Origin of the sequence: Enterobacter cloacae complex sp. 402C9, from assembly GCF_050030745.1 — a bacterium.
Lineage (GTDB): Bacteria > Pseudomonadota > Gammaproteobacteria > Enterobacterales > Enterobacteriaceae > Enterobacter > Enterobacter intestinihominis.
This window is the reverse complement of the sequence record NZ_JBLGUW010000001.1, coordinates 690,752-1,152,124: the sequence shown is the minus strand read 5'-3', so window position 1 is coordinate 1,152,124 and position 461,373 is coordinate 690,752. Positions and strand designations below refer to the sequence as shown.

Annotated in this window: 411 protein-coding genes, 5 tRNA genes, 3 rRNA genes, 1 other RNA gene, 9 pseudogenes, 1 riboswitch and 1 other annotated feature (2 of these 431 only partly in view); of the genes and pseudogenes, 182 read left to right on the top strand and 247 right to left on the bottom strand. The window is 54.5% G+C overall.

The features are described 5' to 3' along the window. The 5 genes from fimH to fimA all read right to left on the bottom strand — a co-directional run. Positions 1 to 434: the beginning of a type 1 fimbria D-mannose specific adhesin FimH gene (fimH, locus tag ACQG1K_RS05460; RefSeq protein WP_022647309.1), read on the bottom strand. Its footprint begins 574 nt before the window's first position; 434 of the gene's 1,008 nt are visible here — the first part of the coding sequence; its start codon is at positions 432 to 434; its stop codon lies beyond the left edge, outside the window. Continuing rightward, positions 427 to 2,985 carry a fimbrial biogenesis usher protein gene (locus tag ACQG1K_RS05455; protein ID WP_367075331.1) on the bottom strand — a complete coding sequence of 853 codons (2,559 nt, stop codon included), beginning with the start codon at positions 2,983 to 2,985 and terminating at the stop codon, positions 427 to 429. The genes fimH and ACQG1K_RS05455 overlap by 8 nt, the downstream gene beginning before the upstream one ends. Before the next feature lie 14 nt (positions 2,986 to 2,999). After that, entirely contained in the window at positions 3,000 to 3,692 is a 693-nt protein-coding gene (fimC, locus tag ACQG1K_RS05450) for a type 1 fimbria chaperone FimC (RefSeq protein ID WP_022647307.1), read from the bottom strand. A 34-nt stretch (positions 3,693 to 3,726) separates the two neighbouring features. Beyond that, complete coding sequence (gene fimI / locus ACQG1K_RS05445; protein ID WP_023305613.1) at positions 3,727 to 4,269, bottom strand: type 1 fimbrial protein subunit FimI; 543 nt, start codon at positions 4,267 to 4,269, stop codon at positions 3,727 to 3,729. Between the two features lie 69 nt (positions 4,270 to 4,338). Next, a complete protein-coding gene (fimA, locus tag ACQG1K_RS05440) occupies positions 4,339 to 4,902 on the bottom strand; it encodes a type 1 fimbrial major subunit FimA (protein WP_022647305.1) in 564 nt (187 codons plus the stop codon). 310 nt (positions 4,903 to 5,212) lie between these two features. Here fimA and folD point away from each other — a divergent pair, with 310 nt between their 5' ends. The 5 genes from folD to ACQG1K_RS05415 all read left to right on the top strand — a co-directional run bounded on the left by folD (position 5,213) and on the right by ACQG1K_RS05415 (position 9,773). Next, positions 5,213 to 6,079, top strand: coding sequence for a bifunctional methylenetetrahydrofolate dehydrogenase/methenyltetrahydrofolate cyclohydrolase FolD (gene folD, locus ACQG1K_RS05435; protein ID WP_008499332.1), 867 nt, complete (start codon positions 5,213 to 5,215; stop codon positions 6,077 to 6,079). Positions 6,080 to 6,081: 2 nt separating this feature from the next. Further along, complete coding sequence (gene ybcJ / locus ACQG1K_RS05430; RefSeq protein ID WP_022647303.1) at positions 6,082 to 6,294, top strand: ribosome-associated protein YbcJ; 213 nt, start codon at positions 6,082 to 6,084, stop codon at positions 6,292 to 6,294. Positions 6,295 to 6,575: 281 nt separating this feature from the next. Beyond that, on the top strand, positions 6,576 to 8,075 hold the full coding sequence (locus ACQG1K_RS05425) for a PTS transporter subunit EIIC (protein ID WP_003858916.1): 1,500 nt from the start codon (positions 6,576 to 6,578) through the stop codon (positions 8,073 to 8,075). Between the two features lie 83 nt (positions 8,076 to 8,158). Next, positions 8,159 to 9,175 (top strand): Mal regulon transcriptional regulator MalI, encoded by a 1,017-nt coding sequence (malI, locus tag ACQG1K_RS05420; protein ID WP_023299483.1) that lies wholly within the window; start codon positions 8,159 to 8,161, stop codon positions 9,173 to 9,175. Positions 9,176 to 9,248: 73 nt separating this feature from the next. Then, on the top strand, positions 9,249 to 9,773 hold the full coding sequence (locus ACQG1K_RS05415) for a metal-dependent hydrolase (protein ID WP_038415562.1): 525 nt from the start codon (positions 9,249 to 9,251) through the stop codon (positions 9,771 to 9,773). Between the two features lie 86 nt (positions 9,774 to 9,859). Here the strand turns inward: ACQG1K_RS05415 and cysS are convergent, their stop codons facing one another. Further along, positions 9,860 to 11,245: a cysteine--tRNA ligase gene (cysS, locus tag ACQG1K_RS05410; protein WP_022647300.1), complete on the bottom strand. Its 1,386-nt coding sequence runs from the start codon at positions 11,243 to 11,245 to the stop codon at positions 9,860 to 9,862. 175 nt (positions 11,246 to 11,420) lie between these two features. Here cysS and ppiB point away from each other — a divergent pair, with 175 nt between their 5' ends. The 6 genes from ppiB (at position 11,421) to ACQG1K_RS05380 (ending at position 15,630) form a co-directional block, all read left to right on the top strand. Further along, positions 11,421 to 11,915, top strand: coding sequence for a peptidylprolyl isomerase B (gene ppiB, locus ACQG1K_RS05405; RefSeq protein ID WP_000256009.1), 495 nt, complete (start codon positions 11,421 to 11,423; stop codon positions 11,913 to 11,915). Positions 11,916 to 11,918: 3 nt separating this feature from the next. Then, positions 11,919 to 12,641 (top strand): UDP-2,3-diacylglucosamine diphosphatase, encoded by a 723-nt coding sequence (gene lpxH / locus ACQG1K_RS05400; protein ID WP_022647299.1) that lies wholly within the window; start codon positions 11,919 to 11,921, stop codon positions 12,639 to 12,641. A 118-nt stretch (positions 12,642 to 12,759) separates the two neighbouring features. After that, positions 12,760 to 13,269, top strand: a complete 510-nt coding sequence (purE, locus tag ACQG1K_RS05395; RefSeq protein ID WP_006809824.1) for a 5-(carboxyamino)imidazole ribonucleotide mutase — start codon at positions 12,760 to 12,762, stop codon at positions 13,267 to 13,269. After that, a complete protein-coding gene (purK, locus tag ACQG1K_RS05390; RefSeq protein ID WP_023299480.1) occupies positions 13,266 to 14,333 on the top strand; it encodes a 5-(carboxyamino)imidazole ribonucleotide synthase in 1,068 nt (355 codons plus the stop codon). The genes purE and purK overlap by 4 nt, the downstream gene beginning before the upstream one ends. A gap of 84 nt (positions 14,334 to 14,417) precedes the next feature. After that, positions 14,418 to 15,488, top strand: coding sequence for a tRNA 2-selenouridine(34) synthase MnmH (gene mnmH, locus ACQG1K_RS05385; protein ID WP_367075323.1), 1,071 nt, complete (start codon positions 14,418 to 14,420; stop codon positions 15,486 to 15,488). Further along, positions 15,478 to 15,630, top strand: coding sequence for a hypothetical protein (locus ACQG1K_RS05380; protein ID WP_154816810.1), 153 nt, complete (start codon positions 15,478 to 15,480; stop codon positions 15,628 to 15,630). Before mnmH ends, ACQG1K_RS05380 begins: the two co-directional genes overlap by 11 nt. 87 nt (positions 15,631 to 15,717) lie before the next feature. On the opposite strand, the gene ACQG1K_RS05375 is transcribed toward ACQG1K_RS05380, so the two are convergent. The 3 genes from ACQG1K_RS05375 to ybbA all read right to left on the bottom strand — a co-directional run bounded on the left by ACQG1K_RS05375 (position 15,718) and on the right by ybbA (position 20,143). After that, on the bottom strand, positions 15,718 to 16,863 hold the full coding sequence (locus ACQG1K_RS05375; RefSeq protein WP_022647296.1) for a porin: 1,146 nt from the start codon (positions 16,861 to 16,863) through the stop codon (positions 15,718 to 15,720). Between the two features lie 182 nt (positions 16,864 to 17,045). Further along, positions 17,046 to 19,460, bottom strand: coding sequence for a putative ABC transporter permease subunit YbbP (gene ybbP / locus ACQG1K_RS05370; RefSeq protein ID WP_367075321.1), 2,415 nt, complete (start codon positions 19,458 to 19,460; stop codon positions 17,046 to 17,048). Next, a complete protein-coding gene (ybbA, locus tag ACQG1K_RS05365) occupies positions 19,457 to 20,143 on the bottom strand; it encodes a putative ABC transporter ATP-binding protein YbbA (RefSeq protein WP_038415550.1) in 687 nt (228 codons plus the stop codon). The genes ybbP and ybbA overlap by 4 nt, the downstream gene beginning before the upstream one ends. Here ybbA and tesA point away from each other — a divergent pair. Genes tesA through ACQG1K_RS05350 form a run of 3 tightly spaced genes read left to right on the top strand, consistent with a single transcriptional unit; the run spans position 20,114 to position 22,449 of the window. Then, the gene (gene tesA, locus ACQG1K_RS05360) at positions 20,114 to 20,746 is read left to right on the top strand and encodes a multifunctional acyl-CoA thioesterase I/protease I/lysophospholipase L1 (RefSeq protein ID WP_003858933.1); all 633 of its coding nucleotides are present in this window, start codon (positions 20,114 to 20,116) and stop codon (positions 20,744 to 20,746) included. The genes ybbA and tesA overlap by 30 nt on opposite strands. After that, complete coding sequence (locus ACQG1K_RS05355) at positions 20,727 to 21,536, top strand: SDR family oxidoreductase (protein ID WP_087878403.1); 810 nt, start codon at positions 20,727 to 20,729, stop codon at positions 21,534 to 21,536. The genes tesA and ACQG1K_RS05355 overlap by 20 nt, the downstream gene beginning before the upstream one ends. A 58-nt stretch (positions 21,537 to 21,594) precedes the next feature. Continuing rightward, entirely contained in the window at positions 21,595 to 22,449 is an 855-nt protein-coding gene (locus ACQG1K_RS05350) for a co-chaperone YbbN (protein WP_367075318.1), read from the top strand. A gap of 49 nt (positions 22,450 to 22,498) precedes the next feature. On the opposite strand, the gene fetB is transcribed toward ACQG1K_RS05350, so the two are convergent. After that, entirely contained in the window at positions 22,499 to 23,281 is a 783-nt protein-coding gene (gene fetB, locus ACQG1K_RS05345; RefSeq protein WP_022647290.1) for an iron efflux ABC transporter permease subunit FetB, read from the bottom strand. Next, complete coding sequence (gene fetA / locus ACQG1K_RS05340) at positions 23,274 to 23,945, bottom strand: iron efflux ABC transporter ATP-binding subunit FetA (protein WP_023305606.1); 672 nt, start codon at positions 23,943 to 23,945, stop codon at positions 23,274 to 23,276. The genes fetB and fetA overlap by 8 nt, the downstream gene beginning before the upstream one ends. Positions 23,946 to 24,087: 142 nt before the next feature. On the opposite strand from fetA, the gene ACQG1K_RS05335 reads away from it, so the two are divergent. From ACQG1K_RS05335 to ACQG1K_RS05325, 3 genes are all read left to right on the top strand, one after another. Continuing rightward, positions 24,088 to 24,942: a hypothetical protein gene (locus tag ACQG1K_RS05335; protein WP_022647288.1), complete on the top strand. Its 855-nt coding sequence runs from the start codon at positions 24,088 to 24,090 to the stop codon at positions 24,940 to 24,942. A 154-nt stretch (positions 24,943 to 25,096) separates the two neighbouring features. After that, positions 25,097 to 26,011: an SPFH domain-containing protein gene (locus ACQG1K_RS05330; protein ID WP_003858941.1), complete on the top strand. Its 915-nt coding sequence runs from the start codon at positions 25,097 to 25,099 to the stop codon at positions 26,009 to 26,011. After that, entirely contained in the window at positions 26,008 to 26,460 is a 453-nt protein-coding gene (locus ACQG1K_RS05325) for an NfeD family protein (protein ID WP_063163451.1), read from the top strand. The genes ACQG1K_RS05330 and ACQG1K_RS05325 overlap by 4 nt, the downstream gene beginning before the upstream one ends. Here ACQG1K_RS05325 and cueR read toward each other — a convergent pair. After that, entirely contained in the window at positions 26,457 to 26,867 is a 411-nt protein-coding gene (gene cueR / locus ACQG1K_RS05320; RefSeq protein ID WP_017383222.1) for a Cu(I)-responsive transcriptional regulator, read from the bottom strand. The genes ACQG1K_RS05325 and cueR overlap by 4 nt on opposite strands. Positions 26,868 to 26,975: 108 nt before the next feature. Here cueR and copA point away from each other — a divergent pair, with 108 nt between their 5' ends. From copA to ybaK, 3 genes are all read left to right on the top strand, one after another. Further along, positions 26,976 to 29,474, top strand: coding sequence for a copper-exporting P-type ATPase CopA (gene copA / locus ACQG1K_RS05315; protein ID WP_163347389.1), 2,499 nt, complete (start codon positions 26,976 to 26,978; stop codon positions 29,472 to 29,474). A 103-nt stretch (positions 29,475 to 29,577) separates the two neighbouring features. Beyond that, on the top strand, positions 29,578 to 30,372 hold the full coding sequence (locus tag ACQG1K_RS05310) for a TraB/GumN family protein (protein ID WP_367075314.1): 795 nt from the start codon (positions 29,578 to 29,580) through the stop codon (positions 30,370 to 30,372). 198 nt (positions 30,373 to 30,570) lie between these two features. Continuing rightward, positions 30,571 to 31,050, top strand: a complete 480-nt coding sequence (gene ybaK / locus ACQG1K_RS05305) for a Cys-tRNA(Pro)/Cys-tRNA(Cys) deacylase YbaK (protein ID WP_010428207.1) — start codon at positions 30,571 to 30,573, stop codon at positions 31,048 to 31,050. A gap of 121 nt (positions 31,051 to 31,171) precedes the next feature. Here the strand turns inward: ybaK and ushA are convergent, their stop codons facing one another. Next, on the bottom strand, positions 31,172 to 32,824 hold the full coding sequence (gene ushA, locus ACQG1K_RS05300; protein ID WP_367075312.1) for a bifunctional UDP-sugar hydrolase/5'-nucleotidase UshA: 1,653 nt from the start codon (positions 32,822 to 32,824) through the stop codon (positions 31,172 to 31,174). Between the two features lie 164 nt (positions 32,825 to 32,988). Between ushA and ACQG1K_RS05295 the strand changes: the two genes are divergently transcribed. Together ACQG1K_RS05295 and ybaL are read left to right on the top strand one after the other, a co-directional pair. Beyond that, the gene (locus tag ACQG1K_RS05295) at positions 32,989 to 34,209 is read left to right on the top strand and encodes an MFS transporter (RefSeq protein ID WP_161177433.1); all 1,221 of its coding nucleotides are present in this window, start codon (positions 32,989 to 32,991) and stop codon (positions 34,207 to 34,209) included. A 232-nt stretch (positions 34,210 to 34,441) separates the two neighbouring features. Next, positions 34,442 to 36,118, top strand: a complete 1,677-nt coding sequence (gene ybaL / locus ACQG1K_RS05290; protein ID WP_022647281.1) for a YbaL family putative K(+) efflux transporter — start codon at positions 34,442 to 34,444, stop codon at positions 36,116 to 36,118. Between the two features lie 106 nt (positions 36,119 to 36,224). Here the strand turns inward: ybaL and ACQG1K_RS05285 are convergent, their stop codons facing one another. The 9 genes from ACQG1K_RS05285 to ACQG1K_RS05245 all read right to left on the bottom strand — a co-directional run bounded on the left by ACQG1K_RS05285 (position 36,225) and on the right by ACQG1K_RS05245 (position 45,626). Further along, complete coding sequence (locus ACQG1K_RS05285) at positions 36,225 to 37,529, bottom strand: inosine/guanosine kinase (protein ID WP_022647280.1); 1,305 nt, start codon at positions 37,527 to 37,529, stop codon at positions 36,225 to 36,227. 62 nt (positions 37,530 to 37,591) lie between these two features. Further along, entirely contained in the window at positions 37,592 to 38,554 is a 963-nt protein-coding gene (gene hemH / locus ACQG1K_RS05280; protein WP_017383216.1) for a ferrochelatase, read from the bottom strand. A 124-nt stretch (positions 38,555 to 38,678) separates the two neighbouring features. Beyond that, a complete protein-coding gene (gene adk, locus ACQG1K_RS05275; protein ID WP_022647279.1) occupies positions 38,679 to 39,323 on the bottom strand; it encodes an adenylate kinase in 645 nt (214 codons plus the stop codon). Positions 39,324 to 39,552: 229 nt separating this feature from the next. After that, positions 39,553 to 41,427, bottom strand: a complete 1,875-nt coding sequence (gene htpG / locus ACQG1K_RS05270) for a molecular chaperone HtpG (protein WP_015571245.1) — start codon at positions 41,425 to 41,427, stop codon at positions 39,553 to 39,555. Positions 41,428 to 41,537: 110 nt separating this feature from the next. Further along, positions 41,538 to 42,143: a recombination mediator RecR gene (recR, locus tag ACQG1K_RS05265; protein ID WP_006809843.1), complete on the bottom strand. Its 606-nt coding sequence runs from the start codon at positions 42,141 to 42,143 to the stop codon at positions 41,538 to 41,540. After that, the gene (locus tag ACQG1K_RS05260; RefSeq protein ID WP_003858972.1) at positions 42,143 to 42,475 is read right to left on the bottom strand and encodes a YbaB/EbfC family nucleoid-associated protein; all 333 of its coding nucleotides are present in this window, start codon (positions 42,473 to 42,475) and stop codon (positions 42,143 to 42,145) included. Before ACQG1K_RS05260 ends, recR begins: the two co-directional genes overlap by 1 nt. Positions 42,476 to 42,528: 53 nt before the next feature. After that, complete coding sequence (dnaX, locus tag ACQG1K_RS05255) at positions 42,529 to 44,457, bottom strand: DNA polymerase III subunit gamma/tau (RefSeq protein WP_426720924.1); 1,929 nt, start codon at positions 44,455 to 44,457, stop codon at positions 42,529 to 42,531. Then, positions 43,135 to 43,199 (bottom strand) — a sequence feature (DnaX frameshifting element). (Overlaps the previous gene by 65 nt.) An 88-nt stretch (positions 44,458 to 44,545) precedes the next feature. Beyond that, complete coding sequence (apt, locus tag ACQG1K_RS05250; RefSeq protein WP_000127359.1) at positions 44,546 to 45,097, bottom strand: adenine phosphoribosyltransferase; 552 nt, start codon at positions 45,095 to 45,097, stop codon at positions 44,546 to 44,548. Between the two features lie 151 nt (positions 45,098 to 45,248). Further along, a complete protein-coding gene (locus tag ACQG1K_RS05245; protein ID WP_023299466.1) occupies positions 45,249 to 45,626 on the bottom strand; it encodes a DUF454 family protein in 378 nt (125 codons plus the stop codon). Positions 45,627 to 45,676: 50 nt separating this feature from the next. On the opposite strand from ACQG1K_RS05245, the gene priC reads away from it, so the two are divergent. Both priC and rsmS read left to right on the top strand, forming a co-directional pair. After that, complete coding sequence (gene priC / locus ACQG1K_RS05240) at positions 45,677 to 46,204, top strand: primosomal replication protein N'' (protein WP_022647276.1); 528 nt, start codon at positions 45,677 to 45,679, stop codon at positions 46,202 to 46,204. 12 nt (positions 46,205 to 46,216) lie between these two features. Beyond that, positions 46,217 to 46,405, top strand: coding sequence for a pleiotropic regulatory protein RsmS (gene rsmS, locus ACQG1K_RS05235; RefSeq protein ID WP_038415536.1), 189 nt, complete (start codon positions 46,217 to 46,219; stop codon positions 46,403 to 46,405). A 33-nt stretch (positions 46,406 to 46,438) separates the two neighbouring features. Here the strand turns inward: rsmS and mscK are convergent, their stop codons facing one another. Further along, positions 46,439 to 49,816: a mechanosensitive channel MscK gene (gene mscK, locus ACQG1K_RS05230; RefSeq protein ID WP_367075309.1), complete on the bottom strand. Its 3,378-nt coding sequence runs from the start codon at positions 49,814 to 49,816 to the stop codon at positions 46,439 to 46,441. Positions 49,817 to 49,929: 113 nt separating this feature from the next. Beyond that, a complete protein-coding gene (gene acrR / locus ACQG1K_RS05225) occupies positions 49,930 to 50,583 on the bottom strand; it encodes a multidrug efflux transporter transcriptional repressor AcrR (RefSeq protein ID WP_032624732.1) in 654 nt (217 codons plus the stop codon). Positions 50,584 to 50,724: 141 nt separating this feature from the next. Here acrR and acrA point away from each other — a divergent pair, with 141 nt between their 5' ends. From acrA to ACQG1K_RS05195, 6 genes are all read left to right on the top strand, one after another. Further along, a complete protein-coding gene (acrA, locus tag ACQG1K_RS05220; RefSeq protein ID WP_022647272.1) occupies positions 50,725 to 51,918 on the top strand; it encodes a multidrug efflux RND transporter periplasmic adaptor subunit AcrA in 1,194 nt (397 codons plus the stop codon). 22 nt (positions 51,919 to 51,940) lie between these two features. Then, a complete protein-coding gene (gene acrB / locus ACQG1K_RS05215) occupies positions 51,941 to 55,087 on the top strand; it encodes a multidrug efflux RND transporter permease subunit AcrB (RefSeq protein ID WP_023299464.1) in 3,147 nt (1,048 codons plus the stop codon). A 509-nt stretch (positions 55,088 to 55,596) separates the two neighbouring features. Beyond that, positions 55,597 to 55,971, top strand: coding sequence for an Hha toxicity modulator TomB (gene tomB, locus ACQG1K_RS05210; protein WP_006809850.1), 375 nt, complete (start codon positions 55,597 to 55,599; stop codon positions 55,969 to 55,971). 28 nt (positions 55,972 to 55,999) lie between these two features. After that, complete coding sequence (locus ACQG1K_RS05205; protein ID WP_015571250.1) at positions 56,000 to 56,218, top strand: HHA domain-containing protein; 219 nt, start codon at positions 56,000 to 56,002, stop codon at positions 56,216 to 56,218. A gap of 207 nt (positions 56,219 to 56,425) precedes the next feature. Then, the gene (maa, locus tag ACQG1K_RS05200) at positions 56,426 to 56,977 is read left to right on the top strand and encodes a maltose O-acetyltransferase (RefSeq protein ID WP_022647270.1); all 552 of its coding nucleotides are present in this window, start codon (positions 56,426 to 56,428) and stop codon (positions 56,975 to 56,977) included. 116 nt (positions 56,978 to 57,093) lie between these two features. After that, complete coding sequence (locus ACQG1K_RS05195; protein ID WP_022647269.1) at positions 57,094 to 57,561, top strand: YlaC family protein; 468 nt, start codon at positions 57,094 to 57,096, stop codon at positions 57,559 to 57,561. Here the strand turns inward: ACQG1K_RS05195 and ACQG1K_RS05190 are convergent. Next, a complete protein-coding gene (locus ACQG1K_RS05190; RefSeq protein ID WP_023299463.1) occupies positions 57,533 to 58,993 on the bottom strand; it encodes a PLP-dependent aminotransferase family protein in 1,461 nt (486 codons plus the stop codon). The genes ACQG1K_RS05195 and ACQG1K_RS05190 overlap by 29 nt on opposite strands. 102 nt (positions 58,994 to 59,095) lie before the next feature. Here ACQG1K_RS05190 and ACQG1K_RS05185 point away from each other — a divergent pair, with 102 nt between their 5' ends. After that, complete coding sequence (locus ACQG1K_RS05185; protein WP_058676946.1) at positions 59,096 to 59,806, top strand: GNAT family N-acetyltransferase; 711 nt, start codon at positions 59,096 to 59,098, stop codon at positions 59,804 to 59,806. Here ACQG1K_RS05185 and ykgO read toward each other — a convergent pair. Together ykgO and ACQG1K_RS05175 are read right to left on the bottom strand one after the other, a co-directional pair. Further along, positions 59,803 to 59,943, bottom strand: coding sequence for a type B 50S ribosomal protein L36 (gene ykgO, locus ACQG1K_RS05180; protein ID WP_003859006.1), 141 nt, complete (start codon positions 59,941 to 59,943; stop codon positions 59,803 to 59,805). The two genes, ACQG1K_RS05185 and ykgO, sit on opposite strands and share 4 nt — an antisense overlap. 2 nt (positions 59,944 to 59,945) lie before the next feature. Beyond that, on the bottom strand, positions 59,946 to 60,206 hold the full coding sequence (locus tag ACQG1K_RS05175) for a type B 50S ribosomal protein L31 (RefSeq protein WP_015571255.1): 261 nt from the start codon (positions 60,204 to 60,206) through the stop codon (positions 59,946 to 59,948). A gap of 213 nt (positions 60,207 to 60,419) precedes the next feature. On the opposite strand from ACQG1K_RS05175, the gene ACQG1K_RS05170 reads away from it, so the two are divergent. Next, positions 60,420 to 61,979, top strand: a complete 1,560-nt coding sequence (locus tag ACQG1K_RS05170) for an EAL domain-containing protein (RefSeq protein WP_058676947.1) — start codon at positions 60,420 to 60,422, stop codon at positions 61,977 to 61,979. A 51-nt stretch (positions 61,980 to 62,030) separates the two neighbouring features. Here ACQG1K_RS05170 and ACQG1K_RS05165 read toward each other — a convergent pair whose 3' ends face one another. The 3 genes from ACQG1K_RS05165 to ACQG1K_RS05155 form a co-directional block, all read right to left on the bottom strand. Further along, a complete protein-coding gene (locus ACQG1K_RS05165; protein WP_367075305.1) occupies positions 62,031 to 65,120 on the bottom strand; it encodes a beta-galactosidase in 3,090 nt (1,029 codons plus the stop codon). Positions 65,121 to 65,223: 103 nt separating this feature from the next. Next, on the bottom strand, positions 65,224 to 66,294 hold the full coding sequence (locus ACQG1K_RS05160) for a LacI family DNA-binding transcriptional regulator (RefSeq protein ID WP_126291299.1): 1,071 nt from the start codon (positions 66,292 to 66,294) through the stop codon (positions 65,224 to 65,226). A gap of 75 nt (positions 66,295 to 66,369) precedes the next feature. Further along, positions 66,370 to 66,981, bottom strand: coding sequence for a YczE/YyaS/YitT family protein (locus tag ACQG1K_RS05155; RefSeq protein ID WP_022647263.1), 612 nt, complete (start codon positions 66,979 to 66,981; stop codon positions 66,370 to 66,372). An 84-nt stretch (positions 66,982 to 67,065) separates the two neighbouring features. Here ACQG1K_RS05155 and ACQG1K_RS05150 point away from each other — a divergent pair, with 84 nt between their 5' ends. Then, positions 67,066 to 68,487 (top strand): PLP-dependent aminotransferase family protein, encoded by a 1,422-nt coding sequence (locus ACQG1K_RS05150; protein WP_058676951.1) that lies wholly within the window; start codon positions 67,066 to 67,068, stop codon positions 68,485 to 68,487. Positions 68,488 to 68,557: 70 nt separating this feature from the next. Here ACQG1K_RS05150 and ACQG1K_RS05145 read toward each other — a convergent pair whose 3' ends face one another. The 3 genes from ACQG1K_RS05145 to ffs all read right to left on the bottom strand — a co-directional run bounded on the left by ACQG1K_RS05145 (position 68,558) and on the right by ffs (position 69,366). Next, a complete protein-coding gene (locus tag ACQG1K_RS05145) occupies positions 68,558 to 68,773 on the bottom strand; it encodes a hypothetical protein (RefSeq protein ID WP_006809861.1) in 216 nt (71 codons plus the stop codon). Continuing rightward, positions 68,770 to 69,021 (bottom strand): hypothetical protein, encoded by a 252-nt coding sequence (locus ACQG1K_RS05140; protein ID WP_022647261.1) that lies wholly within the window; start codon positions 69,019 to 69,021, stop codon positions 68,770 to 68,772. Before ACQG1K_RS05140 ends, ACQG1K_RS05145 begins: the two co-directional genes overlap by 4 nt. A gap of 248 nt (positions 69,022 to 69,269) precedes the next feature. After that, an RNA gene (ffs, locus tag ACQG1K_RS05135) (signal recognition particle sRNA small type) lies at positions 69,270 to 69,366 on the bottom strand. A 170-nt stretch (positions 69,367 to 69,536) separates the two neighbouring features. Here ffs and ACQG1K_RS05130 point away from each other — a divergent pair. Then, complete coding sequence (locus tag ACQG1K_RS05130) at positions 69,537 to 69,848, top strand: MGMT family protein (RefSeq protein ID WP_022647260.1); 312 nt, start codon at positions 69,537 to 69,539, stop codon at positions 69,846 to 69,848. A 37-nt stretch (positions 69,849 to 69,885) separates the two neighbouring features. Here ACQG1K_RS05130 and ACQG1K_RS05125 read toward each other — a convergent pair whose 3' ends face one another. Then, positions 69,886 to 70,413, bottom strand: a complete 528-nt coding sequence (locus ACQG1K_RS05125) for a YbaY family lipoprotein (RefSeq protein WP_022647259.1) — start codon at positions 70,411 to 70,413, stop codon at positions 69,886 to 69,888. A gap of 203 nt (positions 70,414 to 70,616) precedes the next feature. Here ACQG1K_RS05125 and tesB point away from each other — a divergent pair, with 203 nt between their 5' ends. Beyond that, positions 70,617 to 71,477: an acyl-CoA thioesterase II gene (gene tesB, locus ACQG1K_RS05120; protein WP_022647258.1), complete on the top strand. Its 861-nt coding sequence runs from the start codon at positions 70,617 to 70,619 to the stop codon at positions 71,475 to 71,477. Positions 71,478 to 71,570: 93 nt separating this feature from the next. Here tesB and amtB read toward each other — a convergent pair whose 3' ends face one another. The 5 genes from amtB to ACQG1K_RS05095 all read right to left on the bottom strand — a co-directional run bounded on the left by amtB (position 71,571) and on the right by ACQG1K_RS05095 (position 77,460). Next, the gene (amtB, locus tag ACQG1K_RS05115) at positions 71,571 to 72,857 is read right to left on the bottom strand and encodes an ammonium transporter AmtB (protein WP_022647257.1); all 1,287 of its coding nucleotides are present in this window, start codon (positions 72,855 to 72,857) and stop codon (positions 71,571 to 71,573) included. A gap of 35 nt (positions 72,858 to 72,892) precedes the next feature. Beyond that, positions 72,893 to 73,231 carry a P-II family nitrogen regulator gene (gene glnK / locus ACQG1K_RS05110; RefSeq protein ID WP_006809867.1) on the bottom strand — a complete coding sequence of 113 codons (339 nt, stop codon included), beginning with the start codon at positions 73,229 to 73,231 and terminating at the stop codon, positions 72,893 to 72,895. Positions 73,232 to 73,442: 211 nt separating this feature from the next. After that, positions 73,443 to 75,224, bottom strand: coding sequence for a SmdB family multidrug efflux ABC transporter permease/ATP-binding protein (locus ACQG1K_RS05105; protein WP_367075301.1), 1,782 nt, complete (start codon positions 75,222 to 75,224; stop codon positions 73,443 to 73,445). Further along, complete coding sequence (locus ACQG1K_RS05100; RefSeq protein ID WP_426720925.1) at positions 75,217 to 76,971, bottom strand: SmdA family multidrug ABC transporter permease/ATP-binding protein; 1,755 nt, start codon at positions 76,969 to 76,971, stop codon at positions 75,217 to 75,219. The genes ACQG1K_RS05105 and ACQG1K_RS05100 overlap by 8 nt, the downstream gene beginning before the upstream one ends. 30 nt (positions 76,972 to 77,001) lie before the next feature. Then, positions 77,002 to 77,460 (bottom strand): Lrp/AsnC family transcriptional regulator, encoded by a 459-nt coding sequence (locus tag ACQG1K_RS05095; protein WP_022647254.1) that lies wholly within the window; start codon positions 77,458 to 77,460, stop codon positions 77,002 to 77,004. Between the two features lie 115 nt (positions 77,461 to 77,575). Between ACQG1K_RS05095 and ACQG1K_RS05090 the strand changes: the two genes are divergently transcribed. Further along, a complete protein-coding gene (locus ACQG1K_RS05090; protein ID WP_023299455.1) occupies positions 77,576 to 78,622 on the top strand; it encodes a PLP-dependent cysteine synthase family protein in 1,047 nt (348 codons plus the stop codon). A gap of 41 nt (positions 78,623 to 78,663) precedes the next feature. Here ACQG1K_RS05090 and cof read toward each other — a convergent pair whose 3' ends face one another. Then, positions 78,664 to 79,482: an HMP-PP phosphatase gene (gene cof, locus ACQG1K_RS05085; protein ID WP_058676955.1), complete on the bottom strand. Its 819-nt coding sequence runs from the start codon at positions 79,480 to 79,482 to the stop codon at positions 78,664 to 78,666. A gap of 101 nt (positions 79,483 to 79,583) precedes the next feature. Between cof and ACQG1K_RS05080 the strand changes: the two genes are divergently transcribed. Then, entirely contained in the window at positions 79,584 to 81,284 is a 1,701-nt protein-coding gene (locus ACQG1K_RS05080; RefSeq protein WP_063199724.1) for an SgrR family transcriptional regulator, read from the top strand. A gap of 66 nt (positions 81,285 to 81,350) precedes the next feature. After that, the gene (gene queC / locus ACQG1K_RS05075; RefSeq protein WP_045142053.1) at positions 81,351 to 82,046 is read left to right on the top strand and encodes a 7-cyano-7-deazaguanine synthase QueC; all 696 of its coding nucleotides are present in this window, start codon (positions 81,351 to 81,353) and stop codon (positions 82,044 to 82,046) included. 62 nt (positions 82,047 to 82,108) lie between these two features. Here the strand turns inward: queC and ACQG1K_RS05070 are convergent, their stop codons facing one another. From ACQG1K_RS05070 to bolA, 9 genes are all read right to left on the bottom strand, one after another. Next, complete coding sequence (locus ACQG1K_RS05070; protein ID WP_017694410.1) at positions 82,109 to 82,507, bottom strand: YbgC/FadM family acyl-CoA thioesterase; 399 nt, start codon at positions 82,505 to 82,507, stop codon at positions 82,109 to 82,111. Between the two features lie 97 nt (positions 82,508 to 82,604). Next, positions 82,605 to 82,985: a helix-hairpin-helix domain-containing protein gene (locus ACQG1K_RS05065; RefSeq protein ID WP_038415510.1), complete on the bottom strand. Its 381-nt coding sequence runs from the start codon at positions 82,983 to 82,985 to the stop codon at positions 82,605 to 82,607. Positions 82,986 to 83,133: 148 nt separating this feature from the next. After that, the gene (ppiD, locus tag ACQG1K_RS05060) at positions 83,134 to 85,005 is read right to left on the bottom strand and encodes a peptidylprolyl isomerase (protein WP_023299452.1); all 1,872 of its coding nucleotides are present in this window, start codon (positions 85,003 to 85,005) and stop codon (positions 83,134 to 83,136) included. A gap of 212 nt (positions 85,006 to 85,217) precedes the next feature. Continuing rightward, entirely contained in the window at positions 85,218 to 85,490 is a 273-nt protein-coding gene (hupB, locus tag ACQG1K_RS05055) for a nucleoid-associated protein HU-beta (RefSeq protein ID WP_002444653.1), read from the bottom strand. Between the two features lie 210 nt (positions 85,491 to 85,700). Continuing rightward, complete coding sequence (gene lon, locus ACQG1K_RS05050) at positions 85,701 to 88,055, bottom strand: endopeptidase La (RefSeq protein WP_006809878.1); 2,355 nt, start codon at positions 88,053 to 88,055, stop codon at positions 85,701 to 85,703. 184 nt (positions 88,056 to 88,239) lie between these two features. Further along, positions 88,240 to 89,514, bottom strand: a complete 1,275-nt coding sequence (gene clpX / locus ACQG1K_RS05045) for an ATP-dependent protease ATP-binding subunit ClpX (protein ID WP_006809879.1) — start codon at positions 89,512 to 89,514, stop codon at positions 88,240 to 88,242. 127 nt (positions 89,515 to 89,641) lie between these two features. Beyond that, positions 89,642 to 90,265: an ATP-dependent Clp endopeptidase proteolytic subunit ClpP gene (gene clpP / locus ACQG1K_RS05040; RefSeq protein WP_006809880.1), complete on the bottom strand. Its 624-nt coding sequence runs from the start codon at positions 90,263 to 90,265 to the stop codon at positions 89,642 to 89,644. Positions 90,266 to 90,525: 260 nt separating this feature from the next. Then, positions 90,526 to 91,824 (bottom strand): trigger factor, encoded by a 1,299-nt coding sequence (tig, locus tag ACQG1K_RS05035; RefSeq protein ID WP_006809881.1) that lies wholly within the window; start codon positions 91,822 to 91,824, stop codon positions 90,526 to 90,528. A 331-nt stretch (positions 91,825 to 92,155) separates the two neighbouring features. Next, the gene (bolA, locus tag ACQG1K_RS05030) at positions 92,156 to 92,473 is read right to left on the bottom strand and encodes a transcriptional regulator BolA (protein WP_003859051.1); all 318 of its coding nucleotides are present in this window, start codon (positions 92,471 to 92,473) and stop codon (positions 92,156 to 92,158) included. Positions 92,474 to 92,776: 303 nt separating this feature from the next. Here bolA and ACQG1K_RS05025 point away from each other — a divergent pair, with 303 nt between their 5' ends. The 7 genes from ACQG1K_RS05025 to cyoE all read left to right on the top strand — a co-directional run bounded on the left by ACQG1K_RS05025 (position 92,777) and on the right by cyoE (position 100,139). Beyond that, positions 92,777 to 93,355, top strand: a complete 579-nt coding sequence (locus ACQG1K_RS05025) for a lipoprotein (protein ID WP_022647246.1) — start codon at positions 92,777 to 92,779, stop codon at positions 93,353 to 93,355. Positions 93,356 to 93,400: 45 nt separating this feature from the next. Beyond that, on the top strand, positions 93,401 to 94,876 hold the full coding sequence (gene ampG, locus ACQG1K_RS05020) for a muropeptide MFS transporter AmpG (protein ID WP_022647245.1): 1,476 nt from the start codon (positions 93,401 to 93,403) through the stop codon (positions 94,874 to 94,876). 478 nt (positions 94,877 to 95,354) lie between these two features. Further along, positions 95,355 to 96,302: a cytochrome o ubiquinol oxidase subunit II gene (gene cyoA / locus ACQG1K_RS05015; protein ID WP_006809886.1), complete on the top strand. Its 948-nt coding sequence runs from the start codon at positions 95,355 to 95,357 to the stop codon at positions 96,300 to 96,302. Between the two features lie 16 nt (positions 96,303 to 96,318). Then, positions 96,319 to 98,310: a cytochrome o ubiquinol oxidase subunit I gene (gene cyoB / locus ACQG1K_RS05010; RefSeq protein ID WP_006809887.1), complete on the top strand. Its 1,992-nt coding sequence runs from the start codon at positions 96,319 to 96,321 to the stop codon at positions 98,308 to 98,310. After that, entirely contained in the window at positions 98,300 to 98,914 is a 615-nt protein-coding gene (locus tag ACQG1K_RS05005; protein WP_022647243.1) for a cytochrome o ubiquinol oxidase subunit III, read from the top strand. Before cyoB ends, ACQG1K_RS05005 begins: the two co-directional genes overlap by 11 nt. Further along, complete coding sequence (locus tag ACQG1K_RS05000; RefSeq protein ID WP_006809888.1) at positions 98,914 to 99,240, top strand: cytochrome o ubiquinol oxidase subunit IV; 327 nt, start codon at positions 98,914 to 98,916, stop codon at positions 99,238 to 99,240. Before ACQG1K_RS05005 ends, ACQG1K_RS05000 begins: the two co-directional genes overlap by 1 nt. 11 nt (positions 99,241 to 99,251) lie before the next feature. Beyond that, positions 99,252 to 100,139: a heme o synthase gene (cyoE, locus tag ACQG1K_RS04995; protein ID WP_022647242.1), complete on the top strand. Its 888-nt coding sequence runs from the start codon at positions 99,252 to 99,254 to the stop codon at positions 100,137 to 100,139. A gap of 40 nt (positions 100,140 to 100,179) precedes the next feature. Here the strand turns inward: cyoE and fucU are convergent, their stop codons facing one another. The 3 genes and pseudogenes from fucU to fucI form a co-directional block, all read right to left on the bottom strand. Next, complete coding sequence (gene fucU, locus ACQG1K_RS04990) at positions 100,180 to 100,608, bottom strand: L-fucose mutarotase (RefSeq protein ID WP_367075294.1); 429 nt, start codon at positions 100,606 to 100,608, stop codon at positions 100,180 to 100,182. Then, entirely contained in the window at positions 100,601 to 102,004 is a 1,404-nt protein-coding gene (gene fucK, locus ACQG1K_RS04985) for an L-fuculokinase (protein WP_367075292.1), read from the bottom strand. Before fucK ends, fucU begins: the two co-directional genes overlap by 8 nt. 49 nt (positions 102,005 to 102,053) lie before the next feature. Continuing rightward, a pseudogene (fucI, locus tag ACQG1K_RS04980) lies at positions 102,054 to 103,652 on the bottom strand (L-fucose isomerase); the annotation flags it as partial. Positions 103,653 to 103,685: 33 nt separating this feature from the next. Between fucI and ACQG1K_RS04975 the strand changes: the two are divergent. The 6 genes and pseudogenes from ACQG1K_RS04975 to ACQG1K_RS04950 all read left to right on the top strand — a co-directional run. Then, positions 103,686 to 104,123, top strand: a pseudogene (locus ACQG1K_RS04975) (ABC transporter permease); the annotation flags it as partial. A gap of 76 nt (positions 104,124 to 104,199) precedes the next feature. Next, positions 104,200 to 105,150, top strand: a complete 951-nt coding sequence (locus ACQG1K_RS04970) for an ABC transporter substrate-binding protein (RefSeq protein WP_000858088.1) — start codon at positions 104,200 to 104,202, stop codon at positions 105,148 to 105,150. Positions 105,151 to 105,161: 11 nt separating this feature from the next. Then, a complete protein-coding gene (locus ACQG1K_RS04965) occupies positions 105,162 to 106,751 on the top strand; it encodes an FGGY-family carbohydrate kinase (RefSeq protein WP_367075290.1) in 1,590 nt (529 codons plus the stop codon). A 60-nt stretch (positions 106,752 to 106,811) separates the two neighbouring features. Then, the gene (locus ACQG1K_RS04960) at positions 106,812 to 107,807 is read left to right on the top strand and encodes a LacI family DNA-binding transcriptional regulator (RefSeq protein ID WP_023299444.1); all 996 of its coding nucleotides are present in this window, start codon (positions 106,812 to 106,814) and stop codon (positions 107,805 to 107,807) included. 28 nt (positions 107,808 to 107,835) lie between these two features. Beyond that, a complete protein-coding gene (gene fucA / locus ACQG1K_RS04955; protein WP_017383181.1) occupies positions 107,836 to 108,483 on the top strand; it encodes an L-fuculose-phosphate aldolase in 648 nt (215 codons plus the stop codon). Between the two features lie 114 nt (positions 108,484 to 108,597). Then, positions 108,598 to 109,959, top strand: coding sequence for an MFS transporter (locus ACQG1K_RS04950; RefSeq protein WP_126314646.1), 1,362 nt, complete (start codon positions 108,598 to 108,600; stop codon positions 109,957 to 109,959). A 32-nt stretch (positions 109,960 to 109,991) separates the two neighbouring features. On the opposite strand, the gene ACQG1K_RS04945 is transcribed toward ACQG1K_RS04950, so the two are convergent. Continuing rightward, positions 109,992 to 110,483, bottom strand: a complete 492-nt coding sequence (locus tag ACQG1K_RS04945; RefSeq protein ID WP_022647233.1) for a YajQ family cyclic di-GMP-binding protein — start codon at positions 110,481 to 110,483, stop codon at positions 109,992 to 109,994. A 125-nt stretch (positions 110,484 to 110,608) separates the two neighbouring features. On the opposite strand from ACQG1K_RS04945, the gene panE reads away from it, so the two are divergent. Together panE and yajL are read left to right on the top strand one after the other, a co-directional pair. Continuing rightward, on the top strand, positions 110,609 to 111,520 hold the full coding sequence (panE, locus tag ACQG1K_RS04940; RefSeq protein ID WP_150312013.1) for a 2-dehydropantoate 2-reductase: 912 nt from the start codon (positions 110,609 to 110,611) through the stop codon (positions 111,518 to 111,520). Further along, a complete protein-coding gene (gene yajL / locus ACQG1K_RS04935; RefSeq protein ID WP_022647231.1) occupies positions 111,483 to 112,073 on the top strand; it encodes a protein deglycase YajL in 591 nt (196 codons plus the stop codon). The genes panE and yajL overlap by 38 nt, the downstream gene beginning before the upstream one ends. A gap of 87 nt (positions 112,074 to 112,160) precedes the next feature. On the opposite strand, the gene thiI is transcribed toward yajL, so the two are convergent. Next, positions 112,161 to 113,609, bottom strand: a complete 1,449-nt coding sequence (thiI, locus tag ACQG1K_RS04930) for a tRNA uracil 4-sulfurtransferase ThiI (protein ID WP_022647230.1) — start codon at positions 113,607 to 113,609, stop codon at positions 112,161 to 112,163. A gap of 178 nt (positions 113,610 to 113,787) precedes the next feature. On the opposite strand from thiI, the gene xseB reads away from it, so the two are divergent. From xseB to ACQG1K_RS04910, 4 genes are all read left to right on the top strand, one after another. After that, positions 113,788 to 114,030 carry an exodeoxyribonuclease VII small subunit gene (gene xseB, locus ACQG1K_RS04925; RefSeq protein ID WP_003859094.1) on the top strand — a complete coding sequence of 81 codons (243 nt, stop codon included), beginning with the start codon at positions 113,788 to 113,790 and terminating at the stop codon, positions 114,028 to 114,030. Next, a complete protein-coding gene (ispA, locus tag ACQG1K_RS04920; protein WP_038415485.1) occupies positions 114,031 to 114,930 on the top strand; it encodes a (2E,6E)-farnesyl diphosphate synthase in 900 nt (299 codons plus the stop codon). Between the two features lie 24 nt (positions 114,931 to 114,954). Continuing rightward, positions 114,955 to 116,817, top strand: coding sequence for a 1-deoxy-D-xylulose-5-phosphate synthase (gene dxs / locus ACQG1K_RS04915; protein WP_367075286.1), 1,863 nt, complete (start codon positions 114,955 to 114,957; stop codon positions 116,815 to 116,817). 62 nt (positions 116,818 to 116,879) lie between these two features. Next, a complete protein-coding gene (locus ACQG1K_RS04910; protein ID WP_022647227.1) occupies positions 116,880 to 117,854 on the top strand; it encodes an aldo/keto reductase in 975 nt (324 codons plus the stop codon). 69 nt (positions 117,855 to 117,923) lie between these two features. Here the strand turns inward: ACQG1K_RS04910 and thiL are convergent, their stop codons facing one another. From thiL to nrdR, 5 genes are all read right to left on the bottom strand, one after another. Further along, complete coding sequence (thiL, locus tag ACQG1K_RS04905) at positions 117,924 to 118,895, bottom strand: thiamine-phosphate kinase (RefSeq protein ID WP_022647226.1); 972 nt, start codon at positions 118,893 to 118,895, stop codon at positions 117,924 to 117,926. 77 nt (positions 118,896 to 118,972) lie between these two features. After that, positions 118,973 to 119,392 (bottom strand): transcription antitermination factor NusB, encoded by a 420-nt coding sequence (gene nusB, locus ACQG1K_RS04900; RefSeq protein ID WP_006809908.1) that lies wholly within the window; start codon positions 119,390 to 119,392, stop codon positions 118,973 to 118,975. A gap of 21 nt (positions 119,393 to 119,413) precedes the next feature. After that, a complete protein-coding gene (gene ribH / locus ACQG1K_RS04895; protein ID WP_003859098.1) occupies positions 119,414 to 119,884 on the bottom strand; it encodes a 6,7-dimethyl-8-ribityllumazine synthase in 471 nt (156 codons plus the stop codon). Between the two features lie 87 nt (positions 119,885 to 119,971). Then, a complete protein-coding gene (ribD, locus tag ACQG1K_RS04890; RefSeq protein ID WP_022647225.1) occupies positions 119,972 to 121,075 on the bottom strand; it encodes a bifunctional diaminohydroxyphosphoribosylaminopyrimidine deaminase/5-amino-6-(5-phosphoribosylamino)uracil reductase RibD in 1,104 nt (367 codons plus the stop codon). 4 nt (positions 121,076 to 121,079) lie between these two features. After that, on the bottom strand, positions 121,080 to 121,529 hold the full coding sequence (nrdR, locus tag ACQG1K_RS04885; protein WP_003859099.1) for a transcriptional regulator NrdR: 450 nt from the start codon (positions 121,527 to 121,529) through the stop codon (positions 121,080 to 121,082). A gap of 152 nt (positions 121,530 to 121,681) precedes the next feature. Here nrdR and ACQG1K_RS04880 point away from each other — a divergent pair, with 152 nt between their 5' ends. Beyond that, positions 121,682 to 122,221, top strand: coding sequence for a DUF3251 domain-containing protein (locus tag ACQG1K_RS04880; protein ID WP_319854739.1), 540 nt, complete (start codon positions 121,682 to 121,684; stop codon positions 122,219 to 122,221). 268 nt (positions 122,222 to 122,489) lie between these two features. Further along, positions 122,490 to 123,374 (top strand): nucleoside-specific channel-forming protein Tsx, encoded by an 885-nt coding sequence (locus ACQG1K_RS04875; RefSeq protein WP_032621817.1) that lies wholly within the window; start codon positions 122,490 to 122,492, stop codon positions 123,372 to 123,374. A gap of 88 nt (positions 123,375 to 123,462) precedes the next feature. Here ACQG1K_RS04875 and ACQG1K_RS04870 read toward each other — a convergent pair. From ACQG1K_RS04870 to queA, 6 genes and pseudogenes are all read right to left on the bottom strand, one after another. Then, positions 123,463 to 123,573, bottom strand: a pseudogene (locus ACQG1K_RS04870) (DNA-binding transcriptional regulator); the annotation flags it as partial. 70 nt (positions 123,574 to 123,643) lie between these two features. Beyond that, positions 123,644 to 124,615, bottom strand: coding sequence for a protein translocase subunit SecF (secF, locus tag ACQG1K_RS04865; protein ID WP_003859105.1), 972 nt, complete (start codon positions 124,613 to 124,615; stop codon positions 123,644 to 123,646). A gap of 10 nt (positions 124,616 to 124,625) precedes the next feature. Beyond that, entirely contained in the window at positions 124,626 to 126,473 is a 1,848-nt protein-coding gene (gene secD / locus ACQG1K_RS04860; RefSeq protein WP_032621613.1) for a protein translocase subunit SecD, read from the bottom strand. Positions 126,474 to 126,500: 27 nt separating this feature from the next. After that, the gene (yajC, locus tag ACQG1K_RS04855) at positions 126,501 to 126,833 is read right to left on the bottom strand and encodes a preprotein translocase subunit YajC (protein WP_003859109.1); all 333 of its coding nucleotides are present in this window, start codon (positions 126,831 to 126,833) and stop codon (positions 126,501 to 126,503) included. 22 nt (positions 126,834 to 126,855) lie between these two features. Beyond that, positions 126,856 to 127,983, bottom strand: a complete 1,128-nt coding sequence (gene tgt, locus ACQG1K_RS04850; RefSeq protein ID WP_003859110.1) for a tRNA guanosine(34) transglycosylase Tgt — start codon at positions 127,981 to 127,983, stop codon at positions 126,856 to 126,858. Positions 127,984 to 128,037: 54 nt separating this feature from the next. Further along, positions 128,038 to 129,108, bottom strand: coding sequence for a tRNA preQ1(34) S-adenosylmethionine ribosyltransferase-isomerase QueA (gene queA / locus ACQG1K_RS04845; protein ID WP_022647221.1), 1,071 nt, complete (start codon positions 129,106 to 129,108; stop codon positions 128,038 to 128,040). A gap of 92 nt (positions 129,109 to 129,200) precedes the next feature. Here queA and acpH point away from each other — a divergent pair, with 92 nt between their 5' ends. After that, complete coding sequence (acpH, locus tag ACQG1K_RS04840; protein ID WP_022647220.1) at positions 129,201 to 129,782, top strand: ACP phosphodiesterase; 582 nt, start codon at positions 129,201 to 129,203, stop codon at positions 129,780 to 129,782. A gap of 127 nt (positions 129,783 to 129,909) precedes the next feature. Further along, positions 129,910 to 130,512, top strand: coding sequence for a peroxiredoxin C (locus ACQG1K_RS04835; protein WP_003859113.1), 603 nt, complete (start codon positions 129,910 to 129,912; stop codon positions 130,510 to 130,512). A 50-nt stretch (positions 130,513 to 130,562) separates the two neighbouring features. On the opposite strand, the gene ACQG1K_RS04830 is transcribed toward ACQG1K_RS04835, so the two are convergent. The 7 genes from ACQG1K_RS04830 to phoB all read right to left on the bottom strand — a co-directional run bounded on the left by ACQG1K_RS04830 (position 130,563) and on the right by phoB (position 142,246). Then, on the bottom strand, positions 130,563 to 131,942 hold the full coding sequence (locus tag ACQG1K_RS04830) for a DUF3999 domain-containing protein (protein WP_063199741.1): 1,380 nt from the start codon (positions 131,940 to 131,942) through the stop codon (positions 130,563 to 130,565). Beyond that, positions 131,939 to 134,548, bottom strand: coding sequence for a DUF2339 domain-containing protein (locus tag ACQG1K_RS04825; protein WP_367075279.1), 2,610 nt, complete (start codon positions 134,546 to 134,548; stop codon positions 131,939 to 131,941). Before ACQG1K_RS04825 ends, ACQG1K_RS04830 begins: the two co-directional genes overlap by 4 nt. Positions 134,549 to 134,638: 90 nt before the next feature. Continuing rightward, positions 134,639 to 136,456 (bottom strand): maltodextrin glucosidase, encoded by a 1,818-nt coding sequence (gene malZ / locus ACQG1K_RS04820; RefSeq protein WP_032624764.1) that lies wholly within the window; start codon positions 136,454 to 136,456, stop codon positions 134,639 to 134,641. A gap of 599 nt (positions 136,457 to 137,055) precedes the next feature. Then, complete coding sequence (gene proY, locus ACQG1K_RS04815; protein ID WP_017383160.1) at positions 137,056 to 138,429, bottom strand: proline-specific permease ProY; 1,374 nt, start codon at positions 138,427 to 138,429, stop codon at positions 137,056 to 137,058. Positions 138,430 to 138,510: 81 nt separating this feature from the next. Beyond that, on the bottom strand, positions 138,511 to 139,830 hold the full coding sequence (gene brnQ, locus ACQG1K_RS04810; protein WP_003859118.1) for a branched-chain amino acid transporter carrier protein BrnQ: 1,320 nt from the start codon (positions 139,828 to 139,830) through the stop codon (positions 138,511 to 138,513). A 409-nt stretch (positions 139,831 to 140,239) separates the two neighbouring features. Next, positions 140,240 to 141,535, bottom strand: a complete 1,296-nt coding sequence (gene phoR, locus ACQG1K_RS04805; protein ID WP_023299433.1) for a phosphate regulon sensor histidine kinase PhoR — start codon at positions 141,533 to 141,535, stop codon at positions 140,240 to 140,242. Between the two features lie 21 nt (positions 141,536 to 141,556). After that, a complete protein-coding gene (gene phoB / locus ACQG1K_RS04800) occupies positions 141,557 to 142,246 on the bottom strand; it encodes a phosphate response regulator transcription factor PhoB (protein ID WP_003859122.1) in 690 nt (229 codons plus the stop codon). Positions 142,247 to 142,433: 187 nt separating this feature from the next. Here phoB and sbcD point away from each other — a divergent pair, with 187 nt between their 5' ends. Both sbcD and sbcC read left to right on the top strand, forming a co-directional pair. After that, positions 142,434 to 143,639 (top strand): exonuclease subunit SbcD, encoded by a 1,206-nt coding sequence (sbcD, locus tag ACQG1K_RS04795; protein WP_108367240.1) that lies wholly within the window; start codon positions 142,434 to 142,436, stop codon positions 143,637 to 143,639. Then, the gene (gene sbcC, locus ACQG1K_RS04790; RefSeq protein WP_367076044.1) at positions 143,636 to 146,767 is read left to right on the top strand and encodes an exonuclease subunit SbcC; all 3,132 of its coding nucleotides are present in this window, start codon (positions 143,636 to 143,638) and stop codon (positions 146,765 to 146,767) included. Before sbcD ends, sbcC begins: the two co-directional genes overlap by 4 nt. A gap of 87 nt (positions 146,768 to 146,854) precedes the next feature. Here the strand turns inward: sbcC and mak are convergent, their stop codons facing one another. Continuing rightward, on the bottom strand, positions 146,855 to 147,760 hold the full coding sequence (mak, locus tag ACQG1K_RS04785; RefSeq protein WP_003859127.1) for a fructokinase: 906 nt from the start codon (positions 147,758 to 147,760) through the stop codon (positions 146,855 to 146,857). A gap of 123 nt (positions 147,761 to 147,883) precedes the next feature. On the opposite strand from mak, the gene rdgC reads away from it, so the two are divergent. Beyond that, positions 147,884 to 148,798, top strand: a complete 915-nt coding sequence (gene rdgC, locus ACQG1K_RS04780) for a recombination-associated protein RdgC (RefSeq protein ID WP_006809928.1) — start codon at positions 147,884 to 147,886, stop codon at positions 148,796 to 148,798. 47 nt (positions 148,799 to 148,845) lie between these two features. Here the strand turns inward: rdgC and ppnP are convergent, their stop codons facing one another. The 5 genes from ppnP to ACQG1K_RS04755 form a co-directional block, all read right to left on the bottom strand. After that, positions 148,846 to 149,133 (bottom strand): pyrimidine/purine nucleoside phosphorylase, encoded by a 288-nt coding sequence (gene ppnP, locus ACQG1K_RS04775; RefSeq protein ID WP_003859131.1) that lies wholly within the window; start codon positions 149,131 to 149,133, stop codon positions 148,846 to 148,848. Between the two features lie 71 nt (positions 149,134 to 149,204). Continuing rightward, on the bottom strand, positions 149,205 to 149,882 hold the full coding sequence (locus tag ACQG1K_RS04770) for an AroM family protein (protein ID WP_003859133.1): 678 nt from the start codon (positions 149,880 to 149,882) through the stop codon (positions 149,205 to 149,207). A gap of 236 nt (positions 149,883 to 150,118) precedes the next feature. After that, on the bottom strand, positions 150,119 to 150,310 hold the full coding sequence (gene yaiA / locus ACQG1K_RS04765) for a protein YaiA (protein ID WP_023299429.1): 192 nt from the start codon (positions 150,308 to 150,310) through the stop codon (positions 150,119 to 150,121). A 44-nt stretch (positions 150,311 to 150,354) separates the two neighbouring features. After that, a complete protein-coding gene (aroL, locus tag ACQG1K_RS04760; RefSeq protein ID WP_023299428.1) occupies positions 150,355 to 150,879 on the bottom strand; it encodes a shikimate kinase AroL in 525 nt (174 codons plus the stop codon). Between the two features lie 144 nt (positions 150,880 to 151,023). Continuing rightward, the gene (locus tag ACQG1K_RS04755) at positions 151,024 to 151,482 is read right to left on the bottom strand and encodes a YaiI/YqxD family protein (protein ID WP_022647211.1); all 459 of its coding nucleotides are present in this window, start codon (positions 151,480 to 151,482) and stop codon (positions 151,024 to 151,026) included. Between the two features lie 97 nt (positions 151,483 to 151,579). On the opposite strand from ACQG1K_RS04755, the gene proC reads away from it, so the two are divergent. Beyond that, entirely contained in the window at positions 151,580 to 152,389 is an 810-nt protein-coding gene (gene proC / locus ACQG1K_RS04750) for a pyrroline-5-carboxylate reductase (protein ID WP_038415461.1), read from the top strand. Between the two features lie 16 nt (positions 152,390 to 152,405). Here proC and adrA read toward each other — a convergent pair whose 3' ends face one another. The 5 genes from adrA to ACQG1K_RS04725 all read right to left on the bottom strand — a co-directional run bounded on the left by adrA (position 152,406) and on the right by ACQG1K_RS04725 (position 156,763). Beyond that, positions 152,406 to 153,509 (bottom strand): diguanylate cyclase AdrA, encoded by a 1,104-nt coding sequence (adrA, locus tag ACQG1K_RS04745; RefSeq protein WP_048966048.1) that lies wholly within the window; start codon positions 153,507 to 153,509, stop codon positions 152,406 to 152,408. Positions 153,510 to 153,611: 102 nt separating this feature from the next. Further along, the gene (psiF, locus tag ACQG1K_RS04740; RefSeq protein WP_023299425.1) at positions 153,612 to 153,932 is read right to left on the bottom strand and encodes a phosphate starvation-inducible protein PsiF; all 321 of its coding nucleotides are present in this window, start codon (positions 153,930 to 153,932) and stop codon (positions 153,612 to 153,614) included. 294 nt (positions 153,933 to 154,226) lie between these two features. After that, the gene (iraP, locus tag ACQG1K_RS04735) at positions 154,227 to 154,487 is read right to left on the bottom strand and encodes an anti-adapter protein IraP (RefSeq protein ID WP_003859148.1); all 261 of its coding nucleotides are present in this window, start codon (positions 154,485 to 154,487) and stop codon (positions 154,227 to 154,229) included. 208 nt (positions 154,488 to 154,695) lie between these two features. Continuing rightward, a complete protein-coding gene (locus tag ACQG1K_RS04730; RefSeq protein WP_046620581.1) occupies positions 154,696 to 155,910 on the bottom strand; it encodes a multidrug efflux MFS transporter in 1,215 nt (404 codons plus the stop codon). A 169-nt stretch (positions 155,911 to 156,079) separates the two neighbouring features. Next, a complete protein-coding gene (locus ACQG1K_RS04725; protein WP_023299422.1) occupies positions 156,080 to 156,763 on the bottom strand; it encodes an extensin family protein in 684 nt (227 codons plus the stop codon). 104 nt (positions 156,764 to 156,867) lie between these two features. Here ACQG1K_RS04725 and ddlA point away from each other — a divergent pair, with 104 nt between their 5' ends. After that, the gene (gene ddlA, locus ACQG1K_RS04720) at positions 156,868 to 157,965 is read left to right on the top strand and encodes a D-alanine--D-alanine ligase (protein WP_022647205.1); all 1,098 of its coding nucleotides are present in this window, start codon (positions 156,868 to 156,870) and stop codon (positions 157,963 to 157,965) included. A gap of 3 nt (positions 157,966 to 157,968) precedes the next feature. Here ddlA and ACQG1K_RS04715 read toward each other — a convergent pair whose 3' ends face one another. Then, positions 157,969 to 158,187 carry a DUF2754 domain-containing protein gene (locus ACQG1K_RS04715; protein WP_022647204.1) on the bottom strand — a complete coding sequence of 73 codons (219 nt, stop codon included), beginning with the start codon at positions 158,185 to 158,187 and terminating at the stop codon, positions 157,969 to 157,971. A 248-nt stretch (positions 158,188 to 158,435) separates the two neighbouring features. On the opposite strand from ACQG1K_RS04715, the gene ACQG1K_RS04710 reads away from it, so the two are divergent. Next, positions 158,436 to 158,738 (top strand): DUF2755 family protein, encoded by a 303-nt coding sequence (locus ACQG1K_RS04710; protein ID WP_003859159.1) that lies wholly within the window; start codon positions 158,436 to 158,438, stop codon positions 158,736 to 158,738. Here the strand turns inward: ACQG1K_RS04710 and ACQG1K_RS04705 are convergent. The 3 genes and pseudogenes from ACQG1K_RS04705 to ACQG1K_RS04695 all read right to left on the bottom strand — a co-directional run bounded on the left by ACQG1K_RS04705 (position 158,739) and on the right by ACQG1K_RS04695 (position 161,717). Continuing rightward, positions 158,739 to 159,836, bottom strand: a pseudogene (locus tag ACQG1K_RS04705) (DUF1615 domain-containing protein). Between the two features lie 12 nt (positions 159,837 to 159,848). Beyond that, the gene (sbmA, locus tag ACQG1K_RS04700; RefSeq protein ID WP_022647202.1) at positions 159,849 to 161,069 is read right to left on the bottom strand and encodes a peptide antibiotic transporter SbmA; all 1,221 of its coding nucleotides are present in this window, start codon (positions 161,067 to 161,069) and stop codon (positions 159,849 to 159,851) included. Between the two features lie 114 nt (positions 161,070 to 161,183). Further along, positions 161,184 to 161,717, bottom strand: a complete 534-nt coding sequence (locus tag ACQG1K_RS04695) for an isochorismatase family protein (RefSeq protein WP_023305557.1) — start codon at positions 161,715 to 161,717, stop codon at positions 161,184 to 161,186. Positions 161,718 to 161,921: 204 nt separating this feature from the next. Here ACQG1K_RS04695 and ampH point away from each other — a divergent pair, with 204 nt between their 5' ends. Then, positions 161,922 to 163,082, top strand: coding sequence for a D-alanyl-D-alanine-carboxypeptidase/endopeptidase AmpH (gene ampH, locus ACQG1K_RS04690; RefSeq protein ID WP_022647200.1), 1,161 nt, complete (start codon positions 161,922 to 161,924; stop codon positions 163,080 to 163,082). A gap of 2 nt (positions 163,083 to 163,084) precedes the next feature. Here the strand turns inward: ampH and ACQG1K_RS04685 are convergent, their stop codons facing one another. After that, positions 163,085 to 163,711, bottom strand: a complete 627-nt coding sequence (locus ACQG1K_RS04685; RefSeq protein WP_022647199.1) for a helix-turn-helix domain-containing protein — start codon at positions 163,709 to 163,711, stop codon at positions 163,085 to 163,087. An 88-nt stretch (positions 163,712 to 163,799) separates the two neighbouring features. After that, on the bottom strand, positions 163,800 to 166,574 hold the full coding sequence (locus ACQG1K_RS04680) for an autotransporter outer membrane beta-barrel domain-containing protein (RefSeq protein ID WP_046620589.1): 2,775 nt from the start codon (positions 166,572 to 166,574) through the stop codon (positions 163,800 to 163,802). Positions 166,575 to 167,026: 452 nt separating this feature from the next. On the opposite strand from ACQG1K_RS04680, the gene hemB reads away from it, so the two are divergent. Next, positions 167,027 to 168,001, top strand: a complete 975-nt coding sequence (hemB, locus tag ACQG1K_RS04675; RefSeq protein ID WP_426720926.1) for a porphobilinogen synthase — start codon at positions 167,027 to 167,029, stop codon at positions 167,999 to 168,001. A gap of 125 nt (positions 168,002 to 168,126) precedes the next feature. Then, entirely contained in the window at positions 168,127 to 169,851 is a 1,725-nt protein-coding gene (locus ACQG1K_RS04670) for a lysophospholipid acyltransferase family protein (RefSeq protein ID WP_426720928.1), read from the top strand. 69 nt (positions 169,852 to 169,920) lie between these two features. Here the strand turns inward: ACQG1K_RS04670 and tauD are convergent, their stop codons facing one another. The 6 genes from tauD to mmuP form a co-directional block, all read right to left on the bottom strand. Further along, a complete protein-coding gene (gene tauD, locus ACQG1K_RS04665; protein ID WP_426720929.1) occupies positions 169,921 to 170,772 on the bottom strand; it encodes a taurine dioxygenase in 852 nt (283 codons plus the stop codon). After that, positions 170,769 to 171,596, bottom strand: coding sequence for a taurine ABC transporter permease TauC (tauC, locus tag ACQG1K_RS04660; protein ID WP_046620593.1), 828 nt, complete (start codon positions 171,594 to 171,596; stop codon positions 170,769 to 170,771). Before tauC ends, tauD begins: the two co-directional genes overlap by 4 nt. Next, the gene (gene tauB, locus ACQG1K_RS04655; protein ID WP_046620594.1) at positions 171,593 to 172,360 is read right to left on the bottom strand and encodes a taurine ABC transporter ATP-binding subunit; all 768 of its coding nucleotides are present in this window, start codon (positions 172,358 to 172,360) and stop codon (positions 171,593 to 171,595) included. Before tauB ends, tauC begins: the two co-directional genes overlap by 4 nt. Positions 172,361 to 172,370: 10 nt before the next feature. Further along, positions 172,371 to 173,333: a taurine ABC transporter substrate-binding protein gene (tauA, locus tag ACQG1K_RS04650; protein WP_038415446.1), complete on the bottom strand. Its 963-nt coding sequence runs from the start codon at positions 173,331 to 173,333 to the stop codon at positions 172,371 to 172,373. Positions 173,334 to 173,555: 222 nt separating this feature from the next. Continuing rightward, positions 173,556 to 174,488, bottom strand: a complete 933-nt coding sequence (mmuM, locus tag ACQG1K_RS04645) for a homocysteine S-methyltransferase (RefSeq protein ID WP_045308923.1) — start codon at positions 174,486 to 174,488, stop codon at positions 173,556 to 173,558. Continuing rightward, entirely contained in the window at positions 174,475 to 175,875 is a 1,401-nt protein-coding gene (gene mmuP / locus ACQG1K_RS04640) for an S-methylmethionine permease (protein WP_023305550.1), read from the bottom strand. The genes mmuM and mmuP overlap by 14 nt, the downstream gene beginning before the upstream one ends. Positions 175,876 to 176,033: 158 nt before the next feature. Here mmuP and ACQG1K_RS04635 point away from each other — a divergent pair, with 158 nt between their 5' ends. Beyond that, positions 176,034 to 177,143 carry an AI-2E family transporter gene (locus ACQG1K_RS04635; protein WP_022647190.1) on the top strand — a complete coding sequence of 370 codons (1,110 nt, stop codon included), beginning with the start codon at positions 176,034 to 176,036 and terminating at the stop codon, positions 177,141 to 177,143. 114 nt (positions 177,144 to 177,257) lie between these two features. Next, a complete protein-coding gene (locus ACQG1K_RS04630) occupies positions 177,258 to 179,042 on the top strand; it encodes a diguanylate cyclase (RefSeq protein WP_063149380.1) in 1,785 nt (594 codons plus the stop codon). Between the two features lie 22 nt (positions 179,043 to 179,064). Here the strand turns inward: ACQG1K_RS04630 and ACQG1K_RS04625 are convergent, their stop codons facing one another. Continuing rightward, positions 179,065 to 179,574 (bottom strand): hypothetical protein, encoded by a 510-nt coding sequence (locus ACQG1K_RS04625; RefSeq protein WP_063148326.1) that lies wholly within the window; start codon positions 179,572 to 179,574, stop codon positions 179,065 to 179,067. Between the two features lie 181 nt (positions 179,575 to 179,755). Here ACQG1K_RS04625 and ACQG1K_RS04620 point away from each other — a divergent pair, with 181 nt between their 5' ends. The 5 genes from ACQG1K_RS04620 (at position 179,756) to ACQG1K_RS04600 (ending at position 185,963) form a co-directional block, all read left to right on the top strand. Further along, positions 179,756 to 180,250 carry a molybdopterin-dependent oxidoreductase gene (locus ACQG1K_RS04620; RefSeq protein WP_022647187.1) on the top strand — a complete coding sequence of 165 codons (495 nt, stop codon included), beginning with the start codon at positions 179,756 to 179,758 and terminating at the stop codon, positions 180,248 to 180,250. A 17-nt stretch (positions 180,251 to 180,267) separates the two neighbouring features. Beyond that, entirely contained in the window at positions 180,268 to 182,199 is a 1,932-nt protein-coding gene (locus tag ACQG1K_RS04615; RefSeq protein WP_063149379.1) for a putative bifunctional diguanylate cyclase/phosphodiesterase, read from the top strand. 265 nt (positions 182,200 to 182,464) lie between these two features. Beyond that, complete coding sequence (locus tag ACQG1K_RS04610) at positions 182,465 to 182,722, top strand: YjhX family toxin (RefSeq protein ID WP_022647185.1); 258 nt, start codon at positions 182,465 to 182,467, stop codon at positions 182,720 to 182,722. Positions 182,723 to 182,729: 7 nt separating this feature from the next. Next, a complete protein-coding gene (locus tag ACQG1K_RS04605) occupies positions 182,730 to 184,370 on the top strand; it encodes a class I SAM-dependent methyltransferase (protein ID WP_154850562.1) in 1,641 nt (546 codons plus the stop codon). 390 nt (positions 184,371 to 184,760) lie between these two features. Next, on the top strand, positions 184,761 to 185,963 hold the full coding sequence (locus tag ACQG1K_RS04600) for a multidrug effflux MFS transporter (protein WP_154850564.1): 1,203 nt from the start codon (positions 184,761 to 184,763) through the stop codon (positions 185,961 to 185,963). A 7-nt stretch (positions 185,964 to 185,970) separates the two neighbouring features. Here the strand turns inward: ACQG1K_RS04600 and ACQG1K_RS04595 are convergent, their stop codons facing one another. Beyond that, positions 185,971 to 186,651 carry a nitroreductase gene (locus ACQG1K_RS04595; protein WP_154850566.1) on the bottom strand — a complete coding sequence of 227 codons (681 nt, stop codon included), beginning with the start codon at positions 186,649 to 186,651 and terminating at the stop codon, positions 185,971 to 185,973. A 259-nt stretch (positions 186,652 to 186,910) separates the two neighbouring features. After that, positions 186,911 to 187,960, bottom strand: a complete 1,050-nt coding sequence (locus ACQG1K_RS04590; protein WP_063146705.1) for an alpha/beta hydrolase — start codon at positions 187,958 to 187,960, stop codon at positions 186,911 to 186,913. A 250-nt stretch (positions 187,961 to 188,210) separates the two neighbouring features. Between ACQG1K_RS04590 and ACQG1K_RS04585 the strand changes: the two genes are divergently transcribed. The 8 genes from ACQG1K_RS04585 (at position 188,211) to ACQG1K_RS04550 (ending at position 195,605) form a co-directional block, all read left to right on the top strand. After that, positions 188,211 to 189,377, top strand: coding sequence for an aldo/keto reductase (locus tag ACQG1K_RS04585; RefSeq protein WP_171936209.1), 1,167 nt, complete (start codon positions 188,211 to 188,213; stop codon positions 189,375 to 189,377). Positions 189,378 to 189,391: 14 nt separating this feature from the next. Further along, complete coding sequence (locus tag ACQG1K_RS04580) at positions 189,392 to 190,072, top strand: heavy metal response regulator transcription factor (protein ID WP_063216386.1); 681 nt, start codon at positions 189,392 to 189,394, stop codon at positions 190,070 to 190,072. A 14-nt stretch (positions 190,073 to 190,086) separates the two neighbouring features. Continuing rightward, positions 190,087 to 191,544, top strand: a complete 1,458-nt coding sequence (locus tag ACQG1K_RS04575; protein WP_063149373.1) for a heavy metal sensor histidine kinase — start codon at positions 190,087 to 190,089, stop codon at positions 191,542 to 191,544. Between the two features lie 64 nt (positions 191,545 to 191,608). Next, positions 191,609 to 192,088, top strand: coding sequence for a (R)-mandelonitrile lyase (locus tag ACQG1K_RS04570; RefSeq protein WP_063149372.1), 480 nt, complete (start codon positions 191,609 to 191,611; stop codon positions 192,086 to 192,088). After that, positions 192,066 to 192,827 carry a carboxymuconolactone decarboxylase family protein gene (locus tag ACQG1K_RS04565; protein ID WP_063149371.1) on the top strand — a complete coding sequence of 254 codons (762 nt, stop codon included), beginning with the start codon at positions 192,066 to 192,068 and terminating at the stop codon, positions 192,825 to 192,827. The genes ACQG1K_RS04570 and ACQG1K_RS04565 overlap by 23 nt, the downstream gene beginning before the upstream one ends. Positions 192,828 to 192,836: 9 nt before the next feature. Further along, entirely contained in the window at positions 192,837 to 193,421 is a 585-nt protein-coding gene (locus ACQG1K_RS04560; RefSeq protein WP_063149370.1) for a flavodoxin, read from the top strand. 23 nt (positions 193,422 to 193,444) lie between these two features. After that, positions 193,445 to 194,509 (top strand): alpha/beta hydrolase, encoded by a 1,065-nt coding sequence (locus tag ACQG1K_RS04555; protein WP_063149369.1) that lies wholly within the window; start codon positions 193,445 to 193,447, stop codon positions 194,507 to 194,509. Between the two features lie 265 nt (positions 194,510 to 194,774). After that, entirely contained in the window at positions 194,775 to 195,605 is an 831-nt protein-coding gene (locus tag ACQG1K_RS04550) for a hypothetical protein (protein WP_154850574.1), read from the top strand. Between the two features lie 126 nt (positions 195,606 to 195,731). Here ACQG1K_RS04550 and ACQG1K_RS04545 read toward each other — a convergent pair whose 3' ends face one another. Together ACQG1K_RS04545 and ACQG1K_RS04540 are read right to left on the bottom strand one after the other, a co-directional pair. Next, entirely contained in the window at positions 195,732 to 196,625 is an 894-nt protein-coding gene (locus ACQG1K_RS04545; RefSeq protein WP_367076066.1) for a nucleotide-binding protein, read from the bottom strand. Continuing rightward, positions 196,625 to 196,912: a hypothetical protein gene (locus ACQG1K_RS04540; protein ID WP_426720932.1), complete on the bottom strand. Its 288-nt coding sequence runs from the start codon at positions 196,910 to 196,912 to the stop codon at positions 196,625 to 196,627. The genes ACQG1K_RS04545 and ACQG1K_RS04540 overlap by 1 nt, the downstream gene beginning before the upstream one ends. Before the next feature lie 268 nt (positions 196,913 to 197,180). Between ACQG1K_RS04540 and ACQG1K_RS04535 the strand changes: the two genes are divergently transcribed. Continuing rightward, a complete protein-coding gene (locus ACQG1K_RS04535) occupies positions 197,181 to 198,032 on the top strand; it encodes an aldo/keto reductase (RefSeq protein WP_063149366.1) in 852 nt (283 codons plus the stop codon). A 26-nt stretch (positions 198,033 to 198,058) separates the two neighbouring features. Next, complete coding sequence (locus ACQG1K_RS04530; protein ID WP_063149365.1) at positions 198,059 to 199,048, top strand: aldo/keto reductase; 990 nt, start codon at positions 198,059 to 198,061, stop codon at positions 199,046 to 199,048. A gap of 34 nt (positions 199,049 to 199,082) precedes the next feature. Here ACQG1K_RS04530 and ACQG1K_RS04525 read toward each other — a convergent pair whose 3' ends face one another. Beyond that, the gene (locus ACQG1K_RS04525; protein WP_063149364.1) at positions 199,083 to 199,976 is read right to left on the bottom strand and encodes a LysR family transcriptional regulator; all 894 of its coding nucleotides are present in this window, start codon (positions 199,974 to 199,976) and stop codon (positions 199,083 to 199,085) included. Positions 199,977 to 200,124: 148 nt separating this feature from the next. Here ACQG1K_RS04525 and ACQG1K_RS04520 point away from each other — a divergent pair, with 148 nt between their 5' ends. From ACQG1K_RS04520 to ACQG1K_RS04490, 7 genes and pseudogenes are all read left to right on the top strand, one after another. Beyond that, on the top strand, positions 200,125 to 200,916 hold the full coding sequence (locus ACQG1K_RS04520; RefSeq protein WP_063146715.1) for an SDR family oxidoreductase: 792 nt from the start codon (positions 200,125 to 200,127) through the stop codon (positions 200,914 to 200,916). Positions 200,917 to 201,041: 125 nt separating this feature from the next. Then, entirely contained in the window at positions 201,042 to 201,293 is a 252-nt protein-coding gene (locus ACQG1K_RS04515) for a DUF1471 domain-containing protein (protein WP_154850576.1), read from the top strand. Between the two features lie 55 nt (positions 201,294 to 201,348). Then, positions 201,349 to 201,750, top strand: coding sequence for a helix-turn-helix domain-containing protein (locus ACQG1K_RS04510; protein ID WP_241512031.1), 402 nt, complete (start codon positions 201,349 to 201,351; stop codon positions 201,748 to 201,750). A gap of 12 nt (positions 201,751 to 201,762) precedes the next feature. After that, positions 201,763 to 202,043 (top strand): annotated as a pseudogene (locus tag ACQG1K_RS04505) (LysR family transcriptional regulator); the annotation flags it as partial. 1,386 nt (positions 202,044 to 203,429) lie between these two features. After that, positions 203,430 to 203,786, top strand: coding sequence for a hypothetical protein (locus ACQG1K_RS04500; RefSeq protein WP_154850578.1), 357 nt, complete (start codon positions 203,430 to 203,432; stop codon positions 203,784 to 203,786). Between the two features lie 13 nt (positions 203,787 to 203,799). Then, the gene (locus ACQG1K_RS04495) at positions 203,800 to 204,141 is read left to right on the top strand and encodes a hypothetical protein (protein WP_170233064.1); all 342 of its coding nucleotides are present in this window, start codon (positions 203,800 to 203,802) and stop codon (positions 204,139 to 204,141) included. Positions 204,142 to 204,831: 690 nt separating this feature from the next. Beyond that, on the top strand, positions 204,832 to 206,046 hold the full coding sequence (locus ACQG1K_RS04490; RefSeq protein WP_367076070.1) for a DUF6538 domain-containing protein: 1,215 nt from the start codon (positions 204,832 to 204,834) through the stop codon (positions 206,044 to 206,046). Positions 206,047 to 206,082: 36 nt separating this feature from the next. Here the strand turns inward: ACQG1K_RS04490 and ACQG1K_RS04485 are convergent, their stop codons facing one another. The 12 genes from ACQG1K_RS04485 to ACQG1K_RS04430 form a co-directional block, all read right to left on the bottom strand. After that, the gene (locus tag ACQG1K_RS04485) at positions 206,083 to 206,361 is read right to left on the bottom strand and encodes a hypothetical protein (RefSeq protein WP_033801635.1); all 279 of its coding nucleotides are present in this window, start codon (positions 206,359 to 206,361) and stop codon (positions 206,083 to 206,085) included. Positions 206,362 to 206,419: 58 nt separating this feature from the next. Continuing rightward, positions 206,420 to 206,548 (bottom strand): hypothetical protein, encoded by a 129-nt coding sequence (locus tag ACQG1K_RS04480; RefSeq protein ID WP_257394210.1) that lies wholly within the window; start codon positions 206,546 to 206,548, stop codon positions 206,420 to 206,422. 151 nt (positions 206,549 to 206,699) lie between these two features. After that, complete coding sequence (locus ACQG1K_RS04475; protein ID WP_146877325.1) at positions 206,700 to 208,586, bottom strand: hypothetical protein; 1,887 nt, start codon at positions 208,584 to 208,586, stop codon at positions 206,700 to 206,702. After that, on the bottom strand, positions 208,579 to 208,779 hold the full coding sequence (locus ACQG1K_RS04470) for a hypothetical protein (RefSeq protein ID WP_040117868.1): 201 nt from the start codon (positions 208,777 to 208,779) through the stop codon (positions 208,579 to 208,581). The genes ACQG1K_RS04475 and ACQG1K_RS04470 overlap by 8 nt, the downstream gene beginning before the upstream one ends. A gap of 132 nt (positions 208,780 to 208,911) precedes the next feature. Continuing rightward, positions 208,912 to 209,946 (bottom strand): major capsid protein, encoded by a 1,035-nt coding sequence (locus tag ACQG1K_RS04465; protein WP_103883389.1) that lies wholly within the window; start codon positions 209,944 to 209,946, stop codon positions 208,912 to 208,914. Between the two features lie 16 nt (positions 209,947 to 209,962). After that, entirely contained in the window at positions 209,963 to 210,322 is a 360-nt protein-coding gene (locus tag ACQG1K_RS04460) for a hypothetical protein (protein ID WP_103883390.1), read from the bottom strand. Continuing rightward, positions 210,319 to 210,534, bottom strand: a complete 216-nt coding sequence (locus ACQG1K_RS04455) for a hypothetical protein (protein WP_063249876.1) — start codon at positions 210,532 to 210,534, stop codon at positions 210,319 to 210,321. Before ACQG1K_RS04455 ends, ACQG1K_RS04460 begins: the two co-directional genes overlap by 4 nt. Before the next feature lie 649 nt (positions 210,535 to 211,183). After that, the gene (locus tag ACQG1K_RS04450; protein ID WP_367076073.1) at positions 211,184 to 211,540 is read right to left on the bottom strand and encodes a hypothetical protein; all 357 of its coding nucleotides are present in this window, start codon (positions 211,538 to 211,540) and stop codon (positions 211,184 to 211,186) included. Continuing rightward, positions 211,533 to 211,916: a hypothetical protein gene (locus ACQG1K_RS04445; protein ID WP_039271871.1), complete on the bottom strand. Its 384-nt coding sequence runs from the start codon at positions 211,914 to 211,916 to the stop codon at positions 211,533 to 211,535. Before ACQG1K_RS04445 ends, ACQG1K_RS04450 begins: the two co-directional genes overlap by 8 nt. A 108-nt stretch (positions 211,917 to 212,024) precedes the next feature. Beyond that, positions 212,025 to 212,486 (bottom strand): helix-turn-helix domain-containing protein, encoded by a 462-nt coding sequence (locus tag ACQG1K_RS04440; RefSeq protein WP_367076075.1) that lies wholly within the window; start codon positions 212,484 to 212,486, stop codon positions 212,025 to 212,027. Further along, positions 212,480 to 213,262: a winged helix-turn-helix domain-containing protein gene (locus tag ACQG1K_RS04435; protein WP_367076077.1), complete on the bottom strand. Its 783-nt coding sequence runs from the start codon at positions 213,260 to 213,262 to the stop codon at positions 212,480 to 212,482. Before ACQG1K_RS04435 ends, ACQG1K_RS04440 begins: the two co-directional genes overlap by 7 nt. Positions 213,263 to 213,276: 14 nt before the next feature. Beyond that, positions 213,277 to 213,453, bottom strand: coding sequence for a hypothetical protein (locus ACQG1K_RS04430; protein WP_367076078.1), 177 nt, complete (start codon positions 213,451 to 213,453; stop codon positions 213,277 to 213,279). Between the two features lie 1,838 nt (positions 213,454 to 215,291). Between ACQG1K_RS04430 and ACQG1K_RS04425 the strand changes: the two genes are divergently transcribed. After that, positions 215,292 to 215,852 (top strand): tyrosine-type recombinase/integrase, encoded by a 561-nt coding sequence (locus ACQG1K_RS04425; RefSeq protein ID WP_104672419.1) that lies wholly within the window; start codon positions 215,292 to 215,294, stop codon positions 215,850 to 215,852. Here ACQG1K_RS04425 and ACQG1K_RS04420 read toward each other — a convergent pair. Then, entirely contained in the window at positions 215,847 to 216,257 is a 411-nt protein-coding gene (locus ACQG1K_RS04420) for a hypothetical protein (protein WP_047740943.1), read from the bottom strand. The genes ACQG1K_RS04425 and ACQG1K_RS04420 overlap by 6 nt on opposite strands. 195 nt (positions 216,258 to 216,452) lie before the next feature. Between ACQG1K_RS04420 and yecR the strand changes: the two genes are divergently transcribed. Further along, positions 216,453 to 216,773 carry a YecR family lipoprotein gene (gene yecR / locus ACQG1K_RS04415; protein WP_072058937.1) on the top strand — a complete coding sequence of 107 codons (321 nt, stop codon included), beginning with the start codon at positions 216,453 to 216,455 and terminating at the stop codon, positions 216,771 to 216,773. A 139-nt stretch (positions 216,774 to 216,912) separates the two neighbouring features. Next, positions 216,913 to 217,293, top strand: coding sequence for a hypothetical protein (locus tag ACQG1K_RS04410; protein ID WP_047740944.1), 381 nt, complete (start codon positions 216,913 to 216,915; stop codon positions 217,291 to 217,293). Between the two features lie 42 nt (positions 217,294 to 217,335). Here the strand turns inward: ACQG1K_RS04410 and ACQG1K_RS04405 are convergent, their stop codons facing one another. The 3 genes from ACQG1K_RS04405 to ACQG1K_RS04395 all read right to left on the bottom strand — a co-directional run bounded on the left by ACQG1K_RS04405 (position 217,336) and on the right by ACQG1K_RS04395 (position 219,878). After that, positions 217,336 to 217,494, bottom strand: coding sequence for a hypothetical protein (locus tag ACQG1K_RS04405; protein WP_164987685.1), 159 nt, complete (start codon positions 217,492 to 217,494; stop codon positions 217,336 to 217,338). Between the two features lie 744 nt (positions 217,495 to 218,238). Next, on the bottom strand, positions 218,239 to 219,096 hold the full coding sequence (locus ACQG1K_RS04400; protein ID WP_063146722.1) for an HNH endonuclease: 858 nt from the start codon (positions 219,094 to 219,096) through the stop codon (positions 218,239 to 218,241). Between the two features lie 317 nt (positions 219,097 to 219,413). Continuing rightward, entirely contained in the window at positions 219,414 to 219,878 is a 465-nt protein-coding gene (locus ACQG1K_RS04395; RefSeq protein ID WP_038424945.1) for a helix-turn-helix domain-containing protein, read from the bottom strand. Between the two features lie 241 nt (positions 219,879 to 220,119). Between ACQG1K_RS04395 and ACQG1K_RS04390 the strand changes: the two genes are divergently transcribed. Next, positions 220,120 to 220,617: a hypothetical protein gene (locus ACQG1K_RS04390; RefSeq protein WP_048981225.1), complete on the top strand. Its 498-nt coding sequence runs from the start codon at positions 220,120 to 220,122 to the stop codon at positions 220,615 to 220,617. Between the two features lie 42 nt (positions 220,618 to 220,659). Here ACQG1K_RS04390 and ACQG1K_RS04385 read toward each other — a convergent pair whose 3' ends face one another. Next, entirely contained in the window at positions 220,660 to 221,829 is a 1,170-nt protein-coding gene (locus tag ACQG1K_RS04385) for a hypothetical protein (RefSeq protein ID WP_048981227.1), read from the bottom strand. 107 nt (positions 221,830 to 221,936) lie between these two features. Then, positions 221,937 to 222,500, bottom strand: coding sequence for a recombinase family protein (locus tag ACQG1K_RS04380; RefSeq protein ID WP_019083261.1), 564 nt, complete (start codon positions 222,498 to 222,500; stop codon positions 221,937 to 221,939). Positions 222,501 to 222,907: 407 nt separating this feature from the next. On the opposite strand from ACQG1K_RS04380, the gene ACQG1K_RS04375 reads away from it, so the two are divergent. The 3 genes from ACQG1K_RS04375 (at position 222,908) to ACQG1K_RS04365 (ending at position 226,139) form a co-directional block, all read left to right on the top strand. Beyond that, complete coding sequence (locus tag ACQG1K_RS04375; RefSeq protein ID WP_048981230.1) at positions 222,908 to 224,176, top strand: AAA family ATPase; 1,269 nt, start codon at positions 222,908 to 222,910, stop codon at positions 224,174 to 224,176. Beyond that, the gene (locus ACQG1K_RS04370; RefSeq protein WP_048981232.1) at positions 224,176 to 224,856 is read left to right on the top strand and encodes an RloB family protein; all 681 of its coding nucleotides are present in this window, start codon (positions 224,176 to 224,178) and stop codon (positions 224,854 to 224,856) included. The genes ACQG1K_RS04375 and ACQG1K_RS04370 overlap by 1 nt, the downstream gene beginning before the upstream one ends. A 266-nt stretch (positions 224,857 to 225,122) precedes the next feature. Beyond that, on the top strand, positions 225,123 to 226,139 hold the full coding sequence (locus tag ACQG1K_RS04365) for a hypothetical protein (RefSeq protein WP_048981234.1): 1,017 nt from the start codon (positions 225,123 to 225,125) through the stop codon (positions 226,137 to 226,139). A gap of 365 nt (positions 226,140 to 226,504) precedes the next feature. Here the strand turns inward: ACQG1K_RS04365 and ACQG1K_RS04360 are convergent, their stop codons facing one another. Further along, positions 226,505 to 227,017 (bottom strand): GrpB family protein, encoded by a 513-nt coding sequence (locus tag ACQG1K_RS04360; protein ID WP_048981236.1) that lies wholly within the window; start codon positions 227,015 to 227,017, stop codon positions 226,505 to 226,507. A 207-nt stretch (positions 227,018 to 227,224) separates the two neighbouring features. On the opposite strand from ACQG1K_RS04360, the gene ACQG1K_RS04355 reads away from it, so the two are divergent. Then, positions 227,225 to 227,557 (top strand): NIPSNAP family protein, encoded by a 333-nt coding sequence (locus ACQG1K_RS04355; protein WP_048981238.1) that lies wholly within the window; start codon positions 227,225 to 227,227, stop codon positions 227,555 to 227,557. Between the two features lie 123 nt (positions 227,558 to 227,680). On the opposite strand, the gene ACQG1K_RS04350 is transcribed toward ACQG1K_RS04355, so the two are convergent. From ACQG1K_RS04350 to proB, 4 genes are all read right to left on the bottom strand, one after another. After that, positions 227,681 to 229,621, bottom strand: coding sequence for a site-specific integrase (locus ACQG1K_RS04350; RefSeq protein WP_048981240.1), 1,941 nt, complete (start codon positions 229,619 to 229,621; stop codon positions 227,681 to 227,683). An 87-nt stretch (positions 229,622 to 229,708) separates the two neighbouring features. Beyond that, positions 229,709 to 229,784 (bottom strand) — tRNA-Thr (locus tag ACQG1K_RS04345). A gap of 111 nt (positions 229,785 to 229,895) precedes the next feature. Further along, positions 229,896 to 231,149, bottom strand: a complete 1,254-nt coding sequence (proA, locus tag ACQG1K_RS04340) for a glutamate-5-semialdehyde dehydrogenase (RefSeq protein ID WP_367076081.1) — start codon at positions 231,147 to 231,149, stop codon at positions 229,896 to 229,898. A gap of 11 nt (positions 231,150 to 231,160) precedes the next feature. Continuing rightward, positions 231,161 to 232,264, bottom strand: coding sequence for a glutamate 5-kinase (proB, locus tag ACQG1K_RS04335; protein ID WP_015571369.1), 1,104 nt, complete (start codon positions 232,262 to 232,264; stop codon positions 231,161 to 231,163). A gap of 305 nt (positions 232,265 to 232,569) precedes the next feature. Here proB and phoE point away from each other — a divergent pair, with 305 nt between their 5' ends. Beyond that, the gene (gene phoE, locus ACQG1K_RS04330) at positions 232,570 to 233,622 is read left to right on the top strand and encodes a phosphoporin PhoE (RefSeq protein ID WP_022647150.1); all 1,053 of its coding nucleotides are present in this window, start codon (positions 232,570 to 232,572) and stop codon (positions 233,620 to 233,622) included. A gap of 131 nt (positions 233,623 to 233,753) precedes the next feature. On the opposite strand, the gene crl is transcribed toward phoE, so the two are convergent. From crl to gpt, 3 genes are all read right to left on the bottom strand, one after another. Continuing rightward, complete coding sequence (gene crl, locus ACQG1K_RS04325) at positions 233,754 to 234,155, bottom strand: sigma factor-binding protein Crl (RefSeq protein WP_022647149.1); 402 nt, start codon at positions 234,153 to 234,155, stop codon at positions 233,754 to 233,756. A 56-nt stretch (positions 234,156 to 234,211) separates the two neighbouring features. Further along, the gene (frsA, locus tag ACQG1K_RS04320; RefSeq protein WP_038415404.1) at positions 234,212 to 235,456 is read right to left on the bottom strand and encodes an esterase FrsA; all 1,245 of its coding nucleotides are present in this window, start codon (positions 235,454 to 235,456) and stop codon (positions 234,212 to 234,214) included. Between the two features lie 104 nt (positions 235,457 to 235,560). Next, positions 235,561 to 236,019 carry a xanthine phosphoribosyltransferase gene (gene gpt / locus ACQG1K_RS04315; RefSeq protein WP_003863205.1) on the bottom strand — a complete coding sequence of 153 codons (459 nt, stop codon included), beginning with the start codon at positions 236,017 to 236,019 and terminating at the stop codon, positions 235,561 to 235,563. A 258-nt stretch (positions 236,020 to 236,277) separates the two neighbouring features. On the opposite strand from gpt, the gene pepD reads away from it, so the two are divergent. Then, positions 236,278 to 237,735 (top strand): cytosol nonspecific dipeptidase, encoded by a 1,458-nt coding sequence (pepD, locus tag ACQG1K_RS04310; RefSeq protein ID WP_126490720.1) that lies wholly within the window; start codon positions 236,278 to 236,280, stop codon positions 237,733 to 237,735. A gap of 55 nt (positions 237,736 to 237,790) precedes the next feature. Here the strand turns inward: pepD and dinB are convergent, their stop codons facing one another. The 8 genes from dinB to ACQG1K_RS04270 all read right to left on the bottom strand — a co-directional run bounded on the left by dinB (position 237,791) and on the right by ACQG1K_RS04270 (position 244,996). Next, positions 237,791 to 238,849 (bottom strand): DNA polymerase IV, encoded by a 1,059-nt coding sequence (gene dinB / locus ACQG1K_RS04305; protein WP_032624796.1) that lies wholly within the window; start codon positions 238,847 to 238,849, stop codon positions 237,791 to 237,793. Positions 238,850 to 238,956: 107 nt separating this feature from the next. Continuing rightward, the gene (nqrM, locus tag ACQG1K_RS04300; protein WP_003863212.1) at positions 238,957 to 239,157 is read right to left on the bottom strand and encodes a (Na+)-NQR maturation NqrM; all 201 of its coding nucleotides are present in this window, start codon (positions 239,155 to 239,157) and stop codon (positions 238,957 to 238,959) included. Positions 239,158 to 239,159: 2 nt separating this feature from the next. Further along, on the bottom strand, positions 239,160 to 240,383 hold the full coding sequence (nqrF, locus tag ACQG1K_RS04295; protein ID WP_006810003.1) for an NADH:ubiquinone reductase (Na(+)-transporting) subunit F: 1,224 nt from the start codon (positions 240,381 to 240,383) through the stop codon (positions 239,160 to 239,162). Between the two features lie 10 nt (positions 240,384 to 240,393). Beyond that, positions 240,394 to 240,990, bottom strand: a complete 597-nt coding sequence (gene nqrE, locus ACQG1K_RS04290) for an NADH:ubiquinone reductase (Na(+)-transporting) subunit E (protein ID WP_003863217.1) — start codon at positions 240,988 to 240,990, stop codon at positions 240,394 to 240,396. A gap of 6 nt (positions 240,991 to 240,996) precedes the next feature. Then, a complete protein-coding gene (locus ACQG1K_RS04285; protein ID WP_003863219.1) occupies positions 240,997 to 241,635 on the bottom strand; it encodes an NADH:ubiquinone reductase (Na(+)-transporting) subunit D in 639 nt (212 codons plus the stop codon). Beyond that, positions 241,628 to 242,422 (bottom strand): Na(+)-translocating NADH-quinone reductase subunit C, encoded by a 795-nt coding sequence (locus ACQG1K_RS04280; RefSeq protein ID WP_022647144.1) that lies wholly within the window; start codon positions 242,420 to 242,422, stop codon positions 241,628 to 241,630. Before ACQG1K_RS04280 ends, ACQG1K_RS04285 begins: the two co-directional genes overlap by 8 nt. Then, positions 242,415 to 243,650 (bottom strand): NADH:ubiquinone reductase (Na(+)-transporting) subunit B, encoded by a 1,236-nt coding sequence (locus tag ACQG1K_RS04275; RefSeq protein WP_367076087.1) that lies wholly within the window; start codon positions 243,648 to 243,650, stop codon positions 242,415 to 242,417. The genes ACQG1K_RS04280 and ACQG1K_RS04275 overlap by 8 nt, the downstream gene beginning before the upstream one ends. A gap of 2 nt (positions 243,651 to 243,652) precedes the next feature. Continuing rightward, positions 243,653 to 244,996: a Na(+)-translocating NADH-quinone reductase subunit A gene (locus ACQG1K_RS04270; protein WP_022647142.1), complete on the bottom strand. Its 1,344-nt coding sequence runs from the start codon at positions 244,994 to 244,996 to the stop codon at positions 243,653 to 243,655. 300 nt (positions 244,997 to 245,296) lie between these two features. Between ACQG1K_RS04270 and dpaA the strand changes: the two genes are divergently transcribed. Next, positions 245,297 to 246,037 (top strand): peptidoglycan meso-diaminopimelic acid protein amidase, encoded by a 741-nt coding sequence (gene dpaA, locus ACQG1K_RS04265; RefSeq protein ID WP_006810008.1) that lies wholly within the window; start codon positions 245,297 to 245,299, stop codon positions 246,035 to 246,037. Here the strand turns inward: dpaA and ACQG1K_RS04260 are convergent. Both ACQG1K_RS04260 and lpcA read right to left on the bottom strand, forming a co-directional pair. Then, complete coding sequence (locus ACQG1K_RS04260) at positions 246,008 to 246,775, bottom strand: class II glutamine amidotransferase (RefSeq protein ID WP_017383120.1); 768 nt, start codon at positions 246,773 to 246,775, stop codon at positions 246,008 to 246,010. The genes dpaA and ACQG1K_RS04260 overlap by 30 nt on opposite strands. A 48-nt stretch (positions 246,776 to 246,823) precedes the next feature. Further along, positions 246,824 to 247,402 carry a D-sedoheptulose 7-phosphate isomerase gene (lpcA, locus tag ACQG1K_RS04255; RefSeq protein ID WP_003863232.1) on the bottom strand — a complete coding sequence of 193 codons (579 nt, stop codon included), beginning with the start codon at positions 247,400 to 247,402 and terminating at the stop codon, positions 246,824 to 246,826. A gap of 239 nt (positions 247,403 to 247,641) precedes the next feature. On the opposite strand from lpcA, the gene fadE reads away from it, so the two are divergent. Both fadE and ACQG1K_RS04245 read left to right on the top strand, forming a co-directional pair. After that, on the top strand, positions 247,642 to 250,086 hold the full coding sequence (gene fadE, locus ACQG1K_RS04250; protein ID WP_367076091.1) for an acyl-CoA dehydrogenase FadE: 2,445 nt from the start codon (positions 247,642 to 247,644) through the stop codon (positions 250,084 to 250,086). A gap of 107 nt (positions 250,087 to 250,193) precedes the next feature. Further along, positions 250,194 to 250,964: an amidohydrolase gene (locus ACQG1K_RS04245; protein ID WP_367076093.1), complete on the top strand. Its 771-nt coding sequence runs from the start codon at positions 250,194 to 250,196 to the stop codon at positions 250,962 to 250,964. Between the two features lie 41 nt (positions 250,965 to 251,005). Here ACQG1K_RS04245 and ACQG1K_RS04240 read toward each other — a convergent pair whose 3' ends face one another. From ACQG1K_RS04240 to dnaQ, 9 genes are all read right to left on the bottom strand, one after another. Continuing rightward, a complete protein-coding gene (locus tag ACQG1K_RS04240; protein WP_367076102.1) occupies positions 251,006 to 252,607 on the bottom strand; it encodes a gamma-glutamyltransferase family protein in 1,602 nt (533 codons plus the stop codon). A 9-nt stretch (positions 252,608 to 252,616) separates the two neighbouring features. Continuing rightward, complete coding sequence (locus ACQG1K_RS04235; RefSeq protein WP_048965741.1) at positions 252,617 to 253,492, bottom strand: ABC transporter permease; 876 nt, start codon at positions 253,490 to 253,492, stop codon at positions 252,617 to 252,619. 2 nt (positions 253,493 to 253,494) lie between these two features. Further along, a complete protein-coding gene (locus tag ACQG1K_RS04230; protein ID WP_022647136.1) occupies positions 253,495 to 254,436 on the bottom strand; it encodes an ABC transporter permease in 942 nt (313 codons plus the stop codon). Positions 254,437 to 254,454: 18 nt separating this feature from the next. Next, complete coding sequence (locus ACQG1K_RS04225; protein ID WP_023299385.1) at positions 254,455 to 255,969, bottom strand: ABC transporter substrate-binding protein; 1,515 nt, start codon at positions 255,967 to 255,969, stop codon at positions 254,455 to 254,457. A gap of 2 nt (positions 255,970 to 255,971) precedes the next feature. Beyond that, positions 255,972 to 257,054, bottom strand: coding sequence for an ABC transporter ATP-binding protein (locus ACQG1K_RS04220; RefSeq protein WP_022647134.1), 1,083 nt, complete (start codon positions 257,052 to 257,054; stop codon positions 255,972 to 255,974). Beyond that, positions 257,051 to 258,064 (bottom strand): ABC transporter ATP-binding protein, encoded by a 1,014-nt coding sequence (locus ACQG1K_RS04215; RefSeq protein WP_038415388.1) that lies wholly within the window; start codon positions 258,062 to 258,064, stop codon positions 257,051 to 257,053. The genes ACQG1K_RS04220 and ACQG1K_RS04215 overlap by 4 nt, the downstream gene beginning before the upstream one ends. Then, positions 258,061 to 258,780 (bottom strand): FadR/GntR family transcriptional regulator, encoded by a 720-nt coding sequence (locus tag ACQG1K_RS04210; RefSeq protein WP_022647132.1) that lies wholly within the window; start codon positions 258,778 to 258,780, stop codon positions 258,061 to 258,063. The genes ACQG1K_RS04215 and ACQG1K_RS04210 overlap by 4 nt, the downstream gene beginning before the upstream one ends. Before the next feature lie 386 nt (positions 258,781 to 259,166). After that, a tRNA-Asp gene (locus ACQG1K_RS04205) sits at positions 259,167 to 259,243 on the bottom strand. A gap of 132 nt (positions 259,244 to 259,375) precedes the next feature. Further along, the gene (gene dnaQ, locus ACQG1K_RS04200) at positions 259,376 to 260,107 is read right to left on the bottom strand and encodes a DNA polymerase III subunit epsilon (protein WP_072201000.1); all 732 of its coding nucleotides are present in this window, start codon (positions 260,105 to 260,107) and stop codon (positions 259,376 to 259,378) included. On the opposite strand from dnaQ, the gene rnhA reads away from it, so the two are divergent. Next, positions 260,061 to 260,639 carry a ribonuclease HI gene (rnhA, locus tag ACQG1K_RS04195; protein ID WP_160840538.1) on the top strand — a complete coding sequence of 193 codons (579 nt, stop codon included), beginning with the start codon at positions 260,061 to 260,063 and terminating at the stop codon, positions 260,637 to 260,639. The genes dnaQ and rnhA overlap by 47 nt on opposite strands. On the opposite strand, the gene ACQG1K_RS04190 is transcribed toward rnhA, so the two are convergent. Further along, positions 260,640 to 261,356, bottom strand: coding sequence for a class I SAM-dependent methyltransferase (locus ACQG1K_RS04190; RefSeq protein ID WP_023299381.1), 717 nt, complete (start codon positions 261,354 to 261,356; stop codon positions 260,640 to 260,642). A gap of 32 nt (positions 261,357 to 261,388) precedes the next feature. Between ACQG1K_RS04190 and gloB the strand changes: the two genes are divergently transcribed. Both gloB and mltD read left to right on the top strand, forming a co-directional pair. Beyond that, positions 261,389 to 262,147, top strand: a complete 759-nt coding sequence (gloB, locus tag ACQG1K_RS04185) for a hydroxyacylglutathione hydrolase (RefSeq protein WP_022647129.1) — start codon at positions 261,389 to 261,391, stop codon at positions 262,145 to 262,147. A gap of 68 nt (positions 262,148 to 262,215) precedes the next feature. Further along, positions 262,216 to 263,580 carry a murein transglycosylase D gene (gene mltD, locus ACQG1K_RS04180; RefSeq protein WP_022647128.1) on the top strand — a complete coding sequence of 455 codons (1,365 nt, stop codon included), beginning with the start codon at positions 262,216 to 262,218 and terminating at the stop codon, positions 263,578 to 263,580. A 52-nt stretch (positions 263,581 to 263,632) separates the two neighbouring features. Here mltD and ACQG1K_RS04175 read toward each other — a convergent pair whose 3' ends face one another. From ACQG1K_RS04175 to ACQG1K_RS04165, 3 genes are all read right to left on the bottom strand, one after another. Next, positions 263,633 to 264,406 carry a class I SAM-dependent methyltransferase gene (locus tag ACQG1K_RS04175; RefSeq protein WP_063135990.1) on the bottom strand — a complete coding sequence of 258 codons (774 nt, stop codon included), beginning with the start codon at positions 264,404 to 264,406 and terminating at the stop codon, positions 263,633 to 263,635. Between the two features lie 77 nt (positions 264,407 to 264,483). Further along, positions 264,484 to 265,284 carry an endonuclease/exonuclease/phosphatase family protein gene (locus ACQG1K_RS04170; RefSeq protein WP_032621812.1) on the bottom strand — a complete coding sequence of 267 codons (801 nt, stop codon included), beginning with the start codon at positions 265,282 to 265,284 and terminating at the stop codon, positions 264,484 to 264,486. Between the two features lie 137 nt (positions 265,285 to 265,421). Next, entirely contained in the window at positions 265,422 to 266,597 is a 1,176-nt protein-coding gene (locus tag ACQG1K_RS04165; RefSeq protein ID WP_320684465.1) for an MFS transporter, read from the bottom strand. A 104-nt stretch (positions 266,598 to 266,701) separates the two neighbouring features. Here ACQG1K_RS04165 and yafC point away from each other — a divergent pair, with 104 nt between their 5' ends. Next, entirely contained in the window at positions 266,702 to 267,607 is a 906-nt protein-coding gene (yafC, locus tag ACQG1K_RS04160) for a DNA-binding transcriptional regulator YafC (RefSeq protein WP_171936508.1), read from the top strand. A 30-nt stretch (positions 267,608 to 267,637) separates the two neighbouring features. Here yafC and dkgB read toward each other — a convergent pair whose 3' ends face one another. The 8 genes from dkgB to gmhB all read right to left on the bottom strand — a co-directional run bounded on the left by dkgB (position 267,638) and on the right by gmhB (position 274,739). Continuing rightward, entirely contained in the window at positions 267,638 to 268,441 is an 804-nt protein-coding gene (gene dkgB / locus ACQG1K_RS04155; protein WP_048966286.1) for a 2,5-didehydrogluconate reductase DkgB, read from the bottom strand. A 160-nt stretch (positions 268,442 to 268,601) separates the two neighbouring features. Then, positions 268,602 to 268,678: transfer RNA gene (locus ACQG1K_RS04150), tRNA-Asp, on the bottom strand. 55 nt (positions 268,679 to 268,733) lie between these two features. Further along, positions 268,734 to 268,849 (bottom strand): 5S ribosomal RNA (gene rrf / locus ACQG1K_RS04145). A 72-nt stretch (positions 268,850 to 268,921) separates the two neighbouring features. After that, positions 268,922 to 271,826, bottom strand: a 23S ribosomal RNA gene (locus ACQG1K_RS04140). A 170-nt stretch (positions 271,827 to 271,996) separates the two neighbouring features. After that, a tRNA-Ala gene (locus tag ACQG1K_RS04135) sits at positions 271,997 to 272,072 on the bottom strand. Positions 272,073 to 272,114: 42 nt separating this feature from the next. After that, positions 272,115 to 272,191 (bottom strand) — tRNA-Ile (locus ACQG1K_RS04130). Between the two features lie 70 nt (positions 272,192 to 272,261). Continuing rightward, positions 272,262 to 273,803: ribosomal RNA gene (locus ACQG1K_RS04125) — 16S ribosomal RNA — on the bottom strand. Together the 16S, 23S and 5S rRNA genes with 3 tRNA genes alongside form the textbook arrangement of a ribosomal RNA operon. Before the next feature lie 369 nt (positions 273,804 to 274,172). Further along, positions 274,173 to 274,739, bottom strand: a complete 567-nt coding sequence (gene gmhB, locus ACQG1K_RS04120; RefSeq protein ID WP_022647122.1) for a D-glycero-beta-D-manno-heptose 1,7-bisphosphate 7-phosphatase — start codon at positions 274,737 to 274,739, stop codon at positions 274,173 to 274,175. A 188-nt stretch (positions 274,740 to 274,927) separates the two neighbouring features. Here gmhB and metN point away from each other — a divergent pair, with 188 nt between their 5' ends. The 6 genes from metN to proS all read left to right on the top strand — a co-directional run bounded on the left by metN (position 274,928) and on the right by proS (position 280,507). Further along, the gene (metN, locus tag ACQG1K_RS04115; RefSeq protein ID WP_006810022.1) at positions 274,928 to 275,959 is read left to right on the top strand and encodes a methionine ABC transporter ATP-binding protein MetN; all 1,032 of its coding nucleotides are present in this window, start codon (positions 274,928 to 274,930) and stop codon (positions 275,957 to 275,959) included. Beyond that, positions 275,952 to 276,605 carry a methionine ABC transporter permease MetI gene (locus tag ACQG1K_RS04110; protein WP_003856130.1) on the top strand — a complete coding sequence of 218 codons (654 nt, stop codon included), beginning with the start codon at positions 275,952 to 275,954 and terminating at the stop codon, positions 276,603 to 276,605. The genes metN and ACQG1K_RS04110 overlap by 8 nt, the downstream gene beginning before the upstream one ends. A gap of 40 nt (positions 276,606 to 276,645) precedes the next feature. Next, positions 276,646 to 277,461 carry a methionine ABC transporter substrate-binding lipoprotein MetQ gene (gene metQ / locus ACQG1K_RS04105; RefSeq protein ID WP_006810023.1) on the top strand — a complete coding sequence of 272 codons (816 nt, stop codon included), beginning with the start codon at positions 276,646 to 276,648 and terminating at the stop codon, positions 277,459 to 277,461. A 106-nt stretch (positions 277,462 to 277,567) separates the two neighbouring features. Next, positions 277,568 to 277,972, top strand: coding sequence for an Rcs stress response system protein RcsF (rcsF, locus tag ACQG1K_RS04100; protein WP_003856133.1), 405 nt, complete (start codon positions 277,568 to 277,570; stop codon positions 277,970 to 277,972). Further along, entirely contained in the window at positions 277,969 to 278,676 is a 708-nt protein-coding gene (gene tsaA / locus ACQG1K_RS04095; protein ID WP_023299375.1) for a tRNA (N6-threonylcarbamoyladenosine(37)-N6)-methyltransferase TrmO, read from the top strand. The genes rcsF and tsaA overlap by 4 nt, the downstream gene beginning before the upstream one ends. Positions 278,677 to 278,788: 112 nt before the next feature. Continuing rightward, positions 278,789 to 280,507: a proline--tRNA ligase gene (gene proS, locus ACQG1K_RS04090; protein WP_367074786.1), complete on the top strand. Its 1,719-nt coding sequence runs from the start codon at positions 278,789 to 278,791 to the stop codon at positions 280,505 to 280,507. Positions 280,508 to 280,553: 46 nt separating this feature from the next. On the opposite strand, the gene nlpE is transcribed toward proS, so the two are convergent. The 3 genes from nlpE to ACQG1K_RS04075 are packed head-to-tail and all read right to left on the bottom strand — an operon-like array spanning position 280,554 to position 282,250. Next, the gene (gene nlpE / locus ACQG1K_RS04085; RefSeq protein ID WP_006810026.1) at positions 280,554 to 281,252 is read right to left on the bottom strand and encodes an envelope stress response activation lipoprotein NlpE; all 699 of its coding nucleotides are present in this window, start codon (positions 281,250 to 281,252) and stop codon (positions 280,554 to 280,556) included. A gap of 39 nt (positions 281,253 to 281,291) precedes the next feature. Next, positions 281,292 to 281,708: an alternative ribosome rescue aminoacyl-tRNA hydrolase ArfB gene (gene arfB, locus ACQG1K_RS04080; protein ID WP_022647119.1), complete on the bottom strand. Its 417-nt coding sequence runs from the start codon at positions 281,706 to 281,708 to the stop codon at positions 281,292 to 281,294. Continuing rightward, positions 281,705 to 282,250, bottom strand: coding sequence for a YaeQ family protein (locus ACQG1K_RS04075; protein WP_154051896.1), 546 nt, complete (start codon positions 282,248 to 282,250; stop codon positions 281,705 to 281,707). Before ACQG1K_RS04075 ends, arfB begins: the two co-directional genes overlap by 4 nt. 195 nt (positions 282,251 to 282,445) lie before the next feature. On the opposite strand from ACQG1K_RS04075, the gene ACQG1K_RS04070 reads away from it, so the two are divergent. Together ACQG1K_RS04070 and rof are read left to right on the top strand one after the other, a co-directional pair. Then, a complete protein-coding gene (locus tag ACQG1K_RS04070) occupies positions 282,446 to 282,646 on the top strand; it encodes a YaeP family protein (protein WP_003856146.1) in 201 nt (66 codons plus the stop codon). After that, the gene (gene rof, locus ACQG1K_RS04065; RefSeq protein ID WP_003856148.1) at positions 282,633 to 282,893 is read left to right on the top strand and encodes a Rho-binding antiterminator; all 261 of its coding nucleotides are present in this window, start codon (positions 282,633 to 282,635) and stop codon (positions 282,891 to 282,893) included. Before ACQG1K_RS04070 ends, rof begins: the two co-directional genes overlap by 14 nt. A gap of 26 nt (positions 282,894 to 282,919) precedes the next feature. On the opposite strand, the gene tilS is transcribed toward rof, so the two are convergent. The 20 genes from tilS to rpsB all read right to left on the bottom strand — a co-directional run bounded on the left by tilS (position 282,920) and on the right by rpsB (position 306,399). Beyond that, positions 282,920 to 284,206, bottom strand: a complete 1,287-nt coding sequence (gene tilS, locus ACQG1K_RS04060; RefSeq protein WP_154051895.1) for a tRNA lysidine(34) synthetase TilS — start codon at positions 284,204 to 284,206, stop codon at positions 282,920 to 282,922. Positions 284,207 to 284,263: 57 nt separating this feature from the next. Then, positions 284,264 to 284,653, bottom strand: a complete 390-nt coding sequence (locus ACQG1K_RS04055) for a VOC family protein (protein WP_022647115.1) — start codon at positions 284,651 to 284,653, stop codon at positions 284,264 to 284,266. A 66-nt stretch (positions 284,654 to 284,719) separates the two neighbouring features. Further along, positions 284,720 to 286,852: a lysine decarboxylase LdcC gene (locus ACQG1K_RS04050; protein WP_426720944.1), complete on the bottom strand. Its 2,133-nt coding sequence runs from the start codon at positions 286,850 to 286,852 to the stop codon at positions 284,720 to 284,722. Positions 286,853 to 286,952: 100 nt separating this feature from the next. After that, on the bottom strand, positions 286,953 to 287,912 hold the full coding sequence (gene accA, locus ACQG1K_RS04045; protein ID WP_003856154.1) for an acetyl-CoA carboxylase carboxyl transferase subunit alpha: 960 nt from the start codon (positions 287,910 to 287,912) through the stop codon (positions 286,953 to 286,955). Between the two features lie 12 nt (positions 287,913 to 287,924). After that, on the bottom strand, positions 287,925 to 291,407 hold the full coding sequence (gene dnaE, locus ACQG1K_RS04040; RefSeq protein WP_022647113.1) for a DNA polymerase III subunit alpha: 3,483 nt from the start codon (positions 291,405 to 291,407) through the stop codon (positions 287,925 to 287,927). A gap of 38 nt (positions 291,408 to 291,445) precedes the next feature. Continuing rightward, entirely contained in the window at positions 291,446 to 292,042 is a 597-nt protein-coding gene (rnhB, locus tag ACQG1K_RS04035) for a ribonuclease HII (RefSeq protein WP_023305468.1), read from the bottom strand. Continuing rightward, on the bottom strand, positions 292,039 to 293,187 hold the full coding sequence (lpxB, locus tag ACQG1K_RS04030; RefSeq protein ID WP_126314621.1) for a lipid-A-disaccharide synthase: 1,149 nt from the start codon (positions 293,185 to 293,187) through the stop codon (positions 292,039 to 292,041). Before lpxB ends, rnhB begins: the two co-directional genes overlap by 4 nt. Then, a complete protein-coding gene (lpxA, locus tag ACQG1K_RS04025; RefSeq protein WP_367074793.1) occupies positions 293,187 to 293,975 on the bottom strand; it encodes an acyl-ACP--UDP-N-acetylglucosamine O-acyltransferase in 789 nt (262 codons plus the stop codon). The genes lpxB and lpxA overlap by 1 nt, the downstream gene beginning before the upstream one ends. A gap of 3 nt (positions 293,976 to 293,978) precedes the next feature. Next, entirely contained in the window at positions 293,979 to 294,434 is a 456-nt protein-coding gene (fabZ, locus tag ACQG1K_RS04020; protein ID WP_003856165.1) for a 3-hydroxyacyl-ACP dehydratase FabZ, read from the bottom strand. Positions 294,435 to 294,538: 104 nt separating this feature from the next. Beyond that, the gene (gene lpxD, locus ACQG1K_RS04015) at positions 294,539 to 295,564 is read right to left on the bottom strand and encodes a UDP-3-O-(3-hydroxymyristoyl)glucosamine N-acyltransferase (protein ID WP_038415377.1); all 1,026 of its coding nucleotides are present in this window, start codon (positions 295,562 to 295,564) and stop codon (positions 294,539 to 294,541) included. Between the two features lie 3 nt (positions 295,565 to 295,567). Then, the gene (gene skp, locus ACQG1K_RS04010) at positions 295,568 to 296,062 is read right to left on the bottom strand and encodes a molecular chaperone Skp (protein ID WP_006810039.1); all 495 of its coding nucleotides are present in this window, start codon (positions 296,060 to 296,062) and stop codon (positions 295,568 to 295,570) included. Positions 296,063 to 296,185: 123 nt separating this feature from the next. Then, a complete protein-coding gene (bamA, locus tag ACQG1K_RS04005) occupies positions 296,186 to 298,603 on the bottom strand; it encodes an outer membrane protein assembly factor BamA (RefSeq protein ID WP_022647109.1) in 2,418 nt (805 codons plus the stop codon). Between the two features lie 31 nt (positions 298,604 to 298,634). Beyond that, positions 298,635 to 299,987, bottom strand: a complete 1,353-nt coding sequence (gene rseP / locus ACQG1K_RS04000) for a sigma E protease regulator RseP (RefSeq protein ID WP_022647108.1) — start codon at positions 299,985 to 299,987, stop codon at positions 298,635 to 298,637. Between the two features lie 11 nt (positions 299,988 to 299,998). Then, positions 299,999 to 300,856 carry a phosphatidate cytidylyltransferase gene (gene cdsA, locus ACQG1K_RS03995; RefSeq protein WP_023299368.1) on the bottom strand — a complete coding sequence of 286 codons (858 nt, stop codon included), beginning with the start codon at positions 300,854 to 300,856 and terminating at the stop codon, positions 299,999 to 300,001. A gap of 12 nt (positions 300,857 to 300,868) precedes the next feature. Next, positions 300,869 to 301,627, bottom strand: a complete 759-nt coding sequence (gene ispU / locus ACQG1K_RS03990; protein ID WP_003856176.1) for a (2E,6E)-farnesyl-diphosphate-specific ditrans,polycis-undecaprenyl-diphosphate synthase — start codon at positions 301,625 to 301,627, stop codon at positions 300,869 to 300,871. A gap of 185 nt (positions 301,628 to 301,812) precedes the next feature. Beyond that, on the bottom strand, positions 301,813 to 303,012 hold the full coding sequence (gene ispC, locus ACQG1K_RS03985) for a 1-deoxy-D-xylulose-5-phosphate reductoisomerase (protein WP_023299367.1): 1,200 nt from the start codon (positions 303,010 to 303,012) through the stop codon (positions 301,813 to 301,815). A gap of 92 nt (positions 303,013 to 303,104) precedes the next feature. Continuing rightward, a complete protein-coding gene (gene frr / locus ACQG1K_RS03980; protein ID WP_003856180.1) occupies positions 303,105 to 303,662 on the bottom strand; it encodes a ribosome recycling factor in 558 nt (185 codons plus the stop codon). Positions 303,663 to 303,829: 167 nt separating this feature from the next. Next, a complete protein-coding gene (pyrH, locus tag ACQG1K_RS03975) occupies positions 303,830 to 304,555 on the bottom strand; it encodes a UMP kinase (protein ID WP_008501910.1) in 726 nt (241 codons plus the stop codon). 149 nt (positions 304,556 to 304,704) lie between these two features. Beyond that, positions 304,705 to 305,556: a translation elongation factor Ts gene (tsf, locus tag ACQG1K_RS03970; RefSeq protein WP_015572722.1), complete on the bottom strand. Its 852-nt coding sequence runs from the start codon at positions 305,554 to 305,556 to the stop codon at positions 304,705 to 304,707. A gap of 117 nt (positions 305,557 to 305,673) precedes the next feature. Next, complete coding sequence (gene rpsB / locus ACQG1K_RS03965) at positions 305,674 to 306,399, bottom strand: 30S ribosomal protein S2 (protein WP_022647105.1); 726 nt, start codon at positions 306,397 to 306,399, stop codon at positions 305,674 to 305,676. A 321-nt stretch (positions 306,400 to 306,720) separates the two neighbouring features. On the opposite strand from rpsB, the gene map reads away from it, so the two are divergent. From map to ACQG1K_RS03945, 4 genes are all read left to right on the top strand, one after another. Then, positions 306,721 to 307,515, top strand: coding sequence for a type I methionyl aminopeptidase (map, locus tag ACQG1K_RS03960; protein WP_022647104.1), 795 nt, complete (start codon positions 306,721 to 306,723; stop codon positions 307,513 to 307,515). Between the two features lie 62 nt (positions 307,516 to 307,577). Further along, positions 307,578 to 310,253, top strand: coding sequence for a bifunctional uridylyltransferase/uridylyl-removing protein GlnD (gene glnD / locus ACQG1K_RS03955; protein ID WP_367074799.1), 2,676 nt, complete (start codon positions 307,578 to 307,580; stop codon positions 310,251 to 310,253). Between the two features lie 32 nt (positions 310,254 to 310,285). Then, complete coding sequence (gene dapD / locus ACQG1K_RS03950; protein ID WP_003856214.1) at positions 310,286 to 311,110, top strand: 2,3,4,5-tetrahydropyridine-2,6-dicarboxylate N-succinyltransferase; 825 nt, start codon at positions 310,286 to 310,288, stop codon at positions 311,108 to 311,110. Positions 311,111 to 311,221: 111 nt separating this feature from the next. Then, positions 311,222 to 311,611 (top strand): DUF3461 family protein, encoded by a 390-nt coding sequence (locus ACQG1K_RS03945; protein ID WP_022647102.1) that lies wholly within the window; start codon positions 311,222 to 311,224, stop codon positions 311,609 to 311,611. Between the two features lie 89 nt (positions 311,612 to 311,700). Here the strand turns inward: ACQG1K_RS03945 and ACQG1K_RS03940 are convergent, their stop codons facing one another. The 3 genes from ACQG1K_RS03940 to dgt form a co-directional block, all read right to left on the bottom strand. Next, the gene (locus ACQG1K_RS03940; RefSeq protein WP_426720945.1) at positions 311,701 to 312,858 is read right to left on the bottom strand and encodes a CdaR family transcriptional regulator; all 1,158 of its coding nucleotides are present in this window, start codon (positions 312,856 to 312,858) and stop codon (positions 311,701 to 311,703) included. A 146-nt stretch (positions 312,859 to 313,004) separates the two neighbouring features. Next, positions 313,005 to 314,438, bottom strand: coding sequence for a serine endoprotease DegP (gene degP / locus ACQG1K_RS03935; protein ID WP_022647101.1), 1,434 nt, complete (start codon positions 314,436 to 314,438; stop codon positions 313,005 to 313,007). Between the two features lie 132 nt (positions 314,439 to 314,570). Continuing rightward, positions 314,571 to 316,085, bottom strand: a complete 1,515-nt coding sequence (dgt, locus tag ACQG1K_RS03930; RefSeq protein ID WP_023299363.1) for a dGTPase — start codon at positions 316,083 to 316,085, stop codon at positions 314,571 to 314,573. 82 nt (positions 316,086 to 316,167) lie between these two features. Between dgt and mtnN the strand changes: the two genes are divergently transcribed. The 3 genes from mtnN to ACQG1K_RS03915 are packed head-to-tail and all read left to right on the top strand — an operon-like array spanning position 316,168 to position 318,315. After that, positions 316,168 to 316,866 (top strand): 5'-methylthioadenosine/S-adenosylhomocysteine nucleosidase, encoded by a 699-nt coding sequence (gene mtnN, locus ACQG1K_RS03925; RefSeq protein ID WP_003856223.1) that lies wholly within the window; start codon positions 316,168 to 316,170, stop codon positions 316,864 to 316,866. Continuing rightward, on the top strand, positions 316,859 to 317,668 hold the full coding sequence (gene btuF / locus ACQG1K_RS03920) for a vitamin B12 ABC transporter substrate-binding protein BtuF (protein ID WP_367074803.1): 810 nt from the start codon (positions 316,859 to 316,861) through the stop codon (positions 317,666 to 317,668). The genes mtnN and btuF overlap by 8 nt, the downstream gene beginning before the upstream one ends. A 23-nt stretch (positions 317,669 to 317,691) precedes the next feature. Beyond that, positions 317,692 to 318,315 carry a TRIC cation channel family protein gene (locus tag ACQG1K_RS03915; RefSeq protein ID WP_003856227.1) on the top strand — a complete coding sequence of 208 codons (624 nt, stop codon included), beginning with the start codon at positions 317,692 to 317,694 and terminating at the stop codon, positions 318,313 to 318,315. 57 nt (positions 318,316 to 318,372) lie between these two features. On the opposite strand, the gene erpA is transcribed toward ACQG1K_RS03915, so the two are convergent. Together erpA and clcA are read right to left on the bottom strand one after the other, a co-directional pair. After that, positions 318,373 to 318,717, bottom strand: coding sequence for an iron-sulfur cluster insertion protein ErpA (gene erpA, locus ACQG1K_RS03910; RefSeq protein WP_003856230.1), 345 nt, complete (start codon positions 318,715 to 318,717; stop codon positions 318,373 to 318,375). Positions 318,718 to 318,802: 85 nt separating this feature from the next. Then, entirely contained in the window at positions 318,803 to 320,203 is a 1,401-nt protein-coding gene (gene clcA / locus ACQG1K_RS03905; RefSeq protein WP_022647097.1) for a H(+)/Cl(-) exchange transporter ClcA, read from the bottom strand. A 177-nt stretch (positions 320,204 to 320,380) separates the two neighbouring features. On the opposite strand from clcA, the gene hemL reads away from it, so the two are divergent. After that, positions 320,381 to 321,661, top strand: coding sequence for a glutamate-1-semialdehyde 2,1-aminomutase (gene hemL / locus ACQG1K_RS03900; protein WP_015572714.1), 1,281 nt, complete (start codon positions 320,381 to 320,383; stop codon positions 321,659 to 321,661). 93 nt (positions 321,662 to 321,754) lie between these two features. Here the strand turns inward: hemL and fhuB are convergent, their stop codons facing one another. The 6 genes and pseudogenes from fhuB to hrpB all read right to left on the bottom strand — a co-directional run bounded on the left by fhuB (position 321,755) and on the right by hrpB (position 333,071). Further along, entirely contained in the window at positions 321,755 to 323,737 is a 1,983-nt protein-coding gene (fhuB, locus tag ACQG1K_RS03895; protein ID WP_367074805.1) for a Fe(3+)-hydroxamate ABC transporter permease FhuB, read from the bottom strand. After that, positions 323,734 to 324,624 carry a Fe(3+)-hydroxamate ABC transporter substrate-binding protein FhuD gene (gene fhuD, locus ACQG1K_RS03890; RefSeq protein WP_367074806.1) on the bottom strand — a complete coding sequence of 297 codons (891 nt, stop codon included), beginning with the start codon at positions 324,622 to 324,624 and terminating at the stop codon, positions 323,734 to 323,736. The genes fhuB and fhuD overlap by 4 nt, the downstream gene beginning before the upstream one ends. Beyond that, entirely contained in the window at positions 324,624 to 325,421 is a 798-nt protein-coding gene (fhuC, locus tag ACQG1K_RS03885) for a Fe3+-hydroxamate ABC transporter ATP-binding protein FhuC (protein WP_367074807.1), read from the bottom strand. The genes fhuD and fhuC overlap by 1 nt, the downstream gene beginning before the upstream one ends. 50 nt (positions 325,422 to 325,471) lie before the next feature. Then, a pseudogene (gene fhuA / locus ACQG1K_RS03880) lies at positions 325,472 to 327,681 on the bottom strand (ferrichrome porin FhuA). A 237-nt stretch (positions 327,682 to 327,918) separates the two neighbouring features. Then, entirely contained in the window at positions 327,919 to 330,444 is a 2,526-nt protein-coding gene (gene mrcB / locus ACQG1K_RS03875; protein WP_022647091.1) for a bifunctional glycosyl transferase/transpeptidase, read from the bottom strand. Between the two features lie 197 nt (positions 330,445 to 330,641). Then, a complete protein-coding gene (hrpB, locus tag ACQG1K_RS03870; protein WP_367074809.1) occupies positions 330,642 to 333,071 on the bottom strand; it encodes an ATP-dependent helicase HrpB in 2,430 nt (809 codons plus the stop codon). 73 nt (positions 333,072 to 333,144) lie between these two features. Here hrpB and thpR point away from each other — a divergent pair, with 73 nt between their 5' ends. The 16 genes and pseudogenes from thpR (at position 333,145) to ACQG1K_RS03790 (ending at position 347,448) form a co-directional block, all read left to right on the top strand. Continuing rightward, positions 333,145 to 333,699 carry an RNA 2',3'-cyclic phosphodiesterase gene (thpR, locus tag ACQG1K_RS03865; protein ID WP_003856249.1) on the top strand — a complete coding sequence of 185 codons (555 nt, stop codon included), beginning with the start codon at positions 333,145 to 333,147 and terminating at the stop codon, positions 333,697 to 333,699. After that, the gene (gene sfsA, locus ACQG1K_RS03860; protein WP_023299353.1) at positions 333,689 to 334,393 is read left to right on the top strand and encodes a DNA/RNA nuclease SfsA; all 705 of its coding nucleotides are present in this window, start codon (positions 333,689 to 333,691) and stop codon (positions 334,391 to 334,393) included. Before thpR ends, sfsA begins: the two co-directional genes overlap by 11 nt. Positions 334,394 to 334,569: 176 nt before the next feature. Beyond that, a complete protein-coding gene (gene dksA / locus ACQG1K_RS03855) occupies positions 334,570 to 335,025 on the top strand; it encodes an RNA polymerase-binding protein DksA (RefSeq protein ID WP_001155232.1) in 456 nt (151 codons plus the stop codon). 59 nt (positions 335,026 to 335,084) lie between these two features. Next, on the top strand, positions 335,085 to 335,975 hold the full coding sequence (gluQRS, locus tag ACQG1K_RS03850; RefSeq protein WP_367074812.1) for a tRNA glutamyl-Q(34) synthetase GluQRS: 891 nt from the start codon (positions 335,085 to 335,087) through the stop codon (positions 335,973 to 335,975). Between the two features lie 42 nt (positions 335,976 to 336,017). After that, positions 336,018 to 337,415, top strand: coding sequence for a polynucleotide adenylyltransferase PcnB (gene pcnB / locus ACQG1K_RS03845; RefSeq protein ID WP_071892880.1), 1,398 nt, complete (start codon positions 336,018 to 336,020; stop codon positions 337,413 to 337,415). Then, positions 337,412 to 337,891, top strand: a complete 480-nt coding sequence (folK, locus tag ACQG1K_RS03840) for a 2-amino-4-hydroxy-6-hydroxymethyldihydropteridine diphosphokinase (RefSeq protein WP_032625542.1) — start codon at positions 337,412 to 337,414, stop codon at positions 337,889 to 337,891. Before pcnB ends, folK begins: the two co-directional genes overlap by 4 nt. 123 nt (positions 337,892 to 338,014) lie before the next feature. After that, entirely contained in the window at positions 338,015 to 338,806 is a 792-nt protein-coding gene (gene panB, locus ACQG1K_RS03835; RefSeq protein ID WP_022647086.1) for a 3-methyl-2-oxobutanoate hydroxymethyltransferase, read from the top strand. Between the two features lie 11 nt (positions 338,807 to 338,817). Further along, positions 338,818 to 339,669: a pantoate--beta-alanine ligase gene (gene panC, locus ACQG1K_RS03830; protein ID WP_022647085.1), complete on the top strand. Its 852-nt coding sequence runs from the start codon at positions 338,818 to 338,820 to the stop codon at positions 339,667 to 339,669. Between the two features lie 31 nt (positions 339,670 to 339,700). Next, entirely contained in the window at positions 339,701 to 340,081 is a 381-nt protein-coding gene (gene panD / locus ACQG1K_RS03825; protein WP_022647084.1) for an aspartate 1-decarboxylase, read from the top strand. A gap of 324 nt (positions 340,082 to 340,405) precedes the next feature. Next, positions 340,406 to 341,023: a fimbrial protein gene (locus ACQG1K_RS03820; protein WP_426720948.1), complete on the top strand. Its 618-nt coding sequence runs from the start codon at positions 340,406 to 340,408 to the stop codon at positions 341,021 to 341,023. Between the two features lie 85 nt (positions 341,024 to 341,108). Beyond that, a complete protein-coding gene (locus ACQG1K_RS03815) occupies positions 341,109 to 341,852 on the top strand; it encodes a fimbrial chaperone (RefSeq protein ID WP_022647082.1) in 744 nt (247 codons plus the stop codon). 81 nt (positions 341,853 to 341,933) lie between these two features. Continuing rightward, positions 341,934 to 344,528: an outer membrane usher protein gene (locus ACQG1K_RS03810; protein ID WP_367074816.1), complete on the top strand. Its 2,595-nt coding sequence runs from the start codon at positions 341,934 to 341,936 to the stop codon at positions 344,526 to 344,528. 38 nt (positions 344,529 to 344,566) lie between these two features. Then, complete coding sequence (locus ACQG1K_RS03805; RefSeq protein WP_032625598.1) at positions 344,567 to 345,136, top strand: fimbrial protein; 570 nt, start codon at positions 344,567 to 344,569, stop codon at positions 345,134 to 345,136. Positions 345,137 to 345,162: 26 nt separating this feature from the next. Further along, positions 345,163 to 345,726: a hypothetical protein gene (locus ACQG1K_RS03800; RefSeq protein WP_023299346.1), complete on the top strand. Its 564-nt coding sequence runs from the start codon at positions 345,163 to 345,165 to the stop codon at positions 345,724 to 345,726. Between the two features lie 14 nt (positions 345,727 to 345,740). Continuing rightward, a pseudogene (locus ACQG1K_RS03795) lies at positions 345,741 to 346,342 on the top strand (fimbrial-like protein). A gap of 20 nt (positions 346,343 to 346,362) precedes the next feature. Beyond that, complete coding sequence (locus tag ACQG1K_RS03790) at positions 346,363 to 347,448, top strand: fimbrial protein (protein WP_050581694.1); 1,086 nt, start codon at positions 346,363 to 346,365, stop codon at positions 347,446 to 347,448. A 3-nt stretch (positions 347,449 to 347,451) separates the two neighbouring features. On the opposite strand, the gene ACQG1K_RS03785 is transcribed toward ACQG1K_RS03790, so the two are convergent. The 4 genes from ACQG1K_RS03785 to ACQG1K_RS03770 all read right to left on the bottom strand — a co-directional run bounded on the left by ACQG1K_RS03785 (position 347,452) and on the right by ACQG1K_RS03770 (position 351,002). Continuing rightward, positions 347,452 to 348,699, bottom strand: coding sequence for a polysaccharide deacetylase family protein (locus tag ACQG1K_RS03785; protein WP_032670914.1), 1,248 nt, complete (start codon positions 348,697 to 348,699; stop codon positions 347,452 to 347,454). A gap of 63 nt (positions 348,700 to 348,762) precedes the next feature. Continuing rightward, positions 348,763 to 349,203: a PTS sugar transporter subunit IIA gene (locus ACQG1K_RS03780; protein ID WP_022647075.1), complete on the bottom strand. Its 441-nt coding sequence runs from the start codon at positions 349,201 to 349,203 to the stop codon at positions 348,763 to 348,765. 105 nt (positions 349,204 to 349,308) lie between these two features. Continuing rightward, positions 349,309 to 350,079, bottom strand: coding sequence for an ABC transporter permease (locus ACQG1K_RS03775; protein ID WP_022647074.1), 771 nt, complete (start codon positions 350,077 to 350,079; stop codon positions 349,309 to 349,311). Continuing rightward, complete coding sequence (locus ACQG1K_RS03770; protein ID WP_003856300.1) at positions 350,076 to 351,002, bottom strand: ABC transporter ATP-binding protein; 927 nt, start codon at positions 351,000 to 351,002, stop codon at positions 350,076 to 350,078. Before ACQG1K_RS03770 ends, ACQG1K_RS03775 begins: the two co-directional genes overlap by 4 nt. A gap of 107 nt (positions 351,003 to 351,109) precedes the next feature. On the opposite strand from ACQG1K_RS03770, the gene can reads away from it, so the two are divergent. Next, a complete protein-coding gene (gene can, locus ACQG1K_RS03765; protein WP_003856301.1) occupies positions 351,110 to 351,772 on the top strand; it encodes a carbonate dehydratase in 663 nt (220 codons plus the stop codon). Between the two features lie 64 nt (positions 351,773 to 351,836). Here can and hpt read toward each other — a convergent pair whose 3' ends face one another. Beyond that, positions 351,837 to 352,373, bottom strand: coding sequence for a hypoxanthine phosphoribosyltransferase (hpt, locus tag ACQG1K_RS03760; RefSeq protein ID WP_003856303.1), 537 nt, complete (start codon positions 352,371 to 352,373; stop codon positions 351,837 to 351,839). 206 nt (positions 352,374 to 352,579) lie between these two features. On the opposite strand from hpt, the gene ACQG1K_RS03755 reads away from it, so the two are divergent. Beyond that, positions 352,580 to 354,970, top strand: coding sequence for a glucose/quinate/shikimate family membrane-bound PQQ-dependent dehydrogenase (locus tag ACQG1K_RS03755; protein WP_426720950.1), 2,391 nt, complete (start codon positions 352,580 to 352,582; stop codon positions 354,968 to 354,970). Between the two features lie 86 nt (positions 354,971 to 355,056). On the opposite strand, the gene cueO is transcribed toward ACQG1K_RS03755, so the two are convergent. Next, positions 355,057 to 356,616 (bottom strand): multicopper oxidase CueO, encoded by a 1,560-nt coding sequence (cueO, locus tag ACQG1K_RS03750; protein WP_063152263.1) that lies wholly within the window; start codon positions 356,614 to 356,616, stop codon positions 355,057 to 355,059. 145 nt (positions 356,617 to 356,761) lie between these two features. Here cueO and ACQG1K_RS03745 point away from each other — a divergent pair, with 145 nt between their 5' ends. The 3 genes from ACQG1K_RS03745 (at position 356,762) to speD (ending at position 358,875) form a co-directional block, all read left to right on the top strand. Next, the gene (locus ACQG1K_RS03745) at positions 356,762 to 357,109 is read left to right on the top strand and encodes a YacC family pilotin-like protein (RefSeq protein WP_003856306.1); all 348 of its coding nucleotides are present in this window, start codon (positions 356,762 to 356,764) and stop codon (positions 357,107 to 357,109) included. 101 nt (positions 357,110 to 357,210) lie between these two features. Continuing rightward, a complete protein-coding gene (gene speE, locus ACQG1K_RS03740; protein ID WP_022647071.1) occupies positions 357,211 to 358,080 on the top strand; it encodes a polyamine aminopropyltransferase in 870 nt (289 codons plus the stop codon). Further along, positions 358,081 to 358,875 carry an adenosylmethionine decarboxylase gene (speD, locus tag ACQG1K_RS03735; protein WP_022647070.1) on the top strand — a complete coding sequence of 265 codons (795 nt, stop codon included), beginning with the start codon at positions 358,081 to 358,083 and terminating at the stop codon, positions 358,873 to 358,875. A 31-nt stretch (positions 358,876 to 358,906) separates the two neighbouring features. Here the strand turns inward: speD and yacL are convergent, their stop codons facing one another. After that, positions 358,907 to 359,269, bottom strand: coding sequence for a protein YacL (yacL, locus tag ACQG1K_RS03730; RefSeq protein WP_022647069.1), 363 nt, complete (start codon positions 359,267 to 359,269; stop codon positions 358,907 to 358,909). A gap of 183 nt (positions 359,270 to 359,452) precedes the next feature. Continuing rightward, positions 359,453 to 362,050, bottom strand: coding sequence for a bifunctional aconitate hydratase 2/2-methylisocitrate dehydratase (acnB, locus tag ACQG1K_RS03725; RefSeq protein ID WP_367074822.1), 2,598 nt, complete (start codon positions 362,048 to 362,050; stop codon positions 359,453 to 359,455). A 387-nt stretch (positions 362,051 to 362,437) separates the two neighbouring features. Between acnB and ACQG1K_RS03720 the strand changes: the two are divergent. Beyond that, positions 362,438 to 363,955 (top strand): annotated as a pseudogene (locus tag ACQG1K_RS03720) (DUF3300 domain-containing protein). Between the two features lie 10 nt (positions 363,956 to 363,965). Continuing rightward, positions 363,966 to 364,757 (top strand): DUF2950 family protein, encoded by a 792-nt coding sequence (locus ACQG1K_RS03715; protein WP_063200335.1) that lies wholly within the window; start codon positions 363,966 to 363,968, stop codon positions 364,755 to 364,757. A 51-nt stretch (positions 364,758 to 364,808) separates the two neighbouring features. On the opposite strand, the gene lpdA is transcribed toward ACQG1K_RS03715, so the two are convergent. The 4 genes from lpdA to pdhR all read right to left on the bottom strand — a co-directional run bounded on the left by lpdA (position 364,809) and on the right by pdhR (position 371,870). Continuing rightward, a complete protein-coding gene (lpdA, locus tag ACQG1K_RS03710; RefSeq protein WP_003856313.1) occupies positions 364,809 to 366,233 on the bottom strand; it encodes a dihydrolipoyl dehydrogenase in 1,425 nt (474 codons plus the stop codon). Between the two features lie 175 nt (positions 366,234 to 366,408). After that, positions 366,409 to 368,304 carry a pyruvate dehydrogenase complex dihydrolipoyllysine-residue acetyltransferase gene (gene aceF / locus ACQG1K_RS03705; protein ID WP_022647065.1) on the bottom strand — a complete coding sequence of 632 codons (1,896 nt, stop codon included), beginning with the start codon at positions 368,302 to 368,304 and terminating at the stop codon, positions 366,409 to 366,411. Between the two features lie 14 nt (positions 368,305 to 368,318). After that, positions 368,319 to 370,982 (bottom strand): pyruvate dehydrogenase (acetyl-transferring), homodimeric type, encoded by a 2,664-nt coding sequence (aceE, locus tag ACQG1K_RS03700; protein WP_022647064.1) that lies wholly within the window; start codon positions 370,980 to 370,982, stop codon positions 368,319 to 368,321. Between the two features lie 123 nt (positions 370,983 to 371,105). Further along, the gene (gene pdhR, locus ACQG1K_RS03695) at positions 371,106 to 371,870 is read right to left on the bottom strand and encodes a pyruvate dehydrogenase complex transcriptional repressor PdhR (RefSeq protein WP_006173806.1); all 765 of its coding nucleotides are present in this window, start codon (positions 371,868 to 371,870) and stop codon (positions 371,106 to 371,108) included. Positions 371,871 to 372,408: 538 nt separating this feature from the next. On the opposite strand from pdhR, the gene aroP reads away from it, so the two are divergent. From aroP to ACQG1K_RS03680, 3 genes are all read left to right on the top strand, one after another. Then, on the top strand, positions 372,409 to 373,779 hold the full coding sequence (gene aroP, locus ACQG1K_RS03690) for an aromatic amino acid transporter AroP (RefSeq protein WP_023299335.1): 1,371 nt from the start codon (positions 372,409 to 372,411) through the stop codon (positions 373,777 to 373,779). Positions 373,780 to 373,943: 164 nt separating this feature from the next. After that, positions 373,944 to 375,341: a glycoside-pentoside-hexuronide (GPH):cation symporter gene (locus tag ACQG1K_RS03685; protein ID WP_022647062.1), complete on the top strand. Its 1,398-nt coding sequence runs from the start codon at positions 373,944 to 373,946 to the stop codon at positions 375,339 to 375,341. 10 nt (positions 375,342 to 375,351) lie between these two features. Then, complete coding sequence (locus ACQG1K_RS03680) at positions 375,352 to 376,302, top strand: glycoside hydrolase family 43 protein (protein WP_367074827.1); 951 nt, start codon at positions 375,352 to 375,354, stop codon at positions 376,300 to 376,302. 18 nt (positions 376,303 to 376,320) lie between these two features. On the opposite strand, the gene ampE is transcribed toward ACQG1K_RS03680, so the two are convergent. Together ampE and ampD are read right to left on the bottom strand one after the other, a co-directional pair. Further along, complete coding sequence (gene ampE / locus ACQG1K_RS03675; RefSeq protein WP_023299333.1) at positions 376,321 to 377,175, bottom strand: beta-lactamase regulator AmpE; 855 nt, start codon at positions 377,173 to 377,175, stop codon at positions 376,321 to 376,323. Then, complete coding sequence (gene ampD / locus ACQG1K_RS03670) at positions 377,172 to 377,735, bottom strand: 1,6-anhydro-N-acetylmuramyl-L-alanine amidase AmpD (RefSeq protein WP_022647059.1); 564 nt, start codon at positions 377,733 to 377,735, stop codon at positions 377,172 to 377,174. The genes ampE and ampD overlap by 4 nt, the downstream gene beginning before the upstream one ends. A gap of 87 nt (positions 377,736 to 377,822) precedes the next feature. On the opposite strand from ampD, the gene nadC reads away from it, so the two are divergent. The 4 genes from nadC (at position 377,823) to hofC (ending at position 381,894) form a co-directional block, all read left to right on the top strand. Beyond that, positions 377,823 to 378,716 carry a carboxylating nicotinate-nucleotide diphosphorylase gene (gene nadC, locus ACQG1K_RS03665; RefSeq protein WP_022647058.1) on the top strand — a complete coding sequence of 298 codons (894 nt, stop codon included), beginning with the start codon at positions 377,823 to 377,825 and terminating at the stop codon, positions 378,714 to 378,716. Positions 378,717 to 378,890: 174 nt separating this feature from the next. Then, positions 378,891 to 379,328, top strand: a complete 438-nt coding sequence (gene ppdD, locus ACQG1K_RS03660) for a prepilin peptidase-dependent pilin (protein WP_165715723.1) — start codon at positions 378,891 to 378,893, stop codon at positions 379,326 to 379,328. Positions 379,329 to 379,340: 12 nt separating this feature from the next. After that, positions 379,341 to 380,720: a type II secretion system protein GspE gene (gene gspE / locus ACQG1K_RS03655; protein WP_022647056.1), complete on the top strand. Its 1,380-nt coding sequence runs from the start codon at positions 379,341 to 379,343 to the stop codon at positions 380,718 to 380,720. Continuing rightward, a complete protein-coding gene (gene hofC, locus ACQG1K_RS03650) occupies positions 380,710 to 381,894 on the top strand; it encodes a protein transport protein HofC (RefSeq protein ID WP_367074831.1) in 1,185 nt (394 codons plus the stop codon). The genes gspE and hofC overlap by 11 nt, the downstream gene beginning before the upstream one ends. Before the next feature lie 33 nt (positions 381,895 to 381,927). On the opposite strand, the gene ACQG1K_RS03645 is transcribed toward hofC, so the two are convergent. After that, on the bottom strand, positions 381,928 to 382,971 hold the full coding sequence (locus ACQG1K_RS03645; RefSeq protein ID WP_022647054.1) for a GMP reductase: 1,044 nt from the start codon (positions 382,969 to 382,971) through the stop codon (positions 381,928 to 381,930). Between the two features lie 228 nt (positions 382,972 to 383,199). Between ACQG1K_RS03645 and coaE the strand changes: the two genes are divergently transcribed. From coaE to yacG, 3 genes are read left to right on the top strand one after another with little or no spacing between them, the layout of a single operon-like run. Beyond that, entirely contained in the window at positions 383,200 to 383,820 is a 621-nt protein-coding gene (gene coaE, locus ACQG1K_RS03640) for a dephospho-CoA kinase (protein WP_032625491.1), read from the top strand. Next, positions 383,820 to 384,563 (top strand): cell division protein ZapD, encoded by a 744-nt coding sequence (zapD, locus tag ACQG1K_RS03635; protein ID WP_022647052.1) that lies wholly within the window; start codon positions 383,820 to 383,822, stop codon positions 384,561 to 384,563. Before coaE ends, zapD begins: the two co-directional genes overlap by 1 nt. A 9-nt stretch (positions 384,564 to 384,572) precedes the next feature. Then, on the top strand, positions 384,573 to 384,767 hold the full coding sequence (yacG, locus tag ACQG1K_RS03630) for a DNA gyrase inhibitor YacG (protein WP_003856332.1): 195 nt from the start codon (positions 384,573 to 384,575) through the stop codon (positions 384,765 to 384,767). Positions 384,768 to 384,801: 34 nt separating this feature from the next. Here yacG and mutT read toward each other — a convergent pair whose 3' ends face one another. The 23 genes from mutT to leuO all read right to left on the bottom strand — a co-directional run bounded on the left by mutT (position 384,802) and on the right by leuO (position 411,970). Beyond that, on the bottom strand, positions 384,802 to 385,194 hold the full coding sequence (mutT, locus tag ACQG1K_RS03625; RefSeq protein WP_032621758.1) for an 8-oxo-dGTP diphosphatase MutT: 393 nt from the start codon (positions 385,192 to 385,194) through the stop codon (positions 384,802 to 384,804). A 57-nt stretch (positions 385,195 to 385,251) separates the two neighbouring features. Further along, positions 385,252 to 387,957 (bottom strand): preprotein translocase subunit SecA, encoded by a 2,706-nt coding sequence (gene secA / locus ACQG1K_RS03620; protein ID WP_022647050.1) that lies wholly within the window; start codon positions 387,955 to 387,957, stop codon positions 385,252 to 385,254. A 59-nt stretch (positions 387,958 to 388,016) separates the two neighbouring features. Continuing rightward, a complete protein-coding gene (gene secM, locus ACQG1K_RS03615; protein WP_063150317.1) occupies positions 388,017 to 388,520 on the bottom strand; it encodes a secA translation cis-regulator SecM in 504 nt (167 codons plus the stop codon). A gap of 281 nt (positions 388,521 to 388,801) precedes the next feature. Further along, positions 388,802 to 389,719, bottom strand: coding sequence for a UDP-3-O-acyl-N-acetylglucosamine deacetylase (gene lpxC, locus ACQG1K_RS03610; protein ID WP_003856337.1), 918 nt, complete (start codon positions 389,717 to 389,719; stop codon positions 388,802 to 388,804). 101 nt (positions 389,720 to 389,820) lie between these two features. Next, positions 389,821 to 390,972: a cell division protein FtsZ gene (gene ftsZ, locus ACQG1K_RS03605; protein WP_022647048.1), complete on the bottom strand. Its 1,152-nt coding sequence runs from the start codon at positions 390,970 to 390,972 to the stop codon at positions 389,821 to 389,823. Positions 390,973 to 391,034: 62 nt separating this feature from the next. After that, positions 391,035 to 392,291, bottom strand: coding sequence for a cell division protein FtsA (gene ftsA / locus ACQG1K_RS03600; protein ID WP_003856340.1), 1,257 nt, complete (start codon positions 392,289 to 392,291; stop codon positions 391,035 to 391,037). Continuing rightward, on the bottom strand, positions 392,288 to 393,130 hold the full coding sequence (gene ftsQ / locus ACQG1K_RS03595) for a cell division protein FtsQ (RefSeq protein WP_003856342.1): 843 nt from the start codon (positions 393,128 to 393,130) through the stop codon (positions 392,288 to 392,290). Before ftsQ ends, ftsA begins: the two co-directional genes overlap by 4 nt. Before the next feature lies 1 nt (position 393,131). Then, positions 393,132 to 394,052, bottom strand: a complete 921-nt coding sequence (locus ACQG1K_RS03590; RefSeq protein WP_023330111.1) for a D-alanine--D-alanine ligase — start codon at positions 394,050 to 394,052, stop codon at positions 393,132 to 393,134. Next, a complete protein-coding gene (murC, locus tag ACQG1K_RS03585; RefSeq protein ID WP_022647046.1) occupies positions 394,045 to 395,520 on the bottom strand; it encodes a UDP-N-acetylmuramate--L-alanine ligase in 1,476 nt (491 codons plus the stop codon). Before murC ends, ACQG1K_RS03590 begins: the two co-directional genes overlap by 8 nt. A 59-nt stretch (positions 395,521 to 395,579) precedes the next feature. Next, complete coding sequence (gene murG / locus ACQG1K_RS03580) at positions 395,580 to 396,644, bottom strand: undecaprenyldiphospho-muramoylpentapeptide beta-N-acetylglucosaminyltransferase (protein ID WP_426760310.1); 1,065 nt, start codon at positions 396,642 to 396,644, stop codon at positions 395,580 to 395,582. After that, complete coding sequence (gene ftsW, locus ACQG1K_RS03575; RefSeq protein WP_367074837.1) at positions 396,641 to 397,885, bottom strand: cell division protein FtsW; 1,245 nt, start codon at positions 397,883 to 397,885, stop codon at positions 396,641 to 396,643. Before ftsW ends, murG begins: the two co-directional genes overlap by 4 nt. Then, positions 397,885 to 399,201 carry a UDP-N-acetylmuramoyl-L-alanine--D-glutamate ligase gene (gene murD, locus ACQG1K_RS03570; protein WP_023299321.1) on the bottom strand — a complete coding sequence of 439 codons (1,317 nt, stop codon included), beginning with the start codon at positions 399,199 to 399,201 and terminating at the stop codon, positions 397,885 to 397,887. Before murD ends, ftsW begins: the two co-directional genes overlap by 1 nt. 2 nt (positions 399,202 to 399,203) lie before the next feature. Further along, positions 399,204 to 400,286, bottom strand: a complete 1,083-nt coding sequence (mraY, locus tag ACQG1K_RS03565) for a phospho-N-acetylmuramoyl-pentapeptide-transferase (RefSeq protein ID WP_003856353.1) — start codon at positions 400,284 to 400,286, stop codon at positions 399,204 to 399,206. Continuing rightward, positions 400,280 to 401,638, bottom strand: coding sequence for a UDP-N-acetylmuramoyl-tripeptide--D-alanyl-D-alanine ligase (gene murF / locus ACQG1K_RS03560; RefSeq protein ID WP_105323011.1), 1,359 nt, complete (start codon positions 401,636 to 401,638; stop codon positions 400,280 to 400,282). Before murF ends, mraY begins: the two co-directional genes overlap by 7 nt. Continuing rightward, entirely contained in the window at positions 401,635 to 403,122 is a 1,488-nt protein-coding gene (gene murE, locus ACQG1K_RS03555; protein WP_023305439.1) for a UDP-N-acetylmuramoyl-L-alanyl-D-glutamate--2,6-diaminopimelate ligase, read from the bottom strand. Before murE ends, murF begins: the two co-directional genes overlap by 4 nt. Then, a complete protein-coding gene (gene ftsI, locus ACQG1K_RS03550; protein ID WP_022647040.1) occupies positions 403,109 to 404,875 on the bottom strand; it encodes a peptidoglycan glycosyltransferase FtsI in 1,767 nt (588 codons plus the stop codon). The genes murE and ftsI overlap by 14 nt, the downstream gene beginning before the upstream one ends. 15 nt (positions 404,876 to 404,890) lie before the next feature. Next, positions 404,891 to 405,256 carry a cell division protein FtsL gene (ftsL, locus tag ACQG1K_RS03545; RefSeq protein WP_003856363.1) on the bottom strand — a complete coding sequence of 122 codons (366 nt, stop codon included), beginning with the start codon at positions 405,254 to 405,256 and terminating at the stop codon, positions 404,891 to 404,893. Then, positions 405,253 to 406,194 carry a 16S rRNA (cytosine(1402)-N(4))-methyltransferase RsmH gene (rsmH, locus tag ACQG1K_RS03540; protein ID WP_003856366.1) on the bottom strand — a complete coding sequence of 314 codons (942 nt, stop codon included), beginning with the start codon at positions 406,192 to 406,194 and terminating at the stop codon, positions 405,253 to 405,255. Before rsmH ends, ftsL begins: the two co-directional genes overlap by 4 nt. A gap of 2 nt (positions 406,195 to 406,196) precedes the next feature. Beyond that, positions 406,197 to 406,655: a division/cell wall cluster transcriptional repressor MraZ gene (gene mraZ / locus ACQG1K_RS03535; protein WP_014830641.1), complete on the bottom strand. Its 459-nt coding sequence runs from the start codon at positions 406,653 to 406,655 to the stop codon at positions 406,197 to 406,199. Between the two features lie 592 nt (positions 406,656 to 407,247). Next, a complete protein-coding gene (gene cra, locus ACQG1K_RS03530; protein WP_003856369.1) occupies positions 407,248 to 408,252 on the bottom strand; it encodes a catabolite repressor/activator in 1,005 nt (334 codons plus the stop codon). A gap of 176 nt (positions 408,253 to 408,428) precedes the next feature. Next, positions 408,429 to 408,923, bottom strand: coding sequence for an acetolactate synthase small subunit (ilvN, locus tag ACQG1K_RS03525; RefSeq protein ID WP_001252742.1), 495 nt, complete (start codon positions 408,921 to 408,923; stop codon positions 408,429 to 408,431). Between the two features lies 1 nt (position 408,924). After that, a complete protein-coding gene (gene ilvI, locus ACQG1K_RS03520) occupies positions 408,925 to 410,649 on the bottom strand; it encodes an acetolactate synthase 3 large subunit (protein WP_045308063.1) in 1,725 nt (574 codons plus the stop codon). 376 nt (positions 410,650 to 411,025) lie between these two features. After that, positions 411,026 to 411,970, bottom strand: coding sequence for a transcriptional regulator LeuO (leuO, locus tag ACQG1K_RS03515; RefSeq protein WP_022647036.1), 945 nt, complete (start codon positions 411,968 to 411,970; stop codon positions 411,026 to 411,028). A 627-nt stretch (positions 411,971 to 412,597) separates the two neighbouring features. On the opposite strand from leuO, the gene leuL reads away from it, so the two are divergent. From leuL to leuD, 5 genes are all read left to right on the top strand, one after another. Continuing rightward, entirely contained in the window at positions 412,598 to 412,684 is an 87-nt protein-coding gene (gene leuL, locus ACQG1K_RS03510) for a leu operon leader peptide (RefSeq protein WP_057979999.1), read from the top strand. Between the two features lie 91 nt (positions 412,685 to 412,775). Further along, on the top strand, positions 412,776 to 414,347 hold the full coding sequence (gene leuA / locus ACQG1K_RS03505) for a 2-isopropylmalate synthase (protein WP_022647035.1): 1,572 nt from the start codon (positions 412,776 to 412,778) through the stop codon (positions 414,345 to 414,347). Further along, complete coding sequence (gene leuB, locus ACQG1K_RS03500; RefSeq protein ID WP_022647034.1) at positions 414,347 to 415,438, top strand: 3-isopropylmalate dehydrogenase; 1,092 nt, start codon at positions 414,347 to 414,349, stop codon at positions 415,436 to 415,438. The genes leuA and leuB overlap by 1 nt, the downstream gene beginning before the upstream one ends. A gap of 2 nt (positions 415,439 to 415,440) precedes the next feature. Then, complete coding sequence (leuC, locus tag ACQG1K_RS03495) at positions 415,441 to 416,841, top strand: 3-isopropylmalate dehydratase large subunit (protein WP_063200367.1); 1,401 nt, start codon at positions 415,441 to 415,443, stop codon at positions 416,839 to 416,841. Between the two features lie 10 nt (positions 416,842 to 416,851). Continuing rightward, positions 416,852 to 417,457 carry a 3-isopropylmalate dehydratase small subunit gene (gene leuD, locus ACQG1K_RS03490; RefSeq protein ID WP_063200370.1) on the top strand — a complete coding sequence of 202 codons (606 nt, stop codon included), beginning with the start codon at positions 416,852 to 416,854 and terminating at the stop codon, positions 417,455 to 417,457. Between the two features lie 90 nt (positions 417,458 to 417,547). Here leuD and ACQG1K_RS03485 read toward each other — a convergent pair whose 3' ends face one another. The 3 genes from ACQG1K_RS03485 to sgrT form a co-directional block, all read right to left on the bottom strand. After that, positions 417,548 to 417,700: a Hok/Gef family protein gene (locus ACQG1K_RS03485; protein ID WP_010427008.1), complete on the bottom strand. Its 153-nt coding sequence runs from the start codon at positions 417,698 to 417,700 to the stop codon at positions 417,548 to 417,550. 216 nt (positions 417,701 to 417,916) lie between these two features. Continuing rightward, on the bottom strand, positions 417,917 to 419,095 hold the full coding sequence (locus tag ACQG1K_RS03480) for a sugar efflux transporter (RefSeq protein ID WP_022647031.1): 1,179 nt from the start codon (positions 419,093 to 419,095) through the stop codon (positions 417,917 to 417,919). A gap of 120 nt (positions 419,096 to 419,215) precedes the next feature. Then, positions 419,216 to 419,368 carry a glucose uptake inhibitor SgrT gene (sgrT, locus tag ACQG1K_RS03475; RefSeq protein ID WP_003856388.1) on the bottom strand — a complete coding sequence of 51 codons (153 nt, stop codon included), beginning with the start codon at positions 419,366 to 419,368 and terminating at the stop codon, positions 419,216 to 419,218. Between the two features lie 88 nt (positions 419,369 to 419,456). Between sgrT and sgrR the strand changes: the two genes are divergently transcribed. The 4 genes from sgrR (at position 419,457) to thiQ (ending at position 424,535) form a co-directional block, all read left to right on the top strand. Next, positions 419,457 to 421,112: an HTH-type transcriptional regulator SgrR gene (gene sgrR, locus ACQG1K_RS03470; RefSeq protein ID WP_022647030.1), complete on the top strand. Its 1,656-nt coding sequence runs from the start codon at positions 419,457 to 419,459 to the stop codon at positions 421,110 to 421,112. Positions 421,113 to 421,148: 36 nt separating this feature from the next. Beyond that, a riboswitch (TPP riboswitch) is annotated at positions 421,149 to 421,249 on the top strand. Positions 421,250 to 421,280: 31 nt separating this feature from the next. Then, entirely contained in the window at positions 421,281 to 422,264 is a 984-nt protein-coding gene (gene thiB / locus ACQG1K_RS03465; RefSeq protein ID WP_161177400.1) for a thiamine ABC transporter substrate binding subunit, read from the top strand. After that, the gene (thiP, locus tag ACQG1K_RS03460; protein ID WP_126314605.1) at positions 422,240 to 423,850 is read left to right on the top strand and encodes a thiamine/thiamine pyrophosphate ABC transporter permease ThiP; all 1,611 of its coding nucleotides are present in this window, start codon (positions 422,240 to 422,242) and stop codon (positions 423,848 to 423,850) included. Before thiB ends, thiP begins: the two co-directional genes overlap by 25 nt. After that, complete coding sequence (thiQ, locus tag ACQG1K_RS03455; protein ID WP_367074846.1) at positions 423,834 to 424,535, top strand: thiamine ABC transporter ATP-binding protein ThiQ; 702 nt, start codon at positions 423,834 to 423,836, stop codon at positions 424,533 to 424,535. The genes thiP and thiQ overlap by 17 nt, the downstream gene beginning before the upstream one ends. A 43-nt stretch (positions 424,536 to 424,578) precedes the next feature. Here the strand turns inward: thiQ and ACQG1K_RS03450 are convergent, their stop codons facing one another. Together ACQG1K_RS03450 and araC are read right to left on the bottom strand one after the other, a co-directional pair. Continuing rightward, the gene (locus tag ACQG1K_RS03450; protein ID WP_017383796.1) at positions 424,579 to 425,346 is read right to left on the bottom strand and encodes a DedA family protein; all 768 of its coding nucleotides are present in this window, start codon (positions 425,344 to 425,346) and stop codon (positions 424,579 to 424,581) included. Between the two features lie 118 nt (positions 425,347 to 425,464). Further along, complete coding sequence (araC, locus tag ACQG1K_RS03445; RefSeq protein WP_032625458.1) at positions 425,465 to 426,310, bottom strand: arabinose operon transcriptional regulator AraC; 846 nt, start codon at positions 426,308 to 426,310, stop codon at positions 425,465 to 425,467. Between the two features lie 335 nt (positions 426,311 to 426,645). On the opposite strand from araC, the gene araB reads away from it, so the two are divergent. The 6 genes from araB to rluA all read left to right on the top strand — a co-directional run bounded on the left by araB (position 426,646) and on the right by rluA (position 436,870). Then, a complete protein-coding gene (gene araB / locus ACQG1K_RS03440; RefSeq protein WP_367074847.1) occupies positions 426,646 to 428,355 on the top strand; it encodes a ribulokinase in 1,710 nt (569 codons plus the stop codon). Positions 428,356 to 428,365: 10 nt separating this feature from the next. Beyond that, on the top strand, positions 428,366 to 429,868 hold the full coding sequence (araA, locus tag ACQG1K_RS03435) for an L-arabinose isomerase (protein WP_367074849.1): 1,503 nt from the start codon (positions 428,366 to 428,368) through the stop codon (positions 429,866 to 429,868). A gap of 86 nt (positions 429,869 to 429,954) precedes the next feature. Beyond that, positions 429,955 to 430,650, top strand: a complete 696-nt coding sequence (araD, locus tag ACQG1K_RS03430) for an L-ribulose-5-phosphate 4-epimerase (protein WP_022647024.1) — start codon at positions 429,955 to 429,957, stop codon at positions 430,648 to 430,650. Positions 430,651 to 430,806: 156 nt separating this feature from the next. Further along, a complete protein-coding gene (polB, locus tag ACQG1K_RS03425; RefSeq protein ID WP_426720954.1) occupies positions 430,807 to 433,164 on the top strand; it encodes a DNA polymerase II in 2,358 nt (785 codons plus the stop codon). Between the two features lie 127 nt (positions 433,165 to 433,291). Next, entirely contained in the window at positions 433,292 to 436,198 is a 2,907-nt protein-coding gene (gene rapA / locus ACQG1K_RS03420; RefSeq protein WP_023299306.1) for an RNA polymerase-associated protein RapA, read from the top strand. A gap of 12 nt (positions 436,199 to 436,210) precedes the next feature. Further along, the gene (gene rluA / locus ACQG1K_RS03415; RefSeq protein ID WP_003856412.1) at positions 436,211 to 436,870 is read left to right on the top strand and encodes a bifunctional tRNA pseudouridine(32) synthase/23S rRNA pseudouridine(746) synthase RluA; all 660 of its coding nucleotides are present in this window, start codon (positions 436,211 to 436,213) and stop codon (positions 436,868 to 436,870) included. Positions 436,871 to 436,901: 31 nt separating this feature from the next. Here rluA and djlA read toward each other — a convergent pair whose 3' ends face one another. Further along, positions 436,902 to 437,717 carry a co-chaperone DjlA gene (gene djlA, locus ACQG1K_RS03410; RefSeq protein ID WP_023299305.1) on the bottom strand — a complete coding sequence of 272 codons (816 nt, stop codon included), beginning with the start codon at positions 437,715 to 437,717 and terminating at the stop codon, positions 436,902 to 436,904. Between the two features lie 239 nt (positions 437,718 to 437,956). Here djlA and lptD point away from each other — a divergent pair, with 239 nt between their 5' ends. Genes lptD through apaH form a run of 6 tightly spaced genes read left to right on the top strand, consistent with a single transcriptional unit; the run spans position 437,957 to position 444,686 of the window. After that, positions 437,957 to 440,308, top strand: coding sequence for an LPS assembly protein LptD (gene lptD, locus ACQG1K_RS03405; protein ID WP_063200391.1), 2,352 nt, complete (start codon positions 437,957 to 437,959; stop codon positions 440,306 to 440,308). Positions 440,309 to 440,361: 53 nt separating this feature from the next. Then, positions 440,362 to 441,648 (top strand): peptidylprolyl isomerase SurA, encoded by a 1,287-nt coding sequence (surA, locus tag ACQG1K_RS03400; RefSeq protein WP_180250646.1) that lies wholly within the window; start codon positions 440,362 to 440,364, stop codon positions 441,646 to 441,648. Continuing rightward, the gene (gene pdxA, locus ACQG1K_RS03395; RefSeq protein WP_063200397.1) at positions 441,648 to 442,634 is read left to right on the top strand and encodes a 4-hydroxythreonine-4-phosphate dehydrogenase PdxA; all 987 of its coding nucleotides are present in this window, start codon (positions 441,648 to 441,650) and stop codon (positions 442,632 to 442,634) included. The genes surA and pdxA overlap by 1 nt, the downstream gene beginning before the upstream one ends. Next, positions 442,631 to 443,452 carry a 16S rRNA (adenine(1518)-N(6)/adenine(1519)-N(6))-dimethyltransferase RsmA gene (gene rsmA / locus ACQG1K_RS03390; protein WP_003856423.1) on the top strand — a complete coding sequence of 274 codons (822 nt, stop codon included), beginning with the start codon at positions 442,631 to 442,633 and terminating at the stop codon, positions 443,450 to 443,452. The genes pdxA and rsmA overlap by 4 nt, the downstream gene beginning before the upstream one ends. A gap of 3 nt (positions 443,453 to 443,455) precedes the next feature. Then, a complete protein-coding gene (gene apaG, locus ACQG1K_RS03385) occupies positions 443,456 to 443,833 on the top strand; it encodes a Co2+/Mg2+ efflux protein ApaG (RefSeq protein ID WP_003856425.1) in 378 nt (125 codons plus the stop codon). A gap of 4 nt (positions 443,834 to 443,837) precedes the next feature. Continuing rightward, positions 443,838 to 444,686, top strand: coding sequence for a bis(5'-nucleosyl)-tetraphosphatase (symmetrical) ApaH (gene apaH / locus ACQG1K_RS03380; RefSeq protein ID WP_022647017.1), 849 nt, complete (start codon positions 443,838 to 443,840; stop codon positions 444,684 to 444,686). A gap of 39 nt (positions 444,687 to 444,725) precedes the next feature. On the opposite strand, the gene folA is transcribed toward apaH, so the two are convergent. The 3 genes from folA to kefF form a co-directional block, all read right to left on the bottom strand. Then, positions 444,726 to 445,205, bottom strand: coding sequence for a type 3 dihydrofolate reductase (folA, locus tag ACQG1K_RS03375; RefSeq protein WP_003856431.1), 480 nt, complete (start codon positions 445,203 to 445,205; stop codon positions 444,726 to 444,728). Between the two features lie 114 nt (positions 445,206 to 445,319). After that, entirely contained in the window at positions 445,320 to 447,185 is a 1,866-nt protein-coding gene (gene kefC / locus ACQG1K_RS03370; protein WP_022647016.1) for a glutathione-regulated potassium-efflux system protein KefC, read from the bottom strand. Further along, on the bottom strand, positions 447,178 to 447,708 hold the full coding sequence (gene kefF, locus ACQG1K_RS03365) for a glutathione-regulated potassium-efflux system oxidoreductase KefF (RefSeq protein ID WP_023305423.1): 531 nt from the start codon (positions 447,706 to 447,708) through the stop codon (positions 447,178 to 447,180). Before kefF ends, kefC begins: the two co-directional genes overlap by 8 nt. A gap of 362 nt (positions 447,709 to 448,070) precedes the next feature. Here kefF and ACQG1K_RS03360 point away from each other — a divergent pair, with 362 nt between their 5' ends. Beyond that, positions 448,071 to 451,094, top strand: a complete 3,024-nt coding sequence (locus ACQG1K_RS03360; protein ID WP_426721009.1) for an autotransporter outer membrane beta-barrel domain-containing protein — start codon at positions 448,071 to 448,073, stop codon at positions 451,092 to 451,094. A gap of 48 nt (positions 451,095 to 451,142) precedes the next feature. Here the strand turns inward: ACQG1K_RS03360 and ACQG1K_RS03355 are convergent, their stop codons facing one another. The 8 genes and pseudogenes from ACQG1K_RS03355 to ileS all read right to left on the bottom strand — a co-directional run. Continuing rightward, positions 451,143 to 451,376 (bottom strand): YgdI/YgdR family lipoprotein, encoded by a 234-nt coding sequence (locus tag ACQG1K_RS03355; protein WP_426720955.1) that lies wholly within the window; start codon positions 451,374 to 451,376, stop codon positions 451,143 to 451,145. A 182-nt stretch (positions 451,377 to 451,558) separates the two neighbouring features. Further along, on the bottom strand, positions 451,559 to 454,783 hold the full coding sequence (carB, locus tag ACQG1K_RS03350) for a carbamoyl-phosphate synthase large subunit (protein WP_032625437.1): 3,225 nt from the start codon (positions 454,781 to 454,783) through the stop codon (positions 451,559 to 451,561). Between the two features lie 18 nt (positions 454,784 to 454,801). Beyond that, entirely contained in the window at positions 454,802 to 455,950 is a 1,149-nt protein-coding gene (gene carA / locus ACQG1K_RS03345; RefSeq protein ID WP_023299297.1) for a glutamine-hydrolyzing carbamoyl-phosphate synthase small subunit, read from the bottom strand. Between the two features lie 454 nt (positions 455,951 to 456,404). Then, the gene (gene dapB / locus ACQG1K_RS03340) at positions 456,405 to 457,226 is read right to left on the bottom strand and encodes a 4-hydroxy-tetrahydrodipicolinate reductase (RefSeq protein WP_022647011.1); all 822 of its coding nucleotides are present in this window, start codon (positions 457,224 to 457,226) and stop codon (positions 456,405 to 456,407) included. A 205-nt stretch (positions 457,227 to 457,431) separates the two neighbouring features. After that, on the bottom strand, positions 457,432 to 458,382 hold the full coding sequence (gene ispH / locus ACQG1K_RS03335; RefSeq protein WP_022647010.1) for a 4-hydroxy-3-methylbut-2-enyl diphosphate reductase: 951 nt from the start codon (positions 458,380 to 458,382) through the stop codon (positions 457,432 to 457,434). A gap of 18 nt (positions 458,383 to 458,400) precedes the next feature. Further along, a pseudogene (gene fkpB / locus ACQG1K_RS03330) lies at positions 458,401 to 458,832 on the bottom strand (FKBP-type peptidyl-prolyl cis-trans isomerase); the annotation flags it as partial. A gap of 116 nt (positions 458,833 to 458,948) precedes the next feature. After that, positions 458,949 to 459,449 (bottom strand): signal peptidase II, encoded by a 501-nt coding sequence (gene lspA, locus ACQG1K_RS03325; protein WP_023299295.1) that lies wholly within the window; start codon positions 459,447 to 459,449, stop codon positions 458,949 to 458,951. Next, positions 459,449 to 461,373: the 3' portion of an isoleucine--tRNA ligase gene (gene ileS / locus ACQG1K_RS03320; protein ID WP_199159474.1), read on the bottom strand. The gene runs 892 nt beyond the window's last position; only the last 1,925 of its 2,817 coding nucleotides appear in the window; its start codon lies beyond the right edge, outside the window; its stop codon occupies positions 459,449 to 459,451. The genes lspA and ileS overlap by 1 nt, the downstream gene beginning before the upstream one ends.

Here is a 461,373-nt window from a genome sequence, read left to right as displayed (position 1 = left end):
CTGGAATCCTGTACACCAAACGGTTTGTTTTTAGACACGTTCGGATGGCTCCCCATCTGAATGTACTTTCTGGGTGGATAGAACGTGCCAGCGTAGCTGTCGGTGATTTTCATCGCCCCGTCCAGATAGTCGTTTAGCTTCAGATACTGGTAGCCATCGCTGGTGCCTGTGACCGGGAATTCGGTCACATAGCTACGCTTGGTGGTGTTCCCGGACGTTCCCTTAGGGCAGACGGCGTTGACGCCCACCCACTGGGACTTCTCGCTGAGTGTAACAATCTGCCCCACCTGGTTATTGGAGCTGTTGAATTTATCCGTCAGGTCGTAATACACCTCCGTCGGCACGCCATTTTCATTGACGCAGACGGTGGCGAACGCCTCAGATAGCGGCAAAAATGCCAGAAGGGATAGCCCCAGATAATGGATTTTATTCACAGCGGATCCCCTTAAGTGTGATCGCCTGTTGCAGGCTCTGTTCTGGCAGGCTGTAGGGCGCACGACACTGGGACTGCTTCCCGTCTCCCCACTGAATCAGCAGTTCCCCGCTCAGCGGCAGCCCGCTCAGGTAAATCTGACCGTCATCTCCCACCATGCTGGTTACGCCGCTCTGCGTCTCACGCACCACCGCCCCAAACGGCACAGGCTGGTTATCACGCTTCACGGTGAGCAACGCACGCACGCCGATGCGGGTGTCAAAACTGGCGCGCACCAGCGCACCGTTCGTCGGCACGACGCTGGAAACGTTATTTTCAATGTCGGTGTTGTTGCTCATGGTGTTAGTGTCGAGCGCCACGCGGTTGTAACGGTACACCGTGGCGTACGGCATCACCGCATAGCCACGCCAGTCTGTTTTGACGCCGGTCTGGTTTTCGACGCTCACGCCTGACGCGCCCGGCGCTTTGATCAAGACGTTGGTATCGCCCAGCGGCTGACTGAATGTGATGCCGTCTGAATGCCCTACCACGCCGCCGGAGAGCTGCCAGTTGAGGTCGTGCTGATCCCGCGTGTAGTTGTAGCCCACGCCCAGCGTACCGTACGTTGCCTGCCAGTTAGCGCTGGCGCTGCCGCTGGCACCGTTATTGCTGGTGTGACCCTGCGTGACGCTGTAGTTCAGGTTACGATCCTGGAGCAGCGTTCCGCTGATCCCGGTCTGCCAGCTGGTATCACCGTCGCTGTTGCGGCTGGCTGAGGCCGTGGCATAGGCCCGGTCGATCGCGTTATCGCGACGGTAGCCGTGACGGGTGAACAGGCTGAACGGGACGGAGACGTTAAACGAGGCGATCCGGTCAGTTCCTTCAATGCCGACGGCCTTGTTCCATGACCAGGATAAGGCGTAGCTGACCCCTTTCACCCCGCCTGCGTAGCCGAGCTGATACCAGACGTTGGACTCGCTGGTGCCCCAGTAACTTTGCTGGCTGCCCGACACGTACACCGAGCCGTAATCGCCAAGAGACTGGGAGATATTGAGCTGGAAACGTCCTTTTTTATTCAGCGTCAGGTTGTGATAGCTCTGCACGTCCGGCACGCCGTCATCGTCCTGATCGTCGCCATACTGGTAGCCTTCCATTGTGCGCCAGGCCACATCGTCGAGGGTGTAGAAGCCTTTGGTCGAGTAGCGATAGCCCAGCAGCTGGAAGTTGGTGCCGAATCCGTTAAGGGATTTTGCATACAGGAACCGCAGAGACTGCCCTTCATGGCGGCTGTCATCGGCAAGCTGGCTGCGGGCATGGGTGAGGTCAAGTGACACCGCCCCCCAGTCACCGAGGTTTTTACCCGCGCCAATGGCGATGGCGGTATAGCGCGAGGCCAGCTGCGTTCCGCCGTACAGCGTGTAGCCGTCGGCAAGACCCGCAATCATCGTACCCTGAGTAAAGAACGGCGTGTCCTGCTCGCTGTTGCCGCTGCGATAGTCCCCTGCCACCAGATCGTATTTCCAGCGTCCTTCACGCTGAAGCAACGGAACGGTGGAATACGGGACGGTGTAGCGCTGCTGGCTGCCGTCCTTCTCTTCCACCGTCACCTCCAGGTCACCGCTTGAGGAGGTCGGGTTAAGGTCAGTTATCGCAAAAGCCCCCGGCTGCACATAGCTCTGGTAAATCACGTATCCGTTCTGGCGGATCACCACTTTGGCAGGGGTGCGGGCGATTCCGCGTACGGTAGGCGCGTAGCCTTGCAGGCTGTCCGGATACATGCTGTCGGACGAATAGAGCCGACCACCGCGAAAACCGACGCTGTCGAAGACATCGTTACCGGTGTTGCTGTCGCCGAGCACCAGCTCGCTTTTTAGCGGAATGACCGTACGCTGCGCCCAGGTGCCAATATTTTGCCAGCTGCTGTGCCGCTGGCCGTTGCTTTCGGTATAACGCCACGCGCCGTTATTGCGTAATCGCCAGGCGCCATAGTTCAACCCGCTTTGCAGGTTCAGATAGTAGCTGTCGTCGTCGCTGCCCCGGTTGCCGGTGAAGCTGTAGTTCAGCAGCGCGGCGGGGATGCCTTCATCCCACTGTTCAGGCGGAATATACCCGCGGGCGCTGTTTTGCATCGCCACCTGAGGCAGACTGACGTTAAGGCGCAACGAGGCGAAGTTGAACGCCGTTTCGCTACCCGGAATAGCCGTGGTGAGCGGAACGCAGGTCTCGCCCTGCACGTTGCTCAGTTCCGGGAAGGCGGCGATATTGACGCCAAAGCGATCGAGCATCGCGCGCGTAATGCACGGCGACAAACCGCCCGCGACCGGCGGCGTGTTGTCGGCTTGCTCAAACCGCACGTCCTGGGTGCCGATAAACTCATCGTTACGCCAGATATCGACGCGATAGACGCCCGGTGCCTGCTGGTGGCCTTTCTCAAAACGCGACAAAACCGCCACGTTCGCCGCGTCATCGGAGAGAAACGCCGGGTTAAAGTAGCTTTCGCCCCAGCCAGCGTGTGGCCAGAGCGTTGCCATCAGTGCCAGCGCAACCGGGCAGTAACGCCATTGAGTGTTCATCGCCCTGTCTCTGCTCACAGGCTGACGCTACGCGCCGGCGTAATGGCACCGTAGTCATTCACACTCTGCCAGGAGAGCGTGCCGCTCGCTGCGGCAGGCAGCACCTGCTGCGCCGAGCTTTTAGGGGCAACCATCAGGTTCTCCAGCGTCTGACCGCCGAGCTTCAGATTGACCAGCGTGACGTAATACGGCGAGGCATTGCTCACCTTAAGATGGTTGCCGACGCGCTCAAAACGCAGCTGTGAGAGCGCCTCTTCCGGCGGCATCGCCAGGTTAGCCGGGCGAACAAACAGCTTGATGCGTGACAGAATGGCCAGTTGCAGGACGTTGTTGCCGTCCTGATGTTTTTTGCTGACGGAGGGAATCGCTTTGACGTTCATGTAAAAGAGTGATTCGCGATCGGCAGGCAGCGCCGGGCCTGCGTAGATAATACGCAGGGTGTTTTCGCTGGCCGGCTCGCTGACAAACAGCGGCGGCGTGACGGCAAAGGTTTTTTCCTTTTGCCCGTTGGCATTTTCTATCCACGCGTTAATTAAATAGCGCTCTTGTTTATTGCTGTTGGTGATCGCCAGCGACGTTTGTTTTGCATCGGCCGGATAAATAACGCGCGTCGCGCCCAGCGCAATTCCGCCGGATGCATTCGCGCTGGCAGAAACCATCATCAAAATAAAAGTTAAAAACAGTCCAGGTTTAATCAGGGTGTTCATCACAACCGTACCTTTAATAATTAGTTCGCAGGCGTCAGGGATAAATCAACGTAAACCAGACATTCGACTGAATAGTGCCTGGTACAAGGTGTTCGGAAATAGCGCGGTAGCGGGCGCTGAAATGAAATACCAGCTCGCGGGTGTTAATGGGTAACCAGCTCACTGCCGTCGCGTTCGGGATGATCTGACGTTGCTGTTCGTCAAAAAGCGCCAGTCCGACACCACTGCTGACCGCATTTTCCCCCGGCCGCGATGTCGCCAGGAAAACCTGCGGGTCTTCTGCCGGTGTCACTCCCTGGAACTGGATCCCCACGGTGCGGGAGACGTCCACGCTGCAATCCAGCAGACGTACGGTGAAAGGCACATTAACCGTGGAAAAGCTGCCGACGCCGGAAAAGGCGTTTGTGCGGTATTGCCCCATATCCACGCGCATATTCTGGCTGTCCGGGGCCACGGCGCAGCCGCCGTTAACCAGCTCTCCCCTGAGGTGTACTTTGCCGCCGTCTATGACAACGGTATGTGCGTTTACTGCTGAGGCAATCGCAAGGGCACACAGCAGTATCCCAGTCCTTGTCATCCTTCGCTCCCGGTATAGGCGATCAAAAGACCTCTTCCCTGAGGCCAGCCACATCCCTGTACTCAGGCATTACTCGTATTTCATTACGAATGTTGCGTCCGCGTTTGCCTGGCCTGGCGCGGTGGTCGCCGCCGTGGCTTTATAGCGCGCGGTGAAGTTCAGGGTGTTAGTCCCTTCAATCAGGTTCTGCGCCGCAGAGAAGGTTGCACCGTCCGGGGTCAGCGTGGAGGATTTGCTGTCGAGGATCTCAATGCCTACGCCCTTCGCGGAGTTGTCGTTGTTACCGGAGCTTACCGCCAGCAGCGTTTTGTCGGTGGCGTCGATCTGGCCGGTAAACGCGACAGCAGCGGTTTTCGCTACCGCAGGATCGCAGTCGTTCAGTTCGATGGTGAAGGGAATATTGGAGGTGGTGTCACCCACTTTAGTGAATTTCGCGGTACGGTACTGGCCGAGATTAACCGTCTGCTCTGAAGAGTCAGTATTCACTGAACACGCGGCATTCACTAATTCACCTTTAAAATGCACCGTACCACCGTTTACAGATACAGGTGCTACCGGATCTTCTGCGTGAGCGGCACCCGCGACCAGGGCCAGAGTTGCAATAACAGTAGAAGCAATGTTGCTGAGTTTCATGTCTATTCCTTTAAAATGTAAATAACCCTTCCCGCGCATATTCGGGAATAAGAAATACGTTCAATTAAAAAATTGAAGGCTTATTTCGGAGAGGACAAAGTAGCTCAGGAATCTATTTTGTAATATGTCAAAACGCTGCCATTTTGCCAGGTCACATCCTAATCGCCTCTAAGAAATTGACCATGCCCTGAGAAGGGGTTTTGCGGGCCATCGATGAAATCTCGTAAAGGGTGACTGACAGCGGCGCTCGCTTCTGACAAAATACAGGTAATCCCCCCTTTCTAACGTTACAGACGGAATCTTCTCTCTGATGGCAGCAAAGATTATTGACGGTAAAACGATTGCGCAGCAGGTGCGCTCTGAGGTTGCGGAAAAAGTGAAGGCGCGTAAAGCTGCCGGAAAACGCGCTCCAGGGCTGGCCGTAGTGCTGGTTGGCAGCAACCCGGCCTCGCAAATTTATGTCGGCAGCAAACGCAAAGCGTGTGAAGAGGTGGGGTTCGTCTCCCGCTCTTACGATCTGCCGGAAACCACCAGCGAAGCGGAACTGCTGGAACTGATTGACACCCTGAATGCCGATAAAGAGATCGACGGCATTCTGGTTCAGCTGCCGCTGCCTGCGGGCATCGACAACGTGAAGGTGCTGGAGCGTATCGCGCCGGACAAAGACGTTGACGGTTTCCATCCGTATAACGTGGGCCGCCTGTGCCAGCGCGCGCCGCGCCTGCGTCCGTGCACCCCGCGCGGCATCGTGACGCTGCTGGAGCGTTATAACATCGACACCTATGGCCTGAACGCCGTGGTGATTGGCGCCTCCAACATCGTGGGCCGCCCGATGAGCATGGAGCTGCTGCTGGCGGGCTGCACCACCACCGTCACCCACCGCTTCACCAAAAACCTGCGTCATCACGTCGAAAACGCCGATCTGCTGATCGTTGCGGTCGGCAAGCCGGGCTTTATTCCGGGCGAGTGGATCAAAGAGGGCGCAATCGTCGTGGACGTGGGTATTAACCGTCTGGAAAACGGCAAAGTGGTTGGCGACGTGGTGTATGAAGATGCCGCAGCGCGCGCCTCCTATATTACTCCGGTCCCGGGCGGCGTAGGCCCGATGACGGTCGCAACACTGATTCAGAATACCTTGCAGGCGTGCGAGGAGTATCACGACGTAGAGGACGCGTAATCATGGCAACTTTTTCTTTAGGTAAACATCCGCACGTTGAGCTGTGCGATCTGCTGAAGCTGGAAGGCTGGAGCGAAAGCGGCGCGCAGGCGAAAATCGTCATCGCCGACGGGCAGGTAAAAGTAGACGGCACGGTGGAAACCCGCAAGCGCTGCAAAATTGTCGCGGGCCAGACCGTGAGCTTTGCAGGTCAGAGCGTGACCGTGACGGCCTGAGCTGTCTGATGCCCGGTGGCGCTGCGCTTACCGGGCCTACGTACTGTCTCCGTTTGTAGGCCGGGTAAGGCGAAGCCGCCACCCGGCAATTTCTCTCACAATCCCCTCACATCCATCACGGTTAATTATCGATCAACTTCAAATAATCACTATTCCCTCTGGCGAAACGTGAAAATTATGTTGCGCGATTTTCAGACTTTCCCCACGATAAGTAGAACGTTCTACTAAAACGTTCTACTTACAATAACAGCGCGAAAAAGCGCTACTCGGGGGAAATCAGCATGAGTCTGATATCAGGGTTTGTTAAATCGCTGTCTAAGTTATCGATGATTGGTCGCGCCTTAATGCTGCCAATTTCACTGCTTCCCGCTGCGGGCCTGCTGCTGGCCTTCGGCGATAAGTTCCACCTGCCGCTGATGATGAACGCCGGCGGGGTTATCTTTGATAACCTGCCGATGCTGTTCGCCATCGGCTCTGCCGTCGGTCTGGCTTCGGAATCCGGCATTGCGGCACTCTCTGCGGCGGTCTCGGTGTTTGTCACCAACATCACCATCAGCACCGTGCTGAGCATTACGCCGGAAATGGCCTCCCAGGGCGGGAAATACGCCATGGTCGTCGGCATTCCGACGTTGCAGATGGGCGTCTTTGGCGGCCTGATCTGCGGTATTCTCGCGGCCTGGTGCTACAACCGCTTCCACACCATGCAGCTGCCGGAATTCCTCGGCTTCTTCTCCGGGAAGCGTTTTGTGGCGATTGCGACGGCATTTCTGTCGTTCCTGCTCGGCCTGCTGCTGCCGTACGTGTGGCAGCATATTCAGTCCGGGATCGACGCCCTGTCCGTGGTGGTGAACGGCGATAACCAGGCGGCCTCGACCTTTATCTTCGGGCTGGTGGAGCGCGCGTTGATCCCGCTCGGCCTGCACCACATCTGGTATCCCTCCTTCTGGTATTCGTTCGGGGATTACACTACCCAGGCGGGTCAGGTGATCCACGGCGACCAGACCATCTGGTTCAAGATGCTTGAAGAGGGGGTGAAATCCTTCAGCAGCGATACCTACCAGAACGCCGGGAAATTCATGCAGGGCGAGTTCCCGCTGATGCTGTTCGCGCTGCCTGCGGCTTGCCTTGCGATGTACCATGAAGCGCACACGAAGAATAAGAAAATCGCGGCCGGTATTCTCTTCTCCGCCGCCCTCACCTGCTTCCTGACGGGCATCACCGAGCCGGTAGAGTTCACCTTTATCTTCGTGGCGCCAATCCTTTACGTCTTCAACGCCATCATGGCGGGCCTGGCGTACATGACCATGTACCTGCTGCATGCGCACATCGCCAAGTCGTTCTCGGCGGGCTTTATCGACTACCTGTCGTTCGGGATCCTGCCGTCGTTTAACGGCTATCAGACCAACTTCCTGAGCGCCATTATCATCGGTATCCCAATGGCCCTGATTTACTATTTCACCTTCCGCTTCGTGATCCGCCGTTTCGACGTGAAAACGCCGGGCCGCACCGAAGTGACCGCCAGCGCGAATGACAAGTCCGATTCCGAACTTGCCACCGAAATCATCGGCCTGCTGGGCGGTGCGCAGAACATTGATTCTGTCGGCTCCTGCATCACGCGTTTGCGTCTGGAAGTGGCGAAGAGCGAAGCGGTGGACCGGGACGGGCTGAACGGGCTGGGCGCGCGCGGCGTGGTGTTTGTTGGCGATAACGGGATACAGGTGATTTTCGGGGCCAGAGCACAGTTTATCGCCCAGACCATGTCAACGATGATTGGCAAATAATAAGATGCCTGAAGGAGGCGTCTCCTGTACGCTGGGGTACGCCTCTTATCTGGCTGATAATCGGTAAATTTCAGGGAGCGGTTTTGAAGAAAGTCAGCATTATTGATGTTGCAAAGCATGCGGGCGTGTCGGTTTCTACCGTGTCGCTGGTGCTGCGCCAGAAAGGGAAAATCTCAGAGGCGACGATCGGGAAGGTCAATGCCGCCATCACAACGCTGGGCTATGTTCATAACGTCGCCGCTGCCAACCTTCGCGCCAACACCTCCAATTTAATCGGCCTGATCCTGCGGGACTTCAGCGACAGCTTTTCCATCAAAGTGATGGCGAGCATCGTTCAGGAGCTGGAGAAACAGGGTTATATGGTTTTTCTCGGTCAGCCGCTGAACGACGACGAACATCTTGAGCGTACCCTGCTCTCATTTAAGCAGCAGGGCGTGGCGGGCGTCATCTATCTGGCGTCGGACACCCGCGCCGCCTCTCTCCCGGAACACATTCGCCAATGCCCGCTGCCGCTTGTGGCGGTTTCGCAGTCGTTGCTGGAAGAGAAATGCAACCTGGTGATGCGCGATAACCGCCAGGCGGCGAACCTGGCCGCGCGTTATCTTATCGAGCGCGGGCACCGCACCATCGCCTACATTGGCGGGCGCGACGGGTGCCGTATTCGCGAGCAGCGCCTGCTCGGTTTTCGCAGCGCGATGACGCAGAACGGCCTGGTCTGGCGTGAGGAATATTCTCCCGCCTGCACCGATGATACGCAGGCGGCGGCCATGGCGACTCGCCAGCTGCTGGAGAAGAACAACACGATTACCGCCCTGCTCTGCCATTCGCCGGACGCGATGATCGGTTCGATCTCCGGCATTCACCAGGTGGGGCGCACGGTGGGCAAAGATGTTTTCCTGACTCAGCAGGTGGCGCTGATCGGCTTTGAAGATATGCTTCACGTAAACCTCACGTCGCCGTCACTGACTTACGTTTCGTCTGCCAGCGAAGAGACAGGCCGCCAGGCGGCAGGGCTGATGATCCGCAGGCTGAAGGAGCCGGATCTGCAAACGCAGCGTATTACCCTCTCCGGCCAGCTTATCGCGCGGGAATCGGCGTAAATTCAGAATTTAGCATGGGTCTTATAGCGCGAGATGACTGCTATATTTCCATGATTTGCCTTGGATAAATGTAATGCCTACCGTTATCACCCACGCTGCCGTACCTCTGTGTCTGGGCTTAGGGCTCGGAACCAAAGTCATCCCACCCCGCCTGCTGTTTGCCGGGATCGTCCTCGCCATGCTGCCTGACGCTGACGTACTGGCGTTTAAATTCGGTGTCGCCTACGGGAATATTTTCGGCCACCGCGGTTTCACTCATTCGCTGCTGTTTGCCTTTGTAGTGCCCATACTTTGCGTGCTGGCTGGGCGTCGATGGTTCCGGGCCAGCCTGTCGCGCTGCTGGCTGTTTTTAACCGTGTCGCTGCTGTCGCACAGCCTGCTGGATTCGATTACCACCGGCGGGAAAGGCGTCGGCTGGCTGTGGCCCTGGTCAGATGAGCGCTTCTTTGCGCCGTGGCAGGTGATTAAGGTCGCGCCGTTTGCACTGTCGCGCTATACCACGCCGTACGGGCATCAGGTGATTATCTCGGAACTGCTGTGGGTGTGGCTGCCGGGAATCGTGCTGATGGGAGTATTATGGTGGAAGAAGAGAAGGTAAAAAAAGCCGGGTGGCGGCTACGCCTTACCCGGCCTGCTTTCACCTGTAGGCCCGGTAAGCGTAAAGCGCCACCGGGCATTACGGACTTACTTACGACGCCAGGTGGTGCCCTGCGGGCCATCTTCCAGAATAATACCCATCTCGGTCAGACGGTTACGCGCCGCATCCGCCGCCGCCCAGTCTTTCGCCTGACGCGCTTCCAGACGCGCTTTAATCAGTGCTTCAATTTCCGCTACTTCACCGTCGTCCGCCTGCGCGCCGCTTTGCAGGAACACGTCCGGCTCCTGCTCCAGCAGGCCGAGCACGGAAGAGAGCTTACGCAGATGAGACGCCAGCGCATTCGCCGCCGCCATATCTTCTGACTTCAGGCGATTCACCTCACGCGCCATGTCGAACAGCACGGAGTAGGCTTCCGGCGTGTTGAAGTCGTCGTTCATGACCTCAACGAAGCGGGCTTCGAACGCCTCGCCGCCAGCGGCCGGAACAGACCTGTCGGTGCCGCGCAGTGCGGTATACAGACGCTCCAGCGCAGCGCGCGCCTGCTTCAGGTTCTCTTCGCTGTAGTTCAGCTGGCTGCGATAGTGGCCGGACATCAGGAAGTAGCGCACGGTTTCCGCGTCGTAATACTTCAGCACGTCGCGCACGGTGAAGAAGTTACCCAGCGATTTCGACATCTTCTCGCGGTCAACCATCACCATCCCGGAGTGCATCCAGTAGTTCACGTACTCGCCGCCGTGAGCACAGGTGGACTGCGCGATTTCGTTTTCGTGGTGCGGGAACATCAGATCCGAACCGCCGCCGTGGATGTCGAAATGGTTGCCCAGCTGTTTGCAGTTCATTGCGGAACATTCAATGTGCCAGCCCGGGCGCCCTTCGCCCCAGGGGGATGGCCAGCTCGGTTCGCCCGCCTTGGACATCTTCCACAGCACGAAGTCCATCGGATTACGCTTCACGTCAACCACGTCCACGCGTGCACCGGCCTGGAGCTGGTCCAGATCCTGGCGGGAAAGCGCACCGTAGGTTGGGTCCGTCGGCACCGAGAACATCACGTCGCCGTTGTCCGCCACATAGGCGTGACCGCGCTCGATCAGCTTTTGGGTGATCTCAATGATTTCATGAATATGGTGGGTCGCACGCGGCTCGCTATCCGGGCGCAGAATATTCAAGGCATCAAAATCCTTGTGCATTTCGGCGATCATGCGATCCACCAGCGCGACAAAGCTTTCGCCATTTTCATTAGCACGTTTAATGATTTTGTCGTCGATGTCGGTGATGTTGCGCACATACTTCAGGTTATAGCCCAGGAAGCGCAGGTAGCGGGACACCACGTCGAACGCGACAAAGGTACGGCCATGGCCGATATGACAGAGATCGTAAACCGTAATACCACACACGTACATGCCGACTTCCCCGGCATGGATAGGTTTAAATTCCTCTTTTTGGCGCGTCATTGTATTAAAGATTTTTAACATCGAAGATTCCATGTAAACACGTGTGTGGATTGTTTGTTCCTTATAATACCCATAATTCGGAGCACGGTCAGCACACAATGCAAGGTGATCGTGTCCTGTGGTTATGCTATAACAAGCCCCTATATGTGACCCGAGCACGGGTCGACGCACCACAATAACGGAACAGGATGCAAAAATGGTTACTTTCCACACTAATCATGGCGATATCGTAATCAAAACCTTTGATGACAAAGCGCCTGAAACAGTTAAAAACTTCCTGGACTACTGCCGCGAAGGTTTCTACAACAACACTATTTTCCACCGTGTGATCAACGGCTTTATGATCCAGGGCGGCGGTTTCGAGCCTGGCATGCGCCAGAAAGAGACGAAAGAAGCGATCAAAAACGAAGCGAACAACGGCCTGAAAAACACCCGCGGTACGCTGGCAATGGCCCGTACTCAGGCCCCGCACTCTGCTACCGCACAGTTCTTCATTAACGTGGCGGACAACGACTTCCTGAACTTCTCTGGCGAAAGCCTGCAAGGCTGGGGCTACTGCGTATTCGCAGAAGTGGTTGAAGGCATGGACGTGGTCGACAAGATCAAAGCCGTTTCTACTGGCCGCAGCGGTATGCACCAGGACGTTCCTAAAGAAGACGTTGTGATCACAAGCGTGACCGTCAGCGAGTAATTCGTGGCGACACTCTTTATTGCGGATCTGCATCTGCAAACAGAAGAACCGGCGATAACCGCCGGTTTTCTGCGTTTTTTACGCGGTGAAGCGAAAAGCGCCGATGCGCTGTACATTCTGGGTGACCTGTTTGAGGCCTGGATAGGCGACGACGATCCGAACCCGCTGCACCGTGAGATGGCAGCGGCCATTAAAGCGCTGGTGGATTCCGGCGTCCCCTGCTATTTCATTCACGGCAACCGTGATTTCCTGATCGGCCAGCGCTACGCCCGCGAGAGCGGCATGACGCTGCTGCCGGAAGAGCAGGTGCTTGACCTCTATGGCCGCAATATTCTGATCATGCACGGCGACACGCTCTGCACTGACGATACCGGCTACCTGGCGTTTCGCGCCAAAGTTCACACCCCGTGGATCCAGAAAGTGTTCCTCGCCCTGCCGCTGTTTATCCGCAACCGCATCGCCGCCAGAATGCGCGCGGGCAGCAAGGCCGCCAACAGCAGCAAATCGATGACCATCATGGACGTCAACCCGCAGGCGGTGGTGAACGTGATGGAGAAGCATCGCGTTCAGTGGCTGATCCACGGCCATACCCATCGTCCCGATGTGCATTCCCTTATCGCCAACGGCGAGCCCGCCCATCGCGTGGTTTTAGGCGCCTGGCACAGCGAAGGATCGATGGTCAAAGTCACGCCGGAAGGTGTGGAACTGATCGCCTTCCCGTTTTAACCCTCCTCGTTTTTTCGCTCATTTCCCGACCACGCAACCGTTTTCCTTGCCGGTATTACATGCTATTCTCTGTGCCCTCGAAAGCAGTGTGTTCCGCACCACAGGAGTTTTAAGACGCATGTCTTCCCGCAATAATCCGGCGCGTGTCGCCATCGTGATGGGGTCCAAAAGCGACTGGGCTACCATGCAATTCGCCGCCGAAATCTTTGAAATCCTGAATGTTCCGCACCACGTCGAAGTGGTTTCCGCGCACCGTACGCCGGATAAACTTTTCAGCTTCGCCGAAAGCGCCGAAGAGAACGGTTACGAGGTGATCATTGCCGGTGCGGGCGGCGCAGCACATCTGCCGGGCATGATTGCCGCCAAAACCCTGGTGCCGGTACTGGGCGTGCCGGTACAGAGCGCCGCGTTAAGCGGGGTTGATAGCCTGTACTCTATCGTCCAGATGCCGCGCGGTATCCCTGTCGGTACGCTGGCGATTGGTAAGGCGGGTGCCGCAAATGCCGCCCTGCTGGCCGCGCAGATCCTCGCGACGCATGATAAAGACTTACATCAACGTCTGGCGGAGTGGCGTAAAGCCCAGACCGACGAGGTGCTGGATAACCCGGATCCGCGGGGTGCAGCATGAAGCAGGTTTGCGTTCTTGGTAATGGTCAGCTTGGCCGGATGCTACGTCAGGCCGGTGAGCCGCTGGGTATTGCCGTCTGGCCCGTCGGGCTGGACGCCGAGCCGGAAGCCGTGCCGTTCCATCAGAGCGTGATCACCGCCGAAATTGAACGCTGGCCGGAAACCGCCCTGACCCGCGAGCTGGCGCGCCATAACGCCTTTGTGAACCGCGACGTCTTCCCGATCATCGCCGACCGTCTGACGCAAAAGCAGCTGTTCGACAAGCTCGGCCTTGCGACCGCGCCGTGGCAGCTGTTGTCCGACAAAAGCGAGTGGAATGACGTCTTCGCCATGCTGGGCGATCTGGCGATCGTGAAGCGTCGTGTCGGCGGCTACGACGGTCGCGGGCAGTGGCGCCTGCGCGCGAACGACACCGCCGAGCTGCCGGACGACTGCTACGGCGAGTGCATCGTTGAGCAGGGCATAAACTTCAGCGGTGAAGTGTCGCTGGTGGGCGCGCGCGGGCATGACGGGCACACCGTTTTTTACCCGCTAACGCATAACCTGCATCAGGACGGGATTCTGCGCACCAGCGTCGCCTTCCCGCAGGCCAATGCTGACCAGCAGGCGCAGGCGGAAGAGATGCTCTCTGCCATCATGCATGAGCTGGGCTATGTGGGCGTAATGGCGATGGAGTGTTTCGTCACGCCATCGGGTCTGCTGATCAACGAACTTGCGCCGCGCGTGCACAACAGCGGCCACTGGACGCAAAACGGTGCCTCCATCAGCCAGTTCGAGCTGCACCTGCGCGCCATCACTGACCTGCCGCTGCCGCAGCCGGTGGTGACCAGCCCGTCGGTGATGATCAACCTGATCGGCACCGATCTGAACTACGACTGGCTGAAGCTGCCGCTGGTGCACCTGCACTGGTACGACAAAGCGGTGCGCCCGGGTCGTAAGGTCGGCCACCTGAACCTGAACGATACCGACACGGACCGCCTGAGCGCCACGCTGGAAGCGATCGTTCCCCTGCTGCCGCCAGAATACGCGAGCGGGATTGTCTGGGCGCAGTCAAAACTGAAGTAAGTAACCCCCGCCGGGGAGTTGACCTTCCCCTTCCCCGGCGTACAATTCCCGCCCATTGCTGCTTAGCTTTCTTCTGGAACCACCATGAACGATGGAACGGACTATCGCGCGATCCTCGCGTCCGATACCCCTTTAATCGACGTTCGCGCGCCGATCGAATTTGTCCAGGGTGCGATGCCCGCCGCACTCAACCTGCCCTTAATGAACGACGACGAGCGTGCCGCCGTCGGCACCTGCTATAAACGCCAGGGTCCGGACGCCGCACTGACGCTCGGCCATAGCCTGGTCAACGGCGAGACGCGAGAGGCGCGCATCAACGCCTGGCGCGAAGCCAGCCTGGCCCATCCTAAGGGCTACCTTTGCTGCGCGCGCGGTGGCCAGCGCTCACATATCTCCCAGGCCTGGCTTAAAGAGGCGGGAATCGATTATCCGCTGATCCGCGGCGGCTATAAGGCCCTGCGCCAGACAGCGATTCAGGTGACGATTGAGCAGTCACAAAAACCGATGGTGCTTATCGGTGGCTGTACCGGAAACGGCAAAACGCTGCTGGTGAAGCAGCATGCGCAGGGCATCGATCTGGAAGGGCTGGCGCACCATCGCGGCTCGTCATTTGGCCGCACGCTCACCCCGCAACTTTCTCAGGCGAGCTTCGAGAATCACCTTGCCGTCGAGCTGCTAAAAAAAGATGCCGCGCGCTGGGTGCTGGAGGATGAGGGCCGGATGATTGGCTCTAACCACCTGCCGGAGTGCCTGCGCGACCGCATGGCGGAAGCGCCTGTCGTGGTGGTCGAAGATCCGTTTGAGATCCGTCTTGAGCGCCTGCGCGAAGAGTATTTCGACCACATGTGGGCCGACTTTTTTGCCGCCTACGGTGAAGAAGCGGGCTGGAAAGCCTACAGCGAATACCTGCATCACGGCCTGTTCGCCATCCGCCGTCGTCTGGGGCTGCAACGATTCGCGGAATTTACCGCGCTATTAGATTCCGCGCTGCTGGAACAACAGCGCTCTGGAAGCACTGACGCGCACTTCAGCTGGCTTGTGCCGCTGCTGAAGGACTATTACGACCCGATGTACGGCTATCAGCTGGAGAAGAAAGCGGAGAAGATTGTTTTTCGCGGGACGTACGAAGAAATTGCCGAGTGGCTTGATCGCTGAAAAAAGCCGGGTGGCGGCTACGCCTTACCCGGCCTACGCGTGCTATTACGATCCGATGTACGGCTATCAGCTGGAGAAAAAGGCGGAGAAAATTGTATATCGCGGGACGTTTGAAGACATTGCCGAATGGCTTGATCGCTGAAAAAAGCCGGGTGGCGGCTACGCCTTACCCGGCCTACGCGTGCTTTTGTAGCCCCGGTAAGCGCAGCGCCACCGGGGAACAAACCACTTAGAAGTCGTAACGCAGACGCACCAGGTTCATGTCGCCCAGGTTGTCGGTGCTGGAGGTGAACACGTGTTCGTAATCCACGCGGAAACCGTAGTCCAGCTGGACGCTGATACCTACGCCGTTGTCGATGCGCTGGTAGTTACGGCCGTTCACGTACTCAATGCGGTCGCCCATGAAGTACGGCTGAATGGATTTCACCGCATACTGACCGACCGGGAATTTGTATCCTGCGAAGTATTCAATACCCCATGCATCACCGGCGAAGTAGTCGTTAACGGACACTTTTTTGGTGGTCATGAAGTTCTGATACCAGCCGCCGCCTGCGGAGAAGGTCCAGTTATCCGGCGTCCAGCTCAGTGCGGTGCCGAGAATGTTCTGGTCGTAGGATTTGCTGTCGCCGTTGTCCGGATTACGCATGTCCGCGCGGGTGTAGTTCCACGCTGCGCCCCAGGTCAGATCGGTGGTCAGGTGGTAATCGATACCCAGTGAACCTCCGCCTTTGCGCTTGTAGCGCAGGCCGTTGCCCGGCAGGTATTCGCTGTCTTCAAACAGGTAAGAGGCGTAGATGTCAGCATCGCCCACGGTTTTCTTGTACTTCAGCATCTGGCGTGAACGGTAAGAGCCGTCGTAGTCGCCGTTGATCCCGTTACCCGACGCCTGACCAATCATGTCGTAGTCCCAGATATCGGTTTTCGCGCCCACCACGTCATAGTACACGCTGTTCTGCTGGCCGAAGGTAAGCGTACCCCAGGTGTCGCTCTTCAGACCGGTGTAGAGCATACGGCGTGAAGTATCGTGCGCGCCGTCGGCGTAGTGGTTATCCCAGTTAAACTGCGCCGGAATGTTCACACCCAGCTCGTAGTAGGTGATCCAGCTGATGTCATCGAACAGGTAGTAGTCTGCCGCGAAACGGAAACGGGTACCGCCGTCAAAGCCGTTACGCTTGTAGCCGTTTTTGCCGTCGTCACCGGTCATGTTCTGGAACTGAGGACGGATGCTGCCGCCAACGGTGAAGTTCAGACGGCTCAGCGGGTTACCCGCCTGCGGATCCTGTTTCAGAAGGGTGATTTCCGCCTGAGATGCGAAAGAAGCCAATGCCACTGCTGCGCCGATCGTTGTCGCCAGCGCTGTTTTTCTTATAGTCATTATTTTTCCTTGATAGACACGCTGCTAAATATTTAGCTGGTGAATATTAACCGGAAAAATTCGGGCTGTGTGGGCGGGTTTTTAATGTTTTGTGCTACTAAATGCATGGGTATTAACGATTAGTGCTATTAATCGATGACACACCAGCAGAAATGCCGGTGCGTCATCATCACGCAAGTAAACTAGCTGACAAACTGGCGGAACAGCGCTTTACCTTTCAACAGCCGCGTCCCGAACCAGCCACCGCACAGGGACAGCAGCACCGCGCCGCAGACGGGCAGCGTGAGCCACAGCCGCCAGTCAGGCTCCCATGGAAAATCAAAGACTTTCGTCTGAAGCACCGCCAGTGCGGTTTCCGCCCCGATGGCCGCCACCAGGCCCGCCACCAGCCCGAGCAGGGCAAATTCGCTCCACAGCGTGGCGCGCAGCAGCCGTTTACTGGCCCCCAGCGTGCGGTAGACCACCAGCTCCTGATGACGCTGACGCATGCCGACCTGCACCTGCGCCAGCAGCAGCAATAGGCCGCAGACGGTCACCAGCACCACCATCACCTCCAGGGCGCGGCTCACCTGTTCCAGCACCTGCCCGACCTGTTTGAGGATCGCGCCGATATCCAGCAGGCTCACCGTCGGGAACTCCCGGTTCAGTTGCGTCAGCATGCCGTTGCCGTTTTCCCAGCGGAAGCTGGTCAGCCAGCTCTGGGGCTGTCCGTCCAGCGCGCCCGGCGGGAAGATGAAGAAGAAGTTTGGCCGCAGGCTTTCCCAGTCCACTTTGCGCAGGCTGGTGACTTTGGCGGTGAAATCCTGGGTATCACCGGTAAAGGTCACGCTATCACCGAGCTTCACGTTCAGGCGTGTCGCCAGCCCCTCCTCCATCGACACTTCCCCCGCTTTCGGCGGCCAGGTGCCAGCAACGATCGGGTTATGGTCCGGACGTTTCGCCTGCCAGGTCAGGTTGAGCTCGCGGTTGAGCGATTCATCCTTATTTCCCTCCGTGGACTGGCCGTTGATCTGCGTCAGGCGGGCGCGCACGATCGGATAGAACGATTCCGGAATAATGTGATGCTCAGACAGGAAACCCTTCAGCGGCGTCACCTGTTCGGGAGCAATGTTGATCAGGAAATAGTTCGGGCTTTCCGGAGGAAGCTGCTGCTGCCAGCGATCCAGCAGATCCCCGCGCAGCACCAGCAGAAGCGCCAGCAGCATAAACGACAGCGAAAATGCCGAGAGCTGGCTGAGGGTAGACCACGGCTGGTGCAGCAGTCGGTTAACCGCTAACCGTATGGGGAGTGATTTAACTGTCAGCTTACTCAGCACATTAAGCAGTATCCAGCCCACCACGCCGCACAGCAGCGCCAGCACCACCGCGCCCGCCAGCACCGCCCACAGCAGCGTACTGCCGCCCATCAGCCAGGCCAACAGCCCGACTGCCACCGCAATAATCACCGGCAGATAGAACTTCAGCGGCCAGACGCTGGCCACCACATCCCGGCGCAGCACGCGCAGCGGCTGGGTGGCGAGCAGCAGCCGGTAGGGGCGTAACCCCACCAGCAGGGAGATCGTCGTCATCGCGCCGATGGCCCACAGCCACGGCCAGAGGCTGGCAGGCGGCAGCGCAGCGGGCAGGACCGGTTTGAGCAGCACCATCAGCAGCTTTTCAAACAGCAGCCCTATCGCCCCGCCGGTCAGAGCCGACAGCGCCAGCACCATCAGCCACTGGCCGACAATCAGCTTGCGCAGCTGTGCCCGGCCCGCGCCGAGGGTTTTGAGTATCGCCACCAGATCGTAACGGCTGCGGCAGTAGTGCCCCATTGCCACGGCAACGGCCGCAATGGCCAGCAGCAGGGTTAACAGCGCCGACAGCAACAGAAACTGCTGAGAACGCTCGAGGGATTTGCCGAGCGCCCCGTCATCCTGCTCCAGCCCGTACCAGCGATGTTCCGGCTTGAGCTGAGGCAGGAGCCATTTTTCATACGCCTCCAGTTGAGCAGGCGTCCCGCCAAACTTATAGCGCCATGTGACGCGGCTACCCGGCTGGACGGCGTTGGTTTTCGCCACATCAGCGGTGTTCATCAGCAGGCGCGGCGCAAGCTGGAACGGATTAAATCCGGAGTCGGGCTCCTGCACCACTTCCCCGGCAATTTTGAGGGTCGCGTCGCCGACGTCGATGCTGTCGCCGGGTTTCAGGTTCAGCAGCGCCATCAGACGCGATGCCAGCAGTACCGTACCGGCCGTCGGTTTTAGCCCCGGCGGACTGGTTTGTAAATCACCATACATCGGGTAGATGTCATCCACGGCTTTTACGCTGGCAAGCTGTGGCGTGTCGCCCGCAAAGGTCATGGTCTGGAAGGTGATTTGCTCTCCCACCTTCAGCCCCTCTTTGCGCGCTTCCTCAATCCAGCCCGGCGGCACGGGGCGAGAACTTTGCAGAGCCCGATCCCCCGCCATAAATTCCCGACTCTGCTGGCTAAGCCCTTTCTCCATACGATCGCTGACGCTGCCGAGCGCCAGCACGCAGGCCACCGCCAGGCTCAACGCCAGCCAGACAATCAGCAGCGAGGGCGAGCGCCATTCGCGCCAGAACCAGCGGGCAATCATGCTTCCTCCTGAAGAACACCGTTCACCAGCCGCAGGCGGCGGTCGCAGCGGGCGGCCAGCTGCGGGTCGTGGGTAACCAGAATCAGCGTGGTGCCGTGTTCGCGGTTGAGTGAAAACAGCAGATCGGCAATTTTGTCCCCGGTTTTACGGTCGAGATTGCCCGTGGGCTCATCGGCAAACAGCACTTCCGGGCGCCCGTTAAACGCCCGGGCCAGCGCCACGCGCTGCTGCTCACCGCCGGAAAGCTGCGCCGGAAGGTGGTCGAGACGTTTTCCCAGCCCCAGCTGTTCCAGCAACGCTTTGGCGTGATCGCGGCTTTCGCGGGTATTTTCACCGCGCAGCAGGCCGGGCAGCTCAACGTTTTCCAGCGCGTTGAGGGTTGGGATCAGCATGAATGACTGAAAGACAAACCCGATATGCCGGGCACGCAGCGCGGCGCGCGCCTCTTCATCAAGCGCGTGGAGGGGCTGGCTGACCAGGTTCACTTCCCCGCTGCTGCCATCGTCCAGCCCGGCGAGAATGGCCAGCAGCGTGGACTTACCGGAACCGGATTCGCCAATCAGGGCGATGGTTTCGGCACGTTTGACAACGAGTTCAACTCCGGTGAGGATGGAAAGCTCGTGTTCTCCCTGACCGACGGACTTCTTAAGACGATGAACTTCAACAATGTTTTCCGCTGGCATTTGCCCTTCCTGTTTTTGATGCTGATGACCTTCCGCGCGGCGGCTGCGGACACGTTATTGATTCTGGGCGATAGCCTGAGCGCGGGCTATCGTATGGCCGCCAGTGCGGCCTGGCCCGCCCTGCTCAATGATAAATGGCAGTCCCGGGCGTCTGTCGTTAACGGCAGCATCAGCGGCGATACGTCGCAGCAAGGCTTATCGCGCCTGCCTGCCCTGCTTAAGCAGCATCAACCGCGTTGGGTGCTGGTCGAACTGGGCGGTAATGATGGTTTGCGCGGCTTCCAGCCACAGCAAACGGAGCAAACGCTGCGGACTATTTTGCAGACCATTAAGGCCGCTAACGCCCAGCCGCTGCTGATGCAAATTCGCCTGCCCGCTAACTACGGCCGTCGGTATAATGAGGCGTTTAGCGCGATCTATCCTAAGCTTGCCAAAGAGTTTGATATTCCGCTGCTGCCATTTTTCATGGAAGAGGTCTATCTGAAACCCCAGTGGATGCAGGATGATGGCATTCACCCCAATCGCGATGCCCAGCCGTTCATTGCCGACTGGATGGCAACCCGGCTGGCTCCTTTAGTTAAACATGACTCGTCAAACAGCTGAGAACCTGACAGGTAAAGTTATGCAAAAATCGGTCTTAATAACAGGATGTTCCAGCGGAATTGGCCTTGAGAGCGCCCTTGAACTGAAACGTCAGGGGTTTTGGGTGCTGGCGGCCTGCCGCAAACCCGAAGATGTCGAACGCATGCGAGGGCTGGGATTTACCGGCATTCTGCTGGATCTCGATTCGCCAGAGAGCGTGGAGCAGGCCGCCGATGAGGTTATCGCCCTGACCAACAACCGGCTTTACGGCCTGTTCAACAATGCGGGCTATGGCGTATACGGCCCGCTACAGACCCTCTCACGGGAACAGCTGGAGCAGCAGTTCTCCGCAAACTTTTTTGGTGCGCATCAGCTCACCATGCGCCTTCTCCCCGCCATGCTGCCGCACGGCGAAGGGCGGATTGTCATGACCTCCTCGGTGATGGGCCTGATCTCCACGCCGGGACGCGGGGCTTACGCTGCCAGTAAATATGCGCTTGAAGCCTGGTCCGATGCGTTGCGCATGGAGCTGCGCCACAGCGGCATTAAGGTCAGCCTGATTGAACCGGGCCCCATCCGCACCCGCTTTACGGAAAACGTTAACCAGACGCAGGCGGACCAACCGGTCGAAAATCCCGGTATCGCGGCGCGTTTTACGCTTGGGCCAGAAGCCGTGGTTGCCAAAGTGCGCCACGCATTTGAGAGCGATACCCCTAAAATGCGCTATCCGGTGACGCTGGTGACCCATGCCGTCGGCTGGTTGAAACGCCTGCTGCCGGGGCGGATGATGGACAAAATTTTGCAGGGTTGAGTTGAAGCGACGACGCTTACCCCCATGTAAAGAGTAAACCGATAAAAGAGAATGCCGCATGTCCGTACAGAATATCGTCAACATAACTGAAGCTAACCTGCAACAGACACTCGAACAGTCAATGACTACACCGGTGCTGTTCTACTTCTGGTCTGAACGCAGCCAACACTGCCTGCAGCTGACGCCGGTCCTGGAAAGCCTTGCCGCGCAGTACAACGGTCAATTCATTCTGGCGAAGCTGGATTGTGACGCCGAACCGATGTTGGCTTCCCAGTTTGGCCTGCGTGCGATCCCAACCGTCTACCTGTTCCAGAACGGTCAGCCGGTGGATGGCTTCCAGGGGCCGCAGCCGGAAGAGGCGATCCGCGCCCTGCTGGATAAAGTCCTGCCGCGCGAAGAAGAGCTGAAAGCGCAGGAAGCCATGGCGCTGATGCAGGAAGGCAAGTACGACGAGGCGCTGCCGCTGTTAAAAGACGCGTGGCAGCTGTCGAACCAGAACAGCCAGATTGGTCTGCTGCTGGCAGAGACCCAGATTGCGCTGCACCGCCCCGAAGACGCGGAAGCCGTGCTGAAAACGGTGCCGATGCAGGATCAGGACACCCGCTATCAGGGCCTGGTGGCGCAGATTGACCTGCTGAAACAGGCGGCGGATACCCCTGAAATTCAGCAACTTCAGCAGCAGGTTGCGGACAACCCGGCGGATGCCGCGCTGGCAAGCCAGCTGGCGCTTCAGCTTCACCAGGTGGGGCGTAATGAAGAGGCGCTGGAGCTGCTGTTTAGTCACCTTCAGAAGGACCTGGGCGCCGCAGACGGTCAGGCGCGAAAGATGTTCCAGGAGATCCTGGCCGCGCTCGGCACCGGTGACGCGCTGGCGTCTAAGTATCGTCGTCAGCTGTACGCATTGCTTTACTAACAAAAATGCCCGGTGGCGCTAACGCTTGCCGGGCCTACAAAAGCCGATATTACCCCGTCTTTTTCAACTGCGTCACCACCAGCTGGTGGCGCGCATTGTAAAACTTCCGATAGGTCAGATAGCAGGCAATAATCGTCGACAGGCTCGCCGTAGAGAGCAGCATAAACGTCACCATAATCTGGTATTTAATCGCTTTAACCGGATCGATACCGGCAAAAATCAGCCCCGACATCATGCCCGGCAGGCTCACCAGACCCACGGTTTTGGCGGAATCCACCGTTGGGATCAGCGAAGAACGAATGCTGTCGCGGATCAACCGCGCCGAGGCCACCTTTGGTGTCGCGCCCAGGCTTAGCTTCTCCTGAAGCTGTTGCTGTTCACTGCTGAAGCGTTGCCCCAGATTGTTGTAGCATAACCCGACCGCCACCATCGCATTGCCCGCAATCATCCCGGAAATGGGGATCACCTGCATTGGCGTAAACTCTATCGAGCCGGAGAGCACCAGTACCGCCAGCGTTAACGCGGTCCCGGTAGTGATGGCAATAAACGACGAGAGGAACGCTTTATCGATGTATTTACTGCGTTTCTGCGCGTTCCATGCCGCGTTAAAGCAGATAAACAGCACCATCAACAGGGTCAGCACGGCATGATTGACGTTGAAGATGTATTTCAGCACATAGCCGACGATGATGAGCTGAATGACCGCGCGAACGATACTCCACAGAATATCTTTTTCCAGCCCCAGCTTCTCCCGGTAGCTGACCACAATCGCCACCAGCACCAGGACCATCGACAGCGCCAGCGATTCGTTGGTTATGTTATGTTCACCCACGGTGAGCCTCCTCCATTTTCCCGCCCTGCGGCCTGAGCGTGATGACATCATCCGCATGGCTAATTTCGTTTGAATCGTGCGTCACCCACAGCACGGCAATATCCTGTTCACGGACGTAGCGATGAATAATCTCATTGACGTTGCGCTTGTTAGCGTCATCCAGCGCGCTGGTGATTTCATCCAGCAAAAGCACCTTCGGCAGGAATTGCAGGTTACGGATCAGCGAGACGCGCTGCTTTTCCCCGCCTGACAGTTCGGCAGTCGATTTGGTCAGCGTCTCCGGCGGAAGCCCAAAACGGGTCAGATCGTCCGCAAACTTTTTCGGATCGGGCGTTTGGTTGCGGATGTGCCAGGGGAAAACCAGATTGTCGTACACCGTGTCGCCAAACAGGGACGGCGTTTGCACGCAGTATGACACCTGCTGGCGATAGCTTTCCGGTGTAAGCGTGGCGATATCTTTCCCTTCAAACAGGATGGTTCCCTCCGTTGGACTCAGTAGCGAAGCCACGATTTTCAGGAGGGTGCTTTTGCCGCAGCCGGAGGGGCCGGTTATGAGTTTAAATTCGCCCGGAGAGAGACAAAAATCGACGTGCTGAAGGATGGTGTTATCACCCACACGAAAGCCAACATCCCTGATATCCAGAAGATTTTTTTTATTATTCATTCCGATTCCGTTAACCGCTGTGATAAGAACAGCCTTTAGCATAATCCTTTCCGCTACGCTGCGCGAATAGCCTTAACCTATCGCAAGTGTTAAACTTTTTGTTCGGTAATTGTCACCTCTATAACTACAGGAAGTCAGCAACATGACACATATCTTTTATGAGTTCTCTTCCCTGAAGCCTGGTGTTCCAGATGTGGAAACATTAATGGAAGTCATCAATTCTTCTGAACTCACGCGTTTTGTCATGGGTGCAGAGGTGGTCGATTTTGTTAAGAAGGCGCTCATCGTTAACACCACGATCGGAAGCTTTAAAAACTGCTATTTTGCTTTCGATGATGGGGCTTACTTTCTCGAGTTTGACGGCAAGGGTAAATCCAGACGCTTTACTGAGGTGCCGGACTGGTTCGTTTCCCCCGCGGAATTTGCCCGCTCGCAATGGCTGATTAACCATGACCTGGCCGATGTGAAGGCGACGGCGTTTATTGACGTGCTAATGTCCTACCCGCTTAAAGAGCGCCGGGCGCACTGCAATCTGCTGTTTGGTCTGGATCTGCATAAGGTCAATGTGGTTCCGGCGCCTACAGCCCCTGCCGGAAAAATGGGCAATAAAAACGGAAAAACCACCAAGCCTCGCGTCACGGATCTCGGCTCTTTTGAGCTTTTTACCGCGTTCTTTGCACGCATGAAAACCGCCGTCAATGCAAATGAGTTCCCCACCTTACAGGTGCTGACAGGCCAGAAGGATCTTGCAAAAGCGCCGCACAGCTTAAAGCAAGGGATCAGAACCTGGTTTAAGGGGATTACCGGCGATCTGCCGCCGAACAACAAACGTGTCGGAGCGGGCAATGCAGTACTGTTCTGCGCGCCCGTTCGCGAGCAGATCCAGCAGATAGAGGCCATCGGCCTGGAAAAATACTATCAGGGCTTATCGAAAGCCATCGCTGACGCCGGGGATGGGTTTATCACCGACTTCAGCTATACCTGGTCTGAAGAGTAACGCTATGCGCCCCGCTCTCCTGGCGGGGCGTTTTAATTTTACCAGTCCGGTTCCCACCTCTTTACAGGGGCGAAATCCCGCCCGTTAACCGATATACTTACGTTCAACAAATACGCAATTTTTCTCGTTACGGCATGCAAAACAGGAGGTTTTTATGCTCATCGTTGTTCCTGTCCTTATTTTCGTTGCGCTGGTTATCGTGGGCGCAGGCGTCAAAATTGTTCCGCAGGGTTACCAGTGGACCGTCGAACGTTTCGGTCGCTACACCAATACCCTTCAGCCGGGTTTAAGCCTGATCGTCCCCTTCATGGACAGAATTGGGCGTAAAATCAACATGATGGAGCAGGTGCTGGATATTCCTTCCCAGGAAGTCATCTCCAAGGATAACGCCAACGTCACCATCGATGCGGTGTGCTTTATTCAGGTGATTGATGCGCCGAAAGCGGCCTATGAGGTGAGCAACCTGGAGCTGGCGATCGTCAACCTGACGATGACCAACATCCGTACCGTGCTTGGCTCGATGGAGCTGGACGAAATGCTCTCCCAGCGCGACAGCATTAATACCCGCCTGCTGCACATTGTTGATGAAGCCACCAATCCGTGGGGGATCAAAGTGACCCGCATTGAGATCCGCGACGTGCGCCCACCGGCAGAGCTGATTGCTTCCATGAATGCGCAGATGAAGGCCGAGCGTACCAAGCGCGCCTATATTCTTGAAGCTGAAGGGGTGCGTCAGGCCGAGATCCTGAAAGCGGAAGGGGAAAAACAGTCGCAGATCCTGAAAGCCGAGGGCGACCGTCAGTCTGCCTTCCTCCAGGCAGAAGCGCGTGAACGTTCGGCAGAAGCGGAAGCCCGCGCGACGCAAATGGTTTCCGAGGCGATTGCCGCCGGGGATATCCAGGCTGTGAACTACTTCGTCGCGCAAAAATATACCGATGCGCTGAAGGAGATCGGCTCTGCGAACAACAGCAAAGTGGTGATGATGCCGCTGGATGCCAGCAGTCTGATGGGATCTATCGCCGGAATTGCCGAGTTGATCAAAGACGGCGGAAACGAGCGTAAAAAATGATTGAGCTCATCGTTGCACATCCTCATGCGTTCTGGCTAAGCCTTGGCGGCTTGCTGCTGGCCGCCGAGATGCTTGGCGGCAACGGTTATCTGCTGTGGAGCGGTGTTGCCGCTGTGATTACCGGGCTGGTCATCTGGCTGTTGCCTGTCGGCTGGGAGTGGCAGGGCGCGCTGTTTGCCGTGCTGACGCTGCTGGCCGCCTGGCTGTGGTGGCGCTGGCTGAACAAACGGGTGAAGGCGCAGAAGCCGGTCGACGCGCATCTCAATCAGCGTGGGCAGCAGATCGTGGGTAAACGTTTTACGCTTGATAACGCGCTGATCAACGGACGCGGTCATATGCGCGTGGGGGACAGTTCATGGCCGGTGGTGGCCGATGATGACCTCAGCGCCGGCACGCGGGTTGAGGTCATTGCGGTGGAAGGCATTACCCTGCGGATTAAAGCCTGTTAGGCGTGGGTTTTACGGTGGCAGCAGCCGGAAAGATTGTCGATAATCGGGCACTCGGCGCTGTCATCTCCCGGGCAGGATTCTGCCAGCTGTAGCAGTTGCTCACGCATCGCCTGTAATTCGATGATATGGCGTTCGATCTCCGCCACTTTTTCCAGCGTACGTTTTTTCACGTCGGCACTGTGGCGTTTCGGATCGTTAAACAGGTTAACCAGCTCGCCGCACTCTTCAAGGTTAAATCCTACCTGTCTTGCCTGGCGCAGTAACGTCAGTTCATCAAGATGCAGCTGCGTATAGCTGCGGTAGCCGTTCTCACTGCGCAACGGTGGCGTCACCAGCCCTTTTTCTTCATAAAAGCGAATCGCTTTGCTGGTTAAGCCGGTTTTTTTCGCAACATCGCTGATATTCACATTTCCCCCTTGACCTTCCCCTTGATGGAAGGTTTAACCTTCATAACAGTTAGCGAAAAGCAGAGTGAAGGTCAACAATTGACCAGAACATTATACGGGAGTTTTGTTATGTCTCACACTATTGACCTGACACTGGACGGCCTCTCCTGCGGCCACTGTGTCAAACGTGTTAAAGAAAGCCTGGAGCAGCGTCCTGATGTGGAAAGCGCTGAGGTGACTATCGATCATGCCGCCGTGACCGGCAGCGCCAGCGCCGACGCGCTGATTGATACCATTAAACAGGCCGGTTACGGGGCGGAGTTAAGCCACCCAAAGGCTAAACCGCTGGCAGAGTCATCATCCCCGTCGGAAGCACTGACAGCGGCCACTCCTGAGCTTCCGGTAGCTGATGATATTGATGACAGCCAACAGCTGCTGATCAACGGCATGAGCTGCGCCAGCTGTGTCTCCCGGGTACAAAACGCCTTACAGGCGGTACCGGGCGTCGCACAGGCACGGGTAAACCTGGCGGAGCGTACTGCGCTGGTGATGGGCAGTGCCTCCGCCGCAGATTTAGTGCAGGCCGTGGAGAAAGCGGGCTACGGGGCGGAGGCCATCGAAGATGATGCCGAGCGCCGCGAGCGCCAGCAGGAAACGGCTGTCGCCACCATGAAGCGCTTCCGCTGGCAGGCGATCGTCGCCCTGCTGGTCGGTATTCCGGTGATGGTGTGGGGCATGATGGGTGACAACATGATGGTCACCGCAGACAACCGCACCCTGTGGCTAGTGATTGGTCTGATTACCCTTGCGGTGATGGTGTTTGCAGGCGGACATTTCTATACCAGCGCCTGGAAGAGCCTGAAAAACCGCACCGCGACGATGGACACGCTGGTCGCGCTCGGGACGGGCGCGGCGTGGCTGTATTCGATGAGCGTTAACGTCTGGCCGCAGTGGTTCCCGATGGAGGCGCGCCATCTCTATTATGAAGCGAGCGCGATGATTATTGGTCTGATTAACTTAGGCCATATGCTCGAAGCCCGCGCGCGTCAGCGCTCGTCGAAAGCGCTGGAAAGATTACTCGATTTAACCCCGCCGACGGCCCGCGTGGTCACCGACGATGGGGAAAAAAGCGTTCCGCTCTCAGAGGTACAACCCGGTATGACGCTGCGTCTCACCACCGGTGACCGCGTGCCCGTCGACGGTGAAATCACCCAGGGCGATGCCTGGCTTGATGAAGCCATGCTGACCGGTGAGCCAATCCCCCAGCAGAAATCTCAGGGCGATGCGGTGCATGCGGGTACGGTGGTACAGGACGGCAGCGTGCTGTTCCGCGCCAGCGCCGTTGGCAGTCATACCACACTGTCACGCATCATTCGGATGGTCCGCCAGGCGCAGAGCAGTAAGCCGGAAATTGGTCAGCTTGCCGATAAAATCTCCGCCATTTTTGTGCCAGTGGTGGTCGGTATTGCCCTGCTGAGCGCGGCAATCTGGTATTTCTTCGGCCCGGCGCCGCAGATTGTCTACACCCTGGTGATCGCCACCACGGTACTGATCATCGCCTGTCCTTGTGCCCTTGGTCTGGCCACGCCGATGTCGATTATCTCTGGCGTCGGACGCGCCGCCGAATTTGGCGTACTGGTCCGTGATGCTGACGCCCTGCAACGGGCAAGCACGCTGGACACCCTCGTCTTTGACAAAACCGGCACGCTAACCGAGGGCAAACCGCAGGTAGTGGCCGTTAATACCATTGGCTGTACGGAGACGGATGCCCTGCGCCTGGCCGCCGCGCTGGAACAAGGCTCCAGTCACCCGCTGGCGCGCGCCATCCTTGAGAAAGCCGGTGATGCCCGTCTGCCGCAGGTAAGCAACTTCCGCACCCTGCGCGGTTTAGGGGTCAGCGGTGAAGCAGAAGGCCATACGCTGCTGCTGGGTAACCAGGCACTGCTAACTGAACACGGTGTTGATACGTCCGTGCTGGACGCTGAGCTGAACGCGCAGGCCTCTCAGGGCGCGACGCCGGTTCTGCTGGCGAGGGATGGTCAGGTGGCGGCGCTGCTGGCCGTACGCGATCCGTTACGCCAGGACAGCGTGGATGCCTTGCAACGCCTGCACCATGCGGGCTATCGCCTGGTGATGTTAACCGGTGATAACCCGACTACCGCTAACGCCATCGCCAGAGAAGCCGGGATTGATGAGGTGATAGCCGGCGTACTGCCAGATGGCAAAGCGGACGCCATCAGGAAATTGCAACGTGATGGTCGTCAGGTGGCGATGGTCGGCGACGGCATCAACGACGCCCCGGCGCTGGCGCAGGCTGACGTAGGTATTGCGATGGGCGGCGGGAGCGATGTCGCCATTGAAACCGCGGCAATCACCCTGATGCGCCACAGCCTGATGGGCGTGGCGGATGCGCTGGCGATTTCGAAAGCCACGTTGCGCAACATGAAGCAGAACCTGCTGGGGGCCTTCGTCTATAACTCGCTCGGCATTCCGATTGCCGCCGGGATTTTGTGGCCGCTGACCGGCACCCTGCTGAACCCGGTTGTTGCGGGTGCGGCGATGGCGCTCTCGTCAATTACCGTGGTGAGCAACGCTAACCGTCTGCTGCGGTTTAAACCGAAAGCGTAGAATCCCGGAAGCAGGCCGGGTAAGCGCAGCGCCGCCCGGCTTTCGCCTATTGCGCCCCCCTTCCCCACGCGCTAGCATGAACCTTTCCGTTTATGGAGCGCGTATGGGTCTGTTTAATCGTATAAAAACATCGTTTCGCGCCCTTTTTCCCCGCCGTTATGCCTGGCCCGGTATGGATATTTCGCTTCCGGGTGGGCAGCAACTGCACCTGGTGGGAAGCATTCATATGGGCACGCAGGATATGTCCCCCCTGCCCTCCGGCCTGATTAAACTACTGAAGCGCGCCGACGCGCTGATCGTCGAAGCCGACATCTCCGGCCATGAATCGCCGTTTGCCGGGCTGGAAAGCGACCGCCCCCTGGCTGAACGTCTTAACGAGACGCAGCTGGCTGAGCTTACCCGTCTTGCGGATGAGTCCGGCGTCTCGCTCTCAATGCTCGACACCCTGCCCCTGTGGCAAATTGCCATGGTGCTACAGGCAACCCAGGCGCAGCGCCTGGGGCTGCGCGGCGATTACGGTATCGATTATCAACTGCTGAATGCGGCAAGGGCGTGCAACCTGTCCGTCATTGAACTGGAAGGCACGGACAGCCAGATTGCGCTTCTTCGCCAGCTTCCTGATGACGGCAAGATGCTGCTGGATGATACCCTGACCCACTGGCACACCAACGCGCGTCTGCTGCAAACGATGATTGGCTGGTGGCTGGATGCGCCGCCCGCAGACGGTAAGCTGGCGTTACCGTCGACGTTCAGTGAAACGTTGTATGATGTGCTGATGAACGCGCGCAACCAGGCGTGGCGGGAGACGCTGTATGCCCTGCCTGCCGGTCGTTATGTTGTCGCGGTTGGCGCGTTGCATTTGTACGGAGAAGGGAATTTGCCGTCGCTGCTGAAATAAAAAAATGGCCAATATTTCTATTGGCCCGTCAAAGAGGAATTTCATCGTTTTTATTATACCGAAGTGACCTTCGGCTACGCCGATTGTCGCTCAAAGTAACCATCACTGCCAATACTATTGCGCAAGATGGTGCTATTTTTTAGACAAACGTCAGGCGTATGCTGCTGGCATGAACCGTCTGTCGTAAGAAGGATAGCCATGACTCCCGCCGTTAAATTACTCGAAAAAAACAAAATTTCTTTCCGGATCCACACCTACGATCACGATCCGAACGAAACCAACTTTGGTGATGAAGTGGTGCGCAAGCTGGGGCTGAACGCGGACCAGGTATACAAAACGCTGCTGGTCGCGGTGAATGGCGATATGAAGCACCTCGCCGTGGCAGTGACGCCCGTCGCCGGACAGCTTGATCTGAAGAAAGTGGCCAAAGCGCTGGGAGCGAAAAAGGTCGATATGGCAGACCCGATGGTTGCGCAACGCACTACGGGTTATCTGGTCGGCGGGATCAGCCCGCTCGGCCAGAAAAAGCGTCTGCCGACCCTGATCGATGCGCCTTCGCAGGAATTTGAGACGATCTATATTTCTGGCGGCAAACGCGGGCTGGATATCGAACTGGCCGCAGGCGATCTGGCGAAAATGCTGGACGCGAAATTTGCGGATATTGCGCGCAGGGATTGAGAAAATTGCCCGGTGGCGCTGCGAGGTAAAAGCAAAACGGTAACAGGCGTTACCGTTTTTTTGTGTTCGCGCCCTCTCCCGGTGGGAGAGGGTTGGGGTGAGGGCATCAGGCCGCACAACACTACTGCCAGCTCACCTCGCCCTTCGGCTCATACGCGTTCACGTCAATCGGTGAATTTTGCTGGATAAACTGCTTTAACACTTCCGCATCAATAAACCCGGTATTTACATAGCCCGGTTTGTTATCGATATGCGGATAGCCGTCGCCGCCGGTGGCGTTAAAGCTTAACGTTGCCAGGCGGTAGGTTTTCGCCGGATCAACAGGTTCGCCTTTGATTTTGAGATCGTTGAGCTTACCGTCCTTCGCGACGAAGCTGACGTTAGCAAACTGCGGATACGCTCCGGAGTCCGGCTTCATCTGCGCCACGGCGGTCAGGTAGTCAATTACCTCTTTCCCGCTCATGTCCGCATACACCACCACGTTGCCAAACGGCTGCACTTTGAGCACGTCTTTATAGGTGATGTTTCCGCCTTCGATGGAATCACGAATACCGCCGCCGCTCATCACGCCGAAATCCGCATTCGTGCGCGCCATCTGCGCGGCCAGCACCAGACGCCCCATGTTGGTTTGTACGAAGCGGACTTTGCTGCGGTCCCCTTCCAGTCGTCCGTTAAGCGTGCCAATCTTCACGTCCAGCTGCGCTTTCCCTTTGCTCTGGAACGGCGTCAGCAGGGAGAGCATCTGCTGGTTTTCAGCGATCTCTGGCGTGTAGAGTACCCGCTCGCTTTTGCCGTCCGGGTAGGTCACTTTCTTCTTCAGGTTGACCGGGATGAGCTGATAGTGCACCAGCTTCATCTCGCCGTTACGGAATTCGAAATCCGCACGGCCAACGTATTTACCCCACTCGTGGGCCTGTACAATCCAGATCCCGTTCTGACGATCCGGGGCGCACGGCGTGCCGGGCACATAATCTACCTGCTTTTTATTGTCAGAAGCCATGCAGACCGGATCCTGTGAATGACCGCCCACAATCATCGCCAGCGAGCCCGCAGGAAGGCTGCGCGCCATCTCCACGTCGCCCGGCGCGTTAGAGCCGTGCTGACCGTTGTCGTAATGCCCCATGTGGGTGGTAGCGATAATCACATCCGGTTTTTCATTCTGCTGCAACTCCTGGATCACCAGCTTCGCTTCGTCCGCCGGTTTACGGAATTCGATGTCGGTGAAAAATTCAGGGTTGCCAATTTTGGCCGTATCGTCGGTGGTTAAGCCGATGACCGCGATCTTCAGATCCTGACGCTTAAACAGCGCCCACGGTTTAAACAGGCGCTCGCCGGTGCTTTTCTGATAAATATTGGCGGAAAGGAACGGAAATTTGGACCACTTTTCCTGCTGGCGCAATACGCTCAGCGGGTTATCAAACTCGTGGTTTCCGACCGCCATCGCGTCGTAACCAATTAAATTCATGCCGCGGAAATCAGGCTCGGCATCCTGCAAATCAGATTCCGGTACGCCGGTATTAATATCCCCGCCCGACAGCAACAGCACGCTGCCGCCCTGAGCCGAGACCTCTTTACGAATGCCGTCCACCAGCGTTTTTTGCGCCGCCAGGCCATATTCACCGTATTCGCTGCGCCAGAAATGGCCGTGATGATCGTTAGTATGCAGAATGGTAATTTTATAGGTTTTATCTTTTTCATACGCCTGCGCGGGCAGGCTTGTCAGCCCCCATGCGGCGATGAGCGCCAGCGCGACGCCACGCTTTATTAACTTCATCTTCTCTCTCCCTGACCCATAGACAAACGCAAAAATTACAGTGACTCACAAGAATAGACAAATAAGTTTTCAGAATTGCGACTTTCTTCAAATGTCACGGACGAGTATGTTAGTCGGATAATAATTACTCCCTGCATCTCTAATTACAAATTGACGTGGTATTTATGGCAATCAGTGAATCAACCCAGCCTGTTCAGGGCGTTCCGGCGTCGCCGCCGAAATCGCGCACTTCCTTCAAAGTATTAGGCGCAATCAGTCTCTCTCATCTGCTCAACGACATGATCCAGTCGCTGATTCTGGCGATCTACCCGCTGTTGCAGTCTGAGTTCTCATTAACCTTCGTGCAGATCGGGATGATTACCCTGACCTTCCAGCTGGCCTCTTCGCTGCTCCAGCCGGTGGTGGGCTACTGGACGGACAAATACCCGATGCCATGGTCGCTGCCCATTGGGATGTGCTTCACCCTGAGCGGGCTGGTGCTGCTGGCCATGGCGGGCAGCTTTGAGGCGGTACTGGTTGCCGCGGCGCTGGTGGGAACCGGTTCATCGGTGTTCCATCCGGAATCGTCCCGCGTGGCGCGTATGGCCTCCGGCGGACGCCACGGGCTGGCGCAGTCTCTGTTCCAGGTGGGGGGGAATTTTGGTAGCTCCCTCGGTCCTCTGCTGGCGGCGGTAATTATCGCGCCTTACGGCAAAGGCAACGTGGCGTGGTTTGTGCTGGCCGCGCTGCTGGCGATTGTCGTCCTGGCGCAAATCAGCCGCTGGTATGCCGCGCAGCATCGCGTAAATAAGGGAAAACCTGCCACGAAGATAATCAATCCCCTTCCGCGTAATAAGGTGATCCTTGCCGTCAGCGTGCTGCTGGTGCTGATTTTCTCGAAATATTTCTATATGGCGAGCATTAGCAGCTATTACACCTTCTATCTGATGCAAAAATTCGGATTATCGGTACAAAACGCCCAGTTCCATCTCTTTGCCTTCCTGTTTGCGGTGGCGGCAGGCACGGTGATTGGCGGCCCTGTGGGAGATAAAATCGGACGTAAATATGTGATTTGGGGCTCTATCCTCGGCGTTGCGCCGTTTACGCTTGTTTTACCGTACGCAACGCTGGAATGGACCGGAATATTGACAGTGATTATTGGTTTTATTCTCGCGTCGGCGTTTTCAGCCATTCTGGTCTATGCGCAGGAGCTGCTGCCGGGACGTATCGGTATGGTTTCCGGTCTCTTTTTCGGTTTTGCCTTTGGCATGGGCGGCCTTGGCGCCGCCGTGTTAGGGATGGTTGCAGACCACACCAGCATCTTCCTGGTCTATAAAATCTGCGCTTTCCTGCCACTTCTTGGGATGTTGACCATATTCCTGCCTGACAACCGTCATAAAGCGTAACTTCACGGCTGCCAAAGTTAAACTTTGGCAGCCGGATAACCTGATGCCATAAGGCTTTCCTCTCCCTCCCCTCAGCAAATTTATCAAAATCTGCCTTTTTTCATGCTTATTGCCTTTTTATTGTGATTTCAACAATTATTCATAAACATAAGCGTAAAAATTGTCATAAACTATTAATCGGCTTTTTGGTATTTGCACCAAAAATGGATCACCCATCGCGAAAGGAGACGGAATGCACCACGCCACACCGCTTATCACCACCATTGTTGGTGGACTTGTGCTCGCTTTTATCCTCGGCATGATTGCCAACAAACTGCGTATTTCGCCCCTGGTAGGCTATTTGTTAGCGGGCGTGCTGGCAGGACCCTTTACGCCGGGTTTTGTCGCAGATACCAAACTTGCACCGGAGCTAGCGGAACTGGGCGTTATCCTGCTGATGTTTGGCGTCGGACTGCATTTTTCCCTGAAGGATCTGATGGCGGTAAAGTCGATCGCCATACCGGGAGCGATCGCCCAGATAGGGGTGGCGACGCTGCTGGGCATGGCGCTTTCGGCGGTGCTGGGCTGGTCAATCATGACCGGTATCGTATTTGGGCTGTGTCTTTCAACCGCCAGTACCGTGGTGCTGCTGCGCGCGCTTGAAGAGAGGCAGCTGATAGACAGCCAGCGCGGGCAAATCGCGATTGGCTGGCTGATAGTTGAAGATCTGGTGATGGTGTTGACGCTGGTACTGCTGCCCGCCGTCGCCGGGATGATGGAAAAAGAGAATATCGGCTTCGCTTCGCTGGCGCTGGATATGAGCATTACCATCGGTAAGGTTGTGGCGTTTATTGCCATCATGATGCTGGTGGGCCGCCGTCTGGTGCCGTGGATCATGTCCCGCAGCGCCGCCACCGGCTCGCGTGAACTGTTCACGCTTTCGGTCCTTGCGCTGGCGCTGGGCATTGCCTTTGGCGCTGTCGAGCTGTTTGACGTCTCCTTTGCGCTGGGCGCGTTCTTCGCCGGGATGGTGCTGAACGAGTCCGAGCTGAGCCACCGTGCCGCGCACGATACTCTGCCACTACGTGATGCGTTCGCGGTGCTGTTCTTTGTCTCCGTCGGGATGCTGTTCGACCCGATGATCCTCATCCAGCAGCCGCTGGCCGTGCTGGGTACGCTGGCAATCATCATCTTTGGTAAGTCCGTTGCCGCCTTCTTCCTGGTGCGGATGTTCGGTCACTCGCCGCGCACGGCGCTGACCATCGCCGCCAGCCTGGCGCAGATTGGCGAGTTCGCCTTTATTCTGGCTGGTCTGGGGATGGCCCTGAACCTGCTGCCACAGGCTGGGCAAAATCTGGTGCTGGCGGGGGCGATCCTCTCCATCATGTTGAACCCGGTATTGTTTGCCCTGCTGGAGAAATATCTCGAGAAGACCGAAACCCTCGAAGAGCTGACGCTGGAAGAGGCGACAGAAGAAGAGAAACAGATCCCGGTGGATATCTGCAACCACGCACTGCTGGTCGGTTTTGGCCGCGTCGGCAGCCTGCTGGGTGAAAAACTGATGGCTCAGGGCATTCCACTTGTAGTGATTGAAACGTCACGCACTCGCGTCGACGAGCTTCGCGAGCGCGGCATCCGCGCGGTGCTGGGCAACGCGGCTAACGAAGAGATTATGAATCTGGCGCATCTGGACTGCGCTCGCTGGCTGCTGCTCACTATCCCGAACGGTTACGAGGCTGGCGAGATTGTCGCCACAGCCCGTGAAAAATGCCCGCATATCGAAATCATAGCCCGCGCCCATTATGATGACGAAGTGGAGTACATTACCGAGCGCGGCGCGAATCAGGTGGTGATGGGTGAGCGTGAGATTGCGAATACGATGCTGACAATGCTGACGAAGCCGCCGGTTGAAGAGGCGGTGACGGGGTAAATTTTGTGCGGCCTGGTCCCCTCACCCCAGCCCTCTCCCCAAAGGGGAGAGGGTGTTCAAGTTCCCTCTCCCCTTTGGGGAGAGGGCCAGGGTGAGGGGTCTTCTTTTACCTGTCCCAATACGCCTCTTCGAGGCTGTCTTCCCGTTCCGGCAGCCCACGCGTTAAGCGCGGTGAATGCTGGTTCAGCACCTGATAACTCACGCGGTTCGCGTACTTGCACACCTGCGCCAGCGAGGAATAGGTCAGCCAGTTGAAGGTGTGTTTGCTGGAATTCGGCACATTGGTTTTGTGGTAGGCGTTAGCGGTGATGTCGTGCAGCAGCGCGGCCAGCGCGCCGTCGCCCGCGCCGTTGGTGTTCATGATCTTCTCGGGGCCACCCATATACGGTGCAATGTGGGAGAAGATACGCAGCGGGTTGATGCAGTCTTTATGACGCATGGCGCGGCTGAACTCGTACTGGTTAAATTCGGCGATAGCGCCCGGCAGCAGCGGGTGCTGGGTTTTCCGCTTGCTCTCTTCTTCCGTGAAGCCCGCCATGTACAGCCCGACCGGCCCGGCGGTGCAGAGCACCAGATCCACCCAGTCCAGCGCCTTATCAGACGCCAGCAGCGGATCGCTTTCGCCGGTCAGCGCTTCGGCTTCTTCTTCATTCATCGCCAGAATCGAGACGTGTTCTTTCAGGAAGGCCTGCCACCACTCCGGGTTGTCGGCAATCACGAATTTGGTGCCCAGCGTCAGAACCACAGGCACGTTGTATTTCTTCGCATACTCAATTGCCTTCATGGTTGCGTCCGGCATTGGTTCGCCCGGCTTGCAGCGCACCAGATAAGACGTCAACACCAGCGCAGACGCGCCCGCGATCACCTCTTCCGGAATACTTTCAGCGCGTAGCTTGTTCATATGGCCGGGGCTGATGGCAAAGGTACGCTCGCCGGAATCGCTTATCAGCGTAAAGCAACGACCAATCGGCCCGTCAACGCCCTGCAAATAGTTCAGATCGGTGCGGCTGGAGGTATTGCACAGGTAGCGGTAGGCGTAGCCACCGATTTCGATATTGCTGCACATCACGCCAAGCAGTACCGAGCGGTCGTCTGCCAGAACGGAGTAGTTGTGCATGGTGTTACCGATGGTGCCGCCAGCAAACTGGTGGGTGATAAGATTTTCGCGCATCAGTTCCTGATACAGCGCTTCGGCAACGTCATCCTCAATCACCAGCGAGTGCCCGGCGCTCAGACCGTAACGTGCGACAAACGCATCATCCACTTTGGCTTCAATGTCCACCAGCGTCTGATCGATACCGACCACCCAGGCAGCGCTGGTTTCGCTTTCCTGCTGAATTTGCTGTAACAGCGGATCGCGGGCATCGACGGGGAAATAGTGTTTGGACTTACGTTTACCGGGAAATTTCATGGTCTGAACTGTGCAAAGAATACGGGCCGGGAATGGTAGCACAAACCCGGCCCGTAACGCGATCAGCGGCGGGTGGTGACCAGTGACACCATCATATCGATGTGTTCAGGGGAGTCGTTAAGCGCAGGAATGTATTCGTATTTCGTTCCGCCGGCCTCCATGAAGAACTCTTTGTTCTGGACGGCAATCTCTTCCAGCGTTTCCAGACAATCCGCCGAGAAGCCCGGCGACATAACCTGAATGTGCTTCACGCCCTTCTCGCCCAGCATTTTTAGCGTTTCATCAGTATACGGGGTCAACCACGGTTCACGACCGAAGCGCGACTGGAAGGTCATCATCACCTTCTCAGGCGGCAGGCCGAGGGCGGAGACCAGCTCGCGGGTGGTATCGCGGCAACGCTGGGGGTAATCGTCCCCTTCGTTCGCGAAACGCTGCGGAATACCGTGATAGGAGAGCAGCAGCAGATCCGGCTCGCCGTGTTTTTCAAACGACGCGCGCGCGCTGCTGGCAAGCGCCTGAATGTACAGCTCGTTATCGGCGTAGTCGCGGATAAAGGTGATGCCCGGTATACGGCGGCGGGTCGCCAGAATGCGTGCCAGTTCGTCCCAGACGGCAGCCACCGTGGAGCACGAATACTGCGGATAAAGGGCCAGCACCACAATGTGTTCAACGCCCTGCGCCAGCAGAGAGTCGACGGCGCTTTCCAGGGATGGCTTACCGTAGCTCATACCGAGCGCAACGGGCATGTCCGGCAGACGGGCGGCCAGCGCCTTCTCCTGACGACGGCTGTAGACCATCAGCGGCGAGCCCTCTTCCATCCACACGGACTGATAGAGCTTTGCTACACGCGGAGAACGAATCGGCAGAATGACACCACGCAGCAGTGGCCACCACAGCAGTCTTGGGGTATCCACGACGCGCGTGTCGCTTAAAAATTGTCGCAGGTAGCGTTTTACCGCCGCTGGAGTAGGTGCTTCTGGGGTGCCCAGATTGGCAAGCAGGATGCCGGTTTTCGCCTGACTCATTCACGCCTCTTAACCATTTGATAGGCTGTCAATTGTAGCGGAAATGCGTTTAAACGAAACCCATTGCTGTAATAGGTAAGATGAGAATTTTTCTCACCCGGGGCTCCGGGTGAGAGAGGTGCGCTTAGCCGAGGATTTTTTCCAGCTCTGCACGTACGTCAGCCACGGCTTTGGTGCCGTCAACTTTCGCGTATTTGGTGTTACCCGCCTGCGCCTCTTTGGAGTAGTAGCCGATCAGCGGTGCGGTCATCTGATGGTATTCCACCAGGCGTTTACGCACGGTTTCTTCCTGGTCGTCTTTACGGGTGGTCAGCTCTTCGCCGGTCACGTCGTCTTTGCCTTCAACCTTAGGTGGGTTGAATTTGATGTGGTAAACGCGGCCAGAGGCAGCGTGCACGCGACGGCCAACGATACGGTCAACGATCAGTTCGTCCGGTACATCGAACTCCAGCACGTAATCCACGTTGATGCCCGCTTCTTTCATGGCGTCAGCCTGAGGAATGGTGCGCGGGAAGCCGTCCAGCAGGAAACCATTGCGGCAGTCTTCCTGAGCAATGCGCTCTTTTACCAGCGCGATAACCAGTTCGTCGGTCACCAGCTTGCCTGCGTCCATGATGTCTTTAGCTTGTTTGCCCAGCTCGGAGCCAGATTTAACAGCGGCACGCAGCATGTCACCAGTAGAGATTTGCGGAATACCGTATTTCTCCATGATGAACTGAGCCTGAGTTCCCTTACCCGCGCCCGGAGCGCCAAGCAGAATAATACGCATTGCGAAAATCCCCTCAAATGTCGATTCAATTTTTCAAAAGCGCTAAACAATACCACCAGAACGGGTATCGCTCAAGGAAGGCGGGGAGGCTGAAACGGTTAACGGGGGGAGATTATTTGGGTTAGTGCGAGAATGCCCCCTCACCCTAACCCTCTCCCCAAAGGGGAGAGGGGACGATTAAACCCTCTCCCCTTTGGGGAGAGGGCCAGGGTGAGGGGTAGGTTTTGTATTACGCCAGCAGCAGCGCATTCACACGTTTAATGAACAGGTTAGGATCTTCCAGGGTGCCGCGCTCGGCCAGCAGGGACTGATCCAGCAGCAGTTCAACCCACTCCGCAAAGCGGGCGTCGTCCTGGGTATCCGCCGCGCGTTTCACCAGCGGATGATCCGGATTAAGCTCAAAGATATATTTCACTTCCGGCACGGCCTGGCCCGCCGCCGCGAACAGTTTCGCCATCTGGGTGCTCATTTCGTCCGCATCGGTGGTGACAATGGCTGGCGTATCGGTCAGACGGTGCGTGAAGCGCACCTCTTTCACGCGGTCGCCCAGCAGGGTTTTCACGCGCTCAACGAACGGCTCCAGCGCCTTCTCGGCTTCCTTCGCGCTGTCGTCCACTTCATCCGCCAGCTTATCGATAGACTCGTCGGCTTTAGCAACGGACTGGAAGGATTTACCGTCGAACTCGGTCAGGTAGTTCATCATCCACTCGTCGATGCGGTCAGACAGCAGCAGCACTTCGATGCCTTTCTTACGCAGCAGCTCCAGATGCGGGCTGCTCTTTGCTGCCGCATAGCTGTCGGCGGTGATGTAGTAGATCTTCTCCTGCCCTTCTTTCATGCGGGAGACGTACTCTTCCAGCGACACGGTCTGGGCGGAGGAGTCGTTGTGCGTAGAGGCGAAGCGCAGCAGTTTAGCGATAGCTTCCACGTTCGCGGTGTCTTCCGCCGGGCCTTCTTTCAGCACCAGGCCGAACTGTTTCCAGAAGGTCTGGTATTTTTCCGCATCGTCTTTCGCCAGTTTTTCCAGCATCTGCAACGCTCGCTTGGTCAGGGCGTTACGCAGGTTACGGGTGACGGTGCTGTCCTGGAGAATTTCACGGGAGACGTTCAGCGGCAGATCGTTGGAATCTATCAGGCCACGCACAAAGCGCAGGTAGTTCGGCATGAACTGCTCGGCGTCGTCCATGATGAAAACGCGCTGCACGTACAGCTTCAGGCCGTGCTTGTGATCGCGGTTCCACATGTCCCACGGCGCCTGCGCCGGAATGTACAGCAGGCTGGTGTACTCCTGCTTCCCTTCCACACGGTTGTGGCTCCAGGTCAGCGGGTCGGTAAAGTCGTGGGCGATGTGCTTGTAAAACTCGTTGTACTCGTCGTCTTTAATTTCAGCTTTGTTGCGCGTCCACAGCGCCTGCGCCTTGTTGATTTTCTCCCAGGAAACCACGGTTTCGCCGTCTTTCTCTTCCTGTTTTTCAATCTCAACCGGCAGCGCGATGTGGTCAGAATATTTGCTGATGATGGAGCGTACGCGCCAGTCGTTCAGGAAATCGTCTTCGCCTTCGCGCAGGTGCAGAGTGATTTCGGTGCCGCGATCCGCTTTGGTGATATCATCAACGGTGTATTCGCCTTCCCCTTTGGATTCCCACAGCACGCCGTTTTCGGCGCTGTCGCCCGCAGCGCGGGTGCGCACGGTGACTTTATCCGCCACGATGAATGCCGAGTAGAAGCCTACGCCGAACTGACCGATCAGCTGGCTGTCTTTCGCCTGGTCAGAGCCCATGGACTCGAGGAACGCTTTGGTGCCGGATTTAGCGATGGTGCCGAGATGGTCGATCACCTCGTCGCGGTTCATCCCGATGCCATTATCGGCAATCGTCAGGGTGCGGTTCTCTTTATTAAAAGAGACGCGCACGCGCAGTTCGCCATCGCCTTCGTACAGATCCGGGTTGGACAGCGCGCGGAAGCGCAACTTGTCCGCCGCATCGGAGGCGTTGGAAATCAGCTCACGCAGGAAGATTTCTTTGTTGGAATACAGGGAATGGATCATCAGGTGCAGAAGCTGTTTTACTTCTGACTGGAAACCACGGGTTTCTTGTCCTTTCATCTAAGTCGACCTCAACAATGCCATTTAATGGGGTTGTAAAACGTTGAGTGAGAGATGGGGATAAGGGGGGGAATTTTCAAGCGGAGGCCGCGCACGCAGCCTCCGTTTGGTCAGAAAATAATCTTGTGTCGTCCGGCCAGCGAGTGCGACAGCGTGGTGCCGTCGACCATCTCCAGCTCACCGCCGACCGGCACGCCGTGGGCGATGCGGCTGGCGTCAACGCCGTACTGCGCGCACAGCTCGGCGATGTAATTGGCGGTTGCCTCCCCTTCCACCGTCGGGTTGGTGGCGAGGATCACCTCTTTGATCGTCTCGGACTCAAGACGCTGTTCAAGACGATCGAGACCGATATCATCCGGGCCGATGCCGTCCAGCGGGGAGAGATGCCCCATCAGCACGAAATAGCGGCCGGAAAACTGCCCGGTTTGTTCGATGGCGTAGATGTCCGCCGGACTCTCCACCACGCAAATCTGACCGTTTTCCTGACGACGCGGGTTCGTGCAGATGTTACAGACGTCCTGCTCGGTAAAGGTCCGGCAATCCGCACAGTGACCAATTTCTGACATGGCGCGGGTCAGAGCCTGCGCCAGGCGCATCCCGCCGCTGCGGTCGCGCTGCAATAGCGTAAACGCCATACGCTGCGCCGACTTCGGGCCAACGCCCGGCAGGCAGCGCAGTGCTTCCATTAACTGCGTGAGCAGCGGACTGGTTTGCATCAGAATGGCATCTTAAAGCCCGGCGGCAGTTGCATACCGCTGGAAACAGAGGCCATTTTCTCTTTCTGGGTTTCGTCGATACGGCGAGCGGCATCGTTAAACGCGGCTGCAACCAGATCTTCCAGCATCTCTTTATCGTCTTCGAGCAGGCTCGGGTCGATTTCAACGCGACGGCAGTTATGCGCACCGTTGATGGTCACCTTGACCAGACCGGCACCGGATTCACCCGTGACTTCCAGCTGAGCGATCTCTTCCTGCATCTTCTGCATTTTTTCCTGCATCTGCTGAGCCTGCTTCATCAGGCCACCCAGACCGCCTTTTCCACCAAACATAGGCTTCTCTCTTCTTTCACGTTAAGGATTACAACCGTAAGTCAGACTCACGATCAAAGGGGGCGAATACTCTCTTCATCCAGATCGGCGTCGAAGAACCGGCGCAGGGTCTGGATGTTGTTATCCGCGATAATCGACTCGCGCGCCTGCGCGAGCTTCTCTTCATAAATCGCCTGTCGCCACTCGAGCGGCGTTTTCACCGCCGGATTATCATCTTCAATGATAGTCAATTCAACCGGCACACCCTGTAATGCGGTAAGCGCCTCGGCCAGCGCCTTTTGCGCGCCTGGGGAGTTGAGGTGCCGCTGGCCAGGGCGCAGGTGCAGACGCACCTGATTGCCTTCCTGCTCTTTCCAGGCATTCAGCGCGACCTGCTCCACCAGCTTCGGCAGCTGAAGTTTGCTGACCTCAGCGGCCCAGGCGTCGCGCTCGATGGACTCTTCCGCGAGCTTCGCGGACAGCTCCGGCGTTTTTTCATGCTCAAGCGCCTTTTTCAGCGCTTTTGGCGTGGCGACCACTTCCTTGACCGTTTCAACAACGGTAGTCGCCTTCCAGCGGTATGCCTCTTCTTTCGCCGGGGCTTTTTGCTCGAGCGCGGACGGTGCCGGACGCGACTGCACGCGCTCCGTTACCGAGGCCAGTCGTTCAAGCGCGGCGTTGTTCACCGGCCGCGCTCTTGCAGGCGCTGCCGGTTCACTCTTTTTTGGTTTGGTTGCTCCCTGCGCACGTTGCAACTGGCTTCGTGCGGCAAGCACCGAACTGGTGGCATCCGACAGCGGCACGTTCTGCGGCGGCGGCGATGCCAGTTGCGGTGGCACCTGCTGCGGTGACATTACCGCGGTCGGCGCAACCGGCGCAAAGGACTGCCGGGGCGTTTCCGGCTCCGGCAATGGCTTGCGCGGATGGAAGGCCAGCGCGCGCAGCAGCGTCATTTCAACGCCCATCCGGCGATCCGGTGCAAACGGCAGCTCTTTGCGGCCAATCAGCAGCGTCTGATAATAAAGCTGAACATCAGCCGGCGGCACGGTGCGCGCAAGTTCACGCATCCGCTGTTCAATGGTCGCCATGTCCGCGCCAATGGCCGACGGAGACAATTGCAGCATCGCCACGCGATGCAGCAGGCTGAGCATCTCGACCAGCAGCGCTTCCCATTCAATGCCACGGGCGGCGGCATCGTTGACGAGGGTCATTACCCGCTCACCGTTGGCGGCAATCATCGCTTCGATAAGCGACAGCGCCTGATCGTCATCCAGCGTGCCGAGCATGGTGCTAACCGCGTCAGTGGAAAGCTTACCGTCACCGCTGGCAATTGCCTGGTCAGTCAGGCTCAGCGCATCACGCAGGCTGCCGTCCGCCGCGCGGGCCAGCAGCTGCAGGGCGCGCGGCTCGTGAACGATCTTCTCTTCATCAAGAATGTGTTCAAGCTGTGCGCGGATCTGCTCAACGTCCAGCGCCTTCAGATGGAATTGCAGGCAGCGCGACAGGATCGTGACCGGCAGCTTTTGCGGATCGGTGGTCGCCAGCAGGAATTTGACATGCGCAGGCGGCTCTTCCAGCGTTTTCAGCAGGGCGTTGAAGCTGTGGCGCGACAGCATGTGTACTTCATCGATCAGATAGACCTTGAAGCGGCCGCGCGCCGGGGCGTACTGCACGTTGTCGAGCAGATCGCGGGTGTCTTCCACCTTGGTGCGCGAGGCGGCGTCGATCTCGATCAGATCGACAAAACGCCCCTGCTCGATCTCCCGGCAGTTGTCACATACGCCGCACGGGGTGGCGGTGATCCCGGTTTCGCAGTTCAGACCTTTTGCCAGCAGACGGGCAATAGAGGTTTTACCGACGCCACGGGTGCCGGAGAAAAGATAGGCGTGATGGATGCGACCTAGCGACAAGCCGTTCGCCAGGGCCGTCAGCACATGTTCCTGACCGACAACGTCAGCAAAGGTTTGTGGTCGCCATTTACGGGCTAACACCTGATAACTCATGGGCAGGCTCTGCAACGCTGGAAGGTGAATTAATGGAGGGGAATGCTATCACAACCTCACCCATTGAGCGAGGTTGTGAGATACGGGATTAATGTCCCGGGAAAGGCACCAGGCTGTAGCTGGTAATACCCTGTTTTTCCAGGCGCTGCTCGCCGCCGAGATCGAACAGGTTGATGATGAAGGCCGCGTCGGTCACTTCCCCGCCCAGACGACGGATCAGCTTCACGGTCGCTTCGATGGTGCCGCCGGTTGCCAGCAGATCGTCCACCACCAGCACTTTGTCGCCTGGCTTGATGGCATCAACGTGAATTTCCAGCTGATCGGTGCCGTATTCCAGCTCATAGCTCTCAGCAATGGTTTCACGCGGCAGTTTGCGCGGCTTACGCACCGGCACAAAACCCACGCCCATCGCCAGCGCAACCGGTGCGCCGAACAGGAAGCCACGGGCTTCGGTACCTACTACTTTGGTGATCCCGGCGTTTTTATAACGCTCAACCAGCAGTTCAATGCTGAGGGCGTACGCTTTCGGGTCTTCCAGCAAGCTGGTGACATCACGGAAAAGAATGCCAGGCTTTGGATAATCCTGGATACTTTTGATGCTATTTTTCAGATATTCAAGCTGCTGTGCAGTTGCGGTCATCGGTTTGTGCCTAAATGAAACAGTGTTACTCACGGCGCGCGACGAGTCGGTCAAAGTAACAGTTGTTTAACCTTTGACCAGGCGCACCTGTGCTCGAAAACGGTCGAATTTACTGGCTGTGCGCCATAATTGCAACCGCCATGATGAGGCTTCAGTGCTTTTGTTGCTTTTCATCAACCACGGGGATCCGCCACATGAAGATCAGCAGGCAGACCAGGATCGCCAGCAGCAGAATGCGCACCCACATCATTTTCACCAGCCATAACGAGACGGCGAAGGTGATCAGGATGAAGGCAATGGCGCGCGGCTTGGCCCCGGGCGGCATGGCCCGGTGTTTTTGCCAGTGCCGCAGGTAGCCGCCAAACCACGAACGGTACAGGAGCCAGTGGTGAAAACGCGGCGACGAGCGGGCGAAGCACCAGGCGGCCAACAGGATGAACGGGGTGGTCGGCAGCAGGGGCAATACGATGCCCAGCGTACCCAGCACTACCGCGAGCCAGCCAATGATGATTAAAATAGTACGCTGCATAATGCGAATCGTTATCAAACTGAACGGCTACTTTACCACTGGAGAGCGCATTGAAAACAGCACTGCTTCTTGAGAGGCTGCAAAATCAGCTGATCGCGCTGCGGGCGCAGGCCACACCGCTGATGGGACATGCTACGCTGAAACCGCGCTTTGATCGGCAGCTCTTCCGCACCCGCAGTACCGTCATTCAGGATTACCTTGCTGAGATGCAGACCAACCTCGACGAGCTTCGCCACGCGGTTGAGAGTGAACAGCAGGAACAGGTGGTGTGGCTTGCGGAGCATCTTACCGAGCAGATCACCGCCCTGCACCGCGAAATCGCCGCCTGGCCGCTACGGGCGTGGGACAGCGCCTCGCCTGGGCTCGGAAAATGGCAGCGCAAGCGGCTGGAGAACCAGGAGTTTGAGCGGCGTCTGTTTGAGATGAAGTGTGAGCGCGAAGCCCGCCTGACCACCAGCGAAACGCTGCAAGAGCAGCAGTTATTAATGCGTGAAATCAGCGCGCTGGAAGGCCGCATCGTCCGCTGCCGTCAGGCGCTGGATGAGATTGAACGCGTCATTGAACGCCTGACCCGTTAACAGGAGCCACTAATGTCACTGGAAAATGCCCCCGACGAGGTCAAGCTGGCCGTCGATTTAATTATGCTGCTGGAGAATCACGAGATCCCGGCGGAGACGGTGCTGAAAGCGCTGGAGATTGTGCGGCGGGATTTTGAGGGAAAGGTGAAGGCCGGTTGCCCTCACCCTAGCCCTCTCCCTGGAGGGAGAGGGGACCGTTAGGTGCGGTTTGAAAGATCTGCCCTGATTCGCTTTTTACCCTCTCCCCTCTGGGTAGAGGGCAGGGTGAGGGGCGGAGTTTTCGTCACCCTTAATCTCGCGCTTCACTTCCGTATGTTCGTCACCTTTCTCGTTACGCAGGTGAACTTCAAGCTGGTTGAAGGCGATATTAATGTTGTTTTCACGGCACAGACGGTCAATGGTGCGGTTCAGCTCATCGACGGTGTAGCTGCGATCGCGTAGTTCGCGTACGTACAGGCGCAGCTCATGATCCAGCGTGCTTGGCCCGAAGGTGGTGAAGAACACGTCAGGCGCAGGATCGTGCATCACTTTAGGATGTGATTTCGCGGCTTCCAGCAGGACCTCTTTCACTTTATCCAGATCTGAACCATAGGCCACCCCGAGTCGGACCACCACGCGCGTTGTAGTATCCGAAAGCGACCAGTTGATCAGTCGCTCGGTCACGAAGGCTTTGTTCGGGATGATCACCTCTTTACGATCGAAGTCAGTGATGGTGGTCGCACGAATACGGATCTTGCTGACGGTCCCGGAGAAGGTGCCGATGGTGACGGTATCGCCGATACGCACCGGACGTTCGAACAGGATTATCAGGCCAGAAACAAAGTTACCGAAGATCTCCTGCAAGCCGAAGCCCAGACCTACCGACAGCGCCGCCGCCAGCCACTGGAGTTTATCCCACGAGACGCCCAGCGAGCCGAATACCGTCATCGCCCCGACAATAATAATGACGTAGTTCAGGATGGTGGTAATGGCATACGACGCCCCCTGACGCAGGTTCAGCCTTGAGAGCACCAGCACTTCCAGCAGACCAGGCAGGTTGCGGATCAACGCCCAGGCCACCACCGACGACACCAGCGCAAAGAGCAGGCTGCCCATGGTGACGCTTTTCATTACCGCAGCGCCCGCTTCGGTACCGTTGTATTGCCAGAGGGTGATACTGTCGAGGTAGGCGAAGACGGTAATTAAATCAGACCAGATGGCCCAGAACATCACCGCAAACAGCGCAATCATCACCAGCATGGTAATACGCATCGTTTGCTGGTTGACCTGCTCCAGGGCAATGGTCGGCTCTTCCTGCGGCTCAGCCCCTTCAGCCCCCTCTTTAACCTGATGCTGTCGACGGGCAACAGCACGACGATACGCAATGCGGCGCGCCGCCACGCTCAAACCGCGCAGCACGGTCTGGAACAGCAGGTTCCACAGGATCACCAGATACACGGTTTCAATCCAGCGGCCTGACAGACGAAGCGTGGTATAGAAGTAACCCGTTGCCGTCAGCACCATCAGCGCCAGCGGAATGATCGCCAGCACCGTTACGGTAACCAGACGAAGATTGTGGGACTCTTTATCACGCCAGCTGTCGCGGCACATCGGCCACATCAGGACGGCTATCAGCAGCAGGTTCAGCATAATTACCAGTTGTCCCAGCACGTCATCCATCAGATGCAGCGGCGAAAGCTCGGCCACAACGGACCAGAAGTGCAGCGGCAACAGCGCGAGGCTGATACGTACAATCTGGCGACGCCAGTGGCTGGTGAGTTTCTCCGGCATGTTGAAGTGGCGGACCGCGACGCCGTCTTTTTCCAGCACTTTCCAGCACAGGCCAAACACCAGCCAGAACAGCGCCAGCTTTTTGCTGAACGCCCACAGCAGGTCGCTGATATTGAGCTGCATGGTCAACAGGATCAGGCCGACGGCGAGGATCAGCAGGCAGACCGGCAGAGCACGGATCAGATCGATCAGGATCGCTTTCGGGGTGTGCAGCTGGCTGTCGTTACGCAGTTGCCCCACTTCCGAGGCCAGCTTCGCCTGGTACTGCTTCAGCCATTTCAAACGCCAGCGTATTACTCCGGCGATGAGCAGCAAAGGCAGACCCGCAAGGAAGGCAATCATTACCGCAGGCCAGGCTTTCTCCCAGTTCACGGTAATTTTCATGCTTTTGATCTGGGATTTCAGCGTTTCAGGGAAAGATTTAAACCAGTCCCAGTCCATGGGTTTGTTGCTGTTCACCCAGAAAATCTGCTGGGTCAGGATCTCCTGGAGGCTTTTAGACACGCTCACCAGCTGCTGCTGGTTGATTTGCAGGTTAATCGCCATCATCAGCTGGTTGCCCAGCTGCTTATTAAGCTGATCGAGCAGTTCGCGGCGCATATCCACAACCTGCAACAGCGCGTCGTGAACTTCACCGTTTACTTCACTTGAATGGCCTTCTTCCACTTTGGCAACAAACGTATCGCTCTGGAACAGGGCATCGCGCTGCTGGTTAACGTCAAACTGTTCAAGACGCAAATCCGCAATGCGGTTGGTCATGTCTTCCAGCTCGTCGGCGGACGGCAGCGTCTGCTGCTGCTGGTAAAGAATGCGCGACAGCAGCAGGCTTCCCTTCAGGACGGCAATCTGCTCTTTGACATTGCGCTCAGCCTGCAAAGCGCGATCCAGCCAGTTTTTGACTTTAATATTCTGCTGCACCAGCGCGCTGCCGCTTTCAGTCGCCTGAATCAGGCGCTCGCTCAGCTGATGGTTAATTTCCAGCTCCTGCTTCACCAGCGGATTGGCCTGGATACGCGCCGTTTCGTCTGGCGAGACCGCTTCCTGCGCCGTTTTTTCGGTCAGCGTCAGGCGCTTGCTGTTCACCGCCTCCTGCAACAGCTGAAGCTGATGCTCGAGCCGGTTGATATTCGCGTTCACGTAGTCACGCTGTTTTTGCAGCGCATCCTGCAACACCGTGTTGCCTTCCAGACTCTTACGCTGCTGTTCAATCTCCGCGTTCAGCAGCGTCTGCTGGATGTTCAGCAGCGTTTGCTGGGTCGGTCGAAGCGCCCCTTCCCCCACGGTAATGCCATTCAGACGGTTACGTATCTGCTGTAGCTGTTGCGATGCAGAATACATGGCGTTCTGCACGCGCTCAGGCTGGGTTTGCAGCGAAACCAGCTGGCTGTTATAGGTCGAGAGATCGGACTGCGCCGTTTGCAGATCGTCCAGCAGCTGCGCCACGCGCGACTCGAGCTGGCGCAACGAAAGCGTGGCAAGCGTTTTTCGGGTTTCATCGTCGTTATCAACGTCGCTAAGCGCGTTCAGGGCCTCCGTTGCTTTACGCATGTTCTCCGGCGCCTGAGCGACCTTCTGCCGCAACTGGGCCGTTTCGGCTTTGATGCGATCGATCTTATCCAGCGTATCCAGGGTTTCCGTCAGGTCCTGCTGAACGAGCTTTTCCTGGGCGGAGAGATCTTTTTGTTTATTCAGGGTGTCGATTTGCGACTGAACCTCGGCACGCGTCGGGACGTCACTGCCGTTGTCTGCACGGGCCCAGGAATGCGGTGCGGCTGCAAAGAAAAACAGCAGGATCAAAAAAACGGCCAGAACAGAATGTGTCGAGCGATAGGTGTGCAGCATAGTCGTGAATGTGATCTGAGAAATGACCGAAAATAGTCGGGCGTGAAGAATATCACGCCCGGCTAAAGCAGAATAGCGGGAAGGTAATCCTCTAAGACATTTCCTGGAAAGATTCAGGCAGTAAGCGGCGCTCCCTCGCTGCGGAGGGTCGGGCAAAGCTGGCACATCTCCAGGAAAATCGCGACGTAGCTGCGCGCCTCTGATTTCAGATCGAACGACTGCGGGGCGAAAAGCCAGTTTTCCATCAGGCCGGAAATATAGCTGCGCATCAGGATCGCCGCCCGGCGCGTTAACAGCGTAGCGGGAAGCATGTCGGCCTGCATACATTCCTTAAGAACTTGCTCGATGCGATCGTAGCTTTCCAGACACAGGTCGCGCTGCGCCTGCTGAACCACCGCCATTTCGCCAACAAACTCACATTTATGGAAGATGATTTCCATCATCAGACGTCGGCGTTCTTCCACAACAGTCGCTTCAAGGATATATACTAATATTTCTCTTAATACTGAGAGTGGATCGTGAGGGAATTTTGCCCGATACTCACTCTCAAGATCGCTGATGCTGGACTCTGAAAGCTCCCAGATTTCACCAAACAGATCTGACTTGTCTTTAAAATGCCAGTAAATCGCTCCCCGCGTGACGCCCGCGGCCTGAGCAATCTGCGCCAGCGAGGTTGCCGAAACACCCTGCTGTGAGAACAAACGCATTGCCACATCCAGAATGTGTTGTCGGGTTTCCAGCGCTTGTTGTTTGGTTTTTCGTGCCATACGTTGATGAATTTACAGGAGTCAGATTTACATACATTTATGAATGTATGTACCATAGCATGACGATAATATAAACGCAGCAATGGGTTTTTAGACTCAGGACCCTTGATCAATTTGAAATCGGACACTCGAGGTTTACATATGAACAAAAACAGAGGGTTAACGCCTCTGGCGGTCGTTCTGATGCTCTCAGGCAGCTTAGCGCTTACAGGATGTGACGACAAAGAGGCTCAACAAGGAGCTCAGCAGGTGCCAGAAGTTGGCGTCGTGACGCTCAAATCCGAACCTCTCCAGATGACAACAGAACTACCGGGCCGCACCAGCGCCTATCGCATTGCAGAAGTACGTCCGCAGGTGAGCGGTATCATCCTGAAACGTAACTTCACCGAAGGCGGTGATGTGAAAGCAGGTGAGTCTCTTTATCAGATTGATCCAGCAACCTATCAGGCGTCTTATGAGAGCGCTAAAGGCGATCTGGCGAAAGCAGAAGCGGCAGCCAAAATTTCGCAACTGACGTTGAATCGTTACAAGAAACTGCTCGGCACGCAGTACATCAGCCAACAGGATTACGATTCTGCCCTGGCCGATGCACAGCAAGCCAATGCAGCCGTTGTGGCGGCGAAAGCGGCGGTAGAAACCGCGCGTATTAACCTCGCCTACACCAAAGTGACCTCCCCTATCAGCGGTCGCATTGGTAAATCAGCCGTCACGGAAGGTGCGCTGGTGCAGAACGGTCAAACCAACGCGCTGGCCACCGTGCAGCAGCTTGACCCGATCTACGTTGACGTTACACAGTCCAGCAACGATTTCCTGCGTCTCAAACAGGAGCTTGCCAGCGGACAACTGAAACAGGAAAACGGTAAAGCCAAAGTTGAACTGGTTACCAACGACGGTATCAAGTTCTCACAGACAGGCACACTGGAATTTTCTGATGTGACCGTCGATCAGACCACCGGCTCTATCACCATCCGGGCTATTTTCCCGAATCCGGATAAAACCCTGCTGCCGGGTATGTTCGTACGCGCCCGTCTTGAAGAAGGGACTAACCCAAGCGCCATTCTGGTTCCGCAGCAAGGCGTGACCCGTACGCCACGCGGCGATGCGAGCGCGCTGGTTGTGGGTGCCGATAACAAAGTCGAAACACGCAATATCACTGCAACGCAGGCGATTGGCGACAAGTGGCTGGTAACGGAAGGTCTGAAAGATGGCGATCGCGTGATTATTACTGGTTTGCAAAAAGTTCGTCCTGGCGCGCAGGTCAAAGCTCAGGAAGTGAAATCTGACGACAAACAACAAGCATCGGCCGCTGGCCAGTCAGAACAAACCAAGTCTTAACTTAAACAGGAGCCGTTAAGACATGCCTAATTTCTTTATCGATCGCCCCATATTTGCGTGGGTGATCGCCATTATCATCATGCTGGCCGGGGGACTTGCGATCCTGAAGCTGCCTGTTGCGCAATATCCAACGATTGCGCCGCCGGCAGTGACGATCTCCGCAACCTACCCGGGCGCTGATGCCAAAACGGTGCAGGACACTGTTACGCAGGTTATCGAACAGAACATGAACGGTATCGATAACCTGATGTACATGTCCTCAAACAGTGACTCAACCGGTACAGTTCAGATTACCCTGACCTTTGAATCAGGTACGGATGCGGACATTGCGCAGGTTCAGGTGCAGAACAAACTGCAGCTGGCGATGCCCCTGCTGCCGCAGGAAGTGCAACAACAGGGTGTGAGCGTCGAGAAATCGTCCAGTAGCTTCCTGATGGTTGTCGGCGTGATTAACACCGATGGCACCATGACGCAGGAAGATATTTCCGACTACGTGGGCGCCAACATGAAGGACGCCATCAGCCGTACGTCTGGTGTGGGTGACGTTCAGCTGTTCGGTTCACAGTACGCGATGCGTATCTGGATGGATCCGAATAAGCTGAACAACTTCCAGCTGACCCCGGTTGACGTGATCAGCGCAATTAAAGCGCAAAACGCCCAGGTTGCAGCCGGTCAGTTAGGCGGCACGCCGCCGGTGAAAGGCCAGCAGCTTAACGCGTCTATCATCGCGCAAACGCGTCTGACCTCGGCGGATGAGTTCAGTAAAATTCTGCTGAAGGTGAATCAGGACGGTTCGCAGGTTCGCCTGCGTGACGTGGCGAAAGTGGAGCTGGGTGGCGAGAACTACGACGTTATTGCGAAGTTCAACGGTAAACCGGCTTCCGGTTTAGGTATCAAACTGGCGACTGGGGCGAACGCCCTGGACACCGCGACGGCTATCCGTGCAGAACTGAAGAAGATGGAACCTTTCTTCCCGTCAGGTCTGAAAATTGTTTACCCGTATGACACCACGCCGTTCGTTAAAATTTCGATTCACGAAGTGGTAAAAACCCTGGTTGAGGCGATCATCCTCGTCTTCCTGGTAATGTACCTGTTCCTGCAAAACTTCCGCGCAACGCTGATCCCAACCATCGCCGTGCCGGTTGTACTGCTCGGCACCTTCGCGGTTCTGGCGATATTTGGCTATTCGATAAACACCCTGACGATGTTCGGGATGGTGCTCGCCATCGGCCTGCTGGTGGATGACGCCATCGTAGTGGTCGAAAACGTTGAGCGTGTGATGGCGGAAGAAGGCCTGCCGCCGAAGGAAGCAACCCGTAAATCAATGGGCCAGATCCAGGGCGCGCTGGTCGGTATCGCGATGGTTCTGTCTGCGGTATTTATCCCGATGGCCTTCTTCGGGGGTTCAACCGGTGCGATTTACCGTCAGTTCTCTATTACCATCGTTTCCGCGATGGCGCTGTCGGTGCTGGTAGCCCTGATCCTGACGCCAGCCCTGTGTGCGACCATGCTGAAGCCGATTAAGAAAGGTGGCCACGGCGAGCACAAAGGGTTCTTCGGCTGGTTTAACCGCATGTTTGATAAGAGTACGCATCACTACACCGACAGCGTGGGGAACATCCTGCGCAGCACCGGTCGTTATCTGCTGCTCTATATCATCATCGTGGTGGGCATGGCTTTCCTGTTTGTTCGTCTGCCAAGCTCGTTCCTGCCAGATGAAGACCAGGGCGTGTTCCTGAGCATGGCTCAGCTTCCGGCGGGTGCGACGCAAGAACGTACGCAAAAAGTGCTGGATGAGATGACCGACTACTTCCTGACCAAAGAGAAAGACAACGTCGAATCCGTGTTTGCGGTTAACGGCTTTGGCTTCGCGGGTCGCGGTCAGAATACCGGTATTGCCTTCGTTTCTCTGAAAGACTGGTCCGAACGTCCGGGTGATGAGAACAAAGTTGAAGCCATTACCAACCGGGCCATGGGTACCTTCTCACAGATTAAAGATGCGATGGTCTTCGCCTTTAACCTGCCAGCGATTGTTGAACTGGGTACGGCGACCGGCTTCGACTTCCAGCTGATTGACCAGGGCGGTCTGGGCCACGAAAAACTGACTCAGGCGCGTAACCAGCTATTTGGCGAGGTGGCTAAACACCCTGACCTGCTGGTGGGCGTGCGTCCTAACGGTCTGGAAGATACGCCGCAGTACAAGATCGATATCGACCAGGAAAAAGCACAGGCGCTGGGTGTGTCCATCAGTGACATCAATACCACGCTGGGTGCAGCCTGGGGTGGCAGCTACGTCAACGACTTCATCGACCGTGGTCGCGTGAAGAAAGTGTACGTCATGTCCGAAGCGCAATACCGTATGCTGCCGAACGATATCAACAACTGGTACGTTCGCGGCAGCGATGGCCAGATGGTGCCGTTCTCCGCCTTCTCAACTTCGCGCTGGGAATACGGTTCGCCGCGTCTGGAGCGTTATAACGGCTTGCCATCGATGGAGATCCTCGGTCAGGCGGCGCCGGGCCGAAGCACCGGTGAAGCCATGAACCTGATGGAAGAGTTGGCCAGCAAACTGCCTGCGGGTATTGGCTACGACTGGACCGGTATGTCCTATCAGGAACGTCTGTCCGGTAACCAGGCCCCTGCCCTGTACGCCATTTCACTGATTGTGGTGTTCCTGTGTCTGGCGGCATTGTATGAGAGCTGGTCGATTCCGTTCTCCGTTATGCTCGTGGTTCCGCTGGGGGTTATCGGTGCGCTGCTTGCCGCAACCTTCCGAGGGCTGACTAACGACGTTTACTTCCAGGTGGGCCTGCTGACAACCATTGGCTTGTCGGCGAAGAACGCGATACTTATCGTCGAATTCGCCAAAGATCTGATGGAGAAAGAAGGTAAAGGCCTGATTGAAGCAACGCTTGAAGCCGTTCGTATGCGTCTGCGTCCAATCCTGATGACGTCCCTGGCGTTTATCCTCGGCGTTATGCCGCTGGTTATCAGCTCAGGCGCAGGCTCCGGCGCACAGAACGCGGTAGGTACCGGTGTAATGGGTGGTATGGTCACTGCGACCGTTCTCGCCATCTTCTTTGTACCGGTGTTCTTCGTGGTGGTACGTCGCCGCTTTAGCCGCAAAAATGAAGATGTGGAGCACAATCATTCGGTAGAACATCACTGATACCGGTTTCACATGATAAAAAGGCCGCATTTGCGGCCTTTTTCATTTTCAGAAAAATTCATAAAATAGTCTTATTGTCGTTTTATTTATTTTCACCCGTCCTGATAAGACTTATCATAATAATCCGATAAGCTAATCGTAGAATTCAGCATTCTTTTTATATCAATTCATCGCCTAAAATATTCGGACAAATCCTAAATCATCGTAAATGCCGAAGACATCTGAATCCGGACTTCAATTGAAACATTGCGCTAACTCAATGAATCTTAAGGAACGGATTAAAAAAAGGGTTTCTCTCGATAAAAGTGTTCGCGTCTGAGGTCACATTTGCGTAAGCGCTCGCAAGGAAACGTTTTAATTGTAATTTTTCGTAATAGCGCGGTGAAATCCTGATCAGAGTGGCTTATAGTTAGAGTTATCAGGAACACAGCTCCCGTGTGGCTAAGCAAGTTGTATCCATCCCGACATGATGTTCGGTGAGTAAAAAATCACTCAGAAGGGGATGCGCTATGGACGAGTACTCGCCAAAAAGGCATGATATCGCGCAGTTGAAATTTCTCTGCGAATCCTTGTACCATGACTGCCTTGCCAATCTTGAAGAAAGTAACCATGGCTGGGTGAACGATCCTACGTCTGCTATCAATTTACAGCTTAATGAGCTGATCGAGCATATCGCAACCTTCGCACTTAATTATAAAATTAAGTACAATGAAGATAATAAGTTGATAGAGCAAATTGATGAATACCTGGACGACACCTTTATGTTGTTCAGCAGCTACGGCATTAACGCACAGGATTTGCAGAAATGGCGTAAATCAGGAAACCGTCTATTTCGCTGCTTCACGAATGTCAGCAGAGCTAATCCGGTTAGTCTTTCCTGTTAAAATTATTACAAATACTAAGGTGAATTTTATGTCTGATAAACCATTAACTAAAGTTGATTATTTGATGCGCCTGCGACGCTGTCAGTCAATTGACACGCTCGAACGTGTTATTGAGAAAAATAAATACGAGCTGTCTGATAATGAACTGGCGGTATTTTATTCAGCTGCCGACCATCGTCTTGCTGAACTGACCATGAATAAACTCTATGACAAGATCCCCTCTTCGGTATGGAAATTTGTTCGTTAGTCGTTGAAGAGAGACTTTAAGGCACTACGCCCGTTGTTAAGCTGAATTTACCTTTCGTATTACGCTTCAAGTGCAAACGCCAGGTCCCCGTATAAAACGTATTTATACGCAAGAATGTTGTGACTCCTGTCACAGTCACTTTTAGGGAACGTTCCCTTTCTGGCTAATCCTCTTTACGCTACGTAAAACGATTCCAGAGAGGTTCCCATGAGTGAAGAAAAACAGAAGATGATTGCCGGTGAATATTATCGCCCCGGCGATGACACGCTGAGGGCTGACCGTTTACGCGCTCGTCATATTGTTCACCGCTATAACCATACCGCACCCGATGAGAAGGCCGAACGTCGCGCCTTATTAGCTGACCTGCTGGGTCAAAGCGAAGGCGCTTATATTGAGCCGAGCTTCCGCTGCGACTACGGCTATAACATCTATCTGGGCAACAATTTTTACGCCAACTTCGACTGCGTCATGCTGGACGTCTGCCCTATCCGCATTGGCGATAACTGTATGCTCGCACCGGGGGTGCACATTTATACGGCCACGCATCCTCTGGACGCGACCGAACGTAACAGCGGGCTGGAGTACGGTAAATCGGTCACCATAGGCCATAACGTCTGGATCGGCGGACGCGCGGTGATTAATCCGGGCGTGACCATTGGCGATAATGCGGTTATCGCTTCCGGCGCGGTAGTGACCAAAGACGTGCCGGCCAATGCGGTAGTGGGCGGGAATCCGGCGAAAATCATTAAAATGATCTAAGCGCATCCTGAGTAACTGTTATGCTTTTTCCTGGCATAACTGTTACTTTCATCGCATAAACCCCTCTCATAAAATAGGCAGATCACCTGTATTTTTAACAATCATAAAGGCAAAAAATGACAGAGATACAGCGCCTGCTTACCGCCACCATCGACGAGCTCAATACCCGCGAAAAGCGCGACAATCGTCCGCGCTTTAGCATCAGCTTTATTCGCAAACATCCCGGATTGTTCGTCGCCATGTACGCCGCCTGGCTGGCAACGCTTATCGTCATGCTGAAGTCTGAAACGCTGGTCGATTCCGTCTGGCTGCTGGTTGTGCTGTTCGTGGTGTTTAACGCGTTTTTCTTTTTCGACGTCAATCCGCGTTACCGGTATGAAGATATCGACGTACTCGATTTCCGCGTCTGCTACAACGGGGAGTGGTACAACACGCGTTACGTGCCGAAGGAGCTGATCGACAGCATCCTGCACTCGCCGGCTGTCGAAGCCGGGCAAAAAGAGAAGTTGCAGAAAATGGTCATCACCAAGGGCCAGCTCTCTTTTTATGATGTCTTTACCCTTTCCCGCCCCGCTGCTGTGTAATGAGCGCCTGAAGACGTCGAATACCCGGCGCAAACTGCGAAGCAGAGGTATTGCCGTAACCTAAAACCAGACCGGTTTGCCCCTGCGTCGTCTCAAGGTAGTACCCGCTCAGTGCAGCGGGTGCCAGCTGAAACGCTCTTGCCTGCTCCACCAGCCGCTGGTCGTCGATACCGTCAATCGCCAGCGCCAGGTGCATCCCTCCTTCTCCGGCAAGAACACGGTGCGGCGTATGAAGCTCTGCACTTAGCACCTCCCGCAGCTGGCGGTATCGCTTACGATAAAGTCGGCGCATGGCGGCAAGATGTCGCGCATAGTGGCCTTCCTCAATAAATAGCGCCAGGGTGCGCTGTTCAGCGCGATGCCCGCCGCGCAGCAGCGAGCCGATGGCCGGACGCGCTGCCTTCGCCAGCGCTGGCGGTAATACCATGAACCCCATTCTGAGCGACGGAAACAGCGTTTTGCTGAACGTCCCCAGATATACAACGGGCGCATTGTTGACCATTCCCAGCATCGCCGGTACGGGCTCACCGGCATAACGGAATTCGCTGTCGTAATCGTCCTCAATGATCCACGCGCTGTGCTGCCGGGCCAGTTCCAGCAGCGCCAGACGCCGCCGCGCGCTGAGCACGCTTCCGTAAGGGAACTGATGCGATGGCGAGGTAAAAATCAGCGTGGGTGAAGGCGCACACAACCCTTCCCAGCACATCCCCTCGTCATCAACCGGTATGCCGCTCATCGCCAGGCCGGTTTTGACGAAAGCGCTTTTAGCACCGCTATAGCCGGGATTTTCAACCCAGGCGACATCCCCCGGCTCGCTTAACAGCATCGTGCACAGATTGACGCCCTCCAGTGCCCCTTCGGTTATCACAATCTGGCTGGCATCGCAGTCAATGCCGCGGGAGAGCGCAAGATGGCGGGCAATGGCGGCCCGTAGCGTCGGCTCGCCGGCCGGGTCGCCATACCCTAACAGGGCGCTCCCCTCCTCGCGCAGGACGCGATCGTATAACCGCCGCCACAGCGGCAAGGGGAAATAGTTGATGGCAGGCGTTCCTGGCGTAAATGCCATCACCGGAGTGTCGCGCGGCACAGGCGCGGGCAGCAGGGCAACACGTTTTGTCAGCCTGACGTCCGGGTCCGGTAATGTCCGGGCAATCGTACGATGAGCGAATTGCCCCACCCGCGTACCCTGGCGGCTACGCAGCAAATAACCTTCGAGCGTGAGCTGGTCCAGCGCCGCATTAACGGTGTTTCGTGACACCGAGATCTGCTGCGCCAGCGTTCGCGAGCCGGGCAAATGACTGCCGGACCGAAGCCTTCCGCACAGTATGGCCTCCCGCAAAGCAAGGTAGAGCGCGCGCTGGAGCGTTTCTTCCCCACGTTTTTTCAGCGCAGCATGGAGCAGGGTGTATAGCTCATCACCCGGTATATTCATCTTTACCTCCTCGTGGTACCAGAAAAACATAGCCTGGTGGTTCTTTTTAAGGAACCAGTAATTCACTAATCTGGAGATCTTTTCAACATCGTGGAAATAAAGATGAGTGTATTCAATGAGTTTGGACAACCTGTAGGGGAAAGCCTTACCGACTGGCAGCCTCGCCCGCACCCGTCCCGGATGGTCCTTCAGGGTCGCTATTGTCGGCTTGAGCCGCTGCGCGTGGAGCATGCCCACGCGTTGTTCTCTGCGTATTCCCTGGCCGGAGATACCCGAAGCTGGACGTGGCTGCTGCGTGAACCCGATGCCACCGCAGAGGAGTTTGCCGAATGGGTGGCGAGCGTGAGCAAATTATCCGATCCCATCCACTTTAGCGTTATCGATAACCAGACCCAATCTCCTGTCGGGACGCTGTCCCTTATGCGGATCGATCCTAAAAACGGCGTTGTAGAAGTGGGACATGTTCACTTCTCGTCACTGTTAAGCCGCACGCCCATGTCGACAGAAGCGCAGTATCTGCTGATGCGGTACGTGTTCGATACCCTGGGCTACCGACGTTATGAATGGAAGTGCAACAGCCTGAACGAACCCTCCCGCAAAGCGGCCCTGCGTCTTGGGTTTCAGTTTGAAGGGCGTTTTCGCCAGGCGCTGGTCATTAAAGGCCGAAACCGGGACACCGACTGGTTTTCAATTCTCGACAAAGAGTGGTCAGCGCTGGCGAGCGCGTTTGAAAGCTGGCTTGCCACCGACAATTTTACCGTCGATGGCAAACAGAAAAGATCCCTGGAAAGCTGGCGAGAAACGCGCGTCTAGCGTCTTTTTTTACGCCCCTGCACCGCCTTAAAGCGCGGGTTAGATTTGCAAATCACGTATAAGCGTCCCTTGCGTTTGACTATCTGGCAATCCGGGTGACGCTGTTTTGCACTGCGCAATGAGTTAAGCACCTGCATGATTAGCCTCGCTTCGCATCAAGAAAGCCACCAAAACGCTTGCGGAAGCGTGCCGCGCTGCCATCCGTCGAGAAGGTCTTCTGCTTCCCGGTATAAAACGGATGTGATTTAGAGGAGACATCAAGAGTAACGTAGGGATACGTTTTCCCCTCAAGCTCAATTTCACGGTCTGTCTTAATCGTTGAGCCAACTTTAAAATATTCATTAGCCGTGGTGTCGTGAAACACAACGGTGCGATAGGTTGGATGGATATTCGGTTTCATCTCTGGTCTTCATGTATTGTTATAACATAACAAGATACTATCTGAGCTTTGCTGCAAAAACAACCCCTGTGACGCACAGCCTGTTTTTGAAAGGTTTTCAAATACTGCCAGAGACTGTTACATGCTATAACTATATCATTTAGCGATAAAAAATTTTTCCTCTGGCGCGCAAACTCCATGCCCTGGTCGGGCATATGGAAAGGATACAGCAGCATGCGAACCCGACATCTGGTCAGCCTGGTGACAGGCGTACTGATCTTCTCTGTGCTGGTCCCTGTGTGCCTCAGTATCTGGCTGGCGCATCGTCAGGCAGAGGCGAAATTTGTGGATGCACTGGACAGATATGCCTCGCGCGCCCTGATCCGTACCGACAGAGTCGTTGCGCAGGCAAAACAGGCGCTCACGCACCTACAGTTGTTCAACGCCCCGCCCTGCACTCCTCCGCACTTACGCGAAATGCGTCGTGTCGCGTTCTCATGGCGCTATATTCAGGAAGTGATGTATATCGATAACCTGAAGCCGCTCTGCTCCTCTCTGGAACAATCCAGTAATACGGCGATCTTACCGCCCCCGATGCGGATCACCGCAGACGGATATAGCGCGTGGCTCACCTCGCAAAACGACCTCGGCATTCACCGTTATATGGCCGTTCTGGGGAAAGGACATTATCTGGTAATGGTCGATCCGGAGTCGCTTGTGGATGTTGTCCCGTTCGGTGACATTTCGATGGATGCCGCCCTGGTGGGAAGCGAAACCCATCGGATATTTGCCAGAAGCAATATTCTCGACCCGTATATTCTTTCTGTCGTTAAGGAGCAGCAGGACGTTAAGCGCGTGCAATACAACGGCTCGATGTACGTGTTGAAACCGGTGCCAGAACTGGGGCTTACGGTTATTGCCTGGGCATCGTTAAAACCGCTCGCGGCATCCTGGCATCAGCAGCTGATCATCTGGCTACCGGCAGGCATACTGATAAGCCTGGTTGCAGCCCTTATTGTGCTTCGCATCCTCCGCCGTTTGCTTTCCCCGCGTAACCGGCTGATCGACGCGATCAACAACCGGGAGATCGAGGTTCACTATCAGCCCATTGTGGCGCTATGCAGTGGAAAACTGGTGGGTGCAGAAGCGCTGATGCGCTGGCCGCAGCCAGATGGCAGTGACCTGTCGCCTAATCTCTTTGTTCCCCTGGCGGAGCAGACGGGGCTTATTTCAACGCTGACACAGCTGGTGGTGAATAAGGTGTTTGAGGATTTAGGTGCCTGGCTGCATCATCACCCGGAACTGCACATTTCTGTCAACCTTTCGCCAGCCGATTTAACGTCCCCCGAGCTGCCTCGCCTGCTGAGTCAATTGCTCAACAAATGGGGCGTCCACCCGCGCCAGATCGCCCTTGAGTTGACCGAGCGCGGCTTTGCCGATCCTGCCGTCAGCGCCCCTGCCATCGCTGCGTTTCGGCGCTCCGGGCATGCCATCTACATTGATGATTTTGGTACGGGTTACTCCAGCCTGAGCTATTTGCAGGATCTTGATGTCGATACCCTGAAGATTGATAAATCCTTTGTGGACGCGCTGGAGTATAAGAACGTGACTCCCCACATCATCGAAATGGCCAAATCGCTTAAGCTGGCGATGGTCGCAGAAGGCATTGAAACTGAAGGGCAGCTCGAATGGTTGCATCGCCACGGCGTGCAGTACGGACAGGGCTGGTATTTCAGCAAGGCGCTGCCTAAAGAAGATTTCATTCGCTGGGCCGAGCACAACCTCAGGAAATAAACCCATTACGCGGTGTTACGTGCGGCCACGACAGTGACCGCACGTTTCAGCTCAGCCGTTCTGCTGCCAGCTAAACGTGTAGCGCAGCCGACGGTTTTGCAGAATGAAGGCGGGGGCTACGCTCGGGCTCCATGAGTCGTCCCCCCCCACGCCCATGTGGAACGCATCAAGATTCAACCAGCAGCCATCCTCTTCCCGTAGCAAATGGTGATGCGTTGTCGTATGCAGTTGCTGCTGGCTGTAACGGCTCAGGGAGAAATGGAACTGTCCCTGGAAGTGATGTGAGCCAAACGTCAGCTCACGGGTGTCGCAGCGTAAACCGTTCTCCGTCGGGAAGATATACGGCGTCTGCATGGCGTCCAGCGGTAACGCCCAGCGCCCCTGCTGCGCCGCCAGTTTTCTGTCCGGATAATTCTCCAGCGGGCCCAGCCCCAGCCAGCGCACCGTTTGCGGGATATCCGCCAGCATAACGCTCAGGCCAACACGAGCGGGCTCAGGAATGTCAGACGCCACCGTCACCTGCACATCACCGTGCAGTAACCCGTGGTCATCAATCCGCCAGACCTTGTAGCTGATAAACAGCGCTTTACCCTGATGCTCCCAGACGTGCTGCGTGGTCACCACCACCTCACGGGTATGCTGTTCCGCTTCACACTGGATAAGGCGCGAGGATATCTCATACATCCCTGCCGCTTTCCAGCGTTCCACCCACGCGTTCGGATCGATGCGGGTCGCCTCGCTGATGCCAATGTCATTATCCAGCGGCGCGCGGGTAAAGTTATCCGTTAGCGGGGAACGGAGCGTTTCAGCGCCCGCGTTCCACCACTGGGTCAGGTTGCCGGTGAGACGGCTAAACTGCCAGCGCTGCTGCTGATGAGTGATGTCCAGTACCTCTTCCTGCACCGTTAACTGTGGTGGGGTTCCGTCTGCTTTCGGTGGCGTAAGGTACAGCGGAGCCGGGAGCGGCCACTGATCCCAGGCACAACGGTGGCCGGACGGCGACCACGGCGTGGCCTGCGGCTGAACGATCTCCACGTTGAGCCAGACCTCGCCCGGTTCAGCGCCGAATTCAGTCTGCGGGATCTCAACGCGCTGTGTCCCCTGGGGCGCAACAGAAAGGGTTATTTCGCCGGAAGCCAACACCACACCGTCACGCGCCACCGACCATCGCAGACTCTCGTTGTCAGTATGACGGAACAGATAATCGCTCTGGATATCGACGACCAGCGGAGCGGTGCTCACCAGCGTAAAGGTAAAGAACTGCTGGGCACGCTGTGCCTCGTAAAGGGCGGGATGCGGGGTGCGATCGGGAAACACCAGCCCGTTGAGGCAGAACTGACGATCGTTGGGCTTATCGCCAAAATCGCCGCCGTAGGCCCAGAATGCCGTGCCGTCTTCCGCTTTTTTCGTCAGCGCCTGATCGACCCAGTCCCAGACAAAGCCGCCCTGCAATCGGGGATGGCTGCGGAATGCCTGCCAGTAGCTGGCAAAGCCGCCAAAGCTGTTACCCATCGCGTGGGCATACTCGCACAGGATCAGCGGACGGGTTTCGTCCGGCATACCAATCCATTTTTTAATCGACCACTTTGGCACCGCCGGGAACGGCTGATCCTGATCGACGCGGGCATACATCGGGCAAATAATATCGGTTGCCGCCGTACTGGCCCCCCCGCCTTCGTACTGCACCGGCCGCGTGGGATCGGTGGTTTTCAGCCAGCGGTACAGCGCATCGTGATTCGCCCCATGCCCGGACTCATTCCCCAGGGACCAGATGATGATGGACGGATGATTCCGGTCCCGCTGCACCATACGCGTTACGCGTTCGCTCATGGCAGGCAGCCAGCGCGGATCGTCCGCCAGACGGCTCATCGGCACCATGCCATGGGTTTCAATATTCGCCTCATCGACCACGTACAGGCCGTAGCGATCGCAAAGCGTGTACCACAGAGGGTGATTCGGATAATGCGAGCAGCGCACGGCATTGAAGTTATGCTGCTTCATCAGTTCGATGTCGCGGCGCATGGTCGCCTCATCCATCACCTGCCCCTTCTCAGGATGATGTTCATGACGGTTCACGCCGCGGATCAGCAGCGGTTTGCCGTTAAGCTTCAGCAGGCCGTTGCTGATTTCGACACGTCTGAAACCGACATCGCAGGCTTCAGTCTCCAGCATGTTGCCCTGCACATCCCGAAGCGACATGGTCAAACGATAGCGTTCCGGTGTTTCAGCGCTCCACAGCGCGGGATTGTTCACGGGTATCGCCACCGTGAGCCGCTCCGCCCAACTGCCGCGTTCGTCCACGATGGCCGATCCGGGCTGTTGCGTGATTTGCGCGCAGGCTTCGCCGTTACGCCACAGGGTAAACGCCACCTCGCATTCGGCATAGCGTAAGCCTTCCAGCGCAACGTCAACCCGGAGCAGCGCCCGATCGCATTCGGCATTCAGATCGGTCACGATCTGATAATCGGCAATCTGCGTTTCCGGCTTGTGCAGCAGCGAGACGTCACGGAAAATGCCGCTCATCCGCCACATGTCCTGATCTTCCAGGTAGCTTCCGTCGCACCAGCGTAACACCATCACCGCCAGGCGGTTCTGCCCCGGTCGCAGCACCGCGCTGAGGTCGAACTCCGCAGGCAGACGGCTGTCCTGGGAATAGCCCATCCACTGGCCGTTACACCACAGATGAAAAGCTGAATTCACCCCATCAAAGATAATGCGGGTTTGCCCGCTGAGCAGCCAGGCACCATCCATCTCAAATGTGAGCGAGTAACAACCGGTTGGGTTTTCAGCCGGTACATAGGGCGGGTTCACATTTATCGGATAGGTGACGTTGGTGTAGATGGGGGTATCGAATCCCTCCATCTGCCAGTTCGACGGCACGGGCATCTCAACGGCATCAGACAGATCGTCCGTTACCCATGCCTCGGGCACCTGCTCTGGTGCCGGGAAAAAGCTGAATCGCCAGATGCCGTTAAGCAGACGCTTGCTCAGCGAAGGCTTATCCTCCCGGGCGAGGGTTTCATCGCGCCAGCTATGAAAAGGCGCGTGTGCGGCCAGACGATTCCACTGCGTCACGCCCGGGTTTTCCCAGTCACGACGAGCCAGAATTGCGCTGAGGGTCAGCGGCAATGTGGAAGACATATCAACCTCTTTGCGAAGCGCTCACAATTTTAGTCAACATGCCATGGTAAACGGTGGCGGTAAAGACTCTGATCGTCACCAGGCGAGCACGATCACAAAAGTGCTAGCTGCGCGCCAGTTTCTCCGCCAGCAGCGCCAGCGTTCTTAGCTGTTGCGCCAGATCTTCACGATCGGCCTGTTGTACGGCGCGCGGCGCGGTGGAATGACGAACGATCAACGTAACGGGAAGTTGTTGTTGCCAGGGTTCGGCGTGACGGGCAGTTGCCAGTAGCCACTCCACGCTGCGTTCACCGGCCTCGCGGAACGCCTGCCGAACGGTGGTCAGCGGAGGGGAAAACCACGCGCTGTCAGCCGTATCATCAAACCCGACAACCGAGATCTGCCCCGGTACCGCAACGCCTTTTTCCGCACAGGCGCGTAAAACGCCAAGCGCCATCTGATCGTTCGCCACAAGGATCGCCTCCGGCAGCTGCGCGCCCGCCAGGAGCTGATGCCCTTTCTCGTAGCCTGAATCCGCGCTCCAGTCGCCCTGCGCCACCGCAAACGCCTCCACGCCAGCCTGAGCCAGCGTAGTTTTCCATCCCGCCAGGCGAGCCCGGGCAGAGACAGAACTTTCCGGCCCGGCGAGCAGCGCAATTCGCCGGTGCCCCAGCGAAAGCAGATGCTCCGCCCCCAGGCCAGCGCCCTGTTCAGCATTGAAAACGAGGCTGTTAACCCGAGCTGTGGGGGAAACATCAAGAAAAAGAACCGGGGTCGGCGAGGCCATTTCCTGAAGCATTTCTGCCTGAGCATCTTCCAGCGGAACGTTCACCAGCAGCGCCTCCACGCGCTGCGCCAGTAACTCCTGCAAAGCAGCCTGACACTGCGCGGGCTGCTCCACCATAGAGATGAGCACGCCTGCCCCCTGCTCCACTGCCCGGGATTTTACAGCTGAGGCGATTTGCGACGGCGCATGCAGCGCCAGATCGCTGGTCATCAGCCCCAGCGTGCGAGTGCGTTTCCCGGCCAGCTGCTGCGCGCCACGGTTAGGTACATAGTGTAGCGCCGCCATGGCCTGTCGGACCTTTTCCCGCGTACGGGCAGAAACGTGTTCCGCGTCGTTAATCACCCGGGAAACGGTCTGATAAGAAACGCCCGCTACGCGGGCAACGTCATAAAGAGTGATCGCTTTCATAGATTCTGGCGTCGTAAAAGGTAGTCACTATTCTGACACAGTTACGCCATTATAGCCTGTGAGCGCTTCGCAAAATTAAGCAATCCGCTCCGGCTGCGCGGCTTTCTGCATGCGCGGTCTCTGGCGAAACCACGGCAAACAAAGCTGGATCAGCGGGCCGATGGTTAACGCATATAGCACGGTTCCGACGCCAAACGCTCCCCCGAGGAGATAGCCGACGATCAACACGGTCACCTCGATTGCGGTACGCACGCTGCGGATCGACCAGCCCAGCCGGGCGTGTATGCCGGTCATCAGACCGTCGCGCGGGCCTGCGCCAAAACCCGCGCCGATATACATTCCGGTGGCAAGGGCGTTAACCACAATGCCGGAAACCAGCAGGGTGATGCGCACGGGCAGCGAGGTGAGTTCCGGGATCAATGCCATTGACGCATCTGCCGCCAGGCCAATACAAATCACGTTACTGACCGTACCCAGCCCCGGAAGCTGACGCAGCGGGATCCATAGCAGCAGCACCGCAGCCCCGGTTAAAATCATCACCGTGCCGATGCTCATTCCGGCCTGGATGGCGACGCCAAGGTGAAAAACATTCCAGGGATCAACACCCAGATCCGAACGAATAAACATCGCGGTTGAAAGTCCGTAAAGGGCTAAACCGACATAAAGTTGTACCAGACGACGCACCATTTTCTCTTCTCCGAAGAACCAGCTTCCATCTTCGCTGAAAATGGCACTATGATTAATGTCCAGTTTTCAAATAGTGGACTGCACATGTCATCACGTCGTTTTGGAAGCCAGTCTCTGGTTCGCCTGTTAGGGCACTGGCAACAAACCTCTTCCCGCACCCCGCGGTGGCGCCAGTTGGCTGACGCGTTACGCCTGTTAATTCTGGATGGCAGGCTGGCGCTAAACACGCGCCTGCCCGGAGAGCGGGAACTGGCCGCCGCACTGGACGTCAGCCGCACCACCATCAGCAGCGCGCTGGCGCATCTGCGTGAAGAGGGTTTTCTGGAGAGCCGTCACGGCAGCGGTTCCCGGGCGATCCTGCCAGACAGCCGGGCCGTGCCCACGCTTTCCACTGCCAGCGCGGCGCTGGATCTCTCAACCGCCGCGCTCAACGCAGGGCCAGAGATCCATCAGGCCTACACCCACGCGCTGACGACCATTACGCCGAATCTGGCGCTGACCGGGTACGATCAGCTTGGGCTTCCAGCGCTGCGTGAAGCTATCGCCGCCCGCTACACCGCACGCGGTCTGCCCACCCGGGCAGACGAAGTGATGGTGGTGAACGGTGCCGTCAGCGGCTTCGCCCTGATCTTAAGAATGATGACCGGGCCCGGGGATCGCGTGGTGGTGGATCATCCCACCTACCCGCTGGCGATAGCCGCGATTCAGGGGGCGCAATGCCGGCCCGTGGGCGTCTCGCTGCCAGAAACGGGCTGGGATACCGATGGTTTTGCCGCAACGCTTGCCCAGACAGCCCCGCGTCTGGCCTATCTAATGCCGGATTTTCATAATCCGACCGGGCGCTGCATGGATGCCGCGACGCGTCAGACCATAACCGACATCGCCGCGCAAACCCGCACCACGCTGGTGGTGGATGAAACCATGGTCGATCTCTGGTTCGATGCTCCCCCGCCGCCGCCGCTGGCCGCCTTTAACCCGGAGGCCGCAGTGATTACGCTGGGTTCCGCAGGCAAAAGCTTCTGGGGTGGGCTTCGTCTCGGCTGGATCCGCGCCTCGTCCCGCACTATCGCCACGCTCGCACAGACGCGCGATACGCTGGATCTGGGCTCTCCGGTGCTGGAACAGCTGGCCACGCTGTGGCTTATCGAAAACAGTGAAACCTTCCTGCCTGCCCGGCGGGAAATGCTGGCAGAACGGCGTGACCGCTGCGGCCAGATGTTACGGAAGCATTTCCCCGAATGGCGGTTTCAGGAAGCGGAGGGAGGACTTTCATACTGGATTGAACTACCCGGCATGCTGGCGACTCAACTGGCGGCACGTGCGGAAACGACAGGCATCATTATGGGCACCGGCACGCGCTTTGGGCTTTCAGGCGCGTTTGACCGCTACCTGCGTATGCCCTTCTCACTCAATTCGCCAGAACTTGAAGAGGCATTACTGCGTATCAAACCGCTGTGGCTTGCCTTAAATAAAAGTACACCGCCAGTAAAACGGAGCCTGGTGTAAATTATTCGCCAGAAACAATAAAAACAGCTGACTGTAACGCATGCAGTCAGCTGTTTTCATGAAGAACAACTTAATGTTGAGGAGGAATCGGGAAGCCTTTCAGCGAAATAATGAAATTTTCACCTTCTTTCTTTATTTTTGCACCGGTATCACACCAGTCAGACGCAATTCGAAAGAACTCATCGCTTCCTACATTCCAGCCAAGACGAACATGTTTCACATAGCCCGAACGTAACAGATTGCAGGCCTCGTTGTAATCGCTGGCTGTCGATAGTTGTTGTTTCATTTTCTCTTCTTCAGAAGTTTACGTAGTGCTTTGATTTCTTTAGGAGTAAATGGATTTACACTCTCTTCTTCCGTATGCTGATTATCAACATCCTCTTCCGATACTCCCGCCTCTTCTACTGCTTCAAATGCCAGCAGCAGCAGTTTCTCTGTGGTCACGCTTAAATTCTCATTATTGTCTTCCGCATAGTGGCGGAGTCTTTCTTTTAGCGCTTCATCAATTTTAACGTTTAAAACCGCAGTTACCATGATTGTCACATCCTTTCGGAACACGTGTTTAATTTAATACACGAAGATAAGTTTGTTATCCAGATATATATTTTTTTGCTTATGACAACAAAAAGACGCCCGATAATAAAATGACAGTCTATTATTACAGGTTTATGACATTATTATTTCAGTTCAATGAAGGATATATTGCACGAACAAAATAGGCACATAATTGAGAAGGTTTATATAGGGGGGAAACTTCAGAGAAGAACACAAATGGGTGGGGGCCCTGCCAGCTACATCCCGGCACCCACGTCGTCTGCCCTGGCTGCTTCCTTCCGGACCTGACCTGGTGAACAGAGTAGCGTTGCGGGAGAACCAACAGAGCCCCCATTGAGAGCGTTGATAACCAACGCGCTGGCGCATTATCCCTGTGGAGCACCTCAATTGCAAGCCGCTGGCAACTGGATGCTGGATTATTGCGCAAACTGACCCGACAATCTTCTTTATCTTCGTATAACATTACCCTTCGCTGAATTCCCGCTGGAGAAACAATGGACGAACACGACTCTTTCCCACAGCGAGTGTGGCAAATCGTGGCCTCGATTCCGGAAGGCTGTGTTACGACCTATGGGGAAGTCGCCCGACTGGCGGGCTCTCCGCGCGCAGCGCGTCAGGTTGGCGGCGTGCTAAGAAGGCTTCCGGAGGGAAGTACGTTACCATGGCACCGGGTCGTTAATCGCCATGGTGCCATTTCCCTCACCGGGCCAGACTTGCAGCGCCAGCGTCAGGCATTACTCTCAGAAGGGGTGCAGGTGTCCGGGACGGGACAGATAGATATGCAGAAGTATCGCTGGGAATACTGACGCCCTCTCCCGTCAAGATGAAGAGGGCGAAAGAAAGTTACAACTGTGTTGGCGGTGTAGGCAAGGTCGGCTGATTGGTCTGCGTTGCCACAGGCACTTCAGTCTGCTGCACCGGGACCAGGGTCAGGTCGATTTTGGTGCCCCCTTTGTTGACCGCTTCCTGCACGGTATCGGTGATAAAGACCAGTTTATCGTTGATCGTTACCGCCGCGCTCAGGAGGATACGCGCGTTAGGCTGAACGTCAGACGGGTTGTACGGCAGCACGAAGCTGAACGGCGCCTGTTTACCCTCTGTACGAACTGCACGCTGTGCAAGGACTTTAGACGGTGCATCCGCCAGAGACGCATCGGATAACGTGACCGTTAAAACCGCGTCCGGCGGCAGAGCGACTTTCTGTTTGATCCAGATGGTACCGGACACGTTAGGCTGTCGAATAGCTTGCTGTGAAAGAGTGTTAATCCCGTTTGGGGTCGCCGTTGGTACCGCTACATCGGCACTCTTATCCGCACAGGCGGACAACGCCACCGCCATTGCAACACCGCTTAACATAGGCACGAGTTTCATTGAAGTCTCCTTATCATCAATGCACCGGCGGGATCGATCCCATCCGATGTCGTTTTATTCACATAACGTAAACAAGTGTGGCACAAATCACGGATTTATGCCTAATTTTGCCCAGGTATTAAGATAATTCTACCCATCGGACCACTATCGTTTCTGCGTTATACTCAGCGTATCTTTCGCCACGGCGTTTATTGAGGACCACTATGAGTCAGGCACTGAACAATCTGCTGACATTGCTGAACCTGGAAAAAATAGAAGAAGGGCTTTTTCGCGGACAAAGCGAAGATTTAGGCTTACGCCAGGTTTTTGGGGGCCAGGTCGTGGGGCAAGCGCTATATGCCGCTAAGGAGACCGTTCCGGCAGACCGTCTGGTGCACTCATTCCACAGCTACTTTTTACGCCCCGGTGACAGCGCTAAACCGATTGTGTACGACGTGGAAGTTCTGCGTGACGGCCAAAGCTTCAGCGCTCGCCGTGTGGCGGCCATCCAGCATGGGAAACCCATCTTCTACATGACCGCCTCCTTCCAGGCGCCAGAGCCGGGCTATGAGCATCAAAAACAGATGCCGTCTGCCCCATCGCCGGACGATCTGAAATCGGAAACCGAAATTGCCCGCGCACTCGCACATCTGCTGCCGCCGCAGGTAAAAGAGAAGTTTCTGTGCGATAAACCGCTGGAGATCCGCCCGGTCGAATTTCATAACCCAATGAAGGGGCATACTGCTGAGCCCACCCGCCAGGTGTGGATCCGCGCCAACGGCAGCGTACCGGCAGACTTGCGCGTGCATCAGTATCTGCTGGGTTATGCGTCGGATTTCAACTTCCTGCCGGTTGCGCTACAGCCGCACGGCGTGGGATTCCTGGAAAAAGGGATGCAGGTCGCCACGATTGACCATTCCATGTGGTTCCATCGTCCTTTCGATATGAACGAGTGGCTGCTTTACAGCGTAGAAAGTACCTCTGCGTCCAGCGCACGCGGTTTTGTTCGCGGGGAGTTTTACACCCAGGATGGTGTGCTGGTGGCTTCTACCGTGCAGGAAGGTGTGATGCGTAATCGCGGGTGAGGTAAAAAGCCCGGTCGCTACGCTTACCGGGCCTGCAAATTTCACTTTTTCAGGCCGGGTAAGGCGAAGCCACCACCCGGCAAGGCACTCAAATTATGCGTTGTACGCATTCTCGCCGTGGCTGTTGACGTCCAGACCTTCGCGCTCCTGCTCTTCCGGTACGCGCAGCCCCACGGTCATATCGGCCAGCTTGTAGCCGATAAAGGCCACAACGCCCGACCAGACAACCGTAATCGCGATACTTTCAAGCTGGACCAGCACCTGATGCATCATGGTCACGCCTTCAGCATAACCCACGCCGCCCAAAGATTGTGCAGCAAAGATACCGGTCATGATACAGCCGATAATGCCGCACACACCGTGTACGCCGAATACATCACACGGATCGTCAACGCGCAGAATACGTTTCAGTGCGGTAACGCCCCACAGCCCCGCCAGACCCGCGACGATACCGATCAGCAATGCGCCGCCCACGCCCACGTAACCGCATGCTGGCGTAATACCTACCAGACCGGCAATCGCCCCAGAACAGGCACCCAGCAGGGATGGCTTGCCGCGAACGGCCCACTCGCCAAATACCCATGAGAGGATGGCCCCGGCAGTTGCCACCACGGTATTCACGAAGGCCAGCGCGGCGATTTCGTTAGCGGCGCTGGCTGAACCTGCGTTGAAGCCGAACCAGCCAAAGTAGAGGATGGCGGTGCCGGTAAAGACCATCGGCAGGTTGTGCGGCTTAAATGCTTCTTTCCCAAAGCCCACGCGCTTGCCAATCAGGTATGCGCCTACCAGGCCGGCTACGGCGGCGTTGATGTGAACAACGGTGCCGCCCGCAAAGTCCAGAGCGCCATGGGAAGCCAACAGACCACCGCCCCAGACCATATGCGCAATCGGGACATAGGAGAGCGTCAGCCAGACCACCACGAAAATCAGTACCGCAGAGAAGCGGATACGCTCAGCCAGCGCGCCCACAATCAGCCCCACGGTGATGCACGCGAATGAGCCCTGGAACGCGACATGAATATACTGATAGAAGCTGCCCATTACCGCGGTCAGTTCGATATTTTTCAGCATCGCCCAGTTAACGTTGCCGAAGAAGGCGTTGCCCTCCCCGAAGGCCAGCGAGTAACCGTAAACCACCCACAGCACGCACACCAGCGCGAACGTGACGGCAACCTGCGTCAGCATGGAGAGTACGTTCTTGCCGCGGATCAGGCCGCCGTAAAACAGCGCGATCCCCGGAATCGTCATGAACAGCACCAGCGCGGTGCAAATCATCATAAAGGCGTTATCGGCTTTGTCTGCCACAGCAGGTGCAGCCATTGCCAGGCCCGGCAGCAGTGCCAGCGAACCCAGACCTGTTTTCATTGTTGCTTTCATCATTTTCTCGATCCCTATCACTGTGTGCCAGGAGTTACTTACAACGCCGCTTCGTCAGATTCGCCGGTACGGATGCGAATGACGCGCTGTAGTTCGGCAACGAAAATTTTGCCGTCGCCAATTTTTCCGGTGTAGGCCGCTTTGCTGACGACATCAATCACCTCATCAAGCTGATCGTCGGCAATCGCCACATCAATCTTCACTTTTGGCAGGAAGTTAACGCTGTATTCCGCCCCGCGATAAAGCTCGGCATGACCTTTCTGACGCCCAAAGCCTTTCACTTCGGTGACAGTCAGTCCCTGAATACCCATGGAAGACAGCGCTTCACGCACGTCTTCGAGTTTGAATGGTTTGATTACCACCGTAACCAGCTTCATATATCCCCTCCAGTCAGAATTCGGTAATGGCCGCAGCTAACACGAGAGGTATATTGCAAAGGGTGTGCCAGAAGTGAAATGTGAGGAGGAAAGCGCCGCGGCGCGCATGCGCCGCGAAGGGGTGAAAAAAAACGCACCATGGCAGTGCAGGGTGCGTTTCAGTTTTGCACCAACGGTTAAGATTGTTAGCGCATTGCCTTGTTATGGTGCATCAGGCGCTGAGCGACTCCTCCTCGCGCACGCTGGCGGCCAGCTCGTCGCCTGCCAGCTGCAACTGATACATCTGCCAGTAGCGTCCTTTCGCCTCGAGCAGCGCTTTGTGCGTACCCCGTTCAACGGCCTGGCCACGGTGCAGCACCAGAATGGTATCGGCATCGACGATCGTTGAGAGGCGGTGAGCGATCACCACCAGCGTAGTGCGATCCCGCACGGCAGCCAGCGCCAGCTGGATCGCCTGTTCGGTACCGGAGTCGATGCTTGCGGTCGCTTCATCCAGAATCAACACCTGCGGCGTCTCAATCAGCACGCGCGCCAGCGCCAGGAGCTGCTTTTGCCCGACAGAGAGGTTATTGCCTTGCTCGCCCAGCCGGGTATTGATCCCCTCGCTTAACCCGCGCGCCAGATCTGCCAGCTGCACCGTTTCCAGCACCTCCCATACCTGCTCAGGCGTGAAAGATCGTCCCAGCGTCACGTTGGCATAAAAGGTATCCGCCAGCACTACCGGATCCTGCTGCACCATCGCGACGCCTTTACGCAACGCGTTGTGGCTAAGCGCGGAAAGAGGCCGTCCATCCAGACGGATCTCCCCCTGCGTCAACGGATAGTAGCCCATCAGCAAACTGGCGAGCGTGCTTTTGCCGCTGCCGGTATGCCCAACCAGGGCGACAAAACCGCGCGACGGTACCTCGAGGTTGATATCCTGCAAGACAAGCTGATCGTCGCGGTAGGCAAACGAGACATGATCAAACGCTATGGATCCACTTTCCAGCGGACGTTCATCATCGCCATAGGTCTGACGCGGCCTGTCCATCAGCTCAAACACACGCTCACCCGCGACTACCGCCTGTTGCAGCATCGATTGCTGCGTAGTGAGTTCAATCAGCGGTTCGTTAAGACGGCCAAGGTAACTGATAAACGCGTACAGCACTCCCACCTCAATGGTTCCGCGCGTCGTCAGGCCAAACAGCATCAACATCCCGCACAGCACCAGCGCAGAGAAGAGGCTCAGCAGCGGGCGTAACAGGAAGCCGTCCAGACGTAACGTCTGCATCCGCGCCATATAGTGCGAGCGGCTGGCTTCTCCCATTCGCTCGCCAAAACGCGCCTGCTGGCGAAACTGCTGGATAACGCTCATGCCGTTGATCACTTCGTTGAAGCCATCATTGATATCTGCAAGGTAAGCGCGCACGCGACGAACAATCGGCGTGCTGTAGCGCTGGTAAATTACCATCACAATCAGCACCGCCGGGAAAATAGCGATCGCCACCAGCGCCATCCGCCAGTCCAGACTGAACATCGCCACCAGCATCGCGCCAATCAATGCGGCACTGCGCAGAACCGTTGCGACAACGGTCACATAAAGGTCGCGGATCACCTCGGTGTCATTGGTGACGCGCGAAATAACCTGCCCGACCGGCTGGGTATCAAACTCGCTCAGCGGCTGGCGCAGCGCGGCATCCATCACATCCGTGCGTAGCTGCTGGACCACGCCCACGGCGGCCCGGTTAAACAGCAGCGACTGCGCATAGTGCAGCCCCGCCGCCGTCAGCTGTAGCCCGACATACGCCACACCCAGCCCCGCCACCAGCCCCAGCGGCAGATAGCTTTTCGCCACCATGTTATCGATAAAACAGCTGATAAGCAGCGGACCGGTCACCTCCGCAATCGCGGCGATCCACAGTAACAGCACGGCGATGGAAAGCGGTTTGCGCCACGGTGAGCCATAGGCGAGCAGCCGTTTTAACGTCGGCCACATCTGTCCAAACTTACGCATCGGTGACCTCCTCATCCAGCGCAGCTTCAAGCTGTTGATAGCGGTACATATCCCGATACCAGCCGGCCTGCCCGGCGAGCTGTTCATGCTGACCACGTTGGGCAATATGCCCGTGCTGAAGCACCAGAATTTCACTGGCTTCGGTAAGGGCCGACAGACGGTGCGCGCTGATGATGACCGTGCGCCCCTCCCCCCACTGCCGAAGGTTATGCAGAATTTGATGCTCGGTACGCCCGTCAACCGCGGACAGCGCATCATCCAGAATCAGGATCTCAGCGTCCAGCAGCAGCGCGCGGGCAATAGAGATACGCTGTTTTTGTCCACCGGAGAGCATAACGCCCCGCTCACCCACTTCTGTGTCGTAGCCCTGCGGCAGGCGCAGAATATCCTCATGGACGCTGGCTAAGCGCGCCACATGCTCGATCTGGTCCTGTGTCGCCGTCGGGCACCCGAGCGCGATATTGTTGGCTATGGTGTCTGAAAACAAAAACGGCGTCTGGCTGACGACCGCCAGGCGGCTGCGCCAGTCATCCAGCAGCAGACGTGGCAGGGAGACGTCATGGAAACGGATATCGCCTTCGCTCACGTCAAAATGGCGCTGAATCAGTGACAGAATGGTGCTTTTACCGGAGCCCGTCGGGCCGCAGATGCCCAGCATCTGACCAGGACGCAGCGTGAAACAGACGTTTTCAAGCACCGGATGTTCCGTTTGCGGGTAGATAAAGACGCGGATATCAGCCTTCAGAACACCCGGACCTTCCGGTACCGGCTCGCTGCCATCGTTCACTACCGGCACTTCCGCCAGCATGGCGCGGATACGGCTGTAGGCGGCGCTCCCACGTTCAACGATGTTAAACATCCAGGCCAGCGCCAGCATCGGCCAAATCATCAGCCCGAGGTACATCGCAAAGCTGGTTAACTGCCCGAGGGTCATGGTGCCTCGCACCACCATCCAGCTGCCGCCGCCCACCGCCAGCAGGTTCGCCATGCCAATCGCAATATAAATTGTCGGATCAAAGCGGGCGTCTATACGCGCCACGCGCATGTTTTTCGCACCGATATCGGCGGCGTCGGCCGCAAACAGCGCGGACTGGCGGTCTTCCAAACCAAACGCTTTGATCATGCGGATGCTGGTCATGCTCTCCTGGGTGCGATCGTTTAACGACGAGAACGCCGCCTGCGCCAGCTTAAAGCGTTCATGGAGCTGCTCGCCGTAGCGGTTAATCGCCAGCGCCATCAGCGGCATCGGCAGCAGCGCCAGCAGCGTGAGCTCCCAGCTAATTTGCGTAGACATCACAATCAGTACCGCACAGCCCATCACCAGGGAATCCACCAGCGTTAACACCCCTTCACCGGCGGCAAACACCACACGGTCCACATCGTTTGTGGCGCGGGCGATGAGATCCCCGGTACGATGACGCAGATAAAACTCAGGGTGCTGGCGGCTCAGCTGGCGGTAAAAGTCCTCGCGCAGCTCAACGGCAAGCTGATAGGACGCGCCGAACAGCAGCACGCGCCAGACATAACGCAGCAGGTAAACCACCACGGCCGTCAACACCAGCGTACCGACCCACATCATCACCCGTGCGGCGGTGTAATGTTGTTCCGTAACACCATCCACGACGTATCCCACCACTTTGGGCGGGATCAGTTGCAAAATGGCAATGATAATAAGCAGGGCCACCGCGCCGAGGTAGCGTTGCCACTCCCGACGAAAGTACCAGCTTAATTGGGCAAATAATCGCACGCGGTCTTTTCCTGAAGATATTTTATGAAGTTATTCAATGGGTAACGCTGTGGTGTATTTAATCTGTTCCATGGCGAAACTGGAGGTGACATCGGACAAGCCCGGTACGCTATTGACCAGCCGCTTGTAAAAATCATCGTAGCGCTTCATGTCTGCCACCTGAACGCGCATCAGATAGTCGTATTCCCCCGCCATGCGCCAGAAGCCGAGCACCTCGGGCATGTCGGAAACCTGGGTGACGAAGCGGCTGTACCATTCGCTGCTGTGATGCTGCGTTTTTATCAGGACGAAGGCGGTCAGTCCAAGCCCCAGTTTTTCGGGGTCCAGCAGCGCCACACGTCCCAGCAGAATGCCATCGTCTTCCAGCTTCTTGAGGCGCTTCCAGCACGGTGTGGTGGTCAGATTAACGGCATCTGCCAGCGCCTGCAAAGAGAGGGTGCAGTCGCTTTGCAGCAAAGAAAGCAGCTTGCGGTCAATTTTATCTAGCATATCCACCTCCCAGAGAAAATTATTCTCCTTACATTCTATTTTAAAGGCCAGATAGCAACAATTTTTTCTGTGCTTTTCGCTATGCTGGGCACAAAATGACAAACGGATAACTACGATGAATAGCACCTGGGTTAAACATGCCATCAGCGAAATAAATGCCGACTATCAGCGCTCGGCAGACACCCATTTGATCCGCCTGCCTTTGCCTGGATTTCCCGGCATTCAGCTTTACCTGAAGGATGAAAGTACCCATCCTACCGGCAGCCTGAAGCATCGCCTGGCGCGTTCACTCTTTTTATACGGTTTATGTAACGGCTGGATTAAAGAAGGCACCACGATTATTGAATCGTCGTCCGGATCAACTGCCGTCTCAGAGGCCTACTTTGCCCGCCTGCTGGGCCTGCCGTTTATCGCTGTGATGCCCTCCTGCACGGCGAAACGTAAAGTTGAACAGATCGAATTTTACGGCGGACGCTGCCACTTTGTGGAAAGCGCCTGCGAAATCTATGCGGCCTCCGAAATGCTGGCCCGCGAACTAAATGGTCACTATATGGACCAGTTCACCTTCGCCGAGCGCGCCACCGACTGGCGCGGCAATAATAACATTGCGGACAGCATTTTCCGCCAGATGACCCACGAGCCACATCCCGTCCCCTCTTACATTGTCATGAGCGCGGGCACGGGCGGAACCTCCGCCACCATCGGACGTTATATCCGCTGTCAGGGTTATGATACGCAGCTGATGGTGGTTGACCCTCAGAACTCGGTGTTCCTTGATTACTGGCAATCTCGCGATGCCAGCCTGCGCAGCCCTGTGGGGAGCAAGATCGAAGGAATTGGTCGCCCGCGCGTCGAACCCTCGTTCATTCCGGACGTTGTGGATGAGATGCTCCGCGTGCCGGACGCCGCCAGCGTCGCGACGGCGCACTGGCTGGAGACACAGCTTGGCCGTAAGGTCGGAGCCTCTACCGGCACCAATATGTGGGGGGCGCTACAACTGGCCGCGAGAATGCGTGAAGAAGGCCTTAGCGGCTCTGTCGTCACGCTGCTGTGCGACAGCGGGGAACGCTACCTGGACACCTATTACAACGCAGAATGGGTGCAGGCCAATATTGGCGATGTTGAACCGTGGAAAGCGCAGATTTTGCATCTGGTGAAATAAAAAAAAGCCAGGCTGAAGCCTGGCTTGCTGGAAGGATCTCGCTATTCGGGGGAATATGGGAGGTTATTTTTGTCCAGCCAATGCGTCAAAAAATGGGACACCGCTTCGTTACGACAGTGTCCGATAACCGGTAAATGCGGGAGCGCGGCGATAAGTTGCGGCATCGCGTTCCCCATAATCAGACCACGGCCTACGCTGCTCAGCATCTCGTGGTCGTTCATGGCGTCACCAAAGGCCATACAGTCCTGCATCGTCAGCCCCAGACGATCGCTCAGCACCGCCAGCGCAGATCCTTTGTTACAGCCCACCGGCAGCACTTCAAGACAGTCCACCGCCGAGAAGGTCAGGTGCGCCCGGTCGCCCAGCGCCTCGTTAAGCTGAATACGCAGGCGGCAGAGATCGTCGTGATCGCCGCAGAAGCAGATCTTGGTTACCTTGTGGGCCGGAATGCGGCGCAAATCGATGAGCTGATATTTAAAGCCACTGTAAACGTGAGCGTGCAGCAAGGCCGGGATCTCACGCCCGGTAAACCAGCCTTCATCGTTAAAAACATGCACGCTGGCCAGCGTATCCCAGGTGCTGTGCAGGACGATGTCCGCCACTTCCGGATCCAGATCCTGACGGTGCAGCACATCGCCCTCGACGGAGTGAATGCGCGTCCCGTTGCCGGTGATCAGGAACGCATCGAGGGCAAATGTTCCCAGCAGATGGCGCATCTCCAGCACATGACGACCAGTGGCAAACGTCAGGGTGACTTCACGCTCGCGCAGGCGCTTAAGTGTGTTCAGGGTTTTCTCCCCTAAACGGTGATCCGGCATTAACAGCGTGCCGTCCATATCAAATGCAGCGAGCCGAGCCATAATTACTCCCGAAATGTGATGCGGTTAACTTGTGCATCAGTATTACGTGAGATATACGGAAGTAATAGTGAATAGATGATAATTATTGTTCCGGGTTTTTCATGCGCCAGCTTAACCGTCTTAACCAGTATCAGCGTCTGTGGCACCCCTCCGCCGGCGCAACGCAGCAGGTGACCATCAGTGAACTTGCCAGCCGCTGCTTTTGCAGCGAGCGACATGTACGCACCCTGCTGCGCCAGGCGCAGGAGGCGGGCTGGCTAAGCTGGCACGCCCGCTCCGGACGAGGAAAGCGTGGGGAATTACGCTTTCACGTCACCCCGGATTCGTTGCGTAATACGATGATGGAAGAGGCCCTGAAAAGTGGACAGCAGCACAACGCGCTGGAGCTGGCCCAGCTCGCGCCTGAAGATTTGCGATCGCTGCTGCATCCGTTTATGGGCGGGCAATGGCAGAACGATACGCCGACGCTGCGTATTCCCTACTATCGCTCGCTGGAGCCGCTTCAGCCGGGGTTTCTCCCTGGCCGGGCGGAGCAGCATCTGGCGGGACAGGTATTCTCTGGTTTGATGCGTTTTAATGGTAACAGCAGTGAACCCACGGGCGATCTGGCGCATCACTGGGAAGTCTCTGATGACGGCCTGCGTTGGCATTTCTACATACGCTCCACCCTGCACTGGCATAACGGCGATAAAATAGAGACGGCACAGCTCAGGCAAAGCCTGACGGCGCTGCTATCGCAGCCCGGCATGGACACGCTTTTCCGCAGCGTCTTACGTATCGAAACCACGCATCCGCAAAGCCTGACGTTTATTCTGCATCAACCTGACTATTGGCTGGCGCACAGGCTGGCAACCTACTGTAGCCGTCTGGCGCATCCTGATTACCCCGTGGTGGGCAGCGGTCCCTTTCGGCTGAGCGTTTTTGAGCCTGAACTGGTGCGTCTGGAAAGCCACGAGCAGTATCATCTTGGCCATCCGTTGCTTAAGGCTATCGAGTACTGGATCACGCCCCAGCTTTTTGACTACAGTCTGGGCACCAGCTGTCGCCACCCGGTGCAAATCGCCATTGGCGAGGCCGACGAGCTGGCCAGCCTGCGGCTGGTGAGTAACAGCACCAGTCTGGGCTTCTGCTACCTCACGCTGAAACAAAGTCCGCGTCTGAGCGAACTTCAGGCAAAGCGGCTGATTAATATCATTCATCTCTCAACGCTGCTGCACACGCTTCCCCTGAACGAAGGGCTCATCACTCCTACCGAGGAACTGCTTCCCGGCTGGGCGATCCCCCAGTGGACTGATTTAACCGACGTTGTGCTGCCAGAGGCATTGACGCTTGTCTACCACCTGCCGGTTGAGCTTCACACCATGGCCAGTCAGTTAAAAGCATACCTTGCGCGGCAGGGGTGTGAACTGACCGTCATCTTTCACGACGCCAAGACGTGGGACGGTTGCCAGCAGCTTGCCGATGCAGACATCATGATGGGAGACAGACTGATTGGCGAAGCGCCAGCGTACACCCTTGAGCAATGGCTCCGCTGCGATGCGCTCTGGCCGCATCTGCTGAGCGCACCGGCATACGCCCATTTGCAGGCCACGCTGGATGCGGTGCAGACGCAGGCCGACGAACGTGACCGACACGCAGGACTTCAGGCTATCTTCAGCCGATTAATGGAGACAGCCGTCCTGACACCGCTCTTTAACTACCAGTATCAAATCAGCGCGCCTCCGGGCGTCAACGGAATACGCCTTAACACTCGCGGCTGGTTTGACTTCACCGAAGCCTGGCTTCCTCCACCAAACGCGTGAAGAAGCTGGTCGCCGCTTTAGCCAGGCGTTAACATGACGCTTTTACCGTAACTGTCGAGATGATCTATGAAACGTGCCGTCGTCGTGTTCAGCGGAGGACAAGATTCCACAACCTGCCTGATTCAGGCACTTCACCAGTATGATGAAGTGCACTGCGTCACTTTTGATTATGGTCAGCGTCATCGCGCTGAAATCGATGTCGCTCGTGAACTGGCCCTCAAACTGGGCGCCCGCGCTCATAAAGTGCTGGACGTGACGCTGTTAAATGAACTGGCCGTCAGCAGCCTCACCCGCGACAGCATTCCGGTGCCTGATTACGAACCGGATGCCAGCGGCATTCCGAATACCTTCGTACCTGGGCGTAATATTCTCTTCCTGACCCTGACGGCAATCTATGCCTACCAGGTGAAAGCCGAAGCGGTGATCACGGGCGTGTGTGAGACCGACTTCTCTGGCTACCCGGACTGCCGGGATGAATTCGTGAAAGCGCTCAATCACGCCGTGGATCTGGGAATGGCAAAAGAGACCCGCTTCGAAACGCCGCTGATGTGGCTGGATAAAGCCGAAACCTGGGCGCTGGCCGACTACTGGGGCAAGCTGGATGTCGTTCGCAACGAGACCCTGACCTGCTACAACGGCATTAAAGGGGACGGCTGCGGGCAGTGTGCCGCCTGTAACCTGCGCGCGAACGGTCTGAATCATTATCTTGCGGATAAAGCGGGCGTGATGGCCGCGATGCAGAAAAAGACCGGTCTGAAATAAGGGCTAACTGTCCGCGCTGTCGTACAACAGGAGTCGACAGCGCGGGCATTCCTGAATATTACTTATGCGATCATCAGCTCCAGCTTTTCGCGCAACTCCCCTTCCAGCGGCAACGCTTTCTGGGTTTTGAGATCGATACAGACAAAGGTGATCAGCGCATCGGCCACCACCTGCCCTTCTGGCTCAAGCGTGACGACCTGGCTCAATACACCACTTTTGCCATTCAGTTGTTGGACCTCACTGGTCACGGTGAGCACATCCCCAAGCACAGCCGGGCGGCGGTAGTTAATGTTGATGTTGACGACCACAAACGCGATGTTGTGTGCGGTCAGCCACTGGAAGCTTTCGCTGTTCTCCAGGCCATCCCAGCGCGCCTCTTCAAGAAATTCAAGGTAGCGGGCGTTATTGACGTGCTGGTAAACATCGAGGTGATAACCACGGACTTTGATTTGTGTCTGCATAGCGCAATAGCCTTTCGTTGTTATAGGTTCAGAGGTCATAACTGGTATGACCTCTTTATCCTGGCAAATTTTTGCCGCAGTGCAAGTGATTACGCGATTACAGCGTCAGGTGTGCGAGATTGCGCTCAACCAGCGCGCTGCCCATACCCGGCACCTGCTTGAGATCGTCAAGGGTTTTGAAAGGACCGTACTCCTCGCGGTAGCTAACAATGGCCTGGGCTTTTTTAAGTCCCACACCGTTCATCACGCGCGCGAGCTCTTCTGCCGATGCCGAATTGATGCTGACTCGCGTACCGTCATCCTCTGCACTTTTACCGGCATCAGTCGCTTTTGATTGCGTATAAGCCTGCGCAGCTGAGTCTGTTTTGGTCTGTGCAGCCTGCGCTTTAGCCGAGGGCGACGCCGCCAGCGCGCCCGCACTCATCCCGGAAGTGGCAATAGCCAGTGTAATTAACAGTGCTTTGATTCCACATTTCATGCTGTTTTCTCCTTGTTTGTTGACAGCCACGCCACGATAGCCGTACGAGAAAACAGGGACAAACAGCAGATTGCAGAAATGGAAAAGGCCGCGAAAGCGGCCTTTAGTTTTTGCAGAGCGTTACGAAAATCTGCGAGCAGGTACGTAATTATTGCTCCTGGGTCACCACATCACCCAGCTTGATTTTGGCTTCTTTACGCAGGTTGCTCATCATCGCTTCGAAAGCAATCTGGGCATTATTCTGGGTAATTCCCTGAACCATGGCCTTCTTCTGCGCGTCTGGCAGCGTGCCGGCTTTGACTTCATCCAGCGCCAGAATCACCACGTTACCCTGCATATCGGTCGTGGTGCCAAAGACAGGTTTGTCTTTCGCCGGCAGGCTCAGACCAAACGCCGCCTGGCTGACAGGATCCTGACCGGTACGGCTCAGCGTTTTGGCTTCGCCAAAGTTCAGGCCAGCCGCTTTCAGTGCATCGTTCTTACCGGCTTTCAGATCGGCCAGAATTTTCTCTGCATCCAGTTTTGCCTGCTGTGCCGCTTTGTTGTGTTTGACCAGCGCCACCACCTGATCTTTCACTTCCGCCAGGGGCTTCACTGCCTCGGCTTTGTGCTCGCTGACGCGCAGTACGAACGCACGGTCACCGTCAACGGTAATGATGTCTGAGTTGCTGCCCGGCGTACCGTTCTCACCTACCAGACCACCATTGAAAATGGCATCTGAAACCGGTTTGAAGTTCAGTTCTTCCGGCAGATTTTCATGGCTGAACCAGCCCGTCTCAACCGCTTTCACGCCAGCAGCCTGCTCAGCGCCCGCCAGTGATTCGTTGTCGTTGCTTGCGGCATCGCTCACTTTCTGTTGCAGAGCATAGAAGGCGTCCAGCGCTTTCTCCTGCTTCACTTTCGCAGCGATATCATCACGAACGTCAGCCAGCGGCTTGGTTTTCGCCGCCACGACATCGTCCAGACGCGCCACCAGGAAGCCAACGGAGGATTTGATTACACCAGACAGTTGGCCTTTCTCTTTAAGACCCGCATTTTTCAGCTCGTCCGGGGTAGTGGAATCTTCCAGCCAGCCCATATCACCGCCGTTTTTGGCAGAAATAATGTCGGTGGATTTTGCTTTCGCCACGGTCGCGAAATCAGCGCCTTTGTTCAGCTCGTCCAGCACGGCTTTTGCTTCTGCTTCCGTTTTGGTCTGGATCACGCTGTAACGGTTACGCTGCGGCTGAGTGAACTGATCCTGATGCTGGTCGTAATAAGACTGGATCTCGGCGTCAGTCGCGTTTTTCTGCATCGCAGCTGCATCCAGCTTGATATAGCTTACGCGGAACTGTTCAGGAGAGATGAAGTTGTTCTTGTTTTGCTCATAGTAAGCATTAACTTCAGCGTCGCTAACCTGCTGTTTCGCCGCCAGTGCATTGACATCAATCGTCGCTTCACGCACCACGCGTTGCTGCGCCACCAGTGCCGCCAGCGCTTCAGTTTCGCCTTTCAGCATGAAATCGGTGCCCACCACCGCGTTGATCAGCTGTTGCGTGGTCAACTGGTTACGCAGCGCCTGTGCGTACTGGTCAGCCGTCATCCCCATCTGGTTAACAATGCTGTTGTAACGCGCGTTGTCGAACTTCCCATTAGACTGGAAAGCCTGCGTCGAGAAGATGGCTTTTTTAACCTGCTCATCGCTGATGCCCAGACCGAGGCTTTTCGCGTACTGGTCCAGCAGCGCTTCGTCGATAAGGCGGTTCAGCGTCTGCTGACGCAGGTTTTTCATATAGCCTTCGTTGGCTGCAAGTTCAGAGTATTGGTCGCCCAGCTGTTGCTGCATGCGGTTACGTTCACCAGCAAAAGCGTTCTCGAACTGCCCACGGCTAATTTCCTGGCCATTCACTTTTGCGGCGTAGTTCGCGCCACCGCCAATGAGGTAACTACTCACACCGGTCAATATGAACGACACGATAATGATACCGAAAATAATCTTGAGCACGAGACTGTTAGCAGCCGTGCGTAAGCTGTCCATCATGGTGTAACAACACTCCGCTGTAGGTGACTGGTTACCTGACGCTGACGGAAAATCCTGACCGTCGCGCGTAAAGGCGTATTGTGACAAGAAAACAGGGCAATTGTCAGCCCACAACTCGCATAAACTCGCACAAATCAGGTCTGGACAAACAAAAAAGGCACATCAAACGATGCGCCCTTGTACTTTTCAGCTTCCCTGGAGCGGGAAAGCAATCAATTTACTGCGTCTTTCAGCGCCTTACCTGCACGGAAACCCGGCACTTTAGCGGCAGCAATGGTGATCTCTTTACCGGTCTGCGGGTTGCGGCCAGTACGGGCAGCACGCTCTTTAACCGCAAAAGTACCGAAGCCTACCAGTGCAACGTCGTCCCCAGCTTGCAGAGATTCAGTAACAGAAGCAATTAAAGCATCTAAAGCACGTCCAGCTGCAGCTTTAGAAATATCAGCACCCGCAGCAATTTTGTCAATCAGTTGAGATTTATTCACTGTTCTCTTCCTCTCTTTATAATTTATATCGCACCTGAATCCTTCACAGCGCGACCGCGCAGCAGTTATATCAGTCCTGCTATGACCTTACAACACCCGTTGTTGATGGCTAACCCAATCAGCAATCTAAATTAGCTATACAAAAAAAGGCTGGCAAGTACGAAATGACTTACCAGCCTTGTTTTTATTAGCGCTCTTTGCGCGAGGTCACTATTTTGCGGTTACAACCTGCATTCCGGACGGTTCATTTTGCAGTGCGAGAGTCAGAACTTCCTCAATGCGTTTCACCGGATGGATCTGCAAATCGGCAATAACGTTGTCCGGAATCTCTTCCAGATCGCGTTTATTCTCGTAAGGAATCAATACGGTTTTGATCCCACCACGGTGTGCCGCCAGCAGTTTTTCTTTTAACCCGCCGATGGGCAGTACCTGACCACGCAGCGTAATTTCACCAGTCATGGCCACATCAGCACGGACCGGGTTCCCCGTCAGGCAGGAAACCAGCGCCGTACACATAGCAATACCCGCGCTTGGGCCATCTTTCGGCGTCGCCCCTTCCGGAACATGAACGTGAATGTCGCGTTTTTCGTAGAAATCCGGGTTAATACCCAGTTTTTCCGCGCGCGCACGCACCACGGTCAACGCTGCCTGGATGGACTCCTGCATCACTTCACCGAGCGAGCCAGTGTAGGTCAGCTTGCCTTTACCCGGTACACAGGCGGTTTCAATGGTCAGCAGATCGCCACCCACTTCCGTCCACGCCAGTCCAGTCACCTGACCAACGCGGTTTTCGTTGTCCGCACGGCCATAGTCGAAGCGCTGAACGCCGAGGTAAGCATGCAGATTGTCGCCGTTAATCACGATGTGCTTCAGGCTCTTATCCAGCAGCAGCTGCTTAACCGCCTTACGGCACAGTTTAGAGATCTCACGCTCAAGGCTACGCACGCCCGCTTCACGGGTGTAGTAACGAATAATGCCGACAATAGCGCTGTCCTCAACGGTCAGCTCGTTAGCTTTCAGCGCGTTACGCTCAATCTGCTTCGGCAGCAGGTGCTGCTTAGCAATGTTCAGCTTCTCGTCTTCGGTATAACCGGACAGACGGATCACTTCCATACGGTCCAGCAGCGGTGCCGGAATGTTCATGGAATTCGACGTCGCCACGAACATCACATCGCTCAGGTCGTAGTCGACTTCCAGGTAGTGATCGCTGAACGCCACGTTCTGCTCTGGATCAAGCACTTCCAGCAGCGCCGACGCCGGATCGCCACGCATGTCCGAAGACATTTTGTCGATCTCGTCGAGGAGGAACAGCGGGTTTTTGACGCCCACTTTCGCCATCTTCTGGATCAGCTTGCCCGGCATAGAACCGATATAGGTACGGCGGTGACCGCGGATTTCCGCTTCATCACGCACGCCGCCCAGCGCCATACGGATGTACTTACGTCCGGTCGCTTTGGCGATGGACTGGCCCAGAGAGGTTTTACCCACCCCTGGAGGCCCTACCAGGCACAAGATTGGACCTTTGATTTTGTTCACACGGCTCTGTACCGCGAGGTACTCAAGAATGCGGTCTTTCACACGTTCCAGGCCATAGTGGTCGGTATCGAGGATTTCCTGTGCCTGACGCAGGTCTTTTTTGACCTTGCTGCGGGCATTCCATGGAACCTGAACCATCCACTCAATGTAGCCGCGTACAACGGTCGCTTCCGCCGACATCGGAGACATCATTTTCAGCTTCTGCAACTCAGCTTCGGCTTTCTCTTTCGCCTCTTTCGGCATCTTCGCCGCGTCGATCTTACGCTTCAGCGCTTCGTTTTCATCCGGCGCATCGTCCATCTCGCCGAGCTCTTTCTGAATGGCTTTCATTTGCTCGTTCAGATAGTACTCACGCTGCGATTTTTCCATCTGCTTTTTGACGCGGTTGCGAATGCGCTTCTCAACCTGGAGCAGATCGATCTCAGACTCCATCATCGCCATCAGGTATTCCAGACGTTCGTTAACGTCGGACATTTCCAGCACGGACTGTTTGTCAGCCAGCTTCAGCGGCATGTGCGCAGCGATGGTATCCGCCAGACGTGCAGGATCGTCGATGCTGTTCAGCGACGTCAGCACTTCAGGTGGGATTTTCTTGTTCAGCTTGATGTAGCCTTCAAACTGGCTGATCGCGGTGCGTACCAGCACTTCCTGCTCGCGCTCATCAAGTTCCGGTGAATCAAGGTACTCTGCCTTCGCAGAGAAGTGCTCGCCATCGTCTGACAGAGTGGTAATACGCGCGCGCTGTAAGCCTTCCACCAGCACCTTCACGGTGCCATCTGGCAGCTTCAGCATCTGCAAAATAGAGGCCACGGTCCCGACGGTGAAAAGATCGTTTACACCCGGCTCATCCGTTGATGCTTCCTTCTGCGCAACCAACATGATTTTTTTATCATGATCCATGGCGGCTTCGAGGCAACGGATAGATTTTTCCCGCCCTACAAATAAGGGTATGACCATGTGCGGATAAACCACCACATCGCGCAACGGCAATACGGGGATTTCAATGCGTTCAGAACGCTCAGGATTCATAGAGCTCTCTCTTAGTTTAGTGTCCGCCAGGTAAACTGGTCATGTAACTGTGCTTCACACAACCATTAACATGTAATCCAGTATATGGGGATGTTTCCCATACATTCAACGCCATGAATACGGAAAAAGTAAAGGGGAGATAAAATCCCCCCTTTTTGATTAACTGATTGTATGAAATGGTGAATTATTCGCCAGATGCCTGCTGCGCTTCCGGTTTACCGTAAATCAGTAACGGCTTGGTCTGGCCACCAATGACGGACTCGTCGATCACGACTTTTTCGACATCTTCCATAGAAGGAAGATCGTACATCGTGTCGAGCAATGCTGCTTCCACGATAGAACGCAGGCCACGGGCACCGGTTTTACGCGCCATCGCTTTCTTGGCAATCGCGTCCAGTGCTTCGTCACGGAATTCCAGCTCAACGCCTTCCAGATTAAACAGCGCCTGATACTGCTTGGTCAGCGCGTTTTTCGGCTCTTTCAGGATCTGAATCAGCGCGTCTTCGCTCAGTTCGTTCAGGGTCGCCACAACCGGCAGACGGCCGATAAATTCCGGAATCAAACCAAATTTGATCAGATCTTCCGGTTCAACCTGCGCCAGCAGCTGGCCTTCGTTTGGTTTTTCAGACGTAGCTTTCACCGTTGCGCCAAAACCAATGCCGGAGCCGGTTTCCACACGGTGAGAGATCACTTTATCCAGGCCTGCAAACGCACCACCACAGATAAACAGGATCTTGGAGGTATCAACCTGCAAGAATTCCTGCTGCGGATGTTTACGCCCACCCTGCGGTGGAACAGCCGCAACCGTACCTTCAATCAGCTTCAGGAGCGCCTGCTGCACGCCTTCGCCCGAGACGTCACGGGTGATGGATGGGTTGTCTGATTTACGGGAGATTTTGTCAATCTCATCGATATAGACGATCCCGCGCTGGGCTTTCTGTACGTCGTAATCGCACTTCTGGAGCAGCTTCTGGATAATATTTTCAACGTCTTCGCCCACATAACCGGCTTCGGTCAGGGTGGTGGCATCCGCCATGGTGAACGGAACATCCAGCAGGCGCGCCAGCGTTTCCGCCAGCAACGTTTTACCGGAACCCGTAGGCCCGATCAGCAGAATGTTACTTTTGCCCAGTTCCACGCCATTGCTGGTATCGCCGTTACGCAGACGCTTGTAGTGGTTGTATACCGCCACCGCCAGCACTTTTTTCGCCTGCTCCTGACCAATGACATAGTCGTCCAGGTGGTGGCGAATCTCGTGTGGCGTTGGTAACGCGCTGCGCTCACGGTGCGGCGCGACTTCTTTAATCTCTTCGCGAATGATGTCGTTACATAAATCGACGCATTCGTCGCAGATATACACGGACGGCCCGGCAATCAGTTTACGCACTTCATGCTGGCTTTTGCCGCAAAAAGAGCAGTACAGCAGTTTGCCCGAACCATCTTTGCGTTTATCTGTCATGAGTCCAAACCTCTTTTTAAGTTCTATGTGCCGCACATGACGACGCAAATGCCATACTCAGACGCAAGCTGCTTACAGGCAACGTGCCGCCCTAAATTAGTATAGCGGCACACTCGCGTCGCGGGCATCAATTACGATGGGTCAAAATGGAGTCGACTAAGCCGTACTCAACTGCCTCAGGTGCAGACAGGAAGCGATCGCGCTCGGTATCGCGCTCGATCTGCTCGAGTGGTTGACCCGTATGCTGCGCCATAAGTTCATTCATGCGCGCTTTTACTTTCAGAATTTCTCGGGCGTGGATTTCAATATCCGTCGCCTGGCCCTGGTAACCACCCAGCGGCTGGTGAATCATCACGCGGGAGTTAGGCAGGCAGAAACGCTTACCTTTCGCCCCTGCGGTTAACAGGAAAGCCCCCATGGACGCCGCCTGTCCCATACAGATGGTGCTGACATCCGGCTTGATGAATTGCATGGTGTCATAAATAGACATGCCCGCCGTAATCACACCGCCCGGGGAGTTGATGTACAGGTAAATGTCTTTTTCCGGGTTTTCCGCTTCCAGGAACAGCATCTGCGCCACGATCAGGTTAGCCATATGGTCTTCCACCTGGCCGGTCAGAAAGATAACGCGTTCCTTGAGCAGACGGGAATAGATATCGAAAGATCGCTCACCGCGTGAGGTCTGTTCAATAACCATTGGCACCAGCGCCATATGGGGTGCAAAGTTATCTCGTTCGCCACTGTATGACATTTCCGTCTCCTGGTTCAAAATTGAAAACACCTGCTGTACTGATTGTAACCTTATGGACGGATTATCAGCCAGTCTCAATCATCGTGATTACATACTAATGGGGGTCGCCATGCCCTATTTCAAGCATAACAACGTTTTGTTGTAACGCTAACACTGAAAGGGCGTTTTAGCACCCTTCCAGGACTAAAGCTGTGATAAAAAAAACCCGTCGCCGGAGGGCAACGGGTTTTTTGTTCAAACTTTAAACCGTTGGGGCGAAATTACGCCTGCTGGTTCATCAGTTCGGTGAAAGAGGTCTCTTTTTCGGTTACTTTCGCTTTCGCCAGTACCGCTTCAACAGCCTGCTCTTCCAGTGCAACGTTGCGCATGTTGTCCATCAGCTCTTTGTTCTTACCGTAGAACTCGATCACTTCTGATGGATCTTCGTATGCAGAAGCCATCTCTTCGATCAGGCCTTTCACACGCTCTTCGTCAGCTTTCAGCTCGTGGGTACGAATCACTTCGCCCAGCAGCAGGCCAACAACAACGCGACGTTTCGCTTGCTCTTCGAACAGCTCGCGTGGCAGTTCCATCGCTTGCTGCTGGTTGCCACCGAAGCGCTGTGCAGCCTGACGGCGCAGAACGTCGATTTCGCTGTCGATCAGGGCAGCAGGAACGTCGATGTCGTTCGCTTTCACCAGACCTTCAATCGCCTGAGACTTCACGCGGTTACGTACAGCGCCGTTCAGCTCGCGCTCCATGTTTTTACGCACTTCAGCACGCAGACCCGCAACAGAACCATCTTCCACGCCGAAACGCTTGATGAATTCTTCAGTCAGTTCTGGCAGTTCGCGCTCTTCAACTTTCTTCAGGTTGATGACGAACTTCGCTGCTTTACCTTTCAGGTTTTCAGCGTGGTATTCTTCAGGGAAGGTCACGTCGATGGTGAACTCTTCGCCTGCTTTGTGGCCTTTGATACCGTCTTCGAAGCCTGGGATCATACGACCCTGGCCCATCGCCAGTACGAAATCAGACGCTTTACCGCCTTCGAACTCTTCGCCGTCTACTGAACCGGTGAAGTCGATGGTTACGCGGTCTTCCGCGTCAACAGCGCCTTCTTTCTCTTTCCAGTTCGCCTGCTGCTTACGCAGGGTATCCAGCATGCCGTCAACGTCTTCGTCAGTCACGGAAACGATCGGTTTTTCAACTTCGATTGATTCCAGACCTTTCAGCTCAACTTCCGGGTACACTTCGAACTCTACGGAATAGGTGAAGTCTTCGCCCTGCTTGTATTCACCTGGAACGTAGTTTGGCGCGCCGGCTGGATTGATTTTTTCTTTGATGATCGCGTCGATAAAGTTGCGGCTCATCAGTTCACCCAGCACATCCTGACGCACGGAAGCGCCATAACGCTGAGCAACAACATTCATTGGTACTTTGCCCTTGCGGAAGCCGTCAATACGTACTTTTTTTGCTACGTTGACCAGCTCGCTTTTCACAGCAGTTTCGATGCTGTCAGCAGCGATAGTAATCGTTACACGGCGGCCAAGGCCTTGAGTGGTTTCAACTGAAACTTGCATCTTGTTACCTCAAAAAAATCACAGTGCTCGGTCAACTCTGAATCTGTCTGTTATACCGGGATGCTCTCTTATGTGCAGATTCACATTCCCTGTCGCCAGAATCATCCCGAAGACATTCAATAAGACGCGGCATTATAGCGGCATCACTTAGGTGAGTCGAGAACGGTTGGAGCATGTTGCTGCGGCTTTTTTCACACTTTAAGGCTATTTTTAGCCTTAAAAACGCGCCATCCGCTCAAAACTCAGACAAAACAAAACGGCCCGAAGGCCGTTTTGACGAAATCTGTAAGCAACATACTGGAAAAACTCCGGCGGTTGCAAATCCGATTTATCAGGCGATGGTGCCTGCACCCCGACAAGGCGGTGATGCGAATACCGTATCCTGCAGCCCTTCCCATTCCTTAATGGTGTAGGTATGCAGCGCCAGCGCATGTACGGTTGTGGAGAGTTCTTCCGTCAAGGTGCTGTAGATCAAGCGGTGTCGGTTCAGGAAACGTTCTCCCGTGAAGCGATCGCTGACCAGAACCACTTTGAAGTGGCTTTCAGAACCTGCCGGCACGTTATGACGATAGCTTTCGTCGACAACTTCGAGAAACACAGGGTTGAACGCTGCCCTTAATTTTTCTTCTATCTGTTCACGTATCATCATGAAATCACTCCTCCGACAACGCTAAGATGTCACCCATCCCTTTAAATATTAGCCGCTTTTACCGGTTCCATTACACCGTGACAACAAATATTTAGCTTTCGTCTGATTTTCTCATCCAAACGGATGAAGTTCACTATGAGGTTCATACGTTTTGTCACTTACAGGCAGAGAAAAGCGGAAAGGTGGTCAGTTTTCGGACAAGGCGATGAATTTACATGCGTTGACCACTTCCCCTGGCCGTTGGCGATGTTATGATGGCGGCAATTTTTCTCTCTTTGCTTACGATTCGTTGAGAACCCGAAAATGTTAAAAAAAATCTTCTTTCCGTTGGTAGCACTCTTTATGCTCGCCGGTTGCGCAACCCCGCCGACGACCATTGACGTTTCACCAAAAATTACCCTGCCTCAGCAGGATCCAAGCCTGATGGGCGTGACGGTCAGCATTAATGGTGCCGATCAGCGTCAGGACCAGGCGCTGGCGAAAGTGACTCGCGACAACCAGCAGGTTACGCTGACCGCTTCCCGCGACCTGCGCTTCCTGTTGCAGGAAGTACTGGAAAAACAGATGACCTCCCGTGGCTACATGATTGGCCCAAGCGGCGCGGTTGATCTGCAAATCATCGTGAACAACCTGTACGCTGACGTCTCCCAGGGTAACGTTCGCTACAACATTGCGACCAAAGCCGATATCTCCATCATCGCTACCGCGAAGAACGGCAACAAGATGAACAAAAACTACCGTGCAAGCTATTCCGTTGAAGGCGCATTCCAGGCCTCCAACAAAAATATCGCTAACGCGGTTAACAGCGTGCTGACTGACACCATTGCCGACATGGCACAGGACACCAGCATTCACGACTTCATCAAGCAGAACGCACGTTAATCCTGCTGACTGACCCGGTGCTTCACCGGGTCAGTTCATAAGAACATGTCCAGTCACTACTTACGCATTTTCCAGCAACCGAAATCAGCTATTCTGCTGATCCTTGGTTTCGCCTCCGGTTTACCCCTTGCGCTCACCTCCGGCACGTTACAGGCGTGGATGACGGTTGAGAACATCGATCTTAAAACCATTGGTTTCTTCTCGCTCGTCGGCCAGGCTTACGTCTTTAAGTTCCTGTGGTCGCCAGTGATGGATCGCTATACCCCACCGTTCCTCGGGCGCCGTCGCGGCTGGTTAGTGATGACGCAGGTGCTGCTGTTGCTCGCCATTGCCGCAATGGGTTTCCTTGAACCGTCAACGCAGCTGCGCTGGATGGCCGCGCTTGCGGTGGTCATCGCCTTCTGCTCCGCCTCGCAGGACATTGTTTTTGACGCCTGGAAAACGGACGTCCTGCCAGCGGAAGAGCGTGGCGCCGGTGCGGCAATCAGCGTGCTCGGCTACCGCCTGGGTATGCTGGTTTCCGGCGGACTCGCACTGTGGCTTGCTGACCGCTATCTCGGCTGGCAGGGCATGTACTGGTTGATGGCCGCACTGCTGATCCCCTGCATTATTGCCACTCTGTTCGCGCCTGAACCGAGCGATGTGATCCCGGTTCCACGCTCGCTGGAGCAGGCCGTCGCCGCACCGCTGCGCGACTTCTTTGGTCGCAATAATGCCTGGCTGATCCTGCTGCTTATTGTCCTTTATAAGCTTGGTGACGCTTTCGCCATGAGTCTGACCACTACCTTCCTGATCCGCGGCGTCGGGTTTGATGCGGGCGAGGTAGGCGTGGTGAACAAAACCCTGGGGCTGTTTGCCACGATTGTCGGCGCGCTGTACGGCGGCGTATTGATGCAGCGCCTGACGCTGTTCCGCGCTCTGCTGATATTTGGCATCCTTCAGGGCGCATCGAATGCCGGTTACTGGCTGCTGTCGATCACCGACAAGAATATGATCAGTATGGGGACGGCGGTATTCTTTGAGAACCTGTGCGGCGGTATGGGCACTGCGGCATTTGTCGCCCTGCTGATGACGCTGTGCAATAAGTCATTTTCCGCTACCCAGTTTGCGCTGCTCTCTGCCCTTTCCGCCGTCGGGCGCGTATACGTTGGCCCCGTCGCGGGCTGGTTTGTTGAAGCCTACGGTTGGCCGACCTTTTATCTCTTCTCGGTGGTGGCGGCCGTGCCGGGGATTTTATTGCTGCTGGTCTGTCGCCAGACGCTGGAATATACCCAGCGGACGGAACACTTCATGCCGCGCACGGAATATCACGCTGCCTATCGGTTTGCCCTGCGTCTGCTAATGGCAGGTTGTCTTGCCCTGGTAGGGTGGCTCACGGTGCTCATCATGAATGCGACTACCGACTTGTCACTTCCTTTTGAAACCCTTCTGCTTGATGCAGGTGTGTTTCTCGCTCTGGCGGGGATCCTGACGGGTGGGATGCTGGATTTCATGTCATTACGAAAGACGCAGATGACATGAAGTAAAAAGCGAAAGGTTATTTCCCGTTGTAATAACAGCCCGAAATTATAACGGTGAAATAACCGCCATCGACAAAAAAAATATTTGTTGTTTTGTGCGGGATAGCATTCGGAAATTATTGGAGCTTATTTCGCTACGCTATTTTTCATTAAACGATTCAGCATTCGAAACATTGAATTTTCGTTTTTTAGTTGTCTTTTTATTGATAATTAATTGTTAACTAATTGTGTGTTTTTCGCAATGGTTATACCAATTGTCCCTTTTGCGGTATGCTGGGGCACCCTTTCGTTATAACGCCCACTCCGTGCGGCTTCCGTCTGGAAACGCGACATAATCTGCAACACTTGTGACATGTGCGGCAGAACCCAGTAACACCTTCCTGACACAGGGCTAATGATGTTTACAGTAATGTAACCTTCCCGTAAAATGCCCCCACACTTTAAACGCCACCAGACTCCCGTGGAATTGAGGTCGTTAAATGAGACTCAGGAAATACAATAAAAGTTTGGGATGGTTGTCATTATTCGCAGGCACTGTATTACTCAGTGGCTGCGATTCTGCACTACTAGACCCCAAAGGACAGATTGGACTGGAACAACGTTCATTGATACTGACGGCTTTTGGCCTGATGTTGATTGTGGTTATTCCTGCCATCTTGATGGCTGTTGGTTTCGCCTGGAAGTATCGTGCGAGCAATAAAGATGCGAAGTATAGCCCTAACTGGTCACACTCCAATAAAGTGGAAGCTGTGGTCTGGACGGTACCTATTCTGATCATCCTGTTCCTTGCTGTACTGACCTGGAAAACCACTCACGCACTTGAGCCGAGCAAACCGCTGGTTCACGATGAAAAACCCATTACCATTGAAGTGGTCTCCATGGACTGGAAATGGTTCTTCATCTATCCAGAACAGGGCATTGCTACCGTGAATGAAATCGCCTTCCCGGCGAACACTCCGGTTCAGTTCAAAGTGACCTCCAACTCCGTAATGAACTCCTTCTTCATCCCACGTCTGGGCAGCCAGATTTACGCGATGGCCGGTATGCAGACTAACCTGCATCTGATTGCGAATGAAGCAGGCACCTACGACGGTATCTCCGCCAGCTATAGTGGCCCGGGCTTCTCGGGTATGAAGTTCAAAGCTATCGCTACGCCAGACCGCGCGACTTTCGACCAGTGGGTTGCAAAAGCGAAGCAGTCTCCAAACACCATGTCTGACATGGCGGCGTTCGAAAAAGTGGCTGCACCTAGCGAATACAACAAGGTGGAGTACTTCTCTAACGTGAAACCGAATCTGTTCAAAGATGTTATTGGCAAATTTATGGATCACGGCATGAGCATGGACATGACCCAGCCTGAAGGCGAGCACAACACGCACCAGGGTATGGAAGGCATGGACATGAGCCACGCGGAAACCGCTCACTAAGGGGCCGAGGAAGAAAATGTTCGGAAAATTGACATTGGATGCGGTGCCGTACCATGAACCCATTATCATGGTTACGATTGCTGCAATTATCATTGGTGGCGCGGCCTTAGTTGGCCTGATCACTTACTTCGGTAAGTGGAGCTACCTGTGGAACGAGTGGCTGACTTCGGTTGACCACAAAAAACTCGGCATCATGTACTGCATCGTCGGTATCGTCATGTTAATTCGTGGCTTTGCGGATGCAATCATGATGCGTAGCCAGCAGGCGCTTGCGTCTGCGGGCGAAGCCGGATTCCTGCCACCGCACCACTACGATCAGATCTTTACCGCTCACGGCGTTATCATGATCTTCTTCGTGGCGATGCCGCTGGTAATCGGTCTGATGAACGTTGTCGTTCCGCTGCAAATCGGCGCGCGCGACGTTGCGTTCCCGTTCCTGAACAACCTGAGCTTCTGGTTCACCGTTGTCGGCGTTATCCTGGTTAACCTGTCACTGGGTGTGGGCGAATTTGCTCAGACCGGCTGGCTGGCCTACCCGCCACTTTCGGGAATTGAGTACAGTCCGGGCGTGGGCGTTGACTACTGGATTTGGGCGCTTCAGCTCTCCGGTGTCGGTACCACCCTGACCGGTATTAACTTCTTCGTGACCATCCTGAAGATGCGTGCACCAGGTATGACGATGTTCAAGATGCCAGTATTTACCTGGGCATCTCTGTGCGCCAACGTCCTGATTATCGCGTCGTTCCCAATTCTGACCGTCACCATCGCGCTGCTGACCCTGGATCGCTATCTGGGTACCCATTTCTTCACGAATGATATGGGTGGCAACATGATGATGTACATCAACCTGATTTGGGCCTGGGGTCACCCGGAAGTGTACATCCTGGTTCTGCCGGTGTTCGGTGTGTTCTCCGAAATCGCGGCAACCTTCTCGCGTAAACGTCTGTTTGGTTACACCTCTCTGGTGTGGGCAACCGTGTGTATTACCGTCCTGTCGTTCATCGTCTGGCTGCACCACTTCTTCACCATGGGTGCGGGCGCCAACGTAAACGCCTTCTTCGGTATTACCACTATGATTATCGCGATCCCGACCGGGGTTAAGATCTTCAACTGGCTGTTCACCATGTACCAGGGCCGTATCCAGTTCCACTCAGCGATGCTGTGGACCATCGGCTTCATCGTGACCTTCTCCGTAGGTGGGATGACCGGCGTGCTGCTGGCGGTTCCGGGCGCTGACTTTGTCCTGCACAACAGTCTGTTCCTGATTGCGCACTTCCATAACGTTATCATCGGCGGCGTCGTCTTCGGCTGCTTCGCAGGTGTGACCTACTGGTGGCCAAAAGCGTTCGGTTTCACCCTGAACGAAAAATGGGGCAAACGCGCGTTCTGGTTCTGGATCATCGGCTTCTTCGTGGCGTTTATGCCGCTGTACGTGCTGGGCTTCATGGGGATGACCCGTCGTCTGAGCCAGCAGATCGATCCGCAGTTCCATCCGATGCTGATGATTGCAGCGGGCGGCGCCGCGCTGATTGCCTGCGGTATCCTGTGCCAGCTGATTCAGTACTACGTGTCTATCCGTGACCGTAACCTGAACCGCGACCTGACCGGTGACCCGTGGGGTGGCCGTACGCTGGAGTGGTCTACCTCTTCTCCACCTCCGTTCTATAACTTTGCCGTAGTGCCGCACATTCATGAGCGTGACGCATTCTGGGAAATGAAAGAAAAAGGTGAAGCGTACAAGCAACCTGAACATTACGAAGAGATCCATATGCCGAAAAACAGCGGTGCGGGCATCGTGATTGCCGCCTTCGCAACGGTATTTGGTTTCGCAATGATCTGGCACATCTGGTGGATGGCGATTGTTGGCTTCGCTGGCATCGTAATCAGCTGGATTGTGAAGAGCTTTGACGAGGACGTGGACTACTACGTACCAGTCCGTGAAGTTGAAAAGCTGGAAAACCAGCATTTTGACGAGATTTCTAAAGCGGGGCTGAAAAATGGCAACTGATACTCTGGCGCACTCGACTGCCCACGCGCATGAACATGCGCACCATGATACAGGACCGACGAAAGTCTTCGGTTTCTGGATCTACCTGATGAGCGACTGCATCCTGTTCTGCTGTCTGTTCGCAACCTATGCCGTTCTGGTGAACGGCACAGCGGGCGGCCCGACCGGTAAGGACATCTTTGAACTGCCGTTCGTTCTGGTTGAAACCGCACTGCTGTTATTCAGCTCCATCACCTACGGCATGGCAGCTATCGCCATGTACAAAAACAACAAAAGCCAGGTTGTTTCCTGGCTGGCGTTGACCTGGTTGTTTGGTGCTGGCTTTATCGGGATGGAAATCTATGAATTCCATCACCTGATTGCGGAAGGCTTTGGTCCGGATCGCAGTGGCTTCCTGTCAGCGTTCTTCGCGCTGGTCGGCACCCACGGTCTGCACGTGACCTCGGGTCTGATCTGGATGGCAGTGCTGATGTTCCAGATCTCCCGTCGCGGCCTGACCAGTACTAACCGTACCCGTATCATGTGCCTGAGCCTGTTCTGGCACTTCCTGGACGTGGTATGGATCTGTGTGTTCTCTGTTGTCTATCTGATGGGGGCGATGTAATGAGTCATTCTAACGATCATGGCGCTTCCCACGGCAGCGTAAAAACCTACATGACAGGTTTCATCCTGTCGATCATCCTGACGGTGATCCCGTTCTGGATGGTGATGAACGGTTCTGCATCTAAGCCGGTTATCCTGGGCGCAATCCTGGTGACCGCGGTGATTCAGATTCTGGTGCATCTGGTTTGCTTCCTGCACATGAACACCAAGTCCGATGAAGGCTGGAACATGACGGCCTTTATCTTTACCGTGATTATCATCGCTATCCTGGTAGTCGGTTCCATCTGGATTATGTGGAACCTTAACTACAACATGATGGTTCACTAAGAGCGGCGAGTATGTTTAAGCAATACCTGCAAGTCACGAAACCAGGCATCATCTTTGGCAACCTGATCTCCGTAATCGGAGGGTTCCTGCTGGCCTCTAAAGGCAGCATTGATTACACCCTCTTTATCTACACGCTGGTCGGTGTGTCACTGGTGGTTGCGTCCGGTTGTGTATTTAACAACTACATCGACATGGATATCGACAAGAAGATGGAAAGGACCAAAAATCGGGTGCTGGTTAAAGGCCTGATTGCTCCTTCCGTCTCGCTGGTGTACGCCACCTTGCTGGGTATTGCTGGCTTTATGCTGCTGTGGTTTGGTGCTAACCCGCTGGCCTGCTGGCTGGGGGTGATGGGGTTCGTGGTGTATGTAGGCGTCTACAGCCTGTATATGAAACGCCACTCCGTCTACGGCACGCTGATTGGTTCTCTCTCCGGCGCTGCGCCGCCGGTGATTGGCTACTGCGCCGTCACGAACGAGTTCGACAGCGGTGCGCTGATCCTGCTGGCTATCTTTAGCCTGTGGCAGATGCCGCACTCCTACGCCATCGCGATTTTCCGCTTTAAGGATTATCAGGCAGCGAACATTCCGGTTCTGCCGGTCGTGAAAGGCATCTCAGTTGCCAAAAACCACATCACGCTGTACATCATCGCTTTTGCCGTGGCAACGCTGATGCTCTCTCTGGGCGGTTACGCCGGATATAAATATCTGGTGGTGGCCGCTGCGGTGAGCGTCTGGTGGCTCGGCATGGCTCTGCGCGGTTACAAAGTGGAAGATGACAAGGTCTGGGCACGCAAGCTGTTTGTGTTCTCGATTGTCGCCATCACCTCCCTGTCCGTGATGATGTCCGTAGACTTCATGGTGCCAGATTCACAAAGCCTGCTGACGTACGTCTGGTAAGAAGACTGAAGTGAAAACGCCGGGTTTAACCCGGCGTTTTTTATTGGTACGGCGTAACCCCTTTCTTTAACAGTATATTACCGTATTTCGCTGTCTCGCCTGTCACCACAATGGCGTACGCTTTCTGTGCCCGCGCATAAAACGCATAACGGTCAATACGCATAATCCCCTCCCCTTCCGCCTCACCAAAGAGTGCGTTGCGATAGCGTGCTTCTACCTGTATATCGAGCGTATCCCCGTCGTCAGGGGCCATCATCACCAGCGGTGGCGCATAGCTGTCGAGTTCAAACAGCGGTATCACCGCGGCCAGCAAATCGCTGATGAGCAGGCCATCTGCGCGGATCGTCTTTGGCCCCAGGCTGTGCGCGGGAAAGTGAGCGTCTGCAAAAATAATCTCGTCACCATGGCCCATCTCTGCCAGCGTTTTCAGCAGCTCGGGTGAAATCAGTGGGGATATCGTTTTAAGCACGGCTTTGCTCCTCAGGATAGAAATAACGGTAACGATAGTGGACCCGATCGCGAGCAGCCTCAGCGCTGGCCGTTTCACCGACGCCCCACCATCCGTACAAAGACGCCCCCAGCACGGTCGTATCTGCATCTTCAAGAACCTTCACCGGGATCCCAAGCGCATTGGACTTGAGCTGATTCCACAGCATATTGCGGCTACCTCCCCCCACCAGCAGGAGTTCACGCGCCTTAAATTGCGCGATCGCCTCCAGCGCCTGGAGTTTTTCTTGCAGATGCACCGTGAGTCCTTCCAGGGCTGCGCGGTAAAAATGGGCTGGCGTGGTGGTGAGCGTAACGCCCTGCCAGCCGGCGAGCGGAGAATCGAGCAACTGGGTATTCATCGTGACGCCATCCGCCCCGTACGGAATTGCCGCCGCCTGAGCCAGAATAGTGTCCCAGTTGACATCAGGCGACCAGAACAGCGCGCGGATCCACTCCAGTACGCCAGACGCCAGATATTGCATTCCCGGATTATAGAGCCCCGTCCGGCTATCCAGTTCGCACGTCGCGCCCGGGTATTGCCCCAGTAAAGCGGTATCAACCTGCGATGTGCGCGCCATTAAAATCTCCCAGGTTCCTGAAGAGAGAACCGGCTCATTAATTCCCGCACCGGCGCCAAAAAGGGCAAACTGCGTATCGTGCCCGGCAGAGATCACCGGCACACCGCAAGGCAATCCGAGTCTGGATGCAGCGTCGGGCTGCAGTTCACCCATCATCTCTCCGGGGGAAACCAGCGGCGGGAAAAGGGAATGAGGCACGCCGATCTTGCTTAAGATCGTTTCGCTGAAGCACCGCTGATGTAGATCGAACATCTGACTGGTACCGGCCATCGTGAGATCGGTCGTCATTTTTCCGGTCAGGCGATGGTTGATTAGCGAGGAGATAAAAAGCCAGGCGTGAGCACGCTGTAACAGATTGGGATGGTTGTACTGAAGCCAGCCTAGCTTATACAACGTGTTGAAACTAAACTGCCCAACGCCGGTGATCTGCTGTAGTTCAGCCGGGGAGCACAAACGGGCAACCGCTTCCATCACCGGCACGGTTCGTGGACATTTCCAGCTGATGATCGGGTAAAGCAGTTCTCCCCGCTCATCCACCAGCGCGCCATCCACGCCAAAGGTCGTCACACTCATTCCGCACAGTTGATGCTTGCTCAGCACTGCGCTGATTTTCTGACAACAGACGGCAAAACGTTGCATGATGGCGTCGAGCGACCACTGGTGCCAGGCCGGATTTTCAGCGGCACTTTCGCTCTCGTTCGCCACCGAGGCTCGCGCCACAATATTCCCTTCAGGATCCAGCGCAATGGCGCGCACGTTCGTCGCGCCACAATCGAGAACCAGAAAACATTTTTTCATTGCGGTCCCCACAGGCTGCCAGTCCACCGGAGCAGGCTGGCAAACCGGCTTATTGTTTGTATAACGGTCCGTAATTTTCACAGGCGCGGTAATCCTGCCCTTCCGGATCCATACCGTGAGCGCCCCAGGCCGTCGGCCGATAAATCAGCGCCTCCGGTACGTTATGCATGCACACGGGAATGCGCAGCATGGACGCCATAGTGATGAAATCAGCACCGACGTGCCCGACGGTTAATACTCCGTGGTTAGCCCCCCAGTTCGCCATCACTGAATAGACGTCGCTGAACGGGCCTTTACCGGTCAGACGTGGGGCAAACCAGGTGGTGGGCCAGGTTGAATCGGTGCGCTTATTCAGAATGTCATGTACTTGTTCCGGCAGCTCAACACTCCAGCCTTCCGCTATCTGTAATACCGGGCCCACCCCCTTGATGAGGTTTACGCGGGTCATGGTAAATGGCACGCCACCTCGGGTGAGGAAGTTTGATGAGAAACCGCCCCCGCGAAAGTATTCATGCACCGCCGGACACCAGTGGGTTGCGGCCAGGCACGCGTTGGCTTCCTGCTCAGTAATGTCCCAGTGTGGTTTCAGGGTCGGTTTCCCCTCGGCGTCTTTCTGCTCCGCTGTACCGTCCAGTGCCGCTGAGCCGGAGTTGATCAGATGAATAATGCCGTGCTCAGCCCGTCCAGTGAGTTTCTGACCGGTAACACGCTCAACCGACTCTGGCGACCAGTAGGTGCGCACGTCGGCAAAGATTTGCGCTGTACCGGTCATCAGATGTCCAAACAGCATTGCTACCCCGTTCAGGCTGTCATTTTCCGTCGCCACCACCAACGGCTGGCGAATACCGTTCCAGTCAAAGGAGCTGTTCAGCAGCGCCTCTGCGGTATCGCCATTTGGATACTGATCCGTCCAGTGGCGCTGTCCCTGGAACCCGGACGCAATGGCGTTATAGCCCAGAGATTCCTCCACGCGGCCCATCGCAGCGAGTTTTGGGTTACCCTGCATCATGTCGCGGATGCACATCGCCATCAGCAGACTCTCCCGCAGGATCGCGGCATTCTCCTGTTCATTGCGACGATACTGCTCCGCGTTTTTATCCTCGCCGAAACGGAAATGTGCTTGCGCCCAGTCCAGGGCCAGCTCAAGTTCTTGCTCGTCGTAAATCTTATGATCGATGCGGCGACGCAGTTCGGTCATATCCACCGCCTGCACCTTCATCCCCAGCCAGGATTCAAAGAAGTTGTGATCGACAATCGAGCCCGCAATCCCCATCGAGACGCCGCCCACCGACAAATAACTTTTCCCCTTCATGCTGGCGACCGCCAGGCCCGCGCGGGCGAAGCGCAACAATTTTTCTTCGACGTCTGCCGGGATGGTCTCGTCGCCCGCATCCTGTACATCGTGGCCATATATGGAAAACGCCGGGATCCCTTTCTGGTTATGCGCCGCCAGTGCCGCCGCGAGATATACTGCCCCCGGACGCTCGGTGCCGTTAAAGCCCCAGATCGCTTTCGGACGCAGCGGATCCATATCAATGGTTTCACTCCCGTAACACCAGCAGGGGGTGACGGTGATCGTCAGACCAACGTGGCACGTGCTGAACTTCTCTTCGCAAGCAGCGGCCTCCGCCATTCCGGCAATGCAGCTACCGTTCCATCGCCGCAAAGCGGAAGTCATACGATGAAAATAAATAAAGCGCTCCTGATGCGTCTGGCGCCTCTTTTTAGCCTGGTATTGCTGGTTCTGTTTTTCAGCTTCAGCTCACCGTTCTTCTTTAATACTGAAAATATCATGACTATCGCCCTGCAAACGGCGGTGATTGGCATCATGGCCATTGGCGTGACCTTTGTGATTATTACCGCCGGGATCGACCTGTCACTCGGATCGGTGGTAGCGTTCTCAGGGGTTGCGGTGGGCATCGCCGCCGGGTTTGGTATGCCGTTGCCGGTCTGTATTCTGGCAGGCGTGCTCGCAGGCGGACTTTGCGGCTATGTGAACGCGTTTCTGGTCACCAAAATGACCATACCACCGTTTATTGCCACCCTCGGCTTAATGATGTCGGTACGCGGCATCAATATGGTGATGACCGATGGCCGCGCGATTTATTTTTCTGACTACCTGGACACGTTACGTAAAAGAATGCGTTAGGTTCTCGATACAACAAGCCCTGCCAACCCTACAACGGAGCAAAATAATGAAAACCAGCCATATCCTGAGCGCCCTGTCGCTCGTTGCCATCCTGTCCAGCAGCGCGCTGGCAAAAGATTTAAACCTGCCGGTGGTCAGTAAAGGTTACCAGCACGAATTCTGGCAGACGGTCAAAATGGGAACGGAAGCTGCCGCAAAAGAGTTGGGTGACAAAACCAGCTACGTTGGCCCTGCCGATGAAACGCAAATCGCCGAACAGATCCAGTTAGTCGAAAACACCATGGCACAAAAGCCAAACGGCCTGTTGCTGGCCGCACTTGATGCAAACGCCCTTGCCCCGCTGGTCGAAACCGCCAACAGCCGGGGGATCAAAGTGGTGACCTTCGACTCGGGCGTGAACTCGGATATCCCGGCCAGCTTTGTCGCCACCAATAACCGTAAGGCGGGCGCACAGGCTGCGGATGCGCTGGCGGAGCAGGTAGGCCAGAAGGGGAAAGTGGGTATTATCGCTCACGTAGCCGGGACGACGTCCGCCATTGAGCGCTCTGAAGGGTTCAGCGAGCGGATGAAAGAGAAGTACCCGAATATTCAGGTACTGCCGGTGCAATACAGCGATGGCGACCCGCAAAAAGCGATGGATAAAACCATTGATATGGTTCAGGCCAACCCGGATATCGCCGGTATTTATGCCACCAACGAAGGCTCAACCCTGGGCGTTGCGAACGCTATCGACAGCCAGAATCTGAAGGGCAAAGTAAAAGTCATCGGTTTTGACAGCACCGAAGCCATCATTAACTTCCTTAAAAACGGTGTGATTCAGGGCTTCGTGGTGCAGGACGCCTATCAGATTGGTTATCAGGGCATAAAAGCGCTGAACGCGGTGATTTCCGGACAGACGGTGGCCAAAGAAATTGATATTCCAGTGAAATATGTCAATGCGCAGAATATCAACACGCCTGAAATTGATAAACTGCTGCATCCGTTTGGTAAAAAATAAGGAAGTTCATGATGAGTGACGGCTATTTCCTCGGGGTTGATGTAGGTTCAGCCAGCGTTCGTGCAGGGCTTTACTCTGCGCAAGGCGAGCGTTTGAGCTTCGCGACCCGTCCGATTTCGCAGTTTCACGCCAGCAATGCGCGCGTGGAACAATCCTCTGTGGAAATCTGGCAGCAGGTTTGTGCGGTGGTGCGGGAAGCCGTCGACTCCTCTGGGATTTCACCTGACGCCATTCGTTCGATTGGCTTCGACGCCACGTGCTCGCTGGTCGCGCTGGATGCTGACGGTAACGGCCTGAGCGTCTCCCCGGACAGTCCGGCATCGCAGGACATCATTATGTGGATGGATCATCGTGCTCACGAAGAAACCGTTCACATCAATGCCACACGCGATCCGGCCCTGTGCTACGTGGGCGGCGAGGTCAGCATCGAGATGGAGTTGCCAAAACTGCTGTGGTTGCAGCGGCATCATCCTGAAACCTGGAATCAGGCCTGGCGCTTTTACGACCTTGCCGATTTTCTGGTCTGGAAAGCGACGGGCCAGGACGTCGCCAGCCTGTGCACCCTCACCTGCAAATGGAACTACCTTGCGCATGAGGCGCAGTTCAGCGAATCGCTGCTCAGGGCGGTGGGGCTGGAAAACTTACTGACAAAAATTCCCGGCACTATTCTGGACGTCGCTGAATGCGTCGGGAAACTTAGCCCGCAGGCAGCGCAAGCTCTGGGTTTGTCCGAAGAAGTGGTTGTGGCAAGCGGCATGATCGATGCCCACGCGGGTGGCGTGGCGCTGACGGGCTCACACCCGGAAGGCACGCTGGCGCTCATCAGCGGAACCTCGAACTGCCATATGCTTGCCAGTCAGACGGAGATCCATACGCCCGGCGTCTGGGGACCTTACTGGAGCGCCATGCTGCCGGGCTACTGGCTGACGGAAGGCGGGCAAAGTGCTGCCGGGGCGCTGGTCGACTGGACGTTGCGCGAGCACGGAGTCAGCGCAGAGCTGTTTGCAAAAGCAGAAGCGGCGCAATGCCATCCGGTGGCATTACTCAACGACTGGGTAGCCGCGCTTGAGCAGGAAGAAAAATATCCCACCCGCAACCTGCACATTCTGGCCGATCACCACGGCAACCGCTCGCCGCGTTCGCGTCCTGATGCCCGGGGCAGCGTAGTCGGTCTGACATTAGAGACCGGTGAGCGCGGGCTGGCGAGGCTCTATCTGGCTACGCTACAGGCCATTGCCTACGGCACACGACACATTATGGATACTCTGAAACATCATGGGCACACCTTGTCGCGCATTGTCATTTGTGGTGGAGCTACTCATAACCGGCTCTGGCTGCGGGAGTATGCCGATGCCACAGGCTGCAATATTCACCTTTTAGCCGAAGAAGATGCGGTCACTCTCGGCGCGGCCATTTGCGGCGCTGTGGCGAGCGGTGCATGGGCAACGCTTACCGACGCCACCCGGGAAATGGTCAAAGCCGGCGATATCATCACCCGTCGGCCGGAAACCGCGGCCTTCCACCGGCAAAAATATGAGGCGTACCTGATGCTGTGGACCCAGCAACAGGCGCTTAATCTCCTGATGCAGCAGGAAATGTAATGGCAGGATGCGTATGCTTTATCAGCAGTTTTTACGTACGTTAAGGATTGAGGCGTAGCGATGGCCAAAACAGTTGAACAGATAGCGAAGGATCTGAATTTATCCGTCACCACCGTGCGGCTGGTACTGAGCGGGAAAGCCGAACAGTATCGGATCAGTGTGAAAACACAGTCCCGAATTAATGAACACGTCGAGCGCTTCGGCTATACCCTCAACCATTCGGCGCGCAGTCTGAAGTTAAACAAAACCGAGACGCTGGGGCTCATCGTGCCCAACATCTCAAACGTGTTCTTTGCAACGCTCGCCGAGAAACTCGAACTGCGCTGCCGCCGTTCGGGTTACCAGCTGATGATCAGCTGTACTTACAACGATGTGGATTACGAAAACAAGCTGGTAAAAGCTCTGATGGCGCGCAACGTGGACGGCTTATTTATCGTTCCCTCGACGCTGGAAAATCAGCAGCATCATTTGCGGCAGATCCAAAAGCCACTGGTGCTCCTTGACCGGGATTTTGGCTTTACTGACAACGCGCTGGTAGAGAGTCATAACGAGGCTGGGGGGGATGAACTGGCCCGCAATATGCTGGAAGAGTGCAAAACGCCGCTCTGGTTCCTTGTGGGCGATACCGCACTGCCCAGCATTACGGACCGTCTGAACGGCTATTTGCAGGCCCTGAAAACAGCCGGTATACACCATCGCGAGTGGGTCATCGAAGGGCCGGACAATACGCCGGAGGGGGGATATGCCCTGATGGATTCGCTTATCGACAGCCAGGGTGTTCCGCAGGCGTTTATCGCCTCATCGTTACCCGTCCTGGAAGGGGCAATCGAAGCCCTGCGGACGCGTACCGGTACCGTGCCTCAACACATCAATATTGGCACCTTCGATGAGCACCCCATGCTGGGGTTCCTGCCTAACAGCGTCTGGTCCATGCAGCAGGATGAAGATACCTGGGCGGAAAAAGCGTTTGAACTGATGCAGCGAGCCATCGACGGCGAAGCGGTCAACGAGACGGCGAAAGTCGATATGAAGCTGGTCAAACGTTCCCGCCAGTAAAAATAAAACTGTACCCGGAGAATAAAAAATGGAACGAGCCCGATTAGCCAGAGACATTATCGACACCTGCCTTGAGATGACCCGCATGGGATTAAATCAGGGCACCGCCGGGAATATCAGCGTTCGCTATCGCGACGGTATGCTGATTACGCCGACCGGAATTCCCTACGAGCATCTGACCGAAGAGAGTATCGTCTATGTCGATGCACAGGGGCGACACGAAGAGGATAAACTACCCTCCAGCGAATGGCGTTTTCATCAGGTTGTGTATCAGACCCGCCCGGATGCTAACGCCGTCGTCCATAACCATGCGGTTAACTGTACCGCCGTCTCGATACTCAACCGCCCCATTCCTGCTATTCACTATATGATTGCCGCCGCCGGGGGAAACTCCATTCCCTGCGCGCCTTACGCGACCTTCGGGACGCGCGCGCTGTCAGAGCATGTCGCGGTCGCGTTACGCGATCGCAAAGCGACGCTATTACAGCACCACGGTCTGATCACCTGCGAAGAAAATCTTGAGAAGGCACTGTGGCTGGCGCAGGAGGTAGAGGTGCTGGCAAAACTCTACCTGGCCACGCTGGCGATCGTGGATCCCGTTCCGGTACTCAGTGACGATGAAATTGCCATTGTTCTTGAGAAATTTAAAAGCTACGGGTTGCGCGTCGAGGCGTAATTTTTTATCCGGGGGTGCTTTTATCACACCCTCGTAATATCTCTTAAACAAACACCTATTTACCGCACTTATCACCCCGCCTAAACTATGGCCTGCTTTTTGGTAGAGGTGGTAATGAACGATTATAAAATGACGCCAGGCGAACTGCGTGCGACCTGGGGTTTAGGGACTGTTTTCTCGCTGCGGATGCTTGGCATGTTTATGGTCCTGCCCGTTCTGACCACATATGGCATGGCGTTACAGGGTGCCAGCGAAGCGCTGATTGGTCTGGCGATCGGTATCTACGGCCTGGCGCAGGCGATATTCCAGATCCCCTTTGGCCTGCTCTCCGACCGCGTGGGTCGCAAACCGCTGATTGTCGGCGGGCTGCTGGTGTTTGTACTTGGCAGCATCATCGCTGCCCTCTCCCACTCCATCTGGGGAATTATTCTTGGCCGCGCCCTGCAAGGTTCCGGGGCGATTGCCGCCGCCGTGATGGCGCTGCTGTCAGATTTAACCCGCGAGCAAAACCGCACCAAAGCCATGGCGTTTATTGGCGTCAGCTTCGGCGTTACGTTTGCCATTGCCATGGTGCTGGGGCCGATTATTACCCATTCACTCGGCCTGCACGCCCTGTTCTGGATGATAGCCGTGCTGGCAACCATCGGGATCGCACTCACGCTGTGGGTTGTGCCGGACAGTAAAAACCATGTCCTGAACCGTGAATCCGGGATGGTCAAAGGCTGCTTCAGCAAAGTCATCGTCGAGCCGCGCCTGCTTAAGCTGAACTTCGGCATTATGTGCCTGCACATTCTGCTGATGTCCACCTTTGTCGCCCTGCCCGGTCAACTTGCCGCAGCAGGTTTCCCGGCGGCAGAGCACTGGAAAATTTATCTGGTCACAATGCTGGTCTCGTTTGTCTCCGTTGTGCCCTTCATTATTTACGCCGAAGTGAAGCGCAAAATGAAACGCGTCTTCGTGGGCTGCGTGGCGTTACTGTTGATTGCCGAGATTGTGCTGTGGGGCGCCGGCCCACATTTCTGGGAGCTGATCGCAGGCGTACAGCTGTTCTTCCTGGCGTTTAATCTGATGGAGGCCCTGCTGCCGTCGCTTATCAGCAAAGAGTCTCCGGCAGGATACAAAGGCACCGCGATGGGCATTTACTCCACCAGCCAGTTTCTCGGCGTGGCGATCGGCGGGTCCCTCGGCGGCTGGGTGGACGGTCTTTTTGATTCTCAGACCGTGTTCCTCGCCGGTGCGCTACTGGCGATGCTCTGGCTGTTTGTTGCCAGCACCATGAAAGAGCCGCGCTATGTGAGTAGCCTGCGGGTAGAAATTCCCGATGACGTGGCAATCGGTGACGCGTTACAACAGCGTCTGGAAGCGACAGAGGGCGTGAGCGAAGTGCTGATTGTCCCGGAAGAGCGCAGTGCGTATGTCAAAATTGACAGCAAAGTGACTAACCGCTTTGAGGTAGAGCAGGCGCTGAAGGCCTGAAAAAATGCCCGGTTTAGCCGGGCATAATTGTCTTAATCGCGGAAGTTTTTAAACTGGAATGGCTGACCGAGATCGCCGCCACGCACCAGCGCCATCACGGATTGCAGGTCATCACGGGATTTTCCGGTCACGCGGATCTCTTCCCCCTGGATCTGCGCCTGCACTTTCAGCTTACTGTCTTTGATAAGCTTAACGATTTTTTTCTGTACCGCGCTTTCAATCCCCTGCTTCAGCTTCGCTTCTACAAACCAGGTTTTGCCGCTGTGAACAAAATCTTCAGGTACATCAAGTGAGGTCCCTTCAATGCCGCGCTTGAGCAGCTTGGCGCGCAGGATATCCAGCAGTTGGTTGACCTGGAAATCAGACTCACTCAGGACTTTGATTGTCTTGTTCGCGTCGTTGAGTTCAATGGTCGCCTCAACGCCACGAAAATCGAAACGTGACTCCACTTCACGAATAGCATTATCTACGCCGTTACGCGCTTCCTGCAGATCAACTTCAGAAACAATATCGAAAGATGGCATCTTTTCTTCTCCCTTCATTTTTGTTGCGTTGCATAATACCTGCAACGAGGCATAACGAGAAGCTTAGCTGATGGCGCTATACTTAGCGTCTTAGCACCTGGCGCAGTTGCAGGTGAGGAGGAACAATGAAAGTAACAGTGCTTGGATGCGGCGCCCTTGGTCAACTCTGGCTTAGCGCGCTATGCAAACAGGGACACGACGTTCAGGGCTGGCTGCGAATTCCCCAACCCTATTGCAGTGTGAATGTGATAGGTACAGACGGTTCAATTTTTAACGAGTCTTTGACGGCAAACGATCCGGAATTTCTCGCGAGCAGCGATCTGCTGCTGGTCACGCTGAAGGCCTGGCAGGTCTCCGATGCGGTGAAAAGCCTGGCCGCCCAATTACCTGAAAGCACGCCAGTCCTGCTGATTCACAACGGTATGGGTACCATTGAAGAGCTAAAGTCTGTCCGGCAACCGCTGCTGATGGGAACAACCACCCACGCGGCACGCCGCGACGGTAACGTCATTATTCATGTTGCCAGTGGCATCACCCATATCGGCCCGGCGCGTGAACAGCCCGGCGATTACAGCTATCTTGCGGATACCCTGCAAAGCACGCTGCCTGACGTCGCCTGGCACAATAACATTCGCGCAGAACTGTGGCGCAAACTGGCGGTCAACTGCGCGATCAATCCGCTGACTGCCCTGCTGGATTGCCCTAACGGTGATCTGCGCCAGCATCCCGATCGGTTAGCGCTGATTTGCCGGGAAGTTGCCGCCGTTATTGAACGCGAAGGCTACCACACCTCAGAGTCTGATTTACGTTATTATGTCGACCAGGTCATTGAGAGTACGGCAGAAAATATCTCTTCAATGTTGCAGGATGTCCGGGCGATGCGGCATACCGAAATTGATTACATTACCGGTTATCTGTTAAAACGCGCCCGGGCTCACGGCATTACCGTTGCGGAAAACAGCCGTCTGTTTGAGTTAGTTAAACGAAAGGAGAGTGAGTATGAGCGCATCGGCACTGGTATGCCTCGCCCCTGGTAGCGAAGAGACAGAAGCGGTCACCACCATTGATTTGATGGTACGTGGTGGTATTAAGGTTACCACCGCCAGCGTCGCCAGCGACGGAAGTCTGGCGATTACCTGCTCGCGTGGGGTCAAGATCCTGGCAGATGCACCGCTTGTACAGGTGGCGGACGGTGATTACGACATTATCGTGCTGCCGGGCGGTCTGAAGGGCGCGGAGTGTTTCCGCGACAGCCCGCTGCTGGTTGAAACCGTTCGTCAGTTTCATCTTTCCGGGCGTATCGTCGCGGCAATCTGTGCGGCCGCAGGCACGGTACTGGTTCCGCACGACATTTTCCCCATCGGCAATATGACCGGCTTCCCAGGCCTGAAGGATACGATTCCGGAAGACCAGTGGGTGGATAAACGCGTGGTCTGGGATCCGCGCGTTAACCTGCTCACCAGCCAGGGGCCGGGTACCGCCATTGATTTTGGCCTGAAGATTATTGACCTGCTGGTCGGGCGCGAAAAAGCGTACGAAGTGGCGTCATCGCTGGTGATGGCGGCAGGGATTTATAACTACTACGAGTAAAAAAAGCCGGGCGGCGGCTACGCCTTACCCGGCCTACAAGTGTACGGTACCGTAGGCCCGGTAAGCAAAGCGCCACCGGGCAATAGGCTACGGGCGATACACCTTCACGTTCGCGAAGCCCTGCTCGCGCAGGTACAGCGCCTGTAAACGGCTCATGACCCCACGTTCGCACCACAGCAGATACGTTTTGCTCTGGTCGAGATCGCCAAACTGGGTGCTCAGTTTGTAGAACGGCAGCGAAACCACCTCGACGCCTTCCACCTGCAACGGCTTGTCATCCTGCTCATCAACAGAACGAATATCCAGAATCGTATCGTTAGCACCGAAGCCGCTGACCGTCTCCACCTCAACTACGTCCTGCTCGGTCTGCTGGGCGATCTCACGGATATCGATGTTGGACGCTTCCGCCACCACTTTTTCCAGGATGCTGAAATCGAAGTTCTCTTCTTCCGCTTCGATCTTCGCCTTCACCGCTTTAATGGTTGGACTTTTTGAGATCACGCCGCAATATTCCGGCATGGTGCGGGCAAAATCTTCAGTACCGATTTTACGCGCCAGATCGATGATGTGCTCTTTATCGTGAGAGATCAGCGGACGCAGGATCAGCGTATCAGACACGTTGTCGATAAGGCGCAGGTTGGTCAGCGTCTGGCTGGAGACCTGCCCCAGTGCTTCACCGGTGACCAGCGCCTGCACGCCGTAGCGCTCAGCCACTTTGGACGCCGCACGCACCATCATACGTTTCAGGACCACGCCCATCTGGCCGTCATCCACTTTCTCAAGAATTTCGCCGACCACCGGCTCAAAGTTGATCGCCACGAAACGCACGCGGTGAGAGCTGCCGAAGCGGTTCCACAGGTAATGCGCCACCTGACGTACGCCGATTTCGTGCGCCGCGCCGCCCAGATTAAAGAAGCAGTAGTGCACGCGGCAGCCGCGACGCATCAGCATATAGCTGGAAACGCCGGAGTCGAACCCGCCGGAGATCAGCGACAGCACATCTTCTTGCGTGCCGATCGGGAAGCCGCCAATACCTTCATAACGGCCCTTAACCAGCAGCAGGCGATCGTTTTCGATCTCAAGATTAACGGTAACGTCCGGATTAGTCAGGCGCACGCGCGCCGTCTCAACGTGCTGGTTCAGACCGCCGCCGACATAGCGCTCAACGTCAATGGAGCTAAACTCATGCTTACCACGGCGCTTCACGCGTACGCAGAACGTTTTCCCTTCGATCTGATCGCGGTACTGTACCAGCGCCTTTTCGAAGATATCGTGCATATCGGTGAAGGGAACGTCTTCCACTTCCAGAATATGGTGAATACCCGGGATACGGGTCAGCGCGTCGCGAATATCAAGACGTTTGTTTTCGTCTTTCGCGCGGACTTCAACGTGGTCCCAGTGACGCACCACGGCGAGCGTTTCGTCGTAGTGTTTTAATACGTTACGAATGTTCCCGGTGAGAATTTTAATAAAGCGCAAACGCACGGATTGGCTTTTGATGGTGATTTCAGGGAACAATTTAATGATAAACTTCATGGCGGCAATGTTTCTTAGGCAAGCTTATAAAGGCTTGTAGTGGAAAATGATACAGCAGCCCACACCCGTGGCTGCATCCAGGCGCGCAAGTATACCACCATCGCGCCACTCGCGTTATTTGATAATTGCCCCGAGTCCGTTACCATGTCAGGGCGAAAAATTTAAGAGTCAATTCACTATGCCGAAGAAAAACGACGCACCGGCCAGTTTCGAAACTGCGCTGAGTGAACTGGAGCAGATCGTTACCCGTCTTGAGAGCGGCGATCTCCCGCTGGAAGACGCGCTCAACGAATTTGAACGCGGCGTGCAGCTCGCGCGCCAGGGGCAGGTAAAACTCCAGCAGGCCGAGCAGCGTGTGCAGATCCTGCTTTCCGACAGCGAAGACGCTAAAACCACGCCATTCACACCGGACGCCGAGTAAATGGATTTTTCCAACGCGCTTCAGGCGCGCGTCATCCGCGCCAACGACGCGCTGCGCCGTTTCATTGAGCCGCAGCCTTTTCAGAACACTCCTCTGGTTGAAGCCATGCACTATGGCGCACTCTTGGGGGGTAAACGCCTGCGTCCGTTCCTGGTGTATGCCACGGGCAACATGTTCGGTATCAGCGATAACACGCTGGACGCCCCGGCAGCCGCCGTGGAGTGTATCCACGCCTATTCGCTGATCCACGATGATTTGCCGGCCATGGACGATGACGATCTGCGTCGCGGTCAGCCGACCTGCCACATTAAGTTCGGCGAAGCGAATGCCATTCTGGCGGGTGATGCGCTGCAAACCCTGGCGTTCTCCATTCTGAGCGATGCGCCGATGGTTGAAGTGAGCGATCGCGATCGTCTGGCAATGGTGTCCGAACTGGCAATGGCCAGCGGCGTCGCCGGGATGTGCGGCGGCCAGGCGCTGGATTTAGAGGCTGAAGGTCGTCAGGTGACTCTGGAACAGCTGGAACGCATCCACCGTCACAAAACGGGCGCCCTGATTCGGGCAGCCGTTCGTCTGGGCGCGTTGAGCGCGGGTGAACGCGGGCGTAAAGCCCTGCCGGTTCTGGACAGATACGCAGAAAGTATCGGTCTGGCATTCCAGGTTCAGGATGACATTCTGGATGTGGTGGGCGATACTGCAACATTGGGAAAACGCCAGGGTGCGGATCAGCAGCTTGGCAAAAGTACCTACCCCGCCCTGTTGGGCCTTGAGCATGCCCAACGTAAAGCCCGGGATCTGATAGACGATGCCCGCCGGTCACTGAATGAGCTGGCCGCGCAATCGCTGGATACCTCGGCACTGGAAGCGCTAGCGGACTACATAATCCAGCGTAATAAATAAACTATATATCTCGATGAGCCTTTGATGAGTTTTGATATTGCCAAATACCCGACACTGGCGTTAGTTGACTCCACTCAGGAGTTACGTCTGTTGCCGAAAGAGAGTCTGCCGAAGCTGTGTGACGAGCTGCGTCGCTACCTGCTCGACAGCGTTAGCCGCTCCAGCGGCCACTTCGCCTCCGGACTTGGCACGGTTGAGCTGACCGTGGCGTTGCATTACGTCTATAACACGCCGTTCGATCAGCTGATCTGGGATGTTGGCCACCAGGCCTATCCGCACAAAATTCTGACCGGACGTCGCGATAAGATTGGCACCATTCGCCAGAAAGGCGGCCTGCATCCGTTCCCGTGGCGCGGCGAGAGCGAGTTTGACGTGTTAAGCGTCGGCCACTCTTCCACCTCCATTTCTGCGGGCATTGGTATTGCCGTTGCCGCCGAAAAAGAGAATAAGCAACGCCGTACCGTCTGCGTGATTGGTGACGGGGCGATCACCGCCGGGATGGCTTTTGAGGCCATGAACCACGCGGGCGATATCAAACCGGACATGCTGGTGATCCTCAACGATAACGAAATGTCGATCTCCGAGAACGTCGGCGCGCTGAATAACCATCTGGCGCAGCTGCTGTCCGGTAAGCTTTACTCCTCACTGCGCGAAGGCGGGAAAAAAGTCTTCTCCGGCGTACCGCCGATCAAAGAGCTGCTTAAGCGTACCGAAGAACATATCAAAGGCATGGTCGTGCCGGGTACGCTGTTCGAAGAGCTGGGCTTTAACTATATTGGCCCGGTGGATGGCCACGATGTGCTGGGCCTGGTGACGACGCTTAAAAATATGCGCGACCTGAAAGGCCCGCAGTTCCTGCACATCATGACCAAAAAAGGGCGTGGTTACGAACCGGCGGAAAAAGATCCGATCACCTTCCACGCGGTGCCCAAGTTCGACCATACCAGCGGTTGTCTGCCGAAAAGCAGCGGCGGAATGCCGAGCTACTCAAAAATCTTTGGCGACTGGCTGTGCGAAACGGCGGCGAAAGACAACACGCTGATGGCGGTGACGCCTGCCATGCGTGAAGGCTCCGGCATGGTCGAGTTTTCCAAAAAGTACCCGGACCAGTATTTCGACGTTGCCATTGCCGAGCAGCACGCGGTGACCTTCGCAGCGGGCCTGGCGATTGGCGGCTACAAGCCGGTGGTAGCGATTTACTCTACCTTCCTGCAACGCGCCTACGATCAAGTGATCCATGACGTTGCCATCCAGAAGCTGCCGGTGCTGTTTGCTATCGACCGTGCGGGCATCGTGGGGGCTGACGGCCAGACGCACCAGGGCGCGTTTGACCTCTCCTTCCTGCGCTGCATCCCGGACATGGTGATCATGACGCCAAGCGACGAAAACGAGTGTCGTCAGATGCTGTATACCGGTTACCACTATCAGGACGGTCCCTGTGCGGTACGTTATCCACGCGGCAATGCCCTTGGCGTTGAATTACGGCCGCTGGAAAAACTGGACATCGGTAAAGGTCTGGTGAAACGTAGCGGTGAAAAAGTGGCGATCCTGAACTTTGGTACGCTGATGCCGGAAGCGGCAAAAGTCGCTGAAACCCTGAATGCGACGCTCGTCGATATGCGATTTGTGAAGCCGCTCGATGAATCTCTGATTCTGAGCATGGCGGAAAGCCATGAGGTGCTGGTCACGCTGGAAGAGAACGCCATCATGGGTGGCGCGGGTAGCGGCGTGAACGAAGTGCTGATGGCGAACCGTAAAGTCGTTCCGGTGCTTAATCTCGGCCTGCCGGACCACTTCATCCCGCAAGGCACTCAGGACGAGGCGCGCGCCGACATTGGCCTGGACGCCGTCGGTATCGAAGCTAAAATCCGCACCTGGCTGGCCTGATCCCTCCCCTTTTCTGCTCCTGCTATGCTTAAACGTATTGTTTAAACAGCAGGAGCGGAACCATGCAATACACGACATTAGGAAAAACAGACCTCAAGGTGTCCCGGCTTTGCCTGGGCTGCATGACGTTTGGCGAGCCTGACCGGGGAAATCACGCCTGGACGCTGCCGGAAGAGAGCAGCCGCCCTATCATTAAGCGCGCCATCGATGGCGGCATCAACTTCTTCGATACCGCCAACAGCTACTCCGACGGCAGCAGCGAAGAGATTGTGGGCCGCGCCCTGCGAGATTTTGCCCGTCGGGATGAGATTGTGGTCGCCACCAAAGTGTATTACCCGTCAGGCGATCTGGCGGAAGGCCTTTCTCGCGCACAGATCCTGCGCTCCATTGATGACAGCCTCAGACGCCTGAATATGGATTACGTCGACCTGCTGCAAATTCACCGCTGGGATTACAACACGCCGATCGAAGAGACGCTTGAAGCGTTGAACGACGTCGTGAAAGCCGGTAAAGCGCGCTACATCGGCGCATCGTCCATGCATGCCTCACAGTTTGCTCAGGCGCTCGATCTCCAGGCGCAGCATGGCTGGGCGCGCTTTGTCACTATGCAGGATCACTACAACCTGATCTACCGGGAAGAAGAACGCGAGATGCTGCCGCTCTGCTACCAGGAAGGCGTGGCGGTGATCCCGTGGAGCCCGCTGGCGCGCGGAAGGTTAACCCGTCCGTGGGGTGAAACTACCGCCCGGCTGGTATCGGATGAAGTAGGTAAAAATCTGTATGACGATACAGAAGCCAGCGATGCGTTGATTGCCGAACGATTAGCCGGGATCGCCGACGATATCGGTGCAACGCGCGCACAGGTTGCGCTGGCGTGGCTGCTGAGCAAGCGCGGTGTCGCCGCGCCGATTGTGGGCACATCGCGGGAAGAACAGCTGGACGAGTTGTTGAGTGCGGTGGACTTATCGTTGACGCCGGAGCAGATTGCCGAGCTGGAGACGCCGTATCAGCAACATCCGGTGGTAGGGTTTAAATAAACAATTCAGGGAACAAAATCCGTAGGCCGGGTAAGCGCAGCGCCACCCGGCAATACAGAGCGCACAAAATTACGCGAAGTGATCGTACCCTTTCCAGTCAAGCGTAACCGGGGCGCCGTCGCGGACAAACAGCAGCCCTTCACTTTCCGGCATCACCTGCCCGATGCAGGTAAATTTCGCCCCCAGATGCGCTAACGCCACATCCAGCGTCCCGCGATTCAGCTCGGGAACGGTAAAGCACAGCTCATAATCTTCCCCACCGGATAGTGCCCAGCGCAGCGCCTGTTCAGGATCGGCATGGCGACGCAACGGCTCTGACAGTGGGAACAGATCCAGATCGATCCGTGCGCCCACGCCACTGGCCTTCAGGATATGGCCGAGATCGGAGATCAGCCCGTCAGAGAGATCGATAGCAGAACTGGCCCGCTCGCGCAGCGCCTGACCGTGCAAAATACGCGGCGTGGGCCGCAGGTGGCGCTTCACCAGGTACGCCGCATCGTCAGCATCTTCAACTGCTAAACGGTTCTGAAGGATCGCCAGCCCGGCCGCGCTATCCCCCGGCGTACCGGTCACGTAGATCCAGTCGCCCGGTTTTGCGCCCGAACGCTTCAGCGCGCGCCCCGCTGGCACATAGCCGTGGATTGCCAGGGTCATCGACAGCGGCCCGGCGGTGGTATCACCGCCAATCAGCTGCATATCGTAATAATTCAGCTGTTCAAACAGGGCATCGCTGAAGGCTTCAAGCCAGGCTTCATCCACCTCCGGCAGGGTCAGAGCCAGCGTCAGCCAGGCCGGGTCGGCGCCCATTGCCGCCAGATCGCTAACGTTGACCGCCAGCGCCTTATACGCCAGGTCGGCAGGATCGATATCGGGCAGGAAGTGACGCCCACATACTAAGGTGTCGGTGCTGATTGCCAGCGTCTGTTTTTCGGGAATATTGAGTAGTGCACAATCATCGCCAATGCCGGTTTCAACATCAAGACGAGAGGTTCTGACACGGTCGAAATAACGGGCAATCAGGGAGAATTCGCCGCATGCCATACGTTATGCCTCAGCAAATAAAAGAAAAAACCGGAGCCGCACTGCCAAAAAGGCAATGCAAGACTCCGGTTTGCGGATCACTTTTTGTGGGGACGGATCGCAGGTGCGGCTTTATCCAGCACGCCGTTTACAAACTTGTGGCTGTCTTCAGCGCCGAAGGTTTTTGCCAGTTCGATCGCTTCGTTGATGGCCACTTTGTACGGCACATCATCACGTTTAGACAGCTCAAACAGCGCGATACGCAACACTGCTTTTTCGACCTGGCCCAGCTCTTCGAGCAGACGGGACAGGTATGGCTTCATCAGACCATCGAGATACGCGCTATTAGTCGCCACTCCCGACAGCAGTTCACGGAAGTACAGAACGTCAACGTCTTTCACGTCCTGTTCTGACAGGAACTGGTATTCAACATCAGCGATGTCGTTCTGGGACAACTGCCAGGAGTAAAGTGCCTGGACGGCACATTCACGGGCGCGGCGACGAGCAGCAGGTTTCACGGAATTCCCCTTACAAAAAAATCAGGCCTTGATGGCTTTCAATACATTGATCATTTCAAGCGCGGTCAGTGCAGCTTCTGCACCTTTGTTACCGGCTTTGGTGCCAGCACGTTCGATGGCTTGTTCAATACTTTCGGTAGTCAGTACGCCGAACGCGACAGGAATTTCAGCATCCTGTGCAACGTGCGCCAGACCATTGCTTGCACCGCCCGCAACGTATTCGAAGTGCGCAGTGCCGCCACGAATAACAGTACCCAGTGCAATCACCGCGTCGTATTTACCGGTTTTCGCCAGCGCGCCCGCTGCCAGTGGTAGTTCGTAAGCACCTGGTACCCAAACGACGGTAATGTTGTCATCTTTAACCTGGCCGATACGTTTCAGGGCGTCAACCGCACCTTCCAGCAGGCTGTCGTTGATGAAGTTGTTGAAACGCGCAATGGTGATGGCGACGCGAGCGTCCGGGGTAGCTACAGCAGCTTCAATAATGTTCATACTCTTCCTTTACGGGTTCATTTGGCCCCGCAGGGGGGCGGATTTTATCATAATACTTTGCGCACTGCTTCCCTATTTCAGGAGCAATTACGCTGTCGTTAAATGGAGGCAGACATCCGGGCCTACCGGACGAATCTCGCTGAATGAGAGTTGCGGCGCATCGGCCAGTTTTTCAAGGCCGGGCAGCACAAACAGGCCGCGCGCGTCGTTACCTAACAGTTTAGGCGCAACGTAGACCAGAAGCTCATCCACCAGCCCTGCCTGGAGCAGCGCGCCGGCGAGCGTCGGACCGGCTTCGACCCAGATGCTGTTGACCTGCTGTTTGCCGAGCAGCATCATCAGCACCACCAGATCGAGATGCCCGTTGTGCTCCGGTACCATAATGCTGCGCACGCCTTGCGGCCATTCGCGCGTATCTTCTTTGGTGCGGGCAATCCAGGTTTCCCCCGGCTGCTGCACGATGCGGTGTTCCGGCGTCACGCGGTTCTGGCTATCAATAATAATGCGCAGCGGCTGACGCAGGTTCTCCTGCGGATAGAGTGCCTGGGTATCGGCATTCAGCTCATCCCAGCGCACGGTCAGGACCGGATCGTCAGCCAGCACCGTTTCACTGCTGGTGAGAATAGCATGGCTTTGTGCGCGCAGACGTTGCACATCGCGCCTTGCCTGTGGCGAGGTGATCCACTGGCTCTCGCCGTTCGCCATCGCCGTGCGGCCATCCAGTGACGCGCCAAGCTTAAGCTGGATAAACGGGAAACCGGTGCGCATACGCTTCAGGAAGCCTTTGTTGATGGCTTCGGCATCCTGCATCATCAGGCCGTGACTGACGTCGATCCCTTCCTGTTGCAGACGATACAGCCCGCGGCCCGCCACCTGCGGGTTAGGATCCTGCATGGCGGCGACAACGCGCGAGACTCCCGCCGCAATCAGTGCTTCGCAGCACGGAGGCGTGCGCCCGTGATGACTGCATGGCTCCAGCGTCACGTAAGCCGTCGCGCCACGCGCTCTCTCCCCCGCCATGCGCAGGGCATGCACTTCAGCGTGCGGCTCGCCTGCGCGGTAGTGAAAACCTTCACCCACGATCTCGCCATCTTTAACAATGACGCACCCGACATTAGGGTTAGGGTGAGTGGTAAACCGACCGCGCTGCGCCAGCTTCATGGCTCTCGCCATGTACATCTCGTCCTGCATAGGCTTAATCCTGTAAGCGGGCGATCTCTTCGCCAAACTCTTTAATGTCTTCGAAGCTGCGGTAAACGGAGGCGAAGCGAATATAGGCGACTTTATCGAGCTTTTTCAGCTGTTCCATCACCAGGTTACCGATCATTTTGCTCGGCACTTCGCGCTCACCTAGCCCCCGCAGATAAGATTTAATATGATTTAACGCCATTTCGACGTCATCGGAGCTGACGGGCCGTTTTTCCAGCGCCTTGAGCATCCCGCTACGCAGTTTTTCTTCATTGAACGGTTCGCGCACATCGTTACTTTTTACCACGCGCGGCATTACCAGCTCTGCCACCTCGAAGGTGGTAAAACGCTCGTTGCACACCAGACACTGCCGACGACGACGCACGGAAGACCCTTCGCCTACAAGACGTGAGTCGATGACTTTGGTATCCACAGCGGAGCAAAATGGGCAATGCATACGATGTCCCTGTTATCTGGTTAACTGATTTCTATTTTACCCTGAACTGGCCCGACAACAAAGGAAGAGCTTTTTGAGACAAAGGATCTATGCCTGACGGCATTATCCTGTCTACCATTGCAGCAATCTGTGATTTCAAGGAATTAAACGCAATGACAAGACGTTACCTGAAAATAGTGCTGGTGGGGAGCCTGTTCACGCTTAGCGCCTGCGCACAGCAAAGCGAAGTCCGCGAGATGAAACAAAGCGTGAATACGCTTAACGTGGCGATGGACAAACTTAATAAAGAAACCGTGAAGATCACCCAGCAGAACGCGCTGAATGCCAAATCCAGCAATGGCGTTTATTTATTGCCGGGCGCAAACACGCCCGCGCGTCTGAACAGCCAGATTGGCACACTAAGAATGTCTCTGGTGAATGTTGCAGCGAATGCCGATGGTACGCGCGCAACATTACGCATTCAGGGTGAATCCAACGATCCGCTTCCCGCCTTCAGCGGCACCGTAGAGTGGGGCCAGATTCAGGGCACCACGGAGAGCTATCAGGAGGTGAATGTGAAGAATGAGCTCTTCACCGCCCCCGCCAGCACGCTGGCACCGAGCGATGTTGATATCCCGCTCCAGCTGAGCGGACTGACGCCAGAACAGTTGGGCTTTATCCGCATTCACGACATTCAACCTGCCGCGCAATAACCCGCCCTTTTAGCGGAGTGAAATGTCACTCCGCTAACATTTACATTTCGTATGGATTGGCAACATAAATGATTGCCGCTACAATCCCGGCCGTTTAAAGTACGCAAACGTGAACGCAATCGATTACGTATGTGAGAGATATGTGAAACAACACATATTTTTGTGAGCAAGGATTCCTATAATAGGCTCCGCAGAAACACGAAATATTTAGAAACGCAATTCGCGCATTTTTCACTCCCGGAAGGGAATTTCAATCAGTGGCATGATTATGAAAAAAACATTACTCGCAGCTGGCGCCGTGCTGGCACTGTCCTCCTCTTTCACTGTTAACGCAGCGGAAAACGACAAACCACAATACCTCTCCGACTGGTGGCACCAGAGCGTTAACGTGGTAGGCAGCTACCACACCCGTTTCGGGCCGCAGATCCGCAACGATACCTACCTGGAATACGAAGCGTTTGCCAAGAAAGACTGGTTTGATTTCTACGGCTACGTCGATCTGCCGGTATTCTTCGGCGGTAACTCCGATGCGAAAGGTATCTGGAACAATGGCTCCCCGCTGTTCATGGAAATCGAACCGCGTTTCTCTATCGACAAACTGACCGGCACCAGCCTGGCGTTTGGTCCGTTCAAAGAGTGGTACTTCGCGAACAACTACATCTATGACATGGGTCGCAACGATTCTCAGGAACAGAGCACCTGGTATATGGGTCTGGGTACTGACATCGAAACCGGCCTGCCAATGAGCCTGTCACTGAACGTGTATGCGAAATACCAGTGGCAGAACTATGGCGCATCAAATGAGAACGAGTGGGATGGCTACCGTTTCAAAGTGAAATACTTTGTGCCAATCACTCAACTGTGGGGCGGTAACCTGAGCTATATCGGCTTCACTAACTTTGACTGGGGTTCAGACCTGGGCGACGATAACTTCTATGACAACAACGGGAAGCATGCTCGTACCAGTAACTCCATCGCCTCCAGCCACATTCTGGCGCTGAACTACGATCACTGGCACTACTCTGTTGTTGCGCGTTACTGGCACAACGGTGGCCAGTGGAACGACGACGCCAGCCTGAACTTCGGCAACGGCGACTTCAGCGTACGTTCTACCGGTTGGGGTGGTTACCTGGTCGTGGGTTACAACTTCTAACCTGTGCGGACTTCGCCCGGTGGCGCTGCGCTTGCCGGGCCTACGATCCGAATGTAGGCCGGGTAAGGCGTAGTCGCCACCCGGCTTTTTACTGCTTCACCTTCCGCAAAAAATCTGCCAGAGCTCTGTCCGCACTTTCGCTAAAGCGTCTCTCCGTCTGCACAATATTGAGGCACCTGTCGAGCCGGAAGCAGCGATATGCATACTGTCAGGAATAGACAAAAAAAATCCCGGCCAGCAGGCCGGGATTTCGATACCGCATAAGACTCTTACGGCAGAATGGACGGCTGATCCGCCCCTTCTTTCTCGACTTTCTGCTGGATCAGATGCTCGCGCTTCATGCCCAGCTTCAGCGCCAGCGCGGACGCGACGTAGATAGACGAGGCCGTACCGATAGACACACCGATCAGCATGGTCAGCGAGAAGCCTTCCAGCACCGGGCCACCGAACAGGAACAGCATCAGGATCACCATCAGGGTGGTGCCGGAGGTGATCAACGTACGGTGCAGCGTCTGGGTCAACGACACGTTAAAGATTTCGTACGGCGTGCCGCGACGGATCTTACGGAAGTTTTCACGAATACGGTCAGATACCACGATACTGTCGTTCAGTGAGTAACCGATAACGGACATCAGGGATGCCACAATCGTCAGGTCAATCTCAATGTGGAAGAGAGACAGTATGCCCATGGTGATCACCACGTCGTGCGCCAGAGCGATAACCACGCCTGCCGCCAGTCGCCACTCAAAGCGGAAACCGACGTAAATCAGAATCGAGATCAGCGCCACCAGCAGCGCCATCGCACCGGTCTGCGCCAGGTCAGCACCAACGCTCGGGCCGACAAACTCAATACGCTTAACCGTTGCATCCTGGCTGGTCGTTTCGTTAATAACCTGAACGACCTTGCTGCCCAGCTCCTGGCTGCCGTTGGCATCGTGTACCGGCGGCATACGCACCATGATGTCGCGGCTGCTGCCGAAGTTCTGTAGCAACGGCTCTTCAAAGCCCGCTTTTTGCAGAGACTCACGCATCTGGTCCATATCGACCGGTTTTTCCAGGGTAATTTCGATCACCGTACCACCGGTGAAATCCAGACCCCAGTTAAAGCCTTTCACGCCCATAATGACGATGGACAAAATCAGCAGAAAACCTGAAATGCCGAAGGCCCAGTAGTCCCAGCGCATAAAGTCCCAGACTTTACGGCCGTGGTTCAATTGTTCAACAGTATATTCCTGTGCCACAACGCACTCCTCAGATAGACAGCTTTTTGACGCGCTTGCCGCCGTACAGCAGGTTCACGATGGCACGGGTGCCGACAATAGCGGTAAACATCGACGTTGCGACACCGATACCGGTAGTAATCGCAAAGCCTTTGATCGCGCCAGTACCCACTGCATACAGGATAAGAACCTTAATCAGTGTTGTTACGTTCGCATCGAAGATGGAGCTGAACGCCCCTTTGTAGCCTTCTTCAATCGCCTGCTGTACAGAACGACCGTTGCTCAGCTCTTCTTTAATACGTTCGTTTATCAGTACGTTGGCGTCGACCGCCACCGCAAGGGTTAGAACGATACCCGCGATACCCGGCATGGTTAGCGTCGCCCCCGGCAGCAGGGACATGATACCGATGATCAGCACCAGGTTAGCAATCAGCGCGGAGGTCGCAATCAGGCCGAACTTCTTATAGAAGAAGATCATGAAGATGATGGACACCGCCAGACCGGCCAGACACGCTTCCAGACCCTGCTTGATGTTCTGCATACCCAGGGTTGGACCGATGGTACGCTCTTCAACAATCTGAATTGGCGCAATCAGCGCACCGGCACGCAGCAGCAGAGAGAGCTGACGCGCTTCGTTCGGGTTGCTGATACCGGTAATACGGAAGCTGTTACCCAGACGAGACTGGATGTTGGCGATGTTAATCACCTCTTCCTCTTTCACCAGCACGGCACGGCCATTGGCGTCTTTCTTACCGCTGTCTTTGTACTCCACGAACAGGGTCGCCATCGGCTTGCCGATGTTGTCCTTGGTGAAGTTAGACATGATGTTGCCACCTGCGCTGTCCAGCGAGATGTTAACCTGCGGCTGGTTGTACTCATCCTGGCTTGAAGTGGAGTCGGTGATATGGTCACCGGTCAGGATCACGCGTTTGTACAGCACAACCGGCTGGCCTTCGCGGGTCTGTTTCACTTCGGAATCGCCCGGCACACGGCCTGAAGCCGCAGCAGCCTGGTCAACGTTGGCGTTAACCAGACGGAACTCCAGAGTCGCCGTCGCGCCCAGAATCTCTTTCGCACGGGCGGTATCCTGGATACCTGGCAGTTCGACCACGATACGGTCAGCACCCTGACGCTGTACAAGTGGTTCAGCCACGCCCAGCTGGTTTACACGGTTACGCAGAATGTTAATGTTCTGCTGAACGGCGTACTCACGTGCTTCACTCAGACGCGCGTCGGTCATTACCGCACGCAGCTGGTTGCTGCCCTGAGAGGTGATCACCAGATCGCGGTGACGCTGAGACAGATAGGTCACAGCCTGATCGCGTGCCGCGCTGTCGCGGAACGTGATGCTCATGCCGTAGTTATCTTCTTTACGTACGGTGGTGTACGGAATGCCTTTATCGCGCAGATCGCTGCGCAGGCTGTCGATATTCTGTTCCTGTAGCTTGCCGAGCGCGGTATCCATATCCACTTCCATCAGGAAGTGAACGCCGCCACGCAGGTCAAGACCCAGTTTCATTGGCTCTGCGTTCAGCGCAGCCAGCCAGCGTGGGGTTGCAGGAGCAAGGTTAAGCGCCACGACATATTTATCACCCAGCACGCCCATCAGCGCTTCACGTGCGCGGAGCTGCGTGTCGGTGGTGTCGAAGCGAGCAAGAATTGCGCCCTCTTCCAGTGCCACAGACTTAGCGGTAATTTTTTCTTCTTGTAACGTTTTCTGGACCTGGATCAGCGTTTGCTCACTGGCGGCGACACCGCGCGCGCCAGTGATTTGAACGGCCGGATCCTCACCATACAGGTTGGGAAGCGCGTACAGCAGGCCGACGATAATCACGACGACCAGCATGATGTACTTCCACAAAGGATAACGGTTTAACACGGCAGTTCCCTTTGGGAAAAGTTGGGATTACAGCGCCTTCATGGTGCCTTTCGGCAGAACGGCAGCTACGAAGTCACGTTTGATAACCACTTCAGTGGTGTCGTTCAGGGCGATAGCAATGTAGCCGTTTTCCGCTACTTTGGTTACGCGACCCACCAGGCCACCATTGGTCAGGACTTCATCGCCCTTCGCGATGGAGTTCATCAGGTTTTTGTGCTCTTTAGTACGCTTCTGCTGTGGACGCAGGATCATGAAGTAGAAGATCAGACCGAACACAACCAGCATCAGAATCAGAGACATCGGGCTGCCCTGCGCTGGTGCACCCGTTGCTGCTACCGCATCAGAAATAAAAAAGCTCATTCAAATTCCCTCATTATTAAAATTAATCAACGTTCAACGGTGGAACATCCCGCCCCTGACGTTGGTAGAAATCGGTCACGAAGCTCTCTAATTTACCCTCTTCGATAGCCTTACGTAAACCAGCCATTAAGCGCTGATAATAACGAAGATTATGAATGGTATTGAGACGCGCCCCCAAAATCTCGTTGCAACGATCGAGATGATGCAGATACGCGCGAGAATAATTGCGACAGGTATAGCAATCGCACTCGGAATCGAGCGGGCTGGTGTCACTCTTATGCTTAGCGTTACGGATTTTCACCACGCCATCGGTAACGAACAGATGACCGTTACGTGCGTTTCGGGTTGGCATAACGCAGTCGAACATATCAATGCCGCGACGTACGCCTTCCACCAGATCTTCTGGTTTACCCACACCCATCAGGTATCGTGGTTTATCCGCCGGGATTTGCGGGCAGACATGCTCCAGAATACGGTGCATATCTTCCTTCGGCTCACCCACAGCCAAACCGCCGACAGCGTAGCCATCAAAGCCTATCTCTACCAGACCTTTAACCGAGATATCGCGTAAATCTTCGTAAACGCTGCCCTGGATAATGCCGAACAGCGCATTTTTGTTTTGCAGGGAGTCAAAACGGTCGCGGCTACGCTTCGCCCAACGCAGGGACATCTCCATGGAACGTTTGGCATAGTCCCAGTCCGCCGGGTATGGCGTACATTCGTCGAAGATCATCACAATATCGGAGCCGAGATCGTACTGAATCTCCATAGACTTTTCCGGATCGAGGAAGATTGGATCGCCGTTGATCGGGTTACGAAAGTGTACGCCCTGCTCGGTGATCTTACGGATATCGCCCAGGCTGAAGACCTGGAAACCGCCGGAGTCGGTGAGGATGGGGCCTTTCCACTGCATGAAGTCGTGCAGGTCTCCGTGGAGCTTCATGATCTCCTGGCCTGGACGCAGCCACAGGTGGAAGGTGTTGCCGAGAATAATCTGTGCGCCAGTGGCTTCAACTTCTTCCGGCGTCATTCCTTTTACGGTGCCGTACGTGCCCACAGGCATAAACGCGGGGGTTTCTACCACGCCGCGATCAAACACCAGGCGACCGCGACGCGCGCGGCCATCGGTGGTATCGAGTTCAAATTTCATTTTTTTCTCCGACGTCAGAAAAACAGTCCAACGTTGTAACACGGTGCCGCGGACTTATTCCCCGACACGCTCATTCAAAGCCTGCGGATTGTACGTGATAAACATCGCGTCACCGTAGCTAAAAAAGCGATATTTTTGTTCTACCGCAGACTTGTAGGCGTTCATCGTATGCTGATACCCCGCAAACGCGGAGACCAGCATAATCAGCGTCGATTCAGGCAGATGGAAGTTGGTCACCAGCGCATCAATGACTTTGTACTGATAGCCCGGGTAGATAAAGATCTGCGTATCGCCAAAGAAGGGCTCAATCAGCTCTTTTTTCGCGGCCTGCGCAGCGCTCTCAAGGGAACGTACCGACGTTGTACCGACGGCCACGACGCGGCTACCGCGCGCTTTCGCTGCCAGCACCGCATCAACCACCTCCTGCGGCACTTCGGCATACTCAGAGTGCATGATGTGGTCTTCGATGCTGTCCACGCGCACCGGCTGGAACGTCCCCGCGCCGACGTGCAGCGTCACGAAGGCCATCTCAATACCCTTGGCGCGCAACTTTTCCAGCAGCGGTTCATCAAAGTGCAGGCCCGCCGTTGGCGCTGCCACTGCGCCAGGCTTCTGGCTGTAGACGGTCTGATACAGCTCGCGGTCGGCTTCTTCATCCGGGCGTTCAATGTACGGCGGCAGCGGCATGTGGCCGATGGCGTTGAGGATATCAAGCACCGTGCGCTCGTCGTTAAACTCCACCTCGAACAGCGCGTCGTGACGCGCGGTCATGGTCGCTTTGATGCTCTCGTCATCACCCAGCAGCAGTTCAGCGCCCGGCTTCGGCGCTTTGGATGCGCGAATATGTGCCAGAATACGTTTATCATCGAGCATACGTTCGACCAGCACCTCAATCTTGCCGCCGCTGGCTTTACGGCCAAACAGACGCGCTGGGATCACGCGGGTATTGTTAAAGACCAGCAGATCGCCAGGGTTGAGCTTGTCGAGCAGATCGGTGAAAGTACCGTGCGTCAGCGCGCCCGTTGGCCCGTCCAGTGACAGCAAGCGACAGCTGCTACGCTCAGGCATGGGGTAGTGAGCAATCAGGGATTCAGGTAGTTCAAAGGAGAAATCGGCGACGCGCATGACGTATACTCGTGACTTAAAAACAGGCGGCATAGTCTAGTGCTCACACCCTTTTGCTGCAACAACTAGCCGCCACCGGACGAATAAAACGCATGAATTTTCTCGCTCACCTGCATCTCGCTCACCTCGCGGACAGCTCCCTCTCCGGCAATTTGCTGGCCGATTTCGTACGCGGCAACCCCGCGGAAGATTATTCCCCCGAGGTTATCGACGGGATTTTTATGCACCGCCGCATCGACGTGCTGACCGATAACCTGCCGGAAGTGACGGAAGCCAAAGCCTGGTTCCGCCCCGAAACGCGACGCGTGGCGCCGATCACGCTCGACGTCATGTGGGATCATTTCCTGTCGCGCCACTGGTCCCAGCTGTCGCCTGATATGTCGCTGCCTGAGTTTGTGCGCTACGCCCACGCGCAGGTGTCGATCATTTTGCCGGACTCCCCACCGCGCTTTGTGAATCTGAATAACTATCTGTGGTCTGAACGCTGGCTGGAGCGTTACCGCGAGATGGATTTCATTCAGAACGTGCTCAACGGCATGGCCAGCCGTCGACCGCGTCTGGACGCGCTGCGCGACTCCTGGCACGACCTGGACAAACATTATGACGCGCTGGAAACGCGCTTCTGGCAGTTCTACCCGCGCATGATGGCGCAGGCGAAAAATAAAGAACTGTGATGCCGGTTCGATTGATAGGTAAAAGCTGGTGGAACGATTGTTACCACCTCTTTGTCTTATTCCCGCGCTGCCTCTATACTGGCCCGCGTTGCGTTCCAAATAACCTTAGTATCTACAGGAGAATCATATGGTTCTGGTAACTCGTCCGGCTCCGGATTTTACAGCTGCCGCCGTTCTGGGCAACGGTGAAATCGTTGAAAACTTCAACTTCAAACAGCACACCAACGGTAAAGCGACCGTTCTGTTCTTCTGGCCAATGGACTTCACTTTCGTTTGCCCGTCTGAGCTGATCGCGTTCGACAAACGTTACGAAGAATTCCAGAAGCGTGGCGTGGAAGTGGTTGGCGTCTCCTTCGACTCTGAATTTGTACACAACGCATGGCGTAACACCCCTGTCGAAAACGGCGGCATCGGTGCGGTGAAATACGCGATGGTTGCGGACATCAAACGCGAAATCCAGCAGGCTTACGGTATCGAACATCCGGACGCTGGCGTTGCGCTGCGTGGTTCTTTCCTGATCGACGCGAACGGCATCGTTCGTCACCAGGTTGTGAACGATCTGCCGCTGGGTCGTAACATCGACGAAATGCTGCGCATGGTTGACGCGCTCCAGTTCCACGAAGAGCACGGTGAAGTGTGCCCGGCTCAGTGGGAAAAAGGTAAAGAAGGTATGGCGGCTTCCCCAGACGGCGTAGCTAAATACCTGTCTGAGAACGTATCCAGCCTGTAATCGGCACGGTTTACGAAAAAAACCCGCGACTACGCGGGTTTTTTTATGGCTTATGCTGCGCCGTCTTTTTTTACCTCGTGCCAGATGCGCCATGCCATACCCGCAAGCACCATCACCCCGACGATCAGTACGCCCCAGACCATCAGCGTTTTCATTCTGCTTTCCTGCTCAGCCGCAGACGTCGCGGTTAAACGCGCCTCGCCGCCCAGCGGGACAGGTTCCAGCGTATCCGCCATCGGCAGGGCTGCCAGATCGTAGGTTTTACGCAGTTCGGTCGGGATCAGCATATCCGTCTCCACGCTTGCCGGTTTCGCAGCCCCGTTCCCCCACGCAAGCAGATACGGCCCCTTCCCCTGCGCGTTGAACACCAGATCATAGCGCACGCGTTGCCCGATCACGCCCGGCAGGTTCTCTGGCAAACGCGCATTGTAGGTCTTGATTTTTACCGCCTCGACCAGCCCGCCCGGGAGCGGAACAGGTTCAGACGTTTTGCCGCCGAGCTGGTAGATCACCTCTTTTTTCAGCGTATGCCACCGATCCTTGTCCGCCCCCCGCCAGGCTATTTCTGCCGGGAGAACGCCGTCGCCATTCAGCATGAAGCCGATCGCACTCAGAGGCTGCGGATGTTTCCAGCGCCACACGGCTTCGCTATCGGATAGCCGCTCCCCCTCTCCCGCCAGGCTAATGTGCTCTGATTCCGGCTGCGCAGGAGCGTTAATCGCGTTGACGCCGGTTAACGTCAGGGCTGAACGCCCCGTGTTCAGCACCAGCAGCAGATAGCGATTCGCCTCAGGAGATAACACCAGATCGGTATCGATGCGGTCGAGCTTCAGGCGATCCTGTCCACTCATCACGTCCAGCAGGGGCATCTCTTCGCGCAGGGTATACCAGTTTTTCAGATCCTCGCTGTAATAGACCGATGCCGTCCCCTGCCACGAGCCCTGCGGCGTGTCCCAGAAAAGCTGGAGCTGAGAGAGCGGAACCTCCGTCGCGTTTTCCGGCAGGGTCAGCAGATAGTGCTGTCCGGCAGCCGCCGCGTGTTGCCCTTCCAGCACAATCTCCACGCCGTTTCTGGCACGTAACATAATTTTATCGCCACTGCCCTCTTCCCCGCCCGTCGAGGCGTTAAGCGCAAAGAGGCGCAGCGCCGTGGTGGTCGGTGCTGGCTGCGGACGCGTCGTGGTAACCAGGCTGAACGGTACCGGCTCGCCCGACTGATTAAACACGCGCACGTCGCGCAGATCGGGCGATGTGCTCTGCTGATAAACCGCCAGCGGCAGCATGACCCGATACCACGGCGAAGAGGCAGAGGTATCAAGGGACAGGCCATAGGCATAATCCCGCGGGGATTCCACCGGCGCGCCCTCGCTGAATGCCGGACCGGCCACGGCTAGCAGTGCCGCACAAACAACCGATTTCATCCATTTCATTTTTCTTCTCCTGCTTTAGGCGGTAGCGGCGAGAAATAGCCCACAATCAGGACCAGGATCGCCACGCCAATAAACGCGACAGCACGCGCCAGGCCGCCACCGCCCGCGCTGTCCACCAGCATCAGTTTGAGCATGACCACTCCCAGCAGCACCGCACCGGCAAGCCACTGCTGACGGGAGGCCTGACGGGTGGCGCGGATCATGACCACCAGCGCGCAGAACATCCAGAACAGGGCAAAGGTGGTCTGGATAAGCCGCGAATGCCACAGCGACTCCATATTCCAGGCCACCTCGCCGTACCACGCCAGCGCGCGCAGCAGCGCGCCGTTTAGCCACCAGAAGCCAAGCGCCATCAGCACAACGGCGGGCCACGGTCGGGACTGAGCAAGCGATGCCGGATAGTGGCGATCCACTGCCCGATAAAACAACACCAGCCCCAGCAGCGCGAACGCCGCCCCTTCCTCAAGCGGGTTCACCAGCGGCAGCCAGGTCTGTCGATAGACTATCCCGTCCTGGAAATTAGTCACGACCAGCAATACCACCAGCGCCACAACCACAGGGATCACGGCAAGGCAGGCGTAGAGCGCAGGCCATACCCGGAACGGCCACCCGCGACGCCGTACGGCCGCGGAGAGCGCCATAATCACCCCACCGCCGACAGCCATCGCAATGCCGCTTCCCCAGGCCGCCATGCCCCATGGCAGGGAGCGGGCAAACCAGTAAAGCTCGGCGGCCATGGCGAGAAAAATCATCCACAACAGCGACAGATGCAGCCCCATTGCGATGCGCGGAAGAAGTTTATCTTCGTCGCGCCGCAGCATCATCAGGGCGGCAGGCAGCGCAATAGCCCAGGCCAGATTTGCCCAACCGGCCGCCAGGATCTGCTGTTGCCAGATCTGATACAGCACCATCAGCAGCATCACCGGCCACAGCAGCCACTTGCTGGCATTCAGCTCCCGCCATGCCAGACGAGCGGCAGACTGTCGCCATCCCCAGGCCGACGCCGCCGTCAGCGCCAGCACGCCTCCCAGAACCGATAACTCCTGCTTCAGGAACAGCTGCGATGCGCCCAGCAGCGCCACTAACCAGAACAGCAGCCCACCGGCCAGCAGAGCCCAACTGCCCGGCCGCGCGATTTTCTGCCACAGCCAGGCCGCAGCCAGCCAGCAAAGACTGAGCACTGCGAAAATAAGCAGCAGGCTCAGCGAGGTAACGCCGTCCATTTGCGCCCATATCGCGCTGCCGAGCGCCAGCACCAGCAGCGCCGTCCCGCTATAGCTCATGCGCCGCTGCTGCTGTTGCACGCCCAGCCAGAGAATACCCAGCCCTTCCAGCGCCCAGGCCATCGCCGTCCAGCGCGCTGAAAGCGCCAGCGGAATGGCAAGCGTGGCAAACCCGCCGCCGATCGCCAGCGCCGCCATAATCAGTGGCCGCCCGACAGACGGATAGCGTCGCAGTGCGAGAAACGCCAGGGAGAGATAAAACGCACCATAGCCCAGCGCGCTGAGCGCCGGGCCGTACGTCCAGTGAGACGTCATGCCGTACTGCATCCCAAAACCAATCAGCGGCGGAGCAAACAGCAGTACGCCGTCAATAATCTGTTTACCTTTTTCCTGCGCCCGCAGCGACAGCGCTACGCTAAACACGCCAAAAATAAGCGTATTGGCAATCAGGAACAGCTGACAGATAACATAGTTTTCAGGCTGGTAGTCGCTCAGCCCCCACACTCCGCCAACGCCAAACGTGAAGAACAGCCCGAGCAGGTTGAGCTCGCGCCAGTGCTGCCAGATGCTGATGACGAGAATGCCGATGGAGAGCAGAAGATAGAAGGAGAACAGCGCCACAAAGCTACCGCCCCCGGTAGACAGGAGCAGCGGCGCAAGATATCCGCCGAGGCTCGCCAGCATGGCAAGGCTCAGCGCCTTTTGCAGCACGGCCAGCCCGACGCTCGCCGCGCAAATCACCACCAGCAGCGCAAACGCCAGCGTCATCGGCAGCATCTGCCACAGCCGGAATGCGCCAAAGACGGTCAGGTAAAGCACGCCGGTCGCCCCGCCCTGGAGGATCAGCGCGTAGATCCGCTGCCTGTGCCGCAGCCGCCATCCAACGGCCAGCAGAACCATGGCAAATAGCGCCGTGGCGGCAAGACGCAGCTCAAGCGGAAACAGTGAATGTTCAACGGTATAGCGCAGCAGGAAAGAGAGGCCGAGGAAGAGCAGTACAATCCCCAGTTTTGCCAGCGGATTGCCCTGCATAAACCAGCGCGTCAGCGAGGACAGGATGCCGCCAAAGGCGGAAGGCCGTTTTGCCGCCGGGACAGGCGCAGGTTCTGCTTCAGTGACGGGCGGTTCGGGACGCCAGGGATCGACAGGTGCGTTAACGGCCTCTGGCACCGGCGCTGGTGTCTCCACTGGCGCGGCGGTCTGCACCGGCTCCGGCGCTTTCTCAGCTACACCATGCTGCTCAAGCGCCTCAATGCGCTGGCGAAGCCGGGCGATCTCCTGCCGCGCCGCCGTGCTTCGATTAAAGCCTATCACCGCAAGCACGGGGGCCACGACCAGCGCAAAAACCAGGAACAAACAGCCAAGGATGTAAAGCTCGTCCATGTTTCCACCTTCACCGTAAAAGATCCGTTAAGATTGACACAAATAGTTGCATTTGCGCCATCTAAAAGGTGAAAACCATGCTGCCTGCGCTTAGCTGCCGAACCAGACCGTAGCGGAGATCGCCGGCAGCGTGAGCACGTTCTCCTGTAACGTCGCTTTCCCCTCTTTGCTCTTCCACGTTTTACCGGCCAGCAGCGGTGAATCTTCCAGCACCACTTCACACGCCTCGCCCCGGTTGATCGCCACCAGCACGCGCTGCTGGTTGTAGACGCGGACAAACACCACCACATTATCTTGGGCGTACATCACCTGACAGCCCCCGTAGCGCAGGGCCTGGCTCTGCTTGCGTAGTGTCGCCATACGCTGGTACAGGCTGAACAGATCCTGATCCTGCTTTTCAGGCTCCCATGGGAAGGTTTTGCGGCAGAACGGATCGTTGTTACCGTCCAGCCCCACTTCATCTCCGTAATAGATGCACGGCACGCCCGGCCAGGTGAAAAGCCAGGTCACCGCCAGCGGCAGACGCGCCACATCTTTACCCAGCAGCGATTTAAAGCGCGCGGTATCGTGGCTGTCGAGCTGGTTAAACATCCGAAGCTGCTGCTGATGAGACAGGCCAGCGCGATAGTTCTCCATCCAAGCCATGCAGGTTTCGGCGTCAATATGCTGCGGATCGTAAGAGATATCGGTGTTAGCGAGGAAGCCCCACAACGGGAAGGTGAAGCCGCGATAATTCATCGACGCGTCTTCTGCATCTGCCTGCAACCACTGACGCGCGTCGCCAAAGTGCTCCCCGAAGACGAATGCTTCCGACCGGGCCGCTTTTGCCGACCGGGTAATGGCGGCGACATGCTGAAGGTTATTCCGCGCCCCGCCTGCTTCACCCAGCATATGCACCACGTCCAGCCGCCAGCCGTCCATATTCCACGGCGCTTTCAGCCAGTGGCGCACGATGCTGTCTTCGCCGCCGTAGATTTCATTCACAAGCGTTGACGACTGGAAATCGAGCTTCGGCAGACTCGGGTAGCCCAGCCAGTCCAGGGCGCGTCCATTCTCGTCAAAACTGTACCAGTCACGTTGGGGGGAATCCGGATTATGGCATGCGCCGCCCATCGACTGATTGTGGCGGTCGAACCACGCATGAGAATCACCGCTGTGATTGAACACGCCATCAAGGATCAGGCGCATACCTTCTTTTTGCGTGTTGTGGCGCAGTCGCAGCAGCGCCTCGTCACCGCCAAACTGCTCGTCAACGTGGCGGTAGTCCTGCGTATCGTATTTGTGAACGCTTGGCGCTTTAAACACCGGGTTCAGGTACAGCGCCGTCACGCCGAGCTTTTTCAGGTATGGCAGTTTTTCGCTGATACCGTCGAGATCGCCGCCGTAAAAGGTCGATCCCCCCGCCTGGGCGGTCAGCGGCTCGTCCCATTTTTTCAGAATGATGTCGTGACCGACCGCATGATGGTAATAAACCTTGTCCTGATCGGCGGTGCGCTTTTCACTGCGCGCAAAGCGGTCCGGGAAAATCTGGTAAAAGACCTGATCGTTAACCCACTGCGGGCCGTTATCCGGGTGATCCACGGCAAACTGCTCCAGCCTGGCCGGAGGGAAACGGCTGAAGCCCTGCGGGGTAAACCACAGCTGGCGGTTGTTCCACAGCAGCTTGAAGCCGTAGCGGCGACGCGGCTGTCCGCTGCGCAAATCGATATTCGCCCGCCACGCCGTAATACCCGGCTGAGGCTGGCTGCGCACCTTGTGCATTTTCAGCGATGTCTCTTCGTTATCCACTTCGGCGCGCAGGGTCACACGTTCAGGCTGATTTTCCCCTGCCAGCCAGAGCGTAATCACAAGGTTGTCTTTGTTTTGCTTAACAAATGGGGCAACCGGAAGGTGCCAGGCGTTTAACATCACGAATCCCCTTTGATGAAATTGACGTCACCTTGCCACAGGGTTGTTAAGGATAGCTCACCATGATGGGATTTATTGGGGGAGGAGGACGGGGGAGGAGGCATCAGTGCGGCCTGATGCCCTCACCCTAACCCTCTCCCACGGGGCTGAGGGATCCCCAGTAATTTTTTTATGCAGAAGCAATAAAGTTGCTTTCTAAATGACTGAGGGCTGTCAGCGATGCCCTGGTCCGGCTGTAAATCGCTGAGGCGTTTGCCTTCCGGCCGGGGCGAGGCGCAGGGATGCGCCGAGAGGGCGGCTTTACAGGGACGTTGCCTCCGCCCGTACCCGATAAGCCGGAAGGAATAAGCCGAGGGCACCGCGAAGCGGCGATTTTCCGCCGGGAGCCCGGGTCGCCAGGGTGGTGGCGACTGAGCCACCCTGGCACGTTCACCGGTCATGTCGTTACAGAGTAGCAAGGAACATAAAGTGAACGGAATGACCACCACCGCCGTATGTTCCCCTCACCCTAACCCTCTCCCCGGAGGGGCGAGGGGATTGCTCAGTGCTCGCATTAATTTGTGGGGAACCCTCTCCCACGGGGAGAGGGGAAAAGAATGTTACTGTGCTTCCGCCAGCTGACGATCGCGGCGACATTTAAACATCCAGCCCACCAGCAGCAGGACGATCCACGCGAAGCCCACGTACAGGGAAATACGGGTATCCGGGTGATAACCAATCAGGCCAATGATGAAGACCAGGAAGATGAGACCGACAATGGTCGTTGGCACGCCGCCCGGCACTTTAAACTTCAGCGCTTTGGCCTCTTCTGGCGACAGGCGGCGACGGAACGCAATCTGCGACAGCAGGATCATGATCCACACCCACACCGTCGCAAAGGTCGCCAGCGACGCAATCACCAGGAAGACGTTCTCTGGCATAATGTAGTTCAGGTAGACCGAGAACAGCAGCGCCACGGTCATGACCAGCACCGTTACCCACGGGGTACCGCGACGCGACGTTTTGGCAAACACCTTCGGCGCACTGCCCTGCTCCGCCATGCCGTGCAGCATACGGCCCACGCCGAACACGTCACTGTTGATGGCCGACAGCGAGGCGGTCAGCACCACAAAGTTGAGAATGCTGGCGGCAAACGCAATGCCCATATGCTGGAAAGTCAGGACAAACGGGCTGCCGTTGGTGCCCACCTGGTTCCACGGGTAGATGGACATAATCACAAACAGCGTGCCCACGTAGAACACCAGGATGCGCATCGGCACCGAGTTGATGGCGCGCGGAATAGACTTCTCCGGATCTTTCGCTTCCCCGGCGGTGATGCCGATAATCTCGATTCCGCCATAGGCGAACATGACCATCTGCAGCGACATGACCATCCCGAGCCAGCCGTTGCTAAAGAAGCCGCCGTTGCTCCACAGGTTGTGAATGCCGGTTGGCTGTCCACCGTTGCCGATCCCCCAGATGATAATGCCGAAACCGGCGAGGATCATGATGATAATGGTCGCGACCTTGAAGAAGGAGAACCAGAACTCCAGCTCGCCAAACACCTTCACGCTCATCAGGTTAACGGCGCAGATGATCAGCACCACGCTCAGCACCCAGATCCAGTGCGGCACGGCGGGGAACCAGACCCCCATATAGATACCAAACGCCGTCACATCGGCAATGGCAACAATCAGGATTTCGAAGCAGTAGGTCCAGCCGGTGATAAACCCGGCCAGCGGGCCTAAATTTTCCTGCGCGTAGCGGGAGAAGGAACTGGCAGAGGGGTTGTGAACCGACATTTCGCCAAGGGCGCGCATGATGATATACGCCGCCACGCCGCCGATGATGTAGGCCAGCAGAACGCTTGGACCGGCCATTTTGATGGCATCTGCCGAGCCATAAAAAAGACCGGTACCGATAGCCGAGCCCAGCGCCATAAAGCGGATGTGGCGGGTGCTCAATCCACGTTTAAGTTTGTTAGTGCTTTCCATTAAAATCTTGCCATTCAACACGAAAAAAACAAAAAACCACGGGGCCTTAAGCCCCGTGGTTAAACAATTTGTTGCCGTTGATTAATGGGCGTTGGATGTCACCTGACGCCCTGCCGCACGGTCCCAGATAATCGCCAGAACCAGCGCTACAACGGAAGGCATCAGCCAGGCCAGGCCCTGCTCGGACAGCGGCAGACGCTGTGTCCAGGCTGGCAGGATTTCTGCAAATGCTGATGCTTTGATCCCGTCAAGGATACCAAAAATCAGGCTGATAAACATGGCTGGCGCAATAATTCGCGTGGAGTTATGCCACCACGGACGGGTGAAGCTCAGCACTACCAGCACGATACATGGCGGATAGATCGCCGTCAGCACCGGAATTGAGACCTGAATCAGGTGGCTCAGACCGAGGTTTGACACCGCCATGGAGAAGATGCCGAGGATAAACACCAGCGTGCGGTAAGAAAGCGGCAGATACTGAGCGAAGAACTCCGCGCAGGCGCAGGTCAGACCCACCGCCGTCACCAGACAGGCCAGGAAAATCAGCGCCGCCAGCAGCATGCTGCCTGCACCACCAAAGGTGTGCTGCACGTAAGCATGCAGGATCGCCGCGCCGTTTGCGCTCTGATCGACCAGCGTTGCGCTATCTGAACCCAGGCGGAACAGCGCCAGATACAGCAGCGTCAGGCCGACACCGGCCATCAGGCCAGCCCAGATGGTGTAGCGAGTCAGCAGACGCGCTTCGGTCACCCCGCGGGAACGCGCGGCGTTAACGATAACGATACCAAACACCATCGCGCCAAGCGTATCCATCGTCAGATAGCCGTTCACGAAACCGTTTGAGAACGCCGCGTTCTGGTAGGCGTCCATCGCGGAGCTGATGGGCCCCGCAGGCCAGACGATGGCCGCAACCGCCAGCACAATCAGCGCCACAATTTTCAGCGGTGCCAGGAAGTTACCCACAGTATCCAGCAGTTTGCCCGGATAGAGAGAAACCAGAATCACGATGGCGAAGTAAATGAGGCTGTAAATAAACAGCGGCATCGCGCCGTCACCGGTCAGCGGGGCAATACCCACTTCAAAGGAGACGGTCGCCGTACGCGGGGTCGCGAACAGCGGGCCAACGGCCAGATAGCAGACGGTTGCCAGCAGAACGCCAGCCACTTTGCCAATCGGGGTGCTGAGGCTGTCCACACCGCCACCGACTTTCGCCAGCGCGATAACGGTCAGTACCGGCAGGCCCACGGCAGTAAGCAGGAAGCCAAACGCAGCCGTCCAGACGTGTTCACCCGCCTGTAAGCCAACCATTGGAGGAAAAATGATGTTACCTGCGCCAACGAACAGCGCAAATGTCATAAAGCCCAGCGCGATAATGTCACGCGATTTCAAGTGATGGGTCATAAAACCTTACTGCCTGTGGATGTGGTGTTGAATACGTTGAGATTTTCGCCATCCCTGACGGGACGATACAGCGGAAAATTTGCTCAATTTCAGCGGGATATGCTCCCGTCCAGGCGTGGCGAAGAATAGTTTTTCGATTTACCACGCAAATACAGTCGGTCTGACAGTATATGGGGGGCAATTTAAACGCTTATAACGTTTAAAGGCAAGAAGGGATCGTAAAACCAGAACAATATGCCAGCATGAAAATTTAGACCAAAATAATATGCCATGTATAAGAAAAACTCATGGCTAATCATGCGAACAAAAAAGCACCAGCCGTATAATATTCACTCGCGTTTCGCTTGACTGCAAAGCAAACGGGCCAGCAATCGCTGGCCCGTGGAAAGGTAGCCTGACACACACGCTGTCAGGCACTTTTTTTGGCAATTAATCGTTCCGGAATCACGAAGCTAAAGCGCGTGCCCTTACCCAGGGTGCTTTCGATATTGAGCCGGCTTTCGTGGTGGCTGACGGCATGCTTCACAATTGCCAGCCCCAGTCCGCTCCCGCCGGTCTGCCGCGAGCGCGCCTTATCCACCCGGTAGAACCGTTCGGTGAGACGCGGGAGGTGTTCAGGCCCAATCCCCGGCCCGTTGTCCTCGACGCTAAACTCAGCCCCTGCCGGAGTATGCTGCCACCGCACCGCGATATGCGTCCCTGTCGGGGTATGATTCACGGCGTTATAGACCAGGTTTGAGATAGCGCTTCGCAGCTCATCTTCACTGCCGAGCACTTTCAGCGTGTTATCAACATCAAAACTCAGGGTGTGTTGATTATGGCTCAGCGTTTGGGCTTCGCGCTCCACCACCCGCAACATCATCGGCACATCAATGATGTCGTTTAGCGCCAGCGACGGGGCAGCCTCAATTTTTGAAAGCGTTAGTAGCTGTTTGACCAGCCCTTCCATGCGGAACGTCTGTTCCCGCATGGTATGCAGCGCTTTCTCACGCGGCGCCCCCTCAAGCGTTTGCTCCTGCATCATCTCCAGATAGCCCTGAAGCACCGTCAACGGCGTACGCAGCTCGTGGCTGACGTTGGCAAAGAAGTTACGTCTCGCGCCCTCAAGCTGATGCATCTGGGTGACATCCCGCGCCACCATCAGCCACTGCCGATCGCTGTAGGGCATCACGCGAATTTCAAGATGGCGACCGTTATTGAGCTTCAGATTGTGCGGACGACTAAAATCACGCGTTTTCAGATACAGCGTGAACTCGGGATAGCGCAGAAGGTTGAGGATGTTCTGACCGTTATCATCCGGCCAGCGCAGGCCCAACAGCTGCTGTGCGAGGCCATTGCACCAGAAGATGGTCCCTTCTTCCGTCGTCAGGATCACTGCGTCCGGCAGCGACTCCGCGCCGCTGCGAAAGCGTTTTATCAGGCTTCCCAGCTCACGACGGCGCTTTTTATTACGCATCTGCATCTGGTGCAGGCCGTAGAGTAGCGGTTCCCAGCTCCCGCTTCCCGGCGGGGGTGTCATACTTCTGTCGACCCACAGCCACCAGGAAAGACGCAGTAAATTCCAGAAATGCCAGACGAGCAACCCCGTCACGGCCACCAGTAAAAACCACGGCAGATAGCCAAAAATAGCCCCCAGAATGAGGGCCGGAATACAGCATAAGATCAGTTCAAAGACGAGCCTTTTCCATGACAGACGTTCCAGCACGCGTCACACTCCTGTCATTGTTCAGAAACGGGTCGAGAAGCGATAACCCGTGCCGCGGACCGTCTGTACCATGCGATCGTGGCCGCTCAGTTCCAGTGCTTTACGCAGGCGGCGAATATGGACGTCAACCGTTCGGTCTTCGACATAGACGTTAGTTCCCCAGACGTTATTCAGCAACTGTTCGCGGCTGTAAACGCGCTCCGGGTGGGTCATAAAGAAGTGCAGGAGTTTAAATTCGGTGGGGCCCATATCGAGGGGATTTTCACCGGTCATGACCCGGTGTGAGGTAGGATCCAGGCTCAGGCCCTGCATCTCAATCACCTCTTCCACCGCCATCGGTGAAATACGGCGCATCACGGCTTTGATACGCGCCACCAGCTCTTTCGGGGAGAACGGTTTGGTGATGTAATCGTCCGCGCCGGTTTCCAGACCGCGCACGCGATCCTCTTCCTCACCGCGCGCCGTCAGCATCACAACCGGGATATCGCGGGTCATCGCCTCGCGTTTGATATGCTTGATAAACTGCAATCCGGAACCGCCAGGCAGCATCCAGTCCAGCAGGATCAGATCGGGCCAGGGTTCATTCAGCTGGTTCACCGCGCTGTCATAATCTTCCGCTTCAACCGGCTGGAAGCCATTTTGTTCAAGCACGAAGCACACCATTTCACGGATCGGAGCTTCATCTTCTACGACCAGAATACGTCTCGCCATACTTTGCCCTGTCTTATCGTATTTAAGTTACAAGTCTGTAATGCGGCGTCATTATGCGTCAGATTTATGACAGATTTATGAAAAACATTACCACGATAAATAGCAAACTGTTGTTTTATTACAGCGGTTATTTTCCGTACCCCGAACGTTTATAATCCTGCTTTCTTATTATTGCCACGGATCTCTTATGCGCATACTTCACACCTCAGACTGGCACCTGGGTCAAAATTTTTACAGCAAAAGCCGCGCCGCGGAACATGAAGCGTTCCTGAACTGGCTGCTGGAGACGGCTCAGGCTCACGAGGTGGACGCAATTATTGTGGCGGGCGACATTTTTGATACCGGATCGCCGCCGAGCTATGCGCGTGAGCTGTACAACCGTTTTGTGGTCAACCTCCAGCAAACCGGTTGTCACCTGGTGATTGTCGCCGGAAACCATGACTCGGTGGCGACGCTGAATGAATCCCGCGATATTCTGGCGTTCCTCAATACCACCGTGGTGGCCAGCGCCGGACACGCGCCGCAGATCCTGAAAAAACGTGATGGCACGCCGGGCGCGGTGCTATGCCCAATTCCGTTTTTACGCCCGCGCGATATCGTGCAAAGCCAGGCAGGCCTGTCCGGGAGCGAAAAACAGCAGCATCTGTTGCAGGCCATCACCCGCTATTATCACCAGCAGCATACGGAAGCCTGCGCCCTGCGCGGCGAACAGGCCATTCCGATCGTTGCCACCGGGCACCTCACCACCGTCGGGGCCAGTAAGAGTGACGCGGTGCGCGAGATTTATATCGGTACGCTGGACGCGTTTCCAGCGCAAAACTTTCCCCCCGCCGACTACATTGCCCTCGGGCATATTCACCGGGCCCAGATCGTCGGGGGATGCGAGCATATTCGCTACTGCGGCTCGCCCATTTCCCTCAGTTTTGACGAAACGGGCAAAGCCAAATCCGTGCATCTGGTGAGCTTCACCGAAGGCAAACTTAGCGCCGTTGAGACGCTTGAGGTGCCGGTCACCCAGCCGCTGGCAGTGCTGAAAGGCGATCTGGCCGCCATTACCGCTCAGCTTGAGCAGTGGCGCGGCGCAGCGCTTAATCCCCCCGTCTGGCTCGATATCGAAATCGCCACCGATGACTACCTGTACGATATGCAGCGTAAAATTCAGACGCTGACGGAAGACCTTCCCGTAGAGGTGCTGCTGGTACGTCGCAGCCGCGAGCAGCGCGAGAAAATTCTGCTGAACGCCCAGCGTGAAACGCTTAGCGAACTTCGGGTTGAAGAGGTGTTCGCGCGGCGGCTTGCGCATGAAGAAGTGGACGAGGCCAGGCGCACCAGGCTTAACGAGCTGTTTGCCCATACCCTGCATTCCCTCAATGACGAGGACGAAAACGCATGAAAATTCTGAGCCTGCGTCTGAAAAATCTGAATTCGCTAAAGGGTGAGTGGAAAATCGATTTCACCGCGGAGCCTTTCGCCAGCAATGGGCTATTTGCCATCACCGGCGCAACCGGCGCGGGTAAAACCACGCTGCTGGATGCCATCTGCCTGGCGCTTTACCACGAAACACCGCGTCTTAATAAGGTCTCTCAGGCACAAAACGACTTGATGACGCGCGATACCGCCGAATGCCTGGCTGAAGTGGAATTTGAGGTCAAAGGCGTTGCTTATCGCGCTTTCTGGAGCCAGAACCGCGCCCGCAACCAGCCAGACGGGAACTTACAGGCACCGCGCGTTGAGCTGGCCCGCTGCGAAGACGGGAAAATTCTGGCCGATAAAGTCACGGATAAGCTGGAACAAACCGCCGCACTCACCGGGCTGGACTATGGTCGCTTTACCCGCTCGATGTTGCTCTCTCAGGGGCAGTTTGCCGCCTTCCTGAACGCTAAACCGAGCGATCGGGCAGAGCTGCTGGAGGAACTGACCGGCACGGAAATTTACGGCCACATTTCCGCCATGGTTTTTGAAAAACACAAAGCGGCACGCAACGCGCTGGAGATGTGCGAAGCGCAGGCCGCAGGCGTTGTGCTGCTGAGCGAGGAACAGCAGCAGCACTTGCAGCAAAGTTTGCAGGCACTTACTGACGAAGAAAAAATCCTGCTGGCACAGCAGCAGAGCCAACAGAAAGATTTTCAGTGGCTTACGCGTAACGACGAGCTGATACGTGAGCAGCAACGCGCAGCCGCTTCGCAGCAGCAGGCGCAACAGGCTCTGACGGACGCCGCGCCGCAACTGGCGAAGCTCCAGCTGGCACAGCCCGCCGCCCAGCTACGTCCGCTGTGGGAGTATCAGCAGGAGCAGACCACCCGCCTGGCGCAGACAACAGCGCGAATTGTTGAAGTAAATACTCGCTTACTCGACAGAGCGGCGCAGCGCTCGCGTATTCGCAACGGTGCGCTGCACAACCGTGAACAGTTGCGGACAGAACACACGGTACTGACGCAGTGGCTAACCGAACACGATCGTTTCCGTCAGTGGGGGCAGGAAATTGCCGGCTGGCGGGCGCATTTTACGCAACTGAGTCGCGATAAAAATCAGCTTGTGGCCCAGTCAGCGCGTATGGCTGAGCTTCGTCAGAAACTGGCTGAGATGCCGGAGAGTACGCTGACGCTGACGGCTGAGGATCTCGCGACGGCAATGGAGCAACAGGCACAATCGCGGGCGCTCCGCCAGCGCCTGACTGCGCTTCACGCTCGCTATCAGCCGCTGCAAAAACGGCTGCGTCAGAATGCGGAAAGCGTGCAGAAAGCGCAGGCTGAGCAGGCTAAGCTCAATGAAACGCTGATCCTGCGGCGTCAGCAGTTCAAAGAGAAAAATCAGCACTATGCCGACCTGAAAGCGCTCTGTGAGCGTGAGGCAACAATCAAGGATCTTGAGAACTATCGTGCACAGCTCGAAGCGGGTAAACCTTGCCCGCTCTGCGGTTCAAGCGAACATCCGGCAGTTGTGCAGTATCAGGCGCTTGAACTGACCGACAATCAGCGCCGCCGCGACGCGCTGGAGAAAGAGGTTGCCGCGCTAAAAGAGGAAGGATTGCTGGTGCTCGGGCAGGTGAATGCGCTCACCCAACAGATCCAGCGCGAGACAGAGGAAGTACAGGCCCTCTCTCAGGAAGAGCAAGCACTCACTAAAGAGTGGCTGGAGGTCTGCACCTCCCTGAACATAGCGCTGAATATTCAGGATGATATTGCCCCCTGGATGAGCGAACAGGAGCAGTATGAACGCCAGCTGTATCAGCTTAGCCAGCGTCTGACGCTGCAAAACCAGCTCAATGAACAGGAAGATCAGGCGCGCCAGTACCAGCAGCAGCTGACGGCGACGCGTCAGGCGCTGGCGGCCTCGCTAGAGTCGCTGTCGCTTAGCGTGCCCGATGAAGGGGCCGAAAGCGCCTGGCTGAGCGCACGCGAAGCTGAATATACCCGCTGGCAGGAAAAACAGGCCCAGCACGGTACGATTCAGGAACGTATTAACGTCCTGATGCCCATCCTGGAGACGCTGCCGGATTCTGATGACGCAGAAGCCGACGCGGTTATCCCTGAGAACTGGCGCGGCATCCATGACGAATGCGTGTCGCTACAAAGCCAGCTCGCCACCCTACAGCAGCAGGAGACGCTTGAGCGTGAACGGCTTCAGCAGTCGCAAGCTCAGTTCAGCGCCGCGCTGACCGCGAGCTGCTTTGCCAGTCAGGAGGCATTTCTCTCCGCCCTGCTGGATGAAGCGTCGATCCGCCAGCTTGAACAACAAAAGCAGACGCTGGAGAACCAGCTCCAGCAGGCCACGGCGCTCTCCGTACAGGCAAACCAGCAGCTTCAGGCGCACCAGGCACAGCGCCCCGAGGGGCTGGAAACCGACGCCGCAACCCTTCAGGCGCAGTTACACCAGCTGGCGCAACTGCTTCGTGAAAACACCACGCATCAGGGGGAGATCCGCCAGCAGCTCAAGCAGGACGGTGATAACCGTCTGCACCAGCAGGCGCTTATGCAGCAGATTGAGGAGGCGGCGCGTCAGGCTGACGACTGGGGCTATCTCAATGCGCTGATAGGCTCCAGCACCGGCGATAAATTCCGTAAATTCGCCCAGGGGCTGACGCTGGATAATCTGGTGTGGCTTGCCAACCAGCAGCTCAACCGTCTGCATGGCCGCTATCTGCTTCAGCGTAAAGCCAGCGACGCGCTGGAGCTGGAGGTGGTTGATACCTGGCAGGCCGATGCGGTACGCGATACCCGTACCCTGTCCGGCGGGGAAAGTTTCCTCGTCAGTCTGGCGCTGGCTTTAGCGCTTTCCGATCTGGTCAGTCACAAAACGCGCATTGACTCGCTTTTCCTGGATGAAGGGTTCGGCACGCTCGACAGCGAAACGCTGGACACCGCGCTGGATGCGCTCGACGCGCTGAACGCCACCGGGAAAACCATCGGCGTGATCAGCCACGTAGAGGCAATGAAAGAACGTATTCCGGTGCAGATCAAGGTGAAGAAGATCAACGGGCTGGGGTATAGCAGGCTGGACAGGGAGTTTGCGGTGCAGTAAATGGGGGATGTTGCCCTCACCCTGGCCCTCTCTCTGTGGGAGAGGGTACAAACATCAAAAACGGCAACGCAAGTTGCCGTTTTGCGTTTATTCCGGCCAGAGCCACGCCGCGCCGCGCACACCGCTGGAATCTCCATGGACGGCTTTGCGGATCGGCGTTTCGCATTCGCCCCCAAATACCCACTGTTTCACCAGCGTTGGCACCGTCGCGTACAGCCGGTCAACGTTGCTCATGCCGCCGCCCAGCACAATCACGTCCGGATCGAGGATATTGATCACATGCGCCAGTGATTTAGCCAACCGCATTTCGTAGCGGCTGAGCGCCAGTTCAGCCACCGGATCCTGCTCCTCAACCAGACGCATAATCTCGTTGCCTTTCAGCGGCTGGCCGCTCAGACGATGATAATCGGTGGCAAACCCCGTGCCGGAAATAAAGGTCTCAATACAGCCCTGCTTGCCACAGTAGCACGGCACCTCGGCACGGTATTTGAGTTCATCTTCGTCCATCCACGGTAACGGGTTGTGCCCCCACTCACCCGCGGTGCCGTTGCCGCCAATATGCGAGCGCCCACCGAAGGCCACGCCCGCCCCGCAGCCGGTACCGATAATGACCGCAAATACGGTCTGCGCGCCAGCCGCTGCGCCATCTACGGCCTCAGAGACCGCCAGGCAGTTAGCGTCATTTGCCAGACGCACTTCCCGGTTCAGACGCTGGCTTAAGTCTTTATCAAACGGCTGACCGTTGAGCCAGGTGGAGTTGGCATTTTTCACCACGCCGGTATACGGCGAAATGGAGCCGGGGATCCCCATCCCGACCGTGCCCGTCTCGCCCGTTGCCTGCTCTGCCATATCGACCAGACGGGCAATCGTCTCTATGGTCTGGTGATAATCATCGCGCGGCGTAGGCAGACGGTGGCGAAACAGTTGCTCCCCCTGCTCGCTCAACGCAATAACTTCTGTTTTGGTGCCGCCCAAATCAATCCCAATACGCACAAGACACTCCTCATTATTTTGATTATCAACAGAGTAGAAGCCCACTTCCCGATTAGCAATGCAAGCGATGCGACAATTCGTTATCATGCCCGCTGATTTAACGACAAGGCCGTGGAAATTATCATGCTGTGGTTCAAAAATTTGATGGTTTACCGTCTCAGCCGCGACGTTTCGCTGCGTGCAGAAGAGATGGAAAAACAGTTAGCCGCTTACTCCTTTACCCCTTGCGGTAGCCAGGATATGGCAAAAACCGGCTGGGTTCCGCCAATGGGTTCTCAAAGCGATGCGCTGACCCACGCCAGCAGCACGGGGCAAATCATCGTTTGCGCCCGCAAAGAAGAGAAGATCCTGCCGACGCCTGTGGTGAAGCAGGCGCTCGAAGCGAAGATCTTCAAGCTGGAAGCTGAACAGGGCCGTAAGCTTAAAAAAACCGAAAAAGATTCACTGAAGGATGAAGTGCTGCACTCGCTGCTGCCGCGCGCCTTTAGCCGCTTTAGCCAGACCATGATGTGGATCGACACCGTGAACGGGCTGATCATGGTCGACTGCGCCAGCGCCAAAAAAGCGGAAGATACGCTGGCGCTGCTGCGTAAGAGCCTTGGCTCATTACCGGTGGTACCGCTGGCACTGGAGACGCCGATTGAGCTGACCCTGACTGAGTGGGTGCGCAGCGGGACTGCCGCGCAGGGCTTCCAGATCCTTGATGAAGCAGAGCTGAAAGCGCTGCTGGAAGATGGCGGCGTGATCCGCGCGAAGAAACAGGATCTGGTGAGCGACGAGATCGCCGTGCACATTGAAGCGGGCAAAGTGGTGACCAAACTGGCACTCGACTGGCAGCAGCGCATTCAGTTTGTGATGTGTGATGACGGCTCCGTGAAGCGCCTTAAATTCTGCGATGAACTGCGCGATCAGAACGAAGATATCGACCGCGAAGATTATGCTCAGCGCTTTGACGCAGACTTTATCCTGATGACCGGCGAGCTGGCGGCGCTGATCCAGAACCTGGTGGAAGGTCTCGGCGGCGAAGCGCAGCGCTGACAGGCAAAACGTAGGCCGGGTAAGCGAATGCGCCACCCGGCATGCTTTTATTTCAGATAGCGGCACAGATAAGAGGTTGGCTCTGCAACCTGCAAATGGAACTCGCTGTGGCCCGGCACGTTGAAGACCTGCCCGGCACTGTAGACTTTCCACTCCGTTTCACCCGGCAGCAGGACGTTCAGAGCGCCGCTGACCACCGTCATCTCTTCCGCTTCTGCGGTGCCAAAGGTGTATTCCCCTTCCGCCATGACGCCGACACTGGCGCGGCCAGTGCTGCTGCTGGTAAAACCAATGGATTTCACTTTACCGGAAAAGTATTCGTTACTTTGAAGCATGAACTGGCCCTTATATTTATAGAGAAAAATCCACTATAGGGGCCATGCTCATGACCTGTCACGCAAAATCATTACACCAGCAATTCTGACGCCAGACGCGCCATCAGGACGTTAGAGAGCAGCACCGGAACATCCAGCGCCTTTTGCAGTAAATCACGATGCCGTTGATGGAAGCCCAGGCAGTCGAGCATCAGGACATCCGCCCCTCTGTCGATCAACTCCTGCCCGGCCGCAATTAGCTTCGCTTCGCTGTCCCAGAACGGGTTAGCCAGCGCGTACAGCGGGGTGTGCTCCAGCGCGGCCCACTTCACCGTCTGGTTATCCAGCAGTTCTTCTACGGGAACGATAACGCCCACCTGATGACCATCAACAATTGACGCCACCAGCGGGGGGATAATCCGCATCGGTTCGAGCAGAATGGCATTACGCGCGCTGAGTCCTTTAACGGGTGCTGTGCTCATCAGCAAAATGACGTCATAGTCCTGATTGTCGAGCACTTCGATCACACCCTGTAGCGCGCGCTCAATTTTCTGGCGTGACACGTGCGCCAGTTTACCGTCACTGAGTAACGTTGCCAGGGGATCTTCCCCCTCCCCGACTGCGTAGTCTTCCATGACCTCTTCCCGACTCAGCTTCCCTAACAGACTGAGATGCGTAATTTGTTGTTCAGAGACATGCTCGGTTAAGAGCGGTAATACTTCGCTTACAGGGACCACACCAATCGTGAGGATCGCCAACGTCGCCTTCATTTTGATCGCCTTCCGTTACTACCACTACTGCCACACAGGTACAGGCTCACTACGCTGCACTGTTCATTTATTCAACAAAACAGCACCAAGCGTAGCAGGGGATCTCTACACCGTAATGTAAAGATCGACTGGCCTTTCCAAATCTACCTGTAATAACTAAATATTAACTGCTGCTTAACATCAGCGATAAGTTAAAAGTGTGATTCAGGCACGGTTGTAACGAATTCGGATTCTTGTCAGGACTTCTCGGGATCCTCATAGCGCCGTTTCGCATCCAGCGCTTCCTGTTCGGTTTCATGTTCGCTGATCAGCGAATCAGGTTTAGGGTGATCGGCACGCAGCTGGTACCAGGTTACGGTCCGATCGCTATTACCTTTTTCAACGGTAACGATGCGGGCTTCACGTGGATAGGGAGGTCTGGTTGGCATAGCTCATCCTTTTTTTATGTCTGAGCTATGAGTATAGACGGCTGTCAGCTGGCGCAAGCCAAACGCAGGGCGGTAATAATCTGAATCGCAACTTTCTCGGGTGACGCTGACGCATCCACAACGTGGTGTGCCGCCTCGCGGTACAGTGCATCGCGTTCGGCGAGGACCTCGCTGACCTCTTCACTCAGCGGTTTCGCGGTCAGCGCCGGGCGCTGCCCTTCTTCCGGAAACGCCTCCAGCCGCCCCACCAGCGTAGAAACCGGTGCACAGAGGTAGATTACGACACCCTTTTCGCGCATAAACTGGCGGTTATACGGCGCCAGAATAATGCCTCCACCGGTCGCAATCACGGTTGACGGCGCGGTCACCGCTTCCAGCGTGGCCGTTTCGCGCGCACGAAAGCTCTCCCACCCCTCATTCTCCACGATATCGGCGATGGTCTTACCGGCATTCTCCTGGAGCCAGTGGTCAGTATCGATAAACTGACTCTGGCACAGACGCGCCAGCTCCAGACCAACGGTGGTTTTCCCACAGCCGCGAGGGCCAACTAAAAAGATGGGTGGGTTCATAACCAGGTGTTCCCCTTGCTGCCGGATAACTGAAGGCTGTAAAGAAATGATTGCAGAAGATGTTGCGCTAACTTTACTGCAAAGCGGTACGGAATGACAAGCCTGTGGAAGCCACACTGTACCACAAAACAGCCCGGAGGTGGGCTACGCCGGGCGGCGCTTCACTTCCAGCAGCCATTTATCCAGCTCGGCGGCAAACTGCTGGCGATCGCGCTGCGACAGGCTGTCCGGCCCACCGGTTTGCACGCCGCTGGAACGCAGGGTATCCATAAAATCACGCATGGTGAGCTTCTCCCGGATCGTTGCCGGCGAATAGCGTTCTCCGCGCGGGTTAAGCGCCGCGGCCCCCTTCGCCAGCACGTCGGCAGCCAGCGGGATATCCGCGGTGATCACCAGATCTCCTGCGTCACACAGGCGTACTATCTCATTATCTGCCACGTCGAACCCGGCCGGCACGCGCAGAGAACGAATGAACCTGGAGGGCGGCACGCGGATATTCTGGTTCGCCACCAGCGTCATCGGCATCTGCACCCGCTCGGCGGCGCGGAATAAAATCTCTTTAATCACATTCGGACACGCGTCCGCATCAACCCAAATCGCCATAGTGTCTCCCCATTATGATTCTGGCGACTATTGTCGCCTGCATTTCGTTGTTAAGCTATCAATGAGAGATAACAACGCATAATAACGGAGATACGTGATGGATAAGAAAATCGGGTTTATCGGCTGCGGAAACATGGGTAAAGCTATCCTCGGTGGACTGATAGCCAGCGGCCAGGTGCTGCCGGGGCAGATTTGGGTCTATACCCCATCCCCGGATAAAGTCGCGGCGCTGCGTGATGAGTATGGTATCAACGCCGCCGAAAGCGCGCAGGAAGTGGCTCAGGTGGCGGACATTGTCTTTGGCGCCGTTAAGCCGAATATCATGATTAAAGTCCTGAGCGAGATCACCTCCAGCCTGAACAAAGAGAGCCTGGTGGTGTCGATTGCCGCAGGCGTGACCCTCGACCAGCTCGCCCGCGCGCTGGGGCACGACCGTAAGATTGTTCGCGCCATGCCAAACACCCCGTCGCTGGTAAATGCCGGTATGACCTCCGTTACCCCAAACGCGCTGGTTACTTCTGAAGAGGTGGCGGATGTATTGAACATTTTCCGCTGCTTCGGCGAAGCGGAAGTGATTGCCGAACCGATGATCCACCCGGTTGTCGGCGTGAGCGGTTCTGCCCCGGCGTATGTCTTTATGTTTATCGAAGCCATGGCCGATGCCGCCGTACTTGGCGGTATGCCGCGCGCGCAGGCCTACAAATTTGCGGCGCAGGCGGTGATGGGCTCGGCCAAAATGGTGCTGGAAACGGGTAAACATCCGGGCGAACTGAAAGATATGGTGTGCTCGCCGGGTGGCACAACCATTGAAGCCGTGCGCGTGCTGGAAGAGCGCGGGTTCCGCTCCGCCGTGATCGAGGCGATGGAAAAATGCATGGAAAAATCAGAGAAGCTGAGTAAGTCCTGATGCGTAACGCCGGGCGTCAGGCGGCCACTTCGGTGCGACCCCGTCCGGCATTTTTGGCTTTATAGAGGGCCACGTCCGCGGCCTTTAGCCATTCACGATAGTGCGTGAACTGCGCCCCCCAGGGGGCAACCCCAACGCTGATACACAACCTCGCCATAGGTGCTCCGTGTAGCGGCATGTTGACCAGCCTTTCATGGACGCGCGCCATCGCCGCAATCGCATTGTCGGCAGGCGTGCCGGACATGATCACCGCAAATTCATCTCCCCCGAAGCGGCCAATATAATCGCCTGCGCGCAGGGTCAGCTGAAGCTGGCGCGTGATGGCGACAATCGCTTCATCCCCCACGTCATGCCCCCAGGTGTCGTTGATCGTCTTGAAGTGATCGATATCGATGAGCAGTATCGTCGCCTGTCGATGGCTGCGACGGCAGGCCTCAAATTCGTTACGCAGCAACGTTTCCCAGTGACGGCGATTGAACACGCCGGTCATTCCGTCGCGGGTACTCATCAGCTCAAGCCGACGCTTATGCTCTGCCAGCCGGATCGCCGTGCGGTGGCTGAGCCAGGCAAACAGCATGGGGTAGACCACCAGCACGGGGAGCGTCAGCCACAACGCCAGCGGTTCAGAGGTCAATAGCACAGGAGTACCCGTGGATTGCACGGTGAGCAGGGCAGACAGAGCAAGCAGCGCAAGTCCTGTCAGAAATAAGCGGCATCCCCCCGATCCCATCATGTTCATGCCGATCATCACGATCAGCGCCGCCGTTGGCAGCGCATTGAACCCTATTAAGCCCATCCAGACGCCAGCAATGATGGCATCGATTTTCAGATTAACGATTTCACCGCTGTGGGGGCAGGTCGAACGAAAAGCCAGCTGCCAGGCCAGATGGGGCCAGACAAAGACCCAGCCCACCAATAGCAACCACCAGACGCCAGAAAGAAGCTGACTCACCAGAACGCTGGCAAGCGGAACAAACAGCGCCGCCAGACCAACGATGCGTGCCAGCCGTATTCGCCAGGCAAATCGCAGACCGGAACGGTATGAGTCATCCTGAGAAAGCTGCTGATACCACGCTTCCCGAATGTTCTCGTGATTGTCATAAAACTCATCATTCATCATTTTTGGGAATATTCTGAAACATTTTCCCAAATTATAGAGAGGGGGATAGCGGGGAAAGTATGAAATTTTGGGTGAGCCACAGCCGTGGCTCACCCGTTAGCACTACGCCTGTTTTTTCAGGCACGCGCTCATAAACTTGCTGCGATCGTCGCCTTTCAGCATCTGCTGTGTCGCCTGGGCATTGCACTCGCGCATTTTTTGCTGCTGCGGGGTCAGGCTTTTTTCACCCGGTTTGGTCGTACCATTTTTAAGGCAGCCGCTCATATACGTTTTACGGGCATCCCCTTTCAGACTTTGCGAGGTCGCCTGTTGGTTACAGGTCGTCATGCGCTGCTGCTGGGGCGTTAACGTTTTCTCTTCCGCATGTGCTGAGGCGATCAGACACAGGCCAGAGAGCAGGGTAACCAGTATTGTTGTTTTCATTGCACCATCCTTTATGTGAAGTTCCACGTTAAGTCTGGTTCGTTACGGGAAAAAAACCACCCTGCGGCCATGATTTTCACCGTGATCCAGGGTTATTTCAGTCCCGTCGCAGCGCGTTTATTATTAACCGGTTTCGCAGGAACGGAGGAGGTAATTACGAGCGAGTTTAATGCGGTGAAAAGTGTGCTCTGCTTCATTTTAATTTCCCCATGGTAACAGGGTAAAAATAAAAACAGAGCGACGCCAGGCATCCTGCATGACAATTCTGTGACACGTCATTTCACCTCTGGCCGGTTAACTGCGAGGATGCCTTAAAAGCTTCTTTACGTATTGCTGAAGCAGCTCCGCGTCCTCTGCAGGCACCTGTGAATCAGGGCGAGCTTTTTCCAGCGCGCCTTCAACGTTGTCGATCAACGCCTCCTGCTCTGGTTTTGCCATCTGTCGCAGCAGCGCCGTTACAACGATTTCCAGCGCCTCGACCTGGGCAACCAGCTCTTTCGACTCTTCTTCCTTTTGGGCAAGCTTAACCAACAACTCAGCAATGAGATTTTTCATGGTGCTATGTCCTTATGTGATTTCCCCTGAAATTAACACCCTCACTGAATAATGAAAAGCATGGATTGGTTTTATCTTATGCAAAAGTGACATTGCTGCCAAAAAAGATATTTCGGAGCGCAAGCGAAACGTTTTTCTAAAAGACAGAAGCCGCATTTCGTTATATAAAAATGCGGCCATCATAAGAATTAATAATATATTATCGTGTTTACCTGGCTGACTTTGCCTCAGCGATTCGCCGGCGACGGCGCAAGGCAAAGGCCAGTTGAATAATATTAAGAAGCACCACCACCGCCGTCGCGGCAAATACCCAGCGGAAACCCGCCATCGCCGAGACCGAGGCGCCAATAAGCGGGCCCGCTACGTTGCCTAAATACATGAACGACTGGTTGTAGCCAAAAATGCGGCCGGTTACCTGGTCACTGGAATATTTCACCAGCAGCGTCTGTACAGCGGGCAGCATTGCACCATCCGCGAAGCCAAGCAGGAAGCGCAACACCCCGAGCTGAAGCGGTGTCGTGACGAACGACATGGCAAAGAAAAGGATCACCGCAATGATGAGCGTTGCCATCAGAATGCGTGCCGTACCGATCCTGTCGCCCAGTTTCCCCAGACGCGGAGCGGACATCAGCGCCGACACGCCCGGCACGGCGGCAATCATCCCGCTCAGAAAAGCAATGTTGCTGCTGTCCGGTGCCATCGACTTGATAAACAGCGCCAGAATCGGTCCCACCGAGCCGTTACAGAGCTGGATCACCATCGTTGTCACAAAAAGGCTAATCATCAGGCCAGGATAAGGTAGCGAGGCGAAAACCGCCTTTCCGCTCAGGCGTTCTGATTTGCTGACGACAGGCCGACCGCCCTCTTTAATCAGAAAAAGGGTGACCAGAAAGCTGACCGTTAGCAGGATGGCGGTAATGATAAAGACCGCGCGCAGCCCAACATGGTCAGCCAGGAAGCCGCCGAGCAGGGGGCCGCCAATTACACCGCTAATCTGGGCCGTGGAAAGCGTGCTGAGTGCCCAGCCGCTCCGCTCGCGCGGTACCTGTGAGGCCACCAGCGCCATGGCATTCGGAATGTACCCGGAGGTCAGCCCCATTATCGCCCGCAGAATAAACAGCTGCCAGACGTTGGTGGCGAAGGCCTGGAGCAAAATGGCTATCGCCATCCCCAGCGAGGCGCGGAGCAGCATCAACTTGCGCCCCTTGCGATCCGCAAGGCTGCCCCACATCGGTGACACAATGGCGGACACCAGAAACGTCACGCTGAACGTCAGGCCGGACCACATAGAGAGCGCTTCATGGGAAGTGACCCCCAGCTGCGACACGTAAAGCGGCAGGAAGGGCAATATCTGGCTGATAGCCAGTCCGGTGAAGAAGCAGCCGAACCAGACTGAAATGAGGTTAACTTTCCAGGATTCCATAACAGAAATAGTCTTCATTTTTAGGCGAATTCGCCGACAGATTAGCAAGTTACGCGCAATGACATAGCGCCAGAGATGCGGCCTTGCAGACTTTGGTGTTTTATCTTCCCAGTCATCATATTTGTGAGATAAGTCACAATCTATCCAATTTTCGGCGGAAGATTATGCTTCATCGACATAAGCCATAGCCGCGCATTCCCAGATGGAAATGGTTGGCATGGGCGGCATTGTAGTCCGGCCCCAGACCGTTACCGTAATAGCCGCAACTTGCCGACAGCAGCGCCTGTAGCCAGGGCTGCGTCTTTTCCGCTTTCCAGCCGTTGAGGACGGTAACACGCTGTCCGTTTGCCAGCCTGAAAGCGCTGATATCCAGCGCATCCGCCGTGGCATGTTCGCTGCGCCGCGCATCCGGGCGGCTGTAGATATTGCGGCAGGCGAAGCTGCCCAGATGTTCAATACGCGTAAGCTCGCTGCCGGTCCAGGTTTTGGTGAGCGGCCGGGCCTGCTGGCTGACAAACAGCGCCGAGCTTAACGCCAGCGGGCAACTGGCAATAAAGCTGCCGTTGAGGCTGACCGGGCCAAAATCGCGCACGCGCACCACGTTACTCAGCGGACACTCACCGGCGCTGTCAGCGACCGCCTGGGTACGGATAAGCTGGCGTTGATTCGCCTGCGCTAACAGGTTTTCGCACGCCTGCGGCGTTAAGCGCCGGAGTTTAAACTGGGTTATTTTTCCAGGCGGATCGTCAAGCGTAAGCGGCACGAAAGGGTTGTAATGCGGCGGCAACCAGCGGTAGCCCACCGTGGCGATCCCGGCAATAACAATAAGAATAAGCAGACCTTTTCCTTTCACGCGCCCCCCTTCAACATCCCTCAAAACATTATGGCAGAAGGCCGCGAAACCCGCCGGGCATCGTGGTATGTTATTGGCTTTTCGTCAGACTGGAAGAGAGTGAGATGGCAAAGCAGCGCGTAGGTATTGTCTTTGGGGGAAAATCATCAGAGCACGAGGTGTCATTGCAATCGGCTAAAAATATCGTTGATGCGATTGATAAAAGCCGTTTTGACGTGGTGCTGCTGGGCATTGATAAACAGGGCCAATGGCATGTTAACGATGCCAGCCAGTATCTGTTACACGCTGATGATCCGGCGCGCATCGCCCTTAATCCTTCTGATATCAGCGTCGCAACGGTTCCAGGCGTGGCACAGGGACAGCTTATCGATGCCGGGAACGCGCAGGCGCTGGCACAGATTGACGTGGTGTTCCCTATCGTTCACGGCACGCTGGGCGAAGACGGCTCCCTGCAAGGCATGTTGCGGATGGCGAACCTGCCGTTTGTCGGCTCCGATGTGCTGGGTTCTGCCGCCTGCATGGATAAAGACGTCACTAAACGTCTGCTGCGCGACGCCGGTCTGAATATTGCCCCGTTCGTCACGCTCACTCGCGCCAACCGCGATAAACACAGCTTCGCGCAGATCCAGGCGCAACTCGGCCTGCCGCTGTTCGTGAAACCGGCGAATCAGGGCTCGTCCGTCGGCGTCAGCAAAGTCACCAGCGAAGCACAGTTTAACGATGCCGTTCGTCTGGCCTTTGAGTTTGACCACAAGGTGGTGGTTGAGCAGGGAATTAACGGGCGCGAAATTGAGTGCGCCGTACTGGGTAACGACTTCCCGCAGGCGAGTACCTGTGGTGAAGTGGTGCTGAATAGCGACTTCTACTCCTACGACACCAAATATATTGACGACAAAGGTGCCCAGGTTGTGGTTCCCGCCGCGCTCGATCCTGACGTTAACGACAAGATCCGGGCGATCGCCGTTGAAGCCTATCAGGCGCTGGGATGCAGTGGTATGGCGCGCGTCGATGTGTTTCTGACGGCGGATAACGAGGTGGTGATTAACGAAATCAACACCCTGCCGGGCTTTACCAATATCAGCATGTACCCGAAATTGTGGCAGGCCAGCGGAATAAGCTATCCAGAACTGATCACCCGCCTGATTGAACTGGCGCTGGAGCGTCACGCCGCTGACAGCGCCCTGAAAAGCTCTGTTAACTGACGGTTAGTCGGCTTTCTCTGCCGTCGTCTCATCGGGACGACGGCGGATAATGAATCCCGCCAGCCAGAAACTGATTACCCAGGTCACCAGCCCAACCGCATAGGTTTGCCAGCCCTTCGCTTCAAATCCCAGCAGCCCGACAACACCGTTGAGTATAAAGATCAGCCCGATCGCAAAGGCGTAGTAATGCCAGTCACGGCGTAGTTTGGAAGTGAGCTTCATGACAACTCCGGCAGAAAAAAAACTATCCTCTCACAGTTTGATAAAGCCGTCTGTGGCGGATACGTAAATTCTGAAAAGCAGCGTAGTTTCACTTATGTTATCAATTTGTGACGTGATGCAGAAATCGACAATCCAGGAGAAATCCTGAGCCGAATTTCCCACGATTCTGATATTGACAAATGCTATGACCTGTCACACTCACCCTGTACGACGCGTATTAAAACAGAGTGATATTTTCGGGAGGTCTTATGGCAGACTTTACATTGTCGAAACCGATTTTTGGCGGAAAACAACCAAAAACCTCCACGGCGGGGAATATTGCCTATGCCCTGTTTGTTCTGTTTTGTTTCTGGGCAGGAACCCAACTGCTGAACATGCTGGTGCATGCCCCTGGCGTGTATGAGCATCTGATGCAGGTGCAGGATACCGGCCGCCCGCGCGTTGAAATCGGTTTAGGCGTGAGCACCGTATTCGGGCTCATTCCCTTCCTCGCGGGCAGCATGGTTCTGGGCGTGATTGCGCTCGTGCTGCGCTGGCGCAACCGCCACTGATTACAGTCCCATACAGCGAGCCCGACGATCGTCCACGCGTTTTGCGAACCATGCGGTCGTCAGGTTACGCGTGATCTTCGGGCTTTCAAGCTGAATGCCTGGCAGAATGGCTCTGGGTAGTGCCTTTCCACTTTTCTTCTCTGCAAGCGCGAAAACCTGCTTATACAGATCCGTTTTCTCAAACGCCAGGCTGTCACCCTTCTCCAGCTGTCGGCGAATGTCACTGTTGCTCATCTCCAGCTTCGTCGAAAGTTTTCGCACTGCCCGTTCGGTGGACCCTGCCTCGCTGCTGCCGTAAGCAATGAGATCGCCATCCAAAGCGAGCTTCACACCGCTGGCTCGGATTACCGCATTCTGGAAGGCTGCATTTCGGCTGGCATATCAGCCCGCATTAAAGTCGGCAAAGCGATACAGCGGTTTATCGTAGCTGGCCGGATAATTCAGCAGGTGATACGTCCCAAACCACAGCCCACCGCGCAGGGAGAAGACTTCCTGACGCACCGTACCGTCGATATCCCACGGATAGCCGTCGGTATGCTTTTCCGCAAATGCGATGCTTACCTGCATCGGACCGCCGGTATGTACCGGATTCAGCGAGCCAAACAGCTTCTGCCCCATCGGCACCATATTGATGAAATCATCGAAAATGGCGCTGAGCTGCCTCTCGGTTTTCACCGTATCCAGCCGTTCGCTGTAGCTTTTACCGTTTGGCGAGGTGATTTTAAGGGCGGTATGTACCAGGAAAACCGGGATATGCATCGATTCGGCCCGGCGGTCGATCTCCTTCCAGGCGATTTTGTTCAGGCCAGGCACAACAGGATCTGACTGATACATCGATTCCTGCTGCGCCACCGCCAGCACCGAGCAGATGTTCTCCTCGGTAGGCGCGATCTTCTGACTTTTGAAGGTCGTTGCCAGCGCATCAGCCCACTCACTGCGATCCTTTACGCTGGCGGGCATTTTTTGCCGCACCACGCTCGCCACATCAACGGGCTTCTCCCCTTCTTTGAGCGGGGTAGCCCCTTTCTCGGCACAGCCCGCCAGCACGACGGCGGCGAGTAACGTCAGCGGTAATGCACGTGGTACGGCAAATGGCATAGCAATTCCTTTTTAACCTAATGTATGGGTGACTTCCTGCAAATCCTTATCGTCCAGCTCACGCTCGAAACTGCGTAAACGTTTGTAGATGGACATCAGCTCCACCAGCGTAGTCCAGGAGCTAATCAGGTACTGGAACGAACCGCGAACCTGACCAAAAACGTTGGTGATCTGGGTCATCAGACCGAGTGTAATCGTACCCGCAACGATGGACGGGAACAGCAGGAACAACCCGAAAACGTTATCAACCTGAAGATAAAGGATGCGCGCGATATTGAAATACATGTAATGGAAATAGAGGCGGAAGTAATTACGACGTACGGCGCCAAACAGCTCACGCACGGTAGGCGGTGACGCACGGTTGGGATCGTCTTCACCATACACCAGCTCTTTACGGTAGGCCGCTTCCACGCGCTGGTTTTTAAATTCCAGCCCCGGCAGCTTGATCCCCACCACTGCCAGCAGTCCCGTTCCCATCAGCGACCAGACAATCGCGGCAATGACCAGGCCGTACGGCAGATGGCCGACAATCGGCAGTTCCGGAACGTGGGATGAGAGCGTCACCAGCACCGGCAGGAAGGCGATCAGCGTCATGATGGCATTAATAAAGCTCACGCCCATATCTTCGAGTGTAGAGGCAAAACGCATGGTGTCTTCCTGCACACGCTGTGCGGCACCTTCGATATGACGCAGGTGCTGCCAGTGCGCCATATAGTGTTCGTTCATCGCGGTACGCCAGCGGAACACATAGTGACTGACGAAAAAGTTATTCATCACGCCGATCACCACGGCGATGAGGGCGATGCCGAGGAAGATCCCCACCTCATGGTAGAACTGGTTAATGGTCACTTTATGCGGCGAACTCAGCGCCGTCTGGATCAGATCGTAAAACGGCGCATACCAGGCGTTGACCGCCACGCCCACTTCCACCAGGAACCAGGTGACAAAGATGATTAACGACGTGCCGAGAATCGACCAGTATTGCCAGCGGTGAGGCGAATAGATAAACCAGAACATGGCAAAAAGCCCCACGCAGAGCATGTAATAGGCGTAGAAAAGCAGATAGCTCATGGACCAGAAGCGCGCAGCGCTAATGGGAATGTCGCCCGTTGCCCCCGTAAGACGGGTCAGCCACGCGCCGCCACCGGCCTGCCAGAAAATGACAGCCAGCAGTGCCCAAATAAATGCCGACAGGAAAAAGGGCCCCGGCTTTGGGAAAAAAGACTTAAACATTGTGCTTCCTTCTTGTTGTTATGGCTGTTGCTGTGTTTAACATATCGCCACACGAAACCTTGCCTGGGCCAGCCTCCCGGCTCAGGCAAAAAAGTCAGACCTGCGGGTGAATTATTAGTTCGCTTTCCAGTTTTCAAGAATTGTTTCGGTGCGTTTCACCGAAGGCGGGTTGGCAGGGGCGATGAAGTTACGCCAGACATCGTTATAGTGCGCGATCAGAACCTGGGCATCGGCCGCTGGACGATTGGCCGTGGTGTGGGCATCCTCCGCAACCGTGATGTGGTAGCCCCGGCTGACACCGTTTTTAAAGGTGGCATCGACACAATAATCCGTCGCGCAGCCGCAGATAATAAATTCATCGATCTCCTGTTCGCGCAACAGTGCCTCGAGCGAAGTGTTATAGAAGGCATCGCAAGCGGTCTTCGTGACGTAAAACGCCCCTGCCGGCTGGTTGAGATCGGGCAGCAATGCAAACCCTTCGCTCCCCTCCTCTAGCCCGCCAGCTTCAGTATGCTGTATGAAAATAACGGCCTCAGCAGCCTGGGTAAGCTGATTGATCAGTGAGACACATTTCTCACTCTGATGGCGCGGCGTCTTAAACACCCCATTCTGCATATCAACCACCAAAACCACACGCTTTTCAGACATACCGTTCTCCGCAATAATGAATGTAACTGGTGACTATCATAAGCCCGATGTCACAAAATGGGAGTCTGGCCGTAAGTAAATTGTGCAAATTTACCCACGGTTACGTTTTTCTCGCTATCGTTATGCAAATCGGACGATTGCCCGACGCCGATTAGTAGTATAACTACCCGTAACTCTCCTTATTCACTGGATGGATGCTTTTCGTTGAAACGTTGTCTGCTCTCTTTCGCCGCGCTGTGTGCGGTGAGCCTGTCCACCGCCCAGGCAGCACAGCCTCTGACGGCACCGGTTCTGGCCTCTGACATTGCCGATCGCTATGCGAACCTTATTTATTACGGCAGTGGTGCGACGGGAATGGCGCTGGTCGTGATCGACGGTAACCAGCGGGTGTTTCGCAGCTTCGGTGAAACACGACCGGGAAATAACGTTCGCCCGCAGCTGGATTCCGTTATCCGTGTCGCGTCGATAACCAAGCTGATGACCAGCGAAATGCTGGTGAAATTGCTCGATCAGGGCGTGGTAAAACTCGACGATCCACTTAGCAAATATGCGCCACCCGGCGCTCGCGTTCCGACATATCAGGGAACGCCGATCAGGCTGGTGAACCTGGCGACCCATACCAGCGCCCTGCCGCGAGAACAGCCCGGTGGCGCTGCGCATCGCCCTGTCTTTGTCTGGCCAACTCGCGAACAACGCTGGAATTACCTGAGCACCGCAACGCTGAAATCGGCTCCGGGTTCTCAGGCTGGCTATTCTAACCTGGCGTTTGATCTGCTGGCCGACGCGTTAGCAACGGCATCAGGTAAGCCTTACCCTCAGCTGTTTGAAGAGCAAATCACGCGTCCGCTCGGGATGAAAGATACTACTTACACCCCCTCCCCGGACCAGTGCAAGCGTCTGATGGTGGCGGAAAAAGGGGCCAGCCCGTGTAATAACACGCTGGCAGCCATTGGCAGCGGTGGGGTTTACTCTACACCTGGCGACATGATGCGCTGGATGCAACAGTTCCTCTCATCGGATTTTTACGCGCGCAGTAATCAGGCCGACCGAATGCAGACGCTCATCTACCAGCGTGCTCAGTTACGTCGCGTCATCGGTATGGATGTTCCCGGTAAAGCCGATGCCCTCGGCATGGGCTGGGTATATATGGCGCCAAAAGATGGTCGCCCGGGTATTATTCAAAAAACCGGTGGGGGTGGCGGATTCATCACCTACATGGCGATGATTCCGCAATCAAACGTGGGCGCTTTTGTGGTGGTCACCCGGTCACCGAACACCCGCTTCGTGAATATGAGTGATGGCGTAAATAACCTTGTAGCCGAGCTGAGCGCCAATAAAGCGCAGGTACTTACGGCCGCTAACTGAGCTTAATAGTCCGTGGGCAAACGGTTGATACTGATCAGTTTGCCCCGGCTCATATTGATGTAGTTCCCCTGACGCAGCGCCGCCAGAACCTCCGCAACCACCGAACGTGATATACGCGTGCTACGCTGAATATGATTCATCACACCAATTTTTGAGCGTAGCGTGTCATCCCACTCGGCCATATTGATTAGCATCGCCCGAATTTGGCTATACGAATTATTTCCGACCAGCTGGATATCACGTTTTCCCAGTAAATGATTTAGCCATGAAAGCCAGCAGAATGCTTCTTGCCAGAGTTGCGCTTCTTGAATAATTTCGCATGCAGTAGAGGCTGGCAAATAAAATCCGGTACAAGGTGTTTGTGCCATCAGGGAATATTCAAGATAGCTGTCATTAATCCATGCACTTAATCCATGAATATAGGGTGCCCGTGCAATACCCACGAGTAATTCATCTGATTTACGGTGAACGACTGTCAGGCCGGATTGTATTACAAATGTCAATGGTTCATCATCATTATTGCCGGTAGTTATAAATTGTTGTGGTTCCGTTTTAAATGGGGTACCGGCGACTTCCAGACACTTTATGAGCCGGCTTAATTCAGAAAGTGGTTTCGCATTAACGTTCATGCATACCTCAAGTCATCTGTATATGTCGGTTCTTTATTATTTTTAAAGCACATAAAAAAGCGGGGGCAAAATCCCCCGCGTTTTTTTCTTACCAGGTATATTTCACACCCAGGTTTGCTCCCCAGTTCTGGTCAACGTCGCCGCCGCCCAGATAAGTCGCATCAGTGTAAGCACTGAAGTTTTTCGTGAAGCTGAACTGAGTGCCCAGTCCCACGCGAACCGCAGAGCCTTCCACGCCGTTGTCAATGCTGTCATTGTTGATATCAGCATTGTTGTCGGCATCGTCATACACGTAAGCCAGCTTGAAGTAAGGGGTTAATGCCTGCTCGCCACCGTAGTTGAAGGTATAACCTGCATCCACGCCGAGCTCATAACGCATACTGTCGTAAGACTGGCCATCGATACGCATGTCGTTGCTTAACTGATAGTCATCACCGGACTGGAACAGGCCAGAGATCGCCGCGTAAGGCGTGACGTAGCCAGACAGGTTTGGTTTCCAGTCATAGCCCAGTTTCATCCCGAAACCAACGGCGTCAGTCGTGGTATTACCGTCAACATACTGACCGTTGCTCATGGTAGCAGAGAGGTCGTTGTTGAAGCGGGTGTAGCTCATGGAGCTGTCGAGGAAGATGTCGTTCATGAACTTCGCCGACGCGTAGATCATCGCAGTCTGGCTGTCCTGATCGACCTGACCAGTACGATCGCTGATATCACCCTTCGCGAAACCAGCCGCACCACCGACAATCCACTTCGCGTTATTACCGTCGATCTGAGTATCCAGACCCACCATAATGCCGCTTACGTCCTGATCGTAGCTAACGGTGCCATTATCCGCGTCAAAGTTGCCGCCAAAATAGCTCACCCATGCGCCGCCGTTATCTGCCAGGCCATGACGGCTGTTGGTCAGACGGGTACCCACGGTATCCTGTTGCAGATTCCAGATGTTGGTATTAGCAGAAGGAATGCTCAGCGCCATGTTGGCGTAGTCAGTCAGCTCTTCCTGCTGGAGAACAACGGTGTCACCCTTCTGCTGCGCCTGATAGGTGTATGCACCTAAATCAGCTTTGTTTGCCGCAGTAAAGCTGGCAGCGGTATCCGCGTTATTGTCATAGACGCGAATGATCTCTTTGTTTTTGTAGTCAGCTACGGAGCCTGCACCGGTCGCATCGTCGATGCGCACTTTATAGTTACCGGCAACGTCACCGTTCACCGCCAGATGGCCGTCAGAGTTCAGCGCGACAACACCATAGTCGTAGTCCGCTTTATGGCTATCGTTGGTGATATAGCGTGCGTTGTTCAGGTCGCTGTTCAGCACATAATCGCGGCTGGCAACGTTGAGCACACCGCCATCAGTCAGCACCATATTGTGCGTATCAACCTGACCCAGACCCAGCGCCAGCTCTGCACCGTTGTCTACAGTAATGGTGTTGGCATACAGTTCTGCCGTCTCTTCAGTCAGTGCCGCACGGCTGTAGCTATCCAGATACAGACTGTCGGTTGCCACGGCACCGCTGTCGCCAATATTCAAGGTTGAAGCATTGGTCAGGGTGATGGAATCTGCCAGCAGGCCGGAGTTTTCAACATTGACCTGAGACTGGTTGTTCACCGTCAGTGCATCGATGTTGGAGATCTTGCGGGTATCCCACTCGGAACCGTTATCCAGCGCCACGTTGAACAGGCCGCTCTGATACACCTCTTCACCGGTAACGTGACCGTTGCTGTCAAAGGTAGAATCAGGCCAGATGCTATTCGGGGACAATGCGTGCCAGTCTACGTTGCTGTAGCCCTGGCCATACATCTGCGCAGTGCCGATAGCTTCAACGCTGGACTGCGCTGCACCCACCCACTTACTGCCGTTGGTCAGCGTGACATCCAGTTTATCGGTACCATCCCAGCCGTTGGTGGTTGGGTTATAGACGCCATCTTCTGTGGTATCCGTTGCCGGATCGCCATTCTCGTAGAAGTTGTTATCAAAGGTGCTGGAGAAAAGAATGTCACCCGTAACGGTAGAGTGATCGAAGGTAGCGGTGGTCTGCATGGCGTTATCAGACGCACTGGCAGCAACGATCAGCGCCGCATCATCCGCAGCCGTGGCGTTGGTTTCACCGTAGTCGCTTGGCTTCGCCGTTTGACCGTAGAAGCCGCTGGTACCCAGATCGCTGTATGCGCCAGAGGTCAGCACAGAGTCTTTCACCACCAGCGTATCGGTAAAGATATTGCTGCTGTTAGCAACGCCTTCAACACCGTCGTATGGCGTGTTATCAAGCTCCTGATAACCCTGCGTCAGCGTGATGCCCGCGATGTGGGAATTGTTCTGAATAACGATATCAGACTCAACATCCAGGGTGATGGCGTTACCCAGACCATAGGTGTCCAGATAATGCGTTTCAGTGGTATCGCCATTAACGACATCATACGCATAATGCTCGTAGGTATCGTTGATGGTGGAGTTATCAACAGTCAGGCTAAAACGATCGTACTGGGTATGCGTGGTGCCGTCAGTATCCACGCCTTCTGCACACGTCGTGGTCATACACTCTGACGTGATCATGCCGTTAATGGTGCTGTTAGAAATACTCAACGCGTTCGCACGGCCATTGACACCATCATCCAGATAGTATGTCGAAATAACTCCGTTTACGGTTGATTTATTGATGACTGGATAAATGTCACCATCATGTGTGGCATCTGAATAATCCCAGTCAGCATAACCATAATACCAGGGCGTGGACGCAGTATTGTCATATCCAAAAGTATTATATGTCGTGCCGGATATATCTTTCGCATTGGCCTGAGAAGCGATAGCCAGTGTGCAGGCTAATGCAAGTTGTGATACAACCAGTTTCTTTTTCCATGTTTGCATTGGGTCATCCCTCCTCAGGGACGTAAGCAAGTTTGTCCATCAAATCATTTGGCAACGTTTAATTGCGGAAGGAATTATGCAGTTTCACTTCGAAAAGGTTCAATGAATGATTCCATTAAGTCCGTATTCAGACAAATAAGCTTATAAACCCAGGACAATATCAATCATTATGAATAAATATTATAAATTCAACTGATTGCAAACTACTTTAGTTGCTTCGACACATATAATAAAAAGCAATAAATCATTTATATTTATAATCCCAAACCAATATAGAAGCCTCACCAATATCACATACCACTCTGGACACCATAATAAGATTTATAATATATACAAAATACATGTAGCGTATATTAATCGATTTCGAAAATCTAAAAGACAACTTTAGTAAAACACCACTCTCCGCTTTCAGGTACACTAAGCCTCTTTGTTCCACAAACATCAGGCATACCATGACCGATTTAATTGCTCGTCCCCGTCGCCTGCGCAAGTCACCCGCACTGCGCGCCATGTTTGAAGAGACAACACTGACCTTAAACGATCTGGTGTTGCCGATTTTTGTTGAAGAAGAGATCGATGACTACAAAGCCATCGACGCGATGCCGGGCGTGATGCGCATTCCTGAAAAGCATCTGGCCCGCGAGATCGAACGCATTGCGAATGCGGGCATCCGCTCGGTGATGACGTTCGGTATCTCCCACCACACTGACGCAACCGGCAGTGATGCATGGAAAGAAGACGGCCTCGTGGCACGCATGTCGCGCATCTGCAAAGAGAGTGTGCCGGAGATGATCGTCATGTCAGATACCTGCTTCTGCGAATACACCTCTCATGGCCACTGCGGTGTGCTGTGCGATCACGGCGTGGACAACGATGCGACCCTGCTGAATCTGGGCAAGCAGGCGGTGGTTGCCGCCGCCGCGGGTGCGGATTTCATTGCACCTTCTGCGGCAATGGATGGTCAGGCTCAGGCTATTCGTCATGCGCTGGATGCGGCAGGCTTTACCGACACCGCCATCATGTCCTACTCCACCAAATTCGCCTCCTCCTTCTACGGCCCGTTCCGTGAAGCAGCGGGCACGGCGCTGAAAGGCGATCGTAAAACCTATCAGATGAACCCGCTGAACCGCCGCGAAGCGATTCGTGAATCTCTGCTCGATGAAGCACAGGGCGCAGACTGTCTGATGGTGAAACCGGCCGGCGCGTATCTGGATATCCTGCGCGACATTCGCGAACGCACCGATCTGCCTCTGGGCGCATACCAGGTGAGCGGCGAGTACGCGATGATCAAATTCGCCGCGCAGGCGGGTGCCATCGACGAAGAGAAAGTGATCCTCGAAAGCCTGGGGGCGATCAAACGCGCGGGCGCGGATCTGATTTTCAGCTACTTCGCGCTGGATCTGGCTGAGAAGAAAATTCTGCGTTAATCCGCTTTAGCGCCGGGTGGCTTCGCCATACCCGGCCTACTCTCTGCGTGAATCTTCACTAAACTGCAATACAACCGACATCTCCTCCTTCTACTGTCTGGGCAAGACGGCAGGAGGAGTGATCAATGTTTAGTCTCGACAGCGTTCTTGATGACCTTTGGCCTCAGGCGAGGCCCGCACCCTGGCAAAAAAGTCTGTTAAAAAGACTGCTCCACGAAGACGAATTTCAGCAGTTTGCCGCCAGCCACCGTCACCTGAAAGGGCTGGATATGGTAGAGCAGGTTCTGGAACACCTTGATATTCTCTGCACCATTTCCGCCCGAGACCTCGAACAAATCCCCGAACACGGCCCACTCATTGTGATAGCGAACCACCCGACGGGCACCCTGGATGGGCTGGCGCTACTGTATGCCGTTTCGCGCGTGCGCCGGGACGTCAAGGTTGTCACCAACCGGATGCTGTCTCACCTTGAGCCCCTCAGCTCGTTGTTTATCCCCGTGGACAATATGGGCGGCAGAACCGCAAAAGCATCTCTGGTGCAGATGGAGCAGCACCTGCAAAACGCCGGCGTGCTGATCTTCTTCCCGGCGGGCGAAGTCTCCCGCCCAACGCGTAAAGGCATCCGCGATAAAAAGTGGCATCCGGGCTTTATCAAGCTGGCCAGCAAACTACGGGTACCGCTGCTACCGGTACATATTCAGGCCCACAACAGCCTGCTGTTTTATGCCAGCACCCTGGTATCGCCGACGGTATCCCTGCTGCTGCTGATGCAACAGATGTTTCGCCGCCGCCACAGCCAGCTGCCGATCAAAATCGGCCAGCAGATTGCCTGGAATGATCGGTTTAGCTCTACCCTTTCATCGCGTGAGATGGCCGAGCAGTGCCGTCAGCACGTGATACGACTTGGCAAGGGATTGCCTGGCGTCTTTAAAACCCAGTGCGCCATTGCCCGCCCGGAAGACAGGGCCACGCTGAAGCGGGAGCTGGCGCAGGCCGAATGTCTGGGCAAAACCAGCGATGGTAAAACCATCTATTTGTGGCAGCGCAACGGGCAGGAAGAGGCGCCTCTGCTGCGCGAGCTGGGGCGACTGCGCGAGATTGCCTTTCGCGCCGTGGAGGAAGGCAGCGGAAAACGCCGGGATACCGACAGCTACGATGATGACTATCTGCACCTTATTCTGTGGGATGATGATGACCTCGAGATTGTCGGCGCGTACCGCTTTATGCCAACGGCCATGCAGGTGGAAAAGTGCGGCGTCGAGGGATTGTACAGTTACAGCCTGTTCCACTACGACGAAAAAATGCAGGACATACTGGAGCACGGCATTGAGCTGGGGCGCAGCTTTATACAGCCGCGCTACTGGGGACGTCGCGGTCTGGACTACCTGTGGTCAGGCATTGGCGCCTATCTGGCGCGCTATCCACATTACCGTTACCTGTTTGGTCCGGTGTCCATCTCCGGCGGCTTACCGCCTGCCGCCCGGGATCTGCTGGTCGCGTTTTATCGTCTCTGGTTTCCGGCCAGCCACCCGTTAGCCGCCTCGCGTCAACCCTACCCGGCGTCACTCCCGGACGTGCTGGCGCAATTTAGCGGGGTGGATTACGTGGATGACCTGACAAAGCTCAAATCCCTGCTCGGCAATCTGGGCTGCGGTATTCCGCCGCTTTATAAACAATATTCCGAGCTATGCGAGCCAGGCGGCGTGCAGTTTATCGATTTCGGCAGCGATCCGGCGTTCAATAACTGTATCGACGGGCTGGTGCTGGTGAATCTGTGTTATCTGAAGGCGAACCGCTATCAGCGGTATATAGAGGCGCACTTAATACCCTCACCCCTGCCCTCTCCCTAAAAGGGAGAGGGTGAAAACCGCACCGGTCAGCCCCCTCGCCCCTTTGGGGAGAGGGTTAGGGTGAGGGGCTCAAACCGCACGGTAGAACGGCTTATCCCCCAAAATCGTCGCCCGCTGCATAATCCTTCGCTGCGGCAGGTAATCCGCATTGGCGTAATGCTGTGTGACGCGGTTATCCCAGATCGTCAGATCGTTCTCCTGCCAGCGCCAGCGCACCTGAAACTCCGGCTTCGTGATATGCGCAAACAGGAAACTAAGCAGCGCCTCGCTCTCTTTTTCCGTTACGTCCACAATGCGCGAGGTAAACCCTTCGTTCACAAACAGCGCCTGCTTGCCGGTCACCGGATGGGTACGCACCACCGGGTGCAACAGCGGCGGATGTTTTGCGACCGCATCCAGCCAGCGCTGGTGCTCCTCTTCCGTTTTACGGTACTTATACTCCTGGAACGATTTTTTAAAATCATGCTCCGCCCGCAGGCCACTTAGCAAGGTCTGGAACGGCGCGGAGAGCGCCTCAAACGCCGCAATGCCGCTCGCCCACAGCGTATCGCCGCCGGTCTCTGGCAGTAGTTTTGCTGCCAGAATCGCCCCGGCTGGCGGTGTGTCGATAAAGGTAACATCCGTATGCCAGTTGTCATTATCGGGCGGGTTATCGTTATGAGTGTCCAGCACGATAATTTCCTCCACCCCTTCCGCATGCGGGTAGACCGGGTGGATATGCAGGTCGCCAAAACGCAGGGCCAGCGCGCGCTGCTGTTGCGGGGTGATGGCCTGATCGCGCAGGAACACCACCTGATGGCGCAGCACCGCGTGGTACAGCTGCTCAAACTGGTTATCGCTCAGCGGACGGGTTACGTCCAGGCCCGACACCTGCGCGCCAATGTACGGCCCCAGCGGGATAATCGTCAGACGTTCACTCATTGTATTTCTCCATGCCAGGGCGTCAGGCGACGCTGTAGCGTGCGCAGTCCCAGTTCTAATCCAAAGGCGATCGCGGCGATGACCCCGATCCCTGCCAGTACCACGTCAGTCGCCAGGAACTCTCCCGCCGACTGCACCATAAACCCAAGGCCGCGCGTGGCGGCAATCAGCTCTGCCGCCACCAGCGTTGACCAGCCCACCCCAAGGCCGATGCGCAACCCGGTCAATATCTCCGGCAGCGCACCTGGTAAAATGACGAACAGCAGTACCTGCGCGCGGCTGGCGCCGAGCGACTGCGCCGCACGTATGCGTACCTGCTGCGCACTCTTTACGCCAGCCAGAGCCGACATTGCTACCGGCGCAAAAATAGCCAGATATATCAGTAAGATCTTTGACGTCTCGCCGATGCCAAACCAGATCACCATCAGGGGCAGATAAGCCAGCGGCGGTACGGGACGGTAAAGCTCTATCAGCGGGTCGAGAATGCCGCGCACCGTCGGGCTCAGTCCCATCGCAATCCCCACCGGAACGCCAATAATGACCGCCGCCAGCAGCGCCACCAGAATACGCGTCAGACTGGCGCCTAAATGCTGCCAGAGGGTGGCATCCATAAAGCCCTGCGGTCCGGCGATGGCGATCAGTTTTTCCAGAACCTGGCCTGGCGGGGGCAGAAACAGCGGGCTGATCCACTGCTGCGCGGCAACCGCCCACCATACCGCCAGCAACACCACCAGCGTGCTGACGCTTAAGGTGAGCTGGCGAGAGAAAGGCCAGCGTAAGGCACGGCGCGTCCGCCGCGTTTTTTCACTGAAGACAATGCTCATGAGAACGCCTCCCGCTGTTCAAACACACGGCTCAGGATGTATTCCCGTTTTTCGATAAATAGCGGGTCTGATTTGATGCTGCGTACTGGCTCTCCCGCCACATAGCGCCGGGCAAACTCAAGCGGCAGACGCTCCAGCACGCGTCCCGGTCCCGGTGAGAGCAGCACCAGCTCCGTCGCCATAAACACGGCCTCTTCGATATCGTGGGTGATTAACAGCACCTGCTTGCCGGTTTCGTGCCACAGGCGCAGCAGCAGGGTTTGCATCTGCTCACGGGTAAAGGCATCCAGCGCCCCGAAAGGTTCGTCCAGCAACAGCAGCTGAGGGTTAGCCGCCAGCGCACGGGCAATCCCGACGCGCTGACGCTGCCCGCCTGAAAGCTGCCAGATAAAGCGTTTTTCAGCCCCCTCCAGCCCGACCTTTTTCAACATGTCGCGCGCCGTATTCAGACGCTGTTCACGCGCTACGCCGGCCAGTTGCAGACCAAACGCAACGTTTTCCTGCACGTTTCGCCACGGAAGTAGCCCTTCGTTCTGGAAGACCACGCCGCGCTCTGCGCCCGGCCCCGTTACCTGTTTTCCTTCGAGTTGGATCGTGCCGTGCTGATACGGTACAAACCCGGCGATCAGGTTCAGCAGCGTCGTTTTCCCGCAGCCGGACGGCCCCAGTACGACCAGCAGTTCACCGCTGTCCAGCGTCAGGTTGATCTCTTTCAGGGCGGGTTTGCCGCCGTAATCGGCAGACAGGTTGGTAATGTTCAGCATCGCAGCCCCCTTATTTCACAAAGCGGTCGGTCACGAACCGGCTGTAATCCGCTGCTACCGCAGGCACTTTGCCCTGCTCTTTCAGGAACGTCGCAGTGTCGACAATCGCTTTGCTCACCGGCCCGTTCAACTGCTGGACCTGCTGCGCAGGTGTCAGATAGGTGTTGCCTTTCACCAGCCCCGGCACGTCAGCTTCCGGCACGCCGCTCAGACGTGAGAGTTTCTCCAGGTTGGCGGGCTGTTTCAGCCATTCATCCGGGTTGCTGATGTAAGGCTGCTGGGCGTCGATGGCGCTTTTGGCGAAGGCTTTCACCACTTCAGGGTGTTTTTCGGCAAAGTCCTTACGAACGACCCAGACATCAAGTGTTGGCGCCCCCCATTGCCCCACTTTTTCGGAGTCGGTCAGCACGGTGCCGTCTTTTTCCAGCTCGTTGACGGCGGGCGCCCAGACGTATGCTCCGTCAATGTCGCCACGCTGCCAGGCGGCAATAATCGCTGGAGGTTGCAGGTTGATGATCTGCACCTGGCCCGGCTTAATGCCCCAGTGTTTCAGCGCTGCCAGCAGGCTGTAATGCGTGGTGGAGATAAACGGCACCGCGATGCGTTTGCCAATCAAATCTTCGGGTTTCGTGATGCTTTTCTTCACCACCAGCGCTTCGGAATTTCCGAGCTGCGATGCCAGCAGGAAGACTTCAATCGGCACCTGCTGGCTGGCGGCAACGGCCAGCGGGCTGGAACCCAGGTTGCCAATCTGCACGTCGCCCGAGGCTAACGCCCGCACAATTGCCGCGCCGCTGTCGAACTTGCGCCAGTCGACGTTCGCCCCGCTCGCTTTGGCGAAGGTGTTATCCGCCTGCGCGACTTTCGCCGGTTCCGCAGAAGTCTGATACGCCACGGTGACGTCCACCGCCTGCGCCTGAAATACCCACAGCGCCAGTGCACCAAGTAACGTGATTCGCGATGAAATTGCCATACCGTCTGCTCCCCTTGTTGTTATAAGGGCAGTATTTCCGGCGCGAGAATTTTGATAAAGGAATAAAAAAGAATCGCTAATGACGATTCGTTTTTAGAAAAAAAGCGGGAAAGGATAGTGAATTTTGTGCGGTTGTTTCGCCGGGTGGCGCTGCGCTTACCCGGCCTACGGTTCGTGCAATTTGTAGGCCGGGTAAGGCGCAGCCGCCGCCCGGCAAAGGCCTCAGCGCTGAACCGTCAGCGCAGCAATATCCTGCGGCGTGGTCCGACAGCAGCCGCCAATCAGCTTCGCGCCTGCTTCCAGCCACTGCGGTAAATACCCCGCCAGCGTCTCGCACGTTTCACCGTGGTGATGCCAGGTTTTACTCACCGCATCGTAATGCTCGCCGGAGTTCGGATAGACCACCAGGGGCAGCGACGTCAGGCTGTGCAGATGCGTCAGCGCCGCCGTGGTGTTTTCCAGCGCGATACAGTTAATCCCCAGCGCGACAACCTGCGGGTAGCTTTCCAGCGCAGAAACAACATCCCGCAGCGGCGTTCCGTCGCTCAGGTGCTCACTGTCACGCAGGGTAAATGAGAACCATGCCCGGGCGCGCGGATACGCCGTCAGCAACGCCGCCAGCGCCTTAATCTCAGTGAACGAAGGCAGCGTTTCACAGGCCAGGAGGTCCGCGCCCGCATCCAACAGCGCCTCTACACGCGGGCGGTGGAAGGCGGTAAATTCTTCAGCGCTACGCACATAATCGCCGCGATACTCGGAACCATCGGCCAGATACGCGCCGTAAGGGCCCACAGATCCCGCCACCAGCAGCGTGCCCGCCTGCGCATTCTCTGCCAGGTACGCTTCGCGCGCTTTGCGTGCCAGCTCTACGCTTTTGCCGATCAGCGTCCGGGATTGCGACTCGTCCAGCCCGCGAGCGGCAAAGCCTGCGGGTGTCGCCTGATAACTGGCGGTGATCGCCACCTGTGCCCCCGCGCGGTAGTAGTCGAGGTGTACGTCGCGGATCAGCTCCGGATTTTCCATCAGCACTTTGGCCGACCAGAGACTATCGGCAAGGTTACAACCGCGCGCTTCCAGCTCCGTTGCCATCGCCCCATCCAGCACGACAAACGGCTGTTTTTCAAGGAGGGCGGTAAGCGGATTATTCTGCGACATGTTCAGGCTCCTGCGTGGTCAGATTTCGGGTCAGGTAGTACGCACCATAACACAGGGCGACAAACGGAAGCCCGCAATAAAGGGCAATACGCTGGCTGGGGTCAAACCACAGGCCGACGCAGGCCACCAGACAGAGGATAAAGCCAAGTACGGGCACCAGCGGATACCATGGCGCGCGATACTGCAACGCGGATAGCGGCTGGCCGGACTGCACGTGACGGCGACGAAACACGAAGTGCGACGCGCAAATGCTAATCCACACCGCTACCACCGCAAAACCGGAAATGGCTGACAGGGCCACAAACACCGTATCCGGCGCGACCACGCTGGAGAACAACGCCAGCACGCCGCCCAGCATGGAAACAGAAAGCGCCGTCAGCGGCACGCCGTTTTTGTTGACGCGGGCAAAGCAGCGCGGCAGCGTTTTCTCGTTAGACAGAGACCACAGCATACGGCCAGAGGCGTACAGACCCGAGTTCGCCGCCGAGAGGATCGCCGTCAGGATCACGAAGTTAAAGATATCCGCCGCATACGGAATGCCGACCTTTTCAAACACCAGCACGAACGGACTTTTCTCCACGCCAGCCTGCTGCATCGGGATCAACGCCGCCAGCACAAACACGGTGCCAATAAAGAAGATGATGAGCCGGGCGATGGTGGTGCGAATAGCAACCGGAATAACCTTGTGTGGGTTTTCCGTTTCCCCTGCCGCGATGCCGATAAGCTCCGTTCCTGAGAAGGCAAAGTTGACCGCCACCATGGTCATCAGGATCGGCAGGCCACCGTGCGGGAACCAGCCTTCGGCGGTAATGTTGCTTAGTCCCGGCGCGGCAGAGCCGTCCGCCATCGGGATAAAGCCAAAGATGGCCGCGCCGCCGAGAATAATAAAGGCGACGATGGTGATAACCTTGACCAGCGAGAACCAGAATTCCCCTTCCGCGAAAAAGCGCGTGGAAATCACGTTAAGACCAAAAATCACAGCGCAAAAGACAACGCACCACGTCCAGACGGGAACCTGTGGGAACCAGTACTGCATGCAGAACCCGGCCGCGGTAAAGCTCGATCCCAGCGCCACTGTCCACGTAAGCCAGTAGAGCCACGCCACGGTATACCCCGTCGCCGGGCCGAGATAGCGGGCGGCATAGACGTGAAACGCGCCGGTTTCCGGCATCGCCACGGAAAGTTCGCCCAGACATTGCATGACCAGCCAGACCACCAGCGCACCGATAAGATATGCCAGCAGCGTGCCCGCCGCGCCGGTTGTCGAGATGATGTATCCGGTATTGAAGAATAACCCTGTGCCGATAACGCCACCCAGCGAGAGCATAATCAGGTGGCGGGTTTTCATGGTGCGCTTAAGTTGCCCGTTTTCTTGTTGTGTTTGCATGTTACCTTCTAAACGTATGGACATCTAAACATCCAAAGAGGGAGTGTTATACCGCGATTGTTAACAAAAAGCCACCCGGCGCGACTTCAGCGCAATTATTGGTAAATCCTTAAATCAGTTCTATAGTCGACACAGTTTCTTCTTCACCAGGACTCACTATGCGATTTAACGGACTGACCAAAGGTTTCTTTATTCTTATCCTGGCCCTTGTAACCTGGGCCTTCTTTGACGTGCTGTCTCCCTATTTCTCGGCGATTCTGTGGGCCGCGATCCTGACCATCATTTTCAACCCGGTGAAAAACAAACTGCGTACCGCGCTGGGCGATCGCAACGGGCTGGCTTCACTCCTCACACTCGGCATTATCTGCTTGATTGTGTTTATTCCGTTGATGGTGATCCTTTCCTCGCTCGCGGTGGAACTGAACATGGTTTACACCAGGCTGCAACAGAACAACACGCAGTTCCCGGAAGTCATCGCCGGTATCTTCAACCGCCTGCCGGACTGGGCCAGCGGCTTTCTGGCGGATCACAACCTGACCAACGCCGCGCAGATCCAGAAAAAACTCTCCGATGTCGCGTTACAGGGCGGGCAGTATCTGGCGGGCAGCGCGTTCCTGATTGGGAAAGGGACGTTCGGCTTTGCCATCAGCTTTGGCATTATGCTGTATCTGCTGTTTTTCTTGCTGAAAGACGGGCCGTACCTGGTGCGCCAGATCCTCGACTCGCTGCCGCTGTCTGACTTCGTCAAACAGCACCTGTTCGCTAAGTTTGTCGGCGTGTCGCGCGCCACGGTAAAAGGCACGGCGGTCGTGGCGGTGGTTCAGGGCACGCTCGGTGGTATCGCCTTTGCTATTGTCGGTATTGACGGCAGCGTATTGTGGGGCGCACTGATGGCATTTCTCTCCCTGGTGCCTGCCGTTGGGTCGGCCATCGTCTGGGTTCCCGCCGCCATCTTCCTGTTTGCCACTCACCAGCTGTGGCAGGGTCTGTTCATTGTGGGCTTCTTCGTCATTATCGTCGGGCTGGTGGACAACCTGTTGCGTCCGCTGCTGGTGGGCAAAGACACCAAAATGCCGGACTACCTGATACTGATTACCACGCTCGGCGGTATGGAGCTGTATGGCATTAACGGCTTTGTGATTGGGCCGCTGATTGCCGCTCTGTTTATCGCCTGCTGGAACCTCTTCTCCGGCCGCGACCACGCAGGCAACGCCGAGGAGCTGGACGCAGACTTTATCGAAGAGGGGAGAAATTCTCCGGATCTATAAAGAAAGGCGTTCTGTGAGGCGGCCCTGTGCCGCCTTTTTTTTCGCGATAAATCAGAGGTTTTCTATAATCTGAAATGAACGCTCTTTCACATTTGTCGTAGAAGGATCCAACAGGTGCGAATCGCCACGATCACGAACTGGGCTTATGGTGTCACGGTGTGCCTGACCATTGCCTCCGGCATCGTCATGCTGATGGCTTCCCACGCCGATAACATCGAACGTGAAGCCGTTAAACAACGCCAGGTCTTCGATCAGCTGACGGAGGAGATCGAGACAGACACCTGGATGCTCTCCGATCTGGCGCGGCTTTACGTCATCCAAAAAGAGCCCGAGGTGCTTGAGAAATATCAGGCGAAAGAAGCCGAGCTGAAGAATATCGAACACACGCTGCGACAGCTCAAAAATACGGGGGCATCGGGCGAAGAGCTGGCGCTGCTGTACGACGGACTGAAAATTGTAGACGATCTCCAGGATGAACAGCAGGCAGCCATTGACGGTATCGCCCGTGGCGAGGAACAGCAGGCCGTTTCGCTGCTGTTTGGTAAGAGCTATGAGCTGGAACTCGAACGGGCACACAACACTATCGAACGCTTTCGCATGCTGCTGGACAAGCGCATTATTGCCGACGTGCAGGCCGCAACCAAAACGTCCAAAACGCTTCGAACGGCCTCTGAGGTGATGGTCGGCCTGACCGCCCTGCTCTTCCTGTTTGTGATGGTTTTCATCCTCAAGCGCCGCGTACTCCGTCCGGTGGTGCGTCTGAGTGACGTAGTTCATCGTCTTGCATCGCAGGATTACGCCGTCGAAACGCCGAACTTTACCCAGGTTGATGAAATCGGTGATATGGCGCAGGCCATCCGCATCTTCCGTGAGAACGGGCTGGCAAGGCAGCGGCTGGAAAAAGAGCGCGATGCTGACTGGGCCATCCGCGAACTGCTGGCGCGAATGACCCAGCGGTTGCAGGGCTGTGAAAACTTTGCCGACGTGATGAATGTGGCGGAGCTGTTTGCACCCAATATTGCGCCGGGGGTTTCAGGGCGTCTGTATATTCTGGAACGCGAGCCGTGGCAGATGCGCTGTACGGCCGAATGGCTATCGCCAGAAGGGGATAAAAAGCCGTTCCATCCTGACGAATGCTGGGCCGTCCGGCGTGGTCAAAGCCATCCGCCAGTGAACGGCGAGCCGGATATCGGCTGTTATCATCTGCCCGAATCACAGGCGCAGCAATCGCTGTGCGTTCCCCTGATTGCTCAGGGCGAGGCGATTGGATTGCTCTCATTCCAGGATATCACGCCTGAAACCGCGCCGTCCCGCGCCTATCTGGAACTGATGGCCGAGGCGCTGGGACTGGCGCTGGCCAACCAGCGGCTGCGCGATGCGCTGCTGGAAAAAGCCCTGTTCGATCCCTTGACGGGGCTGCGTAACCGCCACCATCTGGAAGATACGTTACGTACTCAAATGAAGCAGGCCGTGCGTAACGAGAAGCCGGTAAGCTGCCTGATGATCGATATCGATCACTTCAAGAGCATTAATGACCGCTTTGGTCATGAGGCTGGCGATCTGGTGATCAAAAGCGTGGCAGCCATTATTCAACGGGCGGTACACGATAGCGGGCTGGCCTTCCGCTATGGGGGGGAAGAGTTTTTGGTGCTTCTTACCGGTGCAGATGAGGAAGCAGCGCACGCCGCTGCAACGGAGATCTACAACGGCGTGCATGCGCTTTCGCTGCGCTACGGGCTTTCGGAGATTGGCCCGGTGGATGTGTCGATCGGGATCGCCAGCTATCCGCAGCACGCCCAGAGCGATAATCTGCTGCGCGCGGCGGACGTCGCGTTGTACCGGGCGAAAGAGCTGGGCCGCTCGCGGATTGTCAGCTTTGGGATGCTGGAGGCGGGCTAAAGGGGTTATTCGAGCCTGAGGTTCAGGATCGCGCGATCGCCCAAAGCACCACCATACCCAGCGAATTACTCCGCTTTTCCACGTACAGGGTGCCATCGATTAAATAATATCCCTGAGGATAACAGATGCGGATCTCTCTCTTGAGTTCCGGCTCATAGACTTCCGCCCCCGAACAGCTATTTCTGCTGCCGGATTCATACCGGTAATGTTGGCTCCAGGCAGAGTATTCTCCGTTCAGTAGCCAGGCCGCGGTAAAGATGACGAAAATGGCAACCGGCAGGCTGAAGATGATGAGGCCGAGGTAAAGTTTGACAACGTCAACAAGGGTTTTGTCTTTAAACGCCCTCTTCGCGGCGAACATCACTATCGCCACCAGCGGCAGCAGCAATGTGACAGCCGCAAGATACTGTTCCCCCAGGGCCGTAAGAAATGTCACGCGATAAATCTCGATTGACCAGACAACAAAGCCAAATATCAACGCTAACCCGCCAACGATGAGTGGAATTAAAAAGGCATAGCTATCTTTTTTCATGATGGACGGTTCCTTGTCATGCGTCTGCGGTAAGAAGGTTAAGCATCGCTCGGGTGGCTGCCGACTGACGGCGTTTTTACATCCTGATTATGATGGATAACGTGGGGAGAGATAAAATATATAAACTAGTAGGATAACTAAATTATAATTCTTATACTTATGTTAAAACGTGGAGGCTGAAATGCGATTAATCCTAATGCTGTGCTGCTTTTTAGTGCAAAGCGTCACCCTGGCTGGTGAGTTGCCAAAACCTGCTGGTAAACCCATTTTAACGATTTACGGTAATATCGAGAACACGAATGAAAGTGGAAAAGCCGTGTTTGATATCGCCAGCCTTGAAAAACTCGGTATGGTGAGCTTCCAGACATCATCCCCCTGGTATAATGGCCGCACAAAGTTTGAGGGTGTTCCAATGAGCAAACTCATGGATTATATTGGCGCAAAGGGTAACGTGGTTAATGTTATAGCGCTTAATGATTACGCGACAGCCATCCCGCTCAGCGACTTTAAAAAATATAATGCCATACTCGCTTTGAAGGTTAATGGTGAATATATGCGCATCCGAGATAAAGGGCCGGCATTCATTGTATATCCCTACGACAGTCTTCCTGAATTAAATAATCAGATATATTATTCGCGATCGGCATGGCAGGTCAGCAAAATGAAGATTGAATAGCAGTTCAGGAGAACATAATGAACAGGATACTGGTTGGTATCATTTTTTCTCTTTTTATCACCACTGGATATATTGCTTTTCTTGTTTACGATCGACAGCAGGAGCTCCAAAAACTGACTCATTACACGGAGTCATGGTCTGTCGCCCAACTGGTATCCGAATATTACCGCTTTGAATCATGGCTTGGTCTGTACGCAACCGATTCCGATGACGTTACGATAGACCAGGTCCGGATGCGGCTGGAAATTATGCTAAGCCAGAATGATCTGTTTAAGGAGGGGGATTTAGGACATTACATTAAAAACGTTCAGGCACATCATGACCTCGCGTTAAGCCTTGATAAAATCCTTACGTATCTGGATGCTAACCTCGAAAAAATGAGCCATTCGGATGTAAAAACATACCTTCATACCATGCATTTGCTGGATGCTCCACTCAGTCAGCTTTCATCAAGCGCGTTAACGAAAGACATTAGCACGATTAACAGTAGCAACCATAAAATACAGATCCTGTATTATATTTACTCAGCCCTCTCTTTACTGCTGATCATTCTGAGTATTATCCTGGGTTTTTTAACGATCTATCAAAATAAAAACATCCTTAAAGCGCACAGGCAGGTTGAAAGTCTTGCAGAAGAACTCCAGTTATCCAAGGAGACCCTACAGATTCAGAATTCAAAACTAGAGTATGACGTTTACCATGATTCCCTCACTGGCATGAAAAACCGTCTGTACTTCTGGGATGAGCTCAGCAAACTCAATCTTGAGGCCGAAGAAAATCATGTTCCCGTTACGGTAATGTTATTTGATTTAGACCGATTCAAAGAGGTCAACGATACCTATGGTCATGATGCTGGCGATTTACTGTTACGTCAGGTATCCAGGCGATTGACCGCCATGAGCAATATTTCAGACAGATTTTACCGTTTAGGCGGAGACGAGTTTGCTTTTTTAGCCAGTGGGTTAAACGAAAGCGAAGCCGTTTTACGCGCTAGAGAAATCAGCGAGAATATCAGTAAACCCTATACGATTAATAACCAGCTCATAAAAATTGCCACCTGCGTGGGTATTGTTTTATCAGATAATGAACGACGTGCTGATTATCTTTATAAGTTCGCCGATCTGGCGCTCTATGAAGCCAAAAAGGCAGGCTCACAGCAGATTAAAGTTTTCCGTCAGCGAATGCTTCAGAAGTTGCAGGAGAGCAGAACGCTTGAAAATGATATGGCAAGGGCGATAGAAAACAATGAGTTTATTGTTTATTACCAGCCTATTGTGAATTCCGTCAGCAAGGAAATTTACGGCTATGAAGCGCTTATTCGCTGGATGCACCCCGTCAAGGGAATGCTTTCCCCGGATAGCTTTATTTTCGCCGCTGAAAAAACAGGCATGATCAACGAGATAGGTAAAACCGTACTTAAACTGGCCTGTAGGGAAGCGGTCTCCTGGGCTGTTCCGGCCAGGATCTCCGTAAACGTCTCGCCTGTTCAATTAGGCAGCAAATCATTTATTAATACGGTGCAGACCGTTCTGGCTGAGACCGGGCTCCCGGCTAACCGTCTTGAGTTAGAGGTCACGGAGTCATCCCTCTTTAGTGACAGAAATAACCCCATTGCGATTCTGAAAAAACTCCGCGCACTGGGCGTAAGAATTTCCATTGATGATTTTGGCACGGGTTATTCGTCGCTCTCCAGACTCAGCGAACTGAATTTTGATAAAATCAAGATCGATAAATCTTTTGTCAATCCGATATCTACACAAGAAGATGCGCTTAATATTGTGAAGCTTATTACCGGTATGGCTAAGAGCCTTAATATGGGCGTTATAGCCGAGGGCGTTGAGACCGAAGAGCAGCTTGAGCGGCTTCAGGCTCTGGGTTGCGAGCTTGTGCAAGGATATCTTTTCAGCAAACCACAGCCTCAGGTCGACAGCAAAATTAAGAGCGGCTAGGAATGATTCCCTCTCCTCAGCCCGATGCCAACCGTGATCACGTTTTTCACCCCTGGGTATTCACTTATAAAAATCAGGTGTTATCATTCACCCCGTAAATACCTTTCAACTCAACCCGAGGCTTTGATGCTGGAGAATGTAATCATCCGATAATCAGCTTACCGACCTTTCCAGGCCGGACTGATTATCAATGCGCCGAAATCGAATGCGGACACCGCTGTGTGTTTGCACGTTTTGCACATGATGATTAAACAGGTTTTCCAGTATGAATTTATCCCGTCAGGAACAACGTACCTTACACGTTCTCGCCAAAGGTGGCCGTATTGTGCACGTCCGCAATACCTCCGGCCGCGTCACCGCCGTTGAATGCTATAGCCGCGAAGGGCTACTGCTGGCTGACTGCACGCTCGCCGTTTTCAAAAAGCTCAAAACCAAAAAGCTGATCAAATCCGTTAACGGTCAGCCCTACCGCATTAACACTACCGGGCTGAATAACGTCCGCGCCCAGCCCGATAACCGTTAAGGAGAGGATGATGGATATCAGCACCCTTATTTCCTCATCCCGGCACATTCACCTGTCGGCGCAGGAAAGTAAAATTCCCTGGGACGAACCGGCCTTCAGCCAGCGCATGCTGGCGAAGCATTTGTCGCAGGAGCACGACTGGGCCAGCCGCAGGCAGGAGGTTATTGAGCAGCAGGTCGAATGGATCGCCAGCCAGTTACCACCTGGCGCATATATCCTCGATCTCGGCTGCGGCCCCGGCTTTTATACCCACCGCTTAGCGGAACGTGGATTTCACTGCACCGGCGTGGATTTCTCACCGGCATCCGTGAGCTGGGCCCGTCAGCAGGCGCAGAACACCGGATTGAATATCGATTATGTTCAGCAGGATGTCCGCGCATACTGGCCGGATAAATCGTTCAATTTCATCATGATGACATTCGGGGAACTGAATGTGTTTAGCACGGCGGATGCGCGCTCACTCGTCAGCCGCTGCGCGCTGTGGCTGGAGCCGGGTGGCAGGCTGCTCACTGAAGTACATACTTTCGACGAAGTTAAGCGTCAGGGAATGGCTGAACCGAGCTGGCAACGCTGTCCCGACGGGCTGTTTCTGGGCGTCCCTCACCTGCTGCTGACGGAACATGGCTGGGATGAAGAAGCACAGACCAGCTCAACGCAGTTCTGGGCCATAGAAGCAAACGGTCAAACCACCCGTTTCGGCAGCCAGATGACGGCCTGGCGCGATGATGAGTACGTCAGCCTGCTCGACAATGCCGGGTTTGCCCTGCTTCCTCCTCCTGAAAGCCACGACTGGCCAGTCAGCGAGACATTCGAAAGGAAGCTGTTTGTTCTGCTGGCTGAAAAAGCAAATATTTCAGAGAAACAGCCTCTTAATACTCAACGCAATAAAAGGAATTCCACATTGGATATCCCACGTATTTTTACCATCAGTGAAAGCGAGCACCGCATCCACAACCCGTTCACCGAAGAGAAGTACGCCACGCTGGGTCGCGTGCTGCGCATGAAGCCGGGCACCCGCATTCTTGACCTCGGCAGCGGCTCGGGCGAGATGTTGTGCACCTGGGCCCGGGATCACGCCATTACCGGTGTCGGTATCGATATGAGCCAGTTGTTCAGCGAGCAGGCCAGACGCCGCGCCGAAGAGCTCGGCGTCAGCAACCGGGTTCAGTTCATACATAACGACGCCGCCGGATACGTTACAGAAGAGAAATGCGATGTGGCAGCCTGTGTCGGTGCGACATGGATAGCCGGTGGGTTTGCCGGGACCGTCGAGCTGCTGGCACAAAGCCTGAAACCGGGCGGGATCATGCTTATCGGCGAACCCTACTGGCGTCAGCTACCTGCGACGGAAGAGATTGCCCAGGCCTGCGGCGTCAGCTCGACGACCGATTTCCTGACGCTGCCAGGGCTTGTCAACGCGTTCGATGAACTCGGCTACGACGTGGTGGAAATGGTACTGGCAGACCAGGAAGGCTGGGACCGGTATGAAGCCGCGAAATGGCTGACCATGCGCCGCTGGCTGGAAGCGAATCCTGACGACGGCTTCGCCGCCGAAGTCAGGGCCGAGCTATCACTCTCGCCGAAACGCCACGTAACTTACGCGCGGGAATACTTTGGCTGGGGCGTGTTCGCGCTAATTGCCAGGTAACAACAAGCCCGGTATTTCTGAATGGAGATACGGGGCTTAGCCTTTATTTTAATCTGAAGCATCACCTACACCATACATATACCGTATGTTTATTAATCAGGACATCACCATAAGGATCATCATATGTCACAACATGAACAGTTCTGTCAGTATTGCTTTCGACGGTAGCGGTCATCTGAACGCAATTGCCTGACATGTTGTACTGGTGACTTTAGCAACATGCAGGAAGAGGTAACACTATAAGAATACTGCTTATCGCTGGCCCCAAAAAACCTGCACTAATCTTTTCGATTAATGAATATCACTCATAGTCCCTATCCTCCCCCTGTGATTATCAGCGAACACAAACCCGTTAACATACCCCTATCTCTTCATGTCCAACGGATCCCCATGCTTAATCAACAGGCGCGTACACAGTCGGCTATAGCTAACAAAACAGGTCTCTCGTTTCTACTCATTCTCAGCGCCCTGATGGCTGTAACCTCTTTATCAACTGACATCTATCTTCCGGCTATGCCCATGATGGCCAAAGATTTGCAGGGTGACGCAGAGCTGACAATCACAGGGTTTCTTATCGGCTTTTGCATTGCACAACTGATTTGGGGACCAATTAGCGATCGTTATGGACGCCGTCTACCGCTGTTTATCGGTTTAGGTCTGTTCATCATCGGCTCGGTGGGCTGCGCGTTATCAACAGATATCGTGCAAATAGTCTTCTGGCGTGTTTTTCAGGCGTTAGGTGCCTGTACCGGGCCGATGCTGGCTCGAGCAATGATCCGTGACCTGTTTAGCCGTACTCGTGCAGCACAAATGCTTTCGACTCTGATGATCATCATGGCCATCGCGCCGATTGCCGGGCCCCTGATCGGCGGGCAGATGATTAAAGTCACCTCGTGGCATGCCATATTCTGGCTGCTGGCGATTATCGGAACATTAATGCTGATGTCTTTATTCTGGTTACCCGAAACATTACCTGCTGAAAAACGCTCGCAAGCCTCCGTAACCAGAGCTTTTCAAAACTACTATGCCTTGCTCACCAACGCCAGATACATGCGATTTACTTTGTGCCTGACGTTCTACTACGTTGCAGCCTACGCCTTTATCACAGGTTCCCCGTTTGTGTACATCACGTACTTCGGCGTTGACCCGCAGCATTACGGTTGGCTGTTTGCAGTAAACATTGTTGGACTGATGGCGGTGAGCATGGTCAACAGACGTCTGGTTCACCGCTATCCACTGGAAGCGTTGCTCAGGAATGCCGTATTCATCGCCGCTATTGCGGCAATAGTGCTGGCAGTCACCACCGGCCTGGGTGTGGGTGGAATCACCGTGATTGTCGGCGCTGTGTTCGTGTTCTTCTCTATGAATGGCATCATCGCGGCGACATCCACGGCTTGCGCTCTGGACGCAGTGCCTAATGTGGCTGGCTCCGCATCGGCGCTAATGGGTGCGTTACAATACGGCAGCGGCATCATCTCTTCACTTCTTCTTGCCCTGTTCAGTGACGGCACACCATGGACGATGGGCTGGATAATTGCGTTGTTTACAGCAGCCAGCGCCCTGATGGCACTGACCGTTCAGATAAAAAAATAAAACGTCGTTATTGATGCCAGACGACACTTTCGTCCAGAGATACCCGCCCTTCCCTGTAGCTCAGGGAGGGATGCGTTTTATCTGGGATCCCAAACGAAATACCGTAAAGCAGCCTGAAGCCCTCAGGAACATTTAATATTCGACGCACCGTTTGGGCAAAATAACTCAGCACTGCCTGTGGAACGCCTGCGTAACCGCGAGCTGCCAGGGAAAGCAGGAATGTCTGGGCATACATACCGGCGTCAGAGGCTACGCGAACGTTGTCCCCTACAGCAGGAATGAACAGCAGGGCAACATGAGGCGCGCCGAAAAATCTCACACTACGCTCGACCACTTCTGAGCGACTTAAGTTATTCCCCCGCGCAACGCCCAGTGCCTGATAGTACGAGCGCCCCTGCTCCGAAGCCCGTTGCCTGAATGGCTCGGGATAAGCTTCTTTATCAAACGTAAAATCAAGGCTGTAGTTCCCCGCCCTCAGATCTTCCGTCAGTGCATGGCTTAATTCACGAAGTTTATCTCCTGCAACGATATGCAGGGACCAGGGTTGAGTATTGCAGTTGGATGGTGCGCATTGCGCTTCGAGCAAAATGTCTTTGAGGATATCGCTGGGGATGGGAGATGGAAGAAAGGCTCTAGCCGAGTATCTGTTTTTTACTACCTCACTAAATGTTGGCTCTTGCGTACTCATTTGCTTCTCCGCCTGAAAGTAATTTGAAGTGAATGATTCACTCTCTCCCGATCCATCCTGTCACATCAGGCTCATCCTTTTCATTCCCTGCTCCAGATTAGGTCTATGAATTCCATTCATAGCGCCTATTTAAGCAGCGTAATTATCTTTAACCGCAACTTCGTTAATCTGGGTCTATCGCGTGAATACGCAAGCGGGAAGTGGCTACAGCTGATGGACACACCCCAGCCTGCGCGGCTGGGGCGTCATCGGAGGCTAACTAAATATTCTTATCGAAGAAGACGTCTAACTTTTGCAAAGCCTTATCAACGTATTCAGGCACCCAATACGTCTCGATATGGGTAGCGCCATCGATCAGGAAGAGTTCTTTGTCCTTCGTACCAGTGGCTTTCGCGAACGCGTCTTCAGTCATATAGAGCGTATCCGCTTTTGTACCGGCAATCATCAGCAGCGGTTTATTGATGAGATTGATATGGTCCGTTACGTCAAAGCTCATCAAATCCAGAAGACTGCTGGTGGTGTATTTAAACGTGGAGTTCGGATGCGCGTGGGTTTTCCAGTAATACTCGTAGCCCTGGCGATACAAGGCAAAGGGTAATTTAGCAATCTGTTCATCAGTCAGGTTGGCATCGCCGGAGTAAAGCACTTCGCCTCCGGCGGCTTCCTGAGCACGTGCGTCAGAAGCCTGCTGAAGACGCTGCTGGATAGTATCCAGCTGTGAATCCTGCATGCCGTTGCGGCGCACAAGGCCTGAATTAAACATGCTGATGGTTGCTATCGATTTAAACCGCTTGTCAGTTTCAGCCGCAACAAGTGAATAACCGCCGCCACCGCAAATACCCAGCAGACCAAGGCGGGCGGTATCTACACCAGGATACTGGCTTATGTAGTCAGCCATGCCGTGGATATCCTCAATGCGATTAGCGGGTTTATCCACGCTGCGAGGCATCCCACCGCTGGCACCCTGATAAGCCGCGTCGGCGGTAATGGTGATGTAGCCCTGCTCGGCGAGACGCTGGGCATACAACCCGGCGACCTGCTCTTTTACGCCACCATTAGGATGTGCAACCACCACCGCAGGGTATTTTTTGGCGGGATCGTAGTTAGCAGGGGTATAGACATTCGCAGCAATCTGAATGCCATGCAGATCGTATTTCACCGGATGAATGTTGACCTTGCCTTTGACGTTCTCAGTTATGGCACCGTCATAGACGAGTGTGAATGGATTTTTTTTGTAATCAGCCGCATTGGCTGAGGTCACTCCGGCCATTGCCGTGAGTAGCATTGCACTGATAAGCGTGAATTTCATGATCTCTCCCGATGAGTATTGGCCTGGTTATACAGGCTCGCGGAATCAAATTTGCAGGCTCAGAGTAGGCGGAGAGGGCTGTCAGCATCGTGACAGGGAAATAACATTTTTGTCAGGAAACGGGCTGGGATGGATAAGTGTTTCTGACAACGCTGTCAGGTAACCGTCAGCTTTATGTTGGCAATCAGAAGGCAGAATGGTCTCGCTTAAATGCGATTCATGTTCAGTTTTCTGAGAAAAGGAGCGATCAATGAAAAGACAGAATGCCCCAACAATGCCAGAGCGGCGCAAGCTATTAGTCGCCGGGGCCGGTATTGCCGCCGCCTCGCTGATTCCCCACGTATCGGCGGCGAGCCAATCCTCTCAGGTCGATTCATCCAGACAACCCAGCCAACGCAATGCTGCTCCGGGCAAGCGTAAACTCGGGAAGCTGGAAGTTTCTGCCGTCGGTCTGGGCGCGCAGAACATGAGTCGCAAATACGACACCTCCGTTCCCTGGCGTCCTGAGATGATCAATGTTATCCGTCGGGCATTTGATGAAGGGGTAACGTTCTTCGACGCAGCTGAAGCCTACGGCCCGTTTGAAGTCGAAAAAATTCTCGGGGAAGGCGTCGCCCCGTTCAGGGACAAAATCGTTATCGCCACCAAGTTTGGCTGGAACATTGACCAACAGACGGGAAAGCGTCTGCCGGGCCTTAACAGCAGGCCGGAGCATATCAGGCAGGTCGTCGAAAACATGCTCAAACGCCTGCGTACCGATCGTATCGATTTACTGTACCAACACCGGGTTGATCCACAGATCCCGATCGAAGATGTCGCCGGTGTGGTGAAAGATTTAATGGATCAAGGAAAAGTCCTGCACTGGGGTCTGTCTGAAATGGGCATCAACACGTTGAGACGCGCTCATGCAGCATTACCCGTTACAGCTGTACAAAGTGAATACTCCATGCTCTGGCGTGGCCCTGAAAAGCAGGTATTTCCGGTGTGTGAAGAACTGGGCATTGGGTTCGTGCCATGGAGCCCACTCGGCGTGCAATTTTTAACGGGCTGGATTGATGAGAATACCCGGTTCGCTACCGGTGATTTCCGCGCGACAGAAACACGCTTCTCGCCTGACAACCTGCCACACAACTTACAGCTGGTTGAACTACTGAAATCCTGGGCAATAAGAAAAAATGCCGCGCCGGGGCAGATTGCACTGGCATGGCTCCTGGCCCGTAAACCCTGGATTGTTCCCATTCCTGGCACCACCAATAAAGACCATATGCTGCAAAACACAGCGGCTACCGGCGTATCGCTGACTTCCGCTGAGATGACCGAGCTCACCCGCTCACTGGACGCCATCACTATCCAGGGTCAACGTCTGCCGGATGCCGTGCAGGTTTATTCCGATGTTGAAGCACCGATGAAAAGTTAAGAGGAAGTCCCGTTATGCGCCTGTTGTTAGTCGAAGATGAAGAAAAAACGTCAACCTATCTCTCCCGTGCGCTGGGTGAGTCCGGGTTTACGGTTGATGTCTCTGCAGATGGCGCTGAAGGTCTTCATTACGCGCTGGAGTTCGACTACGACGCGATAATACTGGATGTGATGCTACCGGGGATGGACGGCTACCGGGTACTCGAGGGGGTGCGAGCAGCAAAACAGACGCCTGTGCTGATGCTTTCGGCTCGCGGCTCGGTCGACGAGCGCGTTAAAGGGCTTCGTCTTGGCGCGGATGATTATCTGCCCAAGCCCTTCTCGCTGATTGAGCTGGTGGCGCGTATACAGGCACTGGTACGTCGTCGTTCTACGGATGGTGCGGACATCACCCAACTGCAAATTCACGATCTGCATCTCGACCTGCTGGCTCGCCGCGTATTTCGTGCCGGAACACGGCTGGAGCTGACCGCGAAAGAGTTTTCCCTGTTGAGCCTTCTGGCCCGGCATCAGGGAGAGATTCTTTCAAAAATGATGATAGCTGAGCAGATATGGGACATGAATTTCGACAGCGATGCCAACGTGGTTGAAGTGGCCATTAAACGACTTCGGGCCAAAGTGGATGCGCCGTTCGATATCAAGCTGTTACATACCGTTCGTGGCATGGGGTATGTCCTCGAAGTCCGGTCAGAATAATGAAGGGGATATGTATGCTTAAGCGTTCCATCTCCGTTCACCTGGCGCTGATGTTTGCCTTATCCGCGCTACTGATTGTTTCCGTTATCGGTATCCTGCTCAGAGGCTCTTTGCATGACTCTTTGCAAAAGCAGATGCACAACGAGCTGTTGTTCCGGGAATCATTAATGAGTCCGTGGATCACCGCACGAACCTCGGCTGACGGCTGGTCACTGCTTGCCAATAAATTTACCGTATTAACCAATTCTGAAGGTGAGCGCGTTCGCTACTGGATAGTAAGCGATAACCCACGCTTTAGCATGGGGGGAACACCACCGGTGGGTGTTCAGTGGTCTTCTTTACAGGAAGGCTTTAATAAAGTACCAGGTGCATCAGAAGGTGCATGCTCGCTGTTTCTGTTAGTGAAAACGATCCCCGCCAACGGTGAAAGGCCTGAGCTGCGCTATGTGGTTGCCATCGACTCCACGCCGTATATGGGCACACTCGATGCGTTCACGCGGACATTGCTGATCATTACCGCACTGGGCGTCGTGATTGTCGCCTTACTGGGATACGTCGTGTCAAGGATCGGTCTTCGTCCCGTTGGGGCGCTCAGTAAACAGGCTCGGCAACTCGCTCCCGGGGACCATGGTCAGCGCCTGAATACCGAAGCATTACCTGACGAATTACAGCAGTTAGCATCATCTTTTAATGGCGTGCTGGAACGGCAGGAGGTCGCCTGGCGGCAGCTCGAAAGCTTTAATGCCGATGTTGCGCATGAACTCCGGACTCCGCTGACTAACCTGATCGGCCAGACGCAGCTGGGGCTTTCGCGCCGCCGTTCACATGATGAACTGGAAGAGTTACTGGGTTCCAATCTGGAAGAACTTGAACGCATGACGTCTATTGTTAACGACATGCTGTTCCTTTCCCATGCCCATGCGGGTGAACATGCATCCCAGCTTACCCAAGTCTCCCTGCGCGAAGAAACCCTAAAAACAGCGGAGTATGTGGAACCCTCTTTTGCTGAAAAACAGCTCTCTCTCGATGTTCAGGGCGACGTCACCGCGGACATCGACCGACGACTGTTCCACCGTTCACTGGCCAATTTACTGGAAAACAGCGCAAGACACTCCTCCTCCAACAGTACGGTTACGGTGCGGTTAAGCGAAACCGGTCATCAAGCCTGTGTTGAAGTGTCAAACCCGGGCGATCCAATAGCACCAGAGCACTTACACCGGCTTTTCGAGCGGTTCTATCGCGTTGACACCTCCCGGGCCAGGAGTGATACCCATCATGGACTGGGCCTGTCGATCGTACGTGCCGTCGCCATTATGCACCGGGGAGATGTCTTTGCCCGTAGTGAAGGAGGCATCAATACTTTTGGCCTCACCTTTGCGCTACAAGCGGATAAAGCGGCGGGCAATGCTCATTCCGATACTGAGCCGGGACCGGGGTTAGCTGACAGAATTGTCAGGGGGGCGTCAGCCTGACGTCATTACCCTCCCGATAAAATCATCGCAGGCAATCCCCTCTTCATTGATAAGGACGCTTTGCATGATCGGACATTTACGTTACCTCGGGCTGTTACTGCCCTTCTACACATTTTCATCCTGGGCAGCGGAACAAAATCCCGCTGTCCATATCGCCCCAGCAGGAAGTCAGAACGCGGTGTTCGGGCCAGCCGAGAACTTTACCGGTCGTGTCAGGGTTGATCCTCTCTTCAAACCGGATAATGACATCCCTGTTTCCGGGGCTTATGTCACGTTTGAACCCGGCACTCGTTCCGCCTGGCATACGCATCCGGCAGGTCAGCGGCTGATTGTGACCTCGGGTGTTGGGCTCACCCAACAAGAAGGCCAGCCGGTGCAGGTTATTCGCGCCGGAGATGTAGTCTCTTGCCCGGCGGGCGTCAAACACTGGCACGGCGCGGCCCCCGGCAGCGCGATGACGCATCTGGCGATAACCGGGATTGTGGATGGCAAAAGCGTTAACTGGATGGAGAAAGTGACAGATGAACAATACCACGCCCATTAAAGCATTAACGGCAGCGGTACTGCTGACCTTTGGTTTTGGTCTCGCGGCACATGCTGCGCCCGTCAATAAAGGAGCCTCAGAAATGAACCACGAACAAAAGGTTTCAGATACGCTGTCAGCCCGCCAACAGGCCATCCCGTTGATTGCGGCATCGATGGCCAGCAGCCAGATGGATAAGCTGAATGCAGCCCTGAATCAGGGTCTTGACGCAGGGCTCACGATAAACGAAACCAAAGAGATTCTCGTCCAGCTTTATGCCTATACGGGCTTCCCCCGTAGCCTGAATGCGCTTAGTGAACTGATGAAGGTCGTCGAAGCACGTAAACAACGTGGTATCAAAGACGTTGAGGGTAAAGAACCGGTTGCCCCGATCCCTGTCGGGGATGAGCTTCGCCGTGTCGGTACCGCAAACCAGACAAAAATCTCAGGCGCTCCCGTCCAGGGCCCACTGTTTGATTTTGCCCCGGTGATTAACCAGTTTCTGCAAACGCACCTTTTCGGCGACATTTTCGCCCGTGATAACCTTGACTGGCAAAGCCGCGAGCTGGCAACGGTTGGCGCATTAGCGGCCACGCCGGGCGTCGAATCACAACTGCTGTCGCATACGCGAGCAAGCATGCGGGTCGGCCTGACGGTGTCGCAGCTGCGCCAGCTGGCACAGGTTCTGCGTGAACATGGCGAAAGTGATGCAGCAACGCGAGCTGAAAAGGCGCTGCAGCAGGCGCTCGCAAACAATTAGGAGTGGATTATGGAGCATGATCCCAACCGCAGAATGTTAATCACCGCACTTGCCGGGCTGACGCTGGCGAACGTTTCTTTTGCCTCAGCTGCGACCGGAACCGCAAACGTGCAGGGTAAAAGCCGTGTTCTGGTGGCGTACTTTTCCCGCAGCGGAAATACACGAGTCATTGCGGGCGTCATTCACCGCTGCCTGAATACCGATCTGTTTGAAATCGAACCAGCTACGCCTTATCCGGAAGACTATTTTCAGACCGTTGAACAGGCGAAAAATGAGCGTGAGCGAGGCGTAAAACCGGCATTAAAAAATAGCGTTGCAGATACCTCACGCTACGAGACCGTGTATTTAGGCTTTCCGATCTGGGGGACCAGCGTGCCGCCTGTAGTGCAAGCATTTCTCAGCAGCCACAACCTTGCGGGCAAATTACTCATCCCCTTTATTACTCACGGTGGCTACGGTAAAGGAGACAGCGACGACATCCTTGCCAGTCTCGCCCCAACTGCGCGTCGGGAAAAACCGCTGGTCATTGAATGCGATCAGGAGCGAAGAACCACTGAAACGGTAACAAGTTGGTTAGAGACAATACGCAGCTGATTCATTGATATGAGGAGATACCCTTGAAGACACTTTTAAAAACACTGTCCGTCTGCATGATAGCGAGTGGCCTGGTGGCTCAGTCGGTATACGCAGCGCCGCTGGTCATTCAGGAACAGGGAAGCTTTTCTGCTGGCGGAACTATCACCACTGCCCCGGGTAAGTTTGACGCGAAGAAGCCGCTGGATTCTGCTGGCCAAACTTATCATGGCGATCATGCCTCAGTGTTCTACCAAATTCCGGAAAATCCGCATAAATACCCTATCGTCATGCTGCACGGTGCAGGTCAGTTCTCCCGTACCTGGGAAAGTACTCCAGATGGTCGCGAAGGGTTCCAGAACATCTTCCTGCGTCGCGGGTTCTCAACCTATCTTGTCGATCAGCCGCGTCGGGGCAGCGCCGGACGTACGACTGTAGAAGGTACTGTTACGCCTAAACCGGATGAACAGATGTGGTTCAACCAGTTCCGCGTTGGCGTGTGGCCAGAGTATTTTAAGGGCGTTCAGTTCTCTCACGACAAAGAAGCACTGAATCAGTATTTCCGTCAGATGACCCCAAGTACCGGGCCGTTTGATATCAATGTTATCTCTGATGCGATGTCCGCCGTCGTGGATAAATCCGGCCCCGCTATCCTCTTCACCCACTCTCAGGGTGGCGGACCAGGCTGGTACACGGCGATGAAAAACGACAAGGTCAAAGCCATTGTCGCCTTCGAGCCAGGCAGCAGCTTTGTCTTCCCGGAAAAAGAACTCCCTGCCCCTATGCCAAGCGCGTTCGACACGCTGAAGGGTGAGCCTGTTCCGATGGAGCAGTTTATGGCTCTGACCAAAATCCCGATTCTGATTATTTACGGCGATAACATACCGGATAAACCTGTCGCCATGCCCGCGCAGGACAGCTGGCGCGTACGCCTTGCAATGGCTCGGGAGTGGCGCGACGTGGTGAACAAGCATGGCGGTGATGTGACGGTGACGCATCTACCTGAAGTGGGAATCAAAGGGAATACCCACTTCCCGTTCTCTGATTTAAATAATGTGCAGATTGCTGATTTGGTTAGTCAATTTTTGAAGGAAAAAGATCTGCAATAGGGAAAGCTAGTATTGAGCCTTCATTCATGAAGGCTCAATACAAACATCAGTTTATCAAAAAAATAAAATGGGAACGTGACGGTCTGCTGTGAGCAAGGCGCGGAACCTGGCAATTATTTACACAACTAATGAAGTTATTACTAACATCACGGATGTATTAATTAACGGGGAGTAAGCCAGAGGTGAAGGACAGTAAAAATATGTAAAATCTTTATTTTTCTTCGTAGAAAGATGAAAGCATAGGGCCAAAAATACGGAGAAATATATGAACTTATCAATGCCTTGGAGTTTAGCTGGACGCCTTTTTAAGTGGATGTGGGATAAAATTACTCGATTATGTTTACTAAAGACCTATCAAAAATCTCACGAGTACAAAGCTAGTCGCCTTCGGTTAGGAGCGCGTTGGGAACCACTCGGCGAGTACCTAGAGTACTCGTTGCGCCTTTCTAGTTCTGCCGATCATGAAACAGTAAAATCCTGTATAGCTTTTCGGGCAAAAGATATTCTGGTAGAGAATATTAAACTTTATTTTGAAGCGTCTGGACATGGTATTCGTTACCAGCAGAAAATTGATTTGGTAAATCTGGACCAATCTGTCCTGATTGTTCACTTAGATCAAATTCCTCGGCAGGAGCTTGTGGAGGCTTCTGAGCGCGGTATATTTTTTTCGATTACCGAAACGCAGTTAACTCAATGCGTCATTACGTTAGCTGGGGGCCAACAACAGCAACCCTTTGATTCAATAAGGTCCCATCTAACATATAACTGGTTGCTAAATGACAAATGGGTGCGACGCTGGGGAGAGTTATGGAACTGTAATGCCATTGAGCATGCGAAAACCGAAATGAAGTCTTATTGGCGTTGGCGATTGGGAGAATTTAAACATTTTTCCCTTTACAGTGCTGGGCTCGGGCCTTATCCCTGGAATGGAATATTACGCAAAAGCCTATGCAAGCTTTTGATCAACCACCATATTATCACAATACAGTTCTGGCTAGCGGTACATTCTGGACGGTATGTTCTTGGAGATGGAAAACTGAAGCTCAATCAGCGACGAATTAGAAAAGTGAAACCCAGCAAAGCTTCGAACCTTTGAGCTCAGTTGCATTTTTCATTCCGAGCCCCTGGGCGCTAGGGACTGACAACGATATTACCATGAAATGGCCTTCGCTGCAGAAACTGTCAGTCCTCCTGTAAGCACCTATAACGATTATATGGTGCTTTAACGCATCACTTTGTTCCAGTCGATTACATGGCCAGCAGCCTCGAGTTCTCGGGAAAGAGATTGCTTCCATCCATTATTATCATCCATCGGTTCCCAAACAACACCGGCGAAATCACTGGGTATTTCTACTGCCCCTTTTTTAAGGGCGCAGACTTTATCTCGTCCAAGGTGACCAATAAAAAAACCTAACTCCAGAAGCACATTTTGGCGTGCTCTGGGTTCAAGCGCACCACCTTTTACACCCCCTTCATCATCAGGGGTAAGTAGGACAACCGCAAATCCCACGTTGCCGTATTCAATAACTTTCTCAATAACAGTTCGACCCCGATTAGCCTGTTCATGCAATATAATTGCTTCCAGACCAAGGCGTTCCAGAAAGCGAGCCACTTTTTCGCGGGAACCCTCATCGTGACCATGAACAATAAATACTTTCTTAGATAGAGGGGGAGTTAACATGGCCTGGGGAATTCCCTTCGATTGAATGTAGTTTTTGTAGTCCCGAATAAAGGGGATGATTAACTGACCGGTGAGCGCATGAATATTGCTGATGATTCTTTTACCAGAATAAAAGAAATTAATACTGAAGTGGACGGCATAGCTAGGATCGGCGCCTAATTTCCAGATTAAAAGTAGTGTTAGGCCTAGCTCTTTTTTGGGATCTTCTGGCCAGTCAAGAGTTGCACTTCCGACCATTGATCTCGCAGATTGTGCACTCTTTTCAAGAAAACTCTCTAAGTCAAGATCTGCAACTAATTCTTTATTATAAGGCTCAAGATCAGGATGTTTCAGAAGTTGAGCAAGTTTTTTTAAAGGACGTTCAAAGGTTTGTGCCTGTGAAGCCTGTAGGTCCAGAACGGCATTATTAATATCTGCAAATATATCTTTTGACATCAATTTTCCTCGTTATTTTTAATTCTGAACTTTGTAGCTTTTTGGATTAAATTTTCACGATATGCTTGCTTCATTTGCTCGGCCAATGGACTAATAATCGAATTGGATGAGTATTGAGAGACTCGTTCGTCAACTATTTGATTTATCTTTTGAATTGCATTTTCAATACTGGCTGGATCTTGTGGGTCAAAATGCACAGTACCTAAATTTCCATCCAACTCACTCAGTGCCAACTGGGCCACTTTCAACTCTTTTTGTAGCTTGTCTAAACCGGTAATTTTTAACATGGTTGCAACCTACTGTTTTATTGATAATTTAGAGGCATTGAAGATTATACCTCGGCCTGGAAAATTATTCACACTGGAGTGGTCGACAAAATGTGGTCACGACACGAGAAATTTCTAGAACAGCTAGAAGTCCCCTCCTGGCGCAAAGCCAATCCTTGGCCCTAAAAATTAATGAACACATCTAATAAACCCTAGCTAATTACCCCACCTAATCGAATAAATCACTTTGCGTTATGCTTTTCCTGGACAACAGCTGAAGGATAACGTCATGCAAACTGTAAAACTGAACAACGGTATTGAAATGCCCTTGCTGGGCTTTGGTGTCTTCCAGATGACAGATGCTGCTGAATGTGAAAGAGCTGTGATTGACGCCATCGATACGGGATACCGCCTGATCGATACCGCTGCGTCTTACCAGAATGAAACCCAGGTCGGAAACGCACTGAAACAGACCGGTATCGCGCGTAACGAACTCTTTGTAACAACCAAACTGTGGCTACAGGATACCCATTACGAAGGCGCTAAAGCCCAGTTCGAACGCTCCCTGAATCGTCTGCAACTTGATTACGTCGACCTGTATCTGATTCACCAGCCTTACGGCGATGTCCATGGGGCATGGCGTGCTATGGAAGAACTGCAACAGGCAGGCAAAATTCGCGCCATTGGTGTCAGCAATTTCCATCCTGACCGACTGGCCGACCTTATCGCCTTCAACAAGGTTGCCCCTGCGGTGAACCAGATTGAAGTTAACCCCTTCAACCAGCAGCTGCATGCCGTTCCATGGAATCAAAGCCATGGCATTCAGCCGGAAGCCTGGGCACCGTTTGCTGAGGGTAAAAATGGCCTGTTCCAGCACCCCGTGTTAACGGCAATTGGTCAGAAGTACGGCAAAAGCGTGGGCCAGGTTGTGCTGCGCTGGATCTTCCAGCGAGGCATCGTTTCGCTGGCGAAATCGGTGCGCAAAGAACGCATGGAAGAGAACATCAACATTCTCGATTTTGAACTCAGCTCTGAAGATATGCTGCAGATTGCCGCCCTCGACACTGCAACCAGCGCCTTCTTCTCTCACCGCGACCCGGCGATGGTGGAATGGCTGACCGGCCGCAAACTTGATGTTTAAGTCGCGATAATAGAGGTATTCACTCAATGCAAAAACGTTATCTGGGTAAATCCCGACTCGAAGTCTCCGCGCTTGGGCTCGGTTGCATGGGCTTAAGCCACGGCTACGGCCCGGCGACCGATACCCGACAGGCTATCGAGCTCATTCGCGCAGCGGTTGAACGTGGCGTCACCTTCTTCGATACCGCTGAAGTATATGGCCCCTTCCTCAATGAAGAAGTTGTCGGCGAAGCCTTAAAACCGTTTCGTGACCGCGTGGTCATCGCCACTAAGTTTGGTTTTACTTTTGGCGACGACAACAAGCAGCAGATTTTAAACAGCCGTCCGGAGCATATCCGTGAAGCTGTGGAAGGATCATTACGCCGTCTTAAGACTGATGTCATTGACCTGCTGTATCAACACCGTGTCGATCCGGATGTCCCGATTGAAGATGTTGCGGGTACGGTAAAAGACCTGATAGCTGAAGGCAAAGTTAAACATTTCGGTCTGTCCGAAGCGGGTGCGCAAACCATTCGTCGTGCGCATGCCGTACAACCTGTCACGGCCCTACAAAGCGAATACTCAATGTGGTGGCGCGAGCCTGAGCAGGAGATCCTGCCGTTACTGGAGGAACTGGGTATTGGTTTTGTACCCTTCAGCCCATTAGGCAAAGGATTCCTGACGGGATCGATTAAGCCAGGAACCACTTTTGGCAAGGATGATTACCGCAGCACCGTGCCGCGTTTCGCCGGGCAGGCGATTGAAGCCAATGAAAAGCTGGTCTTATTGCTGGGTGAACTGGCGGCAGAGAAAGGCGTGACGTCTGCGCAAATTGCGCTGGCATGGCTGCTGGCACAAAAGCCGTGGATTGTTCCTATCCCTGGAACTACGAAACTGCACCGGCTGGAGGAAAACTTGGGGGCCGCCGACATCATCCTTTCTCAGGATGACTCGCGACAGATAACCCAGGCGCTTGAAACGATTAAAATCGTCGGCGAACGTTACTCTCCTGAGCACCAGGCTCGCGTAGGCCGTTAATACCCGGACGGGTCCGCTGCAATTGGCGGACCCGTTATTCCTGGTAGCGAAGTGCATCGATCATCAGCGCAAAAGCAGGCGGATGCTGCTTGCGGCTCGGGTAGTAGAGGTAATATCCGGGAAAAGATGGGCACCACTCCTGCAAAACCTGAATAAGCTCTCCTGACTTTATATAATCCTGCACCCTGTCTTCAGGTATGCAGGCGATGCCAAAACCGGATAACACCGCATCAATCCTTTCCGCCTGCAGATTAAAGGTTACCTGCCCCTCCACTCTGACCCGCAACGGTTTCCCTTCCTTCTCAAACTCCCAGTGGTAAAGTCCACCGGCTGTCGGCAGGCGCATATTGATGCACCGGTGATTTTGTAGTTCGTGCGGCGTTTCAGGTGCAGGATTTGCAGCGAAATAAGACGGTGCTCCCACTACGGCCATTCTCATGTCCGGCCCAATTCTTACCGCAATCATGTCCTTATCCACGCTTTCGCCCAAGCGGATCCCGGCATCAAAACGCCCCTCAACAATATCGACAAAGCCGTTATCAACCACCAGTTCGAGATTAATTTCCGGATATTCCCTGAGGAAGGGTTTTAGCTTCGGCCATACCAGACTTCGCGCGGCATGCTCCCCGGCTGATAAACGAATATTGCCAGAGGCGGTGCCGTTCATCTGAACCAACGATTCCAGCTCCTGCTCAAGATCGGCAATACGGGGTTCAAGGCAGGCAATAATTCTCTCACCGGCTTCCGTAGGGGCAACGCTTCGGGTCGTGCGGGTCAAGAGGCGGATATTTAGCCTTTCCTCCAGGGCCTTCATCGCGTGGCTGAGTGCAGACTGAGAAACGCCCAGTTTGCCCGCTGCTTTGGTAAAACTTCGCTCCCTCGCCACCACAAGAAAGATTTGCAGTTCGTTGAAATTTTCTTTGAGCATCGGCGATTTCCTTATGGAGGCATTCCCTTCATCGCACACTCATGAAGGGTGTTCATAGACACAATCATTTTAGCCCCATTACTGACATTAATGATAATTGATATTCTGACCGTATCGAAAATAAGTCTGAATTATCAGTAGGTTTATCATGAAAATACTCGTTGCAGGGGCGACAGGAAGTATTGGCCTTCATGTCGTCAATACCGCTATCAAAATGGGCCATCAGCCTGTAGCGCTGATCCGAAATAAGCGCAAAGTGAAATCGCTTCCTCGGGGAACAGATATTTTTTACGGCGATGTTTCATTGCCTGAAACACTCACCGAATTACCGAAAGATATCGATGCCATCATCTTCACTCTCGGTTCCGATGGTCAGGGTCGTATTGGTGCCAGGGCGATAGATTATGGCGGAGTGCGCAATATTTTACGAATATTCAGGGATGTATCTGTTCGTATCAGCCTGATGACCACGATTGGCGTGACTGAACGACTCAGCACCTGGAATCAACGCACTGAGGTTCATGACTGGAAAAGACGTGCCGAGCGTCTGGTCAGGGCCACTGGTCACCCCTATACCATCGTCAGGCCCGGCTGGTTTGATTACAACAATGATGATGAACACCGAATCGTTATGCTTCAGGGGGATCGTCGCCATACGGGAACACCGGAAGATGGTGTGATATCCCGGGAGCAAATCGCCCAGGTTCTGGTCAGTGCCCTGACCCACGACGAGGCAAAAAATAAAACGTTCGAGCTGGTGGCTGAACGAGGTGAAGCACAGCAGGATCTTACCCCACTGTTTGCAGACCTGCAGGCTGATGATCCACAAAAAAATGATGGGGTTCTGGACATAGACAATATGCCTCTGCGTGAAGAACCTGACTGCATTATTAACGAGCTGAATTTGTATTCAAAAAAACTAACCAATCGACAACCCTGACAATTTTGTCATATAGCGGTCAGTCTCATGACAGCTTAGGTCTGTATATTTGAATGCACATAGGTGGGCGAGTTCCCCTGATACGAGTCCAGTTTCAAACATAAATTTTAAAAGAGGTATTAGATATGAAATCACTACTTATTACTTCATTGGTCATGGGATTTATTACAGTGAATGCCGCATCTGCTGCTCAGGAAATTAACCATGCAGATGGGAAAGAAAAGCTCGGTGTAGTCTCAGCCAGCAATGCCTATACGCTTGAGGATTTATCGAATGCGCTCTCTCGTAAAGCTGATGAGCAAGGAGCAACATCATTCAAAATTCTGTCAACCACAGGGAATAACCGGCTGCACGGGGTTGCTGAAATCTATAAATAATCATTAGCATCGCGAACAGGATGTGTCACAGCCCTCTTAAAGTGAGCGTCGATTTATGTTCAGAACAGAAGGCATCATCGATGAGATAACTCAATGGATTGATTCAAACTTACACAAGCCGCTGAAGATAGAGGATGTTGCTGCGCGGGCAGGTTACTCCAGGTGGCATCTTCAGCGGATTTTTGTGCAGGTAAAAGAAGTTAGCCTTGGAAAGTATATTAAAGATAAAAAGTTCAGACTTGCGGCGAAAGGTTTTATTGAAACTAATGAACCAGTGATAAACATAGCCTATAAATATGGATTTGATTCACAACAGACTTTCACTCGGGTGTTCTCTAAAAAATACAAATTGCCACCATTAAAATATCGAAACACCGAAAGGATAAGAAACATGTACCTTTGCAGTCGATTCATGGCACAAAGCGGAAGAGCCAACAAAGCTGAAGGTCCGATGTGAGCGATATCCGCCGTCAAGGAAGATATAGTTGCCCGGCGATTATCACCAGATGTACGCTGAGTTATCGCCTCATCTCCCGACTACCCGGAACGCTACGGAACAACTGAACATTCAGATGATTTATTTCACAATTGCTGGATAAGCAACCGTCTCAGCGAAGATCGTAGTTATTGCTGGGAACGCTAAAGAAACGGCGAATCGTATCAATCACTATGCCTGACTCAGTGACGGTCAATCAGCTTGAAACGGGTTTTGTGGCCGTATTGTGCGGGGCTAGCCAAATGCATTTACCGCTGCACCTGTTGTCGGAAAGGTACTATGCAATCGCACATCGAATATAAATTAATATTACTGAACCCTAAAACCTGATCTAAATCACAAAATTAAAATGTTTAGTTCATGAACTAATGGACGCAACTGAGGGTGATTTATGGACACCTTTCAACACAGTTATGAACCGAAACTTAGTTCATAACTGTAAATTAGAATTTAACTTTTAAAAATATAATTTTAAAACAACTGGTTACGCTAATTTTTGTGATGCGTCAAATTATGTATATTCCTCAAACCCAGAATAGTTAAATAGAACAAAAAATGAACATTAAAAAGCTCTGTTGTGGCAAATCTTCCATGTTGTGATGGCCTTTGGGATTAAGTGGTGAAGTGCATTGCTGGGAGTGTCGGCTGTAGGATATTTGGTGAACATTCTGGTTTTTTACGGAGGGTCTGGGCTGGCGGTCTAACAGATCACCAACAGTTCCGTGCCTGATTATTTTAAGCACCAGAGACGAATACTCAATCGTGTGTTTTTCTCAAAGTTACCAGTAACATGAATCCGCATACCCTAAATCATGTTGAAGAAATCAGCACTCGATTAAATTTTGAATTTTTTTTCTTAATTATTGACATGTCGTCCAGGCCTTACGGGATATGGGGTTATGCCTTTTTACCCTTTCACAGCCTTAACTTAACTTCAAAATCAACCCTTGTGCATAAAAGAATCATCTCTAAAATATCGACTATGTGGGGCCGACGTTGATTTACGCCCCCCATATGTAGTGCTGCGCCTGAATTTTAGGCGTAAAAAAACCGGATTCATTTGCATGAACCCGGCTTACAAAGCATGACCAATACGAGTCGCCAAACCCGTATGAATCTTAGCCTTGCCTTCATTTCTGACGGCTTGATTGTGCCAGGCAAAGAGGATCATGTAAACCATAAAATGACGCTCATAAGGAGCATTGCATGACCATTTGTAAGCTGTCACACCGTTACAATACTCTTTTCATCAGCTTACCTCACGATCAAGGTGGTGAAGGTCGCCATAAATGTTGCGGCTGCGCTTACGATCAGGGTTACCGTGCAGGCTTGGCTCGCACAGGGCAAGTTTGGGTAGACTTAGCCGCCTTACCTGATAGCCAAGCGGGAACCGTTCGCCACAAAAGTCCTCAAGCAGCGTTCGCTGATGGTTATCGTGATGGTGTGCGTGAATCTTACCGTCACGCTGGTTAATGTTGACGAAGGGGCTTCATGCCCCTTCCTTTTTACGGAATAGACCGCCCCAAGTTTTTGTAAGATTGACTTTTTCGGTTTGAGATCTCCCCCATTCATAACGCCTTATTTGCTCTTATCCATTCCCTCTGTAAAATGTTACTTTTGTTAACATCCTAAGACCTCCCATGAAAAAAGCTCTCATAATCGCGCTTTCGTTATTCTCCTTACCTGTACTCGCAGAAGAAGATCAGGGGCCTGGAAAATATATTTGTGACATTCGCATATCCAGCCAGGACACCGCTACCAAAATTCTGTCGAAAGCCTCGACTGTTCTTGATAATGAAAGCAACTTCATTGTCCAAATGCCCAATGGTGATCAGTTGTATTCCCCAGATTTAGAAAGTATTGATGATGGATTGAAACAAAAAGCTGAAAAAGGTGGCGTGACCTTCATTCGCCGTCCAACCTTTGGCGATAGGTTCATTGTGGAAGATGCAAATACAGGGTTCTTCTATAAGATGCGCAACTGTGAGAAGAAATGAGGTAAGTCAGAGAATGAAAAATATAGTATTGGCTGTACTGTGCCTTCTCCCTAGTCTCGCTTTTGCTAACGGATATAAAGTCGTAACGAAAGATGGTGGCAGGTCTTTGACATACTATGCAGGTCAAGTGACTTACTCTCGGCTCGACAAGCAAATAAAATGTGCCTTTAAAAGTTCATCCAAAGGCATTGATCAGGAAGGGAATGCCTACAACGCAGACGGTTTTAGTTGCACGAAAGATTTATATGTTGTGACTAAGCTCTGGATTGATACTGGAATGAGGGCAATCATTGAGGTTGATCCAAAGACCGAAAAAAGAGATGTCTTTCAAGTTGATAGCTATAAGCCGTATTAAGGTCTTTATTAGCAATTTTAGACAATAGCAGCCATAAAGCCCCATTAATGGTACAAGCAACAAGCGGAGCGTAGCGACTGCATCAGGCCAACCTAGTTGGTTTCGCTTTGCGAAAGTCACCAGTGACCAAATCAGATTGTCAGAGGGATCACACCTTATCAGGATGCTTGTGTACCTTTCGGAGCGTGAGCGAAGCGCTGGCAGAGCCTGCATGTCGTGTGCAGGTACGTTTATCTGTTTACGTGGCTCATACGGCCACACATCGGGCTTCAATGCGTGTGATCAATCTGTTTCGGGAGGATTTAGAGACGTTGGCAGCGTCATCAGCTTCGAGTTGATAGCGGTTCGTGGGGACTGTTCACGCTTTGTACCTGTTCGAGCTTTACAACTACAGGCCGCTACGTGCTAACATCCCTGAGTAGCCACTGTTAACCTTAGCGGCAACTGTTGGTCATAGAATCCCTTAAAAAAAGATTGTACCTTGAGAACGGCAATCGTCTTAAATTGTTGTTTTTAAAGGATTTTGTTGTGTGAGTGCCGATAATAGGAGTGTAACACGCGATAAATCTTGTGTTCGGGTCTTCTTCTACGACCTTCGCAACTACCTGATTTAACGATTTTTACGCACACTGATAATCTGGCATTCACCATGCACATGATAAACGCCCCTCAACTTTAACGGGGTGGAAAATGAAATACAAGCCGGATCAATACATCATTTCCGATAGTTACGGAGTTTATTACGTCAGGATCTCAATTCCTGTATGGCTCCGTAGTGCATTTGGTGGAAGAAAAACTCTCGTCCGTAGTCTGAACACTTCCGATCTTCGTGTGGCTCGTAGGAAGCGTGATGTTATAGCCGATGAATTTCACCACATCAGGCAAATTGCAGAGCCGCCAAAACCGGACAGCTTGCAGGACACGATCAGCTATCTAAAGAGCGTTGCTAAGTACGCGAAAGCTGCCCCGAAAGCATCAGCGCCGATTATCTACCAATGCCCCTCTCTGAATAAGATGTTAGAGATTTACCTCACGCATAACGCTGATCGCCTGAAAATGGGAACATTAAGCAAGACCAAGAAAGCCGTTGAACTATTCCTGAATTACCTACGAAAGAAGGATGTGGAGCTAAACGATATCAACCGTACTACCGTTACAGGCTGGCTTGATCATCTCAGAGAGACAAAGGCAGTCCAGACAGTGGCTAACTACCTATCAGCAATGGCAAACATTCTCGATCTTGCCTCTTCCCGATACCAGGACGCCCCACCGCTGGAAAGTAACGTGTTCAGAGGGCATAAACTCAACACAGCGCAGAGCCGCCAGAGTTACGAGGCATTCACGGACGAAGAAATTACGAAGCTCATTAGCACGTTTAACAAGTTAAGCGAGGACGAATTAAGGGATGTGAGCGCCATAGCCGCTTATAGCGGAATGCGCATCAATGAAATAGCCAGTTTGAAATCTGACAATATTCGTGAAGTTGAGGGGGTGTTATGTTTCGAGGTATTGGAAGGAAAGACAGCTAACGCTTCCAGGCTAATCCCATGCCATAGTGCGATTAAAACAATGGTCCTGGAACGCTGCCAGAAGCCGCACAACGGCTTTTTATTTTACCGTGCAAGTGTGACCAAGAGAGAGGACGGCAAGCGCTCCTCATGGCACGTAAACCGCTTTGGACGGCTTAAACGCGATATTCTCCCAGGGCAGAAAAACAAGGTGTTTCACTCGTACCGCCATGCCGTGATCAGTAAGCTAAACGCCGCCGGAGTGGATGAATCTCGTATTGCCTTGCTCGCGGGCCACTCATTTGGAGAAACTGAATCTTTCAAGACGTATTCGAAATCCGTTCCTGAGCGAATAGTGAAGGAACTAAAAGAATATATCGAATTAATCAAATATTAAAATACCTTAAATGTGAGGGGGAAATCCCCCTCTATGTTATTTATACCATACACTTTGCATATATTGCGATGTTTCAGATGAAATATTATACCAATATGCATAATTATTTGTTGCATCTACAACTATCAATTTATCATCACTATCCATCGCTTTGTGAACTATTTGCGCTGCCTGTTCAGAATTGTAATGTGAATTAACATACCAATTTGATTCTGTAACTTTGACTGCTACGCCCAATGATTTAATAGCTTCGTAAACTGCTGGATAGTTTTTAGTTTTAATCAAGTCATAGGTTACAAAAAGATTGTTAGCCATTTTATTCTCTCCAGAGATTCAAAAGAATAAGCGCCGCTATAGGCGCTTTGAGATGTTTTTATTTCTTAGCTTTCTTGGTAGGGATTTTGATAGTTTCAGTTACCGTAGTGTCAGGATGTCTTTTAGCTTCAATGGGCTTAACAAACTGACCAGTTATCGCAGAACGAACTACTGTTTTCTTAGCCATAAAACACCTCATCTTGGAGATAAAGAGTGAACTGCTTACCCTTTTAAGAATAAGGGACAAACGAAGCGGCGTCAAAGAAAAAACACCACATATACACATCATTTACAAAACAAGCGCAATATGTGGTATCTCCATGCAATTTACATCACAATCACCCGCCTGTGCTGCTCTGACCGCTCAAGGCTGACAAGGTGAGCGACTGTGTAAAACTCGCTTGAGAAGCTCTCGCCTGGAAATCAATGTAATCGCTCAATCTTGAGCTATCGCTGGCGATGGTGAGCGGAACAGACGCTTCAAGATTTAGATTGAATACAGGTGCAAGATTGTACGATGGCGCACTATTGGTGCTGGTTAGGGATGATATAGCAGAATCACGAAGCGCTCCCCCTTGCAGAGAATCACCATTCAGGCCGTATTGTTCTACCGCTGTCCCTGTAGGCTGATCATCAATTCCTAACCAGCCTTTAACAGAATGACCTACACTACGGCTGTCCCACCCTGTCATGTCCTGCACCCAATCAGCCGCCGCATTCGCACTACCACCCACAGCACCATCGTAGAGAGCCTGGGCCGCTGGCTTATCTTTATCAGCAAACCAATCAGGGAAACGAGAGCGAAGCCCAGCATTGATATCACTCACAACGCCGGAAATCTCACCAACGAAGCCCGTCACCTGTTTAGCAAGGTCGCCTAATCCCTCACCTAATAGCCCTGCACTCTGATTGATTGCCTGTGTATTTTTCACCAACTCATCACCGCTATCGGCAAAACTGGACATAAAGCCAGTGAATAGACTGTTATTAACGCCATTCATCAGATTACCCATTGCTACACTCAGGTCACCATATGCCAGAGTTTGCCTTATTTGCTCATCGTTAAGAGTTTGACCACTTTCAACAAGGCTTTTCAGGACGGAGATAAACTGCTCACCGTTATTTTTGAAAAGATCGAGGTAGTGCATCCCATCATCAAAAGTATTTTCGAGAAGATGCCCGATCTCACCGTCTTTCATCCCGCGACGCTGGCCTTCATTTACCACCGATTGTAGGTAATCAAGCGGATTATCTGCATACTGTGAAAGCTGCGATTTGTTCCAGCCAAACTTATTTAACACTTCGTCAACGGCGCTATTTCCACCAGACCATTTACCGCCTTTGAACTGGCTATTTAATAATGTTTCGTTGATTCTCTCGCGGGTATCTTTCCCGAAGCCATCCGTGATCTTGTCAACGCTGGCGCTCGAAACCCCGTGCTGCTGCCCCCAAGATACAATCGCCTTAACAGCGTTAGGATTCAGTTTGGTACGTTCCGACATACGGACAAGCTCAAGATTTTCATCTCCTTGCTGCTTGATACGAGACAAGACTCCTGCCCCGCCAGCTAATGCAGCAGTAGCACCAACAAAGCCAGCACCGCCACCTATAACATTCAGCCCTTTTTCTTTAATACCCTTTGCAGCCCCTGCATAGTCGGTTTTCTTAGCATGTCTGATTGCTGCCGCCTGTGCTTGTGTGGATGCCGTCACTTTCGCTTGAAGAGCCGCCTCACGGCGCATAAGGGCGATTCTTTCACGTAGTTCATAGTTCATCTTCTGACTACTGATCTGACCGTTGCGGAATAGCTCTGTCTGTTCCTTAGCGAAACGTGCAAATTCCAGTTGCTTTAGTGGATCAATGCCATATTTTCCGGCTATACCTTTCATTTGAAGGTTGGCTGAGCGCCGTTTCAGGTCTGCCATTTCATTACGTTTGGCAATCTTCGCCGCTTCCCTGGCCTGCGCCTTCGCCGCTTTCTCTGCAATACGTTGCTGTTTTAAATCATTGGTAGATTTTGGCGCTGTATTGAATTTGGCATTATCTGCCATTGCAGCCGCTTTACGCTGCCTTTCTTTCATCGCTTTGAATTTGATCTTAGGCTCAGCCAGAGACTGGAAATACTTCTGTAAATCCTTCCCCGCCTGCTTCGCTGCCCTAAGACTATTCTGATCGACAGAAAACGTAATTACGTTCGATACACGTGAGGCATTTATTTCAAGCATCGCCACCGCCTTGTTTATCAAGGAAGTGATGCACGGCCTCGTCGACGGTTTCACCACGGAAAATACGCGCTCTAACGCCCGTATACGAAATCTCTAATAGCTCGCAAAGCTGGCTCACCTTGAGCAGCCCTTCTGCATCGTCTGCACTCAGTCGAACATGTAAACCACGATTTGATTTAAGTATGAGTTCCACCTCTATTTTTCCTCTTGTTATGGGGGAAACAAAAAAGGGATGCCACCAGAGCCACAATTGCGCTGTGGGTTAGTAAACATCCCTCATTAAAGCGCCTGAATATTTCCAGCGAGTCAGGCTCCCGCTTGCTCATTAAGCAGTGATGGTGATTTTCACCTGCATACCTAACGCATGATTGACAGGCAACGCCGAATTTTCGTGCATAACGTGGTACGCATCGCCGCGCTCACTCAGGTAGCCCCAAGAGTAGTATTCAGCAGGTGCTGCATCGATCAGCGCGAAGTTGCCAGAGGCAGCGCCGTAAATATTCTTATAAGGATTTGAGTTGCCTTTGCTAAACACAGGCACCGCCACCATATCAGCATCATCCGGCATCTGTGCCAAGATCAGCGCATCTGTCACTTTAACAATGTCGATAGGCGCACCAGGCAGACTAAACGTACTAACTCCTGGGAGAAGCTCGTGACGCTGGTAGAACAGGTTACGGTCGTCATATGGCGCTACATACTGGAACGCTTTAGACATACTGTCAGAGAAGCGAATCTGGCTAAATGCAGCAGGCTTAGCGAATACGATCACTCGTTCAATCTGACCAGCCAATCCACCTGCGGCAGCCTGAACTTTGTCTAAGATGGCATCAAAATCCTGTGCCGCTGTCGCTGTACTCACGCTGGCTGTCATTGGTACTACACCGAACAGTTCAGCATAAGAGATCAGCAGGTCATCAGTAGCAGGGGTATAAACTTCACCTTTGAACAAAGCACGGGCCAGGTAAGATTCACGGGTACGAAGGTAAGCAATTTTATGTTTCCCAGTGTACTCGGTGTACAGGTCGGTAACGGTTTGTTCGTAATCAGTGCCTTGTACCCTTTTCCCTTGTACGTCTACAGGTTTAAACTCATCTTCCCTTGCAAACCAAGGAATCTCGATAAGGTATTCTTTACCATTCTGACGCGCTGTAGTGTCGTGGTTTGATGAATAACGGCTCTGCGGAATGTTAAACAGGCTGTAGTTATCATCAAGAAGCTGTGTCACCACCACTTTCGGATTCTGGACGCCTACCCCGTCGAATAGGTCGAGGGCATTCATAAGATAGTTACGTTCCGGCAGAGCGTGGAAGATTGGCGCTAAATCGACCATCTCACGCCCAATTGCGATTTTACTCATTATTTATCTTCCTTGATTAAGAGGTGAAGAATGGACGGCATACGAATCCTTTGGATTCGAGCGTGGCGATAGCTGCGGCATGGTTAGCTGCATTCAGGTTGTCGGCTTTAAGCGCTACGAAGCTACCAACATTGGGCGCACGTAGGACATTCACGGTTTTACCGTCGCCAGCAGTGACAAATTCACTCACCACCACAAAGGCATTATCGCCGGAGGTGTATAGAGCGCCATCAGCGCCGATAACATCGCCGCACTGAATATCCGCTGGCAGGTCGAAAACACGACCTTCTACGACTGCGAATGAGTCCGTGGCGTAGCTCACTACGTCAGTGAAACTCTTACGAATTGGGAAAAGTTCGGTTAGGTCTACAATCATTGTTGTTTGATTTCCTTCGATTTGATTGCGATCCGTTCCTGCATACTAAGTTGAGGAGTGTCCTCAGAAGGGAAATAACGCTCTACAGCTTTTTCCATTTCCTCAATGGTACATCCTGCCATTTCAGCCACTTTAGCTATCAACTCAGGATTAACTTGAATCACTTCGGATTTGTATTTTAGGATTCGGTCGCGATTGTTTAAGAGAAACATTCTTCGTTTCCTTCGCGTTGTGTCTGCCGTTAATAACGAAAATGTTACACACAGACGATTAAAAAGGGGCGGTTAAGCCCCTGGAGGAATACCTTGTTAGAGAGGCATTGTTAACATCATTTTCAGGAGGAATGAGGTTAAGAGTGACTTCTAAAATAATGAAGGGCGCAACTGTTACGAATAACAGAAGAAGGATCGCCCGTCATTGCTCCCACCTCAAAACAGAAGCCCTTCTGTCATGGCGAGAAGTGGGAATGGAATCTCAATATCACCACTGGAATAGTAATAAGAGATTGCCAGCCTGAACGTAACTACCACTGACGGCATTTATTCAGTCTGACTACTTATAATCCTAACGGGGTTATAAGGTTTAGAGCAAAGAATTTGCTCTCTGAAAGAGAATGTGCGCGGTGATTGTCCGTTACCACCCGACACAAGTGGGAACGCCCGCGCCACCCTTTGGAACTAAACACAACAAAGGAAAACAACCAGCTTTCAGAGAGAAAATTCAGATGGAGAGAGTGCCGCTATGAGAAACGGCATTCTGGAGGGAGAGGTGATTCGAATACTATCCATACTTCTTATTCTATAACATTTCTGTTAATTTGTCAATACCCAAACCGACATTTTATTCACTTCACTTGCATTTTTATTCAAATTCGCTTACTGCGTATTTCTCGGCAATGGCTCCTGCCAGTTCCGCAAGTTCGGCGGTGATGTATTGCAGGGAGCAAGCAAGCTCTTCAAGGTCATTCGCAATGCGCCACTCCTGATCCACGGTGACGGTATCCCCGTTCATCTGCACCAGGTGCTCTACAGCAGCATACCAGTGTTCAAGGGCAGTGATTGCCTGTTCAGTGTATTGCACCGCCTCCAGGAGCGCGGAGGGCGTTCTCTCACGCCACGCCTTATTAACAAGCTGCAAGGCTGGTAAATGCCAGATATCGTGGAAAGAGTTAATTAGGGTGTTCACGATGTTCACGGTGTCCATAGTTTTATTATTCATTGTTGTTTTCTTTGTCGTCAAAGAGAATGTCAAAATCTTGTATGTGGTGAGATAAGCCGTTAGTTTGGGAATACCCCACCCAGTCAATATAGTTTTCTGCGTATAGCTGCCATTTCTTAAGATTCGATGAATCAACACGGTATTCACGGCGGCGGCGTGGTTTATAGAAGACGTTATCCGAAGATGCTAAAACATCCTGCAATAGTTCAAACTCTGCCCCTACGGGCACCGTTGCAGGGTATTCTATTATTTCGGTGATCCATTCTCCTGGAATAGACTCTCGTGCGAGGTCTTGTAGAGAAGAGGTGTATTTACGTTTGCTGGCGCGTGTTGCTTGTTCTATCCGTTTAATTGGATTTCGTTCTTTTCGTCCCATTCATTCCTCGTAGAGGGGGAAACTCCGTGTTTTCTCGTTAATGTCCATACTGCGTAAAATGCAAATAACCAATACATAGCGATGATCATAAAAGTTTCCCGATTGTTTTTATTTAGTCGTAAGTGTAATGTCGCAACCTTTACCGCGACCAGGTTTGATTAACGTAGTAGTTAGATAACCATTGCGGCGGAGTTTGCGAATCGCACTCGATACAGTTGCTACACTTATCCCCAATATTTTTGCTATTGATTCCTGCTTCACATTTGTTAATGATGGCAGTGATTCGAGATGCATTAATACCAGACGTTCCGAAGGTGACAGATTCTTATCGTGAAGGTATGGAGATGAAATTTTACATTCTATCTCTTTCGGTGGCTTCATCGCAGCATTGAATAGCGTAACAAGAGCATTAGCGTAACTTGATTCACCGCGATCAGCGTAAACATCTACAAGCTCTTGAGCTTGTTCGAATGCAACGCCTCTTTCAACTTCTGTATTTAATAAACTGGCAAGATGGATGATGTTAAGATCACGCTCGTTGTATTGTTTAGGTATAACCGTTTTCAGCATAAATGTTCTATTTCCTCGTAGATTGATTTGAGTTTGGGATTGATTGTGTAGTCCAGGTATCCGTTAATGAGCATCCATCTTATTTTCGGATGTTGTGAAACAGGTAGATTCTTTTCAGGATTCTCCCATTCATCCCGATACACCCCGATTGAGACAGGGTTAACGACTTCGATTTCTATTTCTCTGGTTGGAGGTGGTGTAGATTTCTTCTTCGTTACTGACTTTGGTTTTTCCCGTTTTGGAATAGGTTTAGTTTCTTCCGTTATTTCGTCAAACTCGCACATCGGATCGGCTTTCGTCTCTTCGCGTTGCTCCTCTAATTGCACCTCTGGAGTTACGTCTTCATTAGATTTGCCAAACACTGGATGTTTTAGACAATCTACCCATTCGGGCGCGGTCTTACGTTTGGTTGCGTTGATATCACGCTCAAAGAGGAAATTTTCCGGTGTAATGTCGGTTATTGTCCACTGGTTTGATCGCTTTGGCTTAACGCTGGCAATCAATCCTACTTTTCGTAGCCTTGCAACAATTCGTGTTGCTGTTGCCGAACTAACACCAATACTTTGACCAATCTGATCAACGTCATCATAATAACTTCTTCCCAACTCTCTAACGAAGTAATAGTAGCGGTGGCGCATTCTTACATAAAATTGTTTATCGTCAGGTGATAGGAATTCTGTAACCCCTGTTTTAAGATTGGTGATCCTGGTGCATTCGTTAAATGCGTCTTCGGTGTTGGTGAAACTGAAAACCTTACTGTTTATAATGTCAGTCATGTTAGGGTGTATCCTTATTTGGTAGAACGTTCTCCGTTCTTAATTGATGTGGAAAGTGTGGTTGCAGCGTCAATTAACATCTCCTGCACTGTTACGCCTCTCGATCGCGCCTCTTTGAACAAAGTGCTAAACACTTCATCCGGCAGTTTTACGAATGTTCCGGCTGGTTTCTTCTTCTGGATTTCGCTCATTTGGTTTCTCCTCCTGGTTTATTCGTTAGTTTCTTTCTGTTCCGCTCGGATTAGATCGAAACGGCGAAGCACTTCATTAAAGAACTCTTCACGATCTTTATAACCTTGTCTGCGGTTGGTGTTGCGGATTGCTTTAATCTGAAAGCGAGTGACCTCGCCATTTACAAGCTGTGATACAGTAGTGTCAATGTCAAAATACTTAATTTTGGTTCTCCTTGCGTGAGTTAAACGAAAACACCATCCAGGGAGAACGTTAATAACGTTGCCTGATAGTGCGGTGTAATTTAGATTGTTTAAGAGGCTGAACACCTCAGAAATAGAAGGTAAGAATCTTTTTCTTAGCTCTTAATACTACTTTAACACAAAAAAGCCATGTTGTCAATGATTATTTTTACCCACTTCAGATCATAACACACTCTCCAGTTGGGATCAACCTCTACCATTCACCATTAAGCGCGCTGTATCGCGTCATAGGAGGTTTGCATACACATGCACTACATCGGTATTCCCTGCACCGTTTAAAGCGCTCTATGGGCTTCCTGTGCGCCCTCTGGCACTTACCGAAACCAATAGCACAACTACAGAGGGATAACGGTAGTTATCATGATAGTAGGTGTTGGTATTGGATTGAGGCTGGATGAACCGTAGCACGGTGAAGCCTTAGCCGTGGGCTAACTTCGCATGGATGAAATGCGGAGCATGGAAGACAGGCAGAAGTTATGCCGAAAGACATTGCGCACACGGCGCATAGCTTCTGTGCCTCGTTTCACGAGGGCGAAGCCCTGGCACAATCACAGACAGATGCGCTGATCGCTGCGTCGTGAGCGGCTGACCGAGTAGCCACCCAAAGGCGAATCAGGTCACTTGCCAGGCGATACACGCCAGCAAAGCGAATCTTTCACAAGATCTTCTAAAAGCTCTCTTTTAGAGATCGCTTTTAGAATCTCTTTGTATAGAACATCAATTTGATGTGTAGTTTGCCGATCCATACATCAATTTGATGCGTATCCCATGCATCCATACATCATTTTGATGTATATCCGCTTATCCTCAGTTTCGACACACATCATTTTGATGTATATCGTCGCCCTGCTCACTACGAATCGCACATGCAACAACACCTAAGATTAATCCGAGGTTAACCAGGGGTTATCCCTACCAAACAGACATCTAATCCGCTGGTAATTGGCAGGTAAAGAATGCCGTTGTTACAGGGGTAAAGTTGCCATAGTTAGCAAATAGTAACTATCACTCACTTTGCGTAAAGCCGCACGGCGCAAGGCTTACAGCGGTCATTGTCCACAATGAGCACTTCCATATTCGATGCACTGTGCTGAACGAGTTTTTTAAATTGAAACGATGTTTCTTTTTCCATGCCGAAACCCACCAATTCATTAGCATTCTAATCATTTCATGATGCAATCAGTTTCAAGTGCATAAACTCCGCATAATCTGTGCATACAGGCAGGTTAGCGACGCCCTCGCCCAACGAACAGACATTCATCCCCATTAAATCAATGAGATAGACAACAACCACACACAACCACCTGTAGTGTGATGTTCTGGTGTTCCCGCTCTTCTTCGAGCCGATCTGATGGTTTGGCAACGTTCAAACACATGTTTATAAATGCCAACACAATGATTTTATTGAAGATATTTCAAAATCATGCAGATTTCGATCTGGGTGTGCCTGATCTTCGCGTTCAGCACTGGACACAACCACGCCATTAACCACACACAACAAAGATCATTTTTCGATCTATTAACTTGCAACACACTGAAATTGATCATAATATTTATTTCATTGATTTAGATTTGTGTCCTCAAAGGAGGGTTAATTGAACAGAGCAGTCGTGTTAGACGAGCAGCAAGCCAAAGCGATCAGGGAGTGGCTAAACGCTCATAACAAAAGCCTGATAGCTGACGTTACGTTAATGATGCAAGCCGCCGTATTGCGTGTGGGGGATGCCGTAGCTTTGCGCTTCGATGAAGTGATCAACGGTGAGATAGACATAGAAGAACAGAAGACTGGGAAGCGTAAAGCCCTCACCCTTCCGGCTCCAGTGGTGCAGATGATAGCTCGTCGCCGTGCTGAGTATCCGCATGATGTGCATGTGTTCAGGAGCCAGCGTAACCGATCAATGAACAAGCAAGCGCCTGTACGACGCGAAGAAGTGAGCAAGCAGATCGCAGAGGCCGCTAAAGCTATCGGTATTCATGGCACTGTATCAGCACACAGCTTTCGAAAGGCGGGGGGGAATGCTCTTTTCAAGCGTTCTGGAAATAACCTGGCCCTCGCTATGACCGTGCTCAATCACAGCAACATCACCGACACCAGACGCTATCTGGATTTAGACAAGCAAGCCGTTAGCCGGATTATCAATGAAATGGATTTATGAGAGTCGAACATTCAACTTGCAGAGACTACAGTACCAAGCGTTTTGACCCCTCGTTACAGCAAACTGTTGCATATGCCTTTTAATATTCTTTGTTTCATAACAATGAGGGCAAAACGGAGTTTCATCTCCGGCTTTCCAATAAACATTATCCTTGAAGATAAATGTCGATTTGTCTTTCAGCTGATCTTCAAGCTGCTTATTTTTCTGTTCAGCGTCGAAAAGTAGCGTTTGTGTTGTTATCGCTTCAATCTTGGCGTTAGCAAGTTCGACCATTAGATTAGCTAACTCAAGTTTGAGCGTAGCCTTGTCCAGTTCATCGCTGTTATTTGCCAGCTTCTGAGTGATGCTCACCGCTTTATCAAGAATCCCTATAGCTGCCGCCGTGCTTGCCAATACTCCTGCCATAGCCTCTCCTACGTACGTATCGATTCGAAGAATATGTTACTGCCGATTCCCTACGCATACCAGTGTGGAGAAGATACCACAAGGACTCGGACACCACCTTCATCACATCACAATCAGAATCCACTTAAAATTCTTGAAATTATGTTTTAACATTGCAGGCGCTTCTAAATAAAACAATCATTCAGGATGATTTATATGCGTAAAGGTTTATTGGTGTTAGTGGCTTCAACTCTGCTTCTCTCTGGGTGTGCCGTACAGAAACAACTGGTTCCAACTGGTGGTAGCAAGGCCGATGGGACTGTAAAAATGAGTTATTCCTTTGGAATGTTTGAATCACCTAAAGTGAACGTTCAGCAAGGCGCTCAAGCAGCAGCACAACGTTGCGCTGCATGGGGCTACTCTGGTGCTGAGCCTTTCGGCGGTTATACTTCAGTTTGTTCCCAACCATCCTCAAGCGGATGTATGGAAACAATGGTCACAATGGAATATCAGTGTACTGGTGACTTGAAGAAGTAAGATTCGGGGGGCGGGTTGCCCCCTTATTTTTTGGGATACGAATTTTCAGCAGTGACTAAATGTCATACTGACTTATCGTTGTACGTTCTTTAAAACAGGGATAAAATTAAGATAATTCGTAAAAAATGGATTGGTGCATATGGTTAAGAAAATCACTTTACTGGGCTTGTCGGTGCTTTTTGCTACACAAGTTGCCTTCGCTGAAAATTCAACCAATTGGATTGAAGTTACGACGAATAAAGACGGTGCTTTTTTAGTCAAGAAAGGCACATTTAGAAATGTAAAAGGTGATTCATCTGCTTTGTTCATGTATGAAAAAACAGATAAAAAAGTTGAATATTACAAAATTAGTATGAAAAACACAGATTGTGACAATGGATATGGTGAAATAAAATTTTTCTATATGGACGGAAGTTTAGCTTTTAAAGGTGATTATGTGGCTGATGGAACCAGTGTTGGGGCTGGTCTTGGTGATTTTCTTTGTGGAGTAAGAATCGCGGCGGAAGCACAAAAAAGTTGAGGAATGGGGGGCACATCCTACAAGAAACATGCCCTCACCCCTTCATATAAATTTCCTCGCCTCTGAAACCAGCTTCATTTCAGCTTCTTCGATTGTCTTGCGTTCTAACCATGATTTACCCTCCGGCGTAGCCAGGAATTTACGGGCGTGAATCTTACGATTGTTGCGCTTAGTGGCTGCTGTATTCGTGGCTTTTGACATTGTATCCCCTCCGCTGAATATGCCAGCGTTCAACGTACAGCAGAGAGACAGTACAACGAAAGTTACAATGGTGCAGATAATAGATGACCATTACGTGCCGTGTTGGGCACATAAGAAAAGGCGGCGCGTAGCGCTTCCGCAGGGTGTAATCCCTTCGCAGGGAGGATAAAGCCTTAGCACGTTCTCTTATCAGGTGATCGTTATACTCCGGTGATCGAAACCGTGGCAGAGCCGGATTCTTTCCCGATCCGGTTAGTCTTCCCAACATTACGCCTGTTTATTCTCTGCGACCTTTCACAAGGTGTAGCATCATTGAGCGCCGCACGAAGCGCGGAACGTATCGCTAAGGGTTCAAGTGATGTGTTTAGAGAGTCCGGCAACTCTTTCAGCTTCAAGGGATGGCAAAATTTCTAATGCTGTTCGGGCTTGAGCTGGTAACTACCCGCCAGTACGTTGTACAATCCTTGAGCCGATACAACGCAAAGGCGTTTACCAAGTGTTATCAAGGATGATAATGAAAGATACAATCCTTTAGCTTTTTGACGCTAAGTGATTGATTTTCTTAGATGGTGCCGATAATAGGAGTCGAACCTACGACCTTCGCATTACCGAAACTCGCGTAACCACATGAGTTTGTGAGGTTCGATTGTAGGACGCATTTGTAGTAGCTGCTACATGATGAAGTAGTCTTACTCCGAAAGACCTTAAACTCTTTTACAGCTCTCTCCTGATGACATTTAGATTTTACTTTACACGAGAACAGAACTCTTCCCAGCGAGCGACCAAGGCAATTTTATCAAGTGACAGCACTGTTTGAATTACGTGTCCTTCAAAATCGAGGTAGCTATCAATTGCTCGCTCACTAAAATGAATCGTGAGGGTTTCCGGGTTGACTGCCATATCACCGCGATCAAAAACAGCATGAAGATCTTTTCGAAGAGCAATCCCATTAGCTACCTTCATCGCACCACCATTACTATGCGGGTGTATATGCGCAGCATCCAATGCGGCACGATACTCAACACCAGTTACAGCACACACATTCAAGGAATTAAGCAATACTGCATTACGGAAGCGAGCCTGGCCGAAGCGACTATATGTGTTATAGGTCTTAATCATTGAGCTATTCACCATATCCCGTATCTGATCGGGATGTAGCTCGAAATCAGCTTGATCAACCTGACTCGGTTTTAAGTGAGGGTGGCTTCCTGCTGATCCTCTAACCTCGTTGTAAGTCGAGTAAAGCTCTCCTCTCGTCATTGCTTCGATTCGTGCGGGCTGATAGCCCTCTTTAATCAAGCGACGATAAGCACTTCGGTAGTCTTGTTGGGACTTTTCAGAAAGTAAAACACCGCCTTTTCCATCAAATGAAATTAACCAGAAATCTTCTTGGTTACTGACCTTATTCTTACATGCCTTTAAGTGCCAGCCACCACTTCTAGCCCAATCAGCTCGCTGATTACTATGATTAGTCGTGTCATATCCTAAGCTATTGAGCCAGCTATAAAATGAAGTAAAACCTAAATCCTGAACTTCTGAAGAAGGGATACGCACGGCCTGTAAGGTGTGACGTGGCTTTATGAGCGGAGCGGAATCGTTCAATGATTTTTTCCCAAGGTTAAATACTGCCGTTACTCACTCAAACCGGAAATGCAACTGCGTTCAAATTCCGAAAGGACAAATGAATATCAGTCACTTTCAAGGCTACCCCATCAAGCTTATGTTATATATGATTTTTATTGCACTTACTTTGACTTAGCCTTGAAAAAAATGCCACCGTAACGCCTACGTAATGCACCTGAATTTTGGTGTTTCATTCACTCTTATAGAAACAAAAAGCTGATGAAACGGTAGAATATTAGCACCCAATAAACACTGTTCATCCATACAGCCTCAGAATTCTTAAACTTATACTTGCTCTACCTTCTCAGTTTGTCCCATCGCACCGCTGACACAATGCCCCAATTGCCACTGGCATTAGGCCTACGCCACTTTGCGGTCTCCATGCTACGGAGATACTCAAGTGCTTCGGAAAACGTGCCAAAACGCTTCTGAGCCGCTTTATCACCTACGCCAAACGAACCATCGCGACTGCTCGCAAGTCCAGGATTAAAGCACGAGCCATCGGCCGCGTATGGAACCAACAGTTCCGGGTCGTTATCTTCAGACAAGCCAGACGCTAACAACTGCCACGGCTCAACGCTCAGAGCGTTAGCCAGCACCTCAATCGCATCAAGAGACGCGTTGGAGCCACCACGTTCAATACGACTCATATAACTACGAGCAAACCCACACCGATCAGCAAAGGCTTCCTGGCTCATTCCGGTGGCAATGCGCAGTTCTTTTACCCGCTCGCCAAACTTTATTCTCAAGGTCTTTTTCATGCACTGAATGTGCAATCTTGACCACTGTAAGGCCACGCTCCATATGAGACATTTTGAATCTAAAAGCCTTCATTTGTGGTCAAACTCACACACATCAGCGTTTCGAACTATTACAATCGCAAAGATTCAAAATGAACACCGATAGTGACAAATTAAACTAAACCCGTATTATGATCGTTATCGGTTGGTCGTCCCCAATATTCGCTATTAGGCGTGATGTGGTTTTGAAAATGAGGGAATCATGGCGGGATCAGGTTTTTTATTACCAATGGTGGCGGGAGTGGCGCTTAGTTGCGTCAGCTATGGACTTGTTGCTCGCATTGTTTCAAAACGTCAGGTCAGCACGCTACGCGCAGTTTCATGGGGAATTATTGGAACCCTCTCATTGGTGCTAGGCGTGTGCGCATTTTCCGCTGTAAGCGCAGAACACCCGGCAGCGAAACACAAGACCTTGTGCTTAGGCAGCGCCCCGGAATGCTATGCAAAAGCGCACCATAACCCGGTCAGGGAGTGCAAGCAGGTAATGGACAAGAAAGCGACGTTTCGCCATGTATGGCAAGTAAGTGAAGCGCAGCCGGTATTCAACACCTACCTCTGGCACGACGAGAACAAACGAACTATTCAAATGTTCGGACAACAAGCTAAGGCGATTAACAGCCTTGGGATGCAAATACCGCTTCAGTATTTTTGTGTTTTCAACGCCAACACAGGGGAAGTCATCGCGGCTTCGTTTGAGTAAATATAGGGGGTAACTTCCCCCTAAATAAAAGATACGTTATTCTTACAAATAAAAAACGATTTGATCAAAAGTTAATATGGCTTGGATCGCTTTCTCTTTCGTATAAGTTTTTGCTGCTGCGGCACCATGACCAACAGAGTGTCTGGAATTGGCGCTGGCAGTCCCTGTCATCAAATCAAAGCTACAATATGTGTTTTGTTTAAGATAAAGCAAAAACTCTTCGGGAAAGAGCAACGTATTTTTACTTTGCAATTTTCTAATCGCCGTATCTTTGGCGAAATCAGTTAAGGCTGAGCTGCTACCTTTTTTTAAGTTCGCTTTTATATAAAAAGATTGTAGAACGCCTTCAATTTCAGTAAGTATAATTTTTATTGCCGCAATATAGTTTCCATAATAATAAGAGCTAAAGGCTGCATCTAATATAGGCATCTTCTCATTTAGGTAAATTTTGCTGTTCCAACGACTGCGTATTGAATCCATTCTATCCTTATCAAATAGAGAGATAAGATGGCTTGCTGATTTATCAAACACTTCATCATTTTTCTCTTGATACTGGAGTATATCAAAACCGTCGTTGATCAACTCAGCAAAAGGAAACCAACCACGAGCGATAATAAAAGATAAAGTATCAGGATCGAACATTGAGTCGTATATATTTTTATACTTCACAGCTCGGTGCAAAACACCAAGATTTTTATTCATATCCTCCACGGAAAAATCGTCATCTCGATTTAAATCAAAATATAGACCAAAGCGCCACCCCTCTCTAAACAAGCATATGACTTTATCATCTTGCTTGAACTCGACAAGTGGGAAGTGCACATCTAATATATCAGCAACTTCCTTTTCAAAAACAACCATTCCTGGCTGAATTTGCTTTTTCATAATAATACGGCTAGCCACTGCGGCTTTATCATTCCAAATCTCAGCAGATAAATCCCCATGAATAATGAAAAGAAGCATTTCACAGTTAGACAGCTTTACGAATTTCCCTTCTCTTTGAGTGTAATGCTCAAGCGTTGAAATGAAGCTTTTAGCTATTTGATGAAAAACATCCTGATCAGATGTGAATCCGTGTTTCGTCCAAAGCTGACACATATCTCCTTTAGCTGCATAGGCAGAGGAAAAGCCGATAAGGGGTTCAACCTTCTCTAGTTTTATCGGTTCACCAATATTGCCTGCCAAGATGCCGGGGGCTTTTATCTGTTCCATGAGATATCCTTAATTCTGTCTTACCAAAACTACCCAATTTATCTTTGAATTAAAAACTATCCTGATAAGTTCGCCAGAACCTAAGCTTTTAAAAATCAAGATCGTAATTAAGCAGTGCTAATAGTGGCAATAGTAGCTCTAGAAACACCGTATTCACGCGCTAACGCACTGATACTAGTTCCGCTATTCTTTTTCTCTATAATCGCCCTACGGGCTTCTGGTGCGATTTTAGAAGGTCTGCCCAACTTCTTGCCTTCAGCTTTTGCTCGTGACAGCCCCGCTTGAGTTCGTTCAATCAAAAGATCGCGCTCCATCTCTGCAACCGCTGCCAGCATTGACAGCAGAAGCTTACCCGCAGCGGAGGTGAGCTCAGTCGTGCCAAGCTGGTGGACAATAACCTTAATATTTCGGTCAGCCAACGTCCTGACAGTTTGCAGAACGTCAATCGCATCACGTCCCAGACGGTCTAGTTTCGCAACTACCAACGTTTCACCATCGCGGATCTTGCTGAGCATTTCAGAAAACTCTTTACGTTGCACCGCCGGAACCTTCCCGCTAACAACATCAGTAAACCAAAAGTCGAACGTCCACCCAGCTTGTTCAAGTTCCAGACGCTGGTTCTCAGTATCCTGCTGCGATGTCGAAACACGCCCGTAGCCAAAAATCGCCATTCTCAACACCTCTCAATACCTGTCAGAAAACGGTGTCAACAATAGGACGCCTGCCAACAATTGCCAAGGCTAATTTTTCAACATCCCGGAAGATACCTGCGAAGAGGTGCCAGAAAACGGTCGTTTGTTGGCAGAATATCTGCCGTTCAGCTTACTAACTTCAGAACCAATGATGCATGATCAAAAATGAGGAATAGGACCACTCGCAGACATGACCAAAGTAGAGCGTTAGCCATGAATTTCGTAACAAAACTCTTGAGGAGTTCATGCGGTCTTCATGATTTGCAAGATTCAGGCGCAGCCTTAAACATCAACCATAAAAAGCACAAGACCAAAACAATAACTTGAAATATTGCAGATTTAGCTCATAGTATCGATATATTTTAGATTGAACCGGTAAATAACCAATGTTAATAGAATTCCGTGTTAAAAACTTTCGCAGCTTACGCGACGAACAGGTGCTTAGTCTTGTTGCATCCAAAGACAAGACCTTGCAGGACACCCACACTCAGGCGACAGGCATTAGTGCCGCACCCGCAGTTTTGAGAAGTGCGGTGGTCTATGGTGCAAATGCTAGCGGCAAGTCCAATCTAATCAAAGCACTGCAATATATGCGTGGCGTTGTAACTGAGTCAGCTACGGCGATGCAACCTAGTCAGACGTTTGCAGTGCAGCAATTTCGATTGGATGCCGTTTCTGTCGGTCAGCCTAGTGAGTTCGAGGTCACGTTCCTGAACGACGGTGTGCGCTACCAATATGGCTTTGCCATGACTACACAGCGCATCGTTAGCGAACACTTGTTGGTTTACAAGTCATTCAAGCCCCAGCATTGGTTCACTCGCCGCTTTGATGCTGACACAAGCAAAGATATTTACGACTTTGGTCCCGGTCTGAAAGGCCCAAAAAATCTGTGGGAGGGTGCAACTCGCCCAAACGCACTGTTTTTGTCAATGGCAGTGCAACTAAATAGCGAATCCTTGCGCCCGTTGTTCGACTGGTTCTTGAACCATCTGGTCATATTCAACGAGCAAGCCCAACTGAGTCCACAGATGTCGATCGAGCTGCTCAAAAAGGCTGACGGGCGCAAGGAGATCTGCAACTTCCTATCTTCTGCTGACATCAGCATTGCTGATATTGACGTGGAAACTCGTAAAGTCCCAGGGCAAGCCATTCACTTTGACTTAATGGCCGGTAAAACTGAAGTGCGCTCGGAAGAGATGGAAGAACACAAGGTGCTCTTCCATCACGTTACCGAACAGGGTAAGGCTGTTTTTGATATAATGGACGAGTCGAATGGCACGCGTAATCTACTGTTTCTTGCTGCGCCAGTGCTGAACATCCTTAACAAAGGACTGACGCTGGTCATAGATGAACTCGACAATAGTTTGCATACTTTGCTTGTGCGCGAGCTGGTGCGACTGTTCCACCGCCCCGAAATCAATACTGGTGGTGCACAGTTAATTTTTACTACTCACGATACGTCGCTGCTGGATGCACCAAATCTGTTCCGGCGAGATCAAGTGTGGTTCGTCGAAAAAGACCGTGATCAAACATCGACATTGGTCAGTTTGTCTGAATTCAGCCCTCGTAAGAATGAAGCACTAGAGCGCGGCTACCTTATGGGGCGCTATGGTGGCGTGCCATTCCTAGACCACACTCTGGGGCTAAAACACTGATGGCTCGTGATAATTCTCCAAAACAGCGTCAACAAAGACAGCTTGAGCGTAAGCAGAACCGGCGAGCAAGCTACGACCGCATTCTTATCGTCTCTGAAGGCAGTAAGACCGAGCCGAACTATTTTAGAGAGATTCGCACCATCTACCGCTTACATACAGCCAATGTGGAAGTCCGTCCCAGCGAGCTGGGCACTGCCCCCATTCAGGTGGTGCAATACGCTAAGGAACTGTTTGAAAAAGGTGACCGTCACAAGGACATCCAGCCGCGTGCGTTCGAGAAGGTTTGCGCTGTTTTTGATCGCGACGATCATGATAGCTATTTCGATGCGCTTCGGCTGGCTGAGTCACTAGATGGCAAGCTAAGGAACGACGCCAAGCAAGCTGTAACTTTTCAGGCCATTGCCTCAGTGCCTAGCTTTGAGCTGTGGCTGCTACTCCATTATGAAGATATTCAGGCTCCGCTACATCGCGACGAAGTAATGCGCCGCCTGAAACGACATATTCATGGTTACGAGAAAGGCGCGGGTAAAGCATTTGCAACTACCAGTGAACATTTGGCAACCGCTACTAGGCGTGCAGAACGATTGGCAGAACGTTTTACAGCGGATACTGACCCCGAACCTTTTACCGCTATCGTCGATTTAGTGAAACTACTGACCAACCTTCACACAGGAAAATAATTTCTGCTTGCTTTCTTGTTGGATTTTCAAGTAGACAGATAACTGCTCACGGATGAGCCGAAGCACCCTTTGTATATGAAAAACAGCAGTGTTCTCATACCCTTAAGTTAGCAACGACTACTGCGTTCAGAAAATGAACGCAGATGATTGATTAGTAAGGTTTTTATCATAAACCCGTTGTGCTACCGTGCTCGAAATGTTCTCAAATCTGCTCAGTTCGAACGACCCTGATGGCGGTTTGAGATTTCGTTCTATAAGGCCGCGCTATGAAGAGTCGAGAATGCAAAACTACCGAAGCAGATCGCAAATTCTTTAAAGTCTCAGCCGGGATTGACTGGCTGGACTTAAAGATCAGCTTCTCCAGACTGACCCAGCATCGCTACGTTCAGGAAGAATTACTTAAAATCACCGGATTAAAACTCTGGGTTAAACCCTGCGGTCTACGTTTCTCAAAGTTGCCATTATGCGAACCACTTCCCGGCAGCAACATCAAAACGTGGGTAAAACCGGTGATAAGCAGCACTGACGATACTTTTCGAATTCGCTTCCGAGATCTACTGGCAAACAATAGCGGGAAGCTGGAAGCTGCACTCGATAAATTGCAAAACCGTTTCCCATTTGCTTGTGAGCCGCAAATCGTGGGAGTCGAAGTTTTCTGCGATTTCTGGCATAAAACCCGGTCGGTTATCGCTACAAATGCGATGGCCTATCGGCTTCAAAGTTCCCTGTTCAGCCCGGGAAGTAAAGTCCGACAATACAATCCCGTAACTGGGCTAAATGTTTTCCTTGATGTTCATGGCGCTCGTATCAATCCTGAATGGAGCCTGAGAACAGGTAACAAGTGGGACAACATCTCGTGGCAGGTCTACCACAAACGCACTGACAACAATCAGAAACTACCTGTAGAAGAGCAACGCGCTCGTGTTGAAGTCACGTTAAAAGGTGCTGCGCTCACTCACTACTCTCTTCACCGTCTGAGCGACATGCAGCGCTTTCGATTTGAAACCCTCGCTCACCTGTTCAAATTTCGCAAACCAATTGAGCCTGAAATGATGGCTGACGGTGATATGTTCCGGTTGACCGCTATCAATGCGGTTCGTAAGGTGAACGATGCAACAGCCGAGCGTGGATTACATTCTTTCAATAACATCGGACGTAGGGATAAACGTAGCTGGATGATGGTCAACGGTGACAAGCGCCTGCGGAAGGAAAGCTCGCATCTGGCAGTTGTTAGCGATCTGCAAAACGCCGTCAAGGGCGCTTTACGTCGCCTCCACGTTTAAGCCGCGCCCCTTTCGTTATTCCAAAAAAAAGTGACAATCAGCAGGAAAGAAGCCGCATTCCTGCTGGTCTGGATACAGTTCTCTTAATAACTGTATATATAACAACTCAACTATCAGCTTACATACCTTAGCTATCGGTGTTTGTCGGTTGCAGTTCCCTTCAATCAAACACGAACCAGAAGCTGCTAACGTTCAACGTGTTCGCGGTGAGAAGCAGCCGGATAAGCTGGGCACGAAAAAGTGGAGTCCTAGGTTTGGAAGCGCCCCTCTCAGGCATTGCGTCCGAAAATTTCCGCAGCGGTGAAGCCGTCCTTATAGTGGCAGTGCAAGCAACAATTCCAGAAACCCGCGATATCACACTTTGACTATAGATCTAAATCCAAAAGAGCCAACCGAAGGTGATTTGCGATGAAGTCTGCTTTAAGAGCGCTATAGCGATGAATATCATTGTCGCTTTCCAGCGCCGCAGCACGTTTTATAGCGGCATACTGATCCGCTACTTCTTTGTTATTTATCAAGTAATCACGAAACGCTAGATGCTTAGCGATTTGCATATCACCGCTGACGAAAGCGTGCACATGATGACTACGCTGCTCCTCCCCCTTGGTGAAATACCTGCGATTTGGAATACCATTCTCACCACGAGCAACATATCCGGCTTGTTTCATCTTTTCGTTACAACGATCTAATTCTTTTAAGTCAGTGACTTCCAGCAGTATGTCTATAACGGGTTTTGCTGCTAACCCGGGCACTGACGTGCTGCCAATATGATGAACCTTAGAAATCACCCTGCCGAGAGTCATCAGCAATAATGAGTTTTCAAACTCGAAAATCTCGGGCCATTGATTATTGTAAGGAACGACTGTTACTAACCGCATATATACCTTACCATTCCTTTTAAAAATCATTAAATTAGGTAATGAAGCAAAACCAACCCATACTACCAGAGATCCTCCCTGCGCACCTGATTCACATATCGCGCTTCTGCTGACGAAAGAACATCTGATTGGTAGTAGCTTCACATATCAATTCAGTTTAGCGCCTCCATCAAGGAAGCGTCCAAACACAATGAACGGAGATAACGCTTGAGAACCGTCGAAATACTGCAATACACCTTACGCAAAGGAACCGGAACTGATTTTCACGCCATCATGCAGGAAATCAGCGTTCCCCTACACCAGCGCCACGGGATCGATGTTGTATCGTTTGGTAACTCGCTACATGACTCGGATTGCTACTACCTGATTCGCGCCTTTGACAGTGCTGGAAGCATGGCTACGGTTCTTGATGCCTTTTATGCGAGTGATGACTGGCGCAATGGCCCACGTCAAGACATCATTGGCAGCATAGAGACCTGCACGAAAACAGTGATCAGCCTCCCGACGGAAAGTGTGAACGGGCTGCGGGTGCAATCGTAGGTCATATGGCTTCACCAAACGCGTTTTGAGCGTCTCCAAATTCAGCACTATGAAATCCACCACCCTTAATAAAAAACGCGCCAGAACCGTTCTGAGCGCGTTAGAGCAAGAGAGAAATTCAGGCTATTGCGGTTCTTTTCGCGATTTATTGCTCTGCTTAATCCGTAGCGCATCAGCTACCGCATCTACACCATCTTCGCAAACAAATGGAGCAACTTCCGGTAGCCCTAACGTAACGCTCTCAAGCACAGCATAGAGGGCTTCTGGTGGATGATCTTTGCTATACCGGTTCTCTGTCTCGCCAGAACCGCGGATATGTCCAACAAACTGCGCACGCGTCTCGCTGTCGATTCCAGCTTGTTTAAGTCTTGTAGAAAAGGTGTGGCGGAATGAATGGAAAGATTTCTTGCTGCCTTTTTCAAAGCCTAACCGCTCTTTGAGCAACGAGCGATTAAACCAGTCCGAAGCCTTATCGCCATATCCTTTTACAGGGTGGTAAGGAAGCTCGGGAAATAAACGTTCATGGCCTGCTTTCTTCAATGCTTCGCAATAGCGGACTAATCCAAGTTTGATCAATGTCGGATGCAACGGTATTTTCCGTCGCGAATGAATAGTTTTTAGCGACTGATCTGCACGCTCATTGCTAATTTCGAAGAAATAAAAACCGACAGCATCCTGCTTAATATCGTCAAGATAAAGCTGACATAACTCATTTATCCTCGCGCCGGTAAAAAAACCAATTAGCGGTAGCCAGTAATGAAATGCACGATAATGATGGAATTGCCCCTGACTGTTTTTATCGACAGTCCCACGTTTATACCAAGGCATACCAAAAATAGCGTTTAAATCCTCATCAGTGAAATCAGATTTGAAATCCTGATCCATCTTTTCATTTTCAACAGGTGCAAAGAATTTATTCGCAGGAGACTTAATAAAAATGCCTTCTCCATCAGCCCACTGGAAAGCCTCGAAGAGAATTCGCATATATTTACGAACGGCATTATCGCTCATTAGAGGGTCGCCATTCTCTTTTGCCTTGGCAATCAATTCATGAGCATCATTGATTTTGTATCTTATTTTCGCCAGATCGCGCCTTGCAGGTATCGACCTTAGTAAGCTCTCATACTTACGGAGGAAGTCACGGTCAACTTTTTCAAGCGTTGAATCACCCATGACTTCAAGGAGTAAGCCAAAACCTTCCCGGACTCGATTCTCTGCCTTTTCCGTGAATTTCCCCCCGCGCTTGTAGCGAATATATTTTTCACATAACTCGCTCATTTTCACTGAGTAGTATTTACGATTTACATATTCATTATCCGGTATTGATGAGGGCAATAATACAGGGGTAATTGCTTTTGGTTTCTCTGGCATTACTGGAGAAACTGCGGTGCTATGTGACAGCCAAAATAATCGTAAGCGCTCGGCTTGAACACGATGAATCATCAATGAATTAGGCGAGATTTCGACACCTGGAAAGTCAACGAACCAAGCGGCTTTGGATGAAGCCTCTGAAGATTTAAATGCGGTTTCTGCATCCAGCGGCTCGCCAGCGATCATCTGACGTAATATACGTGATGAAACCAAGGGCTGAACATAACCGCTCAGAGAGCCTCTGATCCCGATGTTAATGGCACTATCGATGATAAATCCAGAAGCCTCAGGATCATCCTTATCAACGAGTGAAAGATCTTCTACATAGTAGGCAGGACGCCCATCAGCAAGCCAAAAAAGTGGGATATTCGTATCAAGTAGTCGCTGCGCCACTTGTTGCAGGGAAGCGCTCGTTAAACCGCAAAATTCAGCGAGGCTGATCATTCCTTCGCCAGCCAAAGCAGGCGCACTACTTACCAACTTTTCTCTATCCAATTTTTGATACTCACCCAGACATCGCTGCCAGACAACCAATAAACCTGCGGCAATCGCTCTCGCTTTTCTGATGTCGTTTGTTTCTGTTGAAGCGTGAATCTCACGCTGTCCCGTGTAGAGACGGTATCGGGCAGGAACTGCAATACGGACAACATAAATACCGCTGCTACGGCGATACAGATTATCACGTTGAGCCATCGGCTGTATGACCTCTATGTAGTAGAGGCTACGCGATTTCACTTTGAATGAATTTAACGTTAATTAAATCAATAAGATAGAAGTGACTGGTGCCGATAATAGGAGTCGAACCTACGACCTTCGCATTACGAATGCGCTGCTCTACCAACTGAGCTATATCGGCCCTGAGAGACCGGTTACGAGCGTAACCACGGGGCAAAAGAGTAGATCTAACCGGGTGATGCGTCAATGCCCTTTTGAATCAAACGGCTATTTTTGCATCACCCGCGATTATTTACGCACGAATGGTATCATCACCGAAGCCGATCCACTTGTAGGTGGTCAGCGCTTCCAGCCCCATCGGACCGCGGGCATGCAGCTTCTGAGTGCTCACAGCCACCTCCGCGCCCAGACCAAACTGGCCGCCATCGGTGAAGCGCGTCGAGGCATTCACGTAAACCGCAGACGAATCCACTTCATTCACAAAACGATCGGCATTGCGCAGGGTGCGCGTCAGGATCGCATCAGAATGCTGGGTTCCGTGTTCACGAATGTGCGCAATAGCGTCATCGAGATCCGCAACTACCTTCACGTTCAGATCCAGCGACAAATACTCATCGTCGTACTGCTCCGCGTTAACCGGAACGACCTTTGCCGGACCGTCTTTCAGCAGGGCGAGAGCCTTCTCGTCCGCATGCAGCGTAACGCCACTTTCCGCCATCTGCATGCTCAGCGCTGGCAGGAAGGTACTGGCGATGCCCTGATGCACCAGCAGCGTTTCGACCGTATTACAGGTGCTTGGACGCTGAGTTTTAGCGTTGACGATAATCTTCAGTGCAGGTTCGATCTCCGCGGTGTCATCCACCACGATATGGCATACGCCGATACCGCCGGTAATGACCGGAATGGTGGAATGCTCACGGCACAGCTTGTGCAGGCCCGCGCCGCCGCGTGGGATGAGCATGTCGATGTGTTTGTCCATGCGCAGCATCTCGTTGACCAGCGCGCGGTCGGGGCTTTCAATCGCCTGCACGGCAGCCGCCGGTAAGCCGCACTCCTCCAGCGCCTGCTGAATGACGTTCACCGTCGCGGCGTTGGTGCGCCAGGTCTCTTTCCCGCCACGCAGGATAGCGGCGTTACCGGTTTTCAGGCACAGGGAGGCGACATCCACCGTCACGTTTGGACGCGCTTCGTAAATCACACCGATGACGCCGAGTGGCACACGACGACGCTCAAGGCGTAACCCGCTGTCGAGCCCCCCACCGTCAATCACCTGCCCTACCGGGTCGGCGAGGTTGCACACCTGACGGACGTCGTCGGCGATACCTTTCAAACGCGCCGGGGTCAATGCCAGACGGTCGAGCATCGCTTCGCTCAAGCCGTTACGACGCGCTTCCAGCAGATCCTGCTCGTTGGCGAGCAAAATTTCCTGCGACTGGGATTCCAGATAATCAGCGATTTTTTCCAGCACGCGGTTTTTCTCACGGCTGGAAAGGAGCGCCAGTTTATACGAGGCGGCTTTCGCGGCTGCGCCCATTTGTTCCAGCATGTTCTGGCTCCTTAACGAATAATCATGTCGTCGCGATGCACGGCAACCGGGCCATATTCATAGCCCAGGATGGCGTCGATCTGCTGGGAATGGTGGCCAGCAATCCGACGCAGCGCGTCGCTGTTATAACGGCTTACGCCATGAGCGATGTCGCGACCTTCAAGGTTACGGATTCGGATCACTTCACCACGCGAGAAGTTGCCTGTCACGCTTTTAATTCCTTTTGGAAGCAATGAGCTTCCTCTTTCCAGAATAGCGGCGGTCGCGCCTTCATCCACGGTCAATTCACCAGCCGGGGGCGCACCAAAGATCCAGCGTTTGCGGTTTTCCAGCGGGGACGCCTGGGCGTGGAAGCGTGTGCCCACAGAGATGCCTTCCATCACATCACCTATCACGCCCGGACGGCTGCCCGCGGCAATGATGGTGTCGATACCGGCCCGGCACGCCACGTCCGCAGCCTGGAGCTTGGTGCCCATACCGCCTGTCCCAAGACCAGAAACGCTGTCTCCCGCAATGGCACGCAGCGCATCGTCAATGCCGTGAACGTCTTTGATCAGTTCTGCCTGTGGATTGGAACGCGGGTCAGCGGTAAACAGCCCCTGCTGATCGGTCAGAAGCAGCAGCTTATCGGCCCCTGCCAGGATCGCCGCCAGCGCAGAGAGGTTATCGTTGTCGCCTACTTTGATTTCAGCGGTGGCAACAGCGTCGTTTTCGTTGATGACCGGAACGATATGGTTATCCAGCAGCGCGCGCAGCGTATCGCGGGCGTTCAGGAAACGTTCTCTGTCTTCCATATCCGCACGCGTCAGCAGCATCTGCCCGACGTGAATGCCATAAATGGAGAACAGTTGTTCCCAGAGCTGTATGAGTCGGCTTTGTCCTACGGCGGCCAGCAGCTGTTTGGAGGCGATCGTCGCGGGGAGTTCGGGGTAGCCCAGGTGTTCACGCCCGGCGGCAATCGCCCCGGAGGTCACAATCACAATACGATGCCCTGCGGCATGCAACTGAGCGCACTGACGTACAAGCTCAACGATATGGGCACGATTAAGGCGGCGCGATCCGCCTGTTAACACACTGGTACCGAGTTTTACCACCAGCGTCTGGCTGTCACTCATGATTCTCTGCCGTTCAACAATAAGGGAAAATGATGTCAGTCAGACGTTTTAACAGGTGTCAGCCCCGTTGCCAACTGCCTTAGCACATCACCCATCACTTTGTTGCGCGGGATCAGGAAGCGTAGCGGCAGATTTTGACAATTTTATTACCGAAAAATTAAAACATACTTTTTTAGACATATTCTTACTTTGTCATAAAACGTTCACCCACTAACGATAAAACCCTTCCTGTTTTTCACGGGGTAATAAGTTGAATCTTATTGCTCAGCGAATATTAGCGCGTTTTTATAAAATCAGGATTGAAAATGAAAAAGAGCACTCTGGCATTAGTGGTAATGGGCGTAGTTGCATCCACATCTGTTCACGCAGCGGAAGTTTATAATAAAAACGGTAATAAACTGGACGTGTACGGCAAAGTAAAAGCAATGCACTACCTCAGTGATGATGACGCGAAGGATGGTGACCAGACTTACGTTCGTTTTGGCTTTAAGGGTGAAACGCAGATTAACGATCAGCTGACGGGCTACGGACGTTGGGAAGCAGAGTTCGCGGGTAACAAAGCAGAAAGCGACTCTTCTCAAAAAACGCGCCTGGCATTTGCGGGTATTAAACTGAAAGATTTTGGTTCTTTTGATTACGGTCGTAACCTGGGTGCGCTGTATGACGTCGCCGCATACACCGATATGTTCCCGGAGTTCGGCGGTGACGGCCTGGCACAGACCGATAATTTCATGACGAAACGCGCTTCCGGTCTGGCCACATACCGTAATACCGATTTCTTTGGCATGGTTGACGGTCTTAATATGACCCTGCAATACCAGGGTAAAAATGAAAACCGCGACGTGAAGAAGCAAAACGGTGACGGCTTCGGTACCTCCCTGAGCTATGACTTCGGCGGCAGCGATTTCTCTGTGATTGGTGCGTATGCCAGCTCCGATCGCACCAATGAGCAAAACCTTCAGGCACGCGGCGAAGGTAAAAAAGCAGAAGGCTGGGCGACCGGTCTGAAATATGATGCCAACGATATATATCTGGCCACTCTCTATTCTGAAACCCGCAATATGGCCCCTATTTCCGGTGGCTTTGCAAATAAAGCGCAAAACTTCGAAGTGGTTGCGCAATATCAGTTTGACTTTGGTCTGCGCCCATCTCTGGGTTACGTGCAGTCTAAAGGCAAAGATATCGAAGGCATCGGCGATGAAGATATCGTGAAATACATCGATGTAGGTGCGACCTATTATTTCAACAAAAACATGTCTGCGTTTGTTGATTATAAAATCAACCAGATCGATGACGATAATAAACTGGGCGTAAGCAGCGATGATATCGTTGCGCTGGGCATGACCTACCAGTTCTGATGTTGTGGTAATAAAAAAACCGGCGCTGAGCCGGTTTTTTTGTGCCCGGTGACGCTGTGCTTACCGGACCTACGGAGTAATACGTTTTTAGGCCGGGTAAGGCGTAGCCGCCACCCGGCGCTGTGACATCATCAGGCTCTCAGTTTCACCGCTTCGCTGGAAAAATCGTCCGCAGGCTCCAGCTTCAGATCCAGCGTTGCCAGCAGGTCGCGAGCTCTGCCGTGAAATTCTTTTAGCGTATGCTCCAGGCGATCGATCACTTCCTGATCTTTGATGCTCGTCGCCTGCCAGTGCCCGTCTTTATTAAACAGGCCAAACTGATAGCTATAGGTAAAACGGTTTTCCTGTGCTTCCATTTCCATCCACCAGCCCCAGAACTCACGTTTTTCGGGTGCAGGCTTCACGTTGACGCAAACAGCCAGGCAGTCGAAAAAAAAGCGATTCTCTTCACACTGCTCTTCTCGAATATACGGGCCAAGAGCCATGAACTTCTTAATCAGTCTACTTTTCGGGTGTCCACTCGGTAACGTCATTGCGATCTCCTTTTGTGAAGCACTGTTTTACCAAACCAACGAAATTTAGCAAACTATTAACACAATCTCTGCGTGATCCAGCGTGTGATCTCTTTAAGCGCTTTGTCAAAATTCTGGTACACCGGGCTGAAGGGTACCTCCAGCAATTTGCCATCCGAAGATGACGAGGTGATTAAGCGTGACTCCTCTTCCGGGCTAAATGGATCGTTCTTCCAGAAACCGGACATCATCGGGGTTGGGCAACGGCGGCCCAGCAAGCCCTGCGTTTTTAATGAATACCGATTAAGTTCAATGCGCAACGCTTCATCTGAAGCATCATGCATGCCAAGTCGGCTCGCCAGCACGTCCAGATACATTTCAGGAACGCTACCCTGACGCGCAGGATCGCTTAACAGTGCATGCACTACCGGGCCAAGACAGGCGACGGCCTTCAGGCGGGAAGATTCAAGGTAGGCCAGCCGTACCGCGACGTTAGCGCCAAAGCGGAAGCCAAACGCACCTACCCGGGTATGGTCAACCCAGGGGATATTCTCCAGCGCTTTTAATGCATGCTGGTGCAGCAGGCTGGAGTCTTGCGTAAGTTTCCATTTGGATGAAAAACCAATTGAGGGCATATCGAGCGTCAGCATGGCGATCCCGTTTGGGGCAAAGTAGCGCTCATACAGGCTGTAATAATCAATTTGTAACGAATCCAGGCCGCCGCACATCAGAACCGTCGGGAACGGGCCTTCCCCCTCCGGCATATGCAGGAATCCAGTCACCGGGCTACCGCCGGGAATGGCGAACTCAATTTCACGCATCCGGCCAGGCAGCCGCTGGGCGGCCTCTTCATAAGCCCGGTTTGCCAGCGCCTGGGCCTGCTCCGCCAGTTCGTCTCCTTTCAGATGCGGGTATGCAGCGATGCTGTAAAGGTTTGCCGCATGCAGCCAGTGTTTGCCGCTGAGAGTGGCATCTTCTTCCTGACTCGCTTTTTGCTGCCAGAGCATGGCCTGCTTTGACCATTCGTAGATCCAGTTCCCGCCACGGTAGCCCACCACCGTGTCGTAGAGATCGCTGTCGGTGCGCTCAGACTCGCTCATCACGATACGCGCCTGCACGTCGAGGATTTCACGTGGATCGATACCGCGCCAGATCCACATCAGGCGGTTAATCATGCGGTACCAGTGGGGCACGTTTTTACCATCTAACGCTGACTGAACAGCAGGCATGGTCCCCGGATTAAACCGACGCACCAGCGTCGAGGTTTCAGGGTGCTTGAAACGGGGTTTGAAAAGAGTTTCGGTGAGATTCGCCTGCGCCATTGCGTTGCCTCCATGGATACATCACTTGGAGACCATTGTAACGCGTGGCAGGCCAAAAAGAACAACGCCCGGCATAACCGGGCGTGTAAAGTTACGTACTGAAATTAACGGCCAGAGATAGGCGGTACGAAGACCACGCCCATATCCCATGGCTGTTCAATCCAGGTATCCTGCGGGATATCAATGACGTAATCATCAACCAGGGGACGACCCGCTGGTTTCGCGAAGATAGTGACGAAGTGCGCTTTTGGATACATTTCGCGGATAGCCACAGCGGTACCGCCGGTGTCCACCAGATCGTCGATAACGATAAAGCCTTCACCGTCGCCTTCCGCGCGCTTCAGCACTTTCAGCTCACGCTGGTTATCGTGGTCATAGCTGGAGATACATACGGTATCGACATGACGAATACCCAGCTCACGTGCCAGCAGCGCCCCCGGTACCAGACCGCCACGGCTGACGGCAATAATGCCTTTCCACTGTTCGGAAGGCATCAGACGCGCAGCCAGTTTGCGTGCGTGAATCTGCAACATGTCCCAGGTGACGACGTATTTTTCGCTCATGTGAAGTGTCCCAGCCTGTTTATATACGGCTTAAAAAAATGAGGGTGAACCAGGTTGCGCGAGATTATAGAGATCTGACGCACTAAAAACCAGTGTTACGCGCCATGAGCCTGAGTTTTTACATGCTTAATGCTACCAGCCACGGGAGAAAGTGGTATTCTCAGATGCATCTCGCAAGCCCGTCTTGTGGTAACGATTAACCTGCTAACCCAGTGACCTGCAACATTGTTTTGCAGCGCAACGACAAGGAGACCTATCGTGTCTGAACTGTCTCAATTATCTCCACAGCCGCTGTGGGATATTTTTGCCAAAATCTGCTCCATTCCGCACCCTTCCTATCACGAAGAACAGCTTGCCGAACATATTATGGGCTGGGCAAAGGAAAAAGGTCTGCACGCTGAGCGCGACCAGGTTGGCAATATTCTCATCCGCAAACCTGCCACCGCAGGTATGGAAAACCGTAAGCCAGTGGTATTGCAGGCGCACCTGGACATGGTTCCGCAGAAAAACAACGACACCGTTCACGACTTCACAAAAGACCCGATTCAGCCGTACATCGACGGTGAGTGGGTGAAGGCGCGCGGCACGACCTTGGGCGCAGATAACGGTATTGGTATGGCTTCCGCGCTGGCCGTGCTGGCTGACGACAGCGTTGAACACGGTCCGCTGGAAGTGCTGCTGACCATGACTGAAGAAGCGGGCATGGATGGCGCGTTCGGTCTCCAGGCAAACTGGCTGCAAGCGGACATTCTGATCAACACCGACTCCGAAGAAGAAGGTGAGATCTACATGGGCTGCGCGGGCGGGATCGATTTCATCTCTACCCTGCAGCTGTCCCGCGAAGCGATCCCTGCTGGATTCGAGACCTTTAAGCTGACGCTGAAAGGGCTGAAAGGCGGTCACTCCGGCGGCGATATCCACCTGGGCCTGGGCAACGCCAACAAACTGCTGGCGCGTTTCCTGGCGGGCCATGCCGCTGAACTGGATCTGCGTCTGGTGGACTTCAACGGCGGCACTCTGCGTAACGCGATCCCTCGCGAAGCCTTCGCGACCGTGGCGGTGCCTGCGGCGAAAGCGGATGAGCTGAAAAACCTCTCCAGCCTGTATCTGGATATCCTGAAAAACGAGCTGTCTGAGAAAGAGAAAAACCTGACGGTGGTACTGGAGTCCGTTACAACGGATAAAGCCGCGCTGACCACTCAGTCTCGTGACACGTTCGTCCAGTTGCTGAACGCAACGCCAAACGGCGTGATCCGCAATTCTGACGTCGCAAAAGGCGTGGTTGAAACCTCCCTGAACGTGGGCGTAGTGACCATGGGCGACGACAGCGCAGAGATCATTTGCCTGATCCGTTCCCTGATCGACAGCGGTAAAGAGTACGTTGTGAGCATGCTGGAATCTCTGGGTACCCTGGCGGGCGCGAAAACGTCTGCAAAAGGCAGCTACCCTGGCTGGCAGCCGGATGCAAGTTCTCCGGTCATGGCACTGGTGCGTGAAACTTATCAGAGACTGTTCAACAGCACCCCGAACATTCAGGTTATTCACGCGGGTCTGGAATGTGGTCTGTTCAAGAAACCGTATCCGGATATGGACATGGTCTCCATCGGGCCGACCATCACGGGGCCACACTCCCCGGATGAGCAGGTTCACATTGAAAGCGTCGGTCACTACTGGACGCTGCTGACTGAGCTGCTGAAAGCAATCCCTGTTAAGTAATAAGCCGTTTGATGCCCGGTGGCGCTTCGCTTACCGGGCCTACGATTAGCCTAATCTACAGTCCCAGCACCAGCTGACGCTCCAGCTGCGGATCCAGCAATGTGACGTGCAGCCCCACCAGCCTTACCCCTCGTCCGCCCCGCCGCTCTTCCCATGCCTTTTTTGCCGTCGCAATAAGATCCTCTTTGTTGAGGCGTGGCCAGACGTGCTCCTGCGTCGTCTGCTGAAAATCGTTAAATTTCAGTTTGATGCCCTGTCGTGCAATAAGCAGATCTGGTTTGACCTTCAGTAAGCGTCGTTCAAGCTCAGGATAGAGTTGTTCCGTAATAATGGTTTCACACTCTGTCCAGTCATGGATATCTTCGCTCAGCGTGCGTTCAACGCCGACCGATTTACGCAGCCGTTCGTTGTTCACATCCCGGTCATCAATGCCCTGACTGCGTTCCCACAGTACGCGGCCAAACTTACCAAAACGCTTAAGCAGCAGCGCCAGATCGCTGCGCTGAACGTCTTCACAGGTGCGTAGCCCCATACTTTCCAGCTTCGCGGCGGAGACTTTGCCCACGCCGGGGATTTTGCTGAGCGGCAGCGTCTTTAAAAACGCCGGAACCTCTTCCGGGGTGATGACGTACTGGCCGTTGGGCTTATTTAAATCGGAGGCGATTTTGGCGAGAAATTTTATCGGCGCGACGCCTGCCGATGCCGTCAGGTTCAGCTCGTTAAAAATAGTCTGGCGGATCTCCTGCGCCATCAGGGTGGCAGAGCCGTGGCAGTGCACGCTGTGGGTGACATCCAGATAGGCTTCATCCAGCGATAACGGTTCAATCAGAGAGGTGTAGCGGGAGAAGATCTCCCGAATGTGGCTCGATGCTTCTTTATAGGCATCAAAACGTCCGGGCAAAAGAGTGAGATGCGGGCACAGTTTTAGCGCCATCGCTGTCGGCATGGCGCTGCGCACACCGTATTTGCGAGCAGGATAGTTGGCGGTGCTGATGACACCGCGCTGAACCCGGCTGCCGCCAATGGCGATGGGAATATCCCGCAGCGCCGGGTTGTCACGCATCTCCACTGCGGCAAAAAAGCAGTCCATATCGACATGGATTATTTTGCGCATAGTAAGCCCTCACTCATTACTGGATAAGTATACAGTAAACAAATGAGGGTTGAGAAGTGTGCGTGGGAATTGTCGGGTGGCGGCGTTGCCTTACCCGACATACAAGACTAAATAATGCGTTGCTGCTCGCGAGCCATCCGTTTTTTTCGCGCATCGCACGGTTCCGGACAATCGCACACTTTTTCCATTCCGATGGAAGATATACCTCCACAGCTGCCCTGAATGCTTTTACGCTTGATGATCCAGCCTAAGGACATCCCGAATATCACCAGTACAAACACCGCAAAGGTCGCCAGAAAGGTCAGCATAATCAGCCTCCGAAATCATCGAGCATGATGTTCTCATCTTCCACGCCAAGATCTTTTAGCATCTTAATCACGGCAGCGTTCATCATTGGCGGGCCACACATATAAAACTCGCAATCTTCCGGTGCCGGGTGCTGTTTGAGGTAATTTTCATACAGCACGTTGTGGATGAAGCCCGTATAACCTGTCCAGTTATCTTCCGGCTGCGGATCGGATAACGCCACATGGAAGGTAAAGTTAGGGTTATCACGTGCCAGTTGTTCAAACTCATCGTCATAGAACATTTCGCGCAGTGAACGCGCCCCGTACCAGAAGCTGATCTTGCGCTTGCTGCCAAGGCGTTTGAGCTGGTCAAAGATATGCGAACGCATCGGCGCCATACCCGCACCGCCGCCGATAAAGACCATTTCCGCATCAGTGTCTTTGGCAAAGAATTCGCCGAACGGGCCGGAAATCGTCACTTTGTCGCCAGGCTTGAGGGACCAGATATATGACGACATGACGCCAGGGGGTGCATCAGGCACATTCGGCGGCGGCGTGGCGATTCGCACGTTGAGCATAATAATGCCCTTCTCTTCCGGATAGTTAGCCATGGAATAAGCGCGAAGCGCGGGCTCTTTTACTTCGGAAACAAAGCGGAAGAGGTTAAATTTATCCCAGTCGGCCCGGTACTCCTCGGGCACGTCGAAGTCAGCATACGCCACGGTATGTGCCGGACAATCAATCTGGATATACCCACCCGCACGGAACGGGACGCTCTCCCCTTCAGGAACGCGCAGCTTGAGCTCTTTAATGAACGTGGCTTTGTTATCGTTAGAGATAACTTCGCACTCCCATTTTTTCACGCCGAAGATCTCCTCCGGCAGCTCAATCTTCATGTTCTGGCGCACTGCGACCTGACACGCCAGACGGCATCCCTCTTTCGCTTCACGCTTCGTGATATGCGACAGTTCTGTTGGCAGAATATCCCCGCCACCCTCTTTCACCTTCACACGGCACTGTCCACAGGAGCCACCGCCGCCACAGGCAGACGAGACAAAAATCCCGTTGCCGGAGAGCGTATTAAGCAGCTTATCCCCTGCCGGGGTACGGATCTGATTCTGCGGATCGTCATTGATATCAATGATCACATCCCCGGAATTCACCAGCTTCGCACGCGCCGCCAGGATCAGCCCTGACAGCACCAGTACTATCAGCGTGAACATCACCACGCCAAGAATAATTTCCATCTTTTAGCCCTTATAGCTGCACACCGGAAAAGGACATAAAGCCCAACGCCATCAGGCCGGTGGTGATAAAGGTGATCCCTAAGCCACGAAGCCCCGCAGGTACGTTGGCATATTTCATTTTTTCACGGATCCCCGCCATGGTGACAATCGCCAGCATCCAGCCGATACCGGAACCGAAACCATACACAACCGATTCACTGAAGTTGTAATCGCGCTGAACCATAAATGAGACGCCGCCGAAAATGGCGCAGTTCACTGCGATTAGCGGCAGGAAGATCCCCAGTGCGTTGTACAGCGACGGGAAGTATTTATCGAGGATCATCTCCAGGATCTGAACAAGCGCCGCAATCACCCCGATAAAGGTGATGAAGTTCAGAAAGCTAAGATCAACGCCCTCCACCAGCGCGCCATCGCGAAGCACGAAGTTGAACACCAGGTTGTTAATCGGAACGGAAAGCCCCAGCACAACAGTGACCGCCACACCCAGACCGAATGCCGTCGATACCTTCTTAGAAACAGCAAGGAACGTACACATGCCCAGGAAGAAAGCGAGCGCCATGTTTTCAACAAACACCGCGCGCACAAATAAACTCAGGTAATGAGCCATTGTCGGTTACTCCTTTTCCTGCTGTTCAGGCTTCAGCGTACGAATCAGCCAGATCAGCAAACCGATAATGAAAAATGCGCTTGGTGCCAGCAGGAACAGGCCGTTCGGCAGATACCAGCCGCCGTTCTGTACCGTATCCAGCACCGGAATGCCAAACAGTTTGCCGCTGCCAATAAGTTCGCGCAGGAAACCAACCGTCAACAGGATCACACCGTAACCCAGCCCGTTGCCGATACCGTCCATAAAGCTCGCCAGTGGCGGCATTTTCATCGCATAGGCTTCAGCGCGCCCCATCACGATACAGTTGGTGATAATCAGGCCGACAAACACCGAAAGCTGCTTCGAGGTTTCATAAGCGAAGGCGCGCAGAAGCTGATCAACCACGATCACCAGCGAGGCGATGATCGCCATCTGGACAATGATCCTCACGCTGTTGGGTATGTGGTGGCGGATCATTGAGATAAACATGCTGGAAAACGCTGTCACCAGCGTTACCGCCAGCGTCATGACCACCGCCGTTTCCAGCTTGGTGGTTACCGCCAGAGCCGAGCATACGCCCAGCACCTGAAGCGTTATCGGGTTATTGGCTAAAAGTGGGCCAATCAGCACCTTTTTAACTTCTTTCAGTTCACCCGTATCAGCCATTGTTCAGCGCTCCTTCACGTACATTCTTCAGGAAGGGACCAAAGCCCAGTTCACCCATCCAGAAATCAAAGCTGTGCTGCACCCCATTAGAGGTGAGCGTAGCGCCGGAAAGGCCATCAACGGCAAATTCATCACCGGGACGCGCTCCTCCTTTCACCACCTTCAGCGCAGGCTGGCCGTTGTCATCGAGCACTTTTTTACCGACAAACTGTGCCCGCCAGTTAGGGTTCTCAACTTCGCCCCCCAGCCCTGGTGTTTCGCCCTGATCGTAATATGTAATGCCTTTGACCGTACGGCCATCGGTATCCAGCGCCACAAAGGCGTACATCATTGACCATAAACCGTTGCCATAGATGGGCAACACGATTTCCTGGATGCGCTTTTGCTCGTCGCGGACGAGGTAAATCTCCGCGACATTGCTGCGGCGCTTAATGCCTGCCGGATCCTGCGAGGCGTCAAGCATGGTGCTCATCTGCGGATCTTTTAGCGCCAGCGCCTGGTTATATTTCGCCGGGTCTTTATCCATTAACTCCCCGGTTTTTAAATCCACCAGCCGTGCGGTAATGCGTTCGGCAAACACCGCTGCGACGTCATCCTTCGTCATGCCTTCCTGCATCAGCCCGGCAACGGCAAGGATGTTACGCTGTTTATCCAGCGCACGTTGCTCCTGCTGTAGCGGTTTCAACCCAACGGCAGAACCGGCCACGACAATGGAACAGACCAGACACAGTACCAGCACCACCAGCAGCGTTTTGCTGATACTGTCGTTATTTTTGATCTCAGCCACGCGCCTTCCTCCGCTTAATGTTGGCGCGCACGACCAGGTAGTCGAACAGCGGCGCAAACAGATTGGCAAACAGAATGGCCAACATCATCCCTTCCGGATAGGCCGGGTTGACCACGCGAATCAGTACACACATCACCCCAATGAGCGCGCCGTAGCACCATTTTCCTCTGTCGGTAAACGAAGCCGAGACCGGATCGGTGGCCATGAACATCATGCCAAACGCAAAGCCTCCCAGCACGAGGTGCCAGTACCACGGCATGGAGAACATCGGGTTAGTGTCTGAACCAATAAAATTGAAAAGCGTGGCGGTGAGGACCATCCCAAGCATGACGCCAGCGACAATGCGCCAGGACGCCACGCGGCCAAAGAGGATGATGGCTCCGCCGATCAAAATCATCAGGGTAGACACTTCACCGATGGAGCCTGGAATATTGCCAATAAACGCATCATACCAGGTGACAGGCTGTCCGGTTGCATTGTTAACCAGCGTTTCGCCGCCACCTGCCGCCCACTGTGAAAGTGGCGTCGCGCCGGAGAATCCGTCTGCTGCCGTCCACACCAGGTCGCCCGAGATTTGCGCCGGATAAGCAAAGAACAGGAACGCGCGCCCTGCCAGTGCCGGGTTGAGGAAGTTGCGTCCGGTCCCGCCGAAGATCTCCTTGGCAATCACCACGCCAAAGCTGATCCCCATCGCCGCCTGCCAGAGCGGCAGCGTTGGCGGAACAATCAGCGCAAACAGAATAGAGGTAACAAAGAAGCCCTCGTTGATCTCATGTTTGCGAATAATAGCGAACAGAACCTCCCAGAAACCGCCCACAATAAAGACAGTCATATAGATGGGGAGGAAGAAGACAGCGCCCAGCGTCATCATGCTGATCCAGCCTGCATCTGCCGCAAAGCTCACCCCCAGCGACTGCGCCAGACGATAGTGCCAGTCAGACTGAATCACCTGCGCCAGCTGCTCTGCATCGTACATATGGTGCAGCGCCGGAATAGTCTGCAACCCAACGTTATACATCCCCCAGAACATGGCCGGGAAGACCGCAAACCAGACCAGAATCATCATTCGCTTGAGGTCGATGGCGTCGCGAACGTGCGCCGCGCCTTTCGTCACCAGACCCGGCGTGTAGAAAATGGTCGTTGTCGCTTCATACAGCGGGTAGTACTTTTTGAGCTTCCCTTCGGTAAAGTGCGGCTCAATTTTTTCAAAGAGGTGTTTTAAGCCCATGGTTATCCTTCCTGCTCAATGCGGGTTAACACCTCGCGCAATACGGGTCCATATTCGTATTTACCTGGACACACATAGGTACACAGCGCCAGATCTTCCTCGTCCAGCTCCAGACAGCCCAGCGCCTGGGCACCGTCGGTATCGCCAGCCAGCAGATCGCGCAGCAGCACAGTGGGCAGAATATCCAGCGGCATCACGCGTTCGTAGTTGCCAATCGGGACCATGGCGCGCTCACCGCCGTTGGTGCTGGTGGAGAAGTTAAACAGCTTACGACGCAAAAAGTGGCCGAGCGTGGTACGGGTTACCGAGTATTTTTCCGCGCCAGGCAGCACCCAGCCGAACAGCTCTTTCTCGCGCCCTTCAAGCACCACGCTCACCTGAAGATGGAAACGACCCAGCCAGGCCATCGGGCCTGTCGCGTGTCTGCCGCTCAGCACCGAGCCGGAAATAATGCGGTTTTCACCTTCTTTCGTTTCGCCAGCCAACAGCGCCGTCAGGTCTGCCCCAAGCAGCGTGCGAACCAGACGCGGTTGGGTTGCCTGAGGGCCGCCGATGGCAATAATGCGTTCTGCGCACAGCTCACCCGTGGTGAAGAGCTTACCGATAGCGATCACGTCCTGATAATTAAGATGCCAGACCTGTTTCGTCAGGCTTACCGGCTCCAGGAAATGAATATGCGTTCCCACCAGCCCGGCCGGATGCGGGCCGGCAAATTCATTAAAGGCGACCTGCCCTTGCGGATGCCCGCCCAGCTTACCGCCGCTGGCCTGGCAGACATGCACTTTGCCCGGCGTCAGGCGCGTTAACACGGTGAGGCCGGCATCGAAAGCTTTGCGTTCCGCCAGGATAAGAGGCTGCGGATCCGCGCTGAGCGGGTTAGTATCGATGGCCGTAACGAAGATAGCGGCTGGCACAGTGCCAGGTACGGGCGTTTTGCTATAGGGACGCGTGCGAAGCGCCGTCCACAGTCCTGACTCCAGCAGTTGCGTCTGCACCGCGTCGTGGCTGAGGGTAGCGAGATCGGCGGCGTCAAAACGCGCAAACTCGCGTTTTTCGTCACCTTCAATTTGAATGACAACCGACTGCAGGACGCGACGCTCACCACGATGGATGGCGGCAACGGTGCCGCTGGCAGGGGCTGTAAACATAACGCCAGGATTTTTTTTATCCTCGAAGAGTGCCTGGCCTTTTATTACACGATCGCCTTCCTGTACCAGCATCGCGGGGCGCATGCCCACGTAATCATCACCCACAATAGCGACATGATGAATACTGGCGCCGGTCGTTACGTGCTGTTCAGGCACGCCAGAGATTGGCAGATCGAGTCCTTTTCTGATTCTAAACATGTGGTTAGCAGGTATCCATGAACAACAATCCAGAGAGGCCGGAGTGTACCATTTTCGGCCCTGCCAAGGGCAGTAAATCCGCCGTCTGGCGCGCCGAAATGCGAGCTATTGCGCAAAGTTCCTGGAGTCAGGACAATATGAATGGGTTATAAAGTAAAACTAATTTGTAAACGCAAAGGTTGGCTCTTGCGAAAATCTCCATCGGTGCTAATGTGAGCGCTCCTGTCCAGATTAGTCTGATTTCGGGTGTCTTTTGCCGTTCTGGCAAGTTGGTCATTGTTTTATCAAGGAACCAGTAGTATGCGTAAAATCGCATTGTTCATTGCGATGCTTCTGATACCGTGCATGTCGTTTGCCGGGCTGCTTGGCAGTAATAGTTCAACGACGCCGGTCAGCAAAGAGTATAAACAGCAGTTGATGGGATCCCCTGTTTATATTCAAATCTTCAAGGAAGAGCGCACACTCGATCTGTTTGTCAAAATGGGCGAGACGTATCAACTGCTCGATAGCTACAAAATCTGTAACTATTCTGGCGGACTGGGGCCGAAACAGCGCCAGGGTGACTTCAAAAGTCCGGAAGGGTTTTACAACGTTCAGCGTAACCAGCTAAAACCGGACAGCCGCTTCTATAAAGCGATTAACATCGGTTTCCCCAATGCCTTCGACCGTGCGCACGGTTACGAAGGGAAATACCTGATGATCCACGGCGCCTGCGTGTCTGTCGGCTGTTATGCGATGACGGATTCCGGCATTGATGAAATCTTCCAGTTTGTCACGGGCGCACTGGTCTTCGGCCAGCCGAATGTTCAGGTCAGCATCTATCCGTTCCGTATGACGGATGCCAACATGGCGCGCCATAAGTACTCTGTTTACACAGATTTCTGGAAACAGCTAAAACCGGGTTATGACTACTTCGAGCAGACCCATAAGCCGCCGGTGGTGTCCATCGTCAATGGCCGTTACGTGGTGAGTAAACCGCTCAGCCATGAAGTGGTTCAGCCTCAGCTGGCGTCAAATTACGCGGTCCCCGAGACAAAATAGCGCCCACTCGCCTGGCATGATCTTTTGCCAGGTTTCGTTGCCCGTCAGCGGCTGCGTTGCAATGACAGTGACCACATCGTTCGGTGTGGTCTCCTTCTGAAAATCAATTTCCACATCCTGATCGAGCAGCGTGGCGACGCCAAACGGCGCACGTCGGGTGATCCAGAACAGATTCGTCGAGCAGAATGCCATCACGTAGCGTCCGTCAGACAGCAGCATATTAAACACGCCCTTCTCGCGTAACTCAGACGCCAGTGACGCTATGTACTTAAATACTGCGGTCATGTTGCCGGGCGTACGGGGGTAGCGCTCGGTCAGCTTGTGCAGCAGCCAGCAAAATGCTTTTTCGCTGTCCGTTTCACCGACAGGACGAAAATTGCCGGTTTCCAGTGATTTATAGCCCGAGAGCTGCCCGTTGTGCGCATAGGTCCAGTTACGTCCCCACAGTTCACGGGTAAACGGATGGGTATTTTCCAGCGCCACTTCGCCGCGATTGGCCTGGCGGATATGGGCGATCACCGAACAGGATTTAATAGGATAGTCCTGCACCAGTCTGGCAATGGGTGAGTTAAAGCTGGGCTGTGGATCTTTAAACGTGCGACATCCTTTGCCTTCGTAGAAGGTAATGCCCCAGCCGTCTTTATGCGGCCCGGTTCCTCCACCGCGCTGAACCAGCCCGGTGAAACTAAAGCAGATATCGGTTGGCACATTGGCGCTCATCCCGAGCAGTTCGCACATAGAACACCTCCACAACAGCGGGGGGCACCGGCGCCCCCCAGCGAAGTCTTACTTAACCATCTCTTTTTCGATCAGTTGGATCAGGATGTGGATCACTTTGATGTGAATTTCCTGAACGCGATCCGCATAACCGAAGTGTGGTACACGGATTTCAATGTCCGCTGTACCGTCCATCTTACCGCCATCTTTCCCGGTCAGGGTGATCACTTTCATGCCCTTCTCACGCGCGGCGGCGATCGCTTTGATCACGTTAGCGGAGTTACCGGACGTGGAGATCCCCAGCAGCACGTCGCCTTCACGGCCTACGGCTTCAACGTAGCGGGAAAAGATATGGTCGTAACCGAAGTCGTTGCCTACACAGGAGATGTGGCTCACGTCGGAAATCGCAATCGCCGGGTAGCCCGGACGGTTTTCGCGATAGCGTCCGGTCAGCTCTTCGGCGAAGTGCATGGCGTCACAATGGGAACCGCCGTTACCGCAGGAGAGCACTTTACCGCCGGCTTTGAAGCTGTCGGCAAGCAGGACCGCCGCGCGCTGAATAGCGTGAATATTGGCATCATCTTTCAGAAAATTCGCCAGCGTTTCCGCCGCTTCGTTCAGTTCGTTACGAATAAGATCCTGGTACATGAGGATAATCCTTCAGTATTGATGAAATAACACAGTGGAGTGTACCGGATAGCAGTAAAAGCGAGAAGCTAAAGCCATGCGAATCGTCCGGCGTTTTGATTTTTTGTGCCGGCTAAAACGCGAACAATGTGAACCAGGTTGTAATTATTTTGTAAACACATTGCTAAAGGAAATGACATCAACTACAACCATATCATCACAAGTGGTCAGACCTCCTACAAGCAAGGGAGCTTTTCTTTATGATGATTTTGAGCATTTTCGCAACCGTTGTGCTGCTCGGGGTGTTGTTCTATCACCGTGTCAGTTTATTCCTGAGTAGCCTGATTCTTCTGGCCTGGACGGCTGCACTTGGCGTCGTTGGCCTGTGGAATATCTGGGTACTTGTTCCCCTGGCAATCATTTTGCTGCCGTTTAACCTGACGCCGATGCGTAAGTCGATGATCTCTGCGCCGGTGTTCAAGGGATTCCGTAAAGTGATGCCGCCGATGTCGCGCACGGAGAAAGAAGCGATTGATGCGGGCACGACCTGGTGGGAAGGCGATCTGTTCCAGGGCAACCCGGACTGGAAAAAGCTGCACAACTACCCGCAGCCGCGTCTGACCGCCGAAGAACAAGCCTTTATTGACGGCCCGGTGGAAGAAGCCTGCCGCATGGCGAACGATTTTGCCATCACTCACGAAATGGCCGACCTGCCGCCTGAGCTGTGGGCATATCTGAAAGAGCATCGCTTCTTCGCGATGATCATTAAGAAAGAGTACGGCGGTCTGGAATTCTCCGCTTACGCTCAGGCTCGCGTCCTGCAAAAACTGGCGGGTGTTTCCGGGATCCTGGCGATCACCGTTGGCGTGCCAAACTCCTTAGGCCCGGGTGAGCTGTTACAGCATTACGGTACGGAAGAGCAGAAAGATCACTATCTGCCGCGTCTGGCGCGTGGTCAGGAAATTCCGTGCTTCGCGCTGACCAGCCCGGAAGCCGGTTCTGATGCCGGTGCGATCCCGGATACTGGCGTGGTCTGCATGGGCGAATGGCAGGGCGAACAGGTGCTGGGCATGCGCCTGACCTGGAACAAACGTTATATCACCCTGGCGCCTATCGCCACCGTACTCGGTCTGGCGTTCAAACTTTCTGACCCGGAAAAATTGCTGGGCGGTGATGAAGATCTGGGCATTACCTGTGCGCTGATCCCAACCTCGACCCCGGGGGTTGAAATTGGTCGTCGTCATTTCCCGCTGAACGTACCGTTCCAGAACGGCCCGACTCGCGGTCAGGATATCTTTGTGCCGATTGACTACATCATCGGTGGTCCGAAAATGGCCGGTCAGGGCTGGCGTATGCTGGTGGAATGTCTGTCGGTGGGCCGCGGCATTACCCTGCCGTCGAACTCTACCGGCGGTCTGAAATCGGTGGCGATGGGGATTGGGGCTTACGCGCATATCCGCCGTCAGTTCAAAATCTCCATCGGCAAGATGGAAGGTATCGAAGAGCCGCTGGCGCGCATTGCGGGCAATGCCTACGTGATGGACGCCGCAGCCTCGCTGATTACCTACGGTATTATGCTGGGCGAGAAACCCGCCGTGCTGTCGGCAATTGTGAAGTACCACTGTACCCACCGTGCACAGCAGTCAATTATTGATGCAATGGATATCGCAGGCGGTAAAGGCATTATGCTTGGCGAAGGCAACTTCCTGGCGCGCGGCTATCAGGGCGCACCGATTGCCATCACCGTGGAAGGGGCAAACATCCTGACCCGCAGCATGATGATCTTCGGCCAGGGGGCGATTCGCTGCCATCCGTACGTGCTGGAAGAGATGGCCGCCGCGCAGAATAACGACGTGGATGCCTTCGACAAGCTGCTGTTCAAACATATCGGTCACGTTGGCAGCAATGAAGTTCGCAGCTTCTGGCTCGGCCTGACGCGGGGGCTGACCAGCGCGACGCCGACCCGCGATGCAACCAAACGTTACTACCAACACCTGAACCGTCTGAGCGCTAACCTGGCGCTGCTGTCTGACGTCTCCATGGCCGTTCTGGGCGGAAGCCTGAAGCGTCGCGAACGCATCTCCGCCCGTCTGGGTGATGTGCTGAGCCAGATCTTCCTGGCCTCTGCGGTGCTGAAACGCTACGACGATGAAGGCCGTCAGGAAGCGGATCTGCCGCTGGTGCACTGGGGCGTGCAGGATGCGATGTATCAGGCGGAACAGGCGATTGACGACCTGCTGGCAAACTTCCCGAACCGCTTCGTGGCGGGCGCCCTGCGCGCGGTGATCTTCCCGACCGGTCGTCACCATCTGGCACCGTCTGACAAGCTGGATCATAAAGTGGCGAAGATCCTCCAGGTACCAAGCGCAACCCGTTCCCGTATTGGCCGTGGTCAATACCTGGAACCTACCCCGCATAACCCGGTAGGTTTGCTGGAAGAAGCGCTGCTTGACGTGATGGCCGCCGACCCGATTCACCGGAAGATCTGCAAACAGCTGGGCAAAAACCTGCCGTTTACACGACTGGATGAGCTGGCAAAACAGGCGCTGGCGGGTGGCATCATCGACAACAGCGAAGCTGCGATTCTGGTGAAAGCCGAAGAGAGCCGTCTGCGCAGTATTAACGTGGATGATTTCGAACCAGAAGAGCTGGCGACTCAGCCGGTAAAGCTGCCAGAGAAGCACCGCAAACCTGAAGCGGCATAAGGTATTTTGCTCTCACAAACCCCGCCCCGCGCGGGGTTTTTTATTGCCACATTTTCTGGTAATGACGTGCTACAGTGTCAAAAAGTGTTTATTAAGGAGCCTGTATCGTGCCTGGTTTAAAGATTTCTGTTTTGCAGCAACCTTTAGTGTGGATGGACGGCCCCGCCAACCTTCGCCATTTTGATCGCCAGCTGGAAGAGATTACCGGACGCGATGTGATTGTCCTGCCGGAGATGTTCACCACAGGTTTCGCGATGGAGGCAGCAAAACAGTCCATGCCGCAGGACGAGGTGGTGGCCTGGATGCACGCCAGGGCGCAGGAAACAAACGCGCTGATTGCCGGCAGCGTCGCGCTCCAGACCGGGCGCGGACCGGTCAATCGCTTCCTGCTGGTCGAGCCGGAAGGAAACGTCCATTTCTACGATAAGCGCCACCTGTTCCGCATGGCGGATGAACATCAACATTATGAAGCCGGAAACGAACGCGTGGTATTTGAATGGCGCGGCTGGCGTATTCTGCCGCTGGTCTGCTATGACCTGCGCTTCCCGGTGTGGTCGCGCAACCGCAACGATTATGACCTGGCGTTGTACGTCGCCAACTGGCCCGCCCCACGCTCCCTGCACTGGCAGGCTTTACTGACCGCGCGCGCGATTGAAAATCAGTCTTATGTCGTTGGCTGTAACCGTGTAGGAACGGACGGTAACGGGCATCACTATCGCGGTGACAGCCGGGTGATCAGTCCGCAGGGTGAGATTATTGCCACCGCCGAGCCGCATCAGGCGACACGAATTGACGCTGAGATCTCGTTAACGGCGTTAAAGGAGTATCGGGAGAAGTTTCCGGCCTGGCAGGATGCAGATCCATTTAGCATTGGATAAGAAAAAGCCGGGTGGCGGCTGCGCCTTACCCGGCCTACAAATCAGCTCACCAACGCCTGCCCGTCTTTGCGGCTCTCCGTCGCAGCCACGTAGTGCCCTTCCGGCATACGGTAAATCACCTGCGCGCCGCCAAAATTGTAATCCTGAAGCGGATCTTCCACCACTATCTGGTGTCCGCGCTCGCGCAGCGCCGCGATGGTATTGCGATCGAAGGTCGATTCAACAATCACTTCCCTGCCCTGCACCACGCGCCAGCGCGGGGCGTCAATCGCCGCTTGCGGGTTTTGCCCGTGCAGCATAATGCGAAGCGCCATCTGCATGTGCCCCTGCGCCTGCATCGGGCCGCCCATCACGCCGAAGGACATCAGCGGTTTGCCGTTACCGTCCATCGCAAAGCCCGGAATGATGGTGTGGAAAGGACGCTTGCTGCCCGCCAGCGCGTTCGGGTGTTTGGGATCGAGCACAAAGCCGCAGCCGCGGTTTTGCAGGCTGATCCCCGTATCCGGCACCACGATCCCTGAACCGAAGCCCATAAAATTGGACTGGATAAAGGAGATCATCATCCCGCTGGAATCCGCTGCGCTGAGGTAAACCGTCCCACTTTGCGTCGGCGATCCGTACACAAAATCAGAGGCTTTATCGTGGTTGATAAGCGCGGCGCGCGACTTCAGATAATGGTCGCTCAGCAGCGCTTTGGCGGCAAACTCCATATGCTCTTCATCCGCAACGTAGCGATCGAGATCCGCCAGCGCCAGCTTCATTGCCTCTATAGAGAGGTGCAGCCCCTGCACGGAATCCGGGTGATGTTTCTCGATGCCGCACTGCTCCAGAATGCCGAGCGCAATCAGGGTGGCGATCCCCTGACCGTTTGGCGGCAATTCCTGCACCGAACCGCCCGCGAAGTCGCGCGATAGCAGTTCCACCCAGTCCACACGGTGATTCGCCAGGTCTGCTTCGGTCAGGTGTGCACCATGTGCTTTGGCGAAGGCGGCAATTTTCTGCGCCAGTTCGCCACGGTAAAACGCGTCGCCGTTGGTTTTGGCGATCAGCTCCAGTGAGTTCGCCTGCGCCGGGTTACGGAAGATCTCCCCCACGCGCGGCGCGCGGCCTTCCGGCGCAAAGCAGGCACTAAACCCGGGCTGATCTTTCAGCTTGTTGTAGCCGCGCTGCCAGAGATGGCCGATCAGCGGCGAGACCGGGAAACCGTTGCGCGCGTAATCAATGGCTGGCTGCGCGAGCGTGGTCAGCGGCAGCGTGCCAAAACGTTCAGCCAGCGCCACCCAGCCCGACACCGCACCCGGCACGGTCACCGCGTCCCAGCCGATTTCCGGTACGGCGGTTTTTCCGGCAAACAGATCCGCATGCCAGCTGGCTGGCGAACGACCGGACGCATTCAGACCGTGAAGTTTTTCACCGTCCCAGACAATGGCAAAAGCATCGCTGCCGATGCCGTTGCCGGTCGGCTCGACAACGGTCAGCGCCATGGCGGTCGCAATCGCCGCATCAACGGCATTTCCGCCCAGCTGTAGCATCTTCATTCCCGCCTGTGCCGCCAGCGGCTGCGAGGTGGCAACGGCGTTATGGCCCATCATCGGCGGGCGTCGTGAATCGTAACCGGTTGTAAAATCGAGCGCTTTGGTCATCATGACTCCTTAGTCGTGGCGCGGATCGAGCGCATCGCGCAGCCCGTCGCCGAGTAAATTAAAGCCCTGAACGGCAAGGAAAATCGCCACGCCGGGGAAAACCGACATCCACGGCGCCTGTTCGAGAAACCCTTTTGCGGTGTTGAGCATGGAGCCCCAGGATGGGTTCGGCGGCTGTTGGCCTAACCCTAAAAACGAAAGGCTGGCTTCGGCGATAATCGCCGAGGCAATGGCCAGCGTGGCCTGCACCAGGATAGGTGACATCACGTTGGGCAGAACGTATTTAATGATGATCCAGCGGTCCGGCAGGCCAATCGCCCGCGCGCCGTCGATGTACTCTTCGTTGCGAATGGCGATCACCTGGCCGCGCGTCAGGCGGGCGAAGATCGGCATTGCCGAGAGTCCAATAGCGATCATGGCATTCGTCAGGCTTGGGCCTAAGAATGCCCCCAGCGCGATCGCCATGATCAGGAATGGACAGGCCAGCAGTGCCTCAATAAAGCGGGAGATCACCCCGTCCCACATCTTCTGGAAATAACCCGCCACCAGCCCCAGCGGCACGCCGATGACAACCGCGATCGCCACCGACATACAGCCCGCCATCAGCGAGGTTCTCGCCCCCCAGATAATGCGGGACAAGATATCGCGCCCCAGCTCGTCGGTGCCGAACCAGTACATCGCCGATGGCGCTTTGCGCACCGCGAGGAAGTTAGCTTTGACCGGGTCAAATGGCGCGATCCACGGCGCCAGCAGCGCCACCAGCACAAAAAAGCCCACCACAAGCGCGCCAATCACCGCACTTTTATTGGCGAGGAATTTTTTCAGCACCCGGTTTTGCGCGCGCGGCAGCGCGGGCGCCACGGTTTGCGTCGTCAGTTCCGCCATGATTAACCTCGCATTTTCGGGTTGATAAGGACGTAGAGCACGTCAGCCAGCAGGTTGAGCATCAGGAAACCGATCGCCACGATCAGCACTACGCCCTGCACCACCGCGTAGTCGCGGTTGAACACCGAGTCGACGATCATTTTGCCGAAGCCCGGAATGGTGAACACCTGCTCGGTCAGCACCGCCCCGCCCAGCAGCTCGCCGAACAGCAACGTGGTGAGGGTGATCACCGGCACCAGCGCATTGCGAAAGGCGTGCTTCAGGATCACCGCTTTCGGCAGCAGCCCCTTAGCGCGCGCGGTGCGGATGTAATCCGCTTTCAGCACCGCAATCATCGACGCGCGGGTATGGCGCATCAGCGTCGCCGCCAGGCCGGTTCCGAGCACGGACGCGGGCAGCAGCAATGTCCGCAGGTTCTGGATCGGATCTTCACTGAACGGCACATAACCGGACGCAGGCAACCATTGCAGGTTTACTGAAAAGACCAGAATCAGCAGGATCCCCAGCCAGAAGTGCGGTATTGAGATCCCCGAGATCGCCACAAAGTTCGCCCCGTGATCGACCCAGCTGTTTTTGTTCACCGCCGCGAGGATCCCCATGCTGATACCAAACACCAGCGCGATAATCATCGCCAGCAGCGACAGTTCCAGCGTGACCGGCAGCTTGCTGGCAATCAGTTGCGTGACCGGCTCATGAGTGCGTAAGGAGACACCCAGATCGCCTTGCAGCGCCCGCGTCAGCCAGTTGAAATACTGCACGGGGATCGGCGCGTCCAGATTCAGCTCAGCACGCAGCTGGGCGATCACCGCCGGATCGCGCTCCTCCCCGGCCATGGCAATCAGCGGATCGCCAGGCAGCAGCTTTTGCAGGCCGAACACCATCATGCTCACCAGCAGCAGAGTGGGTATAGCCAGCAGCAGACGTTTGCAAATCAGTTCCAGCATGGGTTCTCCTCAGGAGGTTTATTTCGCCAGCGTTAAGCCAGCCAGACGCACAATGCCGTCCGGGTACGCTTTAAAGCCCTGCACGCGCTTGTTCAGGCCAAAAATGCGCGGTTCGAAGTAAAGGTATGCAATTGGCATATCGGTCTGAAGCTGCTTCACAACCTTGTCATACAGCGGCTGGCGAGCGGCCTGATCGGTGCTCTGGCGCGCCTGCGTCAGCCATTCATCCACCTGAGCATTGCTGTAGCGGCCGTCGTTGAGGGTGCCTTTGCTGTTGATAAAGCCGTAGATGCTGCCATCTGGATCCGGGCGACCCGACCAGCCGGAGAAGCTCAACTGGTAGTCACCGCTCTGCTGGCGATCCAGCAGCGTGGCGAACTCGGTCATTTGCAGGTTCAGGTTAAAGCCCGCCTCTGCCACCATCGCCTGCAATACCTGGCCCACCTGCTGCGAGGTTGGGTTGTTCGGCACCAGCAGATTGACGGTCAGCGGCGCGGTGACGCCTGCGGCTTTCAGCAGCGCTTTGGCTTTGTCGACGTCACGCGGGGGAACCGGAAGATTGACGTGATACGGGCTTACCGGCGAAAACGCCTGGTTTGCCGGAGTGTAAAGCCCTTCGAACACTACCTGGTTTAAAGCATCGCGATCGATGGCCTGGGAAAATGCTTCACGCACGCGGGCATCTTTGAAGGGATCGTTCGCCGGGACTTTGCCATTGTTAATATTGAAGGTGATGCCCTGGTATCCGAGGCCCGTCACCTTCGCCAGCGCCAGCTTGCTGTCGGCTTCGACGGTTTTGACGTCGCTGGCGGCAATGCCTTCGGTCAGGTCGAGATCGCCCGCGCGCAGGTTCGCCAGGCGCACGGAGGCATCCGGGATCGGCAGATAGATAATTTTATCGAAGTGGTAGGCGTCTTTGTTCCAGTAGTTGTCGAAGCGGGTCAGCACAATGCGGTCCTGCGACACGCGGCTGTCGAATTTATACGGGCCGGAACAGACCGGATGGGCGGCAAAATCGGCTTTTTTCGCGGCTTCCGGCGCCATCATTGCGCCTGCGCGATCGGTGAGCTGCATCAGAAGTGCGGCATCCGGCGTTTTCAGGTGCAGGGCTATCTGCATCGGGCCGGTGACCTCCACCGACTCAACGGAAGAGAGTTCACTTTTGCGCAGAGAGCCTTTTAGCGTCAGGGCCCGGTCGAGGTTGTATTTCGCGGCGGCGGCATCGAATTTTTCACCGTCGTGGAAGGCCACGCCTTCACGGAGATCCAGGGTCAGCGTTTTGCCGTCATCGCTCCACGCCCAGGATTTCGCCAGTCCCGGCACCACCTTGAGGTGCTCGTCCACGTCCACTAGCCGGTCACACAGGGAGGCAAAGACGAAGCGGCCATAATAGGTACGCGCCAGATGCGGGTCCAGCATGTCCGGATCTGCACCCAGGCCGATTCGCAGCACGCTTTCAGAATGGGCGGGCAGCGCCGCACCAAGCAACATAACACTTCCCAGTACGGTCAAAAGAGAATTACGCATTGTCATTATCATGAGTTCCTTGAAGGAAGGGAGGAGTGAGTAGCCGCGTGTTCAAACAGCGCGCGGCGGCGCAAAAATGCGGCGGATGGCGGTGCGATCTGTATAACGCTGCGATCGCGATTAATCTCCTGCCAGCGGTGGCAGGCGACCTGACGTCCGCCGTCGATTACCTGATGAATCGGCTCAACCTGACGACATTCATCGCTAACATAGGGGCAACGGGTGTGGAAACGGCAGCCGGAGGGCGGATTAGCCGGGTTCGGTAAATCACCCTGCAACAGCGGCGCATCCCGCGCTACGCCTGGCTGCATTTGCGGCGCAGAGGCAATTAATGCCTGGGTATAAGGATGCAGCGGCGCGTCGAAGATATCGTCGACGGTGGCCAGCTCGACGATTTGCCCAAGATACATCACCGCCACGCGGTCGCTCATATGACGGATAACTGCCAGACCGTGGGCGACGATCACCATCGTTAGCCCCAACTGGTGCTTCAGGCTTTCCAGTAAATTGACCACCTGTGCCTGGACGGAAACATCCAGTGCGGAAACCGGTTCATCGCCCAGCAGCAGCTTTGGGCCTGACGCCAGCGCGCGCGCAATGCCGATACGCTGACGCTGCCCGCCGGAAAATTCGTGCGGATAACGTCCGGCCCAGGCCGCGGGCAAGCCGACCGTCCTGAGCAGCTCGGCGACGTGGTACTGGCGATCCGCTTTTTTCATGTTCTGGTGCAGCCACAGCGGCTCACCGACAATCTGTTCTACCGTCATGCGCGGGTTCAGCGAGGCGAAGGGATCCTGAAAGATGATCTGTAGCTCACGCCGGAGCTGGTTCAGACGTGCGCCTGAGGCGTGGGTGATCTCCTCACCCTGATAAAATACGCGCCCTTCGCTGGCGCCCAGCAGGCGCAGCAGCAGCCGGCCGAGGGTGGATTTCCCGGAACCTGATTCGCCGACAATAGCCAGCGTTTCGCCTGGCAGCACCGACAGTGAAACGCGGTCAACAGCCGTGACAAAGCGGGCCGGCGTAAACAGTTTTTTCGGGCCGGGGAAAAGCTTGCTCAGATCCCGGGCTTCAAGAATGGGCGTGGTCATGCAATTTCTCCCAGGGCAATGTGTTGTTCCAGCGGCACGCGGAAGCAGGCAACCTGATGACCCGTGCCGAGCATAGTGAGCGGTGGTTTTTCAGCATGACAGCGCGTCTGCGCGAAGGGACACCGGGTGGCGAAGCGGCAGCCCTGAGGCATAGATTCCGGCAGCGGGACCGATCCGGGAATGGTGGAAAGCTGGCCCTTGCGTACGCCAAGGGAGGGGATCGAGCCCATCAGGCCAATTGTGTACGGGTGCTGCGGGTCGGCAAATATCGCCTCGACGCTTCCCTGCTCTACTACCTGTCCGGCGTACATTACCGCCACCTGCTGTGCCACTTCGGCCACCACGCCTAAATCGTGAGTGATCATCAGCACCGCCGTGCCCGTTTCTTCTTTTAGGGTATTGAGCAGGGCGAGAATTTGCGCCTGAATGGTCACGTCCAGAGCGGTAGTGGGTTCGTCAGCGATCAGTAATTTGGGATGGTTTATCAGGGCCATCGCAATCATCACGCGCTGGCGCATACCGCCGGAAAGCTGATGCGGGTAAGCCTTGAGGCGCATCTCTGCGGCCGGGATCTGCACCTTCTCCAGGATCTGTAGCGCAACCGTCATCGCCTCAGCCCGGGAGATCGTTTGATGGCGCATCACCGCTTCACTGAGCTGATCGCCAAGCGTGAAAGCCGGGTTGAGCGAGGTCATGGGCTCCTGGAATATCATCGCCAGCTCGCTGCCGCGCAGATTGGCATACTCGCGCGGCGAGAGCTTGCGCAGATCGTGGCGGCGGAAGTGCATCTCCCCGCTGACGATCCTGGCGCTGGCAGGCAATAACCCCATCAGCGCCAGGGAAGTGATGCTTTTACCACAGCCGGACTCGCCCACCAGCGCCAGCGTTTCGCCCGCCCTTACCATCAGCGAGATATCTTCGAGCACACTCACCGGCGAGCCCGCGAATTTAACGTTGAGGTTTTGCAGCCGCAGTACGGGAGTGGAGTCCTTAAAGGGTATCGTCGTCATAGCGTGGAATCGTCCTCAAGGTGGATGGCCTGAATCAGGGCGGTTTGCAGGCTGAGCAGGTGTTCGCGCATGGCGGCCGCAGCTTCATTAGGCTGGCGATGAATAATCGCTGACATGATTTTGTGATGGTGGTCGTTGTAGTTGTCGACACGTTCGGGGGTGCGGGCAAGCTCGCGTAAATACTGCCAGCCGGGCTCCCGGCGGACGGCATCTATCGCATCGAAAAGCCCTAGCATCAGGCGGTTGCCGGCAGCTTCCGCAATGGCGCGGTGAAAGGCGCTATCCCACAGTTCGTTAAGATCGCGGTCATCCGGGCTGACCTTGTCAATGCGTTCCAGCATGCGCTGCATGAGCGCGAGGTTTTCCCTGGTGGCACGCAGTGCCGCAAGTCGGGCTAAGCCGGGTTCGAGCTGTAGTCGAGCTTCCATGACTTCCAGCAGGTTGGTTTGCTGAACCAATCCCTGAAGCGCCAACGGCTCAACAGGGGCAGCCGGACCAATGAAGGTACCTTTGCCCTGCTTGCGCCAGATCCGCCCTTCTTCTTCCAGCACGTCCAGCGCGCGACGCACTTCGCGTCGTCCTACGCCGAGTGTTTCCGATAGCTCACGTTCAGTGGGCAGCGGAGTGCCTGGTGTTGACTCGTGCTGGTTGATAAGCCCGCGCAACTGGTCAAGCGCGGTGCTGGAATTTGCTAAAACCCGTGAAGGTTTTTCCATATTGGTTCGCTCGCTTTCATCATGACTTTATTTTTATTAACGATAAGTTATTGATATGACGGACTACTTATCGTGCTAATGATTAAGCAATAAGCGAACCAATAGCGCATTGGTTCAGATCTTTTCTGAAAAATGATCGGTAACCGAATGATTTCTTATGAATTATTTTTACATAATTATTACATAACTAAGTGAGGTTCGGAGAGGGGATGGGCAAACAATGCACAAAAGCAGTGCAAATAACGCACTAAAACCGTGCAAATGTTAATAAATTGCACTGATTATATTAACTTTTTGTTAACGAAAATAAGAAGAGAGATAAGCGAGTGTAGGGAGTATAAAACGACGAAAGCCTGAATCATTTCTGATTCAGGCTTTCTGAATAGTGGCGGAACGGACGGGACTCGAACCCGCGACCCCCTGCGTGACAGGCAGGTATTCTAACCGACTGAACTACCGCTCCACTGTTCCCGTTTGGGGAACGAGGCGAATATTACGGTTTGCCTCTGAACTCGTCAACGCTTTTTCTCAGGTTTTGAATCGTTTGCTGCAAAAATCACCCAAACGGCGATTTAACAAACGTTTCCGCCTTTTTTCATCCACGCCACAGACAGCTTCCGCCCTTCTTCTGCACTAAATCGAGGCGAGATTCGTGGTTCATTAGCTCTTCATCACTGGCTAAAACAACCCGCAGGCGATTAGCCTGGCGCACGACACGCTGAATGCCGCCTTCATCCCGCGTCTGCTGGGATTCATTTTCCATACTGAATTTTATCGACGTTTGCCCGCCGGTCATGGTCAGGTAAACATCGGCCAGGATCTGGGCATCGAGCAATGCGCCGTGCAGGGTTCGCTTGGTGTTGTCTATCTCATAGCGAGAGCACAGGGCATCAAGGCTGTTACGCTTGCCGGGAAACATCTTCCTTGCCAGCGCCAGGCTATCCGTGACTTTACAGAACGTATTGGTCTTTGGAATATCGCGGTTGAGCTTGCTGAACTCATAGTCCATAAAGCCGATATCGAACGACGCGTTATGAATGACAAGTTCCGCACCTCTGATGTAGTCGAGAAATTCATCCGCGACATCGGCGAAGGTGGGCTTATCCAGCAAAAACTCATCGGCAATCCCGTGAACGCCGAACGCTTCCGGATCCACCAGCCGATCGGGTTTGAGGTAAACGTGGAAGTTGTTGCCCGTAAGACGGCGGTTCACCACTTCAACGGCACCAATCTCAATGATTTTGTGCCCTTCGTAGTGGGCGCCAATCTGGTTCATACCGGTGGTTTCGGTATCAAGAACAATCTGGCGAGTAATTGCAGTGCTCATAGCGGTCATTTATGTCAGACTTATCGTTTTACTGAACGTTTCAAATACAGGAAGTCTACCAGAGATGCGTAAACAGGTAGAAATTTTCACCGATGGATCTTGTCTCGGTAACCCAGGGCCCGGCGGCTATGGCGCCATTATGCGCTATCGCCAGCATGAAAAAACATTTAGTGAAGGCTATTTCCTGACCACCAACAACCGCATGGAGTTGATGGCGGCCATCGTGGCGCTGGAAGCCTTAAAAGAACATTGTGACGTGGTGCTGAGTACCGACAGCCAGTATGTTCGCCAGGGCATTACCCAATGGATCCACAACTGGAAAAAGCGCGGTTGGAAAACGGCAGAGAAAAAACCCGTCAAGAATGTCGATCTCTGGAAGCGTCTTGATGCCGCCCTCGGTCAGCACGAAATCAAATGGGAGTGGGTAAAGGGGCACGCCGGTCACCCTGAAAACGAACGCTGTGACGAGCTGGCTCGCGCGGCGGCATCAAACCCAACCCATGAGGATGCAGGTTATCAACCTGAATCCTGATCACGGTTTTTTGTACTGCCGCGTGGCACCCACGGTCTGGCGGATCCGCGTTTTTGATTTGCTTTGCTTCATTGGGTTGAGCGTAAGTGGGATCGTCCTCTTACGCGCGACAATAAATTGCATGCAGCCCAGCGCGGGTAAATGGGTACTTAATAAGACCCCGCCTTTACGCGTCCAGGGGATGACCTGAAAACCCCCGTAGCTCAGCACTTCGAAATTTAACAGTGAAAGCCAGTCCAGCTGGCGCATCATGGTAAACATCCGGCTGTTATATGGCGCCGTGCGGCGCAGAACGGGCGTCAGTTTACGTAGCCCGATCAGACTCAGCGGATTAAAACCGCTCAGGATCAGCCAGCCGTCATCAATCAAAACGCGGTCGGCTTCCCGCAGCAGACGATGGGGATCGCTGCACCAGGGCAGCGTATGGGCGAGCAGACAGGCATCAATGGATTTTTCCGCAAAAGGCAAATGCAGCGGATCAGCCTTCACCTGAACCGGGGAGCCATTAAGCGATACGCTAACCTGATGCGAGATAGCGCAGCTTTCGGTATTGATTTCTGCGCTCAGATTGCCAATCTTAAGCAGGTGAAAACCATACATTTTCGCGAGCCAGGGTTTAAGCTGAAGTTCTAAGGCCTCGCGATAATATTCACCCCAGGGCAACTCTGCCCAACGTTCCGGTGGTGCGACAGTCTGAGGTATCCTTGCCGGTTTCATCAAAACACCCGCCACGCTATAAGAGGTAATGCATGAATCTTATCAGTATTTCCGCCTTTCAGGACAATTACATCTGGGTTTTAGTCGATGACGATCGCAGATGCATCATTGTTGATCCCGGCGAATCCGTACCGATCCTGCACGCGATAGAAGAAAACGACTGGCAGCCTGAAGCGATCCTCCTTACCCATCACCATCACGATCATGTCGGGGGTGTTCCCGATCTCCTTGCGCGCTATCCCCATATTCCCGTCTACGGACCAGCAGAGACACAGGATAAGGGTACGACGCAAGTTGTCGAAGAAGGCGAAAGTATCCTCATCCTCGGGTGCGAGTTTTCCGTATTTGCTACGCCAGGTCACACTTCCGGTCATCTCTGTTTCTACAGCAAACCTTATCTTTTTTGTGGCGACACGCTGTTTTCCGGCGGCTGTGGAAGGCTGTTTGAAGGCACGCCAGAACAGATGTATCAATCTTTACAAAAAATTAATGCGCTGCCAGCCGACACCGTAATTTGTTGCGCACATGAGTATACATTAGGGAATATGAAGTTTGCTGCAAGCGTACTACCAGAGGATCGGGCGATTCAGGATTATTACCAGAAAGTGAAGGAGTTACGTGCAAAAAACCAAAAAACACTCCCCGTAATTCTGAAAAATGAGCGACAAATAAATTTATTTTTAAGAACGAATGACGTTGATTTAATTAATAAAATTAATCAAGAAACAAATTTGTTACAACCTGAAGCGCGATTTGCATGGTTAAGGTCAAAGAAAGATAACTTCAGATAATTGCGGGTTGCCTTTTCAAAATTTCGCCGTTATCATCGCTCGTCTTTTAAGCAACTATTGACACACACATGAAGGCAAAAGCGATATTACTCGCCTCTGTCCTGCTTGTAGGTTGCCAGTCACAAAACGGCAGCAACGTACAACAGCACGCACAGAGCCTTTCTGCGGCTGGTCAAGGGGAAGCAGGGAAGTTTACAAGTCAGGCGCGATGGTTGGACGATGGGACATCCTTCGCGCAGGAACAAGACTTGTGGGCCTCTATTGGCGACGAGCTAAAGATGGGAATTCCGGAAAACAGCCGGATTCGCGAACAGAAACAGAAGTATTTGAGAAATAAGAGCTATCTCCACGATGTAACATTACGGGCAGAGCCGTATATGTACTGGATAGCAGGGCAAGTTAAGAAACGTAACATGCCTATGGAACTGGTACTACTACCCATAGTGGAGAGCGCTTTTGACCCGCACGCGACGTCTGGCGCCAATGCAGCAGGCATCTGGCAGATCATTCCGAGCACAGGGCGAAATTATGGTTTAAAGCAGACCCGCAACTACGATGCGCGTCGTGATGTTGTCGCTTCAACGACAGCCGCTCTCGACATGATGCAACGTCTGAACAAGATGTTTGACGGCGACTGGTTATTGACTGTCGCGGCGTATAACAGTGGTGAAGGTCGTGTACTGAAGGCAATGAAAGCGAATAAAGCGCGTGGAAAATCCACAGACTTCTGGTCGCTCTCACTGCCACAGGAAACAAAGATTTACGTACCGAAAATGCTGGCATTGAGTGACATTCTCAAGAACAGCAAACGTTACGGTGTACAACTGCCAACACCAGACGAAAGTCGTGCACTGGCGCGTGTCCGCCTCAGCAGCCCTGTTGATATTCAACAGGTTGCCGATATGACGGGTATGTCGGTAAGTAAGCTTAAAACCTTTAATGCAGGTGTTAAAGGCTCCACGCTGGGTGCAAGCGGCCCGCGCTATGTGATGGTTCCGCAGAAACACGCGGAGCAGTTACGTGAGTCTTTAGCTTCGGGTGAAATTGCAGCCGTTCAGTCTACGCTGATTGCTGATACGTCGCCTGTAAGCAGCCGCAGCTATAAGGTGCGTTCAGGTGATACGCTTTCAGGTATTGCATCACGTCTTGGCGTGAATACGAAAGATCTCCAGCAGTGGAATAATCTGCGCGGATCCGGTCTGAAAGTGGGTCAAACGCTGACCGTAGGTGCAGGTAGCAGCGCACAGCGTCTCGCTAAAAACAGCGATAGCATTACCTATCGCGTACGTAAAGGCGACTCGCTGTCCAGTATTGCTAAGCGTCACGGCGTAAACATCAAAGATGTGATGCGCTGGAACAACGATACTGACAACCTGCAACCTGGCGACCAGCTGACGTTGTTTGTGAAAAACAGCGCTACGCCAGATTCCTGATAGTACGATCGCTTATTAAAAAGGCACCGATTCCCCTCGGTGCCTTTTTTGTTTATCCCGCTTTTTGCGCTTCAGCCATAATGGTGTCGCTGGTAAACGAACCATCGTCATGCAATTCAAAGTACGCCTTGACATCAGCAGAGGCAATCTCCTGATACAATCGGATCGCCTGAGTTAATGCCTCCGGTGTGCGCATCCGTGCAATCCATGACGTGAACTCCAGCGGCAAACGGTCGGTTATCAATGAGCGTGAAATCAAGCCAGCTTCGGTGATAAACGTAAGCCACTCTCCACTGGAGTAGTTTTGCACGTGCGAGGTATCACGCAGCGCTTCAACCGTCTGGAGCCAGATATTCCGTACCGGATGCCCGGGAGACATCACGTCCATGATGATGAATATTCCGCCCGGTTTGAGCACGCGTTTCACTTCCCGTAATGCCTGCCCCACATCATGCCAGTGGTGTGCAGAGTAACGGCTAATCACAGCCTCAAAGGATGCATCCTCAAAGGGTAAAGATTCAGCGTAGCCCTGTCGCGTCGTGACGTTATTCAGCCCTTTCGCTTTCGCCGCTTCAGCAACCACATCCAGCATCTGGCTCGATAAGTCATACGCCGTCACCTGAGCAACCTGCTGTGCGGCGGTAAAACTGGCGTGCCCCGCTCCGCAGCCTAAGTCCAGCACGTGCGCGTCAGGAAACGCGGCGAGCCGTTCGCCGAGACGTACCAGATCGCGGCCAGAGGCATGTACGGCACTGCTCAGGTAGGCACTTGCCTGAGAACCAAACTGTTTTTCGACGTTGTCATGATGGGAGTGTGTTGTTGTCATGTTGCTGTCCTTTTATGGGTTAAAAAATAAAGGGCAGCACCCGCACAGGCCTGCCCCACGGCAGACCTGACGCACCATTATTTATCAGGTTTGCCGGGACTGAATTCAACTAGTAGAGGATTATGATCGGAGGCGCGCGTCACCAGAACGGAGGCGTCGTGCACGCTTAAACCCCGATAGAAGACAAAATCGAGAGGACGACCAAACGCTTTCTTGCGCTGGTCATCGTTAAAACGAACTTCACGCAGCGACATTTCACGCGCGAAGCGGTATAACGCGTTCATACGCGGACGGCTCCAGGCATTGAAGTCCCCGGCCATAATGATCGGCCCACTGTGATGAGCAATCTGATCGCCGATGGGAAGTAACTGCTTACTGTACACATCAACACCCAGGCTGAAGTTCACCGCATGAATGTTTACCACCATCAGCAGACGGGTGTCGGGCAACGGATAGACCGTGACCAGTGCTGATTTTGCCAGACGCAGGATCGGCTCACGTTCACGCAGCGGGCAGCAATAGACCGGATGTGCGGCTGAAAGGGTCATCACCCCGGAAGGATGCTGTGGCAGAACAAAGGCAGGCACCTGATCGGCTGCAAGATAGTTCGTCGTTGCAAACCTGACCAGTTCAGGCGTGGTTTGCGCCTCCTGTAACAGAACCAGATGCGCATCTTTACCAAAATTTTGAAGTACGGATAACCACTCCGCACGCTGTTGCTTAAAGATGTTCCACACCAGTACGCGAATTTTCTCGTCACTGCTTAATGGAGTGCCCGCTGGTAATGCCTGGCTAAGGCTCGCAAACGACCCCGGAGGCAAGATCCTCTCCGCAGGCATTCCGGCAACATAACGCATGGCATAGGTATTTTTTCGCACTTTTGGAAACGGCCTCTGTAACATGAACCAGCCCGGAAAACGGACTGGTTCTAATGTTATAGGGATTTTAGGTCACACTTTCAACGCAATTACTGAGAAACCGCTTTCCAGTTTTGTAAGCAAGCACTTACTGATACTTATCCAAGTGCGACGCGAGCGGGTTTATCAAGCCGTCCACTGAGACCAATAAGGAGGAAAGCGATAAGCACAATTACCGCACCAATCCATGGCGTTTGGGTTAATCCAACATGTTCAACCACCAGCCCACCGATAACCGAACCGAGTGCGATACCGATATTAAATGCGGCGATATTCAGCCCAGATGCGACATCCACCGCATTAGGCGTATAACGTTCGGCTTTCTGCACAACATATACCTGCAATCCCGGCACATTACCAAAAGCGAATATCCCCATAACCAACACCGTTACCAGCGCGGCGTATTGCATCGATGCGGTGATCTGGAAAATCATCAGCAGGGCAACCAGGGCGGCGAAGATGAATTTCAGCGCCGGTACCGCACCATGCTTATCCGCAAGCTTGCCGCCCCAGATATTGCCGATTGCGACGGAGATACCGTAGCCCAGTAAAATCCAGCTCACCGCGCCCGGAGAAAAACCAGCCAGTTCCTGCATCATCGGTGCAAGGAAGGTGAACGCAGTGAACACACCTCCATAACCCAGGGCCGTAACGGCATAGATCAGCAGCAGGCGCGGGTGTGTCAGAACTTTAACCTGATCGCTCAGGCTGGCGCTTGCGCGTCCCGGAATACTGGAGGGCACCAGCAGCAGGCTGGCTACCAGAGCAATCACGCCCAACAGCGATACCGCGAGGAAGGTTTCACGCCAGCCAAAATGTTGTCCGATAAACGTTCCTAACGGCACGCCGGTGACCAGCGCGACGGTTAAGCCACCAAACATAATCGCAATGGCTGACGCCGCTTTCTCTTTTGGCACCAGGCTGGTTGCAATCGTGGAACCGATGGAGAAGAAGACACCGTGCGCGAGGCCTGTCAGCAGGCGGGCAATGACCAGCGTGGAGTAATCCGGTGACTGCCACGCCAGAATATTGCCAGCGGTGAAGAGCACCATCAGGGCAACTAACAGTTGTTTACGTGGAAAGCGTCCAGTCAGTGCGGTCAGCACAGGCGCCCCAACAGCGACGCCTAACGCGTAAATAGATACCAGCAGCCCGGCAGAAGGCAGCGAGATAGCGAGTTGTTCAGCAATGGTAGGAACAAGTCCTACAATAACAAATTCGGTCGTGCCAATTGCGAAGGCACTGATCGTCAGGGCAAGAAGCGCCAGTGGCATAAAATACTCCGTCTCTTCAGGATTAAGATGACAGGCAGTATGCGCCAGTGTTTAAATAACAAAAATGGTTAGAATCTCAATAGAATTTTGCAGGTGATGCAATAATGAAAGCCACATCGGAAGAACTGACTGTCTTCGTTGCCGTTGTTGAAAGCGGCAGCTTCAGCCGTGCTGCCGAACAGCTCGGACAGGCGAACTCCGCCATCAGCCGCTCGGTGAAAAAGCTGGAGATGAAGCTCGGGGTGAGTCTGCTCAACAGAACAACGCGGCAGCTCAGCCTGACGGAAGAAGGTGAACGTTATTTTCGACGCGTGCAGTCCGTTTTGCAGGAGATGGCGGCAGCAGAAACGGAAATCATGGAATCACGCAGCACGCCGCGTGGGCTGCTGCGCATAGATGCGGCGACGCCGGTCGTGCTGCATTTCCTGATGCCGTTGATTAAACCCTTCCGCGAACGCTACCCGGAGATGACCCTGTCTCTGGTCTCCTCTGAGACGTTCATTAACCTGATTGAGCGTAAAGTTGACGTGGCGATCCGCGCGGGAACCCTGACGGATTCAAGTTTACGCGCTCGCCCTCTGTTCACCAGCTACCGCAAAATTATCGCGTCACCGCAATATATTGCAGAGCATGGCAAACCTGAGACCGTTGAGGAGCTGAAGCAGCACCTGTGTCTGGGCTTTACGGAGCCTGTCTCGCTGAACACCTGGCCCGTGGCCTGTCATGACGGACAACTTCATGAGATCATCTGCGCACTTTCGTCTAATAGCGGGGAAACGCTGAAACAGCTGTGTCTTGAAGGAAATGGGATCGCCTGTTTATCAGACTATATGATTGATAAGGAAATAGCTGCGGGCCAGCTAGTTGAGCTAATGGCTGACAAACGCTTACCTGTAGAGATGCCTTTTAGCGCGGTGTATTACAGTGACAGAGCAGTAAGTACGCGCATACGCGCTTTTATCGACTTCCTTAGCGAACATATAAAAACAGCTCCCGGAGGAGCTGTATGAGGGTTTAAAGGCACAGAGGGAGGGTTGTTATTAATCCCAGTTAGGTGCTAACCCTTCGGGGCTGACCAGACGATCGTTGCATTCCAGTGCAGCGATCGCTTTTTTATCTTCATCATCGAGCTGGAGATCCCACGCTAACAGGTTACTTGCCAGGTTTTCACGTTTGGTTGAAGACGGGATCACGGCATATCCTTCACCTATCGCCCATGCCAGGATCACCTGTGCAGCTGTTGCATTGTGTTTTTCAGCGATGCGCGCAATCACTTCATCTTTCAGGGCCTTACCATATGCCAGCGTCATGTACGAGGTGATGTGAATGCCATGCTGTTTCGCCCAGTCCACAACTTTGCGGTTTTGCAGGTAAGGAGAGAGTTCAATCTGGTTAGTAGCAATATTCTCTTTACCCACTGCGGCAATGGCTTTTTCCATCAATGGGATAGTGAAATTTGAGATACCAATTTCACGCGTCAAGCCCTGCTCTTTTGCTTCCAGCAGCGCCTGCATGAACTCTTCTACGGAGACGGCATCGCCAGGTGATGGCCAGTGGATCAGCGTCAGATCAACATAATCAGTACGCAGCTTTTTCAGACTTTCCTTCAGGCTTAGGATCAGCTTGTCTTTGCTGAGGTTCTCAATCCAGATTTTGGTGGTGATGAAAAGCTCATGGCGCGGTACGCCGCTCTCCTCGATAGCCTGACCTACGGCAGCTTCGTTGTCATAAATCTGCGCCGTATCAATAGCGCGATAGCCCAACTCGAGTGCGGTTTTAACAGATGCGATAACAACGTCGTCCTTCAGGCGAAAAGTGCCCAGACCCAGTGCAGGGATAGTCATATCATTCCTCAATCGTTATGTTCGTAAACTGAGGAGGATTATCGCTGTGGTTGTTATGTCGAAAAAGATCGTAAAATGCAGAGGATTTTTGCTAATTTCGCAATAGTAAAACGACAGATAAGAAAAAAGCCCTGAGCGTTAGCTCAGGGCTTTTAATAAGTGGCGGAACGGACGGGACTCGAACCCGCGACCCCCTGCGTGACAGGCAGGTATTCTAACCGACTGAACTACCGCTCCACCGAATACTTCTGTAACCACCGGATTAATGCACCGGCTTACTACTTAATTTGATGCCTGGCAGTTCCCTACTCTCACATGGGGAGACCCCACACTACCATCGGCGCTACGGCGTTTCACTTCTGAGTTCGGCATGGGGTCAGGTGGGACCACCGCGCTAAAGCCGCCAGGCAAATTCTGTTAATCTGTATCAGGCTGAAAATCGTGTCTGTCTCTCGTTCGCCAAAACAGCTTCGGCGTTGTAAGGTTAAGCCTCACGGTTCATTAGTATCGGTTAGCTCAACGCATCGCTGCGCTTACACACCCGACCTATCAACGTCGTCGTCTTCAACGTTCCTTCAGGAGACTTAAAGTCTCAGGGAGAACTCATCTCGGGGCAAGTTTCGTGCTTAGATGCTTTCAGCACTTATCTCTTCCGCATTTAGCTACCGGGCAGTGCCATTGGCATGACAACCCGAACACCAGTGATGCGTCCACTCCGGTCCTCTCGTACTAGGAGCAGCCCCCCTCAATTCTCCAGCGCCCACGGCAGATAGGGACCGAACTGTCTCACGACGTTCTAAACCCAGCTCGCGTACCACTTTAAATGGCGAACAGCCATACCCTTGGGACCTACTTCAGCCCCAGGATGTGATGAGCCGACATCGAGGTGCCAAACACCGCCGTCGATATGAACTCTTGGGCGGTATCAGCCTGTTATCCCCGGAGTACCTTTTATCCGTTGAGCGATGGCCCTTCCATTCAGAACCACCGGATCACTATGACCTGCTTTCGCACCTGCTCGCGCCGTCACGCTCGCAGTCAAGCTGGCTTATGCCATTGCACTAACCTCCTGATGTCCGACCAGGATTAGCCAACCTTCGTGCTCCTCCGTTACTCTTTGGGAGGAGACCGCCCCAGTCAAACTACCCACCAGACACTGTCCGCAACCCGGATTACGGGTCTACGTTAGAACACCAGCCATTAAAGGGTGGTATTTCAAGGTTGGCTCCACGCAGACTGGCGTCCACGCTTCAAAGCCTCCCACCTATCCTACACATCAAGGACCAGTGTTCAGTGTCAAGCTATAGTAAAGGTTCACGGGGTCTTTCCGTCTTGCCGCGGGTACACTGCATCTTCACAGCGAGTTCAATTTCACTGAGTCTCGGGTGGAGACAGCCTGGCCATCATTACGCCATTCGTGCAGGTCGGAACTTACCCGACAAGGAATTTCGCTACCTTAGGACCGTTATAGTTACGGCCGCCGTTTACCGGGGCTTCGATCAAGAGCTTCGCGTTGCCGCTAACCCCATCAATTAACCTTCCGGCACCGGGCAGGCGTCACACCGTATACGTCCACTTTCGTGTTTGCACAGTGCTGTGTTTTTAATAAACAGTTGCAGCCAGCTGGTATCTTCGACTGATTTCAGCTCCGTCCGCAGGGACTTCACCTACATATCAGCGTGCCTTCTCCCGAAGTTACGGCACCATTTTGCCTAGTTCCTTCACCCGAGTTCTCTCAAGCGCCTTGGTATTCTCTACCTGACCACCTGTGTCGGTTTGGGGTACGATTTCGTGTTACCTGATGCTTAGAGGCTTTTCCTGGAAGCAGGGCATTTATCACTTCAGCACCGTAGTGCCTCGTCATCACACCTCAGCGTTAACAAGGTACCGGATTTACCTGGAACCTCCGCCTACATGCTTAAACCGGGACAACCGTCGCCCGGCTGACATAGCCTTCTCCGTCCCCCCTTCGCAGTAACACCAAGTACAGGAATATTAACCTGTTTCCCATCGACTACGCCTTTCGGCCTCGCCTTAGGGGTCGACTCACCCTGCCCCGATTAACGTTGGACAGGAACCCTTGGTCTTCCGGCGAGCGGGCTTTTCACCCGCTTTATCGTTACTTATGTCAGCATTCGCACTTCTGATACCTCCAGCACCCCTCACAGGACACCTTCAACGGCTTACAGAACGCTCCCCTACCCAACAACACATAGTGTCGCTGCCGCAGCTTCGGTGCATGGTTTAGCCCCGTTACATCTTCCGCGCAGGCCGACTCGACCAGTGAGCTATTACGCTTTCTTTAAATGATGGCTGCTTCTAAGCCAACATCCTGGCTGTCTGTGCCTTCCCACATCGTTTCCCACTTAACCATGACTTTGGGACCTTAGCTGGCGGTCTGGGTTGTTTCCCTCTTCACGACGGACGTTAGCACCCGCCGTGTGTCTCCCGTGATAACATTCTTCGGTATTCGTAGTTTGCATCGGGTTGGTAAGCCGGGATGGCCCCCTAGCCGAAACAGTGCTCTACCCCCGAAGATGAGTTCACGAGGCGCTACCTAAATAGCTTTCGGGGAGAACCAGCTATCTCCCGGTTTGATTGGCCTTTCACCCCCAGCCACAGGTCATCCGCTAATTTTTCAACATTAGTCGGTTCGGTCCTCCAGTTAGTGTTACCCAACCTTCAACCTGCCCATGGCTAGATCACCGGGTTTCGGGTCTATACCCTGCAACTTAACGCCCAGTTAAGACTCGGTTTCCCTTCGGCTCCCCTATACGGTTAACCTTGCTACAGAATATAAGTCGCTGACCCATTATACAAAAGGTACGCAGTCACCCCATAAAGAGGCTCCCACTGCTTGTACGTACACGGTTTCAGGTTCTTTTTCACTCCCCTCGCCGGGGTTCTTTTCGCCTTTCCCTCACGGTACTGGTTCACTATCGGTCAGTCAGGAGTATTTAGCCTTGGAGGATGGTCCCCCCATATTCAGACAGGATACCACGTGTCCCGCCCTACTCTTCGAGTTCACAGCAAGTGTGCTTTCGTGTACGGGACTATCACCCTGTACCGTCGGACTTTCCAGACCGTTCCACTAACACACAAGCTGATTCAGACTCCGGGCTGCTCCCCGTTCGCTCGCCGCTACTGGGGGAATCTCGGTTGATTTCTTTTCCTCGGGGTACTTAGATGTTTCAGTTCCCCCGGTTCGCCTCGTTAACCTATGTATTCAGTTAACGATAGTGCAACGGATTGCACTGGGTTTCCCCATTCGGACATCGCCGGGTCAAAGGTTCATATCACCTCGCCGGCGCTTTTCGCAGATTAGCACGTCCTTCATCGCCTCTGACTGCCAGGGCATCCACCGTGTACGCTTAGTCGCTTAACCTCACAACCCGAAGATGTTTCACTTCTGATTGCGAAAATTTGAGAGACTCGAACACACATGAGCTGTGTGTCGTTTCAATTTTCAGCTTGATCCAGATTTTTAAAGAGCAAAACTTCGCAGTGCACCTTTTCAGGTTCACTCTGAAGTTTTCTTGTGTTCGCAGTAAAGGATGGTGGAGCTATGCGGGATCGAACCGCAGACCTCCTGCGTGCAAGGCAGGCGCTCTCCCAGCTGAGCTATAGCCCCATCGTTTGTAATCTCTGTACCGCTCATCCTTTAAAAGGAGTTTGGTAGGCCTGAGTGGACTTGAACCACCGACCTCACCCTTATCAGGGGTGCGCTCTAACCACCTGAGCTACAAGCCTGCAGAGATTTTTTACTGCTGTTTTTCATCAGACAATCTGTGTGAGCACTACAAAGGCAGGTTCTTTAAGGTAAGGAGGTGATCCAACCGCAGGTTCCCCTACGGTTACCTTGTTACGACTTCACCCCAGTCATGAATCACAAAGTGGTAAGCGCCCTCCCGAAGGTTAAGCTACCTACTTCTTTTGCAACCCACTCCCATGGTGTGACGGGCGGTGTGTACAAGGCCCGGGAACGTATTCACCGTGGCATTCTGATCCACGATTACTAGCGATTCCGACTTCATGGAGTCGAGTTGCAGACTCCAATCCGGACTACGACGCACTTTATGAGGTCCGCTTGCTCTCGCGAGGTCGCTTCTCTTTGTATGCGCCATTGTAGCACGTGTGTAGCCCTACTCGTAAGGGCCATGATGACTTGACGTCATCCCCACCTTCCTCCAGTTTATCACTGGCAGTCTCCTTTGAGTTCCCGGCCTAACCGCTGGCAACAAAGGATAAGGGTTGCGCTCGTTGCGGGACTTAACCCAACATTTCACAACACGAGCTGACGACAGCCATGCAGCACCTGTCTCAGAGTTCCCGAAGGCACCAATCCATCTCTGGAAAGTTCTCTGGATGTCAAGAGTAGGTAAGGTTCTTCGCGTTGCATCGAATTAAACCACATGCTCCACCGCTTGTGCGGGCCCCCGTCAATTCATTTGAGTTTTAACCTTGCGGCCGTACTCCCCAGGCGGTCGACTTAACGCGTTAGCTCCGGAAGCCACGCCTCAAGGGCACAACCTCCAAGTCGACATCGTTTACGGCGTGGACTACCAGGGTATCTAATCCTGTTTGCTCCCCACGCTTTCGCACCTGAGCGTCAGTCTTTGTCCAGGGGGCCGCCTTCGCCACCGGTATTCCTCCAGATCTCTACGCATTTCACCGCTACACCTGGAATTCTACCCCCCTCTACAAGACTCTAGCCTGCCAGTTTCGAATGCAGTTCCCAGGTTGAGCCCGGGGATTTCACATCCGACTTGACAGACCGCCTGCGTGCGCTTTACGCCCAGTAATTCCGATTAACGCTTGCACCCTCCGTATTACCGCGGCTGCTGGCACGGAGTTAGCCGGTGCTTCTTCTGCGGGTAACGTCAATCGACAGGGTTATTAACCCTGTCGCCTTCCTCCCCGCTGAAAGTACTTTACAACCCGAAGGCCTTCTTCATACACGCGGCATGGCTGCATCAGGCTTGCGCCCATTGTGCAATATTCCCCACTGCTGCCTCCCGTAGGAGTCTGGACCGTGTCTCAGTTCCAGTGTGGCTGGTCATCCTCTCAGACCAGCTAGGGATCGTCGCCTAGGTGAGCCGTTACCCCACCTACTAGCTAATCCCATCTGGGCACATCCGATGGCAAGAGGCCCGAAGGTCCCCCTCTTTGGTCTTGCGACGTTATGCGGTATTAGCTACCGTTTCCAGTAGTTATCCCCCTCCATCAGGCAGTTTCCCAGACATTACTCACCCGTCCGCCACTCGTCAGCGAAGCAGCAAGCTGCTTCCTGTTACCGTTCGACTTGCATGTGTTAGGCCTGCCGCCAGCGTTCAATCTGAGCCATGATCAAACTCTTCAATTTAAGTTTGATGCTCAATGAATTAAACTTCGTAATGAATTACGTGTTCACTCGTTGAGACTTGGTATTCATTTAGTGTCCGAGGACATTAAGAATCCATGTCACTTTGAGTGCCCACACAGATTGTCTGATAAATTGTTAAAGAGCAGTTGCGACGCGCTTCAGCGCTCTGTCGCGAGGTGGCGTATATTACGCTTTCCTCTTTCAGAGTCAACCCGTTATTTCAGGATTTTTTCTCTTCAACCGACCGGGTAGTCTGTGAAGTGATTCACATCCGCCGTGTCGATGGAGGCGCATTATAGGGAGCCGCCGAGGAATGACAAGCGGAAAAATGCATTTTTATTTCAACCGCTCACCTTTTCACCAAAACGTCTATTTTTGGTGCTTTTTAATCTCTTTTGGCAGATCTGCCAGACTAGTTATCACCCAGTCAGCTGCATTTTCTGCTTCTGGGGTGACTGGTTTACCGGTCCGCACTAATACTTTGGTTCCCACACCTGCCGCCGCCGCTGCCTGCATATCCTCCAGTTTATCGCCCACCATAAAAGACGCGGCCATATCAATGTGCAGGAATTCCTGTGCAGAGATAAACATGCCCGGGTGTGGCTTACGGCAATCACATGTCTGACGATACGCTTCTACTGTTCCCTGTGGATGATGCGGACAATAATAGATGCCATCAAGATCGACGCCACGATCGGCCAGGGACCAGTCCATCCATTCCGTCAGCGTCTCGAACTGCGCTTCGGTGAATTTACCCCGGGCGATACCGGACTGATTAGTTACCACCACCAGCGCATAGCCCATCTCTTTCAGCTGGCGCATGGCATCTATTACGCCCTCGATAAATTCGAACTCATCAATCTCATGGACGTAACCGTGATCCACATTAATTGTGCCGTCACGATCGAGAAAAATTGCGGGTACAGATTTTGCCACCGGTTTGCTCCTGAAAAAGGCTTGTTCAGCTAGTATCTCATGAATCGCAGCGCAATAAAGTGCTCATCGCACAGAGGTGGATTGATTTAGACGTCTGGATGCCTTAACATCCATTTTGTTTACGGTCATTCCCCGTATCTGGCAGAAGAAAATGCCACGGCTAACTTACATACGATAAAAATAATCTAATGATTAAACTTTCCAATATCACCAAAGTGTTCCAGCAGGGGAACCGAACCATTCAGGCGCTGAACAACGTCAGCCTGCATGTGCCTGCTGGTCAGATTTATGGCGTCATTGGCGCATCGGGTGCGGGTAAAAGTACGCTGATCCGGTGTGTTAACCTGCTTGAGCGCCCGACCCAGGGCAGCGTAGAAGTTGGCGGCCAGGAGCTTACCGCTCTCTCAGAAAAAGAACTCACCAAAGCGCGTCGCCAGATTGGCATGATTTTCCAGCACTTTAACCTGCTGGCCTCACGCACGGTTTTTGGAAACGTGGCGTTGCCGCTGGAGCTGGATAACACACCAAAAGAAGAGGTTACCCGACGCGTCACCGAACTGCTGGATCTGGTTGGGCTGGGTGATAAGCATGACAGCTACCCGGCCAACCTCTCAGGCGGGCAAAAGCAGCGTGTAGCAATCGCTCGCGCGCTGGCAAGCAACCCAAAAGTGCTGCTGTGTGATGAAGCCACCAGCGCGTTAGATCCGGCCACCACGCGTTCTATCCTGGAACTGCTGAAAGACATTAACCGTCGTCTGGGCCTGACTATCCTCCTTATTACGCACGAAATGGACGTGGTGAAGCGTATCTGTGACTGCGTCGCCGTCATCAGCAACGGTGAGCTGATTGAGCAGGACACGGTCAGCGAAGTCTTCTCGCACCCGAAAACGCCTCTGGCTCAGCAGTTCATTCAGTCCACACTGCATCTGGATATTCCGGAAGATTATCTGGAACGTTTAAAAACAGACGCAACGCCTGACAGCGTCCCGATGCTGCGCATGGAGTTCACGGGCCAGTCCGTTGACGCACCGCTGCTGTCCGAAACCGCGCGTCGCTTTAACGTGAATAACAACATTATTAGCGCGCAGATGGACTACGCCGGTGGCGTGAAGTTCGGCATTATGCTGACGGAAATGCACGGCACACAGGAAGAAACCCAGGCGGCAATTGCCTGGCTGCAAGAACATCACGTAAAAGTAGAGGTGCTGGGTTATGTCTGAGCCGATGATGTGGCTACTGGTTCGCGGCGTTTGGGAAACGCTGGCAATGACCTTCGTATCGGGCTTTTTTGGTTTTGTGATTGGGCTGCCGGTCGGCGTACTGCTGTACGTCACGCGCCCGGGTCAAATTATTGAAAACGCGAAGCTGTATCGCACGCTCTCTGCGCTGGTGAACATTTTCCGTTCTATACCGTTTATTATCCTGCTGGTGTGGATGATTCCGTTTACACGCGTTATTGTCGGGACGTCGATTGGTTTGCAGGCGGCAATTGTCCCGCTAACCGTAGGCGCCGCGCCGTTTATCGCCCGTATGGTGGAAAACGCCCTGCTGGAAATCCCAACAGGCCTGATTGAAGCTTCCCGCGCTATGGGTGCGACGCCAATGCAGATCGTTCGCAAAGTTCTGCTGCCTGAGGCGCTGCCTGGGCTGGTGAATGCAGCAACCATCACGCTTATCACCCTGGTCGGTTATTCCGCGATGGGCGGCGCCGTGGGTGCTGGCGGTTTAGGGCAGATTGGATATCAGTACGGCTATATTGGCTATAACGCTACCGTAATGAATACCGTTCTGGTATTGCTGGTTGTGCTGGTTTACTTAATCCAATTCTCTGGCGATCGTATCGTCCGGGCTGTTACGCATAAATAACGTTACAAACAACACAAACTCGACGAGTTAAGGATATAACATGGCGTTTAAATTTAAGACCTTTGCAGCAGTAGGCGCACTGATTGGTTCGCTGGCACTGGTGGGTTGCGGTCAGGACGAAAAAGATCCGAACCACATCAAAGTAGGCGTTATCGTCGGTGCAGAGCAGCAGGTTGCTGAGGCCGCGCAGAAAATCGCGAAAGAAAAATATGGCCTGGACGTTGAGCTGGTGACCTTCAACGATTACGTTCTGCCGAACGAAGCGCTGAGCAAAGGCGACATTGACGCTAACGCCTTCCAGCATAAACCGTACCTGGATCAACAGATCAAAGATCGCGGCTACAAGCTGGTTGCTGTCGGTAACACCTTCGTTTACCCGATTGCCGGTTATTCCAAGAAAATTAAATCTCTGGATGAACTCCAGCCGGGTTCACAGGTTGCCGTCCCTAACGACCCAACCAACCTTGGCCGTTCGCTGCTTCTGCTCCAGAAAGTGGGCCTGATTAAACTGAAAGAAGGTGTTGGCCTGTTGCCGACCGTTCTGGACGTGACCGAAAACCCGAAAAATCTGAAAATTGTTGAGCTGGAAGCCCCTCAGCTGCCACGTTCTCTGGACGATGCACAGATCGCGCTGGCCGTTATCAACACCACTTACGCCAGCCAGATCGGTTTGACCCCTGCGAAAGATGGCATCTTTGTTGAAGACAAAGATTCCCCGTACGTCAACCTGATCGTGACTCGCGAAGACAACAAGGACGCGGAAAACGTGAAGAAATTCCTGCAGGCATATCAGTCTGAAGAAGTTTACCAGGAAGCCAATAAGGTGTTTAACGGCGGCGCGGTTAAAGGCTGGTAATCTCACCTCAGTGTAATATCATCAAGACGGGCATTTGCCCGTCTTGTCATTTGTGCGGTCAACTGCTTCAATATCTGACGTTTTGATTATCCACTGAGGAACTATTATGCGTGCTTTACCGATCTGTCTTTTAGCACTGATGCTGAGCGGCTGTTCTATGCTAAGCAGATCTCCTGTTGAACCCGTTCAAAGCACTGCAACCCCGCCAAAAGCGGAGCCAGCAAAACCGAAAGCGCCTCGCGCTGCGCCGGTACGTATTATTACTAAAGCCGACGAGCTGGTCGGTAAGCCATTCCGTGAACTGGGCGAAGTGAGCGGCGAATCCTGCCAGGCAACGAATCAGGACTCCCCTCCAAATATCCCAACAGCCCGCAAGCGTATGCAAATCAACGCGTCGAAAATGAAAGCCAACGCGGTGCTGCTGCACAGTTGCGAGGTCACCAGTGGTACGCCGGGCTGCTACCGTCAGGCGGTATGTATCGGTTCTGCGCTTAACATCACGGCGAAATGAGTTCATTTCAGTTCGAGCCGATAGGCGTTATCCGCTCCCCTTATAAAGAAAAGTTCGCCGTGCCGCGTCAGCCGGGACTGGTCCTTAACGGCGGCGGCGAGCTGCATCTTGTCGCGCCGTATAATCAGGCCGATGCAGTGCGCGGGCTTGAGGCATTCAGCCATTTATGGGTGGTGTTTGTGTTTCACCAGACCATGGAAGGCGGCTGGCGTCCTACCGTTCGTCCTCCTCGTCTGGGCGGAAATGCCAGAATGGGAGTTTTTGCCACCCGCTCAACGTTCCGACCGAATCCAGTCGGGATGTCGCTGGTCGAACTGAAAGGGATACGCTGTCAGAAAGATCGGGTGATCCTGGAGTTAGGTAGCCTTGACCTGGTTGATGGCACGCCGGTCATCGATATTAAACCTTACCTGCCCTTCGCCGAAGCGCTGCCGGATGCCCGTGCAAGCTATGCTCAGGACGCCCCACAGGCAGAGATGCCGGTTTACTTCACATCTGAAATAACGACGCAAATCAGCCAGCTGGAAAAGCGCTATCCTCGTCTGCGTGACTTTATCGTCGAAGTCCTGGCGCAGGACCCTCGTCCCGCCTACCGCAAAGAGGAAGACGCAGGAAAAACGTACGCCGTCTGGCTGCTGGACTTTAACGTGCGCTGGCGCGTAACTGATGCAGGTTTTGAAGTGTTTGCCCTGGAACCCAGGTAATTTTGTTCTCCTCTCTTTTGGCATCTTTGCCACACTGGTAAACTAAACCACTTTTTTTGTGTCAGGCTGGTGTTTCAGCCTGTTCCAATCGTCGAAATGGAACCGTAACAACATGCGTACTAGCCAATATCTGCTCTCCACTCTGAAGGAGACACCTGCCGACGCCGAGGTGATCAGCCACCAGCTGATGCTGCGCGCCGGGATGATCCGCAAGCTGGCCTCCGGGTTATACACCTGGCTGCCGACCGGCGTGCGCGTCCTGAAAAAAGTCGAAAACATCGTGCGTGAAGAGATGAACAACGCCGGTGCTATCGAGGTGTTAATGCCGGTCGTTCAGCCTTCTGAACTGTGGCAGGAGAGCGGTCGCTGGGAGCAGTACGGTCCTGAACTGCTGCGTATTGCCGATCGTGGCGATCGTCCATTCGTTCTCGGCCCAACGCATGAAGAAGTGATCACCGATCTGATCCGTAACGAGCTGAGCTCTTACAAACAGCTGCCGCTGAACTTCTTCCAGATCCAAACCAAGTTCCGTGACGAAGTGCGCCCACGCTTTGGCGTGATGCGCTCTCGCGAATTCCTGATGAAAGATGCCTACTCTTTCCATACTTCTCAGGAATCACTGCAAGAGACCTACGACAAAATGTACGTGGCCTACAGCAAAATCTTCTCCCGCATGGGGCTGGATTTCCGTGCTGTACAGGCTGATACCGGTTCAATCGGCGGTAGCGCCTCTCATGAATTCCAGGTTCTGGCGCAGAGCGGCGAAGACGATGTAATTTTCTCTGACTCCTCTGATTACGCCGCCAACATTGAGTTCGCAGAAGCGCTGGCACCAAAAGAACCACGCGGCGCGGCAACGCAAGAGATGACGCTGGTTGATACGCCAAACGCGAAAACCATCGCCGAGCTGGTTGAACAGTTTACTCTGCCGATCGAAAAAACCGTGAAAACCCTGCTGGTGAAATCGGCTGAAGGCAGCGCTTACCCGCTGGTAGCCCTGCTGGTCCGTGGCGATCACGAGCTGAACGAAGTGAAAGCCGAGAAGCTGCCGCAGGTTGCCAGCCCGCTGACCTTCGCAACGGAAGCCGAAATCCGCGCCGTGGTGAATGCAGGTCCTGGTTCTCTGGGTCCGGTGAACATGCCTGTTCCTGTGGTCATTGACCGCACCGTTGCGGCAATGAGCGACTTCGCTGCGGGCGCAAACATCGACGGTAAACACTACTTCGGCATCAACTGGGATCGTGACGTGGCGACGCCGGAAGTGGCTGACATCCGTAACGTGGTCGCAGGCGATCCAAGCCCGGACGGCAAGGGTACCCTGATGATTAAACGCGGTATCGAAGTAGGCCACATCTTCCAGCTGGGCGATAAGTACTCGCGCGCAATGAACGCTGCCGTTCAGGGCGAAGATGGTCGTAACCAGGTTCTGACCATGGGCTGCTACGGCATTGGGGTAACGCGCGTTGTTGCGGCCGCTATCGAGCAGAACTATGACGAACGCGGAATCGTCTGGCCGGATAACATCGCGCCGTTCCAGGTGGCGATCCTGCCAATGAACATGCACAAGTCTTACCGCGTGCAGGAGCTGGCAGAGAAACTCTACGCTGAGCTGAGCGCGAAAGGTATCGACGTGCTGATGGATGACCGTAAAGAGCGTCCTGGCGTGATGTTTGCTGATATGGAACTGATCGGTATTCCACACACCATCGTCATCGGCGACCGTAACCTCGACAGCGACGAGATTGAATACAAGTACCGTCGCAACGGCGAAAAACAGATGCTCAAGACGGGCGACATTCTTGATTACCTGGTGAAAGCCATCAAAGGCTAAGAAACAAAAAAACCCCGCCAGTGCGGGGTTTTTTAATGGCTATAACTTATTTGCTTTCGCAGTCTTTACCCGCAGCAAACTTCGCGTCTTTATCTGCCACCAGCGTTTTCACCAGCTCACCGCTATCGGGGTTTGGCTCCAGCGTAAAATGCCCTTCAACCGTCAGCAACACTGGTTTGCTGTCGTTACCGCGCGCGACGGCATAGTCACGCTCCAGCTGGGCATTGTTCGCCACGCTGACTTTCTTCCCGGTTGCACAGTCCGTGAAGATCGCCGCATCCGCCATGTAGAAATACATCCCTCGCATCGCCATTGGGGTTGCAGGCAGGGTCGCTTTTACCGGGGCCAGCGTGTAGTTGAACTGGGATTCAATCGGATTGCCTTCGCGATCGAGCATCTCCATCCCCTCGCCTTTGGCGCGGAAATACGTTTTATCGCCCGTGGTATCAGTCAATACCAGCTTTTCAGCCGTACGCGCCCATGTTCCGTATGTTGCAAAAGAAGACGGCTCTTTCGCCCCCTGATAGCGCTGGTTCATCACCCAGGTGCCATCTTTTTGCAGGAACAGAGAGGTTTCGATGCCTTCACAATCTGCACATGGCAATACGCCGCGCCAGCTCTGCTGCATCGGCTTCAATTCTTCGTTTTGCGTTGGCTGTAGTACCTGTGTTTCTGAACGGTTGTTACAGCCAAAAAGCGCGAACAGGCTTGTCACGGCCAGCGCTGATAATAATGCTTTTTTCACAATACATTCCTTATGAAAAAGTGTGTCCCTTTCGTCACATTACGGGTGACGGACTTTGCCACGCAGTGACTTTACGGTGGATTTCTGCGCCTTCGATGACAACCGACGTTCTTTCGATGCCCGCGTTGGACGTGTTGCCCGGCGACTTTTTTGTACAGCCGTCAGCTCTTTTATGACCGCCGCCAGTCTGGAAAGTGCCGCTTCCCGGTTCATTTCCTGGCTGCGATATTCCTGCGCTTTAATCACAATCACACCTTCACTGGTGATCAGATGATGGCTGGCGGCAAGCAGACTTTCTTTATAATACTCTGGCAGGCTGGAGGCCCGGATGTCAAAGCGCAAATGGATAGCCGTTGAGGCCTTGTTAACGTGCTGCCCCCCTGCGCCCTGAGCACGGATGGCGGTGATCTCCAGCTCGTGATCAGGGATGCTGACGTTTCGGGACAACTCAATCATGATACGGGCTGCCAGGCCGTGAGATGAATTTCCAGATTATTCTGAGAACCGGAAAGCCAGATGGCGCCGTCCTGAATCGTTGCCTGAAGCGCCATTGTCCGGCTGGCGAATGCGCTCAGCTGTGCCAGTTGTTCATCATCCAGATACCAGACGGTAAGATTTTTGAACTGCGCACATTTATTTTTGTTTTGCTGCCACCAGATCTCCGCCGCGCGCTGGTTATAGGCAAACAACGCCACTTCAGCTGACTGGGTGCACGCCTTTTTGATCCGGCGTTCATCCGGCAGGCCAAGCTCAATCCATAAATCGATACCCAGATGATCGTTGCGCAGCCAGGCTTCCGGTTCATCTTCCGCGCTTAAACCACGGGTAAATTGCAGACGCTCGTCGGCATACTTAATCCACGCCAGCAGGCGCAGCATCATGCGCTCCTGGGTTTCAGAAGGGTGACGCGCCAGCGTCAATGACGCATCCAGAAACTGGTTACGGTCAAGATCCGCCACATTGACCACAGCTTTATAAATTGTCGCTTTCAGCGCCATGAGAGAACTCCTTTCGAATCAGGCGTACATTGTAGCGAAAACCGCAGCAAAAGGCTGTTACGAGGTGGTGGCACCCCGTTATCAAGGCGCTGATATTGCTTAAATGAGTATGGTATAGTCACCTTGCTAAACCGAGTTTAACTTCGTAGGCTTAATGATATCTCACAGTAAGTCAGTACGCTGGCAGGAGGTGATGTGAATAATTATTGTGAGTTGATTCGCAGACGGTATGCGGAAATTGCCAGCGGAGATCTGGGGTACATCCCGGATGCGTTGGGCTGTGTATTGAACGTGCTGAATGAAGTGGCCTCTGATGAGAGCCTTTCTGAATCGGTCAGGGAAAAAGCAGCGTATGCTGCGGCGAATTTACTGGTGAGCGATTATGTCGATGAATGATACCTATCAACCCATCAATTGTGATGACTATGACAACCTCGAACTCGCCTGCCAGCATCATTTAATACTGACGCTGGAGCTAAAAGATGGCGAAGTGCTAAAGGCAAAGGCCAGCGATCTGGTTTCCCGTAAAAATGTGGAATACCTGGTTGTGGAAGATGCAGGTGCAACGCGTGAGTTACGCCTCGACAAAATTGCCAGTTTCAGCCATCCGGAAATCGGCACCGTCGTGGTGAGCGAATCCTGATAACCAACGGGCAGCCAGGCTGCCCGTTACGCTTTCCATTCAAAATTGACACCCGCTTCAGCCCACCCTTCCTGGGTAATAAACACACCTGCCGCCGCGATGAGCGTGTCGCCGTAAAACAGAAGCGGCGTGGTATCACGTCGCCAGGGCGGAACGTTCTGTTCCTGCCAGATTTTCTTCAGTTTACGCCCGCCGTTACGCCCAACGATATGCAGCATGCCGCTGGCCCTGAAGCGTATGGTGACGTTCTCGTCCGGCTCAGGTAGACGCACATTGCCCGAATGGCTTAACGCAACGACACCGGCATTCAACGGTAGCGTTAATGCTTTTTCCGGCGACGGCCAGTCAAGCACAACGTCAGCCAGCGACGGCACAGATTTCACCCACCAGAGTTGCTCTTTATAGCGCCTGACGTCATAACCATTCAGGTGTATACACGGTGCGGCATCTTCCCGCGCCTGTGCAACTTCTTCCCAGATACGGTTGAGCATCGCCCGGGACGGCATAACCGCACGGTGGGAAGCCAGCCAGCGACGAATCAGAGCAGCCCGACGCACGGGGTTCATGACTTTCAACGGCGCAATGTTCAGGGCACCGTCAGCGGTAATCAGCGTATTCAGCTCCCCGCTCAGCAACTCATCCAGCAAGCTTTCCTGTTCAGCACAAAGCATGGCACTTCTGGCCACCGCTTCGGAAAAATGGGCCCAGCGCTCACTCAGCAGCGGTAAGACGCGCAGGCGCAGGAAGTTACGGTCGTAACTGTCGTCCTGATTGCTTTCGTCTTCAATCCAGCGCAGATGATGTTGCTGCGCCCAGGCTTCCAGTGATGCGCGCGTCTCACCCAGTAGCGGGCGGATGAGCTCTGTTTCAGCAAAACCAGCACGCTCAGGCATGGCGGATAAACCCGCAGGCCCGCTGCCCCGCTTGAGCGCCAGTAAAAACGTCTCGCACTGGTCGTCCAGATGCTGCGCGGTGACCAACGCTTCTCCAGGCTGTAACGCGCCGGAAAACGCGGCGTAGCGGGCTTTGCGCGCCTGCGCCTCAATACCCAGCCCTTCATCCTCAAGCGTGACGCGTTCAACGATTAGCGGGATCCCCCACCCTGAGCACACCGCTTCGCAGTGCGCCACCCAGTCGTCGGCATGGGGGCTTAAGCCGTGATGGATATGCATCGCCCGCAGCTGGACGTCAGGCTCACGGTCGCGCCAGAGCTTAAGACGGTGCAGCAAAACGGTGGAATCCAGGCCACCGCTGAACCCCACCAGCAGCTGGCGGTAGGGTGAAACGGCGTGCGCGATAGCGGGTAAGGTCATAGGAATTACACATAAAAAATGCCCGAACTGAACGGGCATTATCACACATGACGGCGATTACTGCTGATAAAGCTCCAGCGGCAGACCGTCCGGATCGTTGAAAAAAGTGAAACGTTTATCGGTGAAGGGATCGATGCGAATTGCTTCACAGGCCACGCCGTGGGCTTCCAGATGCTTTACCGCGCTGTCCAGGTTATCGACGCTGAAGGCCAGGTGGCGCAGGCCGCAGGCTTCCGGGCGCGAAGGACGCGCTGGCGGGAAAGGAAAAGAGAACAGTTCAATCACATATTGTCCGTTTAACGCCAGATCGCCTTTCCAGGAATCGCGCTCCTCGCGGTAGGCCTCGCTCAACAGCGTAAAGCCGAGAATGTCGCAGTAAAAGGCCTTACTTTTCGCGTAATCGGTGGCAATGATCGCAATATGATGAACAGCTTTTAAACCCAGCATAGTTTCTCCTTTTTATGGTGCCCTGAACGTTACAACCGACAACCCGCCCCTGGCAAGCGGCCCCTTTTATTTTAGGACTCTCACCCAGTACACGCCGTTATCATCGCGTTTCGCACCGTGAATATCCGTCTCAAAGCCCGGATAGTGGCGCCCTATCGAACAGAGCATCAGCAGGAAATCGAGCACCGCCCGGCTCTCCTCGGTGATCATCTCGCCCGGCATCAGCAGCGGTACGCCCGGCGGATAAGGCAGGATCATGTTGGCTGATACCCGCCCGACCAGGTTCTCCAGCTCAATGGTTTCAACCTCCCCTTTCACCTGGCGCTGCCACGCCCTGTGCGGCGTCAGCTTCATTTCAGGCAGAACATCAAATGCCTGCAGCATCAGGCGCGGCAGATCGTGCTGGCGGATCAGCCTGTGGATCCCCTGGGCCAGATCCTGAATACGCATATTGCGGTAGAAGTCAGGATTTTCCGCGTAGAGATCCGGCAGCATATTCTTCACCCGCAGGTTAAGATCGTATGCGCGCTTAAACTCCATCAGTCCGCGCAGCAGCCCCATCGCGCGGGTTTTATCGATCCCGATACTGAACAGGAACAGCAAATTATAGGGGCCGGTTTTCTCCACCACCACGCCGCGTTCATCAAGGAACTTCGCCACCAGCGCAGCCGGGATCCCTTCCTCACCCATCACACCCTGCTCATCCATACCCGGCGTCAGGATCGTCACCTTAACCGGATCAAGGAACATGTGGTCCGCATCAGCATCCCGAAAACCGTGCCAGCTCTCCCCCGGCGCGACGGGCCAGCATTCTGCCTCATCAATCTCTTCCGGCTGCCAGATATCAAAGAACCAGCCGTCCGCTTCATCTTTAAGTCGCTGAACCTCTTTTCGGAAATGCAGCGCCCGCTCCACCGAACGATTAATAAGGCGTTTCCCGGGATTACCGCGCAGCATCGCCGCCGCCGTTTCGATGGACGCCACAAGCGGGTAGCTGGGCGACGTGGTCGTGTGCATCATGAAGGCTTCGTTGAAGGTGTCCTCGTCGTACTCACCCTTGATGTGAATGAGAGACGCCTGGGAAAACGCGGCCAGCATTTTGTGCGTCGACTGCGTCTCGAAGAACACCTTGCCCGGCACCCGCTCGCCGCTCATCCCACTTTTACCCGAGTAAATCGGGTGGAAATTGGTGTAAGGCACCCACGCGGAGTCAAAGTGAATCGACGGCACGTCCAGCGTCTGCTTGATCCAGTTCGTGTTGTAAAGCAGCCCGTCATAGGTGGAGTTGGTGATCACCGCATGCACAGGCCAGCTTGCCTCGGGGATCGCCGCGATCTTATTTTCAATGGCTTCATGCGCGAACTCACGGCGAGGAATGCCACCGAGGATCCCCAGCGCATTACGCGTGGGAGACAGCCAGAGCGGCACGACGTCACTCATCATCAGCAAATGCGCCAGTGATTTATGGCAGTTCCGGTCAATCAGCAGGGTGCTACCGGCAGGCGCGGCATACATGCCGACGATCTTGTTCGATGTCGAGGTTCCGTTGGTCACCATGTAGCTCTGCTCGGCACCAAAGGTCCGGGCGATGTACTCTTCGGCTTCCAGATGCGGGCCGGTATGATCCAGCAGAGAGCCCAGCTCGGTCACTGAAATCGACACGTCCGCCTTCAGCGTATTGCCGCCAAAGAAATCGTAGAACAGGCACCCTACCGGGCTTTTTTGATAGGCCGTTCCCGCCATGTGGCCTGGCGTACAGAAGGTGTACTTCCCTTCATTCACATAGGTGAACAGCGCACGCGTAAACGGCGGGGTGATGTTATCCAGATATTCACCGGTGTACTGCTGAATGCGGGTCGCAATGTCCTCGGCAACGCCGAGTGAGTATTCGAAGAACCACAGCGCCATACGCATATCGTGGGCGCTGACGTCCATGGTCGAGTGAGTGTTGATAAAGGCGTACAGCGGAAGATATTCGTTGAGCTTATTGATCTCGCTGCACAACTCCATGTCGTATTCGTCCCAGTCGAATATCACGCCACAGATGCGCGGATTGTGTTCGATGAATTTCAGCAGGTCGGCGCTGTTTTGCGGCCAGATTAGCTGATATCCGCGTGCTTTAAGGGCTTGCTCCAGCTCCTTGATGGGTTCGTCTTTATAAAAGACGCCGTGTGGCCCCATGATGGCAATGATGTTCATGGTTTACCTCCTTGAAAAACATCAGATAAGCATAGTTAAGGTAAACGGCAGGTATAAAAAAAGCCGCAACAATGTGCGGCTTTTAGGATAATTGTGAGGCTTACGCGTAACCGTAGGTCATCAGACGCTGATAACGACGGTTGAGCAGATCTTCTGTGCTCAGCACGTCCAGATCCGCCAGGTCTGCCAGCAGCTGCGCTTTCAGGGAAGCAGCCATCACTTCCGGCTTACGGTGCGCGCCACCCAGCGGTTCAGGGATAACGGTGTCGATCAGCTTCAGCTCTTTCAGACGTGGGGCAATGATGCCCATCGCTTCCGCAGCCAGCGGCGCTTTATCGGCACTTTTCCACAGAATGGAGGCACAGCCTTCCGGAGAGATAACGGAATAGGTGCTGTACTGCAGCATATTCACTTTATCGCCCACGCCAATTGCCAGCGCACCGCCGGAACCACCTTCACCGATAACGGTACAGATGACCGGCACTTTCAGGCGAGACATCTCACGCAGGTTGCGTGCGATGGCTTCAGACTGACCGCGCTCTTCTGCGCCAACACCCGGGTAAGCACCCGGTGTGTCGATGAAGGTGATGATTGGCATATTGAAACGCTCAGCCATCTCCATCAGACGCAGGGCCTTACGGTAGCCTTCTGGTGCTGGCATACCGAAGTTACGACGGATCTTCTCTTTGGTTTCACGGCCTTTCTGGTGACCAATGATCATCACCGGACGTCCATCCAGACGCGCGATACCGCCGACGATAGCTTTATCGTCAGCGTATGCGCGGTCGCCTGCCAGTTCGTCAAATTCGTCAAACGCCAGGCGGACATAATCCAGGGTGTACGGACGCTGTGGATGACGCGCCAGCTGGGCGATCTGCCATGCGCCGAGATCGGCAAAGATTTTGCGCGTCAGTTCTACGCTTTTTTCACGCAGACGATGCACTTCTTCGTCGATGTTAATATCCAGTTTTTCATCCTGACGGCTTACGGCTGTCAGAGAATCGATTTTCGCTTCCAGCTCTGCAATCGGCTGTTCGAAATCAAGGAAATTCAGACTCATAGTATTCCTGTATTAGTCAAACTCCAGTTCCACCTGCTCCGAACCAATGAGGCCACGGAGATCGTTCAGTAAACGATCGCTCGGAGAGACACGCCACGTTGCACCAAAGCGCAACCGCGCACGTGCATCCGCCCTCTGATAGTAGAGATGTACTGGAATGGTCCCCGAGCGATGGGGTTCCAGAGACTGACGGAGTCGGTTTAAAAGCTGGTCATCAATTTGCCTGTCCGTCAGCGAGATAGCAAGCCCGCGAGCATATTTTTCCCGGGCTTCGTCAATGTCCATCACTTCGCGGGCGGTCATTTTAAGCCCCCCGCTGAAGTCATCAAAGCTGACCTGTCCGCTGACGATAAGTATGCGGTCTTTTTCCAGCAATTGCTGGTATTTATCCAGCGCGTCGGTGAACAACATCACCTCAAGACGCCCGGAACGGTCATCCAGGGTACAGATGCCGATACGATTGCCGCGCTTGGTGACCATTACCCTTGCAGCAATCACGAGCCCCGCAGCCGTGGTGATTTTACCACGTTCTGTCGGATGCATGTCTTTAAGCCTGTGGCCGCCGACATAGCGCTCAATTTCTTTCAGATACTGGTTGATCGGGTGTCCCGTCAGGTACAGGCCTAACGTCTCACGCTCCCCATCCAGCACCACCTGTTCTGGCCACGGCTGGCAGTTGGAATACGACTGCTCGATCTGCTCTGGCTCTTCCGCCAGCACGCCGAACATATCCGCCTGGCCAATGGCTTCCGCTTTAGCATGCTGATCGGCCGCTTTCAGCGCATCGCCGAGCGAGTTCATCAGCGCGGCGCGGTGTGGCCCCAGCCGGTCAAACGCACCGGACATGATCAGTTTTTCCAGCACGCGGCGGTTCAGTTTTTTGGTATCGGTGCGGGCGCACAGGTCGAACAGCTCGCGGAAATAGCCGCCGTTGTTACGCGCTTCGATGATCGCCTCGATCGGCCCCTCACCCACGCCCTTGATCGCGCCGATCCCATAGACGATTTCCCCGTCATCGTTGACGTGGAAATGGTACAGGCCAGAGTTAATATCCGGCGGCAGGATCTTCAGCCCCATGCGCCAGCACTCGTCCACCAGGCCAACCACCTTTTCGGTGTTGTCCATATCGGCGGTCATTACCGCCGCCATAAACTCAGCGGGATAGTGGGCCTTGAGCCACAGCGTTTGATACGACACCAAAGCATAAGCGGCGGAGTGGGATTTGTTAAATCCGTACCCGGCGAATTTCTCCACCAGGTCGAAGATTTTCATCGCCAGTTCGCCATCGACGCCGTTTTTCTTCGCCCCATCTTCAAAGATAGAACGCTGCTTGGCCATCTCTTCCGGCTTTTTCTTACCCATCGCACGACGCAACATATCTGCGCCGCCAAGGGTGTAACCAGAAAGCACCTGGGCGATCTGCATGACCTGTTCCTGATACAGGATGATGCCGTAGGTTGGCTCCAGTACCGGTTTCAGGCTTTCATGCTGCCACTGCACATCCGGATAAGAAATCTCTTCGCGCCCGTGCTTACGGTCGATAAAGTTATCTACCATCCCCGACTGCAACGGGCCCGGACGGAACAGAGCCACCAGCGCGATCATATCTTCGAAGCAGTCTGGTTGCAGACGCTTAATCAAATCTTTCATGCCGCGGGATTCAAGCTGGAAGACGGCTGTCGTCTCGGAGCGTTGCAGCATGTCGAAACTTTTCTTGTCATCAAGCGGGATAGCCGCGATATCCAGCGGCGGCTCGCCGTTCTTCTCACGGCGGGCGTTGATCATCTCCAGCGCCCAGTTGATGATGGTCAGCGTACGCAAACCAAGGAAGTCGAACTTCACAAGCCCGGCGTATTCAACGTCGTTCTTGTCGAACTGGGTGACCGGATGCTGGCCCGCTTCATCGCAGTACAGCGGCGCGAAGTCGGTGATTTTGGTCGGGGCAATAACCACGCCCCCCGCATGCTTACCGGCGTTACGCGTGACGCCCTCCAGCTTGCGCGCCATGTCGATCAGCGCTTTCACCTCTTCGTCGGCTTCGTAGATTTCCGGCAGCTGAGGTTCAGCTTCAAAGGCTTTCGCCAGGGTCATGCCCGGATCGGGCGGCACCAGCTTAGAGATTCGATCGACAAAACCGTAGGGGTGGCCCAGAACGCGGCCCACATCGCGGATAACCGCTTTCGCCGCCATCGTACCGAAGGTAATGATCTGTGAAACCGCATCACGACCGTACATATCGGCCACGTGCTCAATCACCTGGTCGCGTTTTTCCATGCAGAAGTCGACGTCGAAGTCGGGCATGGAGACACGTTCCGGGTTAAGGAAACGTTCGAACAGCAGGTCGAATTCCAGCGGATCGAGGTCGGTGATTTTCAGCGCATACGCCACCAGCGAGCCGGCACCTGAACCACGGCCCGGGCCAACCGGTACGCCGTTATCCTTCGACCACTGGATGAACTCCATTACGATCAGGAAGTAGCCAGGGAACCCCATCTGGTTGATCACCTGGAGTTCAATATCCAGACGCTCGTCATATTCAGGACGCTTCTCTTTACGGACCGCTTCATCCGGGAAGAGGAATTCCAGACGCTCTTCAAGGCCCTCTTTCGATTTCATGACCAGGAAATCTTCCGTGGTCATGTCGCCCGTCGGGAACTGCGGCAGGAAATATTCGCCGAGACGCACGGTGACGTTGCAGCGCTTGGCAATCTCTACGCTGTTTTCCAGCGCTTCCGGGATGTCGGAGAAGAGCTCACACATTTCCTCTTCGCTGCGCATGTACTGCTGCGATGAGTAGTTGCGAGGACGTTTCGGATCGTCGAGGGTGAAGCCGTCGTGGATAGCGACGCGAATTTCATGCGCGTCAAAATCGCCCGGCTCAAGAAAGCGCACATCGTTGGTGGCCACTACAGGCAGGCCACGAGCTTCCGCCAGGGCGACGGCCGCATGCAGATAGCTCTCTTCGTCTGCACGCCCGGTACGGATTAGCTCCAGGTAATAGCGATCCGGGAAATGCTCTTCGTAGAACGAGACGCACTGATCCACCAGCGCGTTGTTCCCGCGCAGCAGACATTTGCCGACATCCCCCATACGACCACCGGAGATCAGCAGCAGACCTTCGTTCAGCTCCGCCAGCCAGTCGCGGTCAATCCATGGACCCAGCGCGCCGTAGCCGCGCTGGTAGGCTTTTGAGATCAGCAGAGTGAGGTTCTGATAGCCCGTGTTATTCATGGCTAACACGGAAATTTGCGTCATCTCATCGCCGAGCAGGTCGCTCTGCACGTGGAAATCCGCGCCGACGATGGGCTTTAATCCTGCGCCATGCGCCGTTCCGTAGAACTTCACCAGGCCACACAGGTTGGTAAAATCGGTGATCGCCAGCGCAGGCATGCCAAGCGAGGCCGCCTTCTTTACCAGCGGCCCGGTCTTTGCCAGCCCATCGATCATGGAGTAGTCGCTATGCACCCGCAGGTGTACGAAACGTGGTTCAGCCATCTTCAGATCCCGCGTTACTTAATTGCTTGCGTCTTGATTCAGGACACCAGTCCCAGCGCGCGTTTCACCGGGCCAAAGCTGCGCCGATGATGTTCAGTTGCGCCATGTTCAGCCAGCTTTTCCAGATGGAAAGCCGTTGGATATCCCTTGTGCTGGGCGAAACCATACGCGGGATAAGTGAGGTCCAGCGCGGCCATTTCGGCATCGCGCGTCACTTTGGCAATGATTGACGCCGCACTGATTTCCGCGACGCGGCTATCGCCTTTAACAACAGCCATTGAAGGCATCGGCAGCGTCGGGCAACGGTTACCGTCGATCAGCACATACTCAGGCACAATCTTCAGGCCCGCAACGGCACGCTGCATCGCCAGCATGGTGGCGTGCAGAATGTTCAGATCGTCGATCTCATCCGGCTCTGCGCGCCCGAGACTCCAGGCCAGCGCCTTCTCTTTAATTTCATCGAACAGCGCCAGGCGGCGCTTTTCGCTCAGTTTTTTCGAGTCGTTCAGGCCAGGGATCGGGCGGGCTGGATCGAGGATCACCGCCGCGGTCACAACGGCACCCACTAACGGACCACGACCGACTTCATCCACACCGGCAACGAGGTGGGTATGGGGATAAATAAATTCCATCATTGTGCTAACTCCAGCACCGCATCGGCCGCCTGCTCATCAGCATTACAGCGGATCAGTTGATGCAGTTCACGGAAAGTATCATGCATCTGGTGGCTGGTTTTACCGTTGGCCAGCAGCGGCAGTAATGCATCAGCCAGTGCCTGCGGCTGGCATTCATCCTGCAAGAGTTCTTTCACCAGCTCGCGACCTGCAAGCAGGTTTGGCAGGGATACGTAGTCTGTTTTTACCAGACGTTTTGCCAGCCAGAAGGTAAACGGTTTCATGCGATAACCGACCACCATTGGGCATTTTGCCAGCATACACTCCAGCGCAGCCGTGCCGGAAGCCAGCAGTGCGGCATCGCTCGCAAACATGGCTTGCCGCCCTTTCCCGTCCAGCAGGCGGACGTGAAGATCCGCGGCAACCTCGGCTTTGATACGCTCAAACTGCTCGCGGCGTTTGGCATTCACCAGCGGCACGACCACTTCAAGGTCTGGGTACGTCTTGCGGAGAATTTGCGCCGTTTTCAGGAAATCGGCACTTAGCATTTCAACTTCCGCACCCCGGCTCCCTGGCAGCAGCGCCAGACAGTGCACATCATGCGGGATGCCCAGTTCGTCACGCGCCGCATTTTTATCAGGGTCCAGCGGCATGGCATCCGCCATGGTATGACCGATAAAACGGCACGGGACATTAAACCTGTCGTAAAACGCTTTTTCGAAAGGCAGAAAAGCCAGCACCAGATTGGTGGACCGTCCGATTTTGAAAACGCGTTTCTGTCGCCACGCCCACACGGACGGGCTGACGTAATGGATAGTTTTGATCCCCTGCTTTTTCAGGTTCCCTTCAAGGGTAATATTGAAATCAGGTGCATCAATGCCGACAAAGACATCGGGCTTGAGGTCGGTAAAGCGGCGGGTAAGATCGGCGCGAATATGCAGCAGGCGACGCAGGCGGCCCAGCACCTCGACGATGCCCATCACAGCCAGCTCTTCCATTTCATACCAGGCTTCACAGCCTTCGGCCTGCATCAGCGGCCCAGCCACGCCCACAAAGCGGGCATTGGGTACACGGGCTTTAAGCGCGCGGATAAGACCTGCACCAAGAATATCGCCGGAGGTTTCTCCGGCGACCAGGGCGATAGTAAGCGGACGACTGTCGACCATTAACGAATCAGACCACGGGTTGAACGTTCAAAGAATTCCCTGAACGTTTTCACTTCAGGGTGCTTATTCGCCAGCTCGGCAATTTCCGGCTTCGCCTCTTCCAGCGTTTTACCGCTACGGTACAGCAATTTGTACGCGTTGCGGATCGCGGTAATCGCTTCGCGGCTAAAGCCACGACGCTTAAGGCCTTCAATGTTCACGCCAAACGGCGTGGCATGGTTGCCCTGCGCAATCACAAACGGTGGGACGTCCTGCGCCACACCGGAGCATCCGCCGACCATCACGTGTGCACCGATGATGCAGAACTGATGGACTGCGGTCATGCCGCCAATAATTGCGAAATCATCGACCGATACGTGCCCCGCCAGCGTTGCGTTGTTGGCGAGAATACAGCGGCTACCCACGGTACAGTCGTGCGCAATATGCGCATTAACCATAAACAGGTTGTCGCTGCCCACCTTCGTCAATCCACCGCCTTGCGTTGTACCACGATGAATGGTGACGCTTTCGCGAATGCGGTTACGATCGCCGATTTCCACGCGGGTCGGTTCGCCAGCATACTTAAGATCCTGGTTAACTTCGCCGATGGAGGCGAACTGATAGATCTCATTGTTGCAGCCAATGGTGGTATGACCATTCACGACAACGTGAGATTTCAGTACTGTACCCTCACCAATTTCGACATGGGGTCCAACAATACAAAACGGGCCAATGTGGACGTTTGCGCCAATGATGGCACCCGTTTCCACAATGGCGGTAGGATGAATAAAGGCGGATTTATCAATCACGTATCAGGCCTCCCGGCTACGCGCACACATCATTGTCGCTTCGCAAACAACTTTGCCGTCAACCATAGCTACGCCTTTGAAGCGAGTCAGGCCGCGACGCGTTTTTTCAAAAGTGACTTCCATGATCATTTGATCACCAGGCACGACCGGACGCTTGAAGCGCGCTTCATCGATACCCGCGAAGTAATAGAGTTCACCCGGCTCCAGTTTACCTACGCTTTTAAACGCCAGAATACCGGTAGCCTGTGCCATCGCTTCCAGGATCAACACACCCGGGAAGATAGGTTTACCAGGGAAGTGCCCCTGGAAGAACGGCTCGTTAACGGAGACATTTTTCACTGCGCGCAGAAAACGACCTTCTTCAAAATCCAGCACACGGTCTACCAGTAAAAACGGGTAGCGGTGCGGCAGAAGTTCTAAAATCTCTTCAATATGCAGAGTATGAGTGTCAGTAGTCAAAATACTCTTCCTGTCAAATGTACTAAGTAGCAATAATAACACGGCCTGCCGGTTTATAAACAAAGCCGACAGGCCGGGAAATTTAGCGTTAAACGGATGAACGCTTAGTCTTGTTGATCGATTTTGCGCTCAATCGCTTTGAGTCGCTTGCTCATATCATCAATATTCATCACCAGTGCAGCTGTTTTACGCCATACCTTGTTCGGTTGCAGCGGGATACCGGAGGAATAAACGCCGGGCTCAGTGATGGGACGCATCACCATACCCATCCCCGTCACCGTGACTTTGTCGCATATTTCCATATGGCCATTGATCACGCTGGCACCGCCTATCATGCAGTAACGGCCTATTTTCAGGCTGCCTGCCATGATAACACCACCCGCAACTGCGGTATTGTCGCCAATCACAACGTTATGTGCAATCTGGCACTGGTTGTCTATGATAACACCGTTACCAATAATGGTGTCGTCAAGTGCACCACGGTCAATGGTTGTGCAAGCGCCGATCTCAACGCGATCGCCGATAATCACGCGACCCAGCTGCGGGATCTTAACCCAGTTACCCCGATCGTTGGCGTAACCGAATCCGTCAGAACCAATCACCGTGCTGGACTGTACGAGGCAATTCTCGCCAATCTCAACCTCATGGTAGACAGAAACATTGGCCCACAGACGAGTCCCTGCGCCAATTTTCGTATTTTTTCCAACAAAGCAGCCTGGCCCAATCACCACGTTATCACCCAGCACAACGCCGGATTCGATAACGGCGTTTGCGCCGACTGCCACGTTGTTACCCAGCTGAGCCGTTGAATCAATCGCAGCGCTGGCTGCAATGTTCTGCGCCGGCTGCGGCGTGGTATCAAGAATTTGGGCCATGCGTGCATAGGTCAGGTAGGGATTTTTCACTACCAGTGCAGCGTTAGTGGCAAACGGAAGATCGTCCTGCGTCAGAACAACGGCAGACGCCTGGCACTGAGCCAGGTGTTCACGGTACTTAGGGCTTACCATGAAGGTAATAGTGCCTGCTTTAGCAGATTGCATGGACGCAACAGCGGTGATGACGATATCGCCATCACCGTGTAATTCTGCATCCAACTGCTGAGCTAAATCAGCCAGTCGAATTGAAGGCATTACTTATTTAACCTGTTTCAGAACATCAGCGGTGATGTCTTTAACATCGCTGCTGTTGAATGCAACGGCGTTCGCATCAACAACCAGATCGATGCTCTGATCGGCTGCTACTGCTTTAACGGCAGACTGAATACGCGTCACCAGCTTGCCACGCTCTTCGTTAGAACGACGCTGACGATCCTGCTCGAAAGCCTGCGCTTTCTGAGAGAAGGTCTGGCGCTGAGACATGACATCTTTTTCCAGTTTGCTGCGCTCGCTCGCTTTCATGGTAGAACCATCACGCTGTAAACGCTGCATCTTGGACTGAAGATCACCTTCCATACGTTGCAGTTCGCTCGCACGGCCTTTGAATTCGTTTTCCAGCGTTGCAGAAACGCCCGTTTTCTGTGCAACCTGCTGGAACAAATTACCCATGTTGACGATTGCAATTTTGTCCGCTGCCTGAGCAGAAGTTGCCATCGCTAAACCGAGACCTGCAGCTAATAACCACTTTTTCACAATTAACTCCTTACCATCCCATTGGCACCCGAGGGGTGCCGTTCTTTGCGTGGCAAGGCGACCGTTTTACCGATCGCCGGTTGTCAGCGCTACACTGCCAACGCATTCCATTGCAGCGGATTATTACCAGGTTTTACCAATGTTAAACTGGAACTGCTCCGCTTTGTCTCCATCGTATTTCTTGAACGGCTGGGCGTAGGAGAAGACCAACGGCCCCAGCGGTGACATCCATTGTAATGCGATACCTGCGGACATGCGAATGTTGCCCGGATCGCTGTAGTCCGGAACGCCCGCTGCACGCATCTGGGCGGTATTCTCCCAGTTGGTATCCCACACCGTACCTGCATCCATAAAGAAGGAGGTACGGACAGAGTTCGCGTACTTATCACTGATAAACGGCGTCGGCGTGATGAACTCGAGGCTCGCCACGGCCATGGCGTTACCGCCTACCGCATCATCAGAGCTACAGACTTGTTTTGAATCGCGGCTTGCGCAGTTATCTTCGTCATTACCGCCGTAGTAAACCGCTTTCGGACCAATGTTATTGGACTGGAAGCCACGAACGGTGCTTGAACCACCGGCGTAGAAGTTCTCATAGAACGGCAGCTCTTTGCTTCCGATACCGTCACCATAGCCCCAGCGGGTACGACCCAGTACGACCCACTTGTGGTCGTCATCAATTGGGAAGTAGGACGCCGTATCCAGCGTGACCTTGTAGAACTCGTTATCCGATCCCGGGATCGTCACCTTACCGTTCAGGTTAACGCGTGAACCTTCCGTCGGGAAGTAGCCACGGTCAAGACGGTTGTAGGTCCAACCGTAGTTGAAGGTGAAGTCATCCGCGGCGAAACCGTTGTCATCGCTGGACGTACTTGCAGACTGACCGATGGAGTCCAGGTAACGCCACATCGCCACCTGCGGTTGCATGTTAGACAGGTCGTTATGCACGTACCCTAAACCTGCACGCAGGGTGTTGTATTCGTTAACCGGGAAGCCGAGCGTACCATCCAGACCGTAACTCTTGTTGGTATACGAGGAGAGGTCCGCGTCGTCCGCTTTAAAGTCGTTATAGAAGATACGACCACCCAGGCTTACACCGTCCACGGTGAAGTATGGGTTGGTAACGGAGAACTCAGAGTAGGTCTGGTAGTCGTTTTTCGTCCCGTTGATACCGACAGAGTAACCCGTACCCAGCCAGTTATCCTGCTGAACGCCGACCTGGAAGCTCACGCCACTTTCAGTACCGTAACCAATACCGAAGTTGAAACTACCGGTATTACGTTCTTTAACTTTATAAACAACATCCACCTGATCCGGACGACCTGGTACACGCTGAGTATCGGTATCGACCGTTTCGAAGTAGCCCAGACGGTTCAGACGCTCTTTACCCTGGTCGACCAGATCGCTTCCCAGCCATGCCCCTTCCATCTGGCGCATTTCACGGCGCAGAACGGAGTCTTTAGAGGTATCGTTACCTTCGAAGCGGATTTTACGCACGTAGAAACGGTTGCCCGCATCAACGTTAACGTGAAGCTTAACAGTCTTATCCGCGTCGTTAATTTCCGGCTGCGTTTGCACACGCGGATACGCATAACCATAACGGCCGAGCAGCTTCTTAATGCTGTCTTCCATTTTGGTGACTTTAGATCCGCTATACAGATCGCCCGGCTGAATTTTGGTCAGAGATTCAATTTCAGCAGAATGTCCTGCCAGGTTGCCGCTGACTTCAACACCTGAAAGCGTGTATTTATCGCCTTCTGTGATGTTAACGGTAATGTAGATACCTTTCTTGTCCGGAGTCAGACTCACCTGAGTTGAATCGATGTTGAAACGGGCGTAACCGCGATCCAGATAGTAGCTGCGCAGGGTTTCAAGGTCACCCGCCAGTTTCTGTTTCTGGTATTTACGATCGCCTACCACGTTCCACCACGGCACTTCGTCACGCAGCTGGAAGTTGGAGATCAATTCGTCGGTGCTGAACGCGTGGTTACCCACGATGTTGATCTGCTGGATCTTCGCAGAAACACCTTCCTGGAAGACCAGTTTCAGGTCAACACGGTTACGTGGCAGCGGTGTAACAACCGCTTTAACGCTCGCGCTGTATTTACCGACGCTGTAATAGAAATCTTCCAGACCTTTTTCAATGTCTGCAAGGGTTGTGCGGTCCAGAGATTCCCCCACACGAACACCCGATGCCTCAAGGTTCTGCTTGAGCATGTCATCTTTCACCGACTTGTTGCCGGAGAAAGTGATGCTGGCAATCGTTGGACGTTCTTTTACCTGAACCACCAGCGTATCACCATCGCGCAGGACGCGGACGTCCTCAAAGTTGCCAGTGGCAAACAGAGCACGGATGGTGTTACTGATATCTTCATCATTAACCGTATCGCCGGGGCGCACAGGCATACTGAGGAGGGCCGCACCAACGGCGACACGCTGAAGGCCTTCGAAATGAATATCTTTCACTACGAACCCGTCAGCACCGTATACGGTCGCGCTGCTAAACAGCAGCGACGCTATGAGCAACTTTTTCATCGCCATCGTTATTATGCGTTCTTCCTAACTAACTCTCTTACAACCGAGAGAAATCATTGAAAAGTGCAAGCCCCATTAACAGCACCAGCAAAATCGAGCCAATGCGATAACTAAAGTCTTGAACTCGCTCGGATACCGGTCCGCCTTTTAGCTTTTCAATCGCTAAAAACAGCAGATGGCCCCCATCTAATACGGGAAGCGGGAACAGGTTGATTATCCCCAGGTTCACGCTAATCAGCGCAAGGAACATGAGATAGTAAATCACCCCGAACTCCGCTGACATCCCAGCCCCCTGAGCAATCGAAATTGGCCCACTGAGGTTGTTCAGTTTCACATCACCGGTTATCAATTTCCCCAACATGTTGACCGTAAGCTTCATCAGCTGCCATGTTTTATCCGTGGCCTCAACGATGGCGCTAAACGGCCCATACTGGCGTATTGTCTTGTACTCATCTGGCAGTGGGATCACTTTCGGCACAACGCCGGCAAACCCTTCCGCCTTACCGCCGCCCGATTTGGTATCCGGGGTGAGGGTCAGTGAGAGCGAACTCCCCTGCCTTTCCACTTCCAGCGCGAGCGGCTTGCCTGGATTATCGCGCACCAGAGTAACAAAGGTCATCCATTGTGTTAATGGCTGACCATCGACTTTAACGATCCTGTCACCCGCTTGTAAACCTGCTTTACTCGCTGCCGAATTAGACTGCACTTCGGCTAACACCGGCTCGATCTGCGCGCTGCGCGGGCGAATCCCCAGTGTAGCGACTGGATCCTCTTTGTCTGGCTCAAAGCGCCAGTGGCGTAAATCCAGCACTTTTTCCTGCCGCTGGTCGGAACCAAAAGGCGATACGCTGACGGTTGTCTGCTCATCACCGATTTTCGCAACCAGTTGTAACCTCACGGCATCCCAATCAGGGGTTTCGATACCATCAATCGCTTTAAGTTCCATTCCCGGTGTAATTTGCGCCGTTGCCGCAATGGAACCCGTGGTGATCTCACCCACAACCGGGCGTACGCCAGGCACGCCGATAATAAACACCAGCCAGTAGGCGAAGATAGCGAAGATGAAATTGGCTACCGGTCCGGCAGCGATGATGGCAGCACGTTGGCCAACAGTTTTATTGTTGAACGCGCTATGTCGAAGTTCCGGGGCGACAGGCTCAACGCGTTCGTCGAGCATTTTGACATAGCCGCCCAGGGGGATCAGAGCAATGACAAACTCGGTGCCATGCTTATCGGTGCGCTTCCAGAGCGATTTGCCAAAGCCAATCGAGAATCGCTCTACCCGCACACCACAGCGCCGGGCAACCCAGAAATGGCCAAATTCATGCACGGTAATCAGTACACCCAATGCAACAATGAACGCCGCCAGATTCCAGAGAATGCTCAGCATAAAACCTTCCGTTATATCGTCCCAAACACCAGTAAAAGCAGGCAAGCAAATACGGGAACAGCCGCGGTAAGGCTGTCAATGCGATCCAGTATTCCGCCATGTCCTGGAATCAGGTGACCACTGTCCTTAATCCCTGCTTCACGCTTAAACATGCTCTCGGTTAAATCACCCAGCACCGATGCCAGCGCCGCGAAAATCGAACATATCAGCAGCGTGGAGGGGGCAACCTCAAGATTCGCCCAGACGCCATAGCCCCAGGAGATAATCGCTGCCGTAAACAGGCCGCCGATGAAGCCTTGCCAGGTTTTGCCCGGAGAAACCTTTGGCGCCAGTTTATGTTTGCCAAACAGTTTACCAAACATATAGGCTCCGGAGTCAGCCCCCCAGACGAGAATCATCACATAAAGCAGCCATATTGCGCCGCTGTAGTGGTTTTCGTCATAGTGCCAGGCGCGCAGCGCAACCATACCCCAGAAGAACGGAACAATCGTGAGCAGACCAAAAATAAGGCGCAACACTTTAGAGTTACGCCAGATCGCCGCAGAGCCCGGGTAGAAAAGCACTAAAACAAGCGCAGCAATCCACCAGGCCAGCGATATCCATAAGGATCCGGCAACCAGCGGCTGGTGAACATCGTGATGATATTCAGGCAAGGTATACAGCATCAGGGCCAGTAAAAAACCACAGAGTACCGCCAGCCATACCCGCTGAGTGCGCGAGGTAAAGCCGCTAAGCTGCCCCCATTCCCACGCGGCGAGCATACACACCACCAACGTAACAATAGCGAATCCCACCGGAGGCAGTAAAAACAGCGCTGCGATAACGACGGGTATTAATACAAAAGCGGAAATCAGGCGATACTTCAGCAAAAGCTACCCCCATCAGGCGTTATCGCCACCAGGCTCGGTGCCGCCGAAACGACGCTCTCGATTGGCAAAGGCATGCAGCGCACCTTCAAAGTCTTGTTCATCAAAATCTGGCCAAAGAACATCCGTAAAGTAAAGTTCAGCGTAGGCAATTTGCCACAGCAAAAAGTTACTTATGCGATGCTCCCCCCCTGTCCTTATAACCAAATCCACGGGAGCCAGTTCATTCATGCAGATTTGCTGACTCAGCGCCTCTTCATCAATCTGGTCGGGTCTTAACAGCCCTTCCTGAACCTGCTCAGCCAAATGCCGAACCCCCTGGATAATATCCCAGCGTCCGCCGTAATTCGCCGCGATATTGAGCGTCAGGCCGGTATTGTTTTCCGTCAGCGCTTCAGCTTTGCGAATCCGTTCCTGCAAACGTGAGTTAAAACGACTGGTTTCGCCAATAATACGCAAGCGGACGTTGTGGCGGTGCAGGCTTTTTACTTCACTATCGAGCGCCCACACGAACAGTTCCATCAACGCAGTCACTTCTTGCGCAGGTCGATTCCAGTTTTCACTGCTAAAAGCATAGAGCGTTAACGCATCAATGCCGTTATTGGCGGCAAAAGAAACGGCGCGGCGAACAGATTTCGCCCCGGCTTTATGCCCAAAGGCTCGTATCTTCCCTTGTCTTTTCGCCCAGCGGCCATTGCCATCCATGATGATTGCAACATGGCGACAGCCATGTGCTGGCAAGTTTTCGCTTATTGGTTGATTCGCAGACAACATAACGCGTTTTTAGTCCCTGAAAGGATTTAACGGTACACAGGAATACTGAAGCCTATACATAAAAAAGCCGTGTCATACCACGGCTTACCTGACCACTTAAAGCCAAATACCTGCGATCAGGTGGCGCAGACTATATCACTGAAGCCCAACGCTAACAAATAGCACGACGACTAGTGCTTGCTTTATCACCAGCTTGCGAGACGTGTCACCTGTTTACGCGCAACAATACGTGCCTGTTCATCCACGGCCAGCACCTCTTCCACACTCTGCGGCTCACGCAAATCCATCATCTCCAGCACGGATAAATTCAACGCGGCTATATCAGTAAAGCGGATCTGCTGATTCAGGAATGCTTCAACGGTCACTTCATTGGCTGCATTAAGCGCCGTTGTCGCCGCCTGCCCCTGATCGAAGGCCGTCATCGCCAGTTTCAGGCAGGGATAACGGTCGTAATCAGGCTCGCTAAACGTCAGTGAACTCAGCTTGCAAAAATCGAGAGGCTTAACGCCCGATTTTACGCGGTTTGGCCACGCCATCGTATGAGCAATAGGCGTACGCATATCCGGCTCGCCCAACTGGGCCAGCACGCTGCCGTCCTGATAGCGCACCATCGAGTGAATCACCGACTGCGGGTGGATCAGCACTTCCATCTGTTTCGCCGACGCATTGAACAGCCAGCGAGCTTCAATGTATTCCAGACCTTTATTCATCATGGTGGCCGAATCGACGGAGATCTTACGCCCCATTGACCAATTCGGATGACGACACGCCTGATCCGGCGTCATTGCGCTCAATTCAGACAGTGGCGTTTCACGGAACGGGCCACCAGACCCGGTAAGCAGAATCGACACAACGCCATTCTGCTCCAGGTCAGCGTACCCCAGGTTTTGTTGAAAAGGTTGGGGTAAACTCTGAAAAATCGCGTTGTGCTCGCTATCGACCGGCAAAAGACGCGCCCCACGCTGTTTTACCGCCTCCATAAAAAGGCGTCCGCAGGTGACCAGCGACTCTTTATTTGCAAGCAGAACATCTTTTCCCGCATCAATAGCGGCAAGCGTCGGCAGAAGACCCGCCGCCCCGACGATTGCCGCCATTACCTGATCAACTTCATCAAGCGAGGCCATATCGCAAGCCGCCTGTTGCCCGCTGAGCACTTCGGTACGACAGCCCTTCTCCTGCAACAGCGCTTTCACCTGGCGGGCGCTCTCTTCATCATCCATCACCGCAAAACGAGGGGTAAACTCCATGCACTGTTCGACCATTCGCTGCACGTTCTTTCCGGCCACAAGTGCGGTCACGGTGTAGCTGTCGGGATTATGACGTACGACGTCGAGAGTGCTGCAACCGATAGAGCCGGTCGAGCCGAGGAGAGTGAGATGCTTCATGAGATGCCCAAAAGTTAGACCAGATAAAAGCAAAACGCCGCCAGCAAGACTCAATGTCCTTCTGAACGGCGTTTATCAGTGTATAGCGAAAATCAGAACTGCATCAGTTCCGCTTCTTTTTCTGCCAGCGCCGCATCAATTTTCTTGATCGCCGCGTCGGTCATTTTCTGAATGTCGTCCTGAGAACGACGATCGTCATCTTCGCTGATCTCTTTTTCTTTCAGCAGGGCTTTCACTTTATCGTTCGCATCGCGACGCACGTTACGCACGGAAACGCGACCCTGCTCTGCTTCACCACGTACGACTTTGATCAGGTCTTTACGACGCTCTTCCGTCAGCGGAGGCAGTGGAACGCGAATATCCGCGCCCGCTGAGCTTGGGTTCAGACCCAGGTCAGATGCCATGATCGCTTTTTCAACGGCCGGGCTCATTGAGCGATCGAACACGTTGATTTTCAGGGTACGGGTATCTTCTACCGTCACGCTCGCCAACTGACGCAGTGGCGTAGGCGTACCGTAGTATTCTACGATGATGCCATCCAGCAGGCTTGGGGAAGCACGGCCAGTACGGATTTTGCTGATTTGGTTTTTGAACGCTTCTACGCATTTGTCCATGCGTACTTCAGCATCTTTTCTGATGTCGTTAATCACGATACGAATCCTTGAAAACTTGTCTCAGGCAGACTATCCGCCAGCACAGCGCTACAGGTGTGCTAAGTATAGTCGCGTTTAATTCATGACAGCGCCAAAGGCGCGTCCAGGTAAGATACCACTACAAAGTAAAGCGGAATCTTACCTGTATTTATCGCCGACGGAAATTATTCCGTGATCAAAGTGCCTTCTTTTTCGCCCATCACGACGCGACGCAGCGCGCCAGGCTTGTTCATGTTGAAAACACGGATCGGCAGTTTATGGTCGCGAGCAAGCGTGAAGGCGGCAAGATCCATCACTTTCAGCTCTTTATCCAGCACTTCGCTGTAGCTCAGCTGATCGTACATGGTCGCGGAAGGATCTTTTGCCGGGTCGGCAGTAAACACGCCATCTACTTTGGTCGCTTTCAGCACCACATCGGCTTCGATTTCGATACCGCGCAGGCAGGCTGCGGAATCGGTGGTAAAGAACGGGTTACCCGTACCGGCGGAGAGGATCACCACGCGGTTGTTGCGCAGCAGGCTGATAGCCTCTGCCCAGCTGTAGTTATCGCATACGCCATTCAAAGGAATAGCGGACATCAGGCGAGCGTTCACATAGGCGCGATGAAGCGCATCACGCATCGCCAGGCCATTCATCACGGTTGCCAGCATCCCCATGTGGTCGCCCACTACGCGGTTCATCCCCGCTTTCGCCAGACCAGCACCACGGAAAAGGTTGCCACCGCCAATGACCACGCCAACCTGAATACCCAGTTCGACCAGTTCTTTGATTTCCTGTGCCATGCGATCAAGGATGCTTGCGTCAATACCGAAGCCTTCCGATCCTTGCAGCGCTTCGCCACTCAGCTTAAGCAGAATGCGTTTGTACACGGGTTTTGCATTGGTAGCCATGTTTCTTTCCTGAGACTGTCAACGATTAAGATGGGGTTAATTCTGGCGACATGATATGTCGCAAATCAGCACAGCGATACTGGAGCCTGTCTGATTTCGTGAGACGGGTGACAAAAAGAAGCCGCCCTCAGGCGGCTCCTTTTCAATCATTAAGACTGCTTGGACATGGCAGCAACTTCTGCTGCGAAGTCAGTCTCAACTTTCTCGATGCCTTCGCCCACTTCGAAGCGGATGAAGCCAGTCACGTCAGCGTTGTGCTCTTTCAGCAGCTGAGCAACAGACTTGCTTGGATCCATTACGAAAGGCTGGCCAGTCAGAGAAACTTCGCCGGTGAATTTCTTCATGCGGCCTTCAACCATTTTCTCTGCGATTTCTTTTGGCTTACCAGACTGCATCGCGATGTCCAGCTGAACCTGGTACTCTTTCTCTACCACTTCAGCAGACACGTCTTCTGGCTTAACGAATTCTGGTTTGCTTGCAGCGATGTGCATTGCCAGCTGTTTAACCAGCTCTTCGTCAGCGCCTTTAGCCGCAACCAGAACACCGATACGCGCGCCGTGCTGGTAAGAGCCCAGAACATCGCCTTCCAGGGAAGATACGCGACGGATGTTGATGTTCTCACCGATTTTAGCAACCAGCGCAACACGCTCTTCTTCGAACTGTGCTTTCAGCACTTCAACGTCAGTGATTTTGCCTGCAACCGCTGCGTCCAGAACTTTGTTAGCAAATGCCTGGAAACCAGCATCTTTAGCAACGAAGTCAGTCTGGCAGTTAACTTCCAGAATGATGCCGTAGTTGCCGTCGATTTTGGTGATGATCACGCCGTCAGCAGCAACGTTGCCTGCTTTCTTAGCTGCTTTGATCGCACCGGATTTACGCATGTTTTCGATTGCCAGCTCGATGTCGCCGTTCGCTTCGGTCAGCGCTTTCTTGCAATCCATCATGCCTGCGCCAGTACGCTCACGCAGCTCTTTTACCAGGGATGCGGTAATTTCAGCCATTCTTAAATCCTCGGGAGATGTGAACTGCCCGGCCGGGAGCCAAACAGTATAAATTGAAAAAAGGGGCCGATAATGGGCCCCTATTCATACACGGTACTAATAAGGGGTAAAACCTTATTATTCAGCTTCTACGAAGCTTTCTTCCGCCTGAGAAGCCAGATCCTGGGAACGGCCTTCACGAACGGTAGCAGCTACAGCGCTCAGGTACAGGCTAACAGCACGGATTGCGTCGTCGTTACCCGGGATAACGAAGTCAACACCGTCCGGATCGGAGTTGGTATCAACGATAGCGAATACCGGGATACCCAGGTTGTTAGCTTCTTTGATTGCGATGTGCTCGTGGTCTGCATCGATTACGAACAGCGCGTCTGGCAGGCCGCCCATATCTTTGATACCGCCCAGGCTGTTTTCCAGCTTGTCCAGTTCACGAGTGCGCATCAGCGCTTCTTTCTTAGTCAGCTTATCGAAAGTACCGTCCTGAGACTGGGTTTCCAGATCTTTCAGGCGCTTGATGGACTGACGAACAGTTTTCCAGTTGGTCAGCATGCCGCCCAACCAGCGATGGTTCACGAAGAACTGGTCGCAGCTGTTAGCAGCATCTTTCACAGCTTCGCTTGCAGCGCGCTTAGTACCAACGAACAGAATCTTACCTTTACGGGAAGAGATCTTGCTCAGCTCAGCCAGGGCTTCGTTGAACATTGGTACAGTCTTCTCAAGGTTGATGATGTGAACTTTGTTACGTGCGCCGAAGATGAAAGGCTTCATTTTCGGGTTCCAGTAACGGGTCTGGTGACCGAAGTGAACACCAGCCTTGAGCATGTCGCGCATGGAAACAGTTGCCATGTTTAAAACCTCTATATTGAAAGTTGGGGTTATGCCTCCACGTATCCCATATTACCGACCCCGAAGGGCACCCCGGAATATGTGCCGATACGTGTGTGTTGTTACACAAAGTGAGATTTGTCGCTCCCGTCCAGCCTGTGTATCTGAGATGGATCGGAAGTCCGGCGCGCTTTATATCACAAAACACGGCCAGAAACCAATAATTGTTGGCGGAGTGTGCTGTTAATGATTCTCAATTTGGCACGGGGTGCGCCTGACTGATACCATTGACAACACTTACACTAGTATTGTCGAAAAAATCGACACCGATGGACAGATTACATGGCTATCTCTATTAAGACACCTGAAGAAATTGAAAAGATGCGCGTCGCCGGTCGTCTGGCCGCTGACGTGCTTGAAATGATCGAACCGTTTGTGAAACCGGGCGTCAGCACCGGCGAACTGGATCGCATCTGTAACGACTATATCGTCAACGAGCAGCACGCGGTCTCCGCCTGCCTTGGCTATCACGGTTTTCCAAAATCCGTCTGCATCTCTATTAATGAAGTGGTTTGCCACGGCATTCCGGATGACGAGAAGCTGCTGAAAGATGGCGATATCGTCAACATCGACGTGACCGTCATTAAAGACGACTACCACGGTGACACCTCTAAGATGTTCATCGTTGGCAAGCCAACGATTCTGGGCGAGCGCCTGTGTAAAGTCACCCAGGACAGCCTCTACCTGGCGCTGAAAATGGTGAAGCCAGGCATCCGCCTGCGCACCATCGGCGCCGCAATCCAGAAGTTTGTGGAAGCGGAAGGTTTCTCCGTGGTGCGTGAATATTGCGGTCACGGTATTGGTCGTGTGTTCCATGAAGAACCGCAAGTTCTGCACTATGATGCAGACGACGGTGGCGTAGTGCTGCAAAAGGGCATGACCTTTACTATTGAGCCAATGGTCAACGCGGGCGATTACCGCATCCGTACCATGAAAGATGGCTGGACGGTAAAAACCAAAGACAGAAGCTTGTCTGCCCAGTACGAGCATACTATTGTGGTTACAGACAACGGCTGCGAAATTATGACGTTGCGCAAGGATGACACCATCCCGGCGATACTGACGAACATTGAGTGATAAGAAGCCGGCGAATGCCGGCTTTTTTAATGGCGATAGCTTTTTCTTATGGGTGGCGCACGATGAGTAATCTCTTACCCGAACAGTATGCTAACACAGCACTTCCCACCCTCCCCGACCAGCCTGACAACCCGGGCGTCTGGCCACCGCATGAGCTGACCTGCGCGCATATCAAATCCCATATGGCGGTTTTCCATCGCTGGCTGGGTAGCGCATTTGATGCAGGCGTCTCAGCCGAACAGCTCATTGAAGCGCGCACCGAATTTATCGACCAGCTCCTGCAACGTCTGTGGATCGACTACGGTTTCGGGCAGGTGAGCGACGTCGCGCTGGTTGCTGTCGGCGGATATGGCCGGGGTGAACTGCATCCGCTCTCTGATATCGACCTGCTAATCTTAAGCCGTAAAAAACTGCCGGACGATCGGGCGCAGAAAATCGGTGAGCTGTTGACCCTGCTCTGGGACGTGAAGCTGGAAGTGGGTCACAGCGTGCGCACGCTGGAAGAGTGTCTGCTGGAAGGGTTATCTGACCTGACCGTCGCTACCAATTTAATTGAAACCCGCCTGCTGATTGGCGACGTGGCGCTGTTCCTCGAACTGCAAAAGCACATCTTTAGCGACGGCTTCTGGCCTTCAGAAAAATTCTTCGCCGCGAAAGTCGAAGAACAAAACCAGCGCCACCAGCGCTATCACGGCACCAGCTATAATCTCGAACCGGATATTAAAAGCAGCCCCGGTGGCCTGCGCGATATCCACACGCTGCAATGGGTCGCCCGTCGCCATTTTGGGGCCACCTCGCTGGACGAAATGGTCGGTTTTGGTTTTCTGACCGAAGCCGAACGTAACGAACTCAACGAGTGCCTGCATCTGCTCTGGCGCATCCGTTTTGCGCTGCACCTGGAGGTCACCCGCTACGATAACCGCCTGCTGTTTGACCGGCAGCTTAGCGTGGCGCAGCGCCTGAATTACCAGGGCGAGGGCAACGAGCCGGTCGAGCAAATGATGAAGGATTTCTTCCGCGTCACTCGCCGCGTCTCTGAGCTGAACCAGATGCTGTTACAGCTGTTCGATGAGGCGATCCTCGCGCTGACGGCAGACGAAAAACCGCGTCCGATTGATGACGAATTTCAGCTGCGCGGCACGCTGATCGATCTTCGCGACGAAACGCTGTTCATCCGCGAACCGGAAGCTATCCTGCGAATGTTCTACACCATGGTGCGCAACAGCACGATCACCGGGATCTACTCCACCACCCTGCGTCATCTGCGCCATGCACGACGCCATCTGAAGCAGCCGCTGTGTTACATCCCGGAGGCGCGCTCGCTGTTCCTGAGCATGCTTCGTCATCCGGGCGCCGTCAGCCGCGGTCTGCTGCCGATGCACCGTCACAGCGTATTGTGGGCCTATATGCCCCAGTGGTCGCATATTGTCGGGCAGATGCAGTTCGACCTGTTTCACGCCTATACGGTAGATGAGCACACAATCCGCGTCATGCTGAAGCTGGAAAGCTTCGCTAAAGAAGAGACGCGATCCCGCCATCCGCTGTGCGTTGATCTGTGGCCACGTCTGGCGCACCCGGAGCTGATCCTGATCGCCGCCCTGTTCCATGATATCGCCAAAGGTCGCGGCGGCGACCACTCCGTACTCGGTGCCCAGGACGTGCTGAAATTTGCCGAGCTGCACGGTCTGAACTCGCGTGAAACGCAGCTTATCGCCTGGCTGGTTCGCCATCATCTGCTGATGTCGGTTACCGCTCAGCGTCGTGATATTCAGGATCCGGAAGTGATCAAGCAGTTCGCCGAGGAAGTGCAAACGGAGAACCGCCTGCGCTACCTGGTCTGCCTGACGGTAGCCGATATCTGCGCCACCAACGAAACCCTGTGGAACAGCTGGAAGCAGAGCCTGCTGCGCGAGCTGTACTTCGCCACCGAAAAACAGCTGCGTCGCGGGATGCAGAACACCCCGGATATGCGCGAGCGCGTGCGCCACCACCAGTTGCAGGCGCTTGCCCTGTTGCGCATGGATAACATTAACGAAGAGGCACTACATCAGATTTGGGCGCGCTGTCGCGCCAACTACTTTGTGCGCCACAGCCCAAACCAGCTTGCATGGCACGCCCGGCATCTGCTGAAGCACGACCTGACGAAACCAATGATTCTGCTCAGCCCGCAGGCCACGCGTGGCGGAACGGAGATCTTTATCTGGAGCCCGGACCGGCCTTATTTGTTTGCGGCGGTCTGCGCCGAACTGGACAGGCGTAACCTGAGCGTTCACGACGCGCAGATTTTTACCACCCGCGACGGCATGGCGATGGACACCTTTATTGTACTGGAGCCGGATGGCAGCCCGCTGTCGTCGGACAGGCATGAGGGGATACGCTTTGGCCTCGAGCAGGCGATTACGCAGCGCAGCTGGCAACCTCCGCAGCCGCGACGTCAGCCAGCAAAACTGCGCCACTTTACCGTCGATACCGAGGTCAATTTCCTGCCGACCCATACCGACCGTAAATCGTTCCTTGAGCTGATTGCGCTCGACCAGCCAGGGCTGCTCGCCCGCGTCGGCCAGGTATTTGCCGATCTGGGAATTTCGCTTCACGGCGCCCGAATTACAACCATTGGCGAACGAGTAGAAGATTTATTTATAATCGCGACGGCCGACCGGCGTGCCCTTAATAATGACCTGCAACTTGAAGTGCAACAACGGTTGACAGCAGCCCTCAATCCAAACGATAAAGGGTGACGTGTTTTTTAGTGAAATGGAAAGAGTAAACAATGCAGCAGTTACAGAACGTTATTGAGTCCGCTTTTGAGCGTCGCGCCGACATCACTCCGGCAAATGTGGATACCGTGACCCGTGAAGCGGTAAACCAGGTTATTTCCCTGCTGGATTCCGGCGCGCTGCGCGTGGCAGAAAAAATCGACGGTCAGTGGGTTACTCATCAATGGCTGAAGAAAGCTGTGCTGCTCTCTTTCCGTATCAACGATAACCAGGTTATCGACGGAGCAGAAAGCCGCTACTTCGATAAAGTGCCAATGAAATTTGCGGATTACGACGAAGCGCGCTTCCAGAAAGAGGGCTTCCGCGTAGTACCACCGGCAGCCGTTCGTCAGGGGGCATTCATCGCACGCAACACCGTGCTGATGCCATCCTACGTGAACATCGGCGCCTACGTTGACGAAGGCACCATGGTGGACACCTGGGCTACCGTCGGCTCCTGCGCGCAGATCGGTAAAAATGTTCACCTGTCCGGCGGCGTCGGCATTGGTGGCGTTCTGGAGCCACTTCAGGCTAACCCAACCATCATCGAAGACAACTGCTTCATCGGCGCACGTTCCGAAGTGGTTGAAGGCGTGATCGTCGAAGAAGGTTCTGTGATCTCCATGGGCGTGTACATTGGCCAGAGCACCCGTATTTACGATCGCGAAACCGGTGAAATTCACTACGGCCGCGTTCCAGCCGGTTCCGTTGTGGTTTCCGGCAACCTGCCGTCTAAAGATGGCAAATACAGCCTGTACTGTGCGGTCATCGTGAAAAAAGTGGATGCGAAAACGCGCGGTAAAGTGGGCATCAATGAACTGCTGCGCACCATCGATTAATCGGGTATAACAAAAAGCGGGGGCAACCCCGCTTTTTTTATATCCGAAGGTGGCGAAAATAGATTTTTTCGTTAATTATTCATAGGTTATGTTGAGATCAAGGGTACCGCTATGTACGATAATCTGAAAAGTCTGGGCATTACCAATCCTGATGAAATTGATCGTTATAGTCTCCGCCAGGAAGCCAATAACGATATTTTGAAAATCTATTTTCACAAGGACAAAGGAGAGTTCTTCGCCAAAAGCGTGAAATTTAAATACCCACGCCAGCGTAAGACCGTTGTCGCTGACGGTATCGGTCAGGGATATAAAGAAGTACAGGAAATCAGCCCTAACCTGCGCTACGTTATCGACGAACTCGATCAAATCTGCCAGCGCGATCGCAGCGAAGTCGATCTGAAACGTAAGATCCTTGACGACCTGCGTCACCTGGAAAGTGTTGTTACCCATAAGATCAGCGAAATTGAAGCTGATCTTGAGAAATTGACGCGTAACAAATGAGCCGTTTTATTGCCCGGTGGCGCTTCGCTTACCGGGCCTACGAACGCATGTAGTCAGGGTAAAGCGAAGCCGCCACCCGGCAAAAAGCATCATCTTTGTTCATCCAGCTGCAACGCCACATACAGCAGTAGCCGGTCGTCAAAATTCCCTAAATCCAGCCCCGTCAGTTCCGAGATCCGGTTTAACCTATACTCCAGCGTATTACGGTGAATAAACAGCGCTTTTGACGTTGCCAGCGGCTGCACGTTATGCCGGAACCACGCCTGCAACGTGCGGCGCAGCAGCCCGTTGTTGTCCATCGCTTTCAGACGTACAAGCGGGCGCGCCAGCTCGTTGGCCTGCCAGCCACCGCGCAGGCTGTCGAGCAGGACCGGCAGCATCAGATCCTGATAGAAATAACTGCGGCTCTCCGGCATGCGCTGTTTACCCACCATCATGGTAGTGCGCGCCGTTCGCCATGAACGGGCGATACTTCCCGGCCCGGTAAAGTAATTTCCCAGCGCGACGCGAAAACGGAGCTGTCCGTTCTCCTTCATGCGCTCGATGAGCAGCTCAACGCGGCGACGATGATCTTCCGCGTCCCAGCGACCAAACTGATTAAGCGCAGGCTTGGGCACCACCATTTCCGTCAAAGAGACTATTGCCACCAGGTTGTTACGCTCCGGCGTCGCCAGCATATTTTGCAGCTGCTGTAGCTCCACCATGGCGCTGTCCACGCCAAGCTGGCCGCTATCCACCTCAATAACGGCGACCACGCGCGGCTGATTCAGGTCGATACCCAGACGCTGCGCCCACTCACTCAGGGCAGGCGTGTGCTCCTCCGCCTGGATCAAATTCATCACCAGCTCTTCACGCAGGCGGCTGTCCTGGGCGAGCAGATGCATCAGACGCGACTGCTCCAGCATCATCTCCGCCGTCATGCAGACCAGCTCGCCGTATTTACGCAGCGATTCAGGATCGCCGGTCAGACCGATAACGCCAACAATCTCTCCTTCCAGACGCAGCGGCAGGTTGATCCCCTGACGGACCCCGTGCAGATGTTTCGCCACGGCGTCATCAATGTCGACCACGCGCCCCTGAGAGAGCACCAGCAACGCCCCTTCGTGCAATTCACCAATACGCTCACGATCGCCGCTGCCGATAATGCGCCCTCGGGCGTCCATTACGTTGATATTGGTATCGATGATTCGCATGGTGCGCGCCACGATATCCTGCGCCATTTTGGTATCAAGATGCCAGCCAGCCATATAACCCTCCCGTGAGCAGAGCTCAAGCATAGGGAAGTTCAGCTAAGGCTGCATTGTGCAGATGCCCAAAGGCAGAGAGAGATGTATGGAGTTGTGGGAAAGGTCACAGAAAAGAGAAAGCCCCTGCGAACAGGGGCTTAAGAAGATTACTGCATCAGGAGATAAATAGAGGTATCACCACGCTGAATATTCAGTGCCAGCACGGACGGCTTGCTGTCGAGAATTTTGCGCAGTTCAGCGATGTTTTTCACCGGCTGCTGGTTAGCGCCCATGATCACATCACCTTTTTTCAGGCCGATACGGGCAGCAGGTGAGTTCGCTTTCACGTTGTTCACCACCACGCCTTTATCTGCCCCTTTGTTGCTCATCTCAGCACCTTCAATACCGCTGAAGATGGTGCTGGAATCCACCTGATTCTGACTGCTCTGTTGCAGTTCCAGGCTCACGTTAACTGGCTTACCTTCACGCAGCAGGCCGAGGGTCACTTTACTGCCGATTGGCATAGAACCCACTTCCGCACGCAGGGCGGCAAAGCTGCTGATCGGTTTACCGTTCAGAGAGGTGATCACGTCACCCGCTTTAATGCCGGCTTTCGCCGCTGAAGAGTTCGGCATGACCTGGCTTACGAATGCGCCGCGCTGAGCGTCCACTTTCATCGCTTTCGCCAGCTCGGAGTTCAGCTCGGTCCCCATGATACCCAGCTCACCACGTTTCACCTGTCCATATTGCACCATCTGCGCAGTCAGGTTTTTCACCATGTTGCTCGGGATAGCAAAGCCGATACCGATGTTGCCACCGTCCGGTGCCAGGATAGCGGTGTTGATACCGATCAGTTCACCGTTCAGGTTAACCAGTGCACCGCCGGAGTTACCGCGGTTAATGGCCGCATCCGTCTGGATGAAGTTTTCATAGTTTTCCGCATTCAGGCCGCTACGTCCCAGCGCGGAGACGATACCCGAGGTCACGGTTTCGCCCAGACCAAACGGGTTACCGATGGCGACAGTGTAGTCACCCACGCGCAGCGCGTCAGAGTCGGCAAGCTTAATCGCCGTCAGGTTCTTCGGATCCTGAATTTGAATCAGTGCGATATCGGAGCGCGGGTCTTTACCGACCACTTTGGCATCGAATTTACGGCCATCGCTCATCTGAACCTTAATGGTGTTAGCATTATCTACCACGTGGTTATTAGTCACCACGTAGCCTTTCGCTGCATCAATAATAACGCCCGAGCCGAGTGCCATGAATTTCTGCTGCTGGCCGCCGCCCTGACCGTCATCCCCTGCGCCGCCGCCCTGACAGAACGGGGAGCTCTGGAATGGCGAACCGTCCTGGCAGAATGGCGAATTGTCGCCGAAGAACTGCTGGAAATTACGCGGCATACGCGGCGTATTGACGGTTGTGCTGCCCTCAACGTTAATACTCACCACCGATGGCATCACTTTTTCGAGCATCGGGGCCAGGCTTGGCATCTGCTGCGCAGTCGCTGCCGAGGAAGCTGTCTCGGCCGCCGTCGCCAGAGGGGACAACGCTAAACCTAAACTCAGAGCCAGTGCACTCATTGCTAATGTGGTTTTTTTCATGTTTCTCAATCTCGATTTACCAGATAACGCAAAATTGCTGTGTAACTCAGATTCGTTTTATACCGCTTAGTTCCGGGATTAAGTTTATGGAAAAAGTAAAAATTTATTGGTCGTCTTTACAAAACTCATGGCTTATTCAACGGCCATAAGCTTGCGGTATTCATCCCAGGCATACAAATCTGTCATCCCGCTGATATAGTCCTGGATAAGACGACAGCGATAATAATATTCCATGACTGGCCATTGGGAAGAATGACGATCTATTTTACTGACGGCCTCAATGTATGCCAGCCGGTGACGGGTTGAAAGCTTCTGATAGAGACGAGATTCAATCGGCAGGCGGCGAACACGTTCATTTTCGACCAGCTCGCAAAACTCATCGACCGTCAGCTGGAGCAGCGGGCCATAAATTTCCAGCAACCCGCTGATAACCCGGTATCCTTGCAGCTCCAGCTGTTCGACATCCGGGTGGCTGAAAACATGGCGAACAGCCACGTTTTTATATAATTCAAGCAGCTGACTAAAACTGCTCTCATCTTCCAGCAGGGCGTGATTAAATTCCCCGCTAAATATCATCGGCAAATTATCAATGAAACGGGCGGCCGCATACGGCACCAGTTTATTCAGCGTATTGACCCGCAAATACATAAAGAACTGATCTTCGGTACTGCGGCTCAGCGAATTTGAACGCGATTTATCCCAGGCATTCTCGACGACCTGTGCAAACAGAGAACCTTTTTCATGCTCTCCCCAGGCATCGTGAAGATGCTGATACAGCTCCTCGACGCTGAATATTCTTTTTTCCACTGCGTCTTCCAGATCGGCCACGCAATAAGAAATGTCATCAGCCGCTTCCATAATCCACGTCAATGGAAAACGGCCATTCGGCGTTAGCGAAAGTTCTTTACGCAACCGTTCAATGTACGCTTCTTCCGACAGGTAATAGCCCGGTTTTTTCATCAGGTAGCTATGGGTGGCAGGCGTTTCCCCCATCCACCACGCGGGACGCGTGTATTTGAGAATACAGCCCACCTGCGCCCAGGTCAGATTCATGCGCATCAGGGAGTGCACCAGACGGATCCCCTGCGCGTTACCTTCGAAATGACACAGATCCTGACGCACCTTGCGGCGCAGATCGTTCAGGCTATCTTCGCCCTCACGCAGGCGTAAATCGCGTACCACACAGCGGTCATCGCTGAGCGGCTGGCTTATGGCGTCAGAGGGAAAAAGCCGCTGTTTAAACCAGTCATTGATGGCGGCCTCGCCGAAATGACCAAAGGGAGGATTGCCGATATCGTGCATCAGGCAGGCCATCTCAACGATGCTTTCGAACGGCCCGGTCAGTTCATCCAGCCCGTAGGTTTCCAGCAGACGTTGCTCTTTAAGACGGCTGAGGATCTCTTTTGCAATGTAGCGCCCCACCTGCTGCACTTCCATGGAGTGCGTTAACCGCGTACGCACCGCGGCGTTACGCTCCAGCGGGAACACCTGGGTTTTTTGCTGTAACCGGCGGATGGCGGGCGAATTGATGATGCGTCCGCGATCGCTTTCAAAAATGCGCAGGATCTCATGTTCGCTCTTATCGCCCTGTGGCGAACGGAAACGTCGGTGCCAGTTAATTTTGGTGCGAAAATCGATTGGTGCCATGTGCTCCCCCGCGTGAGAATGCGTTTCCCCTTAACCGCATGATAGACTATGCATCTTAACAAGGCACATCGCGAGTAAATCTATGAAAATCGGCATTATTGGTGCAATGGAAGAAGAAGTTACGCTGCTGCGTGACAAAATTGAGAACCGTCAGACCCTCTCCCTTGGTGGCTGTGAGATCTACACCGGCCAGCTGAACGGCGTTGACGTGGCTCTGCTGAAATCAGGCATCGGTAAAGTTGCAGCGGCACTGGGCGCGACCCTGCTGCTTGAGCGCTGCAAGCCTGACGTTATCATTAATACAGGTTCGGCGGGCGGTCTGGCGCCGACGCTGAAAGTGGGCGATATCGTGGTTTCCGACGAAGCGCGTTACCACGATGCAGATGTCACCGCATTCGGCTACGAATATGGTCAGCTTCCGGGCTGCCCGGCCGGGTTTAAAGCGGATGATAAGCTGATTGCCGCCGCTGAAAGCTGCATTAACGAGCTGAACCTCAATGCGGTGCGTGGCCTGATCGTCAGCGGCGATGCCTTTATCAACGGCTCTGTTGGTCTGGCGAAAATCCGTCATAACTTCCCGCAGGCTGTGGCCGTTGAGATGGAAGCCACGGCCATTGCGCACGTGTGTCATAACTTCAGCGTGCCGTTCGTGGTCGTTCGCGCGATCTCTGACGTGGCGGACCAGCAGTCCCACATCAGCTTCGACGAGTTCCTGGCCGTTGCGGCCAAACAGTCCACCGTGATGGTGGAAACCCTGGTGCAGAAACTGGCGCGTGGGTAAGGTGTCATTCAGGGCGCTGGTCGCCCTGCTTCTGCTCGCCCCGGCCTGGCTCATCGCCGCGCCGCGGGTGATCACACTCTCCCCTGCCAATACGGAACTGGCGTTTGCCGCCGGGATTACGCCCGTTGCGGTGAGCAGCTTTTCCGATTATCCACCCCAGGCCGCCCAAATCGAACAGGTTGCCACCTGGCAGGGAATGAACCTGGAACGCATCGTGGCGCTGAAGCCCGATCTGGTTCTTGCCTGGCGCGGTGGTAATGCCGAACGACAGGTGAACCAGCTCTCTTCGCTGGGAATAACGGTAAAATGGGTAGATGCGGTGAGCATCGAACAGGTGGCGCAAACCCTCCGTGACCTCGCGCCCTTCAGCCCTACCCCCCAACGCGCCGAGCACGCTGCACAGCAGATGCTCAACGACTATGCTGCGCTAAAAACCCGATACGGCACGCAACCGAAACAACGCGTTTTTCTGCAATTTGGCAGCCAGCCGCTGTTCACTACCGGGAAAGGTTCGATCCAGAACCTGGTGCTTGAGATCTGTGGAGGTGAAAATATCTTTGCCGAAAGCCGGGTCCCCTGGCCGCAGGTCAGTCGTGAGCAGGTTCTGGCGCGGCAACCGCAGGCCATTGTGGTGGTCGGAAATGCGAGCCAGATTCCTAAAATAGAACAATTCTGGCATCGGCAGCTTAAAATTCCGGTCCTCGCACTCAACAGCGACTGGTTTGAACGCGCCAGCCCGCGTATTATCCTCGCCGCAAAACAACTCTGCGCCGAACTGGCAGAGAGTCACTCAAACAGATAAATACCCTATTCGAGGATTTAACGATGCTCGTGTATTGGCTGGATATTCTTGGCACAGCCGTTTTTGCTATCTCCGGCGTTTTGCTTGCCGGAAAACTACGCATGGATCCTTTTGGCGTACTGGTGCTCGGCGTCGTTACGGCGGTAGGCGGCGGAACGATTCGCGATATGGCGCTAGCAAACGGCCCGGTATTCTGGGTAAAAGATCCAACGGATCTGGTGGTGGCGATGGTCACCTGCCTGTTAACCATCGTGCTGGTTCGTCAGCCTCGCAGACTACCAAAATGGATATTGCCAGTGCTGGATGCCGTCGGTCTGGCGGTCTTTGTGGGAATAGGCGTGAATAAAGCCTTTATTGCCGGGACTGGCCCGCTGGTGGCGATCTGTATGGGCGTGTTGACCGGCGTGGGCGGAGGGATTATTCGCGACATTCTGGCGCGAGAAGTCCCGATGATCCTGCGAACGGAAATCTACGCGACGGCCTGTATCATCGGGGGGATTGTTCACGCCACGGCGTATTACACCTTTGCTGTCCCGCTGGAAAACGCGGCGATGCTGGGGATGGTGGTAACGCTGGTGATCCGTTTAGCGGCGATACGCTGGCACCTGAAGCTGCCGACGTTTGCACTGGATGAAAATTCAAGATAGGTATCGTTTATAAGCCCGGTGGCGCTTCGCTTACCGGGCCTACAATTTGCATTCAGGTTAAATACTGAATGAAGAACCACACCCGCAGGTGCTGGTCGCATTCGGGTTAGTCACCACAAAGCGCGAACCTTCCAGACCTTCAGTGTAGTCCACTGAACCGCCCACCAGATATTGCAGGCTCATCGGATCAACCACCAGCGCGACGCCCTGTTTCTCGATAGTCATATCACCATCGTTAACCTGGTCGTCAAAGGTAAAACCATACTGGAAGCCACTACAGCCGCCGCCGGTAATATAAACACGCAGTTTCAGATCCGGATTGTCCTCGTCGGCAATCAGGGTTTTCACTTTTTTCGCTGCTGCTTCGGTAAATTCCAGCGGCAACGCTACGTCATCACTCATCTTATGCTCCCATGAATACTGCGACTGCTATTGGGTAAAAATCACCCAATTCTTTTTGTCATTATCTAATACCCTGGTAATTCATTCAAGTATTCTGCTTCAGGGCCTGTTCAGCTTCCTGTTTCGCCAGGGTACGGGCAAGAATGGTGGAGTATAGCGGTTTTCCACCCAGGAATTGGGCTAATAGTGTCGCGCCGAGGCAGGTAATGATCATTGGCAAAATGAGCTGGTAATTGTCGGTCATTTCCAGCACCAGCACGATCCCGGTCAGCGGCGCACGCAGGGAGGCCGCCAGCAGCGCCCCCATTCCCGCAACCGCAAACGTCCCCGCATCCAGATGGTAGGCCGGGAAGCCTGCCGCCGCCGCCATCCCGAACGCCGTACCCAGCAGCGTCCCCAGCGCCAGCATCGGGGCGAAAATGCCGCCCGGGGCACCAGAGGAGAAGCACAATACCGTGGTGATGACGCGTGAAATAAACATAAACAGCAGCAGGCCTACGCTGAAATTCCCCGCCGCGGCAATGGGAATCAGACCGAAACCGCCGCCCGCCGCATTCGGTTCGATAAAACCGAGGATCCCGCACACGCCACCAAGCAGGCCCCCCACCAGCACCCATTTCGTGGTATTTCCGCCATGGATGCGCTGAAACATATCCTGCGCCCGTAAAATCAGGGTGTTAAAAAGCGGGCCAACGACGCCAAAAATCATCCCAAGAATCAGATACAGCCACAAAGTATTGACCGGCGCATTAGTTAGCTTGCCAACTTCAATCACCGCCCCTTCGCCGTTAAAGACGCGAAAGACAATGCTCGACATAATCACGCCGGTAAACACCGCTTTAATGGAGATCAGGTTGTAGCGGAACTGGGCGCGCATCTCTTCAATGATAAACAGGATACCCGCCAGCGGCGCGTTAAACGCGGCAGACAGCCCGGCCGCCGCCCCCGTTGCCAGCAGCGTATGGCGCGCTTCGGCGCTGCGCATACGGAACAGATCGCCGACCATGCGCCCGACGTTACCGCCCAGCTGTACCGTTGGTCCTTCCCGACCGAGCACCATGCCCGCTCCGAGCGTTCCCATCCCGCCGATAAATTTCACAGGAAGCACGCGCCACCAGCGAACCGGGCGTAGCTCTTCCAGCGCCCCCTCAATTTCAGGGATCCCCGAGCCGCCTGCTTCAGGGGCGAATTTACGCACCAGAAAATAGCCCACCATGGCAAACAGGGCCGAAAGGCCAAAGGCCCACACCCAGACCAGCCATTCACGATCCGCAAAGCTGGCGACGGTACCTATGCGCCAGTTGAGCACCGCATTGACGGCTTTCTCAAACGCGACGCCTACCAGCCCGGCCAGCGTGCCCACAACGGCGGCTGCCACCAGAATGGCTAACGGGGTTTTGTCACGGTTGAGCAGCCGCCGGATACTGACCCGGTGCTTCGCGCGCGTAAACTGTTGTTGTTCAAAAGAAGGCGTGTTCTCGTTCATTACCTGTTCTGTTTCGTCATACAAAAGGCCGCAGGGATTCTACCAGAGACAATCCCCTCGTCCCCTGAAAAATACTTAACAATTGTTAAGCCTTCTATGGGGCAAAAATTTTATAACCTCTTCCGAATCACTTAGAATAGTTGCCTTAACTCATTTCTACGAACCAGGAACGACGCCATGAGCAAGTCTGAAAACCTCTACAGCGCAGCCCGCGAGCTAATCCCAGGCGGCGTGAACTCACCCGTGCGCGCCTTTACCGGCGTGGGTGGCACCCCGCTGTTTATCGAACGTGCGGATGGCGCATATCTGTATGATGTGGATGGTAAAGCCTATGTCGATTACGTCGGCTCCTGGGGCCCGATGGTACTGGGCCACAACCACCCGGCGATCCGCAATGCGGTGATTGAAGCCGCTCAGCGCGGCCTGAGCTTCGGCGCGCCAACCGAGATGGAAGTCAAAATGGCGGAGCTGGTCACCGAACTGGTGCCAACGATGGACATGGTGCGTATGGTGAACTCCGGTACCGAAGCGACCATGAGCGCTATCCGTCTGGCGCGCGGTTTTACCGGCCGTGACAAGATCATCAAGTTCGAAGGTTGTTATCACGGCCATGCCGACTGTCTGCTGGTGAAAGCTGGTTCCGGCGCGCTGACCCTCGGCCAGCCGAACTCCCCGGGGGTGCCGGCTGATTTCGCGAAACACACGTTGACCTGCACCTATAACGATCTGAACACCGTTCGCGCCGCGTTCGAGCAGTATCCGCAGGAGATCGCCTGCATCATCGTTGAGCCAGTTGCGGGCAACATGAACTGTATCCCACCGCAGCCTGACTTCCTGCCGGGCCTGCGCGCCCTGTGTGATGAGTTCGGCGCGCTGCTGATCATCGACGAAGTGATGACCGGCTTCCGCGTGGCGCTGGCGGGGGCGCAGTCATACTACGGCGTGGAGCCGGATCTGACCTGCCTCGGCAAAATCATTGGCGGCGGCATGCCTGTCGGCGCGTTCGGTGGACGTAAGGACGTCATGGACGCGCTGGCGCCAACCGGTCCGGTTTACCAGGCGGGTACGCTCTCCGGTAACCCGATTGCGATGGCGGCGGGCTTTGCCTGTCTGACCGAAGTGGCGCAGCCGGGTATCCACGAAACCTTGACGGACCGGACGACGCAACTGGCAAACGGTTTGCTGGAAGCCGCAGAAGATGCGGGTATTCCACTGGTGGTGAACCACGTGGGCGGGATGTTCGGGATTTTCTTCACCGATGCGAAAACCGTGACCTGCTATCAGGACGTGGTGAAATGCGACGTGGAACGCTTCAAACGCTTCTTCCACCTGATGCTGGAAGAAGGCGTGTATCTTGCCCCGTCAGCGTTTGAAGCGGGCTTTATGTCCGTGGCGCACAGCGAAGAAGATATCAATAACACCATCGACGCAGCGCGTAAGGTATTTGCGAAGCTGTAAAATGTGCGGCTTGATGCCCTCACCCCAACCCTCTCCCACAGGGAGAGGGAGCAAACACTAAAACGGCAATCTAAGGATTGCCGTTTACTTTTATTACCGACTCTGCTTTCTCAACAGATAAATAAAGTAAGGCGCGCCGATAAAGGTCGACAGGAGGCCCGCCGGGATCTGATACGGGAACAGCACCATCCTTCCGCACCAGTCAGCAAAGACCAGGATCGCCCCGCCCGTCAGCGCAGAGATCACGATATGCGGCAAAGTCCTGCGGAAACCCATCATACGGGCGATATGCGGCGCCATTAATCCGACAAAACTGAGCGGGCCGATAGTCATGGTGGCCGTCGCCGTCAGGCACGCGGCCAGCAGCAACAGCGCAATGCGCGTTGGCGTCAGCGCCACCCCGACCGCGCGGGCGGTATCCCCACCCAGCGGCAGAATGGTCATCCAGCGGCGGCACAGCGGCACAATCGCCAGCAGCACGATCATCACAATCCCGGTATGCACCACCTGGCTGCCGTTGGCGTTGTATGTTGAACCGGAAATCCAGGTCAGGATCTGCGCCATGCGCGGATCGCCGCTCGCCTGCAACATCATCAGCAGCATAGTAAACGCGGTGCTGAGCGCCATCCCGGCCAGCAGCATGCGGTGAGGTGAGAAACCACCTCGCCCGGAGGCGATCAGGATAATCATCAGCGTGACTGCCGCACCGATACTCCCGGCAGGCATCAGCCAGCCGAACGCATTGCCCGGCACGAGGAACAACATCATCACTACGCCAAACGCGGCCCCGGAGCTAATCCCTAATACTTCCGGGCTTGCCATCGGGTTGCCGGTGAGACGCTGGATAATACAGCCCGCCACCGCCAGCATGACGCCCGCAATCAGCGCGGAGAAAATCCGCGGCCAGCGCCACTGCATGAGTTCATGCAGCAAATCCCCCGTTGCCCAGTGCCAGCCCGTGGCGTCGCGTCCCAGCGAGAGTGCGGCAAACGAGGCGATAACCAGCACTGCCAGCCCGGCAAGGCTGAACCACACCACCGACTGACGCTCGGCATGCACTTTATCGCCGGCATCCATCGCCGGAGCGCTAATGCTGCGCAGGCGCGGCAGCAGCCACAGCAGCAGCGGCGCGCCGATCAGGGCCGTCACCGAGCCCGTGGAAACTTCCATCCAGACGCGCGCCAGCCAGAGAATGAGCTGATCGGAAAGCCAGAGTATCAGCGCACCAATCAGCGGCGCCAGCATCAGACGCGCCAGCAGACGGCGCGCGCCGAGCATTTTTGCCAGCAATGGCGCAAACAGGCCGATAAAACCGATGATGCCGACGGCGTTAACCAGTAACGCGCTCAGCACAATCGCCAGGGTCAGGGCCGCCAGACGGGCCAGCGACAGCGCCAGCCCGAGATTGCGCGCCACGCCGTCGTCCAGGCCCATCAGCGTGAGCGGACGCAGCAGCAGCAGCGTCAGCACCACGCCGCCGAACAGCTGCGGCCACAGACGCTGGACGATACTCCAGTCGGTCTGGGTGAGCGTGCCGGTACTCCACATAAACATGCTTTGCAGCTGGTCGTGGTGAAACAGCACCAGCAGCTGGTTGATCGCCCCACAGTAGAGGCTGACGACCAGCCCCGCGAGGATCAGCGTAACCGGTGAGAGACGTTTTCCCCAGGCTACGCCAAAGACCAGCGCACAGACCACGCATGCGCCTGCCAGCGCGGCAAACTGCGAGGTTAACGCTCCCGGCAGGGTCCAGAGCGTGGTGATGGTGATCCCCAGCTGAGCCCCCGTCGCCACGCCCAGCGTGGTTGGCTCCGCCAGCGGGTTACGTAGCACCTGCTGAAACAGTACGCCCACCAGTCCCAGTCCCGCCCCGACCAGCAGGGAGATAGCCAGACGCGGCAGCAGGCTGTAGTGGAACAGCATTTGCTGAATATTGTCGATATCCGGTGCGGCAAACGCGGCTGTCCAATGATCGCGCGGTAACGCCGTGGTCAGGTTAAAGCCGGTTAATGCCAGGGCAGCCAGAAAAATGAGCGCTAACAGTAACATCGGGAAACGGGCCATACGCGTGCTCATGCCTTGCCTCCCAGTGCATTGTCCAGCACGCGGGCAAAATGCATGGCCGACAGCGTCGCGCCGTAGAACCATACCGCTGGCGCGCGCAGGAAGCGCTGCTCGCGGACAAACGGCATTGCCTGCCAGAGCGGAGTCGCCATCAGGGTTTGCATTTCGCGCTCATTGCCGTGGTCAAAGCACAGCACGTCCACATCACGAAACGCCGCCAGACGGTCAATCCCCACGGCGGTACTGCCCCAGAATGTCATCTCGCCTTCCCAGGCATTGCGAATGCCAAAGTTGTCGAGTACTTCCTGGAACAGACAGTTATTTCCAAAGACCAGCATATGGCGGGAATCCAGCAGGGTCACCATCAGCAAAGGCCGATCGCCACGGTGGGCAAAGCGCGGCTTAAGGGAATCAATCAGCGCATCAAATTCATTGAGATGTTTTTTCGCCTCAGCCTCACGGTTGAGGAACTGCGCCATCTCGTGGATGGAATTTTTTGCCATGGTCAGCGGCTTTTTACCGTCGCTAAAGGAAAAGCCCCGTCCGGGCGCAATCTTCGCCATGGTCTCTTCCGACGGGCCATACCCCGCAGACCAGAATAAATAAGACGGTTTCATCTGGGTGAGAAGCTCAAGGTTCGGCTCCGTACGCAGACCGATGTCGATGACGGAGTCCGGCAGTTTTGGCTCATTCACCCACAGGGTGTAGTTGGGAATATCGGCCACGCCGTAAGGCGTCACGCCCAGCGCCATCATCAGTTCGACGGGCAACCACTCCAGCGCCACGATGCGGTGCGGATCGACTGCGGCAGCGCGGGCCGGGCCCATCTTTAACAGCAGAGGTGAGAGTGCCATGGCCGTTAGCAGGCGACGGCGGCTAATTAATGTTGGATCCAGCATCAGTAGACAAAGCTCACGGGTGCAGCCCCGGCCGGGTGAGGCAGAATGCCCATAGGAATACCGTAGATATGTTCCAGCGTTTCGCTGCGCATCAGTTCGGCAGGCGTACCCTGAGCGATCATTTCACCGCCGCGCAGCGCTACCAGATAGTCGCAATAGCGTGCCGCCATGTTGATATCATGCAGAACGGCAATCACCGTCAGGCCGCACTGCTGACTTAAGCGATGCACCAGCGCCAGGACGTCAACCTGATGAGCAATATCCAGCGCTGAAGTGGGTTCGTCGAGCAACAGGCAGCGGCTGTCCTGCGCCACCAGCATTGCGATCCATGCGCGCTGACGCTCGCCACCGGACAGGCTATCCACCAGACGGTGCGCCAGCGGTTTTAACCCAACCAGCGCGATCGCCTCTTCCACTTTCTCTCTGTCAGCAACGCCAAAACGCCCGAGCGCACCGTGCCACGGATAACGTCCAATCGCCACCAGCTCGCGCACCGTCATCCCCTCCGCCTGCGGCAACTGCTGCGGCAGATAGGCCACCTTGCGGGCAAAGGCCTTACTGCTCCAGCTCGCCAGCGGCTGGTCATCCAGCAGAATGTCGCCCTCGGACGGCGGCTGATGACGGCCCAGCATCTTCAGCAGCGTCGATTTACCGGAACCATTGTGCCCGATTAAACCGGTCACTTTACCTGCGGGAAACGTCAAAGAGAGCGGATGCAGCAAGGTGCGCCCGGGTACGCGAAAGGAGAGATTGTTGAGCGTGAAGGTGGAGTCGGATTGCGTTTTAGTATCCTGCATGTCAGCCAACTTAAATAAAAAGGGCACGGCGAACCGTGCCCATAAAGAGGTTAGAAGCGGAAGGTCGCCGTGGCAACAACCTGGCGTCCTGCTCCCCAGTAGCATGCATACTCGCTGTAGCAGCTGGAGACGTATTCACGATCAAAGATGTTGTTCACGTTGACGCCGACGGAAGAGCCGGCAGACCGAAGCGCGCCAGATCGTATTTCACGGTCGCATCCGCCAGGGCATAACCCGCGACGTTAAAGGACTCATAGGCTTTAGGCGACGCTGAGGAGTAGTACGTCACCGTGTTACCGATGTAGCGAGCACCCGCACCAACGGTCAGGCCACTTAGCGCCGTCTCGTGGAAGGTGTAATCCGCCCACAGTGATGCCATGTTGCGCGGTACTTCTGCCGGACGACGACCTTCATACCAGGTATCGTGGGTGTATTCCGCATCGGTGTAGCTGTAGGCCGCCGTCACGTTCACGTTAGCCGACACCGCCGCTTTCGCTTCCAGCTCAAAGCCACGGGAGCGAATTTCACCGCCCTGCACGCTAAAGCCGCTGGTCGGGTTCGCCGGATCGGCGGTCAGGTTATTGTTCTTGGTCAGCTGGTATACCGCTGCCGTCACTACAACAGGCAGATCTTTTGGAACATACTTCACGCCCGCTTCATACTGCTTGCCACGCGCCGGATCGAACGGTTTACCACCCTGAGTAGTGCCAGAGAGCGGTTCGAAAGATTCACTGTAGCTGAAGTATGGTGTAATCCCGTTGTCGAACAGGTAGTTAATCCCCCCGCGCCAGGTAAATGCCTGATCGTTAATTTCCGCGGTGGTTCCGTTATTACGGTTAAAGGCAGACGTTTTCGCAAAGTCATAGCGGCCACCCAAGGTGAGTACCCACTTATCCCATTCAGCCTGATCCTGCGCATAGAGCCCGGTCTGCTCCTGACGATTGAGCATGGCATACGGGAAGTTCACATTGACGTTCGCATTGCCGTGCTGAGGATTGTTCATGCTGATCGGATCGGCGGTGCCGTAGTCAGCATCAATGTCATTTCGCATACGAAGGTAATCCACTCCCGTCAGCAGGGTATGGTCAACGGCGCCGGTCGCGAATTTCGACTGGAGCTGTGTATCAACCGTGAACGAGTTGAGATCTTCATCTGAGCGCACGTAGGCACGGCTGATCTGGGCCGGGGCGATATAGCCGTTACCGTAAACTGAACGGTACAGCGTGTTGATTTTGGTATAACGCAGGTTCTGACGCACGGTGAAGGTGTCGTTGAATTCATGCGCGAAGCTGTAACCCACCATTTTCTGACGACGGGAGATCTTATTGTCTTCATCACCTTCGTTGAAGTCGGTCGGCAGTTTGTGCGCTTTTCCGTTAGCATCATAGTAAGGCACAACGGTACCTTCACGTGGCAGCCAGCCGTAGTAACCCGCATCCGGATCGCTCTGGAAGTTGCTCAGGAAGGTGAAATCGGTTTTATCATCAGGACGCCAGCTGAAAGACGGCGCAATCGCGTAACGAGTAGACTTCACCATTTCCTGCTGCGCGTTCTCACTACGTCCCAGACCGGTCAGACGGTAGGACCACACACCGTCATCGTCAATCGCGTCGCTGAAATCAAACCCCGTCTGCCAGAGGTTATCCGTCCCCATTTTGAACTGAATTTCTTTCAACGGTTCCGTGGTTGGACGCTTGCTGACCATACTCACTACGCCGCCCGGATGGCTTTTGCCATACAGTACAGACGTCGGGCCACGCAGCAGCTCTACGCGCTCAAGGAAGTACGGGTCCATGGACGCTTCAGAGTAGTTGTCTCCCTGCAACTTCATACCATCCAGATACTGGTTGGTATTCACGGTGCTGGAGGTCGTGAAACCACGAATCGAAACCACATCGTAAGTTGTTGAGGCGCCGCGCGTTGCGAAAACGCTTGGGGTGTAGGCCAGGGCCTGTTTAACCGTCCCCGGCTGTTTCATGTCCATCTCTTCACGAGTCACAACAGAAATAGACTGCGGGGTTTTCTCAATGGGTGTATCGGTTTTCGTCGCCGTTGCAGTGCGTTTTGCCGCAATCGTCGGTGCAGGACCCCAGGCACTTTCCTGTGCAGCCGGTGCGGCAGTCACGGTGATGGTTTCTTCTTTCTTGGGGGTTTCAGCGGCCTGTGCATAAGCAGACATGCCGGCAACCGCTGTGGCTACGACGGCTGCGATTTTACGCAGCGACGTGTTAATTGGCTGAGCAGTATTGGAAAGCGCCATGATGGATCTCTGATGAAAAAGGTGAATGATAACGTAAACGAGAATTATTATTATGACCGCAGAATAATATGCGAAACGCTGACGGCATAGCAAGCGATATGCGGCCCTACAAGAATTGAGGGTTTAAGAAATAATCAACGGAAAACGGGTCGTTAATAAGGATTGAAAACAGGGTTAAGGAAATGAGTTGCTGAGGTGAAAAAACACCCCCTTCCAGGGAAGGGGGTGTCATAAGGGCTAGTTGCCGCCGAACATATCCTTGATCCAGCCGGCGACGCCGTCGCTGTCTTTCTTCTCGTTCTGCTGCTGCGGCTGTTGCTGCTGCGGCTGCTGAGGTTGAGAAGACTGATCGAACGGGTTACCTGTCGGTTCTTCTGGCTGGCTTTGCTGGCACAGCGCATCCGGGTTGGTCGTCCAGACCGGCAGCGAACGCACGCCGCCGCCACAGATGAAGTTACCCGAGCTGTCCACGCCCATATCGACGATATCTTCCGGGGCAACGAGGTTCAGCGGCACCGGAGACTGATTGGCCAGATAGCGCTGGTAAATCGACATCGCGCCGCTCGCACCATACAGTTTGGTCGGCTGGTTGTTATCGCGGCCCACCCAGGTGATCACCACTTCACGGCCATCAATACCGGCGAACCAGGTATCGACGTTGTTGTTGGTAGTCCCGGTTTTACCTGCCAGATGCAGACCAGGATACTTCGCCCCCAGCTGACGCCCGGTACCGCGCTGGACCACCTGCTGCATGGTCCACAGCGTCATATAGGCCGCCTGCGCCGGAACAGCGCGCTCCGCCTGCGGGAAGCTCTGATACAGCACGGAGCCATCTTCGGCAATCACCGAACGCAGGGCGGAAAGCGGCGCTCGGTTACCGCCGCTGGCGATGGTCTGGAACGCCTGGGCCACTTCGATTGGCGTCAGGTTAAGCGCCCCCAGGATCATCGCTGGCACAGGGTGCAGCTGATCTTTCGGTACGCCCAGCTTCTGCCAGGTGTCGGTGATGGCGGGGAGGCCCAGCGCCATGCCGAGGTTAACAGTCGGCACGTTCATCGAGCGGGTTAACGCATCCACCAGCATCACCTGGCCGCTGAACTGCTTATCATCGTTCTGCGGAGACCACACCTGGCCGTTAGGCTGGCGCAGGGAGATTGGCGCATCGGCAATCCAGGTGTTCAGTCGATAGAGATTCGGCTGGCTCAGCGCGGTCAGGTAGGTTGCTGGTTTTGCCAGAGAACCAATCGAACGACGCGCCTGCATCGCGCGGTTATAGCCCGCATACTGCGGCTCGGCGCCGCCCACCATGGCGCGAACTTCGCCGGTGTTGCGATCAACTACCACCATCGCGGTTTCCAGATCGCTCAGCTTACGCTGCTTCTTCAGAACCGGAATACCTTCAACCGCCGCTTTTTCTGCCGCATCCTGCGCCACGGAGTCAAAGGTGGTGAAGATCTTCACCCCGGAGAGATCTTTCACTTTATCTCCGAGCTTAGACTGCAACTCCTGACGTACCATCTGCATAAAGGCAGGCTGCGGAGAGATCACCCCACCGCGCGGCTGAACGCCCAGCGGACGCGCGCTCAGCATGTCGTACAGCTCCTGGTCAATCACCTGCTGTTGTTGCAGCAGACGCAGCACCAGGTTACGACGCTCCAGCGCCAGTTTTGGGTTACGCCACGGGTTGTAGATCGACGCGCCTTTTACCATGCCCACCAGCAGCGCCTGCTGATCAAGGCTCAGCTCTTCTACCGGACGGCCAAAGTAGTACAGGCTCGCCAGCGGGAAGCCGCGGATCTCGTTATCGCCGCTCTGACCGAGGTACACCTCGTTCATGTACAGCTCAAGAATACGATCCTTGCTGTAGCGCGCATCCATCAGCACGGCCATGTACGCTTCGTTGGCTTTGCGCCAGTAAGAGCGCTCGCTGGAGAGGAACAGGTTTTTCACCAGCTGCTGGGTCAGGGTACTCGCCCCCTGCACCGTACGCCCCGCGGTCAGGTTCGCCAGTACCGCACGACCAATGGAGTAGAGGCTAATCCCGTCGTGCTCGTAGAAGTGGCGGTCTTCGGTTGCCAGCAGGGTATCCACCAGCAGATCCGGGAAGCCGTTACGCGCCACGAACAGGCGCTGTTCGCCGTTTGCGGACGACAGCATGGTGATGAGACGCGGATCGAGACGGAAGAAACCGAACTGGCGATCGTTATCCATGTTCTCAATGGTTTCCAGGCGATCGCCGTCAAAGGTCAGACGCGCGCGCACCTGCCCCTCTTTACTGTCCGGGAAGTCGAACGGACGGCGGATCATCTCAATGCTTTTCGCCTGGACGGTAAATTCACCCGGACGGGTCATTTTCGTGACCTGACGATACTGCGTGGCTTGCAGCAGCTTCACCATCTCATTCTTGCTGATGGACATGTCCGGCTCAAGGTTCACCATGCGGCCGTACACTGCCGCAGGCAATTGCCAGACTTTCCCGTCGATACGGCTGCGGATCTTCTGATCCAGATAAACGCCGTAAATCGCGATCAGGACAACAAAAACAATAAACAGCTTCAGCAGCAGCCAGAACCAGCCGCGCTTACCACGAGGCTTACGCCCTTTGCCTTTCCCTTTACGCGGCATCGGTTCTTCATCCTCATAATCGTCTTCATAGTCATCGTCATACTCCTCATCTCTGAGGCGACGACGGCTTACCTTTTCTTTCGCCGGACGCGTCGGCTTTCCCTTACGTCCTATTGGCTCGCGGTCATTCCCCGCCATGCTTTTTCTCCGCAACATTCAGGCGCAAAGGCCAGATTTTCTTATCTTGCACAGGTCAGTGAAAGAAGAAATCTCTCAAAATAAACAGCAAGACTTTCCTGACAGGAAAGTCTTTAGTGTTTTCTCCCTCTCCCTGTGGGAGAGGGCCGGGGTGAGGGCATCAGGCCGCACTTTCCCTTTCAGGCCGCACTCCCCCATTACGAATATTTCTTCGTGCGCCGTGTCGGCGCGGTATTCGCCGGATCGTCCGGCCAGACGTGTTTGGGATATCGCCCCTTCATCTCTTTCTGCACTTCACGATAGCTCCCCGCCCAGAACGCCCTCAGATCGCGGGTGATCTGCAAGGGACGATGCGCAGGCGAAAGCAGCTCAAGCACTAACGGCACGCGCCCTTCAGCGATGGACGGCGTGGTGGCCTCACCAAACATCTCCTGCATCCGAACCGCCAGCGCTGGCGGATTATCCTCATGATAACGAATGGCAATCCGACTCCCGGTTGGCACAGTGTAATGCCCAGGCAGTTCACTATCCAGACGTTGACGTAACGACCAGTCCAGTAAATTCTGTAACGCTGCCTTAACATCAAGCGCCTTCAGGGCGCGCAGGGAGTGTACGCCGCTCATCTGCGGCAACAACCACTGTTCAAGCGTCGCGAGCAGCGTCTCATCATCCACCGCTGGCCACCCCTGTTCCGGCAGCCACTTCGCGGCGCAGTGCAGACGTATACGATATTGTTCAGCCTCAGGCGTCCAGTTCAATACGCTCAGCCCTTTTTCCCGAATGCCGTTCAGCATCGCCTGGTGTAACTCTTCCTCCGACGGCTTCGCCAGCGGTTTTGTCCCGAGCGTCAGTTTGCCAATCTGGCTACGACGGAACGCCTTCAGCGTGCCCTGGGCATCATCCCATTCGACAATGTCAGATTGCTGAAGCAGCTGCGGGCAGGCACGCGTCAGGGCGTCAATATCTACGGCAACCGCCTGCAAGATGCGCGCATCCGGGGAGTGACTGCCCTGGAGTAAGAGCGGCGCGATCAGCCATTCATGACGCGTCAGAGCATCATCGCTGTCCAGCATCGCGCCCATCCCATTTGCCAGTTGATAACGACCATCCAGCCCGCGACGGCGCGCGATTCTGTCCGGGAAGGCCTGGGCCAGAAGAGGGATAACTTTATCGCTGTCAGGCGATCCTCCCCGGCTCTTCAGGCGGTGACACAACTGCTGCGCGCGCTGTTGCCAGTTTCCCTGCTGGCGTGAAAAGGCCTGTCCCAGATCGCTGCTGCCACCGCGCGGCGGCTCCTCAAGAATAGCCGCCAGTTTTGCCGCCGTGGCAATTTCATCGTCGCCCTGTGCTGCCACCAGCATCGTAGCCAGACGCGGATCGTTGCCCAGCGCCGCTATTTTCTGGCCGCGCGCCGTCAGTCGCTCGCCTTCCAGCGCGCCAAGCTGGGTCAGCAGGCTGCGCGCGGCGGAAAGGTTCACAACAGGCGGAGGATTAAGCCAGGTGAGCTGGTCAGGGTCCGGGCAGCCCCACTGCATCAGATCCATTACCAGCCCGGAGAGATCGCTTTGTAAAATCTCAGGCGTACTCTGCAATGCCGCACGCTCCGCCTGCTCGGCGCTGGTTAAATGCAGGCAAATACCCGGCTCAAGACGCCCAGCTCGGCCTGCGCGCTGCACCATTGAGGCCTGGCTGATGCGCTGCGTCAGTAGCCTGGTCAGCCCGGTACGCGGATCAAAACTGGCCACCCTCTCCTGCGTACTGTCCACCACCAGGCGAATGCCTTCGATGGTCAAACTGGTTTCGGCGATATTGGTCGCCAGTACCACTTTGCGCTGCCCCGCCGGTGCGGGAAGGATCGCCTTGCGCTGGTCAGCCAAATGCAGCGCGCCGTAGAGCGGGCACAGCATAACGTCACTGCTCACCCTGGATGCCAGTTGCTCCTGTACGCGCTGGATTTCGCCTACGCCGGGTAAAAACAGCAGCAGCGAGCCGGGTTCCTGACGGAGCAATTCGGCGGTGGCGATGGCAACGGCTTCGTCAAAACGCTGATGGGCAGGCAGCGGCTGATAGCGGCGCTCGACCGGGAACGCACGCCCTTCAGAGGAGATCATCGGCGCGTCAGGGAGCGTCTGCCGGAGCCGCTCGTTATCCAGCGTCGCCGACATAATCAGCAGCCGAAGGTCGTCGCGCAGCCCCTGCTGAACGTCGAGCAGCAGCGCAAGGGCCAGATCGGCCTGGAGGCTGCGCTCGTGAAATTCATCAAGGATCACCAGCCCGACGCCGCTCAGCTCCGGATCGTTTTGCAGCATACGGGTAAGAATGCCTTCAGTGACCACCTCCAGCCGCGTAGACGGGCCGATGCAGGTTTCGGCGCGCATCCGGTACCCTACCGTCTCGCCCGGTTTTTCATTCAGCAGTTCCGCCAGGCGCTGCGCCACATTGCGCGCCGCCAGCCTGCGCGGTTCCAGCAGGATAATTTTCCCGCTGATGCTCCCCTCGCGCAGAATTTGCAGGGGCAGCCAGGTGGATTTACCCGCTCCGGTGGGCGCGCTGAGCAAAACCTGTGGCGCATGTTCTAAGGCTGCGAGTAGCTCAGGAAGGACGACGGCGACGGGCAAAGAGGACACTTACGGCTCCAGAGGGTTAACATTAATCGGCGTACATTGTAGCATCGGCGCATATCATTACCGAGTCTTGCGCATGTCTGAGTCAAAACGGCTATTCTTCGCCATTGAATTACCCACCACGCTTCAACGGCAAATTGTTCGCTGGCGCGCCAGCCACTTCCCCGCGGAAGCGGGCCGCCCTGTCGTCGCCGCCAATATGCACCTGACGTTAGCTTTTCTTGGCGAGGTGAGCGCAGAAAAGCAGCGCGCGTTAAGCGCAATGGCCGGACGCATTTCTCAGCCGGGTTTTACGCTGCATCTTGACGATGCCGGGCAATGGCTGCGCTCTCGGGTGGTCTGGCTGGGGACGCGGCAGCCCCCCCGCGGACTGCTCCAGCTCGCCAACATGCTGCGGGCGCAGGCCGCGCGCAGCGGCTGTTATCAGAGCCCGCAGCCGTTTCATCCCCACATTACCCTGCTGCGCGATGCGGGTCAGGCTGTTGCCATCCCGCCACCGGGCTTTCACTGGTCCTTTCAGGTGAATGAATTTGCGCTGTACGAATCTGCCTTTGTACAAGGACGCACCCGCTATACTCCGCTCCAGCGCTGGACGCTGGGCGACACGTTAAGGAATCCTGATGAAGTTTAGCCCTGCACTCCAGCCCGCCACGCTGATCCAGCGTTACAAACGCTTTCTCGCTGACGTGATCACGCCTGAGGGCGAAACGCTCACGCTGCATTGTCCTAACACCGGCGCCATGACCGGTTGCGCCACACCGGGTGACACGGTCTGGTATTCCACATCAGAAAATACTAAACGCAAATATCCTCATACCTGGGAAATGACCGAGACGCAAAGCGGGGCATTTATTTGCGTTAATACCCTGCGCGCAAATCAGCTGGTTAAGGAAGCCCTGACAAATGGAATCCTTCCTGAACTGGTGGGTTACGGCACGCAAAAAAGCGAAGTGAAATATGGCGATGAAAGCAGCAGAATTGATTTTATGTTACAGGCGGAAGACCGCCCTGAGTGCTATATTGAAGTGAAATCAGTGACGTTAGCGGAAGAGGAAAACGGCTTCTTTCCGGATGCGGTAACGCTACGTGGCCAGAAGCATCTGCGGGAGCTAATGAGTGTAGCGGCGGCGGGCAAGCGCGCCGTGTTGCTGTTTGCGGTTCTGCATTCAGCCATTGAACGGTTTTCCCCGGCCCGTCATATTGATCCTAAATACGCGCAATTGTTGAATGAGGCACAAAAGCAGGGGGTAGAGATTTTCGCTTATAAAGCGGAACTTTCTGCCGATAATATGACTCTGAGATCCTCTCTTCCCATTGTCCTATAAGGGATTAGACGATTGACTAATAAGTGTTCTGGCCGCGTGCGCAAATACGCTTTTCCTCACAGGGTTGTCAAGTGTTACGTTTAGATAATTGCCATACGGAAAAGCATCTGCTATTTATAGCGACCTGAATTTTCCCCCAACACGGGGATCGATAGTGCGTGTTAAGGAGAAGCAACATGCAAGAAGGGCAAAACCGTAAAACATCGTCCCTGAGTATTCTCGCCATCGCTGGGGTGGAGCCGTATCAAGAGAAGCCGGGCGAAGAGTATATGAACGAAGCCCAGCTGTCGCACTTCAAGCGTATTCTTGAAGCATGGCGTAATCAACTCAGGGATGAAGTCGATCGCACCGTTACACATATGCAGGATGAAGCTGCTAACTTCCCGGATCCGGTCGACCGTGCCGCTCAGGAAGAAGAGTTCAGCCTCGAACTGCGTAACCGTGACCGCGAGCGCAAACTGATCAAAAAGATCGAGAAAACGCTGAAAAAGGTCGAGGACGAAGATTTTGGCTACTGCGAATCCTGCGGTGTTGAAATCGGTATTCGTCGTCTGGAAGCGCGTCCAACAGCCGATCTGTGCATCGACTGTAAAACGCTGGCAGAAATCCGCGAAAAACAGATGGCTGGCTAACGCCTTCCCTCTCACTACTCTGCTAAGGCGGGAGTTTCTCCCGCCTTGTTACCGTTGATATGTCTGAATCTCACTATATCGGGCGCTTTGCGCCATCTCCCTCCGGTGAATTACACTTCGGCTCATTAATTGCCGCGCTCGGCAGCTACCTACAGGCTCGCGCCCGTCAGGGTAAATGGCTGGTTCGCATTGAAGATATCGATCCTCCGCGTGAAGTTCCCGGTGCGGCAGAAACTATTCTGCGTCAGCTGGAACATTACGGTCTTCACTGGGACGGCGACGTACTCTGGCAGTCTCAACGCCATGATGCCTACCGTGAACGTCTGGCGTGGCTTGCTGAACAGGGCCTTTCCTATAACTGCACCTGCACGCGTGCGCGAATTCAGAGCGTGGGTGGCGTTTACGACGGCCACTGCCGTACGCGGCACAACGGCCCTGAGAATGCCGCCGTACGGCTGATACAGCGCGCTCCGGTGACGCAGTTTACCGATGTCCTCTCAGGAACCATTCAGGCGGATGATCGTCTGGCGCGTGAAGATTTTATTATTCACCGTCGCGATGGCTTGTTTGCCTATAACCTGGCGGTGGTTGTCGATGACCATTTCCAGGGCGTCACGGAAATCGTGCGTGGGGCGGATTTGGTTGAGCCTACCGTGCGGCAAATATCGCTTTACCAGCAGTTTGGCTGGACGGTGCCGGATTACATTCATCTGCCGCTGGCGGTCAATGAACAGGGGAGTAAGCTATCAAAACAGAATCATGCCCCGGCGCTGCCTGACAGCGATCCGCGCCCGGTATTGATCGACGCGCTGCGATTTCTCAACCAGAATGTAACGCAGGAATGGCAGGATCTGAGTCTGGATGAATTGCTGAAAACGGCCATTGCTGACTGGACGCTTATGGCCGTGCCAAAAATCCAGCATTCTCAAATGCGTTGCGCTGAGCTATGATTAGCCGCTTTTTTGATAACAAAACACACTACGAGGTGTACTATTTTTACCCGAGTCGCTAATTTTTGCCGTAAAGTGCTGAGCCGCGAAGAGAGCATGGCGAATGATGCTATTGCACAGCCACACATGTCGGTCATTCCGCGTGAGCAGCACAATATTTCCCGCAAAGATATCAGTGAAAATGCCCTCAAGGTGCTCTATCGTCTGAATAAAGCAGGCTACGAGGCCTATCTCGTCGGCGGCGGGGTGCGCGATTTACTGCTGGGCAAAAAACCAAAAGATTTCGACGTGACGACCAGCGCCACGCCTGAACAGGTGCGTAAATTATTCCGCAACTGCCGTCTGGTTGGCCGCCGTTTCCGTCTGGCGCACGTGATGTTTGGGCCGGAAATTATTGAAGTGGCGACCTTCCGCGGTCACCACGAAGCGGGCATCAACGATCGCACAACTTCCCAGCGCGGCCAAAACGGCATGCTGCTGCGCGACAACATCTTTGGCTCTATTGAAGAAGATGCTCAGCGTCGCGATTTCACCATCAACAGCCTTTACTACAGCGTGGCGGATTTTACCGTGCGCGATTACGTCGGCGGTATGCAGGATCTGAAAGACGGCCTGATTCGCCTGATCGGCACGCCGGAAACGCGCTATCGCGAAGATCCGGTCCGAATGCTGCGCGCCGTGCGTTTCGCCGCCAAGCTAAACATGCGTATCAGCCCGGAAACCGCAGAGCCGATCCCGCGCCTGGCGACGCTGATTAACGACGTCCCCCCTGCCCGTCTGTTTGAGGAGTCGTTAAAGCTGCTCCAGGCAGGCTACGGGTTTGAAACCTACAATTTGCTGCGTGAATACAACCTGTTCCAGCCGCTGTTCCCGACCATTACCCGCTACTTCACCGAAAACGGTGACAGCGCAATGGAGCGGATGATTGCACAGGTGCTGAAGAACACGGATACCCGTATTCATAACGATATGCGCGTGAATCCGGCGTTCCTGTTCGCGGCCATGTTCTGGTATCCGCTGCTGGAAACGGCGCAGCGCATTACCCAGGAGAGCGGCCTCGCCTATTATGATGCGTTCGCGCTGGCGGCAAACGACGTGCTGGACGAAGGCTGTCGCACGCTGGCGATCCCGAAACGTATTACCACGCTGGTGCGTGATATCTGGCAGCTTCAGCTGCGTATGTCCCGCCGTCAGGGTAAACGTGCCTGGAAACTGATGGAGCATCCTAAGTTCCGCGCCGCGTTCGATTTGCTCTCTCTGCGTGCTGAAGTCGAAAGAAACCAGGAGCTACAGCGCCTGGCGCAGTGGTGGGGAGAATTTCAGGTCTCTGCACCACCGGAGCAAAAAGATATGCTCACGGATCTGGATGACGAGCCGGCACCGCGCCGTCGTCACCGTCGCCCGCGCAAGCGCGCGCCGCGTCGTGAAGGCACAGCATGACCCTGGCGTATATTGCCATCGGCAGCAATCTGGCCTCTCCGCTTGAGCAGGTTAACGCTGCCGTTCAGGCGCTGGGGGAGATCCCGCAAAGCCGTATCGTGGCGGTCTCCTCCTTTTACCGTACGCCCCCGCTCGGCCCGCAGGATCAGCCTGATTATCTGAACGCCGCCGTGGTGCTGGAAACAGCCCTTGACGCAGAAACGCTGCTGGATAATACCCAGCGTATTGAGCTACAGCAGGGTCGCGTACGTAAAGCCGAACGCTGGGGACCGCGCACGCTCGACCTCGATATTATGCTTTTCGGCCACAAGGTGATTAACACCGAGCGCCTCACCGTTCCGCACTATGACATGAAAAACCGTGCGTTTATGCTCTGGCCGCTGTTTGAAGTCGCCCCCGATCTCACCTTCCCTGACGGCACCTCGCTGAACGCCGTTCTGCAAAGCCTCAACGCGGAAAAACCGGTCCGCTGGTAATCCCGTGTCACCCCCGATTAGCCATGTGTTAAATATGGTTAATCGATTGCCTAAAATCATTGTTCCCTCGAATGTTACTGTTAGAATGCGCAAAGATCCGCTTTTGGGCCATCAGGAAACAGTATGAAACCAACTACCATCTCCTTATTGCAGAAATGCAAACAGGAAAAGAAACGCTTCGCCACTATCACCGCGTATGACTACAGCTTCGCAAAACTGTTTGCCGAAGAAGGGATCAACGTCATGCTGGTCGGAGACTCGTTAGGGATGACGGTACAAGGACATGATTCTACTCTGCCGGTCACGGTCGAGGATATTGCTTACCATACCCGCGCCGTGCGCCGGGGTGCGCCCGCCTGCCTGCTACTTTCCGATCTGCCGTTTATGGCGTATGCCACCCCGGAACAGGCCTTTGAAAATGCGGCAACTGTGATGCGCGCCGGCGCCAATATGGTCAAAATCGAAGGCGGCGACTGGCTGGTCGATACGGTGAAAATGCTCACCGAACGGGCCGTGCCAGTTTGCGGGCACTTAGGGCTGACGCCGCAATCCGTGAATATCTTTGGCGGTTATAAAGTTCAGGGGCGTGGCGATGCGGCGCAGACGCTGTTTGATGATGCCCTGGCGCTGGAAGCCGCTGGTGCACAGCTGCTGGTGCTGGAGTGTGTGCCGGTTGAGCTGGCTAAGCGTATCACTGAGGCGCTGTCGATTCCGGTGATCGGCATCGGCGCGGGCAACGTCACCGATGGCCAGATTCTGGTCATGCACGACGCCTTCGGGATCACCGGCGGTCACATTCCAAAATTTGCTAAAAATTTCCTGACAGAAGCAGGCGACATGCGTGCTGCTGTGCGGCAGTATATTGCCGAGGTTGAGTCCGGCGTGTATCCGGGCGAAGAACACAGTTTCCATTAAGGAGTCCAGGTGTGCTAATCATAGAAACTCTGCCGCTGCTGCGCCAGCATATCCGCCGTGCACGTCAGGAAGGTAAACGTATCGCCCTCGTCCCGACCATGGGCAATCTGCACGACGGCCATATGAAGCTGGTCGATGAAGCGAGAGCCCGTGCAGATATCGTGGTAGTCAGTATCTTCGTTAACCCGATGCAGTTCGATCGCGAAGACGATCTGGCGCGCTATCCACGTACCTTGCAGGAAGATTGCGAGAAGCTCAAAAAACGTCATGCGGATATCGTCTTCGCACCGGCCCCCGCAGATGTTTATCCTCAGGGTACCACTGAAGCGACCTACGTCGACGTACCGGGTATATCGACCATGCTGGAGGGTGCCAGCCGTCCGGGCCATTTCCGCGGCGTTTCCACCATCGTCAGCAAGCTGTTTAACCTGGTGCAGCCGGACATCGCCTGCTTTGGCGAGAAAGATTTCCAGCAGCTGGCGCTGATCCGCAAAATGGTTGCCGATATGGGCTACGACATAGAGATTGTCGGCGTGCCGATTGTACGTGCGAAAGATGGCCTGGCGCTTAGCTCCCGTAACGGCTATCTGACTGCGGAACAGCGTAAAATTGCGCCAGGCTTAAGCAAAGTCATGAATACCATGGCAGAGCAACTGCTGGCAAAAGAATTAACCGCAGAAGAAATCATCGCTCTGGCTGAACAGGCGCTGAACGAGAAAGGTCTTCGTGCTGACGACGTTCAAATTCGGGATGCCGATACGCTTCTGGAACTCTCAGATACCAGCAAACGTGCGGTAATTCTGGTGGCGGCTTGGCTCGGCCAGGCCCGCCTTATCGACAACAAAGTGGTTGAACTGGCGTAGTTTTACTACCCGGAAGTGAAAGGTAAACGTAATGATTCGCAAAATGCTACAAGGTAAGCTTCACCGTGTGAAAGTCACCCAGGCCGACCTGCATTATGAAGGCTCCTGCGCGATCGACCAGGATTTTCTCGACGCGGCGGGTATTCTCGAAAACGAAGCTATTGATATCTGGAACGTTAATAACGGCAAACGCTTTTCAACGTACGCGATTGCCGCTGAACGCGGGTCTAAAATCATCTCCGTTAATGGGGCAGCGGCGCACTGCGCGGACGTGGGTGATATCGTCATTATTGCCAGCTTTGTGATGATGTCTGACGAAGAGGCACGTCGCTGGCAGCCAAAAGTGGCATACTTTGAAGGCGATAATGAAATGAAACGTATTGCGAAGGCAATTCCGGTTCAGGTTGCCTAAGCCAATAGTACTGTTATAAATTACCCGACAAATAGGTTGGGTAATTTATACATAATTAAAATGAATAGCGTTCTTTTTATATATTTTTATTAATATATTCAAGTCACCCTGCCGAACACCTGCTCATCAAAATGATGAACAATTATTATCATTCACTATTAAATAATCATATTGACTTAAAGATCGTTTAAGTATTTCTAACGCCTAACGGCTTCTCACAACCATTACTCATCACTTAGAATCCTTTTCCCGAAGCATCTGTTCGGAACGAACATAAGCCTTGCTTATGTTCACTTTTCTAGCATTTAAATATGGATATAAAAAATGTCTTTTAATAAATTAGGTCTGGCAACTGTAGTAGCAATGGTTCTGAGTGCGGGTTCTGCAATGGCAGCTGATATTCCTTCAGATACAGGCACTATTACTTTCCACGGTATGGTTTCTAATAACACCTGTAAAGTATCCCTGGATCAGAAGATTGACCAGGATGGTAATGATTTTGACGTTAACCTGGATACCGTGTTTGTAAAAGACTTCGCTAATGCGCTGGGTACCACCAGCACCCTGGGAGAAAAGAAATTCTCCCTCACCCTGACAGGTTGTGATTCTGCTACCGTCAACCAGGCATCTGCTCAGTTTGATTCCTGGGCGGGTTCTTCTTCAACTTCCGGCGGTCTGCTGGTTCCACCATCAAATACTCAAGGCGCCGCTAAAAACGTCAATCTGGTACTGTCAAACGATGGCAACTCCGCTACCGATCAGATCAAACTGGATCAGACCAACAATACCCAGAAAGCAACGATTGATACCACAGGCGCAGGCGCAGGCGCACTTTACTACCGTGTAGCGTATACCCAGGGTCAGAACTGGGATGCGGCCAACAACCCAGTGTCAGCTGGTGTGGTTCAGGCACAAGCTGCATTCACCATGATCTACGAGTAATTTTAAGCGCATAAATAAAATGCTCATATTATCCCCTGACGTACGTCAGGGGACTATTGATATCATTCCAACAGGAAGTGGAAAAATGTTAAGCACATCATTTTATAAAGGATTTAAAGCTGCCTGCTTTACAGCTGCTGCTGTCGCGTCATTCCAGGCAAGCGCAGATATCGTTATTTCGGGAACACGTATTGTTTATCAGCAGTCGCAAAAAGATGTCATCGTTTCTTTAGACAACCGTGGCAAAAAGCCACTATTAGTTCAATCATGGCTCGATGACGGTCGCGATGACACCAACCCACAGGAATTAAAACTACCGTTTATTATTACTCCACCAGTATCCCGAATTGATCCGCAAAAAGGTCAATCCGTTCGGATCTCATACCTGGGTGGTTCATTGCCGCAAGATCGCGAATCCCTATTCTGGTTCAATGTGCTCGAGATTCCACCGAAGTCAAAAGTGAAAGACGGTGAAAATCCTAACCAGCTCCAGCTGGCATTCCGCACACGTATTAAACTCTTTTTCCGACCTGACGGCCTGAAAGGTACGCCAGGAGATGCAGCAGCCAAAGTAACGTGGTCACAACAAAAACAAGGTAATACGCTAAACCTGATCGCACACAATGATTCCCCTTACAACGTTTCTATTTCAAATGTAAAGCTGAAATCAGCAAATAAAGAGTACCAGGTTGAGCATAAATCTATTTTACCGTTTAGTACTCAAATTATGCAGGTAAAAGGTTTAGGTAGTACTGCCACCGGCACTGTTGCTTACGAAACCATTAATGACAATGGCGGCTCTGATACTTTTGAAAGCAAAGTAAATTAATAACCGCACCACCGCCACATTATAAATATAACACGTATGAATGATTCATAGCATTCATACGACGACTTGTCTGGATGAAGCATGCTATTTCAACGATCAATTTTATGTCTCGCAATCTGTGCAGCATTTCCTCTGCATGCCAGCGAGACTGAAAAAAAAGCTGTAGACACCTCATCCGAAACAGAATCGGCCATTGAATTTAATGACCAGTTCCTTATCGATAATGGTGGAGGTATCAATGTCGATCGTTATGCTTATGGCAACCCAGTTCTGCCAGGTACTTACCGTGTAAAAGTGAATTTGAATGGCAATTCAAAATCCACGGTCGAGATGACATTCATTGATAACAAAACGCCACGTGCCTCAGCATGTCTGACTAAACTCACGCTGACACAGGCAGGCGTTGATACCAGCATATTAGGCGATGATGTCAAAAACGACGAAACGTCTTGCGTAGATATCAAAAAATATTATCCCGGTGCTTCTGAAAATTTTGATAGTAGCAAGCAGGAAATGGATCTTAACTTCCCGCAAATCTACGTGCTTAAGCTTCCAGCAGGGTATGTCGATCCTTCATTATGGGATAATGGTGTTCCGGCCGGATTACTCTCATACGATCTTAATACCTGGCACAGCGAGTCAAACGGCACCAATTCAGATACCGCTTATGCGGGCTTGCATTATGGCCTGAACGTGGGGCCGTGGCGTTTACGTTCTCGCGGCAGTCTGAACTGGGACAGCGATAATGGCACACATTATTCCAGCCAGGATATCTACCTCCAGCGAGACATCACACCACTTAACGCACAGATGGTAATGGGTGATTCCTACACACGCGGTGATGTCTTTGATTCGGTGAGCCTGCGTGGTGCGCGTATGTATAACGATGACCGCATGCTCCCGGAAGGCACCTCTGGCTACGCGCCAGTAATTCGTGGTGTGGCAAACAGTAACGCCAAAGTTAGCGTAACGCAAAGCGGCAATAAAATTTATGAAACCACCGTTCCACCCGGTGCTTTCGAGATCAATGACCTCAGTACAACAGGCTATGGCAATGATTTGATTGTCACTGTAGAGGAAGCCGATGGAAGTAAACGGACGTTTACCGTTCCGTTCTCCTCAGTTACACAAATGCTCCGCCCAGGCTCCAGCCGCTGGGATGTGGGTTTAGGTGAGCTGAATGATGATTCATTGCACGATAAGCCAAACGTTGGCTACGCAACTTACGCGTATGGTCTGAATAATACCTTTACCGGTTACGTGGGTGCGCAATATACGGATATGGATTTCTACGCCGGCCTGCTTGGTCTGGCTATGAATACCCGTATTGGTGCATTCGCATTAGATGTTACCGGGTCCTATGCCGATATCGACGGGCTGGACACGCTTAAAGGGCAAAGTTATCGGCTGACCTACAGCAAAATGCTTGAAGCTACTAACACATCTCTTAACGTGGCAGCTTATCGCTTCTCTACAGAAGATTATCTCAGCCTTAACGATGCCGCCTCATTGCAGGACAGTATTCATCACGAGGAATATGGCAATCGATCTTATGACAGCAATGCCGAGCTTTATGCTGATTATCAGCGTACCAAAAACCAGATACAGGTCAGCCTGAATCAGCCATTGAATGTTAACGGTGATGAATACGGCTCACTCTATATTAGCGGCACCTGGCAGGATTACTGGAATGACTCTAGCTCCACTTCCGACTACAGCGTGGGTTACAACAATAGTTTTGCTTACGGTAGCTATAGCGTTTCTGTGCAACGCACGTACAACGAAACAGGGGAAAAGGATGACAGCGTTTATTTAAACGTCAGTATTCCATTCAGCATATTCAATAAAGATAGCGCGCAGTCAGGCGGATTCAATAACGTCAACATGAGCCTGCGCACTGATTTAAAAGGCGGTACCAGTTTTAACTCTACGGCAAGCGGCAACTCCAAAAACAGTGAAGTGAGCTATTCCGTTAGCGCCTCATCAAGCGGGGGCAACTACGGCAACCTGAACCAGGTCAGTGGCTATAGCTCATGGAACAGTCCTTACGGGCCGCTCGGTGTCTCAGCGTCCTTTGGCGATGACAATAGTAAACAGTATTCCGCGAGTTATAACGGCGGAATGGTTGTCCACTCGGGTGGCGTTGTATTTACATCCGGCAGTATCGGCGAAACGGATTCACTTGCGCTGGTAAAAGCAAGTGGCGCAACGGGTGCTCGGCTGGGTTACGGCCAAAGCCGCATTAACAGCTCCGGGTACGGGATTATGCCGTATATGTCAGCCTACAGAGAAAACCAAGTATCGCTCGATATCAGTACTCTCGAAGCAGACGTTGAAATCAAAAATACCAGCGCTGTTGCCGTACCTCGCAATGGCTCCGTTGTATTAGTGAATTTTGAAACGGATGAAGGTCGTTCGCTTGTTCTGGAATTACAACGTTCTGATAACGGCTTTATTCCGTTAGGTGCAGACGTTCTGAATGAGAAAAACGAATCTATCGGAACGGTAGGCCAGGCAGGACAAGCTTATGTACGCGGTGTGGAAGACAAAGGCGCTCTCCGGGTGGTATGGGGAAGCGATGGATCCAGCTCTTGCACGGTGCATTATCAGATTCCTGAAAATGCGAAGAAAGCAGGCTTAACCACGATTCTGAGTAATCAACAGTGCCAAATGTAATGATGTTAAAACAGGGAATCACACCCATGGGAAATAATATGAAGAAAAATCATTGCGGTTATTCATTAATCGCATTAGCAATGTTAGCGATGTCAGGTTCTGCTGCGGCAGCCGATCTCAATGTTAACTTCACTGCCAATATCCGCGAAACCACCTGCGATATGAAACTGGTCGGCGGTACGGGTTCAGATACGCAGCAAACGCTGACTATCGGTAATAACGGTCAGGTACGTTTAGATGATGTCAAAGCCGGAACGGCAAATGCCAATTTCAAAATTGTGCTCGTTGAATGCCCGGCGTCGCTGACCTCGTTAAAAACAACCGTAAAAGGAACCAAATCAGGTTATTTAGCTAGCGGCCTTGTTAACCAGATTGCAAAAACTAACGGTGGCGCTGATTACTCTGCGGCTGAAATCGCCAGAGCCGATGCACCAAATACTCCTTTTATCATTAACTCAACCCTGGATTCAGAGCGCCTGGTCTGGAGTCCGACAGAAATCCAGAATAAGGAAGTTGCTCTGGTGGCCACCTTACGTGAAACAAAAGAAAACAGCATGACCATTGGTGATTTTCAGGCCGTGGCGACCTTTGAATTTAGCTACGAGTGATTAGTGCAGGAAAACGGAGCAACATTATGAAATTCAATTCTACTTTTATCGCCCTGTCCGTTTCTGCTCTTCTGTTCTCGGGAATGGCAAGCGCAGCAATTACAGGCACCCCTAGTGTCGAATTAACGATTAAATCAAAAATTGTATCAGGCACATGTACCGCAAAAGTACTTAACGATGCAGGCACAGCCTCCACTGAAATTGCGTTCGGCGACGTATACAAATCCGATCTGGTGAACAAAACCCGTGTCGAGCCGCTCAAGATTAGTTTCACCAACTGTTCTGGAGTAACCAAGGCAACGGTGTCCGCTGCGAAAGGCGCTGGTGGTGAATGCAGTGGCGTCAACAAGACGGGTGATTCTTACTCTGGCGGCTTAGCAACGGGCTTTGAGATCTGGTCGGGTGTTGTCGATACTGGCGAGCTTATGAGCTGTAACACGCCTCCGGCTGCTAAGGATGTCACCATTACTGATGGTACCGGTGAATTCCCGATGAATTCCCGTATCGTTATCGGGCAAGGCCAAACCATTGCTGATGTAGGCGCGGGGGCGGTTACTGCGCCAGTCACGTTTACTATCGCTTATCCATAATACCAGGAACCAGTATGCAACAATCACCGTTTATTTTATACCAGCCCGGTCTTGTGTTGCTTATGGGCTTGGCTGGTGGCATCTTGCCTGGCGTAAGCCAGGCAAGCTCAGGATTAGACGTAAATATTACCGCTAACATTGTTAATAGCACCTGTAAGATGACCGTGGAAAATGACGGCGAAATTTATCTCCCCAATGCGATGCGCAGTTGGTTTTATAACCCGGATGGTAGCGATCGTTTTACTGCAACCGATGATGCAGGCGGTACGCCTTTTAAGATCCATGTAGATGATTGCTATGGAGACAGCGGTACGGCTAAAAAGCTGAGTTTTAGCTTTTCGCCGCAGTCGGGTTTCTGGCCAGGACAAAATCAGGTTTTCAAAAGTGATGATACCGCCGCAGGCGCGGCAAAAATGTCGGCGTCGTCGTTTTCTCTGAAAAATATAAAAAGAATGTTTTAAACAACGACGGCACGTCAAAAATCACTTTTGACGTAAGCGGTCAGGATACTGCATTTTTAACGGATTATCAGTTCTATGCCCGATATCAAAATATTGGCGTAGTGGCTGGTGGTGTCGTTACCAGTAAAGTATTGGTTGACGTCACTTACGAATAATAATCAGAACAGGAAAAAGGATGAGAATGTTCAACTTTATAAGACAGGGTTTCAACGTGAAAGGCACAATGACGTTTGCCATGGCGAGCGCGTTATTTACCCTCAGCCACTCCTGCTGGGCAGGGGAGTGCCAAATGAATAATGGAAAAGGCGGCACAACCACGCTAATCAATTCTGACTACTCAGGTGGCACCGTACGTCTTCCCCCTCCGGGTAACTACGCCAGTACTCTTTTTAACGTTAACCTGACACCAGGCATTCAGGCCAAATGTGGTCCGGGGGACGATGGTTTTAACCTCGTGTCACAAACAAACCCGACCTTGCTAATGGGGAGTAGTTATGGCAGGGCTATGTTTGAAACAAATATTCCGGGGATTTATTATTCCGTAAGGGTGCACACCGCAGAAAGCACTGGAGGCATGGGTGGTTACTTCGCTATGAATACTACTGGCTGGACTACCGTTGCCTCCTCCGGAAAATCTGACCCGTGGGATGAAAAATGGATAAACACCTCAGTTCAAATTTATATTGATGAAGGTTACAGAGGCAACCCGAACAAAGAAACCTCAATCAGACCCAAACCCGGCACTCTGGGTAAAATGGCTATTGGTAATCCAGATGATAGTGACAACCAACCATGGACATTTATGGTCAACGAGGACTCATTCCAGATCCCGATCGTTCTTCCAACCTGCGACATGGCCATGCTATCGGATGGTACTAATAATGTTAACCTAGGAGAATATTATGTTTCAGACATTAAAAACAATCGGGTTAAGGATATCCCTTTTTCCATTAGCTTAAGCAATTGTACCGGTGTGGCAAATATCACAACCAAACTCACCACCTCAAAGCTAACCGGAAAAAACAATGATCTTCTTGGTAATACGCTTACGTCCGGAGCTGAGGGCGCAGGCGTGAAAATCATGTATAACGGAACCTCTCAACTTCTGCCGAACAATCCTGACTCATCCTATGTCATAACGGATTACCAAACCCCTGAATCCAAGCAAATTAATTATGTTGCTCAACTGGTAGCAAACGGAAACACAGTGAAACCGGGGTCGTTTAAAGCCACCGGCGTATTCACCCTTTCATACGACTAACCGCTATCCCTGCGGCTGATTACTGATCAGCCGCGACATCGTCTCCAGTGAATCCGTTCTTAAGATATACAAACGCTTCAACAGGAACGGATTATCCCCCGGCTTCACCTTCCCTTTCATCGTCGTCACTGCCAGATGAAAACCAGCGTCATTCGCTGCCTTTATCGCTTTATTGTCATAGCCGCCAAATGGATACGACACATACAATACGCGCGGGTTGAACTGAGCCAGTGCACGACGTGAGCGTTCAAAATCAAACAGGATCACGTGATAGCTACGGCTCAACAGGATGGGGTGTTTATAGCCATCCACGCGATGCAGGAAATGAGTGTGAGACTGAATGTCGAACACATCCTGGATGCCCTTGATTTCCTGAACGCTCATAAACTGTAGCGATTTTGGATCCCACTTCTGCGGATGGCCTTTGATTCGGGATGAAATTATAAACGCCGTCGCGTTGAAGCCATATTCTTTCAGCACCGGATACGCATAGCGGCTCACCGATTTGAGGCCATCATCAAAGGTGATCACCACCGCTTTCGCGGGCAGGTTCATCTTGTTACGCACGTACCCTTCAAGCTGGTACATCGTCAGCGTGGTGTAGCCCTGATCGCGTAACCAGGCCATCTGATTATTAAACGCACGTACGCTGGTCGTCGTGGAGGTATGTCGAAAACGGGTGTTCTCTTCATCACGCAAAATATGATGGTAGGTCAGAACCGGTAGCCCGTTATCTTCCTGCGCATCCAGGCTGCTTACCCATGCCAGACGATTACCGATACGGATCTGGAACCAGGTCTGGTTCAGGCGGTCTTTCAGCTTATTCAGAATCGGATAGCGAAGATTAGCGCTTAAGGTGCCAAAGGGCGCGCTTCCGCTGCTGGGGGCGTTATACACCGGCGTGTCTTTCCAGGTAATGAGGTTTTGATTACTGAGCGGCTTGTTCAAGTCACCCAGGCTATCCTCAACGCGTTGTTTTCCCTGAACTTTTTCAAGGTGGTCTTTATCAATAAACCCCGTACCGAATCCGAAACGAAATTCATAGTAATCCGCCGCGGCCGGAAAGACAGCGAGGATCTGCCCGGCGCGGACATTCCCCACATTCACAACGGCATTTCCCACCTGCGCCCAGATGGCCGCATCTTCGGTGGTTTGCATATATTGGGCAGGAAGGCCTTGCTGACTGGTCAGGCTGGCAGACGCACCACCGGAAACCACGAGCAGAAGGATAAAGATAACGCGCTTGAGCATGGAATATAAATCGACACAGAAAATCAGCCGCCATTGTAACAAAAGCGGCATCAATACCAATGTTTAATGCTTATACAGATCGTGAAGCAGAACAAAAGGCGGGTTCTTCTGCTGCTGGTGCCACAAGCTGCTCACGCCCGGCGAGCCCTGCGCCACAATGGCGTGACGAAATTCAGCGCTGCTCAACGTTGCGCGCAGCGGATACATCGCTTCGAGTAAAGGCAGGCTGATACCGGAGATTACTTCACAGTTATCGTGCTTATGGCTCATTAGGGCAGCCGCACGGTATGGCGCCGCGCCGGATCTGTCAGTGAGAAAAATCACGCCATCGCCGGTGTCGGTTTCATGCAGCGCGTCACACATCATCCGGCTGAGCATATTGGTGCTCAGCCCTCGCCAGTAATTTACCGCACGACATTGCGCCAGGGGGCCAAATCGGGCCTCCAGCTTAAGCAGCATTTCCTGTGCCTCTTCATCGTGGCAGGTGATCACCCATCCCAGCATAACGTCTCTCCTTAGCAGGCGAGTAGTTTATCCAGGTGAAGGTTAGTTTACGGTGATAACTGTCAAAGAAAGTGCCCGGCAAACAGAACGTCGCCGGGCAGAAGGTTAGCTACGCAGCCCGCGTCCGCGCTGGATCAGATACCAGCACAGCAGATAGAATGCCACGATAAACACCACCAGCACCACAACGGTGGTGAACAGCGGGACATCGGCAATGCCGAGGAAGCCAAAGCGGAAGCCGCTGATCATGTAGACAATCGGGTTCAGGTGCGACAGCGCCTGCCAGAACGGCGGCAACAGCGTCAGGGAGTAAAACACCCCGCCCAGATAGGTCAGCGGCGTCAGCACGAAGGTCGGGATCAGGCTGATGTCATCGAACGTTTTAGCAAACACCGCGTTCAGCAGCCCGGCGAGGGAGAACAGGATCGCCGTCAGCAATAATGTGAGCGCCACGAACAGCCACGAATGCACCTGGAACGGGACGAAGAACAACGAAATCGCCGTCACCAGAATCCCCACGCACAGCCCGCGCGCTACGCCGCCGCCCACGTAACCGGCGATGATCACATGCGTTGGCACCGGGGCCACCAGCAGCTCTTCAATGTTGCGCTGGAACTTGGCGCTAAAGAACGACGACGCTACGTTCGCGTAAGCGTTGGTGATCACCGCCATCATGATCAGGCCCGGCACGATAAACTGCATATAGGTAAAACCGTGCATCTCACCAATGCGGGAGCCAATCAGGTTACCGAAAATGATGAAGTAGAGCGTCATGGTGATCACCGGCGGCACCAGGGTTTGCACCCAGATACGCATAAAGCGGTTAATCTCTTTTGCCCAGATGCTTTTCAGCGCGACCCAGTAAAGATGCGTCATGCCTTGTCTCCTTGTTTGTCGTGCACCAGAGAGACAAACAGCTCTTCCAGTCGGTTTGCTTTGTTACGCATGCTTAATACCTGAATGCCCTGCGCACTCAACTGTGAGAACACGCTGTTGATACCCTGCTCGCGCAGCACTTCTACCTCCAGCGTCGAGGTATCGACCAGGCGATAGTTGTAGCCCTCCAGTTTCGGCAGCGCGCTTTTCGCCGCCAGATCGAGGATAAAGGTCTCTGATTTGAGCTTGGAGAGCAGATTCTTCATCGAGGTGTTTTCCACCAGCTCACCGTGCTGAATGATGCCGATATTGCGGCACAGCATTTCCGCCTCTTCCAGATAGTGCGTGGTCAGAATGATGGTGGTGCCTTTATCGTTCAGATCTTTCAGGAAGCCCCACATGGAACGACGCAGTTCAATATCCACGCCAGCAGTCGGCTCATCAAGGATAAGCAGCTTTGGCTCGTGCATCAGCGCGCGGGCAATCATCAGGCGGCGCTTCATCCCCCCGGACAACATCCGCGCGCGTTCGTTACGCTTCTCCCACAGGTCGAGCTGTTTCAGATACTTTTCGCTGCGCTCAAGCGCCTCTTTGCGCTCAACGCCATAATAACCCGCCTGGTTAACAACAATCTGCTGTACCGTCTCAAACGGGTTGAAGTTGAACTCCTGCGGCACCAGCCCCAGCTGACGCTTGGCGTTGACCACATCTTTTTGCAGATCGTAGCCAAACACGCTGACGCGGCCGGAGGTTTTGTTGACCAGCGAGCTGATGATCCCGATGGTGGTGGATTTCCCCGCCCCGTTCGGCCCCAGAAGCGCGTAGAAATCTCCCGCTTCGACTTTAAGATCTATCCCGCGCAGCGCCTGAACGCCCCCCGGGTAGGTTTTTTTGAGCTGTTCAAGCTCCAGTGCAATCGCCATGAATTCAACTTACCTTAAGTTCTGACACACGTTGTGTGGTTTCATTAAAAGTCGGGTTACCCTATAGTAGCGCAACGCAATCACTTGGTTACAGGTCGCTAACCTCCATGAACGACATAGATACACTCATCAGCAACAATGCACTATGGTCAAAAATGCTGGTGGAGGAAGACCCCGGATTTTTTGGAAAACTCGCGCAAGCGCAGAACCCGCGCTTTCTCTGGATTGGATGTTCTGACAGCCGTGTCCCCGCCGAACGTCTGACGGGTCTTGAACCTGGCGAACTGTTTGTTCACCGCAATGTGGCTAACCTGGTTATTCATACCGATCTCAACTGCCTTTCGGTTGTGCAGTACGCCGTTGACGTTCTTGAGGTTGAGCACATCATTATTTGTGGCCACTACGGCTGCGGCGGCGTGCAGGCGGCGGTCGAAAACACAGAGCTGGGGTTAATCGATAACTGGCTGCTGCACATTCGTGATATCTGGTTCAAACATAGCTCACTGCTGGGCGAAATGCCGCAGGAGCGCCGTCTCGACACCTTGTGTGAGCTGAACGTAATGGAGCAGGTCTATAACCTGGGCCATTCGACGATTATGCAGTCTGCCTGGAAACGCGGGCAGAAGGTCTCCATCCACGGCTGGGCGTACGGTATTCACGACGGTCTGCTGCGCAATCTGGAAGTGACCGCCACCAACCGCGAAACGCTGGAACAGCGTTACCGCTCGGGAATTGCCAACCTCAAGCTTAAGCATGTGAACCATAAATAACAAAGCCGGGGGTTTTCACCCTCTCCCTGTGGGAGAGGGCTGGGGTGAGGGCATCAGCCCGCAATTATTCGTCCAGAATCACTACTTTCCCAACATACGGCAGATGGCGATAACGCTGCGCGTAATCAATGCCGTAACCCACCACGAATTCGTCCGGGATGGAGAAACCAACGAACTCCACCGGCACCTGCACTTCACGGCGCTCAGGCTTATCCAGCAGGGTACAAATCGCCAGTGATTTTGGTTCACGCAGGCTCAGGATCTCACGCACTTTAGAGAGCGTGTTGCCGGAGTCGATGATGTCCTCAACAATCAACACATCTTTGCCACGAATATCTTCATCCAGATCTTTCAGGATTTTCACATCACGGGTTGTGGACATGCCGCTGCCGTAACTGGAGGCGGTCATAAAATCGACCTCGTGCGGCACCTGCACTTCACGGCACAGGTCTGCCATGAACATGAAAGAACCACGCAACAGACCGACCAGCACCATTTCGCTGCCGCTGTCCTTGTAATGTTCGGTGATTTGACGACCCAGTTCGGCGATACGCGCTTTGATCTCGGCTTCCGGGATCATCACTTCAACAGTATGTTTCATATTACTAACCAAATGATTTTAGTGAAAATCTCTCAATGCGGATGACTCTCGTTCCGGCATCGATACGCAAGCCAGCCATTATACCAGTAAATGGATAAGCCTGGCGTATGAGTTATAAAAAGCAATATTTGTGATTCCGATCACAGTTGTTAATACCTATAATTAATTGCTAGCAAATAATTAACAAAACTGACGAGTACTTTTCTATGGCTGAAACAAAAACTAAACAGCCGCGTCTACTGGTGACATTAACAGCCGCGTTTGCCGCATTCTGCGCGCTGTATTTGTTAATCGGTGGCGTATGGCTGGTCGCGATTGGCGGCTCCTGGTACTACCCGATTGCGGGTCTGGTTATGGTTGGCGTAACCGTCCTGCTTTTACGCAGAAAACAATCTGCTCTGTGGCTGTACGCAGCGTTACTGCTCGCAACCATGATCTGGGGCGTCTGGGAGGTCGGGTTCGACTTCTGGGCGTTGACGCCGCGCAGCGACATTCTGGTCTTCTTCGGTATCTGGCTGATCCTGCCGTTTGTCTGGCGTCGTCTGATCGTCCCTTCCAGTGGTGCTGTAGCCGGTCTGGTCGTTGCCCTGCTGATTAGTGGCGGCATCCTGACCTGGGCCGGATTCAACGACCCGCAGGAGATCCACGGTACGCTGAACACTGAATCCACACCGGCTGCGGCTATTTCGCAGGTGGCTGACGGCGACTGGCCAGCCTATGGTCGTAATCAGGAAGGTCAACGTTACTCCCCGCTGAAGCAGATCAACGCGGACAACGTGAAAAACCTGAAGGAAGCCTGGGTATTCCGTACCGGCGACCTGAAAATGCCGAACGATCCGGGTGAGCTGACCAATGAAGTGACCCCGATTAAAGTGGGCAACATGCTCTACCTGTGTACGGCGCACCAGCGTCTGTTCGCGCTCGACGCGGCCACCGGTAAAGAGAAATGGCACTTTGATCCACAGCTGAACTCCAACCCGTCGTTCCAGCACATCACCTGCCGCGGCGTCTCTTACCACGAAGCGCGCGCTGATAATGCCAGCCCGGAAGTCATTGCCGACTGTCCTCGCCGCATTATGCTGCCGGTGAACGATGGCCGCCTGTTTGCCATCAACGCTGAGACCGGTAAGCTGTGCGAAACCTTCGCTAACAAAGGCATTCTGAATCTTCAGACCAACATGCCGGACACTACGCCGGGTCTGTATGAGCCGACCTCCCCGCCAATCATTACCGATAAAACCATCGTGATTGCCGGTTCGGTAACGGATAACTTCTCTACCCGCGAAACCTCCGGCGTTATCCGTGGTTTCGACGTGAACACCGGTAAACTGCTGTGGGCCTTCGACCCGGGCGCGAAAGATCCCAACGCGATCCCATCGGATGAACACACCTTTACCTTTAACTCACCGAACTCCTGGGCACCGGCAGCGTATGACGCGAAGCTGGACCTGGTTTACCTGCCGATGGGCGTGACCACGCCGGATATCTGGGGTGGTAACCGTACGCCGGAGCAGGAACGTTACGCCAGCTCCATCGTGGCGCTGAACGCAACGACCGGTAAACTGGCATGGAGCTACCAGACCGTTCACCACGATCTGTGGGATATGGATATGCCGTCCCAGCCGACGCTGGCGGACATTACCGTTAACGGTAAAACCGTTCCGGTGATTTACGCCCCGGCCAAAACCGGCAACATCTTCGTGCTGGATCGCAGCAACGGTAAGCTGGTTGTTCCTGCGCCGGAAAAACCGGTTCCGCAGGGTGCGGCCAAAGGCGACTACGTCATCAAAACGCAGCCGTTCTCTGATCTGAGTTTCCGTCCGGAGAAAGACCTCAGCGGTGCAGACATGTGGGGTGCCACGATGTTTGACCAGCTGGTATGCCGCGTGATGTTCCACCAGCTGCGCTATGAAGGCATCTTCACGCCGCCGTCAGAGCAGGGCACGCTGGTCTTCCCGGGTAACCTGGGGATGTTCGAGTGGGGTGGGATCTCCGTTGACCCTAACCGTCAGGTCGCCATCGCTAACCCAATGGCGCTGCCGTTCGTTTCCCGTCTGATCCCTCGTGGTCCGGGTAACCCAATGGAGCAGCCGAAAGATGCGAAAGGCAGCGGTACCGAAGCCGGTATCCAGCCGCAGTATGGCGTTCCTTATGGTGTGACCCTGAATCCGTTCCTTTCTCCGTTCGGTCTGCCGTGTAAACAGCCTGCCTGGGGTTACATCTCCGGTCTGGATCTGAAGACCAACAAGATCGTCTGGAAGAAACGTATTGGTACGCCACAGGACAGCATGCCGTTCCCGATGCCTGTTCCAGTGCCGTTCAATATGGGTATGCCAATGCTGGGTGGCCCAATCTCCACCGCCGGTAACGTGCTGTTCATCGCGGCAACCGCAGATAACTACCTGCGCGCGTACAACATGACCAACGGTGAAAAACTGTGGCAAGGCCGTCTGCCAGCCGGTGGACAGGCTACGCCGATGACCTATGAAGTGAATGGCAAGCAGTACGTTGTCATCTCCGCAGGTGGTCACGGTTCGTTTGGCACGAAGATGGGCGACTATATTGTCGCGTATGCACTGCCTGACGACGCTAAGTAATGAAAAAGCCCGGTGGCGCTAACGCATACCGGGCTTTCGGGTGTCCTATGTAGGCCGGGTAAGGCGAAGCCGCCACCCGGCTTTTTTTATACGGTAAAGCCCAGCATCATCCCCGTATCTTCATGCTCCAGCAGATGGCAGTGAGCCATATAGGCAAACTCTTTCGGCGCTTCGTGGTCGAACTTCACCAGCACCTCGCTGACACCGCCTTCCACCCTCACCGTATCTTTCCAGCCCCGGCGATGCGCGTCCGGCGCTTTACCGTTCTCAGAGAGAATACGGAACTGCGTGCCGTGGATATGGAACGGGTGCAGCATCATGTCGCCTTCGCCTGAAATCACCCAGCGTTCAAACTGCCCTTTCGTGGCGGCGAACATGGGCGTGTTCATATCGAACGCTTTGCCGTTGATGCGGTTGGCGTCGTGGAAATCGAAACCATGGCCGCCGTGATCCATGCCGCCCATTTTACCGTGGTCCATATTCATATGGCCCATCATCTGGCCGTGGTGCATTCCCGCCATGGCCTGATTGCCGTACTTCTTCATCAGCGCCTGCATGCCCATCATGTCGAGCATCGGGTCCATGGAGAGCTGAAGTTTACGCTGCGTAAGCCCGTCCAGCGTCGGGAGTGCGGGTAGCGTGGTGAGGGCGTCCGGCAGCGTACCGGAAGCGGCGATTTGTAGCGGCTGAATGCGCAGGACCGGATGGGGTTTATCAAACGGCGCAACGGCCATCCCCATCTGGCTGACCGGCAGGGTCACCAGGTCAAACGCTTTGCCATCGCTGATATCCACCAGCACCTCGAAGCGCTCGCCCATCAGCATCGGCAGCTCGCTCACCTTCACCGGTTCCGGCAGCAGGCCGCCGTCGCTTGCCACCACATACAGCGGGCGTTTATCGCTGGTGGCGAAGTTCAGCGAGCGGGCGTTACAGCCATTTAGCAGGCGTAAACGCAGCCAGCCTTTTGGCGCGGCATGCTGCGGGTAGATTGCGCCGTTGGTCAGCAGCGTATCGCCAAACCAGCCTACCGCCGCGCTCATTACGTCCAGCTGATAGTCAATTTGCCCGTCAGCGCTGAATTTTTTGTCCTGCACAATCACCGGGACATCGTCGATCCCCCACTGTTTTGGCAGGCGCAGCAGGCGGCTTTCATCGTCTTCAATCAGCACCAGACCGGCCAGCCCCATCGCCACCTGATGGCCCGTTTTGCCATGCTGATGCGGGTGGAACCAGCAGGTCGCCGCACGCTGGTCAGGAGTAAAGGTGACGCTGCGTTTACCACCAGGCCTGATGACGCCCTGAGGCCCCCCATCCACTTCGCCCGGGACTTCCAGCCCATGCCAGTGCAGCGTGGTCTCTTGCGCTAACGTGTTATGAATGTCCACCGTCACCGCCTTCCCTTTGCGTAACTGCAACGCAGGGCCGAGCAAATTGCCGTTATAACCCCACGTCGTGGCGGCGTGCTGACCGAACGTGGTTTTACCGGCCTGCACCACAAGCTGAATGCGGCTGCGGGCATCTGCGGCGAGTAATTCAGGTATGGGTAAAGCAGGTCTGTCGGCGGCAAAAACGGCGCGGCTCCAGAGCGGTAACGCGCTGGCAACCCCCAGCGCGGCAGAAAATTTTAAAAAATCACGACGTTGCATGTGCATTTCCTTATTTCCAGCAGGCGATCTTTTGAGCATAAACCCTCCCCTTACCGGAAGGTCAAGCACGGCGGCAATAATAAAGATCGTCGGCCTGGCATCAAGTATGCTAACGTTAATTTTCCGTGATGCAGTGGTAAAGGCAATGAAGACGTTTTTCAGAACAATTTTGTTCGCCAGCCTGATGGCGATGTGTGCGAACAGTTACGCGCTAAGTGAAAACGAAGCGGAAGATATGGCCGATCTGACGGCAGTTTTTGTTTTTCTGAAAAACGATTGTGGTTACCAGAATTTACCCAATGGGCAAATTCGTCGCGCACTGGTCTTTTTTGCCCAGCAGAACCAATGGGACCTCAGCAACTACGACAGCTTCGACATGAAGGCGCTCGGTGAAGACAGCTACCGTGATTTAAGCGGTATTGGCATTCCCACTGCTAAAAAATGCAAAGCGCTGGCTCGCGATTCACTCAGCCTGCTCGCCTACGTGAAGTAACCTTCCCGACGCCCCTTGTTGACCCGCTAACCGCTTCACGGCGGTGTTGTGTTGCGCCCATCTGCCGGATGTAATGGATGTTAACGAAGGAGGTGCTCCCCATGACCGAAAAAACGGTATGGCAAGAAACGCTGCATGACCAGTTTGGTCAGTATTTTGCCGTGGATAACGTGCTCTATCATGAGAAAACCGATCATCAGGATCTGATAATCTTCGAAAACGCCGCCTTTGGCCGCGTAATGGCGCTGGACGGCGTGGTGCAAACCACCGAGCGCGACGAGTTTATCTATCACGAAATGATGACCCACGTCCCGCTGCTGGCCCACGGCCACGCGAAGGACGTGCTGATTATCGGCGGCGGCGACGGCGCTATGCTGCGTGAAGTCTCTCGCCATCAGAATGTCGAAACCATCACCATGGTGGAAATCGACGCCGGTGTGGTGTCGTTCTGCCGCCAGTATCTGCCCAACCACAATGCTGGCAGCTATGACGATCCGCGGTTTAATCTGGTTATCGACGATGGCGTCAATTTTGTTAACCAGACCACGCAAACGTTTGATGTCATTATCTCTGACTGTACCGACCCTATCGGCCCCGGCGCGTCGCTGTTTACCTCGTCGTTTTACGAAGGCTGCAAGCGCTGCCTGAAGCCTGGCGGGATTTTTGTGGCGCAAAACGGCGTTTGCTTCCTGCAACAGGATGAAGCGCTTGATAGCCACCGTAAGCTGAGCACCTATTTTGCTGACGTCAGCTTCTACCAGGCGGCGATCCCCACTTACTACGGCGGGATCATGACCTTTGCCTGGGCGACGGATAACGACGTCCTGCGCCATCTCTCCACCGAAATTATCCAGGCCCGCTTCCACCAGGCCGGACTCAAATGCCGATACTACAACCCGGCGATCCACACCGCAGCCTTTGCGTTGCCTCAATATCTGCAAGACGCGCTGTCCTCAAAGGAGGTGAACTAATTGAAAAAGCTTAAACTGCATGGCTTTAACAATCTGACCAAAAGCCTGAGTTTTTGTATTTACGATATCTGCTACGCCAAAACAGCAGAAGAGCGCGATGGTTATATCGCCTATATCGATGAACTCTACAACGCCAACCGTCTGACCGAGATCCTGACAGAGACCTGCTCGATTATCGGCGCCAACATCCTGAATATCGCGCGTCAGGATTACGAGCCGCAGGGAGCAAGCGTCACCATTCTGGTCAGTGAAGAGCCGGTTGACCCGCAGCTTATCGACAAAACCGAGCACCCCGGCCCGCTGCCAGAAGTGGTTGTCGCCCACCTGGATAAAAGCCATATCTGCGTGCACACCTACCCGGAAAGCCACCCGGAAGGCGGACTGTGTACCTTCCGCGCGGATATCGAGGTGTCGACCTGCGGCGTGATTTCACCGCTGAATGCGTTGAATTATTTAATCCACCAGCTGGAATCCGATATCGTCACTATTGATTATCGCGTACGCGGTTTTACCCGTGATATCAACGGCATGAAGCACTTCATCGATCATGAGATCAACTCCATTCAGAACTTCATGTCCGACGACATGAAGTCGCTATACGACATGATGGATGTGAACGTCTATCAGGAGAATATCTTCCACACCAAAATGTTACTTAAGGAATTCGACCTTAAGCACTACATGTTCCACACGAAGCCGGAAGATTTAAGCGAAGAAGAGCGTAAGGTCATTACCGACCTGCTCTGGAAAGAGATGCGCGAAATTTACTACGGCCGTAACATTCCGACCGTGTAATCGTGGCCCGAAGCAGGGACGCTTCGGGGAGTTACTTCTGTTTCATAAAGTCGCGGTAGGCGTTCACCACTTTCAGGAAATCTTCCACACCGCACAGCGACAGGCTTTCTTCGTCGTAGTAGCTCATCCCCTCTTCCATCTCATCACCCGAGAACTCAAGCTGGTTGGCACGCACCATCACCTCTTCGCCATCCATCCACAGGGTGTATTCGTGCCCGGCGCGTTGCCAGGAGCGTTCACTGCCTTTCACCGTTTCCGCTGCCTGTTCGACTTCATCCAGCAGCGCGAGGTTCTCTTTCACCTCTTCGTTAAACCAGTGTCCAACGGCTTCGTGCCCCATCGACATTCGCACTTTCACCACGCCGGTGATGTCGCGCAAAAATTCGTAATCCATAGCGTTTTCCTCTGCAAAGCCATTAGGGTAATTATCGCAGCAGAGAGGAAGAAAAAAAGCGGGAGAGGTGGGAGGAATGAAAATAAAAAAAATACCCCTCACCCTGGCCCTCTCCCAAAGGGAGAGGGAATAAAATCCCCCTCGCCCCTTTGGGGAGAGGGGTTAGGGGTGAGGGGTTGGTTTTTATACTGCCGTCTGGAAGATCACCCCGTCAGCCTTCTCGGTGTACTGAGAGAGCTGGTCGAAGTTGAGATAGCGATAGGTGTCCACCGCCGTCTTATCTACCTGAGCCACAAAGGTCTGGTACTCTTCCGGCGTTGGCAGTTTGCCAATCAGCGCCGCAACCGCTGCCAGCTCCGCAGAAGCCAGGTAGACGTTCGCCCCGGTACCCAAACGGTTCGGGAAGTTACGGGTGGAGGTGGAAACCACCGTCGCACCGTCGGCCACGCGCGCCTGGTTGCCCATGCACAGGGAGCAGCCCGGAATTTCAATACGCGCCCCGCTCTTACCGAACACGCTGTAGTAGCCCTCTTCGGTCAGCTGCGCCGCATCCATACGGGTTGGCGGCGCCACCCACAGACGGGTCGGCAGCTGGCCTTTGTGAGTATCCAGCAGCTTACCGGCAGCACGGAAGTGGCCGATGTTGGTCATACAGGAGCCGATGAACACTTCGTCGATCTTATCGCCCTGTACGTCAGAGAGCAGACGCGCATCGTCCGGATCGTTTGGCGCACACAGGATTGGCTCTTTGATATCCGCCAGATCGATGTCGATCACCGCCGCGTACTCTGCGTCAGCGTCAGCTTCCAGCAGCTGCGGATCCGCCAGCCATTTTTCCATGCCCTGAATACGACGCTCCAGCGTACGGCGGTCGCCGTAGCCTTCCGCAATCATCCACTTGAGCAGCACGATGTTGGAGGTCAGATACTCAATAATCGGCTCTTTGTTCAGCTTGATGGTACAGCCCGCCGCAGAACGCTCGGCAGAGGCATCGGTCAGCTCGAACGCCTGCTCAACTTTCAGATCCGGCAGACCTTCAATTTCCAGAATGCGGCCAGAGAAGATGTTTTTCTTGCCCTTCTTCTCAACGGTCAGCAGACCCTGTTTGATGGCATACAGCGGGATTGCGTGAACGAGGTCGCGCAGTGTGATGCCCGGCTGCATTTTGCCTTTGAAACGCACCAGCACGGATTCAGGCATGTCGAGAGGCATCACGCCGGTCGCTGCGGCAAACGCCACCAGACCGGAGCCCGCAGGGAAGGAGATACCAATCGGGAAACGGGTATGGGAGTCACCGCCGGTACCCACGGTATCCGGCAGCAGCATGCGGTTCAGCCAGGAGTGGATAACGCCGTCGCCCGGACGCAGGGAGACACCGCCACGGTTCATAATGAAGTCAGGCAGCGTGTGGTGCGTAGTGACGTCAACCGGCTTCGGATATGCCGCAGTGTGGCAGAAGGACTGCATGACCAGGTCAGATGAGAAGCCCAGGCACGCCAGGTCTTTCAGTTCATCACGGGTCATTGGACCGGTGGTGTCCTGAGAGCCCACGGAGGTCATTTTCGGCTCGCAGTACGCGCCAGGACGGATACCGGCGACGCCGCAGGCGCGACCGACCATTTTCTGTGCCAGCGAGAAGCCGCGATTGCTTTCCGCCACGTCTTTCGCCTGACGGAACACGTCACTGTGCGGCAGACCCAGCGCTTCACGCGCCTTGGTGGTCAGGCCACGGCCAATGATCAGCGGAATACGGCCACCGGCACGCACTTCGTCGATCAGCACGTCGGTTTTCAGCTCGAAGCTTGCCAACAGTTCGTTGGTTTCGTGGTTGCGCACTTCGCCTTTATACGGGTAAACGTCAATCACGTCGCCCATGTTCAGGTTGCTCACGTCCACTTCAATTGGCAGAGCGCCCGCATCTTCCATGGTGTTGAAGAAGATTGGCGCAATTTTGCCGCCGAGGCACAGGCCGCCGCCGCGCTTGTTCGGCACGTGAGGAATGTCGTCGCCCATGAACCACAGCACGGAGTTGGTGGCGGATTTACGGGAAGAACCGGTACCCACAACGTCACCGACGTAGGCCAGCGGGAAACCTTTTTGTTGCAGCGCTTCGATCTGTTTGATCGGGCCCACTACGCCCGGCTGATCCGGCTCGATCCCTTCACGGGCGTTTTTCAGCATCGCCAGAGCGTGCAGCGGGATATCAGGACGAGACCACGCGTCCGGAGCCGGAGAGAGGTCATCGGTGTTGGTTTCACCGGTAACCTTAAAGACGGTCACGGTAATTTTTTCAGCAAGCGCAGGGCGGTTCAGGAACCATTCGGCATCGGCCCAGGACTGCATCACCTGCTTCGCGTAAACGTTGCCTGCTTTGGCTTTTTCTTCTACATCGTAGAAGTTATCGAACATCAGCAGCGTTGAAGAGAGCGCTTTGGCAGCAATCGGTGCCAGCTTTTCGTTGTCCAGCGCGTCAATCAGCGGATGAATGTTATAGCCACCCTGCATGGTGCCGAGCAGTTCAATGGCTTTTTCAGGAGTAACCAGTGGGGAGGTGGCTTCGCCTTTGGCGATAGCAGCAAGGAATCCGGCTTTTACGTAGGCAGCTTCATCTACGCCAGGCGGTACGCGGTTGATCAGCAGATCTAACAGGAATTCTTTTTCGCCCTCAGGCGGGTTCTTCAGCAGCTCGACGAGCGCGGCCATTTGGGTTGCATCTAAAGGTTTGGGTACAATTCCCTCGGCGGCACGTTCTGCTACGTGCTTACGGTATTCTTCTAGCACGACGGTTCTCCTCGCTCTCATTGTCATATGCGGCGGGCGTTCTCTTCACGCTCCTGTGAGACAGCAGTTTGTAGGGTAAATGCCCGATACCGCGTCGGGCAGCATAGCAGGATTTCTGCACAGTGTTAATCCGTTTACAAAAAAGCAACATTAAATTATTTGCTGAATCGTTAAGCATGGTGTGGCGGGGAGACGAGGCGAATCTTATCCTCTTTCCCGTCGCCTTTTCAGCTATCCGATATAATTGTGTAATAAATACTCACACTCTTTATCCGGACGCTCCGGTAGGTTTCCCAACAATAGTCAAAACTGTAAAACACGAGTGAATGATACTCGCGGCAACAGCAACGCCTCACGGCACTGCACTCGTCTCGTTGGAGTCAATCTATGAAGTTGCCTTTTAAACCACATCTTCTTGTTCTGCTTTGCAGTGCGGGGCTGTTTGCCGCCTCGGGTGTCATGTACGTTAAAAGCCGCGCAACGGAACCTGCTACGCCTGCTCCGGTTACACAACAACCTGGCGCACCGGTAGCCCAGCCTGCGCCCGTCGCTGCCCCGGTCTACACTGCGGCGCAAATCGACCAATGGGTTGCCCCTGTCGCGCTTTACCCGGATGCCCTGCTGTCGCAAATCTTGATGGCGTCGACCTACCCGTCAAATGTTATTCAGGCCGCGCAGTGGTCGAAAGACAATCCTAAAATGCAGGGTGATGCCGCCCTGCAGGCGGTAGCCACCCAGCCGTGGGATCCCAGCGTAAAATCCCTGGTTGCGTTTCCTCAGCTGATGTCGTTGATGGGCGAAAATCCGCCATGGGTACAAAATCTGGGAGACGCCTTCCTTGCACAGCCGAAAGATGTGATGGATTCCGTACAGCGGCTGCGCCTGCTGGCCCAACAAACGGGTGCGCTACAATCCACACCGCAGCAGACGGTCACCACCGTCACGAAACCTGCATCGACAAAAACCACGACAACCGCAACGCCTACCAGCCCAACGGTGATCAAGATTGAATCCGCCGATCCGCAGGTGGTGTATGTTCCCACGTATAACCCGAATACGGTTTATGGTACCTGGCCTAACACCGCTTACCCGCCGGTCTATCTTCCGCCCTCACCCGGCGAGCAATTCACTGACAGTCTGGTTAAAGGATTAGGTTTTAGCCTCGGGGTCGCTACAACCTACGCCATTTTCAGCAATATTGACTGGGATGACGACGACTGGGATCACCATCATCACGATGATGACTAGGACAATCACGGCGGTTATAACCGCAACGGTGATAACAACATCAATATCAACGTGGATAATTTCAACAGAATCAGCGGGCAGCACCTGAACGGTAATAACCACACCTGGCAGCACAATCCTGCCTATCGTGAAGGCGTGCCTTACCCGAATAACCAGCTGGCTAACCGCTTCCACTCTACACAGCCAGCCACCGGGCTAAGCGCGACGCAGCAAAAACCAGTCAATCGCGACAGCCAGCGCCAGGCCGCTCTCAGCCAGATGGAAAAATCAACGGGTAAAACCCTCCCACACTCAGTACATACAGCCACGCGGGACGCACAACGTCTGGCCTCAACGCAACAGTTGAAGCAGATCTCGCAGCGAAATAACTATCGTGGATATGACACCAGGCCGCAGACCGTAAAACGGACGAGCACGCCGCAGCGTGTACATCATCAGACTGACATGCACAGACAGGAGAAGCGGGTTTCACAGACGGTACAGCAGCCAGCCAGGCTGCATCGGGCCAATGCCCTGAGCGGCAACGACAGCCGCTCCGCGAACTGGCAAGCCCAGCAGCAGCGCGGGGCGCAAAGCCGGCAGCTCGCTACTCGTCAACATCAGCCGCGCCAGCTCACTGGCGAACGCGCTGAACGCCATGAATTCCGTCATCGTTAAGGGAGCCGACATGAAACGTCAATTACTCAGTGGAATGGTGTTGTTCATGGTCTCGGCGGCCGTCATGGCACAGCAATCGTTCAGTTCGCCAGAACAGGCGACCAGTGCGCTGGCAAGCGCCATCAGCGAGCAAAATGAAAGTGCGATGAACAATTTGCTCGGTGAAAACTGGCGCGATTTCCTGCCGCCCGAAGGCGTTGATCCCGAAGCGGTCGATCGCTTCCTGCGCGACTGGAACGTTCATCATAAAACCGTCATCAGTGGCAACGTGGCGCACCTGGTAGTGGGCGATAACGGCTGGCAGCTACCGATCCCGGTGGTCAAAACGGCATCTGGCTGGCAGTTTGATATGCAGGAAGCCGCAGAAGAGATCCTGACCCGCGAAATCGGGCGCAACGAACTCGCAGCCATCGAAGCGCTTCACGCCTATGTTGATGCCCAGCAGAGCTATTTTGCGATGAACCAAAAGTACGCGCAGAAGATAGTCAGTTCTGAAGGTAAAAAGGATGGACTGTACTGGCCCGTCGCTCCCGGTGAAACGCCCAGCCCACTGGGTCCGGCGTTCAGTCCTCCACAGTCGGGGGCGGGTTACCATGGTTACCGATTCCGCATCCTGCCGGATGAGAAAGGATTTGCAATGATCGCCTGGCCGGTGAACTACGGTCAGACGGGGGTAATGAGCTTTGTAATTAACCAGGATGACGCGGTTTATCAGGCAGATCTCGGCAACGATTCGGCGCAGAAAGCGCAGGCTCTTAGTGAATACCAGCCGGATAAGACCTGGCAGCCTGTCACACCCTGAACGCAGCGCATAAAAAAAGCGGCCTGAGGCCGCTTTTTCATCTGAAGAAACTTATTTCTTCTTCGCTTTCGCGTTTGGCAGGTCAGTAATGCTACCTTCAAACACTTCTGCCGCCAGGCCCACGGACTCATGCAGAGTCGGGTGTGCGTGGATGGTCAGCGCGATGTCTTCTGCGTCGCAGCCCATTTCGATAGCCAGACCGATTTCACCCAGCAGCTCGCCGCCGTTGGTACCGACAATCGCACCACCGATGACGCGGTGAGTCTCTTTGTCGAAGATCAGTTTGGTCATACCGTCTGCGCAGTCGGACGCGATAGCACGGCCAGAAGCAGCCCACGGGAAGGTGGCAGTTTCATAGCTGATGCCTTTCTCTTTCGCTTCTTTCTCAGTCAGACCAACCCATGCAACTTCTGGCTCGGTATACGCGATAGATGGGATCACTTTCGGATCGAAGTAATGCTTCATGCCGGCGATAACTTCAGCGGCAACATGACCTTCGTGAACACCTTTGTGCGCCAGCATTGGCTGACCGACGATATCGCCGATAGCAAAGATGTGCGGCACGTTGGTACGCAGCTGTTTGTCAACGCGGATGAAGCCACGGTCGTCCACTTCCACGCCAGCTTTGCCCGCGTCGAGATTTTTACCGTTCGGCACACGGCCGATAGCCACCAGCACGGCGTCGTAACGCTGTGGTTCGGATGGGGCTTTTTTGCCTTCCATGGAAACGTAAATACCGTCTTCTTTCGCTTCAACGGCAGTCACTTTGGTTTCCAGCATCAGGTTGAATTTCTTGCTGATGCGTTTGGTGAAGACTTTAACGATATCTTTGTCGGCTGCCGGGATTACCTGGTCGAACATTTCAACCACGTCGATCTCTGAACCCAGCGCATGGTACACAGTACCCATTTCCAGACCGATGATACCGCCGCCCATAACCAGCAGACGCTTAGGAACGGTTTTCAGCTCCAGCGCATCGGTGGAATCCCACACGCGTGGATCTTCATGTGGAATGAATGGCAGTTCGATTGGGCGAGAGCCTGCCGCGATGATCGCGTTGTCGAAGTTGATCACGGTTTTGCCGTTTTCGCCTTCCACTTCCAGGGTGTTCGCACCGGTGAATTTACCCAGACCGTTTACCACTTTCACTTTACGGCCTTTGGCCATACCCGCCAGACCGCCGGTCAGCTGAGTGATAACTTTCTCTTTCCAGGTACGAATTTTGTCGATATCGGTTTTCGGCTCGCCGAAGACGATACCGTGTTCAGCCAGCGCTTTGGCTTCTTCGATAACTTTCGCTACGTGCAGCAGCGCTTTAGAAGGGATACAGCCGACGTTCAGACAAACACCGCCGAGGGTGCTGTAACGTTCTACGATGACGGTTTCCAGACCTAAATCCGCGGCGCGAAATGCTGCGGAGTAACCTGCCGGGCCTGCCCCAAGTACTACGACCTGAGTTTTGATTTCTGTGCTCATCATGACCTCTTAATGTATACCCGTCGTCCACCGGGTCGTTCTATCCGCCCGTATTTTACAAAATTGTTAACAATTTTGAAACAACAAACGGCTCACGAATTATCGCTTTCACCAATAACCTCAAAAACCCCATGAGATTATCAGAAAAAAGCCGGCCGACTGGCCGGCTTTTCGATTACATCACCAGGCGGCGAATGTCGCTCAGGGTGTTGTTGATGATGGTGATGAAACGCGCACCATCAGCCCCGTCGATTACGCGGTGGTCGAAGGACAGAGAGATTGGCATCATCAGACGCGGCACGAACTCTTTGCCATTCCACACCGGCTCCATCGCGGACTTGGACACACCGAGGATAGCCACTTCCGGCGCGTTTACAATCGGCGCGAAGTGGGTGGTACCCAGGCCGCCAATGCTGGAGATAGTGAAGCAGCCGCCCTGCATTTCGCCGGCAGTCAGCTTACCATCACGCGCTTTTTTGGAGATGGTGGTCAGTTCACGGGACAGCTCGGTAATGCTCTTCTTGTTCACGTCTTTGAAGACCGGAACCACCAGACCATTTGGCGTATCAACCGCAACACCGATGTTGATGTATTTCTTCAGCGTCAGCTTCTGGCCGTCTTCGGACAGGGAGCTGTTGAAGCGTGGCATCTGCTCAAGGGCAGCGGCAACGGCCTTCATGATGAAGACCACTGGGGTGAATTTCACGTCCAGTTTACGCTTCTCAGCTTCGGCGTTCTGCTGTTTACGGAACGCTTCCAGATCGGTGATATCGGTCTTATCGAAGTGCGTAACGTGCGGGATCATCACCCAGTTACGGCTCAGGTTAGCACCAGAGATTTTCTGGATACGGCCCAGCTCCACTTCTTCGATTTCACCGAACTTGCTGAAGTCCACTTTCGGCCATGGCAGCATGCCCGGGATACCGCCGCCAGCGGCTGCCGCAGGTGCAGCTTCGGCGCGTTTCACCGCGTCTTTCACGTAAGCCTGAACGTCTTCGCGCAGGATACGACCTTTACGGCCGGTGCCCTTCACTTTCGCCAGGTTCACACCGAATTCGCGCGCCAGGCGACGAATCAGCGGAGTCGCGTGGACGTAAGCGTCGTTTTCAGCGAACTCAGATTTTTCTGCTTTAGCAGCAGGGGCAGCAGCAGGTTTAGCAGCCTGAGCCGGTGCAGCAGCAGGTGCCGGAGCAGCCGCGGCAGCCGGAGCGGCGGCAGGCGCTGCGCCTTCCACTTCGAAGACCATGATCAGAGAGCCGGTAGACACTTTGTCGCCGGTGCTGATTTTGATCTCTTTAACGGTACCGGCGAACGGCGCAGGCACTTCCATAGAAGCTTTGTCGCCTTCAACGGTGATCAGTGACTGTTCAGCGGCAACTTTGTCGCCCACTTTCACCATCACTTCGGTCACTTCAACTTCGTCACCGCCGATATCCGGTACGTTAACGTCTTTCGCGCCGCCAGCAGCCGCTGGTGCAGCGGCCGGAGCCGGAGCAGCAGCCTGAGCAGGCGCAGCGGCAGGTGCTGCACCCGCCACTTCAAAGACCATGATCAGCGAGCCGGTAGACACTTTGTCGCCGGTGTTGATCTTGATCTCTTTAACGGTACCGGCGAACGGTGCTGGCACTTCCATAGAGGCTTTGTCGCCTTCTACGGTGATCAGTGACTGCTCAGCCGCAACGGTGTCGCCCACTTTCACCAGGATTTCGGTAACTTCAACTTCGTCACCGCCGATGTCAGGCACATTTACTTCTTTCGCTGCCGCGGCCGCTGCTGGAGCAGCAGCAGGAGCGGCTTCTTTCTTCTCTTCCTGCGCAGGTGCAGCAGCTGCTGCACCGTCGGCGGAATCGAAAATCATGATCAGTTTGCCAGTCTCGGTTTTATCGCCAACAGAGACTTTGATCTCTTTAACGATGCCAGCCTGAGGAGACGGGACTTCCATAGAGGCTTTGTCGCCTTCTACGGTGATCAGCGACTGTTCAGCTTCAACTTTGTCGCCTACTTTGACCAGGATCTCGGTGATTTCAACTTCATCAGCCCCGATGTCCGGTACATTGATTTCGATAGCCATTATTCTTTTACCTCTTACGCCAGACGCGGGTTAACTTTATCTGCATCGATGTTGAATTTGGTGATTGCGTCCGCAACCACTTTCTTATCGATTTCGCCACGTTTAGCCAGTTCGCCCAGTGCTGCTACAACCACGTAGGAAGCATCAACTTCGAAGTGGTGACGCAGGTTTTCGCGGCTGTCAGAACGACCGAAGCCGTCAGTACCCAGTACGCGATAATCATCAGCTGGAACGTAAGTACGAACCTGCTCAGCGAACAGTTTCATATAGTCAGTAGACGCCACCGCTGGCGCGTCGTTCATCACCTGAGCGATGTACGGAACGCGTGGGGTTTCCATTGGGTGCAGCATGTTCCAGCGCTCACAATCCTGGCCATCACGCGCCAGTTCAGTGAAGGAGGTCACAGAGTACACATCGGAACCCACACCGTAGTCTTTCGCCAGGATCTGCGCTGCTTCACGAACGTGACGCAGGATAGAACCGGAGCCCAGCAGCTGAACTTTACCTTTGCTACCTTCGATGGTTTCGAGTTTGTAGATACCTTTACGGATACCTTCCTCGGCACCTGCTGGCATTGCCGGCATGTGGTAGTTTTCGTTCAGGGTGGTGATGTAGTAGTAAACGTTCTCTTGCGCTTCACCGTACATGCGCTGCAGACCGTCATGCATGATGACTGCCACTTCGTACGCGTAAGACGGGTCGTAAGAGATACAGTTAGGGATAGTCAGAGACTGAATGTGGCTGTGACCATCTTCGTGCTGCAGACCTTCACCGTTCAGGGTCGTACGACCAGAAGTACCACCGATCAGGAAGCCGCGAGCCTGCTGGTCGCCTGCCTGCCAGCACAGATCACCGATACGCTGGAACCCGAACATGGAGTAGTAGATGTAGAACGGGATCATCGGCAGGTTGTTGGTGCTGTAAGAGGTCGCAGCAGCCAGCCAGGATGCGCCTGCGCCCAGCTCGTTGATACCTTCCTGCAGGATCTGACCTTTCTCGTCTTCTTTGTAGTATGCAACCTGCTCACGGTCCTGCGGAGTGTACTGCTGGCCGTTCGGGCTGTAGATACCGATCTGACGGAACAGACCTTCCATACCGAAAGTACGCGCTTCGTCGGCGATGATTGGAACCAGACGATCTTTGATTGACTTGTTCTTCAGCATCACGTTCAGGGCACGAACGAAAGCGATAGTGGTAGAGATCTCTTTGTTCTGCTCTTCCAGCAGCTGAGAGAAGTCTTCCAGGGCTGGCAGTTCCAGCTTCTCGGTGAAGTTAGGCTGACGAGCAGGCAGGTAGCCTTTCAGCGCCTGACGACGTTCGTGCAGGTACTTGTGCTCTTCAGACCCTTCCGGGAAGGTGATGTAAGACAGGTTTTCTACCTGCTCATCGGTCACTGGAACGTTGAAACGGTCGCGGATATAACGCACGCCGTCCATGTTCATTTTCTTAACCTGGTGAGCGATGTTTTTACCTTCTGCGGTATCACCCATGCCGTAACCTTTGATGGTGTGGGCCAGGATCACAGTCGCTTTACCTTTGGTTTCCTGCGCTTTTTTCAGTGCAGCGTAAACTTTCTTCGGATCGTGACCACCGCGGTTCAGCGCCCAGATCTGCTCGTCAGTCCAGTCTGCAACCAGGGCTGCGGTTTCAGGATATTTGCCGAAGAAGTGCTCACGAACGTAGGCACCGTCTTTGGATTTGAAAGTCTGGTAGTCGCCGTCAACGGTTTCGTTCATCAGCTGGATCAGTTTACCGCTGGTGTCTTTACGCAGCAGCTCATCCCAACGACCGCCCCACATGACTTTGATCACGTTCCAGCCTGCACCCGCGAAGATGCCTTCCAGTTCGTTAATGATCTTGCCGTTACCGGTTACCGGACCATCCAGACGTTGCAGGTTACAGTTGATGATGAAGCACAGGTTGTCCAGCTTCTCACGGGTCGCGATGGTGATCGCGCCTTTAGATTCTGGCTCATCCATTTCACCGTCGCCCAGGAAGGCGTAAACGGTCTGCTCAGAGGTGTCTTTCAGACCACGGTGTTCCAGGTACTTCAGGAATTTAGCCTGATAGATTGCACCAATTGGACCCAGACCCATAGATACGGTCGGGAACTGCCAGAACTCAGGCATCAGTTTAGGGTGCGGATAAGAAGACAGACCCTTACCGTGAACTTCCTGACGGAAGTTGTTCATCTGCTCTTCAGTCAGACGACCTTCCAGGAAGGCACGTGCATAGATGCCCGGAGAGATGTGGCCCTGGAAGTACACCAGATCGCCGCCGTCTTTCTCGTTGGCTGCACGGAAGAAGTGGTTGAAGCACACTTCGTAAACGGTTGCAGATGACTGGAAGGACGCCATGTGGCCACCCAGTTCCAGATCTTTCTTGGATGCGCGCAGAACGGTCATGATAGCGTTCCAGCGGATAGCAGAACGGATACGGCGTTCCAGATCCAGATTGCCCGGGTATTCCGGTTCGTCTTCGACGGCAATCGTGTTTACGTAGTTGCTAGCCCCTGCACCTGAAGCCACTTTCACGCCGCCTTTGCGCGCTTCTGAAAGCAGCTGATCAATCAGATACTGAGCACGCTCAACACCTTCTTCACGGATGACCGATTCGATCGCCTGTAGCCAGTCGCGAGTTTCGATCGGATCCACGTCATTTTGGAGACGTTCTGACATGGGGGTATTCCTTATCTATCTAATACGTTGATTTGTCTGGAACCTGTCCCATTGTGCTCTCGGTTAAGAGCACAATAAGACAGGTTCTGCGTTTAGTTGCCGCGCTCTAAAAGTACCTGGCGCTTAATCCTTTCGTTGCTGTATGCGGCGCAATGAACGCTCGCGACGCGATTGTTCACGGCTGCGGTCCAGCAAGATTTCCTCAATGAAAGCCAGATGGCGGTGCGACGCTTCACGCGCCTGCTCCGGTTCCCCGGCCATTATCGCCTCGAATACTCGGGTGCGATGGTTGCTTACCAGCGGGAGCATCTCCCGACGGGCATACAACAATTCAAAATTCTGACGAACGTTCTGGGCCAGCATGGGCTCCATGCAGCGTAGCAGATGGAGGAGCACCACGTTGTGCGCTGCTTCGGTGACGGCAATTTGATACTGGACAACGGCGCTGGATTCGGCGTCTAAGTCGCCGGACTGCTGTGCCCGTTCAATGGCCTGATGCAGCTCGCGAATACGTACGCGGTCTTCATCAGTGCTGCGAAGGGCGGCGTAATAGGCCGCGATACCTTCCAGCGCGTGACGGGTCTCAAGCAGATCAAACTGGGATTCTGGGTGGTCAGAGAGAAGTTCTACCAGCGGGTCGCTGAAGCTCTGCCACAGGCTGTTTTGCACAAAGGTTCCGCCACCCTGACGACGGAGCAACAGGCCCTTTGCTTCGAGACGTTGAATCGCCTCACGCAGAGAGGGGCGTGAAACGTCGAACTGTTTTGCCAGCTCGCGTTCTGGCGGGAGTTTCTCGCCCGGGCGCAGTGTCCCTTCGAGAATCAAAAACTCCAGCTGCTGCTCAATCACATCGGAAAGTTTTGGTTGGCGAATTTTGCTGTAGGCCATATTCCCTGTCTTACGCCTTTTTGCCCGGAGTCAATTGGTCTTACCAATTTCATGTTCGTATCGCTAAAGTAACAAAGTATTCACCTTCTGTCCATATTGGTTTTGATTGAAATCAGGAAACCCGGCATATTTTAACAACCTTACAGAACTAACGTTTCAGGAATGTAACTTTGCACAAATGAAATGGTTACTCCCAAAGGGGCAGTTTTAACCATATTTAAACGAGGGATTTTGCAATCTGAAGCGATTCAACAAGGCAAAATATGAAAATTCGCCCACTTATGACGCATTTCTATTCTATAGGTTGGGGTATGAGGGGTTAACGTACCGATTTACAATTGGTTTCTTTTTATTCAAGTCGTCATCATCCCTTCATAAAGCAGGTGCATTCGCTGGCACTTACCACTATTCTGGCGCTAACGGAAGCCATCTCCGCTTTTTTTCGGTATCGTTAGCCGTAAAGAAATAAATACAGAATATGGACTTTCATAATTACACACGCACAGCGTGAACATAACAACCACACACGAGGTTTCAAATGGAAGCTCAACAGCATGGCGATCAGCTAAAGCGCGGCCTTAAAAACCGCCATATTCAGCTCATCGCCCTGGGCGGTGCTATTGGTACTGGCCTGTTTCTGGGCAGTGCGTCCGTTATCCAGTCGGCCGGTCCGGGCATCATTCTGGGTTACGCGATTGCAGGTTTCATTGCGTTTTTGATTATGCGCCAGTTAGGGGAAATGGTCGTTGAGGAGCCGGTTGCAGGCTCTTTTAGCCACTTTGCCTATAAATACTGGGGCAGCTTTGCGGGCTTCGCCTCTGGATGGAACTACTGGGTTCTTTACGTGCTGGTTGCTATGGCGGAACTCACCGCCGTCGGTAAATACATTCAATTCTGGTACCCGGAGATCCCCACCTGGGCGTCTGCGGCAGTCTTCTTCGTGCTGATCAACGCCATTAACCTGACCAACGTGAAAGTGTTTGGGGAAATGGAGTTCTGGTTCGCCATTATCAAAGTAATTGCCGTTGTAGCGATGATCATTTTTGGCGGCTGGCTGCTCTTCAGCGGCAACGGTGGCCCGCAGGCAACCGTGCGCAACCTCTGGGAACAGGGCGGGTTCCTGCCGCACGGCATGACCGGCCTGGTAATGATGATGGCGATCATTATGTTCTCCTTCGGCGGTCTGGAGCTGGTGGGCATCACCGCCGCGGAAGCCGACAACCCGGAGCAGAGCATCCCGAAAGCCACAAATCAGGTTATCTACCGTATTCTGATCTTCTACGTGGGCTCCCTGGCGGTCCTGCTCTCCCTGCTGCCATGGACACGCGTCACGGCGGATACCAGCCCGTTTGTGCTGATCTTCCACGAGCTGGGCGACACCTTCGTGGCGAACGCGCTTAACGTCGTAGTGCTGACCGCCGCGCTCTCTGTTTATAACAGCTGCGTTTACTGCAACAGCCGTATGCTGTTCGGCCTGGCGCAACAGGGCAACGCACCGAAAGCGCTGCTTACCGTTGATAAACGTGGCGTACCGGTTAACACCATTATCGTGTCGGCGGTCGTGACGGCGCTTTGCGTTCTGATTAACTACCTGGCACCGGAATCGGCCTTCGGCCTGCTGATGGCGTTGGTGGTTTCCGCGCTGGTGATCAACTGGGCGATGATTAGCCTCGCGCACATCAAGTTCCGCCGCGCCAAGCAGCAGCAGGGCGTAACCACGCGCTTCCCTGCCCTGCTCTATCCGCTGGGGAACTGGGTTTGCCTGCTGTTCATGGCGGCCGTGCTGGTCATCATGCTCATCACGCCAGGCATGGCGATTTCCGTCTACCTCATCCCGGTGTGGATTGCGATCCTCGGCGTGGGCTATATGGTGAAACAGAAAAACGCCAAAACGGTGAAAGCGCACTAAGTGTTTTCTCGCTGTACCCGCGGTTGCGGGTACAGCGTCTTGTTACCTTCCTCACAAATTCACGCCAACAGCAAAATCCTCCATATCACCGCCCTTATATTGCAACGCATATATCCGTTTGCCAGCGAATAATTCTCTCCATACCGAAACCCGGAGATCTGTCGATGGATAACAACAAACTGTCAGTAAAAGAAAAGATCGGCTATGGCATGGGTGACGCCGGATGCAACATTATCTTTGGCGCCATCATGTTATTTGTTAACTATTTTTATACGGATATTTTTGGTCTGGCGCCTGCGCTGGTTGGGGTACTGCTGCTGTCCGTTCGCGTGATTGACGCCGTAACGGACCCAATCATGGGCGCGATTGCCGACCGTACCCGCAGCAAATATGGCCGATTTCGTCCATGGCTACTGTGGATTGCCTTCCCCTATGCGCTGTTCAGCATCCTGATGTTCACCACCCCAGAGTGGAGCTATAACAGCAAAGTTATCTATGCATTTGTCACCTACTTCCTGCTGTCGCTGACCTATACCGCCATCAACATTCCGTACTGCTCGCTCGGTGGCGTGATCACCAACGACCCGAAAGAGCGCGTTGCCTGCCAGTCCTATCGTTTTGTTATGGTCGGTATCGCCACGCTGCTGCTGTCGCTTACGCTCCTGCCAATGGCCGACTGGTTCGGTGGGGATAACAAAGCCAAAGGCTACCAGATGGCGATGACCGTGCTGGCGCTGATTGGTACCTGCATGTTCCTGTTCTGCTTCGCCACGGTGCGCGAGCGCGTTCGCCCGGCGGTACAAACCCATGACGAACTGAAAAACGACCTGAAGGATGTGTGGAAGAATGACCAGTGGGTGCGCATTCTGCTTCTGACGCTCTGCAACGTCTGCCCGGGCTTTATCCGCATGGCGGCCACCATGTATTACGTCACCTGGGTAATGGGGCAAAGCACCCATTTCGCCACGCTGTTTATCAGCCTGGGCGTTGTCGGCATGATGTTCGGTAGTATGCTGGCGAAAGTGCTGACCGACCGCTGGTGCAAGCTGAAGGTCTTCTTCTGGACCAACATCGCGCTGGCGATTTTCTCCTGCGCCTTCTACTTCTTCGACCCGAAAGCGACGACAACCATTGTTGTGCTTTACGTCCTGCTGAATATCCTGCACCAGATCCCATCCCCTCTGCACTGGTCACTGATGGCCGACGTGGACGACTACGGTGAATGGAAAACCGGGAAACGTATCACCGGGATCAGCTTCTCCGGCAACATCTTCTTCCTGAAGCTGGGTCTGGCGATTGCCGGGGCGATGGTTGGCTTCCTGCTCTCCTGGTACGGTTATGACGCGGGCGCAAAAGCGCAGAGCGCGGATGCCATCAACGGCATTGTGCTGCTCTTTACCGTCATCCCTGGCATTGGATATTTAATTACCGCGGGCGTTGTACGTCTGCTGAAAGTGGACCGTGAGACCATGAAGCAAATCCAGTCCGATCTGGAGAAGCGTCGCACCAACTATCGTGAACTGAGCGACTATCAGGAATTTAAAGCCGCTGAGACTAAATAAGGAAAGCCGAATGCAAACCTGGCCAAACCCGTTTATTGAACAACGCGCCGACCCGTATATCCTGCGCCACGAAGGACAATATTACTTTATCGCCTCCGTGCCGGAGTATGACCGGCTGGCGATCCGCCGCGCGGACTCGCTGGAAGATTTAGGCAATGCCGAAGAGGTAGTTGTCTGGCGCAAGCCCGACACCGGCCCGATGAGCCAGCTGATCTGGGCACCGGAACTGCATCATATCGACGGCAAGTGGTACATCTACTTTGCCGCCACACATACCCAGGCGCTCGACGAACTCGGGATGTTCCAGCATCGCATGTTCGCCATTGAATGCGCAGATCGCGATCCGCTCACCGGTACATGGGTGGAAAAAGGGCAAATCAAAACCCCGTTTGACACCTTCGCGCTGGATGCCACTACCTTTGTGCATCAGGGCAAACGCTGGTATCTGTGGGCGCAAAAAGCCCCGGACATTTCCGGTAACTCCAATCTTTACCTGTGTGAAATGGAAAATCCGTGGACGCTGAAAGGCGAGCCGGTGATGCTCAGTAAACCGGAATATGACTGGGAGTGCCGCGGATTCTGGGTCAACGAAGGCCCGGCGGTGCTGTTCCATGGCGATAAGCTATTTATCAGCTATTCCGCCAGCGCCACCGACGAGAATTACTGCATGGGATTACTGTGGATAGACGTAGATGCCGATCCGCAAAACCCGACTAACTGGCATAAATCCCCGCGCCCGGTGTTCGTCACCAGCTACGAAAACCGTCAGTATGGACCAGGCCATAACAGCTTTACGCAGACGCCGGAAGGCGACGATGTGCTGGTCTACCACGCGCGAAACTACACTGAAATTGAAGGCGATCCGCTTTACGATCCGAATCGCCACACTCGCCTGAAGCTCGTCCGCTGGGACGGCAACGGGATGCCTGATTTCGGCATCCCGCCTGCGGATACGCTGTAACGGCTTCGGCGCGCTGGGTCAGACCAGCGTGCCGTAAATCGTCAGCAACGCCACAATCACCACCACCACAAACGACGTTTTTTTCGCCATCGAGACGGCAGCTTTAGGCGTTTCGACTTTGTTCGTGTGCGGCTCGCGAGCCAGCGAGAATTGAGCCAGTCGGGTTAAGACCTGATACTGCGCGGTATGGCGGTCTGCAAGGGAGGCAAACCACGCTGGCAACGCCTTTTCACCGTGACCGATGAGGGCATAGACCACGCCGACCAGTCGCACCGGAAGCCAGTCGAGCACGTGCAGAATGGCATCAATGCCGGACTGGAGACGTTCATGCGGCGTAAGGTAGCGGGCAAGCCAGGTCTGCCAGGCGCGCAGAAAAGCATAGCCCATCAGCAGTACTGGTCCCCATGGACCGCCCACCACAAACCAGAACAGCGGCGCCAGGTAGTAACGGAAGTTAATCCACAGCAGCGCGTTTTGTAGCTCGCGCAGAAATTCGCGTTCATCGCAGTCCGGCGGTACGCCGTGGATCATCGTCAGCTCGCTCGCCATCGCGCCGCGCGCGTGGACATCATCCCGGGAAGCAGCTTTCAGATACGCGTGATAGTGCAAACGCACCTTGCCCGCGCCAATACACAACACGCCCAGCAGTATCCATACCACCAGCAGCGGCACGTTGAAAAAGAGGCCGTAAAGTGAGCGTAGCAACAGGAACGTAATCACCATCACACCTGCCGTCATAAGCAGCGTGCGTAGCATGGAAAAATGCCTGATCCGGCGGAATAACACTTCCAGCCGATGATCCAGATGCCAGTGCTCGCCGAGCTTAAACAGGCGTTCGGCGATCATAACCAGCAGCATGGTAAACAACGTCATGTTATCTCCTTATCTGACGACGTGGTAAGCATGGCGTGAAACCGGGACCAGTCAAACGCCGGGCCGGGGTCGGTTTTTCTTTCGGGGGCGATGTCGCTGTGCCCCGTAATATTGTCTGCAATGGCGGGATAAAGCCCCACTAAAGTTTGCGTCACAGCAACCAGTTTCTGATATTGCGCATCGGTGTAAGGCGTGGTGTCCGTTCCTTCCAGTTCAATTCCAATGGAGAAATCATTGCACCGTTCGCGCCCCTGATACATCGACACGCCGGCATGCCAGGCTCGCTTATCAAAAGGAACATACTGAACCACTTCGCCATCACGGCGGATCAGGCAGTGCGCCGATACGCGCAAATGCGCAATCTCAGCAAAGTAAGGATGAGCATCGGGATCTATCGTTCCTGTGAATAACGCGTCGATCCACGGACCGCCAAACTCACCTGGCGGGAGACTTATGTTGTGAACCACCAGCAGTGTGGGCTTTTCATCCTCCGGGCGGCAATCGTGGTGCGGCGACGGTACATGTCGCGCGTCCACCAGCCATCCGTTTTCTAACAACATGCTGGAACTCCTTATCTATGGTGCTGTTACTCGGTTCAGAGTAGCATGTTTCAATATTATGATTCGTTACCAATTTGGAGTTTTATCATGCCGCCTCGCCGCTATAACCCCGACCACCGACGTGACGCGCTTCTGGAACGTATTAATAGTGATATCCCGGCAAGCGTTGCCCATGCCCTGAGAGAAGACCTCGGCGGTGACGTCAGCGCCGATAACGATATTACCGCCCAATTGTTGCCAAAAGAGACACGGTCGCACGCGGTAGTCATCACCCGCGAAGCGGGGGTTTTCTGCGGCAAACGCTGGGTTGAGGAGGTCTTTACCCAGCTGGCGGGCGACGAGGTGCAGGTAACATGGCACGTTGAGGACGGTGATGCGGTCACTGCAAATCAGCCACTGTTCGAGCTGGACGGCCCGTCCCGCGTCTTGCTGACCGGTGAACGCACCGCGCTCAATTTTGTGCAAACGCTCTCTGGCGTTGCCAGTGAAGTACGCCGCTACGTTGACCTGCTGGCAGGCACCCGCACGCAGCTGCTGGATACCCGTAAAACCCTGCCGGGCCTGCGCACCGCGCTGAAATACGCCGTGCTCTGCGGCGGTGGCGCCAACCATCGTCTGGGGCTATCCGATGCCTTCCTGATCAAAGAGAACCACATTATTGCCTCTGGCTCGGTACGTCAGGCCGTGGAAAAAGCCTTCTGGCTGCATCCGGATGTGCCGGTCGAAGTGGAAGTGGAAACGCTGGATGAGCTGGACGAGGCCATTAAAGCGGGGGCTGACATCATCATGCTCGATAACTTCGACACGGAGCAGATGCGTGAAGCGGTCAAACGCACAAACGGCCAGGCGCAGCTTGAGGTGTCCGGCAACGTGACGTTCGACACCCTCCGCGAATTTGCTGAAACCGGCGTCGATTATATCTCCGTTGGCGCCCTGACCAAGCACGTACGTGCCCTGGACCTCTCGATGCGCTTCAAATAACTGATCTTCCCCTCTCCGCCCGGAGAGGGGAAATACGAAACCGCTCGCAATTACGCTGTCCTTCTCTGCAACACTGAATCATTTCCCTGAAAGCCCTTTCACGTTCGCGCTTTTGCCCCTCGTTTCTGCGCGCCGGTACTGCCACAGTAGCGCCACTTAACGTAAGGAGCAGATATGAACAGACAACAAGGATTTACCCTGATTGAGCTAATGGTGGTCATTGGCATTATTGCCATCCTGAGCGCGATTGGCATCCCGGCCTATCAGAACTACCTGCGAAAAGCAGCGCTCACCGATATGCTTCAAACGTTCATTCCCTACCGCACCGCTATTGAGCTTTGCGCCCTGGATCGTGGTGGTGTGGATCGCTGCGACGCAGGAACCAATGGTATCCCCTCCCCGACTACCACGCGTTACGTTTCAGCGATGAGCGTGGCGAAGGGGATCGTATCGTTAACAGGACAGGAGAGTCTTAACGGACTTGAAGTGCTCATGACACCGATCTGGAGCGACGGTAACGGTATGACGGGCTGGACGCGCGCCTGCAACATTGCGTCCGACACGGCGCTCAGACAAGCCTGTGAAGATGTTTTCCGCTTCGACAACAACTGACAGGAGTGGACAATGAACACCGAACAGCTTATGACGCTCTGTCAGCGCCATCACGCACTGCTACTCGCAAGCGACACCGAGATGATCAGCATTGCGGTGGTGGGTAATCCTGCCTCTGAGCTGATGGAAGCGTTACGCTTCGCCACGCAGAAACGTATTGATATTGAGTGCTGGACGGCCGAACGGATGGAAAAACGGCTTCAGTCCCTCTCATCATCACACCTGCCGGGAATAGTGCCAAACTCAGCCGCTGACGTGCTCAGTACAACGTTGCAGCAGGCAGTGAACCAGCGGGCTTCTGACATCCATATTGAACCGACGGAGCACGGCTACCAGATCCGTTTGCGAATCGACGGTGTTCTCTACCCGCAACCGCCGGTTTCCGCCGCCCTCGGTACGACGCTTGCCGCACGCCTGAAGGTGCTGGGCCAACTGGATATTGCGGAGCGCCGCCTGCCGCAGGACGGTCAGTTTACGGTGGAGCTGGCAAGCGTCCCCGTCTCTTTTCGTATCGCAACCCTTCCCTGTAGCGGTGGAGAAAAAATCGTGCTTCGTCTGCTTCACCAGGTGCAGCAGGCACTGGAGCTTGAACTGCTGGGGATGAGTGCAGACCAGCAGGCCCGTTTTGCCGGGGCGCTTAACAGCCCTCAGGGGTTGATTCTGGTCACCGGCCCGACCGGTAGCGGGAAAACGGTGACGCTGTACAGCGCGTTACAGGCGCGAAATACCCCTGACGTTAATATTTGCAGCGTGGAAGATCCCGTTGAAATCCCGCTTGCAGGCTTAAACCAGACGCAGATTAATCCGCGCGCGGGGCTGACCTTCCAGAGCGTGCTGCGTGCCCTGCTCAGGCAGGATCCTGACATCATTATGGTGGGTGAAATTCGTGACGGCGAAACGGCAGAAATTGCCATTAAGGCGGCGCAAACCGGGCATCTGGTGCTGTCCACCCTCCATACTAATTCGACGACTGAAACGCTGGTACGGCTGCAACAGATGGGCGTCGCGCGCTGGATGATCTCTTCGGCGCTCTCGATGGTGATTGCCCAGCGGCTGGTGCGTCGTTTATGCCCGTACTGCCGACAGGAAGCCAGCCGCCACACCGAATTACCTCGCACGCTGTGGCCCCGGCCGCTTCCTCGCTGGCAACCCACCGGTTGCGAGCGCTGCTACCACGGTTTTTATGGTCGCGTAGCCATTTTTGAAGTGCTCGTCATCGACGACACGCTGCGGCAGGCCATCGCCAGCGGAGCAAGCACGGAGGTGATTGGGTCCAGCGCACGTCAGGCGGGAATGACATCTTTGTTTGAGCATGGCTGCATGGCCGTGGAGCAAGGGCTGACCACGCTCGAAGAGCTGTTGCGCGTCCTGGGAATGCCCGATGGCTGCTAATTCGCTCTGGCGCTGGCGTGCCCTGACCACCGAGGGGGAGGTGCAAACCGGCACCCTCTGGGCCATCGACCGTAACGCAGCTTACACGGCTCTGGTGCTTAAACAGCTGCACCCGCTGGCGCTAAAACGCTGCCAGCAGCGACACCGATGGCAGGTGCAACACTGCTACGATATTTTTCGCCAGCTCGCCACGCTGCTACAGGCCGGACTTACGCTGTCCCAAAGCCTGCACATGCTGGCGGAACAGCATCCTTTGAAGCACTGGCAGGCGCTGCTGCACAGTCTTGCTGATGACCTGAGCGAAGGTTGTGCCCTGTCAGAGGCCATGAAGAAATGGCCAGAGGTGTTTAGCCCCCTTTATGTCTCGATGGTGAAGACGGGTGAGCTGACGGGTAAGCTCGAAGCCTGCTGCCGTCAGCTTGCGCAGCAACAAAAATCCCAGCAGCAGCTCAGTGCAAAGGTGAAGAAAGCGCTGCGCTATCCGCTGATCATCCTGACGCTGGCCGTTTTCGTGGTGCTGGCGATGGTCACGCTGGTTTTGCCTGAGTTTGCTGCAATCTACAAAACGTTCAACACCCCGCTCCCTTTGCTCACGCAGGCAGTCATGGGGCTGGCGGCCCTGGTTCAGGCGCATATGCTCACCCTTTTGGCCCTGCTCGTGGCAATGGTTGTCATCGCCTGTAAGCTGCGGCGGCATCCGCGCTGGCAGTACGTCCTGTTACATGTACCGGTGATGGGCACGCTGATGCGTGGGCAAAAACTGGGGCAAATTTTTACCGTGCTGTCATTAACCCAGCAGGCTGGAATTGCTTTTTTACAAGGAGTGGAGAGTGTGGAGGAGACCGTTGAGAGTGGCTATTGGCAGGAGAAACTCCGTGAGATACGCAGCGATATCGAACAGGGGATGCCCGTGTGGTCCTCCTTCCAGAAGGCCTCTGTTTTTACACCACTGTGTATTCAGCTCATTCGCACCGGAGAAGTGTCGGGTTCACTGGATGTGATGCTGATGAATCTGGCCCGCCATCATACGGAACAGACATTCCAGCAGGCAGACAATCTGGCGGCGCTTCTTGAGCCTTTGCTACTGGTCGTGACAGGTCTGATTATTGGCACGCTGGTGGTGGCGATGTATCTGCCAATTTTCCATCTGGGGGATGCAATGAGCGCGGGGTAATGCTGGCGCACGGACGCGCGCCAGCCGTAGCCGTCAGAGGCTATTAAATACGCGGTTTTCCTGCTCCTGAACGCGGATAAACGTCGTGCGTTTAGTCAGCTCTTTCAGGCGGGAAGCCCCCACGTAGGTGCAGGCAGAACGCAGACCGCCGAGGATATCGCGCGCCGTGTTTTCGACCGGGCCGCGCAGTGGCAGCTTCACGGTTTTACCTTCCGCCGCACGGTATTTCGCGACACCACCCACGTGACGGGTCATCGCAGATTCAGAGCTCATTCCGTAGAACAGCATGAATTTCTCACCGTTCTCTTCCACCACGGTACCGCCGCTCTCTTCGTGGCCGGCCAGCATGCCGCCGAGCATCACGAAGTCCGCGCCGCCGCCGAAGGCTTTCGCCACATCGCCTGGCATGGTGCAGCCACCGTCGCTGATGATCTGGCCGCCCAGACCGTGCGCGGCGTCAGCGCATTCAATTACCGCAGACAGCTGTGGATAACCCACACCGGTTTTCACGCGCGTGGTGCAAACGGACCCCGGGCCAATGCCTACTTTCACAATGTCGGCCCCGGAGAGGATCAGCTCTTCACACATTTCACCGGTCACCACGTTGCCCGCGATGATGGTTTTGGTTGGCCAGGCTTCACGCGCCTTGCTGACGAACTGGACGAAATGCTCGGAATAACCATTTGCCACGTCAATGCAGACAAAATTCAGCGCCGGATTGGCGTTCAGGATCTGTTTGGTTTTCTCGAAATCTGCATCAGACGTACCGGTCGAGACCATCACATGCTTCACCACGTCAGCCGAGGCGGAGGCGACAAACGCATTCCACTCCTCAGGGCTGTAGTGTTTATGTACCGCAGTAAGGATGTCGAATTGCGCCAGCGCGGTCGCCATCTCGAAGGTCCCGACGGTGTCCATGTTGGCCGCGATAATCGGCACGCCAGACCACGTCTGACCGGAATGCTTAAAGGTGAATTGACGTTCGAGTTCAACGTCTGAGCGACTTTTCAGTGTAGAGCGTTTAGGGCGGATAAGAACGTCTTTGAAACCTAACTTCAGATCTTCTTCAATACGCATGTGCGGATTCCTGGGGTTAGAGGCAAATATATTAAAAGCACAACTCCAGTGACGCTATCATACGCACTAATACCTGCTCCGCAAGACTGCGAAATTCTCTTTTTTTACGCTACAATCCTATAAATTTACCTGGTAAAAAGCGGGTAAAGAGAGCTAAACATTGGCTGTTGTAAGTTTGAATTTTAAGCAACTGATTTTAAAACTGAATAATTCCCAGGATCTGATTTAATGGGGTATATCGTCGCATTAACCGGCGGCATCGGTAGTGGTAAAAGCACCGTTGCGCACGCGTTTGCTCGTCTCGGCATCACGATTATCGACGCCGATATCATTGCCCGTCAGGTGGTAGAACCCAATACACCCGCCTTAAACGCCATCGAAGCGCATTTTGGTCGCCGTGTGATACAGGCTGACGGCACCCTGAATCGTCGGCAGCTGCGTGAGTGCATATTTTCCGATCCGGCGGAAAAAGCCTGGCTTAATGCCCTGCTCCACCCCATTATCCACCAGGAAACTCAGCGTCAGATTGCCGCAGCCAGTTCGCCCTATGTGTTGTGGGTGATCCCGTTACTGGTGGAAAATCAGCTTCAAAATAAAGCAGACAGAACGCTGGTGATTGACGTTTCCCGCGAAACGCAAATCCAGAGAACCATGGCGCGTGACCATGTTTCACGCGAGCATGCTGAACAAATTCTTGCCGCACAGGCCACGCGCGAAGCGCGCCTCGCCGTTGCGGATGATGTTATTGATAATAACGGCGCACCAGATGCCATTGCATCGGATGTTGCTCGTCTGCACGCGAAGTATCTGACCTTCGCCGCGCAGGCCGTTGCACAGGAAAAACCATAATGTCGACTCATATCCTTTTTGAGCATCCGCTTAACGAAAAAATGCGTACCTGGCTACGCATAGAATTTCTTATTCAACAACTTTCACAACATCTGCCCGTCAACGATCATGCCACCGCGCTGCATTTTTTCCGCAACGTGGGCGATCTGCTGGATGTGATTGAACGCGGCGATGTCCGCACTGAGCTGTTGAAAGAGCTGGAGCGCCAGCAGCGTAAATTACAGGCCTGGGCCGAAGTACCGGGCGTAGATAAAAGTCGAATTGACGCTTTACGCCAGCAGCTAAAAAACAGCAGCGCGACGCTGATGGCCGCGCCGCGCGTTGGACAATTTTTACGCGAGGACCGTCTGATTGCGCTGGTGCGTCAGCGTCTGAGCATACCGGGCGGTTGCTGTAGCTTTGACCTTCCAACGCTGCATATGTGGCTGCACATGCCGCAGGAACAGCGCGATCGCCAGGTGAACAGCTGGATGGGCAGTCTGGAGCCGATGAATCAAACGTTATCCCTGATCCTCGATCTTGTGCGTAACTCTGCCCCGTTCCGCAAGCAGACCAGTCTCAACGGTTTTTATCAGGATAACGGCGACGACGCCGATCTTCTGCGTTTGAATCTCTCTCTTGGCGAGCAGCTTTACCCGCAAATTTCCGGACATAAAAGCCGTTTCGCGATCCGCTTTATGCCGCTGGACAGTGAGCATGGCACCGTGCCGGAACGCCTCGATTTTGAACTGGCCTGTTGTTAAGGAGTGCCGATGTCTGACGTAACCACCGTAAACTGCCCAACCTGTGGGAAAACTGTCGTCTGGGGAGAAGTGAGTCCATTTCGCCCATTCTGCTGCAAACGCTGTCAACTTATAGACCTGGGCGAATGGGCGGCGGAAGAGAAACGCATTCCGAGCGAAGGCGATCTCTCGGATAGCGATGACTGGAGCGAAAACCAGCAGTAACATTAAAAGCCTGCTGGCGCTTCGCTTAGCAGGCCTACGGTTGTGCGACCAGCCGGAGGATCACAGGCTCATTGGCAGGCGGGAATTTTTCCGCATCGCTGGCCTGAAGCTCAATCCAGTTACCCGGCTGCCCCTCTTTTCCCCATGGCTCACCTTCCCAGTTTTCCACCAGCCAGAACCAGAGCGTGATGTGCCTGTCCGGAAACTGGTACTCCAGCTTATCGAACAGCGTTGCGTCAAGCGGGGTGATCCCCACCTCTTCCTGAAGCTCACGCACCAGCGCCTGCTCCGGCGTTTCACCTGATTCGATTTTCCCGCCGGGGAATTCCCATTTGTTGGCCATATGCGCATCGGCGGCACGTTGGGTAATGAAGATCTGGTTTTGCGGGTTGCGAATGATCCCGACAGCAATTTGCAGTGTTTTCATCATGTCACGTCCATAAAAAAGGCGCAGATATCTGCGCCTTTTCGGTTTGTTATGTTCTTAGCTCAGGCGGCCGTGGCACGCCTTGTATTTTTTGCCGGAACCGCATGGGCACGGATCGTTACGACCGACTTTACGATCGCCCGTCTGCGCTGCGATTGCCGCTGCGGCTTCGCTCTCATCGGTCTGATGACTCAGCTGCTGCATCTGTGCCAGACGCTCAGCTTCTTCACGACGCTGCTGCTCCATCGCTTCCACTTCTTCCGGCATACGCACCTGAACTTTGCTCAGAGTGCTGATGACTTCATACTTCAGCGACTCCAGCATGGCAGCAAACATGGAGAAGGATTCACGCTTGTACTCCTGCTTCGGATCTTTCTGCGCATAACCACGCAGGTGGATACCCTGACGCAGGTAGTCCATTGCCGCCAGGTGCTCTTTCCACAGGGAGTCCAGGGTCTGCAACATTACGCCTTTCTCGAAGTGACGCATCATCTCAGCGCCAACCACTTCTTCCTTACGCTTGTAGACGTCCAGCGCGGTTTCGTAGATACGCTCGCGCAGGGTCTCTTCGTGCAGCTCAGGCTCTTTGTCCAGCCACTCTTTGATTGGCAGTTCGAGGTCGAAGTCGTTTTTCAGACGTTCCTGCAGGCCTTCGATATCCCACATCTCTTCCAGAGACTGCGGTGGAATGTGCGCGTCGATAGTGGCTTTGAACACATCTTCGCGAATGCTGTTAATGGTTTCGCTCACGTCGGACACGTCCAGCAGTTCGTTACGCTGGGTATAGATTGCACGACGCTGGTCGTTGGCAACGTCATCATATTCCAGCAGTTGCTTACGAATGTCGAAGTTGCGGCTTTCTACTTTACGCTGGGCGTTGGCAATCGCTTTGGTAACCCACGGGTGCTCGATCGCTTCGCCAGGTTTCATGCCCAGTTTACGCATCATGCCGGACACACGGTCAGAGGCAAAAATACGCATCAGCGCATCTTCCATGGACAGATAGAAGCGGGAAGAACCGGCATCACCCTGACGGCCCGCACGACCGCGCAGCTGGTTATCGATACGACGAGATTCATGACGCTCGGTACCAATGATGTGCAGACCACCGGATGCCAGCACCGCGTCGTGACGCACCTGCCAGTCGGCTTTGATCTGCGCGATTTGCTCCGGGGTTGGGTTTTCCAGCTCGGCCACTTCGGCCTGCCAGCTACCGCCGAGCATAATATCGGTACCACGACCCGCCATGTTGGTAGCGATGGTTACGGCAGCCGGGTAACCCGCCTGCGCAACGATATCTGCTTCTTTAGCGTGGAACTTGGCGTTCAGCACGTTGTGCTTGATGCCCGCCTTGGTCAACTCGTTAGACACCACTTCAGATTTCTCGATGGAGATGGTCCCCACCAGAACCGGCTGGCCCTTCGCGGTACGATCGCGAATATCTTCGATGATCGCCTGGATTTTTTCCGCTTCGGTCATGTATACCAGGTCCGGCATATCCTTACGGATCATTGGACGGTTGGTTGGTACTACCACGGTATCCAGCTTATAGATGGAGCTAAACTCAAACGCTTCGGTATCTGCGGTACCGGTCATCCCCGCCAGCTTCTCGTACAGACGGAAGTAGTTCTGGAAGGTGATGGAGGCCAGCGTCTGGTTTTCGTTCTGAATATCCACGCCTTCTTTCGCTTCCACGGCCTGGTGCAGACCATCGGACCAGCGACGTCCCTGCATGGTACGACCGGTGTGTTCATCGACGATGATGACTTCACCGTCTTTAACGATGTAGTCAACGTCGCGGGTGAACAGGGCGTGCGCGCGCAGTGCAGCCGTTACGTGGTGCATCAGCATAATGTTGCTCGGGGAGTACAGAGACTCGCCCTCTTCCATAATGCCTTCAGCCACCAGCAGCTCTTCGATTTTCACCAGGCCGCGTTCGGTCAGGTTGACCTGACGCGCTTTTTCATCCACGGAGAAGTGACCTTCACCCTGGAAAGTATCGGAGTCTTCTTTCTCCTGACGCAGCAGGTGTGGAATGATTTTGTCGACTTTACGGTACATCTCGGAGCTGTCTTCGGCCGGGCCGGAGATGATCAGCGGGGTACGCGCTTCATCGATCAGAATGGAGTCAACCTCATCCACCAGCGCATAGTGCAGTTTACGCTGGACGCGCTCTTCAGGGCTGAACGCCATGTTGTCACGCAGGTAGTCGAAGCCGTATTCGTTGTTGGTGCCGTAGGTGATGTCCGCGTTGTAGGCTTCACGCTTCGCAGGTGCCGGCAGGCCGGACATGTTAATGCCCACGGTCATGCCGAGGAATTCGAACAGTGGACGGTTATTTTCGGCGTCGCGTTGCGCCAGATAGTCGTTGACGGTAACAACGTGAACGCCCTTACCCGTCAGCGCATTCAGGTAAGCCGGCAGCGTTGCAGTCAGGGTTTTACCTTCACCGGTACGCATTTCCGCGATGCAGCGCTCGTTGAGCACCATCCCGCCCAGCAGCTGCACGTCGAAGTGACGCATGCCGAACACGCGTTTACTGGCCTCACGTACTACGGCAAAGGCTTCCGGGATCAGGCTTTCTAAGGTTTCGCCTTTCTCCAGACGCGCACGGAACTCCGCGGTTTTTGCTTTCAGTTCATCATCAGAGAGCTTCTCCATCGCCGGTTCCATACCGTTGATGACGTTCACAGCTTTGCGCATGCGGCGCAGGGTACGATCGTTACGACTACCAAAAACTTTGGTTAACAATTTGATTAGCATAATAAAATCTCAAACGCCCCAGTCGGGCAGATAAATTAAGGTATTGAAAAAGGGTTAATTTAGCTGAAGCGTTGAGGCCCGGCACGGATGCCGTGAACCTGGCTAATCCAGGTCGAAACAGAGAAGGATGCGGGGGAAACAAAAGCAGTTTGCGCCGTCTGACTCACGGTCACAGGCGGCTGGTTGTCCTGCGTCAGAAGCGCATTGAGCGTATCGAGCAGAGCAAGGTGCTGAGCCTGGACCGGCAGCGTTTCTTCAGCAACAGGCATCGTCTGCGGCGCCATCGCGAACGACAGATGGCGAATAACCGTGCGAATCGCGTGTTGCTGCCAGTAATCAACGGAGAAATTGGGACGACGGCTGGCTTCAAGCCATGCGAGATTAGTGAAGTTAACCCGCGTGGTGAGATCGTGCTTGGTCGTCGTGGAACGTGCTGGGGTTGCCGCGTCTGCGCTGTTGCTGAGCACAGGCAAGCCGAGACTCGCCGCGACCATCCCCAATAAGAGATGCGGCCAGAAGTAACGTCTGCCAAATTGTCGCCAGCGCGTCAATATTCCGCTCACTTGCTCCACCACGTTCGCCCGCCAGTGCAGGCTGAGTTCAGTTATTCTTTTTTAGCGCCCAGATATTACCACTAAAGCCAATACACGACAGCAGGAATGACACCTTGCAGCAGGTAAAAACGGTCATTAATGCAGCGAACACACCGTTATTTGGCACCCAACACAGGCCAGGGGGTGAGAGAGACAAATCCAGAAAGGGCAGAAATAAAAACGACTGGCTTCCCTGGTCGGAGAGAGTACCAGGTGAACCAGTCGCTTTTCTTACGAAACGGCTTTAACCGTTACGCCAGGACCATAGTCGGGGCTTTGAACGCCAGCGGCAGTTCAGCTTCGTCTTCGAAGGTCACATATTCCCAGGCTTCCTGTTTTGCCAGGACGGCCTGCAACAGTTTGTTGTTCAGTGCATGACCGGATTTAAACGCGGTAAAGGCACCAATGATGTTGTGACCACACATGAAGAGGTCGCCGATCGCGTCCAGCATTTTGTGACGAACAAATTCATCTTCAAAACGCAGACCGTCTTCGTTCAGTACGCGATAATCGTCAACAACGATGGCACAATCGAAGCTGCCGCCCAGGCACAGGCCGCGGGATTGCAGATATTCGATATCACGCATAAAGCCGAAGGTACGTGCTCGGCTGATCTGACGCATGAACGCATCCGCAGAGAAGTTCATCGCATAGCGCTGGGTGCTGGAGTCAATCGCCGGATGGTTAAAATCGATGGTGAAGTCCAACGAGAAACCATTGTACGGTTTGAATTCAGCCCATTTGTCGCCATCTTCGACGCGAACGGTCTCTTTAATGCGAACAAATTTCTTCGCGCAGTTCAGTTCTTCGATGCCGGCATCCAGCAACAAATAAACGAACGGAGCAGCACTCCCGTCCATGATCGGGATTTCTGGCGCATCGACTTCAACCATAATGTTGTCGATACCCAGACCCGCCAGGGCGGCGTTCAGGTGCTCTACGGTAGAAATCCGCACGTCATGCTCGTTCACCAGACAAGTACAGAGCATAGTATCACGCACAGATTTGGCATCGGCCGGAAAATCTACCGGTGGATTCAAGTCGGTGCGACGATAGATGACCCCGGTATTGGCCGGCGCAGGGCGTAACGTCAGTGTGACTTTCTTGCCGGTATGTAAACCGACACCCGTCGCCTGAACGATACGTTTAAGTGTCCTTTGTTTGATCATCGTATAATCTCGCCAAATTAACTATCCAACCGAGAGTGTATATCACTAACGGTGGGCCAGTTTAGCACAAAGAGCGCAAATCCCCAAATTCCAGCCAATTCTTAGTCAGCTTGCTTACGCAGGAACGCCGGGATATCCAGATAATCTGGCTCTTTTGCCGTTTGTGGAGTCGGGTCGTTCACCACTTTCGCAGCCGGTTTTTGCTCCTGAGTCAGAGGCGACATACCGTGCTGCTGGTAACGATCCATCACCGGCTGCTGAGTCTGTTTGTTGGTCACGAGGGTGATCTCAGGACGCTTGTCCATACCGATACCGGTGGCCACAACAGTCACACGCAGTTCGTCGTTCATTTCCGGGTCAAGGGACGTGCCGATAACAACGGTAGCGTTGTCAGAGGCGAATGCACGGATGGTGTTACCCACGGTTTCGAACTCATCCAGACGCAGGTCAAAGCCAGCGGTAATGTTGACCAGCACGCCGCGCGCGCCAGACAGATCGATATCTTCCAGCAGTGGAGAAGAGATCGCCATTTCAGCGGCTTCTTCCGCACGGTCTTCACCGCTCGCCACGCCAGAGCCCATCATCGCATAGCCCATCTCGGACATCACGGTGCGAACGTCTGCAAAGTCAACGTTCATCAGGCCAGGACGGGTAATCAGTTCAGCAATACCCTGAACCGCGCCTTTCAGCACGTCGTTTGCCGCGCCAAAGGCGTCCAGCAGAGAGATACCGCGACCCAGCACTTTCAGCAGCTTGTCGTTCGGAATGGTAATCAGAGAGTCCACGTGCTTGGACAGCTCGGTGATACCCTGCTCCGCGAAAGCCATACGCTTCTTACCTTCAAAGTTAAAAGGCTTGGTCACGACAGCAACGGTCAGAATACCTAAATCTTTAGCGACTTCCGCCACAACGGGTGCTGCACCGGTACCTGTACCGCCACCCATACCCGCTGCGATGAAGACCATGTCTGCACCGTCCAGTGCAGCGCGCAGCGCTTCACGATCTTCTTCAGCCGCGTTGCGGCCCACTTCCGGGTTAGCCCCTGCTCCCAGACCTTTGGTGATGCCACCACCGATCTGAATCGTCTGGCCAACAGCCGTTTTACGCAGCGCCTGCGCATCGGTGTTCACCGCGAAGAATTCAACACCTTCGATGCGCTCGCGCACCATGTGCTCTACGGCGTTACCGCCGCCGCCACCGACGCCGATGACTTTAATCACCGCGTCGTTGGTTAATTCCATAGGTTCAAACATAATCTCTCTCTCCGTTGTGCCTGTCGCCCGAGACCGCTAATTCTCTCCGGTCTCTTAAAAAATTAAAATTCTTTTCGCAACCAGGTGTTAAGTCGTTTGACCCACGACCCCACCGAGACGCGTTTTTCCACCTCTGCCTCACCACTTAAATGGGATTCTTTCCCGTAGTGCAGCAGGCCCACCGCCGTTGAATAGTACGGCTCCTGAGCATAATCCGTTAAACCGGTGATATTCAGCGGCGCACCAATACGCACCTGCGTATGGAACACGCGCTGAGCGCAGGCCGCAAGACCTTCAATTTGCGCTGCCCCGCCGGTTAATACAATCCCCGCTGCGAGATGATGTTTCACACCCTGCTGGCGAAGCTGTTCCTGTAACTGCAAAATCTCTTCGTTGACCAGGTTGAGCAGCTCGGTATAACGCGGCTCAATTACCTCTGCCAGCGTCTGGCGTTGCAGGCTGCGCGGCGGTCGACCGCCTACGCTCGGCACTTCAACGCTCTCGTCTTTGCCGACGATAGAGCCCAGCGCGCAACCGTGGCGCACTTTAATCGCCTCTGCATCGCTCGGTGGCGTACCAAAGGCGTAAGCGATATCGCTGGTCACCACATTCCCGGCGTACGGGATCACTTTGGTGTGGCGCAACGCACCGCCGGTATAGACAGCCATGTCCATTGTACCACCACCAATATCGACCACACAGACGCCCAGTTCACGTTCGTCTTCGGTCAGCACGGAATAGCTCGCGGCAAGTCCGGCGAAAATTAGTTGGTCAACTTTCAGGCCACAACGTTCAACGGCTTTTACAATGTTCTTCGCCATATCGTTGTGACATGTGATCAGGTGCACTTTTGCCTGCATACGTACGCCCGACAGACCGACCGGATTCTTGATACCTTCCTGGTAGTCGATCGCGTATTCTTGCGGGATCACATGCAGCACACGGTGCTCGTCGCGAACACGCACAGATTTCGCCGTGTGGACAACGTTCTCAACGTCTTCCTGCGTCACTTCTTCTTCAGAAATCGGCACCATACCGATTTCATTCTGGCAGCTGATGTGCTTACCAGAAAGAGCCAGATAGACAGAGGAAATCTGGCAATCTGCCATCAATTCAGCCTGGTCGATGGCGCGCTGAACGCATTTCACCACCGACTCAAGGTCGTTTACCCCACCTTTATCCATACCACGGGAAGGGCAGCTGCCCACGCCAATGATATTGACCATACCGTCGGGCAGAACTTCCCCTACCAAAGCGGCAACCTTCGCGGTGCCAATCTCCAGTCCTACTACCAATTTTCTGTCCGTCGACTTGATCATTGTTGTTCTGCCTGTACCTGTGCCTGATTTTGTTGCTGATTAGGTTCCTCGACCGGAGCCGGCTCCCAACCGACTGCTGCGCCTGAGTCATAGCGCAAATCAACGTAGCTTATCCGTTTGCCATCCGTCTGCGCCTGCTGCTGTAAAACCGGGTAAAGTTCTACAAAACGCGCCAGACGTTTCATTGTGTCGCCGCGGCCAAGATTGAGCTTAATGCCATTCGTTAAGGTCAGCTGCCAGGAACGGCGCGCCGTCATCGCAGCATCTTTTAACGTAAAGCGATCCTTAGCCAGCACCTGCCCCATCTCACGAAAACCCTGCAATACTTCGTTTTCGCTGCCTTCCGGGCCATACAACATCGGTAAATTCTGCTTGTTGACACGATCGCTCGGGACGCTGAACGAATTTCCGTCTACGTCAACCATATGCTGATCATTCCAACGCGCAATCGGCACATATTCAACCAGATGAATCTTCAATTCATCAGGCCATTGCTTTCTGACACTCGCCTGTTTTATCCACGGCAGACGTTCAATCTGACTCTGGATAATGTTGACGTCCTGCGTCATAAAGGTGCCAGGCGACCCCAGCGCCAGAATTGACTGGCGAATGTCATCGTTACGCGTGTAGTGACGCTCTCCGGTCACTACCAGCTTCGACAGCGGCAACCGCTGTGCGTCTTCCATCCAGCCCAGCACCATCCAGCCGCTGATAAACACGGTGCACAGCACCCCGAGCAGGAAGATAATCCCTGCAAGACGCGTTCCATTACTCCGGCGCGAAGAAGAATATTCTTCTTCGTCATCGCGGTTGCGCGTGTTCAACGCAGCCTGAGACATATCAGCCCGCCTGGTCCAGAATACGTACGACTAATTGCGAGAAGCTCATTCCCGCCTGACGCGCCGCCATCGGCACAAGGCTATGGCTGGTCATACCCGGAGACGTGTTTGCTTCCAGCAGATAAAATTGCCCGTCACCGTCAAGCATCACATCAATTCGTCCCCAGCCTCGGCATCCCAAAACATTCCAGGCTTTAAGCACCAGAGACTGTAATTCCGCTTCACGTTGTGCTTCAAGACCAGCTGGGCAGAAATATTGCGTCTCATCAGAGAGATACTTCGCCTCATAATCATAGAAGACTCCGGCGGGTTGGATGCGAATTGACGGTAAAATTTCTTCACCAAGCATCGCGACGGTAAATTCCGGCCCGCTAAGCCATTTTTCAATCAGAACTTCTTCATCATGTTGAAATGCCAGTGCTAAAGCGTCAGCCAAATCTACAGCTTTATCAACTTTGGACATTCCCACACTCGACCCTTCACGGCTAGGCTTCACAATAACCGGTAAGCCCAGTGCCGCAATGCGTGTATTAACGCTGTCCGACAAGCCCAATTCAAATTCACGGCGCGTCAGTGCAACCCATGGCGCAACGGGCAGACCCGCCCCCTGCCACAGCAGTTTGCTGCGCAGTTTATCCATGGAGATGGCGGATGCCATCACGCCGCTGCCGGTGTACGGCATACCGATCAGCTCCAGCAGCCCCTGCAACGTGCCGTCTTCACCGCCGCGGCCATGCAACGCGATAAAGGCTTTATCGAAGCCCATCGCTTTCAGCTGCGTAACGTCCACCTCTTTCGGATCAACCGGATGCGCGTCCACACCACCTTCACGCAGGCCCGCCAGCACGGCAGCGCCCGAATTCAGAGAAACCTCGCGTTCGGCGGAAGTGCCGCCAAACAGGACCGCAATCTTATCAGCCATGACGCTCGTCCTCCTGAGTTTGCGGCTTCAGTTTGATTTCAGCTAAGGTACGGGCGATTTTGCCGATATTTCCCGCACCCTGAATCAGGATCAGATCGTTACCCGTCAGGACCGGGGCAAGCATTTCAGCTACCTGCACCGGGTCGGGGACCAGGATAGGGTCCACTTTACCGCGTCCGCGGATGGTACGACATAAAGACCGACTGTCCGCGCCCGGAATCGGCGCTTCGCCCGCGGCATAAACATCCAGCATCAGCAGGGTATCGACCTGCGAAAGGACGTTGGCAAAATCGTCATACAGATCGCGGGTACGTGTGTAACGGTGCGGCTGGAAGATCATGACCAGATTCTTTTCCGGCCAACCCGCGCGTGCCGCTTTGATGGTTGCGTCCACCTCCGTCGGATGGTGACCGTAGTCATCGACCAGCATCGCAGAACCTGGCTTACCGTTTACTGGCTCCAGTGGGAACTCACCCAGGAAGTCGAAGCGACGGCCCGTTCCCTGGAAGCTTTCCAGCGCGCGCAGGATCGCCTCATCATCAATGCCTTCTTCCGTTGCAACAGCCACCGCCGCCGCCGCATTCAGGGCATTGTGACGTCCCGGCGCGTTCAGGGTGACATGCAGGAGCTCTTTATCCTGGCGTGCCAGGGTGAAATGTCCCTGCGCACCTATCTGCTTATAATCTTCCACGCGTACATCAGCGTCTTCGCTGAAGCCGTAGGTGGTAATTTGACGCCCGACGCGCGGCAGCAGCTCGCGGATCACCGGGTCGTCCACGCACATCACCGCACGGCCATAGAACGGCAGGTTGTGCAGGAAGTTAATAAAGGTCTGCTTTAAGTTCTCGAAGTCGCCCTGGTAGGTATCCATATGGTCAGCTTCGATATTGGTGACGATAGCCACCATCGGCTGCAAATGCAGGAACGACGCGTCGCTTTCATCCGCTTCCGCAATCAGATAACGGCTGTGGCCCAGACGCGCATGCACGCCAGCGGCTTTCACCAGACCACCGTTAACGAACGTTGGGTCGAGACCCGCTTCCGCATAAATGCTGGAGACCATCGCTGTTGTTGTGGTTTTACCGTGCGTACCGGCCACCGCAATGCCGTGACGGAAACGCATCAGTTCAGCCAGCATTTCCGCGCGACGGATCACCGGAATGCGCGCCTCATGCGCCGCAACGATTTCCGGGTTATCCGCGGAGATCGCGCTGGACACTACAACCACGCTCGCATCGCTCACGTTTTCCGGGCGATGATTGAAATAGATAGTCGCCCCCAGCGACGCCAGCTGCTGCGTAACAGGGTTTGGCGCCAGGTCAGACCCGCTGATCTGATAGCCTTCGTTAGCTAACACTTCGGCAATACCGCCCATGCCAGCACCACCGATGCCGACAAAGTGAATGTGCCGGACGCGACGCATCTCGGGCACGATAGAACGCAGTTTTGCCAGTTGTTGTGTATTCATTCTCTAAACGCCATCGACTACTTCAAAAAAATCGTGCAGCGCAACACGCACTGCGAGAATTATGCCTGGGCTGCCAGGCTCACTTCTTTTGCCACCCGTTCCGTTGCATCCGGGATAGCGGTCGCGCGTGCGCGTTGCGCCATCTCCAGTAATACATCCCGGTTCCAGCCCGCCAGGGTAGTGGCGACCGCATCAGCGGTAAATTGTGGCTGCTCAAAAATCTTCGCTGCGCCCGCTTTCTCAAGCGGCAGCGCATTCCAGTACTGCTGTCGGTCTTTGTGCTGGAACGGCACAAACAGCGCCGGTAAACCGGCGGCGGCGATTTCGCTCACCGTCAGCGCGCCCGAGCGACAGACCACAACATCGGCCCAGGCATAGGCTGCGGCCATATCATCAATAAATTCAGTCACTTTATGCTGCAGCTGACCTTCCTGCGCGTAAGCCTGCTCAACGCTCTGCTGAGCGCCCTTCCCGCTCTGGTGCCAGATGGTCACCGCATCACCCAGTTTTGCCGCAACCTGCGGCATCGTCTGGTTTAAAATACGTGCGCCCTGGGAACCGCCGACGACCAGCACGCGCACCGGCCCTTCGCGACCCGCCAGACGCGTATCTGGCAGCGGCAGCGCCAGCACGTCCACACGTACCGGATTCCCTACGACATCCGCTTTCGGGAATGCCCCGGGGAAGGCCTGCATAACTTTGGTGGCGATTTTTGCCAGCCATTTGTTGGTCAACCCGGCAATACCGTTCTGCTCATGCAGAACAACGGGGATGCCCAGTGACCACGCCGCCAGTCCGCCCGGACCGGAAACGTAACCGCCCATGCCCAGAACGACGTCAGGCTTAAAACGCTTCATAATGGCGCGCGCCTGACGCCAGGCATTGAAAATGCGCACCGGCGCCAGCAGCTGCGCCTTGATCCCTTTGCCACGAAGACCAGAAATACGAATAAAGTCGATCTCGATACCGTGTTTAGGTACCAGGTCGGCTTCCATGCGGTCTGCGGTTCCCAGCCAGCGTACCTGCCAGCCCTGTTCCATTAAATGGTGCGCAACCGCCAGTCCCGGGAACACGTGTCCGCCGGTCCCGCCTGCCATCACCATTAACCGCTTCGGTTGATTCATCGTGAACCTCGTGTAAACGCCTGAGCTTTCTCCAGACGCGTTTCATAATCTATGCGTAACAAAAACATGATGGCCGTCGACATGATCAACAAACTCGAACCACCATAACTGATCAACGGCAACGTCAGACCTTTGGTCGGCAGCATACCCGCTGCGGCCCCAACGTTTACCAGTGCCTGGAAGCTAAACCAGATACCAATTGAGCAGGCCAGGAAACCGGAGAAGCGGTGATCGATCTCCAGCGCTTTACGGCCAATCGACATGGCGCGGAAAGCGACGAAGAATACCATTAATAGCGCCAATACCACACCGATATAACCCAGTTCTTCCCCAATAATGGAGAAGATGAAGTCGGTATGCGCCTCCGGTAAATACTCCAGTTTTTGCACCGAGTTGCCCAGGCCTTGGCCCCAGACTTCGCCGCGGCCAAACGCCATCAGCGACTGTGTCAGCTGATAACCGCTGCCGAACGGATCTTCCCATGGGTTCCAGAACGAGGTCACACGGCGGATACGGTATGGTTCGGCGAGGATCAGCAGCACCACTGCCGAAATCCCCATCCCGATGATGGCAATGAACTGCCACAGTTTTGCTCCCGCCAGGAACAGCATCGCCAGCGTAGTGACAAACAGTACGACTACCGTACCGAGGTCGGGCTGCGCCAGCAGCAGGATCGCAAGCACCAGAATCACGCCCATCGGTTTTAAGAAGCCGCGCAGGTTGTTACGAACTTCGTCGACTTTACGCACCAGGTAGTTTGCCAGGTAGCAGAACAACGAAAGCTTGGTGAACTCTGCAGGCTGAATACGCAGCGGACCAAAGGCGATCCAGCGTGATGCCCCGTTAACGGAGCTCCCGACGACCAGAACGATCAACAGCATGATGATTGAGGCGATAAGCATGGCCGTACTGTGCCGCTGCCAGAACGACATCGGCAGGCGTAAGGTGATCATTGCCAGGCAGAACGCGAGAATGATGTACAGCCCGTCACGCTTGGCAAACAGGAACGGATCGTTTGCCAGACGCTGTCCGACAGGCATCGACGCCGAGGTGACCATAATAAAGCCGGTCGCAGCCAGCCCCAGCGTGAGCCAGAACAGCGTGCGGTCGTACATAATCAGGCTGTCGGAATCTTTATCCCGTGAAGCCATCACCCAGCCTTTCAGCGCCGTAAACAGCCATACCAGGATACCAACCCCTGGCAGACGCGGCATTTTCAGGCGAGGGAGAGATAAACGCATCAGCCTAACTCCTTCGCCAGGCGGGTAAAGACATCGCCCCGCTGTTCGAAATTCTTAAATTGATCGAGGCTGGCACAGGCTGGCGAGAGCAGCACCATATCGCCGGGCTTCACGCGGGGGGCGATAAGGCGCATCGCCTGTTCCATGGTCTCGGTTTGTTCGGCGACCTCAGGACGCAACGCCGCAAGCTCGCTGCCATCGCGGCCAAAGCAATAAAGGCGCACGTTATCACCGTTGAGGTACTGCTTCAGCGAGGAGAAATCGGCTGATTTACCGTCGCCGCCCAGCAGCAGATGCAGTGTGCCTTCAACGTGCAGACCGTTCAATGCCGCCTCGGTGCTACCCACATTGGTCGCTTTGGAATCGTTAATCCAGCGTACGCCGTTGTGCTCCAGCGCCAGCTGAAAACGGTGAGCCAGGCCGGTAAAGGTGGTCAGCGCCTTCAGGCTTGAAGATCGCGGCAGACCAACGGCATCCGCCAGCGCCAGCGCCGCCAGGGCGTTGGTGTAGTTATGCTGGCCGGAGAGCATCATCTCTTTCACGTTCAGCACCTTCTCACCTTTCACCCGCAGCCAGGTTTCGCCCTGCTGGCGGTTAAGGTGATAGTCACCCATGTTAATACCGAAGCTAATGCAGCGATCGTCTGCGCCACGCACCGGCATGGTGAGTGCATCATCGGCATTCACCACGCAGACTTTGGCATTTTCATAGACACGCAGCTTGGCCGCGCGGTACTGCTGCAAGCCGAACGGGTATCTGTCCATATGATCTTCGGTGACATTAAGGATCGTCGCCGCCGCCGCATGCAGGCTTGAAGTGGTTTCCAGCTGGAAGCTGGAAAGCTCAAGTACAAACAGCTCACACCCTTTATCGAGCAGCATCAACGCGGGCAGACCAATGTTACCGCCCACGCCGACATTTTTGCCCGCCGCTTTCGCCATCTCACCCACCAGGGTGGTGACGGTGCTTTTACCGTTTGAACCGGTAATGGCAACGATCGGGGCCTGCGCCTCCCGGCAGAACAGTTCGATATCGCCAACAATCTCAACGCCTGCATCCGCCGCGGCACTCAGCGAAGGATGCGCCAGCGCCATGCCCGGGCTGGCAACAATCAGATCGGCGACCAGCAGCCACTCATCATTCAGACCACCCAGGTGGCGTTCAACCTGCTCCGGCAGCTTGTCCAGACCCGGCGGAGAGACGCGCGTATCCATCACGCGCGGCGTCACGCCACGCGCAAGGAAAAAGTCCACGCAGGAGAGGCCGGTAAGGCCCAACCCGATGATAACGACTTTTTTGCCCTGGTAATCTGCCATGATTAACGTACCTTCAGCGTTGCCAGGCCAATCAGCACCAGCATCAGCGAAATAATCCAGAAGCGCACAATGACGCGCGGCTCCGGCCAGCCTTTCAGTTCATAGTGGTGGTGAATCGGTGCCATACGGAAGATGCGCTGGCCGCGCAGCTTGAAGGAACCGACCTGCAAAATCACCGACAGGGTCTCAACCACAAACACACCGCCCATAATCACCAGCAGGAACTCCTGACGCAGCAGCACGGCGATAATGCCCAGCGCGCCGCCCAGTGCCAGTGAACCGACGTCGCCCATAAAGACCTGCGCCGGATAGGTGTTGAACCACAGGAAGCCCAGCCCCGCGCCGACAATCGCCGTACAGACGATCACCAGCTCACCAGCGTGTCGCAGGTACGGGATGTGCAGGTAGTTTGCAAAGTTCATGTTACCGGTCGCCCACGCCACCAGCGCGAAACCGCCCGCGACAAACACGGTTGGCATGATGGCCAGGCCGTCCAGACCATCGGTCAGGTTGACGGCGTTGCCGGTGCCGACGATCACAAAGTAAGCCAGCAGAATGTAGAACAGCCCCAGCTGCGGCATCACGTCTTTGAAGAACGGCACCACCAGCTCGGTGGCCGGGGTGTCTTTTCCTGCCAGGTAAAGCGCGAAGGCCACACCCAGCGCAATTACCGACATCCAGAAATACTTCCAGCGCGCGATCAAACCTTTGGTGTCTTTGCGCACGACTTTGCGGTAGTCATCAACAAAACCGATGATCCCGTAGCCAACCAGAACAGTCAGCACGCACCAGACGTAGGGGTTAGACGGATAAGCCCACAGCAGAACGGACACCACAATCGCGGTCAGGATCATGATCCCGCCCATGGTCGGCGTACCGCGCTTGCTGAAGTGTGATTCCGGACCATCGTTGCGTACAACCTGGCCGAAAGAGAGTTTTTGCAGACGGGCAATCATGCGCGGGCCCATCCACAACGAGATGAACAGCGCAGTCAGCAGGCTGACGATGGCGCGAAACGTCAGATAGGAAAAGACGTTAAAGCCTGAATAATATTTGACCAAATGTTCGGCCAGCCAAACTAACATGTCCCGTTCTCCTGTAATGCGTGCACAACCTCTTCCATGGCGGCACTACGTGAACCTTTAACTAAAACAGTCACAATCTGTTTTTCTGTAATCAATGCCTTCAGGCGTTCGATCAGTGCAGATTTATCGGCAAAATGTTCGCCAACTTCACTGGCATCGGAAATGGCCTTGCTCAGCGTGCCTGCGCTCAGTACGCGGTCAAGCCCGGCAGCTTTCGCCGCTTCGCCAACCTGTACGTGGCAGGCTTCGCTTTCATCACCCAGCTCGGCCATATCGCCCACAACCATCACGCGATAGCCCGGCATCTCAGACAAGACCTGCACGGCCGCCGTCATGGAGCCGACATTAGCGTTGTAGGAGTCATCCAGCAGGAGTTTGTTTTCAGCCAGCTGGATCGGGAACAGACGCCCCGGCACGGCTTTTAAATTTGCCAGACCAGTTTTTATCGCAGCGTGTGAGGCCCCTACCGCCATTGAGAGCGCTGCCGCAGCAAGCGCATTGGCGATGTTATGACGACCCGGCAGAGGCAGCAGCACGTCGATGTCGCCCGTTGGGGTCGTGAGGGTGAACTCGGTGCCGTGTGACGTCACATGAATGTTGGTCGCCGAAAAATCACTGTTTGCCGCATTCGGGGAGAAGCGCCAGGTTTTGCGTGAACCAATGATGCTCTGCCAGTTCAGCCAGTCATTGTTATCGGCATTCATAATGGCGATGCCGTCATCCGGCAGGCCGGTATAAATTTCACCTTTCGCTTTCGCCACACCGGCCAGCGAACCAAAACCTTCAAGATGTGCCGCCGCCAGGTTATTCACCAGCGCCGCTTCCGGACGCGTCAGGCTCACGGTCCAGGCGATTTCGCCTTGATGGTTAGCCCCTAACTCAATCACCGCATATTCATGCTCGTGGGTCAGGCGCAGCAGCGTCATCGGTACACCGATGTCATTATTAAGGTTGCCCGCCGTATAAAGCGTGTTTCCGCACTGGCTAAGGATCGCCGCCGTCATCTCTTTAACGGAGGTTTTGCCCGACGAGCCCGTCAGCGCCACGACGCGTGTTGGCACCTGCTGGCGAACCCATGCCGCCAGCTCACCAAACGCCAGGCGCGTATCTTTCACCACAATCTGCGGCAAATCGATATCGAGCTTACGGTTGACCAGCAGCGCACCCGCGCCGTTATCTTTAGCCTGTTGCGCAAAATCGTGGGCGTCAAAACGTTCACCCTTCAGCGCCACAAACAGGCAGCCCACCGTCACCTTACGGGTGTCGGTGGTCACAGCCTCGATGGTCAGATCCTGACCATGCAGCATCCCCTGCAATACCGCAGCGGCCTGGCTTAACGTAATGCTAATCATGCCACCACTCCCAGCAGACGCGCTGCCGTCACGCGGTCGGAGTAATCCAGACGACGATTGCCGACGATCTGATAATCTTCATGACCTTTACCGGCCAGCAGAACCACATCGTTCTCCTGCGCCTGCATAATGGCGTTAGTCACGGCCTCCGCACGGCCTTCGACCACGCGCGCACGACCCGCATCCAGCATGCCCGCCAGAATGTCGTTGATAATGGCCCTCGGCTCTTCGGTACGCGGGTTGTCATCGGTCACCACGGGAATATCCGCGAACTGCTCAGCGATGGCGCCCATCAGCGGACGTTTGCCCTTGTCGCGATCGCCACCGCAGCCAAACACGCACCAGAGCTTGCCTGCGCAGTGCAGACGCGCCGCTTCCAGCGCTTTTTCCAGCGCATCCGGCGTATGGGCGTAATCCACGACCACCGTCGGCTTGCCCGGCGCACTGAACACTTCCATGCGGCCACAGACCGGTTGCAAACGCTCAGACGTTTTCAGCAGATCTACCATCGGGTAACCCAGCGCCAGCAGCGTCGCCAGCGCCAGCAGCAGGTTACTGACGTTGAAAGCCCCCATCAGGCGGCTTTCAATTTCACCTTCGCCCCAGGTGGAAGCAAAGCGGATCGTCGCCCCGCTATCGTGGTAGTTCACTTCGACTGCCTTCAGCCAGCGGCCACGACAGTTCGGATTAATGCGATCTTCCATCGACACCGCCACCGCATCTGGCAGTTTTTCCAGCCAGCGGCGACCGACTTCGTCGTCGGCGTTAATGATCGCCTGCCCGTGGTGGTGAGTGGAATAAAGCAGCCATTTCGCCGCTTCGTAGTGCTCCATATCACCATGATAATCAAGGTGATCGCGGCTCAGGTTTGTAAAGACAGAGGCGGCAAATTTCAGTGCCGCCACGCGATGTTGTACCAGACCATGGGAGGAGACCTCCATCGCCGCGAAGGTCGCCCCCTGCTCTGCAAGGCCTGCCAGCACACGCTGCACGTCAACCGCCGAGCCTGTAGTGTTTTCCGTCGGGCTTACTTTGCCCAGAATACCGTTCCCCACCGTGCCCATGACGGCACCGGTTTCACCCAGCAGCTGAGCCCATTGCGCCATCAACTGAGTGGTGGTGGTTTTTCCGTTGGTTCCTGTCACGCCAACAAGCTTTAACTGGTCGGAAGGTTCGTCGTAAAAACGTCCTGCCAGCGCGGAGAGACGCTCATTCAGCTGGCTGAGATAGATGACCGGCACGCCGTGCATTTCACGGATCTCACCGTCTGTTGCCTCATCTTTGGCCTCAGCAATAATGGCAGCAACACCTTGCGCAATCGCCTGCGGGATATAACGACGCCCGTCCGCCTGATGACCTACCACTGCCACAAAAAGATCGCCAGAAGCCGCTACGCGGCTGTCCAGTACCATCTCTCGCAGTGCTCGCGCAGGTAGCATAGGCACCCACGGAGCAAGAAGGTCGCGCAAATTACGATCTGCCACCTGTTCCCTCGCCTTGATTAATTACAAATTCACTTTTTTCGCCCGTCGCCAGCGCATCCGGTTCAATGTTCATGGTGCGCAACACGCCGCCCATAATAGCCCCGAACACAGGCGCGGAGACGGCGCCGCCGTAGTATTTACCCGCCTGCGGATCGTTGATGACGACCACCAGCGCAAAACGCGGATTGCTTGCAGGCGCTACGCCTGCGGTATAGGCAATGTATTTGTTGATATAGCGGCCGTCCGGCCCCACTTTTTTCGCTGTACCGGTTTTGATGGCGATACGATAGCCCTTAATCGCGGCCTTCACGCCACCACCACCGGGCAGCGCGACGCTTTCCATCATATGTACGACGGTACGAACGATAGATTCCGGGAAAACACGTTCCCCCGGTACCGGTGGATCAACTTTGGTGATCGACAGCGGGCGATAAATGCCATAGCTGCCAATCGTTGCGTAGACTCGCGCTAACTGTAAGGGAGTTACCATTAGCCCGTAGCCGAAAGAGAAGGTGGCCCTCTCTATGTCAGACCACCGTTGTTTTTGAGGATATAAGCCACTGCGTTCTCCGACCAACCCCAAATTGGTCGCCTTTCCCAGCCCAAAACGTGAGTAAGTATCTACTAACGCTGAGGACGGCATCGCTAACGCCAGTTTTGACACACCGACGTTACTCGACTTCTGTAAGACCCCGGTCAGGGTCAGTTCGCTGTAACGTGCCACGTCTTTTATTTCGTGGCCGTTAATTCGATAAGGGATCGTATTCAGAACGGTATTTTCGTTGACGATGCCCCGCTGTAGAGCCGTCATCACCACCATAGGTTTTACGGTTGAACCGGGTTCAAACACATCGGTGATGGAGCGGTTACGCATCGCATCTTTTGCTGTACCGGCAAAATTATTCGGGTTGTATGAGGGACTACTGGCCATCGCCAGCACTTCACCTGTCGCCACATCCACCAGCACGGCACTGCCCGATTCCGCCTTGTTAAACGCGACGGCGTTGTTCAGCTCACGATAGACCAGCGCCTGCAAGCGCTCATCAATACTCAGGGCCAGGTTGTGCGCGGCCTGGCTGTCTGTCGAGGAAATATCTTCAATGACGCGACCATAGCGGTCTTTACGCACGATTCGCTCGCCAGGCTGGCCGGTAAGCCACTTGTCGAAGCTTTTTTCAACGCCTTCAATCCCCTGGCTATCCACGTTGGTGAAGCCAATCAGGTGCGCGGTGACTTCGCCGGAAGGATAATAACGGCGGGATTCTTCCCGCAGATGAATGCCGGGCAGCTTAAGTTTTTTAATGTAATCAGCCATGTCAGGGTTCACCTGACGGGCAAGATAGATGAAGCGCCCTTTCGGGTTGGCGTTAACGCGTGACGCCAGCTGATCCAGCGGCATTTTCAACGCGTCTGAGAGCGCCTTCCAGCGGTTATCAAGGGTGATCCCGCCTGCGTCATGCAGCTCTTTAGGATCGGCCCAGATCGCCTTCACCGGTACGCTCACCGCCAGCGGGCGGCCGGAGCGGTCGGTGATCATCCCACGAGAGGTAGAAACTTCCTGCACGCGCAGAGAACGCATATCCCCCTGACGCACCAGCATGTCAGGCGCGATGATTTGTAGCCACGCCACACGTCCCAGCAGGAAACCCAGCGCCAGTAAAATGCAGCCGCAAAGCAACGCAAAACGCCAACTGATAAAGTTGGCCTGTTCTTCCTGGCGTTTTGGTTTTAGCGTTTTTGCCGCTGCTTTCATGCGTCGCGTTTTCCCTTATTTTTGTACTACGATATTTTCCTGCGAAGGATCGACATGCTGTAATTGCAGTTTTTCCGTTGCGATCCGTTCAACCCGGCTGTGATCGCCGAGCGCGTTTTCCTCAAGGATCAGATTTCGCCATTCAATATCCAGCGCATCGCGTTCCAGTACCATCTGTTCGCGCTGCGCAGTTAATAAACGGGTATGGTGAGCGGTGGTTACCACCATGACTGCCGTCACAATGATGCAAATGAACAAGCAGAGTGGCAGCTTCCCAAACCGCAAAAGATCGTCACCGATCACGCCAGGCAAGGCATGGCGCTCGTTGCTTCCTAACGATCCCTTAACTTTGCTTAGGGTCTCTGTCACTCTGCTGATCATGCGTTCGTCCTCTCTGCAATACGCAGCACTGAACTACGGGCACGTGGATTCTCTGCCACCTCTTCTTCGCCCGGCATCAACTTGCCTAATGCTCGCAACTGACGGCCTCCCAGCTTTCTGAGTTGTTCTTCCGTCATCGGCAGCCCAGCTGGAACCTGCGGACCGCGGCTCTGTTCACGCATAAAGCGCTTAACGATGCGATCTTCCAGCGAATGGAAGCTGATGATGGATAACCGCCCACCCGGGGCCAGCACGTCGAGCGAGCTTTTTAGCGCCAGCTCTATTTCCTCCAGTTCACTGTTTACCCAGATACGAACCGCCTGGAAGGTACGGGTCGCAGGATGTTTGTGCTTGTCCTTCACTGGCGTTGCCGCCGCGATGACTTCTGCCAGCTCTTTGGTACGGGTCATTGGCTCAACGCGGTTGCGCTCCACGATGGCGCGCGCAATACGTTTGCCAAAGCGTTCTTCGCCGAAGGTTTTGATCACCCAGGCAATATCCGCTTCGTCAGCAGTTTGTAACCACTCGGCGGCAGACTGGCCGCGGGTGGGGTCCATACGCATATCCAGCGGACCGTCGCGCATAAAGGAGAAGCCGCGTTCTGCATCATCAAGCTGTGGTGAAGAGACACCAAGATCGAGGAGGATCCCGTCGATTTTGCCGGTCAGACCGCGCTCGGCGACATAATCCGCAAGCGCAGAGAAAGGTCCATGCACGATGGAAAAGCGAGGGTCATCGATGGTTTGCGCAACGGCAATCGCCTGCGGATCGCGGTCAATTGCCAGCAGGCGCCCTTCCGCTCCAAGCTGAGAGAGGATCAAACGCGAGTGGCCACCGCGACCAAAAGTGCCATCAATATAGATGCCATCTGGACGAATATTCAGGCCGTTAACGGCCTCATCCAGCAGCACCGTTGTATGTTTATAATTTTCCATCATATTTATAGAGACAAGTCCTGCAGCCGTTCCGATAATGTTGCGGAATCAGACTGCTCAGCGTCGATATCTTCCTTGACCTGTTGATACCAGGTCGTTTCGTCCCACAGTTCAAACTTGTTGAACTGCCCGACCAGCATCACTTCTTTAGTCAGACCGGCATGTTGCCGCAACACAGGCGCAATCAATAATCGCCCGGCGCTATCCATCTGACATTCACTGGCATGTCCCAATAACAACCGCTGTACGCGGCGTTCCTGCGGGTTCATGCTCGACAGTCGCGACAGCTTTTGCTCAATGATTTCCCATTCAGGCAAAGGATAAAGCAGCAGGCAGGGGGAGTTGATGTCAATGGTGCAAACCAGTTGACCCGAAGCGTTCTCAATCAGCTGGTCACGGTATCGGGTTGGTACCGATAAACGCCCTTTGCTGTCGAGATTGACTAACGTTGCTCCACGGAACATGCCAGCCTCACCCCTCCTCACCACTTTAACCCACAAATTCCCACCTGAAGGAGTTTACGGAGCGAGGGAAAAGCTTGTCAAGCCAGGACTCTCTCTGTACGGACCCGAAAGCATCCTATTTACAGAGCAAGAGTGACCTGGCTAATAACTAAACAACTGGCGAGGCAAAATTAACGTTATGAATATTTGTAAGAAAAAAACCGAATATGCACACGAGCGTTAAGACTCACTCAATATCATCGCAGGGAAATATAAAGTGTCAGTTTGCGACGCGGGCAGCATTTTAAGGCATATCGCCGGGGGATAACAGCACCAGTTTAATCCCGAGGCAATATGGATTCGTTCGTGTGCATTGAGGCCTGGAGGGAGAGTGAAAAATGGCTGAATATTCATCGGCTGGCGCCTGTTTGTAACAAAACAATACAAAGAAATGTCAGTCAAAAATTTATAATTGTGCTTTTTAACACCAAAATGGATTCAGAAAAATAGCAGGCTATGAATCTTAGAGATAAATCCTAATTTTTATCCGGGAATTATTTATCGCAATAAATTCGCCGCAAAAGGGGGCAGTTATACCGCCCCTGTGGAAATATTAATGGCGGCTCAAAATTCCACGCCGATAGAGATTACGTTTGATACGCGTAAGCCCGGGTTTCGGCTTGCGGGGTTCATCCAGGCTTGCCAGAACAATCTCCAGCACGCGCTCGGCGACGTCGCGGTGACGCTGAGCCACGGCCAGCACTGGGCATTGCAGGAAGTCGAGCAGTTCGTTATCACCGAAGGTAGCAATCGCCAGATCGGATGGCAGCTTGCCATCGCGACGTAACGTCACGTCCATCACTCCCTGCAACAGAGCAAACGAGGTGGTAAACAACGCCTGCGGCATCGGGTGCGTTTCCAGCCATTTCTCGAACAGCTGGGCAGCCGCTTCGCGCTCATAACTGTTGGCATAGAGATAATGAACGTCACGCGGATCGTCTTTCCATGCCGTACGGAACCCTTGTTCACGCAGGAAGCTTACCGAAAGTTCAGGCAAAGCGCCAAGATACAGCACCGTTTCAGCCGGGAAGGTACGCAGCTCGGCAGCCAGCATTTCTGCATCGTCCTGATCGGCACCCACGACGCTGGTGAAATGTTCACGATCGAGCGCACGATCCAGCGCCACTATCGGGAACGGATCGTTCGCCCAGCGCTGATAGAACGGATGCTCGGGTGGTAAAGAGGTCGACACGATGATGGCATCAACCTGACGTTGCAGCAGATGCTCAATGCAGCGCATCTCGTTGTCGGGCTGATCCTCGGAGCAGGCAATCAACAGCTGATAGCCCCGCTGACGAGCCTGACGTTCCAGATAGTTGGCGATGCGGGTATAGCTGGTGTTTTCCAGGTCCGGGATCACCAGGCCAATAGAGCGGGTGCGCCCGGCACGTAAACCTGCGGCGACAGCATTCGGATGGTAATTATGCTCACGAACGACTGCCATCACTTTCTCAACGGTCTTATCGCTGACACGATACTGCTTTGCTTTACCGTTAATCACATAGCTGGCCGTGGTTCTCGACACGCCGGCGAGCCGGGCGATTTCATCCAGTTTCACAATTGCCCCTCAAAAAAAGAAAAGAGTCCATGGCCCTGTCAAGGTTATGGTTAAATATTTTAACATCTAAACGCAGAATAGCCTTCACGGCAACCGCTTTTGTCTGCGTTGTCGGCGGATTACGCAAAAAAAAGCCCGGCTTTGGCTACCGGGCTGAAAGAGGCGAACCTATTGCGCTACTCACGCATGATTTTATCGCCGCGCGAGAGGCCAACAACGCCAGAGCGCGCAACTTCAACAATTTTTGCCACATCCCTGACAGAGGCCAGGAAAGCGTCCAGCTTATCGCTCGTTCCGGCAAGCTGGACAGTATATATAGAAGGCGTGACGTCAATAATCTGCCCACGGAAAATATCCGTGTTGCGCTTGACCTCTTCACGGCCGTAACCGCTGGCCTGAATTTTCACCAGCATCACTTCACGTTCGACGTAAGCCCCCTGCCCCAGCTCGCTGACGCGCAGTACGTCCACCAGCTTGTGCAATTGCTTTTCGATCTGCTCAAGCACTTTCGCATCGCCGACAGTCTGGATCGTCATGCGCGAGAGCGTAGGGTCATCGGTCGGTGCCACGGTCAGGCTTTCAATGTTATAGCCGCGCTGGGCAAAGAGCCCGATAACCCGCGACAGTGCGCCCGACTCATTTTCCAGTAATACAGATAATATCCGGCGCATATCAGGTTCTCTCCGTTTTGCTTAACCACATTTCATCCATACCACCGCCACGAATATGCATCGGATAAACGTGCTCTGTGCCATCGACGATAACGTCCATGAAGACAAGGCGATTGTTTTTAACGTGCTCAAGCGCTTCGCCGAGCTTCGCTTCCAGCTCTGACGGATCGGTTACCCGCATGCCAATATGACCATAGGCTTCAGCCAGACGGACAAAGTCCGGAAGTGATTTCATATAGGACTGGGAGTGACGGCCCGAATAAATCATATCCTGCCACTGTTTTACCATGCCGAGGTAACCGTTATTCAGGTTCAGCACCAGCACTGGCAGTTCATATTGCAGCGCAGTGGAAAGTTCCTGAATATTCATCTGTATACTGCCGTCACCCGTTACGCAAATAACCGTTTCGTTTGGCAACGCCAGCTTTACCCCCAGCGCGGCGGGCAAACCAAAGCCCATCGTGCCGAGCCCGCCTGAGTTGATCCAGCGACGCGGTTTATCAAACGGGTAATACAGCGCAGCAAACATCTGATGCTGGCCCACGTCAGAAGTGACATACGCATCGCCATTGGTCAGACGCCAGATCGTCTCGATCACCGCCTGCGGTTTGATGTTCTCACTTTGCGTGTCGTATTTAAGGCACTGACGGCCACGCCATTGCTCGATTTGTTGCCACCAGTCGCGGATCTCGTCCAGCGGTTGAGAGGCGGTCTCCTGCGCCAGCAGATCCAACATTTGATCCAGCACCTGTCGTGCGTCTCCCACGATCGGCACATCCGCCGGCACCGTTTTAGAGATAGAAGTAGGATCGATATCAATGTGCAGCACCGTCGCATTCGGGCAGTATTTCGCCAGGTTGTTCGTGGTGCGATCGTCAAAACGCACGCCGACGGCAAAAATCACGTCAGAATTGTGCATCGTCATATTGGCTTCGTAGGTGCCGTGCATACCCAGCATGCCCAGCGCCTGCCGATGCGTGGCAGGGAACGCCCCCAGCCCCATCAGTGATGACGCGACAGGAAGATTAAGCTTCTCGATCAGTTCGCGTAGTTGCGTTTCGCAGGCTGCATTGACGGCGCCGCCCCCCACATAGACCACCGGTTTTTTCGCAGACAGCAGCGTTTGAAGCGCACGTTTAATCTGTCCTTTGTGCCCTTGCGTGGTCGGATTATACGAACGCATGCTCACCGACTCAGGCCAAAGGTAAGGCAGTTTATTCCCCGGATTGAGAATATCTTTTGGCAGATCGACAACCACTGGCCCAGGACGACCGCTGGCGGCCAGCCAGAAGGCTTTTTTCAGTACGCCCGGGATATCTTCAGTTTGTTTGACCAGAAAGCTGTGCTTCACCACGGGGCGTGAGATCCCCACCATGTCGCACTCCTGAAACGCATCATAGCCAATCAGCGACGTCGCCACCTGTCCGGAAAGAATGACCAGTGGAATAGAGTCCATATACGCAGTCGCTATGCCGGTAATGGCATTGGTCGCCCCCGGCCCGGAAGTGACCAGCACAACACCCACTTCGCCCGTGGCGCGGGCCAGGCCGTCAGCCATATGCACAGCAGCCTGTTCATGACGAACCAGAACATGATCAATACCGCCTACCGTGTGCAGCGCGTCATAAATATCGAGAACCGCGCCTCCGGGATAGCCGAACACTTGTTTCACGCCCTGATCGATAAGCGATCGGACGACCATTTCCGCGCCAGACAACATCTCCATGCTTTGCCTCCAGGCTTTTGTTATAGACGGTCTACAGAATTCATTTCCGCGCCGTCTTCTGACAGGGTAAACCCATCTTATAATGTGCAGAGTGATGGATACCTTAACCGCTCGTTATGAGGCAGGCAATTAGCAAACGGGATGCGGGAATGAGCAATAAAAGCAGAAAAAACAGCTGACAGACATGAATATGGTGAATTCGTCTGGTATGAGTGGAGACAATAATAATTCATCTCTTAAAAAGAGGATGGATCAGGAAATCATCTATTTTTGAGCATGCATAAGTAACTGAAAAAATTAACGCAGCACAAAATATCGCCAGTTTTAAAAACCGCAGAATAAACCGCATGACGCCATGCGGTTTATTCACCAGAACCTAGCGACGGCAAATATTGATCAGCAGCTCTTCCATCCACTGATGCCCTTTATCCCGACCCGCAGCCTCATGCCAGGAAAGATAACAGGTCCGGCTATTAAGCTTGAGCGGCAGAGGTAAAATTTGCAGATTAAGTGAATCGGAGAACTCTTCAGCAAGCCAGCGCGGCGCAATAGCGACTAACTGCGTCTGAGAAACGACATTTAATACACTGACCATGGCCATTCCCTGATAAGCCACGCTGGCTTGTTTATCGGCGGTGTCATACCACGGCTGACTGAATGAGGCATATCTGTCAAGAGCAACAACGGCGTGTTGCTCACTGTAAACATCGCTTTCACGCAGCGGCGAATTCATACGGGGATGTTTTTTACTGGCGACTAACACCATTTCGTCTTTGAACAACGGAACACAGGCAAACTCTGGACGGCGGAACTCTTCGTATCCCAGAACAAACTCTGTTTCCTGATAACGAAGCTGGTGTTCAGTGTTTTGATTTAATGATGATTTAAAAACGAGATGAATATTTGGGGCGATCTGTTCAACTTTATTATATATAACAGACGTCAAATAATTATCTAACGGACTGCAAACACAGAGATGGAAAACCCGCTCACTGCTTAAGGGTTCAAAGCCCGAACCGGGAAGTTCATTTTGAACCAGCTGTAGCGCCTGACGAATCGAACCGAATAGCTGGAATGCACGCGCTGTGGGCTGAATTCCCCTCCCATAACGAACGAATAACTCGTCGTTAAACATCACCTTAAGTCTGGCTACGGCATTACTCACGGCAGGCTGAGACATTCCCAGAGATTGCGCTGCTCGCGTAATATTCTGCTCCTGCATCACTGCATCGAATACAGTTAACAAGTTAAGATCCACTGTGCGTAACTGAGGCTTAACCCCATCATAAGTCTGTGGTTGGTTAATATTATTTTCTGGCATTTCTGACTCCACCGTCACGCTAAATTCCCTTTGCCCAGGTACAGTAATAACTTCGAAAAATATGATTTACCATGCATATACAACAAGCGAAAGGAAATTATTTAAAATTCGGAATATATAAAGAGCCCCATTCACCGAGCGGCTTTACGCACCCCATAGATGAAGAGTTAAAAATCGTTCAAAAGATATCTCAAACTTTATTGTGAGCATGAAACCATAAACCAGACAAATACACAATCAACGCTCTCATTAATAATGACTTAAGCGTTATTAAACTATTAATAGTATACAACGCATATTCATTAACAAATTGATATCAATTTTGATAACTTACTTACCCGTAAATCATTCATGAAGTCTATAAATCAATGATATGAAACACATTCCATTTCATAGCATGTTGATGAAAATAGTATGTTCAATTGCTACCAATTATATTCAAATTATTCCAGAGATGAATCCCCAGTCCAATAATAGACAATAAAATCGGTTAGCCACGCAAAAACCAGCACAATTAGCTAATGTATTCTCCCTGCGTTGGGTCCCCGTTTTGTCGGGGAGGGGTTGACATGAGTCGGCGTATCCAGTACCACTAAAAGCATATCGCATTCACCTGGAGCAGGATTCATGATTCGCACCCTTCGTTTCACCGGTCTACTACTACTAAACGCATCCACTGTGCGCGGTAGACTGGCGGGCGAAATTCAGCGTTGAATCGTCTTCAGTAAAACTAAAAACCCGCGCCACTGCGCGGGTTTTTTTATGCTCGTAGCAAGGCGCCCTAAGACTGACAAGGACCTAACCCATGAGCCAGCAAGTCGTTATTTTCGATACTACTTTACGTGACGGTGAACAGGCATTACAGGCGAGCCTGAGTGTTAAAGAAAAACTGCAAATTGCGCTGGCCCTGGAACGCATGGGTGTAGACGTAATGGAGGTCGGTTTTCCTGTCTCCTCGCCGGGTGATTTTGAGTCAGTGCAGACCATCGCCCGCACCATCAAAAACAGCCGCGTGTGCGCTCTGGCTCGCTGCGTTGAGAAAGATATCGATGTGGCCGCGGAATCCCTGAAAGTTGCAGAAGCATTCCGTATCCATACTTTTATTGCCACCTCCCCCATGCACATTGCAACCAAGTTGCGCAGCACGCTGGATGAAGTGATCGAACGTGCGGTGTATATGGTTAAACGGGCGCGTAACTACACTGACGACGTGGAATTTTCCTGTGAAGATGCAGGCCGCACGCCGATTGACGATTTGGCCCGTGTAGTGGAAGCCGCTATTAATGCCGGAGCCAGAACCATCAACATCCCGGATACCGTCGGCTACACCATGCCGTTTGAGTTTGCCAACATCATTACTGGTCTGTATGACCGCGTACCAAATATTGATAAAGCCATTATCTCTGTACACACCCACGATGACCTGGGTCTGGCCGTTGGCAATGCTATCGCAGCGGTGCACGCCGGCGCGCGTCAGGTAGAAGGCGCGATGAACGGCATCGGCGAACGCGCAGGCAACTGTTCGCTGGAAGAAGTGATCATGGCGATCAAAGTGCGCAAAGACATCATGGACGTGCACACACGCATCAATCACAACGAAATCTGGCGCACCAGCCAGACCGTCAGCCAGATTTGCAACATGCCGATCCCGGCCAACAAAGCGATTGTCGGTACGGGCGCGTTCGCTCACTCTTCCGGTATTCACCAGGATGGCGTGCTGAAGAACCGTGAAAACTACGAAATCATGACTCCGGAATCCATCGGTCTGAACCAGGTTCAGTTGAACCTGACCTCACGCTCTGGTCGCGCGGCAGTGAAGCACCGTATGGAAGAGATGGGCTACAAGGACAGCGATTACAACATGGATCAGCTGTACGACGCCTTCCTGAAGCTGGCGGACAAGAAGGGCCAGGTGTTCGATTACGATCTGGAAGCGCTGGCATTCATCAACAAACAGCAGGAAGAGCCAGAGCACTTCCGTCTGGACTACTTCAACGTCCAGTCCGGCTCAAGCGACATCGCCACCGCCTCCGTTAAGCTGGCCTGCGGGGATGAAATTAAAGCGGAAGCCGCCAACGGCAACGGCCCTGTGGATGCCATTTACCAGGCGATTAACCGCGTCACTGAGTACGACGTAGAGCTGGTGAAATACGACCTGACGGCTAAAGGGCACGGTAAAGACGCCCTGGGTCAGGTGGATATCGTCGTCAATTATAACGGTCGCCGCTTCCACGGTGTGGGTCTGGCGACAGATATCGTCGAATCCTCCGCGAAAGCGATGGTGCATGTCCTGAACAACATCTGGCGCGCCGCCGAAGTCGAAAAAGAGTTGCAACGCAAAGCTCAGAATAAAGAGAACAACAAGGAAACCGTGTGATGTCGAAGAATTACCATATTGCTGTGTTGCCGGGTGACGGTATTGGCCCGGAAGTGATGGCACAGGCGCTGAAAGTACTGGAAGCCGTTCGTTCGCGTTTTGCGATGAAAATTACCACCAGCCACTACGATGTGGGCGGTATTGCAATTGATAACCACGGTACGCCATTGCCGAAAGCCACTGTGGAAGGCTGTGAAAATGCCGATGCCGTGCTGTTTGGCTCCGTGGGCGGCCCTAAGTGGGAACATTTGCCGCCAGCAGAGCAGCCGGAGCGCGGTGCGCTGCTGCCGCTGCGTAAACATTTCAAACTGTTCAGCAACCTGCGTCCGGCGAAGCTGTACCCGGGGCTGGAAGAGTTCTGCCCGCTGCGCGCGGATATCGCGGCCAACGGTTTCGACATTCTCTGCGTGCGTGAGCTGACCGGCGGCATCTACTTCGGTCAGCCAAAAGGTCGCGAAGGCAGCGGTCAGCATGAGAAAGCGTTTGATACCGAGGTCTATCACCGTTTTGAAATTGAACGTATCGCTCATATCGCGTTTGAGTCAGCGCGCAAACGCCGCCGTAAAGTGACCTCTATTGATAAAGCGAACGTGCTCCAGTCTTCCATTTTGTGGCGCGAAATCGTCAGTGAAGTCGCTAAGCAGTACCCGGACGTTGCGCTGTCGCATATGTATATCGACAACGCAACGATGCAGCTGATCAAAGATCCGTCTCAGTTTGACGTGTTGCTGTGCTCCAACCTGTTCGGCGATATTCTCTCGGATGAATGCGCCATGATCACTGGCTCCATGGGAATGCTGCCCTCCGCCAGCCTGAACGAAGAAGGCTTTGGCCTGTACGAACCGGCGGGGGGCTCCGCGCCGGATATCGCAGGCAAAAACATCGCCAACCCGATTGCGCAGATCCTCTCCCTGGCTCTGCTGCTGCGCTACAGCCTGGATGCAGGCGATGCAGCAACCGCAATTGAAAACGCCATTAACCGGGCGTTAGAAGAAGGCGTCCGTACCGGTGATTTAGCACGCGGCACGGCGGCAGTCAGTACCGATGAAATGGGCGACATCATTGCCCGCTATGTCGCTGAAGGGGTGTAATCATGGCTAAGACGTTATATGAGAAGTTGTTTGATGCGCACGTTGTTTACGAGACGCCAGACGAAACCCCACTGTTGTACATCGACCGTCATCTGGTACACGAAGTGACGTCTCCTCAGGCATTTGACGGCCTGCGTGCGCACAAGCGCCCGGTGCGTCAGCCGGGTAAAACCTTTGCCACGATGGATCACAACGTTTCCACCCAGACCAAAGACATTAATGCATCTGGCGAGATGGCGCGTATCCAGATGCAGGAGCTGATTAAGAACTGTAACGAGTTTGGCGTGGAGCTGTACGATCTGAACCACCCCTATCAGGGCATCGTCCACGTAATGGGGCCTGAACAGGGTATTACCCTGCCGGGCATGACCATTGTCTGCGGCGACTCCCACACCGCGACGCACGGCGCATTTGGCGCCCTGGCGTTCGGGATTGGCACCTCTGAAGTGGAACACGTTCTGGCGACGCAGACCCTGAAGCAGGGCCGCGCCAAAACCATGAAGATTGAAGTGAAGGGGAAAGCCGCGCCGGGTATCACCGCGAAAGATATCGTGCTGGCGATTATCGGCAAAACCGGCAGTGCAGGCGGTACCGGTCACGTCGTTGAGTTCTGCGGCGACGCTATTCAGGCGCTGAGCATGGAAGGTCGTATGACCCTGTGCAACATGGCCATTGAGATGGGTGCCAAAGCAGGCCTGGTGGCCCCAGACGACACCACCTTCAACTATGTGAAGGGGCGTCTTCATGCGCCGAAAGGACAGTATTTTGACGACGCGGTAGCGTACTGGAAAACCCTGAAAACGGACGAGGGGGCAATTTTTGATACCGTTGTGACGTTGCAGGCGGAAGAGATCGCCCCGCAAGTCACCTGGGGCACCAACCCGGGCCAGGTCATTTCCGTCAACGACAGCATTCCTGACCCGGCTTCCTTCGCCGATCCGGTCGAGCGCGCGAGTGCGGAAAAGGCGCTGGCCTATATGGGGCTGAAACCCGGCGTACCGCTGACCGACGTGAGCATTGATAAAGTGTTCATCGGCTCCTGCACTAACTCCCGTATCGAAGATTTACGCGCTGCGGCAGAAATTGCAAAAGGCCGCAAAGTGGCACCGGGCGTGCAGGCGCTGGTTGTGCCGGGCTCCGGTCCGGTGAAAGCCCAGGCGGAAGCGGAAGGTCTGGATAAGATCTTTATCGAAGCAGGCTTCGAGTGGCGCCTGCCCGGCTGCTCCATGTGTCTGGCGATGAACAACGACCGCCTGAATCCGGGCGAGCGCTGTGCCTCCACCAGCAACCGTAACTTTGAAGGCCGTCAGGGCCGCGGTGGGCGCACCCACCTGGTCAGCCCGGCAATGGCCGCCGCTGCGGCAGTCACCGGTCATTTCGCCGATATTCGCAGCCTGAAATAAGGAGACAATCATGGCAGAGAAATTTACCCAACATACGGGCCGTGTTGTCCCGCTGGACGCCGCTAACGTCGATACTGACGCGATCATTCCTAAACAGTTTTTGCAGAAAGTGACGCGCACGGGTTTTGGGGCGCATCTGTTCAACGACTGGCGCTTCCTCGATGATAAAGGCGAAGTGCCGAACCCGGAATTCGTCCTGAACTTTCAGGAATACAAAAGCGCCTCCATTTTGCTGGCGCGGGAAAACTTTGGCTGCGGATCGTCGCGTGAACACGCGCCATGGGCATTGACCGACTACGGTTTTAAAGTGGTTATCGCCCCAAGCTTCGCGGATATCTTCTACGGCAACAGCTTCAACAACCAGCTGCTGCCGGTGACGCTGAGTGACGAACAGGTCGATGAACTGTTTGCGCTGGTGCAGGCAAATCCGGGGATGTCGTTTGAAGTGGATCTGGAAGCAGAAGTGGTGAAAGCCGGTGACAAGTCCTACAGCTTCAGCATTGATGCGTTCCGTCGCCACTGCATGCTGAACGGTCTGGATAGCATTGGCCTGACGCTGCAACACGAAGAGGCTATCTCCACCTACGAGAAAAAACAGCCTGCGTTTATGGGCTAAAGGCAATGGCCCGCAGGGCGCGGGCCATTGATAAGGGTGCGTTGAGGCGTAACCACTCTGGAGAGGCGGGGAAAAACCCCGCCAATACCGCTAACGTTTTGCTTCGTAAGCCAACACTGCCGCCAGCTCTGTTTTCTCCTGTCTGAAGTGCAGCTCACACAGCGAGTCGCGCACCATCCAGGTGAAGATCAACAACGTCGTACAGATCAGAAACAAACCTAACAGCAGAGTACGTTTTGGCATTCCAGCCTCCTTATTGCTTTTCGGCAATGAAGAGACTAACCTCGCAATGTTGGTTGTGAAGTTTGTCTCCCCATCAGTTTTTTGATGTGGGACTCTCCACTGTTTGCCTCTTGCGAAAGCCTGAGGCAAACAGCCTCAAGCACCCGTCACGCACTCTATGCGCCTTCTCTGCTCCTGTCAGAAAATCGTTTCATTTCGTGAAGCCGCCTTCCAGAATCAAACGTCTTTAACCCGGCACGTTAACACAAGCGTGATGACCGAAATCGCTGCGATCACCCAGTACACGGATGCATGTCCATAGCTTTGCGACAGCGCCCCCTGAATCACCCCTGCCAGAATCACGCCGGTAGAGATACTGTTAGTAAACAGCGTGGTCGCGGAGCCTGCTCGCCCCGGCATTAAATCCTGGAACCAGAGCATGCCGATCCCGGCAACGATTCCGATAAATACCGCGTTAAATAGCTGTAACGCCAGCAAAGCTTCCCGCGAATGGAAAAGGATTAACCCCGCGTAGAACACCACCCCAGCCGCCACGGCGACGACCATCATCCGACGCTTTCCGAAACGTTTTACGTAGTAACCCGCCAGAATCATCGCCGGGATCTCCAGCCCGGCAGCGGTGCCCATCAGGATCCCCGCGAGCTTGTCGGGCAGTCCCAGATCGCTGCTGATCCACAGCGGCATATCGATAATGTACATGGTGTTGCAGGTCCACATCAGCGTGGAGGCGATAAACAACATGCGGACGTTTTTATCCTGCCAGCCGCTTACCTGGGTGATGGGCTTGTCCGTCACCTGCTCTACGCGCGCCACCGATGGCAGCACAAAGGCTATCAGCGCCAGGCTGATGGCAAAAATTCCCGCGGCGATGGTGAACATGACGGTGAAACCGTAGTTCAGCGCCAGCATGAACGCCAGCGGGGGGCCGATGACCCATGCGAGAGAGAGCTGCGCACGCATCACCGAGCTGAACATCACCACTTCCCGCGCCGAGTTGTCGGCGTACTCCCGGGCCAGGGCGAAGAGCTGCGGCATGGCGGTGTTCGCCAGAGAGGCCAACAGCACGCCACAGGTGATAAGCGTCAGGTAGTGACGATTAAAGGCAAACAGCAACGCGTTGCCCACGGCCATGGCGCAACAAAAGAGGATCAGCTTGCGGCGATCGCCCTGGCTGTCGGATCGTTTCGCCAGCCACAGGCTGACGAGGATCCCGGCAATGGCGTTGACGGTGTAGAACAGGCCTACCCAAAATGGCTGCGCCCCAACCTCACGACTGAGAAACAGGCTCAGCGTCGGCGCCTGTAGCGCACCGGCCACGCCCATCATGAAGGCCACCAGCATAAAAGCGGCGTACACGCCGTTCAGGCGTCGCCCCATCGTCATCAACCAGAGCATGCGCAAGTCCTTATGAAAGCGAATCGAAATTGGGTGAAATAGTAAACGAAAAAAGCCAGCAAAAACATTTTGCTGGCGGGTGATTAGCACCAATACTCAGTCACACACGATCGAGGCGAGTTAGCGAGAAGAGGTCGGTTTCGTAACGTCCCACTGCATCAGATCTTCCAGTATTCTCAGCCGCTGCTCTGCGCACTGGCGGGCCAGCCAGGACACTCCCTTTGTCGCTGAAAAATAGTGCTGATAAAACTGACGTGCGGTAGACCTCTTCATAATTTACCTCCTCGCTTCATCGATAAGGATTATTGGCTTAATATAGGGATTAATAAATTGCTGATTTTTTGTCAGGAGTTCCTCTTTTATGCCTTCTGGTCGTCTGCAACAACAATTTATCCGCCTCTGGCAGTGCTGCGAGGGGCAATCGCAGGAGACCACGCTGAACGAGCTGGCTGAGCTCCTCAACTGCTCCCGGCGTCATATGCGTACCCTCCTTAACACCATGCAGCAGCAGGGCTGGCTAAACTGGGAGGCCGAAGCCGGACGCGGTAAGCGCTCGCGCCTGACTTTCCTCTATACCGGCCTGGCGTTGCAGCAACAGCGGGCGGAGGATCTGCTGGAGCAAGACCGCATCGATCAGCTGGTCCAGCTGGTGGGCGACAAAGCCGCCGTGCGCCAGATGCTGGTCTCGCATCTGGGACGCAGCTTTCGTCAGGGACGCCACATTCTGCGAGTGCTTTACTATCGCCCAATGAAAAATCTGTTGCCCGGTACGGCGTTACGTCGCTCTGAAACCCACATGGCCCGGCAGATTTTTAGCGGTCTGACGCGGATAAATGAGGAAAACGGGGAACTGGAAGCGGATATTGCCCATCACTGGCAACAGGTGTCTCCGTTGCACTGGCGCTTCTTTTTACGCCCCGGCATACATTTCCACCATGGACGCGAGCTGGAGATGCGCGACGTTATCGATTCCTTAGAGCGCGCCCGCACGCTGCCGCTCTATTCGCATATCGCGCGGATCCACTCCCCCACGGCCTGGACCCTGGATATTGAGCTATCGCAGCCGGACAAATGGCTTCCGTGGCTTCTGGGCTACGTGCCCTCGATGATCCTGCCTGCCGAGTGGCGATCCCTGAACAATTTTTCCAGCCAGCCGATTGGCACGGGCCCCTACTCCGTTTCACGGAACAACAGTAATCAGCTGAAGATCCGCGCCTTTGATGATTACTTTGGCTATAGGGCGCTGATCGACGAAGTCAACGTCTGGGTACTGCCGGATCTCAACGAAGAGCTGAGCGCAGGCCTGACGCTGGAAGGGCCAACAGCCGGTGAAAAGGCGTTCGAAAGCCGCCTGGAGGAGGGCTGCTACTACCTGCTCTTCGATAGCCGCAGCCATCGCGGGGCGAATCACGACGTACGCAGGTGGATCAGCCATGTTCTGGCGCCCGCTAACCTGATTTATCACGCAGAGGAGCAATACCAGACCTGGTGGTTCCCGGCCTATGGCCTGCTTCCGCGCTGGCACCATGCGCAGCCAGTACGCAGTGAAAAACCTGCCGGACTGGAGACCATCACCCTCAGCTACTATCGCGATCACATTGAGCACCGGTTTATCGCAAGGATCATGAGTAAGCTGCTGGCAGCCGAGGGCGTGACGCTGGCGATACAGGAAGTGGACTATGATGAATGGCACCGTGGAGATGTTATCAGCGATATCTGGCTCAACAGTGCGAACTTCACGCTGCCGCTTGATTTTTCGCTCTTCTCTCACCTGTATGAAGTGCCCCTGATTCAGCACTGTATCAATCGGGACTGGCAGCGGGACGCCGCACGGTGGCGGGCAGGAGAAATGGATCTGGCCGCCTGGTGTCAGGAGCTCCTGGCCGGGCAGACGATCGTACCGTTGATTCACCACTGGCTGCTGATCCAGGGTCAGCGCAGCATGCGCGGCCTGCGAATGAATACCCTGGGCTGGTTTGATTTTAAATCCGCGTGGTTTGCGCCGCCGGAGCCATAACGCTTTCGTAATATTCACCAAATCATTACAATAGCGCCGTTCTCAACGGGGTGCTGCATCACTGATGTGCGCTGAGATAATACCCGTCGAACCTGATCCGGATAACGCCGGCGAAGGGATTTGAGGCTGTCTCTCAAAATCCTTTGCCACTCAACCCTGAGGTGCAAAGTGTTAAAAAACGTTCTTCCTCTGCTGGCGCTGTTTGCGCTGCCTGTTTTTGCTAAGCCTGTCCTGACGGTCTACACCTACGACTCCTTCTCCGCCGACTGGGGCCCCGGCCCGGCGGTGAAAAAAGCCTTTGAAGCCGACTGCAACTGCGAGCTGAAATTCGTGGCGCTGGAAGATGGTGTCTCTCTGCTTAACCGGCTGCGTATGGAAGGCAAAAACAGCAAAGCCGACGTGGTGCTCGGGCTGGATAACAACCTGCTGCAAGCCGCCACTCAAACCAGACTGTTCGCCAAAAGCGACGTGGCGGCAGATGCCGTCAACGTGCCGGGCGGCTGGAAAAACGACACCTTCGTTCCCTTTGATTACGGTTACTTTGCGTTTGTCTACGATAAAAACAAGCTGAATAATCCGCCCAAAAGCCTGAAAGAGCTGGTCGAAAGCGATCAGAAGTGGCGCGTGATTTATGAAGATCCGCGCACCAGCACGCCGGGTCTGGGGCTGCTGTTGTGGATGCAGAAAGTCTATGGCGACAAAACGCCTGAGGCGTGGCAGAAACTGGCAGCGAAAACCGTTACCGTCACCAAAGGCTGGAGCGAAGCCTACGGCCTGTTCCTGAAAGGCGAAAGCGACCTTGTGCTGAGCTACACGACTTCTCCGGCCTACCACATTATCGCCGAGAAGAAAGACAACTACGCCGCCGCGAACTTTGCTGAAGGACATTATTTGCAGGTGGAAGTGGCCGCCCGCACCGCCGCGAGCAAACAGCCGGAGCTCGCCGAGAAATTCCTGAAGTTTATGGTTTCACCGGCATTCCAGAATGCTATTCCGACAGGAAACTGGATGTACCCGGTCACTGATGTTGCGCTGCCGGCAGGTTTTGAGCAGCTGAACAAACCGCAAACCTCCCTGGAATTTACGCCGCAGCAGGTTGCCACCCAGCGCGCCGCATGGATAAGTGAATGGCAACGCGCCGTCAGCCGCTGATCCCCGGCTGGTTAGTTCCCGGGCTGCTCGCCGCTATACTGATGGTGGTCGTCAGCCTGGGTGCATTCCTTGCGCTGTGGTTTAACGCGCCAGAGAGCGATCTGCTTGCCCTCTGGCACGACAGCTATCTCTGGCACGTCATCCGTTTCTCCTTCTGGCAGGCGTTTCTTTCCGCGCTGCTGTCGACGCTCCCGGCCATTTTCCTCGCGCGCGCCCTCTATCGCAGACGTTTTCCCGGCAGGCTGGCCCTGCTGCGGCTGTGCGCGATGACGCTGATCCTGCCCGTGCTGGTGGCGGTGTTCGGCATTCTGAGCGTCTATGGTCGGCAGGGATGGCTGGCATTCCTTTTCAACCTGCTTGGTCTGGAATGGACCTTCTCGCCATACGGCCTGAAAGGCATTCTGCTGGCGCATATTTTTTTCAATATGCCGATGGCCACGCGCCTCTTTTTACAGGCGCTGGAAAACATTCCCGGTGAGCAGCGTCAGATTGCCGCCCAGCTTGGCATGCGCGGCTGGTCGTTCTTCCGCTTTGTCGAATGGCCGTGGCTGCGACGCCAGATTGCCCCGGTTGCCGCGCTAATCTTTATGCTCTGCTTCGCCAGCTTCGCGACCGTACTTTCTCTCGGCGGCGGGCCGCAGGCCACCACCATTGAGCTGGCGATCTATCAGGCTTTAAGTTACGACTACGATCCGGGCCGCGCCGCGCTGCTGGCGATCGTGCAGATGGTATGCTGTCTGGCACTGGTGTTACTCAGCCAGAGGCTAAGCAAAACGATCCCCACAGGAAGCAATAACATGACAGGCTGGCGCGATCCGCAGGACTGCCTGTATAGCCGCGTCGCGGATTTTATGCTGATCGCACTGGCACTCCTGCTTTTGCTGCCCCCGCTGCTGGCCGTTATCGTTGATGGACTGAATCGCAATGTGTTGTCGGTACTGCAACAACCTGTCCTGTGGCAAGCGACGTGGACCTCCTTGCGCATTGCGTTGGCAGCCGGGCTACTGTGCGTGATCCTGACCATGATGCTGCTCTGGAGCAGCCGCGAGCTGTACGCGCGTCATGCCCGTAAAGCCGGACACGCGCTGGAACTGACGGGTATGCTGATCCTGGCGATGCCGGGCATTGTGCTGGCGACCGGATTCTTTTTACTGTTCAACAGCACCATCGGCCTGCCGGAAAGCGCCGACGGCATCGTCATTTTTACCAACGCACTGATGGCCATCCCTTACGCGCTCAAGGTACTGGAAAACCCGATGCGCGACGTCAACAGCCGCTACAGCTTGCTGTGTCAGTCGCTGGGCATGCAGGGCTGGCAGCGTCTGAAGGTGGTAGAATTGCGCGCACTGAAACGTCCGCTCGCCCAGGCGCTGGCGTTTGCCTGCGTGCTGTCGATTGGCGATTTTGGCGTAGTGGCGCTCTTCGGCAACGAGGATTTCCGCACGCTGCCGTTCTGGCTTTATCAGCAAATTGGCTCCTATCGTAGCCAGGACGGCGCCGTCACGGCGCTGCTCCTGTTGCTGCTGTGCTTTGCGTTATTTACCGTTATCGAAAAACTTCCGGGGCGTGATGTTAAAACTGACTGATGTAACCTGGCTTTATGAGCACCTGCCAATGCGTTTTACCCTCTCCGTTCGTCAGGGAGAGCGAATCGCAGTGCTTGGCCCCAGCGGTGCCGGGAAAAGCACCTTGCTCAATTTGATCGCCGGTTTTCTGCAACCTGCCAGCGGGTCGATCGTCATTGATAACGGCGAGTTTTCCTACGCTCCGCCGGCTAAGCGCCCGGTGTCGATGCTGTTTCAGGAAAACAATCTGTTCAATCATCTTACGGTCTGGCAGAACATCGCGCTGGGTATGGATCCGGGGTTAAAGCTCAGTGCTGCGCAGCGTCAGACGCTGGAGGCGATCGCCGAACAAATGGGCCTGTCTGCGTTTATCAACAGGCTTCCGGGGGAGCTTTCCGGCGGCCAGCGCCAGCGCGTGGCGCTGGCACGCTGTCTGGTGCGCAAGCAGCCGCTGCTGCTGCTCGACGAACCCTTTTCGGCGCTCGACCCGGCCCTGCGCCAGGAGATGCTCTCGCTGGTTGAGGAGGTGTGCGAGCGCGAACAACTGACGATGCTGATGGTTTCGCACAGCATTGAAGATGCCGCACGCATCGCGCCGCGATCGGTGGTGATCGCGGAAGGACGTATTTTGTGGGATGGAGAAACAGAAGAACTTCTGAGTGGTAACGCAGGGGCATCTTCATTGTTGGGCATTCGTGCGGTCTGATGCCCTCACCCTGGCCCTCTCCCACGGGGAGAGGGAAAACACCTTAACGGCTCACCACCTTCAACAGGATCTCGCCGTACACCGGCATCAGCGGGTGGCGGATCAGCGCCACCAGCGCTACCACCGCCACGCCGAGCGTAAGTGGGGCCAGCCAGAGCAGGCGCGTGCGCGGGAGATAGCGGGTCAGGCGATCGACACTCGCTTTCGCGCTGCGCCACAGGCGCCAGCAGAGCCAAACCGCCAGCCACAGCAGCACCGCCGTACCCAGCAGCAGCCATTTAAACTCACCGCTTTGCATACCGTCAGGAATATCAATCGCCGCGCCCGCCAGGATACCCGGCAGGAAGTAGAACGGCGGCCAGAAGACGCAGCCGATTATGTTCGGCACCACAAACTTCGCGACGGGCAGATCCAGCATCCCGGCCACCATCGGCACCAGTGGACGCGTTGGCCCAACGAAGCGCCCCACGAGGATGGTGAACATGCTGTGCTGGTGCAGCGCATGCTCGGTTTTATCCAGCAGCGCTTTGTTTTTTTTCATGAACGACCAGCGGTGTAGCGGCTTCTTAAAGCGCCAGCCCAGCCAGAAGGAGATCCAGTCCCCCAGCAAACAGCCGATAATACCGGCCATCCACGCCTGCCAGAAATTGACTTCGCCGCTGCCGATAAGCGCCCCAAGCCCCGCCATCATCACGGTGCCGGGCAGGATCAGCCCGACCAGCGCCAGCGACTCCAGAAACGCCACCAGCGCCACGGCGATGAGCGAATACATAACGGACTGGGTAATAAAATGTTCCAGCAATGCCTGCATAACTATTCCGGTCAGAAAACGAATCAGCGATTCTGCTTAGCGCCCTGCACCGCGTCAAGGCATCAATTGTCTGAATAGTTTACAAGATGCGCCTGAAGTTCACCTGAATGTTTACCGATTATTCACATCCCGCACGGAATTCGCTCGGGCTGGCACCGGTGCACTTCTTAAACACGCGAGAGAAATAGAGCTGATCTTCAAAGCCGACGTTACGCCCGACGGTGGCGATAGGCATTCGGGTGGTGCTGAGCAGCAGTTTCGCCTGGCTGATGCGCTGATCCTCGCGCCAGCTGAGTACGCTCACGCCAAGCTGCTGGCGGAACAGATGCGACAGCCGTGACGGCGACAGGCACACATGCTGGGCGACGCTGGCAATATCAAACTGGCTGTCGGCAAGGTGGTCGCTGATGTACTGGCAGGCGTCGCGGACGCGGTTGTCCAGCGGCGGATTAAGCGACTCGTTGATGGCCTCCATGCGGCGCAGCAGCACCTGTTCAAGCAGGTTGATGGCCAGCAGTTCGGCGTAGCGCCCTCCCGCCTGCCCTGCCTCAATAATCTGTGCAAACAGCTCACGGAACTGCGCCAGATGCGCCTCATCCGGGCGATAAAAACCGGTTTGCGCGAAAATGGCCGGCCACGAGAGCCACTCCTGCCAGTAGGCGCGCGGACGGAAATAGACCCACTGGTGATACCACTCTTTGGCATCCGGGTGGCGTCCGTAGTGGTGGATCTCCCCCGGCGGGAACAGCAGCATATCACCAGGGCGGCAGATAAACTGCCGATCGCCGTTTTTAATCACCCCTTCCCCGCGAACGGTCAGGTTCAGAATATACCCTTTCATTCCGAGCGGTCGATCGACGTAGAAATCAAGGTACCCCTCGGCCTCAATGGGCGTCAGCCCCGCCACCAGATGGGCGTTAAATGAGTATCCCGGCAGCAGGGGATCGTTTTGCGGTTCGGCCATAGATTCAGTTCTCCCAAGGGTCCTGAAGGAAACCAATTGTCCATATCGATAAAAGCAGTATAAAAATGGCCCGCGAAAAGATCCAAAAAGCATCACGCCTCTTTTACGTCCGCCATGTTTCAGCCTTTTTCCCTGATTTCTCCACCAGCACGGGCGGTTAAGCAGTAACAAAAGTGTCTATAAGTACGGCAGAAATGTCCACATTGAATATTTGCACGACGTCACACTTTCCGCTGCTACAGCAATTTAGTCCATAAGATTAGCGGATCCTGCCTGACGATCTTTGTCCCCAGTCTCTAATGTTCTTCCATACCTGTTTTGGATGGAGCAACACCATGGCAATTGCAATTGGCCTCGATTTTGGCAGCGACTCAGTTCGCGCGCTGGCAGTGGACTGTACGACTGGCCAGGAGATAGCAACCAGCGTTGAGTGGTATCCGCGCTGGCAAGAGGGGCGCTACTGCGATGCGCCGAACAACCAGTTCCGTCACCACCCGCGCGATTACATTGAATCAATGGAAGCGGCGATCAAAACCGTGCTGGCGGAGCTGACGGATGCCCAGCGGGCCGACGTCGTGGGGATTGGCGTCGACAGTACCGGTTCAACGCCAGCCCCGGTTGATGCAGAAGGCCGCGTACTGGCGCTTCGCCCGGAGTTTGCCGATAACCCGAACGCCATGTTTGTGCTGTGGAAAGACCATACCGCCGTGGAAGAGGCGGAAGCCATCACCCGCTTATGCCACCAGCCGGGCAAAACCGACTACTCGCGCTACATCGGCGGGATCTACTCCAGCGAATGGTTCTGGGCAAAAATCCTGCACGTTACCCGCGCGGACGCGTCGGTCGCACAGGCAGCGGCGTCATGGATTGAGCTGTGCGACTGGGTTCCCGCTCTGCTTTCCGGCACCACTCGCCCGCAGGCTATTCGCCGTGGCCGTTGCAGCGCCGGGCATAAATCGCTGTGGCATGAAAGCTGGGGTGGTCTGCCTCCGGCAGCGTTCTTCGATGAACTCGACCCGATCATCAACAAAAACCTGACATACCCGCTGTTTACCGACACCTTCACCGCCGATATTCCGGTCGGCATGCTCTGCGAGGAGTGGGCGAAACGCCTCGGTCTGCCGCAAAACGTGACCATTTCCGGCGGCGCGTTCGACTGCCATATGGGCGCCGTGGGCGCGGGTGCGCAGCCTAACACGCTGGTGAAAGTGATTGGCACCTCCACCTGCGACATTCTGACGGCGGATAAAACGACCGTTGGCGACCGCGCGGTGAAGGGTATCTGCGGTCAGGTTGACGGCAGCGTGGTGCCTGATTTTATCGGCCTCGAAGCGGGTCAGTCCGCGTTTGGCGATATCTACGCCTGGTTTGGCCGGGTGCTCGGCTGGCCGCTGGATCAGCTGGCGGCCGCGCATCCTGAACTGAAAAACCAGATTACCACGAGCAAAAAACAGCTCCTGCCGCAGCTCACCGAAGCCTGGGCAAAAAATCCGTCTCTCGATCACCTGCCGGTGGTGCTGGACTGGTTCAACGGCCGTCGTACGCCGTTTGCCAACCAGCGTCTGAAAGGGGTGATTACCGATCTCAACCTGGCGACCGACGCGCCCGCGCTGTTTGGCGGCCTGATCGCCGCCACCGCGTTCGGCGCGCGCGCCATCATGGAGTGCTTCACCGGGCAGGGCATTGACGTGAACAACGTGATGGCTTTGGGCGGTATCGCCCGTAAAAACCCGGTGATCATGCAGGCCTGCTGCGACGTGCTCAACCGTCCGCTGCAAATTGTGGCCTCCGATCAGTGCTGTGCGCTGGGCGCAGCGATTTTCGCTGCCGTGGCCGCAGGCGTCCATGCGGATATCCCGACCGCGCAACAGCATATGGCGAGCGCCGTCGAAAGTACGCTTCAGCCGCAGGCTCAGCAGGCACAACGCTTTGAACAGCTTTATCAGCGCTACCAGCAATGGGCAAAAAGCGCCGAACTTCACTATCTCCCTGTCGCCGCCCCGGCCAAAAGCACCGCGGACACTACGGCAACCCTGACACTTTAAGGACACGATAATGACCATTTTTAATAATTATGAAGTGTGGTTTGTGATTGGCAGCCAGCATTTATACGGACCGGAAGCGTTGCAGCAGGTGACGAAACACGCGGAGCACGTTGTGAATGCGCTGAACGCGGAAGCCAAACTGCCGTGCAAACTGGTGCTGAAGCCGCTGGGTACTACGCCGGACGAAATCACTAACATCTGCCGCGATGCCAATTACGATGACAAATGCGCTGGCCTGGTGGTGTGGCTGCACACCTTCTCGCCAGCCAAAATGTGGATCAACGGCCTGGCTATCCTCAACAAACCGCTGCTGCAATTCCACACTCAGTTCAACGCCTCCCTACCGTGGGACAGCATCGACATGGACTTCATGAACCTGAATCAGACCGCGCACGGCGGTCGCGAGTTCGGCTTCATCGGCGCACGTATGCGTCAACAACATGCCGTGGTGACCGGCCACTGGCAGGACGGCCAGGCACAAAAACGCATTGGCTCCTGGATGCGTCAGGCGGTCTCTAAGCAGGATACCCGTCACCTTAAAGTGGTGCGTTTCGGCGACAACATGCGTGAAGTTGCCGTAACCGACGGCGACAAAGTGGCCGCGCAGATCAAGTTCGGCTTCTCCGTGAATACCTGGGCAGTGGGCGACCTGGTGCAGGTGGTGAATGACATCAGCGATGGCGACGTTAACGCGCTGGTGGACGAGTACGAAAGCAGCTACCGCCTGACGCCTGCGGCACAGGTCAACGGCGACAAGCGCCAGAACGTGCTGGATGCCGCACGCATTGAACTGGGCATGAAGCGCTTCCTGGAACAGGGCGGCTTCCATGCCTTCACCACCACCTTTGAAGATCTCCACGGCCTGAAACAGCTCCCGGGTCTGGCGGTACAACGTCTGATGCAGCAGGGCTACGGTTTTGCGGGCGAAGGCGACTGGAAAACTGCCGCTCTGCTTCGCATCATGAAGGTGATGTCGACCGGTCTGCAGGGCGGCACCTCCTTTATGGAGGACTACACCTACCACTTCGAGAACGGCAACGATCTGGTGCTCGGCTCGCACATGCTGGAAGTGTGTCCCTCTATCGCCGTCGAAGAGAAACCGATCCTCGATGTGCAGTACCTCGGCATTGGCGGCAAAGCGGATCCGGCCCGTCTGATCTTCAACACCCGTACCGGCCCGGCCATTAACGCCAGCCTGATCGACCTCGGCGATCGTTTCCGCCTGCTGGTGAACTGCGTCGATGCGGTGGAAACTCCGCATTCTCTGCCGAAACTGCCGGTCGCCAACGCCCTGTGGAAAGCGCAACCTGACCTGCCAACCGCGTCGGAAGCCTGGATCCTGGCCGGCGGCGCGCACCACACCGTCTTCAGCCACGCGCTAGACCTGAACGATATGCGTCAGTTTGCCGAGCTGCACGACATCGAACTGACCGTGATTGATAACGACACCCATCTGCCAGCCTTTAAAGACGCGCTGCGCTGGAACGAAGTCTATTACGGTTCAAAACGCTAAGCCCTGAATGCCCGGTGGCACTTCGTTTACCGGGCCTACGGTTCTGTAGGCCGGATAAGCGCAGCGCCATCCGGCAGGAGACGACAATGTTAGAAGATCTCAAACGTCAGGTACTCGAAGCCAACCTGGCGCTGCCAAAACATAACCTGGTGACCCTGACTTGGGGCAACGTCAGCGCCGTTGACCGGGAAAAAGGCGTGTTCGTGATCAAGCCTTCGGGCGTGGATTACACGGTGATGACCGCGGAAGATATGGTGGTGGTCAGCATCGAAACGGGTGAAGTGGTTGAAGGCGATAAAAAGCCCTCCTCCGATACGCCCACTCACCGCCTGCTGTATCAGGCCTTCCCGACCATCGGTGGGATTGTGCATACCCATTCGCGTCACGCGACCATCTGGGCGCAGGCGGGCCAGCCAATTCCGGCCACCGGCACCACCCACGCGGACTACTTTTACGGCACCATTCCCTGCACGCGTCTGATGACCGATGCGGAGATCGGCGGTGAGTACGAATGGGAAACCGGGAACGTGATCGTCGAAACCTTCGAAAAACAGGGTATCGACGCGGCGCAAATGCCCGGCGTGCTGGTGCACTCCCACGGTCCGTTTGCCTGGGGTAAAAACGCGGAGGACGCGGTGCACAACGCGATCGTGCTGGAGGAAGTCGCCTACATGGGGATCTTCTGCCGCCAGCTGGCACCGCAGTTGCCGGATATGCAGCAAACCCTGCTGGATAAGCATTATCTGCGCAAGCACGGCGCGAAGGCGTACTACGGGCAGTAAAACATTGTCCAGTGGCGCTGCGCTTATCGGGCCTACGGATCCTGTTGGCCGGATAAGCGTAGCGCCATCCGGCAAAACAGGCACTGTATAAAACCCCAGCAAATACCCCTCAACCAGGCTATAATCAGGCCTGGTTTTGTTTTGTGGGATAGCGGCGTGGCACAGGCGCAAGAAGGCTTTTTACTGACCCGACACTGGCGGGATACCCCTCAGGGCACCGAGGTTGCGTTCTGGCTGGCGACGGATAACGGCCCGCTGCACGTTACCCTGCCGCCTCAGGAGTCCGTGGCGTTTATCCCTGAACACCACGTCGAGAAAGTAAAGCAGCTGCTGCGCGGTGAAAACGGCTGGCGCCTTACTCCCCTTGAGCTAAAAGACTTCCACCGCCAGCCGGTTTATGGCCTCTACTGCCGCGCCCATCGCCAGCTGATGCGCTATGAAAAATTGCTCCGCGAAGCGGGCGTGACGCTCTATGAAGCGGACATTCGCCCGCCGGAACGTTTTCTGATGGAGCGGTTTATCACCGCCTCCGTCTGGGTGGACGGCGCTGAGCAGAACGGTTGTCTCGTGAACGCGCGCCTGAAGCCTAACCCGCACTATCGCCCGCCGCTGAAGTGGGTCTCGCTGGATATCGAAACCACCCGTCACGGCGAGCTGTACTGCATCGGCCTGGAGGGCTGTGGGCAGCGGGTTGTCTATATGCTCGGGCCCCCGAACGGCGATGCGTCCGCGCTGGATTTTCATCTGGAATACGTTATCAGCCGACCACAGCTGCTGGAGAAGCTTAATCAGTGGTTTGCCGAGCACGATCCCGACGTGCTGATCGGCTGGAACGTGGTGCAGTTTGACCTGCGCGTGCTGCAAAAACATGCCGAGCGGTACCGCATTCCCCTGACGTTAGGGCGCGGAAACACGGAGCTGGAGTGGCGAGAGCACGGTTTTAAGAACGGCGTATTCTTCGCACAGGCTAACGGTCGCCTGATTGTCGACGGCATCGAGGCGCTGAAATCCGCCTTCTGGAACTTCTCTTCCTTCTCGCTGGAAGCGGTCGCCCAGGCGCTGCTCGGTGAAGGTAAATCCATCGACAATCCCTGGGACCGAATGGACGAGATCGACCGGCGCTTTAATGAGGATAAGCCAGCGCTCGCTACCTATAACCTGAAAGACTGTGAGCTGGTAACGCAGATTTTCCATAAAACCGAGATCATGCCCTTCCTGCTGGAACGCGCAACGGTAAACGGTCTCGCGGTCGACAGGCACGGCGGCTCGGTAGCGGCCTTCAGCCACCTCTATTTCCCGCGGATGCACCGGGCGGGCTATGTGGCCCCTAACCTCGGTGACGTGCCGCCGCAGGCCAGTCCCGGCGGTTACGTGATGGATTCACGGCCCGGGCTGTATGATTCGGTGCTGGTGCTGGATTATAAAAGTCTGTACCCGTCGATTATCCGCACATTTCTGATTGATCCGGTAGGGCTGGTCGAGGGGATGGCGCAGCCAGACGATGCGCACAGTACTGAAGGTTTTCTCGGGGCACGCTTCTCGCGCGAAAAGCACTGCCTGCCTGAGATCGTGGGAAATATCTGGCACGGCCGTGACGAGGCAAAACGCCACGGCAACAAGCCGCTCTCACAGGCGCTGAAAATCATTATGAATGCCTTTTACGGGGTGCTGGGCACCAGCGCCTGCCGCTTCTTTGATCCGCGTCTGGCGTCGTCCATCACCATGCGCGGGCACGACATTATGCGCCAGACCAAAGCGTTGATTGAATCCCGGGGTTATGACGTTATTTATGGCGACACCGATTCCACCTTTGTCTGGCTGAAATCGGCCCATTCAGAAGACGACGCCGCGCAAATCGGCAAAGAACTGGTCGCCTTCGTGAACGCCTGGTGGCGCGAAAGTTTGCAAAAAGAGCGGTTAACCAGTGCGTTAGAGCTGGAGTTTGAAACCCATTTTGCCCGCTTTTTAATGCCGACCATTCGCGGTACCGACCAGGGCAGCAAGAAGCGCTACGCCGGACTGATTCAGGAAGGCGACAAGCAGCGGATGGTGTTTAAAGGGCTGGAGACAGTGCGCACCGACTGGACGCCGCTGGCACAGCAGTTTCAGCAAACGCTTTATCTGCGGGTGTTCCGCAATGAGCCGTATCAGGACTACGTGCGCGAGACGATAGCCAGCCTGATGGCGGGCGAACTTGACGCGCAGCTGGTGTATCGCAAGCGCCTGCGCCGCCCGCTGGCGGAGTACCAGCGTAACGTTCCTCCGCACGTCCGCGCGGCGCGACTGGCAGATGAAGAGAACGTTCGCCGGGGCCGCGCGCCGCAGTATCAGAACCGGGGAACGATCAAATACGTCTGGACAACGAACGGACCAGAACCCGTTGATTACCAGCAGTCTCCGCTCGATTACGATCACTACCTGACCCGCCAGCTTCAGCCTGTTGCGGAGGGAATTTTACCGTTCATCAACGACGACTTTGCTACACTAGTGACAGGACAACTTGGGCTATTTTGACGCGTGACGAAACCGTTGCCATCCAGTACCATAGCGCCCTTTCCATTCCCGGACCCATTTTTCGATGACCGTCTTTTTTGACGGGGTCGAACTATTGCCTGCAATTAAAGATTAGAGCCGAACAACTATGCCTTTTACACTTGGTCAACGCTGGATCAGCGATACAGAAAGCGAACTTGGATTAGGAACCGTCGTTGCCGTCGATGCGCGCATGGTTACCCTCCTTTTCCCTGCTACCGGTGAAAACCGCCTGTACGCTCGCAATGACTCCCCTGTTACCCGCGTAATGTTCAATCCGGGTGATACCGTGACCAGCCATGACGGCTGGCAACTGAAGGTTGAAGACGTAAAAGAAGAGAATGGACTGCTCGCCTACATCGGAACGCGTCTTGATACCGACGAGACAAATGTCATCCTGCGTGAAGTGCTGCTCGACAGCAAACTGGTGTTCAGTAAGCCACAGGACCGTCTGTTTGCCGGGCAAATCGACCGAATGGATCGCTTCTCCCTGCGCTACCGCGCGCGTAAGTTCCAGAGTGAGCAGTACCGCATGCCGTGGAGCGGCCTGCGCGGTCAGCGTACCAGCCTTATTCCCCATCAGCTGAATATCGCCCATGACGTGGGCCGTCGCCATGCGCCTCGCGTGCTGCTGGCTGACGAAGTGGGCCTGGGTAAAACCATCGAAGCAGGCATGATCCTGCACCAGCAGCTGCTCTCTGGCGCTGCCGAGCGCGTGCTGATTGTGGTTCCAGAAACGCTGCAACATCAGTGGCTGGTTGAAATGCTGCGCCGCTTTAACCTGCGCTTCTCCCTGTTCGACGATGAGCGCTATGCCGAAGCCCAGCACGACGCGGACAACCCGTTTGAAACCGAACAGCTGGTCATTTGTTCCCTGGACTTCGTGCGCCGTAGCAAGCAGCGCCTGGAGCATCTGTGCGACGCTGAATGGGATCTGATGGTCGTCGACGAAGCGCACCACCTCGTCTGGAGCGAAGACGCGCCAAGCCGTGAATACATGGCGATTGAGCAGCTTGCCGAGCGCGTACCGGGCGTTCTGCTCCTGACCGCCACGCCGGAGCAGCTGGGTCTTGAGAGCCACTTCGCCCGTCTGCGTCTGCTCGATCCCAACCGTTTCCACGATTTTGAGCAGTTTGTTGAAGAGCAGAAAAACTACCGCCCGGTGGCGGACGCCGTCGCGCTGCTGCTGGCCGGTAATCGTCTCTCTAATGATGAGCTTAACACTCTCAGCGATCTGATTGGCGAGCAGGATATTGAGCCGCTGCTTCAGGCCGCGAACAGCGACAGCGATAATGCGGGATCCGCGCGTAAAGAGCTGATCGACATGCTGATGGATCGCCACGGTACCAGCCGCGTGCTGTTCCGTAACACCCGTAACGGCGTGAAAGGCTTCCCGAAACGCGAGCTGCACACCATCAAACTGCCGCTGCCGACCCAGTACCAGACGGCGATTAAAGTCTCCGGCATTATGGGTACCCGTAAATCTGCGGAAGATCGCGCGCGCGACATGCTCTACCCGGAGCAGATTTATCAGGAATTCGAAGGCGACACCGGCACCTGGTGGAACTTCGATCCGCGCGTGGAGTGGTTGATGGGCTACCTCACCGCTCACCGTTCCCAGAAAGTGCTGGTGATCTGCGCCAAAGCCGCTACCGCATTGCAGCTGGAGCAGGTTCTGCGTGAGCGCGAAGGCATTCGCGCCGCCGTGTTCCACGAAGGCATGTCCATAGTTGAGCGCGATCGTGCAGCAGCCTGGTTTGGTGAAGAGGACAGCGGCGCGCAGGTTCTGCTGTGCTCTGAAATCGGTTCTGAAGGCCGTAACTTCCAGTTCGCCAGCAATCTGGTGATGTTCGATCTGCCGTTTAACCCGGATCTGCTGGAGCAGCGTATCGGCCGTCTGGATCGTATCGGGCAGGCGCACGATATTCAGATCCACGTGCCGTATCTGGAGAAAACCGCCCAGTCCGTGCTGGTGCGCTGGTACCACGAAGGGCTGGACGCGTTTGAACACACCTGCCCGACCGGCCGCACCATTTACGATCAGGTCCATGGCGATCTGATCGGTTACCTGGCCGCGCCTGAAAATAGTGAGGGCTTCGATGAGCTGATTAAATCCTGCCGTGAGAAGCACGACGCACTGAAAGCGCAGCTGGAGCAGGGTCGCGATCGCCTGCTGGAGATCCACTCCAACGGCGGTGAAAAAGCGCAGCAGCTGGCCGAAAGCATTGAAGAGCAGGACGACGACACCAGCCTGATCAGCTTCTCCATGAATCTGTTCGACATCGTCGGTATAAACCAGGACGATCGCGGCGAGAACATGATCGTGCTGACCCCGTCCGATCATATGCTGGTGCCGGATTTCCCGGGCCTGCCGGAAGACGGCTGCACAATCACCTTTGAGCGTGATGTGGCGCTGTCCCGCGAAGACGCACAGTTCATTACCTGGGAGCACCCGCTGATCCGCAACGGTCTGGATCTGATCCTCTCCGGCGATACCGGCAGCAGCACCATTTCCCTGTTGAAGAACAAAGCCTTGCCTGTGGGCACGCTGCTGGTGGAGCTGATCTACGTTGTGGAAGCGCAGGCGCCGAAACAGCTTCAGCTTAACCGCTTCCTCCCGCCAACGCCGGTGCGTCTGCTGCTGGATAAAAACGGTACGAATCTGGCCGGCCAGGTGGAGTTTGAAAGCTTCAACCGTCAGTTGAGCGCGGTGAACCGCCATACCGGCAGCAAGCTGGTGAATGCGGTGCAACAGGACGTGCATGCCATTCTGCAACTGGGTGAAACCCAGGCCGAAAAAGCGGCCAGAGTGCTGATTGATGCGGCGCGCAGCGAAGCCGATGAGAAGCTTTCTGCCGAGCTGTCGCGTCTGGAAGCGTTGAAAGCGGTAAACCCGAACATTCGTGACGATGAGCTGGCCGCAATTGAGAGCAACCGCCAGCAGGTGCTGGAAAGCCTGAATCAGGCGGGATGGCGTCTCGACGCCCTGCGTCTTATCGTTGTGACGCATCAGTAAGCGGAGCGCAAAATGGTAATGGAGCCCTACAATCCCCCGATGGATCCGTGGCTGGTCATTCTGTATCAGGACGAGCACATTATGGTGGTTAACAAGCCGAGCGGCCTGTTGTCCGTGCCGGGGCGTCTGGAAGAGCATAAAGACAGCGTGATGACGCGTATCCAGCGCGATTATCCCCAGGCCGAGTCTGTCCATCGTCTGGATATGGCGACCAGCGGCGTGATTGTGGTGGCTCTTAATAAGGCGGCAGAACGTGAGCTGAAGCGTCAGTTCCGCGAGCGTGAGCCGAAGAAGCAGTATGTCGCCCGCGTGTGGGGCCATCCGGCGCAGGCGGAAGGGCTGGTGGATTTACCGCTGATTTGCGACTGGCCGAACCGGCCAAAGCAGAAGGTGTGTTATGAAACCGGCAAGGCTGCGCAGACCGAGTATGAAGTGCTGGAGTACGCGCCGGATAATACCGCGCGCGTCCTGCTGAAGCCGATTACCGGGCGCTCCCACCAGCTGCGTGTGCATATGCTTGCGATGGGTCACCCGATTCTGGGTGACAGATTCTATGCGCCGCCGGAAGCGCTGGCGTTAGCGCCGCGCCTGCAACTGCATGCGCAGACGCTCACCATCACCCACCCTGCTTTCGGCAACGCCATGACGTTCAAAGCCCCGGTGGACTTCTGAAAAAATGGCCCGACACTGTCGGGCCATTTTTTTATTTAAAACCTTTCTGCTCTTTAATCAGCTCGTAGGCTTTCTGGATTTCCTGCGCTTTCTGTTTCGCCATCTCCATCATCTCAGGCGGCAGGCCTTTCGCCACCAGCTTATCCGGATGGTGCTCGCTCATCAGCTTACGATAGGCGCGTTTGATGGTCGTGACATCGTCAGAGGGCTTCACGCCGAGGACATTACAGGCATCTTCAAGCGTAGGGCCACGCTGCGCCTGCTGCCACCCGCCACCGGACGATTGCTGTTGATAACCGCCGCCAAAGTGCGCGCCGCCCTGCATCATGCGCAGGAACTGATCGAACTGCATGCGGGAAATGCCCAGCTCTTCAGCAATCACATACAGGACGTCCCGTTCATTCGGATGCAGAGAGCCATCCGCGAAGGCGGCCTGGATTTGAATTTCCAGAAACATCCGAATTAAATCAAAGCGCCCGAAGCAGATGCTACGGAACTGCCGCATTTTTTCACGCAGCGGGTAGTTATCCGCTTTACCAATCCGGAATGCATTCTGCGCCGCGACGCGGGATTCGCCGTGCAGATTCATGCGATCCATAAAGACGCTGGCAACCTGAATATCGGCTTCCGTTACGCGCCCTTTTGATTTGGTTAAGTGCCCCATCACCTCGAAGGTGGTGGAGAAAAAGAGTGACTGGCGCTCGCGCTGGTTGGCAAACCAGGCCATTTTGCGGCTGCGTGCTTTATCAAACATATGGCCGATAATGAGGCCAAGAACAACACCCCAGAATCCGGCACCCATAATAATTGCGAACGCAACGCCGATTATTTTACCCCAATACTGCATATACTCCCCGAATGGTCATGTTCCTGGCCGACGCAACGCCATCATTACAGTGGTCGCGCCACGGTCAATTGAGGGACATCGCCTATAATTTGCATTATCATACTCGTCATTCGATAGCGAGCCTAACACTCTGGCGCGCAAACGGGCAGGATTAACGCTGGTACTGCGCTGATGAGTAAGATAGTCTCTGAGCGTTTGTAAGCCGTAGCCACTGATGACGGAACAATAAAATACAACGTATGAAAAAACGTATCCCCACCCTTCTGGCCACAATGATTGGCACCGCCCTGTACAGCCAACAGGGGCTCGCAGCCGATCTCGCCTCGCAGTGTATGCTTGGCGTCCCAAGTTACAATCGCCCACTGGTGAAAGGCGATACGAATGACTTACCCGTCACCATTAATGCCGACAGCGCAAAAGGTAATTATCCTGACAATGCAACCTTTACGGGCAATGTCGATATTAACCAGGGAAACAGCCGTCTGCTGGCTGACGAAGTGCAATTGCACCAGAAGCAGCCGGAAGGTGCTCAGGCGCCTGTCCGTACGGTGGATGCGCTGGGTAATGTGCACTATGACGACAATCAGGTCATCCTGAAAGGTCCGAAAGCCTGGTCGAATCTGAATACCAAAGACACCAACGTCTGGGAAGGTGATTATCAGATGGTCGGTCGTCAGGGGCGCGGTACCGCAGACCTGATGAAGCAGCGCGGCGAGAACCGCTACACCATTCTCGAAAACGGCTCGTTTACGTCCTGTTTGCCAGGGTCAAATACCTGGAGCGTTGTGGGCAGCGAAGTGATCCACGACCGTGAAGAACAGGTTGCAGAGATCTGGAACGCCCGTTTTAAACTCGGCCCGGTGCCCATTTTCTATAGTCCTTACCTGCAACTGCCTGTGGGTGACAAACGTCGTTCAGGCTTCCTGATCCCGAACGCCAAGTACAGCACGTCGAACTACTTTGAGTTCTACCTGCCGTACTACTGGAACATTGCGCCCAACATGGACGCCACGATCACGCCGCACTACATCCATAAGCGCGGTAACATCATGTGGGAGAACGAATTCCGCTATCTGACCAAAGCGGGCGCGGGCCTGATGGAGTTTGATTATCTGCCATCAGATAAGGAGTTCCAGGACGAACATCCGAGCGAAGGTGATAAGCACCGCTGGATGTACTACTGGCAGCACGCCGGGGTAATGGATCAGGTTTGGCGCTTCAACATCGACTACACCAAAGTCAGCGATCCGTATTACTTCAACGACTTCGACTCTAAATACGGGTCCAGTACCGACGGTTACGCCACGCAGATATTCAGCGTGGGCTACGCCATTGAAAATTTTGACGCAACGGTGTCGACCAAGCAGTTCCAGGTGTTTGATACGCAAACAAACAGCACCTACGGTGCAGAGCCGCAGCTGGACGTGAACTGGTACCAGAACGATGTGGGTCCTTTCGACACGCACGTTTACGCTCAGGCGGTCCATTTCGTCAACACCAACTCGGATATGCCGGAATCAACGCGTCTGCATATCGAGCCGACGATCAATCTGCCGTGGTCAAACGACTGGGCAAGCCTGAATACCGAAGCCAAGCTGATGGCCACCCACTATCAGCAGAAAAATCTGGACTGGTATAACAAACGCTATGGCACCGATCTTGAAGAGTCGGTAAACCGTACGCTTCCGCAGTTCAAAATGGACGGGAAGCTGATTTTCGAACGTGACATGGCTCTTCTCGCGGATGGATACACCCAGACGCTTGAGCCACGTATGCAGTATCTGTACGTGCCTTATCGCGATCAGAGCAAAATTCAAAACTACGACTCGTCCTTCCTGCAATCAGACTACAGCGGCCTGTTCCGCGATCGTACCTACGGCGGCCTTGACCGTATTGCGTCTGCTAACCAGTTAACGACCGGCGTCACAACGCGCGTTTATGATGATGCTGCCGTTGAACGTTTTAACGTTTCTGTTGGTCAAATCTACTATTTCACCGAGTCTCGTACCGGTGATGACGACATTAACTGGGAGAAAGACAACAAAACGGGCTCACTGGTATGGGCGGGCGACACCTACTGGCGTATGACGGATCGTTGGGGTCTGCGCGGTGGTGTTCAGTACGATACACGACTGGACAATATCGCGACGGGCAGCGCTGCCATCGAATATCGTCGTGATGAAGATCGCATGTTGCAGTTGACGTACCGTTACGCCAGCCCGGAGTATATCCAGGCGACATTGCCAAACTATGCGAATACAGACCAATACAAAGACGGTATTTCACAGGTGGGTACCGCCGCGAGCTGGCCGATCGCCGATCGTTGGTCAGTCGTCGGAGCCTACTACTATGACACGAATGCCCAAAAACCTGCTGACCAGATGCTGGGTCTGCAATATAACTCCTGCTGTTACGCAATACGTGTCGGTTACGAACGCAAACTTAACGGCTGGGATACGCAAAACAGTCAGGGCAAATACGATAACGTGATTGGCTTTAATATCGAGTTGCGCGGGCTGAGCTCTAACTACGGTCTGGGCACGCAGCAGATGCTGCGCTCGAACATTCTGCCGTATCGTAGTTCATTGTAATGTGCTTGATTTACAACGTAATCCGCTTTGCGGTTAATTGAAATGGAAAAAGTATGAAGAACTGGAAAACGCTGCTACTCGGTGTCGCTATGGTTGCGAATACCAGCTTCGCGGCCCCACAGGTTGTCGATAAAGTCGCGGCTGTGGTTAACAACGGCGTCGTGCTTGAAAGTGACGTTGACGGTTTGATGAAATCTGTAAAGCTCAACTCGGGCCAGGCAGGTCAACAACTTCCGGATGACGCTACGCTGCGCCACCAGATCCTGGAACGTCTGATCATGGATCAGATTGTCCTGCAAATGGGCCAGAAAATGGGTGTGAAGATCTCTGACGAGCAGCTCGATCAGGCGATCGCTAACATTGCAAAGCAGAACAACATTACCCCGGACCAGATGCGTAGCCGCCTGGCCTATGACGGCATCAGCTATGCCACCTACCGTAATCAGATCCGTAAAGAGATGCTGATTTCAGAAGTGCGTAACAATGAAGTCCGTCGCCGCGTCACCATCCTGCCTCAGGAAGTGGATGCCCTGGCGAAACAGGTGGGTAATCAGAATGATGCCAGCACTGAACTTAACCTGAGCCACATCCTGATCCCACTGCCGGAAAACCCAACCTCCGATCAGGCGGCTGAGGCGGAAAGTCAGGCGCGCGCTATCGTTGAGCAGGCGCGTAATGGCGATGACTTCGGCAAACTGGCGATCACCTACTCTGCTGACCAGCAGGCGCTGAAAGGCGGCCAGATGGGCTGGGGCCGTATTCAGGAGCTGCCATCCCTGTTTGCCCAGGCGCTGAGCACGGCGAAGAAAGGCGACATCGTCGGTCCAATCCGTTCCGGTGTGGGCTTCCACATTCTGAAAGTGAACGACCTGCGCGGTCAGAGCCAGAACATTTCGGTTACCGAAGTGCATGCGCGCCATATCCTGCTCAAACCGTCTCCGATCATGACTGACGATCAGGCCCGTGCGAAGCTGGAACAGATCGCCGCAGACATCAAGAGCGGTAAAACCACCTTCGATAAAGCGGCAAAAGAGTTCTCTCAGGATCCTGGCTCTGCAAACCAGGGCGGTGACCTGGGTTGGGCGGCAGCGGATATTTACGATCCAGCTTTCCGCGATGCGTTAATGAAGCTGAATAAGGGTCAGATGAGCGCGCCAGTGCACTCCTCCTTCGGCTGGCATCTGATCCAGCTGATTGACACGCGCAACGTGGACAAAACCGACGCGGCGCAGAAAGATCGTGCGTATCGGATGCTGTTTAACCGTAAGTTCTCTGAAGAAGCCGCAACCTGGATGCAGGAACAACGCGCCAGCGCTTACGTGAAAGTGTTGAGCAACTAATGAAACCGCATCGTGTTGTGATCACTCCCGGCGAACCCGCCGGGATTGGGCCTGACCTTGTGGTTCAGCTCGCCCAGCGCAGCTGGCCGGTAGAGTTGGTTGTTTGCGCAGATGCAACACTGTTACAAGACCGGGCAGCCTTGCTCGGTCTGCCTTTAACGCTCCTCCCTTACGTTGAAGGTCAACAGCCCGCACCGCAGCAGGCTGGTACTCTCACCCTGCTTTCTGTTCCGCTCCGTGCACCTGTTGTCCCCGGTGAGTTACACATCGAAAACGGCCACTACGTTGTCGAGACGCTGGTGCGCGCCTGTGAAGGTTGCCTTCAGGGCGAATTTGCAGCCCTGATCACCGGTCCGGTGCATAAAGGCGTAATCAACGACGCGGGCATTCCGTTTACCGGGCATACCGAATTTTTCGAAGAGCGTTCGCACAGCCCGAAAGTGGTGATGATGCTGGCAACCGAAGCAATGCGCGTTGCGCTGGTAACAACGCACCTGCCGATCAAAGCCATTCCGGATGCCATTACGCCTGAACTCCTGCGTGAGATCATTGGCATTTTGCATCACGATCTGCAAACCAAATTCGGTATTCCGCAGCCGCATGTGCTGGTTTGCGGCCTGAATCCGCACGCGGGTGAGGGCGGACATATGGGCACTGAAGAGATCGACACCATCATTCCGGTGCTTGAGGAGATGCGGGCGAAGGGGATGAACCTCAGCGGGCCACTGCCTGCCGACACCCTTTTCCAGCCCAAATACCTGGATAAAGCCGATGCCGTACTCGCGATGTACCACGATCAGGGTCTGCCCGTGCTAAAATACCAGGGATTTGGTCGCGGGGTGAATATCACCCTCGGCTTACCCTTTATTCGAACGTCCGTTGACCACGGTACTGCGCTGGATCTGGCAGGCCAGGGAAAAGCAGATGTCGGCAGTTTTATCACGGCGCTTAATCTCGCCATCAAAATGATTGTTAATACTCAATGACTAATCGAGTCCATCAGGGCCACTTAGCCCGTAAACGCTTCGGGCAAAACTTCCTCAACGATCAGTTTGTGATCGACAGTATCGTTTCTGCCATTAATCCGCAGAAAGGCCAGGCCATGGTCGAAATCGGCCCGGGTCTTGCCGCGCTGACCGAGCCGGTAGGCGAACGCCTTGACGAACTGACCGTTATCGAACTCGACCGCGATCTGGCCGCGCGTCTGCAAACGCACCCTTTCCTCGGGCCGAAGCTGACGATTTATCAGCAGGATGCGATGACCATGAACTTTGGCGAACTGTCAGAAAAAATGGGACAGCCGCTGCGCGTGTTCGGTAACCTGCCGTACAACATCTCCACCCCGCTGATGTTCCATCTGTTTAGCTATACTGATGCCATTGCCGACATGCACTTCATGTTGCAAAAAGAGGTCGTTAACCGTCTGGTTGCAGGGCCGAACAGTAAAGCGTATGGTCGTTTAAGCGTGATGGCGCAATATTACTGCAACGTGATCCCGGTATTAGAAGTGCCGCCTTCCGCGTTCACGCCACCACCAAAAGTGGATTCTGCGGTTGTGCGCCTGGTGCCACATAAAACGATGCCGTATCCGGTCAAAGACCTGCGCGTGCTGAGCCGTATCACGACAGAAGCCTTTAACCAGCGCCGTAAAACGATTCGTAACAGCCTTGGCAATCTGTTTACCGTTGACGTATTAGCTGAGTTGGGCATCGACCCGGCAATGCGTGCGGAAAATATTTCCGTAGAGCAGTACTGCAAGCTGGCTAATTACATCAGCGACAATGCGCCGCCGAAGGAGAGCTAAGCCATGATTGATTCGCCCCGCGTCTGTGTTCAGGTTCAAAGCGTCTACATTGAGTCCCAATCCACACCGGATGAAGAACGTTTTGTCTTTGCTTATACCGTAACCATTCGCAATCTGGGGCGGATGCCTGTGCAACTGCTCGGGCGCTACTGGCTTATCACCAACGGCAATGGCCGCGAAATTGAAGTCCAGGGTGAAGGTGTGGTCGGTGAACAACCCCATATCGCCCCTGGCGAAGAGTATCAGTACACCAGCGGTGCGGTCATTGAAACGCCACTGGGTACCATGCAAGGCCATTACGAAATGGTCGATGCCGACGGTAATGCTTTCCGCATTGCTATTCCTGTGTTCCGTCTCGCCGTACCTACACTTATTCATTAATCTAATGTCTACATATCTGATTGGCGACGTTCACGGTTGCTACGATGAACTGATCGCATTATTAAAACAGGTCGATTTTACTCCCGGGCAGGACACGCTCTGGCTTACAGGCGATTTAGTGGCGCGCGGCCCTGGCTCCCTTGACGTCCTGCGTTACGTCAAATCTCTGGGCGACAGCGTGCGGCTGGTACTGGGCAACCACGATCTGCATCTGCTGGCCGTATACGCCGGGATCAGCCGTAATAAGCCGAAAGATCGCATTACCCCCCTGCTGGAAGCACCGGATGCCGATGAGTTGCTCAACTGGCTGCGTCGCCAGCCACTGCTACAGATTGACGAAGAGAAAAAGCTGGTGATGGCTCATGCCGGCATCACGCCTCAGTGGGATCTTGAGACGGCAAAAACCTGTGCGCGCGACGCCGAAGCGGTGCTGGCGAGCGACTCCTACCCGTTCTTCCTTGATGCGATGTACGGCGACATGCCGAATAACTGGAGTGATGACCTCAGCGGCCTGGCGCGGCTACGTTTTATCACCAATGCCTTTACGCGGATGCGCTACTGCTTCCCGAACGGGCAGCTGGATATGTATTGCAAAGATACGCCGGAAAATGCCCCTGCGCCGCTTAAGCCATGGTTTGCGATTCCGGGCCCCGTGACAAACGAATATAGCGTGGTATTTGGGCACTGGGCATCACTGGAAGGAAAAGGCACCCCGGAAAATATCTATGCGCTGGATACCGGATGCTGCTGGGGCGGGGATTTAACCTGCTTACGCTGGGAAGATAAAACCTACTTTGTCCAGCCATCCAACCGACAGCTGGATTTAGGCGAGGGAGAGGCGGTCGCCTCCTGAAGATGTTTATCCTCTCCCTTTGGGGAGAGGATAAAAACGTTAACGACGTTCCAGAATTTCGAAGCAGTAGCTGTGCGAGTTCTGCGCATCCGCATCGTGAAACTCACTGAATACGGACTCCCACTCGTCCGGATCGTAATCCGGAAAATGGGTATCCCCTTCCACTTCCGCATCAATGTGCGTCAGATACAGTTTCTGCGCTTTTGGCAGGAACTGCTCATACACGCGACCACCACCGATCACCATGATCTCTTCGGCATCGCCGCAGGCGGCAATCGCTTCATCAACGGATTTCACCCACTGCACGCGATCGTCAGTGCCCGGCTGGCTACTGATCACAATATTCTTACGACCCGGCAATGGACGACCAATCGACTCCCAGGTCAGGCGGCCCATCACTACCGGCTTGTTTAACGTAGTACGTTTAAACCATGCGAGATCGGCAGGCAGGTTCCACGGCATGGCGTTTTCCATGCCGATAACGCGGTCTACCGCCAGCGCTGCAATCAGACTGATCATTGAAAATTTCCCGGATGCAAAAAATTGCCGCCACTATACGGAAAGCTTAATCTTTCGTCGACTGGCGGCAGGGTAAAGAATTAGAAATTTTTTAATATTGCTGGCAACTCCACTTCACGCAGAGGGTTTACTCTCCGGTTCATCCGCAGGATCGCCGGTATGCTTGCCCTCTTCCGTCCCCTGCCAGCCGTGGCGCTGAACCAGCGACAGGTGATTACGATCCTCGTTGATGATTTCCGTCAGCATGGTGCTGGTGCGTTTAAACACCGCTGCGCGTTCGGTTGCCGTACTGCTCGCCATCGCCACCATCTCTTCAACCATCTCATGGTTAAAGCGGCGGAACAGATCGGCACGTTCACGCGCTTCATACGCACCAAGCCCCAGACTTTCCAGCGCCATGCGGCCAGATTTGAGCGCCCCTTCGAAGGTTTCACGTTCAGGGGCTGCCACCCCCGCCTGACGCAGCTGGATGTAGTGATCCACATCGCGCGCACGTGAGATAATGGTCAGATGCGGAAAATGCTCTTTAACCAGCTCAACCATCTGCATGCTGGTCTCAGGATCGTCGATGGCGTTAATCAGCACCTCGGCTTTCGCCGCCCCGGCGGATTCCAGCAGGTCCGCCCGGGTCGCATCACCGTAAAACACTTTCATATCGAATTTACGCAGCGTATCAACATGGTCAGGATCGTGATCGAGGATAACCATTTTCACACCGCTGGAGAGCAGTAAACGGCCGGCGATCTGCCCGAAGCGGCCAAATCCGGCGATGATCACGCGCGGCTGCTCCTCGTCGATCTCATCGGCTTCTCGCTCCTGTTCGCTTCCCGTTTTTTCCAGACGCGTCAGCAGCACCAGCAGAATTGGCGTTGCGGCCATCGACAGCGCGACCGCCAGCGTCAGCGCTTTTGCCCATTCCGGATCGAGTACATTTGCCATTTGCGCTGCGCCGAAGACCACGAAAGCAAACTCACTCCCCTGCCCCAGCAGCACGGCAAACCAACGGCGTTGCGGTTTTGGCACGTTTAACGGTCGGGCAATCAGCCACAGCATCGCCATTTTAATGACCAGGAAACCCACCAGCAGAATGATGATGCGCAGCGGGTGGGTTACCAGCGTCCCGAAGTCGATAGACATCCCGACGCCGATGAAAAACAGCCCAAGCAGCAATCCTTTAAACGGCTCGATATCGCTTTCCAGCGCGTGACGATATTCGGAGCTTGCCAGTAAGACCCCTGCGAGGAAAGCGCCCATCGCCATCGACAGCCCAGCCTCTTCAAGCAGCAATCCAAAACCAAACACCAGGAATAACGCAACGGCGCTGAATACTTCGCGCAGGCCAGAGCGAGCCACAAAGCGCAGCAACGGACGCGTTACGTAGCGCCCCAGAAGAATTACCAGCGCCAGCGCACCGACAACCTTCAGCGCAGATAAGGCAAATGCCCCCAGCGTCGTTGAAGCGCCGCTGGTTGCCAGCAGCGGGATCATCGCTACCAGCGGGATGGCGGCAATATCCTGGAACAGCAGTACGGAGAAGGTGCTGCGCCCCATTTGCGAGACCGTCAGGTTACGTTCGTTCATTGCCTGCATGGCAATCGCCGTCGAGGAGAGCGCCAGCGTCATGCCGATCAGCTCTGCGACTTTCCACTCCATCCCCAGCAAAATGCAGAACCCGCCCAACAGCAGACCGCAGGCCAGCATTTGCAAAGCGCCACCGCCAAACACCGAGGCGCGCAGTTTCCACAGCCGCTGCGGATCCAATTCCAGGCCAATCACAAACAGCATCAGCACCACGCCGATTTCCGCAAAATGCAGGATTGACTCGGCATCAGTCACCAGCCGAAAGCCCCAGGGGCCAATCACACACCCGGCAATCAGATAGCCGAGCACCGAGCCCAGCCCCAGACGGACCGCCACGGGCACAATTAATGCCGCCGCGCCGAGGTAAATCAGCGCCTGTATCATCGTATGGCTATCCATTGTGCCCCTCCTGCCACTCGAGTAAGCGTTGTTTGTAGTGACGAGCCTGCGCCTGCAAGGTTTCATCGTCGCAGACAAAGGTACAGTGCATTGCAAAAGGCGGAAGCCAGTTCAGGCCACAGTAAAGGGCGGTAGCCTGGAGCGGCTGCGCCAGCACGTCAAATCCGGGGAAAGCGCCAATCTCAAAGTGGCTTTCACCCCCACCGGTGGTTACAGCCCACATCAGGCTTTTTCCCTGAAGCGCTTTGCCGTTATGTCCGTATGCCCAACCGTGCGACAAGACTTTATCGATCCACAATTTCAGCAGCGGAGGTGTGCTGTACCACTGCATCGGATGCTGCCAGACGATCAGATCGGCACGAGAGAGCGCCTCCTGTTCGGCGGCGACATCGATACTGAAATCAGGATAGAGTTGATAGAGGGAACGTATCTCAACGTTTTCGAGCGTCCTTGCCTGCTCAAGCATCCGTTTATTCGCATGCGAATGTTGCGGATAGGGATGCGCATAAATTATCAGAACCATGAATATGCCTGTCTTTTACTTTTCTTGTAGCATTGAGTGTAGACAGTTACCACCCCGACTTAAAGGGGCTATCTAACGGTTAAAAGTAAAACGCAAGTATTGGCAACCCATCCCACCTTACCAGCGACAGTGGCGCTAAACACGAAGAGCGATACGCGAGACAAATTCATCCTACAAAATAGTTATGGCCATTCATATTATCATCAGATATTTTTAGAGAAACTTAAGTCATTATTTAATAAATCAACCTGTACATAACCCATTGAAAAAATAATAATTTTATGCTTTTTTGTTTTAAGCTCACGCTTTAAGACGGACTAAATACGTTTTACGCACGTTATCTAATGTTCCTTCTCACTCAAATGGATGTGTACATGAGCAACAATTTCTTTAGATTAAATCATACAACCAAAACTCTTGGAAAGATATTTCCTGCCTTGTTGATATGCACCCCTGCGGTTGCGTTTTCTGCAACGATTGACCAATCAACTTCTGTTCCTCAAGATTTCTCAGCCGATGCTGAATATATTATTAATAAAAACGTGACGATCTCCTCCGCCGGTAGTGAAGCGGCGGTATCGGTCTCTGGGTTTGCGATCGATAATGTCACTAACAAAGGAAATATTTCCGGTACAGGAACTGGCCTGGATATTAATACTGGCGCGCAACGTGTAGTTATTAACAATGACAGTGGTGCAACCATTTCTTCCACCACAGCGAATGCTGTCAATATTCAGTCATTACTCGGCGATTTCAACAACAATGGAAATATCATCGGTGCGGAAAATGGCATTTATGTCAGTGAAAGCTCCTCAGCAGTAAATATTACCAACACCAGCACTGGAGTGATAAAAGGAAAAACAGGCCTGAGTTCTCAGACTGGCATTGGCATTAATAACAGTGGTGCAATTATTGGTACAAGCGGTGACGCTATCACACTAGGCACTGGCAATACAAAGATATTAAACAGTGGTACCGTACAAGGAACCCAGAACGGCATTAATGTAAAAGATACGGCAAAAGTAGATATTACGAATAGCGGAACGATTAGTGGCGATACTGCGGCTATTATGTTCGCCAGCAATAAAAATAACACCCTGGTACTTGATACGGGTTCCACTCTTATCGGTAACGTTATTTCCACCAATTCCATGGGAAACACTCTCACTCTGATCGGCACCGGTACAGAAGACAGTAACTTCGTGGGTCTGAATGAAGGCGACGGTTTTGCCAGCGTAAAAATGGAGGGTGAAAGCTGGGCACTGTCGGGCGATCTCGACATTATTGGCTCTGGCGACTCCTTGCTGATAGAGACTGGCGCGTTAACCCTGTCGGGTGCGGTATCGAATACCGGTAATACGCGGGTGGCCAAAGACGCCTCGCTGCAACTGGGCGATGGCGAAAAAACTGCGACGCTCAGCGGTGGGCTCACCAACAATGGTACCGTCATTTTTAATCAGGGTAGCGATTTCACTTTCGCCACCGACATGACCGGTAGCGGTAACGTCGAAAAAGTTGATTCCAACACGCTGACCCTGACAGGCAAAAATAGCTATACAGGGAATACGGTTCTGCACGGTGGCACCACGCTGGTCTCCACCGGAGCAACGCTCGGCGTCAAGGGCAGTAACGCCACCGTTACCGTTGAAAACGGCGCGACCTTTGCCACCGCAGGCGAAGTGAACAACAATATCGCGATTCTTAGCGGCGGTACGCTGGCGGCATGGAATGCAGTCCAGGGTAATTCCACGCTCAGCGCTTCCGGTGTTGATACCATCAACGGCAACGTGGCTAATGGCGGCACGCTGTTGCTGAGTGCGGCTGATAATAGCGTTGGCAATAATTTTACGATTAATGGCGACTACACCGGCTCTGACGGTAGCCAGATTGTGATGAACAGCACTCTGGGTGAAGATAACTCACCAACTGACCACCTCACCATTACGGGCAGCAGCTTCGGTCAGTCCGGCGTCAGCATTACCAACATTGGCGGCGCAGGCGCGCAAACCCTTAACGGTATGGAAATTGTCAGCATTGGCGGCAGTTCCGAAGCCCAGCTGACGCTGGCAAAACCGGTCGTCGCAGGCGCTTGGGAGTATAACCTCTACCAGCACAGTGACGGAAACTGGTATCTGGAATCAAAGGCGACGCCTTCTGATGATCCTTCCGACGACACCGATGACGGTGGCAATAATGATGACGGCGGTAACACCGACGGCGGTGGCAACACCGATAATGGTGGTAACACCGATGACGGTGGTAACACAGATGACGGTGGTAACGCCGATGATGGTGGTAACACCGACAACGGCGGCAACACTGACAACGGCGGCAACACCGATAACGGCGGCAACACTGACAACGGTGGCAACACCGATAACGGCGGCAACACTGACAACGGCGGCAACACCGATAACGGCGGCAACACCGATAACGGCGGTAACAGTGCCCCGGAAGTTATGGCACCTGAAGTGGGTGCTTACTTAGGTAACTACCTTGCCGCGCAGAGCATGTTCCTGCATAAGCGCGACGATCGCGACCAGCTCACTTTCCGCAATGAAGACGATCTGAACACATGGATGTACGTTAAGGGTCGCTATCATGAGAACGATGCGGGTGGCGATAAAGTCAGCTACGACACCACCACCACCGTTCTGCAAGTCGGCAGCGATTTCATGAGCAAGCCAATGGATAACGGCATCCTGCGTGCCGGTGGTATGTTCGGTGCAGGCCAGGCGAAGACCCACTCTGATGCGAAGCACAACGTGCGTGACGCACAGGGTAAAGTTGATGGCTTCAATGTTGGGCTTTACGCCACCTGGCAGGAAGATCAGAAATTACGTCTGGGCAGCTACGTTGATACCTGGGCCGCTTATAGCTGGTACAACAACAAAGTCACCAGCAATCGTAACGATGAAGATTACGATAGCGAAGGTTTCGCCGCGTCTGTTGAAGTCGGCCACGCGTGGGTTATCCAGTCTGAAAATGAACGTACATGGAAGATCGAGCCACAGGCGCAGGTGATCTACAGCTATCTCGATCAGGAAAATCACACCGATCGCGACGGCGTACGCGTAACCACGCTGGACAATGACAGCGTCTTTGGTCGTCTTGGCGTTAAAGCAAGCTACTTCCAGCAGAAGGACGTCAAGGCCTGGCAGCCATACGTCGCAGTTAACTGGTTGAAAGGTGCTGGTCAAAACGATCTGGCATTCAACGACGAAACCGTCAGCAACGATACGCCAGAAGATCGTGGTCAGTTAGAGCTGGGCGTAACCGGCAACCTGAACGAAACCACAACGATCTCCCTGCGTGCCAGCGGTGAGTGGGGTGAAAACAGCTATGCCGCTTACGGCGGTCATATTTTGTTAAACCATCGCTGGTAATCGATCATTCTGACGCAAAAAAAGCAGTGGCATGTGCCACTGCTTTTTTTAGTTATCCAGCTCACCCATTGATTTAACCTGGTCACGGTTAATCTGTTCAGTTTGACCGGTTTCGGCGTTTTTGTACGATACCAGACTGGTATCGTCATCCACCTGCGGTTTCCCGTCAGTAACGATAGTTTTACCATCGGTGGTTTTTACGGCCTGATTTGACGAACAGCCCGCCACGGTGAACATTGCAGTGGCAGCCAGAACGGAAGCGATCAGTAGTTTATTTTGCATGGTGTTTTCCCCTGCTCTCAGTTGAATTTTCGTTATCGACCTAACCATTTTAGGCTAACTGACTGAAAGCGGATGAAAAACCAGAAGGTTCTTAAGATGGGTAAAGAAAACCGTAGGGCGGGTAAGCGAAGCGCCACCCGCCACTTGCCCGGCGGCGCTAACGCTTGCCGGGCCTACGCAGATTACTTGCTAATCTGAGCGTGCATTTCCTGCACCGAAATCACCTTCTCGGTGGCATCCGCATTCAGCGCCATGGCCGTCGCGAAACCGCCGTTCAGGGTGGTGTCGTAATGCACTTTATACTGGAGCGCGCTGCGGCGAATCAGCTTGGAGTCTTCAATCGCCTGGCGACCTGCGGTGGTGTTGATGATGTAGGTGTACTCACCATTCTTGATACGGTCCTGAATGTGCGGACGACCTTCATGCACCTTGTTCACCAGACGCGGGTTGATCCCAGCTTCACCCAGCACAATTGCCGTGCCGTGGGTTGCATCCAGCTCGAAGCCCTGTTTAAGCAGCTTGGCGGCCAGGTCAACCACGCGCTCTTTATCGCCTTCGCGAACGGAGAGCAGCGCACGGCCCGATTTTCTCATGGTGGAGCTGCTGCCCAGCTGTGCCTTGGCAAACGCTTCTGCGAAGGTGCGGCCCACGCCCATCACTTCCCCTGTAGAGCGCATCTCTGGCCCTAACAGTGGGTCAACGCCCGGGAATTTGTTGAACGGCAGCACCACCTCTTTCACCGAGTAGTACGGCGGGATGATTTCTTTCGTGACGCCCTGCTGAGCCAGCGTCTGGCCAGCCATCACGCGCGCCGCCACTTTCGCCAGCGGAATACCGGTCGCTTTAGAGACGAACGGTACGGTACGCGCCGCACGCGGGTTGACTTCAATCAGATAAACTTCGTTGTCTTTCACTGCGAACTGAACGTTCATCAGGCCGCGAACCTGTAGCTCGAAGGCCAGCTTCTGCACCTGCTGACGCATCACATCCTGAATCTCCTGGCTCAGGGTGTACGCAGGAAGAGAACATGCGGAGTCACCGGAGTGCACACCAGCCTGCTCGATGTGCTCCATGATGCCGCCAATCAGCACCATTTCGCCGTCGCAGATAGCGTCAACGTCGACTTCAACCGCGTCGTCGAGGAAGCGGTCGAGCAGCACTGGCGCATCGTTGGAAACGCTCACCGCCGTCTGGAAGTAGCGACGCAGGTCGGCTTCGTCATAGACGATTTCCATCGCACGGCCGCCCAGTACGTAGGATGGACGCACCACCAGCGGGTAACCAATCTCTTTCGCTTTCTCAACGGCCATTTCAATCGCGGTCACGGTGGCGTTCGCCGGCTGTTTCAGCTTGAGACGATCAACTGCCTGCTGGAAACGCTCGCGGTCTTCCGCACGGTCAATCGCGTCCGGGCTGGTGCCGATGACCGGCACACCTGCTGCTTCCAGCGCACGCGCCAGCTTCAGCGGAGTCTGGCCGCCATACTGCACGATCACGCCTTTCGGCTTCTCGATGCGCACGATTTCAAGCACGTCTTCCAGGGTTACCGGCTCGAAGTAGAGGCGGTCGGAAGTGTCGTAGTCGGTCGAGACGGTTTCCGGGTTACAGTTGACCATGATGGTCTCGTAACCGTCTTCGCGCAGCGCCAGCGAGGCATGCACGCAGCAGTAGTCGAACTCAATGCCCTGGCCGATACGGTTTGGACCGCCGCCAAGCACCATTATCTTGTCGCGGTCGACGGACGGGTTCGCCTCGCACTCATCTTCATAGGTGGAGTACATGTACGCGGTATCGGTCGAGAACTCTGCCGCACAGGTGTCCACGCGCTTGTAAACCGGGTGCAGGTCATACTGGTCGCGCAGCTTGCGGATCTCCGCTTCACGTACGCCCGCCAGTTTAGCCAGACGCGCATCGGCGAAGCCTTTACGCTTCAGCATGCGCAGGAAGTCTGCGTCAAGGCCGTTGATGCCCAGCTCTGCCACTTTCTCTTCCAGACGCACCAGCTCTTCAATCTGCACCAGGAACCAGCGGTCGATGTTAGTCAGGTTAAATACGCCGTCGACGGAGAGGCCCGCACGGAAGGCATCGGCGATGTACCAGATACGCTCTGCGCCCGCGTCTTTCAGCTCGCGGCGGATTTTGGTCAGTGCTTCCGGGTCGTCCAGGCTGACTTTCGGGTCAAAGCCGGTCGCGCCCACTTCCAGGCCACGCAGCGCTTTTTGCAGGGATTCCTGCTGCGTGCGGCCAATCGCCATGACTTCACCAACGGATTTCATCTGGGTAGTCAGACGGTCGTTCGCGCCGGCGAATTTCTCGAAGTTAAAGCGAGGAATTTTAGTCACAACGTAGTCGATGGACGGTTCGAAGGACGCTGGCGTGCGGCCACCGGTGATGTCGTTCATCAGCTCGTCAAGGGTGTAACCCACCGCCAGTTTCGCCGCCACTTTCGCAATCGGGAAGCCGGTGGCTTTGGAGGCCAGCGCGGAGGAACGGGACACGCGCGGGTTCATTTCGATAACAATCAGACGGCCGGTTTTCGGGTTCACCGAGAACTGCACGTTCGAGCCGCCGGTTTCCACGCCGATTTCACGCAGTACCGCCATCGAGGCGTTACGCATGATTTGGTACTCTTTGTCGGTCAGCGTCTGAGCTGGCGCAACGGTGATGGAGTCGCCGGTGTGGATCCCCATCGCGTCGAAGTTTTCGATGGAACAGACGATGATGCAGTTGTCGTTTTTATCACGCACCACTTCCATCTCGTACTCTTTCCAGCCAATCAGCGATTCATCAATCAGCAGCTCTTTGGTTGGGGAGAGATCCAGACCGCGTTCGCAAATCTCTTCGAACTCTTCGCGGTTGTAGGCGATACCGCCGCCGGTGCCGCCCATGGTGAATGATGGACGGATGATGCACGGATAGCCCACGTCAGCCGCGACGGCCAGCGCTTCTTCCATATTGTGTGCGATACCGGAACGCGCGGTGTCGAGGCCAATTTTTTTCATTGCTACGTCGAAGCGACGACGGTCTTCTGCTTTATCAATCGCGTCGGCGGTTGCACCAATCATGGTCACGCCGAACTCTTCCAGCACGCCCTGACGCTCCAGCTCCAGTGCACAGTTCAGCGCCGTCTGGCCGCCCATGGTCGGCAGCACCGCATCCGGACGCTCTTTCTCGATAATTTTGCGTACCACTTCCCAGTGAATCGGCTCAATGTAGGTCGCATCTGCCATTTCCGGGTCGGTCATGATGGTGGCCGGGTTAGAGTTGACCAGGATGACGCGGTAACCCTCTTCGCGCAGGGCTTTACACGCCTGCGCGCCGGAGTAGTCAAATTCGCAGGCCTGGCCGATCACGATCGGGCCAGCGCCAAGGATCAGGATGCTTTTTATGTCTGTACGTTTTGGCATGGTCTTCTCAGCTCCTGATTATTTAGCAGTCTTACGGTATTGCTCGATAAGTTCGATGAAGTGATCGAACAGCGGCGCGGCATCGTGTGGGCCCGGGCTGGCTTCAGGGTGGCCCTGGAAGCTGAACGCAGGCTTATCGGTGCGATGGATACCCTGCAAGGTACCATCGAACAGTGACTTATGCGTCACGCGCAGGTTAGCTGGCATCGTCGCTTCATCCACAGCGAAGCCGTGGTTCTGCGCGGTGATCATTACCGTGTTGTTGTCGATATCTTTCACCGGGTGGTTACCACCATGGTGGCCGAACTTCATCTTGACGGTGTTCGCTCCGCTCGCCAGCGCCAGCAGCTGATGGCCGAGACAGATGCCGAATACCGGGATATCGGTTTCAAGGAAGGACTTAATGGCGTCGATAGCGTAGTCGCACGGCGCCGGGTCGCCAGGACCGTTAGAGAGGAAGATGCCGTCCGGGTTCATCTTCAGAACATCTTCCGCAGACGTTTGTGCCGGGACGACCGTCAGGCGGCAGCCACGGTCAACCAGCATACGCAGGATGTTGCGCTTGGCACCAAAATCGTAGGCCACCACGTGGAACGGCAGCTCGCTTTCCGGTTTCGCTTCCGGCAGGTCGCCTTCCAGCGTCCAGCTTCCCTGCGTCCAGCTGTAGGCTTCTGTGGTAGTCACTTCTTTCGCCAGGTCCATACCGTTCAGGCCCGGGAAGGCTTTCGCTTTTTCCAGCGCCAGCGCCGCATCGAGGTTGTCCCCTGCGATGATGCAGCCATTTTGTGCACCCTTCTCGCGCAGCAGACGCGTCAGCTTACGGGTATCGATATCGGCAATCGCCACAATGTTATGGCGCTTCAGGTAAGAAGAGAGGTCTTCGGTGTTGCGGAAGTTGCTGGCAATCAGCGGCAGGTCGCGAATGACCAGGCCTTGCGCATGTACCTGAGAGGATTCTTCGTCAGCCGCATTGGTGCCGACATTGCCGATATGAGGATAAGTAAGAGTAACGATTTGGCGAGAATAGGAAGGATCAGTGAGGATTTCTTGATAACCGGTCATTGAAGTATTGAAAACGACTTCCCCAACCGCCGAACCCGTTGCCCCTATGGCCCGACCGATAAACTGGGTTCCGTCTTCCAGAACCAATAGCGCTGACTTAATCAAAACACCCTCCAGAGAATATTCACTCACTTTATTTGCATATTAATTCATAACCATGTCATGGATCAATGCAAATGTGTTGCCAGCGGATTTTTGGCAAACGGCGGCATTCTGGGGATTTGCCATGTAAAAGTCAACTTAAAACGGGGATTTTGTTTATTCTTTTGCAGGCCTGACGGCCTGATTTCAAATTAAGCGGCAAAAAGGTCAACTAAATCACTGTGGAAACCGCTTGCGCAGGCAGTTTAAAAGAAACAGTCGTCTTGCGGGGATAGAAAGTGGACCAAACGGTCAAAATTTACAGTGCGGCAACATAAAATAGCTTGAAAACACTTACTTTTAATGAGTTAAATACAATAATTATTTTAAAAAGACAAAATAAAAGGGCAATAAAATATTGCCCTATGCAATCAAACAGTTACGACTGCAACAACCACATCACGATGGGTAATAACGCTTACAAATTGTTGAGTTCGAGCACATCTCGCATATCAAAAAGACCATTTGGCTTACCTTTTAGCCACAGTGCGGAGCGTACCGCCCCGTTTGCAAACGTCATGCGGCTGGATGCTTTATGTGTGATTTCGACCCTTTCACCAATATCGGCGAACATAGCAGTATGTTCGCCGACGATATCACCCGCGCGAACGGTGGCAAAACCAATGGTGCCAGGCACGCGCTCGCCAGTGTGACCTTCGCGAGAATAGACCGCGATGTCTTTCAAATCTTTATCCATTGCATAAGCAATCGCTTCGCCCATCGCCAGCGCCGTGCCAGATGGGGCATCGACTTTATGGCGGTGGTGCGCTTCAATAATCTCAATGTCGGTATAGTCGCCCATCACCTTCGCTGCCTTTTCCAGCAGTTTAAGCATAACGTTAACGCCTACGCTAAAGTTCGCGGCGAAGACAATTGCAATGTCGGCGGCTGCTTCCTGAATGGCCTGTTTACCGGCATCATCGAAACCGGTGGTGCCAATCACCATCCCTTTACCGTGCTGGCGGCAAAACGCCAGGTGAGTCAAAGTGCCTTCCGGACGGGTAAAGTCGATGAACACGTCAAAGTCTTCTTTCACCGCCTCCAGGTTGCTCTGTACGGTAACGCCTGTCTTGCCCGCGCCTGCCAGCTCGCCCGCATCGGAGCCCAGCAGGGATGAACCTTCACGCTCCAGCGCCGCGCCAAGTGCCACGCCATCCATCTGTAGTGCCGCCTGAATCAGCTGGCGACCCATACGTCCACCCGCGCCCGCAATGGCGACACGGATCTGTGCATCATGCATAGTTATTCTCTTACGTTAAAATGATGTAAACCGTTTTCAGATTAACCAGCCTTCGCTAAGGCTGCCAACTGAAAACACCAATAATTAGAATTTAACGTGAAACCGACTCAGATATCAGTAAAAGACATGATTTTGTCGTCACGATAAGATACGAAGCAAAAAAAAGGCCAGCACAGAAGGTGCTGGCCTTTCATCAGAAAAGAAATTATTCCACTTCGCGGGCGTCGATTCGCAGCTCTTTCGGCACTTCAAAGACAATGTTCTCTTCACGGCCTTCCAGCGGCACCGCTTCGCCACCACCCAGCTCTTGCAGGCGGGCAATGACGTTTTGCACCAGAATATCCGGCGCTGAAGCACCTGCGGTAACACCGACGCAGGCCGCGTTTTTCACCCACGCTTCCTGAATGTCCGTTGCGTCGTCGATCAGAAACGCCGCTTTCCCCATACGCTGCGCCAGTTCGGCCAGACGGTTAGAGTTAGAGGAGTTTTTTGAACCGACCACCAGCACCACGTCCGCCTGTTCAGCCAGCGCGCGCACGGCTTCCTGACGGTTGGTGGTTGCGTAGCAGATATCATCTTTGCGCGGCCCGACGATTTTTGGGAAGCGCTGGCGCAGGGCGTCAATCACGTCTGAGGTGTCGTCCACGGAAAGCGTCGTCTGGGTCATAAACGACAGACGCGCTTCGTTTTTCACATTCAGCGTAAAAACGTCTTCCGGCGACTCAACCAGATACATACCCCCTTCCGGGTTGCTGTACTGACCCATGGTGCCTTCAACTTCCGGGTGACCGGCATGGCCAATCAGAATCGACTCTTCACCACGACGGCTTGCACGCGCCACTTCCATATGCACCTTGGTCACTAACGGACAGGTGGCATCGAATACGGTCAGATCGCGGCTTTTGGCTTCGTTACGTACGGCCTGGGATACGCCGTGCGCGGAGAAGATGAGGATTGCGCCGTCCGGCACTTCGCTGATCTGCTCGATAAAAATCGCACCGCGCTCGCGCAGGCTGTCGACCACGTAGCGGTTGTGCACCACTTCGTGACGCACGTAAATCGGCGCGCCGTAAATCTCCAGCGCATTTTCAACAATGCTGATAGCGCGGTCTACACCAGCGCAAAAACCGCGCGGGTTAGCCAACAGGATCTGCATTTCAGTCCTCCAGCGCGGATCGATCTCCAGCACTTCTACATCAAAATGAACGGTACGCCCGGCAAGCGGATGGTTGAAGTCAACGGTGATGGAATCCCCGTTGATTTCGCGGATCACGCCAGGCATTTCACTGCCGTCCATAGCGGTAAAGAGCATAATCGCCCCGATCTCCGGTTCACCCGCATCCATAAACTCACGGCGCGAGAAGTACTGAATCAGATCCGGGCTTGGCACACCGAATGCCGCATCCGGCTCCAGTGAGAACGCTTTTTTCTCACCCACTTTCAGCCCGAGAAGCTGTTGTTCGAGGCCTTCAGACAGGGAGGTGTCGCCCAGACGAAACAGCGCCGGTTTGCCATTGTTGCGGGTGGACTCGGCCGTGGAGCCGTCATCCAGCTTCAGCGTGAAATGAACGAGAACCGCGCTGTTGCTCTGTACGGATTTAGACATGCAAATTGCTCGCTTGTTTTGGGTCACCTGTTGCCCGGTGGCGCTACGCTTACCGGGCCTACGGGGGCCACAAATTCTGTAGGCCGGGATCGCTACGCGTCACCCGGCTGGTTTTGTTACACCTGCTCTTTCGCGGCCGGTTTAGGCAAGAAGCCTTCCAGCACGATTAACGCTGCACCAACGCATATTGCGCTATCGGCGAGGTTAAAGGTCGCAAAGTGCCAGTCGCCGACGTAGAAGTCGATCATATCGACTACAAAGCCGTGCCACAGGCGGTCAAACAGGTTACCCAGTGCGCCACCAATGATCAGCGCGTAGGCGATGTTATTCAGCTTTTGCGTGGCCTTCGAGCGGTACATCAGCACCGCGAGCACGACGCAGATACCCATTGCGATACCTGCGAAGAACCAACGCTGCCAGCCACCGCTGTCGGCAAGGAAACTAAACGCCGCGCCGTAGTTGCGGGCGTAGTGCAGGTTAAGCGACGGGAACAGCGGGACCGTATCCCCCAGAGCGAAATTCTGGAGGATCAGGAACTTGCTGCCCAAATCAATAATCAGCACCACTACCACCAGCCACAGCCAGCGCAGTCCTGTTGAACAGAGAGTTTTACTCATCAGGCAAACTTACGTTTTTCGCCGTCGCCGGCGACGTTGCTTACACAGCGTCCGCAGATGTCTGCGTGTTCCGCCACCTGGCCGACATCGGTAGTGTAATGCCAGCAACGCGGGCATTTTTCACCATCGGCTTTGCTCAGTGCGACCTTCAGTCCTTTGAGCAGTTCGCTCTGCTGAGCATCAGCAGATGCCTCGGCATAATCCGCAACTTTCGCACCGGAGGTCAACAGGACAAATCGTAATTCATCGCCCAGCGCGGTCAGCTTCGCGGCCAGCTCAGGCTCTGCGTACAGGGTCACCGTCGCTTCCAGAGAGCCACCGACTTTCTTGTCAGCGCGCGCCTGCTCGATAACCTTGTTCACTTCGCCACGCACTTTCAGCAGCTCGTCCCAGTAGGCGTCGTTCATTGCTTCAGTGCTGGAGAGGTCGAACAGACCTTCGTACCACTCGCCGGTGAAGACATACTTCTCACGTTCGCCCGGCAGGTAACCCCAGATTTCATCTGCGGTGAAGGACATGATCGGCGCCATCCAGCGTACCAGCGCCTCTGCGATGTGGAACAGCGCGGTCTGGCAGCTACGACGCGCCACGCTGTCCGCTTTCGCGGTGTACTGGCGGTCTTTGATGATGTCGAGATAGAACGACCCCATCTCAATGGAGCAGAAGCGCATCAAGCGCTGCACCACTTCGTGGAAGTCGTAAGACTCATAGGCTTTCAGAATATCTTCCTGTGCCGCTTTCGCGCAGCCTACCGCCCAGCGATCGAGCACCACCATCTCTTCCGGCTTCACCATGTCTTTTACCGGATCAAACCCGTTCAGGTTCGCCAGCAGGAAGCGCGCAGTGTTACGGATACGACGATAGCTGTCAGCAGCACGTTTCAGGATCTCGTCAGACACCGCCATTTCGCCCGTGTAGTCGGTGGATGCCACCCACAGGCGTAGAATATCCGCGCCCAGCTTGTTCATCACGTCCTGCGGAGAAACGGTGTTACCGATGGATTTGGACATCTTACGGCCCTGACCATCCACGGTGAAGCCGTGGGTCAGTACCTGGCGGTAAGGTGCTTTGCCCTTCATGGCGGTGGAGATCATCAGGGATGACATGAACCAGCCGCGGTGTTGGTCGGAGCCTTCCAGATACATGTCGGCAGCGTGACCGGCGAACTCAGGGCGCACGTCAACCACGGAGGAGTGGGTAGACCCGGAGTCGAACCACACGTCCAGGGTATCCGGCACTTTCTCGTAGTTGTCCGCGTCAGCGCCCAGGATGTCACGGGAATCGAGATCCCACCACGCCTGAATGCCGTCAACTTCAACGCGCTTAGCCACCTCTTCCATCAGTTCCAGGGTGTTCGGGTGCAGTTCCTGCGTCTCTTTATGCACGAACAGCGACATCGGCACGCCCCAGGTGCGCTGACGGGAGATACACCAGTCAGGACGGTTAGCCACCATGGATTCGATACGCGCCTGGCCCCAGTCCGGGATCCACTGCACGCCTTTGATCTCTTTCAGAGACTGCTCGCGCAGGCCTTTCTGGTCCATGCTGACGAACCACTGCGGGGTCGCACGGAAGATAATCGGGGTCTTATGGCGCCAGCAGCACGGATAGCTGTGCTGCATTTTCTCAACGTGCAGCAGCGCGCCGCTGGTGCGAAGCATGTCAACGATGATGTCGTTGGCTTTAAAGACGTTGATACCGTCCAGCGCCGGGTAGGTGCCAGGCAGGTAAGAGCCATCCGGACCGACCGGGTTGGCGATTTCCAGACCGTATTTCAGGCTGATGTTGTAGTCGTCAGGACCGTGGCCGCCGGCGGTATGCACCGCACCGGTACCGGCGTCCAGCGTGACGTGGTCGCCCAGGATCGCCGGAACGTCGAAGTCCAGGAACGGGTGTTTGAAGCGCATCAGCTCCAGCGCGTCGC

Coding starts and splice junctions, on each gene's coding strand:
- ACQG1K_RS05455 (WP_367075331.1), bottom strand. CDS start 2,985: ATGAACACTCAATGGCGTTACTGCCCGGTTGCGCTGGCACTGATGGCA.
- fimC (WP_022647307.1), bottom strand. CDS start 3,692: ATGAACACCCTGATTAAACCTGGACTGTTTTTAACTTTTATTTTGATG.
- fimI (WP_023305613.1), bottom strand. CDS start 4,269: ATGACAAGGACTGGGATACTGCTGTGTGCCCTTGCGATTGCCTCAGCA.
- fimA (WP_022647305.1), bottom strand. CDS start 4,902: ATGAAACTCAGCAACATTGCTTCTACTGTTATTGCAACTCTGGCCCTG.
- folD (WP_008499332.1), top strand. CDS start 5,213: ATGGCAGCAAAGATTATTGACGGTAAAACGATTGCGCAGCAGGTGCGC.
- ybcJ (WP_022647303.1), top strand. CDS start 6,082: ATGGCAACTTTTTCTTTAGGTAAACATCCGCACGTTGAGCTGTGCGAT.
- ACQG1K_RS05425 (WP_003858916.1), top strand. CDS start 6,576: ATGAGTCTGATATCAGGGTTTGTTAAATCGCTGTCTAAGTTATCGATG.
- ACQG1K_RS05415 (WP_038415562.1), top strand. CDS start 9,249: ATGCCTACCGTTATCACCCACGCTGCCGTACCTCTGTGTCTGGGCTTA.
- cysS (WP_022647300.1), bottom strand. CDS start 11,245: ATGTTAAAAATCTTTAATACAATGACGCGCCAAAAAGAGGAATTTAAA.
- ppiB (WP_000256009.1), top strand. CDS start 11,421: ATGGTTACTTTCCACACTAATCATGGCGATATCGTAATCAAAACCTTT.
- purE (WP_006809824.1), top strand. CDS start 12,760: ATGTCTTCCCGCAATAATCCGGCGCGTGTCGCCATCGTGATGGGGTCC.
- purK (WP_023299480.1), top strand. CDS start 13,266: ATGAAGCAGGTTTGCGTTCTTGGTAATGGTCAGCTTGGCCGGATGCTA.
- mnmH (WP_367075323.1), top strand. CDS start 14,418: ATGAACGATGGAACGGACTATCGCGCGATCCTCGCGTCCGATACCCCT.
- ACQG1K_RS05375 (WP_022647296.1), bottom strand. CDS start 16,863: ATGACTATAAGAAAAACAGCGCTGGCGACAACGATCGGCGCAGCAGTG.
- ybbP (WP_367075321.1), bottom strand. CDS start 19,460: ATGATTGCCCGCTGGTTCTGGCGCGAATGGCGCTCGCCCTCGCTGCTG.
- tesA (WP_003858933.1), top strand. CDS start 20,114: ATGAACTTCAACAATGTTTTCCGCTGGCATTTGCCCTTCCTGTTTTTG.
- ybbA (WP_038415550.1), bottom strand. CDS start 20,143: ATGCCAGCGGAAAACATTGTTGAAGTTCATCGTCTTAAGAAGTCCGTC.
- ACQG1K_RS05355 (WP_087878403.1), top strand. CDS start 20,727: ATGACTCGTCAAACAGCTGAGAACCTGACAGGTAAAGTTATGCAAAAA.
- ACQG1K_RS05350 (WP_367075318.1), top strand. CDS start 21,595: ATGTCCGTACAGAATATCGTCAACATAACTGAAGCTAACCTGCAACAG.
- fetA (WP_023305606.1), bottom strand. CDS start 23,945: ATGAATAATAAAAAAAATCTTCTGGATATCAGGGATGTTGGCTTTCGT.
- ACQG1K_RS05335 (WP_022647288.1), top strand. CDS start 24,088: ATGACACATATCTTTTATGAGTTCTCTTCCCTGAAGCCTGGTGTTCCA.
- ACQG1K_RS05330 (WP_003858941.1), top strand. CDS start 25,097: ATGCTCATCGTTGTTCCTGTCCTTATTTTCGTTGCGCTGGTTATCGTG.
- ACQG1K_RS05325 (WP_063163451.1), top strand. CDS start 26,008: ATGATTGAGCTCATCGTTGCACATCCTCATGCGTTCTGGCTAAGCCTT.
- copA (WP_163347389.1), top strand. CDS start 26,976: ATGTCTCACACTATTGACCTGACACTGGACGGCCTCTCCTGCGGCCAC.
- ACQG1K_RS05310 (WP_367075314.1), top strand. CDS start 29,578: ATGGGTCTGTTTAATCGTATAAAAACATCGTTTCGCGCCCTTTTTCCC.
- ybaK (WP_010428207.1), top strand. CDS start 30,571: ATGACTCCCGCCGTTAAATTACTCGAAAAAAACAAAATTTCTTTCCGG.
- ushA (WP_367075312.1), bottom strand. CDS start 32,824: ATGAAGTTAATAAAGCGTGGCGTCGCGCTGGCGCTCATCGCCGCATGG.
- ACQG1K_RS05295 (WP_161177433.1), top strand. CDS start 32,989: ATGGCAATCAGTGAATCAACCCAGCCTGTTCAGGGCGTTCCGGCGTCG.
- ybaL (WP_022647281.1), top strand. CDS start 34,442: ATGCACCACGCCACACCGCTTATCACCACCATTGTTGGTGGACTTGTG.
- ACQG1K_RS05285 (WP_022647280.1), bottom strand. CDS start 37,529: ATGAAATTTCCCGGTAAACGTAAGTCCAAACACTATTTCCCCGTCGAT.
- hemH (WP_017383216.1), bottom strand. CDS start 38,554: ATGAGTCAGGCGAAAACCGGCATCCTGCTTGCCAATCTGGGCACCCCA.
- adk (WP_022647279.1), bottom strand. CDS start 39,323: ATGCGTATTATTCTGCTTGGCGCTCCGGGCGCGGGTAAGGGAACTCAG.
- htpG (WP_015571245.1), bottom strand. CDS start 41,427: ATGAAAGGACAAGAAACCCGTGGTTTCCAGTCAGAAGTAAAACAGCTT.
- recR (WP_006809843.1), bottom strand. CDS start 42,143: ATGCAAACCAGTCCGCTGCTCACGCAGTTAATGGAAGCACTGCGCTGC.
- ACQG1K_RS05260 (WP_003858972.1), bottom strand. CDS start 42,475: ATGTTTGGTGGAAAAGGCGGTCTGGGTGGCCTGATGAAGCAGGCTCAG.
- dnaX (WP_426720924.1), bottom strand. CDS start 44,457: ATGAGTTATCAGGTGTTAGCCCGTAAATGGCGACCACAAACCTTTGCT.
- apt (WP_000127359.1), bottom strand. CDS start 45,097: ATGACCGCAACTGCACAGCAGCTTGAATATCTGAAAAATAGCATCAAA.
- ACQG1K_RS05245 (WP_023299466.1), bottom strand. CDS start 45,626: ATGCAGCGTACTATTTTAATCATCATTGGCTGGCTCGCGGTAGTGCTG.
- rsmS (WP_038415536.1), top strand. CDS start 46,217: ATGTCACTGGAAAATGCCCCCGACGAGGTCAAGCTGGCCGTCGATTTA.
- mscK (WP_367075309.1), bottom strand. CDS start 49,816: ATGCTGCACACCTATCGCTCGACACATTCTGTTCTGGCCGTTTTTTTG.
- acrR (WP_032624732.1), bottom strand. CDS start 50,583: ATGGCACGAAAAACCAAACAACAAGCGCTGGAAACCCGACAACACATT.
- acrA (WP_022647272.1), top strand. CDS start 50,725: ATGAACAAAAACAGAGGGTTAACGCCTCTGGCGGTCGTTCTGATGCTC.
- acrB (WP_023299464.1), top strand. CDS start 51,941: ATGCCTAATTTCTTTATCGATCGCCCCATATTTGCGTGGGTGATCGCC.
- tomB (WP_006809850.1), top strand. CDS start 55,597: ATGGACGAGTACTCGCCAAAAAGGCATGATATCGCGCAGTTGAAATTT.
- ACQG1K_RS05205 (WP_015571250.1), top strand. CDS start 56,000: ATGTCTGATAAACCATTAACTAAAGTTGATTATTTGATGCGCCTGCGA.
- maa (WP_022647270.1), top strand. CDS start 56,426: ATGAGTGAAGAAAAACAGAAGATGATTGCCGGTGAATATTATCGCCCC.
- ACQG1K_RS05195 (WP_022647269.1), top strand. CDS start 57,094: ATGACAGAGATACAGCGCCTGCTTACCGCCACCATCGACGAGCTCAAT.
- ACQG1K_RS05190 (WP_023299463.1), bottom strand. CDS start 58,993: ATGAATATACCGGGTGATGAGCTATACACCCTGCTCCATGCTGCGCTG.
- ACQG1K_RS05185 (WP_058676946.1), top strand. CDS start 59,096: ATGAGTGTATTCAATGAGTTTGGACAACCTGTAGGGGAAAGCCTTACC.
- ykgO (WP_003859006.1), bottom strand. CDS start 59,943: ATGCAGGTGCTTAACTCATTGCGCAGTGCAAAACAGCGTCACCCGGAT.
- ACQG1K_RS05175 (WP_015571255.1), bottom strand. CDS start 60,206: ATGAAACCGAATATCCATCCAACCTATCGCACCGTTGTGTTTCACGAC.
- ACQG1K_RS05170 (WP_058676947.1), top strand. CDS start 60,420: ATGCGAACCCGACATCTGGTCAGCCTGGTGACAGGCGTACTGATCTTC.
- ACQG1K_RS05165 (WP_367075305.1), bottom strand. CDS start 65,120: ATGTCTTCCACATTGCCGCTGACCCTCAGCGCAATTCTGGCTCGTCGT.
- ACQG1K_RS05160 (WP_126291299.1), bottom strand. CDS start 66,294: ATGAAAGCGATCACTCTTTATGACGTTGCCCGCGTAGCGGGCGTTTCT.
- ACQG1K_RS05155 (WP_022647263.1), bottom strand. CDS start 66,981: ATGGTGCGTCGTCTGGTACAACTTTATGTCGGTTTAGCCCTTTACGGA.
- ACQG1K_RS05150 (WP_058676951.1), top strand. CDS start 67,066: ATGTCATCACGTCGTTTTGGAAGCCAGTCTCTGGTTCGCCTGTTAGGG.
- ACQG1K_RS05145 (WP_006809861.1), bottom strand. CDS start 68,773: ATGAAACAACAACTATCGACAGCCAGCGATTACAACGAGGCCTGCAAT.
- ACQG1K_RS05140 (WP_022647261.1), bottom strand. CDS start 69,021: ATGGTAACTGCGGTTTTAAACGTTAAAATTGATGAAGCGCTAAAAGAA.
- ACQG1K_RS05130 (WP_022647260.1), top strand. CDS start 69,537: ATGGACGAACACGACTCTTTCCCACAGCGAGTGTGGCAAATCGTGGCC.
- ACQG1K_RS05125 (WP_022647259.1), bottom strand. CDS start 70,413: ATGAAACTCGTGCCTATGTTAAGCGGTGTTGCAATGGCGGTGGCGTTG.
- tesB (WP_022647258.1), top strand. CDS start 70,617: ATGAGTCAGGCACTGAACAATCTGCTGACATTGCTGAACCTGGAAAAA.
- amtB (WP_022647257.1), bottom strand. CDS start 72,857: ATGATGAAAGCAACAATGAAAACAGGTCTGGGTTCGCTGGCACTGCTG.
- glnK (WP_006809867.1), bottom strand. CDS start 73,231: ATGAAGCTGGTTACGGTGGTAATCAAACCATTCAAACTCGAAGACGTG.
- ACQG1K_RS05105 (WP_367075301.1), bottom strand. CDS start 75,224: ATGCGTAAGTTTGGACAGATGTGGCCGACGTTAAAACGGCTGCTCGCC.
- ACQG1K_RS05095 (WP_022647254.1), bottom strand. CDS start 77,460: ATGCTAGATAAAATTGACCGCAAGCTGCTTTCTTTGCTGCAAAGCGAC.
- ACQG1K_RS05090 (WP_023299455.1), top strand. CDS start 77,576: ATGAATAGCACCTGGGTTAAACATGCCATCAGCGAAATAAATGCCGAC.
- cof (WP_058676955.1), bottom strand. CDS start 79,482: ATGGCTCGGCTCGCTGCATTTGATATGGACGGCACGCTGTTAATGCCG.
- ACQG1K_RS05080 (WP_063199724.1), top strand. CDS start 79,584: ATGCGCCAGCTTAACCGTCTTAACCAGTATCAGCGTCTGTGGCACCCC.
- queC (WP_045142053.1), top strand. CDS start 81,351: ATGAAACGTGCCGTCGTCGTGTTCAGCGGAGGACAAGATTCCACAACC.
- ACQG1K_RS05070 (WP_017694410.1), bottom strand. CDS start 82,507: ATGCAGACACAAATCAAAGTCCGTGGTTATCACCTCGATGTTTACCAG.
- ACQG1K_RS05065 (WP_038415510.1), bottom strand. CDS start 82,985: ATGAAATGTGGAATCAAAGCACTGTTAATTACACTGGCTATTGCCACT.
- ppiD (WP_023299452.1), bottom strand. CDS start 85,005: ATGATGGACAGCTTACGCACGGCTGCTAACAGTCTCGTGCTCAAGATT.
- lon (WP_006809878.1), bottom strand. CDS start 88,055: ATGAATCCTGAGCGTTCTGAACGCATTGAAATCCCCGTATTGCCGTTG.
- clpX (WP_006809879.1), bottom strand. CDS start 89,514: ATGACAGATAAACGCAAAGATGGTTCGGGCAAACTGCTGTACTGCTCT.
- clpP (WP_006809880.1), bottom strand. CDS start 90,265: ATGTCATACAGTGGCGAACGAGATAACTTTGCACCCCATATGGCGCTG.
- tig (WP_006809881.1), bottom strand. CDS start 91,824: ATGCAAGTTTCAGTTGAAACCACTCAAGGCCTTGGCCGCCGTGTAACG.
- bolA (WP_003859051.1), bottom strand. CDS start 92,473: ATGATGATACGTGAACAGATAGAAGAAAAATTAAGGGCAGCGTTCAAC.
- ACQG1K_RS05025 (WP_022647246.1), top strand. CDS start 92,777: ATGTTAAAAAAAATCTTCTTTCCGTTGGTAGCACTCTTTATGCTCGCC.
- ampG (WP_022647245.1), top strand. CDS start 93,401: ATGTCCAGTCACTACTTACGCATTTTCCAGCAACCGAAATCAGCTATT.
- cyoA (WP_006809886.1), top strand. CDS start 95,355: ATGAGACTCAGGAAATACAATAAAAGTTTGGGATGGTTGTCATTATTC.
- cyoB (WP_006809887.1), top strand. CDS start 96,319: ATGTTCGGAAAATTGACATTGGATGCGGTGCCGTACCATGAACCCATT.
- ACQG1K_RS05005 (WP_022647243.1), top strand. CDS start 98,300: ATGGCAACTGATACTCTGGCGCACTCGACTGCCCACGCGCATGAACAT.
- ACQG1K_RS05000 (WP_006809888.1), top strand. CDS start 98,914: ATGAGTCATTCTAACGATCATGGCGCTTCCCACGGCAGCGTAAAAACC.
- cyoE (WP_022647242.1), top strand. CDS start 99,252: ATGTTTAAGCAATACCTGCAAGTCACGAAACCAGGCATCATCTTTGGC.
- fucK (WP_367075292.1), bottom strand. CDS start 102,004: ATGAAAAAATGTTTTCTGGTTCTCGATTGTGGCGCGACGAACGTGCGC.
- ACQG1K_RS04970 (WP_000858088.1), top strand. CDS start 104,200: ATGAAAACCAGCCATATCCTGAGCGCCCTGTCGCTCGTTGCCATCCTG.
- ACQG1K_RS04965 (WP_367075290.1), top strand. CDS start 105,162: ATGAGTGACGGCTATTTCCTCGGGGTTGATGTAGGTTCAGCCAGCGTT.
- ACQG1K_RS04960 (WP_023299444.1), top strand. CDS start 106,812: ATGGCCAAAACAGTTGAACAGATAGCGAAGGATCTGAATTTATCCGTC.
- fucA (WP_017383181.1), top strand. CDS start 107,836: ATGGAACGAGCCCGATTAGCCAGAGACATTATCGACACCTGCCTTGAG.
- ACQG1K_RS04950 (WP_126314646.1), top strand. CDS start 108,598: ATGAACGATTATAAAATGACGCCAGGCGAACTGCGTGCGACCTGGGGT.
- ACQG1K_RS04945 (WP_022647233.1), bottom strand. CDS start 110,483: ATGCCATCTTTCGATATTGTTTCTGAAGTTGATCTGCAGGAAGCGCGT.
- panE (WP_150312013.1), top strand. CDS start 110,609: ATGAAAGTAACAGTGCTTGGATGCGGCGCCCTTGGTCAACTCTGGCTT.
- yajL (WP_022647231.1), top strand. CDS start 111,483: ATGAGCGCATCGGCACTGGTATGCCTCGCCCCTGGTAGCGAAGAGACA.
- thiI (WP_022647230.1), bottom strand. CDS start 113,609: ATGAAGTTTATCATTAAATTGTTCCCTGAAATCACCATCAAAAGCCAA.
- xseB (WP_003859094.1), top strand. CDS start 113,788: ATGCCGAAGAAAAACGACGCACCGGCCAGTTTCGAAACTGCGCTGAGT.
- ispA (WP_038415485.1), top strand. CDS start 114,031: ATGGATTTTTCCAACGCGCTTCAGGCGCGCGTCATCCGCGCCAACGAC.
- dxs (WP_367075286.1), top strand. CDS start 114,955: ATGAGTTTTGATATTGCCAAATACCCGACACTGGCGTTAGTTGACTCC.
- ACQG1K_RS04910 (WP_022647227.1), top strand. CDS start 116,880: ATGCAATACACGACATTAGGAAAAACAGACCTCAAGGTGTCCCGGCTT.
- thiL (WP_022647226.1), bottom strand. CDS start 118,895: ATGGCATGCGGCGAATTCTCCCTGATTGCCCGTTATTTCGACCGTGTC.
- ribH (WP_003859098.1), bottom strand. CDS start 119,884: ATGAACATTATTGAAGCTGCTGTAGCTACCCCGGACGCTCGCGTCGCC.
- ribD (WP_022647225.1), bottom strand. CDS start 121,075: ATGCAGGACGAGATGTACATGGCGAGAGCCATGAAGCTGGCGCAGCGC.
- nrdR (WP_003859099.1), bottom strand. CDS start 121,529: ATGCATTGCCCATTTTGCTCCGCTGTGGATACCAAAGTCATCGACTCA.
- ACQG1K_RS04880 (WP_319854739.1), top strand. CDS start 121,682: ATGACAAGACGTTACCTGAAAATAGTGCTGGTGGGGAGCCTGTTCACG.
- ACQG1K_RS04875 (WP_032621817.1), top strand. CDS start 122,490: ATGAAAAAAACATTACTCGCAGCTGGCGCCGTGCTGGCACTGTCCTCC.
- yajC (WP_003859109.1), bottom strand. CDS start 126,833: ATGAGCTTTTTTATTTCTGATGCGGTAGCAGCAACGGGTGCACCAGCG.
- tgt (WP_003859110.1), bottom strand. CDS start 127,983: ATGAAATTTGAACTCGATACCACCGATGGCCGCGCGCGTCGCGGTCGC.
- queA (WP_022647221.1), bottom strand. CDS start 129,108: ATGCGCGTCGCCGATTTCTCCTTTGAACTACCTGAATCCCTGATTGCT.
- acpH (WP_022647220.1), top strand. CDS start 129,201: ATGAATTTTCTCGCTCACCTGCATCTCGCTCACCTCGCGGACAGCTCC.
- ACQG1K_RS04835 (WP_003859113.1), top strand. CDS start 129,910: ATGGTTCTGGTAACTCGTCCGGCTCCGGATTTTACAGCTGCCGCCGTT.
- ACQG1K_RS04830 (WP_063199741.1), bottom strand. CDS start 131,942: ATGAAATGGATGAAATCGGTTGTTTGTGCGGCACTGCTAGCCGTGGCC.
- ACQG1K_RS04825 (WP_367075279.1), bottom strand. CDS start 134,548: ATGGACGAGCTTTACATCCTTGGCTGTTTGTTCCTGGTTTTTGCGCTG.
- malZ (WP_032624764.1), bottom strand. CDS start 136,456: ATGTTAAACGCCTGGCACCTTCCGGTTGCCCCATTTGTTAAGCAAAAC.
- proY (WP_017383160.1), bottom strand. CDS start 138,429: ATGGAAAGCACTAACAAACTTAAACGTGGATTGAGCACCCGCCACATC.
- brnQ (WP_003859118.1), bottom strand. CDS start 139,830: ATGACCCATCACTTGAAATCGCGTGACATTATCGCGCTGGGCTTTATG.
- phoB (WP_003859122.1), bottom strand. CDS start 142,246: ATGGCGAGACGTATTCTGGTCGTAGAAGATGAAGCTCCGATCCGTGAA.
- sbcD (WP_108367240.1), top strand. CDS start 142,434: ATGCGCATACTTCACACCTCAGACTGGCACCTGGGTCAAAATTTTTAC.
- sbcC (WP_367076044.1), top strand. CDS start 143,636: ATGAAAATTCTGAGCCTGCGTCTGAAAAATCTGAATTCGCTAAAGGGT.
- rdgC (WP_006809928.1), top strand. CDS start 147,884: ATGCTGTGGTTCAAAAATTTGATGGTTTACCGTCTCAGCCGCGACGTT.
- ppnP (WP_003859131.1), bottom strand. CDS start 149,133: ATGCTTCAAAGTAACGAATACTTTTCCGGTAAAGTGAAATCCATTGGT.
- ACQG1K_RS04770 (WP_003859133.1), bottom strand. CDS start 149,882: ATGAAGGCGACGTTGGCGATCCTCACGATTGGTGTGGTCCCTGTAAGC.
- yaiA (WP_023299429.1), bottom strand. CDS start 150,310: ATGCCAACCAGACCTCCCTATCCACGTGAAGCCCGCATCGTTACCGTT.
- aroL (WP_023299428.1), bottom strand. CDS start 150,879: ATGAACCCACCCATCTTTTTAGTTGGCCCTCGCGGCTGTGGGAAAACC.
- ACQG1K_RS04755 (WP_022647211.1), bottom strand. CDS start 151,482: ATGGCGATTTGGGTTGATGCGGACGCGTGTCCGAATGTGATTAAAGAG.
- proC (WP_038415461.1), top strand. CDS start 151,580: ATGGATAAGAAAATCGGGTTTATCGGCTGCGGAAACATGGGTAAAGCT.
- adrA (WP_048966048.1), bottom strand. CDS start 153,509: ATGATGAATGATGAGTTTTATGACAATCACGAGAACATTCGGGAAGCG.
- psiF (WP_023299425.1), bottom strand. CDS start 153,932: ATGAAAACAACAATACTGGTTACCCTGCTCTCTGGCCTGTGTCTGATC.
- iraP (WP_003859148.1), bottom strand. CDS start 154,487: ATGAAAAATCTCATTGCTGAGTTGTTGGTTAAGCTTGCCCAAAAGGAA.
- ACQG1K_RS04730 (WP_046620581.1), bottom strand. CDS start 155,910: ATGGAATCCTGGAAAGTTAACCTCATTTCAGTCTGGTTCGGCTGCTTC.
- ddlA (WP_022647205.1), top strand. CDS start 156,868: ATGGCAAAGCAGCGCGTAGGTATTGTCTTTGGGGGAAAATCATCAGAG.
- ACQG1K_RS04715 (WP_022647204.1), bottom strand. CDS start 158,187: ATGAAGCTCACTTCCAAACTACGCCGTGACTGGCATTACTACGCCTTT.
- ACQG1K_RS04710 (WP_003859159.1), top strand. CDS start 158,436: ATGGCAGACTTTACATTGTCGAAACCGATTTTTGGCGGAAAACAACCA.
- sbmA (WP_022647202.1), bottom strand. CDS start 161,069: ATGTTTAAGTCTTTTTTCCCAAAGCCGGGGCCCTTTTTCCTGTCGGCA.
- ACQG1K_RS04695 (WP_023305557.1), bottom strand. CDS start 161,717: ATGTCTGAAAAGCGTGTGGTTTTGGTGGTTGATATGCAGAATGGGGTG.
- ACQG1K_RS04685 (WP_022647199.1), bottom strand. CDS start 163,711: ATGAACGTTAATGCGAAACCACTTTCTGAATTAAGCCGGCTCATAAAG.
- ACQG1K_RS04680 (WP_046620589.1), bottom strand. CDS start 166,574: ATGCAAACATGGAAAAAGAAACTGGTTGTATCACAACTTGCATTAGCC.
- hemB (WP_426720926.1), top strand. CDS start 167,027: ATGACCGATTTAATTGCTCGTCCCCGTCGCCTGCGCAAGTCACCCGCA.
- ACQG1K_RS04670 (WP_426720928.1), top strand. CDS start 168,127: ATGTTTAGTCTCGACAGCGTTCTTGATGACCTTTGGCCTCAGGCGAGG.
- tauD (WP_426720929.1), bottom strand. CDS start 170,772: ATGAGTGAACGTCTGACGATTATCCCGCTGGGGCCGTACATTGGCGCG.
- tauC (WP_046620593.1), bottom strand. CDS start 171,596: ATGAGCATTGTCTTCAGTGAAAAAACGCGGCGGACGCGCCGTGCCTTA.
- tauB (WP_046620594.1), bottom strand. CDS start 172,360: ATGCTGAACATTACCAACCTGTCTGCCGATTACGGCGGCAAACCCGCC.
- tauA (WP_038415446.1), bottom strand. CDS start 173,333: ATGGCAATTTCATCGCGAATCACGTTACTTGGTGCACTGGCGCTGTGG.
- mmuM (WP_045308923.1), bottom strand. CDS start 174,488: ATGTCGCAGAATAATCCGCTTACCGCCCTCCTTGAAAAACAGCCGTTT.
- mmuP (WP_023305550.1), bottom strand. CDS start 175,875: ATGCAAACACAACAAGAAAACGGGCAACTTAAGCGCACCATGAAAACC.
- ACQG1K_RS04635 (WP_022647190.1), top strand. CDS start 176,034: ATGCGATTTAACGGACTGACCAAAGGTTTCTTTATTCTTATCCTGGCC.
- ACQG1K_RS04625 (WP_063148326.1), bottom strand. CDS start 179,574: ATGAAAAAAGATAGCTATGCCTTTTTAATTCCACTCATCGTTGGCGGG.
- ACQG1K_RS04620 (WP_022647187.1), top strand. CDS start 179,756: ATGCGATTAATCCTAATGCTGTGCTGCTTTTTAGTGCAAAGCGTCACC.
- ACQG1K_RS04615 (WP_063149379.1), top strand. CDS start 180,268: ATGAACAGGATACTGGTTGGTATCATTTTTTCTCTTTTTATCACCACT.
- ACQG1K_RS04610 (WP_022647185.1), top strand. CDS start 182,465: ATGAATTTATCCCGTCAGGAACAACGTACCTTACACGTTCTCGCCAAA.
- ACQG1K_RS04605 (WP_154850562.1), top strand. CDS start 182,730: ATGATGGATATCAGCACCCTTATTTCCTCATCCCGGCACATTCACCTG.
- ACQG1K_RS04600 (WP_154850564.1), top strand. CDS start 184,761: ATGCTTAATCAACAGGCGCGTACACAGTCGGCTATAGCTAACAAAACA.
- ACQG1K_RS04595 (WP_154850566.1), bottom strand. CDS start 186,651: ATGAGTACGCAAGAGCCAACATTTAGTGAGGTAGTAAAAAACAGATAC.
- ACQG1K_RS04590 (WP_063146705.1), bottom strand. CDS start 187,960: ATGAAATTCACGCTTATCAGTGCAATGCTACTCACGGCAATGGCCGGA.
- ACQG1K_RS04585 (WP_171936209.1), top strand. CDS start 188,211: ATGAAAAGACAGAATGCCCCAACAATGCCAGAGCGGCGCAAGCTATTA.
- ACQG1K_RS04580 (WP_063216386.1), top strand. CDS start 189,392: ATGCGCCTGTTGTTAGTCGAAGATGAAGAAAAAACGTCAACCTATCTC.
- ACQG1K_RS04575 (WP_063149373.1), top strand. CDS start 190,087: ATGCTTAAGCGTTCCATCTCCGTTCACCTGGCGCTGATGTTTGCCTTA.
- ACQG1K_RS04570 (WP_063149372.1), top strand. CDS start 191,609: ATGATCGGACATTTACGTTACCTCGGGCTGTTACTGCCCTTCTACACA.
- ACQG1K_RS04565 (WP_063149371.1), top strand. CDS start 192,066: ATGAACAATACCACGCCCATTAAAGCATTAACGGCAGCGGTACTGCTG.
- ACQG1K_RS04560 (WP_063149370.1), top strand. CDS start 192,837: ATGGAGCATGATCCCAACCGCAGAATGTTAATCACCGCACTTGCCGGG.
- ACQG1K_RS04550 (WP_154850574.1), top strand. CDS start 194,775: ATGAACTTATCAATGCCTTGGAGTTTAGCTGGACGCCTTTTTAAGTGG.
- ACQG1K_RS04545 (WP_367076066.1), bottom strand. CDS start 196,625: ATGTCAAAAGATATATTTGCAGATATTAATAATGCCGTTCTGGACCTA.
- ACQG1K_RS04540 (WP_426720932.1), bottom strand. CDS start 196,912: ATGTTAAAAATTACCGGTTTAGACAAGCTACAAAAAGAGTTGAAAGTG.
- ACQG1K_RS04535 (WP_063149366.1), top strand. CDS start 197,181: ATGCAAACTGTAAAACTGAACAACGGTATTGAAATGCCCTTGCTGGGC.
- ACQG1K_RS04530 (WP_063149365.1), top strand. CDS start 198,059: ATGCAAAAACGTTATCTGGGTAAATCCCGACTCGAAGTCTCCGCGCTT.
- ACQG1K_RS04525 (WP_063149364.1), bottom strand. CDS start 199,976: ATGCTCAAAGAAAATTTCAACGAACTGCAAATCTTTCTTGTGGTGGCG.
- ACQG1K_RS04520 (WP_063146715.1), top strand. CDS start 200,125: ATGAAAATACTCGTTGCAGGGGCGACAGGAAGTATTGGCCTTCATGTC.
- ACQG1K_RS04515 (WP_154850576.1), top strand. CDS start 201,042: ATGAAATCACTACTTATTACTTCATTGGTCATGGGATTTATTACAGTG.
- ACQG1K_RS04510 (WP_241512031.1), top strand. CDS start 201,349: ATGTTCAGAACAGAAGGCATCATCGATGAGATAACTCAATGGATTGAT.
- ACQG1K_RS04500 (WP_154850578.1), top strand. CDS start 203,430: ATGAAAAAAGCTCTCATAATCGCGCTTTCGTTATTCTCCTTACCTGTA.
- ACQG1K_RS04495 (WP_170233064.1), top strand. CDS start 203,800: ATGAAAAATATAGTATTGGCTGTACTGTGCCTTCTCCCTAGTCTCGCT.
- ACQG1K_RS04490 (WP_367076070.1), top strand. CDS start 204,832: ATGAAATACAAGCCGGATCAATACATCATTTCCGATAGTTACGGAGTT.
- ACQG1K_RS04485 (WP_033801635.1), bottom strand. CDS start 206,361: ATGGCTAACAATCTTTTTGTAACCTATGACTTGATTAAAACTAAAAAC.
- ACQG1K_RS04480 (WP_257394210.1), bottom strand. CDS start 206,548: ATGGCTAAGAAAACAGTAGTTCGTTCTGCGATAACTGGTCAGTTTGTT.
- ACQG1K_RS04475 (WP_146877325.1), bottom strand. CDS start 208,586: ATGCTTGAAATAAATGCCTCACGTGTATCGAACGTAATTACGTTTTCT.
- ACQG1K_RS04465 (WP_103883389.1), bottom strand. CDS start 209,946: ATGAGTAAAATCGCAATTGGGCGTGAGATGGTCGATTTAGCGCCAATC.
- ACQG1K_RS04460 (WP_103883390.1), bottom strand. CDS start 210,322: ATGATTGTAGACCTAACCGAACTTTTCCCAATTCGTAAGAGTTTCACT.
- ACQG1K_RS04455 (WP_063249876.1), bottom strand. CDS start 210,534: ATGTTTCTCTTAAACAATCGCGACCGAATCCTAAAATACAAATCCGAA.
- ACQG1K_RS04450 (WP_367076073.1), bottom strand. CDS start 211,540: ATGAATAATAAAACTATGGACACCGTGAACATCGTGAACACCCTAATT.
- ACQG1K_RS04445 (WP_039271871.1), bottom strand. CDS start 211,916: ATGGGACGAAAAGAACGAAATCCAATTAAACGGATAGAACAAGCAACA.
- ACQG1K_RS04440 (WP_367076075.1), bottom strand. CDS start 212,486: ATGCTGAAAACGGTTATACCTAAACAATACAACGAGCGTGATCTTAAC.
- ACQG1K_RS04435 (WP_367076077.1), bottom strand. CDS start 213,262: ATGACTGACATTATAAACAGTAAGGTTTTCAGTTTCACCAACACCGAA.
- ACQG1K_RS04430 (WP_367076078.1), bottom strand. CDS start 213,453: ATGAGCGAAATCCAGAAGAAGAAACCAGCCGGAACATTCGTAAAACTG.
- ACQG1K_RS04420 (WP_047740943.1), bottom strand. CDS start 216,257: ATGGCAGGAGTATTGGCAAGCACGGCGGCAGCTATAGGGATTCTTGAT.
- yecR (WP_072058937.1), top strand. CDS start 216,453: ATGCGTAAAGGTTTATTGGTGTTAGTGGCTTCAACTCTGCTTCTCTCT.
- ACQG1K_RS04410 (WP_047740944.1), top strand. CDS start 216,913: ATGGTTAAGAAAATCACTTTACTGGGCTTGTCGGTGCTTTTTGCTACA.
- ACQG1K_RS04405 (WP_164987685.1), bottom strand. CDS start 217,494: ATGTCAAAAGCCACGAATACAGCAGCCACTAAGCGCAACAATCGTAAG.
- ACQG1K_RS04395 (WP_038424945.1), bottom strand. CDS start 219,878: ATGAAAAAGACCTTGAGAATAAAGTTTGGCGAGCGGGTAAAAGAACTG.
- ACQG1K_RS04390 (WP_048981225.1), top strand. CDS start 220,120: ATGGCGGGATCAGGTTTTTTATTACCAATGGTGGCGGGAGTGGCGCTT.
- ACQG1K_RS04385 (WP_048981227.1), bottom strand. CDS start 221,829: ATGGAACAGATAAAAGCCCCCGGCATCTTGGCAGGCAATATTGGTGAA.
- ACQG1K_RS04380 (WP_019083261.1), bottom strand. CDS start 222,500: ATGGCGATTTTTGGCTACGGGCGTGTTTCGACATCGCAGCAGGATACT.
- ACQG1K_RS04375 (WP_048981230.1), top strand. CDS start 222,908: ATGTTAATAGAATTCCGTGTTAAAAACTTTCGCAGCTTACGCGACGAA.
- ACQG1K_RS04370 (WP_048981232.1), top strand. CDS start 224,176: ATGGCTCGTGATAATTCTCCAAAACAGCGTCAACAAAGACAGCTTGAG.
- ACQG1K_RS04365 (WP_048981234.1), top strand. CDS start 225,123: ATGAAGAGTCGAGAATGCAAAACTACCGAAGCAGATCGCAAATTCTTT.
- ACQG1K_RS04360 (WP_048981236.1), bottom strand. CDS start 227,017: ATGCGGTTAGTAACAGTCGTTCCTTACAATAATCAATGGCCCGAGATT.
- ACQG1K_RS04350 (WP_048981240.1), bottom strand. CDS start 229,621: ATGGCTCAACGTGATAATCTGTATCGCCGTAGCAGCGGTATTTATGTT.
- proA (WP_367076081.1), bottom strand. CDS start 231,149: ATGCTGGAACAAATGGGCGCAGCCGCGAAAGCCGCCTCGTATAAACTG.
- proB (WP_015571369.1), bottom strand. CDS start 232,264: ATGAGTGACAGCCAGACGCTGGTGGTAAAACTCGGTACCAGTGTGTTA.
- phoE (WP_022647150.1), top strand. CDS start 232,570: ATGAAAAAGAGCACTCTGGCATTAGTGGTAATGGGCGTAGTTGCATCC.
- crl (WP_022647149.1), bottom strand. CDS start 234,155: ATGACGTTACCGAGTGGACACCCGAAAAGTAGACTGATTAAGAAGTTC.
- frsA (WP_038415404.1), bottom strand. CDS start 235,456: ATGGCGCAGGCGAATCTCACCGAAACTCTTTTCAAACCCCGTTTCAAG.
- gpt (WP_003863205.1), bottom strand. CDS start 236,019: ATGAGCGAAAAATACGTCGTCACCTGGGACATGTTGCAGATTCACGCA.
- dinB (WP_032624796.1), bottom strand. CDS start 238,849: ATGCGCAAAATAATCCATGTCGATATGGACTGCTTTTTTGCCGCAGTG.
- nqrM (WP_003863212.1), bottom strand. CDS start 239,157: ATGCTGACCTTTCTGGCGACCTTTGCGGTGTTTGTACTGGTGATATTC.
- nqrF (WP_006810003.1), bottom strand. CDS start 240,383: ATGGAAATTATTCTTGGCGTGGTGATGTTCACGCTGATAGTACTGGTG.
- nqrE (WP_003863217.1), bottom strand. CDS start 240,990: ATGGCTCATTACCTGAGTTTATTTGTGCGCGCGGTGTTTGTTGAAAAC.
- ACQG1K_RS04285 (WP_003863219.1), bottom strand. CDS start 241,635: ATGGCTGATACGGGTGAACTGAAAGAAGTTAAAAAGGTGCTGATTGGC.
- ACQG1K_RS04275 (WP_367076087.1), bottom strand. CDS start 243,650: ATGGGCTTAAAACACCTCTTTGAAAAAATTGAGCCGCACTTTACCGAA.
- ACQG1K_RS04270 (WP_022647142.1), bottom strand. CDS start 244,996: ATGTTTAGAATCAGAAAAGGACTCGATCTGCCAATCTCTGGCGTGCCT.
- dpaA (WP_006810008.1), top strand. CDS start 245,297: ATGCGTAAAATCGCATTGTTCATTGCGATGCTTCTGATACCGTGCATG.
- ACQG1K_RS04260 (WP_017383120.1), bottom strand. CDS start 246,775: ATGTGCGAACTGCTCGGGATGAGCGCCAATGTGCCAACCGATATCTGC.
- lpcA (WP_003863232.1), bottom strand. CDS start 247,402: ATGTACCAGGATCTTATTCGTAACGAACTGAACGAAGCGGCGGAAACG.
- fadE (WP_367076091.1), top strand. CDS start 247,642: ATGATGATTTTGAGCATTTTCGCAACCGTTGTGCTGCTCGGGGTGTTG.
- ACQG1K_RS04240 (WP_367076102.1), bottom strand. CDS start 252,607: ATGACCAAAGCGCTCGATTTTACAACCGGTTACGATTCACGACGCCCG.
- ACQG1K_RS04235 (WP_048965741.1), bottom strand. CDS start 253,492: ATGGCGGAACTGACGACGCAAACCGTGGCGCCCGCGCTGCCGCGCGCG.
- ACQG1K_RS04230 (WP_022647136.1), bottom strand. CDS start 254,436: ATGCTGGAACTGATTTGCAAACGTCTGCTGCTGGCTATACCCACTCTG.
- ACQG1K_RS04225 (WP_023299385.1), bottom strand. CDS start 255,969: ATGACAATGCGTAATTCTCTTTTGACCGTACTGGGAAGTGTTATGTTG.
- ACQG1K_RS04220 (WP_022647134.1), bottom strand. CDS start 257,054: ATGACCACGCCCATTCTTGAAGCCCGGGATCTGAGCAAGCTTTTCCCC.
- ACQG1K_RS04215 (WP_038415388.1), bottom strand. CDS start 258,064: ATGACGACGATACCCTTTAAGGACTCCACTCCCGTACTGCGGCTGCAA.
- ACQG1K_RS04210 (WP_022647132.1), bottom strand. CDS start 258,780: ATGGAAAAACCTTCACGGGTTTTAGCAAATTCCAGCACCGCGCTTGAC.
- dnaQ (WP_072201000.1), bottom strand. CDS start 260,107: ATGAGCACTGCAATTACTCGCCAGATTGTTCTTGATACCGAAACCACC.
- ACQG1K_RS04190 (WP_023299381.1), bottom strand. CDS start 261,356: ATGAAACCGGCAAGGATACCTCAGACTGTCGCACCACCGGAACGTTGG.
- gloB (WP_022647129.1), top strand. CDS start 261,389: ATGAATCTTATCAGTATTTCCGCCTTTCAGGACAATTACATCTGGGTT.
- mltD (WP_022647128.1), top strand. CDS start 262,216: ATGAAGGCAAAAGCGATATTACTCGCCTCTGTCCTGCTTGTAGGTTGC.
- ACQG1K_RS04175 (WP_063135990.1), bottom strand. CDS start 264,406: ATGACAACAACACACTCCCATCATGACAACGTCGAAAAACAGTTTGGT.
- ACQG1K_RS04165 (WP_320684465.1), bottom strand. CDS start 266,597: ATGCCACTGGCGCTTCTTGCCCTGACGATCAGTGCCTTCGCAATTGGC.
- yafC (WP_171936508.1), top strand. CDS start 266,702: ATGAAAGCCACATCGGAAGAACTGACTGTCTTCGTTGCCGTTGTTGAA.
- dkgB (WP_048966286.1), bottom strand. CDS start 268,441: ATGACTATCCCTGCACTGGGTCTGGGCACTTTTCGCCTGAAGGACGAC.
- metN (WP_006810022.1), top strand. CDS start 274,928: ATGATTAAACTTTCCAATATCACCAAAGTGTTCCAGCAGGGGAACCGA.
- ACQG1K_RS04110 (WP_003856130.1), top strand. CDS start 275,952: ATGTCTGAGCCGATGATGTGGCTACTGGTTCGCGGCGTTTGGGAAACG.
- metQ (WP_006810023.1), top strand. CDS start 276,646: ATGGCGTTTAAATTTAAGACCTTTGCAGCAGTAGGCGCACTGATTGGT.
- rcsF (WP_003856133.1), top strand. CDS start 277,568: ATGCGTGCTTTACCGATCTGTCTTTTAGCACTGATGCTGAGCGGCTGT.
- tsaA (WP_023299375.1), top strand. CDS start 277,969: ATGAGTTCATTTCAGTTCGAGCCGATAGGCGTTATCCGCTCCCCTTAT.
- proS (WP_367074786.1), top strand. CDS start 278,789: ATGCGTACTAGCCAATATCTGCTCTCCACTCTGAAGGAGACACCTGCC.
- arfB (WP_022647119.1), bottom strand. CDS start 281,708: ATGATTGAGTTGTCCCGAAACGTCAGCATCCCTGATCACGAGCTGGAG.
- ACQG1K_RS04075 (WP_154051896.1), bottom strand. CDS start 282,250: ATGGCGCTGAAAGCGACAATTTATAAAGCTGTGGTCAATGTGGCGGAT.
- rof (WP_003856148.1), top strand. CDS start 282,633: ATGTCGATGAATGATACCTATCAACCCATCAATTGTGATGACTATGAC.
- tilS (WP_154051895.1), bottom strand. CDS start 284,206: ATGACCTTACCCGCTATCGCGCACGCCGTTTCACCCTACCGCCAGCTG.
- ACQG1K_RS04055 (WP_022647115.1), bottom strand. CDS start 284,653: ATGCTGGGTTTAAAAGCTGTTCATCATATTGCGATCATTGCCACCGAT.
- ACQG1K_RS04050 (WP_426720944.1), bottom strand. CDS start 286,852: ATGAACATCATTGCCATCATGGGGCCACACGGCGTCTTTTATAAAGAC.
- accA (WP_003856154.1), bottom strand. CDS start 287,912: ATGAGTCTGAATTTCCTTGATTTCGAACAGCCGATTGCAGAGCTGGAA.
- dnaE (WP_022647113.1), bottom strand. CDS start 291,407: ATGGCTGAACCACGTTTCGTACACCTGCGGGTGCATAGCGACTACTCC.
- rnhB (WP_023305468.1), bottom strand. CDS start 292,042: ATGATGGAATTTATTTATCCCCATACCCACCTCGTTGCCGGTGTGGAT.
- lpxB (WP_126314621.1), bottom strand. CDS start 293,187: ATGGTCGACAGTCGTCCGCTTACTATCGCCCTGGTCGCCGGAGAAACC.
- lpxD (WP_038415377.1), bottom strand. CDS start 295,564: ATGCCTTCAATTCGACTGGCTGATTTAGCTCAGCAGTTGGATGCAGAA.
- bamA (WP_022647109.1), bottom strand. CDS start 298,603: ATGGCGATGAAAAAGTTGCTCATAGCGTCGCTGCTGTTTAGCAGCGCG.
- rseP (WP_022647108.1), bottom strand. CDS start 299,987: ATGCTGAGCATTCTCTGGAATCTGGCGGCGTTCATTGTTGCATTGGGT.
- ispU (WP_003856176.1), bottom strand. CDS start 301,627: ATGTTGTCTGCGAATCAACCAATAAGCGAAAACTTGCCAGCACATGGC.
- ispC (WP_023299367.1), bottom strand. CDS start 303,012: ATGAAGCATCTCACTCTCCTCGGCTCGACCGGCTCTATCGGTTGCAGC.
- pyrH (WP_008501910.1), bottom strand. CDS start 304,555: ATGGCTACCAATGCAAAACCCGTGTACAAACGCATTCTGCTTAAGCTG.
- tsf (WP_015572722.1), bottom strand. CDS start 305,556: ATGGCTGAAATTACCGCATCCCTGGTAAAAGAGCTGCGTGAGCGTACT.
- rpsB (WP_022647105.1), bottom strand. CDS start 306,399: ATGGCAACTGTTTCCATGCGCGACATGCTCAAGGCTGGTGTTCACTTC.
- map (WP_022647104.1), top strand. CDS start 306,721: ATGGCTATCTCTATTAAGACACCTGAAGAAATTGAAAAGATGCGCGTC.
- glnD (WP_367074799.1), top strand. CDS start 307,578: ATGAGTAATCTCTTACCCGAACAGTATGCTAACACAGCACTTCCCACC.
- dapD (WP_003856214.1), top strand. CDS start 310,286: ATGCAGCAGTTACAGAACGTTATTGAGTCCGCTTTTGAGCGTCGCGCC.
- ACQG1K_RS03945 (WP_022647102.1), top strand. CDS start 311,222: ATGTACGATAATCTGAAAAGTCTGGGCATTACCAATCCTGATGAAATT.
- ACQG1K_RS03940 (WP_426720945.1), bottom strand. CDS start 312,858: ATGGCTGGCTGGCATCTTGATACCAAAATGGCGCAGGATATCGTGGCG.
- degP (WP_022647101.1), bottom strand. CDS start 314,438: ATGAAAAAAACCACATTAGCAATGAGTGCACTGGCTCTGAGTTTAGGT.
- dgt (WP_023299363.1), bottom strand. CDS start 316,085: ATGGCACCAATCGATTTTCGCACCAAAATTAACTGGCACCGACGTTTC.
- mtnN (WP_003856223.1), top strand. CDS start 316,168: ATGAAAATCGGCATTATTGGTGCAATGGAAGAAGAAGTTACGCTGCTG.
- ACQG1K_RS03915 (WP_003856227.1), top strand. CDS start 317,692: ATGCTCGTGTATTGGCTGGATATTCTTGGCACAGCCGTTTTTGCTATC.
- erpA (WP_003856230.1), bottom strand. CDS start 318,717: ATGAGTGATGACGTAGCGTTGCCGCTGGAATTTACCGAAGCAGCAGCG.
- clcA (WP_022647097.1), bottom strand. CDS start 320,203: ATGAACGAGAACACGCCTTCTTTTGAACAACAACAGTTTACGCGCGCG.
- hemL (WP_015572714.1), top strand. CDS start 320,381: ATGAGCAAGTCTGAAAACCTCTACAGCGCAGCCCGCGAGCTAATCCCA.
- fhuB (WP_367074805.1), bottom strand. CDS start 323,737: ATGAGCACGCGTATGGCCCGTTTCCCGATGTTACTGTTAGCGCTCATT.
- fhuD (WP_367074806.1), bottom strand. CDS start 324,624: ATGCTGGATCCAACATTAATTAGCCGCCGTCGCCTGCTAACGGCCATG.
- fhuC (WP_367074807.1), bottom strand. CDS start 325,421: ATGCAGGATACTAAAACGCAATCCGACTCCACCTTCACGCTCAACAAT.
- mrcB (WP_022647091.1), bottom strand. CDS start 330,444: ATGGCGGGGAATGACCGCGAGCCAATAGGACGTAAGGGAAAGCCGACG.
- thpR (WP_003856249.1), top strand. CDS start 333,145: ATGTCTGAGTCAAAACGGCTATTCTTCGCCATTGAATTACCCACCACG.
- sfsA (WP_023299353.1), top strand. CDS start 333,689: ATGAAGTTTAGCCCTGCACTCCAGCCCGCCACGCTGATCCAGCGTTAC.
- dksA (WP_001155232.1), top strand. CDS start 334,570: ATGCAAGAAGGGCAAAACCGTAAAACATCGTCCCTGAGTATTCTCGCC.
- gluQRS (WP_367074812.1), top strand. CDS start 335,085: ATGTCTGAATCTCACTATATCGGGCGCTTTGCGCCATCTCCCTCCGGT.
- folK (WP_032625542.1), top strand. CDS start 337,412: ATGACCCTGGCGTATATTGCCATCGGCAGCAATCTGGCCTCTCCGCTT.
- panB (WP_022647086.1), top strand. CDS start 338,015: ATGAAACCAACTACCATCTCCTTATTGCAGAAATGCAAACAGGAAAAG.
- panD (WP_022647084.1), top strand. CDS start 339,701: ATGATTCGCAAAATGCTACAAGGTAAGCTTCACCGTGTGAAAGTCACC.
- ACQG1K_RS03820 (WP_426720948.1), top strand. CDS start 340,406: ATGTCTTTTAATAAATTAGGTCTGGCAACTGTAGTAGCAATGGTTCTG.
- ACQG1K_RS03815 (WP_022647082.1), top strand. CDS start 341,109: ATGTTAAGCACATCATTTTATAAAGGATTTAAAGCTGCCTGCTTTACA.
- ACQG1K_RS03810 (WP_367074816.1), top strand. CDS start 341,934: ATGCTATTTCAACGATCAATTTTATGTCTCGCAATCTGTGCAGCATTT.
- ACQG1K_RS03805 (WP_032625598.1), top strand. CDS start 344,567: ATGAAGAAAAATCATTGCGGTTATTCATTAATCGCATTAGCAATGTTA.
- ACQG1K_RS03800 (WP_023299346.1), top strand. CDS start 345,163: ATGAAATTCAATTCTACTTTTATCGCCCTGTCCGTTTCTGCTCTTCTG.
- ACQG1K_RS03790 (WP_050581694.1), top strand. CDS start 346,363: ATGAGAATGTTCAACTTTATAAGACAGGGTTTCAACGTGAAAGGCACA.
- ACQG1K_RS03785 (WP_032670914.1), bottom strand. CDS start 348,699: ATGCTCAAGCGCGTTATCTTTATCCTTCTGCTCGTGGTTTCCGGTGGT.
- ACQG1K_RS03780 (WP_022647075.1), bottom strand. CDS start 349,203: ATGCTGGGATGGGTGATCACCTGCCACGATGAAGAGGCACAGGAAATG.
- ACQG1K_RS03775 (WP_022647074.1), bottom strand. CDS start 350,079: ATGACGCATCTTTACTGGGTCGCGCTGAAAAGCATCTGGGCAAAAGAG.
- ACQG1K_RS03770 (WP_003856300.1), bottom strand. CDS start 351,002: ATGGCGATTGCACTGGAGCTTGAACAGCTCAAAAAAACCTACCCGGGG.
- can (WP_003856301.1), top strand. CDS start 351,110: ATGAACGACATAGATACACTCATCAGCAACAATGCACTATGGTCAAAA.
- hpt (WP_003856303.1), bottom strand. CDS start 352,373: ATGAAACATACTGTTGAAGTGATGATCCCGGAAGCCGAGATCAAAGCG.
- ACQG1K_RS03755 (WP_426720950.1), top strand. CDS start 352,580: ATGGCTGAAACAAAAACTAAACAGCCGCGTCTACTGGTGACATTAACA.
- cueO (WP_063152263.1), bottom strand. CDS start 356,616: ATGCAACGTCGTGATTTTTTAAAATTTTCTGCCGCGCTGGGGGTTGCC.
- ACQG1K_RS03745 (WP_003856306.1), top strand. CDS start 356,762: ATGAAGACGTTTTTCAGAACAATTTTGTTCGCCAGCCTGATGGCGATG.
- speE (WP_022647071.1), top strand. CDS start 357,211: ATGACCGAAAAAACGGTATGGCAAGAAACGCTGCATGACCAGTTTGGT.
- yacL (WP_022647069.1), bottom strand. CDS start 359,269: ATGGATTACGAATTTTTGCGCGACATCACCGGCGTGGTGAAAGTGCGA.
- ACQG1K_RS03715 (WP_063200335.1), top strand. CDS start 363,966: ATGAAACGTCAATTACTCAGTGGAATGGTGTTGTTCATGGTCTCGGCG.
- lpdA (WP_003856313.1), bottom strand. CDS start 366,233: ATGAGCACAGAAATCAAAACTCAGGTCGTAGTACTTGGGGCAGGCCCG.
- aceF (WP_022647065.1), bottom strand. CDS start 368,304: ATGGCTATCGAAATCAATGTACCGGACATCGGGGCTGATGAAGTTGAA.
- aceE (WP_022647064.1), bottom strand. CDS start 370,982: ATGTCAGAACGTCTCCAAAATGACGTGGATCCGATCGAAACTCGCGAC.
- pdhR (WP_006173806.1), bottom strand. CDS start 371,870: ATGGCCTACAGCAAAATTCGCCAACCAAAACTTTCCGATGTGATTGAG.
- aroP (WP_023299335.1), top strand. CDS start 372,409: ATGGAAGCTCAACAGCATGGCGATCAGCTAAAGCGCGGCCTTAAAAAC.
- ACQG1K_RS03685 (WP_022647062.1), top strand. CDS start 373,944: ATGGATAACAACAAACTGTCAGTAAAAGAAAAGATCGGCTATGGCATG.
- ACQG1K_RS03680 (WP_367074827.1), top strand. CDS start 375,352: ATGCAAACCTGGCCAAACCCGTTTATTGAACAACGCGCCGACCCGTAT.
- ampE (WP_023299333.1), bottom strand. CDS start 377,175: ATGACGTTGTTTACCATGCTGCTGGTTATGATCGCCGAACGCCTGTTT.
- ampD (WP_022647059.1), bottom strand. CDS start 377,735: ATGTTGTTAGAAAACGGATGGCTGGTGGACGCGCGACATGTACCGTCG.
- nadC (WP_022647058.1), top strand. CDS start 377,823: ATGCCGCCTCGCCGCTATAACCCCGACCACCGACGTGACGCGCTTCTG.
- ppdD (WP_165715723.1), top strand. CDS start 378,891: ATGAACAGACAACAAGGATTTACCCTGATTGAGCTAATGGTGGTCATT.
- gspE (WP_022647056.1), top strand. CDS start 379,341: ATGAACACCGAACAGCTTATGACGCTCTGTCAGCGCCATCACGCACTG.
- hofC (WP_367074831.1), top strand. CDS start 380,710: ATGGCTGCTAATTCGCTCTGGCGCTGGCGTGCCCTGACCACCGAGGGG.
- ACQG1K_RS03645 (WP_022647054.1), bottom strand. CDS start 382,971: ATGCGTATTGAAGAAGATCTGAAGTTAGGTTTCAAAGACGTTCTTATC.
- coaE (WP_032625491.1), top strand. CDS start 383,200: ATGGGGTATATCGTCGCATTAACCGGCGGCATCGGTAGTGGTAAAAGC.
- zapD (WP_022647052.1), top strand. CDS start 383,820: ATGTCGACTCATATCCTTTTTGAGCATCCGCTTAACGAAAAAATGCGT.
- yacG (WP_003856332.1), top strand. CDS start 384,573: ATGTCTGACGTAACCACCGTAAACTGCCCAACCTGTGGGAAAACTGTC.
- mutT (WP_032621758.1), bottom strand. CDS start 385,194: ATGAAAACACTGCAAATTGCTGTCGGGATCATTCGCAACCCGCAAAAC.
- secA (WP_022647050.1), bottom strand. CDS start 387,957: ATGCTAATCAAATTGTTAACCAAAGTTTTTGGTAGTCGTAACGATCGT.
- lpxC (WP_003856337.1), bottom strand. CDS start 389,719: ATGATCAAACAAAGGACACTTAAACGTATCGTTCAGGCGACGGGTGTC.
- ftsZ (WP_022647048.1), bottom strand. CDS start 390,972: ATGTTTGAACCTATGGAATTAACCAACGACGCGGTGATTAAAGTCATC.
- ftsA (WP_003856340.1), bottom strand. CDS start 392,291: ATGATCAAGTCGACGGACAGAAAATTGGTAGTAGGACTGGAGATTGGC.
- ftsQ (WP_003856342.1), bottom strand. CDS start 393,130: ATGTCTCAGGCTGCGTTGAACACGCGCAACCGCGATGACGAAGAAGAA.
- ACQG1K_RS03590 (WP_023330111.1), bottom strand. CDS start 394,052: ATGGCTGATAAGATTGCGGTCCTGTTTGGCGGCACTTCCGCCGAACGC.
- murC (WP_022647046.1), bottom strand. CDS start 395,520: ATGAATACACAACAACTGGCAAAACTGCGTTCTATCGTGCCCGAGATG.
- murG (WP_426760310.1), bottom strand. CDS start 396,644: ATGAATCAACCGAAGCGGTTAATGGTGATGGCAGGCGGGACCGGCGGA.
- ftsW (WP_367074837.1), bottom strand. CDS start 397,885: ATGCGTTTATCTCTCCCTCGCCTGAAAATGCCGCGTCTGCCAGGGGTT.
- murD (WP_023299321.1), bottom strand. CDS start 399,201: ATGGCAGATTACCAGGGCAAAAAAGTCGTTATCATCGGGTTGGGCCTT.
- mraY (WP_003856353.1), bottom strand. CDS start 400,286: ATGTTAGTTTGGCTGGCCGAACATTTGGTCAAATATTATTCAGGCTTT.
- murF (WP_105323011.1), bottom strand. CDS start 401,638: ATGATTAGCATTACGTTAAGCCAGGCCGCTGCGGTATTGCAGGGGATG.
- ftsI (WP_022647040.1), bottom strand. CDS start 404,875: ATGAAAGCAGCGGCAAAAACGCTAAAACCAAAACGCCAGGAAGAACAG.
- ftsL (WP_003856363.1), bottom strand. CDS start 405,256: ATGATCAGCAGAGTGACAGAGACCCTAAGCAAAGTTAAGGGATCGTTA.
- rsmH (WP_003856366.1), bottom strand. CDS start 406,194: ATGATGGAAAATTATAAACATACAACGGTGCTGCTGGATGAGGCCGTT.
- mraZ (WP_014830641.1), bottom strand. CDS start 406,655: ATGTTCCGTGGAGCAACGTTAGTCAATCTCGACAGCAAAGGGCGTTTA.
- ilvN (WP_001252742.1), bottom strand. CDS start 408,923: ATGCGCCGGATATTATCTGTATTACTGGAAAATGAGTCGGGCGCACTG.
- ilvI (WP_045308063.1), bottom strand. CDS start 410,649: ATGGAGATGTTGTCTGGCGCGGAAATGGTCGTCCGATCGCTTATCGAT.
- leuO (WP_022647036.1), bottom strand. CDS start 411,970: ATGCCAGAAAATAATATTAACCAACCACAGACTTATGATGGGGTTAAG.
- leuL (WP_057979999.1), top strand. CDS start 412,598: ATGATTCGCACCCTTCGTTTCACCGGTCTACTACTACTAAACGCATCC.
- leuA (WP_022647035.1), top strand. CDS start 412,776: ATGAGCCAGCAAGTCGTTATTTTCGATACTACTTTACGTGACGGTGAA.
- leuB (WP_022647034.1), top strand. CDS start 414,347: ATGTCGAAGAATTACCATATTGCTGTGTTGCCGGGTGACGGTATTGGC.
- leuC (WP_063200367.1), top strand. CDS start 415,441: ATGGCTAAGACGTTATATGAGAAGTTGTTTGATGCGCACGTTGTTTAC.
- leuD (WP_063200370.1), top strand. CDS start 416,852: ATGGCAGAGAAATTTACCCAACATACGGGCCGTGTTGTCCCGCTGGAC.
- ACQG1K_RS03485 (WP_010427008.1), bottom strand. CDS start 417,700: ATGCCAAAACGTACTCTGCTGTTAGGTTTGTTTCTGATCTGTACGACG.
- ACQG1K_RS03480 (WP_022647031.1), bottom strand. CDS start 419,095: ATGCTCTGGTTGATGACGATGGGGCGACGCCTGAACGGCGTGTACGCC.
- sgrT (WP_003856388.1), bottom strand. CDS start 419,368: ATGAAGAGGTCTACCGCACGTCAGTTTTATCAGCACTATTTTTCAGCG.
- sgrR (WP_022647030.1), top strand. CDS start 419,457: ATGCCTTCTGGTCGTCTGCAACAACAATTTATCCGCCTCTGGCAGTGC.
- thiP (WP_126314605.1), top strand. CDS start 422,240: ATGGCAACGCGCCGTCAGCCGCTGATCCCCGGCTGGTTAGTTCCCGGG.
- thiQ (WP_367074846.1), top strand. CDS start 423,834: ATGTTAAAACTGACTGATGTAACCTGGCTTTATGAGCACCTGCCAATG.
- ACQG1K_RS03450 (WP_017383796.1), bottom strand. CDS start 425,346: ATGCAGGCATTGCTGGAACATTTTATTACCCAGTCCGTTATGTATTCG.
- araC (WP_032625458.1), bottom strand. CDS start 426,310: ATGGCCGAACCGCAAAACGATCCCCTGCTGCCGGGATACTCATTTAAC.
- araB (WP_367074847.1), top strand. CDS start 426,646: ATGGCAATTGCAATTGGCCTCGATTTTGGCAGCGACTCAGTTCGCGCG.
- araA (WP_367074849.1), top strand. CDS start 428,366: ATGACCATTTTTAATAATTATGAAGTGTGGTTTGTGATTGGCAGCCAG.
- araD (WP_022647024.1), top strand. CDS start 429,955: ATGTTAGAAGATCTCAAACGTCAGGTACTCGAAGCCAACCTGGCGCTG.
- rapA (WP_023299306.1), top strand. CDS start 433,292: ATGCCTTTTACACTTGGTCAACGCTGGATCAGCGATACAGAAAGCGAA.
- rluA (WP_003856412.1), top strand. CDS start 436,211: ATGGTAATGGAGCCCTACAATCCCCCGATGGATCCGTGGCTGGTCATT.
- djlA (WP_023299305.1), bottom strand. CDS start 437,717: ATGCAGTATTGGGGTAAAATAATCGGCGTTGCGTTCGCAATTATTATG.
- lptD (WP_063200391.1), top strand. CDS start 437,957: ATGAAAAAACGTATCCCCACCCTTCTGGCCACAATGATTGGCACCGCC.
- surA (WP_180250646.1), top strand. CDS start 440,362: ATGAAGAACTGGAAAACGCTGCTACTCGGTGTCGCTATGGTTGCGAAT.
- pdxA (WP_063200397.1), top strand. CDS start 441,648: ATGAAACCGCATCGTGTTGTGATCACTCCCGGCGAACCCGCCGGGATT.
- rsmA (WP_003856423.1), top strand. CDS start 442,631: ATGACTAATCGAGTCCATCAGGGCCACTTAGCCCGTAAACGCTTCGGG.
- apaG (WP_003856425.1), top strand. CDS start 443,456: ATGATTGATTCGCCCCGCGTCTGTGTTCAGGTTCAAAGCGTCTACATT.
- apaH (WP_022647017.1), top strand. CDS start 443,838: ATGTCTACATATCTGATTGGCGACGTTCACGGTTGCTACGATGAACTG.
- folA (WP_003856431.1), bottom strand. CDS start 445,205: ATGATCAGTCTGATTGCAGCGCTGGCGGTAGACCGCGTTATCGGCATG.
- kefC (WP_022647016.1), bottom strand. CDS start 447,185: ATGGATAGCCATACGATGATACAGGCGCTGATTTACCTCGGCGCGGCG.
- kefF (WP_023305423.1), bottom strand. CDS start 447,708: ATGGTTCTGATAATTTATGCGCATCCCTATCCGCAACATTCGCATGCG.
- ACQG1K_RS03360 (WP_426721009.1), top strand. CDS start 448,071: ATGGATGTGTACATGAGCAACAATTTCTTTAGATTAAATCATACAACC.
- ACQG1K_RS03355 (WP_426720955.1), bottom strand. CDS start 451,376: ATGCAAAATAAACTACTGATCGCTTCCGTTCTGGCTGCCACTGCAATG.
- carB (WP_032625437.1), bottom strand. CDS start 454,783: ATGCCAAAACGTACAGACATAAAAAGCATCCTGATCCTTGGCGCTGGC.
- dapB (WP_022647011.1), bottom strand. CDS start 457,226: ATGCATGATGCACAGATCCGTGTCGCCATTGCGGGCGCGGGTGGACGT.
- ispH (WP_022647010.1), bottom strand. CDS start 458,382: ATGCAGATCCTGTTGGCTAACCCGCGCGGTTTTTGCGCTGGTGTAGAC.
- lspA (WP_023299295.1), bottom strand. CDS start 459,449: ATGAGTAAAACTCTCTGTTCAACAGGACTGCGCTGGCTGTGGCTGGTG.